The 461,373-nt window shown below is 69.8% G+C and carries 411 protein-coding genes, 5 tRNA genes and 1 riboswitch (2 of these 417 only partly in view); of the genes, 203 read left to right on the top strand and 213 right to left on the bottom strand.

The features are described 5' to 3' along the window. Positions 1-500: the 3' portion of a cryptochrome/photolyase family protein gene (locus J2S57_RS12850; RefSeq protein WP_307242026.1), read on the top strand. 871 nt of this gene lie to the left of the window's left edge; the window shows 500 of its 1,371 coding nt (coding positions 872-1,371); its start codon lies beyond the left edge, outside the window; its stop codon occupies positions 498-500. Between the two features lie 58 nt (positions 501-558). On the opposite strand, the gene serA is transcribed toward J2S57_RS12850, so the two are convergent. Further along, positions 559-1,788, bottom strand: coding sequence for a phosphoglycerate dehydrogenase (gene serA, locus J2S57_RS12845; RefSeq protein ID WP_307242024.1), 1,230 nt, complete (start codon positions 1,786-1,788; stop codon positions 559-561). 222 nt (positions 1,789-2,010) lie between these two features. Here serA and J2S57_RS12840 point away from each other — a divergent pair, with 222 nt between their 5' ends. Then, entirely contained in the window at positions 2,011-2,583 is a 573-nt protein-coding gene (locus J2S57_RS12840) for a hypothetical protein (protein WP_307242022.1), read from the top strand. Positions 2,584-2,636: 53 nt separating this feature from the next. Here J2S57_RS12840 and J2S57_RS12835 read toward each other — a convergent pair whose 3' ends face one another. Genes J2S57_RS12835 through J2S57_RS12815 form a run of 5 tightly spaced genes read right to left on the bottom strand, consistent with a single transcriptional unit; the run spans position 2,637 to position 7,190 of the window. Continuing rightward, a complete protein-coding gene (locus J2S57_RS12835; RefSeq protein WP_307242020.1) occupies positions 2,637-3,059 on the bottom strand; it encodes a hypothetical protein in 423 nt (140 codons plus the stop codon). 39 nt (positions 3,060-3,098) lie between these two features. Beyond that, positions 3,099-3,725 carry a DUF5666 domain-containing protein gene (locus tag J2S57_RS12830; RefSeq protein WP_307242018.1) on the bottom strand — a complete coding sequence of 209 codons (627 nt, stop codon included), beginning with the start codon at positions 3,723-3,725 and terminating at the stop codon, positions 3,099-3,101. 23 nt (positions 3,726-3,748) lie between these two features. After that, the gene (locus J2S57_RS12825; protein ID WP_307242017.1) at positions 3,749-5,020 is read right to left on the bottom strand and encodes an ABC transporter permease; all 1,272 of its coding nucleotides are present in this window, start codon (positions 5,018-5,020) and stop codon (positions 3,749-3,751) included. Further along, complete coding sequence (locus J2S57_RS12820; RefSeq protein ID WP_370882634.1) at positions 5,017-5,739, bottom strand: ABC transporter ATP-binding protein; 723 nt, start codon at positions 5,737-5,739, stop codon at positions 5,017-5,019. Before J2S57_RS12820 ends, J2S57_RS12825 begins: the two co-directional genes overlap by 4 nt. 14 nt (positions 5,740-5,753) lie before the next feature. Continuing rightward, positions 5,754-7,190, bottom strand: coding sequence for an RND family efflux transporter (locus tag J2S57_RS12815; protein WP_307242011.1), 1,437 nt, complete (start codon positions 7,188-7,190; stop codon positions 5,754-5,756). A gap of 309 nt (positions 7,191-7,499) precedes the next feature. Between J2S57_RS12815 and J2S57_RS12810 the strand changes: the two genes are divergently transcribed. Next, complete coding sequence (locus J2S57_RS12810; protein ID WP_307242009.1) at positions 7,500-8,168, top strand: response regulator transcription factor; 669 nt, start codon at positions 7,500-7,502, stop codon at positions 8,166-8,168. 15 nt (positions 8,169-8,183) lie between these two features. After that, the gene (locus J2S57_RS12805) at positions 8,184-9,896 is read left to right on the top strand and encodes a sensor histidine kinase (protein ID WP_307242006.1); all 1,713 of its coding nucleotides are present in this window, start codon (positions 8,184-8,186) and stop codon (positions 9,894-9,896) included. Positions 9,897-9,944: 48 nt separating this feature from the next. Here J2S57_RS12805 and J2S57_RS12800 read toward each other — a convergent pair whose 3' ends face one another. The 7 genes from J2S57_RS12800 to J2S57_RS12770 form a co-directional block, all read right to left on the bottom strand. After that, complete coding sequence (locus J2S57_RS12800; RefSeq protein ID WP_307242004.1) at positions 9,945-12,080, bottom strand: histidine kinase N-terminal 7TM domain-containing protein; 2,136 nt, start codon at positions 12,078-12,080, stop codon at positions 9,945-9,947. Between the two features lie 145 nt (positions 12,081-12,225). Beyond that, entirely contained in the window at positions 12,226-18,288 is a 6,063-nt protein-coding gene (locus J2S57_RS12795) for an EAL domain-containing protein (RefSeq protein WP_307242002.1), read from the bottom strand. Positions 18,289-18,750: 462 nt separating this feature from the next. Further along, the gene (locus tag J2S57_RS12790) at positions 18,751-19,578 is read right to left on the bottom strand and encodes an ABC transporter permease (protein WP_307242000.1); all 828 of its coding nucleotides are present in this window, start codon (positions 19,576-19,578) and stop codon (positions 18,751-18,753) included. Further along, positions 19,575-20,534, bottom strand: a complete 960-nt coding sequence (locus J2S57_RS12785; RefSeq protein ID WP_307241999.1) for an ABC transporter ATP-binding protein — start codon at positions 20,532-20,534, stop codon at positions 19,575-19,577. The genes J2S57_RS12790 and J2S57_RS12785 overlap by 4 nt, the downstream gene beginning before the upstream one ends. Positions 20,535-20,565: 31 nt before the next feature. After that, positions 20,566-21,420 (bottom strand): DUF4097 family beta strand repeat-containing protein, encoded by an 855-nt coding sequence (locus tag J2S57_RS12780; protein ID WP_307241997.1) that lies wholly within the window; start codon positions 21,418-21,420, stop codon positions 20,566-20,568. An 83-nt stretch (positions 21,421-21,503) separates the two neighbouring features. Next, a complete protein-coding gene (locus J2S57_RS12775) occupies positions 21,504-22,061 on the bottom strand; it encodes a hypothetical protein (RefSeq protein WP_307241995.1) in 558 nt (185 codons plus the stop codon). Positions 22,062-22,235: 174 nt separating this feature from the next. Continuing rightward, a complete protein-coding gene (locus J2S57_RS12770; protein WP_307241992.1) occupies positions 22,236-22,529 on the bottom strand; it encodes a DUF1540 domain-containing protein in 294 nt (97 codons plus the stop codon). 369 nt (positions 22,530-22,898) lie between these two features. Here J2S57_RS12770 and J2S57_RS12765 point away from each other — a divergent pair, with 369 nt between their 5' ends. The 5 genes from J2S57_RS12765 to J2S57_RS12745 all read left to right on the top strand — a co-directional run bounded on the left by J2S57_RS12765 (position 22,899) and on the right by J2S57_RS12745 (position 26,644). Continuing rightward, the gene (locus tag J2S57_RS12765) at positions 22,899-23,258 is read left to right on the top strand and encodes a DUF1330 domain-containing protein (RefSeq protein ID WP_307241990.1); all 360 of its coding nucleotides are present in this window, start codon (positions 22,899-22,901) and stop codon (positions 23,256-23,258) included. A 36-nt stretch (positions 23,259-23,294) separates the two neighbouring features. Next, positions 23,295-23,924, top strand: coding sequence for a hypothetical protein (locus tag J2S57_RS12760; protein ID WP_307241988.1), 630 nt, complete (start codon positions 23,295-23,297; stop codon positions 23,922-23,924). A 167-nt stretch (positions 23,925-24,091) separates the two neighbouring features. Next, positions 24,092-24,652, top strand: coding sequence for a copper chaperone PCu(A)C (locus J2S57_RS12755; protein WP_307241986.1), 561 nt, complete (start codon positions 24,092-24,094; stop codon positions 24,650-24,652). Further along, a complete protein-coding gene (locus J2S57_RS12750; protein WP_307241984.1) occupies positions 24,649-25,857 on the top strand; it encodes a Dyp-type peroxidase in 1,209 nt (402 codons plus the stop codon). Before J2S57_RS12755 ends, J2S57_RS12750 begins: the two co-directional genes overlap by 4 nt. A 175-nt stretch (positions 25,858-26,032) precedes the next feature. Next, on the top strand, positions 26,033-26,644 hold the full coding sequence (locus J2S57_RS12745) for a hypothetical protein (RefSeq protein ID WP_307241982.1): 612 nt from the start codon (positions 26,033-26,035) through the stop codon (positions 26,642-26,644). On the opposite strand, the gene J2S57_RS12740 is transcribed toward J2S57_RS12745, so the two are convergent. After that, a complete protein-coding gene (locus tag J2S57_RS12740) occupies positions 26,641-26,994 on the bottom strand; it encodes an ArsR/SmtB family transcription factor (protein WP_370882633.1) in 354 nt (117 codons plus the stop codon). The genes J2S57_RS12745 and J2S57_RS12740 overlap by 4 nt on opposite strands. Before the next feature lie 47 nt (positions 26,995-27,041). On the opposite strand from J2S57_RS12740, the gene J2S57_RS12735 reads away from it, so the two are divergent. Continuing rightward, positions 27,042-28,130, top strand: coding sequence for a cation diffusion facilitator family transporter (locus J2S57_RS12735; protein ID WP_307241978.1), 1,089 nt, complete (start codon positions 27,042-27,044; stop codon positions 28,128-28,130). 141 nt (positions 28,131-28,271) lie between these two features. Then, the gene (locus J2S57_RS12730; RefSeq protein WP_307241975.1) at positions 28,272-29,165 is read left to right on the top strand and encodes a hypothetical protein; all 894 of its coding nucleotides are present in this window, start codon (positions 28,272-28,274) and stop codon (positions 29,163-29,165) included. A gap of 36 nt (positions 29,166-29,201) precedes the next feature. On the opposite strand, the gene J2S57_RS12725 is transcribed toward J2S57_RS12730, so the two are convergent. Beyond that, the gene (locus tag J2S57_RS12725) at positions 29,202-30,980 is read right to left on the bottom strand and encodes a tetratricopeptide repeat protein (protein WP_307241973.1); all 1,779 of its coding nucleotides are present in this window, start codon (positions 30,978-30,980) and stop codon (positions 29,202-29,204) included. Positions 30,981-31,219: 239 nt separating this feature from the next. Here J2S57_RS12725 and J2S57_RS12720 point away from each other — a divergent pair, with 239 nt between their 5' ends. From J2S57_RS12720 to J2S57_RS12710, 3 genes are all read left to right on the top strand, one after another. Beyond that, on the top strand, positions 31,220-31,789 hold the full coding sequence (locus J2S57_RS12720; protein ID WP_307241971.1) for a SigE family RNA polymerase sigma factor: 570 nt from the start codon (positions 31,220-31,222) through the stop codon (positions 31,787-31,789). 5 nt (positions 31,790-31,794) lie between these two features. After that, entirely contained in the window at positions 31,795-32,772 is a 978-nt protein-coding gene (locus tag J2S57_RS12715) for a hypothetical protein (RefSeq protein WP_307241969.1), read from the top strand. Positions 32,773-33,140: 368 nt separating this feature from the next. After that, positions 33,141-33,332, top strand: coding sequence for a hypothetical protein (locus tag J2S57_RS12710; protein WP_307241967.1), 192 nt, complete (start codon positions 33,141-33,143; stop codon positions 33,330-33,332). A gap of 6 nt (positions 33,333-33,338) precedes the next feature. On the opposite strand, the gene J2S57_RS12705 is transcribed toward J2S57_RS12710, so the two are convergent. Together J2S57_RS12705 and J2S57_RS12700 are read right to left on the bottom strand one after the other, a co-directional pair. Then, complete coding sequence (locus J2S57_RS12705; protein WP_307241965.1) at positions 33,339-33,524, bottom strand: hypothetical protein; 186 nt, start codon at positions 33,522-33,524, stop codon at positions 33,339-33,341. A 70-nt stretch (positions 33,525-33,594) separates the two neighbouring features. Then, positions 33,595-33,996: a hypothetical protein gene (locus tag J2S57_RS12700; RefSeq protein WP_307241962.1), complete on the bottom strand. Its 402-nt coding sequence runs from the start codon at positions 33,994-33,996 to the stop codon at positions 33,595-33,597. A gap of 131 nt (positions 33,997-34,127) precedes the next feature. On the opposite strand from J2S57_RS12700, the gene J2S57_RS12695 reads away from it, so the two are divergent. Together J2S57_RS12695 and J2S57_RS12690 are read left to right on the top strand one after the other, a co-directional pair. Then, a complete protein-coding gene (locus J2S57_RS12695) occupies positions 34,128-34,994 on the top strand; it encodes a DODA-type extradiol aromatic ring-opening family dioxygenase (protein WP_307241959.1) in 867 nt (288 codons plus the stop codon). Positions 34,995-35,067: 73 nt separating this feature from the next. Then, positions 35,068-35,445 (top strand): PH domain-containing protein, encoded by a 378-nt coding sequence (locus J2S57_RS12690; protein WP_307241957.1) that lies wholly within the window; start codon positions 35,068-35,070, stop codon positions 35,443-35,445. A gap of 8 nt (positions 35,446-35,453) precedes the next feature. Here the strand turns inward: J2S57_RS12690 and dapA are convergent, their stop codons facing one another. Continuing rightward, positions 35,454-36,362 carry a 4-hydroxy-tetrahydrodipicolinate synthase gene (dapA, locus tag J2S57_RS12685; protein ID WP_307241955.1) on the bottom strand — a complete coding sequence of 303 codons (909 nt, stop codon included), beginning with the start codon at positions 36,360-36,362 and terminating at the stop codon, positions 35,454-35,456. 73 nt (positions 36,363-36,435) lie between these two features. Here dapA and J2S57_RS12680 point away from each other — a divergent pair, with 73 nt between their 5' ends. The 3 genes from J2S57_RS12680 (at position 36,436) to J2S57_RS12670 (ending at position 38,586) form a co-directional block, all read left to right on the top strand. Then, positions 36,436-37,377 carry a LysR family transcriptional regulator gene (locus J2S57_RS12680; RefSeq protein WP_307241953.1) on the top strand — a complete coding sequence of 314 codons (942 nt, stop codon included), beginning with the start codon at positions 36,436-36,438 and terminating at the stop codon, positions 37,375-37,377. 248 nt (positions 37,378-37,625) lie between these two features. Beyond that, positions 37,626-38,036, top strand: a complete 411-nt coding sequence (locus tag J2S57_RS12675; protein ID WP_307241951.1) for a hypothetical protein — start codon at positions 37,626-37,628, stop codon at positions 38,034-38,036. Between the two features lie 73 nt (positions 38,037-38,109). Next, positions 38,110-38,586, top strand: coding sequence for a hypothetical protein (locus tag J2S57_RS12670; protein ID WP_307241949.1), 477 nt, complete (start codon positions 38,110-38,112; stop codon positions 38,584-38,586). Positions 38,587-38,674: 88 nt separating this feature from the next. On the opposite strand, the gene J2S57_RS12665 is transcribed toward J2S57_RS12670, so the two are convergent. The 3 genes from J2S57_RS12665 to J2S57_RS12655 form a co-directional block, all read right to left on the bottom strand. After that, positions 38,675-39,352, bottom strand: a complete 678-nt coding sequence (locus J2S57_RS12665) for a fasciclin domain-containing protein (protein ID WP_307241947.1) — start codon at positions 39,350-39,352, stop codon at positions 38,675-38,677. A gap of 96 nt (positions 39,353-39,448) precedes the next feature. Next, the gene (locus J2S57_RS12660; RefSeq protein WP_307241945.1) at positions 39,449-40,987 is read right to left on the bottom strand and encodes a molybdopterin-dependent oxidoreductase; all 1,539 of its coding nucleotides are present in this window, start codon (positions 40,985-40,987) and stop codon (positions 39,449-39,451) included. Between the two features lie 159 nt (positions 40,988-41,146). Then, entirely contained in the window at positions 41,147-41,281 is a 135-nt protein-coding gene (locus tag J2S57_RS12655) for a hypothetical protein (protein ID WP_307241942.1), read from the bottom strand. A 98-nt stretch (positions 41,282-41,379) separates the two neighbouring features. Between J2S57_RS12655 and J2S57_RS12650 the strand changes: the two genes are divergently transcribed. After that, positions 41,380-41,799: an ankyrin repeat domain-containing protein gene (locus J2S57_RS12650; RefSeq protein WP_307241940.1), complete on the top strand. Its 420-nt coding sequence runs from the start codon at positions 41,380-41,382 to the stop codon at positions 41,797-41,799. A gap of 835 nt (positions 41,800-42,634) precedes the next feature. On the opposite strand, the gene J2S57_RS12645 is transcribed toward J2S57_RS12650, so the two are convergent. The 3 genes from J2S57_RS12645 to J2S57_RS12635 form a co-directional block, all read right to left on the bottom strand. Further along, positions 42,635-43,228 carry a hypothetical protein gene (locus tag J2S57_RS12645; RefSeq protein WP_307241937.1) on the bottom strand — a complete coding sequence of 198 codons (594 nt, stop codon included), beginning with the start codon at positions 43,226-43,228 and terminating at the stop codon, positions 42,635-42,637. 112 nt (positions 43,229-43,340) lie between these two features. Continuing rightward, positions 43,341-43,907, bottom strand: coding sequence for a P-loop nucleotide/nucleoside kinase family protein (locus tag J2S57_RS12640; protein ID WP_307241936.1), 567 nt, complete (start codon positions 43,905-43,907; stop codon positions 43,341-43,343). After that, positions 43,904-44,662, bottom strand: a complete 759-nt coding sequence (locus tag J2S57_RS12635) for a GntR family transcriptional regulator (protein ID WP_307241934.1) — start codon at positions 44,660-44,662, stop codon at positions 43,904-43,906. Before J2S57_RS12635 ends, J2S57_RS12640 begins: the two co-directional genes overlap by 4 nt. A gap of 232 nt (positions 44,663-44,894) precedes the next feature. On the opposite strand from J2S57_RS12635, the gene J2S57_RS12630 reads away from it, so the two are divergent. From J2S57_RS12630 to J2S57_RS12595, 8 genes are all read left to right on the top strand, one after another. Then, on the top strand, positions 44,895-45,419 hold the full coding sequence (locus tag J2S57_RS12630) for a hypothetical protein (RefSeq protein WP_307241932.1): 525 nt from the start codon (positions 44,895-44,897) through the stop codon (positions 45,417-45,419). Between the two features lie 245 nt (positions 45,420-45,664). Further along, the gene (locus tag J2S57_RS12625) at positions 45,665-46,075 is read left to right on the top strand and encodes a hypothetical protein (protein WP_307241929.1); all 411 of its coding nucleotides are present in this window, start codon (positions 45,665-45,667) and stop codon (positions 46,073-46,075) included. A 62-nt stretch (positions 46,076-46,137) separates the two neighbouring features. After that, the gene (locus tag J2S57_RS12620) at positions 46,138-47,163 is read left to right on the top strand and encodes a bifunctional DNA primase/polymerase (RefSeq protein ID WP_307241927.1); all 1,026 of its coding nucleotides are present in this window, start codon (positions 46,138-46,140) and stop codon (positions 47,161-47,163) included. Further along, on the top strand, positions 47,160-47,372 hold the full coding sequence (locus J2S57_RS12615) for a hypothetical protein (RefSeq protein WP_307241925.1): 213 nt from the start codon (positions 47,160-47,162) through the stop codon (positions 47,370-47,372). Before J2S57_RS12620 ends, J2S57_RS12615 begins: the two co-directional genes overlap by 4 nt. Beyond that, positions 47,369-48,964 (top strand): YfjI family protein, encoded by a 1,596-nt coding sequence (locus J2S57_RS12610; protein WP_307241923.1) that lies wholly within the window; start codon positions 47,369-47,371, stop codon positions 48,962-48,964. Before J2S57_RS12615 ends, J2S57_RS12610 begins: the two co-directional genes overlap by 4 nt. A 587-nt stretch (positions 48,965-49,551) precedes the next feature. Beyond that, complete coding sequence (locus J2S57_RS12605) at positions 49,552-49,899, top strand: hypothetical protein (RefSeq protein ID WP_307241921.1); 348 nt, start codon at positions 49,552-49,554, stop codon at positions 49,897-49,899. Beyond that, a complete protein-coding gene (locus tag J2S57_RS12600; protein WP_307241919.1) occupies positions 49,896-50,150 on the top strand; it encodes a helix-turn-helix domain-containing protein in 255 nt (84 codons plus the stop codon). Before J2S57_RS12605 ends, J2S57_RS12600 begins: the two co-directional genes overlap by 4 nt. Positions 50,151-50,238: 88 nt before the next feature. Continuing rightward, entirely contained in the window at positions 50,239-51,549 is a 1,311-nt protein-coding gene (locus J2S57_RS12595) for a site-specific integrase (protein ID WP_307241917.1), read from the top strand. A gap of 97 nt (positions 51,550-51,646) precedes the next feature. On the opposite strand, the gene J2S57_RS12590 is transcribed toward J2S57_RS12595, so the two are convergent. The 4 genes from J2S57_RS12590 to J2S57_RS12575 all read right to left on the bottom strand — a co-directional run bounded on the left by J2S57_RS12590 (position 51,647) and on the right by J2S57_RS12575 (position 52,449). Further along, positions 51,647-51,723: transfer RNA gene (locus J2S57_RS12590), tRNA-Phe, on the bottom strand. 34 nt (positions 51,724-51,757) lie between these two features. Then, positions 51,758-51,831: transfer RNA gene (locus tag J2S57_RS12585), tRNA-Asp, on the bottom strand. Positions 51,832-51,853: 22 nt separating this feature from the next. Next, positions 51,854-51,926: transfer RNA gene (locus J2S57_RS12580), tRNA-Glu, on the bottom strand. A 325-nt stretch (positions 51,927-52,251) separates the two neighbouring features. Beyond that, on the bottom strand, positions 52,252-52,449 hold the full coding sequence (locus J2S57_RS12575; RefSeq protein WP_307241915.1) for a DUF4926 domain-containing protein: 198 nt from the start codon (positions 52,447-52,449) through the stop codon (positions 52,252-52,254). 312 nt (positions 52,450-52,761) lie between these two features. Here J2S57_RS12575 and J2S57_RS12570 point away from each other — a divergent pair, with 312 nt between their 5' ends. The 5 genes from J2S57_RS12570 (at position 52,762) to J2S57_RS12550 (ending at position 56,691) form a co-directional block, all read left to right on the top strand. Continuing rightward, on the top strand, positions 52,762-53,385 hold the full coding sequence (locus J2S57_RS12570) for a hypothetical protein (RefSeq protein WP_307241913.1): 624 nt from the start codon (positions 52,762-52,764) through the stop codon (positions 53,383-53,385). Positions 53,386-53,469: 84 nt separating this feature from the next. Next, complete coding sequence (locus J2S57_RS12565) at positions 53,470-53,943, top strand: universal stress protein (RefSeq protein WP_307241911.1); 474 nt, start codon at positions 53,470-53,472, stop codon at positions 53,941-53,943. A gap of 216 nt (positions 53,944-54,159) precedes the next feature. After that, positions 54,160-54,633, top strand: a complete 474-nt coding sequence (locus tag J2S57_RS12560) for a pyridoxamine 5'-phosphate oxidase family protein (protein ID WP_307241909.1) — start codon at positions 54,160-54,162, stop codon at positions 54,631-54,633. Between the two features lie 43 nt (positions 54,634-54,676). Beyond that, the gene (locus J2S57_RS12555) at positions 54,677-56,425 is read left to right on the top strand and encodes a sensor histidine kinase (protein ID WP_307241907.1); all 1,749 of its coding nucleotides are present in this window, start codon (positions 54,677-54,679) and stop codon (positions 56,423-56,425) included. Between the two features lie 80 nt (positions 56,426-56,505). After that, complete coding sequence (locus tag J2S57_RS12550) at positions 56,506-56,691, top strand: hypothetical protein (protein ID WP_307241905.1); 186 nt, start codon at positions 56,506-56,508, stop codon at positions 56,689-56,691. A gap of 81 nt (positions 56,692-56,772) precedes the next feature. Here the strand turns inward: J2S57_RS12550 and J2S57_RS12545 are convergent, their stop codons facing one another. Continuing rightward, positions 56,773-57,120 carry a MerR family transcriptional regulator gene (locus J2S57_RS12545; RefSeq protein WP_307241902.1) on the bottom strand — a complete coding sequence of 116 codons (348 nt, stop codon included), beginning with the start codon at positions 57,118-57,120 and terminating at the stop codon, positions 56,773-56,775. Between the two features lie 56 nt (positions 57,121-57,176). Between J2S57_RS12545 and J2S57_RS12540 the strand changes: the two genes are divergently transcribed. Continuing rightward, the gene (locus J2S57_RS12540) at positions 57,177-58,034 is read left to right on the top strand and encodes a CE1 family esterase (protein ID WP_307241899.1); all 858 of its coding nucleotides are present in this window, start codon (positions 57,177-57,179) and stop codon (positions 58,032-58,034) included. Here the strand turns inward: J2S57_RS12540 and J2S57_RS12535 are convergent. From J2S57_RS12535 to J2S57_RS12525, 3 genes are all read right to left on the bottom strand, one after another. Next, the gene (locus J2S57_RS12535) at positions 58,008-58,388 is read right to left on the bottom strand and encodes a MerR family transcriptional regulator (protein WP_307241897.1); all 381 of its coding nucleotides are present in this window, start codon (positions 58,386-58,388) and stop codon (positions 58,008-58,010) included. The two genes, J2S57_RS12540 and J2S57_RS12535, sit on opposite strands and share 27 nt — an antisense overlap. A gap of 155 nt (positions 58,389-58,543) precedes the next feature. After that, positions 58,544-59,233, bottom strand: coding sequence for an ArsR/SmtB family transcription factor (locus tag J2S57_RS12530; RefSeq protein ID WP_307241895.1), 690 nt, complete (start codon positions 59,231-59,233; stop codon positions 58,544-58,546). Positions 59,234-59,367: 134 nt separating this feature from the next. Continuing rightward, positions 59,368-60,069, bottom strand: a complete 702-nt coding sequence (locus tag J2S57_RS12525) for an aspartate/glutamate racemase family protein (protein ID WP_370882632.1) — start codon at positions 60,067-60,069, stop codon at positions 59,368-59,370. A gap of 138 nt (positions 60,070-60,207) precedes the next feature. Between J2S57_RS12525 and J2S57_RS12520 the strand changes: the two genes are divergently transcribed. Next, the gene (locus tag J2S57_RS12520) at positions 60,208-61,356 is read left to right on the top strand and encodes a LysR family transcriptional regulator (RefSeq protein WP_307241891.1); all 1,149 of its coding nucleotides are present in this window, start codon (positions 60,208-60,210) and stop codon (positions 61,354-61,356) included. Between the two features lie 389 nt (positions 61,357-61,745). Further along, positions 61,746-63,341, top strand: a complete 1,596-nt coding sequence (locus J2S57_RS12515) for a phytoene desaturase family protein (RefSeq protein ID WP_307241889.1) — start codon at positions 61,746-61,748, stop codon at positions 63,339-63,341. Here J2S57_RS12515 and J2S57_RS12510 read toward each other — a convergent pair. After that, a complete protein-coding gene (locus J2S57_RS12510; protein WP_307241887.1) occupies positions 63,338-63,859 on the bottom strand; it encodes a hypothetical protein in 522 nt (173 codons plus the stop codon). The genes J2S57_RS12515 and J2S57_RS12510 overlap by 4 nt on opposite strands. A gap of 155 nt (positions 63,860-64,014) precedes the next feature. On the opposite strand from J2S57_RS12510, the gene J2S57_RS12505 reads away from it, so the two are divergent. The 5 genes from J2S57_RS12505 to J2S57_RS12485 all read left to right on the top strand — a co-directional run bounded on the left by J2S57_RS12505 (position 64,015) and on the right by J2S57_RS12485 (position 70,322). Continuing rightward, positions 64,015-64,692, top strand: coding sequence for a MadR family response regulator transcription factor (locus tag J2S57_RS12505; RefSeq protein WP_307241883.1), 678 nt, complete (start codon positions 64,015-64,017; stop codon positions 64,690-64,692). A 250-nt stretch (positions 64,693-64,942) separates the two neighbouring features. Next, on the top strand, positions 64,943-66,457 hold the full coding sequence (locus J2S57_RS12500) for a nitronate monooxygenase (protein ID WP_307241880.1): 1,515 nt from the start codon (positions 64,943-64,945) through the stop codon (positions 66,455-66,457). 373 nt (positions 66,458-66,830) lie between these two features. Continuing rightward, complete coding sequence (locus J2S57_RS12495) at positions 66,831-67,874, top strand: TerC/Alx family metal homeostasis membrane protein (protein ID WP_307241878.1); 1,044 nt, start codon at positions 66,831-66,833, stop codon at positions 67,872-67,874. A gap of 238 nt (positions 67,875-68,112) precedes the next feature. Continuing rightward, on the top strand, positions 68,113-69,381 hold the full coding sequence (locus tag J2S57_RS12490; RefSeq protein WP_370882462.1) for a glucarate dehydratase family protein: 1,269 nt from the start codon (positions 68,113-68,115) through the stop codon (positions 69,379-69,381). After that, on the top strand, positions 69,378-70,322 hold the full coding sequence (locus J2S57_RS12485; protein WP_307241874.1) for a 2-hydroxyacid dehydrogenase: 945 nt from the start codon (positions 69,378-69,380) through the stop codon (positions 70,320-70,322). Before J2S57_RS12490 ends, J2S57_RS12485 begins: the two co-directional genes overlap by 4 nt. Before the next feature lie 133 nt (positions 70,323-70,455). Here the strand turns inward: J2S57_RS12485 and J2S57_RS12480 are convergent, their stop codons facing one another. Genes J2S57_RS12480 through J2S57_RS12460 form a run of 5 tightly spaced genes read right to left on the bottom strand, consistent with a single transcriptional unit; the run spans position 70,456 to position 75,818 of the window. Continuing rightward, entirely contained in the window at positions 70,456-71,439 is a 984-nt protein-coding gene (locus J2S57_RS12480; RefSeq protein WP_307241872.1) for an ABC transporter ATP-binding protein, read from the bottom strand. Next, on the bottom strand, positions 71,436-72,407 hold the full coding sequence (locus J2S57_RS12475) for an ABC transporter ATP-binding protein (protein WP_307241870.1): 972 nt from the start codon (positions 72,405-72,407) through the stop codon (positions 71,436-71,438). The genes J2S57_RS12480 and J2S57_RS12475 overlap by 4 nt, the downstream gene beginning before the upstream one ends. After that, positions 72,407-73,336: an ABC transporter permease gene (locus J2S57_RS12470; protein WP_370882631.1), complete on the bottom strand. Its 930-nt coding sequence runs from the start codon at positions 73,334-73,336 to the stop codon at positions 72,407-72,409. The genes J2S57_RS12475 and J2S57_RS12470 overlap by 1 nt, the downstream gene beginning before the upstream one ends. Before the next feature lie 5 nt (positions 73,337-73,341). Then, complete coding sequence (locus tag J2S57_RS12465; protein ID WP_307241866.1) at positions 73,342-74,271, bottom strand: ABC transporter permease; 930 nt, start codon at positions 74,269-74,271, stop codon at positions 73,342-73,344. After that, positions 74,268-75,818 (bottom strand): ABC transporter substrate-binding protein, encoded by a 1,551-nt coding sequence (locus J2S57_RS12460; protein ID WP_307241863.1) that lies wholly within the window; start codon positions 75,816-75,818, stop codon positions 74,268-74,270. Before J2S57_RS12460 ends, J2S57_RS12465 begins: the two co-directional genes overlap by 4 nt. A 194-nt stretch (positions 75,819-76,012) precedes the next feature. On the opposite strand from J2S57_RS12460, the gene kdgD reads away from it, so the two are divergent. Genes kdgD through J2S57_RS12430 form a run of 6 tightly spaced genes read left to right on the top strand, consistent with a single transcriptional unit; the run spans position 76,013 to position 81,850 of the window. Then, a complete protein-coding gene (gene kdgD, locus J2S57_RS12455; protein WP_307241861.1) occupies positions 76,013-76,924 on the top strand; it encodes a 5-dehydro-4-deoxyglucarate dehydratase in 912 nt (303 codons plus the stop codon). Continuing rightward, on the top strand, positions 76,924-78,507 hold the full coding sequence (locus J2S57_RS12450; protein WP_307241858.1) for an aldehyde dehydrogenase (NADP(+)): 1,584 nt from the start codon (positions 76,924-76,926) through the stop codon (positions 78,505-78,507). Before kdgD ends, J2S57_RS12450 begins: the two co-directional genes overlap by 1 nt. Continuing rightward, positions 78,504-79,829 carry an enolase C-terminal domain-like protein gene (locus J2S57_RS12445; RefSeq protein ID WP_307241856.1) on the top strand — a complete coding sequence of 442 codons (1,326 nt, stop codon included), beginning with the start codon at positions 78,504-78,506 and terminating at the stop codon, positions 79,827-79,829. Before J2S57_RS12450 ends, J2S57_RS12445 begins: the two co-directional genes overlap by 4 nt. Before the next feature lie 35 nt (positions 79,830-79,864). After that, on the top strand, positions 79,865-80,800 hold the full coding sequence (locus J2S57_RS12440) for a 2-hydroxyacid dehydrogenase (protein WP_370882461.1): 936 nt from the start codon (positions 79,865-79,867) through the stop codon (positions 80,798-80,800). Positions 80,801-80,813: 13 nt separating this feature from the next. Continuing rightward, positions 80,814-81,188, top strand: coding sequence for a universal stress protein (locus J2S57_RS12435; RefSeq protein ID WP_307241852.1), 375 nt, complete (start codon positions 80,814-80,816; stop codon positions 81,186-81,188). A 32-nt stretch (positions 81,189-81,220) separates the two neighbouring features. Continuing rightward, the gene (locus J2S57_RS12430) at positions 81,221-81,850 is read left to right on the top strand and encodes a phosphate-starvation-inducible PsiE family protein (RefSeq protein ID WP_307241850.1); all 630 of its coding nucleotides are present in this window, start codon (positions 81,221-81,223) and stop codon (positions 81,848-81,850) included. On the opposite strand, the gene J2S57_RS12425 is transcribed toward J2S57_RS12430, so the two are convergent. Further along, positions 81,847-82,335 carry a GNAT family N-acetyltransferase gene (locus J2S57_RS12425; protein WP_307241848.1) on the bottom strand — a complete coding sequence of 163 codons (489 nt, stop codon included), beginning with the start codon at positions 82,333-82,335 and terminating at the stop codon, positions 81,847-81,849. The two genes, J2S57_RS12430 and J2S57_RS12425, sit on opposite strands and share 4 nt — an antisense overlap. A gap of 43 nt (positions 82,336-82,378) precedes the next feature. Continuing rightward, positions 82,379-84,244 carry a metallophosphoesterase gene (locus tag J2S57_RS12420; RefSeq protein WP_307241845.1) on the bottom strand — a complete coding sequence of 622 codons (1,866 nt, stop codon included), beginning with the start codon at positions 84,242-84,244 and terminating at the stop codon, positions 82,379-82,381. A 189-nt stretch (positions 84,245-84,433) separates the two neighbouring features. Here J2S57_RS12420 and J2S57_RS12415 point away from each other — a divergent pair, with 189 nt between their 5' ends. Beyond that, positions 84,434-86,215 carry a putative bifunctional diguanylate cyclase/phosphodiesterase gene (locus tag J2S57_RS12415; RefSeq protein ID WP_307241843.1) on the top strand — a complete coding sequence of 594 codons (1,782 nt, stop codon included), beginning with the start codon at positions 84,434-84,436 and terminating at the stop codon, positions 86,213-86,215. Positions 86,216-86,321: 106 nt separating this feature from the next. On the opposite strand, the gene J2S57_RS12410 is transcribed toward J2S57_RS12415, so the two are convergent. Continuing rightward, positions 86,322-87,164 carry a universal stress protein gene (locus J2S57_RS12410; protein ID WP_307241840.1) on the bottom strand — a complete coding sequence of 281 codons (843 nt, stop codon included), beginning with the start codon at positions 87,162-87,164 and terminating at the stop codon, positions 86,322-86,324. A gap of 256 nt (positions 87,165-87,420) precedes the next feature. Between J2S57_RS12410 and J2S57_RS12405 the strand changes: the two genes are divergently transcribed. Continuing rightward, a complete protein-coding gene (locus J2S57_RS12405) occupies positions 87,421-88,062 on the top strand; it encodes a response regulator (RefSeq protein ID WP_307241838.1) in 642 nt (213 codons plus the stop codon). Positions 88,063-88,134: 72 nt separating this feature from the next. On the opposite strand, the gene J2S57_RS12400 is transcribed toward J2S57_RS12405, so the two are convergent. From J2S57_RS12400 to J2S57_RS12380, 5 genes are all read right to left on the bottom strand, one after another. Continuing rightward, the gene (locus J2S57_RS12400) at positions 88,135-90,126 is read right to left on the bottom strand and encodes an acyltransferase family protein (protein ID WP_307241836.1); all 1,992 of its coding nucleotides are present in this window, start codon (positions 90,124-90,126) and stop codon (positions 88,135-88,137) included. Positions 90,127-90,640: 514 nt separating this feature from the next. After that, the gene (locus J2S57_RS12395) at positions 90,641-91,888 is read right to left on the bottom strand and encodes an MFS transporter (RefSeq protein WP_307241833.1); all 1,248 of its coding nucleotides are present in this window, start codon (positions 91,886-91,888) and stop codon (positions 90,641-90,643) included. Further along, complete coding sequence (locus J2S57_RS12390) at positions 91,885-92,529, bottom strand: GntR family transcriptional regulator (RefSeq protein WP_307241831.1); 645 nt, start codon at positions 92,527-92,529, stop codon at positions 91,885-91,887. The genes J2S57_RS12395 and J2S57_RS12390 overlap by 4 nt, the downstream gene beginning before the upstream one ends. A 46-nt stretch (positions 92,530-92,575) precedes the next feature. Next, positions 92,576-92,884: an AzlD domain-containing protein gene (locus J2S57_RS12385; RefSeq protein WP_307241829.1), complete on the bottom strand. Its 309-nt coding sequence runs from the start codon at positions 92,882-92,884 to the stop codon at positions 92,576-92,578. A 1-nt stretch (position 92,885) separates the two neighbouring features. Continuing rightward, positions 92,886-93,572: an AzlC family ABC transporter permease gene (locus J2S57_RS12380; protein ID WP_307241827.1), complete on the bottom strand. Its 687-nt coding sequence runs from the start codon at positions 93,570-93,572 to the stop codon at positions 92,886-92,888. Between the two features lie 67 nt (positions 93,573-93,639). Here J2S57_RS12380 and J2S57_RS12375 point away from each other — a divergent pair, with 67 nt between their 5' ends. Next, on the top strand, positions 93,640-94,209 hold the full coding sequence (locus J2S57_RS12375; RefSeq protein WP_307241825.1) for a helix-turn-helix domain-containing protein: 570 nt from the start codon (positions 93,640-93,642) through the stop codon (positions 94,207-94,209). Between the two features lie 25 nt (positions 94,210-94,234). After that, positions 94,235-94,696, top strand: a complete 462-nt coding sequence (locus J2S57_RS12370) for a DUF1810 domain-containing protein (RefSeq protein WP_307241822.1) — start codon at positions 94,235-94,237, stop codon at positions 94,694-94,696. Here the strand turns inward: J2S57_RS12370 and J2S57_RS12365 are convergent. The 6 genes from J2S57_RS12365 to J2S57_RS12340 all read right to left on the bottom strand — a co-directional run bounded on the left by J2S57_RS12365 (position 94,668) and on the right by J2S57_RS12340 (position 101,595). Continuing rightward, positions 94,668-95,663 carry an inorganic phosphate transporter gene (locus J2S57_RS12365; protein WP_370882630.1) on the bottom strand — a complete coding sequence of 332 codons (996 nt, stop codon included), beginning with the start codon at positions 95,661-95,663 and terminating at the stop codon, positions 94,668-94,670. The genes J2S57_RS12370 and J2S57_RS12365 overlap by 29 nt on opposite strands. Before the next feature lie 10 nt (positions 95,664-95,673). Further along, a complete protein-coding gene (locus J2S57_RS12360) occupies positions 95,674-96,294 on the bottom strand; it encodes a DUF47 domain-containing protein (protein WP_307241817.1) in 621 nt (206 codons plus the stop codon). Positions 96,295-96,468: 174 nt separating this feature from the next. Beyond that, positions 96,469-97,224, bottom strand: a complete 756-nt coding sequence (pcaD, locus tag J2S57_RS12355; RefSeq protein WP_307241815.1) for a 3-oxoadipate enol-lactonase — start codon at positions 97,222-97,224, stop codon at positions 96,469-96,471. A gap of 80 nt (positions 97,225-97,304) precedes the next feature. Beyond that, entirely contained in the window at positions 97,305-98,072 is a 768-nt protein-coding gene (locus tag J2S57_RS12350; protein WP_307241813.1) for an SDR family oxidoreductase, read from the bottom strand. 115 nt (positions 98,073-98,187) lie between these two features. Continuing rightward, positions 98,188-99,585 carry an aspartate/glutamate racemase family protein gene (locus J2S57_RS12345; protein WP_307241811.1) on the bottom strand — a complete coding sequence of 466 codons (1,398 nt, stop codon included), beginning with the start codon at positions 99,583-99,585 and terminating at the stop codon, positions 98,188-98,190. A 972-nt stretch (positions 99,586-100,557) separates the two neighbouring features. Further along, entirely contained in the window at positions 100,558-101,595 is a 1,038-nt protein-coding gene (locus tag J2S57_RS12340) for an ABC transporter substrate-binding protein (RefSeq protein WP_307241809.1), read from the bottom strand. A 333-nt stretch (positions 101,596-101,928) separates the two neighbouring features. Between J2S57_RS12340 and J2S57_RS12335 the strand changes: the two genes are divergently transcribed. Then, a complete protein-coding gene (locus tag J2S57_RS12335) occupies positions 101,929-103,296 on the top strand; it encodes an FAD-dependent oxidoreductase (protein ID WP_307241807.1) in 1,368 nt (455 codons plus the stop codon). A 123-nt stretch (positions 103,297-103,419) separates the two neighbouring features. Here the strand turns inward: J2S57_RS12335 and J2S57_RS12330 are convergent, their stop codons facing one another. Beyond that, the gene (locus J2S57_RS12330) at positions 103,420-104,571 is read right to left on the bottom strand and encodes an NAD(P)/FAD-dependent oxidoreductase (protein WP_307241805.1); all 1,152 of its coding nucleotides are present in this window, start codon (positions 104,569-104,571) and stop codon (positions 103,420-103,422) included. Between the two features lie 88 nt (positions 104,572-104,659). Here J2S57_RS12330 and J2S57_RS12325 point away from each other — a divergent pair, with 88 nt between their 5' ends. The 4 genes from J2S57_RS12325 to J2S57_RS12310 all read left to right on the top strand — a co-directional run bounded on the left by J2S57_RS12325 (position 104,660) and on the right by J2S57_RS12310 (position 107,767). Next, the gene (locus J2S57_RS12325) at positions 104,660-105,205 is read left to right on the top strand and encodes a type 1 glutamine amidotransferase domain-containing protein (RefSeq protein WP_307241802.1); all 546 of its coding nucleotides are present in this window, start codon (positions 104,660-104,662) and stop codon (positions 105,203-105,205) included. Between the two features lie 296 nt (positions 105,206-105,501). After that, a complete protein-coding gene (locus J2S57_RS12320; RefSeq protein WP_307241800.1) occupies positions 105,502-105,747 on the top strand; it encodes a DUF1272 domain-containing protein in 246 nt (81 codons plus the stop codon). Between the two features lie 80 nt (positions 105,748-105,827). Beyond that, a complete protein-coding gene (locus J2S57_RS12315; protein ID WP_307241798.1) occupies positions 105,828-107,009 on the top strand; it encodes an acyl-CoA dehydrogenase family protein in 1,182 nt (393 codons plus the stop codon). Then, positions 107,009-107,767, top strand: a complete 759-nt coding sequence (locus tag J2S57_RS12310) for an SDR family oxidoreductase (RefSeq protein ID WP_307241796.1) — start codon at positions 107,009-107,011, stop codon at positions 107,765-107,767. The genes J2S57_RS12315 and J2S57_RS12310 overlap by 1 nt, the downstream gene beginning before the upstream one ends. A 76-nt stretch (positions 107,768-107,843) precedes the next feature. Here J2S57_RS12310 and J2S57_RS12305 read toward each other — a convergent pair whose 3' ends face one another. After that, the gene (locus tag J2S57_RS12305) at positions 107,844-108,461 is read right to left on the bottom strand and encodes a hypothetical protein (protein WP_307241794.1); all 618 of its coding nucleotides are present in this window, start codon (positions 108,459-108,461) and stop codon (positions 107,844-107,846) included. 276 nt (positions 108,462-108,737) lie between these two features. Between J2S57_RS12305 and J2S57_RS12300 the strand changes: the two genes are divergently transcribed. Beyond that, positions 108,738-109,868 carry an LLM class flavin-dependent oxidoreductase gene (locus tag J2S57_RS12300; RefSeq protein WP_307241792.1) on the top strand — a complete coding sequence of 377 codons (1,131 nt, stop codon included), beginning with the start codon at positions 108,738-108,740 and terminating at the stop codon, positions 109,866-109,868. Positions 109,869-109,872: 4 nt separating this feature from the next. Next, on the top strand, positions 109,873-110,454 hold the full coding sequence (locus tag J2S57_RS12295; RefSeq protein ID WP_307241790.1) for an FMN reductase: 582 nt from the start codon (positions 109,873-109,875) through the stop codon (positions 110,452-110,454). A 40-nt stretch (positions 110,455-110,494) separates the two neighbouring features. Here the strand turns inward: J2S57_RS12295 and J2S57_RS12290 are convergent, their stop codons facing one another. Next, entirely contained in the window at positions 110,495-111,373 is an 879-nt protein-coding gene (locus J2S57_RS12290; protein ID WP_307241788.1) for an SDR family oxidoreductase, read from the bottom strand. 82 nt (positions 111,374-111,455) lie between these two features. Between J2S57_RS12290 and J2S57_RS12285 the strand changes: the two genes are divergently transcribed. Both J2S57_RS12285 and J2S57_RS12280 read left to right on the top strand, forming a co-directional pair. Next, entirely contained in the window at positions 111,456-112,016 is a 561-nt protein-coding gene (locus tag J2S57_RS12285) for a TetR/AcrR family transcriptional regulator (protein ID WP_307241785.1), read from the top strand. Positions 112,017-112,610: 594 nt separating this feature from the next. Beyond that, entirely contained in the window at positions 112,611-112,943 is a 333-nt protein-coding gene (locus J2S57_RS12280) for a YnfA family protein (RefSeq protein WP_307241783.1), read from the top strand. On the opposite strand, the gene J2S57_RS12275 is transcribed toward J2S57_RS12280, so the two are convergent. The 3 genes from J2S57_RS12275 to J2S57_RS12265 are packed head-to-tail and all read right to left on the bottom strand — an operon-like array spanning position 112,921 to position 116,121. Continuing rightward, positions 112,921-113,802, bottom strand: a complete 882-nt coding sequence (locus tag J2S57_RS12275; RefSeq protein ID WP_307241781.1) for a DMT family transporter — start codon at positions 113,800-113,802, stop codon at positions 112,921-112,923. The genes J2S57_RS12280 and J2S57_RS12275 overlap by 23 nt on opposite strands. Before the next feature lie 10 nt (positions 113,803-113,812). Further along, positions 113,813-115,351 (bottom strand): glycerol kinase GlpK, encoded by a 1,539-nt coding sequence (glpK, locus tag J2S57_RS12270; RefSeq protein WP_307241779.1) that lies wholly within the window; start codon positions 115,349-115,351, stop codon positions 113,813-113,815. Then, positions 115,348-116,121 (bottom strand): IclR family transcriptional regulator, encoded by a 774-nt coding sequence (locus J2S57_RS12265; RefSeq protein ID WP_307241777.1) that lies wholly within the window; start codon positions 116,119-116,121, stop codon positions 115,348-115,350. Before J2S57_RS12265 ends, glpK (J2S57_RS12270) begins: the two co-directional genes overlap by 4 nt. Positions 116,122-116,254: 133 nt before the next feature. Between J2S57_RS12265 and J2S57_RS12260 the strand changes: the two genes are divergently transcribed. From J2S57_RS12260 to J2S57_RS12240, 5 genes are all read left to right on the top strand, one after another. Beyond that, complete coding sequence (locus J2S57_RS12260) at positions 116,255-117,103, top strand: MIP/aquaporin family protein (protein ID WP_307241775.1); 849 nt, start codon at positions 116,255-116,257, stop codon at positions 117,101-117,103. Positions 117,104-117,106: 3 nt separating this feature from the next. Beyond that, on the top strand, positions 117,107-118,621 hold the full coding sequence (glpK, locus tag J2S57_RS12255; protein WP_307241773.1) for a glycerol kinase GlpK: 1,515 nt from the start codon (positions 117,107-117,109) through the stop codon (positions 118,619-118,621). Further along, a complete protein-coding gene (locus J2S57_RS12250) occupies positions 118,618-120,330 on the top strand; it encodes a glycerol-3-phosphate dehydrogenase/oxidase (RefSeq protein ID WP_307241771.1) in 1,713 nt (570 codons plus the stop codon). Before glpK (J2S57_RS12255) ends, J2S57_RS12250 begins: the two co-directional genes overlap by 4 nt. A 193-nt stretch (positions 120,331-120,523) precedes the next feature. After that, on the top strand, positions 120,524-121,204 hold the full coding sequence (locus J2S57_RS12245; RefSeq protein ID WP_307241768.1) for a hypothetical protein: 681 nt from the start codon (positions 120,524-120,526) through the stop codon (positions 121,202-121,204). A 151-nt stretch (positions 121,205-121,355) separates the two neighbouring features. Further along, complete coding sequence (locus J2S57_RS12240; protein WP_307241765.1) at positions 121,356-121,994, top strand: hypothetical protein; 639 nt, start codon at positions 121,356-121,358, stop codon at positions 121,992-121,994. Between the two features lie 42 nt (positions 121,995-122,036). Here the strand turns inward: J2S57_RS12240 and J2S57_RS12235 are convergent, their stop codons facing one another. Then, positions 122,037-122,555, bottom strand: a complete 519-nt coding sequence (locus J2S57_RS12235) for a PASTA domain-containing protein (protein WP_307241763.1) — start codon at positions 122,553-122,555, stop codon at positions 122,037-122,039. A gap of 138 nt (positions 122,556-122,693) precedes the next feature. Here J2S57_RS12235 and J2S57_RS12230 point away from each other — a divergent pair, with 138 nt between their 5' ends. From J2S57_RS12230 to J2S57_RS12210, 5 genes are all read left to right on the top strand, one after another. Next, positions 122,694-123,908, top strand: a complete 1,215-nt coding sequence (locus J2S57_RS12230; protein ID WP_307241760.1) for a hypothetical protein — start codon at positions 122,694-122,696, stop codon at positions 123,906-123,908. A gap of 135 nt (positions 123,909-124,043) precedes the next feature. Further along, the gene (locus J2S57_RS12225) at positions 124,044-125,039 is read left to right on the top strand and encodes an NAD-dependent epimerase/dehydratase family protein (protein ID WP_307241758.1); all 996 of its coding nucleotides are present in this window, start codon (positions 124,044-124,046) and stop codon (positions 125,037-125,039) included. A 159-nt stretch (positions 125,040-125,198) separates the two neighbouring features. After that, entirely contained in the window at positions 125,199-127,757 is a 2,559-nt protein-coding gene (locus J2S57_RS12220; protein WP_307241755.1) for a carboxylate--amine ligase/circularly permuted type 2 ATP-grasp protein, read from the top strand. 77 nt (positions 127,758-127,834) lie between these two features. Further along, the gene (locus tag J2S57_RS12215) at positions 127,835-129,607 is read left to right on the top strand and encodes an N-acetylglutaminylglutamine amidotransferase (protein WP_307241753.1); all 1,773 of its coding nucleotides are present in this window, start codon (positions 127,835-127,837) and stop codon (positions 129,605-129,607) included. Further along, on the top strand, positions 129,604-131,466 hold the full coding sequence (locus J2S57_RS12210; protein WP_307241751.1) for a prolyl oligopeptidase family serine peptidase: 1,863 nt from the start codon (positions 129,604-129,606) through the stop codon (positions 131,464-131,466). The genes J2S57_RS12215 and J2S57_RS12210 overlap by 4 nt, the downstream gene beginning before the upstream one ends. Here J2S57_RS12210 and J2S57_RS12205 read toward each other — a convergent pair. The 4 genes from J2S57_RS12205 to J2S57_RS12190 form a co-directional block, all read right to left on the bottom strand. Beyond that, on the bottom strand, positions 131,463-132,098 hold the full coding sequence (locus J2S57_RS12205; RefSeq protein ID WP_307241748.1) for a response regulator: 636 nt from the start codon (positions 132,096-132,098) through the stop codon (positions 131,463-131,465). The genes J2S57_RS12210 and J2S57_RS12205 overlap by 4 nt on opposite strands. Continuing rightward, entirely contained in the window at positions 132,095-133,498 is a 1,404-nt protein-coding gene (locus tag J2S57_RS12200; RefSeq protein ID WP_307241746.1) for a sensor histidine kinase, read from the bottom strand. Before J2S57_RS12200 ends, J2S57_RS12205 begins: the two co-directional genes overlap by 4 nt. 240 nt (positions 133,499-133,738) lie before the next feature. Beyond that, a complete protein-coding gene (locus J2S57_RS12195; protein WP_307241744.1) occupies positions 133,739-134,257 on the bottom strand; it encodes a hypothetical protein in 519 nt (172 codons plus the stop codon). Between the two features lie 108 nt (positions 134,258-134,365). Then, positions 134,366-134,893 carry a DinB family protein gene (locus J2S57_RS12190; RefSeq protein ID WP_307241742.1) on the bottom strand — a complete coding sequence of 176 codons (528 nt, stop codon included), beginning with the start codon at positions 134,891-134,893 and terminating at the stop codon, positions 134,366-134,368. 315 nt (positions 134,894-135,208) lie between these two features. On the opposite strand from J2S57_RS12190, the gene J2S57_RS12185 reads away from it, so the two are divergent. Together J2S57_RS12185 and J2S57_RS12180 are read left to right on the top strand one after the other, a co-directional pair. Beyond that, a complete protein-coding gene (locus tag J2S57_RS12185) occupies positions 135,209-135,445 on the top strand; it encodes a hypothetical protein (RefSeq protein ID WP_307241740.1) in 237 nt (78 codons plus the stop codon). 680 nt (positions 135,446-136,125) lie between these two features. Then, a complete protein-coding gene (locus J2S57_RS12180; RefSeq protein ID WP_307241738.1) occupies positions 136,126-136,797 on the top strand; it encodes a hypothetical protein in 672 nt (223 codons plus the stop codon). A 401-nt stretch (positions 136,798-137,198) separates the two neighbouring features. Here J2S57_RS12180 and bldC read toward each other — a convergent pair whose 3' ends face one another. Next, positions 137,199-137,408: a developmental transcriptional regulator BldC gene (gene bldC / locus J2S57_RS12175; protein ID WP_052533586.1), complete on the bottom strand. Its 210-nt coding sequence runs from the start codon at positions 137,406-137,408 to the stop codon at positions 137,199-137,201. An 864-nt stretch (positions 137,409-138,272) separates the two neighbouring features. On the opposite strand from bldC, the gene J2S57_RS12170 reads away from it, so the two are divergent. Further along, the gene (locus J2S57_RS12170; protein ID WP_307241735.1) at positions 138,273-138,482 is read left to right on the top strand and encodes a DUF3073 domain-containing protein; all 210 of its coding nucleotides are present in this window, start codon (positions 138,273-138,275) and stop codon (positions 138,480-138,482) included. 245 nt (positions 138,483-138,727) lie between these two features. On the opposite strand, the gene purM is transcribed toward J2S57_RS12170, so the two are convergent. From purM to J2S57_RS12120, 10 genes are all read right to left on the bottom strand, one after another. Next, positions 138,728-139,849, bottom strand: coding sequence for a phosphoribosylformylglycinamidine cyclo-ligase (gene purM, locus J2S57_RS12165; RefSeq protein ID WP_307241733.1), 1,122 nt, complete (start codon positions 139,847-139,849; stop codon positions 138,728-138,730). 51 nt (positions 139,850-139,900) lie between these two features. Further along, on the bottom strand, positions 139,901-141,472 hold the full coding sequence (gene purF / locus J2S57_RS12160; RefSeq protein WP_307241732.1) for an amidophosphoribosyltransferase: 1,572 nt from the start codon (positions 141,470-141,472) through the stop codon (positions 139,901-139,903). A 97-nt stretch (positions 141,473-141,569) separates the two neighbouring features. Continuing rightward, positions 141,570-141,893 carry a hypothetical protein gene (locus J2S57_RS12155; protein ID WP_307241729.1) on the bottom strand — a complete coding sequence of 108 codons (324 nt, stop codon included), beginning with the start codon at positions 141,891-141,893 and terminating at the stop codon, positions 141,570-141,572. A 16-nt stretch (positions 141,894-141,909) separates the two neighbouring features. Then, a complete protein-coding gene (locus tag J2S57_RS12150) occupies positions 141,910-142,296 on the bottom strand; it encodes a sterol carrier family protein (protein WP_370882629.1) in 387 nt (128 codons plus the stop codon). Positions 142,297-142,601: 305 nt separating this feature from the next. Then, positions 142,602-143,882, bottom strand: a complete 1,281-nt coding sequence (locus J2S57_RS12145; RefSeq protein WP_307241724.1) for a DUF1501 domain-containing protein — start codon at positions 143,880-143,882, stop codon at positions 142,602-142,604. 158 nt (positions 143,883-144,040) lie between these two features. Then, positions 144,041-145,480: a DUF1800 domain-containing protein gene (locus J2S57_RS12140; protein WP_307241722.1), complete on the bottom strand. Its 1,440-nt coding sequence runs from the start codon at positions 145,478-145,480 to the stop codon at positions 144,041-144,043. A 102-nt stretch (positions 145,481-145,582) separates the two neighbouring features. Then, the gene (locus J2S57_RS12135) at positions 145,583-146,356 is read right to left on the bottom strand and encodes a class I SAM-dependent methyltransferase (RefSeq protein ID WP_307241720.1); all 774 of its coding nucleotides are present in this window, start codon (positions 146,354-146,356) and stop codon (positions 145,583-145,585) included. 71 nt (positions 146,357-146,427) lie between these two features. Next, positions 146,428-147,216: an ATP-binding cassette domain-containing protein gene (locus tag J2S57_RS12130; protein WP_307241718.1), complete on the bottom strand. Its 789-nt coding sequence runs from the start codon at positions 147,214-147,216 to the stop codon at positions 146,428-146,430. Then, entirely contained in the window at positions 147,213-148,205 is a 993-nt protein-coding gene (locus tag J2S57_RS12125; RefSeq protein WP_307241716.1) for an ABC transporter permease, read from the bottom strand. Before J2S57_RS12125 ends, J2S57_RS12130 begins: the two co-directional genes overlap by 4 nt. Positions 148,206-148,209: 4 nt before the next feature. After that, positions 148,210-149,232, bottom strand: coding sequence for a sugar ABC transporter substrate-binding protein (locus J2S57_RS12120; RefSeq protein WP_307241714.1), 1,023 nt, complete (start codon positions 149,230-149,232; stop codon positions 148,210-148,212). A gap of 222 nt (positions 149,233-149,454) precedes the next feature. Here J2S57_RS12120 and J2S57_RS12115 point away from each other — a divergent pair, with 222 nt between their 5' ends. Next, on the top strand, positions 149,455-150,531 hold the full coding sequence (locus J2S57_RS12115) for a LacI family DNA-binding transcriptional regulator (RefSeq protein WP_307241712.1): 1,077 nt from the start codon (positions 149,455-149,457) through the stop codon (positions 150,529-150,531). A gap of 96 nt (positions 150,532-150,627) precedes the next feature. Here J2S57_RS12115 and J2S57_RS12110 read toward each other — a convergent pair whose 3' ends face one another. The 7 genes from J2S57_RS12110 to J2S57_RS12080 all read right to left on the bottom strand — a co-directional run bounded on the left by J2S57_RS12110 (position 150,628) and on the right by J2S57_RS12080 (position 157,384). After that, complete coding sequence (locus J2S57_RS12110; RefSeq protein WP_307241710.1) at positions 150,628-151,698, bottom strand: ATP-binding cassette domain-containing protein; 1,071 nt, start codon at positions 151,696-151,698, stop codon at positions 150,628-150,630. A 160-nt stretch (positions 151,699-151,858) separates the two neighbouring features. Further along, the gene (locus J2S57_RS12105; RefSeq protein ID WP_307241708.1) at positions 151,859-152,704 is read right to left on the bottom strand and encodes a DUF1206 domain-containing protein; all 846 of its coding nucleotides are present in this window, start codon (positions 152,702-152,704) and stop codon (positions 151,859-151,861) included. Positions 152,705-152,805: 101 nt separating this feature from the next. Then, complete coding sequence (locus J2S57_RS12100; protein ID WP_307241706.1) at positions 152,806-153,459, bottom strand: IspD/TarI family cytidylyltransferase; 654 nt, start codon at positions 153,457-153,459, stop codon at positions 152,806-152,808. A 56-nt stretch (positions 153,460-153,515) separates the two neighbouring features. Then, entirely contained in the window at positions 153,516-155,807 is a 2,292-nt protein-coding gene (gene purL / locus J2S57_RS12095; RefSeq protein WP_370882628.1) for a phosphoribosylformylglycinamidine synthase subunit PurL, read from the bottom strand. A gap of 53 nt (positions 155,808-155,860) precedes the next feature. Next, entirely contained in the window at positions 155,861-156,562 is a 702-nt protein-coding gene (purQ, locus tag J2S57_RS12090; RefSeq protein WP_307241702.1) for a phosphoribosylformylglycinamidine synthase subunit PurQ, read from the bottom strand. Between the two features lie 2 nt (positions 156,563-156,564). Continuing rightward, positions 156,565-156,822: a phosphoribosylformylglycinamidine synthase subunit PurS gene (gene purS / locus J2S57_RS12085; protein ID WP_307241700.1), complete on the bottom strand. Its 258-nt coding sequence runs from the start codon at positions 156,820-156,822 to the stop codon at positions 156,565-156,567. 85 nt (positions 156,823-156,907) lie between these two features. After that, on the bottom strand, positions 156,908-157,384 hold the full coding sequence (locus tag J2S57_RS12080) for a nucleoside deaminase (RefSeq protein WP_307241698.1): 477 nt from the start codon (positions 157,382-157,384) through the stop codon (positions 156,908-156,910). Between the two features lie 103 nt (positions 157,385-157,487). On the opposite strand from J2S57_RS12080, the gene J2S57_RS12075 reads away from it, so the two are divergent. Continuing rightward, a complete protein-coding gene (locus J2S57_RS12075; protein WP_307241696.1) occupies positions 157,488-158,138 on the top strand; it encodes an MBL fold metallo-hydrolase in 651 nt (216 codons plus the stop codon). A 39-nt stretch (positions 158,139-158,177) separates the two neighbouring features. On the opposite strand, the gene J2S57_RS12070 is transcribed toward J2S57_RS12075, so the two are convergent. From J2S57_RS12070 to purD, 3 genes are all read right to left on the bottom strand, one after another. After that, positions 158,178-159,329 (bottom strand): GDSL-type esterase/lipase family protein, encoded by a 1,152-nt coding sequence (locus J2S57_RS12070; RefSeq protein WP_307241693.1) that lies wholly within the window; start codon positions 159,327-159,329, stop codon positions 158,178-158,180. 127 nt (positions 159,330-159,456) lie between these two features. After that, on the bottom strand, positions 159,457-160,716 hold the full coding sequence (locus J2S57_RS12065) for a GNAT family N-acetyltransferase (protein WP_307241690.1): 1,260 nt from the start codon (positions 160,714-160,716) through the stop codon (positions 159,457-159,459). 84 nt (positions 160,717-160,800) lie between these two features. Continuing rightward, a complete protein-coding gene (gene purD / locus J2S57_RS12060) occupies positions 160,801-162,114 on the bottom strand; it encodes a phosphoribosylamine--glycine ligase (RefSeq protein WP_307241688.1) in 1,314 nt (437 codons plus the stop codon). 203 nt (positions 162,115-162,317) lie between these two features. Between purD and J2S57_RS12055 the strand changes: the two genes are divergently transcribed. Continuing rightward, positions 162,318-163,025, top strand: a complete 708-nt coding sequence (locus tag J2S57_RS12055; RefSeq protein WP_307241686.1) for a hypothetical protein — start codon at positions 162,318-162,320, stop codon at positions 163,023-163,025. 1 nt (position 163,026) lies between these two features. Here the strand turns inward: J2S57_RS12055 and J2S57_RS12050 are convergent, their stop codons facing one another. Further along, positions 163,027-164,460: an aspartate aminotransferase family protein gene (locus J2S57_RS12050; protein WP_307241684.1), complete on the bottom strand. Its 1,434-nt coding sequence runs from the start codon at positions 164,458-164,460 to the stop codon at positions 163,027-163,029. A 38-nt stretch (positions 164,461-164,498) separates the two neighbouring features. Between J2S57_RS12050 and J2S57_RS12045 the strand changes: the two genes are divergently transcribed. Continuing rightward, complete coding sequence (locus tag J2S57_RS12045) at positions 164,499-165,605, top strand: FUSC family protein (RefSeq protein ID WP_307241682.1); 1,107 nt, start codon at positions 164,499-164,501, stop codon at positions 165,603-165,605. Here J2S57_RS12045 and J2S57_RS12040 read toward each other — a convergent pair whose 3' ends face one another. The 4 genes from J2S57_RS12040 to ligD (J2S57_RS12025) are packed head-to-tail and all read right to left on the bottom strand — an operon-like array spanning position 165,606 to position 168,415. Continuing rightward, entirely contained in the window at positions 165,606-165,869 is a 264-nt protein-coding gene (locus J2S57_RS12040) for a DUF6457 domain-containing protein (RefSeq protein WP_307241680.1), read from the bottom strand. Positions 165,870-165,879: 10 nt separating this feature from the next. Next, positions 165,880-166,488: a molybdenum cofactor guanylyltransferase gene (mobA, locus tag J2S57_RS12035; protein WP_307241677.1), complete on the bottom strand. Its 609-nt coding sequence runs from the start codon at positions 166,486-166,488 to the stop codon at positions 165,880-165,882. Positions 166,489-166,528: 40 nt separating this feature from the next. Further along, positions 166,529-167,464 carry a non-homologous end-joining DNA ligase gene (gene ligD / locus J2S57_RS12030; protein WP_307241674.1) on the bottom strand — a complete coding sequence of 312 codons (936 nt, stop codon included), beginning with the start codon at positions 167,462-167,464 and terminating at the stop codon, positions 166,529-166,531. Positions 167,465-167,473: 9 nt separating this feature from the next. Then, a complete protein-coding gene (gene ligD, locus J2S57_RS12025; protein ID WP_307241672.1) occupies positions 167,474-168,415 on the bottom strand; it encodes a non-homologous end-joining DNA ligase in 942 nt (313 codons plus the stop codon). Between the two features lie 250 nt (positions 168,416-168,665). Here ligD (J2S57_RS12025) and ku point away from each other — a divergent pair, with 250 nt between their 5' ends. The 6 genes from ku (at position 168,666) to J2S57_RS11995 (ending at position 175,976) form a co-directional block, all read left to right on the top strand. After that, positions 168,666-169,607, top strand: a complete 942-nt coding sequence (gene ku / locus J2S57_RS12020; protein WP_307241670.1) for a non-homologous end joining protein Ku — start codon at positions 168,666-168,668, stop codon at positions 169,605-169,607. A 151-nt stretch (positions 169,608-169,758) separates the two neighbouring features. Next, positions 169,759-172,095, top strand: coding sequence for an MFS transporter (locus J2S57_RS12015; RefSeq protein ID WP_307241667.1), 2,337 nt, complete (start codon positions 169,759-169,761; stop codon positions 172,093-172,095). A gap of 215 nt (positions 172,096-172,310) precedes the next feature. Next, positions 172,311-173,576, top strand: coding sequence for an MFS transporter (locus J2S57_RS12010; RefSeq protein ID WP_307241665.1), 1,266 nt, complete (start codon positions 172,311-172,313; stop codon positions 173,574-173,576). 463 nt (positions 173,577-174,039) lie between these two features. After that, positions 174,040-174,471, top strand: coding sequence for an ATP-binding protein (locus J2S57_RS12005; RefSeq protein WP_370882627.1), 432 nt, complete (start codon positions 174,040-174,042; stop codon positions 174,469-174,471). Next, positions 174,468-175,508: a SigB/SigF/SigG family RNA polymerase sigma factor gene (locus J2S57_RS12000; protein ID WP_307241661.1), complete on the top strand. Its 1,041-nt coding sequence runs from the start codon at positions 174,468-174,470 to the stop codon at positions 175,506-175,508. Before J2S57_RS12005 ends, J2S57_RS12000 begins: the two co-directional genes overlap by 4 nt. Then, positions 175,509-175,976: an SRPBCC family protein gene (locus J2S57_RS11995; RefSeq protein ID WP_307241658.1), complete on the top strand. Its 468-nt coding sequence runs from the start codon at positions 175,509-175,511 to the stop codon at positions 175,974-175,976. Positions 175,977-175,979: 3 nt separating this feature from the next. Here the strand turns inward: J2S57_RS11995 and J2S57_RS11990 are convergent, their stop codons facing one another. From J2S57_RS11990 to J2S57_RS11965, 6 genes are all read right to left on the bottom strand, one after another. Continuing rightward, positions 175,980-177,269, bottom strand: coding sequence for an adenylosuccinate synthase (locus J2S57_RS11990; protein WP_307241656.1), 1,290 nt, complete (start codon positions 177,267-177,269; stop codon positions 175,980-175,982). Between the two features lie 107 nt (positions 177,270-177,376). Beyond that, positions 177,377-178,366, bottom strand: coding sequence for an NAD(P)/FAD-dependent oxidoreductase (locus J2S57_RS11985; RefSeq protein WP_307241654.1), 990 nt, complete (start codon positions 178,364-178,366; stop codon positions 177,377-177,379). 23 nt (positions 178,367-178,389) lie between these two features. Continuing rightward, positions 178,390-178,833 carry a DUF3151 domain-containing protein gene (locus tag J2S57_RS11980; protein ID WP_370882626.1) on the bottom strand — a complete coding sequence of 148 codons (444 nt, stop codon included), beginning with the start codon at positions 178,831-178,833 and terminating at the stop codon, positions 178,390-178,392. A gap of 155 nt (positions 178,834-178,988) precedes the next feature. Next, positions 178,989-180,011 (bottom strand): class II fructose-bisphosphate aldolase, encoded by a 1,023-nt coding sequence (gene fbaA, locus J2S57_RS11975; RefSeq protein WP_307241651.1) that lies wholly within the window; start codon positions 180,009-180,011, stop codon positions 178,989-178,991. A gap of 385 nt (positions 180,012-180,396) precedes the next feature. Beyond that, positions 180,397-181,176, bottom strand: a complete 780-nt coding sequence (locus J2S57_RS11970) for a response regulator (protein WP_307241649.1) — start codon at positions 181,174-181,176, stop codon at positions 180,397-180,399. A 133-nt stretch (positions 181,177-181,309) separates the two neighbouring features. Next, positions 181,310-182,707, bottom strand: coding sequence for a sensor histidine kinase (locus J2S57_RS11965; RefSeq protein WP_307241647.1), 1,398 nt, complete (start codon positions 182,705-182,707; stop codon positions 181,310-181,312). Positions 182,708-182,871: 164 nt separating this feature from the next. Here J2S57_RS11965 and J2S57_RS11960 point away from each other — a divergent pair, with 164 nt between their 5' ends. From J2S57_RS11960 to J2S57_RS11945, 4 genes are all read left to right on the top strand, one after another. After that, entirely contained in the window at positions 182,872-184,068 is a 1,197-nt protein-coding gene (locus J2S57_RS11960) for a lipid II:glycine glycyltransferase FemX (protein ID WP_307241644.1), read from the top strand. After that, a complete protein-coding gene (locus J2S57_RS11955; protein WP_307241641.1) occupies positions 184,065-185,165 on the top strand; it encodes an alanine racemase in 1,101 nt (366 codons plus the stop codon). Before J2S57_RS11960 ends, J2S57_RS11955 begins: the two co-directional genes overlap by 4 nt. A 103-nt stretch (positions 185,166-185,268) precedes the next feature. After that, on the top strand, positions 185,269-186,636 hold the full coding sequence (locus J2S57_RS11950) for a GDSL-type esterase/lipase family protein (RefSeq protein WP_307241639.1): 1,368 nt from the start codon (positions 185,269-185,271) through the stop codon (positions 186,634-186,636). Positions 186,637-186,779: 143 nt separating this feature from the next. Next, entirely contained in the window at positions 186,780-187,556 is a 777-nt protein-coding gene (locus J2S57_RS11945) for an HAD-IIA family hydrolase (RefSeq protein ID WP_307241636.1), read from the top strand. Between the two features lie 57 nt (positions 187,557-187,613). Here J2S57_RS11945 and J2S57_RS11940 read toward each other — a convergent pair whose 3' ends face one another. The 3 genes from J2S57_RS11940 to J2S57_RS11930 form a co-directional block, all read right to left on the bottom strand. After that, a complete protein-coding gene (locus J2S57_RS11940; RefSeq protein WP_307241634.1) occupies positions 187,614-190,355 on the bottom strand; it encodes an ABC transporter permease in 2,742 nt (913 codons plus the stop codon). Continuing rightward, positions 190,352-191,080: an ABC transporter ATP-binding protein gene (locus J2S57_RS11935; protein WP_370882625.1), complete on the bottom strand. Its 729-nt coding sequence runs from the start codon at positions 191,078-191,080 to the stop codon at positions 190,352-190,354. The genes J2S57_RS11940 and J2S57_RS11935 overlap by 4 nt, the downstream gene beginning before the upstream one ends. Positions 191,081-191,157: 77 nt before the next feature. Continuing rightward, the gene (locus J2S57_RS11930) at positions 191,158-191,679 is read right to left on the bottom strand and encodes a PadR family transcriptional regulator (RefSeq protein ID WP_307241629.1); all 522 of its coding nucleotides are present in this window, start codon (positions 191,677-191,679) and stop codon (positions 191,158-191,160) included. Between the two features lie 356 nt (positions 191,680-192,035). On the opposite strand from J2S57_RS11930, the gene J2S57_RS11925 reads away from it, so the two are divergent. From J2S57_RS11925 to J2S57_RS11910, 4 genes are all read left to right on the top strand, one after another. Continuing rightward, positions 192,036-192,602 carry a hypothetical protein gene (locus J2S57_RS11925; protein WP_307241626.1) on the top strand — a complete coding sequence of 189 codons (567 nt, stop codon included), beginning with the start codon at positions 192,036-192,038 and terminating at the stop codon, positions 192,600-192,602. A gap of 76 nt (positions 192,603-192,678) precedes the next feature. Further along, positions 192,679-193,188 carry a sigma-70 family RNA polymerase sigma factor gene (locus J2S57_RS11920; RefSeq protein WP_307241624.1) on the top strand — a complete coding sequence of 170 codons (510 nt, stop codon included), beginning with the start codon at positions 192,679-192,681 and terminating at the stop codon, positions 193,186-193,188. Between the two features lies 1 nt (position 193,189). Next, positions 193,190-193,852 (top strand): hypothetical protein, encoded by a 663-nt coding sequence (locus J2S57_RS11915; RefSeq protein ID WP_307241621.1) that lies wholly within the window; start codon positions 193,190-193,192, stop codon positions 193,850-193,852. A 375-nt stretch (positions 193,853-194,227) separates the two neighbouring features. Continuing rightward, on the top strand, positions 194,228-195,175 hold the full coding sequence (locus J2S57_RS11910; RefSeq protein WP_307241619.1) for a sigma-70 RNA polymerase sigma factor region 4 domain-containing protein: 948 nt from the start codon (positions 194,228-194,230) through the stop codon (positions 195,173-195,175). Here J2S57_RS11910 and J2S57_RS11905 read toward each other — a convergent pair. Continuing rightward, complete coding sequence (locus J2S57_RS11905; protein WP_370882624.1) at positions 195,153-195,782, bottom strand: TrmH family RNA methyltransferase; 630 nt, start codon at positions 195,780-195,782, stop codon at positions 195,153-195,155. The two genes, J2S57_RS11910 and J2S57_RS11905, sit on opposite strands and share 23 nt — an antisense overlap. Positions 195,783-195,917: 135 nt before the next feature. On the opposite strand from J2S57_RS11905, the gene J2S57_RS11900 reads away from it, so the two are divergent. Both J2S57_RS11900 and J2S57_RS11895 read left to right on the top strand, forming a co-directional pair. Next, positions 195,918-196,760 (top strand): DedA family protein, encoded by an 843-nt coding sequence (locus J2S57_RS11900; RefSeq protein WP_307241615.1) that lies wholly within the window; start codon positions 195,918-195,920, stop codon positions 196,758-196,760. Positions 196,761-196,772: 12 nt separating this feature from the next. Beyond that, positions 196,773-197,450 carry a DedA family protein gene (locus tag J2S57_RS11895; protein WP_307241613.1) on the top strand — a complete coding sequence of 226 codons (678 nt, stop codon included), beginning with the start codon at positions 196,773-196,775 and terminating at the stop codon, positions 197,448-197,450. A gap of 111 nt (positions 197,451-197,561) precedes the next feature. Here the strand turns inward: J2S57_RS11895 and J2S57_RS11890 are convergent, their stop codons facing one another. The 3 genes from J2S57_RS11890 to J2S57_RS11880 are packed head-to-tail and all read right to left on the bottom strand — an operon-like array spanning position 197,562 to position 201,545. Beyond that, positions 197,562-198,374, bottom strand: coding sequence for a LemA family protein (locus tag J2S57_RS11890; protein ID WP_307241611.1), 813 nt, complete (start codon positions 198,372-198,374; stop codon positions 197,562-197,564). Positions 198,375-198,399: 25 nt separating this feature from the next. Beyond that, positions 198,400-198,990 carry an orotate phosphoribosyltransferase gene (pyrE, locus tag J2S57_RS11885; RefSeq protein WP_307241609.1) on the bottom strand — a complete coding sequence of 197 codons (591 nt, stop codon included), beginning with the start codon at positions 198,988-198,990 and terminating at the stop codon, positions 198,400-198,402. Then, the gene (locus J2S57_RS11880; protein WP_307241607.1) at positions 198,933-201,545 is read right to left on the bottom strand and encodes a putative bifunctional diguanylate cyclase/phosphodiesterase; all 2,613 of its coding nucleotides are present in this window, start codon (positions 201,543-201,545) and stop codon (positions 198,933-198,935) included. Before J2S57_RS11880 ends, pyrE begins: the two co-directional genes overlap by 58 nt. A 266-nt stretch (positions 201,546-201,811) precedes the next feature. Between J2S57_RS11880 and J2S57_RS11875 the strand changes: the two genes are divergently transcribed. Both J2S57_RS11875 and J2S57_RS11870 read left to right on the top strand, forming a co-directional pair. Continuing rightward, a complete protein-coding gene (locus J2S57_RS11875) occupies positions 201,812-202,594 on the top strand; it encodes an exodeoxyribonuclease III (RefSeq protein WP_307241605.1) in 783 nt (260 codons plus the stop codon). Between the two features lie 375 nt (positions 202,595-202,969). Continuing rightward, positions 202,970-204,934 carry a S8 family serine peptidase gene (locus J2S57_RS11870; protein WP_307241603.1) on the top strand — a complete coding sequence of 655 codons (1,965 nt, stop codon included), beginning with the start codon at positions 202,970-202,972 and terminating at the stop codon, positions 204,932-204,934. A 65-nt stretch (positions 204,935-204,999) separates the two neighbouring features. Here the strand turns inward: J2S57_RS11870 and clpB are convergent, their stop codons facing one another. Next, positions 205,000-207,648 (bottom strand): ATP-dependent chaperone ClpB, encoded by a 2,649-nt coding sequence (gene clpB / locus J2S57_RS11865; protein WP_307241601.1) that lies wholly within the window; start codon positions 207,646-207,648, stop codon positions 205,000-205,002. 171 nt (positions 207,649-207,819) lie between these two features. After that, entirely contained in the window at positions 207,820-208,533 is a 714-nt protein-coding gene (locus tag J2S57_RS11860) for an LmeA family phospholipid-binding protein (protein WP_307241599.1), read from the bottom strand. A gap of 498 nt (positions 208,534-209,031) precedes the next feature. Between J2S57_RS11860 and J2S57_RS11855 the strand changes: the two genes are divergently transcribed. Further along, on the top strand, positions 209,032-209,634 hold the full coding sequence (locus J2S57_RS11855; protein WP_307241597.1) for an LURP-one-related family protein: 603 nt from the start codon (positions 209,032-209,034) through the stop codon (positions 209,632-209,634). Between the two features lie 59 nt (positions 209,635-209,693). On the opposite strand, the gene J2S57_RS11850 is transcribed toward J2S57_RS11855, so the two are convergent. From J2S57_RS11850 to J2S57_RS11825, 6 genes are all read right to left on the bottom strand, one after another. Continuing rightward, on the bottom strand, positions 209,694-210,293 hold the full coding sequence (locus J2S57_RS11850) for a hypothetical protein (protein ID WP_307241595.1): 600 nt from the start codon (positions 210,291-210,293) through the stop codon (positions 209,694-209,696). Then, complete coding sequence (locus tag J2S57_RS11845) at positions 210,290-210,961, bottom strand: hypothetical protein (RefSeq protein WP_307241593.1); 672 nt, start codon at positions 210,959-210,961, stop codon at positions 210,290-210,292. The genes J2S57_RS11850 and J2S57_RS11845 overlap by 4 nt, the downstream gene beginning before the upstream one ends. Further along, on the bottom strand, positions 210,958-211,581 hold the full coding sequence (locus J2S57_RS11840; protein WP_307241591.1) for a hypothetical protein: 624 nt from the start codon (positions 211,579-211,581) through the stop codon (positions 210,958-210,960). Before J2S57_RS11840 ends, J2S57_RS11845 begins: the two co-directional genes overlap by 4 nt. Continuing rightward, positions 211,578-212,678: an OmpA family protein gene (locus J2S57_RS11835; protein WP_307241588.1), complete on the bottom strand. Its 1,101-nt coding sequence runs from the start codon at positions 212,676-212,678 to the stop codon at positions 211,578-211,580. Before J2S57_RS11835 ends, J2S57_RS11840 begins: the two co-directional genes overlap by 4 nt. 144 nt (positions 212,679-212,822) lie before the next feature. Then, positions 212,823-213,215, bottom strand: coding sequence for a hypothetical protein (locus J2S57_RS11830; protein WP_307241584.1), 393 nt, complete (start codon positions 213,213-213,215; stop codon positions 212,823-212,825). A gap of 271 nt (positions 213,216-213,486) precedes the next feature. Continuing rightward, positions 213,487-213,816 (bottom strand): DUF192 domain-containing protein, encoded by a 330-nt coding sequence (locus tag J2S57_RS11825; RefSeq protein ID WP_307241582.1) that lies wholly within the window; start codon positions 213,814-213,816, stop codon positions 213,487-213,489. Between the two features lie 75 nt (positions 213,817-213,891). On the opposite strand from J2S57_RS11825, the gene J2S57_RS11820 reads away from it, so the two are divergent. Genes J2S57_RS11820 through J2S57_RS11810 form a run of 3 tightly spaced genes read left to right on the top strand, consistent with a single transcriptional unit; the run spans position 213,892 to position 216,583 of the window. Beyond that, entirely contained in the window at positions 213,892-215,154 is a 1,263-nt protein-coding gene (locus tag J2S57_RS11820) for a hypothetical protein (RefSeq protein WP_307241580.1), read from the top strand. Continuing rightward, on the top strand, positions 215,142-215,717 hold the full coding sequence (locus J2S57_RS11815; RefSeq protein WP_307241578.1) for a hypothetical protein: 576 nt from the start codon (positions 215,142-215,144) through the stop codon (positions 215,715-215,717). The genes J2S57_RS11820 and J2S57_RS11815 overlap by 13 nt, the downstream gene beginning before the upstream one ends. Further along, positions 215,714-216,583 carry a hypothetical protein gene (locus tag J2S57_RS11810; protein ID WP_307241576.1) on the top strand — a complete coding sequence of 290 codons (870 nt, stop codon included), beginning with the start codon at positions 215,714-215,716 and terminating at the stop codon, positions 216,581-216,583. Before J2S57_RS11815 ends, J2S57_RS11810 begins: the two co-directional genes overlap by 4 nt. On the opposite strand, the gene J2S57_RS11805 is transcribed toward J2S57_RS11810, so the two are convergent. From J2S57_RS11805 to cpaB, 10 genes are all read right to left on the bottom strand, one after another. Further along, complete coding sequence (locus J2S57_RS11805) at positions 216,573-217,280, bottom strand: pilus assembly protein TadG-related protein (protein WP_307241574.1); 708 nt, start codon at positions 217,278-217,280, stop codon at positions 216,573-216,575. The two genes, J2S57_RS11810 and J2S57_RS11805, sit on opposite strands and share 11 nt — an antisense overlap. An 8-nt stretch (positions 217,281-217,288) precedes the next feature. Then, a complete protein-coding gene (locus tag J2S57_RS11800; RefSeq protein ID WP_307241572.1) occupies positions 217,289-217,489 on the bottom strand; it encodes a hypothetical protein in 201 nt (66 codons plus the stop codon). A 27-nt stretch (positions 217,490-217,516) separates the two neighbouring features. Beyond that, entirely contained in the window at positions 217,517-218,185 is a 669-nt protein-coding gene (locus J2S57_RS11795) for a response regulator (protein WP_307241569.1), read from the bottom strand. 19 nt (positions 218,186-218,204) lie between these two features. Continuing rightward, a complete protein-coding gene (locus tag J2S57_RS11790; protein WP_307241567.1) occupies positions 218,205-219,383 on the bottom strand; it encodes a sensor histidine kinase in 1,179 nt (392 codons plus the stop codon). Continuing rightward, positions 219,380-220,273 carry a type II secretion system F family protein gene (locus J2S57_RS11785; RefSeq protein ID WP_307241565.1) on the bottom strand — a complete coding sequence of 298 codons (894 nt, stop codon included), beginning with the start codon at positions 220,271-220,273 and terminating at the stop codon, positions 219,380-219,382. The genes J2S57_RS11790 and J2S57_RS11785 overlap by 4 nt, the downstream gene beginning before the upstream one ends. Then, positions 220,273-221,187 carry a type II secretion system F family protein gene (locus tag J2S57_RS11780; protein WP_307241563.1) on the bottom strand — a complete coding sequence of 305 codons (915 nt, stop codon included), beginning with the start codon at positions 221,185-221,187 and terminating at the stop codon, positions 220,273-220,275. Before J2S57_RS11780 ends, J2S57_RS11785 begins: the two co-directional genes overlap by 1 nt. Next, positions 221,184-222,497 (bottom strand): TadA family conjugal transfer-associated ATPase, encoded by a 1,314-nt coding sequence (locus tag J2S57_RS11775; protein WP_307241560.1) that lies wholly within the window; start codon positions 222,495-222,497, stop codon positions 221,184-221,186. The genes J2S57_RS11780 and J2S57_RS11775 overlap by 4 nt, the downstream gene beginning before the upstream one ends. Continuing rightward, the gene (locus J2S57_RS11770) at positions 222,488-222,847 is read right to left on the bottom strand and encodes a hypothetical protein (RefSeq protein ID WP_307241557.1); all 360 of its coding nucleotides are present in this window, start codon (positions 222,845-222,847) and stop codon (positions 222,488-222,490) included. Before J2S57_RS11770 ends, J2S57_RS11775 begins: the two co-directional genes overlap by 10 nt. Then, on the bottom strand, positions 222,844-224,415 hold the full coding sequence (locus J2S57_RS11765; protein ID WP_307241554.1) for a CpaE/TadZ family protein: 1,572 nt from the start codon (positions 224,413-224,415) through the stop codon (positions 222,844-222,846). The genes J2S57_RS11770 and J2S57_RS11765 overlap by 4 nt, the downstream gene beginning before the upstream one ends. A gap of 214 nt (positions 224,416-224,629) precedes the next feature. After that, positions 224,630-225,367 carry a Flp pilus assembly protein CpaB gene (gene cpaB / locus J2S57_RS11760; protein WP_307241552.1) on the bottom strand — a complete coding sequence of 246 codons (738 nt, stop codon included), beginning with the start codon at positions 225,365-225,367 and terminating at the stop codon, positions 224,630-224,632. A gap of 104 nt (positions 225,368-225,471) precedes the next feature. On the opposite strand from cpaB, the gene J2S57_RS11755 reads away from it, so the two are divergent. Beyond that, positions 225,472-225,948, top strand: a complete 477-nt coding sequence (locus J2S57_RS11755; RefSeq protein ID WP_307241550.1) for a hypothetical protein — start codon at positions 225,472-225,474, stop codon at positions 225,946-225,948. On the opposite strand, the gene J2S57_RS11750 is transcribed toward J2S57_RS11755, so the two are convergent. The 5 genes from J2S57_RS11750 to dnaK all read right to left on the bottom strand — a co-directional run bounded on the left by J2S57_RS11750 (position 225,938) and on the right by dnaK (position 230,718). Beyond that, positions 225,938-226,426, bottom strand: a complete 489-nt coding sequence (locus J2S57_RS11750; protein ID WP_370882460.1) for a heme-degrading domain-containing protein — start codon at positions 226,424-226,426, stop codon at positions 225,938-225,940. The two genes, J2S57_RS11755 and J2S57_RS11750, sit on opposite strands and share 11 nt — an antisense overlap. A gap of 5 nt (positions 226,427-226,431) precedes the next feature. Then, complete coding sequence (locus J2S57_RS11745) at positions 226,432-226,899, bottom strand: heat shock protein transcriptional repressor HspR (RefSeq protein WP_307241546.1); 468 nt, start codon at positions 226,897-226,899, stop codon at positions 226,432-226,434. 21 nt (positions 226,900-226,920) lie between these two features. Beyond that, positions 226,921-228,003 carry a DnaJ C-terminal domain-containing protein gene (locus J2S57_RS11740; RefSeq protein ID WP_307241544.1) on the bottom strand — a complete coding sequence of 361 codons (1,083 nt, stop codon included), beginning with the start codon at positions 228,001-228,003 and terminating at the stop codon, positions 226,921-226,923. An 82-nt stretch (positions 228,004-228,085) separates the two neighbouring features. Then, positions 228,086-228,847 carry a nucleotide exchange factor GrpE gene (grpE, locus tag J2S57_RS11735; protein ID WP_307241542.1) on the bottom strand — a complete coding sequence of 254 codons (762 nt, stop codon included), beginning with the start codon at positions 228,845-228,847 and terminating at the stop codon, positions 228,086-228,088. After that, positions 228,847-230,718: a molecular chaperone DnaK gene (gene dnaK, locus J2S57_RS11730; RefSeq protein WP_307241540.1), complete on the bottom strand. Its 1,872-nt coding sequence runs from the start codon at positions 230,716-230,718 to the stop codon at positions 228,847-228,849. The genes grpE and dnaK overlap by 1 nt, the downstream gene beginning before the upstream one ends. 1,252 nt (positions 230,719-231,970) lie before the next feature. Between dnaK and J2S57_RS11725 the strand changes: the two genes are divergently transcribed. From J2S57_RS11725 to J2S57_RS11700, 6 genes are all read left to right on the top strand, one after another. Next, complete coding sequence (locus tag J2S57_RS11725; protein WP_307241538.1) at positions 231,971-232,657, top strand: response regulator transcription factor; 687 nt, start codon at positions 231,971-231,973, stop codon at positions 232,655-232,657. A 47-nt stretch (positions 232,658-232,704) separates the two neighbouring features. Further along, the gene (locus tag J2S57_RS11720; protein WP_307241536.1) at positions 232,705-234,078 is read left to right on the top strand and encodes a sensor histidine kinase; all 1,374 of its coding nucleotides are present in this window, start codon (positions 232,705-232,707) and stop codon (positions 234,076-234,078) included. A 179-nt stretch (positions 234,079-234,257) separates the two neighbouring features. Then, a complete protein-coding gene (locus tag J2S57_RS11715) occupies positions 234,258-234,785 on the top strand; it encodes a hypothetical protein (RefSeq protein ID WP_307241534.1) in 528 nt (175 codons plus the stop codon). A 3-nt stretch (positions 234,786-234,788) separates the two neighbouring features. Next, positions 234,789-235,805 carry an FAD:protein FMN transferase gene (locus J2S57_RS11710; protein ID WP_307241532.1) on the top strand — a complete coding sequence of 339 codons (1,017 nt, stop codon included), beginning with the start codon at positions 234,789-234,791 and terminating at the stop codon, positions 235,803-235,805. After that, the gene (locus J2S57_RS11705; RefSeq protein ID WP_307241530.1) at positions 235,802-236,404 is read left to right on the top strand and encodes a DUF8596 domain-containing protein; all 603 of its coding nucleotides are present in this window, start codon (positions 235,802-235,804) and stop codon (positions 236,402-236,404) included. Before J2S57_RS11710 ends, J2S57_RS11705 begins: the two co-directional genes overlap by 4 nt. Continuing rightward, positions 236,401-237,657 (top strand): NADH-ubiquinone oxidoreductase-F iron-sulfur binding region domain-containing protein, encoded by a 1,257-nt coding sequence (locus J2S57_RS11700; protein ID WP_307241528.1) that lies wholly within the window; start codon positions 236,401-236,403, stop codon positions 237,655-237,657. Before J2S57_RS11705 ends, J2S57_RS11700 begins: the two co-directional genes overlap by 4 nt. A 616-nt stretch (positions 237,658-238,273) precedes the next feature. On the opposite strand, the gene J2S57_RS11695 is transcribed toward J2S57_RS11700, so the two are convergent. The 3 genes from J2S57_RS11695 to J2S57_RS11685 are packed head-to-tail and all read right to left on the bottom strand — an operon-like array spanning position 238,274 to position 241,432. Next, positions 238,274-239,065 (bottom strand): energy-coupling factor transporter transmembrane component T family protein, encoded by a 792-nt coding sequence (locus tag J2S57_RS11695; RefSeq protein WP_307241526.1) that lies wholly within the window; start codon positions 239,063-239,065, stop codon positions 238,274-238,276. Continuing rightward, positions 239,062-240,681, bottom strand: coding sequence for an ABC transporter ATP-binding protein (locus J2S57_RS11690; protein ID WP_307241524.1), 1,620 nt, complete (start codon positions 240,679-240,681; stop codon positions 239,062-239,064). Before J2S57_RS11690 ends, J2S57_RS11695 begins: the two co-directional genes overlap by 4 nt. Next, on the bottom strand, positions 240,674-241,432 hold the full coding sequence (locus J2S57_RS11685) for an ECF transporter S component (protein WP_307241522.1): 759 nt from the start codon (positions 241,430-241,432) through the stop codon (positions 240,674-240,676). Before J2S57_RS11685 ends, J2S57_RS11690 begins: the two co-directional genes overlap by 8 nt. Positions 241,433-241,504: 72 nt before the next feature. Then, positions 241,505-241,610: riboswitch (TPP riboswitch) on the bottom strand. A gap of 72 nt (positions 241,611-241,682) precedes the next feature. On the opposite strand from J2S57_RS11685, the gene J2S57_RS11680 reads away from it, so the two are divergent. The 3 genes from J2S57_RS11680 (at position 241,683) to mmuM (ending at position 243,023) form a co-directional block, all read left to right on the top strand. After that, positions 241,683-241,835, top strand: a complete 153-nt coding sequence (locus J2S57_RS11680) for a hypothetical protein (RefSeq protein ID WP_307241520.1) — start codon at positions 241,683-241,685, stop codon at positions 241,833-241,835. Positions 241,836-241,905: 70 nt separating this feature from the next. Continuing rightward, positions 241,906-242,181 carry a DUF4235 domain-containing protein gene (locus tag J2S57_RS11675; protein WP_307241518.1) on the top strand — a complete coding sequence of 92 codons (276 nt, stop codon included), beginning with the start codon at positions 241,906-241,908 and terminating at the stop codon, positions 242,179-242,181. Between the two features lie 2 nt (positions 242,182-242,183). Next, positions 242,184-243,023 carry a homocysteine S-methyltransferase gene (mmuM, locus tag J2S57_RS11670; protein ID WP_307241516.1) on the top strand — a complete coding sequence of 280 codons (840 nt, stop codon included), beginning with the start codon at positions 242,184-242,186 and terminating at the stop codon, positions 243,021-243,023. A 17-nt stretch (positions 243,024-243,040) separates the two neighbouring features. Here the strand turns inward: mmuM and J2S57_RS11665 are convergent, their stop codons facing one another. Then, positions 243,041-243,727 carry a maleylpyruvate isomerase family mycothiol-dependent enzyme gene (locus tag J2S57_RS11665; protein WP_307241514.1) on the bottom strand — a complete coding sequence of 229 codons (687 nt, stop codon included), beginning with the start codon at positions 243,725-243,727 and terminating at the stop codon, positions 243,041-243,043. 158 nt (positions 243,728-243,885) lie between these two features. Beyond that, on the bottom strand, positions 243,886-245,022 hold the full coding sequence (locus J2S57_RS11660) for an IPT/TIG domain-containing protein (protein WP_307241512.1): 1,137 nt from the start codon (positions 245,020-245,022) through the stop codon (positions 243,886-243,888). A 396-nt stretch (positions 245,023-245,418) separates the two neighbouring features. On the opposite strand from J2S57_RS11660, the gene J2S57_RS11655 reads away from it, so the two are divergent. After that, a complete protein-coding gene (locus tag J2S57_RS11655) occupies positions 245,419-247,803 on the top strand; it encodes a C1 family peptidase (protein WP_307241510.1) in 2,385 nt (794 codons plus the stop codon). A gap of 175 nt (positions 247,804-247,978) precedes the next feature. After that, on the top strand, positions 247,979-249,682 hold the full coding sequence (locus J2S57_RS11650) for a hypothetical protein (protein WP_307241508.1): 1,704 nt from the start codon (positions 247,979-247,981) through the stop codon (positions 249,680-249,682). 70 nt (positions 249,683-249,752) lie between these two features. Here J2S57_RS11650 and J2S57_RS11645 read toward each other — a convergent pair whose 3' ends face one another. After that, positions 249,753-250,820, bottom strand: coding sequence for an IPT/TIG domain-containing protein (locus tag J2S57_RS11645; protein ID WP_307241506.1), 1,068 nt, complete (start codon positions 250,818-250,820; stop codon positions 249,753-249,755). 368 nt (positions 250,821-251,188) lie between these two features. Then, positions 251,189-252,061 carry an oxamate carbamoyltransferase subunit AllH family protein gene (locus J2S57_RS11640; RefSeq protein WP_307241504.1) on the bottom strand — a complete coding sequence of 291 codons (873 nt, stop codon included), beginning with the start codon at positions 252,059-252,061 and terminating at the stop codon, positions 251,189-251,191. A gap of 295 nt (positions 252,062-252,356) precedes the next feature. Here J2S57_RS11640 and J2S57_RS11635 point away from each other — a divergent pair, with 295 nt between their 5' ends. Then, positions 252,357-253,742, top strand: a complete 1,386-nt coding sequence (locus J2S57_RS11635) for a uracil-xanthine permease family protein (protein WP_307241502.1) — start codon at positions 252,357-252,359, stop codon at positions 253,740-253,742. A 46-nt stretch (positions 253,743-253,788) separates the two neighbouring features. Here the strand turns inward: J2S57_RS11635 and J2S57_RS11630 are convergent, their stop codons facing one another. The 3 genes from J2S57_RS11630 to J2S57_RS11620 form a co-directional block, all read right to left on the bottom strand. Then, positions 253,789-254,613, bottom strand: a complete 825-nt coding sequence (locus tag J2S57_RS11630) for an LLM class F420-dependent oxidoreductase (RefSeq protein ID WP_307241500.1) — start codon at positions 254,611-254,613, stop codon at positions 253,789-253,791. A gap of 66 nt (positions 254,614-254,679) precedes the next feature. Continuing rightward, on the bottom strand, positions 254,680-255,534 hold the full coding sequence (locus J2S57_RS11625) for a 5-oxoprolinase subunit C family protein (protein ID WP_370882459.1): 855 nt from the start codon (positions 255,532-255,534) through the stop codon (positions 254,680-254,682). Continuing rightward, positions 255,534-256,163: a 5-oxoprolinase subunit B family protein gene (locus J2S57_RS11620; RefSeq protein WP_307241496.1), complete on the bottom strand. Its 630-nt coding sequence runs from the start codon at positions 256,161-256,163 to the stop codon at positions 255,534-255,536. The genes J2S57_RS11625 and J2S57_RS11620 overlap by 1 nt, the downstream gene beginning before the upstream one ends. Positions 256,164-256,351: 188 nt before the next feature. Here J2S57_RS11620 and J2S57_RS11615 point away from each other — a divergent pair, with 188 nt between their 5' ends. Next, positions 256,352-258,202, top strand: coding sequence for a bifunctional metallophosphatase/5'-nucleotidase (locus J2S57_RS11615; protein ID WP_307241494.1), 1,851 nt, complete (start codon positions 256,352-256,354; stop codon positions 258,200-258,202). A gap of 101 nt (positions 258,203-258,303) precedes the next feature. Here J2S57_RS11615 and J2S57_RS11610 read toward each other — a convergent pair whose 3' ends face one another. Next, complete coding sequence (locus J2S57_RS11610; protein WP_307241491.1) at positions 258,304-258,840, bottom strand: GNAT family N-acetyltransferase; 537 nt, start codon at positions 258,838-258,840, stop codon at positions 258,304-258,306. Positions 258,841-258,859: 19 nt separating this feature from the next. Here J2S57_RS11610 and J2S57_RS11605 point away from each other — a divergent pair, with 19 nt between their 5' ends. The 3 genes from J2S57_RS11605 to J2S57_RS11595 are packed head-to-tail and all read left to right on the top strand — an operon-like array spanning position 258,860 to position 261,220. After that, entirely contained in the window at positions 258,860-260,107 is a 1,248-nt protein-coding gene (locus J2S57_RS11605) for an endonuclease (protein ID WP_307241489.1), read from the top strand. Next, positions 260,104-260,754 (top strand): alpha/beta fold hydrolase, encoded by a 651-nt coding sequence (locus tag J2S57_RS11600; RefSeq protein ID WP_307241487.1) that lies wholly within the window; start codon positions 260,104-260,106, stop codon positions 260,752-260,754. Before J2S57_RS11605 ends, J2S57_RS11600 begins: the two co-directional genes overlap by 4 nt. Positions 260,755-260,797: 43 nt before the next feature. Next, positions 260,798-261,220: a Fur family transcriptional regulator gene (locus J2S57_RS11595; protein WP_307241485.1), complete on the top strand. Its 423-nt coding sequence runs from the start codon at positions 260,798-260,800 to the stop codon at positions 261,218-261,220. On the opposite strand, the gene J2S57_RS11590 is transcribed toward J2S57_RS11595, so the two are convergent. After that, the gene (locus J2S57_RS11590; protein ID WP_307241483.1) at positions 261,211-261,792 is read right to left on the bottom strand and encodes a mismatch-specific DNA-glycosylase; all 582 of its coding nucleotides are present in this window, start codon (positions 261,790-261,792) and stop codon (positions 261,211-261,213) included. The genes J2S57_RS11595 and J2S57_RS11590 overlap by 10 nt on opposite strands. Before the next feature lie 22 nt (positions 261,793-261,814). Next, complete coding sequence (locus tag J2S57_RS11585; RefSeq protein WP_307241481.1) at positions 261,815-262,189, bottom strand: DoxX family protein; 375 nt, start codon at positions 262,187-262,189, stop codon at positions 261,815-261,817. Positions 262,190-262,289: 100 nt separating this feature from the next. Between J2S57_RS11585 and J2S57_RS11580 the strand changes: the two genes are divergently transcribed. Further along, positions 262,290-262,781: a MarR family winged helix-turn-helix transcriptional regulator gene (locus J2S57_RS11580; protein ID WP_307241479.1), complete on the top strand. Its 492-nt coding sequence runs from the start codon at positions 262,290-262,292 to the stop codon at positions 262,779-262,781. A gap of 78 nt (positions 262,782-262,859) precedes the next feature. Further along, a complete protein-coding gene (locus J2S57_RS11575; protein ID WP_307241477.1) occupies positions 262,860-264,389 on the top strand; it encodes a hypothetical protein in 1,530 nt (509 codons plus the stop codon). Here the strand turns inward: J2S57_RS11575 and J2S57_RS11570 are convergent. After that, entirely contained in the window at positions 264,386-265,252 is an 867-nt protein-coding gene (locus J2S57_RS11570) for a PP2C family protein-serine/threonine phosphatase (protein ID WP_307241475.1), read from the bottom strand. The genes J2S57_RS11575 and J2S57_RS11570 overlap by 4 nt on opposite strands. A gap of 443 nt (positions 265,253-265,695) precedes the next feature. Between J2S57_RS11570 and ilvD the strand changes: the two genes are divergently transcribed. Then, positions 265,696-267,543, top strand: a complete 1,848-nt coding sequence (gene ilvD / locus J2S57_RS11565) for a dihydroxy-acid dehydratase (protein ID WP_307241472.1) — start codon at positions 265,696-265,698, stop codon at positions 267,541-267,543. A 49-nt stretch (positions 267,544-267,592) separates the two neighbouring features. Here the strand turns inward: ilvD and J2S57_RS11560 are convergent, their stop codons facing one another. Continuing rightward, complete coding sequence (locus J2S57_RS11560; protein ID WP_307241470.1) at positions 267,593-268,612, bottom strand: LacI family DNA-binding transcriptional regulator; 1,020 nt, start codon at positions 268,610-268,612, stop codon at positions 267,593-267,595. A 238-nt stretch (positions 268,613-268,850) separates the two neighbouring features. Here J2S57_RS11560 and J2S57_RS11555 point away from each other — a divergent pair, with 238 nt between their 5' ends. From J2S57_RS11555 to J2S57_RS11535, 5 genes are all read left to right on the top strand, one after another. Then, a complete protein-coding gene (locus J2S57_RS11555; RefSeq protein WP_307241468.1) occupies positions 268,851-270,203 on the top strand; it encodes an ABC transporter substrate-binding protein in 1,353 nt (450 codons plus the stop codon). After that, positions 270,200-271,132, top strand: coding sequence for a carbohydrate ABC transporter permease (locus tag J2S57_RS11550; protein ID WP_307241466.1), 933 nt, complete (start codon positions 270,200-270,202; stop codon positions 271,130-271,132). The genes J2S57_RS11555 and J2S57_RS11550 overlap by 4 nt, the downstream gene beginning before the upstream one ends. Further along, positions 271,129-271,977 (top strand): carbohydrate ABC transporter permease, encoded by an 849-nt coding sequence (locus tag J2S57_RS11545; RefSeq protein WP_307241464.1) that lies wholly within the window; start codon positions 271,129-271,131, stop codon positions 271,975-271,977. Before J2S57_RS11550 ends, J2S57_RS11545 begins: the two co-directional genes overlap by 4 nt. Positions 271,978-272,000: 23 nt before the next feature. Further along, positions 272,001-273,521 (top strand): arabinosylfuranosidase ArfA, encoded by a 1,521-nt coding sequence (gene arfA / locus J2S57_RS11540; RefSeq protein ID WP_307241462.1) that lies wholly within the window; start codon positions 272,001-272,003, stop codon positions 273,519-273,521. A gap of 169 nt (positions 273,522-273,690) precedes the next feature. Then, the gene (locus J2S57_RS11535; protein ID WP_307241460.1) at positions 273,691-274,671 is read left to right on the top strand and encodes a TerC family protein; all 981 of its coding nucleotides are present in this window, start codon (positions 273,691-273,693) and stop codon (positions 274,669-274,671) included. Positions 274,672-274,787: 116 nt separating this feature from the next. Here J2S57_RS11535 and J2S57_RS11530 read toward each other — a convergent pair whose 3' ends face one another. Both J2S57_RS11530 and J2S57_RS11525 read right to left on the bottom strand, forming a co-directional pair. Further along, on the bottom strand, positions 274,788-276,155 hold the full coding sequence (locus J2S57_RS11530; protein WP_307241457.1) for a hypothetical protein: 1,368 nt from the start codon (positions 276,153-276,155) through the stop codon (positions 274,788-274,790). A 100-nt stretch (positions 276,156-276,255) separates the two neighbouring features. After that, positions 276,256-277,227 carry a chitosanase gene (locus J2S57_RS11525; protein WP_307241455.1) on the bottom strand — a complete coding sequence of 324 codons (972 nt, stop codon included), beginning with the start codon at positions 277,225-277,227 and terminating at the stop codon, positions 276,256-276,258. Positions 277,228-277,447: 220 nt separating this feature from the next. Between J2S57_RS11525 and soxR the strand changes: the two genes are divergently transcribed. The 5 genes from soxR to J2S57_RS11500 all read left to right on the top strand — a co-directional run bounded on the left by soxR (position 277,448) and on the right by J2S57_RS11500 (position 285,938). Continuing rightward, positions 277,448-277,927 (top strand): redox-sensitive transcriptional activator SoxR, encoded by a 480-nt coding sequence (soxR, locus tag J2S57_RS11520; RefSeq protein WP_307241453.1) that lies wholly within the window; start codon positions 277,448-277,450, stop codon positions 277,925-277,927. Between the two features lie 138 nt (positions 277,928-278,065). Beyond that, entirely contained in the window at positions 278,066-280,225 is a 2,160-nt protein-coding gene (locus J2S57_RS11515) for a hypothetical protein (RefSeq protein WP_307241451.1), read from the top strand. Between the two features lies 1 nt (position 280,226). Then, entirely contained in the window at positions 280,227-281,492 is a 1,266-nt protein-coding gene (locus tag J2S57_RS11510; RefSeq protein WP_307241449.1) for a S53 family peptidase, read from the top strand. Positions 281,493-282,908: 1,416 nt separating this feature from the next. Beyond that, on the top strand, positions 282,909-283,274 hold the full coding sequence (locus J2S57_RS11505) for a HEPN domain-containing protein (RefSeq protein WP_307241447.1): 366 nt from the start codon (positions 282,909-282,911) through the stop codon (positions 283,272-283,274). A gap of 18 nt (positions 283,275-283,292) precedes the next feature. Next, entirely contained in the window at positions 283,293-285,938 is a 2,646-nt protein-coding gene (locus J2S57_RS11500; protein ID WP_307241445.1) for a P-loop ATPase, Sll1717 family, read from the top strand. A gap of 255 nt (positions 285,939-286,193) precedes the next feature. On the opposite strand, the gene J2S57_RS11495 is transcribed toward J2S57_RS11500, so the two are convergent. The 3 genes from J2S57_RS11495 to J2S57_RS11485 form a co-directional block, all read right to left on the bottom strand. Continuing rightward, positions 286,194-287,390, bottom strand: a complete 1,197-nt coding sequence (locus J2S57_RS11495) for a hypothetical protein (protein WP_307241443.1) — start codon at positions 287,388-287,390, stop codon at positions 286,194-286,196. Continuing rightward, positions 287,377-288,276, bottom strand: a complete 900-nt coding sequence (locus J2S57_RS11490) for a helix-turn-helix domain-containing protein (RefSeq protein ID WP_307241441.1) — start codon at positions 288,274-288,276, stop codon at positions 287,377-287,379. The genes J2S57_RS11495 and J2S57_RS11490 overlap by 14 nt, the downstream gene beginning before the upstream one ends. 908 nt (positions 288,277-289,184) lie before the next feature. Further along, positions 289,185-289,610, bottom strand: a complete 426-nt coding sequence (locus tag J2S57_RS11485; protein WP_307241439.1) for a helix-turn-helix domain-containing protein — start codon at positions 289,608-289,610, stop codon at positions 289,185-289,187. Between the two features lie 287 nt (positions 289,611-289,897). Between J2S57_RS11485 and J2S57_RS11480 the strand changes: the two genes are divergently transcribed. The 8 genes from J2S57_RS11480 to J2S57_RS11445 all read left to right on the top strand — a co-directional run bounded on the left by J2S57_RS11480 (position 289,898) and on the right by J2S57_RS11445 (position 295,857). Further along, positions 289,898-290,284: a hypothetical protein gene (locus J2S57_RS11480; protein WP_307241437.1), complete on the top strand. Its 387-nt coding sequence runs from the start codon at positions 289,898-289,900 to the stop codon at positions 290,282-290,284. Positions 290,285-290,361: 77 nt separating this feature from the next. Continuing rightward, complete coding sequence (locus J2S57_RS11475) at positions 290,362-290,571, top strand: hypothetical protein (RefSeq protein ID WP_307241434.1); 210 nt, start codon at positions 290,362-290,364, stop codon at positions 290,569-290,571. A gap of 41 nt (positions 290,572-290,612) precedes the next feature. After that, on the top strand, positions 290,613-290,801 hold the full coding sequence (locus J2S57_RS11470; RefSeq protein ID WP_307241432.1) for a hypothetical protein: 189 nt from the start codon (positions 290,613-290,615) through the stop codon (positions 290,799-290,801). Continuing rightward, the gene (locus tag J2S57_RS11465) at positions 290,801-292,309 is read left to right on the top strand and encodes an FtsK/SpoIIIE domain-containing protein (RefSeq protein ID WP_307241430.1); all 1,509 of its coding nucleotides are present in this window, start codon (positions 290,801-290,803) and stop codon (positions 292,307-292,309) included. Before J2S57_RS11470 ends, J2S57_RS11465 begins: the two co-directional genes overlap by 1 nt. Then, positions 292,306-292,725 carry a hypothetical protein gene (locus tag J2S57_RS11460; RefSeq protein WP_307241428.1) on the top strand — a complete coding sequence of 140 codons (420 nt, stop codon included), beginning with the start codon at positions 292,306-292,308 and terminating at the stop codon, positions 292,723-292,725. Before J2S57_RS11465 ends, J2S57_RS11460 begins: the two co-directional genes overlap by 4 nt. Then, positions 292,722-294,500, top strand: coding sequence for a replication initiator (locus J2S57_RS11455; protein ID WP_307241425.1), 1,779 nt, complete (start codon positions 292,722-292,724; stop codon positions 294,498-294,500). Before J2S57_RS11460 ends, J2S57_RS11455 begins: the two co-directional genes overlap by 4 nt. 2 nt (positions 294,501-294,502) lie before the next feature. Continuing rightward, a complete protein-coding gene (locus tag J2S57_RS11450; protein WP_307241424.1) occupies positions 294,503-294,688 on the top strand; it encodes a helix-turn-helix domain-containing protein in 186 nt (61 codons plus the stop codon). A 71-nt stretch (positions 294,689-294,759) separates the two neighbouring features. After that, positions 294,760-295,857 (top strand): site-specific integrase, encoded by a 1,098-nt coding sequence (locus J2S57_RS11445; RefSeq protein ID WP_307241422.1) that lies wholly within the window; start codon positions 294,760-294,762, stop codon positions 295,855-295,857. 22 nt (positions 295,858-295,879) lie between these two features. On the opposite strand, the gene J2S57_RS11440 is transcribed toward J2S57_RS11445, so the two are convergent. From J2S57_RS11440 to J2S57_RS11425, 4 genes are all read right to left on the bottom strand, one after another. Beyond that, the gene (locus J2S57_RS11440; protein ID WP_307241419.1) at positions 295,880-296,527 is read right to left on the bottom strand and encodes an SHOCT domain-containing protein; all 648 of its coding nucleotides are present in this window, start codon (positions 296,525-296,527) and stop codon (positions 295,880-295,882) included. A 358-nt stretch (positions 296,528-296,885) separates the two neighbouring features. After that, positions 296,886-296,958: transfer RNA gene (locus J2S57_RS11435), tRNA-Arg, on the bottom strand. Positions 296,959-297,076: 118 nt separating this feature from the next. Further along, complete coding sequence (locus J2S57_RS11430) at positions 297,077-298,096, bottom strand: hypothetical protein (protein ID WP_307241417.1); 1,020 nt, start codon at positions 298,094-298,096, stop codon at positions 297,077-297,079. Between the two features lie 397 nt (positions 298,097-298,493). Beyond that, positions 298,494-299,888, bottom strand: a complete 1,395-nt coding sequence (locus J2S57_RS11425; RefSeq protein ID WP_307241415.1) for a cation:dicarboxylate symporter family transporter — start codon at positions 299,886-299,888, stop codon at positions 298,494-298,496. A gap of 131 nt (positions 299,889-300,019) precedes the next feature. Here J2S57_RS11425 and J2S57_RS11420 point away from each other — a divergent pair, with 131 nt between their 5' ends. Continuing rightward, the gene (locus J2S57_RS11420; protein ID WP_307241412.1) at positions 300,020-301,723 is read left to right on the top strand and encodes a sensor histidine kinase; all 1,704 of its coding nucleotides are present in this window, start codon (positions 300,020-300,022) and stop codon (positions 301,721-301,723) included. Beyond that, on the top strand, positions 301,720-302,412 hold the full coding sequence (locus J2S57_RS11415) for a response regulator (RefSeq protein ID WP_307241410.1): 693 nt from the start codon (positions 301,720-301,722) through the stop codon (positions 302,410-302,412). The genes J2S57_RS11420 and J2S57_RS11415 overlap by 4 nt, the downstream gene beginning before the upstream one ends. Positions 302,413-302,736: 324 nt before the next feature. On the opposite strand, the gene J2S57_RS11410 is transcribed toward J2S57_RS11415, so the two are convergent. After that, a complete protein-coding gene (locus J2S57_RS11410) occupies positions 302,737-303,417 on the bottom strand; it encodes an SDR family NAD(P)-dependent oxidoreductase (protein WP_307241407.1) in 681 nt (226 codons plus the stop codon). A 101-nt stretch (positions 303,418-303,518) separates the two neighbouring features. Between J2S57_RS11410 and J2S57_RS11405 the strand changes: the two genes are divergently transcribed. Next, complete coding sequence (locus J2S57_RS11405) at positions 303,519-304,355, top strand: helix-turn-helix domain-containing protein (protein ID WP_307241405.1); 837 nt, start codon at positions 303,519-303,521, stop codon at positions 304,353-304,355. Here J2S57_RS11405 and J2S57_RS11400 read toward each other — a convergent pair. Further along, positions 304,346-305,530 carry a damage-control phosphatase ARMT1 family protein gene (locus tag J2S57_RS11400; RefSeq protein ID WP_307241402.1) on the bottom strand — a complete coding sequence of 395 codons (1,185 nt, stop codon included), beginning with the start codon at positions 305,528-305,530 and terminating at the stop codon, positions 304,346-304,348. The two genes, J2S57_RS11405 and J2S57_RS11400, sit on opposite strands and share 10 nt — an antisense overlap. 270 nt (positions 305,531-305,800) lie before the next feature. On the opposite strand from J2S57_RS11400, the gene J2S57_RS11395 reads away from it, so the two are divergent. Next, entirely contained in the window at positions 305,801-306,028 is a 228-nt protein-coding gene (locus J2S57_RS11395) for a hypothetical protein (RefSeq protein WP_307241400.1), read from the top strand. Between the two features lie 100 nt (positions 306,029-306,128). On the opposite strand, the gene J2S57_RS11390 is transcribed toward J2S57_RS11395, so the two are convergent. Next, the gene (locus tag J2S57_RS11390) at positions 306,129-307,304 is read right to left on the bottom strand and encodes a hypothetical protein (protein WP_307241397.1); all 1,176 of its coding nucleotides are present in this window, start codon (positions 307,302-307,304) and stop codon (positions 306,129-306,131) included. A gap of 435 nt (positions 307,305-307,739) precedes the next feature. Here J2S57_RS11390 and J2S57_RS11385 point away from each other — a divergent pair, with 435 nt between their 5' ends. Then, a complete protein-coding gene (locus J2S57_RS11385) occupies positions 307,740-309,224 on the top strand; it encodes a carboxyl transferase domain-containing protein (RefSeq protein ID WP_307241395.1) in 1,485 nt (494 codons plus the stop codon). Positions 309,225-309,296: 72 nt separating this feature from the next. Beyond that, the gene (locus tag J2S57_RS11380; RefSeq protein WP_307241393.1) at positions 309,297-311,543 is read left to right on the top strand and encodes a heterodisulfide reductase-related iron-sulfur binding cluster; all 2,247 of its coding nucleotides are present in this window, start codon (positions 309,297-309,299) and stop codon (positions 311,541-311,543) included. A gap of 128 nt (positions 311,544-311,671) precedes the next feature. Here the strand turns inward: J2S57_RS11380 and csrA are convergent, their stop codons facing one another. The 5 genes from csrA to J2S57_RS11355 all read right to left on the bottom strand — a co-directional run bounded on the left by csrA (position 311,672) and on the right by J2S57_RS11355 (position 315,773). After that, positions 311,672-312,301, bottom strand: coding sequence for a carbon storage regulator CsrA (gene csrA, locus J2S57_RS11375; RefSeq protein ID WP_307241391.1), 630 nt, complete (start codon positions 312,299-312,301; stop codon positions 311,672-311,674). Between the two features lie 102 nt (positions 312,302-312,403). Next, positions 312,404-312,874 (bottom strand): flagellar assembly protein FliW, encoded by a 471-nt coding sequence (locus tag J2S57_RS11370; RefSeq protein WP_307241389.1) that lies wholly within the window; start codon positions 312,872-312,874, stop codon positions 312,404-312,406. 113 nt (positions 312,875-312,987) lie between these two features. After that, on the bottom strand, positions 312,988-313,845 hold the full coding sequence (locus tag J2S57_RS11365) for a flagellin N-terminal helical domain-containing protein (RefSeq protein ID WP_307241386.1): 858 nt from the start codon (positions 313,843-313,845) through the stop codon (positions 312,988-312,990). 4 nt (positions 313,846-313,849) lie between these two features. After that, a complete protein-coding gene (gene flgK, locus J2S57_RS11360) occupies positions 313,850-315,271 on the bottom strand; it encodes a flagellar hook-associated protein FlgK (protein WP_307241384.1) in 1,422 nt (473 codons plus the stop codon). A gap of 4 nt (positions 315,272-315,275) precedes the next feature. Then, the gene (locus J2S57_RS11355; protein WP_307241382.1) at positions 315,276-315,773 is read right to left on the bottom strand and encodes a flagellar protein FlgN; all 498 of its coding nucleotides are present in this window, start codon (positions 315,771-315,773) and stop codon (positions 315,276-315,278) included. A gap of 325 nt (positions 315,774-316,098) precedes the next feature. Here J2S57_RS11355 and J2S57_RS11350 point away from each other — a divergent pair, with 325 nt between their 5' ends. The 21 genes from J2S57_RS11350 to J2S57_RS11250 all read left to right on the top strand — a co-directional run bounded on the left by J2S57_RS11350 (position 316,099) and on the right by J2S57_RS11250 (position 335,192). After that, positions 316,099-317,013 (top strand): sigma-70 family RNA polymerase sigma factor, encoded by a 915-nt coding sequence (locus tag J2S57_RS11350; RefSeq protein ID WP_307241380.1) that lies wholly within the window; start codon positions 316,099-316,101, stop codon positions 317,011-317,013. A gap of 104 nt (positions 317,014-317,117) precedes the next feature. Further along, positions 317,118-317,948 carry a flagellin N-terminal helical domain-containing protein gene (locus tag J2S57_RS11345; RefSeq protein WP_307241378.1) on the top strand — a complete coding sequence of 277 codons (831 nt, stop codon included), beginning with the start codon at positions 317,118-317,120 and terminating at the stop codon, positions 317,946-317,948. 141 nt (positions 317,949-318,089) lie between these two features. Further along, on the top strand, positions 318,090-319,961 hold the full coding sequence (gene fliD, locus J2S57_RS11340; RefSeq protein WP_307241376.1) for a flagellar filament capping protein FliD: 1,872 nt from the start codon (positions 318,090-318,092) through the stop codon (positions 319,959-319,961). Positions 319,962-320,053: 92 nt separating this feature from the next. Continuing rightward, entirely contained in the window at positions 320,054-320,452 is a 399-nt protein-coding gene (locus J2S57_RS11335; RefSeq protein ID WP_307241374.1) for a flagellar export chaperone FliS, read from the top strand. 6 nt (positions 320,453-320,458) lie between these two features. After that, positions 320,459-320,791 carry a hypothetical protein gene (locus J2S57_RS11330; RefSeq protein WP_307241372.1) on the top strand — a complete coding sequence of 111 codons (333 nt, stop codon included), beginning with the start codon at positions 320,459-320,461 and terminating at the stop codon, positions 320,789-320,791. Positions 320,792-321,240: 449 nt separating this feature from the next. Continuing rightward, the gene (locus tag J2S57_RS11325; RefSeq protein WP_307241370.1) at positions 321,241-321,597 is read left to right on the top strand and encodes a flagellar basal body rod protein FlgB; all 357 of its coding nucleotides are present in this window, start codon (positions 321,241-321,243) and stop codon (positions 321,595-321,597) included. Position 321,598: 1 nt separating this feature from the next. Further along, positions 321,599-321,997 carry a flagellar basal body rod protein FlgC gene (gene flgC / locus J2S57_RS11320; RefSeq protein WP_307241368.1) on the top strand — a complete coding sequence of 133 codons (399 nt, stop codon included), beginning with the start codon at positions 321,599-321,601 and terminating at the stop codon, positions 321,995-321,997. A 1-nt stretch (position 321,998) separates the two neighbouring features. Beyond that, on the top strand, positions 321,999-322,397 hold the full coding sequence (gene fliE, locus J2S57_RS11315) for a flagellar hook-basal body complex protein FliE (RefSeq protein ID WP_307241366.1): 399 nt from the start codon (positions 321,999-322,001) through the stop codon (positions 322,395-322,397). Next, complete coding sequence (gene fliF, locus J2S57_RS11310) at positions 322,397-323,998, top strand: flagellar basal-body MS-ring/collar protein FliF (protein ID WP_307241364.1); 1,602 nt, start codon at positions 322,397-322,399, stop codon at positions 323,996-323,998. The genes fliE and fliF overlap by 1 nt, the downstream gene beginning before the upstream one ends. A gap of 6 nt (positions 323,999-324,004) precedes the next feature. Further along, positions 324,005-325,024: a flagellar motor switch protein FliG gene (gene fliG, locus J2S57_RS11305; RefSeq protein ID WP_307241362.1), complete on the top strand. Its 1,020-nt coding sequence runs from the start codon at positions 324,005-324,007 to the stop codon at positions 325,022-325,024. Further along, positions 325,024-325,710: a FliH/SctL family protein gene (locus J2S57_RS11300; RefSeq protein WP_307241359.1), complete on the top strand. Its 687-nt coding sequence runs from the start codon at positions 325,024-325,026 to the stop codon at positions 325,708-325,710. Before fliG ends, J2S57_RS11300 begins: the two co-directional genes overlap by 1 nt. Beyond that, positions 325,707-327,032, top strand: coding sequence for a FliI/YscN family ATPase (locus tag J2S57_RS11295; protein ID WP_307241356.1), 1,326 nt, complete (start codon positions 325,707-325,709; stop codon positions 327,030-327,032). The genes J2S57_RS11300 and J2S57_RS11295 overlap by 4 nt, the downstream gene beginning before the upstream one ends. Next, positions 327,029-327,481, top strand: a complete 453-nt coding sequence (locus tag J2S57_RS11290) for a flagellar export protein FliJ (RefSeq protein WP_307241354.1) — start codon at positions 327,029-327,031, stop codon at positions 327,479-327,481. Before J2S57_RS11295 ends, J2S57_RS11290 begins: the two co-directional genes overlap by 4 nt. Continuing rightward, positions 327,481-328,500: an NlpC/P60 family protein gene (locus J2S57_RS11285; RefSeq protein WP_307241352.1), complete on the top strand. Its 1,020-nt coding sequence runs from the start codon at positions 327,481-327,483 to the stop codon at positions 328,498-328,500. The genes J2S57_RS11290 and J2S57_RS11285 overlap by 1 nt, the downstream gene beginning before the upstream one ends. Then, positions 328,497-330,416: a flagellar hook-length control protein FliK gene (locus tag J2S57_RS11280; RefSeq protein WP_307241350.1), complete on the top strand. Its 1,920-nt coding sequence runs from the start codon at positions 328,497-328,499 to the stop codon at positions 330,414-330,416. The genes J2S57_RS11285 and J2S57_RS11280 overlap by 4 nt, the downstream gene beginning before the upstream one ends. Before the next feature lie 40 nt (positions 330,417-330,456). Beyond that, positions 330,457-330,963 carry a flagellar hook assembly protein FlgD gene (locus J2S57_RS11275; protein WP_307241348.1) on the top strand — a complete coding sequence of 169 codons (507 nt, stop codon included), beginning with the start codon at positions 330,457-330,459 and terminating at the stop codon, positions 330,961-330,963. Between the two features lie 100 nt (positions 330,964-331,063). Beyond that, complete coding sequence (locus J2S57_RS11270; RefSeq protein WP_307241346.1) at positions 331,064-332,272, top strand: flagellar hook protein FlgE; 1,209 nt, start codon at positions 331,064-331,066, stop codon at positions 332,270-332,272. A gap of 293 nt (positions 332,273-332,565) precedes the next feature. After that, positions 332,566-332,877 (top strand): flagellar FlbD family protein, encoded by a 312-nt coding sequence (locus J2S57_RS11265; protein WP_307241344.1) that lies wholly within the window; start codon positions 332,566-332,568, stop codon positions 332,875-332,877. 3 nt (positions 332,878-332,880) lie between these two features. Continuing rightward, positions 332,881-333,654, top strand: coding sequence for a flagellar motor protein (locus J2S57_RS11260; protein WP_307241341.1), 774 nt, complete (start codon positions 332,881-332,883; stop codon positions 333,652-333,654). Beyond that, on the top strand, positions 333,654-334,550 hold the full coding sequence (locus J2S57_RS11255; RefSeq protein WP_307241339.1) for an OmpA/MotB family protein: 897 nt from the start codon (positions 333,654-333,656) through the stop codon (positions 334,548-334,550). Before J2S57_RS11260 ends, J2S57_RS11255 begins: the two co-directional genes overlap by 1 nt. A 60-nt stretch (positions 334,551-334,610) precedes the next feature. Further along, positions 334,611-335,192: a flagellar basal body-associated FliL family protein gene (locus J2S57_RS11250; protein WP_307241337.1), complete on the top strand. Its 582-nt coding sequence runs from the start codon at positions 334,611-334,613 to the stop codon at positions 335,190-335,192. Between the two features lie 50 nt (positions 335,193-335,242). On the opposite strand, the gene J2S57_RS11245 is transcribed toward J2S57_RS11250, so the two are convergent. Continuing rightward, on the bottom strand, positions 335,243-336,274 hold the full coding sequence (locus J2S57_RS11245; protein ID WP_307241334.1) for a medium chain dehydrogenase/reductase family protein: 1,032 nt from the start codon (positions 336,272-336,274) through the stop codon (positions 335,243-335,245). A gap of 113 nt (positions 336,275-336,387) precedes the next feature. Between J2S57_RS11245 and J2S57_RS11240 the strand changes: the two genes are divergently transcribed. The 10 genes from J2S57_RS11240 to J2S57_RS11195 all read left to right on the top strand — a co-directional run bounded on the left by J2S57_RS11240 (position 336,388) and on the right by J2S57_RS11195 (position 349,525). Further along, positions 336,388-336,942, top strand: a complete 555-nt coding sequence (locus J2S57_RS11240; RefSeq protein WP_307241331.1) for a TetR/AcrR family transcriptional regulator — start codon at positions 336,388-336,390, stop codon at positions 336,940-336,942. 110 nt (positions 336,943-337,052) lie between these two features. Beyond that, positions 337,053-337,895, top strand: coding sequence for a flagellar motor switch protein FliM (locus tag J2S57_RS11235; protein ID WP_503129171.1), 843 nt, complete (start codon positions 337,053-337,055; stop codon positions 337,893-337,895). Positions 337,896-338,046: 151 nt separating this feature from the next. Next, positions 338,047-338,844 carry a flagellar motor switch protein FliN gene (gene fliN, locus J2S57_RS11230; protein ID WP_307241327.1) on the top strand — a complete coding sequence of 266 codons (798 nt, stop codon included), beginning with the start codon at positions 338,047-338,049 and terminating at the stop codon, positions 338,842-338,844. Further along, on the top strand, positions 338,841-340,781 hold the full coding sequence (locus J2S57_RS11225; RefSeq protein ID WP_307241325.1) for a FliO/MopB family protein: 1,941 nt from the start codon (positions 338,841-338,843) through the stop codon (positions 340,779-340,781). The genes fliN and J2S57_RS11225 overlap by 4 nt, the downstream gene beginning before the upstream one ends. A gap of 2 nt (positions 340,782-340,783) precedes the next feature. Then, positions 340,784-341,683 (top strand): flagellar type III secretion system pore protein FliP, encoded by a 900-nt coding sequence (gene fliP / locus J2S57_RS11220; RefSeq protein ID WP_307241324.1) that lies wholly within the window; start codon positions 340,784-340,786, stop codon positions 341,681-341,683. A 25-nt stretch (positions 341,684-341,708) separates the two neighbouring features. Further along, positions 341,709-341,978 carry a flagellar biosynthetic protein FliQ gene (locus tag J2S57_RS11215; protein ID WP_307241321.1) on the top strand — a complete coding sequence of 90 codons (270 nt, stop codon included), beginning with the start codon at positions 341,709-341,711 and terminating at the stop codon, positions 341,976-341,978. A gap of 10 nt (positions 341,979-341,988) precedes the next feature. Next, a complete protein-coding gene (locus J2S57_RS11210; RefSeq protein WP_307241319.1) occupies positions 341,989-342,750 on the top strand; it encodes a flagellar biosynthetic protein FliR in 762 nt (253 codons plus the stop codon). A gap of 9 nt (positions 342,751-342,759) precedes the next feature. Beyond that, complete coding sequence (locus J2S57_RS11205; protein ID WP_307241317.1) at positions 342,760-343,929, top strand: EscU/YscU/HrcU family type III secretion system export apparatus switch protein; 1,170 nt, start codon at positions 342,760-342,762, stop codon at positions 343,927-343,929. A 307-nt stretch (positions 343,930-344,236) separates the two neighbouring features. Continuing rightward, positions 344,237-348,844, top strand: coding sequence for a beta strand repeat-containing protein (locus J2S57_RS11200; RefSeq protein ID WP_307241315.1), 4,608 nt, complete (start codon positions 344,237-344,239; stop codon positions 348,842-348,844). A 45-nt stretch (positions 348,845-348,889) separates the two neighbouring features. After that, complete coding sequence (locus tag J2S57_RS11195; RefSeq protein ID WP_307241313.1) at positions 348,890-349,525, top strand: sortase; 636 nt, start codon at positions 348,890-348,892, stop codon at positions 349,523-349,525. 105 nt (positions 349,526-349,630) lie between these two features. Here J2S57_RS11195 and J2S57_RS11190 read toward each other — a convergent pair whose 3' ends face one another. After that, complete coding sequence (locus J2S57_RS11190) at positions 349,631-349,786, bottom strand: hypothetical protein (RefSeq protein ID WP_307241311.1); 156 nt, start codon at positions 349,784-349,786, stop codon at positions 349,631-349,633. Between the two features lie 566 nt (positions 349,787-350,352). On the opposite strand from J2S57_RS11190, the gene J2S57_RS11185 reads away from it, so the two are divergent. The 3 genes from J2S57_RS11185 to J2S57_RS11175 are packed head-to-tail and all read left to right on the top strand — an operon-like array spanning position 350,353 to position 358,872. Then, positions 350,353-352,413 carry a flagellar biosynthesis protein FlhA gene (locus J2S57_RS11185; RefSeq protein WP_307241309.1) on the top strand — a complete coding sequence of 687 codons (2,061 nt, stop codon included), beginning with the start codon at positions 350,353-350,355 and terminating at the stop codon, positions 352,411-352,413. Next, positions 352,397-358,582, top strand: coding sequence for a hypothetical protein (locus J2S57_RS11180; protein WP_307241307.1), 6,186 nt, complete (start codon positions 352,397-352,399; stop codon positions 358,580-358,582). The genes J2S57_RS11185 and J2S57_RS11180 overlap by 17 nt, the downstream gene beginning before the upstream one ends. After that, the gene (locus tag J2S57_RS11175; RefSeq protein ID WP_307241305.1) at positions 358,579-358,872 is read left to right on the top strand and encodes a hypothetical protein; all 294 of its coding nucleotides are present in this window, start codon (positions 358,579-358,581) and stop codon (positions 358,870-358,872) included. Before J2S57_RS11180 ends, J2S57_RS11175 begins: the two co-directional genes overlap by 4 nt. Here J2S57_RS11175 and J2S57_RS11170 read toward each other — a convergent pair. The 19 genes from J2S57_RS11170 to dcd all read right to left on the bottom strand — a co-directional run bounded on the left by J2S57_RS11170 (position 358,861) and on the right by dcd (position 384,326). After that, entirely contained in the window at positions 358,861-360,915 is a 2,055-nt protein-coding gene (locus J2S57_RS11170; RefSeq protein ID WP_307241302.1) for an NAD(+) synthase, read from the bottom strand. The two genes, J2S57_RS11175 and J2S57_RS11170, sit on opposite strands and share 12 nt — an antisense overlap. A gap of 45 nt (positions 360,916-360,960) precedes the next feature. Further along, a complete protein-coding gene (locus J2S57_RS11165; protein ID WP_307241300.1) occupies positions 360,961-362,226 on the bottom strand; it encodes an EAL and HDOD domain-containing protein in 1,266 nt (421 codons plus the stop codon). A 47-nt stretch (positions 362,227-362,273) separates the two neighbouring features. After that, a complete protein-coding gene (locus J2S57_RS11160; protein ID WP_307241297.1) occupies positions 362,274-362,762 on the bottom strand; it encodes a hypothetical protein in 489 nt (162 codons plus the stop codon). Beyond that, the gene (locus J2S57_RS11155) at positions 362,759-363,124 is read right to left on the bottom strand and encodes a response regulator (RefSeq protein ID WP_307241295.1); all 366 of its coding nucleotides are present in this window, start codon (positions 363,122-363,124) and stop codon (positions 362,759-362,761) included. The genes J2S57_RS11160 and J2S57_RS11155 overlap by 4 nt, the downstream gene beginning before the upstream one ends. Next, on the bottom strand, positions 363,121-363,657 hold the full coding sequence (locus tag J2S57_RS11150; RefSeq protein WP_307241293.1) for a hypothetical protein: 537 nt from the start codon (positions 363,655-363,657) through the stop codon (positions 363,121-363,123). The genes J2S57_RS11155 and J2S57_RS11150 overlap by 4 nt, the downstream gene beginning before the upstream one ends. After that, positions 363,654-364,472 (bottom strand): CheR family methyltransferase, encoded by an 819-nt coding sequence (locus J2S57_RS11145; protein ID WP_307241291.1) that lies wholly within the window; start codon positions 364,470-364,472, stop codon positions 363,654-363,656. Before J2S57_RS11145 ends, J2S57_RS11150 begins: the two co-directional genes overlap by 4 nt. After that, positions 364,469-365,587 carry a protein-glutamate methylesterase/protein-glutamine glutaminase gene (locus tag J2S57_RS11140; RefSeq protein WP_307241289.1) on the bottom strand — a complete coding sequence of 373 codons (1,119 nt, stop codon included), beginning with the start codon at positions 365,585-365,587 and terminating at the stop codon, positions 364,469-364,471. The genes J2S57_RS11145 and J2S57_RS11140 overlap by 4 nt, the downstream gene beginning before the upstream one ends. Beyond that, the gene (locus J2S57_RS11135; protein ID WP_307241287.1) at positions 365,584-365,955 is read right to left on the bottom strand and encodes a response regulator; all 372 of its coding nucleotides are present in this window, start codon (positions 365,953-365,955) and stop codon (positions 365,584-365,586) included. The genes J2S57_RS11140 and J2S57_RS11135 overlap by 4 nt, the downstream gene beginning before the upstream one ends. A 35-nt stretch (positions 365,956-365,990) precedes the next feature. After that, entirely contained in the window at positions 365,991-366,431 is a 441-nt protein-coding gene (locus J2S57_RS11130; protein ID WP_307241285.1) for a chemotaxis protein CheW, read from the bottom strand. Beyond that, positions 366,428-368,773, bottom strand: coding sequence for a chemotaxis protein CheA (locus J2S57_RS11125; RefSeq protein ID WP_307241283.1), 2,346 nt, complete (start codon positions 368,771-368,773; stop codon positions 366,428-366,430). The genes J2S57_RS11130 and J2S57_RS11125 overlap by 4 nt, the downstream gene beginning before the upstream one ends. 150 nt (positions 368,774-368,923) lie before the next feature. After that, a complete protein-coding gene (locus J2S57_RS11120) occupies positions 368,924-369,661 on the bottom strand; it encodes a matrixin family metalloprotease (RefSeq protein ID WP_307241281.1) in 738 nt (245 codons plus the stop codon). 444 nt (positions 369,662-370,105) lie between these two features. After that, on the bottom strand, positions 370,106-373,261 hold the full coding sequence (locus tag J2S57_RS11115) for a beta strand repeat-containing protein (RefSeq protein ID WP_307241279.1): 3,156 nt from the start codon (positions 373,259-373,261) through the stop codon (positions 370,106-370,108). A gap of 452 nt (positions 373,262-373,713) precedes the next feature. Continuing rightward, a complete protein-coding gene (locus tag J2S57_RS11110; RefSeq protein WP_307241277.1) occupies positions 373,714-376,656 on the bottom strand; it encodes a beta strand repeat-containing protein in 2,943 nt (980 codons plus the stop codon). A gap of 578 nt (positions 376,657-377,234) precedes the next feature. Next, positions 377,235-378,383, bottom strand: coding sequence for a beta-1,3-glucanase family protein (locus J2S57_RS11105; protein ID WP_307241275.1), 1,149 nt, complete (start codon positions 378,381-378,383; stop codon positions 377,235-377,237). Between the two features lie 64 nt (positions 378,384-378,447). Further along, on the bottom strand, positions 378,448-379,602 hold the full coding sequence (locus J2S57_RS11100) for a beta-1,3-glucanase family protein (RefSeq protein ID WP_307241273.1): 1,155 nt from the start codon (positions 379,600-379,602) through the stop codon (positions 378,448-378,450). Between the two features lie 12 nt (positions 379,603-379,614). Beyond that, on the bottom strand, positions 379,615-381,093 hold the full coding sequence (locus J2S57_RS11095; protein ID WP_307241270.1) for a carbohydrate-binding protein: 1,479 nt from the start codon (positions 381,091-381,093) through the stop codon (positions 379,615-379,617). Between the two features lie 122 nt (positions 381,094-381,215). Continuing rightward, a complete protein-coding gene (locus tag J2S57_RS11090) occupies positions 381,216-382,463 on the bottom strand; it encodes a glycoside hydrolase family 18 protein (RefSeq protein ID WP_307241268.1) in 1,248 nt (415 codons plus the stop codon). 212 nt (positions 382,464-382,675) lie between these two features. Next, positions 382,676-383,725 carry a hypothetical protein gene (locus tag J2S57_RS11085; protein WP_307241266.1) on the bottom strand — a complete coding sequence of 350 codons (1,050 nt, stop codon included), beginning with the start codon at positions 383,723-383,725 and terminating at the stop codon, positions 382,676-382,678. A gap of 25 nt (positions 383,726-383,750) precedes the next feature. Beyond that, on the bottom strand, positions 383,751-384,326 hold the full coding sequence (gene dcd, locus J2S57_RS11080; RefSeq protein ID WP_307241264.1) for a dCTP deaminase: 576 nt from the start codon (positions 384,324-384,326) through the stop codon (positions 383,751-383,753). Between the two features lie 94 nt (positions 384,327-384,420). Here dcd and J2S57_RS11075 point away from each other — a divergent pair. Continuing rightward, positions 384,421-384,494: transfer RNA gene (locus tag J2S57_RS11075), tRNA-Gly, on the top strand. Between the two features lie 375 nt (positions 384,495-384,869). Here the strand turns inward: J2S57_RS11075 and J2S57_RS11070 are convergent. Continuing rightward, positions 384,870-385,733, bottom strand: a complete 864-nt coding sequence (locus J2S57_RS11070; RefSeq protein WP_307241262.1) for a MerR family transcriptional regulator — start codon at positions 385,731-385,733, stop codon at positions 384,870-384,872. Between the two features lie 314 nt (positions 385,734-386,047). On the opposite strand from J2S57_RS11070, the gene J2S57_RS11065 reads away from it, so the two are divergent. After that, on the top strand, positions 386,048-388,522 hold the full coding sequence (locus J2S57_RS11065) for a hypothetical protein (protein WP_307241260.1): 2,475 nt from the start codon (positions 386,048-386,050) through the stop codon (positions 388,520-388,522). A gap of 120 nt (positions 388,523-388,642) precedes the next feature. Next, a complete protein-coding gene (locus tag J2S57_RS11060; protein ID WP_307241258.1) occupies positions 388,643-389,689 on the top strand; it encodes an App1 family protein phosphatidate phosphatase in 1,047 nt (348 codons plus the stop codon). A 75-nt stretch (positions 389,690-389,764) separates the two neighbouring features. On the opposite strand, the gene J2S57_RS11055 is transcribed toward J2S57_RS11060, so the two are convergent. The 3 genes from J2S57_RS11055 to J2S57_RS11045 form a co-directional block, all read right to left on the bottom strand. Further along, on the bottom strand, positions 389,765-390,805 hold the full coding sequence (locus J2S57_RS11055) for a phosphatase PAP2 family protein (RefSeq protein ID WP_307241256.1): 1,041 nt from the start codon (positions 390,803-390,805) through the stop codon (positions 389,765-389,767). A 396-nt stretch (positions 390,806-391,201) separates the two neighbouring features. After that, a complete protein-coding gene (locus tag J2S57_RS11050; RefSeq protein ID WP_307241254.1) occupies positions 391,202-392,920 on the bottom strand; it encodes an aldehyde dehydrogenase family protein in 1,719 nt (572 codons plus the stop codon). 65 nt (positions 392,921-392,985) lie between these two features. Next, complete coding sequence (locus J2S57_RS11045; protein WP_307241252.1) at positions 392,986-393,528, bottom strand: hypothetical protein; 543 nt, start codon at positions 393,526-393,528, stop codon at positions 392,986-392,988. A 184-nt stretch (positions 393,529-393,712) separates the two neighbouring features. Here J2S57_RS11045 and J2S57_RS11040 point away from each other — a divergent pair, with 184 nt between their 5' ends. Both J2S57_RS11040 and J2S57_RS11035 read left to right on the top strand, forming a co-directional pair. Beyond that, positions 393,713-393,982: a GlsB/YeaQ/YmgE family stress response membrane protein gene (locus J2S57_RS11040; RefSeq protein WP_307241250.1), complete on the top strand. Its 270-nt coding sequence runs from the start codon at positions 393,713-393,715 to the stop codon at positions 393,980-393,982. Positions 393,983-394,149: 167 nt separating this feature from the next. Beyond that, a complete protein-coding gene (locus tag J2S57_RS11035) occupies positions 394,150-396,003 on the top strand; it encodes an acyl-CoA dehydrogenase (protein WP_307241247.1) in 1,854 nt (617 codons plus the stop codon). A gap of 37 nt (positions 396,004-396,040) precedes the next feature. Here the strand turns inward: J2S57_RS11035 and J2S57_RS11030 are convergent, their stop codons facing one another. The 4 genes from J2S57_RS11030 to J2S57_RS11015 form a co-directional block, all read right to left on the bottom strand. After that, positions 396,041-396,829 carry a hypothetical protein gene (locus J2S57_RS11030; RefSeq protein WP_307241245.1) on the bottom strand — a complete coding sequence of 263 codons (789 nt, stop codon included), beginning with the start codon at positions 396,827-396,829 and terminating at the stop codon, positions 396,041-396,043. 164 nt (positions 396,830-396,993) lie between these two features. Continuing rightward, the gene (locus J2S57_RS11025; protein ID WP_307241243.1) at positions 396,994-399,039 is read right to left on the bottom strand and encodes a S9 family peptidase; all 2,046 of its coding nucleotides are present in this window, start codon (positions 399,037-399,039) and stop codon (positions 396,994-396,996) included. 13 nt (positions 399,040-399,052) lie between these two features. Further along, positions 399,053-401,074 (bottom strand): bifunctional copper resistance protein CopD/cytochrome c oxidase assembly protein, encoded by a 2,022-nt coding sequence (locus tag J2S57_RS11020; RefSeq protein WP_307241241.1) that lies wholly within the window; start codon positions 401,072-401,074, stop codon positions 399,053-399,055. A 17-nt stretch (positions 401,075-401,091) separates the two neighbouring features. After that, positions 401,092-401,901, bottom strand: a complete 810-nt coding sequence (locus tag J2S57_RS11015; RefSeq protein ID WP_307241239.1) for a carbon-nitrogen family hydrolase — start codon at positions 401,899-401,901, stop codon at positions 401,092-401,094. 157 nt (positions 401,902-402,058) lie between these two features. Between J2S57_RS11015 and J2S57_RS11010 the strand changes: the two genes are divergently transcribed. The 4 genes from J2S57_RS11010 to J2S57_RS10995 all read left to right on the top strand — a co-directional run bounded on the left by J2S57_RS11010 (position 402,059) and on the right by J2S57_RS10995 (position 406,944). After that, positions 402,059-403,759, top strand: coding sequence for an MDR family MFS transporter (locus J2S57_RS11010; RefSeq protein WP_307241237.1), 1,701 nt, complete (start codon positions 402,059-402,061; stop codon positions 403,757-403,759). Between the two features lie 489 nt (positions 403,760-404,248). Continuing rightward, positions 404,249-404,818 (top strand): DUF5317 family protein, encoded by a 570-nt coding sequence (locus J2S57_RS11005; protein WP_307241235.1) that lies wholly within the window; start codon positions 404,249-404,251, stop codon positions 404,816-404,818. A gap of 47 nt (positions 404,819-404,865) precedes the next feature. After that, positions 404,866-405,246, top strand: coding sequence for a phage holin family protein (locus J2S57_RS11000; RefSeq protein ID WP_307241232.1), 381 nt, complete (start codon positions 404,866-404,868; stop codon positions 405,244-405,246). A gap of 378 nt (positions 405,247-405,624) precedes the next feature. After that, complete coding sequence (locus tag J2S57_RS10995) at positions 405,625-406,944, top strand: M949_RS01915 family surface polysaccharide biosynthesis protein (protein ID WP_307241230.1); 1,320 nt, start codon at positions 405,625-405,627, stop codon at positions 406,942-406,944. Between the two features lie 92 nt (positions 406,945-407,036). Here the strand turns inward: J2S57_RS10995 and J2S57_RS10990 are convergent, their stop codons facing one another. The 4 genes from J2S57_RS10990 to J2S57_RS10975 are packed head-to-tail and all read right to left on the bottom strand — an operon-like array spanning position 407,037 to position 412,223. Continuing rightward, a complete protein-coding gene (locus tag J2S57_RS10990; RefSeq protein ID WP_307241228.1) occupies positions 407,037-407,561 on the bottom strand; it encodes a YbaK/EbsC family protein in 525 nt (174 codons plus the stop codon). After that, positions 407,558-409,156: an IucA/IucC family protein gene (locus J2S57_RS10985; protein WP_307241226.1), complete on the bottom strand. Its 1,599-nt coding sequence runs from the start codon at positions 409,154-409,156 to the stop codon at positions 407,558-407,560. The genes J2S57_RS10990 and J2S57_RS10985 overlap by 4 nt, the downstream gene beginning before the upstream one ends. Positions 409,157-409,200: 44 nt before the next feature. Further along, positions 409,201-411,039, bottom strand: a complete 1,839-nt coding sequence (locus tag J2S57_RS10980; protein WP_307241224.1) for an IucA/IucC family protein — start codon at positions 411,037-411,039, stop codon at positions 409,201-409,203. Then, positions 411,036-412,223, bottom strand: coding sequence for an ATP-grasp domain-containing protein (locus J2S57_RS10975; RefSeq protein ID WP_307241222.1), 1,188 nt, complete (start codon positions 412,221-412,223; stop codon positions 411,036-411,038). Before J2S57_RS10975 ends, J2S57_RS10980 begins: the two co-directional genes overlap by 4 nt. Positions 412,224-412,563: 340 nt before the next feature. Between J2S57_RS10975 and J2S57_RS10970 the strand changes: the two genes are divergently transcribed. After that, positions 412,564-413,319 carry a (2Fe-2S)-binding protein gene (locus J2S57_RS10970; RefSeq protein ID WP_307241220.1) on the top strand — a complete coding sequence of 252 codons (756 nt, stop codon included), beginning with the start codon at positions 412,564-412,566 and terminating at the stop codon, positions 413,317-413,319. Here the strand turns inward: J2S57_RS10970 and J2S57_RS10965 are convergent. Next, positions 413,268-414,674 (bottom strand): MFS transporter, encoded by a 1,407-nt coding sequence (locus J2S57_RS10965; RefSeq protein ID WP_307241218.1) that lies wholly within the window; start codon positions 414,672-414,674, stop codon positions 413,268-413,270. The genes J2S57_RS10970 and J2S57_RS10965 overlap by 52 nt on opposite strands. Before the next feature lie 97 nt (positions 414,675-414,771). On the opposite strand from J2S57_RS10965, the gene J2S57_RS10960 reads away from it, so the two are divergent. From J2S57_RS10960 to J2S57_RS10950, 3 genes are all read left to right on the top strand, one after another. After that, a complete protein-coding gene (locus tag J2S57_RS10960; protein WP_307241215.1) occupies positions 414,772-415,389 on the top strand; it encodes a TetR/AcrR family transcriptional regulator in 618 nt (205 codons plus the stop codon). A gap of 348 nt (positions 415,390-415,737) precedes the next feature. Beyond that, positions 415,738-416,598: an MBL fold metallo-hydrolase gene (locus J2S57_RS10955; RefSeq protein WP_307241213.1), complete on the top strand. Its 861-nt coding sequence runs from the start codon at positions 415,738-415,740 to the stop codon at positions 416,596-416,598. A 62-nt stretch (positions 416,599-416,660) separates the two neighbouring features. Further along, positions 416,661-418,118, top strand: a complete 1,458-nt coding sequence (locus J2S57_RS10950; protein ID WP_307241211.1) for a UDP-N-acetylmuramoyl-tripeptide--D-alanyl-D-alanine ligase — start codon at positions 416,661-416,663, stop codon at positions 418,116-418,118. Here the strand turns inward: J2S57_RS10950 and J2S57_RS10945 are convergent. The 3 genes from J2S57_RS10945 to J2S57_RS10935 are packed head-to-tail and all read right to left on the bottom strand — an operon-like array spanning position 418,115 to position 422,971. Continuing rightward, on the bottom strand, positions 418,115-420,796 hold the full coding sequence (locus J2S57_RS10945; protein ID WP_307241209.1) for a transglutaminaseTgpA domain-containing protein: 2,682 nt from the start codon (positions 420,794-420,796) through the stop codon (positions 418,115-418,117). The genes J2S57_RS10950 and J2S57_RS10945 overlap by 4 nt on opposite strands. Then, the gene (locus tag J2S57_RS10940) at positions 420,793-422,049 is read right to left on the bottom strand and encodes a DUF58 domain-containing protein (RefSeq protein ID WP_307241207.1); all 1,257 of its coding nucleotides are present in this window, start codon (positions 422,047-422,049) and stop codon (positions 420,793-420,795) included. Before J2S57_RS10940 ends, J2S57_RS10945 begins: the two co-directional genes overlap by 4 nt. Before the next feature lies 1 nt (position 422,050). Continuing rightward, on the bottom strand, positions 422,051-422,971 hold the full coding sequence (locus J2S57_RS10935; RefSeq protein WP_307241205.1) for an AAA family ATPase: 921 nt from the start codon (positions 422,969-422,971) through the stop codon (positions 422,051-422,053). A gap of 164 nt (positions 422,972-423,135) precedes the next feature. Here J2S57_RS10935 and J2S57_RS10930 point away from each other — a divergent pair, with 164 nt between their 5' ends. Further along, positions 423,136-425,034 (top strand): ABC transporter permease, encoded by a 1,899-nt coding sequence (locus J2S57_RS10930; protein WP_307241203.1) that lies wholly within the window; start codon positions 423,136-423,138, stop codon positions 425,032-425,034. 92 nt (positions 425,035-425,126) lie between these two features. On the opposite strand, the gene J2S57_RS10925 is transcribed toward J2S57_RS10930, so the two are convergent. Beyond that, positions 425,127-425,570, bottom strand: a complete 444-nt coding sequence (locus J2S57_RS10925; RefSeq protein WP_307241201.1) for a cupin domain-containing protein — start codon at positions 425,568-425,570, stop codon at positions 425,127-425,129. A 173-nt stretch (positions 425,571-425,743) separates the two neighbouring features. On the opposite strand from J2S57_RS10925, the gene purB reads away from it, so the two are divergent. Continuing rightward, positions 425,744-427,135 (top strand): adenylosuccinate lyase, encoded by a 1,392-nt coding sequence (gene purB, locus J2S57_RS10920; RefSeq protein ID WP_370882623.1) that lies wholly within the window; start codon positions 425,744-425,746, stop codon positions 427,133-427,135. 282 nt (positions 427,136-427,417) lie between these two features. On the opposite strand, the gene J2S57_RS10915 is transcribed toward purB, so the two are convergent. Further along, positions 427,418-428,455 (bottom strand): IS481 family transposase, encoded by a 1,038-nt coding sequence (locus tag J2S57_RS10915; protein ID WP_307241196.1) that lies wholly within the window; start codon positions 428,453-428,455, stop codon positions 427,418-427,420. A 786-nt stretch (positions 428,456-429,241) separates the two neighbouring features. Between J2S57_RS10915 and J2S57_RS10910 the strand changes: the two genes are divergently transcribed. From J2S57_RS10910 to J2S57_RS10900, 3 genes are all read left to right on the top strand, one after another. Beyond that, positions 429,242-429,523, top strand: coding sequence for a metal-sensitive transcriptional regulator (locus J2S57_RS10910; RefSeq protein ID WP_307241194.1), 282 nt, complete (start codon positions 429,242-429,244; stop codon positions 429,521-429,523). A 65-nt stretch (positions 429,524-429,588) separates the two neighbouring features. Next, positions 429,589-429,810, top strand: a complete 222-nt coding sequence (locus J2S57_RS10905) for a heavy-metal-associated domain-containing protein (RefSeq protein ID WP_307241192.1) — start codon at positions 429,589-429,591, stop codon at positions 429,808-429,810. Further along, positions 429,810-431,954, top strand: a complete 2,145-nt coding sequence (locus tag J2S57_RS10900; RefSeq protein WP_370882622.1) for a heavy metal translocating P-type ATPase — start codon at positions 429,810-429,812, stop codon at positions 431,952-431,954. The genes J2S57_RS10905 and J2S57_RS10900 overlap by 1 nt, the downstream gene beginning before the upstream one ends. 31 nt (positions 431,955-431,985) lie before the next feature. Here J2S57_RS10900 and J2S57_RS10895 read toward each other — a convergent pair whose 3' ends face one another. From J2S57_RS10895 to J2S57_RS10885, 3 genes are all read right to left on the bottom strand, one after another. Continuing rightward, positions 431,986-433,677, bottom strand: a complete 1,692-nt coding sequence (locus J2S57_RS10895; protein ID WP_307241188.1) for an alpha/beta hydrolase — start codon at positions 433,675-433,677, stop codon at positions 431,986-431,988. 146 nt (positions 433,678-433,823) lie between these two features. Next, positions 433,824-435,035 carry a lycopene cyclase family protein gene (locus J2S57_RS10890; protein WP_307241186.1) on the bottom strand — a complete coding sequence of 404 codons (1,212 nt, stop codon included), beginning with the start codon at positions 435,033-435,035 and terminating at the stop codon, positions 433,824-433,826. A gap of 523 nt (positions 435,036-435,558) precedes the next feature. Beyond that, positions 435,559-436,341: a LamB/YcsF family protein gene (locus tag J2S57_RS10885; protein WP_370882621.1), complete on the bottom strand. Its 783-nt coding sequence runs from the start codon at positions 436,339-436,341 to the stop codon at positions 435,559-435,561. Positions 436,342-436,447: 106 nt separating this feature from the next. Here J2S57_RS10885 and J2S57_RS10880 point away from each other — a divergent pair, with 106 nt between their 5' ends. After that, positions 436,448-436,957, top strand: a complete 510-nt coding sequence (locus tag J2S57_RS10880) for a methylated-DNA--[protein]-cysteine S-methyltransferase (protein ID WP_307241183.1) — start codon at positions 436,448-436,450, stop codon at positions 436,955-436,957. A gap of 6 nt (positions 436,958-436,963) precedes the next feature. Here J2S57_RS10880 and J2S57_RS10875 read toward each other — a convergent pair whose 3' ends face one another. The 3 genes from J2S57_RS10875 to J2S57_RS10865 all read right to left on the bottom strand — a co-directional run bounded on the left by J2S57_RS10875 (position 436,964) and on the right by J2S57_RS10865 (position 439,607). Beyond that, on the bottom strand, positions 436,964-438,361 hold the full coding sequence (locus tag J2S57_RS10875) for an FAD-binding oxidoreductase (protein WP_307241182.1): 1,398 nt from the start codon (positions 438,359-438,361) through the stop codon (positions 436,964-436,966). 128 nt (positions 438,362-438,489) lie between these two features. After that, positions 438,490-439,200: a pyridoxamine 5'-phosphate oxidase family protein gene (locus J2S57_RS10870; RefSeq protein ID WP_307241180.1), complete on the bottom strand. Its 711-nt coding sequence runs from the start codon at positions 439,198-439,200 to the stop codon at positions 438,490-438,492. Positions 439,201-439,400: 200 nt separating this feature from the next. Then, the gene (locus J2S57_RS10865) at positions 439,401-439,607 is read right to left on the bottom strand and encodes a hypothetical protein (RefSeq protein ID WP_307241178.1); all 207 of its coding nucleotides are present in this window, start codon (positions 439,605-439,607) and stop codon (positions 439,401-439,403) included. A gap of 307 nt (positions 439,608-439,914) precedes the next feature. On the opposite strand from J2S57_RS10865, the gene J2S57_RS10860 reads away from it, so the two are divergent. Next, positions 439,915-440,766: a patatin-like phospholipase family protein gene (locus J2S57_RS10860; RefSeq protein ID WP_307241176.1), complete on the top strand. Its 852-nt coding sequence runs from the start codon at positions 439,915-439,917 to the stop codon at positions 440,764-440,766. Then, positions 440,766-441,104, top strand: coding sequence for a TraR/DksA family transcriptional regulator (locus J2S57_RS10855; RefSeq protein ID WP_307241174.1), 339 nt, complete (start codon positions 440,766-440,768; stop codon positions 441,102-441,104). Before J2S57_RS10860 ends, J2S57_RS10855 begins: the two co-directional genes overlap by 1 nt. A 65-nt stretch (positions 441,105-441,169) precedes the next feature. Here the strand turns inward: J2S57_RS10855 and J2S57_RS10850 are convergent, their stop codons facing one another. After that, positions 441,170-442,813 (bottom strand): glutamate--tRNA ligase, encoded by a 1,644-nt coding sequence (locus J2S57_RS10850; protein WP_307241172.1) that lies wholly within the window; start codon positions 442,811-442,813, stop codon positions 441,170-441,172. Between the two features lie 357 nt (positions 442,814-443,170). On the opposite strand from J2S57_RS10850, the gene ileS reads away from it, so the two are divergent. After that, complete coding sequence (gene ileS / locus J2S57_RS10845; RefSeq protein WP_307241170.1) at positions 443,171-446,338, top strand: isoleucine--tRNA ligase; 3,168 nt, start codon at positions 443,171-443,173, stop codon at positions 446,336-446,338. Between the two features lie 58 nt (positions 446,339-446,396). Here the strand turns inward: ileS and J2S57_RS10840 are convergent, their stop codons facing one another. Then, a complete protein-coding gene (locus J2S57_RS10840; RefSeq protein ID WP_370882620.1) occupies positions 446,397-447,101 on the bottom strand; it encodes a phosphotransferase family protein in 705 nt (234 codons plus the stop codon). 239 nt (positions 447,102-447,340) lie between these two features. After that, positions 447,341-448,723 (bottom strand): replicative DNA helicase, encoded by a 1,383-nt coding sequence (gene dnaB / locus J2S57_RS10835; RefSeq protein WP_307241166.1) that lies wholly within the window; start codon positions 448,721-448,723, stop codon positions 447,341-447,343. Positions 448,724-449,207: 484 nt separating this feature from the next. Between dnaB and J2S57_RS10830 the strand changes: the two genes are divergently transcribed. After that, on the top strand, positions 449,208-450,602 hold the full coding sequence (locus tag J2S57_RS10830) for an MATE family efflux transporter (protein WP_307241164.1): 1,395 nt from the start codon (positions 449,208-449,210) through the stop codon (positions 450,600-450,602). A gap of 2 nt (positions 450,603-450,604) precedes the next feature. Here the strand turns inward: J2S57_RS10830 and J2S57_RS10825 are convergent, their stop codons facing one another. The 7 genes from J2S57_RS10825 to J2S57_RS10795 form a co-directional block, all read right to left on the bottom strand. Then, entirely contained in the window at positions 450,605-450,811 is a 207-nt protein-coding gene (locus tag J2S57_RS10825; protein ID WP_307241161.1) for a hypothetical protein, read from the bottom strand. A gap of 118 nt (positions 450,812-450,929) precedes the next feature. Then, a complete protein-coding gene (rplI, locus tag J2S57_RS10820) occupies positions 450,930-451,379 on the bottom strand; it encodes a 50S ribosomal protein L9 (protein WP_307241159.1) in 450 nt (149 codons plus the stop codon). Between the two features lie 17 nt (positions 451,380-451,396). Then, entirely contained in the window at positions 451,397-451,633 is a 237-nt protein-coding gene (gene rpsR / locus J2S57_RS10815; RefSeq protein ID WP_307241157.1) for a 30S ribosomal protein S18, read from the bottom strand. A 53-nt stretch (positions 451,634-451,686) separates the two neighbouring features. Continuing rightward, a complete protein-coding gene (locus J2S57_RS10810; protein ID WP_307241155.1) occupies positions 451,687-452,256 on the bottom strand; it encodes a single-stranded DNA-binding protein in 570 nt (189 codons plus the stop codon). A 64-nt stretch (positions 452,257-452,320) separates the two neighbouring features. Beyond that, a complete protein-coding gene (gene rpsF, locus J2S57_RS10805) occupies positions 452,321-452,611 on the bottom strand; it encodes a 30S ribosomal protein S6 (RefSeq protein ID WP_307241153.1) in 291 nt (96 codons plus the stop codon). A gap of 76 nt (positions 452,612-452,687) precedes the next feature. Further along, entirely contained in the window at positions 452,688-454,373 is a 1,686-nt protein-coding gene (locus J2S57_RS10800; protein ID WP_307241151.1) for a glycosyltransferase family protein, read from the bottom strand. 26 nt (positions 454,374-454,399) lie between these two features. After that, a complete protein-coding gene (locus tag J2S57_RS10795; RefSeq protein WP_307241150.1) occupies positions 454,400-457,510 on the bottom strand; it encodes a transglycosylase domain-containing protein in 3,111 nt (1,036 codons plus the stop codon). A gap of 360 nt (positions 457,511-457,870) precedes the next feature. Between J2S57_RS10795 and J2S57_RS10790 the strand changes: the two genes are divergently transcribed. Both J2S57_RS10790 and J2S57_RS10785 read left to right on the top strand, forming a co-directional pair. After that, entirely contained in the window at positions 457,871-458,458 is a 588-nt protein-coding gene (locus tag J2S57_RS10790) for a PadR family transcriptional regulator (RefSeq protein ID WP_307241148.1), read from the top strand. 62 nt (positions 458,459-458,520) lie between these two features. Further along, a complete protein-coding gene (locus J2S57_RS10785; protein ID WP_307241146.1) occupies positions 458,521-459,594 on the top strand; it encodes an inositol-3-phosphate synthase in 1,074 nt (357 codons plus the stop codon). Positions 459,595-459,608: 14 nt separating this feature from the next. On the opposite strand, the gene J2S57_RS10780 is transcribed toward J2S57_RS10785, so the two are convergent. Further along, positions 459,609-459,983, bottom strand: a complete 375-nt coding sequence (locus J2S57_RS10780; protein ID WP_307241144.1) for a hypothetical protein — start codon at positions 459,981-459,983, stop codon at positions 459,609-459,611. Between the two features lie 177 nt (positions 459,984-460,160). Here J2S57_RS10780 and J2S57_RS10775 point away from each other — a divergent pair, with 177 nt between their 5' ends. After that, positions 460,161-461,373: the 5' portion of an MFS transporter gene (locus J2S57_RS10775; protein WP_307241142.1), read on the top strand. 197 nt of this gene lie beyond the right edge of the window; only the first 1,213 of its 1,410 coding nucleotides appear in the window; its start codon is at positions 460,161-460,163; its stop codon lies beyond the right edge, outside the window.

The raw sequence follows: 461,373 nt of genomic DNA, 5'->3' as shown, positions 1-461,373 counted from the left end.
ACCGCTGGCGCACCGGCGAGGACGCGGAGCGGGAGTTCACGGCCTGGAAGGAGGGACGCACGGGGTGGCCTCTGGTGGACGCCTGCATGCGTCAGCTGGTGGACGAGGGGTGGATGCACAACCGCGGGCGCCTGGTGGTCGGCCACTTCCTGTGCAAGACGCTCTACCTGGACTGGCGGTGGGGCGCGCAGTTCTTCGTCGACCACCTGATCGACGGCGACACCGCCAACAACACGATGAACTGGCAGTGGGTGGCCGGGACCGGCACCGACTCCCGGTTCAACCGGATCCTGAGCGTGAGCTCGCAGGCCGAGCGCTACGACCCGAACGGCGACTACGTGCGCCGCCACGTGCCCGAGCTCTCCGGCATCGACGGGCCCGAGGTGCACGCACCCTGGAAACTCGACCGCGACGTCCGCAAGCAGCTGGACTATCCGGAGCCGATCGTGGACGTGCGGGAGGGCAATGATCGTTTTCTCGCCGCTCGCGGCAAGAAGTAGAGAGCTGTTCGGGTCCGGCCCCGGCTCACCTCGGTGAGCCGGGGCCGGACCCGGGAGATCAGCCGAGCTTGAGCTGACGCACCCGGATCGTGTCGGGCAGACGCTTGAGGGCCTCGATGACCTGATCGGTCGGGCTCGCCGCGATGTCGGTGATCACGTAGCCCACCTCGCCGCGGGTGCCCAGGGTCTGGCCGTCGATGTTGACCTTCTCCTCGGCCAGCACCGAGTTGATCGCCGCGAGCACGCCCGGGGTGTTGCGGTGGATGTGCACGAGGCGCGTGGCCTGGTGCTCCGGCGTGGCCAGCTGCGGGAAGTTGATGCTCAGCGAGGTGCTGCCGTGGATCACGTAGTCACGCAGCTTGCCGGCCACGAAGCGGCCGATGTCCTGCTGGGCCTCCTCGGTGGAGCCACCGATGTGCGGCGTGAGGATGACGTTGGGCATGCCCTGCAGCGGGGACACGAACTTGTCCCCTCGGGCCTTGGGCTCTTCCGGGAAGACGTCGATCGCGGCGCCGGCCAGCTGGCCCGACTCCAGGCGGGCCCGCAGGGCCGTCTGGTCGACCACGAAACCGCGGCTCAGGTTCAGGAAGATGCTGCCGTGCTTCATCAGCGCGAACTGCTCGTCGCCGAAGAAGTCGGAGTTGGCCTTGCGCCCGTCGACGTGCAGCGTGACCACGTCGACCTTGGCCAGCAGCTCTTCGAGGGTGTGCACCTGCCGGGCGTTGCCCAGGGGCAGGCGGTCGGCGGTGTCGTAGAACAGCACCTCCATGCCCAGGTTCTCGGCGAGCACGGAGAGCTGGGTGCCGATGTTGCCGTAGCCGACGATGCCGAGCTTGCGGCCGCGCACCTCGTGCAGGCCGGTGGCGCTCTTGTCCCAGACGCCCGCGTGCATGCCGCGGTCTTTCTCGGTGAGCCGGCGGGTCATCGCGATGATCTCGGCCAGCGCCAGCTCGACCACGCTGCGGGTGTTCGAGAACGGGGCGTTGAACACGGCCACACCGCGGTTCTGGGCGGCCGCCACGTCGATCTGGTTGGTGCCGATGCAGAACGCGCCGATCGCCAGCAGGTCGGGCAGCTCGGCCAGCACGCGCTCGGTGACGTTGGTCTTGGAGCGGATGCCGAGCAGGTGGACGCCCTTCGCCTGCTCGATCAGCTCGTCCTCGTCGAGCGCTCCGCCGACGGAGACCACCTCGGCCCCGACGGCCTCGAAGGACGCCACGGCGTCGGGGTGGATGTTCTCCAGCAGCAGGATCTTGATCCCGGCGGCGGGCAGGCTCTTGTTGCTCACTGCAGTCACACTCACAGGCGAGGACGAGGGAAATTGCTTCCGGCAGGTTACGTGCGATCTAGAACTCTACCCTTCGGGCCTGGTCGCTGGCTCGTGAGTAAACCGCCGCACGGTGGATGTGAAGGCTCTGTGAGGGGCCGATCATTCCTGAAGTACCTGTCCCCCGGGTCGAGGACATAGGTGCGTACCGAGATCCGGACGCGCGAAAGGAGCCTCGCACCGATGTCCATCTCCTCGATCAGCAGCACCTCGTACTCCCCCCAGACGCTGCCCACGCAGCAGCGGGGTTCCGGTGGCGCCCTGAACGTCGCGGCCGAGACGCTGGGGCTGAGCACCGACGACCTGAGCAGCCAGCTGTCGAGCGGCAAGACGCTCGCCGAGGTCGCCGAGGACCAGGGCGTCTCGCGGGACGACCTGGCCGCGGCGCTGAAGGCCGGGATGCCCTCGGACATGGCCTCGCGCTCCGACGCCGACAGCGTCGTGGACTCGATCATCGACTCGGTCGGCGGGGTTGCGGGGCCGGGCGGCCGGCCGGGCCCGCCGCCGCCCCCGCCGGCCTCCTCGTCGTCCTCCTCGTCGCAGGACGCCACCGGCCTGCTCAGCGGCGTGCTGACCCAGGATCAGCAGGACACGCTCGACAGCCTCAGCTCGCTGCTCGACACCGACTCCGACTCCCTGCTGACGAGCCTGCAGAGCGGGACGAGCCTGGCCAGTCTGGTGCAGGAGGCCGGGATCAGCTCGACCACGCTGGCCTCGGTGCTGCAGGACGGGCTGCTCTTCGACACCCGCGCCTGAGCTGTCCCTCGTGATCATGCCTCGTCACCGGGGCATGATCACGAGCGGACGGGTCAGGAGCTGGTGGGCCGGGCCGAGGGCTGGGCGGTCGGCACCGTGATGCCGCAGGCGGTGAGCGCCTTCTGGGCGTCTTCGTCCTGCAGGATCGACTGCATGCCGCCGCCCATGCCGCCTCCACCGCCACCGGGACCACCGGAGGCACCCGCGCTGGGCATGGCGGTCGGCCGGTCGCTGGGCACGGCGCCGCCGCTCGGCATGGCTGTCGGCATGTCCACGCTGATGCCGGCGGCGCTCAGGCATTCCTGAATCTGCTGCATCTGCTCGTTGTTTCCCCCGCCCGGGCCGTTCTGGGCCGCGGCCGATGTGGCGTCGGCACTCGTGGTGCCACCCGAGGAACCGCCTCCGCAGGCAGCCAGGGTCAGCGCGATCATCGGGGCGATCGCCACCGCGGTCAGGGTTCTGCGGCTCGAAACCATCAGAGTTGTTCCTACTTCCGTCATCCGAGAACGAAATAGCTAGCTGGCGGTGATACTGGTCGCCGTGACGACACCGTCGTCCGCCGTGGTACCGGCCACCGACACCGAGTCCCCCTTGGACAGGCCGGTCAGCGCCGAGTCGGTGGAGCTCGAGACAGTAGTGCCCTGAGGTACTTTCACCGTGACACTCTTGTCCGAGAAGTTCTTCACCACGATCGTGGTGCCGGAGATCCTGGTCACGGTTCCGACAACCACCGGCGTACTGGCGGTTTCGCTCTGGGCAGCGCTGCCACCCTGGGCGGTACCACTGCCCTGGCCGGGCATGCCACCGCCGCCGAAGCCACCACCACCGCCGTAACCCCCTTGCACACCGCCGCTCTGGCCGTATCCGCCACTGCGATTACCACCCATGGCTGACATCCCCCCGCCGGGTGCGCCGGCGCTCGAGTTGCCGAACTGCTTCTGCACCACCACCCCACCGATGAACGCGAGCCCGGCGAGAACGGCCGCCATCAGCGCGATCGTGACCTTTCCCATCCGGCGGTTGCTCTCGGCGAGCAGGTCGAGGTCGTCGTCGGCGGGTGGGATGTACCCGCCGCGGGACGGCCCGGCCTGAATCTCGGTCCTGTCGATCCCGGCCGGAGCGGTCGGAGGGGCTGGTTCCACGGAGATCTGCTCCTGAGGCTGGTTCATTCGTAACGGAGGGCGTCGATCGGGCGCAGCGAGGCGGCCCGGTTCGCCGGGTAGAGGCCGAAGAACAGCCCGATGAGAACGGAGACGCCGAAGGCCAGCACGATCGAGTAAGGCTCGATCACCGGCTCCACGCCGACGATGGTGAACTGGCTGCCGACCACGCCGATCAGCACACCCATCAGCCCGCCGAACACCGACAGCAGCACGGCCTCGACCAGGAACTGGCTCACGATGTCGAACTTCTGCGCGCCGATGGCCTTGCGGATACCGATCTCCCGGGTCCGCTCGGTCACCGTGACGAGCATGATGTTCATGACGCCGATCCCGCCGACGAGCAGTGAGATCGCCGCCACCGCACCGAGAAGCACGGTCAGCGTGTCGGTGCTGCTGGTCGCCGCCTCGAGAAAGCTGGAGGCGTTGGAGACGCTGAAGTCGGCGTCGTCGGACGTGACCTTGTGCCGGGAGTTGAGGATGTCCTCGACCTCCGACTGGGCCGCGTCCACCGTCTCGGCCGAGGTGGCCTGCACGGTGATCGAGTCCACCGAGCCGTAGCCGGTGAGCGTGTCCTGCACGGCGGTGAGCGGGGCGATGACCACGTCGTCCTGGTCGGTGTTGCCGCTCGTGCCCTTCTCGGCCAGGATCCCGACCACGCTGTACTCGACCCCGTTGAACTGCACGGTCTCATCGAGCACGTCGCTGCCGTCTCCCCCGGCCAGGTCCTCGGCCACGCTGACGCCGACCAGGGCCACCCGCTTGCGCTCGGTGTAGTCGGCGTCGTCGAACGCCGAGCCCTTCGAGACCGTCCAGTCGTTGATGGCCAGGTAGCTGGGGGTGGTGCCGGTGAACGTGGTGACGTCGTGACTGGCACCGGTGTAGGTGGCCGTCACCGAGCTGGCGCTGACGGTCGGGGCGACCGCCTTCACGTCGGGGGCGAGCTCGTCGTCGAGGAGCGAACCGGCGTCATCCACTGTCAGTTGCGCCACGCGGGTCTGGCTGCCCGAGTCGACCGAACCGCCACCCCCGCCCGGGAAACCCCCTCCCCCACCGCGTCCACCGGTGCCACCCTGACTGCTCGAGACCGTGAGGGTGTTGCTGCCCAGCGACGAGATCGACTCGGCCACCGCGGCGCTCGACCCGGTGCCGACGGAGACCAGGATGATCACCGACGCCACCCCGATCAGGATGCCGAGAGTGGTCAGCAGAGAACGCATCTTGTTGCCCAGGACACCACGCACGGCGAACCGTGCGGCCTCGGCGAACCGGCTCATCGCGCGACTCCCGGCGGCGGCTCGTGAATCCCGGCGACCCGCTCGTCCATCACGATCTGCCCGTCCCGGAGCCGGATCACGCGCTTGGCCCGGGCAGCCACGTCGTCCTCGTGGGTGATGACGCAGAGCGTGCGGCCCGCGAGACTGAGATCGTCGAACAGGTCGAGGATGTCGGCCGTGCTCCTGCTGTCGAGCGCGCCGGTCGGCTCGTCGGCGAGCAGCAGCACCGGGTTGGTCACGATGGCGCGGGCCACCGCCACCCGCTGCTGCTGACCGCCCGACAACTGCGACGGGATGTGATCGAGCCGCTCGCCGAGGCCGACGCGTTCCAGTGCGGCGCGAGCCCTTTCGCGGCGCACCGAGGCCTTCACCCCGCCGTAGGCCATCGGCAGCTCGACGTTCGCGAGCGCGCTGGTGCGGGCGATCAGGTTGAACGACTGGAAGATGAAGCCGATCTTGCGGTTGCGAACCAGGGCCTGACTGCGCTCGTCGAGCCGCCGGGTGTCCACACCGTCGAGCAGGTAGCGGCCCTGGCTCGGGATGTCGAGGCAGCCGATGATGTTCATCAGCGTGGACTTTCCGGAACCGGACGCACCCATGATCGCCACGTAGTCACCCGTCTCGACCACCAGGTCGACCCCGGCCAGGGCGTGCACCTCGGTGTCACCCAGGCCATAGGTCTTGCGCAGCGAGCGCACCTCGATGACGGGCCGGGTCATGAGGGTGGCCGCCGTCACCGCCCGCCACCGCCGGGCATACCGCCACCGCCGCCGAAGCCACCGCCACCGGCTCCGCCGAAGCCCGGAACGCCGCTGCTGGACGAGGAATCGGTGCTCGTCGTCGGGATCTGCACCTCGTCACCGGCACTCAGACCGCTCGTGATCTCGGTGGTGCTCGAGCCCTCGAGGCCGACCTCGACCTGGGTGGTGGTGGCCACACCGTTCTTGAGAAGGCTGACCGTGCTGCTGTTTCCGGAGGTGGTGATGGCAGAGGTCTGCAGCACGAGAACGTCTTCCGCCGACCCGGTGGTGATCACGGCACTCACCGAGGCCCCCAGCCGGGCGGTGGAGGGCGGGTCGGAGACCAGGATCGTGACCGAGTACTGCACCACGTTGCTGCTCGTGGTGCCCTCGGGCGAGATCTCGCTGACCGTGCCGCTCATCGTCTCGTCACTGGCCGACAGCGTGATCTCGGCGTCCTGGCCGGTTTTCACCGCGCCGATGTCGGCCTCGGCGATGCTGGCGGTGACCGTCATCTGGGCGGTGCTGGCCATGGTGATGAAGGCGCTGCTGCTGGAGGACGTGGTGGTCTCGCTGGTCTCGCCGGTCGCCGAAGCGTTGCCGGAGGAAGAGGAGGAGGAACCCCCCGACGAGACGCTGTCGCCCACCTCACCGCCGACCGTGAGGATCGTGCCGGCGAACGGCGCGCGCAGCTTGGTGTCGGCCAGGGCGTCCTGCGCGTCCTGCACGCTGACCTTCGCCGAGGCGATGTTCACCTCGGCCTCGGCCAGCTGCGCGTCGGTGGCGCCTTCCTGGTTCTTCTCGACCGAGACCTTCTGCTGGGCGAGCTGCGACCGGGCCGAGACCAGCTGCTGCTTCGCCTGCTTCAGCGTCTCCTTGTCCTTGGTGATCGTGGCGCTCGGCGCACTGCCGGCCTTGTCGTCGGCCAGCTGGTCGGTGGCGGCGTCCACCGCGTCCTGCGCGGAATCCACGCTGTCCTGGGCGCTTTCCAGGGCGAGCGAGTCGACCTCCTGCTCGGCCGAGGTCTGCCCCTGCGTGAGCTCGTCGTAGGAGGCCTGCGCGGAGGCGAGCGAGGCCTTGGCCGAGGCCAGGGTGCGCTGGGCCGAGGCGGTGTCGACGGTGGCCAGGAGCTGGTTCTTCTTGACCTTGTCGCCGACCTTGACCTTGACGGCCGTGACCGTGCCGGAGGCGCCGAAGGAGAGCGAGGAGCTGCGGGAACTCGCCAGGTTGCCGGAGCCGCTGACCGTGGCGGTGACGTTCCCGGTGGACACCGTCGCGGTGCGGGCGGTGGTGGCGGTACTGGCGTCGGAGGTACCGACGGTGAGGTACGCGATCACCACGATCGCGACCAGCACGACGAGCAGGCCGAGGTTCAGCCAGTGGTTGCGCAGAAGGGACGAACCCTTCCGGCGTGAGGTAGCGTCACTCACCGGGGCGCCACCCTGCATGCCAGATTCACGCCTGTTTCTCCTTATCCGGTGCACTTTTTCCGCGCACGCCGGTTCAGCGGACGCCACACCGTCGCGGAAACCCCTGCGTGAGGGCTGTGGCAAAGCTATGAATCGGCCATGACCCCCTGGCAAAGGGTCCTGACCTGGACAAACGTCACGTTCCGGGGCGCGCTCACAGGGTTTTCACAGACTGGACGAGGTTGCCGTTCAGGTTCGGCCATCAGCTTGGTTCCTGTGACGACCGCTCCCCTACGCCACCCCAACGGTGCGCCCGTTCGCGTGCTTGTGGTGGACGACGAACGAACGCTGACCGACCTGCTGACGATGGCCCTCCGTTACGAGGGCTGGCAGGTCCGTTCGGCCCCCGACGGCAACACCGCTGTCAAGGAGGCCCGCGACTGGCGTCCCGACGCCGTCGTTCTCGATGTCATGCTCCCCGACATCGACGGCCTCAACGTGCTTCGGCGCCTGCGAGAAGACGACCGTGACATCCCGGTGCTGTTCCTCACCGCCCGCGACGCGGTGGAAGACCGCATCGCCGGTATCACCGCCGGCGGTGACGACTACGTGACCAAGCCGTTCAGCCTGGAAGAGGTGGTCGCCCGGCTGCGGGGCCTGATCCGCCGCACCAGCCTGGCCGCCCAGCCGCCGGACGCGCAGCTCACCGTCGGCGACCTGATCCTCGACGAGGACAGCCACGAGGTGATGCGCGACGGCGCGGCGGTGAAGCTGACGGCCACCGAGTTCGAGCTGCTGCGCTACCTCATGCGTAATCCGCGGCGGGTGCTGAGCAAGGCCCAGATCCTCGACCGGGTGTGGAACTACGACTTCGGCGGCCAGGCCAACGTGGTCGAGCTGTACATCTCGTACCTGCGCAAGAAGATCGACGCCGGGCGAACGCCGATGATCCACACCGTGCGGGGTGCGGGCTACGTGCTCAAACCCGCCGCCGCCTGAGCCGATCCTGCCTGCATGAGCGCGATCCGCAGTCTCGGCCGGCGTCGGCGCGGCACCACCCTGCGCCGGCGCCTGGTCCTGCTGTCGATCGCCCTCACCGCGGTGATCAGCATCGTCATCGGGCTGGTGGCCGTGTTCTCGCTGCAGGTGTTCCTGGAGCAGAGGCTCGACAACCAGCTCACCTCGGCGGTGCGGCGGTCGCAGGAGTTCGCCGACCGGCCGCCGAACAGCAACACCGACCGGCCGAACCCCAACGGCCCGGGCCCGAACTTCCTGAACGCCCCGGGTCAGGGTGAGTCCACGCTCGGCGCCCGGGTCGAGTCCGACGGCACGATCGAGGGCGCCGTCATCAGCTCCAGCGGCGAGAACATCGAGCTGACGGCCGAGCAGAAGAGCGTGGTGGCCGCGGTGCCCGCCGACCGGGAGCCGCACACCGTCGACCTCGGTGGCGACCTGGGCAAGTACCGGGTGATCGCGCTCGTGACGAGACCCGACGGTGAGGACGCCACGCTGCTCACCGGCCTGCCGCTGAGCGGGGTGCAGGCCGCGGTGTGGCGTCTGACCGGAGCCGTCACGGTGGTCAGTGTGCTCGGTCTGCTCACCGTGGCGTTCGCGGGCGGGCTGATCGTGCGGCGCACCCTGCGGCCCCTGAACCGGGTCGCGAGCATCGCCTCCGGCGTCAAGGAACTGCCCCTGCACGAGGGCAAGACCGCTCTGCCGGTGCGCGTTCCCGAGTCGGACACCGACCCGGCCACCGAGGTCGGGCAGGTCGGCTCGGCCCTGAACGTGCTGCTCGGGCACGTCGACAGCGCGCTGCAGGCCCGTAACGCCAGTGAGGCCCGGATGCGCCGGTTCGTCGCCGACGCGAGCCACGAGCTGCGCACCCCGCTGGCCTCGATCCGCGGCTACGCCGAGCTCACCCGCCGCACCGGTGCCCAGGTCGCGCCCGAGGTGGCCCACGCGCTGAGCCGGGTGGAGTCCGAGGCGATCCGGATGAGCGGCCTGGTCGAGGAACTGCTGCTGCTGGCCCGTCTCGACGACGGGCGGCCCACCGCGAAAGACCCCGTCGACCTCACCGACCTGCTGGTCAACACGATCAGCGACGCGCACGCGGCCGGTCCGCAGCACCGCTGGCAGCTCAACCTGCCCCCGGCGCCGGTGGTGGTGATCGGAGACGAGCCGCAGCTGCACCAGGTGGTGGTGAACCTGCTGGCCAACGCCCGTGTGCACACCCCGCCGGGCACCACCGTGGAGGCCGCCCTGCGCGCGGTGACCGGCGAGAACGGCGCTCCGGAGGCCCTGCTCACGATCACCGACAACGGCCCGGGCATCGCGCCCGACCTGCTGCCCGAGGTGTTCAACCGGTTCGCCCGGGGCGACAACTCACGGTCCCGCACGGCCGGCAGTACCGGTCTGGGGCTGTCGATCGTGTCGGCCGTGATCGCCGCCCACAACGGGCGGGTCGACGTCACGAGTCAGCCGGGCCGCACCTGTTTCTCGGTGCGGTTGCCCGCCGAGCCGCCCGAAGAACTCTACGAGCCGATGGACGACGTGGAGGACGTCGAGGAGCCCGTCCCGTCCCTGGGCGGCCAGGTTCCGTTCGACGGTGGACGGGGTGCACCCGGCGGCGGACGGGTCCCGTCCGAGGGCGGCCGGGTTCCGTTCGGCGGTGGCCGGGTTCCCTCCGACGCCGACACCCAGCCGCGGGGGATCCCGCAGATCCGGTGACCGGGACGGCCAAGGCGACCGGATCGTCCACCGTGGGCGCCTCCCGACTCAGGTGGCCGCCAGCACCAGCAACGCCACGTCGTCGCGCTCGGGCGCGAACGACCGCACCGCCGCCAGCACCGAGTCGGCCACCGCGTCGGCCAGCTGGGTCGCCGGGTGTGCGGGGCCGGCCGGCTCGCTCTGGTCGGTCCACGGATTGCGCTCGTACTCCGGGTGTTCCAGCCGCCAGGCCGGTGAGGGCCAGTCCGGCCCGACGTCGTGCGGCACCGCCGCCAGCACCTCGGCCAGGCGCTTCTCCCCGAACTGCTCCTCGCCGACCCGCGCCTCGGTGACGCCGTCGGTGTAGGCGAGCAGCACGTCCCCCGCCGCCAGGTCGACGACCACCTCGTGCACGTCGACGGTAGGCAGCAGACCGAGTGCAGTGCCCGGGCGGCCGACCGCGTGCACCGAACCGTCGCGGTGCCTGCGCAGCAACGGCGGCGGGTGCCCACCCAGGCTGAGGGTCACCCGCACCGTGGGCTCGCCCAGACCCGGACCGCTGTCGCTCACGTGCCCGTAGACCACGGTGCAGAAGCGCTCCAGGTCGTCGGGCGTCTGCAGGGCCCGGTTGAGCTGACGCAGCACCTCGCTCGGAGTCCAGCCCTGGGCGCTCAGAGTGCGAACGGTGTAGCGGGCCATCGACGTGACGACGGCCGCGTGCACCCCCTTGCCGGACACGTCACCCAGCACGAACGCCGACTCGCCGTGGCCGGCGGGGTGCACGTCGTAGAAGTCGCCGCCAACCCCCTCGCCCCGGGCCGAGGGCACCGACCGGGCGGCGAACCGCACCGACGGCAACTGCGGCAGCGACGCCGGGCGCAGGCTCTGGCGCAGGGTCTCGGACAGCCGCGTCTGCTCGTTCAGCAGCTCGCGCAGCTGCCGTTCGGTGCGGTTGCGCTCGGTCACGTCGCGCAGAACCACGAGCCGCGCGATCTGCCGGCCGACCGGGTCGGTCACCCAGGTCATCGAGACGGCTACGTCGCGTGGCGGCCCGAGGACGAGCTGCTCCCCCGTTCGCTCCCGGTGCCGGTCCTGTGCGGTGGGTACCGGGAGCTGAGAAGGGTTTTCGTGACCGTCACGCAGGTCGATGACCCGGGTCGGCAGCGAGGCCACCCGCAGCGCGCCCTCCGGTTTCTCCACCTCGGGCCGGGTGAACAGCCCACCCCAGAAGCCCGGCAGCACCTCGACCGCGTTCTCGGCGTCGGGCACCGGATGGATCAGCACCTCGTCCTCGACCGTGTCCACGGCCGAGCCGACCTCCTGCTTCTCCAGCACCGAGGCCAGGCCGGGCACCACGTCGATGACGTAGCGGCCGATCATCGCCCGGCGCGGGAAGCTGATGATCGAGGCGGCGGCCGCGTTCACGTCGACCACCCGGCCGTAGACGTCGAGCACGAGCACCCCGTCGGCCATCTGCTCGATCACGATGCCGCGGGCGACGGGTGTCAGGTCGAGCAGCCGCAACCGGAAGAAGCCCCAGACCAGCACCACCGCGGTGATGCCGAACAGGAACGGGGTGGGATCGATCATGCCGGTGCTCGACAGCACGGCGTTCCACAGCGCGTTGCCGAAGCAGGGCAGCAGGGACGCGGCGATCAGCAGGGCGCCCTGGCGGCGGTAGGGCGGCGCGATCTTGGCCAGGCGGGCCATCAGCACCAGGTCGGCGCCGAGCATCAGCACGTAGACGTACACGGCGTGCGGCCAGAACAGCGGCCCGGCGCTGGGCACCTGGGCGTTCAGCAGCGGGCTGGTGGTGTCGTAGTCCTGGATCAGGGGACGCGTGGCCGGCACCAGGAGCAGGGTCATCACCAGCACCGGGTGGATCGACAGGAGCAGGGTGGATCTTCGGGTCATCCGGCCGCGGCCGGTGTAGGCGAAGACGAAGCTCCACAGGGCGGGCGGCAGCGCGACGATGCCGATGTACTTCAGCGCCGACCACCACTGCGCCACCTCGATCGAGGTGCTGCTCAGCTCGAGGGCGTAACAGATCGACCAGACCTTGACCGCGAGCAGCATGACCACCAGCGGGCGGCTGCCGATGCCCTGCCGGTTGGCCCAGACGAACCCGGCCAGCGACAGGTAGCCGACACCGCCGGCAACCAGCGCGCAGACCAACCAGGCCGACCACGACACCGTGCTCGACACCTCCCCGCCGCCACGTCACCCGTCAGCACAGCCGCACCCGGCGGCGGCCCCACGCATCCCGCACGCGCGGCACTGGGCCCGGACACTCCTAATTGCCCAGGTGAACAGGGTATGCGGAGTGCACCCGAGGCGCAGGGTGATGAGGTTATCCGCGGATGATCCGGGAAGCCTCCCCGGGCCTGCCGAAGTGGTAGCCCTGCGCGAAGTCGCAGCCGATCTCGCGCAGCCGCCGGGCCTGCCGCCCGGACTCCACGCCCTCCGCGATCACCCGCATCCCGTGCGCGTGGGCGAGGTCGACGATCGCGGTGACCACCGCGTCCGCCCGGGAGTCCTCGCCCACCGGGGCCACGAACTGGCGGTCGATCTTCATGAAGTCGAAGCTGTAGCTCTGCAGGCTCGCCAGACCCGAGTTGCCCGAGCCGAAATCGTCGATCCCCACGCCGATCCCGGCCTGGATCAGCTGACGCAGCGCACTGTCGACGGCCGGGTCGGCGTTCGCGAAGGCCCGCTCGGTCAGCTCGACCTTCAGCTTCTCCGGCCCGAAGTCGCCACGGCGCACCGCGTCGATCAGGTGCAGCGCCAGACCCGGGTGCTCGGTCGAACGGGCCGACAGGTTGATGGCCAGCCACGGCGGCGTCACCGTGCCCCGGCCCGACTGGTCACCGATCCGGGCGTCGGCCGCGCGCAGGTCGTCCGCGTTCTCCGCCCACGACCGCAGCTGCGCGATCACCTCGTTGATCACCCAGGTGTCGATGTCCACGACCAGGCCGGTCTTCTCGGCGATGTCGAGGAACTGACCCGGCGCCAGCAGGTGCTCACCGCCCTCCGGGTCCTGCAGGCGCACCAGCGCCTCGGCCCCGATGATCCGGTTGGTGCTGAGGTCGATGATCGGCTGGTACTCCAGCGTCAGACCGTCACCGGCGAGCGCCATCCGCAGCCGCTGCTCGGTGCGGCGCCGTTCGCGCACCTCCTCGCGCAGGGCCTCGTCGAACACCGCGTACCCGTCGCGCCCGGCCTGTTTCACCGTGTGCAGGGCGGCGTCCGCCTCGCGCAGCAGGTCGTTCGCGGTCGAGCCGGGACGGCCGAGATTGCTCGAGATCCCCAGACTGCCCGGGCAGATCAGCACCTCGCCGGAGCCGGGCAGCACGTAGGGCGCGCGCAGGGCCTCGAGCAGGCTCTGCCCGAGCCCGACCGTCTGTGCCTGCGTCCAGCCCGAGGGGGCGAGCACGACGAACTCGTCGCCGCTCATCCGGGCGATCAGCGAGCCGTCGGGCACCACCGCGACCAGGCGGCGGGCGACCTCGATCAGCAGCCGGTCGCCGGTCTCGTGGCCCAGGCTGTCGTTGACCACCTTGAACCGGTCGAGGTCGAGAAGCAGCACGCTGACCGCGTTCTCGGGAGTTCCCGGGGTCGGGCCGGAGGCGCGAAGCAGCAGTTGCAGGCGCCGTTCGTAGGCGCTGCGGTTGCCCAGGCCGGTCACCGGGTCGGTGGCGGCTATGCGCTCCAGCTCGATGCGGTCGCGGACCTGCTTGGTCACGTCGATGGTGGCGCCGTAGACCGCGGTGATCGTGCCGTCGGGCGAGCGTCCGGGCGTCGCCCACGACTGCACGTGCCGGATCTCGCCGCCCGTGCCGATCAGGCGGAACGTCTCGACGCACTCGTCCTCGGCGTTCGAGGGGTCGAGATCCACGTCGACGCGCCGGGCCCGGGCCAGGTCGTCGGGGTGCACGAAGGCCTGCCAGCGGGCCAGGTCGGGCTCGAACGTCTCACCGGAAACACCCACGAGCCGGTACATCTCGTCCGACCAGATGAGTTCCCGGGTCTCCGGCCGCCATTCCCAGGTGGCCAGGCCCGCGAGCTCCTGGGCCGCGCGCAGTCCGGCCAGGCCGGAACGCAGCGAGTCGGCGTCCCGCTCGAACGCGGTGATGTCGACGACACCGCCCCAGGCGCCCAGCAGCTGGCCGGCGTCGTCACGGCGGACCTCGCTCCAGGCGTAGGCGTGCTTGGCCTGGCCGTCGCGGGTGCGCAGACGCAGGGCCCCGGCCACGCCGCGGCCGGACTGGATGGCCTGCACGGCGACGTCGAACCGCCCGCGGTCGGCGCCGGCCAGGACCGAGCGGATCGTGGCGAGGTCGAGCGGGGTGTCGGTGGGCAGGCCGAGCAGACGGGTCACCGGTGACGACCAGGTGACCGTGTTGCTCAGGGCGTCCCACTGCCACAGGCCCATGCTGTCGGCCGAGGGCATCGACGTCGGCAGCCCGCCGGTCGGCAGGCTCCCGGTCTGCCCGGTCTGGGGGCGCTCGCGTCGGGCGCGGGGGCCCGGCATGCGGTGCTGGTCAATGGTGGACGCGGTGGTCACCCCACCCTGCGTCCGTCCCGGCAGATCGCTGCCGGACGGGGGTGTGAGCAGCCCGAGACCGGAGTCGGGGCGGGCCGTCCCGGTGCTCGGGCTGCTGCTCGCGGCGGTGTGCCCGAGGGCCCGGGAACCGTTGGCCCGCTGGGTGACGCGCGGGGTCTCACGCATCTCGGCCAGGCGGGCGTGCATGGTGGTGGGGGCGCCGGAGGCGGGGACGACTTCCTGGTTGTCCGCCTCTTCTTCGATGTCCATCGCGATCGGCCCGGACCAGGTTTCGGAACGTGTCTCGGCGCGCGTCCCGGAGTCGAGGTCGAGCACGGCCTCTTCGGCCTGGCCCTCGGCGGGCGGGGCCGGAACGGAGGAGCTCGCCGGGGTGGTCACGTCGACCGTGCGGGTGGCGGCCGGTTCGGGCTGTCGAGTCTCGAATTCGGTCGGCTGCTCCTCGGCTTCGGGCTGCTCCTCCTCGACCTGAGCCTCGACCTGTGTCTCGGCCTGAGCCCCGACCTGAGCCTCGACCTGTGTCTCGAGCTGAACCCCGTCCCGAGCCTCGGCCTGCGTCTCGGCCTGTGTCTGGAACTGTCCTTCGACCGCGGCCTGGGCGGCTTCCTCGGCGAGGCGGGCGGCGCGGGCGCGCTCCCGCCGGGCCCGGCGCTCACCCATCGGCCCCATCGGCCCTGAAGCCGCGGCCAGATGGGTTTCCGTAGCAACCGTTTCGACCGGTGCCGTCAGCTCGGCCGGCTCCCGTCGTTCCGGCCCGGAAGTCTCGTCAGCGTCCTGATCCACCCCGGCACTGTTCTCGTCTTCGGGAAAGCCTTCACCCACAAACGGACCGGCAACCGTCTCCTCGTCCGCCCACGTCGATCGTCTGCCAGACGCGCGGTTTCCCGTCGGCGTCGCACCACCTTCAGCGGCCATCCCCGAGTACGCCCCCGTCGCGTGCTGTTGCCCCGTCGGCCGGATCGTCGCGATCGGCTCGTTGTCTTCCTCGTCCGGGCTCAGCGCCTCGTCGAGGGACACCCCGGCGCTCCAGTCGAAACCCTCGTGGGCGGACGTGTTCTGGTCGAGATACACCGGCGCCGGCGCCGCCTGCGCCTCCGGGGAGACCGGAGCGGTGCCGGAGGCCTCCGAGACCTCGGAAGCCGGGCCGAAGAAGCGGTCGAAGGCCGTGGAACGGGTCGCGTCGTCCATCTGTCCGGCGATGCGGCCGGTGACCGGCCCACTGCCGAACTCCGCCTGGTACTCCCGCTGCGGCGGCGTGAACAGGCCGAACGGGTCCGGCGTGGTGTCCGTCCCGTCGGACGGACGGTTCAGCGGCGAGGACGGGCCCGCCGGAATCATCGGATCCGCAGCCGCCAGCGCCCCGAAAACAGCGGACGCGGCCGGGTTCTCCGGGTCGTACGGCACCGCCGGCACGTGCGGGGTGAACCACCGGTCGAAGCGGGCACCGATGACATCGGGCACCATCGGACGGGCTCCCGCCGATCCTGCTTCCCGACGCCGCGGCATCCCCGGGACGCGTCCCGCGACCGTGATCGTCGTCGCCCGGTCGGACTCGGGAGCGGCGACGGTCTGCACCGACGCCACCGTCTGGTGCGACTCGTCCTCCGGGGACCTCTCGGCCCAAGGCTCCGTGGACTCCGCCGCGGTGAACCAGTCGATGCCCGTCACCGACTCGGTGCCCGCCGACTCGGTGCCCGCCGACTCGGTGCCCGCCGACTCGGTGCCCGCCGACTCGGTGTCCGTCACGGGCTCCGCGTCGGCAACCAGGTCGGCCCCCGGCGTTTCGGTGACGGACACCGGCGCCGAGGCCGCCTCGGGTGCCGGGTGCGAAATCCCGTGCCCCGCAGCCGATCGTGCCGCGCCCGAGGATTCCTCCTCGATCGTGGCGATGCGCTCACCCGCCACCTCGGCCAGGTCGGCGGTGGCCTCGATGTCTTCGTCGGTGAACCAGCCCGGACGATCGGCGGTGAAGGCCAGCACGGCCAGCACCTCCCGGGTGACGCTCGCGTGCCGGCCGGCCGCGGCCGGAGCCGCGCGCAGCAACGGAACCGCCAGCACCGCGGCCACCGAGCCACAGCACTCCGTGGTCAGTTCCGGGCCGGGCCCGGCGTACTCGCCCTCCGGGTCCAGGTCCGGCGAGGCCACGTGCTGGATCAGCGCCGTACCCCAGGCCGCGCCGCACGCGGTGTTCTCGAGCAGTACCTCGGCGCCCAGCTCGACCGAGTCGTCACCGTAGGCGGCGGTCCAGACCAGGCGGTCGTCGACGACGCTGGCGATCCGGGTCGGGGCGTCCATCAGCAGGCCGGCATCGCGCACCAGCTCGGCCAGCACCTCGGACGGAGTCGGTCCGGCGTCGGCGATGCGGTGCAGCGCGGCGTCCAGCGTGACGGCGTCTTCCACCACGGGAAGCTCATCCACCACGGGCAGCTCGACGACGACACGACCGGACGATGACGCCTCGGAAACCAGCCCCCGACCGGTCTCGCCGTCCGCGAACTCGCCTCCGGACGCCTCATCGCCGGGGACGCCGTCCGCGGCCCGCACGGCCAGATCCCCCATGGCCAGATCCCCCGTCGTCACGTCATCGGTCACGTCGTCCGCAGTCACGTCGCCCGGAACCCCGCCGTCCGGAACCGTTCCGCCTCGAAGGTCGTGGGGAAAGCCGGAGCTCTCGGCGAAGTCGTCAGCCGTGGAGAACCCGTCGAAGAAGTCCTCGTCCTCGGCGTCGTCGGTGGAGGCCGGGCCCGCCCAGCGCACAGCCTCGGCCATCGACAGGTCACCGGTGGCGAGGGGCCTCGTCAGAGGCTTCTCGGACGCCCCCTGCCGCGCTGTCGAGCCGCCCTCGTCGTCGGGCTCGAGGTCGCCAGGCACCTCGTCACCCGAACCGGCACCACGAGCCTCGTCCGCACCCATCTCGGGCTCCGGACCGACCTCAGCAACCACCACGGCCTCCGTGCCCGAACCGGACTCGGGAGCCACGCCGAGAGCGTGCGCCATCTCGTCATGCGTGGGGGACTCCCCCGCCACGGCGGTCTCGGCGTCCAGGTACGACTCCGCGTAGCCCACCGCCAGATCAGGCGTCGCGATCGGTTCCGCTGCGGCCGATGTCGGCGACGGGGAAGGCTCCCCGGCCAGACCGTCCAGCAGACCACCGGCAAAACCGTTGAGGTCCTGACCCGCAGGGGCAGACACAGACCGACCGGCCGCCTCGTTCGTCACCCGCCCCGCAGTCCCACCCGGCGCCTCGGAAACAGCGGGCACCATCGCGCCCGAGTCCGGAATGTTGTCAGCACCCGCGACGAAGTCCGCACTCCGCCCCGCGGATTCGCCCGAGAGGTCGGTGGACGCCGTGGTGAGCTCTCCCTGACCGGTGCGCCCCCACTGCTGGCGATACTTGCGGCCCATCTCCAGCCGCGGCGCCGGCCGGGACGAACCCTGCGCCGACGGTCGTCCACTCACCATCTCCGCCCAGGTCAGGTCACCCGGACCCGGCTCACCGGCCCCCGGGGCGACAGGCGCACCCGAGCCGGCCGAATCGGTGGAACGGCCCGGAAGATCCGCCGCTCCGGACGAGGCCGACGGGATCGCATACCCGTCACCGGCGCGTCGCTCGGCACTGTCACGTCGTTCCGCGGGATCGGCGAAGCCACCGGCCCGCGCAGCCAGACCCGGATCGCCGGCCAGCTCGGCCCGCGGATCCACCGGACGGGCCGGTCCCGGCTCGTCGTCCGGCTCGGCGTCCCGGGGAAGGAGAGAACGCAGGACGGGTCCAGGATCGGCGTCGGGCGTGCGCTGCTTGGTGCCGCGCCGCCTCCCGGTGCCCTTGGCACCGCCGCCGTGCAGGAGCGTCATGCCCCCTCCCTTCCCGCATCCCTCGATCCGACCTCAATACGGATCGTGTTCTTCCGAGTGTGGAGAGTAGTCGGTTTCGCCTTGTCAGCGCACCCAGGTGGAGCATTGCGGGAGCGTTCCGTAGCTGCCCCACAGGTCGCTTCAGGCCCATCTCCCCCACTGCCAAAGCCGCCGGGAAGCCGTTCGAGCACAACGATTTCCACTCGTCGACAAATCCGGCGAGACCGCAGATACCGCGTCGGCAAAACGCACGGATCCCCGCATCCCGGGCGCCCGGCCGATGCGGCCAGGCACGGGGACACGGGGTCGTGCGGTTTACGGAACGTTGCCGGTGAGGGCGGAGAGACCAGGGTCGACCGAACGTCCCGGGGAGGTCATCGGCCGGTCGGCGCCCGCACAACCGCCGGTTCAGGCCTTGTCGTCGGCCGGACCGCCGATCTCGAACTGGATTCTAAGGATGCGTCAGATCTTTCTCGGCCGGGCGTAGACACGCCGCGACCAGATGTGGCCGAGGCCGGTGAGCCCCACGCACCAGCCGATCGCCAGCCCGACCGCACCCGTCTCCAGGGGAGTGCCCAGCAGCAGACCGCGCAGCACGTCCATGACCGGCGTGAACGGCTGGTATTCGGCGAACCAGGCCAGACCGGACGGCATCGAGTCGGTGGGGACGAACCCGCTGCCCAGGAACGGCAGCACGACCAGCGGCAGGGAGAAGTTGCTGGCCGTCTCGACGGAGCGGGCGATCAGGCCACACGCCACCGACAACCAGGCGATCGCCAGCGACATCCCGGCGAGCAGGGCCGCCGCGCCGAGCCAGCCGCGCAGGTCGACCTCCGGCCGGAAACCCACGAGCACCCCCACCGCGACCACGATGACGAGCGAGATCAGGCTCTGCAGAACGGCGGCCAGCGCGTGCCCGGTGAGAACCGACCCGGGCGAGATCGACATCGTGCGGAACCGGGCGATGATGCCGGTCGTCATGTCCTGGCAGACGCTGGTGGAGGTGCCCGCCGCGATCGAGCTGATGGTCATGAGCAGGATCGCCGGCATCACGTAGTTCACGTAGTCGCCCCGATCGCCCCCGCCACCGGCCCCGCCGTTCAGCCCGGCCCCGAGCGTGCCCCCGAAGACGAACACGAACAGCAGCAGGAAGATGATCGGGATCGCCAGCACCACGACCGTCAGCTCCGGATAGCGCCTCAGCCGCCGGGTCTGCCGGGAGAACATCGCCATCGAGTCGGAGAAGGGCTGCGGTCCGTCGGTTTCGGCGATCGGGAAGGTCGTGCTCATCGAACTGCCTCCTTGGCGGTGAGGGCGAGGAACACGTCGTCCAGATCGGGGTTGTGCAGCACGATGTCGTCGACCGGGATCTGCTCCGCGTCGAGACGGTTGAGCAGCAACCGCAGATTGGGGACGTCGGCCCGCCCCACCACGTCGAGGCTCAGGTCTTCGGGGTGGGCACCCTCGGTTCCGAGCACCTGCCCGGCCCGGTGCAGCGACGCCGCGTCGGCGAACCGCAGGGTGATGTGCCCGCCCGGGATCAGGCGTTTCAGCTCGGACTCGGTGCCCTGCGCCACGATGCGCCCGCCGTCGAGCAGCGCGATGCGGTCGGCCAGCTGATCGGCCTCCTCGAGGTACTGGGTGGTGAGCAGGACGGTGACGCCGTCGGCGACCAGGGCGCGCACCACATCCCACATCTCGCGGCGGCTGCGGGGGTCGAGGCCGGTGGTGGGCTCGTCGAGGAACACCACCTGTGGCCGGCCCATCAGGCCCATCGCCAGGTCGAGCCGGCGCCGCATGCCCCCGGAGTAGGTGCTGGGGAGCCGGTGACCGACGTCGGTGAGCCCGAATCGGCCGAGCAGGGACTGCGCCCGCTCCCGGTTCTCGTGCTTGCCGAGATGGTGCAGCCGCCCCATGAGCATGAGGTTCTCGAGGCCGGTGAGCAGGTCGTCGATCGCGGCGAACTGCCCGGTGACGCCGATCGAGGTGCGCACCCGGCCCGGCGCGGTGGCCAGGTCGTGCCCGGCGATGCGCACCGACCCGGCGTCGGGCGCCAGCAGCGTGGCGAGAATGTTGACGGTGGTGGTCTTTCCGGCACCGTTGGGCCCCAGCAGGGCGAACACGGTGCCGCGGGGCACGGCCAGGTCGATGCCGTCGAGCACGGTGTGGTCGCCGAAGCTCTTGCGCAGACCCCGGACGTCGATGGCGAGCTCGGGTGGAACGGGCGGAACGGGCGGCGTTGCCATGGAGCGCTCCTTCGTTCTTCGAGACGGAGGTTCAGGCCCGGCGCAGCACGATGTCGCCGTAGCCGGTGGTGGCGTGGATCTCGACGGTCAGCTCGGAATCACCCGGGCCGTCAGCGTCTTCGAGGCCGCTGCGCACAGCGCCGTGCCGGGCGTTCAGGTCGAGCCAGGCGGCGGTGCCGGGGGCGATGCCGATCTCGAGGTTGCCGTACGACGTGGTGGCGCTGACCGACCCGGTGCAGACCGAGCCCAGGCGGATGTCCCCGGCGGAGGTCTTGGCCTCGACCCCGGCCAGGGCCCGCTGCACCCGCAGGTCACCGGCCGAGGTCGTCATGCGCACCTCGCCGAGGCTCTCCTCGACCCGCACGTCACCGGCGGAGGTCTTGGCGCTGACCTCGCCCCGCGCCCGGCCGACCCAGACCGATCCGGCCGAGGTGCGAAGATCGGCCGGCCCGGCGACGGTTTCGGCGTGCACGTCGCCCATCGCGGTCTTGACCCGCGCCCGGCCGACGGACTCCAGGTGGACGTCGCCCATACCGGTGTCGATCTCGACGTCACCGAGCTCGCCGGACGAGCGCACGTCGCCCCAGCCCCGCATCTCCAGCGTGGAGTGCGCCGGCAGGCTGATCGTGATGTCGACCCGCTCGGACGAGCCGAAAAGCGTCTTGAGCCGTGCCTTCGCACTGCGCGGCGCCCGGACGGTGAGCCTTCCCCCGGCCAGCTCGACGGTGGTGCGCCGGGCGTGCTCCACGTCGACGGCTCGGTCGGTGTTGTGCGGCCTGACCTCGACCGTGGTCTGACGGCCACCCGCCACGGCGTTCACGGTGAGCGAGGCGCCACCCACGTCGACGAGGACCGAAATGGGCTCGGGCGTGCTGAATTCGGGCATGACAGCTCCTAGGAAGGGCGGTGCACACAGAAATTGAGGACGCGGGCCGCGGTTCGCCGGTCAGCGAACCGCGGGCGCGGGGTTCAGCGGACCCACCCGCTGCGCCGCTGCCCCATGCCCGTGCCGCTCCAGGTCGGCGGCAGGGGCGGGGAAGCGGACTCGGGCTGACGAGCGCCGGCGGCCGGACGAGCTCCCGGAGTGGGGTTCTCGACCAGCGCGCCGACCGAGCGCACCAGCCAGGCGTTCACCGAGAGCCCGGCCGCGGAGGCCGCCTCTTCGACGCGGGACTTGAGCCGCTCGGGCAGGCGCAGGCTGAGACGTGCGGTGGCGCCGTCATCTTCGGGATCGTCGGCGGCGACCGGGGGCTGCACGACAGCAGCCGGGGCTGCCGGTTCGGACACCGGGGCGGATACGGCGAACTGCACCTCACGGCCGAGCAGACGCACCTCGACCGAGCCGGGCGCCAGCCCCTCGCTGATCTCGCCGGCGGCCTCGACCAGCGCGTCGAGCAGCACCAGCCGGATCGAGGAGTCGAGCGCGTTCGCCATGTGCTCGGCCACGACCAGAGATTCGTCGCCCCCCACCTGACCGGCGGCGTAGAGATCCCGGTGCAGGCGGGCGGTATACGCGGTGACGTCCATGGGCATCATGATGACGCCACTATGACGTCAAAGTCCAGCGCTTTGACGTCACCTCGCGAAGAAGGGCTGTGAACAGGCAAAACGAGAAGTGGGGCGACCCGTGCGCCCGGAAGGCGGCCACGGATCACCCCACGAGTGCCCGCACGAGGGTGCGGGCAGTGGCGTCAGATGACGTCAGGCAGGCTGATAGGTGAGGCAGTTGGCGCTGGCACTGCCCTGGCCGGCGCCGATGCGCACACCGGAGGCCGAGCACTCGAGGTTGCTGTTGAACGAGCAGTCGGTGCGCTGGCAGGCACCCACCTGCGCCACGACCTTGTCGAGCCCACCCTTGCGCGCCAGCGGGATGAACGTGCCGCAGTCGGCGCTGCCATTGGTGCCCGACACCGTGATGGCGAAGGCGTGACAGCCGTCGTGGTTGTAGCCGCAGCCGTCGACCGAGCACTCGCTCACAGCAGGCATGGTGGTCATGGCGAACCTCTTCCGTCGAACACTGGCAGGTGAAGTGCTTGACCGAAGAGCACCAGAAATATCTCGGCACCGCAATTCAGGAATTGACAGGCAACGCTAACCTCACTCGAGTTAGGCAATGCTTGGCTAAGCGCCATACAAAGCACATGCCCGCAGGTCAGAGGCTCTGAATTAATTAGCGAAGATGAGGCTGGCGAAATAAATAACGGGCATTGCCGACAGGAGACGCACCCAAAAAAATGTGCACCGGCGTGTCATTACCGCAAGCTCCGGTGAACAAAGAGAGGTAAGGCTTCCCTGCTTTTCCCGGGTCCCGCATGACCCGTCAGGTCATCGCCACCCGCACCCACGCGTCCTAGCGTCGTCGGCATGACCGCATACGCCATCGCCCACTTCACCCACGTCGACATGAACGAGGAGGTCTCGGAGTACGTGCACCGCATCGACGCCACGCTGGAGCCCTACGGCGGGGAGTTCCTGGTGCACGGCGCCCGGGTGCACGAGCTGGAAGAGACCTGGCCCGGCGACGTGGTGGTGATCTCGTTCCCCGACCTCGGCACCGCCCGCGACTGGTACGACTCTCCCGGCTACCGGGCAATCCTGCCGCTGCGCACCCGCAACAGCGCCGGCTCGGTGATCATCGTCGACGGCGTCACCCGGCCGCACGCCGCCACCGACATCCTCGCCGGGCTCCCGGGGCACGCCGAACTCCCGAGACCGGCGGTCTGAGGCAACCCGCCGAAAGACGTTGGCTATCCTGACGGTGTGAGTGCGCGGGCTGCCGAGCGACAGCTCGTCCAGGGCAAACTCCGCGTCGTGCGCGCGGGGGTGTTCTCGGCCTGCGCCGTTTCGCTCTCCGCCGTCGCCCACGTGTTCGCCGGTGGCACTCCCCCCACGCCGGTGCTCCTGATCGCCCTGGCCCTGCTGCTCGCCCCGATGGCCGCCGTCGCCGCCGGGCGCCTGCGCTCCGGCACCACCGTCGGCATCACCATGGTGGCCGTGCAGGCCGGCCTGCACGAGCTCTTCGGCCTGTTCGGCCCCGCCGCGGGTTGCGTCCAGATGTCCTCGCACCTGGGCCATCCGGGTGCTCCCACCGGGGCCCTGGTCTGCCACGACGAGTCGATGGCGGCCATGAGCAGCGACTCACCCCTCATGACGCTCACCCACCTGAGCGCCGCCGCCCTGCTCGGCCTGCTGCTGAGCCACGGCGAGTGGGCCCTCTGGCGGATGCTCTCGTGGATCCTGCCCACGCTTCCCGCTCTGTCGCGACCGGTTCCGATCGTCGCCCGCCGGCGCCGCGCCACCTCCCGAAGCGTGCCGCCGGTCAGGCCCGAACCTCTCACCGGTGCCGTCGGGCGCCGCGGACCGCCTCGCTCCGCAGCGACTTTCGCCTGATCACTCACTGATCCGTCACCCCGTTCCCGGGGCCCGCCCACCTCTGGGCTCAGAGCCGACCACGGGCGCAACTCGACTCGCGCCCGAGACGCCGTCCGACGCGTCCCTCATCGGCGACCGCGAAAGACGGCTCATCCACACAGACTTTCGAGAGGTCTCCCATCGCCATGCGCAAGAACAAGCTCCTGCTCGCCGCCACCGTGCTCGCCGCCACCACCGCTCTCACCGCCTGCTCGAGCGGCTCGGGCACCCCCTCCGCGAGCGACGACGTGAAGGTGGTCGGTGGCGAGGTCACCGGCACCGGGGCCGACGCGCTCACCGTCACCGACCCGTGGGTGAAGACGGCCGACGCGAAGGCCGGCATGACCGCGGTCTTCGGCGTGCTCGAGAACACCGGCACGACCGACATCACCGTGCAGTCGGCCAAGACCTCCGCCTCCGGCATGACCCAGCTGCACGAGATGGTCATGAAGGACAACGAGATGATCATGCAGGAGAAGGAGGGCGGGTTCGTGATCAAGGCCGGCGCGAAGCACGAACTCGCTCCCGGCGGCGACCACCTCATGGTCATGGACATGGCGAAGGCCATCGAGGCGGGCGACGAGGTCACCGTGCGCCTGACCCTCGACGACGGCTCCACCGAGGACTTCACCGCCCTGGCCAAGACCACCTCCGCCGGCGAGGAGAAGTACGAGGACAGCGACATGACCACGGAAGGCACGGAGTGACCCAGCCTTCCCTGAGCCGGCGTCGCCTCCTGCTCGGAGGCGGCGCCACGCTGGCGGGCGGTGGTCTGGCCGGGGCGGCAGGTCTGTCCCTGACCCCGGAAGCCACAGTTCCGCAGGAGGAAGCCAAAGGCGCCCAGAACGTCCCCTTTCACGGACCCCACCAGGCCGGGATCGCGACCGAGGCCCAGTCCCACGCGCGATTCCTGGCCCTGGACCTGAAGAAGGGGGCGGACGTCGAGCACGTGCGGCGCCTGCTGCGGCTTCTCACCGACGACGCCGCGAAACTCACCGCCGGGCAAATGCCCCTGGCTTCGAACGACCCGGAGATCGTGTCGCTGCCGTCGCGTCTGACGGTGACGTTCGGTTTCGGCCCGGGCCTGTTCGACGCGATCGGCCGGAGCGCGGACTGCCCCGAGGTGATCCGCGATCTGCCGGTTTTCGCCACCGACCGGCTCGAGCAACGCTGGTCGGGCGGTGACGTGCTGCTGCAGGTGTGCAGCGACGACCCGGTTCCGCTGTCGTACGCCGTGCGCCGCCTGGTGCGCGACGCCCGGGACCTGGCCACGGTGCGCTGGATGCAGACCGGTTTCAACCCCGCCCGGGGCAGCGAACCGGCCGCCACCACTCCCCGGAACCTGATGGGGCAGCGTGACGGCACGGCCAATCCCGCGTCCGGGACCACGGAGTTCGACGACACGGTGTGGGCCGAGGGGCCGGACTGGCTGAAGGGCGGCAGCATGCTGGTGTTCCGGCGGATCCGGATGGACGTCGACACCTGGGACGACCTCGGCCGCCCGGCCAAGGAGATGGCCACCGCCCGAAGGCTTTCCGACGGAAGCCCGGTGACCGGCGGTTCGGAGCAGGACGATCCGGACACCGCGGCGGTCGACGGTCAGGGCCTGCCGGTGGTCGCGGCCGAGGCGCACGTGGTGCGGGCGACAGCGCTGACACCGGCCGAACGCATGCTGCGGCGCGGTTTCAGCTACGACGACGGGCCGGACGCCTCCGGCAAGCCCGACTGCGGGCTGCTTTTCGCGGCCTTCCAGTCCGACGCCGCGAAGTCGTTCGTGCCCGTGCAGCAGCGGCTGGCCGAGTCCGACGCCATGAACATCTGGATCACGCACGTGGGTTCCGCCGCGTTCGTGATCCCGCCCGGGTGTGCCGAGGGCGCGTTCATCGGCGAGGCCCTGGTGGGTTCGGCCTAGTGGGCCGATGAGGGACGTTGCGGTGCGTGGGTCGGTAGAGCCCACCACCGCGGCGTCCCCGGCTGCGCCACCGGGCCTGTGATCCAGCTCACCCGAACAAATCCGCCCACAACCGTCATCTCACTCGATGTCGCCACGACAGAGGCCGACGACATCGCCTGAAAAGAGACTGATCATGACGACCACCCGCCGTTACGCCCCCTTCGTGGCCGCCGCAGGCGTGGCGCTGCTGGCCGGAGCCGTGGCCGCCGGCGTCGTCCTGGACAACGGTGACGACAAGCCCGTGGTCACGTCGGCGCCCACGACCCTCACGTCGCCCGGGCCCTCGAAGGCCACCGGGACGACCGAGAACGTTTCCGGCACCAGCGATCCCGAGACCACCACATCGGTCGTCGGGGTCGACGCCGCCCCCGTGTCCCAGACGTCCTCCGGGCCGCTGAAGTACCAGCCGCTGACCGAGCCGTTCCTCGTCCCGGTCGAGAACTGCGACCCCAAGGGCACCTACCAGGAGGTCGCGAACTGCTACCTCGCGGAGGCCGTCGCGGTCGACGAGAAGATCAACCGGCTGCAGGAGATCGAGTTCCTCGGCGCGGGCGACGATTCCGCCCGCGAGGAACTGCTGACCAGGAACGAGACCTGGCTGGACGACCGTCAGAAGCAGACCGACCAGGTCACCGACCAGGACGAGGCCGTCGCCGTGACCTCGGCGGCCAGGCTCTTCCTGAAGCTGAGCAACGAGCGACTGGCCGCCGTGCAGCCCGGCCAGGGCCCACGAAACAGGACCTAGTCGTGGATCGGCTCGCCGCTGATCTGGTGGTCGGCGTGGAACAGGGCCTCGGCGAGCAGGCGCTTCACGTGCCCACCACGCAGCCGGTAGACCACCCGGCGCCCGTCGCGGCGGGTGTCGACGAGCCCGGCCAGGCGCAGTTTCGAGAGGTGCTGGCTGGCCACGGTCGGCCGGCATCCGGCGGCCTCGGCCAGGCTGCTCACGTCGGCCTCGTCGTCGCGCAGCGTCCAGAGCATGCGCACCCGGGTGGGGTCGGCCAGCAGGGCGAACGACTGCACCGCCGACGCCACCTGCTCCGGGGTCGGGAGGTCGGCGTGCGGGGGACCCTGATCTGACACGCACCTGAGCATAGGTCGCGTCTTCACACCTTCACGATTGCGAAGGTAACGTAGGTGTCGTGACAAACTCAGGGCCCGGCCACCATCACGCCGGCCACGGCCACCAGGGGCACGGCCACGGGCACGGCTACCAGGGGCACGGCCACCACGGCCACGGCCATCAGGGGCACGGCCACGGGCACCCGGCCACCACGTCCCTCATCGGTAAGACCGGCCACGCTCTCGGCGACCTGTTCGGCACCCACTCGCACGACGTGGCCGACCAGGTCGACGACGCTCTCGAGGCCGATGCCGAGGGCCGGCGCGCCCTGCTGATCAGCCTGGCCGGACTGGGCGTCACCGCCGCGGTGCAGGCCGTGATCGTGAGCCTCTCCGGATCGGTCGCCCTGCTCGGCGACACCCTGCACAACGTGGCCGACGCGCTCACCGCCGTACCCCTGCTCATCGCCTTCGCCCTGGCCGGCCGCCCCGCCACGAAACGCCTGACCTACGGCTACGGCCGGGCCGAAGACCTGGCCGGCCTGTTCGTCGTGGCGATGATCGCGCTCTCCGCGGGCCTGGCGGTGTGGGTGGCCGTCGACCGCCTGCTGCACCCGCGCCAGGTGACGCACGTCGGCATCGTGGCGGCGGCCGGGTTCGTCGGGTTCGTCGGCAACGAGCTGGTCGCGCGCTACCGCATCCGGGTCGGTCGCCGGATCGGCAGCGCCGCCCTGGTCGCCGACGGTTTGCACGCCCGCACCGACGGTTTCACCAGCCTCGCGGTGCTGATCGGCGCGGCCGGGGTGGCCGTCGGCTGGAGCTGGGCCGACCCGGTGATCGGCCTGGTCATCGCCGTGGCGATCCTGGGCGTGCTGCGCTCGGCACTGATGCAGGTCGGGGCCAGGCTGATGGACGCGGTGGATCCCGCTCTCGTCGAGGCCGCCACCGAGGCGATCGGCCGGGTCGAGGGCATCGAGCAGGTGCGCGACCTGCGGCTGCGCTGGATCGGCCACACCCTGCGGGCCGAGGCCGACGTCACCGTCGCGCCGACCCTCACGGTGGCCCGGGCCCACGAACTCGCCCACCACGCAGAAGACCATCTGGTCACGTACGTCCCGCGACTCACGGCGGCCACGATTCACGTGAGTCCGGCCGGCAGCCATGCATAGTCGCCTCAACGGTTAACCAATTCCCCAAAGTCACCTTAAGTTTCAGCAAGTCGGCACCCGGAGCGCCTGCCGGAGGCATCCTGTGCACGACTTGGGCAATGATGGGCCGGCCAGACGTCGTCTTCCGACTTGGGACTACGCATGCGACTTCGCCCGTTACTCATCGCCCTCGGTGCGGCCTCCGCGCTGTCGATCAGCCTCGTCGCGCCTGCCTCCGCGCAGGCCGCCGACACGCCCGACACGCCGAAACCGCTCTCCAAGATCGTCAAATCGGCAGACAGAGCCGTCGCCGACGGCGACTGCACCATCACCGGCTTCTCGCCGAGCTCGGTGACGGTCGGAGTGAAACCCGAGGCCGTGCAGTTCGCGGTGAGCACCGACTGCGACGACTCCGCGCACTCGGTCAAGTGGGCCGTCACCGGAGAGCTCTACCAGAACAGCCACGTCGGCTGGTTCGGCGCCTGCACCTACACCTACGCCGGCCCCGCGGTGCTCAAGTGCCCCGACGGCAGGGCCACGCTCGACCTGGTCGGCGGCAAGCAGTTCCAGGGCAACACGATGGCCGGCGAGCAGGCGGCCTACGTCTACGCCTTCGACGACGCCGACCGCAACAACCGTGACGACGACACGTCGTACGACTGCGACGACAACAACCAGTGCACCAAGACCTCCAGCGGTCGCGACAACATCACCGGCACCCTCGAACTGCTGCGCGCCACCGACTTCGGCTCCAGCTTCGCGGCTTCGGCGCCGAGCGTGACCAAGGGCGCCGACCTCACCCTGAGCGGCCGGCTCAGCCGGGCCAACTGGGACACGGGCACGTTCGATGCCTGGGGCACCACCGCCAAGCTGCAGTTCAAGGCGCCCGACGAGTCGGCCTTCCGCACGGTGCGCACGGTTCCGGCGTCCGGCGACTCGATCTCGACCACGATCGACGCCCGCCGCTCGGGCACGTTCCGCCTGTCGTTCCCGGGCGACGGCGAGTCCGCGGCGAGCGTCTCCAACGCCGTGAAGGTGACGGTCACCAAGCGCTGAACCATGAGGGACGACGGGGAGACTCCCCGTCGTCCCTCATCCCTGGGTGCCGCCCTCGGCCCGGCGGGCCCGGCGCAGGTTCTCGGCGAACCGGCGCGTGATCGCGTGCTCCTCGCCCAGGGTGGCCTGCGCGCCGGTGCGGGCCTGCTCGAAAAGGTCGATCGCGCGCGGTCTCTCACCCAGTGACAGGTACGAGAAGGCCAGATTGTTGAGCGATGCCAGGGTGTCGGGGTGGGTGTCGCCGAGGATGCGGCGACGGCCCGCGAGCGCCCGCTCGTGCAGGGGACGCGCGTCGGCCGGGTGACCCGAGCGGTTCAGGGCCGAGGCCAGGTTGTTCATCGAGGCCAGGGTGTCGAGGTGGTCGCCGCCGAGCAGCGTGTGCCGGTCGCTGAGTACCCGGGCGTGCAGGCTGAGGGCGGCCTTCGTGCGGCCGACGGCGAGATGGGCCTGCGCCAGGTTGTTCATGGCCAGCAGGGTGTCCGGGTGCCGTTCGCCGAGGGCGGCGCTACGCCCGGCCACCACCCGGCGGCACAGCCGGTAGCCGCGGAAGATCTTGCCGGAGTCGGCGTAGGCGGCACTCAGGTTGCTCATCACGGTGAGCGTGTCCGGGTGCGCCGCACCGAGTTTCGCCTTGCGCAGTCGCAGCACCTGCTTCATCAGCGCGATCGCGGTGGGCAGGTCACCGGCCCGCTGGTGCGCGCTGGCCAGGTTGCTCTGCGAGATCAGCGTGCTCGGGTGGTCGGCACCCAGCACCCGGGCCCGGCTCGAGGCGATGGTCGCGAAGACGCTCACCGGGATCGCCGTGCCGTCGAGATCGCTGTACGCGCCGACCAGGTTGTTCGCGGCGGTGAGGGTGTCGGGGTGGTCCTCGCCGAGCACGGCCTGCCGCTCCTCCAGCACCTGCCGGAGCAACGGCACCGCCCGGCCGTAGTCACCGATCGCCCGGTAGCTCTCGGCCAGGTTGCCGAGAATGGTCAGGCTGGTCGGGTGCTCGCCGCCGTACACCGCCGAGCTGGCCGCGAAGGCCTTCTCGTACAACGGGATCGCCTCGGCCGTCTGCCCGGCGGCGCCGCGCGCGTAGGCCAGGTTGTGGGTCATGGTGATGAGCTCGGGCTGGGCGATGTCCGCCGGGTCGGGGCGGGCCGCGAGCACCGGGGCGAGCAGGTCCGCGGCGTGGGCCACGTCGCCCGCCGACAGCAGCAGACCGCCCAGGCGCCCGGCCGCGCCCAGCGTCACGCGATGGTCGTCGCCGAGCACGCGACGGCATCCGGCGAGCACCTCGGCCCCGACCTCGACGGCGCGCGCCGCCTCACCGATCGACTGCAGGTGCGCCACCACCTCGGTCGCGGTGCGGCTCACCGGCTCCACCGCGTCGTCCTGCCCCGCGGTCGCCGCCTCCAGGGCGTGGTTCCACAACGCCAGGGCGTGACGGGCGATCTCGAGCGAGGCGGCCCGGGAGGCACCCGACACCATGCCGGCGAGCGCCCCGGCCAGTCCGTCGAGCCGGCCGGCGGTGGTGCCATCGGTGAGGTCGCGTCGGAGGACGAGGTGGGCGGCGTGGGTGGGGATGCGGACGTTTCCCTCGCGGGCCCGCAGGAGCCCACCGGTTGCGATCAGCGCCTCGGACGCGACCCCGAGGCCGGGAAGACGGGCCAGCAGACCGGGACTCAGTCCGTCGGGGTGGACGTAGGTGAGCACGCCGAGGAGCGCGTCCACCGGTGCGGCGCCCGCCTGTTCACGCGCGGCCTGCCGGGCCCGCGCGAACGCGTCGTCCGGCTCGCTGCCCCCTGGTGTCGTCGCCCCCGAGTCCCCCACGGCGTGGATCCTGCCAGACCCTCCCCGTCCCGCGGACGACACTGCACGGGCTTATCGCGGGCAAAACATAATTTCTCGGCGGAGCGGGCAACCTTTGGGCGCCCCCGACCGACCTGGAGCGCGTACGGGAGGCCCCCGCGGGCATTCGGGAGCCTCCCGCACGGCTCTGACTAGACAAGGAGACGGCTCCACGGATGAGCAAATCCGGTCGGCTGAAGAGTACGGCCCGGCTCGGCGACATGAGTAGCACCGGTAGCAGCACCTCCGGTGGTACCGGCAGCGCCAGGGCCGAGTTCGAGGACTTCTTCCGCCGTCATCACCGTGAGCTGGCCCGGCTGGCCTACACCATGACCGGCAACCGGGCCGAGTCCGACGACGTGGTCGGGGAGGCACTCGCCTCGGCCTGGGAACACTGGGATCGCGTGCAGGGGGCGGACAGTCCGCTCGCCTATGTGCGCAAGATCGTGGTGAACCTGTCGGTCGAGCGTGTCCGTACGGCTGTACGGGACCGGCAGCGGCATCGTCTGATGGCGCCGCTGACCCGCTGGTTCTACAACTCGCCGGATGTCGGCGGGGCGGTGGACCTGCAGGCGGCCGTGCTGTCACTGCCTCCGGGGCGCAGGGCGTGCGTGGTGATGCGCCACGTGCTCGACCTGCCGGAGGAGGAGGTGGCCCGCACACTCGGGATCAGCCTTGGCACGGTCAAGAGCCAGACATCGAAAGGTCTTGCCCAGCTGCGCAGTCAGCTGGACCCCGCTCGTGCGGCCGCGGCTGCGGCCGACGGCAGAACCGCCCGGAAGGAGGCGTGATCCGCGTGCCCGAGGATGAACTGCTCGATGCCCTCAGGGGGCTCGGCGCGGATCATGAGCCCGACGTGGCGGCGATCCGGCGTCGCATGGAGGAGAAGCGTCCCAAGGTGGTGCCCCTGCGCCGCCGGGTGGACGACGCGCCCCGCAAGCGCCCGGTCCTGCTGTCGGCCGCCGCGGCCCTGCTCATCGGCGGCGGCGTGACGGCGGCGGTGTCGCAGATGGGACCGGCGGGCAACCAGACCCCGTCGAGCATCCCGGTCACCGTGCCGACGTTCGTCTCCCCCGAGCCGTCCGTCTCCGCGGACCCGAGCCCGTCGGTGGAGAACACCCGGGAGAAGGAGAAGACGCCCGACGGAGCGAGCGCGTCCTCCTCCCCCGCCACCCCGAGGTCCGAGGGGAGCGAGAAGGAGAACCCGGCCACCGCGTCCTCCAGTTCGCCCTCGGGGCCGCAGAACCCGGCGGCCGACGACGAGGCGACCTCGACGCAGGCCGGCATCTCGGTGCAGGCGCTGAACTCGGGTCAGGCCCTGACTCTCGGCGACGCGGACGAGGACTGGCTGGCCATCGGCGTGCGTAACGACCTGAAGACGGTGCGCAAGAAGGCCTCGGACGCGAACCCGCTGCTGAACTTCACCGCGCCGCCCTCGGCCGCGAGCGTCGACGGGCCGTTCTCGCTCTCCTGGAGCGGGGGCAAGCCCGAGCAGGACCGGGCGAACACCACGCGCTGGCTGCAGACCGACGGGGCGGTGGTGACGGTGACGGCCTCCTCGGCTGCCCGCACCGTGACGCTGTACACCGGCAACCTGATGAACGTGGTGGTCAGCGGTGAGGATCTGAAGCAACAGCGGGCGGAGCTCGGCGGAACGGCGATGGGCTACAAGGTCACGGTGACGATCCCGTCGCACTCCGGTGAGACCACGATCGACCTGGAGAGCGGTCGCGGACCGGTTCACCTGCTGGCGGCGACGGCCTCGACGAGCTGAATTAAACTTTTTCGGGAAGCCGGGCAACCTTTGGCCCGGCCCACCCGACTGAGGCCTCGAGGTGATGCGGTTCCGTCGGCCACGAAGCCGCATCGACTCCTGTTCAGGGCATTGCTCGCCTCCATGACGGTGCCCTGGACAGTCCGGTCCCGCCACGCCCCTCCCCTGGCGGGACCGCCCCTTACGCCTACCCCGGCTGGTCGGAGCCGGGGTAGGTCTGGTCGTGAACGGCTTCGGCCCCGTCTCGTACGAGACGGGGCCGAAGCTGTTGCACAATCCGCACTTCGGCACACTCGCGGCGGGCCGGACGTCCCCCGCACCCGCCGCGCCGCCTGTTTCGATGACGCCTTCGCGAAGGGGGCGGCGTCATGCTGGCGGTCGTGTTTCTGGCGGTCTGGTACCTGGCGACGGGGTTGCTGGTCGCCGGCGGGTTCGTGATCTGCGCGGAGTACCGCTGGGTGAGCCGCCTGGACTACGAGTGGCGGGTGGAGCACCGGTCGTGGGACGAGTACGTGCCGCCGCTCATGCTCGAACCGCAGCTGGTGGACGTGCGCTTCTAGACGCCTCTAGACGTCGGCGAACCAGTCGTAGCCCTGGGCGGGCTCCTGTTTCACGTCGAGCCGCAGTACTTCTTGCTCGTGCCACGCGCGCAGGCGGTACACGAAGTCGAACGGCAGACTCCCGGGGTCGGCAGCCGCCAGGACCGCCATCGCCTGCTCGATCTGCTCTGTGCTCGGTGACGACTCGCTCATGCCCCGAAAGCCTAGAGCAGTCAGCCGAACGCCGCCCGGAGGGGAGTGCCGTGCGGGGGTGCATGCCTCGTCATTCCGGCCACGCCAGGGGGGTCGCGAACGGGTCACCGCGGCTGTACTCCATGTGCATGGCCCACACCCAGGGGTCGTAGCGAACCCAGGTCGGCTCGGTGAATTCGCCGATGCGGTCGGCGAAGTGGTGGATCTCGGCCGACCCGGCGAACTCGTCGCGCACCGAGCGGGTCACCACGACCACCTCCAGGTGCGGCACGTAGAGCGCCCAGGTGTGCGGTACGAGTTCATGGCCGGTCAGCCGGTGAGGACCGGTGCCGGAGGCGGGCGCGTGCACCCGGAAGCCCGGATCCATCTCCAGGGCCCGCACGGCGTAGGTGGCGGCGGCGTCCCTGTCGCCCTCGTCCAGCGCGCGAACGGCTCGGGTCCAGGCCGCAGTGATCGCTTCGGGATCAGCCATGTCCTCAGGCTAGGCCGGGGCGGCGGGGACTCGTAGGCCCGACCAGGTAGGCCTGCGAGCATCGCGGGAATAGTTGAAGGTTCAAGTTACGCTACCTCCATAGTCCTCACGTCTCATCCCGGGAGCCCGCTGTGTCCGATCCGTTCAACCCCGCAGTCCCGGCCGGTGCCTACGACGATCTGGTCGCCGCCGTCCTGCCCCAGGCCCGTGCCCAGAGGGTGTGGGAACCCTCCGACGGCCCGCTGCCCTCGCTGTTCGTGAGCCACGGGGCGCCGCCGACCCTCGACGACCCGGCCTGGCTCCGCGACCTGTTCGACTGGGGCCAGAAGATGCCGAAGCCGCGCGGCATCGTGATCGTGAGCGCGCACTGGGAGAACGCCCCGCTGGCGATCTCCGGATCGGCCCCGGGCACCGAGCTCTACTACGACTTCGGCGGTTTCCACCCGCGTTACTACTCGCTGCAGTACCGCTCGCCCGACGCCACGGCACTGGCCCACCAGGTCGCCGGCACGCTCGCCGACACCACGCCGCTGCACCAGTTCGTGAACCGGGGCCTCGACCACGGCGCGTTCATCCCGATGATGGCCATGTACCCGGCCGCCGACGTGCCCGTGATCCAGCTCAGCATGCCCAGTCTCGACCCGTCGGCGCTGTTGAAGCTGGGTGAGCGGCTGCGGTCACTGCGGGAGGAGGGCTACCTGGTCATCGGTTCCGGCTTCATGACCCACAGCTTCGCGGTGTTCCGGGATCCCCGTCTGGTCGGGCACAACCAGGCCTTCGACGAGTGGGCCGTGGACGCGATGGCCCGCGGTGACGTGGACGAGCTGGTGGACTTCCGGGCGAAGGCGCCGGGGGCACAGGTCGCGCACCCGACGTCCGACCACTTCGTGCCCCTGCTGCTCACCCTGGGCGCGGCCTCCGCTCCCGGACAGGGCATCGAAAGTGCTTTCGGCAGAATCGTGATGGGCAACTCGATCCGGTCGGTCCAGATGGCCTGAACCCCGCGACGGGAGACGACGACGTCGGTGCGGGCGTCGTCCCCCATCGGGCCCTTTTGCCTAGACTGCGTAAATGATCGACTTCGCCACCGATTCGGTGTTCCGGCTCAGCGAGTGCTCGCCCCGCGACGTGGAGAAGCACGTGGGCCCGCTGCTGATCCAGAACGAGCAGATCCTGTGGGCCTTCAAGACCGTGCGTGACCACGTCGTCTTCACGAACAAGCGCATCATCGCGGTGAACGTGCAGGGCATGACCGGCAAGAAGAAGGACTTCACCACGCTGCCCTACAACAAGGTGCAGGTGTTCTCGATCGAGACGGCCGGCACCTTCGACCTCGACGCCGAGCTCGACCTGTGGTTCAGCGCCGTGGGCAACGTGCGGTTCGAGTTCAAGGGCCGCGTCGACATCCGGGCGATCGGGCAGCTGATCGGCACCTACGTGCTGGGCTGACCCTTCGCTCAGGCCTTGATCGCGACGGTCTCCAGGGCGTAGCGCAGCTTCTGCAGGTCTTCGGCGGGCGACTCCACGAGCGGCAGGCGCACCGTGGCGTTCTCGATGATCTTCAGCTCGGCGAGCGCCGCCTTGGCCATGATCGCGCCGGACGAGGTGCGCATCAGCGCGTCGGTCACCGGGATCAGCTCGCGGTTCACCTTCTGGGCGACGTCGAGGTTGCTCTCGCGCACCGCCCGGATCAGCTCGGCGTTGCGGTCGGCCACCACGTTGCCGACGACGCTGACCACTCCGGTGGCGCCGCTGGCGAGGTAGGGCAGGTTCAGCTCGTCGATGCCGCAGTAGTAGGCCAGACCGGTGCGGGCCATGATCGTGATGGCCTCGAACAGGTCGCCCTTCGCGTCCTTGATCGCCTGGATGCGCGGGTGGGCGGCCAGTTCGATGATGGTGGACGCGGTGAGCGCCAGGCCCGTGCGCCCGGGGATGTCGTAGAGCATCACCGGGAGGGCGGTGGCGTCGGCCACGGTCGTGCAGTGGGCCACCACACCGGCCTGGGTCGGGCGGTTGTAGTAGGGCGTGACCAGCAGCAGCGCGTCAGCGCCGGCCGCCTCGGCCTCCTGGGCGCGGCGCACGGTGGCGGCGGTGTCGTAGGTGCCGACACCGGCGATCACCGGAACCTGCCCCTGCGCCAGCTTCTTGACCAGGCGCACGAGCTCGATGGCCTCGAAGTCGCCGAGAGTGGGCGCCTCCCCGGTGGTGCCGCCCACGACGAGGCCGTCGCACCCGGTGCTGAGCAGGTGCTCGACGAGGCTCGCCACCCCGGCGTCGTCGATGGAACCGTCCGGCTTCATCGGGCTCACCATGGCAACGATGTTGGAGCCGAAGAGCAGGTCAGCAGGGATGCGCTCGGTAGCCATGGGGATGATCCTGCCGCTTGTCACCCCTGCGGTCCAGCGAAGGTTTCTTGGCGGTATTGCGTAATCTGACTTGATGATCGATGTGAGCGCCCTGCGCGCGTTGCGATCGGTGGCGGTGCTGGGCACGCTGGCCAAGGCCGCCGACGAGCTGGGCTTCACCGCCTCCGCGGTGTCGCAGCAGATCAAGCGCCTGGAGCGGGAGGTCGGGGTGCCGGTGCTGGCCCCGGCCGGACGCGGGGTGGTGCTGACCCCGGCCGGGCAGGCGATCGTCGACTCGGCGCCCGAGGTCTTCCAGGCGCTGGAGCACTGCGCCGAGGCCGCGCGGTCGGTCTCCGAGGGGGCGCCGCGCGGGGTGCTGCGGGTGGTCGGTTTCTCGACCGGGATCCGCGGGCTGCTGGCCCCGGCCGTCACGGCGCTGTTCGCCCAGGCACCGGACCTGTCGCTGCACATCTCCGAGCAGGATCCCGAGCAGGCCCTGCACAGCGTCGAGGCCGGCACCGCCGACCTGGCGATGGTCCACGACGCCGACGGGCTCCCGGTCACCCTCCCCACGTCCGTCAGCCAGCGGCACGTGCACACCGACGTCGGCGACGTCGTGCTCCATCGCACCCACCCCCTGGCCGCGATCGGGCGCCCGCTCAGCATCGACGACCTGGCCGGGCACGCCTGGGTCACCAGCCCGCCGGGAACCGTGTGTCACCAATGGTTCCGGCGGCTGTTCGCCGGCGCGGCCGAGGAACCCGACGTGCGGCACCTGATCGACGACTTCAGCACGCAACTGTCTCTGGTGGCGTCCGGGTCGGTGATCGCCCTGATCCCCCGGCTGGCCCGCCCGCCGTTGCGTGACGACCTGGTGGCACTGCCGCTGAAGCGGGCCCCGAAGCGCGAGGTGTTCGCGGCCTGGCGCCGCAGCGCCGACGCCAGCCCGGCCATTCAGGCCGTGCTGTCCGAATTGAGCTCCGCCTCCCCCACCTGGGGCGACGAGCACGTCCGCAGCGACAGCCAGGCCGGGTAGGGACGGGCGGGGTCGTCCGGCCCTCCCTCGGCCATTGCGCCCCGCGCGTGCTCAGGCCTGCTGCGCGAGGTGCCTCGCCCGCCTCCCGGCTCCCCCTGTGAGCCGCCCCGCGCGTCCACACACCACTGGTGCGACACACAGCTTCAACCATTGTTTTTGGCCAGAATCCCGGACATACCCCGGCGATTGTGCGAACGTGGTTCGGCGCCGGGTCCCTGACAACCCCCGGTATCTTCCGGAGGACCCCCATGCCCGCCGCCGCCCGCGGCCTGCACGCGCTGCTCGCTGCCGTGTTCGGCCTCGTTGCCGTCGGTTGCGCGACCGTCGATGCGGACCCCGCCCCGGCCGCGACGGCCGCCCTCGCGTTCGTGGCCGTCTGCCAGGACCCTCTGCGGATGACTGTGCTCACCGACGACTACTGCCTGGGCGGGCACTCCGACGCAGCCTGGCGGTTCTACAGCGAAAGCCTGTTCCGGTCGGTGGGTCCCAGCACGTTCGACGCCGGCCAGAAGGTCTACGGCGGGCTGCGGACACTGCCGGAACCGGACGCGTCCACCGACATCGAGGTGCGCTGGGGACGGCACGCGACAACGGCCGACGTGCACTCGATGGACCGGCCCTCAGAAGTCCCCGGCTCACCGGCCCCTGGCCGCGGTTGATGCCGAGGGGTCGTCCGGCGACCGGGTCCGGGCATTACGGTGAAGGCCTCACTCGCGAGCAAGGAGACGGCCAGTGCTGATCGACGACGCCGTAGAGGCGGCCGTGCGCGAGGGCTTCGCAGCCTCCGTGTTCGAGGACCCGGACCAGTTCGACGCCGCGATCGACGCCATCCTGGAACAGGGCGACGACTTCACGATCAACGCGTTCCAGCTGACCATCAACGTCACCGCGGTGGTTCTGCAGGACCTGCACGACGGCGACGTGCCGGCCGAGGGCGACATCGAAGACCTGGCCCAGAACTTCGCCGAGACCCAGGAGAACTGGTCGGAGGTCTCGGCCGACCTGGCTCGCACCTACATGTCGGCCGCGGTGGGCGAGAAGCCGGTGCTCGAGGTCATGGACCCCGGTGACGTGGCCACCACCGGTCTCGCGGTGGGCGGCTGGCTGCTCGCGGTGTACCCGCCCGACGAGCAGGAGTGGACGGACTACCTCGACGAGGTGCTGCACGTGCTCGAGGGCGCGCAGGGCGAGGTCGACGAAGAGGGCTGAGACGAGGAGAGAACTTTCGCCCAGCACGTCCGGACGGGCCAGTCGCCGAGATCGCGACTGACCCGTCCGGACGTGTCGGGAAGTGGTACTACTTGGCGTCAGCCGGGCTGAGCACCTCGTCGATCAGGTACACCGTGGCGTTGGCGGTCTTCACGCCGCCGCAGATCACGCTGGCGCCGTTGACCTTCAGGTTGTCACCCGAACCGGTCACGTCCACGTTCTTGCCCTCGACCGTCTTCTGCTCACCCACCACGTCGGTCGGCGAAAGCTGGCCCGCCACCACGTGATACGTCAGGATGTCGGTCAGGGTCTTGCTGTCGGTCTTCAGCGTGTCCAGGGTCTTGGCCGGGACCTTGGCGAAGGCATCGTCGACCGGGGCGAAAACCGTGAACTCGCCGCCGTTCAGCGTGTCCACCAGATCGACCTTCGGGTTCAGCTTCCCGGAAACGGCCTGGGTCAGGGTCTTCAGCAGCGGATTGTTGCTCGCCGCGGTCGCCACCGGGTCGGCCGACATGCCCTCGACCGAGCCCGCACCGTCCGGCACCTGCTCGGCGTAGGCGGCACAGCCCGAGCCGACCAGGCCGCTGTCCATGGCCGAGCCCTCGGTGCTGTCGGCGCTCATCATCGGAGCGGAACTGCTTGCGGACGTGCTGGTGTCGGTCATCGCGCCGGTGTCACCGTCGCTGTCACTGCCACAGGCAGCCAGTCCGGCCGTGGCCGTGAGAGCGACGCCGAGCACGAAAACCTTGCGGAACGAGGCGTTCATCGGAGGTTCCTTCTTCCCGTTGTGTCTGACGTCCTTGAGCTTCACGAGGGGTTCGGACCAACCGGGTATCCGGATTGGTCGGTGGGAAAATCTTTTTCAGGCGCCTACGGTGACGACGATCGACTGCCACCCGGAGGAGCCGTTCGGGAACGGCTCGGCGCGGTCCTCGGTCTGCAGTTCGCCTTCCCGGTCCGTGGCTCTGACCTGCAGCGTGTGCGAGCCCTCGGCCGCGTCCCAGGTCCAGACCCACTGCCGCCACAGGTCGTCGTTCACCCGCGCCGAAAGCTCGGCCTCCTGCCAGGATCCGCCGTCGACCCGCACCTCGACCTTGCTGATGCCCCGCTGCTGGGCCCAGGCCACCCCGGCCACGGCCACCTTGCCCGGCTTGACCCGGGCCAGCGGACGCGGCGTGTCGATGCGCGAACTGGTCTTGATCGGCGCCTGCTGTTCCCAGCCCCGCCGCACCCAGTACGGATCGAACGCGTCGAACCTCGAGAGCTCGAGATCGACGAGCCATTTCGTCGCACTGACGTATCCGTAGAGCCCCGGCACCACCATGCGGCAGGGAAATCCGTGCTGCGGCAGGAGCGGTTCGCCGTTCATCGCGATCGCCAGCATCGCCGCCCGGCCGTCCATCAGGGCCGAGACCGGCGTGCCGATCGTCATCCCGTCCACCGAGGTGCCGACCAGCTGGTCCGAGTTCGGGTCGACACCGACCTCCCGCAGCAGCGGGGCGAGTTCGACGCCGAGCCAGCGGGCCGTGCCCACCAGACCGCCGCCGACCTCGTTCGACACGCAGGTCATCGTGATGTCGTTCTCGACGATCGGGCGCGCGAGCAGGTCGTCGAAGTCGAGAGTGATCTCCCTCTCGACCATTCCGTGGATCTTGAGACTCCACTCGTCCGTGGTCAGCCGGGGCACCGAGAGGGCCGTGTCCACCCGGTAGAAGTCAGCCGGCGCCGTGTAGAAGGCACTGACCCCGTTCACGTCGAGCATCGCGCCCGGCGGCAGGGCCGGAGCGGCCGTGGTGGGCGCCGGGAGCCGAAGGGCCCGACGCGACGCCGCCACGTCCGTCCGCAGGTTCTGGAGACGGCGACCCGCGACCCCGGCGAACCCGGCGGCGACAGCCAGCCCCGACGTCAGCAGAACCGCCCGGCGCCCGGGCCCCTCGGCCGACCGGCCGGGAGCACTGACCGAGAGCAGACCGGCCAGGGCGACCACGGCAACGACAGCGGCCACCAAAGATGGCACCACGTCGATGATATGGGCCTGCGGACGCGTGGCCGCGGCGGCCGCGGCCACCACGCCCAGGAGGGCGGCACCGACCAGACCGACCCGGCGATGCCGTCCGGCAATCACTCCGACCACTGCCGCGAGCACCGCGACGGTGACGAAAATTCCCGTCAGGAGGACGTTCTTGTCGTTCTCGCCGAACTGCTCGATGGCGAATTCCTTGAGCCAGCGCGGGGTCCGGTCGATCGCGGCACCCCCGACCACGATCGCGGGCGCCACCGCCCGGCCGATGGCGCCGGCCACCAGCTCGGCCACTCCGAGCGCAAGCCCGGCGGCCACCAGGCCCGCCAGCGCGGCGCGAACAGGTCCGACTCTGCTGGACTTACCGGTCGTAGGCGACATTGCTCCTCCACCATCGTCGTATCGGCAAGGAGTTCGCGGCCGACCGGGACAGTGGATTGGTGCGGATCCGAACGCACCGCGCGGGGCAGAACCTTTTGGCGCAGCGTCGATCCGTTCGGGAGGGAATGTCCCGCTGTCAGCTGACGCAGGCCGGTCCGGTCAGCCCCACGGAAAGGTGAGCAGGCACTCCTCGCCGCCCTCGGGCGGATCCTGCACCGGGATCGGGTCGAGGCAGAGGCCGAGCCTCAGGAACTCGGCCCGGGCGTCGGCGATCGTCTGTGGCTCGGTGGTCATGGCGGTTCCCCCTCGGCTCGGTCGCCCAGGCTAGGGCGCAGCCGCGACCGAGCCCAATCGAGAGCCCCGGCCGCCCCACGCTGGTAGAAGATGCCCCCATGAACCGCCGCAAGCGCAAGAAGCTGCAGGGACGTCTGTTCGAGGCTGCCGCATGGGGGTCACCCGGGCAGGTGAGGCGGCTTCTGCGGGCCGGGGCCGACCCCGACGTCCGCGGCGAGGGAGGAAGCACGCCCCTGTACCGCGCGAGCCTCGGCAACCGCTCCGAGAACGTCCGGGTACTGCTCGCGGCCGGGGCCGACCCCAACCTGGAGAGCGGCCCGGGAGACGAGGGCCTGCCCCTGTGCGGCGCCGCCTCGCACGGCCACGACGCGGTGGTGAAGGAGCTCCTGACCGCCGGCGCGGATCCCTGGCTCCGCGAGGACGGCGGCACCGGCTTCACGGCGGTGAGGTGGGCGACCGATGGTGAGCAGCATTCGACGCTGGACCTGCTGCTCGGGAGTGCACCGAAGGGTCACTGAGGGAGGCCGGGCGCCTCGGGGAGACAGGGCGAACCAGAACGCCCCCGAACCGCTGCTTCGCAGTTCAGGGGCGTTTTGTTCTGGTGGCCAGGGACGGGGTCGAACCGTCGACCTTCCGATTTTCAGTGTGCGAGTACCCCTGCAAACTGGTGACTTTGGATGCGCTACGCGTGGTTCCCCCGCAGCTCAGAGGCCATTCACCCCGACCCGACGTGTCACCTGGTATCACGCAGTGCCAACGGTCTCGTGAGCAGTCCGTGAGCAAGCCCGACAGGGCACGTCGTACCCCGCTAGGCCTAGCGACCCGACCCGCTAGCCCTAGCGGACCCGCTAGGCATCGTCTTGCCCTTCCCGCCCTCTGCCGCCTGGTCTCTTGCGGCCTAGCGGCCCGACAGACGTTGCCACCGCCCGCACGGAATTTGGCCTGGCGGAACATGCCGGCGCCTTCCCCGCGAGCCGCTACCTGGGTAGCGGCGACGTCACCTCAGCCGCTACCGCTCCCGCCCGCACGTGACCAGCATCGATGCCCGCAATCCCCGGGTAGCGGCGGCCGTCTCGACGGCTGCAGAATCCCTCAGTAACCTGCCCCGCGGGTGCTCCCCAGCCGCTACCGCTACCTCTCACGCAGAACCCGCACAACCTGCACAACCTCTGTTGACCAGCCGTGACCAGGCATGTTGCTTCGCGGGCTTCACCTCCGCAGAACTTCACAAAACCCGCACAACCCTGCCCGGCGGCCAGCACGGCTGGCCAGCCGCTGACTCACGCCGCGATATGGGGGATGTCGTCTCACAGTCCCATCTCCGGGCTGAGAATCCGGGCCATCGCCCGCGAACTACCGCGAGGCCTCCTGCTCCTCCTCATCCTCGTCATCAGCAAAGTCCTCCGGAACCCATGCAGTTGCGTCTTTGACGGGCACGGCTTCAAGCTCGCGCCGAGCCTCCGCTATGAACTTCTCCTCTGCCTCCCATCGTCGGCGAAGGCCGTGCTTCCGATGCGCGACCGAGGCGAGAGCGTGACACGCGCTGATTGTCGCCTTGTCGGCTATGAGGTCGATCATGGCAACTGCCTCCCGAAGGTCAGACCATGATGACTCCCATGCTCGGCCTAAATGATCCAGCTTTTCGTTGAATTCATCGTCCTCAGCCTGGCTTGAATCTTTGGCGTCCAACTGCAACCTACGCACCTCATGGTCCCGCATCTGCTCCCGGACGTCCGCCACCGCGTGGGAGGCTGCAAGAAAGTTGGTGAAAGCAGTCCGCTTATCAGCGATAAACCGGTATTGCGACTCTCGCCTATTCCTGTTCCGCTGCGAGAGAGCATCGGTAATCCATTTAAGGATCACGCCGATCGTCACACCAGCTAGGCCGATGGTGCCGGCGAACCACCAGGGGGCCGTCTCGGCGATTGTTTGAGCCGTCGTAAGCACCGGGCCATCATGGCCTAACTGATACTGCACACGGAAGCCGTCACGCCGCCATCATCACAGCGATGGCCGTTCGCCACAGAAATCACACGATCCACAGAGACCCTGCACAGAACTACTCCGACGGTCGCGCCTCAGACTCCTCCCACACCCGCACGATGTCGGCATCACCGTCGTACAACAGATGCGGCTCGTCAGCCTGAGGAGGGATGAAGCGGGCTCGATAGCGCTTCAAATCACTCTCGGCAAAATAGATCGAGTTCGGATCATTCTCGTGATACTTGTTGCGCTTCTCGATTCGCTCCCACAACTCCTCATGGGTGGCTTCGAGATACACCAGAGCTGTTCTGGCGCCTGCCCCCTCCGCCGTTTCACGCCAAAGCGCTCGGTCTTCCGGAGTCCAGAATCCGTGATCTACAACCACGTTTTTTCCAGATCGCAGAAGATCTGCGAGGACTACACGAGTCTCTTCCAGCACCGGCTTTTCCAAAGTTGGAAATATACCTCGCGGAAAATCCACTCCATAGACACCATGCCTGCGAAACATTTCTTCATCAGGAGAAATGCGCTCATACCCTCGATCGGTAAGTGCACGCGCGAGAGTAGTTTTTCCCGAGCCGGGGAGTCCTACCATCAGAACGCAGAACGGTGATTGGGGCAGCTTTACATCACCACCGGTCACGGCGATACCTCTGACTCCGTGCGCCATGTCCGTCCCGGCCCACCGAGATCGACACCGTACTCCACAATTTCGCCTTCACTGTCCACAAACTTTGCAGTCATCACTACTACGGGATCCGATGGTGGATTGTCCGGGTCCAGCTCTAACAGGAGAGCAGTTTCCGTCGTCAACAGGTGCGCTGACGCGGTGTCAATTCGATGACTGATTGGGTTTCCCGTCACTTTCGCAATGAGCTGCAACGACGTTCCGCCTGTCAGTCGCTCACTGGATAGCAGCTGCGGAATGAGCTTTCCGAAACGCATCGGAATCCACGACGTACTTTGAGCCACAATGCCATGCCGGTCTCGGTACACCCGGCTCCGACGGACAACTTCGGCTCCGGGCTGGATATCAAGGGCCTGGGCCACATCGACAGGCGCCGGCACTACGTCCGCCGCGTGCGAGTCAGATCGCTCACCAGATCCCCAACTAGAACCAGTGCGCCGCCCGCGATCCTGCCGCTGAGCACCCGATGACATCGGCGCCGGCTGATCGAGCACCTCAGTGCCGATGCCGTGAATCCCACGGACAAGCCCTTCGTCCCGCAGCTTGCGGAGAGCCTTCTCTGCCGTGGTCGTGCTGACTTTCCACTCCTCCGAGAGCGCCTTGATGCTCGGCAGCAAGGTCCCCGGCTGCAAAGCGCCAGATGAGATGAGCTCCATGTAGTGCGCGGCAATCTTCGCGTATGGCGCCCGATTGTCGGCCTGACCTGGCATTTCTTCGCTCCTTGCCGATGCGTCACTGACGACTCCAAGCCTACCGCGCTTCCAGCAGGAACCCTAGGGAACTGCTTGACACCCTTTGGAACCCTATGGAACCTTGGGGAAGTGCTCAGAAGGTTCACCCAACCGGAGCAGCGCCACTGGCAAGGCCGCAAAACGAGTGAGGCCCGGCGGGGCTCAGCCGCCGGACCTCGTACATCGACACTTCCTAGGTCAGGAGAGAACGATGCAGGTCAAGCCTATCCTTGCTCCCCGTGAAGCCGAGCGGTCCGAGTTCGGCAACCGGTTCTTCCTGGCCGACAGTCGTGAGATTGCCACCACCACACACGAGGCGGATCTCGTTGCCGCCGCCGGTCGCGGTTGGCCCCTGACCGAGCAGTCCGCGTGGATCGCGATCCCGTTCGGCCGTGAGGTTCTGGTTGCGGCCGGTATGACGGCGATCCAGGCCGGGTGGACCGGCGATGACATCGCGGACCTCGACGCGGACACCTTCCGCGAGTGGGTTCTCGGCGCTTACATGTCCGCCGGTTCCTGGCGGGTCAAGGGCACGATCGAGACCGACGAGTTTCAGGACAGCTACGCCGGCCACGACCTGGCCGAGTGCTTCGCCCTGATCTCGCGGGCCGTGGATGCCGCGTTCGGGTTCGACCCCGGCCCGGCCCCGGTTCCCACTCAGGTTCCGTGCACCCAGCCCGCGCGACCGGCCCGCGCGACGCGCCCCCGGGCTCTGGCCGGCATTCACCGTCCGTAGTGGGAGCGGGCGCTAGCAGGGCTGCTCGCTCTAGCACCTGGCCCTGCTAGCGCTAGCACCCCCGCTAGCAGTCTGTCCGGGCTCTGGCCAGGACGCTAGCAACTAGCACCGATCCGCCGGCCGATGCGTGAAACCCCGTGTTCACGCCGTTTCGGACACAGCCCCGCGCCGCTCGCTAGCGCTGCGTCCCTCCGTCGATCCGTAACGCTCCGTAGATGTTCTTCCTGTCGTGAAGGGGACGTGCGATGCAGACTCTGGAGTCGGGAAACCTTTCCTGGGTCGCGGATCTCGCGGCCAGTCACCTGGCCGCCGCTCTGCTGCTGACCGATGAGTGGTCGCCGGCCGATCGGGACCGGCTGAGTGTGCAGGAGCTTCACGACCTGGTCGCCGCCGTGATCGTGGACCGGGTCGGTATCGCCCGCGTCCTGATGCTCGACGCCGAGATGAGCGTGACCGCCGCCCGGATGCGCGAGGGCGGCATGGACTCGCGGGAGCGGGCCGAACTGACGGACGCCTACCGGGTGATGACCGGCGGGAGCCGACGCTTCGACGCGGCCCGGAGCATGGGCCAGCGCCTGCACCTGGCCCGGATGCGCGAGCGTCACCCGAACTACCTGCGGTTCGGGACTTCTCGCGCCAACACCCTCAACCCCTGAGGAGGCAACCCCCCGCCCCCACCAGCGTCCCTGATCCGCGTCAACCGAGAGGAGATCAGCCGTTGAGCTGGATCACCGGTCCTCACCCCGCACCCGAGCAGCACGGCGCCCTGGTGCCGGCCGCGCTGGCCTACGCCGCACGCGGGTGGCACGTCTTCCCGCTGCGGCCGGGGGACAAACGTCCCGCGTTCCCTGAACACTCCGAGACCCGTTGCACCGCAACCGATCCCCGATGCCGCCGGGCAGGACGGCACGTGCCGTGGCAGGAGCGGGCCACCACCGATCCCGGCCGGATCGAGGCGGCCTGGTCGCGAGTGCCGTTCGGCATCGGGATCGCTACCGGCCCCTCCGACCTGGTCGTGATCGACCTCGACCGGCCCAAGACCGGCCCTGACGGCGCACTCACCCGCCCGCCGGCCGAGTGGACCGAACCCGGGATCATTGACGGTGCAGACGTTTTCGACCTGCTGTGTGCTCGGTCCGGTCAGCCGGTCCCGCTGGACACATACACGGTCAGCACCGGGTCCGGCGGGACGCACCTGTACTTCGCCGCCCCGAGCGGCCCGGACGCGCCCCGGCTGCGCTCGACGGCCGGGCACCTCGGGTGGTTGGTCGACACCCGGGCACACGGTGGGTACGTGGTCGCCCCGCCCACGATCGTGGCCAGCCGCCCTTACCGCGCGCACGACCACGACGCCCCGGCCGCGCCCTTGCCCGGGTGGCTGGCCGAGGTACTCGCCCCGCGCCCGGCGCCGGTGGCCGGGCCGTCCCCGGTGCGGCTTCACGGTGGGAACGCCCGTGCCCGGGCCTACCTCGAAGCGGCCGTGAACGGGGCCGTGGCCTCAATCCACGCGGCCGGGGACGGCACCCGCAACCGCGCCGTGTACGCCGCCGCGGTTCAGCTCGGACAACTGGTCGCCGGTGGCGCCCTGAGCGAGCAGACCGTCCACGACGTGCTGACACCGGCCGCGAGAGCTGTCGGACAGAGCGACACCGAAACCGTCCGGACCATCGCGTCCGGGCTGCGACGCGGCGCCGAGCGTCCCCGCACCCTGCCCGCAACCTCGACCCGCAGGAGCGCGGCATGACCGACACCCGAACCGACATCAGGGCCGACACCGTGCCCGACATTCGCACCGACAAGGAGCCCGACATTCGACCGGACACGATCACCCCACTGACCAGGGCCAACACCCTGCCCGCACCGACCCTCAACGCCCCCGAACTGTCCGGCCAGATGTCCGCCCCGATGTCCGCCCGGTTGTCCGGTGCGGTCGCGGACGGTGGTGTCCGATGAGCGTCAACGCCGAGCGTCCCAGCGCCCCGCACCGTCGCGGTCCTGTCCGGGCCGTCCCCGACCTCGACACGCCCCCACAGGCCGACCATGCCGGACAGGCGGACCGGGTGCCGCCGCAGTGGGACGGACCACCAACCCCGCTGTCCCCGGCCCGGATGCTTCCGCCGTTCCCGGTCGACGTGTTCCCCGCCTGGGTCCGAGACCAGGTCGAGGCCGTGACCGTGTTCAACCAGACCCCGCCGGACCTGGCCGGGTGCATCGCCCTGGCCGCGCTGTCCACAGCGGCCGGCGGACGGGCCGTGGTCGAGGTCCGCGCCGGGTGGCGTGAACCGGTGAACCTGTTCACCGTCGTCGCGCTGCCGCCCGGCTCCCGCAAGTCCCCGGTCTTCAAGGCCCTGACCGGGCCGATCCTGGCCGCTGAACGAGCCCTGGCCGAACAGGTCGCCCACCAGATCGACGAGTCCGCCCTCATGCTGCGGGTGGCTCAGGCCAACGCCGAAAAGCTCGCCCGCACCGCCGAGCAGGGCGGGCACGACGCGTTCGCCGATGCCCTGGGCAGTGCGGCCGAGGTCCGGGGGATCACGGTCCCCGTCATCCCGCGCCTGGTCGCCGACGACATCACCCCCGAAACCGCAACGTCCCTGCTGGCCGAGCAGGGCGGACGCCTGGCCGTCCTGTCGGCCGAGGGCGGCATCTTCGCCACGATCGCCGGCCGCTACTCCGGCACCCCCAACCTTGAGGTGTTCCTCAAGGGCCACGCCGGGGACATGATGCGCGTGGACCGCAAGGGCCGCGACGCCGAGCACATCACCGCCCCGGCCCTCACCCTCGGCCTGGCCGTGCAGCCCGACGTGCTGCGCGACATCGCCGGGATGCCCGGGTTCCGGGGACGTGGGCTGCTCGGTCGAATCCTGTACTCCCTACCCGAGAACACCGTCGGCCGACGACAGATCGGCCCGCCCGCACCAACCGAGCAGGTTCTCACCGCCTACAGCGACCGCCTGTGCGCCCTCGTGCTGACCCTGGCCGAGTGGACCGACCCCGCCGTCCTGACCCTCACCCCCGAAGCCGCACAGGAAGTCCTGCGACTCGAGACCGAGCTAGAACCCCGCCTGGCCCCCGGCGCGAGCCTGGCCCACGTCACCGACTGGGCCTCCAAGCTCATCGGAGCCACCACCCGCCTGGCCGGCCTCCTGCACCTGGCCGAACACCCCGACGCCTGGACACACCCGGTCAGCCTCGAAACCATGCACGGTGCAGCACGACTGGGCACCTACTACCTCGCTCACGCCCTGGCCGTGTTCGACCTCATGGGCTCCGACACCCAGACCGACGACGCCCGCGCCGTCCTGGACTGGATCACCCGCACCGGCACCGAAACCTTCACCCGCCGAGACGCCTTCAACGCCCTGCCCCGATCCCGGTTCCCGAAAGCCACCGACCTGGACGCGCCCCTGGCCACGCTCGAAGACACCGGCTGGATCAAACAGCAGGAACCCCCGCCCGGCCCCCGCAAAGGCGGCCGGCCACCGTCCCCCCGCTACGACGTCCACCCGGCCACCCACCACACCCCCGGCAAGCAGGACCAATGACCACCCGAGGATCTACACCAACAGAGCAGGTTCAACCGATCCCGCGTCGCGGCAGGAGGTTCTGCGGGTTCTGCACAGTTCTGCGGAACCAGAGACCGGGAAGCAACGCGCCTGGTCACGACCGGTCGGCAGGGGTTGTGCAGGTTGTGCGGGTTCTGCGGCGCCCCAATCCGGCCGGGGACCGAGCGCCCGGCGAGTTACGTCCCTGACCCCTCCCCGAAACGGCTCATCCGGCCCCTACCAGGCCCTCTGCGGGCCGCACCTAACTCGCTTAACTTCCTAACTCACCGCAGGTCAGCCCACAGATAACACCTCCCGGCGACGGAGTTACAAAGCTAACTCTGCTCCGAGCGGGTTAACCCCGCCGGCCGAGCTCGATCCGCCCGGCACGACCAAGACCCCTAGAGCCACCCGGCCCCTAGCCCTAGAGGCACCCCTAGACCCAAAAACCAGCTCCGAGCAGGCCACTAGGACCTAGACCCACCACCGGCCGCGAGCCGCGAACACCGGCTGAAACACCCTCGGATTCCCGCCTAATGCTCTAGCCGCTCCTGCCGTCCCCACCCGCGAGAGGACACGCCACCACCATGTCTCGCCCCACGATCACCACCCACCTGGACACCAGCGCCACGCCCGCCTGGCTCATGAACAAGGTCCGCACCATCGCCGACCGTGCCGCCGCCGGCAACCTCCGAGCCTGCCCGCACCTGGCCACCACACCCACCCGATGCGCCGCCGCCTGGGCACCCGACCACATCGCCTGCCCGACCTGCTTCCCCCTGCTCGACCCCCAAGGAGCCGAGGACAACACCTGCGACCGCTGCCGCCGCGAGGTCGACACCCTCAACCTCAACCTCGCCTTCTGCGGCCCCTTGCTCTACGCCTACGGACTCTGCGACTTCTGCATGACCACCATCGACCTGGAGGCTCCGTGAGCACCGTCGTCCGCATCGAATCCAACCGGGCCGTCTACACCGTCATGGAAGTGGCGCAGCTTCTCTCCCTGTCCCGAGGGACGACGTACACGATGATCCGGAAGGGAGAGATTCCCGCGAAAAAGATTGGGGACCGCTGGGTTATCCCCAAGGCCAGGTTCAACGCCTGGCTGAACGACCTTCCCGAAGCCACCGATGAGGATGTGGAGCGCGCCCTCCGCAAGGTCTCCGGCGACGACATCCAGCGGTAATCAACCCTGGCACGGGCCGTGCCACGTATCCGCACGGCCCGTGCCGCAACCCACCGTCATATCCCTACCCCAGAAGGATTCTCAAAGAATGCGTGGCTCCGTTTCCAAGCGCTGCCAATGCCGGACCGCCGATGGTCGCCGAGTGAAGAACTGCCGAAAGCAGCACGGTTCCTGGTCATACACCGTTGACGCCGGAACGGATTCCACCACTGGCAAGCGCCGCCAGATCACCCGAAGCGGCTTCCGCACCAAAGATTTTGCCGAGGAAGCGCTTACGGCAGAGCTGACGAAGCTGAACACCGGGACATGGACCGACGACCAGCGAATGACTCTCGGCAAGTGGCTTGATCAGTGGCTCGCGGAAATGGTGGCGGGTGGTCGATCGGTGAACACCATCAAGAACTACCGTGGGCACGTCAGGGACGCATGGAAGCCTTATCTCGGCAACGTTCTACTTCGAGACCTTCGCCGCAGTCAGATCGAGTCCGTTCTCGCTGCCCTGTCTGCACCGATCGACGGGGACCGTCCGGCCGGCAACGTCGGGCGTCGAGTCGAAAAGCGATCCTCCGCAACCATTGACGGATATCGCCGTACCCTCCGGGCCGCTCTCTCGGCGGCTCAACGGCGAGAGCTGATAGCAGTCAATCCGGCCATGGGACAGATGGATTCAATCTCCACCGCCTCAGAGATCGACGATGACGACGAACCCGTTGTGTGGCAGCCGGCCGAGACGGCGCGCTTTCTTGAGCACATGTTCGACGATCGGCTATCGGCGCTGTACGAGCTCGCGGCTTATGCGGGACTCCGCCGAGCGGAGCTGTGCGGCCTGCGCTGGTCGGACATCGATCCCGACGGCGCCGGCCTCCGGGTGCGACAGACGATCGTGTCCGTGACCCGGAAACAGATCACGCCCCAGCAGGCCGCCTGCCCGGCGTGCGCCGCCGAACACGTCGGCCGCCTGTTCAAGGCACCCAAGTCGCGCAAGGGGCGCCGGTGGGTGCCTCTGGCCTCTCCCGCACAGGAAGCTCTCCAGCGGCACGGTGAGCGCCAAAACGCCGAGAAGGACTTCATGGGGTCCGACTACCAGGACCACGACCTGGTCTTCTGCCGCCCCGACGGCGTACCCCTGCGCCCAGACAGGGTGACCGTGGAGTTCGAGCGTCAGGCGCGCGCCTGCGACCTTCCCTCGGTCAGACTGCACGACACCCGGCATGGCGCGTGTTCCCTGATGCTGGCCGGCGGCGTCCCGATCGAGATCGTTCAGCTCATCCTCGGGCACTCCTCCCCGCAGGTGACACGACAGGTCTACGCCCACTTGATCCGGGGTGAGGCCGCTCAACAGGTCAACGAAGCGGCGAAGCTTCTGACACGACACCGCCCCGATCGCCGCACCTTGTGAGCAATACGTGAGCAACTAGCCCATCGGAACGGTCCCAGTGAGCAAACCAGAAAGCGCCCCCGCCCTGCGTTTCCGCAGGTCAGGGGCGCTTTTGTTCTGGTGGCCAGGGACGGGGTCGAACCGTCGACCTTCCGATTTTCAGTCGGACGCTCGTACCAACTGAGCTACCTGGCCGGAACCTGAGACGAACGTGCTGACTCAGGCGAAGCGACCCTGACGGGACTTGAACCCGCGACCTCCGCCTTGACAGGGCGGCGCGCTAACCAACTGCGCTACAGGGCCTTGCTGATGGTGCGGTGAAGCGTACCCCCAACGGGATTCGAACCCGTGCTACCGCCTTGAAAGGGCGGCGTCCTAGGCCACTAGACGATGGGGGCCTCAGACTCGCGTCGGACTTTTCTGGTCTCCGTTGCGGACATGTAGAAGCTTAGGGGATGAGGGGGCCGATCTCCAAAGCGACTTCCGGACTCCGCCTCCGCAACCCCGGGAAACCCGTCCTGACCTGCACCGATGCCAACCACCCGGAGATCGGGACACGGCGGGTCGCCGCCCCGGCGCGTCCACGATCAGGCACAAAGGCGACCCCGGCGTAACCCAGACCACACGAACCGCCCGCGGCCGGGATGCCGCAACGGCCCCGGCAGCCGACTCGCCGACACGTCTGACGAGAGCATCGGGAAGGGGCCCGACGGGCCCCACCCCTCATCGACCGAGTTTGTGCACCTCGTCGGGCCCGAGCCGGACCAGCGGGGTCACGCCGCCGTCGGAAGCCCCGAACTCCACGTGGTACGCCTCTTTCGGGTCGGTGTAGACCTCGACGACCGTTCCCAGCGCCCCGGGAACCAGATCGTGCTCGGGCAGAGTCACGGCCAGAGCGACGAGGTCGAAATTATGCAGCACAGCGCACCTCACACTGATCACCAAATGCGTTTGTGAAGGCACCTGGCGGTGCCTTGTCAGCGGTCGCCAAGATCGACGAAAACCGCCTCGCCGCCCTTGGGTGCGCGCCACTTTGCAACACCCCGCCACAAAAGACGAATGCCCTGGTCAGAAGGGGTGTCAATCAGTGCGAAATCTTTGCAGAAAGGCAGGGACCTTTGGCGGGACCTTTGCCGGGCCGACGGCGTGCTTTTGGCCGGTTCCGGAACCGTTCCGGCGGAGAAGACTCAAGGCATCAGCAAAGGACGCAAGAACCTCAGAGAGGAACCGGTCATGTCGATCGAGAACGCGGCCCCCGTCGAGAGCCCGTCGTCGGCAAGTGGCCTCACCAGCAGCGCCGGCCCCGTGGGCGCAGCCGGAGCCAAGAACAGCACCCTGAGCAGCGGCGCCGCGAAACTCTTCGCGGTCCTGCGGATCCTCGTCGGGTTCATCTTCCTCTGGGCCTCGATCGACAAGACCTTCGGGCTGGGGTACTCGACCAGCAGCGAAAAGGCCTGGATCAACGGCAATTCCCCGACCAAGGGCTTCCTGGGCAGCATCGACCAGGGCCCGTTCGCCTCGCTCTTCAACAACATGGCGGGCAACGTCGTGGTGGACGTGCTCTTCATCCTGGGCATGTTCGCGATCGGTGTCGCGGTCATCGCCGGTGTCGCCATGAAGATCTCGGCCGTCAGCGGATCGCTCATCATGGCGATGATGTGGCTGGCCGAGTGGCCGATGGCCCAGACCACCGGCGCGGGCGAGCCCACCGGCAGCACCAACCCGTTCATGGACTACCACATCGCCTACGCCCTGGTGCTTTTCGCCCTGGTCGCGGTGGCCGCCGGCAAGACCTGGGGCCTGGGCAACGTCTGGGAGAAGCTCCCGGTCGTCAGCAGCCAGAAGTGGATGCACTGACCCCTCCGGCGATCCGCCGGGTCGCTACCGGGTGACCCGGCCCGAGAATTCACGAGAACACCCACCGAGAAAGGGGATCCGGCCATGACCACCCACCGCATCGTCGTCGGGGTCGACGGCTCGATCCAGTCCCGCCAGGCCCTGCGATGGGCCTCCCAGCTGGCCGCGGCCACCGGAGACACCCTCCGCGCCGTCACCGCCTGGGAATTCCCCGCCACCTACGGCTGGGCCGCCTGCCCGGCCGACTGGAACCCCGAACGCGACGCGGCCCGCGTGCTCGCCGAGACCGTCACCGACGCTCTCGGGGACCGCCCGCCGGTCACCGTCGAGCAGGTGGTCCGTGAGGGCAACGCCGCGAAGACCCTGATCGACGAATCCCGTTTCGCCACTCTGGTGGTCGTCGGGAGCCGCGGTCACGGAGGCGTCGCCGGCGTCCTGCTCGGCTCGGTCAGCGCCAAGGTCGCCGAGTACGCCTCCTGCCCCGCCCTGGTCGTCCACGGGGAGACCGTCCCCGAGGAGAACACCTCACGGAAGGAGGGTCTCGTCGAAGCCGGCTGAATCCGAGAACGCATCACCCGCCCGAGGCCAGGAGATTCCCTCCCTGGCCTCGGTTCTTGTCATCGACCCGCTGCACCACCCCCGGTAGCGACCCCCTGGAAAGCGAGGCCCCGGATGCTCGGCATCAGGACCTTCGACCCTGTTGAACGTCTGACCGTGAAGCGCAGACTCGCCAGATCCGCACCTCCGCCGGACTCCGGAAGGTCAGACCTCTTCGTGCCCAGCACCGACCAGCAGCCCGACGTCACGCTGCCCGCGACGTCCGGTGACGACGACGGGCTTCCGGAGCTGACCGTGCGTGTTCTCGACCGCGCCGAGTGCCTGGCACTGCTGGGCACCGCCCAGATCGGCCAGCTCGTCTTCACCTACCAGGCCATGCCCGACGTGCTCCCGGTGAACGTCGCCCTCGCCGACGACGTCCTGCTGATCCCCTTCGCCGACGGCTCGACGATCGAGCGCGCAGCCCGCAACACCGTGGTCGCCTTCCACGTCGACAAGATCGACGAGGCCACCCACCTGGGCTGGAGCGTCACCGTGGTGGGCCGCTCGTTCGAGCTGCGCGAGGGTGACTCGCTGGCCGGCCGTCAGGTCAACCGCCCCCGGGCCTGGATGCCCGGGCGTCACGACCGCATGCTCGCGGTCGCGCTGGAACGCGTGACGGGGCGATACCTCGAGCCCACCGTGAAATGATTCAAGCCGGGCACGTGTCGGCGGCGGTGAGGATCCAGCAGCGGTGAATGACCAGAGCGACGACGACATCGAACGTTACGGCCACAACCGGGAAGCCATCGAGGCCCACCGGTACTGGAGCGCCGGACAACCCCCACCCCTGCCCGAGCTGGGGCTGGAGCGGTTGCTGCAGGAGCTGATCGGGCGCTCCCAGGAGATCATCGACACCGAGAAGCAGCTGCACCGTCTGCTCGACGCGGTGATCGCGGTGGCCAGCGACCTCAGCCTTCCTGACACCCTGCGCCGCATCACCGAGCTCGCGGCCGACCTGGCCGAGGCCAAGTACGCCGCGCTCGGCCTGCTCGGGCCCGACGGCCGCGACCTGGCCGACTTCATCACCGTCGGGATCCCGGCCCACACCCGCGCCCGGATCGGTGATCCGCCGCGCGGCAAGGGCATCCTCGGAGTCCTCATCGAGCTGCCGGTTCCGCTTCGGCTCGACAAGCTCTCGGACCACCCGGCATCGTCCGGGTTCCCGGCCAACCACCCGCCGATGGGGAGCTTTCTGGGCGTCCCTCTGCGCGTGCGCGGTGAGGTCTTCGGCAACCTCTACCTGACCGAGAAGCGGGACGGCGGAAGCTTCACCGAGCGCGACGAGCAGCTGATCGTGGCCCTGGCCGCGGCCGCCGGCATCGCGATCGAGAACTCCCGGCTGTTCGACGTCACCCGGCGCCGGGAGGCCTGGCTGACCGCGGCCGGTGACGTGACCAAGTCGCTGCTGGCGGGCGCCGAGACCGAGGAGACCATGCGCCTGGTGGTGCAGCGGGCCTCCACCGTGGCCGGGGGCGGGGCGAGCTTCCTGCTGCTCAACGACCACGACGGCGGCCTGAGCGTGCGCGCGGCCTACGGCGACAACACCGAGGCCACGCTCGGCACCTCCTACCACCTGGCCGACACCCGTCTCTCCGAGCCGAAAGCCTTCCTGGCCGAGGGTTTCGTGACCGGCCCGGGCATCTCCGAGTGCTACAGCGGACCGGCCGTGCTCGTGCCCCTGGTGGTCGGCGACAATGTGATCGGTGCGCTCACGGTGGCGCGCGGTCCGCAGGAGGAGCCCTACTCCGAGGCCGACATGCAGATGGTGGAGAGCTTCGCCGGGCACGCGGCCCTGGCCGTGCAGTTCAGCCGGCAGGCCTCCGACCGGCAGCGCCTGGCCGTGCTCGAAGATCGCGACCGCATCGCCCGTGACCTGCACGACCTGGTGATCCAGCGGATCTTCGCGGTGGGCCTGGGCCTGCAGAGCATCGGCATGAGCATCCAGAACCCGGCCCAGACGGGCAAGCTCTCCGGCCTGATCGACGACCTCGACACCACGATCAACGCCATCCGGACCTCGATCTTCAGCCTGCAGCAGCCCGACGACGAGCCCGCCAGCCTGCGGTCGGAGGCGCTCGGCGTGGTCTCGGAGGCCACCACCGCGCTGGGTTTCGAGCCGGTGCTGACCTTCCGCGGCCCGGTCGACACGCTGGTGCCGGTGTCGGTGCACAGCGACCTGCTCGCGGTGCTGCGCGAGGCCCTCTCGAACGCGGCCCGCCACGCCCACGCCACGGCCGTGGAGGTGCGGCTCGGGGTGGACGACGGTCAGGTCACGCTCGAGATCGAGGACGACGGGAGCGGCGTCTCCGCCGACGCCAAGATCGGTACGGGCACCACGACCATGCGCACGCGCGCCGAGCGGCACGAGGGCACCTGCGCCTTCAGGACGCGGTCGAGCGGGGCGAGCGGCACCGTGGTGTGCTGGCAGGTGCCGGTCTAGACCTCCGGTCGCCGGCGGGCCGCACCGTGCCCCGGAAAACCAGGTGACGCCGGGACGTTCCAGGCGTTATCCAGTACCTCATGAAACTCGCGAAGACCTGGACGGACGGGCAGCTCCTGGCCCACCGTGCCCTCAGCCCCGACGAACTCCAGCACCGCCTGCTGCTCAACCGGATCGCCTCGGCCACCAACGGCTCCCGCCGTGACCGCCGGGCCGAGGGACGGCGCCGGGAGGCCCGGCAGAAGGTGGACCGCCATGACGACTGACAGATCACCAGGGGGCGACCACCCCACGAAACCGGAGGCCGCGGCCTCCGGTTCTCCGTTTTGGCGGCCCGGACCAGAACCTCAGGCGCGGGCCTCGTCGAGGTAGCGGGTCAGAGTCTCCTGGGTGCGCCGCATCTGCACGACCCGCTCGGCCACCTCGTCGCGGATGGCCTCGACCCGCTGCAGCACCCCGCCGCAGATGTCTTCCTGCGTCTCGCCTTTGGTGCACGGCATCACGGTGCGGATCAGGTCGCTCGGAAAGCCCAGGTCGAGCAGCGAGCGGATGGTGAGTACCGTGGCCACGGCCTCGTCGTCGTACTCGCGGTAGCCGTTGGCCCGCCGCTGCGCCGTGATCAGCCCCTGCTGCTCGTAGTACCTCAGCGACCGGGCACTCACACCGGTCTTCGTGGCCAGTTCACTGATCTTCACCGCGGCGCTCCCGGCTTGCTTGACCTTGACACGATGTCAACGTTTAGCGTCGCCGTATGAGCACGAAAGAGCAAGAACTTGTGACGCACGACAGCGTCGAGATCGACGGCCGCACCCGGACCTTCATGGCCGTCGGGCCGCAATCGCCGCTTATCGTCCTGGTTTTCCACGGTTCGAGACAGTCGGGGGCGGCGCACCGCACGTTCACCGGCCACCAGTTCGACCGGCTGACCGGTCACGGCGCCCGGGTGGTGTATCTCGACGGATACCGGGGCAACTGGAACGACGCCCGCAAGGAGAGCTTCTTCCCGGCCCGCACCGCGAACGTCGACGACGTCGCCTTCACCCGGGCCGTGATCGAGAAGCTGGGGGCCCGAAAAGTTTTCGCCGTCGGCTACTCCAACGGCGGGCAGATGGTGATGCGGCTGATCCACGAGGCGCCCGGCCTGCTCGGTGGAGCCATGATCATCGCGGCCACCCTGCCCGCGCCGGAGAACTTCCTGGCGCCGACCGAGCCGGTCGTCCCGCTGCCGGTGATCCTCATCCACGGCACGAAAGACCCGATCGTCAGCTACCGCGGCGGTGAGATGTCCTGGCTCACCCGCACCCTTTTCAAGGTCGGCGGGCGCACGCTGTCGATGCCCGAGACGGCCCGTTACTTCGCGGCCCGCAACGGCATCACCACGCCACCCGAGACCACCGCACTTCCCACCCGATCGACCACGACGTCAGTGGAACGCACGTCGTTCAGCCAACCGGAGCGTCTTCACGTGGCGCTCTACACCGTGAACGGCGGCGGCCACACCGTGCCCGGGCCGGGCAACGCACCCGCCCTGGTGGTCGGCCGCACCCACCGCGACGGCTCGGCCGCCGACCTGCTGGCCGGGCTACTGCGTGACGAGCGAACCGACTGACTGGTCTTGCTGCTCGAGGAAACGGGTGAGCGAGTCACGTGTGCGGGACAGGTGGGCGACCTTCTCGGCCACCTCGTCACGGACACTCGTGACGCAGTCGATGACTCCCTGCCCCACGGCCTGGTCGTCGGGGCAGCCACCACCGGTGGGACCGGGCAGGAGACTGCGGATCAGTTCGGTGGGGCAACCACGTTCGAGAAGGGAGCGGATCATCAGCACGGTCACCACCGCGTCGTCGTCGTAGTCGCGGTAACCGTTGGGCCGGCGCCCGGCCTCGATCAGCCCCTGCTGCTCGTAGTACCGCAGCGAGCGCGCGCTGACCCCGGTTTTCTCGCACAGCTGGCTGATTCTCACCGGTGTCCGCCCTTCACGCGCTCCGCATCGAGACGAGTCCCAATCTAGCCGGGCGGGCGCGCCGAGCGAAGGGTCCGGGCGATCTCGGCATCGAAATGCCCGAACCGGCAATGACCTTTGGCCGACGCGGAGTACGGGAGGTCCCTGGCGGCCGTTCAGCGGCTGTGGCATCCGCCGGAACAGCCCAGCCAGTCGCCCAGTTGGCGCCATCCGGCCGGATCGATCTCGACCTGGCGCCCGGCCTGGCGGGTCATCCAGTCGCGGCCGGTGAACGCGAGAAGCAGTGCGGCCGGGAGGGCTCCGGCGAGATGGGGCCGGCGTTCGGTCCAGTCGAGGCAGTCTTTCACCAGAGGACGACGTGCTCTCGCCAGAGTGGGGACGTCGATTCCGAGCTCACCGAAATCCTTTGCACCCAGCGCCGTCACGACACCCTCTGCCACTTGCCCGTGGTCGACGAGGGCATCGCGCAGCAGGACCCCGGCCCGGCCCGCCAGATGGTCGTAACAGGTGCGGGCGGCGGCCAGCCGACGTGCGGTGCTGCTCTGGCGCAGGCTGCGCACCGGCCGGGGCGGGGCGATGGCGGCCAGCGACTCCAGCGCGGTGGCGACCTCGGGCCGCGAGATCCGGTAGTAGCGGTGCCGCCCCTGCGCCACGACCTCGAGGTACCCGGCCTCGACCAGCTGCTTCAGGTGTGCGCTGGCGGCGGGCCGGCCGATGCCCGCGACCTGGGCGAGCACTCCGGCCGGATGGGCCCGGCCGTCGAGCAGCAGGGTCAGCATCGCCGAGCGGGACTCCTCGGCGAGCAGCCGCGCGGCGGCGGCCACGTCCACGTTGGCGATCTGCATGCCGTCGACGCTAGCGCGGCAACAGTTCGCCGGACGGCGAAACCTCGCGGACCGCCCGGACCCCGACCCGACCCCTGCCCTCGACCGAGGCGACCGCGTCGGTCGGCCCGACCGACGCGTCCGCCATCGGGCTCTTACGCCACCGCGAGCGCCATCGCCCGGTTCACCGCCGCCTCGATGTGCAGGCGCGTCGTCGGGAAGACCGGCACGGTGCTGTCGGCCTGCGAGATCAGCAGCTCGATCTCGGTACAGCCCAGGATCACGCCCTGCGCGCCGCGCTCGACGAGCCCGGCGATCACGTCCCGGTAGGCCTGCCGGGACTCCTCACGGATGATCCCGACGCAGAGTTCCTCGAAGATCACCCGGTGCACCAGCGCCCGCTCCGGCTCGGTCGGCACCAGCACCTCCAGCCCGTGCGAGGCCAGCCGGTCGCGGTAGAAGTCCTGCTCCATGGTGAACGCGGTGCCCAGCAGCGCGACCGTGCCCACCCCCTGCGCGAGCACGGCCTCGGCCGTGGTGTCGGCCAGGTGCACCAGCGGCACGCTGATCGCGGCGGCGACCTGGTCGGCCACCTTGTGCATGGTGTTCGTGCAGATCAGCACCATGTCGGCGCCGGCCGCCACCAGCCCCCGGGCCTGCTCGGCCAGCACCCGCCCGGCCTCGTCCCACTGCCCGGCGCGCTGCAGCACCCCGATCTCGGCGAAGTCGACAGAAGCCATCACCACGCGTGCCGAGTGCAGCCCGCCCAGCCGCTGCGCCACCATCTCGTTCGCGATCCGGTAGTACTCCGCCGTCGACTGCCAGCTCATCCCGCCCAGCAACCCGATCGTCAGCATCTCGTCCTCCACGTGCATCTCGGCCACCGCAACCTTTTTCACCGTCCCGCAACCTTGAGACTGCGACAAGAACGTCTTGGTCGGAGTGAGCCCCAAGCTCAGCTTTGGTTTCGCAGATTTGTGTGGCTGAATGGGTCCATGCCACCGATCGCGGACGACGAGCAGCCCGTCGCTCACACCCACGCCGTGCCGGAGGCGCAGGTGGAAGCGGTGCTGGGAGGAACCGGCCCGGTGCCCCGCCACGAGAACGAGCACCCCGCGGCCCGGCCCGAGGTGGTGGCCGCGCAGGAGACCGCGACGCCCCCGGTTAAATCTCCGGTCACGCCCGAGCCGGAGCCCGAGGCCGACCGCCCGGTGCTCGGCGAGGGCTCGGCCACGCTCAAGCTCGACCCGAGGCGCCTGCTCGTGTTCCGCGAGGTGGCGCACTCCGGTTCGATGGCCGCGGCCGCCCGCACCCTGGGCTGGACCCAGCCGGCCGTCAGTCAGCACATCCGCAAGCTGGAGAAAGACCTCGGCCTGGCGCTGATCACCCGGGTCGGGCGGGGCATCGCGCTCACCGATCCGGGCCAGCTTCTGCTGCGTCACGCCGACGCGATCGACGCGCGCCTCGAGGCCGCCGGCGAGGCCCTCGCCGACCTGGCCCGGCGCCGCACCGGCCGGGTCCGGATCGCGGCGTTCCCCTCGGCCAGCGCCACCCTGGTCTCGAAGGCCCTGATGAGCCTGGGCACCGACCATCCCGGGCTGGACGTGCGCCTGACCCAGGTCGAACCCCCCGAGGCCCTGGTGCTGATCGCCGAGGGGCAGTGCGACCTGGCCATCGTCTTCGACTACCCGGGCGAGGAGTTCGAGCGCGGCCCGCTCGACGCCGTGCAACTGCTGCGCGACCCGCTGCACGCCGTGATCGGACCGGAAAACCCTCTGGCGGGCCGGGACTCGGTCACCATGAACGACCTGGCCGGGCAGCGCTGGATCGCCGGTTGCGTCTCGTGCCGCAAGCACCTGGTGCGCGAGGCCGTGAAAGCCGGCTTCACGCCCGACATCCGGCACAGCACCGACGACTACGTGGTGGTGCAGGCCCTGGTCGCGGCCGGGCTGGCGGTGGCCGCCCTGCCCGGCATGGCGCTCGCGGCCAGTCTCAATCCGTCGGTGAAAGTGGTTCCCCTGGAAGGCTACCCGTCACGCACGGTGTCGGCCGTGCTGGCGCCGAGCAGCCACGGGGTGCCGGCCGTGGAGGCCGTGCTGGAGCAGTTGCGGGCGGCGGCGCGCCCGGGCCGGATCAGCGCCTGAGGTCACGCCCGGTTCCCGACCTACGGGAAGTTGGCGATCGACCGGACATCCGCCGCCCACCGGACCGGCGACTCTCGCGGAGTGCGGTGGGGAGCGAAGTCCTGGCGCTGAGGGCCCGGAGGTCTAGACCGCCGGGTGTCTGAGCGGGCGAGCTACGTGTCTGTCGCGACTGGACATTCTTCCTCCGTGCTTGCCCGTCTTTGGGTGCCCCAAGCTTTCCCTGCGGATACGCCTGACTGCAAGACGTAGTCGCCGATCGGTCAGAACCGGACTTCGGTCCGCCCGCCTGTGCCCGGGTTCCCTCGGCCGATACCGGGGACCACTCCGGCTCGCGCCCGCCGCGGGCGCCTGCTGGGATGGTGCCCGGACTAGCGAGCGGAGAACCGAGCATGGAGACCGTGGACGCCGTGGTCATCGGGGCCGGGCCGAACGGGCTGGTCGCCGCGTCGGCCCTGGCCGACGCCGGCTGGGACGTGCTGGTGCTGGAGGCCCAGGACGAGATCGGCGGTGCGGTGCGCTCGGGCTCGCTCTGGCCGGAGTCTCCCGAGACCACGTCCGACCTGTTCAGCGCCTTCTACCCGCTCGCGGCAGCGTCCCCGGTGATCAAACGGCTGAGCCTGGAGCAGCACGGCCTGACCTGGGTGCAGGCGCCGAGCGTGATCGCGCACGTGGCCGATGCCGACGAGGAGCGGTGCGCCGTGGTGCACCGCGACCCGGCGCGGACCGCCGAGGCCCTCGACGCGGACGCCCCCGGCGACGGCGATTCCTGGCTGAGGCTGTTCGAGCAGTGGCAGCGTCTGCGTGATCCGCTGCTCGACGCCCTGTTCACACCGTTCCCCCCGGTCCGTTCCGGCGCGAAACTGCTGTGGCGCGCGGGCGCTCACGACACGCTCGACCTGGCCCGCATCGCCGCGGCGCCGGTGATCCGCCTGACCCAGGAGTGGTTCCGGGGCGAGCACGGCAAACTACTGGTCTCCGGCAACGCCATGCACGCCGACGTCCCGATGGAGGCACCGGGCAGCGGGATCTTCGGCTGGCTCCTGGTGATGCTCGCGCAGGACGTGGGTTTCCCGGTGCCGCAGGGTGGTTCGGGCATGCTGACGAAAGCGATGGCGCGCCGCGCACAGTCGGCCGGGGCCCGCATCGACGTCGGCGAGAACGTGGTGTCGGTCGGGGTCCGGGGAGGGCGCGCGACCTCGGTGCGCACGGCGAGCGGGCGCGAGGTGGCGGTGCGGCGAGCAGTGCTTGCGGACGTGGATGCACCTCGCCTGTTCAACGAAATGGTCGGCGCGGAGCACCTTCCCGAACGACTGCGCCGTGATCTGGCGCGGTTCGAGTGGGATCTGCCCACGGTCAAGGTGAACTGGCTGGTCGAGGGCGGCATCCCGTGGCGCGCCGAGGCCGCCCGCACGGCCGGCACGGTGCACTTCGGCACCGGCCTGTCGGGGCTGTCGCGCTGGTCGTCGGACCTGGCCTCGGGCCGGGAACCGGACGAGCTGTTCGCCCTGCTCGGCCAGATGACCACGGCCGACCCCACACGCTCCCCCTCCGGCACCGAAAGCGTCTGGGCCTACACACATCTCCCGCGCGAGAAGTACGACGACGCGCACGCGGGACAGGTCGCCACCGCGATGGACGCCAGGCTCGAGGAGCTGGCCCCCGGCTTCCGCGACCGGGTGCGGCACCGCACCGTGCAGCACCCGTCCGACCTGCAGGCCTCGAACGGGAACCTGTACCGCGGCGCGATCAACGGCGGCACCGCGCAGCTGCACCAGCAGCTGGTGTTCCGGCCGGCCACCGGGCTCGGCCGCCCGGAGACCGTGATCGACGGGTTGTACCTGGCCGGAGCCTCCACCCATCCGGGCGGCGGGGTGCACGGAGCCTGCGGATGGATCGCGGCCCGCTCGGCCCTGGCCGCCGAAGGCCGCCTGGGGCGGCCGGTCAAGGCCCTGCGCGGGCGGGCGATGAAGGTGCTGTACCGCTAGCCGAGCTCGAAACGCCCGATCCAGGCCCGGAAAGCCGCACCGTGACGCGACTGGGCGGACTCCACCAACGCGTCCGCGTCGTCCACCGGCTCGATCCCGAAGGTCTCCCGCAGCCAGCTGACGAAGAGGTCGTGCTCGTCGCTGGGCTCGTCCTCGTCGCTCTTGAAGTAGTACACGCGGTCCCAGTCGACCATCGGCTCGACGTCGAACGTGAGCACGCGCAGGAGGTCACGCACGTCGGCCGCGATCACGTGGATGCCACCCTCGTCGCCGAAGACGACGACCGGACGGGTGCCGTCGCCGGCATCCCACAGCGCGTAGATCGAGCCACCCCCGGTGGCCTGGGCGAACGCCTTCAGCCGGGCGTGGAACTCCTCGTCACCCGACCAGCCGGGCGCCAGCGTGTCCCGGTCGCCGAACTCGCCGTACAGGCCGAACCCCTGGGCGTAGGACTCGAAGCCGTTCTCGGACTGGAAGTCCCACAGCGCGTTCAGCTCGGGGAACGGGGAGTAGGTCATGATCCGGACCCTAGCCGGGCCGGCACCGCCGGTCCCGGCCGAACGGTCGGATTCCCCCTCCGACCGGACAGGTCCTCACGCTGCGCGGTTAGGCCTTTACGTAGGGGTTCACCCCGGCCTACCGTCCAGGAGGATCCCGATCTGGAGGGTGCACGATGACAACGACGTCAGTGCAGGTGCCGGCATCTCGAACCGGAAGCACCACGGTCGTGGTGGTCGACGACCACGCCAACGTGCGGCAGGGTCTGCGGGCACTTCTCGAGCGTGAGGACGATCTGCGCGTCGTCGGTGAGTCGGCCTCGGCTCCCGGGGTGCTCGCCGTGGTCGAGCGGGCGCGGCCCGACGTGGTGCTGCTGGACCTGAAGCTCTCCGGCCCCTCGGACACCGAGGGCCTGGACCTGTGCGCCACCCTGACCAACCACTTCCCCGGCCTCGGCGTGCTGGTGCTGACCACACTGCTCGACGACCGGCTGGTGCTGGCCGCGATCCAGCGTGGGGCGCGCGGTTACGTGGTGAAGGACGTGGACACGTCGGAGCTGGTGCGGGCCGTGCGGGCGGTCGGGCGGGGCGAGGGCGCCCTGGACGCCCGGAGCACCGCGGCGATGGTGCGCAGCCTGAGCCCGGGTGCCGACCGGGGCCGGCCGCGGCTGACCGGGCGGGAGATCGAGGTGCTGCGGCTGCTGGCCCAGGGCTGCTCGAACCGGATGGTCGGGACCCGGCTCTACATCTCCGAGACCACGGTGAAGTTCCACGTCAGCAACCTCATGCGCAAGCTCGCCGTCTCCCGCCGGGCCGAGGCGGTCTACGCGGGGAGCAAATGGGGCTACATCTGACCGTTGGGCCGGAATTGGGCGATGCCCGGTCAAGAAATCCTGGAGCCGGAACCGGCCCGGTTCAGCCGAACGGGTTATCTGCCGAACCAGCTTCTGACCTCGACCGTTGGGCTCTCGAGGGTCTGTGACCCAGCGCTCTTCCCCGCACCTGCCTCTGGCGCCCGGAACCTTCGAGGGCGTAACTTACGTTTCCGTAGGCGTAACTTACGAAATCGTAAGTTGATCATCTTCGACGGGAAGGCCTGCTGCTGTGAGGAACGAAGAGTCCGCGCCCGGTCTCGACCTGGCGCAGCCCGGTGCGCCAACCGGCGAGCCGGCCCTGCCCGTCGTGATCCAGGGCGGCATGGGGGCCGCGGTCTCCGACTGGAACCTGGCCAGGCAGGTCGCCATGACCGGCAACCTCGGCGTGGTGTCCGGTACCGCGCTCGACACCGTGGTGGCCCGCCGCCTGCAGGACGGCGACCCGGGCGGGCACATGCGCCGTGCCCTGGCGCACTTCCCGGTGCCGGAGGTGGCCGAGCGCATCCTCGACCGCTACTTCAACGAGAACGGCCGCGAAGAGGGCAAGGCGTACCTGCCGGTGCCCAACCTGACGCTGAAGCCGGTCTCCCGCAGCCGCGAGCTGATGGTCGCCAGCGCGTTCGTCGAGGTCTGGCTCGCCAAGGAGGGCCACGACGGCCCCGTCGGCATCAACCTGCTGGAGAAGATCCAGCTGGCGATGGTGCCCTCGCTCTACGGCTCGATGCTGGCCGGTGTCGACTACGTACTGGTCGGCGCGGGTATCCCGTCCAAGATCCCGCGTCTGCTCGACAAGATGGCCCGCCACGAGCAGGTGGCGATGGAGATCCACGTCGACGAGTCCACGCAGACGTACGCCACCGAGCTCAACCCCTACGACGTGGTGCCGGAGAACTTCCCTCCGCTCAAGCGTCCCAAATTCCTCGCCATCATCGCCTCGCACCCGCTGGCGGCCTACCTGACCAAGGAAGAGGCCACCACGCCGGACGGTTTCGTCGTCGAGGGCCACATCGCCGGTGGGCACAACGCCCCGCCGCGCGGCCGGATGACGTTCGCCGACAACGGTGAGCCGGTCTACGGCACCCGCGACGAGGCCGACATCCCCAAGATCGCCAAGTTCGGCCTGCCGTTCTGGCTGGCCGGCGCCTACGCCACCCCGGAGCTGGTGCAGCAGGCCATCGCCCAGGGCGCGGTCGGCGTCCAGGTCGGCACGATCTTCGCCCTCAGCAGTGACTCCGGCACCACGCCGGAGAACCGCGGCAAACTGCTCGACGCGCTGGCCGCCGACCGCCTCGAGGTCCGCACCGACGCCCTGGCCTCGCCCACCGGCTTCCCGTTCAAGGTCGTCCCGATGGACGGCACGCTCGGCGAGCAGGAGACGTACCTGGAGCGCACCCGCATCTGCGACCTGGCCTACCTGCGCACCGCGTACGAGAAGAAGCCCGGCCAGCTGGGCTACCGCTGCCCGTCCGAGCCCGAGGACGACTACGTGCGCAAGGGCGGCGAGCTCAGCAACACCGTGGGCCGCAAGTGCCTGTGCAACGGCCTGATGGCCACCATCGGCATGCCCCAGGTGCGGTCCGGCATCGAGGAGGGGCCGCTGCTCACCCTCGGCTCCGACCTGACGGCCGCCAAGCAGCTGCTGAACCAGTACCCGGACGGCTGGGACGCCCAGGAGGCGGTTCGCTACCTGCTGAGTGGTGCCGAGGCCGCACCGGAGCAGGAACTGGCGTACGCGGCCCGATAGGCGCCCTGCGGGCGGCGGGTGACCACCGCGTCCGCAAGCACCGAAACAAACCGGGACCAAAAGACGTTCTACGAGACGCATGAGGCGCGGGCACTGTAAAGGTTCCCGCACCGCATGTGTCTTACTTCACCGGAAGTGGACTCCGCCCCTACAGGCAGAGCACACTGGGCCGGTAGTGGAGGGGAGTACTCCCTAGAACGGTGACGTCGTCAGCACGGCATCTCGATACCAGGCCGGTCAATGTGGACCGGTCATGCCCGGCGTCATCGGCTCGGACCAACAGATCAGGCGTGTTCATCGAACACGGCGACATCTGCCGGGCGGAGGAGACCTCCGGTTCTTTCGTGTGGGAAGAAACCGGAGGCCCTGGAAAATGCACGTCAGCGCTGCCTGGTGGATCGCGACCGTAGTCCTGGTTCTCGCGATCACCGCCATCGACCTCTTCCTCAACCGGGGTCAGACCCACATCACCGTCAGGCACGCTGTGCGGTGGGTGCTCTTCTATGTCGCGGTCGCCCTCGCGTTCGGCGTCGCGATCATCATCGGCTTCGGGCCCGGCTACGGCGGTCAGTTCATCGCCGGCTGGCTCACCGAGTACAGCCTCAGCGCTGACAACCTGTTCGTGTTCCTGGTGCTCATGACCCGGTTCTCGGTGCCGGAACGCCTACAGCTGCGCGTGCTCACGATCGGCATCCTGCTCGCACTGGTGCTGAGGGCCGGCCTGATCGCCATCGGCGCCGCGGCCATCTCCCAGTTCTCCTGGGTGTTCTTCATCTTCGCGGCCTTCCTGCTCTACACCGCCTGGAACCTGGTGCGTTCTAAGCACGGTGACGGTGAGCCCGACGTCGACGAGGAGGCCCCGCCCGCCGTGGTCGGTTTCATCGGCCGGGTCATCCCGAGCACGCCGGTGTGGCACGGCGGCCGGCCGTTCGTGAAGCAGAACCACCGCTGGATCGCCACGCCGATGCTGGTCACGATGGTCGCGATCGGCGTCACCGACGTGCTCTTCGCGCTCGACTCGATCCCGGCCATCTTCGGCCTGACCAAGGAACCGTTCCTGGTCGTCACCGCCAACGCCTTCGCCCTGATGGGCCTGCGCCAGCTGTTCTTCGTGGTGCGCGACCTCCTCGACCGGCTGCGCCATCTCGACACCGGCCTGTCGGTCATCCTCGCGTTCATCGGTGTGAAGCTGATTCTCGAGGCCTTCCACGAGAACAACCTGCCGTTCCTCAACGGGGGCGAGCCAATTCACGCGGTGCCGGCGGTGCCGACCTGGCTCTCGCTGAGCGTCATCGTCGGCATCCTGGTGGTCGTGACGATCACGAGCACGCTGGCCAACCGGCGCGACGAGCGCAACGCGGCGGTCGCCGAGGGCGCCCTCACCTCGAAGGACGACGAGCCCACCCGCGCCGCCTGAACCCCGTGGCTCCCCCGGCGGCCTGCGCCGGGGGAGCTGGCGAGGCATCGGCGCCGTCGCGGCCCGGGCCACGAGAGCGGCCGCGGTGCCGGCCTCGAGAGCTGGGCCCACTCCTTCTCCCCGTAGCGCGACAGGTCCCCCGGGTATCACTCAATACCGCTTCGGTATAAGGCATTCCGCATCCTTGTTCGCGCTCGCGCCGCCGTGTCAGGATGCTCGGACGACTCCCAATGAAGGGATGACCATGTCCGAGCTCGTCTCCGCCGTCCGCGTGACCCCGGTGGCCTTCCGAGATCTCCCGCTGCTCAACAGTGTCGGCGTGCACGAGCCCTTCGCGCTCCGCACCGTCGTCGAAGTCGTCACAGAGGGCGGCCATCACGGGCTCGGCGAGACCTACGGCGACGAACCGCATCTGCGCCGCATCGAACGGGCCGCCTCCGCCCTGATCGGCACCGACGTGTTCGACCTGCACGGGATGCAGCGCCGGGTGATCGCCTCACTCGCCGAAGACACCAGCACCGGTGGTCACGGCATGGCCGGGATGGTGACCACGTCGTCCACCAGCGACCGGGTGCTGTCGCCGTTCGAGGTGGCCGCACTCGACCTGCAGGGCAAGATCACCGGGCGGCCGGTGAGCGACCTGCTCGGTGGCGCGGTGCGCGACGAGGTGAGCTTCACCGGATACCTGTTCTACAAGTGGGCTTCTCATCCGGGGCACGACGAAGACGAGTGGGGTGCCGCCCTCGACCCCGACGGGCTGGTGCGGCAGGCCACGAAAATGATCTCCGAGTACGGTTTCTCGTCGATCAAGCTGAAGGGCGGCGTGTTCCCTCCCGATCAGGAGGTGGCCGCGATCCGGGCTCTGCGGCAGGCCTTTCCCGACACTCCCCTGCGCCTGGACCCGAATGCGGTGTGGACCGTGCCCACCTCGATCAAGGTCGGGCAGGAGCTCGAGGGGGTGCTGGAGTACCTCGAAGATCCCACCGCGGGCATCCCGGGCATGGGTGAGGTCGCCCGTGAGGTGCCGATGCCGCTGGCCACCAACATGTGCGTCGTGGCGTTCGACCACCTGAAACCGGCCGTGCAGCAAGAAGCGGTCGGGGTGGTGCTCTCCGACCACCACTTCTGGGGCGGCCTGCGCCGGTCACAGTCACTCGCCGCCGTCTGCGACACGTTCGGCCTCGGGCTGAGCATGCACTCCAACTCGCACCTCGGCATCAGCCTGGCGGCGATGGTTCACCTGGCCGCCGCCACTCCCAATCTCGACTACACCTGCGACACCCACTGGCCCTGGAAACGTCCCGAGGACGACGTGATCGTGCCCGGCGAACTGGCCTTCGCGAACGGTGCGGTGAAGGTGCCGACGAAACCCGGGCTGGGCATCGAGCTCGACCGCGACGCCCTGGCCCGCATGCACCAGCAGTACCTCGACTCCGGCATCCGCAACCGCGACGACACCGGGTACATGCGCAGCATCGACCCGGCCTGGAAGGCGCCCCTCTGGTGAAGATCCTGGTGACCGAGCCGATCCTGCAGCGGTTCCGCGACGTGCTGAACACCCCGGGGCACGAGTGGGTGTTCAGCGACGATCCGGCCGAGGCGCCGGGCACGCACGTTCTCGTCTCCGGGCAGGCGTCCGCCGATCTGATCCGTGCCTGCGGCGACGACCTGCGGCTGGTGCAGGTGACGGGCGCCGGCTACGAGAAGATCGACCTCGCCGCACTGCCCCCGAACGTCGAGCTGGCCAACACCTTTCATCACGGCCGGTCGATCGCCGAGCACGTCATCATGGTCTCGATGATGCTGCTGCGTCACGTTCCCCGGGCCGGCCGCGAGCTGGGCGGGGGCACCTGGCGCACGGTGATGACCGATCCCACGCTGCCTTTCGGCGAGGTGCTGGCCGGGCGCACGATCGGCCTCGTCGGCTTCGGCGAGATCGGATCCCAGGTGGCAGCTCTCGCGGGTGCGCTGGGCCTGCGGGTGCGAGCGGTGCGTCACTCGGGACGCCCAGCTCCCGGCGTCGAGTGGATGGGCACCTCCGAGCAGTTGCCCGAGCTGCTCGGTTCGTCGGACATCGTGGTGGTGACGGTTCCGCTGAGCGACGCCACCCGCGGCCTGATCGACGCCACCGCCCTGAAAACCATGCGCCCGGGCGCCATTCTCGTCAATGTGGCCCGCGGCGCCGTGGTCGACGAGCAGGCCCTGCACGACGCCCTGTCCCACGGCACGATCGGCGGCGCCGCGATCGACGTCTGGTGGCGCGATCCCCGCGGGCCGGGCAGCCCCCCACCCTCGCACCTCGACTTCACCGGGTTCGACAACGTGGTGCTGACGCCGCACCAGTCCGGGCACACCGACGAGACCTTCCGCGGCCGGGCCCATGACATCGTGGCGAACATCGAGGCCCTGGAGCACGGCCGGCCACTGAAGAATTCGATCACTCGCTGAGAGCATCGGGGGCACCACGGCCGGCGATGCTCCCGACTCCCGGCGTCCGGATGAAACTGCGGCGGTGGCCAGGCAGAGCCGAGGGTGGACGCGCGAACTCAGGTGAGTTCGCGCGTCCACCCTCGCGGTTCGCTCAGGCCACCACCAGCTGACGCCCCGCCGGGAGCGGGTGATGACACTCGGCCGCGTGGTCCTCGGCGGCCGGATCACGGGTGAGTGGGGGCGCCTCGGCCGCGCAGATGTCGGTCGCCTTCCAGCAGCGGGTGCGGAACCGGCAGCCCGACGGCGGGTTCAGGGGTGACGGGATCTCGCCCTGGAGCAGGATCCGCTCACCCCGGTCGGACTCGTGCAGCTTGGGCGCCGCCGACATCAGCGCCGCCGTGTACGGATGCCGGGGACGCTCGAAAACCGCTTCGGTCGGACCCTGCTCGACGATGCGCCCGAGGTACATCACGGCCACCCGGTCGGCCACGTGCCGCACCACCGACAGGTCGTGCGAGATGAACACGTACGACACCCCGAGCTGACGCTGCAGGTCGTTGAGCAGGTTCAGCACCTGCGCCTGCACCGACAGGTCGAGCGCGGAAACCGGCTCGTCACAGATGATCACGTCGGGCTGCAGCGCCAGCGCGCGGGCGATGCCGAGACGCTGCCGCTGACCACCCGAGAACTCCTGCGGGTAGCGGTCGGCGTCGGACGGGCGAAGACCCACCAGGGCCAGCAGCTCCCGCACCCGGGCGGCCCGGTCGCGGGAGTTCGCGTACATCTGCTTGTGGGTCTTCCAGGGCTCGGCGATGATCTGACCGGCCGTCATCCGCGAGTTCAGCGAACCGTAGGGGTCCTGGAAAACCATCTGCACCCGCCGCCGCCAGCCCAGCAACTCCTTGCCGCGCAACGAGAACGGATCGGTGCCGTCGAACCGCACGGTGCCGGCGTCGGGCTTCTCGAGCATGAGCAGCGTGCGGGCCAGCGTCGACTTGCCGCAGCCCGACTCCCCCACCAGACCGAGCGTCTCGCCCCGGCCCAGCCGCAGCGAGATGCCGTCGAGGGCCTTGAGCCGGCCGCCCTTCACGTCGAAGGTCTTGGTCAGCTCGTCCACCTCGAGCAGCGCGCTCATCGGGACACCTCCTCGGAGTAGTGACAGGCCGCCTGGCGACCGGGGGCGACCTCACGCAGCACCGGGCGGGCCGCCACGCAACGGTCTCGGGCCAGGGGACACCGGGCCTGGTAGACGCAGCCGTTCGGGATCGAGGCCAGGTCGGGCGGGGTACCGCCGATCGAGGCCAGCTCCGACCCCCGGGCCACGTGCACCGGCACCGAGTCGAGCAGGCCCTTGGTGTACGGATGCCGCGGGTTCCCGAACACCTCGGACACCGAGCCGGTCTCGACCACGTGGCCGGCGTACATCACCACGACCTTGTCGGCCTCCTCGGCGACCAGGGCCAGGTCGTGGGTGATCAGCACCACGGCCATCTCCCGCTCGGCCCGGAGATCCTTGAGCAGAGCCATGATCTGGGCCTGCACGGTGACGTCGAGAGCGGTCGTGGGCTCGTCGGCCAGCAGCACCGAGGGGTTGAGCGCCACGGCCATCGCGATGAGCAGGCGCTGCCGCATGCCACCCGAGAACTGGTGCGGATACGCGTCCACCCGCGACTCGGGGTGCGGGATGCCGACGCGCCGCATCAGCTCGATCGCCTCGACCCGAGCCGCTTTCGCCGAGAGACGCCGGTGGATGCGGAACGGCTCGGCCAGCTGGGTACCCACCGTGTAGACCGGGTTGAGCGCCGTCAGCGCGTCCTGGAACACGATCGCCAGCTCCGGCCCGGCCATCGCCCGGCGCCGGCGCCGTGAGGCCTTGACCAGGTCGGTGCCGTTCAGGGTGACCGAGCCCTTCGTCACCGAGGCGACCGGCTCGAGCAGCCCGACGATGGCCTGGGCCGTCATCGACTTGCCGCAGCCGGACTCGCCCAGCAGGGCCAGGGTCTCGCCCCGCACCGCGTCGAAGCCGACGCCGTCGACCGCCCGCAGGGTGCCACCCGGGGTCTCGATGTCGACGGTCAGGTCGTTCACGCTGAGAACGGACATCACTTGACCTCCTTGGGAACACGTCGCTTGCCGCGGGGCAGCGCCAGCCGCCAGCGCTGCGCGGGATCGGTGGCCAGCCGGGCCCAGGACGCCAGGATCGTCGCCGAGACGGTGGTGACCACGATGGCCAGACCGGGGAAGAACGAGAGCCACCAGGCGGTCTGGAGGTAGGTGCGGCCCTGCGACACCATCAGGCCCCAGCTCACCGACGGCGGCTGGATGCCGATACCGAGGAAGCTCAGCGACGACTCCGACAGCATCACGAAGCAGAAGTCGAGCGTGGCCACCGTCAGCAGGGTGGGCAGGATGATCGGCAGCACGTGCCGGAAGATGATCGCCGGCGGCTTGGTGCCGAAGGTGCGCGCCGCATCCACGAACAGCCGGCTCTGCAGCTCGGCCGACTCGGCCCGGGCGGTGCGCAGGTAGATCGGGATCCGGGTGATCGCCAGCACGAGAACGAGGTTCGCCGAGCTGGGCGAGAAGATGTAGAGCACCACCACGGCCATGAGCAGCGAGGGGAAGCTCAGGATGATGTCGGCCACCCGCATCACCACGGTCTCGCGCCAGCCCCGGTGGTAGCCCGCCCACATGCCGATCAGCGAGCCGATGACCAGCGAGAGCAGCACCGCGGGCACCGCCACCGAGAGCGTGGTGCGGCTGGCCACGATCAGCCGGGCCAGCACGCTGCGCCCCAGTGCGTCGGTGCCGAGGAAGTTGAGCCACCCCTCGGACAGGTTGAACGGCTCGGCGTTCGCGTTGAGCAGGTTCTGCTGACGCGCCTCGTCGCCCACCAGCATCGGCCCGAAGACCGCGACCAGGGCGATGAACGCGAGCACCAGGGCGGCGAGCGTGGCCACCTTGTCGCGCAGGAGGAGTCTCCAGAGCGAAACCTGATGCGAAACCCGCTCAGGAGAAACGACTTCCACCACGTCCGTCACGCCGACACCTTCTCCCTGACCCGCGCGTCCAGAAGCGCGTAACCGATGTCGATGAGGATGTTGAGCACGAAGATCGAGACCGCCGTGAGCAGCACACAGGCCTGCAGCACGGCGAAGTCGCGGCCGAGGATCGAGTCGATCATCAGCTTGCCGATACCCGGCCAGCCGAAGATGGTCTCGACCACCACCGCGCCGTTGATCAGGCCGACCATCAGGTCACCGGCCACGGTCAGGGCCGGGGCGGCCGCGTTGCGCAGGGCGTGATGGGTGACGACGCGCAGGTCACCGGCGCCCTTGGAACGGGCCAGCCGCACGTAGGGCGCGGACAGGGCCGACACCATCGCCCCGCGCACCACCTGGGTCAGCACCCCCAGCGGCCGGATCACCAGCGTCGCCACCGGGAGCACCCACGAGGCCATGCCCCCGGTGACGCCCGAGGTCGGGAGCCAGCCCAGGCCGACCGCGAAGATCCAGACGCCGATGATGGCGAACCAGAAGTCGGGCACGCTGGCCGCGGTCATCGACAGGAAGCTGGAGATCCGGTCGGCGATCGAGTTGGGCCGGTAGGCGGCCCAGCAGCCGATCACGATCGCGCCGGCCACGGCGATGAGCATCGTCGAGAAGGCCAGCTGCAGCGTGGCCGGGAAGGCCCGCAGCGCCATCGTGGCCGCCGACTCCCCGGTGCGCAGCGACTCGCCGAAGTCCAGCCGCAGGATGCCCCCGAGGTAGTCCCACATCTGGGCCCAGACCGAGTCGTCGAGACCGTTCTGCTCGATGAACTGCTGACGCTGCTCGGGCGTCGCGGACACCGGCAGGTAGAGGTTGGCCGGGTCACCGGTGAGCCGGGCGAGGAAGAACACGCCCAGCAGCACGGCGATCAGCGGCAGGAGACTGGTGAACGCCCGGCGGCGCAGGAATCCGGTCATGACACGGGACTCATCTCAGCCAGGCGCATCTCGTCGCCGGTGGCGGAATCCGGCTCGTACGAGACGCTTGCGGACTTGGCCAGGATCGCGCTCATGTGCGCGATGTACGCGTACTGAACGATCTTCTCCTGCTCGTAGGGCCAGAGCTTCTCGAACGCGGCCTGCCGCTCGGAGCCCTTGAGCGCCTCGGCCTCCCGGATCATCCCGTCGAACTCCTCGGTGCCCCAGGAACTCTGGTAGCCCTCACTGAGCATGTACTGGTCGAGCGTGAACGCGGCGTCACCGGCCTGGTTGCCGTGCATGATCATCAGCAGGTACGGCCCGGTGTCCTCGGGGAAGGGCCGGATCTGGTACGTCAGCTGGGTATTGGTGTCCATCATCTGGATCTTGACGTTGAGACCGGCCTTCTCCAGCTCGTTCTGGATCACCTCGACGGTCTCGGCGATGCGCGGGAACTGGCCGGTGCGGGCGATCAGCCGGATCTCGGTGTCGACCGGGACCCCGTCGGCCCGGGCCTCGTCCACCAGACGCTTCGCCTCGGAAGGCGAGTAGGGCCAGATCTTCTCGTCCGGATTGTAGCCGACGACGCCCTCCGGGATCAGCTCCCCGGCCGGCGTCGCCAGGTTCTCGAAAAGCGTCTGCACGAGAGTGTTCCGGTCGATCACCGAGTTGACGGCCTGACGGATACGGATGTCGTCGAGCGGCGGCTCGTCCGACTGGATGCGCAGTGCCGTGGTCTCGTTGTTGCGGTAGGCCACGGCCAGTTCGCCGGCACCGTCCTCGGGGGCCAGGCTGGTCGCGATGTCGGCCTCACCGTTGGTCACCATCGCGGCGCGCACACTGCCCTCGGCGCGCCAGACGTAGTTCACGCTCTGGTAGCCCGGCGCGTCGCCCCAGTAGTTCGGGTTGACGTCGAGCGAAAGTCTCTGTCCCGCCTGCCAGTCGGCCACCTCGTAGGGGCCGGTGCCGATCGGGACGCGCACCTTCTCGGTCGTACTGGTCTTCGGGGAGACCATCTCGACGAACGAGAGACGCAGCGGGAGGATCGGGTCGGGCTCGGGGGTGGTGACGGTCAGCGTGGTGTCGTCCACGACCTTCACGTCCAGATCGGTGTCGCCGAAAACATAACCCTCGACCTCACATCCGAGATCGGAGTTCACCGCGCGGTCGATGGTGAACGCGGCCGCCTCGGCGTCGAAGGGGGTGCCGTCGGTGAACGTGACCCCCTCGCGCAGGGTGAAGGTCCAGGTCTCGTCGGACGTCTGCTCCCACTCGGTGGCGAGTTTCGGCCCCAGCTCACCAGTGTCGGCGTCGCGCTCGACGAGTGGCTCGGTGATGTTCGACCGGATGACGACGCCGGTCGAGGTGAGTGAGCTCTGGCAGGCCTCGAGCGTCGGGGGCTCCTCCGGCAGGACGATGCGCAGACCGCCCGCCCCGCCGCCGGTGACGTACTCGGAGTTGGCGACGGTACAGCCGCTGGCGATCAGCGACACCCCCAGAACAGCACTGAGCAGCATGGTTTTTCGGGGAATCGGTGGGCTCGACATTGAGTTCCTTCCCAGCCGTCCACTTCTCGTGGACACGATCTGGATTCGTAGACGTACCGTAGGTGCGGCCATTTGTGACGTCAACCACTGGTCAGCAATGCTCTTCGGGTATTGATCCATGCCGAAGTGAGCTTGGACAGGTATCGAAAAGGCCGCCTAGCGTGGACGGAACCCACGACTTTCAGGAGCCGTCGATGTCTCGTTTCTCGCCCACCGAACTGCGCGATGCCCTCGGGTCGGGTCTGCTGTCGTTCCCGGTCACCCACACCGACGCCGAGCTCGCCCTTGACGAGGGTGGGCTGCGTGAGCACCTGCGCTACCTGCGGGAGTTCGACGCCGCGGGCCTGTTCGCGGCGGGCGGCACCGGCGAGTTCTTCGCCCTCACGCCGTCCGAGGTGGAGCGCGTGGTGCGGATCAGCGCGCAGGAGGTCACCGACGTCCCGGTGGTCGGGCCGGCCGGCTACGGCACCGGTATCGCGGTGGAGATGACGCAGGCCGCGCAGGGGGCGGGCGCCGACGGGATCTTCCTGCTCCCGCCCTACCTGACCGAGATGACGCAGGAGGGCCTGTACGAGCACGTGGCCCGGGTCTGCTCGTCCACCGACCTGGGGGTGATCGTCTACCACCGGGCCAACGCCAAGTTCACCGCGAAGACCGTGAACCAGCTGGTGGACCGGTTCGACAACTTCATCGGGTTCAAGGACGGCATCGGTGACATCGACCTGATGGCCAACCTTTACGCCACGCACGGCGACCGCCTGGTCTACGTCGGCGGGCTGCCCACGGCCGAGACCTACGCGCTGCCGTACCTGGAGCTGGGCGCGACGACCTATTCGTCGGCCATCTACAACTTCGCCCCGCGCTGGGCCGGTGAGTTCTACCGGTCCGTGCGGAGCCGCGACCGGGACGACGTCTACCGCCGCCTGCGCGAGTTCGTCTTTCCCTACCTCGAGATCCGCAACCGCCGGGCCGGTTACGCGGTCTCCATCGTCAAGGCCGGTCTGCAGGCCGTGGGCCGCCCGGCCGGTTCGGTGCGCCCGCCGCTGGTCGACCTCACCGACGCCGAGCTGGCCGACCTCACCGACCTCGTGAAGAAGGTGGCGTGATGACGGACCTCACCGGGGAGATGCTGATCGGCGCCACGAGCGTCTTCGGCGACACCGGTACCTTCCGCGCCCGCAACCCACGCACCGGTGAGGACCTCGAACCGGTGTACGGGCTCGGGGGTTCCACCGAGGTGCGGAAGGCATCGGCCTTGGCCTGGGACGCCTTCGCCACCTACCGGGAGACCTCCGGCGAACGACGTGCCGCCTTCCTCGACCGGATCGCCGCCAACCTCGAGGCCGTCGCCGAGGTGCTCGTCGCCCGGGTGATCACCGAGACCGGTATCGCCGAGCCCCGGGTGCGCGGTGAGCTCGCGCGCACCGCCAACCAGCTGCGGCTGTTCGGGAAGGTGCTGCGCGAGGGCAGCTGGATCGGCGCCCGGATCGAGCCCCCGCTGCCCGACCGCGAGCCCCTCCCCCGCCCTGACCTGCGACAGCGCAAGATCCCGCTGGGCCCGGTCGCGGTGTTCGGGGCGTCGAACTTTCCCCTGGCCTTCTCGGTCGCCGGGGGCGACACCGCGTCCGCCCTGGCCGCGGGCTGCCCGGTCATCGTCAAGGCGCACGGCTCGCACCCGGGCACGTCGGAGATCGTCGGCCGGGCGGTCCAGGCCGCGGTGCGCGAGTCCGGCCTGCCGGAGGGCGTCTTCTCCCTGCTCCACGGCAGCGGAACCCACCTGGGAACGGCCCTGGTCGCGGACCCTCATGTGCGGGCGGTGGGGTTCACCGGTTCGCGCAGCGGTGGCCTCGCGCTGGCGGCCACGGCCGCCGCGCGTGCGGTGCCGATTCCGGTCTATGCCGAAATGTCCAGCGTGAACCCGGTGTTCCTGCTGCCCGGGGCACTGTCCGAGCGTGCGGACGCACTGGGCACGGCTTTCGTCGCGTCCCTCACCACCGGGGTGGGCCAGTTGTGCACCAGTCCTGGACTGGTGTTCGCCTTCGACTCCCCCGCTCTGGAGACCTTTCTCGGCTCGGCCGCCCGGAGCGTCCAGAATTCGCAGGCCGCCCCGATGCTCAGCCCGGGCATCTGCTCGGCCTACGCAGAAGGCGTGCGGCGCTATGCCTCTCACGCCGACGTCACCGAGGTCGCGGCGGGCGCGCGCGACGAGACCATAGCGGCCGAGGGCGTCACCCATCTCTTCACCACCACCGCGTCGGCCTTCCTGGCCGATCCGGCGCTGCAGGAAGAGGTGTTCGGGGCCACCTCGCTCGTGGTCCGGATCGAGGACGCATCTCAGCTCGCCCTGATCGTGCAGGCGCTGGAGGGCCAGCTCACCGCCACCGTGCACGCGGCCGGGGCCGACCTCGACCTGGCCCGGCAGCTGCTGCCCGAGCTGGAGCTGAAGGTCGGCCGGATCGTGTTCAACGGCTGGCCCACGGGTGTGGACGTGGGGCAGGCGATGGTGCACGGCGGCCCGTTCCCGAGCACGTACGACGGGCGGAGCACCTCGGTGGGCACACTGGCGATCGAGCGGTTCCTGCGGCCGGTGGCCTACCAGGACCTGCCCGCCGAACTGCGGCCGGCCGGACTCGACGACGACAACGAGCTGGGCATCTTCCGTCAGGTCGACGGGCAGTACACCCGATGACCGTTCCCGTGGTCACCGGGCTGCGGGTGGTGCCCGTCGCCGGGCAGGACAGCATGCTGCTCAACCTCAGCGGTGCGCACGGGCCGTACTTCACACGCAACGTGGTGATCCTGACCGACTCGGCGGGCAACACCGGGCTGGGCGAGGTGCCGGGCGGTGAGGCGATCGCGGCCACGCTGACCGACAGCACCCCGTTCGTGGTCGGTCAGCCGATCAGCCGCCACCGCGGCGTGCTGCGGCAGGTGCGCGAAGCCTTCGCCGACCGGGACTCCGGTGGGCGTGGCCGGCAGACGTTCGACCTGCGCACCACCGTGCACGTGCTCACCGCGCTGGAGTCGGCCCTGCTGGATCTGCTCGGCCAGCACCTCGGGGTTCCGGTGGCCGAGCTGCTCGGCGAGGGACAGCAACGTAACGAAGTGCGCATGCTGGGATACCTGTTCTTCGTCGGGGATTCGGCGAAGACCGATCTGCCGTACCGGCACTGCACCGCTCCGGCGGACGACTGGGAACGTCTGCGCGATGCGGAGGCCCTGACGCCGGAGGCCGTGGTGCGCCTCGCCGAGGCCGCCCAGGAGCGGTACGGGTTCCAGGACTTCAAGCTCAAGGGCGGCGTGCTCGCCGGGCCCGACGAGGTGGCCGCCGTCACCGCCCTGCACGAGCGTTTTCCCGACGCCCGCATCACCCTCGACCCGAACGGCGCCTGGTCCCTGCGCGAGGCGATCGGGTACGGCCGGGCGATGCGCGGGGTGGTGGCCTACGCCGAGGATCCGTGCGGCGCCGAGGCGGAGTACTCCGGGCGTGAGGTGATGGCCGAGTTCCGGCGCGCGAGCGGGCTTCCCACCGCCACGAACATGATTGCGACCGACTGGCGCCAGCTCGGGCACGCGATCCGGTCCCAGGCCGTCGACATCCCGCTCGCCGACCCGCATTTCTGGACGATGGCCGGCTCGGTGCGGGTCGCCCAGCTGTGCCAGGCCTGGGGTCTCACCTGGGGGTCGCACTCGAACAACCACTTCGACATCTCGCTGGCCATGTTCACCCACGTCGCGGCGGCCGCGCCGGGTGAGATCACGGCCATCGACACGCACTGGATCTGGCAGGACGGACAGCGCCTCACGCAGCGGCCGCCGGTGATCCGCGACGGGTGCGTGCAGGTGCCCACCGCGCCCGGTCTGGGTCTGCGCCTGGACGAGGAGAAGCTGGCCGAGGCGCACGAGTCCTACCGGCGTCTGGGACTCGGTGCGCGCGACGACGCGATCGCCATGCAGTACCTGATTCCCGGCTGGTCGTTCGATCCGAAGCGCCCGGCGATGAGAAGGTAGGCAGCGAACCGTCGTATACCAGTGGGAGTTTCAGAATGACCGTGTTGCAGGTTGGAACGCTCAAGCCGTCGCTGACGAAGACGCTGGAGCGGCGGTACCGGGCGATCGAGCTGCCCGAGGGCGAAGACCGGGAGACGTTCCTCGCCGAGCACGGCGGTGACGTCACCGCCGTCGTCACCTCCGGGCGCTTCGGCGTGCAGGCCGATCTCATGGACCGGCTGCCGAAACTGGGCGCCGTGGTGAACTTCGGCGTCGGGTTCGACACCACCGACGTCGAGGCCGCGCAGGCCCGTAACATCGTGGTCAGTAACACGCCGGACGTGCTCACCGACTGTGTGGCCGACACCGCCGTGGCCCTGCTGCTCGACGTGATGCGGGGTTTCAGCGCCGCTGACCGGTTCGTGCGGGCCGGGCGCTGGCCGTCCGAGGGCAATCCGCCGCTCACCCGTCAAGCCAGCAACCGCCGGGTCGGCATCCTCGGCCTGGGCCGGATCGGGGGTGCGATCGCCCACCGGCTGGTCGGTTTCAACTGCACGATCAGCTACCACAACCGGCGTGAGGTGGCGGCCAGCCCCTACACCTACTACGCCGACCTCGCCGAGATGGCCCGCGAGGTCGACGTTCTGGTGATCGCGGCAGCGGGCGGGGCCGGTACCTCCGGCCTGGTGACCCGCGACGTGCTGGCCGCGCTCGGCCCGAAGGGCTACCTGGTCAACATCGCCCGCGGCAGCGTGGTCGACGAAGACGCCCTGGTCGAGCTGCTCCTGGCCGGTCAGCTGGCGGGCGCCGGGCTCGACGTGTTCGCGCACGAGCCGAAGGTGCCGCAGGCGCTGCTCGAGCTCGACAACGTGGTGCTGCTGCCGCACGTGGGCAGCGGCACGGTCGAGACCCGCGCCGCCATGGAAGAACTCACCCTGGCCAACCTCGACAACTTTCTGCACTCCGGAACCGTGCTGAACCCGGTCTACTGATGGAGGAACGTCGATGAGCATCGTCGTCGGGTACTGGCCCACCGCCGAAGGCCGGGCCGCACTGCGGCACGGGGTGGACGAGGCGCTGCACCACCAGACGGATCTGCTGGTGATCAGCGAACCCGCGCACGCCGAGACGCGAGACATCGACGCCAAGGCGGCGGAGGCGTCCGGGGTCACCGTGACCACCCGCGACGCCTCCGACGCGGGGATGGCGGCCGACCTGGTCGACGCCTCGTACGCCGAGGGGGTGAGCCTGCTGGTGATCGGGCTGCGGCGCCGATCACCGGTGGGCAAGCTGCTGATGGGCAGCATCTCCCAGCAGGTGCTGCTCGAGGCCCAGTGCCCGGTGGTGGCGGTGAAGCCCCACGTCAGTACCGTCGGGTAGCGAAGATCATCGTTCGCCCTGACACTTCAGGGATGACCAGTGCGACGCGTCAGGTGAACGAGACCGTGGACGGCACGAGCCACAAGATCGCGAACTTCGGCGAGCGCACCCTGCGCCTGGCCGAGGACGCGGTCTACGTGGCCGTGGCCGCCCTGCTGGTGGTCGGGGCGGTGGTGCTGCTGGTCGACGCCGCGGCCGAGCTGGGCGGCGTCCCCGACGGGCCGGACACCGCGGTGCTGGCCCTGCTCGACCGGCTGCTGCTGGTCTTCATCCTGGTCGAGCTGATCTTCGCGGTGCGGATGACGCTGTCGCGGCGGGAGATCGTGGCCGAGCCGTTTTTGATCGTGGGCATGATCGTCTCGATCAAGGAGATCATCCTGCTGTCGGTCGAGGTGGCCAACGTGCTCGAGGGCAAGCCGACCACCGAGGGCACGAAAGACCCGACGGCGTTCGCTCTGCAGATCGGCCTGCTCGGCCTGCTCGTCATCGTGCTCGCGGTGAGCGTGCTGATCCTGCGCATGAAGGAGCGCGAGCCGGTGGAGGGTCAGCGCAACCAGGAGCACGACGAGCCGCTGGCCGGGGTCGGGCCGGTGCCGGAGAACGCGCGGGACCGCAAAGAGGTGCACGAGGCCGGCGAGAACGAGGCCAAGAAGAAGGACTAGAACTTCTGGTACATCACGTGCAGGCCGACGAGTCCGTGGGTCTTGCTGTCGAAGGCCTCGGGCACGATCCCGATCGTCTCGAATCCCAGTGAGTGCCAGAGCTTCACGGCCACCGTGTTGGTGTCGACCACGGCGTTGAACTGCATGCCGTGGTAGCCCTGCGCGCGTGCCCAGGTCAGCACGTACTCACCCAGCGCTCGGCCCACGCCCTGCCCCCGGGCCTGCGACGAGACCATGAAACTGGCCGTGGAGACGTGTGATCCGCGACCGGGCCGGTTCGGGCCGGAGTGCGCGGTGCCGAGCACGGTGCCGTCGTCGGCCACCGCGACCACCGTGATCGACGGCTCGGGCTCGACCCACACCCGCCGGGTCTCTTCCTCGCTCCAGTTCGGGTCGTACGCGTAGGTCTCCCCACCTTCGATCACCTCGCGGATGATCGCGTACACGGCGGGCCAGTCGGTGTCCTCGAAACCACGGATCTGCACGTACCCACCCTAGGCGACCGACGCGTCCCCCGTTGAAAGCCCTTTACGGCGTGGGCGAGGGACTGACCGCCTGACCCGGCGTGCTGTCACCGGCGGTGGCCGCGATCGACGCGTCACCGGCCTCGTCGGCGGTGCTCACCGGTTCCGGCGTGACCTCGGACGGGGTGGCCAGCGACTCCTCGCTGAGCTCCTGGCTCGACCAGTCCTGCACCGTGGCCAGGTTCGTGGCACTGGCCGGGATCGGGTCGGAGACCCCCTCGTCGACGGAGCAGACCCGGTCGTCGCGCACCTGCTGCGGTTCGAAGTAGTGCACGTCGAAAGCCGAGTTGTTGCCGTAGGTGTCGGCGCGGGTCTGGTCGGGGAGCGCGGGGTCGGCCAGCTGGTAGCGGATGATGCGGGTGTACTGGCAGTTGGTGCCGACGGAGAGGATCGAGAACTCCATCGGGTCGCCGGCCGCGGCGAGCAGACCGCCCAGACCGGTGGTGCCCTCCACCAGCCGGATGTGGTCGCGGTCGCCGGTCTGCAGGTCGGACGTGTCGTTCTGGTGGTGCACGTGGCCCGAGGCGGTGGCCCGCACGGTCGGGCCGAGTGTGGCCGCCATGGCGTCGGCCATCACCGGCTCGTGGGCCAGCAGCAGGTCGAAATACGTGTCCCGGTTGAGGTTCTGCACCGCCGTGCGGGCGGCCTCGGTCTCGATCTTGGTGACCACGTCCACGTCGTCCGACCCGGCGTCACCGGCGGCGCCGTAGGTGCGGGGGTCGCCGACGCCGTAGATCTGCAGGCCCATCGCGGTGACGACCTCCTGGTCGAGCACCGTGACCCCGGGGATCTCGGCCATCCGCCGGGCCACCGAGGCCGAGTCGTGATTGCCCTTGATCCAGATCATCGGGGTCTTCTCGGTGATCCGCCGGATCGAGGCGAGGTAGCTGGAGGTGAGCTCGGCGGTGTTGCCGACCAGCGTCTCGTCACCGGTGTTGACCAGGAGCTTCACGCTGTTCGCGTCGATGTACTCCTGCAGGTAGCTGTAGATGTCGCGGCGGTGCACGTCGGAGACGAACATGACGTTGTACGCCGTCTCGGGAGTGTCGGCGCTGGTGGCGGGCTGGGTCAGCGCGTCTTGCAGACGCAGCACGGCGCGCACCTTGTCGGCGGCGCCGGCGTCGCGGGCGTCCAGGGCCGCGAGTTTGTCCGGGGTGGCGGCGATGTCGGCGAGCAGACCGGTGACGGCGTACCTCTGCCACCAGTTCGAGCGGTAGGTCAGGCCGATCGTGGCGGTCAGGGCGAGAAGGGCGACCAGGGTGGACGTGCCGACCAGCATCGCGGTGGCGGCGAGCCGGTGGCGGCGGGAACCGGAGCGCACCGGGTCGTTGTTGGCCAGCACCGAGATCGCGCCGTCGACGATGAGGTCACCGATCAGTGCCCCGAGGATGAGCCCGATCAGCGCGGCCAGCACGAAGTGCAGGATCATGGCCGGGACGGCGGCCTCGAGCTGGGAGCGGAACTCCTGGGTGAAGGCGGCGCCCCCGTTCGTGACCTCGCGCACCGCGTCGAGGTCGATCCTCGGGGTCACGTGCAGGCCGATGGGCACGGCGGTGACGTCGCGGAACTGCAGCGAGCCGAGGCTGGAGTCGACGGTGATGCCGCGGTGGGCCGGGGTGACCGAGCCGCTGACCACGATGTCGACGTTGGCGACGGTGGAGCGGTAGGGGTAGACGGACACGGCGATGGCCGCCACCGCGAGCGCCGCCATCAGCGACACGACGAACCGGACCGCGGCCCGCCAGGGGTGCTCGGGGCGGCGGAACATCTGGTTGATCGTGAAGCGGCGGGCCTTGACGGCGAACCGGCGTAGACGTGAGGACGCGCTGGGGTGCCCCTGCGGTTCGGGCGCGTCGGGGTCTTCGGGCACTTGGGACACGGGGGGCTGGCCTGGCTGCGACATCGACTCCGAGGCTAGCCCGGTGGACGGTGATCGTCGCGCTGAAACCCCAGGTGACGAAGCGTGAGAGTGCCCTGCGCCGTCCGGGTGGTGCACGCGGAGTTCCTCAGTCCCTGTGCGTGTGCTTCCGATCACCCGTCCGTGACCGGTCCTGGCAGCGTGAGGCTGTCCGTCCTGGCGCTCGCCGAGGAGCGGCCCATGTGGGAGCTCGCCGGCCCGGGCGGCGCCGTGGCGGCGCACTGCTCCTGCGCGGAGGCCGACGGGGTACTGGGTACGGCGTCGGGTCTCGTGGTCGTGGAGGCGGACCGGGTGGGGTTCGTGTCCCGCCGTCAGTTGCAGCAGCGTTCCATCTTGGGACGCACGCGCTCACGGACGCCGGTCGGTCGCCTCGCCGACTGGTCGGCTCCGGTCCTGCCGTCGTCGGTGACGCTGGCGGCGGCGGTGGAGGCGGTGCTGTCGCGGCCGGAGGAGCACCGCTACGACGACCTGCTGCTGCGCGGCCCGGCCGGCGGGGCCGAGGCCTGGCGCCTGCTGCCGGCCGGGGCGGTGCTGGAGGCGCTGGCCGTGAGCATGGCCCGGCGGGCGAGCCGCGACGAGCTGACCGGGCTGCTGAACCGCTCGGCCTTCTTCGAGCACCTGCACGAGGTCAGCCTCGGGCTGCCGGGCACCGGGCGGCGTCTGGCCGTGGTGTTCTTCGACCTGGACCGGCTCAAGCACGTGAACGACACACTCGGGCACAACGTGGGCGACGCCCTGCTGGTGTCGGTGGCCCGGAGGCTGAAGGCGGCCTCGCATCCGGGCGATCTGCTGGCCCGGATCGGCGGTGACGAGTTCGTGGTGGCGCTGACCGTGCCGAACGGCAGCGACAGCGATCTGCACGCGCTGCTGCACCGGATCGCCGGGCGCTACCTGGCGGTGCTGCGGCGGCCCGACCCGGCGCTCGACGAGCGGGCGCGCAGCTCGGCCAGTCTGGGTGCGGCACTCTCGCCGCGCGACGCCGGGCCCGGTGGGGTCGAGACCCTGCTGAGAGAAGCCGATCTCGCGATGTACGGCGCGAAACAGGCCGGGGGTGACCGGGTCGTGGTCTCGAGCCTGCCCCCGTTGTTCGACGACCCCGACCCCGACCGGATGCCGCACTCGATGCACCGGGCGCTGGCCCAGGACGAGCTGGTGCTGCACTACCAGCCGATCCTGGACCTGGGCGAGGGCCGGATCAGCGCGGTGGAGGCGCTGATCCGCTGGCAGCACCCGAGCGACGGGCTGCTCGGGGCGGAGCGGGTGCTGGCCGCCGCGTCCGCCGACAACGCGCTGGTGGAGATGGACCTGTGGGTGCTGCGCCGGGCGCTGGGGCAGCTGCGCGAGTGGTCGGACCGGCTCGGGGAACGGGCACCGGACTGGATGAACGTGAACCTGTCCACGGTCACGCTGGCCAATCCGGACCTGGCGGCCGAGGTGCTGCGGGTGATCGCGGAGTGCGGGGTGCCGACGTCCCGGGTGCGGCTCGAGCTGCCGGAGACCACCACGCTGGACCTTGCCGAGGGGGCCCCGGAACAGCTCACGGCACTGCTGGAGGCCGGGGTGCAGCTGTCGCTGGACGACGTCGGGGCGGGGACGTCGAGCCTGCGGCACCTGGCGACGCTGCCGGTGGCCGAGATGAAGATCGACCACTCGTTCATCGGGCGGATGGCGGTGGACGACCGGGCCCGGGCGGTGGTGGAGATGCTGACCAACCTGGCGCGGGGGCTGTCGATCACGGTGACCGCGGAGGGGGTGGAGGCCGTGGACCAGCTGCGGCAGCTGATGGAGCTCGGGGTGGACCACGTGCAGGGCTATTTCGTGGCCCCGCCCGCGCCGGCGGCGGTGGTCGAGGCGGTGCTGACGGCACAGCAGCTCGGGGTGGGGGCGACGCTGTTCCCGCGAACCTTCTTCCTGCCCGGGTAGTTCTGTCGGCCGGTGAGATCCGGCCGGTTCCGGAGGTCGGTCAGATCCGGCCCGCCCCACCAGCCAGGGCGGGCCGGATCTGAGTCTCGGTGGGCCGGAGGAGGTCTCAGGCCATGGCCGACGTGACCGGCAGCACCCGGGGCACCGCGAGCACCGGGCACGGCGGCTGCACCAGTACCCCGCGGGTGACCGACTCCCGGATCGGGCGGTAGAGCTCGCCCGGCCGGCTGCCGACCACGAGAAGCTCGGCGCCGCGCCCCAGTTCGGCCAGGGCCGCGCCCGGGTCGCCGGTGGTGCGCACGATGCTGAACCGCACGTCGGGCAGGCTGCTGACGGCCTCGTGCACGCCCCAGCCCGCTTTGCCGTGGCTCGGCTCGACGTGCAGCACCTGCAGTTCACAGCCCCGCCGCCGGGCCTCCTGGGCGGCGGCCGCCACCACCTGCGCGTCGGACTCGTGCGAGCCCACTGCGGCCAGCACGAACGGCGGGCCCCCGGCCGGTCGTGGCGACGTCTCCTCCGGCACCACGAGCACGGGGCACTTGGCCGCCCGCACCAGCCCGGCGCTCACCGAGCCGGGTTCCGCGACCGGCGTCTGGTGCCGCCCGCTCGCCCCGATCACCAGCAGCCGGGCCGCGCTGATCGGGAACGCGCCCGGCTGGATGTCCTCGTCGTCCAGGCAGTAGCCGCTGATGTCGGGCAGCGGGTAGCGCAGACGCAGGGCCTCCACCGCATCGGTCAGCCGGCGCCAGGCCGCGACCACGCCGGGGGCGTCGTCGTTCCGGCCCCCGCGCGGGTCCCGCTCCGCCGAGGTGCGCCGGCGCAGGTCGGTGATGAGCGTCAGCGGCAGGTGCCGTCGCTCGGCCTCCTGGGCGGCGCGGTCGAGCAACCGGGTGTGCTGCCGGCGGCCGTCGAAACCGGCCACGATCCGCGGCGTGAACTCACCATTCATGGCCCTCTCCCGTCTTGATCGACCGTTCCGGATCGACCGATGTGTCGACCCGTCGCGATCCGCACATCCAGAATCCGCCCCGTTACCACAGCCGTTCAGAGGCGCTGGGCATCGGGGGTTCAGGACCTAAGTCCCGTCGCGCTCCGCCTTTGGGGGCCGAACGACTTTCGACCGGCTCCCGGAGCACGACTACGGTGGAGCACAGAGGCTTCCCGCAACCGGCGGAAGGCATCAGGACGAAGGCGAGGAGAGGGCTGTGATCAGGGTCTTCCTGCTCGACGACCATGAGGTCGTCCGGCGTGGGCTGGTAGCCCTGCTGGAGGCGGCCGGGGACATCGAGGTGGTCGGCGAGTCCGGTTCCGCCCAGGAGGCACAGCGGCGTATCCCCGCCCTGCGTCCCGACGTCGCCATTCTCGACGCCCGTCTGCCCGACGGCAGTGGCATCGACGTGTGCCGCGAGGTGCGCTCCGCCGACCCGAACATCAAGGCCCTCATCCTGACGTCGTACCAGGACGACGAGGCCCTGTTCAGCGCGATCATGGCGGGCGCCGCCGGCTACGTGCTCAAGCAGGTGCGCGGCACCGACCTGCTCGACGCCGTGCGCACGGTGGCCGCGGGTCAGAGCCTGCTCGACCCGGCGGTCACGCTGAAGGTGCTCGAGCGCATCCGCAACGGTGAGAAGCCCTCCGAGCCCGACCAGCTGTCGTCGCTCACCGCGCAGGAACGCCGCATCCTCGAGCTGATCGCCCAGGGTATGACCAACCGCCAGATCGGCGAGACCCTGTTCCTGGCCGAGAAGACGGTCAAGAACTACGTGTCCTCGCTGCTGGCCAAGCTCGGTGTCGAACGCCGCACCCAGGCCGCGATCCTGGCGACGAAGCTGATCAAGGGCAACTGATCACCGTGGATGGCGTCCCGCCGGGCGCCATCCACGCTGCCTTCTGATACCGCTCGGGCCTTTTCGGGTTCTTCAGGCCTCGGGGGCCACGGCCCGGGCCACCGGCAGGCGGAACTCCACCCACCCCGCGTCCTTGAAGCTCAGGGCCGGCTTCTCGACGAGCTTCCAGCTGATCAGGGCGACCACGCAGGCCACCGCCAGGCCGGCCGCCGAGAACGCCCAGATCCCGTAGGCGGCGAGCCCGAGCAGGTTGAACACCTGCAGGATCGGCCAGTGGTACACGTACAGCCCGTACGAGATGTCGGTGCGGGGCTCGGGCACCGGCAGCCGCGAGACCGCCAGGGCCAGGCAGACGTAGCCGAACGCCGGGCCGGCCAGCACCCGGTAGTCGTCGAAGAACGCGATGCCCGCGACCACCACGCCCAGACTCGCGAACGTCAGCCAGCGGTTCATCGGCACCTGGTGCGCGTAGAGGTAGAGCACCGAGCCGATCAGGAACATGAAGGACAGCCGCAGGATGCGCTCCTGGCCGATGTACACGATCTGGTAGTCGTTCAGCACGGTCACGACCCACAGCGCACCGACGGCACCGAGCGTCATCACCGGGCGTCGGCGCAGGCCCCCGAAGATGCCCAGCGCGATGATCGACGCGTAACAGGTGGCCTCGTAGAACAGCGTCCACAGCGAGCCGTTCAGCACGCCGGCCATCTCGACGTCGCTCGGCAGCCCGGAGATCCCCCACTGCCGCATCAGCAGCGCGGCGTTGCGGATCACATAGTCGACCGACGAATCCTGACCTGCGATCAGGGTTTTCATCGGCACACCCTGCAGCCAGGCGATCAGCGGAGCCAGCATCGTGGCGCTGGCCACCAGGCACACCCAGAAGCCGGGCATGATCCGCAGAAAACGGTGCCAGGCGTACCTTCTCACCGAGTCCAACCGGAGATAGCTTCCCACCAGAAGGAACCCGCTCAGCACGAAGAACGCGTCGACGCACAGGGCGCCGAGCTGGGTACCGGCGAACTCGGGCTGCCAGCCGTAGCCGATCTCGGTGGCGTGGGTGACGCCCACCGTCAGGGCCAGCAGCAACCGCATCAGGCCGAGGTGGTTGCGGCGCGGTTCGAAGCGGGTGCCCAGAGTTTTCGGGTCGGCCCCGCGGCGGTGCGGACGCGGGTCGCGACGGCGCAGCGCACCGCGCGTGATGCGCAGGGCGGCATCGATGCGCGTGCGGCGCGGGGCCGGTTCGGTGTGCAGCTCACGCATCTCGCGGCGCAGCGGGAGTTGCGTCGTGGGTGCGGTGGGCGGGCCCAGCTCGCCTGCACCGTGCTCGCTTTCAATGGTGGACGCGTCGGCACCGGTTCGCGCCACCGCCTCAGCGGCGAGGGGGGAACCGTTGACACCGACCCCGTCGAGGGCCAGCCGGACCGAGGCCAGGGCGGCGTTCTCGGTCGTCGGGCGTGAGGCCTTCACCGGAGTGCCCGGCCTGGCACCGGTTTTCGGCTGCTGCGCCGTTGTCGCCGGCGGGGCCGTCTTCGCCCGGGGATCTGTCTTCGACTGAGAGGCTGTCTTCAGCTGAGAGGCTGTCTCCAGCTGGAGGGCTGCCTCCACCTGGGGGGCTGTCTTCAGCTGGGGGGCTGTCTTCAGCTGGGGGGCTGTCTTCAGCTGGGGGGCGAGGACACCGGCGGGCGGTGTGGCCGCTCCGGCCGGGAACGGGCCGATGCCCGAGATCGGTGACGGCGGGTCGGCGGGGCCGAAGATCTGCGGGAAGCTGTACTCAGCCGTGCGCAGGTTCTCGGCCCAGCGTTGCTCCGCCTCGGCGTCGTCCGCCTCGCTGCTCAGACCGGCCTCGTCACCCCGGCCGTTCCGCTCACCCGGACCGCTCGTCTCGGCACCGATCTGCCCAGCGCCGGACTTGTCGGCGCCGGACTTGTCGGCGCCGGACTTGTCGGCGCCGGACCTCTCGGCCCGGCCGTTCGTCCCGCCAGTGGGAGCTTCGGCGCTCGGCCCGGCCTCGGCCGGCGTGATCACCGGGATCTGACCTGTCGCCAGCGTCGCGCCGGTCACCGGACCGGCCTTGAAATCAAGCCGGGGGCGGACCGGGAGCGGGGACTGCTCCTGGGGGACCAATGTTCCTCTCCCTCCGGCCTGTTCACGAGGCCGTCCACGCACATCCGGAAGGAACCTCGTCATTCCCCCACGAATGCACGTTCTTTCTCGGAAAGTGCACAGGTCTTCACGATTGCCCCCACGCTAGGAGTCACGAACTGAGAGCCCGCTGTGACGCCTGTTGCAGGGAGACCGTGTCGACCCTATTCGCCGGAATACTGTCCCGCCGGGCGCTAGGTGTGGATCAAGGCGTCATAAATCCCCGGTCAATCCGGAAATTCGCATTCGTCCGGCCCGGCCGACCTGACCGGTCGTGCCCTGTGAGCTGCGGAGAGCAGCCGTCCACAGGTCAGCTGGTGAGCCAGAAAACCGTTACGGGGCAATTGCTCGAAAGGTTGCCGCGACGAGACTCACACTTTTCCGTTAAACAATTTTCAGCAATGCACGCCGAACGCACTCTGCGGAACTGAATTCACACAGCCGGTTCCGGCAGGTGCCGGGCCCAGGCCGAGGCGATACCGGCCGTGCAGACCGCGGCCAGGACACACACGGTCAACAGCATCTGCGGATACGTGAACCACCGCGACAGCGCGGCCAGGATCAGCGGCAGCGTGAACCCCAGGTAGGTCAGGGCGTAGTAGACGCCGGTCAGCCCGGCGAGCTCGTCGGGCGCGGCGATGCGCTGCACCTCCAGCAGCCCCGACACCACCGCGATGCCGTAGGCACAGCCCAGGAGCACCCCGACCACGAAGACCAGCCAGACCACGGCCAGGTGCGCGGCCAGGGCGGCGGCCGCCATCCCCAGCGTCACCAGCACCATCGACACCACGCAGGCCCGGGCCGTGGACACGTCGTCGAGACGGCGGGCCACCGGCTGGATCAGCACGCCGGCCGCCAGCGTGGCCACGGTCAGCGCCGTCGACAGGATCAGCGCCCGGTCGCCGACCTGCTCGTCGACCATCTGCGGCATCACCACGTAGGCCACACCGACGGTGCCGAAGATCCACGGGCCGAGCGGCAGCACCACCCGCACGAAACGCCGGTGCCCGGCCTTCGGCACGCGAAGCCGCTGCCCCAGCGGGCGATTTCCCGGGTCGTCGGAACGGGTCTCCACCGCCGCGACCATGAGCAGCACCAGCGTGGGCACGGTCAGCACCGCGTGCACCAGGTACGGCAGTACCCGCTGCCAGGGCGCCCACTGGGCCAGGATCCCGGCCACGCCCGGCCCCAGCGCGAACCCGACGGTGAGGGTGAGCGACGCCCGGCGAGCCCCGGTTCCGGCCGTGACCGACGGATCGAACTCCGGCGTCGACAGCTCTTTCACCCAGCTCGTGCCCACCGACATGGCGATGCCGATCGCCAGCCCGGACACCAGCCGCCCGGCCGCCACCCAGCCCGCGCCGAGCGGACCCAGCGCGATGAGGAGACTGCCCGCCACGGAGGCGATTCCGCCGAGCAGCATCAGCGGACGACGCCCGTGCCGGTCGGACAGCGCCGAAGCCACGAGCAGCCCGGGGATCAGGCCGACCACGTAGGCCGCCAGCAACGCGTCGACGCCGACGGTGGAGTACCCGTGCGCCCGGTACATCACCACCAGCGGCGTGAACTCGTTGCCGCCCCAGCCGATCATGGCCATCAGCACGGCGACGACCAGCCAGGCCCGTTGCCGCGGAACCGTTCCGGGAGCCGCCCCGTTCGGCGGCCTCGAGGTGACCGTCACACCAACCACTGCCCGGCGGCGAGATGGGTGGCCGAAAGGTGCGCCCGGAGCGCGGATTCGTAACCCGCGACATCACGTTCGCGGATCCGGACCGCGAGCGCCTCGTGCTCGTCCGCGCAGATCCGCATGCGGCCCGGGTCGGGCGTGATCGCGCCGATGTTCATCCGGCGCTGCCGGTCGGCGAGCGTGGCGTAGAAGCGCTCGGCCAGCCGGTTGCCGGAGGCGCTGACGACGGCGGCGTGCAGCCCGACGTCGTGCTGGGCGAACCCGGCGATGTCCCCGGCCGCGGCCGCCTCGCGCTGCCGGGCGACCAGCTCGGCCATGGTGGCCATCAGCGCCGTGACGTCGTCGTTGCGGTTGCTCATCCGGCGCACGGCGGCGGTCTCGAGGGCGGCGCGGGTCTCCAGCACGTCCATCGCCTCGGTGACCGGGACGGCGGTGACCACGGCGCCACGCTTGGGGATGAGCTCGAGCAGGTCCTCGCCCTGCAACCGCACGAAGGCCTCGCGTACCGGCGTGCGGCTCACCGACATCCGCTGGGCCACATCGCCTTCCGAGATCAGACGGCCGGGCGGGACGTCACCGCTGAGGATGAGCTCCTTGGTCTCCTGGTACACGCGGTCGGCGGCTGAGAGCGTCACGTCCGGCAGGCTATCAGCCTTGCATCTAAGCTTAGATGCAAGGCGGTCATCCCACTCCGAGCTGCCTCAGCCCGGCGGTGGCCGCCGCGGCCGCGATCACCACCACCGGGAACGGCGCCCGGAGGGCGACCAGCACCACGGCCAGCCCCACGCCTCCCAGACGGGCCCACCCGGCGAACTCGCCGTCCTGCACCAGGGTGCTCGTGGCGATCAGGGCGGCGAGCAGAACGGTGGCCGCGTGCGTCGTCCAGGCCTGGACCGACTCGGAGAACTCGAAGCGGTCGGCCAGCAGCGGACCGGCGATGCGGAAGGCGAAAGTGCCCGCCGCCAGGACGAAGATGGCCAGGAGAGACACGTCAGCCCCGTACCCGGGACGGGCGCCGCACCAGCGCGACGAGCCCGACCAGCGAGGTCAGCACCGGCAGGCCGGCCGCCAGGAAGGGCGTGCTGAGCACCGCCACGGCACTGCCGACGGCCGCCGACAGGCGCACCCGGGTGCCGGTGAGCGAGGGCAGCACGATGGCGACCAGCACGGCCGGGAAGGCGGCGTCGAGCCCGAACGCGTCCGTGTCGCCGATGCGCGCACCGGCGACGGCTCCGACCGCCACCCCGAGGTTCCAGCAGACGAACAGCGACACCCCGCAGGCCCAGAAGACGTCACGGCGGCGCTCGGCGTCGGTCTCGGCGAGCGCCAGGGCCACGGTCTCGTCGGTGACGATGTGAGCGCCGAACGCCTGACGCAGCGGGCTGCCGCCCTTGATCACGTCGGCGACGCTGACGCTGAACGGCAGCAGGCGGGTGTTGAGCAGGAGCCCGGTGGCCACCGCGGCGGCCGCGGAGCCGCCGGCCAGCACCGTGCCGACCGCGGCGAACTGGGCCCCACCGGCGAAGACGACCAGCGAGAGGACGACCGGGATCCACCACTCGAGGCCGCCACCCACACAGATGGCCCCGAACGAGAGGGCGACCACCGCGTCCGCAATACACAGCAATGTGATGACCCGGGCTCGCTTCACATCAACTGTTCGCCATACTGAACGCATGTCCGTAAGGATGAACGTGGCCCCTACGTTCGTCAAACAGAACGAGTGATCGGTACAACGAACGCCCATGCTGACTGACGAGGACTCCCCGCTCGACCCCAAGGCCGTGCTGGCCGCCGCGCTGCGCAGCGAGCGCGAGCGCAGCGGCATGTCGCTGAGTGAGCTGGCCAAGCAGGCCCGGCTGGCCAAATCCACGCTGTCGCAACTGGAGTCGGGGTCAGGTAACCCGAACGTGGAGACGCTGTGGGCCCTGGCGACCGCGCTCGACCTGCCGGTGAGCCGGCTCGTCGACCCCCCGCGTCCCAAGGTCGGCGTGGTCCGCAACGGTGAGGGCACCCCGCTGCTGTCCGAGCAGGGCGACTATGCGGCTTATCTGATGTCACCGGGCCCCGCGGGCGTCACGCGGGACCTGTACCGGCTGAACGTGGGGCTCGGGCCGGGGCGGATCTCCGACCCGCACCAGGTGGGCACGATCGAGCACGTGATCATCGGGGCCGGACGGGCGCTGGTGGGACCGACGAGCAACCCGATGGAGCTCGGGCCGGGCGACTACATGGTCTACCCGGGCGACGTGGAGCACATGTTCCAGGCACTGACGCCGGGAGTGTTGGCCACGATGGTCAGCGAGAGCCGCTGAGCGGGGCAGACCCTAGGATCGGGCCATGAGCGACGATCCGTTCGACCTGGCACGCTTCGTGCGGGCGCAGGACTCCGGCGGCACCTACGGCGACGCGGTGGCGGAGCTGCGGGCCGGGGCGAAGACCAGCCACTGGATGTGGTTCGTGTTCCCGCAGATCGCCGGGCTGGGGCTGAGCGCCACCTCGGTGCGGTACGCGATCACCGGCCTGCCCGAGGCCCGCGCCTACCTGGCCCACCCGGTGCTGGGGCCGCGTCTGGAGGAGTGCGCGACGATCCTGCTGGGGCTGCCGGACACGAGCGCCGACGCCGTGCTGGGGCCGGTCGACGCGGCGAAACTGCGCTCCTCGATGACGCTCTTCGCCTACGCCGCCCCCGAGCGCGAGGTGTTCCGCGCCGTCCTGCGCGCCTGGTTCGGCGGGCAGGAAGACGACGCGACCACCTCGCGCCTGGGCGAACCTACGCCAGAGGGTGAAGAAGAAGACTGAGCACCGCGGCGACCAGCGCCGAGGCGGGCAGCGTCAGCACCCAGGCGGTGAGGATGTCACCGGCGACGCCCCAGCGCACGGCCGACCGGCGCTTGGTCGCCCCCACGCCCATGATCGCGGCGGTGATGGTGTGCGTGGTCGAGATCGGGGCGTGGAACGCGTACGCGGTGGTGTAGAGCACCGAGGACGCCACGGTCTCGGCCACGAAGCCGCGGGCCGGGTCCAGCTCGATGACCCCCCGGCCGAGGGTGCGCATGATGCGCCAGCCGCCGCTGGCCGTGCCCAGGCTGATCGCCAGGGCCGCGGAAAGCGTGACCCACAGCGGGATCCCGGCTCCGCGGGTGTGGTAGCCGCCGGCCACCAGGGCGAGAGTCATGACGCCCATGGTCTTCTGGGCGTCCTGCAGCCCGTGTCCGAGCGACATGGCGGCGGCGGACGCGATCTGGGCGGTACGGAAGCCGCGGGTCACCGGGGTGGGGCGGGCTTTGCGGAACAGCCAGAGCACGCCGACCATGGCGCCGAAGGCCAGGGCGAAACCGACGATGGGCGAGAGCACCATCGGGATGACGACCTTGTCGAGGATGACCGACCAGTGCACGGGTGACGAGACCACCACGGCCGCACCGGCCAGACCGCCGATCAGGGCGTGCGACGAGGACGACGGCAGCCCGAGCGCCCAGGTGATCATGTTCCAGGTGATCGCGCCGGCCAGCCCGGACAGCACGATGAGCAGGCCCTCGTGGCCGTTGGGCGGGCTGATGATGCCGCTGCCCACGGTCTCGGCGACACCGTGCCCCAGCAGGGCCCCGATGATGTTGAAGAACGCGGCCATCGCCAGGGCCTTGCGCGGGCTCAGGGCCCGGGTGGAGACCGCCGTGGCGATCGCGTTGGCGGCGTCGTGAAAACCGTTGGTGTAGTCGAAGACCAGCGCCACGGCCACGACCAGGACCACCAGGGTCAGGGTCAGGGACACCTTCTCAGGACTCCTTGACGGCGATCGTCTCGACGTGGTGCGAGACCGACTCGAAGGCGTCGGCGGCGTCTTCCAGGGCGTCGATCACCTCGCGCACCTTGAGCAGCTCGAGCGGTTCGTAGGCGCCCGAGTAGAGCTCGGCGAGCATGTCGCGCCAGACCTCGTCGCCGTCGTTCTCGAGCCGGTTGATCTCGACCCAGTACTCCTCGAGGCCCTTCATGGTGTGCAGCCGGGGCAGGGCCTCGGCGGTGACCTTGGCCTGCTCCTGCAGCACGCGCAGCTGGGTCTGGACGCCGTCGGGCAGCCGGGCCGGGTTGGCCAGCACCACCATGTCCGCGGCCGCCTCCATGTTGTCCATGCAGTCGTCGAGGGCGGATGCCAGCGAGTAGATGTCCTCGCGGTCGAAGGGTGTGACGAACGTGCTGTTCAGCTTGCGCATCGTGGCGTGCACGATGTCGTCGCAGGCGTGCTCGGCGTCGCGCATCTTCACCAGCAGGTCGGCCCGGTCGGCGTCTCCCGCGGTCATCACCGCGTGCAGCAGGTCGGCCCCCTCGACCAGGGCGTTACCCGCCTGGACGAGCAGGTCGATGATGGTCGTGTCTCTCGGCGTCAGTCTGAGCCGCATCCGTGCACCTCCGCTATCGGCGCCCGAGCGTAGCCACCGGTTCAACCTGATGACCACCTGGGGGACATCTCTTCCCGAGGTGCCGTTCACCTGCCGGTCGACCGGGCGCCCAACGGGCGCCCACCGGCGCCTGCCGCCCTGCCGCCCGACGCGTCCACCATCGGCCACCGGAGGTCAGCGGGACAGCAGATGCCCTCGCATCGCCTGGAGCACCGCGGCGGGCTGCTCGACGTTGGCCAGGTGCGCGGCGTGCGGGATGACCACCAGATCGGCCCCGGGGATGCCCTCGATCAGCTCCCGGGCCATGGCCGGCGGGGTGGCGGGATCGTCGGAGCCGGCGACCACCCGGGTCGGCACGCGCAGGGCGGGCAGCTCGGCCCGGGAGTCGAAGCCCGCCAGCGCCTCGCAGCAGCCGGCGTAGCCCTCCGGGTCGATCGTGGACAGCGCCTGGAGCAGCTCACGGCCGTGCGGCGGCACCGGCTCGTCGAGCACGAACCAGCGGTCACGGCTCAGCTCCGGCAGGAATCCCGTGCCCTCGGCCCGCACCCGGGCCGCGCGCTCGTGCCAGGGCCCGGGGCTGTCACCGAAGGTGGCCGAGGTGCACACCAGCACCAGGCCGCTCATCCGGGTGGGGTGATCGAGCGCGATCCGCTGCCCGATCGCCCCGCCCATCGAAAGGCCGCACCAGGCGAAGGTTTCGATGCCCAGCCGGTCGAGACCGGCGAGCACCTCGGCCGCCAGCCCGGCCACCGAGTAGGGCCCGGTCGGAGCAGGGGAGTCGCCGTGCCCGGGCAGGTCGTACCGCACCACGCGGAAGTTCTGCACCAGGCCGGGCAACTGTGGGTCCCAGAGGTGGTGCGAGGTACCGATCGACGAGCCGAGAACGAGGACGGGGGCCTGGGCATCGCCGTCCACCACGAAGTTGATCATTGCCACCCTGCTCGTCGGGACGGTCGGTCACCGCTCTCGCCCGGACACGATACGTGCCGATCCCGGTACAACGCGGGCGTTCAGATGCCCGTCATCAGACCGCCGTCCACCTGAAGGCTGACGCCGGTGACGTAGGAGGCGGCCGGGGACAACAGGAACACCGCGGCGGCGGCGAACTCGTCCGGGTCACCGTAACGCCCGGCCGGGATCTTCGTGCCCCACTGCTGACGGATGTCGTCGACGGCGATGCCCGTGCGCTGCGAGCGCCCCTCGTCGAGCTGGGCGACGCGGTCGGTGGCGATGCGGCCGGGGATCAGCTGGTTCACCCGGATCTCCGGGGCCCAGCTGCGGCTCAGCGACTTGGCCAGCGCGGCCACGCCGGAACGGAAGACGCTGGAGAGGATCAGGTCGTCGCTGGGCTCGCGGACCTGGCTGGAGGTGCAGAAGAGCACGCTGCTGCTGCCCTTGACCAGGTGTGGCTTCGCGGCCTTGACCAGGCGCACGGCCGGGCGCAGCAGCAGGTCGAAGCCGAGCTGCCAGTCGTCGTCGGCGGTCTCGTCGAAGCCCTTGGCGGGCGGGCCACCGGTGTTCACCACGACGCCGTTGAGGCCGTCGAAGCGGCCGGCCGCGTCCTGGACCCAGGCGTTCAGCGCGGCGCCGTCGGTGAGGTCGACGGGGCGGCCGGTCGCGGTGCCGTTCACGGCGCCCTCGTTCAGGGCGGTCACCGCGGCCTCGACGCGCTCGGCGGTGCGCCCGCAGATCGAGACGTCGTGACCGGCCAGCACGAGCTGACGGGCGATCGCGTGCCCGAGGCCGGACGTCGCCGCGGCCACCAGGTATCCAGACATGAGCTCTCCTAACGCGGCCGCGTCGGGCGGCGGTCGCAGTGTCGACCCGTGTCCTGACCGTACTTGACCTTCCCCCTGCCGGAAGGTTGATGGTGGGGGGATGGATCAGCGGGGGTCAGTGGTAGACCTGCGAGCCGTTCGGCGAGGGGTTCTGGCCGGGGTGGCGGTCGTGGTCACGGCTGCGCCCGGCCCGCGAGTCGCGGCTGCGGCGCGGTTCCGAGCCGTAGCGGGGCTCGGCCGGGTAGCCGGGCTCATCCTGGTAGCGCGAGCGGGGCTCGCCCGGGTACGGGGAGTCCTCGCCGTAGCGCGAGTCCTGGCCGTACGAGGTGTCTTGCGTGTACTGCGGGCTCGAGGTGTACTGCGGGCCGCTCGAATACTCACTGCCGTACGTCGGTTCGCTCGAGTAGGCCGGGTCGGGGGTGTACTGCGACCCGCTCGAATACTGCGGCCCGCTGCTGTATTTCGGCTCGCTCGGGTATTTCGGGTCGCTCGAGTAGGCGGGCCCGGTCGAGTAGGCGGGTTCGGCCGGGTAGGCCGGTTCGCTCGAGTAGGCAGGTTCGGCCGCGTATTTCGGCTCTGTCGAGTATTTCGGCTCGGCGGAGTATTTCGGCTCGGCCGCGTACTGGGGGTCGGTCGAGTACGTGGGGCCGGTCGCGTAGGCCGGGTCGGGCGTGTACTGGCCACCCGTCGAGTACTGCGAGCTGCCGGAGTACTGCGGCTCCGGGGTGTAGGCGGGTTCGTACGACTGCCCGTATCCGGGGGTACCGGTCGAAGGGCTCACCGACGCGACGATCGCCTGCGAGGCCGTGGCCCCCAGGGCACGGGGAGCCTCGTAGACCGGTTCGGGGCGGGCCGACGGCGCGTCGTCGGGATAGTCGGCCAGGGCCAGCGCGGCCATGGCCAGCCCGGCGGCGCAGGGGTCGATCACCGGCACGCCGAGCTCGTCGGCCAGCGGGCCGCGCAGGTGCGCCAGCCCCACGCAGCCGAAGATCAGGGCCTCGGCGCCGCGGGTCTCCACCAGTTCGCGGCCGGCCTTCAGCACGGCGTTGGCGGCGTCGCGCGAATTGAGGTCGTTCTCGGCGCGCCCGATCGCCAGGTCGGCCACGACCCGGCCGCTCACGCCCAGTTTGGCCCAGTAGAGCTCGTGCCGGAACGAGGCCAGGGGCACGGTACTGATCACGCCGAGCCGGCGACTGTGGGCCATCGCCGAGGTGAGGGCAGCCTCGGCGATGCCGATCACCGGCACCGGGGCGGCGGCGCGCAGCTCGTCGAGACCCGCGTCCTGGAAGGAGGCCAGCACGTAGGCGTCGGCGCGGTTCTGCCCGGCGGTGCTGAGCAGGGGGCTGATGGCCGCGCGGGCGTCGTCGTCCGTCTCGATCACTCTCGGGCCGCCGTAGGAGGTGACGGCCGTCGCGGTGACGCCCCAGCGCCGGGCGACCTGGTCGAGAGACTCCTGGATCGATGCGGTGATCTCCGCCGAGCTGGTCGGGTTGATGACGACGACATGTGGCATACGGAAATCCGTTTCCTGACTCGGTACGGACGCGCCTCCTGCGCCCGGCTCACACACGGTACGGCGTTACACGGGCAAAGCGCGCAAAAGTCTCAGCGCGCTCTCAAGCCACCAGGTGCACGTATCGGTCGTACCAGGCCGGGCGCTCCCTCCGAAAGGGCGCTCACCGCCGATCGGCCGCCCGGAGCACGAATTCACAGTCCACGCCCACCCCCGGGTTGCCCCTGGCCGGAGAAGCGCTCTAGATCCGCAGTTCGTTATGAAACGGGCCGGATGCCCAGCACAACGGAAGACGGAGCGTTACCAGAAGCCCAGCGTCGGCGCCCGGGACGGCTTCACCCAGCCCGCGATGGAGGTTGCTCGCGGGTGGCCGACGGGGCTGGCAGAGGGTGCGGCGAGCAGGCCGGGCGAAGCCGACGAGGAGACATTGCCAGGGGCTGACGGGGGCTGCTCGGGCTGCTCGAGGGCTGCTCGAGGGCTGCTCGGGCTGACGGGGGCTGCTCGAGGGCTGCTCGGGGGGGCCACTCCGGGGGCCACTGGGGGGCACGCTCGGGGAGGCCGCTCGGGGAGGCCGATACCGGGCCAGCGCCTCAGGCACGGCACCTTGGGGAGGCACCTCCAGGGACGGCGCCTCCGGGCGACCACACCCCGGGCGACCACACCTCCAAGCGACCACACCCCCAAACGAAGACACTTCGGCCAGCCCACCCCCGAGGCGACGGCACCTCACCCAGCACACCCCCGAGGCGACCACACCTCACCCAGCACACCCCCAAGGCCACGACACCTCACCCAGCACACCGGCCAGAGCACCTCAGGGAGGGCCGGCGACCAGAGCACCTCCCCCAGAGCTGGCGGCCCACCGGCCCTCCCCAGCCCCAGCCCCAGCCCCAGCCCCAGCCCCAGCCCCAGCCCCAGCCCCAGCCCCAGCCCGGAGGATCAGCCCCCGCCCGGAGGATCAGGCCCCCGGCGTCAGGGGAGGTAAGGCTTCGCCGGCAGGAACTCGGTGGTGTAGACGGAGTCCATCTCCGGGACCTCCTTGATCTGCCCGGCCTTCTGCAGCATCTCGGCGGTGGGCTTCCAGGAGGCATCGTTCATGAAGAGGTAGCCGCGCTTCTTCTGCGAACCGCCGACCCAGTACCCGGCGAGCGCCTTCAGTTCGCGGGCGGTGATCTCGGGGTCGAGGTCGGGGTAGGTCTCAGCCATCAGCTTCACGGCGTCGGGCTGGTTCTGCGCGGCCCACTGCATGCCCCGCGCATAGACGTCCACGAACGACTTCACCGCGGCCGGGTTCTTCTCGGCGAACTCCGTGTTCACGTCGATGACCTGGCCGACCACGCCCTCGTCGCGGGAGTACCAGATCTGCACGGGCTTGCGGCCGAACTTCTTCTCGGCCTCGATCGGGGCCCGGGTGAGGAACTCGGGGAAGCAGTCGACCACCCCCTGGAAGAGCAGGGGCAGGCCGGCCTTCTGCGAGACCTCGGTGATCTGACCGTTCAGGCCCTTGGCGTTGCGCCACGCCTGCCACACCACGTCGTCGGCGTCGGTACTGGTGGTGGCGAGCTTCTTGCCCAGCAGGGTCTTCGGGTCGTCGGCCGTGACGGTCGAGTCCGGGTTGCAGATCAGGCCCTTCAGCGCGATCGGCTGCACCACCCCGACCGCCTTCACCGGCACCCCCTGCGCCTGGTTGATCAGGAGCTCCACACCACCGCCGACGGTGATGTCGTGGTGCCCCTCCCCCACCGACTGCAGCTGGTTGATCTGGCCGCCGGGCGTGGTGACGACGTCGAGTCCGGCGTCGTCGAACCAGCCCTCGGCCAGGCCCTTGAGAAGGGGGAGATCGGCGGACGTGGGGGTCCAGTCGAAGATCCACCGCACCTTGGTCACCCCGCTCGGGTCGGCGGCGGCGACGGTCTCGTCGTCACCACCTCCGCAGGCCGCCAGAGCGGCGAGCACACTCGCGGTGACCGTGAGGGCGACGGTCCGGCGGACGAGGACGGTCCTTGTCATGTCCGTTCTTCTCCAGCGTTTTCCATGGCGGGCGGGCGGCGCGAGCGCCTGACAATAGCGGAGGATTCGCCCACGTTGTCAGCAGAGGGTTGCGATCCGACAACTTTCCGTCAAGTGTCGGATTTCGGGCCACGCCCACCACGGAACCGAGCGCAACCGCGCGCACCCGCGCGCGATCCGGGGAGGCGACCGCCGCGTCCATCATCTGAACGCACCATCTGCCTTCAAGATCCGAATCACGGCATCGCGCAGCGTGTTACACGCCGGACACGAATCACGTGACCGGATTCATGTTGCCAGGCCGGGTGCGGCCGAGGTTAGGCTGACCTAACCATGACTGAAGAGACCACATCCCCCCGTCCGCTGCGTATCGGGGTGATCGGCGCGGGCCCCGCTGGCATCTATGCCGCAGACATCCTGACCAAGTCCGAGGTCCCGGTCGAGATCGACGTCCTCGAGCGGCTTCCCGCTCCGTACGGTCTGGTCCGCTACGGCGTGGCCCCCGACCACCCGCGCATCAAGGAGATCATCAAGGCCCTGCGCCGGGTGCTCGACCACGACAACATCCGCTTCATCGGCAACGTCAACTACGGCACCGACCTCACCCTCGATGACCTGCGCGCCCACTACGACGCGGTCATCTTCGCGACCGGCGCCATCGCCGACCGCGACCTCGACATCCCGGGCGTCGACCTCGACGGCAGCTACGGCGCCGCCGACTTCGTCTCCTGGTACGACGGTCACCCCGACGTCCCCCGCACCTGGCCGCTGACAGCCAAGAGCGTGGCCGTGCTCGGCGCCGGCAACGTGGCGCTCGACGTCGCCCGCGTGCTGTCGAAGACCGCCGACGAAATGCTCGTCACCGAGATCCCGCCGAACGTGTTCGAAGGCCTGGCGCAGAATCAGGCCACCGACGTGCACGTGTTCGCGCGCCGCGGCCCGGTGCAGGTCAAGTTCTCCCCGCTGGAGCTGCGCGAGCTGGCCCACTCCCCCAACGTCGACGTGCTCGTGCACCCCGAGGGTTTCGAGTTCGACGAGGCCAGCATGCGTCTCGCCACCGAGGACCGGCACGTCAAGCAGGTCATGAAGACCCTGAACGCCTGGGTCGGCAAGGACGCGACGGGCAAGATCCACCGTCTGCACCTGCACTTCCTGGAGGCGCCGGTGGAGATCACCGGCGACGACGGCAAGGTCACCGGCCTGCGCACCGAGCACATGGAGCTCACCGGCGACGGAAACGTCCGCGGCACAGGCCAGTTCACCGACTGGCCGGTGCAGGCCGTGTACCGCGCCGTCGGCTACCGCAGTTCCTCGCTGCCGGGCATCCCGTTCGACAACGACCGTCACGTCATCAGCAACGACGGCGGCCGGGTGCTCGACGAGAACGGCACCCAGGTCGAGGGCGTCTACTGCACCGGCTGGATCAAGCGCGGCCCGGTCGGCCTGATCGGCCACACCAAGAGCGACGCCAGCGAGACCGTGCAGCACATTCTCAAGGAGGTCTCACCCGACGCCCCGGCCCCGCAGGGCGTGGACATCCTGGCCCACCTGGAGCTGCACGGCGTCGACTACACCACCTGGGACGGCTGGAGCCTCCTGGACGCGCACGAGGTCGGCCTCGGTGAGGCCGAGAGCCGCGAGCGCGTCAAGGTGGTCGAGCGCGAGGACATGGTCCGGATCAGCAAGGTGCTGACCGACTGAGACCCGCTCTCCCCGAGCGAGAAGGGCCCCGGCGGGTTGGCGCCGGGGCTCTTCTTCTGTTCGAGGGCATCTCAACGGTGGACGACGCGGTCACCGACGCCGCAGCCGAACCTTGGTGAGGGGTCAGCCGAGCAGTGAGAACGCCTTGTCGTAGTTCTCGTCCGCCTCGTAGGTGAGAGCGCCCACCACCGCGCCGTTCTCGTCGTGGTACCAGACGGTGAACGCGTCACCGGCCCCGGCCTCGAACCGGGCCTGGGCGTAACCGTCGCCCCAGGCGGCGTACTTCAGCCAGCGGTCGCCGATCTGGCTCCAGAACCCGGGCGGGTCGGACCATTCCGCGTCGTCGACCCCGGCCGCCGTGCGCCCGGCGATCTTGCCCATGGTCTCGGCGTCGAACCAGTGCTCGACCGAGAGTGCGCGCCCGGCAGCGGTGTTGAAGGCGTGCACCACGTCACCCGCGGCCAGCACCCCGTCGGCCGAGGTACGCATGTGCGCGTCGACCACGACGCGGCCCTCGTGCAGGCTCAGCCCGGCCTCGGCGGCCAGCTGGGAGGCGGGCTGCACACCGACCGCGGTGAGCACCACGTCGGCCGTGACGTCGTCACCGTCCCGCAGCCGCACGGTGCCGCCCTCGATCGCGGTGACGGTGGCACCGGTGATCAGGCGCACGCCGTCGGCCTCCAGCCAGCCGGCGATGCGCGCACCGGCCTCGGCGCCGAGCCGTTTCTCCTGCGGTGCGTCCTCATTGGTGATCTGGACGACCTCGAGCCCGAGCCGGCGCAGTGACGACGCGGCCTCACAGCCGATGAAGCCGGAACCGATCACGGCGACGGTGCGGGCGGAACCCACCGCTTCGCGCAGCCGTTTCGAGTCCGCCAGCGTGCGCAGGCGCAGCACCGAGGCGTCATCGCCGCCGGGCACGGGCAACGGCAGAGGGTTCGCACCGGTCGCGAGAACCAGTGTCCGATAGGTGAATCCGGCCCCTTCACGGGTGCCGACGTGGCGCGCGGCCACGTCCACGGCCGTCACCCGGTCGCGGGCCCAGGTGACCTCGAGGCGGGACAGCTCACCGTCTTCGAGCAGGCCCAGGTCGTCTTCGGAGGCGTCGCCCCGCAGGAAGTCCTTCGACAGGGGTGGACGGTCGTAGGGCGAGTCCGGATCCGCCGAGACCAGCATGACCCGGCCCTTGCCGCCCTCCTCCCGGTAGGCACGCACGGCCGACAGCCCCGCGGGGCCACCGCCGATCACGAGAAGGTCCACCACCTCGTCAGTCATGCCGCCATCCTCGCGCGCATCTCAGCCTGCGCAACCGACCGCCCGGCGCCAGTCTCGAGGGAGTGACTTCGAGGTAAGGAGCAACCACGTGTCTGTCAACGGCAAGAAGATCGCCTTCCTGGTCGCGGACGAGGGAGTCGAGCAGGTCGAGCTGACCGACCCCTGGGAGGCGGTGAAGAAGGACGGCGGGCAACCGGTCCTGATCGTGGGCAGCGACAGCAAGACGGTGCAGGGCTTCAATCACCTGGACAAGGGCGACACCTTCGACGCGGACCTGCCGGTGAGCCAGGCGGACGCCGCGGACTACGACGGCCTGGTGCTCCCGGGCGGTGTGGCCAATCCGGACGCCCTGCGCACGAACCGGGAGGCCGTCGCCTTCGTGAAGTCCTTCGTGGACGCCGGTAAGCCGGTCGCGGCCATCTGCCACGCCCCCTGGACGCTCGTGGAGGCCGACGCCGTGCGCGGCCGCACCGTCACGTCGTGGCCGAGCCTGCAGACCGACCTGCGCAACGCCGGAGCCGAGTGGGTGGACCAGGAGGTCGTGGTCGACCTGAAGGGTCCCGGGCCGCTGATCACCAGCCGCAACCCGGACGACCTGCCGGCCTTCTCGAAGGCCCTGGGCAGCGCCTTCTGACGGCCGGCCAGGAGGGTGGTCGCGGTTGGCGCCGTGACCACCCCGATGCCGGAGGTAACCCCCGAAAGCCGCAGAACGGGCGTCCGTTCACCCTCCGGAGCCGAAACTACCGAAAGTAACTTCAAAAATCTTTCCGTTCCGGCCGCCACCGACCGCAAGGCCGTCTTCACGAAGAGTGTTCCGCGCACGCCGATCTGACCCGATTGGCCCGAAACCACGCAGTGATCACGGGACTACGTAAAGAGAAGGTCATCGCAGTCGAAAATCGCTGCAATGGAGCGTGTTAGCGTCCGATCATGCTTGAGCTGCGGCCTAACTGCGAATCGTGTGACCGAGACCTCCCGGCGGACTCTCCCGATGCCTGGATCTGCTCCTTCGAGTGCACCCGGTGCACCGACTGCGCGGCCTCCCTCCCTGACAATGCGTGTTCGACCGACGGTGGCAACCTCGTGAGCCGCCCGATCCGCACCCCGGAGAAGCTCGCCGAGTTCCCGGCGTCCACCGAGCGCGTCGGCAGTGGCGAACTGCAGAAGGCCAGCTGACGACGAAGATCCGCTCAAGCACTCCCGAACCCCTCACCGACGCGGCATACTGATCCTCGCCGCTCAGTGAGGAGGGACGGGTGCCCGCCGATCGTGTCCTGCCGACCGCCGAGGCGGCCGACCTCGTCACCCTGACCCGGCAGATCGCCCAGCGCGAGCTCGCCCCGCTGGTCACGCAGCACGAGGCCGACGAGACCTTTCCCCGTGAGACCTTCCGTCTCCTGGGCCGGGCCGGCCTGCTGGGCCTCCCCTACCCGGAGGAGCACGGCGGCGGCGACCAGCCCTACGAGGTCTACCTCCAGGTGCTGGAGGAGATCGCGGGCGTCTGGGCCGGTGTCGGCGTGGGCGTCAGCGTGCACGCCCTGTCGTGCTTCGCCCTGGCCGAGTTCGGCACACCGGAACAGCGGGCCACCTGGCTGCCGCACCAGCTCAGCGGCGAGTTGCTGGGCGCCTACTGCCTTTCCGAGCCGCACGCCGGTTCCGACCCGGCGGCGATGCGCACCCGCGCCGTCAGGGACCAGGGCGACTACGTCCTCAACGGCGTCAAGGCCTGGACCACCCACGGCGGCCAGGCCGACTTCTACACCGTGATGGCCCGCACCTCCGACGACCGGAACGGCATCTCCTGCTTCCTGGTGCCCGCGGAAACGCCTGGCCTGGAGTCGGATCCGCCCGAGCGCAAGATGGGGCTCACCGCCTCGCACACCACGTCGATGCGGTTCACCGACGTGCGCGTCCCGGCCGAACAGCGCCTGGGCGACGAGGGCCAGGGCCTGAAAATCGCCCTGAAGGGCCTGGACTCGGGTCGTCTCGGCATCGCGGCGGTCGCCACCGGGCTGGCCCAGGCCGCCCTCGACGCCGCCGTCGACTACGCCCGCGAGCGCGAGGCCTTCGGGAGGCCGGTGATCGAGCATCAGGGGCTGAGCTTCCTGCTGGCCGACATGGCGGCGGCGGTGGAGGTCTCGCGACAGACCTACCTGGCCGCGGCCCGGCGCCGAGACCTCGGCCTGCCGTTCTCCAAGCAGGCCGCGATCGCCAAGCTGGTGGCCACCGACAACGCCATGCGGGTCACCACCGACGCCGTGCAGGTGCTGGGCGGCGTCGGCTACACCCGCGACTTCCCGCTGGAGCGCTTCATGCGCGAGGCGAAGGTGATGCAGATCTTCGAGGGCACCAACCAGATCCAGCGGATGGTGATCGGGCGGGCCCTCGCCGATCCGAAAGACGGCAGGGGCACGATCCGAACAGCGAAAGGATCCTGATGCAGATCACCGACACCGCGGCGATCGTCACGGGCGCGGCGTCCGGACTGGGGCACGCCACGGCCACGGCGCTGGCCGCGGCCGGGGCCACGGTCTTCGGCCTCGATCTGGGCACCAGCCTGGAGAAGGCGCCGGAGGTCGAGGGCGTGCGGTACCTGGAGGTCGACGTGACCGATCCGGATGCCGTCGAGGCCGCGGTGACCACCGCGTCCACCATCGGCATCCCCCTGCGCACGGTGGTCAACTGCGCCGGAATCGGCTCGGCGGCGCGCATTCTGGGCAAGAAGGGCCGGCACGACATCGGGCTCTACACCAAGGTGGTGCAGGTCAACCTGATCGGCACGTTCACGGTGCTGACCTACGCGGCCGAGCGGATCGCGCAGACCGAGCCCGACGAGACCGGGGCGCGGGGCGTCATCATCAACACCGCGTCGGTGGCGGCGTTCGAGGGGCAGGTCGGGCAGGCGGCCTACTCGTCGTCGAAGGGTGGCGTGGTCGGGCTCTGTCTGCCCGCGGCGCGTGACCTGGCCCAGTACGGCATCCGGGTGAACACGATCGCGCCGGGCACGGTCGAGACGCCGATGCTGGCGGGCGTCACGGAGGAGTACCTGGAAGGGCTGGCGGCGGCCGTGCCGTTCCCGCGGCGCCTGGCCCGGCCCGACGAGTACGCCAAGCTCGCGCTGATGCTCGTCGACCACGACTACATCAACGGCGAAACCGTGCGCATGGATGGCGCGATCCGGATGCCTCCGCGCTGAACCGTCTTCGAGAACGGGGGACGCGCCGGTCGGCGACCGTCGTACGGTCGCCGACCGGCGCGTCCGCCATCGGAAACTAAAGACTGACCGCGAGCAACGCCTCGGCGTCGTCGGGAGCCTGAACGCCCGGCCGCAGCGACGCGGTGACGGCCACGTCGGCCGGCACCGCCAGCGGCTCGAAGCCCGCCGCCCGGATCGGGCCGGCCGGCACCCCCTGCTCGAGGCACATCACCGGCATCCCGGTCTCGTCGACCGCGGGCAACGCGGCCTCGAGCAATGCGCCGAGCACCTCGTCGTCGCCCCGGAGGTGCAGCGGCATGAGCAGCCAGTGCATCGTGGGGGCGCCGATGGCCTCGGCCAGCTCGGCCAGGTCGGTGCTGTCGCGCAGCCCCGGAGCGAGCCCGAGCTCCAGCTTGAGGGCGCCCTCGAGGTCTCCGGCGCCGGTGGGCACCATCGGCGGCAGCAGCACCACCGCGGCGCGCACCCGGCCGCCCTCGTCGGCGACCCAGAACTCGCCGTGCTCGAGCCCGACGTGCGTGAGCATCAGCCGGGTGGCCGAGGTGAGGTCGTCGTCGGAGACCCCGCCCGGCAGCGGCCAGTCGGCCAGCTCCGGCGAGCGCAGCATGCGCGAGACGGCGGGGATGTCGATCAGGCGGGCACGGCGCACGATCCAGGCCGCACGTGACTCCTTCATGTCTGTGTAACTACTGGTGCCTTCATCAGAGTTCCGCACTCGATTCCTGTTCACCATGTGTACGTCCGTCCGTTCCGTTCACCCGGCCGGCCGGATGGGGAAGGTGACCGGCTCTGGGCACGGGCGGGAACGCTACCCAAGACCGCGCCGACGCGCCCGGGCCACGCCGGGCGGGTCGCGGGAATGACAGCACCCCCTAAGTAGTTGCTCAAGCAACGATCTATTCGAGAGGATGTCGCCAGAACCGGTGACATCCAGCTGAGCAGGGAGTTCGTGATGCAGTTCGGAGTTTTCACGGTCGGCGACGTGACGCCGGACCCGACGACGGGCGTCGAGCCGACCGAACGCGAGCGGATCAAGGCGATGGTGAGCATCGCCCAGAAGGCCGAGGAGGTGGGCCTGGACGTCTTCGCGACGGGTGAGCACCACAACCCGCCCTTCGTGCCCTCGTCCCCCACGACCCTGCTCGGTTACATCGCGGCGACGACCGAGAAGATCATCCTCTCCACGTCGACCACGCTGATCACCACGAACGACCCGGTGAAGATCGCCGAGGACTACGCGATGCTTCAGCAGCTCGCGGACGGCCGTGTCGACCTGGTGATGGGCCGCGGCAACACCGGCCCGGTCTACCCCTGGTTCGGTCAGGACATCCGCAACGGCATCGACCTGGCGCTCGAGAACTACGCGTTGCTGCGCCGGCTGTGGACGGAAGACGTGGTGGACTGGGAGGGCAAGTTCCGCACGCCGCTCAAGGGCTTCACCGCGACGCCGCGCCCGCTCGACGGCATCCCGCCGTTCGTGTGGCACGGCTCGATCCGCAGCCCCGAGATCGCCGAGCAGGCGGCCTACTACGGCGACGGATTCCTGCACAACCACATCTTCTGGCCGGCCGAGCACACCGCCCGGATGGTGAAGTTCTACCGCCAGCGCTTCTCGCACTACGGCCACGGCACGCCTGAGCAGGCGATCGTCGGTCTGGGCGGTCAGTTCTTCATGCGCAAGAAGTCGCAGGACGCGGTCAAGGAGTTCCGCCCGTACTTCGACAACGCGCCGGTCTACGGGCACGGGCCCTCGCTGGAGGACTTCAGCCAGCACACGCCGCTCACGGTCGGGAGCCCGCAGCAGGTCATCGACCGCACGCTGAGCTTCCGCGAGTACGTGGGCGACTACCAGCGTCAGCTGTTCCTCATCGACCATGCGGGCCTGCCGCTGAAGACGGTGCTGGAGCAGCTCGACCAGCTCGGCGAGATCCTGCCGACGCTGCGTGCGGAGTTCGCCTCGCGCCGGGCGCCGGGTACGCCCGACGCGCCGACGCACGCGGCGCGGCTGGCTGCTTCTGTGGCTTCTGGCCAGAACACCATTGAGGACGCGTCTGAGCTCGCGTCCGTCTCTTCAGGGGAGTGACGTCATGACCTCGGTCGTGGTGATCAGCGCGGGTCTGAGTCAGCCGTCGTCCACGCGGTTGCTCGCGGACAAGCTTTCTCAGGCCGTGACCGGTGCGGATGTCACCGTGGTGGAGCTGCGTGACCTCGCGCAGGACATCACGAACCATCTGCTGACCGGTTTTCCTTCTCCGGCACTGGGTTCCGTGCTTGCTCAGGTGGTGGCCGCGGACGGCCTGATCGCCGTCACGCCCATCTTCAGCGCCTCATACAGCGGGTTGTTCAAGTCGTTCTTCGACCTGCTCGACCCCGGGGTGCTCGAGGGCAAGCCGGTGCTGATCGCCGCGACCGGGGGTTCGGCCCGGCACTCGCTGGCACTGGAACACGCGGTGCGGCCGCTGTTCAGCTACCTGAAGGCGGTCGTCGTGCCCACCGCGGTCTACGCGGCGAGCGAGGACTGGGCGTCGTCCGGCGACAGTGAGCTGGCCGGGCGAGTGCGGCGGGCCGGTGCGCAGCTGACGGCCCTGATGGCCGGGGTTTCCGCGGCGCCGAAGGCCAAGGACCCGTTCGAGGACTTCGTGCCGTTCGCGGAGATGCTCAAGAAGTAGTTCCGCGGCGGGGGCCCCTGACCGGGCCCCCGCTGACGGCTCAGCCGAAATAGTGCCCCTGCTCGAGGTCTTCGAGCAGCCCCGGGTGGGCCGGGTCCCAGCCGAGCAGGGCCCGGGTCTCGTCGTTCGGCATCCGGAAGTCGATGCGCACGAACGGGAACCCGGCGAAGTGCTCGGCGACCTGCTCGTCCGGGATGCTCCGGACCGGGATGCCGAGCTTGCGGCCGATCACCTCGGCGATGTCCTTCAGCGACACCCCGGCCTCGGTGGCCGCGTACAGCTGCGCACCGGCCGGGGCCTTCTCCAGCGCCAGCCGGAACAGCGTGGCCACGTCACGGGTGTGGGCGGCGGGCCAGGTGTTGGTGCCGCCTCCCGGGTAACCGGAAACCCCCGTCCGCCGAGCGATCTGGATCATCAGCGGGATGAACCCGTGCCGGTCGAGGTCGCTGTGGGTGACCGGCGGAACGGCGAAGGTGGCCGCCCGCACGCCCTTCCCCGCGTAGTCGACGATCAGCCGGGTGACCTGCGAGCGCGGGTTGGCGTCGATCGTGGCGTTGTACGCCGCGTCACCGGTGCGCTGCATCCCGATGCCGAACAAGGCTTTTCCGGTGCCGACGAGTGCGTCGCCCAGGGCCGAGACGTGCGCCAGGTCCTTGGCCACGGCCCCGGCGAAGTCGCCGCTCATCATGAGCTCGTTGCTGAACCCCAGGTGGATCACGGCATCCGCGGCCCGGGAGCCCTCACCCAGGACGTCGAGATCGTCGAGCGACCCGCGGCGCACGTCGGCGCCGAGCTCCCGCACCTTCTTCTCGGAGGCGTCGGAACGGGCCAGGCCGGTGACCTCGTGCCCGGCGGCGACCAGTTCGGGCACGACGCAGGATCCGATGTGACCACTGGCGCCGGTGACGAATACGCGCATGACAGCTCCTCATTGATGTGACTGAGTAACATCAAGCTAGCACTCTTCATGTGACTCGGTCACATCACTTAGGCTGAGGGGCATGGCTCGATGGGAACCCGGCACCCGGGTACGACTGGTGGACGCGGCGGTGGAACTGTTCGCCCGGGACGGCTACGAGGCGACGACGGTGGCCCAGATCGCCGCGCTCGCCGGCGTCTCCAAGATGACCTTCTTCCGGCACTTCACCGACAAGCGCGAGGTGCTGTTCGCCGGGCAGGCCCAGTTCGAGCTGGAGATGCGCGAAACCGTGGTGGGGGCGGAGGGGTCGGCGTTCGAGGCGGTGTGCTCGGCGGTGCTGGCGGTGGCCTCGACGTTCCCGGAGGAACGCCGGGAGCCCAGTGCCCGGCTGGAGGCGGTGGTCCGCTCGCACGCGGATCTGCTGGAGCGGTCGGCCTTCAAGCAGGCCGCGCTGACCCAGGCCCTGGAGGAGGGGCTGCTCGAGCGGGGGGTGGCGCCGGCCACGGCGGGGCTGGCCGCTGATCTGGGGGGACGCGCACTTCACGAGGGGTTCGCGCGGTGGCAACGGGGGGACGCAGGTTCGCTGACGGAACTGACGCGGTCGGCTCTGGACGAGCTGCGGGAGGCGGCGGGGCGGCTCTAGGGGGTGCTCGCGAGGCAGGGCTTCCTCGCGAGGCGGGGCTTCTCGCGAGGCGGGGCTTCTCGCGCGGCAGGGCTTCTCGCGCGGCAGGGCTTCTCGCGCGGCAGGGCTTCTCGCGAGGCCAGGGCTTCTCGCGCGGCAGGGCTTCTCGCGCGGCAGGGCTTCTCGCGCGGCAGGGCTTCTCGCGAGGCCAGGATCCTCGCACGTCCAGAGGCTCACTCCCGAGGCAGGGCTCCTCACGAGGCAGGGCTCCTCACGAGGCCAGAGGCTCACTCCCGAGAATCGCGCTGCTTTCGATTATCGATAATCGAAAGCAGCGCGATTCCTTTCCCGGTCCTCAGCCGCCTGCCCCTGGCCGGGGATCCTCGCGGGGGCCTGTGCCTCGAGCAGCGCCGGCAGCACGCCCGACGTTCGCGCGGGCGGGACCGTCGCCATCGAGGAGGCCGGTCACGGGAGCCGGTCACGGGAGCCGGTCACGGAGGCCGGTCACGGAGGCCGGTCACGGAGGCCGGTCACGGAGGCCGGTCACGGAGGCCGCCGCCTTGGTTCAGGTGGGCCAACTTCGCTCGATCGGCGAACCGGCCCTAGTTTGCCCGGGTGACCGTCACGCGTTCCCTGTTGCTGTTCGTGCTCGCCGCCGTCGCCGAGATCGGCGGTGCCTGGCTGGTCTGGCAGGGGCTGCGCGAGAACAAGGGCGTGCTCTGGGTCGGCGCCGGGGTGGTGGCGCTGGGGCTCTACGGGGCCGTGGCCACGCTGCAACCCGATGCCGAGTTCGGCCGCATCCTGGCGGCCTACGGAGGCATCTTCATCGTCGGATCACTGGCGTGGGGCGCCCTGCTCGACGGTTACCGCCCCGACCGGTTCGACCTGATCGGTGCCGCGATCTGCCTGGCCGGCGTCTCGGTGATCATGTACGCGCCGCGGTCATAGGTTCCTCGGTCTTCTCACCGGTCTCCTCACGGGCGAGGAAGGCCACCCCGGTCAGCACCGTGACCAGGCCGACCAGTTCGAGGGTGAGCAGAGCCGGGTTCGAGCTGGGGGCCTCGCTGAAGACCAGCACGCCGAAGGTGACGGCGATGACCGGGTTGACCACGTTCAGCACCGGCAGCGAGTGCGACAGCGGCGCCCGGTTGTAGGCGTACTGGTTGCTCAGGAACCCGGCCGCGCCCAGGCCCGCCAGCGCGTAGATCGGCCAGGTGGTGAGAGCCTCCCAGACGCTGCCCGACGAGGTCACCACCTTGATCATCGAGGCGATCATCCCGAAGATCAGGCCGCCCGCGACGCCCATCAGCAGGCCGGCCCGGGCGGTGGGCACCTTGGTCGCGAGCCACCAGGTGGCCGCCGCCGCGACCCCGGCGATCGCGACGAAGACCAGGGCGGAGCGGGTGCTGAAGTCGGCCGAGCTCTCGCTGCTGTGTGCCCCGACCAGGAAGACCGCGATCCCGGCCGCCACCACACTGACCCAGATCATGACCCGGGGCTGGGGCCAGCGGCGGTCGAGCACGGCCCGGAACACGAAGGCGAAGACCAGGCCGGTGACCACGATCGGCTGCACCACGGCCAGCGACCCGAGGGCCAGGGCGACCGAGTGCAGGCCCAGACCGCCGAGACTGGCGGCGATCCCGGCGAGCCATTTGGGCTGAGTGGCGAGATGCCTCAGCAGCAGCACCAGACCACGCAGACCGCCCGGCCCCTCGGGCGCGCGCGAAGCGCTGTGGTGCATCAGGGCGGTCGATGCGCCGAAGGCGATGGCGTCGAGGAAGGCGACCAGGATGGCCGGAGCGTTCACTCGTCCTAATCTAAGGCCTGGCCTCGGTGATCGGGCCGGAGGGACCGGGCCGGGGCCCCACCTTGCTGGTCCAGTCGAGCGTCAGCTGCACGGCGTAGGTCCAGTTCCGGAACTCCGACTCCCGCCGCTCGGGCGCCATGTCGGGCAGCCACTCCGCGGCCAGGTGCCAGTTGCGGCGCAGCCCCTCCAGGTCGGACCAGTAGCCCACGGCCAGACCGGCCGCGTACCCGGCGCCCAGCGAGACCGTCTCCGCCACCATCGGGCGCACCACCGGCACGTCGAGCACGTCGGCGACGAACTGCATCAGCAGGTTGTCGGAGGTCATCCCGCCGTCGACCTTGAGCGCGCGCAGGGCCAGCGAGGAGTCGGCGTTCATCGCGTCGAGCACCTCGCGGGTCTGCCAGCCGGTCGACTCCAGCACCGCCCGGGCCAGGTGCCCCTTGGTGATGTAGCTGGTCAGGCCCGCGATGACGCCCCGGGCCTCGGGCCGCCAGTGCGGAGCGAACAGACCGTAGAACGCGGGGACGATGTAGCAGCCGCCGTTGTCGTCGACCGTTCGCGCCAGGGTCTCGATCTCGGCCGCGCTGGTGATCAGGCCGAGGTTGTCGCGGAACCACTGCACCAGCGAGCCGGTGATCGCGATCGAGCCCTCCAGCGCGTAGTGCGCCGGCTCGCCCGCCACCTGGTAGGCCACGGTGGTGAGCAGCCCGTGGGTGGACGCGACCAGCTCGGTGCCGGTGTTCAGCAACAGGAAACTGCCCGTGCCGTAGGTGCATTTGGCCTCACCGGCACTGAAGCAGGTCTGCCCGAAGAGGGCGGCCTGCTGGTCCCCCAGCGCGGCGGCGATCGGCACGTTCTCGAGCGGTCCGTGCCCGGTGCCGTAGATCTCCAGCGAACCGCGGATCTCCGGCAGGATCGCGGCCGGGACCCCGAAGAACTCCAGCAGGTGCGGATCCCACTGCAGGGTGCGGATGTTCATCAGCAGGGTGCGGCTGGCGTTGGTCACGTCGGTGACGTGCACACCACCGGTGAGGTTCCAGATCAGCCACGACTCCATCGTGCCGAACAGCACCTCGCCGCGCTCGGCCCGTTCGCGCAGGCCGGGCGTCTCGTCGAGCATCCAGCGCAGTTTCGGGGCACTGAAGTACGAGGACAGCGGCAGGCCGCTGAGCTGCGGGATCTGCTGTGCGCCAGGCCGGTGGGCGAGCTCCTCGACCATCGCGTCGGTGCGGGTGTCCTGCCAGACGATGGCCCGCCGCACCGGGTTACCGGTGTCCCGCTCCCAGATCACAATCGTCTCGCGCTGATTGGCGATACCGACCGCGGCGATGTCGGCGGCGGTGGCCCCGACGTCGTCCAGGACCCGCTTCACCACCTTCTCCACGTTGCGCCAGATCTCGGCCGGATCATGTTCCAGCCAGCCCGGTTTCGGGAAGAACTGGTGGTGCTCACGCTGCGACACGGCGACCAGCTGGCCACTGTGGTCGAACAGGATCGACCGGGTGCTCGTCGTGCCCTGGTCGATCGCCATCACGAAACGGGGCTTCACGCCTGTGTCCTCGGGGTCGTCAGTTCGCGGCCGATGGCCCGGGCGCACTCCTGCACCAGGGCGAGAAGGCGGGGCCGGGGCACACCGGTGGGGTCGAGGAGCCGGTCGACCCCACCGTGGATGCCGATCGCCCCCACCACCAGTCCACCCAGCCCGGTCAGCGGGGCCGCCAGCCCCGCCACGTCCATCTGGTGCTCACCCCGCTCCACCGCCCAGCCCTGACGCCGGATCTTGTTCAGCTCGGCCGTCAGCCCGGAGCGGGTGATCTGGGTACGCCCGGTGTAGAAGGTGAGCCGGGCGTCGGTCAGGCTCTGCACCGCCGGCGGGTGGAAGGCCAGCAGCACCTTGCCCAGCGCGGTGGCGTGGCCCGGCAGCAGCGCGCCCAGATCGGCCTTCTGCGCCGAGTGGTCGGGCCGGAAGACGTAGTGCACGACCCGCGCGTCACCGCTGTCGGGCACCACCACCCGAACGGCCTCACCCGACCGGGCGGCCAGCGGATCGGCCCAGTTCAGGCTCCGGGCCCGCAGTTCGTTGGGATCGACGAGCTCACTGCCCGGCGCGATCAGCCCGGCGCCGAGCAGGTAACGCCCGGAAGCCCGGTCCTGGTGCACGAATCCGACATCGACCAGCGTGCGCAGGATCCCGTGGGCCGTGCCCCGGGGGAGCTGAACGGATGAAGAGATCTCGGTCAGGCGCAGAGGGTTCGGGGCCGCGGCGAGCAGACGCAGGATCGCGGCGGCACGCTCGATGGACTGGATCGAGCCCGGCATCCGGCCAAGGTAGACCGGTCACCGGATGTTCGACAATGTCGACAGGAGGGCGTTGTTGCCATGGCCGGCCTTTTCCTAGCGTCGAAGGACCCCGAAACATCGGGGCAACATTCATCAGATCGAGGGTGACGCCATGCCAAAGACGGCAAGCGCAACGGGTCGCACGACCGAACCACCTCTTCCCTCGCCCCGCCCTTGGGTCCCCACCCTGGCCGGCGAGCTGGCGGCCGAGTTCTTCGGCACGTTCATCCTGATCCTCTTCGGTGTCGGCGTGGTGGCCCAGGTGGTCGCCGGCGGCATCGGTGACCACGACAGCATCACCTGGGCCTGGGGCTTCGGCGTCATGCTGGGCATCTTCGCGGCGGGCCGGATCAGCGGCGCGCACCTGAACCCGGCCGTGACGGTCGCACTGGCGGCCTTCCAGGGCTTCGCCTGGAAGAAGGTCCTGCCCTACTCCCTGGCCCAGACCGCCGGCGCCTTCGTCGCCGCGCTGATCGTGCGCTGGAACTACACCGACCTGATCGCCGTGGTCGACCCCGGTCACACGATCAAGACCCAGGGGATCTTCTCGACGCTCCCGGGCAACGGCACCCTGCCGATCGGCCAGGGCGGCGCCCTGCGCGACCAGATCATCGGCACCGCGATCCTGGTCTTCCTGGTCTTCGCGATCACCGACACCCGTAACTCCCCGCCGCTGGCCAACCTGACCCCGCTGTTCGTGGGCCTCCTGGTCGTCGCGATCGGCATGGCGTGGGGCACGCTCGACGGCTACGCGATCAACCCGGCCCGTGACTTCGGCCCGCGTCTGGCCTCGTTCGTCACCGGTTACGGCGGAGCCTTCAAGGACCAGAACGGCGACATCTTCTTCTGGGTCCCGATCGTCGGCCCGATCATCGGCGGTCTCGTCGGTGGCGGCCTGTACAAGTACGGCCTGCAGCGGTTCCTCCCCCCGAACACCCCGGTCGAAGCAAAGGAGCTTTAAGTCATGGCAGATCTCGTCGGTGCGATCGACCAGGGCACCACGTCCACGCGTTTCATGCTGTTCGACCACGAGGGCAACGAGCGCGGCAAGCACCAGCTCGAGCACGAGCAGATCATGCCCCAGGCCGGCTGGGTGGAGCACAGCCCCATCGAGATCTGGGAGCGCACGCGGTCGGTCATGACCAACACGCTCAACGGTCTCGGCCTGCAGCCGTCCGACCTGGCCGCGCTGGGCATCACCAACCAGCGTGAGACCACGGTGGTCTGGAACAAGAAGACCGGCCGCCCGTACTACAACGCGATCGTCTGGCAGGACACCCGCACCGACCGCATCGCCTCCGCCCTCGACCGTGAGGGCAAGGGCGACGTGATCCGGCAGAAGGCGGGCATCCCGCCGGCCACCTACTTCTCGGCCGGCAAGATCCAGTGGATCCTCGAGAACGTCCCCGGCGCGCGTGAAGACGCGGAGAAGGGCGACGCGATCTTCGGCAACACCGACAGCTGGCTGGTCTGGAACCTGACCGGCGGCATCAACGGCGGCAAGCACGTCACCGACGTGACCAACGCCAGCCGCACCATGCTGATGAACCTCGAGACCCTGGACTGGGACGACGAACTGCTCGGGTTCTTCAACATCCCGCGCCAGATGCTCCCCCAGATCCGCCCGTCGTCCGAGCCGTCCTGGTACGGCGAGGTGGTGGACCCGGCCGGGTTCCACGGCATCCCGATCTCCGGCATCCTCGGCGACCAGCAGGCCGCCATGGTGGGCCAGGTCTGCTTCGCCCCGGGCGAGGCCAAGAACACCTACGGCACCGGCAACTTCCTGCTGCTGAACACCGGCAACGAGCTCGTCCGCTCGAAGAACGGCCTGCTCACCACGGTCTGCTACCAGTTCGGCGACAGTGCGCCGGTCTACGCGCTCGAAGGGTCGATCGCCGTCACCGGCTCGGCCGTGCAGTGGCTGCGCGACCAGCTGGGCATCATCTCCGGCGCCTCCGAGATCGAGACCCTGGCGCGCAGCGTCAAGGACTCCGGCGGCATGTACTTCGTGCCCGCCTTCTCCGGTCTCTTCGCGCCGTACTGGCGCAGCGACGCCCGAGGGGCGATCGTCGGCATGTCGCGGTACAACACGAATGCACACCTGGCCCGCGCCACGCTGGAGTCGATCTGCTACCAGAGCAAGGACGTCTCCGACGCGATGGAGGCGGACTCCGGGGTCAAGCTCGAGGTCCTGAAGGTGGACGGCGGCGTGACCGCCAACGAGCTGTGCATGCAGCTGCAGGCGGACATCCTGGACGTGCCGGTCAGCCGGCCCGTCGTGGCCGAGACCACGGCCCTGGGTGCTGCTTACGCGGCCGGCCTGGCCGTCGGGTTCTGGCAGAACACCGACGAGCTGCGGCAGAACTGGAACGAGTCGAAGCGCTGGACCCCGGACTGGTCCGAGGAAGAGCGCACCAGCGGTTACGCGGGCTGGAAGAAGGCCGTGGACCGGACGACAGGATGGGTTGAAGTCGAATGACCAGCACGCAGGAACCGTTCAGCCCGGCGGGGCGTGAAGCCGCCCTGGCCCGGCTGGCGGCCGAGGAACTCGACGTCCTGGTGATCGGGGGTGGCGTGGTCGGGGCCGGTACGGCTCTCGACGCCGTCACCCGGGGTCTGAGCACCGGCCTGGTCGAGATGCGGGACTACGCGGCGGGCACCTCCAGCCGGTCGACCAAGCTGTTCCACGGTGGCCTGCGCTACCTCGAGCAGCTCAACTTCGCCCTCGTCTTCGAGGCGCTGAAGGAACGGTCGCTGAACCTGGAGACCCTCGCCCCGCACCTCGTGCACCCGGTCGAGTTCATCTACCCGCTGACCAAGCCGTTCGACCACGCCTACGTGTCCCTGGGCATGGGCGTGTACGACGTCATGGGATCGGGCCGGGGCGTGCCGCACCACATGCGGTACATGCGCCGGGCCAAGGCGAAGGAGTCGTTCCCCTCCGGCAAGACCTCGGAGATCACCGGTGCCATCTCGTTCTACGAGGGCCAGGTGGACGACGCCCGTCACACCATGATGATCGCCCGCACGGCGGCTCATTACGGTGCGGCGATCGCCAACAGCACCCGGGTCGAACGGTTCCTGCGTGAGGACGACCGGGTCGTCGGGGTCGTCGCCCGGGACCTGGAATCGGGCAAGGAGTTCGAGATCCGTGCGCAGCACGTGATCAACGCCGCCGGCGTCTGGACCGACGAGATCCAGCAGATGGTCGGCGGACGGGGTTCGTTCCGGGTGCGCGCCTCCAAGGGCGTGCACATCGTGATCCCGCGCAACCGGATCAACAGCGCGACCGGGATCATCCACCGCACCGAGAAGAGCCTGCTCTTCATCATCCCGCGGGGCAGTCACTGGGTGATCGGCACGACGGACACGGACTGGGCGCTCGACCGGGCCCACCCGGCCGCCAGCCAGACGGACATCGACTACCTGCTCGACCACGCCAACGCCCTGCTGGCCGACCCGCTGACCCGCGAGGACGTCGTCGGCGTCTACGCCGGCCTGCGGCCTCTGCTGGCCGGTGAGGACGAGTCCACCAGCACGCTCTCCCGGGAGCACGCGGTGGCCAGCCCGGTGCGCGGCCTGACCGTGATCGCGGGCGGGAAGTACACCACCTACCGGGTCATGGCCAAGGACGCCGTGGACAACGCGGTGCACGGGCTGGAGCGCACCATCGCTCCCTCCTGCACCGAGCGGATCCCGCTGATCGGCGCCGACGGCTACTTCGCGGCCTGGAACAACCGCAAGGCGATCGCCCAGCGGGCCGGGCTGCGGGTGCACGTGCTCGAGCACCTGCTCAACCGGTACGGCAGCCTCTACACCCAGCTGCTCGCCCTGATCGAGGAGCGACCGGAGCTGGGTGAGCCGCTGCCCGGCGGTGACGAGTACCTGAAGGCGGAGATCGTGTACGCGGCCTCGCACGAGGGCGCTCAGCACCTGGACGACATCCTCGCCCGCCGCACCCGCCTCTCGATCGAGGTGCGGGACCGCGGGGTCGAGGCCGCCACGGTGGTCGCCGAACTGGTGGCCCCGGTGCTCGGCTGGAACGCCGAGCAGGTCGCGCGCGAGATCGAGCACTACGTCAAGCGCGTGGAGGCGGAGATCGAGTCGCAGAAGATGCCCGACGACCAGACCGCCGACGCGGCGCGCCTGGGTGCCCCCGACGTGCGGGTGGGTATCCCCTCGGCCTGATCCCAGAGCCGAGTCATCGTCTTCGCGGCCGTCCCGGAACACCCCCGGGGCGGCCGCGAACACCATTTCGCCGAAGAAGAGAGGCAGGGGCGGCGTAACGTGCGTCCCAGGGGGCCGGAAGCCACATCCCCTCCCCCGTACGGGTGACGCGAGAATCCCCGTGCCACCGCGTCCCGAGTTCTACGCTCGAAAGATGTTCTCCCTGAGGAAGTCCGCGGCCGGCATCGTGGCCGCCGCCGCTCTGGCCCCGCTGGGGCTCATCGGGCCCGCGAACCCTGCGGCGGCCCAGACCTCACAGACGGTCCCCACCTGCGACGTGCGTCCGCGAGGCACCACGTTCGTCACCAAGGCGAAGACCATCGACTTCGACGTGCCCTCGGCGCGCTACTTCACCTTCGACCTGCCCGAGGTGGGCGTCTACGTCTACGACACCTCGGTGGACGGCGACGGCAGCAGCATCACGGTCGACCCGAGGTTCCTGAAGAACGCCGACGCCCGCTGGCACACCGGCACCGTCGAGCGCACCCGCAACGACGGCACGAACGACACGTGCATCGGCACCTGGCGCCTGAAGCGCGGAACCCGGGTCGAGATCACCAGGGTCAGCAAGATCAAGTACGGCCGCAAGGTCACCGGCACGCTCGAGCGGGTCAACTGGGGCAAGAACCCGAGCAGCCGCTGGACGACGTACTCCGACCAGGACGTCAACATCGAGTTCGTGAACGCCCGGGGCAAGTGGCAGCTCGCCGGGCAGGCGCCGGTCAGGAACGGGAAGTTCACGTTCACCAAGCAGATCGGTGAACGCAAGTGGCGCGCCTACTTCCAGGGCACCACCATCTCCTCCGCCGACTACTCCTCCGAGGTCACGGGCTGAATTCCACGTCCGGGTGGTCCTCCTGACCCTCCGGGCCGGGCCGGTGCCCCCAGGGCCGGCTCGCCCGGGCGGGCCGGCCCGCCTTCCCGAGCGGGAGACACGGTGAACCGCGCGGCGTCACCCAGCCGTCTTTCCGGGTATGAAGCCCTTTGTGCGACGGACGCTGGCGGGCCTGGCCGCCGCCGTGGTCCCCCTGGCGATCCTGCTGTCGGCGCCCTCCGCGAGCGCGGCGTCGTGCGCGGTCACCCCCGGCAGCGCCACGCTCTACGAGCGCTCGAAGAACGTCACGTTCGACGTGCCCTCGGCGAAGTACTGGACGGTCGCGATCACGGACATCAACCTGTCCGTGTACCGGGTCGAGGGCAAGGCCGACGCGGTGGCGACCTTCACCCCGTCCCGCTTCGTGAACCGGGACGCCGGGCTCTACACGGTGAAGGTGCAGCGCCAGAACGGTTCCACGATCGACAGCTGCTCGAGCTCCTTCCGGCTGAAACGCGGCACCAACCTGTCGCTCTCGGTGAAGGCGGCATCCGGCACCCGCAAGGTCTCCGGCACCCTGAAGCGGGTCAACTTCGGCACCGGCCCGGCCCGGTGGCAGAAGCTGTCCGGCCAGACGGTGAAGGTGCAGTACCGCAACGGCAAGGGCGTCTGGGTGACCGCGAAGACGGTGAAAACCACCAAGACGGGCACGTTCTCGGCCTCGGTGAAGCTGAGCAAGCATGCCTGGCGGGCCGTGTACGCGGGCACCGGCACGACCGGGGCGCGCACATCGGCGAGCATCACCCGCTGATCTCGCGGGCCAGGGCGGCTGCAACACCGCCCTGGCCACGGGTCAGGGGCAGTTCTCGCCGGTCTTGACCGCCTCGAGCCGCACCAGCTCGGTCTTCAGCACGTGCTGCCCGGCCTTCGGCGACTGGTGGCAGACCCTCCACTCGGAGTCGAGCAGCTGGAAGCGGTTCTGACTGGTGGCGTCGACCTGGTCGAGCAGGTAGCTGCCGCGCGACTGCAGCACGTCCTGGGCGTCCTGCAGGTTGCGGCCCACCAGGTCGGGCATGGTGAAACGGGCCTGCGTGACACCCTTCTTGATGTCACCGGCGATCTCCTTCACCTTGTCGGCCGCCTCCCGGGCCTCCTCGCGGCGCTGCTCCTCCTCGGTGCGCGGGTCGTCGGCCCGCTCACGGGCGCGCTTGTCGGCGACCTCGCCGGCGCTCGGCGCGGTGGCCGAGGCCGGTTCGGCGGGCGGGTTGCCGGTCGAGTCGATCGAGCCCACCTGCGCCCCGCCCCCTCCTCCACAGGCGGCCAGGAGCAGGCCGAGGGCAGCGGTGGCGAGCGTGATCGGAATCGGCCTCATGTCGTCCCCTCTCCAGCTTCCGGCAACTCCGGCGAACCGGACACGTCCAGCCTCCACGGTAACCCGGGCAGCGGCTCAAGCTTTTGGAGCAGTGCGCCGAAGACGTCGAGCACCGGCGGCCGGAAGAAGGAGCACACGATGAACCCGTTGCCCCACCTCACGCGCAAGTCCCGGCACGATCCGGCGAGCGACCTGGACCGGGCCGCGCACGAATTCGCCGACCACCTGGAAACAGAGCGGCTGCAGGCCGAGATCGTGCGCCGCCTGGAGCAACACTGCACGACCGGGCAGGACGGCTTCGAGGCCGTGCACGTCGTGGACACCACCAGTGGACTCCCGGACGAGGCCGAGGTGCAACTCGCGATCCTCCATCCGAGCCACCGGCACGACCCGTCCGACGTGCACGGGTCGGTGGCCGAACCGGTCGTCACCTCGGCCGCCGCCGAACAGGCGCTGTCGCTGGCCACGACGCGGGGGCGGCACGACCGGCGGCACCGCAACGCGGTGGTCGTGCTGGCCGCCGACGCCCACCACTACCCGGCGCTGGAGAACAGCGTGCGGGAGTACCTGGCCTGGTCGCACGTGGCCACCATGGCCCACGCCCTCGGCCTGCCCGAAGAGGCGGCGGCCCAGGCGACCGTGCTGAAGGACGCGTCCGACGCGAGCATCGACGCCCAGCTGCTGGAGACCTACTTCTGGCTGCTGGTGCCGACTCAGGCGAGCGAGGACGAGCCGCTGACGCTGCGGGTGCTGACCGCCGAGGGGGCGGAGCCGAGCCTGGCCGGGCGGGCGGCCCGCTCGCTGCGCGACGAGGGTGAGCTGGTCACGGCCCGCGACGACCACGCCATCCGCGGCGACCTGGACGGCCCGCTCACCACCCGCTGGCGCGCCGGGCACATCAGCCTGGGCGAGCTGTGGGAGCTCTACACCTCACTGCCCTACCTGCCCCGCCTGCGCGACCGGGAGGTGCTGGAGGCCGGTCTGGTCTCCGCCATCGCCGACGAACTGGACTGGCAGTACCAGGGTTTCGCGCTCGCGGACGGCTACGACCAGCGCAAGTCGTCGTACCTCGGCCTGCGGCTGCCCGGTGACGACCCCGCGCCGGAGACGATGCGCTCCTCGACCCTGGTGGTGCGTCCGGACCGGGCGGTCGAGCAGCGGCACAACGACACCGCCCAGGACGCGCTCGAGCGACTGGACTCGATGGAGCACCTCGACCACCGCGACCCGGTGCTGCCCCGTCCCCGTCTGGTCCCGGGTGAGGAGATCACCCCGGAGGCCATCGTGCGAGGCACTCCTGGACTGGACGACGAGGGGCGCCCCACCGCCGATCGGCGCGCCGAGTCGTTCTAGGGCCTGTCCTCGAACTGCCTCACCCATGAAGGACGCGTCGGAGCACCCGGGTGCCCCGACGCGTCCTTCGTGGTGGTTTTCTTCCCGACGCAGAAAGGCTTGGCGCCAGGGCGTTCTCACGGCCAGAGTGAGGGCATGAGGATTCTGGTGCTCGGTGGGACGGAGTTCGTGGGGCGGGCGCTGGTGCTCGACGCGCTGGGCCGCGGACACGAGGTGACCACGCTGAACCGGGGCGGCAACGCCGATGCCGACGGCGCCGTCACCGCGCTGCGGGGCGACCGGCGGGAGCCCGGCGGGCTCGACGCGCTGCGCGGCGGCGCGTGGGACGTCGTGGTCGACACCTGGAGCCGCGAGCCGTACGTGGTGCACGATAGCGTGCGGGCACTGAAAGGCCAGGTGGGGCGCTATCTCTTCGTCTCGACGCGGTCGGTGTACCAGTACCCCACCCCGGCCGGGGCCGACGAGGGCGCGCCCCTGACCGAGGGCGATCCGGAGGCCGGGCGTGACGGCTCCGAGGTGCCCTACCCCGAGGCCAAACGCGGTGCCGAGATCGCGATCGAGCAGACGTTCGGCGACGAGCACGTGCACGCGCGGGCCGGGCTGATCCTCGGGCCCTGGGAGAACATCGGCCGGCTGCCCTGGTGGCTGGGGCGTCTGGCGCGTGGAGGGGACGTGCTGGCACCCGGGCCGCAAGACCTGCCGCTGCAGTACATCGACGCGCGCGATCTGGCCGCGTGGACGATCGGGGCCGCCGAGCAAGGCCTTTCGGGTCCGTACGACCTGATCAGCCCGCCCGGGCACACCACCATGGGCGAGTTCCTGCGGATCGGGGCCGAGGTCACCGGTTCGCGGGCGACGCTGCGCTGGGCCGCCCCCGATCAGCTCGAGGACGTCGCCGCGTGGATGGAGCTGCCGGTCTGGATCCCGCCGGGTCCCGACCACGCCGGGATGCACCTCAGCGACCCGTCGAAGGCCCTGGCCACCGGGCTCGTCAACCGGCCGGTGCGGGAGACGGTCGCCGACACCTGGGCCTGGTTGCAGTCGATCGGTGGCGAAGCGCCGCAGCGCTCCGACCGGCCGCGGCTGGGGCTCGATCCGGCCAAGGAGGCCCAGATCCTGGCCCGGCTCTGAGCGAGCTCACAAGCCCTCGCAACTCGCTCGAAATGTGCAGGTCACGCTTTCCCCCTAACCTCGGGTGACCGGTGAGACGGACCTCCGACCAGGACGTCCGCCGACCACCGCCGCGTCGTCCGTCACGGCGGAACGATCTGTGCGAGGTGGCGACGAGACGTGACCGGTCCCGGTGAACTGACCAGTTTGGGCGTCGAGGAAGAGTTCCACGTCGTCGACCTGCTCTCCCGGGAACTGGTCGCCCAGGCCCCGAAGCTGCTGGAGCACCTCCCCACCGAGACCTACTCCGACGAGCTGCAGCGCAGCGTCGTCGAGAGCAACACCCCGGTCTGCGACACCCTCGACGACCTGCGCCGAGCGCTCGTCGAGACCCGTCGCACGCTGGTGGAGGTGGCCCGGCCGATGGGCCTGGGGATCGTCGCCGCGGGCACGGTGCCGCTGGTCGACCCGCTGCAGCTGTCGGTGACGCCGAGCAAGCGCTACAAGCACATGCTCGACGAGTACCAGTCGCTGGTGCGCGAGCAGCTGATCTGCGGGGCCCAGGTCCACGTGCAGGTCACCGACCGCGACCGGGCCGTGCAGATCGCACAGCGGGTCACCCCCCGGCTGCCCGCGCTGCTCGCGCTGTCGGCCAGCTCCCCGTTCTGGCACGGTGAGGACTCGGGCTACGCCAGCAACCGCTCGCTGCTGTGGTCACGCTGGCCCACCGCCGGCCTGAGCGGCGAGATCACCAGCGCCGCCGAGCACGACCAGCTGATCGCCGACCTGGTCGAGTCGGGCACGATCAGCGACGCCGGGATGATCTACTTCGACGTCCGGCCCTCCTCGCACCTGCCCACGCTCGAGCTGCGCATCACCGACGCCTGCCCCGACCTCGACACCGTGGTGCTGCTGGCCGGGTTGTTCCGGGCGATGGTGCGGCAGGAGAGCGCCGCGATCGACGCCGGTGTACCGGCCCGCCGCTGGCCCTCCCCGCTGCTGCGCGCAGCGCTGTGGCGGGCGGCCCGTTCCGGGCTGGAGGGCGACCTGCTCGACCTCCCCCACTCCTCGCGGCCCCTCCCCGCGCCCGAGGTCCTGCACCACCTGCTCGACGACCTGCGTCCCCAGCTGGAGGAGGCGGGCGACTGGACCCAGGTGAGCGAGCTGGCCGAACGCGCTCTGGTGCGCGGCAGCTCCGCAGCCGAGCAGCGCGCCGTCTACGACCGCCGCGAGCGCTTCGCCGACGTGGTCGACATGCTGGTCAGCCGCACCGACCCGGACCAGTCCGCGCCGACCGTTCCGGGTGAGCCCGGGCATCCGGCCGCTCTTCCGCTCTACACCCGCGACGGCGACGAGGCGCTCGGGGCCCAGGGCCCGACCGAGGCCTACCGCGGCATCTTCTCGGTGCTCGAAGACCTCGGCCCGGCCGGGCTGCGGCAGCGCGAGCGCCGGCGCGACGAGGAGCAGCGTTCGCACGGCGTGACCTTCGGGGTGCCGGGCCGGGCCAGCGCCCGGCTGTTCCCGGTCGACCTGGTGCCCCGGGTGATCCCGGCCGCCGAGTGGTCGACGCTGGGGCTCGGCCTGCGGCAGCGGGCGGCCGCGCTCGACGCGTTCCTGCACGACGTCTACGGCGAGCGCGCCATCGTGAAGGAGGGCGTGGTGCCGGCCTGGGTGGTCGAGTCCGCCCCCGGGCTGCGCGGCACCGGGGCGCTGGTGCACCGGCAGAAGGTGCGCGCCCACATCAGCGGGATGGACCTGGTGAAAGACTCCGCGACCGGTGAGTGGCGGATCCTCGAAGACAACCTGCGGGTGCCCTCCGGCCTGGGCTACTCGGTGCAGAACCGGCGCCTGAACAACGCCGTGATGGGCGACCTGCCCCGGCCGGGTGACCTGCTCGACCCCGACCAGGTGCCGGCCCTGCTCAAGCAGACGCTGGAGGCGGCGGCCCTGCCCTCGGCCCCCGACACGCCGCAGGTCGTGCTGCTGAGCGAGGGCCCGGAGGGTTCGGCCTGGTTCGAGCACAACCTGCTGGCCGGCGAGATGGACGTGCCGGTGGCCGTGATCGGCGACCTCCTGGTCGAGAACGACACCGTGTACCTGCTGCGTGAGGGCGGGCGCACCCGCGTCGACGTGCTCTACCTGCGGGTGGACGAGGAGGCCCTGCTGCACACGGCCGGGGCCGACGGACGCCCGATCGGCCCGTCGTTGCTCTCGGCGGTCGGCGCGGCCCGGGTGGTGCTGGCCAACGCGCCGGGCAACGGGGTCGGCGACGACAAGGCCGTTTACACGTTCGTGCCCCGGATGATCGAGTACTACCTGGGCGAGAAGCCGCTGCTGGACAGCGTTCAGACGTATCTGTGCGGGGTGCCGGAGATGGCCGCCGAGGTGCTCGGGCGGCTCGAGGAGCTGGTGCTGAAGCCGGTGGACGGGTACGGCGGCGAGGGGGTGCTGATCGGCCCGCTGGCGAGCGAGCAGGAGATCGAGGCGCACCGCAAGCAGCTGCTCACGGCTCCGCACCGGTGGATCGCCCAGGAGATGGTGTCGCTGTCCACGATGCCGTGCTTCACCGGCCAGGAGTTCGCCCCGCACCACATCGACCTGCGCGCGTTCGTGCTCAACCCGGGCACGCCCGAACTCGTCGTCGCGCCCACCGCCCTCACCCGCGTGGCGCCCGCCGGCAGCATGGTGGTGAACAGCTCCCGCGGCGGAGGCTCGAAGGACACCTGGCTGCTTCGCTGACCTTTCGGGTTGCGCGCACCCCCGGGCCGCGTGTCAACTCGGAACCACGTTCGGCGATGCGCTCTGGAGGTTCATGCATGTGCGGCTTGGGTGGCGAGTTCCGGCTGGACGGGGGCGTACCTGACCTCGAGGCCGTGGGGCGGATGTCGCCCTGCCTCGAACGCCGGGGGCCGGACTCGAAAGGCACCTGGTCGCACGGCCCGGTCGCGTTCCTGCACCACCGGCTGAAGATCATCGACCTCTCCGAGGCCGGGTCGCAGCCGATGGTCGACGAGGAGCTGCGCCTGGCGCTGGTGTTCAACGGCTGCGTCTACAACCACCACGAGCTGCGGCGTGAGCTGGAGGGCCACGGCTACCGGTTCCGCTCCACCTCCGACACCGAGGTGATCCTGGCGGCCTACCACCGCTGGGGCGTCCGGTGCGTCGACCGCTTCCTGGGCATGTTCGCGTTCGTGATCCACGAGCTCGACACCGGCCGTCTGGTGATGGCCCGCGACCGGCTGGGCATCAAACCGCTCTACCTGAGTCAGACCCCGCAGCGCATCCGGTTCGCCTCCACCCTGCCCGCCCTGCTCGCGGCCGGCGACGTGGACACGAGCATCGACACGGTGGCCCTGCACCACTACCTCTCGTGGCACTCGGTGGTACCCGCCCCGCGAACCATCCTGTCCGGCGTCCGCAAGCTGCCTCCCGCCACCGTGCGGGTTGTCGAGCCGGACGGCTCCTTCACCGACTCGCTGTACTGGAATCCCCCGGCTCAGCGCGATCTTTCGCTGAGTGCCGACGAGTGGCGCCATCGGGTGCTCGACACCCTGGACACCGCTGTCCGCCGCCGCATGGTCTCCGACGTCCCGGTGGGCGTCCTGCTCTCCGGCGGGCTCGACTCCAGCCTGATCGTGGCGCTGCTGGCCCGGGCCGGGCAGAAAGACCTGGCCACGTTCAGCATCGGCTTCAACCCGGTGGCCGGTGAGAGCGGCGACGAGTTCGAGTACTCCGACCTGATGGCGCGGGAGTTCGGCACCGATCACCACCGGATCATGATCCCGAACGACCGGCTGGCGCGGGGCGTCGACGGGGCGATCGGCGCGATGAGCGAGCCGATGGTGAGCCACGACTGTGTCGCGTTCTACCTTCTCTCCGAAGAGGTCTCGAAGAGCATCACGGTGGTGCAGTCGGGCCAGGGCGCGGACGAGGTGTTCGCCGGGTACGACTGGTACCCGCCGCTGGCGGGCGTCCCCCGTGCGCGAGCCGTCGAGGCCTACGCCGACGTGTTCTTCGACCGGCCGGGCGATCTGGTGGCCGGGCTGCTCAATCCGCAGTACCACGTGTCCGGCGACCCGAGCCTCGCCTACGTGCGTGAGCACTTCGCCGCGCCGGGTGCGGAGACCACGCTCGACGCCGCGCTGCGCATCGACAGCCGGGTGATGCTGGTGGACGACCCGGTCAAGCGGGTGGACAACATGACGATGGCGTTCGGGCTGGAGGCGCGGGTGCCCTTCCTCGACCACGAGCTGGTCGAGCTGGCCGCCCTCTGCCCGCCGGAGCTCAAGCTCGCCCACCACGGCAAGGGCGTGCTGAAGGAGGCCGCGCGCGGCGTGGTGCCGGATGCCGTGATCGACCGGACGAAGGGGTACTTCCCGGTCCCCGGGGTGCGCCACCTGGACGGTCAGATTCTCGACCGGGTCAGCGACGCGCTCCTGTCGCAGACAGCGAAAGACCGCGCCCTGTATCGTCCCGAGGTCGTGAACACTCTGCTGGCCGATCCCAACGTCGCCCGCACCACGATCGGCGCGAACGTGGTGTGGCAGCTCGGCCTGCTCGAGCTCTGGCTCCAGCGGGTCGGGCTGTGACGCAGTTCGAGGAACAGTCCTCCGAGGCCGTTCCGGAAGACGTCTACGGCAGCTGGTCGCCCTCGCCGTCGCCCGACGGGCAGCGGATGGCGTTCATCTCCGACCGCGGCGGAGCCCCCGCGATCTGGGTCAAACCGGTTGGCGCCCAGCCGGTCCGGCCCGGGATCGCGCTCGAGAGGGTGCTGTCGATCAGCTGGTCGCCGTGCGGTACCTGGCTGGCCTGCCTGGTGGCCGGCGCGGGCAGCTCCCGTGACGAGATCTGGGTGGTGCGGCCCGACGGCTCGGGTCTGCGTCAGCTCGCGGGCGGCCCGGGATCCACGGCGTGGCTGGGTTCGGGGGCGCACCACGGGTGGACGCACGACGGACGTCTGATGGTCACGGAGACGGTCGGGGCGGTCGCCTCGGCGGTGCTGATCTCGCCGTCCTCCGGGGAGCGCGCGGTGATCACGTCGGGTGCGCTGGTGACATTGCTGGACGTGGCGGGCGGGCGCGTCCTGCTGCGCCGGGGGCCGCGCAGCTACCGCACCCTGTCGGTCTGCGCGCTGGACGGTTCGGACGAGCTCACGGTCAACACCTCGGTCTCCGGAGAGCGCGGCGGTTTCGCCGATCTGGGTGGTCTGTCACCGGACGGGCAGTTCGTCTACGCACGCAGCGAGGCCGATCGTGACCTGGCGGCGCTGGTGCGGGTCCGCCTGAGCTCGGGCTCCTCGGAGCTTCTGGCCCAGAGGGCGGACGCCGAGCTCCAGAACGTGACGCTCTCGCCCGACGGCGCCACGGCCGTGCTGCTGTGGAACGAGTTCGGCGGCACCAACGCGGTCAGCCTCCTCGACCTGGAGTCCGGCAAGGAAGACCGGATCGAGCCGCTGCCCCGCGACGTGGTCGACGACTGCCGGCTCTACGCCGACGGCACGACGCTCGTGCTCACGGCCGAGGACTGGTCGGACCCGCGCGGCGCCTGGACCATCGACCTGGCCACCGGCAGCACGCTGCCCCTGACCAGCCGGGCCGACGGTGAGCTGCGCGGCTCCCGCGGTTCCAGCTACGCCACGGTGGACACGGCCGACCTGACCCGGCCGGTGCTGCGGCGTTTCGCGGCGTTCGACGGGATCGGGCTGAGCGGCTGGCTCTATCGCCCCGACTCCCCCGCCCCCTGGCCGACGATGATCCACCTGCACGGCGGGCCGGAGTCGCAGGAACGCCCGGTCTACAACTCGCTGTTCCAGTCGCTGGTCGCCGAGGGCGTCGCGGTGTTCGCGCCGAACGTGCGGGGGTCGTCCGGGTTCGGGCGCACCTTCGAGACGGCGGACGACGTGGCCCGGCGGCTGGGCTCGATCCGTGACGTCGCGGCCTCGGTGGAACACCTGGTCTCGAGCGGGGTCTCGCAGGCGGACCGGGTGGGGCTGATGGGCCGCTCCTACGGCGGTTACCTGACGCTGGCCGGCCTGACCTGGTACCCGGACCTGTTCCGGGTGGGCGTCGACGTCTGCGGGATGGCCGACCTGGAGACCTTCTACCGGCACACCGAACCGTGGATCGGGGCGGCGGCGGTGTCGAAGTACGGCTCCCCGGACACCGACGCCGCCGTGCTGCGCGACTTCTCGCCGATCCACCGCATCGACCGGCTCACCGCACCCCTGCTCGTGGTGCACGGCAGCGACGACACGAACGTGCCGCTCGAAGAGGCCGAGCAGGTGGTCACGGCACTGGCGGAACGCGGTGCGCCGCACCGGTTCCTGCAGTTCCCGGGCGAGGGGCACGAGCTCCTGGACACCCAGAACCGGGTGACCTTCGTGCGTACGACGGTGGACTGGGCCTGCGAGCACCTCGGGGTGGAGCGGTCGCTCCAGGGCAGGGCCTAGGTGTCAGGGAGATTCTCCTTGGCCCAGAGCGCGGCCGATGTGCGGTCCTGCACGCCGATCCGCCGGAACACGTTGCCCAGGTGGACCTTCACCGTGCGCTCGCTGATGCCGAGCGCACGGCCGATCTGCTTGTTGGCCATGCCCTTCGCGACCAGGCGCAGCACGTCCCGCTCGCGCGGCGACAGCGGGGGCGGCGGGCCGACCGTGCCCTCGGTGAGCAGGGTGCGGGCCACCCGGGGGTCGAGCGGCGAGCCCCGGCGGGCCGCCGCGATCACGCCGGCCACCACGTCCTGCGGGTCGGAATCCTTGAGCAGGTAACCGATCGCACCGGCCGCGAGCGCGTCGCGCACCCGGTCACGGTCGGAGAACGAGGTCAGCACCAGAACCTGGGTCTGGGGACGCAGGGACAGCAGTTCGCGGGTCGCGGTCACCCCGTCGGTGCCCGGCATGGAAAGGTCCATGAGCACCACGTCGGGATCGGAGTTCAGGGCGAGTTCGACGACCTGGGAACCGTCCGACGCCTCACCCACCACCTGGATCTGCGGGTGGGCGTCGAGCAGGGCGCTCAGCCCGGCGCGCACCAGGGCGTGGTCGTCGACCAGCAGGACCCGGTACGGGGGGACGTCGGTCATCGGGAAATCTCCAGTCGCCATCGGGTTCCGGCACCGGGAGCGGTGCGCACGAGCAGCTCGGCCCCGGCGGCGGAGGCCTGGTCGGCGACGAGCCGGAAACCGAAGTGCCCCTCCTCCGGCCGCCCGGCCACCGAGCCGAGATCGAAGCCGACCCCGTCGTCCACCATCTCCAGCACCGTGCGTCCTTCGTCGTCGGGACCCGTCAACGTGACCTGCACGTTCTCGGCGTCCGCGTGTTTCATGCTGTTGCGCAGGCATTCCTGGGCCACCCGGAAGATCAGCTCCTCCTTCTCCGGCGGCAGCCCGGTGTCGTCGGGCACGGCGACCTCGACGCTCACCCCCTGGGCCCGCAGCGGGGCGGCGAGATCGGTCAGCGCCGAGCGTAGACCGGCGTTACGCAGGCTCGGCGGGTAGATGTCGACGAGCAGCGAGCGGAGCCCGCCGATGCTCGAGCGCACCGAACCCGCGGCCAGGTCGAGCTGTTGCGCGGTGGTGCGATCGTCGGCGGCGCGGGCCCGGTCGGCGGCCCCGGCCACCAGGAACGCGCTGCCGACCAGTTCCTGCACCGCGCCGTCGTGCAGGGTGGCCGCGATCCGGCGGCGCTCGTCGTCGGAGGCCTGCACGGCGCGCGCCAGGTAGGCCTCGCGATCGCGCTGCGAACGTCGCACCCGGGCCACGAGGGCCCAGGTCAGCGGGGCCTGGGCGACCAGCATGAGCAGCAGGCTGGTGAGCGTGATCCCGCCGAAACCCCGGGTGAGGTCGCCGGTCCGGGCCGTCACCGCGTCGTAGGCGGAGTAGGTCTCGAACAGCAGCGTCTGCCCGTCCGGGGCCCAGACCGGGCGGTAGACCTCGAGCAGCTTGCGGTCGTTCTCGCGCTCGAACTGGTTCTCGGGCGAGCTGAGGTCGCTGATCTCGGCCTTGGTGACCGGGTTCTCGAGGGCCTCGAGCTCTTCGTCGTCGAGCGCGAAACGCATTCCGATGAGCTGGGGTTCGTCGGCGTAGACGATCGTGCCGTCGGGCTTCCAGAGCTTGACCCGCACGATCGTGGCCGACAGCAGACGTTCGCGGACGGTGGTGTCGAGCCTCCCGAGCGCCGTCGTCCGGGTGGTCGCGTCGGTGGAGAACAGGTCGTCGGTGAGCGCCGGCTGCATCACCGACTCACCCAGCACGTCGGTGATCGCCAGGGCGTCGTTCACCGCTTCCCGCTCGGCCGCCCGGCGGGCCGTGATCGCGCTGGCCGCCGCCACCCCGACGAACACCAGCAGCGCCAGCACGACGACACCCCCGACCAGCCGCCCCCAGTGCAGCGGCTGATCGAAGGTGCGCGCCGTGCCGGCGCCGGTGACGCTGACCCAGGCCGGTTCGGCACCCTCGGGCTCGGGATCGGTCGGTTCGGTCATGCCCACATCTTGGTCCGCCGCGTCGGTGTCCCAGTCGTGGTGCCGGGCAGCCCGGTCGCCACGGGCAGCCCGGTCGCCACGGGCAGCCCGGTCACCACGGGCAGCCCGGTCACCACGGGGGGCCTGGTCACCACCGGCAGCCCGGTCATCGCGGATGTCCGTTTCACGGCCGCCGCGCTCATCCCCGTCGTCGTCGCTCCGGTCGTCGCCCCGGTCGTCACCGCCGTTCGCCGTCGTCACTCAGTCGTCACTGCCGTGGCCGCCGTGGCGGCCGCCCTTGTCGTCGCTGCCCTTGTCGTCGCTGCCCTTGTCGTCGCCGCCCCGGCCGCGATGGTGGGACCCGTCGTCGTCACCGCCGTGCCGCACGTGGCCGCTCGAGGAGGTGCTCGACGGCGTGCTGGTCGTCGAGTGGCTGCTCCGGTGAGTGGCACTGTCGTCGGAACCGCGACCACGACGTCCACCATGGTCGTCGACGGAGCGATGCGTGGCCCCCGGCGAACTGGTGGTGTTCGTGGGGCTGCTGCGATTGTCATCGGCGCCGCGCCCACCGTGGCGACGACCACGATCGTCAGCCGTGCCCGTGACGCGAGGAGTCGACGTGGCATCCGGGCTGGAGGTGGCGGTCACCTGTTCCACGAGCCGCACGTTGCTCTGGTCGACAGCGCGCTCCGCGCTGAGGGAGGGGTTGGCCGCGAGCCCGAGCCCCGCCGGCAGGATCGCCGCGGCCGCCGCCCCACCGATGATCAGCATCTTCTTCATGTCGTCCTCCTGGTAGCAGTTGTTCGCTTGCTACCCATTGGCGGGGAGGACAGGTTCGAGTTCCTATCGGACGGAGGTACTAAGACCCGTCTGACCTGCGACGATGCCTCATCCCATGGTCTTTTGACCATCAATGGTCTCGCGGATGATGTCGGCGTGACCAGAGTGCTGGGCGGTTTCACCGATCAGGTGGAGCAGAACGCGCCGCGCCGACCAGGAGGCATCGGGCTGGAACCAGGGCGCCTTCGGCAGCGGGTGCGAGACATTGAGGTCGGCCAGACCCCGCACGACCTCCTCGGTGCGCGCGGCCACCTTCTCGTACCCGGCCAGCGTGCTCTGCAGGGTCTCGCCCTCCAGCAGCTTCCAGCCGTCTTCCCAGAAGCCCGGATCGGTCTGCCAGTTCTCCGGGAGTTCCATGTGTGCGGCGCCCTCGACGATGAAGCGCGCCCACTGGGCCTCCATCTCGCTGACGTGCTTCACCAGACCGGCCAGGGTGAGCTGACTGACGGTCGGCCGGGACGTGGCCTGCTCGTCGGAGAGCCCCTGAACGGTGTGCCGGAAGAACTGACGCCGCTCGGCGAGCGTCTCCAATAGCTCGGCGGCTTCCTGGCTGACGCGGGTCTCGGTGATCGACATCTCAGTCTCCCAGTGCTTCGACGGTCAGGTCACGGACCCGGTTCTTCGACTCCGTGCGTGCACCGTAGGAGGTCATCAGGTCATTTTCTTTCCGCTTCATCCGCGCAACGCCGAGATTTTCGAGGATTCGGCTACCCGGGGCATACTGTGACTCACAGTCAGTAGTACGTGGGTCTTTGGCCCCTACAGCTGGAGTAATCTGGGTCTCGTCGGGGGCATAACGGCCCCCACTGTCACGTTGTGATACGGGTGCTCGCACGGCGAAGTGCCAGCACGTATCACGAAAGGCACTACGTTCAGGATCGTTGTTTTCCCATGATTGAGAACCTCACCACCGCTGACCATGTTCGGTTCATCCCGGTGACCCCGGGCACTGTTCTGGAGCGTGGCCGGTTCGAGCTCAAGGTCACGATTCCTTCCAGCCGGTTCACCCGCAGCACGCAGGTCGATGTCAGCGACAGCGCCACCGTCGCCTCGATCGAGCGTCACCTCAGCGATCGCTACGGCGAGTGCGTCGAGGTCGTGAACGCTCGCTGCATCCTGCAGAACTGAGACCACCGGCAGAGGCCGGCTACGGAGACGTGGCCGGCCTCCGTCATGCCCGGGCCTGGTTCCGGTGCGACAGCCATCCGGAACCAGCAGCCATCGGGACCTCGGCACACGGCGCACCCGATCCGGACACCGCACCACCGGGCGCCTCTTTCGCGCCGCGCGCCGCGCCCACCCGTACCCACGCCGGTGCCCGATGAACCACTGGTCGCCCGATTCATCGCCGAACGGTCGTCGAACCTGTGGCTTCTGCGTACCCTCGGGAACCCTGAGGCGGATTAGCTCAAATAAGGCCTATCCGGGGCTTATCAATCTCCCGAACTGCTCCCACGGACGACCGCTCTGCATCAAGCTGGATGCGGATCACGGAACGGGGAGTGCACGACGAGTGACGCGAGAGGCCCGAGCGGGTAAAGATGCCCACTGGTTCGCATCGGGATCGCTCGATCGGGGAACTGCCTGTTAGCGTCCGGTGGGTAACACAGACGAGGCACAGTCCGATGTACAGCATAGTGCACCTGTGGTCGTGAACCGGACGAGGCGGGCTTCGCCGAACCATCCGGGCTGATCAGAGACATCGCACGGAGCCGGCGGGCTCCGGCAGACGAGAGCGAGACATGAGGTACGTCGGTAGGCACCGGGCTCCGCGCCCCCTGTTGCTGCGCCGTCCCATCATCGGGGGCGTGGCAGTGGCAGTCGTCGTGGCGCTTCCCGCCTGGGCTGTCACCGGCGGGCACCTGAACTCCCCGGCCGACTCGGTGAAAGACCCGGCGGTCAACATCGCCGACGGCACCCAGATGCCGGCCGCGCCCTACGCCACGCTCGACGAGTCCGAGGCCCCGACCACCTCGCCCACCGGTTCACCGACGAAGAACGGCGCCCTGGCCGCAGACGACGACACGCCGGGCCGGATCGTGACCACCACGACCACCGACTCGCACGGCAACACGGTGGTCACCACCACCACGGCCGACGAGGATCCCGGCAAGCCGTCGAAGCCCGACGACGGCGCGGACGACGACCCCGGAGAGCCCGACGACCCGGACGACGAACCGGAAGAGTCGCCCGACCCGCCGAAGACGTCGACCTCACCGAAGCCGGGCAACTCGACGTCGCCGAAACCGTCGACGTCCGAGAAGCCGCCCGCGACCAGTCCTTCGCCGAAGCCGTCCGAGCCCGAGGTCTCGGAGTCACCGGAACCCGAGGTCTCAGAAGCACCGAGCTCTTCGAGCGCCTCGGCGGAATCGACGACCAGCAAGTCATCGCCGTCGAACAGCACGTCGATCACGGTGACCTCACTGACCTCGGCGGCGAAGGCACTGGCCGATCCGTCGAACCTGCCGGTGCTGTTCTGAGATCAGCGTTCCGCGGTCGGTGCTCCGGATCAGCGCCCTGATGAGGTCAGCACTCATCGCATCGTCGGCCACTTTTGGCCAGCGATGTCCTCAGCACCCGGCGAATCCTGATCCAGGCGCCTGTTCTCGCGGGCAACGCGCACGAAGCCGTCAGAGGCCGCTAGTGACACCAATCGGTGTCATTGGTGGCCCCTCGTGCTTTGTGAGCGCAGAACCCGCCCTGATGGCTGCGGAAGTCACCATGAGCCCGCCCGACTGCGTTGCAGTTGCGGCGAACTCGGTCAACCACGATCAAAAACTCACCATAGTTGGGTGTTTTCCACTAGTCTGATCCTGGAAAGCCGAAAACCGCCGAGGCCACGGTGGGCCTCGGCGGTCACGGATTTCGGGTCGTCAGGAACTCAGTCCTCGTCGAGCCTCTGCTGTGGGATTCCAGCAAGCAAAGCCCGAACTTCCGACTCGCGGTAGCGGCGATGGCCACCAAGCGTTCGGATCGAAGAGAGCTTGCCGGCCTTCGCCCACCGGGTGACGGTCTTCGGATCGACACGGAATAGCGCGGCAACCTCAGCCGGTGTCAGCAGCGGCTCGGCGTCGGGCGATCGGGTGGTCATGTCAGCCTCCATGAACGGGGCGGATACCCCGGCTTCCGACATCGTGCCTTGTTAGGACACGTCGCGGGAACAATCCAGACGGATGATCCCCCATCAGGAGGAAGCATGACGTTGGTTGTGTACGTACGGTCACGGCATGGCACCTTACAGTGATCGAACCACGAATGTGGCCCATCCGACACGCCTCGCGGGTCGGTTCTAACCTTCGCTCTCGTGAGCACTCCCTCGATAGCCGATGTGCCCGCCGAACACCGGATGTATGACCCTCAATCGGACCATGCGGTATCGCCCAGAACACATCAAACCCCCTCGAGGACGGCGCGTGCCCCACTAAACCAGCCATCACTGTGTGGAGCACCCCCGAAGCACCCAGATCCATATTCTCAGATCTGATGAGGACGAAGCGTCACGGTACGACTTCTGAGTGAGGTCGTATCTCACAGTGACGCCTACTCCCGGTCCATCCCTCGTGACCACGAGCCGACCCCCCGGCGATCGCGAAAATTCTTCACGGGCGTGTTACCTACGATTGGGACATAGCTATCAAACCACGCGGGCCGCATCATTGGTTCCCGTGACCGTCATGTGAGACCGGCCACTGCACACAGGGGCATTCCGGGGTCCGGAAAATGTCTCCCGGAGCGGCGGGGTAAGCGCCGCACGCAGGTTGCACGTAGGATGGATCCCGTAAGACCGCGGTCGGCAAACGGGTTACGGCTACCCCCTGGTCGGGTCAGCCGTTCCAACCGGGATGCCGGAACCGCACCAGACGATGTAGCGTTTGGCGTCACGAGAGACTGATGACCACTCCGGGGCCGCGCCATGTGCGCCTGCGCCGGGTCGACGTTTAAGGGGGTCGACGCCATGGGGCGCGGCCGTCAGAAGGCCAAGCAGACGAAGGTCGCGAGGGAGCTGAAGTACTTCAGCCCCAGCACCGACTATGACGCCTTGCAGCAAGAGCTCGGCACTCATGATCGCCGGCCGAGCATGCCTGTCGAGGACACGGATGCCGGTCGAGACGACGATGAGTACGACGAGTACGCCGATTGGGCATCGAACGGTCGTCATCATTGACTGAAGACTTGGTCCCCGGTGCCCCACGGGTACCGGGGACCAAGTCTGTCAAGGTGACTCCGGTCGAACATCGTCATCCACCGCACGGCAGTTCAGGCCGGGCGGCGAGCAAGAGCTAGATGCATGCCGGCCCGTCACGAAGAAGTGCCGAGTCGTTTCCGTGCTCACGGCGGACCCAGCAGCTACACCTGCCGGGTCCGCCGTTTGCCGTGCCCTCGAGCGGTTCATGTCGGCCCACCAGCGCCTCAGGCGCGGTACTCCCCGACCAGGCGCACCGAACCACCATCGACACCCTTGGTGCCCTGCACGCTGCCCTCAGTGGCCGTACCGTCGTGCTTCCCGACCTCACCGAGCACCCAGGCCGCCAGGTTGCGGCCGGCGAAGAGCTCCAGGGTGCGGTTGACCGCTGCCGCGTCGACCACGAGCACCATGCCGACGCCCAGGTTGAACGTGCCCTCGGCGTCCGCCCGGGGCACCGATCCGAGCCGGGTCAGCAGACCGAACACCGGCTGCGGGCTCCAGGTGGAGCGGTCGAGCACGGCGCTGGTGCCCGCCGGGAGGACCCGGGCCAGGTTGGCGGCCAGGCCGCCGCCCGTGACGTGTGACACAGCGTGCAGCTCGGTGCCGAGCGCCTCGACCGCGGCCAGCACGTCGAGCGTGTAGATCCGGGTGGGCTCGAGCAGTTCCTCGCCGATGGTGCGGCCCAGCTCGGGCACGTCCCGCTCGAGCGACCAGCCGGCCTGCTTGAGCACCCCGCGCACGAGCGAGTAGCCGTTGGAGTGGATACCCGACGAGGGCAGGCCGATGACCACGTCACCGGGACGCACGCGGTCGGGCGAGATCATCGCGTCGGCCTCGACCACGCCGGTCGCGGCGCCGGCCACGTCGTACTCGTCGGGGGCCATCAGACCGGGATGCTCGGCCGTCTCACCGCCGACCAGGGCCGTGCCGGACAGCTCACAGCCCTTGGCGATGCCGCTGACGATCGCGGCGATGCGCTCGGGCACGACCTTGCCGACGGCGATGTAGTCGGTCATGAAGAGCGGACGGGCGCCGCACACAACGATGTCGTCGACCACCATGCCGACCAGGTCGATGCCGATCGTGTCGTGGACGTCGAGCGCCCGCGCGATGCCGATCTTGGTGCCCACACCGTCGGTGCTGGTCGCCAGCAGCGGCCGGCGGTACGACGTGAGGAAGCTCGCGTCGTAGAGCCCGGCGAAGCCACCCAGGCCACCGAGGACCTCGGGGCCGTGCGTGCGCTTGACGGAGGCCTTCATCAACTCGACCGCGCGGTCACCCGCTTCGGTGTCGACACCGGCAGAGGCATAGGTCAGGGCCGGGGAAACCGGCTCGGCTGAAGCCACAGAGATCACCCTACTCAAGAAATGCGGACAGGCCGTGTGTGCAGACCGGTCTCAGGGACGGGTGAGAGCGTCGACGGCGCCACCGGACATCCCGGTGGACACGCCCTCGGCGTCACGGTGCCCGGCCGGGCGCGGGGTGATCTCCAGGCCGAGCGGCAGCTGCGACTGCTCCAGGGCGTGCTTGCCCAGGTGCTCGGAGTCGGGCAGCTCGATCGGGTACTCACCGGTGAAGCAGGCGGTGCAGAGCCGCTCACGCTTCTGCTCGGTGGCCGCGACCATGCCGTCGAGGGAGATGTAGCCCAGGGTGTCGGCGCCGATGCTGGCGCGGATCTCCTCGAGCCCGAGACCGTTGGCGATCAGCTCGGCCCGGCTGGCGAAGTCGATGCCGTAGAAGCAGGGCCAGGTGACCGGGGCCGAGGAGATGCGCACGTGGATCTCGGCGGCGCCGGCCTCACGCAGCATGCGGACCAGGGCCCGCTGGGTGTTGCCGCGCACGATCGAGTCGTCGACCACGACCAGGCGCTTGCCCTTGATCACGTTCTTCAGCGGGTTCAGCTTCAGCCGGATGCCCAGCTGGCGGATCGTCTGGCTGGGCTGGATGAAGGTGCGCCCGACGTAGGCGTTCTTCACCAGGCCCTGGCTGAACGGGATGCCCGACTCCTGGGCGTAACCGACCGCGGCCGGCGTGCCGGACTCCGGGACGGGGATGACCAGGTCGGCGTCGACCGGGTGCTCCACGGCCAGCTTGCGGCCCATGTCGACCCGGGCCTCGTGCACGACCTTGCCGTTGATGGTGGTGTCGGGCCGGGCCAGGTAGACGTACTCGAAGATGCAGCCGGTCGGCTTCGCCTCGGCGAAGCGCTTCGACCGCAGGCCCTCGGAGTCGATCGCGATGAACTCGCCGGGCTCGACCTCGCGCACGAACGCTGCACCCACGATGTCGAGGGCGGCGGTCTCGCTGGCGATGACCCAGCCGGTCTCGAGCTTGCCGATCACCAGCGGGCGGACACCGTTGGCGTCACGCGCACCGTAGAGGGTGTGCTCGTCCATGAAGACGAAGCTGAAGGCGCCGCGCAGGTGCGGGAGCACCTCCAGGGCGGTCGCCTCGAGGGTGTGGTCGGGATCACCCTGCAGGAGAGCCGTGACCAGGGCGGTGTCGGTGGTGTTGCCCTGCTGGATCTCGCCGCGGTCGGGCTCGCCGTAACGCTCCTCGACCAGCTCACGCAGCTCGTGGCCGTTGACCAGGTTGCCGTTGTGGGCCAGGGCCACCGTGCCGGCCGCCGTGTCGCCCAGCGTGGGCTGCGCGTTCTGCCAGGTCGAGCCGCCGGTGGTGCTGTAGCGGGCATGACCGACCGCGATGTGCCCACGGAGGGATTCGAGAGAGGTCTCGTCGAAGACCTGGGAGACCAGGCCGATGTCCTTGTAGACCAGTAGTTGTTTGCCGTTGCTGACAGCAATGCCCGCTGCTTCCTGACCGCGGTGCTGAAGTGCGTACAGGCCGTAATAGGCCAGTTTCGCCACTTCTTCACCGGGGGCCCAGACTCCGAAGACTCCGCAAGCATCTTGCGGGCCCTTCTCGCCGGGGAGCAGTTCGTGCGAAAGCCGTCCGTCGCCGCGCGCCACGTCGTCGAGTGTCGCACATCCGGAGGAGGTCGCAGCATCGGCCGGAAGGTCGGACCTGGCCCCTCACGGCGCGGCGCCCTGGCCATGACCTCGGGATTCAGTCTTTGCGACGGTCGAGCAGAACTGCCACACCGGCTCCCAGCAGAGCGCCGACGAGCCCGAAAATGGCCATGAAATAGCCCAGAATGGTCTGCGCCGAGTAGTTGCCGGCGGCATCGAACGACAGCGCCAGCACGATCCCCACGACCAGGCCGAGGAAACCGCCTGTGAATCCGAACGCCCGGTAACGAGGCGCCCGGCGCAACCGGTACGAAGCCGGGCCTTCGGGAGTTCTCGGGCTGTCGGGCTCGCCCGGGTCCTCGGCAGGTGCGGTGTGCTCGTCGTCGACGGGGCTCACGGTGAGTTCCTTGCTCTCGGCCACTCCACGACGGTACCGACTAACCGGGGGCGGTGCCGGGCAGTCCGCCCAAGGGCAGCAACCCGGACAGGTCGGCGCGCTGGCCGCTGGCCCGCACGCGCCCGTTGTAGGCGGCGTCGGCCCAGGTCAGCCGCCCGGTGACGAGTTCCAGCCAGGTCTGCGCGTCGGTCTCGACGACGTTGGGCGGGGTGCCCCGGGTGTGGCGCGGCCCGTCCATGCACTGCACGGCCCCGAACGGCGGGACCCGTACCTCGGTGGTCGGGCCCGGGGCCCGTTCCGCCAGTTCCTCGAGCGTGAACCTGACCGCGTCGGCCAAGGTGGGACGCGCGGCACCCGCGGGATCGGACGCCCAGTCCCGCAGGGCGCCGCGGCCCACGTCGATGTCGATCTTGCGTCGTCTGACCACCACGTGACCATCATGCCGGGCGGCGGGCTCTCGGTTCAGCGCCGGACAAGGCCCACCCACCCGGGGAGAACACGGCGCACCGGGCCAAAGGTTGAGGCCCATGAACGCCCCCGCACCGCCCCGGCCCGATTCAGGCCCGGCGCAGTCCCGATTCAGGCCCACCCCCGGCCCAGTCCCGATTCAGGGCCGCTCCGGCCCAGTCCCGATTCAGGCCCGCCCCGGCCCAGTCCCGATTCAGGCCCGCCCCGGCCCAGTCCCGATTCAGACCCGGCCCAGTCCCGATTCATCCCGGGCCCAGCCCCGGTTCAGCCCGCCTTGACCAGTCCCATCGCCGGCGCGCCCTTGAAGCCCGGGAAGATCCCCGTCAGCGACCCCGCGCCGCACCGTTTCTGCAGGATCTCCCCCAGCACGGCACGGTAGTCGGTGGTGCCGGCCAGGTCTCCGTCGACCAGCTGCGACGACGAGAGGCCGGGCCAGCGACCGTGCACCTTGCCGCCGTTCACGCCCCCACCGAGCAGCAGCACCGCGTTGCCGTGCCCGTGATCCACTCCGCCCGAACCGTTCTCGCCCACCCGGCGGCCGAACTCGGACAGCGTCACGACGGTCACCTTGCGGAACCGGGAGCCCAGGTCGGTGGCGAAAGCGGCCAGGGCCAGTGCCAGGTCGTTCAGGTGGTCATGCATCCACCCCTTGTCGGCGGTGCCCATCCCGGCGTGCATGTCCCAGTCCCCCTCGTCGACGCAGGCGACCTGCAGACCGACCCCGGCCTTGATCATGCGGGCCACGTCACGCAGGGAGTCGCCGACGGCCGAGTTCTTCGGGTAGACAGCGCCGTTCGCGGGCTTGTACGCCCCCATCTTCGCCGTGGTGGCGGTCGCGCTCAGGGTGGCGGCGGCCGGGGCGGCGATCGCGGAGGGAGCGCCGGCGTGCAGGCCGGACAGCGCCTTCGTCCACCGGGCCCGGTCTTCCGCGGTGTCGGCCGCGGCGCCGATCCGGAACGAGTCCACGCTGGAGAGAGCCATTTCCGGGTTGGGCCCGGCCAGTGACAACGACACGTCGGCCGAGCCGACCTGCGACGCCTGGAACACCGTGCCCCGCGCCCGGCTGCCGAGCGTGCGGTCGAGCCAGCCGGTGCGCAGGCTGGAACCGGGCGCGGCCCGCTCCAGCTCCTGCATGGCCTGGAAGTGCGACCGCGTCGGGTTGTCCTGGCCGACGGCGTGCACCGCCCCGAAAGTGCCCGCGTCCCAGAACTTCTTCAGCGGCTTCAGCGCCGGGTGCAGGCCGAAGATGCCGCCGGCCGGGATCAGCGAGCGCTCCTGGATGCCGATGGTCGGGCGGGCCTCGAGGTAGCCCGGGTCACCCACGGGCACGATCGCGTTCAGGCCGTCGAAACCTCCGCGCAGCGAGAGCACCACGAGCACGTCACCGTTGTAGGCGGCGGGCGAGGCGGCGAAGGCGTACTGGCCGCTGAACCCCTCCACGGCCGTCAGCACGCCACCCAGGGCACCGACCGAGGCCAGACCCCTCAGCAGCGTACGACGGGAAAGACCGGACGAAGAGGGGCAGAGGCAGTCAGAGGTGCTCATGCAGGCGTGAAGTCCTCAGGGCGTCGGGCCGGGCGGGCCGGGCATCGGGTCGTCGTCAGGCGGCAGGATGTGGTCAGCGGGCTCAACTTCCAGCCCCCGGTCGGCCCTCGCCCCGGGAACTTGAGCCGAGAGCCGGAGGCGACCGCAACGTCCCCCATTTACCGCAACGCGTGCGCCGGGGAGTCGAGCAACAGACCCACCACGTGCGCGAACCGCCAGGTGAGCGCCACACTGTCGCTCTTCAGCGGGGTGGACGGCGCGATCTTGTTCCAGCGGTCGGTGAGGAAGTCGCAGATCGCCTTCTGCTGTGCCGCGGTGGCCCTCTGCTGCAGCAGGCGCTGCGAGAGCGCGTCGATCAGCGCCCCGTGCGTGGCCGGCCGGGGTTTCGGGATCAGCGTCGTGATCGCGGGACCGGTCAGGGTTTTCACCGACCAGCGCTCCACCACGTTCTGGTGCGCGTTCCAGCGGGCCAGGGTGCCGGCCGGGGACTGCCAGGCGGCGGCCACGTCCGGGTACCCGTTCGGCGGCCCCCAGTACAGCGGGGCCTGGCCCATGTCGAGAACCATCCAGTGCAGGTTCTCGATGCCCTTGGTACCGGAGGTGTCAGCCTTCAGCCCGAGAATGCGCACCGTGGCGACCAGGTCTTCGTACGGGCGCCGCACCTTCTGCCCCGCCGAGGTCGCGAACTCCCGGCTGGTGAACAGTTCTCGCAGCATCGGCACGACCGCGGTGTCACCCTCCAGGTAGATCGAGGTCAGGCGGGACACCAGCGACTCGGGCGGGTTGTCGCTGACGAAGCGCAGGCACAGCTTGGTCGCGATCTGCCGGGCCGTGTTCTCGTGCCGCGCCAGGTGGTTCAGGTAGCGGACCGCGAGATCCTTTCCACCGGAGGCACTCTCGTTTGGGTCGCTGAAGTCGAGCACCTGCACCGGCCCGGTCCAGTGCCGGTTCGCACGGTAGGTGGCCTCGCCCGTCCCGTCGGTGCCGAGGCCGGTGAGAATGCGGGCACTGTTCTTCACGTCGTCTTCGCTGTAGCCCGTGGCGACCCCGACCGTGTGCAGTTCCAGCAGCTCACGGCCCTGGTTCTCGTTCGGGTGCTCCTTGGTGGACGAGGCGTTGTCGAGGTAGGCCTGCATCGCCGGGTGCAGGCTCGCCTCCACCAGCAGGTCGGCGAACCTGCCCAGGGCGTGCTTGCGCACCACCCGGTCGTAGTCGGCTCGGGAGTCCCACACGTCGCCTGACGGGCAGGTCACGTTCAGGTGGTTGGACCAGAACTCGACCATCAGCTCGAACAGCTGGCGTTCGCTCCAGATCGCCCGCACCAGAGTGGCGCGGGTGAGGTCCATCATCACCGCCCAGGTGCCGAAGTCGTCCGCGAACTGCTGGCGGACCTTGGCGATCGGCCAGGTCACCCGGGGAAAGCGCTTGAGCACGCCGTCCGTGTAGGCGTCCTTGATCGAGGCCGGGGCGAGCTGACGTTCCAGCCAGGCCCGGGCCCCGAGTCGGTCGGCCTCGGTCAGCAGCGCGGGGGTCGGGCCATAGCTGGCCCGGCGCAGGAGAAGCAGGGTCTGGGCGTCCATCGGCGTGCCTGTCGGCATCCGTCCGGGGTGCCTGATGGGCCGCCCGGGTGGTTGCCCTCACTGGCCGATGGTGGTCCCCCTGGACCTTCGGCCTGGGGAGGTGCCCCCAGTGGGGTCGCGTCAGTGCGTACGGGCCCGGTAGGCGTGGGTCAGGTGGGGAAGACCGAGGAGATCGGGCGTGCCCTGCTCGGCGGCCACCCGTTCGCCCAGCTCCCGGATACGCTGCAGCACCTCGTCACGGTCGGGCCGGGTGGCCACGTACGACCAGCTCGAGGCCAGGTCGGCCAGGGCCGCGGGCGGGATGTGCAGCGTGTAGGTGAAGGTGGCGGCCTCGAGGGCCGCGTACTGCGTGGGCAGCTCGATCTTGGTGTGCCCGGCGTGCACCTGACGGCGCGGCGCGTTCGGGTCGCCGCCGGTCTCGGTCCACTCGGGGCCGCCGGCCACGTCGTTCAGCGCGCCCACCCAGGGCACCGAGACGTCGCGCTGGTGCCAGGCCACGGCCAGCAGCCCGCCCGGCCGCAGCACGCGCGCGACCTCGAGCGCCGCCGCCGGTTGCTCCATCCAGTGCCAGGCCTGGGCCACCGTGACCACGTCGACGCTGCCGTCGGGCAGCGGGATCCGCTCGGCCGAGCCCGCTCTCGCTTCCGCCCCGGGCAGCTTCGCGCTCAGCACCGCCAGCATGCCCTCGTCGGGCTCGACCGCGGTGACGCGGTGCCCCAGCTCGACCAGGGTGCTCGTGAGCTTTCCGGTACCGGCCCCCAGATCGAGGACGTCGAGCGCACCTTCGGCGTCTCCGGTGAGCCAGCGCGCTGTGTCGGCGGGCCACCCCGGCCGCATGCTGTCGTAGGTGGACGCGTTGGCGCCGAACGAGACCCGCTGCTGTTCCCACGTCATGCCGACACCCTACGGATGCCGGGCCCGACCGCTCGAGGCGCCGAAGCTGCAGGGAGACCGCCAGTGGTGCCCTATTCGACGGGTGGAGGCGGGGCGGCGCCGGTCATGATCGCCACCGTGTCGGACATCGAGTGCGACGACGGAGTGACGACGGCGACGCGACGCCCCAGGCGCTGCACGTGGATGCGGTCGGCGACCTCGAACACGTGCGGCATGTTGTGACTGATCAGGATCACCGGCAGGCCCCGGTCGCGCACGTCGCGGATCAGCTGCAGCACCCGGTTGCCCTCCTTCACCCCGAGAGCGGCCGTGGGCTCGTCGAGAATCACCACCTTGCTGCCGAAGGCCGCCGACCGGGCCACCGCCACACCCTGTCTCTGCCCACCGGAAAGGCTTTCGACCGCCTGACCGATGTCCTGCAGGGTCGCGATGCCGAGCTCGCTCATGTGCCGCCGGGCCTCCGATCGCATGTGCTGGTGGTCGAGCATGCGCAGCACCGAGCCGAGCGGCCCCGGACGGCGCCGCTCCCGCCCCAGGAACAGGTTGTCGGCGATGTTCAGCCCCGGGGCCACGGCCAGCGTCTGGTAGACCGTCTCGATGCCGGCCTCGCGCGCGTCCATCGGGGTGCGGAAGTGCACCGGCTCGCCCTCCAGCCAGATCTCGCCGCTGTCCGGCACCAGCGCACCCGACAGCGCCTTGATCAGGCTGGACTTGCCCGCCCCGTTGTCGCCGATCACCGCCAGGATCTCGCCCGGGTACAGCTCCAGGTCGGAACCGTCCAGCGCGGTGACCCGGCCGTAGCGCTTGACCAGTCCCCGTGCCCGCATCACCGGCTGCCGGTCCGACATCTCCACCCTCATGCCCTCACCTTCCGGATCCATTGGTCGATCGTGACCGCGAGCAGCACCAGCAGGCCGACCGCGAAGCCCTGCCAGACCACCTGAACCCCGGCCAGCACCAGCCCGTTACGGAAAACACCGACGATCAGCGCACCGACCAGGGTGCCCACCACCCCGCCGCGACCACCGAAAAGGCTGGTGCCACCGAGCACCACGGCCGTGATCGAGTCGAGGTTGTAGTCGGTGCCGACGTTCGGGTCGGCACTCGCCAGACGGCCCATGAGCACCCAGGCGGCCACCCCGTAGATCGCCCCGGCCACCGTGTAGACGCTGAGAAGCACACGTCCGGTGCGGATACCGGCCAGCCGGGCGGCCTCGGCGTCGTCACCGGTGGCCCGCACGTGCTTGCCCCAGGCGGTGTGCGCGAGCAGGTAGAAGAACAGCCCGAACAGCAGCAGCATGATGATCGAGCCGTAGGTGAGGCGGAAGCTGCCGATCGGGATGGTCTCGCCGGTCCAGGTCATGATCGCGGGCATGTCGGTGCCGCGCACGGTCTCGCTGTTGGAGACGACCGAGTTCAGGGCGAAGAAGATGGACAGCGTTCCGAGGGTGACGATGAAGGGCGGGAGCTTGATCCTCGTGACCAGGAAGCCGTTGACCGCGCCCATTCCGGTGCCGAAGGCCAGGCCGGCCACGATGGCGAGCAGGCCGGGAGAACCCGCGTCGTAGGCCAGGTTCGCCATCAGGATCGACGAGAACACGGCGATCGCCCCGGCCGACAGGTCGATGCCCGCGGTCAGGATGATCAGGGTCTGCCCGAGCGCGAGCAGCGCGATCACGGTGACCTGCTGCAGCACCAGGCTGAGGTTCTCCGGATTGAGGAACCGGGTGTTGATGATCGAGAACACGATCACGGCCAGAACCAGCACGGCCAGGGGGCCGAGGGTGGGCCGACGGTGCAGCGCGTGCTGGATCCGGTCTTGCCGCGACTCTTCGAAACCTGTGGTCATGCCCCTACCCCCAGCAGTTCTCGGTGCCGAACGTGGTGTCTTCCGAGTCCACGCCGGGCTGCGGATCGTCGGTGATCAGGGTGACCCCGGTGTCGGTGAAGTCCTGGCCCCCGGGGTTGCCCGGTTTCTGGCCGGTCTTCTCGAACTCGGCGATGGCGGTGACCCCGGAGGCGGCCATCTTCAGCGGGTACTGCTGCGAGGTGGCGCCCAGCTGGCCGTCTTTCACGCTCTGCACGCCCGGGCAGCCACCGTCGACCGAGACCAGAGTGACCGTCTCGGCCTTGCCCGCCGCCTTCAGCGCCTCGTAGGCACCCGCCGCGGCCGGCTCGTTGATCGTGTAGACGAGGGTGATGCCGGGGTCGCGCTGCAGCAGGTTCTCCATCGCCGTGCGCCCGCCCTCGGCGGCCCCGTCGGTGACGTCGTGGCCGGAGATGCGCGGGTCGTCCTCGTCACCGATGCGGTTCGGGTCGCCGGTGTCGATGCCGAAGCCCTCCATGAAGCCCTGGTCACGCTGCACGTCGACGGAGACCTGGTCGGGCGTCAGGTCGAGGAAGGCGATGCGCGCGTCTTCACCCACCTTGGCCCGGGCCCACTCCCCCACGAGTCTCCCGGCCTCGAAGTTGTCGGTGGCGTAGGTGGAATCGGCGGCGTCGGCCGGATCGAGCTGGGTGTCGAGCGCGATCACGGCCAGCCCGGCCTCCTTGGCCCGCTCGATCGCGGGCACGATGGCGCGCGAATCGTTCGGGGTGATCATGAAGCCCTCGGCACCCAGGGCCATCAGGTTCTCGATGGCCGTCACCTGCGACTCGTTGTCGCCGTCGATGCGGCCCGCGAACGTGCGCAGGTCGATGCCGTCTTTCGTGGCCTGCTCCTGCGCGCCCTTCTTCATCGTGACGAAGAACGGGTTGGTGTCGGTCTTGGTGATGAGCCCGATGATCGGACGACCGTCGTTGCCACCGGAGCAGGCGGCCAGAACGAGGGCGGAGGCGGCCAGCGCGACGGCGACCAGCCGGACGGGACGTTTCACGGGCGGCTCCTGACGATCAGTGCCGGCCACCCGCGAACAGGCGCCCGACATCCTTGTCGGATCCTGGATCAACCCTGACAAAGTTACGTCAGATCTGTGGATTCGGTAACCGCCCGGTCACCGCTGGGCGCCAGTTCGCGGAACCCCCTCCTCGCCACACAACCGCGCGGTAGGTTCTCGGCAGGGGGGATGTCGATCTCGGTCACGAGGGGAGCGGCAGGCATGGACAGCCAGCTGCCGGAGACTGCAGGACCGCTGAACCGGGGAGCGCACCTGGGGCGGCGCCCGACGATGCGTGACGTCGCGGCGCTCGCGGGGGTCAGCCTCAAAACGGTTTCAAGGGTGGTGAACGGCGAGCCGGGGGTCTCCAGCACTCTCGGCCGGCGGGTGCGCGACGCGATCGACGAGCTCGACTTCCGGCCCAACATCGGGGCCCGGAGTCTGCGGCGGGCCGGGGGCCGTACGGCCACGGTCGGTCTGCTGCTCGAAGACGTCTCGAACCCGTTCTCGTCGGCGCTGCAACGGGCGGTCGAGGACGTGGCGATCCCCCGCGGGGTCATGGTGTTCACGGCCAGCCTCGACGAAGACCCGCAGCGCGAGCGGGAGCTCACGCGCGCCTTCAGCGCGCGCCGGGCGGACGGGCTGATCATCGCGCCGGCCAGCAACGACCAGTCGTACCTGGAGAGCGAGCTGCGGGCGGGCACCGCCATCGTCTGCATCGACCGCGAGGCCCGGCACCTCGAGGTCGACTCGGTGCTCACCACCAACGTGGCCGGGGCCTCCGCCGGGGTGAAACATCTGATCGATCACGGCCACCGGCGCATCGCGTTCCTCGGTGACCGGGCCGACATCACCACGGCCCAGCAGCGCTACGAGGGGTACACCCAGGCGCTGACCACGGCCGGCCTGCCGGTCGACACCGGCATCGTGCTGAGCGACCTGACCAGTCAGGCACTCGCCCAGGCGGCCGCGGCCGAGCTGCTCCGGGGTGACGATCCGCCGACCGCGGTGTTCGCGGCGCAGAACCTGGTCACCATCGGCGTGGCCCGGGCGCTGCGGCAGCTGGGGCGCGAACGCGGCGTCGCGCTGGTCGGTTTCGACGACTTCCCGCTCGCCGACCTGCTGGATCCGGGCGTCACGGTGGTGGCGCAGGACCCGACGGCGATCGGGCGGCTGGCGGCGACGGTGCTGTTCGACCGGATCGGGGGCAGCGACTCACCTCCGGCCACGCACGTGGTGCCGACGAAGCTGATCACCCGGGGGTCGGGCGAGATCCGGCCGGGTAGCAACCTGCGTTAGCGGGCCGGGTCGGCCTGGCCTGACTCGGGCTCTGACTCGGGCTCGGGCTCGGGCTCTGGCTCTGGCTCTGGCTCTGGCTCTGGCTCTGGCTCTGGCTCAGACGAACCGGGTTGCGTCCCGGCGTGGCCAGATCAGGGTCACGCGCTGCCCAGGTGAAGCCGGAAGGTCTTCCGGGGCGGCGCTGTTCATCCGCAGCACCCGGATCACGGCGGCGTCGGCATCGAGCTGGATCGTGATGCGCGTGGTGGCCCCGCCGTAGACCACGGTGAGCACCGTCCCGATCGCCAGCACCTCGTCGGGCGCCGCCTCGTAACCGGTCTCGACGATGCGGATCTTCTCCGGGCGCACGCTGAACGTGGCCGTCTGGTTGAGCAACTGCACGGACGCGGCGGGGCCGAGGAGATTCACGGCACCTCCCAGCGCGGCCACCTCCTCGGTCGCCGGACGCTCGTAGACCTCGATCGGGGCGCCGGTCTGTTCCAGCCGGCCGTTGATCATCACGGCCACCCGTTCGCTGAGATTCATGGCCTGGCGCGGGTTCCGGGTGGCGATGACGAGTGTGAGGCCGAACTCCTGGCGCAACGCCAGGATGTCGTCCTGGGCCTGGTCGCGCAGCGGCCGCTCGACCGGTTCGAGCGGCTCGTCGAGCAGCAGCACCCGGGCGCCGGCCACGGCCTCCCGCCCGATCGCCACGAGAAGCTGCTCGCGGGCGGGCAGTTCGGCGACCCGGGCGTCCGGATCGCCGTCGAAGGTGAGACGGGCCAGCACCGTGGCCAGCTCGTCGTCGAGCCCCCGGCGGCCGGAGCCCCCGGTACGCAACGCGGCGGTCATGACCTCACGCACGCTCTGACGGGCGGTGAAGCCGAAACCGGTGGCGACGTGGCCGATGTCGTGCCGACCGCGGGGGACGTCGTGCCCGGAGAGCTGGATGCGGCCCGCGTCGGGCCGCTCCCGCCCGGCGATCAGCGAGAGGGCCACCGACTTACCGGCCCGGGCCGGGCCGAGCAGGCTGAGCACCTGGCCCGCCTCGACGGCCAGGCTGATGCTGTCGACGGCCGTGGCCTGCCCGGCCCGCGAACGGTAGGACTTGCGCAGACCGGTGACGGTGAGCAGCGCCGTGGTGCGCGGGCGCAGGCTGTGCACGTACGACAGACGTGTGCCGGCCATCGCGCCTCCCCCGAGCCGTGGCACCGCTCCCACCTGCGGTGTTGCGCCATCGTAGTACCTGGGCCCGGTCCGGGTGGGGATGTGGGTGACATCGGCCCGGACAAACGCGTTCGCCCCTCCCCACGATCGACGGGGAGGGGCGAACGGAAGAGGCCGGGTCTCAGCCTTCCTTGTGGATGCGGGCCGTCACCAGCTGGAAGACCGCGTAGCAGGCCAGGCCCAGCGCGACCAGGGTGAGGATCCACTGGCCGAAGGGCTGCTCGGCGAGGGTCTTCAGCGCGGCGTCGAGGCCCGCGGCCTCCTCGGGCTGCGACTGCACCCCGGCCACGATGAACAGGATGCCCAGCACCCCGAACGCGACACCGCGAGAGATCCAGCCGGCCTGGCCCAGACGCACGACGCCCTGGCCCGGGTGGCCTTCGAGCTTCTCCAGGAACTTCTTCTTCACGCCCTTGTAGGCCATGTACCCGGCCCAGGCGATGACGGCGAGACCGAGGATGACCACCAGCACGCGGCCGGCGGGCGCCTCCATCAGCGAGGAGGTCCAGTCGGTGGTCTTGCTGCTGGAGCTCGAACCGCCGCCGCCGAAACCGAGACGCAGCGACTGCACGGCGAGCGCCGCACCGAAAACGCCCTTACCGGCGGCACTCGCGCGCTTGAAGGCGCTGTCGTCGCTCGGCGGGCCGATGATGCTGAGCAGGAACTGCCAGACCGCGTAGCCGACCAGGCCGATGCCCATGACCACGAGAAGCACCTGACCGAACGGCTTCTCGGCGATCTCGGAGAGTGCCCCGGAGTTGTCGGCGCTCTCTTCCGAGCCGCCCCAGGCAACCTGCAGGGAGATCCAGGCCAGCAGCAGGTAGACCACGCCGATGGCCGCGACCCCGACCTGCCCGAGACGTTTCAGCCATTTCGAGTTGGCCTGGCGGGCCAGCCCTTCGGCAGTGTTCTTCGCACCTTCGGCGCTGCCCGAGGCACCGTTGTGCGTGGGGGTGGAACTGGCCATCGTCGTCAGACCCTTTCACTCGCTCACGCGGCTGAACATGATCCAAAGTCGCACGAACGGACCAACCCCGCATATCGAGAGGAGTCCAGATCTTGACGCGACTAGTGCGTCAGGGGTAGCAGGGCCTGCGCCACCACGAGCTCGTCCGGTGTGGTGACATGGACGTTGGTGGGCTCGCCGGGCACCACCACGACCCGGCCCCCGGCCGCACCGACCATCGCGGAATCCTCGACCGCGTCGGCGATCTCGCGGTGCGCCCGCAGCAGCACGGGCAGGCTGAACGCCATCGGCATCTGGGCCGACACGTGGCCACCGGCCGGGGTGGTCGCTCCCGCGACCCCGAGAAGGTGCGGTTCGTCGTTTACCATTTGCACCCTCTTGACCGCATCGGTGAGCGGCAGGCCGGGCAGCGCCGCATCAGCCCCGGCGCGCACGGCCCCGATGACCCGCTCGTAGAGCACGGAACCGGCCAGGGGGTGCGCGGCGTCGGTGATGCAGACGATCGAGGCGTCGCCGGGCAGGGCCGCGAGGCCCGCGCGCACCGACTCGGCGCGGGTGGAACCGCCGGTGGCGCGGATACCCGGGCCGTTCCAGTCGTGACCGGCAGGAAGCACCACCACCACGCCGTCACAGCTCGCCAGGGCCACCGAGACCACCCGCTCGAGCAGGCTCTGCCCGCCGAGCCGGGCGAACTGCTTCAGCCCGCCGAACCGGGTGCCACCTCCACCGGCCAGAACCACGCCCCACACACTCATGGGCGCAAACGCTATCGGGGGCGTGACCCGGACCCGGATCACGCCCCCGACACACGTCAGGCGTTCAGTGCCGCCGGCAGCGTGGCCTCGTGGGCCTCACGCAGCTCGTCCAGACCGATGCTGAACCGGCCGGCCAGGGTGAGCGACTCGCCCCCGGTGGAGCCCAGGGCCACCACCGGCACCTCGTTGGCCAGGCAGGCCTGCGTGAACAGCTGCATGGCCTCCGGCTTCACCGCGACCACGGCGCGGGCCGTGGACTCGGAGAACAGCAGGGTGAAGGCGTCGACCCCGTCACGCTCCAGCGCCGCGTCGAGCGACACCGAGGCACCGATGCCGTAGCGCAGCGACGACTCGACGAGCACCTGGGCCAGGCCACCGTCGGACAGGTCGTGCGCGGCGACCAGCAGCTGGTCGTCGGCGGCCGAGGCCAGCACCGACGCCAGGGCCCGCTCGGCCTCCAGGTCGACGGCCGGCGGGAGACCACCCAGGTGCTGGTGCTGCGACCAGGCCCACTCGGACCCGGCGAACTCGGGCTTCGTCACCCCGAGCAGGAACAGCTGCGCGCCCGAGGTGTTCCAGCCCGACGGGGTGCGGCGGGCCACGTCCTCCAGCACGCCGAGCACACCCACGACCGGCGTCGGGTGGATGGCCGTGGTGCCGGTCTGGTTGTACAGACTGACGTTTCCGCCGGTCACCGGGATGCCGAGCTGCTGGCATCCGTCGGCCAGACCGCGCACGGCCTCGGCGAACTGCCACATCACGGCCGGGTCCTCGGGCGAGCCGAAGTTCAGGCAGTCGGTGACCGCGAGCGGGCGGCCACCGGCTGCGCCCACGTTGCGGTACGCCTCGGCCAGGGCCAGCTGCGCCCCGGTGTACGGGTCGAGCGCGGCGAAGCGCTGGTTGCAGTCGGTGGCGATGGCGACGCCCAGGCCGCTGGTCTCGTCCACCCGGATCACGCCCGCGTCGTCGGGCATGGCCTGCGCCGTGTTGCCCTGCACGTAGCGGTCGTACTGCTGGGTGATCCACTGACGGCTGGCCAGGTTCGGCGTGCCGGCCATGGTGGTGACGAGCTGCCGGAGCTCCTCGTCGCTCTGCGGCTTCGGCAGGTTGTCGGGCGTGTCGGCCTGACGCGCGTCGAGCCACTCCGGGCGGGAGTACGGGCGGTCGTAGACCGGGCCGTCGTGCGCCACCGAACGCGGCGGCACGTCGACGATGGTCTCGCCGTGCCACAGCACGACCAGGCGGCCGGACTCGGTGACCTCACCCATGACGGTGGCCTCGACGTCCCACCGGGTGGTGATCGCCAGGAAGCCGGGCAGGTCTTCCGGCGTGACCACGGCCATCATGCGTTCCTGCGACTCGCTCATCAGGATCTCTTCGGGCGCGAGCGTGGAGTCACGCAGCGGGGCCCGGTCGAGGTGCACCAGCATGCCGCCGTCGCCGTTGCTCGCGAGCTCGGAGAACGCACAGCTCAGGCCGGCCGCGCCGAGGTCCTGGATGCCCTGCACGACGTTCGCCTTGAACAGGTCGAGGCAGCACTCGATGAGCACCTTCTCGGCGAACGGGTCGCCCACCTGCACGGCCGGGCGCTTGGTCGGGCCGCCCTCGGTGAAGGTGTCGCTGGCCAGGATCGACGCGCCGCCGATGCCGTCGCCACCGGTGCGGGCGCCGAACAGCACCACCAGGTTGCCGTTGCCGCGAGCGTTGGCGAGGTGGATGTCCTCGTGCCGCATGGTGCCCACGGCGAGCGCGTTGACCAGCGGGTTGCCCTGGTAGCAGGGGTCGAACGAGACCTCGCCACCGATGTTGGGCAGGCCCAAACAGTTTCCGTAGCCACCGATGCCGGCCACGATCCCGGGCAGGACGCGGTGGGTGTCGGGGTGGTCGATGGCGCCGAAGCGCAGCGGGTCCATCACCGCGACCGGGCGGGCGCCCATCGAGATGATGTCGCGCACGATGCCGCCGACGCCGGTGGCCGCGCCCTGGTAGGGCTCGACGTAGCTGGGGTGGTTGTGGCTCTCCACCTTGAAGGTGACGGCCCAGCCCTGGCCGATGTCGACGACGCCGGCGTTCTCGCCGATGCCGACGAGCAGGTGTTCCTTCATCTCGTCGGTGGTCTTGTCACCGAACTGACGCAGGTGCACCTTGCTGGACTTGTACGAGCAGTGCTCGCTCCACATCACCGAGTACATCGCGAGCTCGGAACCGGTGGGCCGGCGGTCGAGGATCTTGCGCACGGCCTCGTACTCGTCGGCCTTCATGCCGAGGGCGGCCCAGGGCTGCTCGACGTCGGGCGTCTTGAGGGCCTTGTCGACGGTGTCGAGAGCCTTGCGCTGCTCTGCGGTCAGAGCGCTGCTGGTGAAGGCCGGCTTCTCGCCGTAGGTGTTGACGCTGTCGCTGGTCACGCGGAGAGCACTCCCTGCAGTGCGCTGGTGAAGAAAGGCAGGCCGTCACAGCCGTCGGTGCCTTCCGGGCCGTAGAGGGCCTCGGTGGCGTGCTCCGGGTGCGGCATCAGGCCGACGACGGTGCCGGAGGCGTTGCTGATGCCGGCGATGTCGCGGTACGAGCCGTTGGGGTTGCCCTCGAGGTAGCGGGCGACCACGCGCCCCTCGCCCTCGAGCCGGTCGAGCGTGGGCTCGTCGGCCACGAAGCCACCCTCGCCGTTCTTCAGCGGGACGACGATCTCGTCGTTCTGGCTGTAGGCGTTGGTCCACGAGGTGCTGGTGCGCTCGATGCGCAGCTTCTGGTCGCGGCACACGAACTGCTGCTTCTCGTTGCGCACCAGGGCACCGGGCAGCAGGTGCGACTCGGTGAGCACCTGGAAGCCGTTGCAGATGCCGAGAACCGGCAGACCGGGCGCGACCTGGTCGGGCGGGCCGGCCAGCTTCGCGATCGTGTTCATGACCGGCGCGAACCGGGCGATGGCCCCGCAGCGCAGGTAGTCGCCGTACGAGAACCCACCGGGGAGGACGACGGCGTCGACACCCTGGATGTCGTCGTCACCGTGCCAGAGGGAGACGGGGGTGCCGCCGGCGATCCGGATCGCGCGCAAGGCGTCCCGGTCGTCGAGGGTGCCGGGGAAGGTGACGACGCCGATGCGCACGGTCACTCCTGGTTCGAGGCGGCCCGGACGGCCACGACGTCTTCGATGACCGGGTTGGAGAGCAGCGTCACCGCTGCCTCGCGGGCGCGGTCGAGAACGGCCTGGTCGACCTCACCCTCGACCTCGAGCTCGAAACGCTTGCCCTGCCGGGCTCCGTCGAACTCGGAGAAGCCCAGACGGGCGAGAGCCCCGACGACCGCCTTGCCCTGCGGATCGAGAATCTCCGGCTTCGGCATGACGTCGATCACGACGCGACCCATGGCGTGTGCTCCTAGGTGGAGAGAGGGGGCGGATTGCCGCGGCAAACGCTACCCGACCTCCACACCAGGGCCGCATCGTGCCTTTTCAGTAGTCCGTTCGGTCGGCCTTGTGCTCCCACTTCGAGAACGGGAGGGTGGCGTCCGGCACCGGTACCTGGGCGAGGGTGAGGGGCCAGGTGGACGAATCGTTCGCGAACACCTCGTAGAACGCCCGGTCGTCGAATCCGGCCCGGGCGGCGTCGTCGCGGTCGGCGGCGTAGACGATGCGGTCGACCCGCGCCCACATCGACGAGGCGAAGCACATCGGGCAGGGCTCGCACGAGGCCACCAGGAGGCAGCCGTCGAGCTTGAACGTGCCCAGGGCCTGGCAGGCGGCGCGGATCGCGACCACCTCGGCGTGCGCCGTCGGGTCGAGCGTGGGGGTCACCTGGTTGGTGCCGGTCGCGACCAGTTCGTGATTGCGGACGATCAGGGCACCGAAGGGGCCACCGCCCCTTTCGACGTTCTCGGCGGCCAGGGAGATCGCCTGGTCGAGCCAGTCGCTTTCGGTTCTCGTGCTCACCCCGGGAGGCTACTCACCAGGTGTTGCGGAGACATCACAAGTCCCCGTGAGTACGCCCGTGTCCCGGGTGCGTCACCCCCTCGCCCGTGCCAGTGTGGACGGAATGCGGATCACTCATATCGGGCACTCGTGCCTGCTGGTCGAGACCGGCGGCGCCCGCATCCTGACCGACCCGGGCGCGTTCACCGAGGGTTTCGAGGACCTGACCGAAATCGACGCGATCGCCGTCACCCACCAGCACCTCGACCACCTCGACGTCGACCGGCTGCCGGCCCTGCTCGCGAAGAACCCCGAGGCCGTGGTGCTGGCCGAGCCCGAGACGGCGGCGGTGCTGGCCCGGTCGGGGATCCCCGCGCTGCCGCTGACGCTCGACGAGCCGGTCGCGCTGAAGGAGGCGACGCTCACCGCGCTGGGTGGGGTGCACGCCGAGATCCACGCCGACATCCCGCTGATCGGCAACGTCGGGCTGCGCATCGGCGCCCCCGGTGACCCGACGCTGTTCCACCCGGGCGACTCCTACGGCGCCCAGCCCGACGACATCGACCTGCTGGCCGTGCCGCTCAACGCACCGTGGGCCAAGTTCAGCGAGACGGCCAACTTCGTGCGGGCGATCGGCCCGGGCCGGCTCTTCCCGATCCACGACAGCCTGCTCAAGCCGACCGGGCGCGAGGTGTACCTGCGCAATCTGTCCGGCTTGCTGCCGGAGCACTCGCAGTTGATGGATCTGGCCGGGCAGGGCGCCACCGAGGTGTGAGGCGCGACGGCGGGCCGGACCTCGGCCCGCTCCTCGGCGTCACGGCGTGCGCAGCCGCAGCCCGGCCAGCCCCTTCTCCGGGGTGGCCGTGCAGGTCGAGTCGCCGCGCACTGCGGCCGCTTTCGCCAGGCAGATGCCGAGCGCCCGCTGCCCGTAGTAGTTCGGGTGCAACGACTCGGCGTACTCCCCCTGGCCGGTGTAGTCGACGAAGCGCACCCACTCGACGTCGGCCGAGGTCGGCGAGCCCTTGGGGTGGGTGGTGCCGTCGGCGCACAGCTCGTGCCCGTCGAAGGCGTTGCTCAGGTCGAGGAAGGTGGCGCCGTGCCGCTGCGCGGTGCGGCGCAGCGTGCTCGTGATCGTGGGCGTGAGTTCTTTCGCGGTCCAGGTCAGGTCGGGATCGGTGAACGGGCAGCGCCCTCCGGTCCATTTGAACGCCCGCCAGTGGCCGTCGTACTTGTCTTCCGAGGCGCTGGGCAACGGGGCCGGGTACGACTGCAGGATCAGCCGGTAGTCGCCCCGCGCGTACCCGGAGCCGGCCAGGGTGGCGTGCACGTCGTCGAGCACCGCACCCACGGCCGCACCCATCGCGGGCAGCCGGACGTCGAGAAGGCGCTGCTGCTCGGTGCGGCACGGGTCGTCGCGCAGCGTGTAGGCGCGGATGCAGCGGAACGCCACCTCGGGGAAGCTCAGGTCGTTGCCACCGATCGAGAGCACCACGAGCTTGACCCGGCTGGTGCGGGCGAGGGCCGCGAGCTGGTCGTTCTGCGGTTTCTCACCGCGCATCCCGACCCCGCCCTCGCTCGCGCGCAGCACGTTGGCCGCGTGCGCCCCGGAACAGGCCAGGTTGACCGCCCGGCCCTTCAGCCCGGCCCGCACGGCACTCGCGATCGGCGCCGAGTCGGACCGGAAGCACCCGCTGCTCGCGGTCTTCGCGTAGATCAGGGCCGGGTCGGAGTCACCGAACAGCTCGCCCTTCTGGCGGGACCAGGCCCGGTCGGTGCCGCCGCGGTCGAACAGGAAGTCGTCGGAGTTGCCCGCCCAGCGCCCGGCGGTGCCGGAGATGTAGCTGTCGCCGAGACTGACCACGACCGGGTCACCCGGCGGCGGGCTCGCCTCCGCCGAGGCCGGGACCATGAGGGCAGCGGCCAGGATCGCCACCAGCAACCCGCCGAGCACCGTTTTGCGGACCACGCGAACCTCCCCCGAGGACGACCCCCCGAGCCTCGCACCTGTCGCTGCGTCGGTAAAGGGTCACGTTCGGTGAGTGCGCCGCGCGGTACGCCCAGCCCTCAGCAAGCCCCACGACCAGGCGTGCGCCCTAGAACCAGGTGTGGCCCACCATCCCGGTCGGCGTCCACGTCGTCATCGCCTCGAACCGCCGCACCGCCCCGGCCCGGTGCTCGTCGGCCAGCCCGGCCGCGTGCAGCCGGGTGAGCGGCTGCTGCCCCAGGTAGACCGACCCCAGCGTGGACACGGGCAGCGTCAGGTCGGCGCTCTCCCGGCTCGACGTGACCGCCACCGTGCCGGACTCGTCGGCGTCCACCTGCCAGCGTCCGTTCGCGTACCCCTCCGGATCGGTGACCTCCACGACCACCCGGCCCGGGCTCTGCGCCGAGCGGGCGCCGAACGCGGCGGGCACGTCGAGCAGGCGCACCCAGTGGAAGTCGGCCCGGTGCGACTCCACCGCGGCCCGCCGGTCGACGAGCATCGCCGGCAGCAGCTCGTGCGGCGTGCGGTTGTCGGCCACGATCCGGTCGGTCAGGTCGAGCTCGGCCAGGTAGCGCCACAGCGCGCGGTAGGCGGCGGGGGTGACGGCGACCAGGTCCACCAGCTCGACGGAGGCCTTCTCCTGCAGCGTCCACTCACCGGAGAACCGGTAGCTGGCGTAGCCGACCGGGGTGCCCGAGGCGTCCCGCGCGATCACGGCGGGGCGGTCGAGGTCCGCGTCGGCGGCCTCGGCGATCACGCCGCAGCCGAAGTCCCAGTTCAGGTCGGTGCGCGGGAGTGCCCCCGGCAGACCCGCCGAAGCCGCCCGGTACAGCTCCGGGCCCACCTGACGCACCGCGGCGTCGTCGGTGCTCTCCAGCTGGATGCCCTCGGAAAGCTGGATGCCCTCGGAACCGGTGCCGGCGAAGCGCACCCGCGGGCTGTGCACGGTCCAGCGCACGATCTCGGACGCGGCGCCGAACCCGTAGCGGCCGTAGATGGCGCTCTCGCTGGCGATCAGCAGCCCGAGCGCGTGCCCGAGCTCGCGGCCCTCGGCCAGGGCCGAGCGCATCTGGGCGCTCGCGACACCCCGGCGCCGGTGACTGGCGAGCACGGCCACCGAGGTGATGGCCAGGGCCGGCGCGGTGCCCCCGGGAACCGGCAGGTCGGCGTCCCAGTGCTGGAAGCTGCCGCAGAGCACGCCGTCGATCCGGCTCATCCGCAGCCGGCGGTCGAGGGCCTGCTTGCGCAGCAGATCGAGCCGTACGGACGACGCCTGGCGCGGGTGCAGGAAGCCGCGGTTCACCATGGAGACCCAGGCCCGCAGGTGGTCGTCACCGACGGGGCTGATCTCGATCCTCGGAGCGCTCACACGGCGGGACGTTACCCGGCGGCCCGGTCCGGGGCACGGGACTTTCCGCCGGGACGGACCCGTTCGGGGTCCGTCCCGGGCCGGTCAGCTCTCGCCCGGGGCCACCGGGTGCGCCAGACGTTCCGTCAGGTCGGCGGCGGCCGCGGCCTCGGCGATGTCGGTGCGGAACTGCCCGCCCCGCAGCCCGATCTGCTCGAGCGCTCCGTAGACGGCCGTGCGCGCGGCGGTCAGGTCGGCGCCGGTGCCCACCACCGACAGCACCCGCCCACCGGCCGCGACCAGCTTGCCGTCCTCGACGGCCGTGCCGGCGTGCAGGACCCAGGCGTCGGGCCGGCTGCCGGCCTCGTCGACCCCGGTGAGGACGTCGCCCTTGACCGGCGTGTCCGGGTAGTTCTCGGACGCCAGAACCACCGTGACGGCGGCCTTCTCGTGCCACTCCAGCTCCGGCACGTGCTCCAGGTGCTGCACCGCGGCGGCCCGCAGCAGCATGCCCAGCGGCGTGGCCAGCCGGGCCAGCACCACCTGGGTCTCCGGGTCGCCGAAGCGCGCGTTGAACTCGATCACCTTCACGCCGCGGCTGGTCAGCGCCAGACCGCAGTACAGCACACCCACGAAAGGCGCTCCGCGGCGGGCCATCTCGGCCACGGTCGGGCGGGCGACCCGCTCCAGCACCTCGTCCACCAGGCCCTCGGGCGCCCACGGCAGCGGCGAGTACGCGCCCATACCACCGGTGTTCGGGCCGAGGTCACCGTCGAGCGCGCGCTTGAAGTCCTGCGCCGGCTCGAGCGGCAGCACGGTCACGCCGTCAGTGACACAGAACAGCGAGACCTCCGGGCCGTCGAGGAACTCCTCGATGACCACCCGGGCGCCCTCGCGCTCCAGGCAGGCGGCGGCGTGGGCCAGCGCGGCCTCCGGGTCGTCGGTGACGACGACACCCTTGCCCGCGGCGAGGCCGTCGTCCTTCACCACGTGCGGGGCGCCGAACCGGACCAGGGCCTCACGCACCTCGTCGAGCGTGGCGCAGGTGGCCGATTCACCGGTCGGGACCCCGGCGGCGGCCATCACGTCTTTCGCGAAGGCCTTGCTGCCCTCCAGCCGGGCGGCGGCGGCCGACGGGCCGAAGCACGGGATGCCCGCGGCCCGCACGGCGTCGGACACCCCGGCCACCAGCGGCGCCTCGGGCCCGACGACGACCAGGTCGGCCCCCAGCTCACCGGCCAGTCCGGTGACCGCGGCCGGGTCGAGAGCGTCGACGGCGAAGCAGTTGCGCTCACCGATCAGCCCGGCGATACCCGGGTTGCCGGGGGCCGCGAACAGCCCCGTCACCCCCGGGTCGGTGGCGAGAGAACGGACCAGCGCGTGCTCGCGGGCGCCCGGCCCGACCACAAGAACCTTCACGGGGCACGAGGGTAATCGGTCCGGACCGGTGGCCGGTTCAGACCCGGGAACACCCAAATCACCCGTTTCCGAAAATTCACCGCGAAACGTTCACAAGAAACTCTAAGCTGATCACCGTATTCGGGAGATCCCCGGCATGCGCGCGGCGCTCCCCCGACCTGTGGTGCGAGCGTCCGTCCCCTCACGCCATGAACGGAAACCACATGCGCACGACCAAACTGCTCACCGCTGCCCTGATCGGCGCCGCTCTCGTCCTCAGCGGTTGCGGCGGCAGCAGCGACGCCCAGCCGGAGGGCGCCTCGCAGTCCGGCCCCTACGCGGGCAAGACCCCCAAGGACGTCTACGACACCACCCGGAAGCAGGCCGCGGAGGCCGCCTCGGTCCGGATCAAGGGCGACCTGGTCGAGGGCAGCGACAAGGTCGTGATGGACCTGCGCATCGCCCGCGCCGGCAACGTCTCCGGGTCGCTGTCGATGGGCTCCCAGGGCTCGCTGAAGCTGCTCGTGGTCGACGGCACCGGGTTCATGCTGCCCGGGAAAGACATGCTCAAGACGCTCTCGGGCGGCGACGCCGAGGTGCTGAAGTACCTCGACGGCAAGTGGATGGAACTCGGCCAGGACGCCGACTCCCAGGGCATCATGGACCTGGCCGACATGGACGAGCTCAGCAAGATGGTGCTCGAGCCCACCGGAGGCGAGGTCACCTTCGTCACCGGCAAGGAGTTCGACGGCCGCAAGACCGTCGGCCTCGAGGAGCAGGGCAGCGACAGCATCATCTACGTCGCGGCCGACGGCTCCGCCGAACTGGTCGCGATCCAGGCGCCCGACGGCGACATCACCTGGTCGGACTGGAACGAGCCGGTCCGGGTGAAGGCCCCGAAGAAGGTGATCACCGCCGACGAGCTGTCCTGATCTACAGGCTGCTCTCCACCTCGGCGATCGCCTCACCGAGCAGCGCGAGCCCGTAACGGGCCTCCTCGTCGGTGATGTTGAGCGCCGGCACCACGTGCGTGCGTGAGCCGTTGACGAACGGGATCAGTCCCCGGCTCATGCACGCCTTCGTGAGCGCGGCCACGGGTGCCCCACCGGCCACCAGGGGTTCGCGAGTCTGCTTGTCGCGCACCAGCTCCACCGCCCAGAAGGCCCCGGCGCCGCGAACCTCCCCGATGATGGACGACGTGGCCGCCAGGGCGTGAAGGCCCGGTCCCAGCACCTCGCGTCCCAGCCGGTCGGCGTTCTCGATCAGCGAGTCATCGGTCAGCACACCGATGTTCGCGACCGCCGCGGCACAGGCGAGCGGGTGCCCGGAGTAGGTCAGGCCGCCCGGGAACGCCCGGGAGCCGAACGTCGCGCCGACGTGCTCGCTCACCAGCACACCGCCCAGCGGCACGTAGCCCGAGTTCACGCCCTTGGCGAAGGTGATCAGGTCGGGAACGGCCTGCGGGCCGGGAGCGGGCTTCCACTCGCCCGGCACCCCGGTGGGCGCCTCGTTGGCGAGTTCCGCCGCGAACCACCGCCCCGCGCGTCCGAAACCGGACATCACCTCGTCGGCGATCCAGAGAATGCCGTGGCGGTCACAGATCTCCCGCACCCCGCGCAGGTAACCGGCGGGCGGCACCATGATCCCGGCCGTGCCCGGGATCGACTCCAGCACGATCGCCGCGATGGTGGCCGGTCCCTCGAGCGCGATCACCTGCTCCAGGTGCTCCAGCGCCCGCGCGCACTCCTCCTCCTCGGTGGTGGCGTGGAAGGCGGAGCGGTAGAGGAAGGGACCGAACGTGTGCACCACACCCTCGGCGCCGTAGTCGTTCGGCCAGCGCCGCGGGTCACCGGTGAGGTTGATCGCCGTCGTGGTGTTGCCGTGGTAGCTGCGGTAGCGGCTGAGCACCTTGCGACGGCCGGTGTGCACCCGGGCCATCCGCACCGCGTTCTCGATCGCGTCGGCTCCGCCGTTGGTGAAGAAGACCTTGCGGAACCAGTCTCCGGGTGCGCGCTCGACGATCAGCCGGGCGGCCTCCGACCGGGCGTCGTTGGCGTGCTGCGGCGCGATCGTGGCCAGGCGCGCGGCCTGGTCGGCGATCGCCTTCACCACGCGGGGCTCGGAGAAACCGATGTTCGTGAAGACGAGCTGGCCGGAGAAGTCGAGGTAGGGGGTGCCGGCACCGTCCCACAGCCACGAGCCCTGCGCGCCGTCGGCGGTGAAGGGCGCCCGGCCGTCCTGCGCGAGCCACGAGTGGAAGACGTACTCGAGGTCGAGTTCCAGTGCCCGCTTCGCCCTTTCCGCCCGATCCGGATCGACGGGAACGGCCGGGGCGGTGGACGGAAGGGCGGGACGCGTGCTCGTCATGGTGGCAGCGTACGGGGATCGGCCGCAGGATTGACCCCGTGATACATCCGTCGGGTTCGGCTGTCCGGGATCGCTTCGCGCAGGTACGGGGCTCGGGGGTACGGGCCGCGCTGCTGCGGGTGCGGCTCAACGCGTTCGCGATCTGGCAGTGCGGGATCGCCGCCGCGGTGGCCTGGCTGGTCGCCGAGAACCTGCTCGGCCACCCGCGTCCGTTCTTCGCCCCGATCGCCGCCGTGGTGTGCCTGGGCCTGTCCAACAACCAGCGCCTGCGCCGGATGGGAGAACTCGCCCTGGGCGTCTCGATCGGCGTCGGCATCGCCGAGATCCTGGTGAACCAGCTCGGAAACGGCTGGTGGCAGATCACTCTGGTGGTGCTGATCGGGATGTCGATCGCCCAGCTGGTGGGCGGCGGCGCGCTGATGACCACCCAGTCGGCGGTGCAGGGCATCTTCCTCGCCGCCCTGCCGCAGACCCCCGGCGGAGGCCTCTACCGCTGGGAGGACGCCCTGATCGGCGGCACCGTGGCGCTTCTCGTGGTCGCCTTCCTGCCCGCCGACCCGGGCCGGTTCGTGCGGCGCGAGGCACAGGACCTGATCCGCGAGCTGGCCGCGATCTCGTCGGAGTCGGCGGCGGTGCTGCGCAGCGGCGACTCCCAGCGGGCGGACGCCGTGCTCGACCGGGCCCGGGCCACCCAGGACGACATCCAGAGCTGGACCGACGCGCTGCGCGGGGGCGAGGAGATCAGCCGGATCTCCCCGCTGCGGCGCCGCCACATGCCCGAACTCCTGCGCTACCGAAGGGGTCTCGTCGGCCTCGACCGGGCCACCCGCAACCTGCGCGTGGCCGTGCGCCGGATCGCGGCCGCCCTGGACACCGGTCAGGAGATGCCGATGCCGCTGGCCGACGTCTTCGACCACCTCGCCGAGATCCTGCACATGCTGGAGGGCGAGGTGGGCACGGCCCCGGAGCGCATGGTCTCCACCACCGCACTGGCCACCCTCGCCGCCCGGCTCGACCCGGAACAGCTCGGCGCGCAGTCGCTCTCGGCCAACGTGGTGGTCGCGCAGGTGCGCTCGGTGGTGGTCGACCTGCTGGGTGCGACCGGCATGGACGAGCAGCAGGCCCGCACTCTGCTGCCGGGGTGATCAGTCGGTGGGCGCGTCCGGCTGGGGCTCCTGCGGGCGGGTCTCGATCAGGCGCAGCACCTCGCCCACGGCGGTCGCGATCTCGTCGCGGCCGCCGCCTTTCAGGCCCGCCGCGTAGCCGACCAGGAAGGTGGTGAGCGGCGCGGCCGGGCGGGCCACGTTGTGAGCCGCCTCCTTGGCCAGGTCGAGGATCTCGGCCACCTGCACGTCGGCGGTGGACAGCGAGAGCCGTTCGCCGACCTCGTCGACCCAGTTCTCCAGCATGTCTGCGCTCCTAATCGTCGGGCTCGTCGGGCTGGTCGGGCTCGTCGGACTTCAGCCGGGCCAGTTGCTCCGGCGTGTCACAGTCTTGCGAGGCTCCGTGATCCGGCACCTCGACCACGCCGAGCAGCTTCACCAGGGCCCGCACCGGTTTTCCGTCGAGGGGCAGCAGTGAACGGAGGACGCGGGTCAGCACGGCGGTGCGGTACACCGCGGCCAGGGGCTGACGACGGCCCTCGGCATCGACGAAGAGGGCGGCATCGGCCTCGGCCTCGGGGGTGGTCGCCAGGGCGTTCACGAGCCGGCGCACGTCCGCGGCGCCCAGCCGGGTCAGGTCGGTCGCGAAGACCGCGGTGAGCCCGGGCGCATCGGGGCCGAGGGCCTCGACCCCCGCGAACAGCCCGGCGAGCGGCCCGGTTCCGGGTGGGTCCTCCCGGGCCCAGGCGACGTCGCGCACGGTGGGGCGGGCCTGCCCGACGATGACGGTGGTCTCCGCCGCGGTCGTCGCCAGCAGCACGCCGTCGAGCAGCGAGACCCCGGCCACCTCGATGGCCGCCTTGTCCACCCCGCCGAGCCGTTCCCCGGTGCCCCCGGCGAGCACCACCGTCGCGAAGGCCGTCATACCTGGTCACCACACGCGTCCGTCATGATCACGACCATACTCAGGACGTCGGCACCCGCGGCCCCTTACCGGCCCGGTTCCCCGTCGGCAGCAGCTCGGCGAGCGGGTCACCGAGGTCGGGCACCCGATCCAGAACCTCCCCGAACTCGAGTTGCCGCAAGGCACCCGGGTCGTCCAGCTCGTCCCACGTTCTGGGCGCCGCCACCGTGGGACGCTCGCGCCCTCTCGGCGAGAACGGGCAGATCGTGGTCTTGGCCGAGTGATTCTGGCTCCAGTCGAGCAGAACCTTGTTCTTGCGCAGCGCCTTCGCCATCCGCGACACCACGAGGCGCGGCATCTCCCGTTCCAGCCCCTCAGCCAGGCGGTGGGCGTACTCCCGCACCGTGGTCGCGTCCTGCTTGCCCGAGACCGCCGCGTACAGCTGCATCCCCTTGCCGCCGGAGGTGACCGGGAAGGCGACCAGACCGTCGTCCTCCAGCTTCTCCCGCACCGCCCAGGCGACCTCGGCGCACTGCGGGAGCCCCGCCGGAGCCCCCGGGTCCAGGTCGATGACGAGCAGGTCGGGATCCTTCGCGGCCCCGCGCGGGCCCACCCGCCACTGCGGCACGTGCAGCTCGAGCGCGGCCAGGTTGGCGGCCCAGACCAGACCGGCCAGGTCGTCGATGAGCGGGTAGGTGACCATCTCGCGGTCCTTGGTGCTGCCGGGCGCGGGCAGGGTGACGTCCCGCAGCCACGACGGGGCGCCCCGGGGCACGTTCTTCTCGAAGAAGGTGGTGCTCGACTCCACCCCGTCGGGCCAGCGCTTACGCGTCGCCGGGCGGTCTTTCAGATGCGGCAGCAGCAACCCGGACACGCTGGTGAGGTAGTGCAGCAGCTCGCCCTTGGTGGTGCCGGTCGAGGGATAGAGCACCTTGTCCAGGTTCCGCAGCCGCAAGGTGCGACCGCCCACGTCGACGAGCTGCTCGTTCGCCGGCATCGCTCTCCCCTACTCGTACCGGACGTCTTCGGCGCGCAGGTCGGACCGGATGCCGCGGAAGACCGGCTGCCGCAGCCTTCCGTTCTCGGTGCGCCCCAGGTGCCGCGCGTCCACCACGACGACCGGCTCCACCCAGGTCGCGCCCTTCGCGTCCGCCCTCGGCACGGCGTCGCCGAACGGCGACCTCTCCAGTTGTAGGGGCCCCAGCCGTTCGCGCAGCTCGGCCTGCGGCCCGGCGGCGGTCAGGCCGCTGCCCATCCGCCCGGCGAACCGCAGCCGGCCGTCGTCGCCCGGGACCCCGATCAGCAGGGCCCCGATCGTGCCGCGGTCGTTGATCTCCGGGCGCCAGCCGCCCACCACCACCGACTGCACCCGGCGGTGGGCCAGCTTGCGCCAGTCGCTGCTGCGCACGCCCGGCCGGTACTCGGAGCCGCGGCGCTTGGCCACGACTCCCTCCAGCCCTTGCTCCAGGGTGGCGTGGACCAGCAGCCCGACGTCGTCGTAGACCGGGGAGATCTGCCACCTCCCGCCCGGGTCCAGTCCTTCCAGCACCTCACGCCGCTCCTGCCAGCTGCGCCGCATCAGGTCGGCGCCGTCGTGGCGGAGGACGTCGAAGGCGATCAGGGTGGCCGGGTTCCGGGCCGCGAGCGCCCGGGCCTTGCGCGGGTCGGTCACGTGGATGCGGTCGGCGAGTGCGGTGAACGAGGGGACGCCGTTCACGAGGATGACGACCTCGCCGTCGAGGAGCGCGGTGGCCGGGTTCGGGGGCTGGGCCAGCTCGGGGAAGGCCGCGGTGATCTCGCGTTCGGAGCGGCTCCAGAGCCGGGCCCGGCCGTCTCCCAGATCGGCGATCACCCGCCATCCGTCCCACTTGACCTCGTAGGCCCACCGTTCGCCGTCGGCCGGGAGCCCGCGTTCGGCGTCCGCCGAGGTGGCGAGCATGGGTCGCATGGGCTCATCAGAGCACAGAGTCGCGCAGATCACTCCCCCTGGAGCGCCCTCAATCACGAGCTCGGCCGAACCGATGACTTTTGGCGTAGACGCAGGTCAACACGGATGGGCACGGTACTTGCCCTGGCGTCGGCGTGATCGGGAGGTCATGCTGGGTGACAGGCTCCCGGCGTGTCCGACTTGACAGCGATGCCGGAATTGGCGCGAGAGCCAGGGTCGACCGGTTTGACCACGACTGAGGAGCAGACGAATGCGGGCGATCTGGAAGGGCGCGGTCTCCTTCGGCCTCGTCAACGTGCCGGTCCGGTTGTTCTCGGCGACCCAGGAGCACGACATCCGGTTCCATCAGGTCCACCGGGAAGACGGCGGGCGCATCCGGATGAAGCGCATCTGCAGCGCCTGCGGTGAAGAGGTCGCGTGGGACCAGCTGGCCAAGGGCTACGAGGCCGAGGACGGGCGGCTCGTGGTGCTGACCGACGAGGACTTCGACCAGCTGCCGCTGAGCACCGGCCGCGAGATCGACGTGGTCGAGTTCGTGCCCACCGGCCAGGTCGACCCGATCCTCTACGGCAAGGCCTACTACCTGGAGCCCGACGCGCGCGCGGCCAAGCCCTACGCCCTGCTGCGTGAGGCGCTCGAGGCCACCGACCGGGTGGCCGTGGTGAAGGTGGCCCTGCGTCAGCGGGAGTCACTGGCGGTGCTGCGGGTCCGCGACCGGGTGATCATGATGCAGACACTGATGTGGCCCGACGAGATCCGCGCGGCCGAGTTCCCGGTGCTGGAAGAGGATGTCGACCTGCGCCCGCAGGAGCTGCGGATGGCCGCGTCGCTGGTCGACTCGATGGCCGCCGACTTCGAGCCCGACCAGTACGAGGACGACTACCAGCAGGCCCTGGTGCAGCTGGTCGAGGCCAAGCTCGAGGGCGCGGCACCGGCTCCGGTGGAGGCGGCGGAAGAGGCCCAGACCGAGGTCGTCGACCTGCTGTCGGCCCTGCAGGCGAGCGTCGACCGGGCCAAGGAGGCGCGGGGCGAGAAGCCGTCGTCGGGCGGCGCGGCCCGCAAGTCGGCGTCGTCGGGCACGAAGAAGACGGCGGCCAAGAAGAGCTCGTCGTCCACTTCGGCGTCCACCACGAAGAAGACCGCGGCCAAGAAGACCGCCGCGAAGAAGACCCCGGCCCGCAAGTCCGCCTGAGGCAACAACATTCAGTGGTCGTCCGGTAGCTCTCCGAGATCTGGCGGCCGGGGAGTTTGTGTGGCACAGTGCCCGCTGTCGGGCCTCAATGTTGGTGCCCCGCAACCTGTCCGGCCGACGCCGGGCAGCTGTACCCCAAAGGACGGCACGCATGCGCGATCCGGTGCGGCGCGCGCTGCTGGTGCTGGCCATCTGCAGTTTCGGGCTCGGGACGGGTGAGTACGTCGTCGTCGGGCTGCTGCCCGGCATGGCGAGCGACCTCGGCGTCAGCGTGCCCGCGGTCGGGCACCTGGTGTCCGCCTACGCGCTGGGCGTGGTGATCGGGGCGCCGCTGCTGGCCGCCGCCTCGGTGCGGTTCCCGCGCAAGGGCCTGCTGATCAGCCTGGTCGTGGCCCTGGCCCTGGGCAACCTGGCCTCGGCCGCGATGCCCGACTACAACACCCTGCTCGGCATGCGCTTCCTGTCCGGCCTGCCGCACGGCGCGTTCTTCGGCCTGGCGTCGGTGCAGGCCGCGAACATGGTCTCGGCCGGACGCCGGAGCCAGGCGATGGCCGTGGTGTTCGCCGGGCTCACCATCGCGAACGTCATCGGCGTGCCGCTGACCACCTACATCGGCCAGCAGGCGAGCTGGCGCACGGTGTTCGTCCTGATCGCCGGGGTCGAGCTGATCGGGGTGCTGGGAGTGCTGGCCGCGGTGCCGCGCAGCCCCCGGTCCGAGAGGCAGCGACTGCGCGAGGAACTCGGGGCGTTCCGCAACCGGCAGATCTGGCTGTCGCTCGCGGTGGCGGTGATCGGCTGCGGCGGTATCCACGCCACGTTCAGCTACATCGCGCCGATGATGACCGAGGTCGCCGGCTACCGGCAGAGCGACATCACCCCGCTGCTGGTGCTGTTCGGGCTGGGCATGACCTTCGGCAACCTGATCGGTGCGCAGCTGGCCGACCGCTACAACGGCGCCCAGGTGATCTACGGCGTGATGGCGGCCCAGGTGGTCGTGGCCGCCGCGTTTTACTTCGCCGCCTCCGACCGGATCGCCTCGGCCGTGCTGATCTTCCTCTTCCCGTTCTGCAACACGATGGCCTTCCCGGCCCTGCAGAACCGGATCATCAGCCAGGCCGGTGGTGCGCCCAACCTGGCCGCGGCCGGCATGCACGCGGCCTTCAACATCGCGAACTCCCTCGGCGCCTGGCTCGGCGGCATCACCATCGCGTCCGGCCTGGGCTACAACTCGCCGAACCTGGTGGCCGTCGGTCTCGGCGTGCTCGCGCTGCTGATCGCGCTCTACGCGGCCCGCACCCAGTACTCGCTCACCACCGTGCTGCCGCTGCCCACCTCGGTGCCCGGCGGCAACCCGATGCGTCCTCCCGGCAGCGGCCCGGCCACCGCCCCGATCCGCATCCCCGTCGTCGGGCTGAACACCAACCCGATCCCGATCGTCGGGCGCTACAGCAACTCCGACGCCACCGCCGGCATCCCGCTCGGCCCGGCGACCAGCCCGACCCCGGTCGTCCGCCTGCCCTGGGAAACCGGGCCGGTCGAGGTCCCCCTGCACTCCGCCACCCGCCACACCTCCTCGACGCCGATGGTCCCCGGCCCGTCGTGGCCCACCGGCCCGATGCCGGCCGCCGGCCACACCGACCGCCCCGGCGCCCACACCCGCCGGCCGGCCGGCCCGACCCCGACCGTCACCCGCGACACCGGCTCTCTCCCGGCCGCTCCCGGCGCACGCCGTCCGCCGCCCACCGGCCCGACGCCGCTCGCCACCCCGACGGGCACGCCTGCTGACGTCAGTACCCCCACCTCGCAGCGTCCTCTCCGGGAATCCGGCCCGGTGCCGGCGCTCACCCTGGATGCCATCTCGGCCGCGATCTCGGCCGCCGACTCCCCCTCCACCGGGATCACCACAGCCCCTCGGACCGCCACCCCGACGCCCCCGGCCCCCGCCGCTCCCGTCGCCCCCGCGCTCCCGGTACCCGCCGTCACCCTCGACGCCATCTCCGCCGTCCTCTCGGCCGCGACGTCATCCCCCGAACCGGCCCCGTCCACCGCTCAGCCCCACCCCACGGACCAGACCCAGCCGACGCACCCGGTCACCGACCCACGGCCGGCTGGCCCCGTCCACCCGGCCGACCGCACGCAACCGAACCCTCCGGTGCAGCCCACCACGGCGGCCGGCCAGTCCTCCCCGGTCGGCGTGTCCCCCGTCGCCGACCCCCAGCCGCCCGACACCGCGCACGCAACCACCGCGCCCCCCAGCCAACCCGCCCCGCCGCACGTGGGCACCCAGGCGACCGACACGTCCCCCGGCCACCCCGCCAAGCCCTACGCGGGCACCCACGCGAGCGTCACGTCCGCCAGCCACCCGACCGAGCCGCGGACGGGCTCCCAGGCGACCACAGCGTCCTCAAGCCACGAGACCCCCGAGAACCCGGCCGGCTGGGCCACCCCCGAAGACCTCGCCCGGATCCTGCGCCGCAGCCAGGAGTGACGAGGGGAATACGCGACCGGGTCACCGGTTGTATTCTGTGAATCAGCCAGTGGCGTACGCAGTCGGGCCAACCGCTCGACCGCCTTGGGCTCAATGACGCCGCCCCTCAATCTTTTCGAACCGTCGCATTTTTGCTCGTTCCCGGAGTAAATACCGACGGTCCGCAGCCGCGCCCTGGTCACGAACATCCTGACGAACGAAGGGGGCGGCGGCCCGTGTTCACACCGGTGCGGCGTGCGCTACTGGTACTGGCAATCTGCAGTTTCGGGCTCGGTACGGGCGAATTCGTCGCTCTCGGCCTGCTGCCCGACATCGCGGGCGATCTCGACGTCAGCGTGCCCCAGGCGGGCAACCTGATCTCGGCCTACGCGATCGGCGTGGTGATCGGCGCGCCGCTGCTCACCGCGGCGTCCGTGCGGTTCCCGCGCAAGGGCCTGCTGATCAGCCTGGTCGTGGCCCTCGCCCTGGGCAACGTGATCTCCGCGTTCATGCCCGGCTTCTGGGCACTGCTGGTGATGCGGTTCCTGTCCGGGCTCCCGCACGGCGCGTTCTTCGGCGTGGCCGCGGTGCAGGCCGGCAAGCTCGTCACCAGCAACAAGAAGAGCCAGGCCATGGCCGTGGTCTTCGCCGGCCTCACCATCGCCAACGTGGTCGGCGTGCCGATGACCACCTTCATCGGCCAGAACACCTCCTGGCGGCTGGTGTTCGTGCTCGTCGCCGTGGTCGAGCTGATCGGCGCCCTGGGCGTGCTGGCCGCCGTTCCCCGCAGCGAGCGCGTCGACCCGAGCTCACCCGACGCCCCGCACCTGCGTCACGAGCTGAACGCGTTCAGGAACCGGCAGATCTGGCTGTCGCTGGGCGTGGCCACGATCGGTGGTGGCGCCACCTTCGCGACCTTCAGCTACATCGCCCCGATGATGACCGAGGTGGCGGGCTACGCCGAGTCGAGCATCACGCCACTGCTGGTGCTGTTCGGGCTGGGCATGACCTTCGGCAACCTGATCGGCGCCCGGCTGGCCGACCGCTACGACACCACGCGCGTCGTCTACGGCGCGATGAGCGCCAACGCCGTGGTCGCGGCCACCTTCTACTTCGCCTCGAGCAACAAGATCGCCTCGGCGGTGCTGATCTTCCTCTTCCCGTTCTGCAACACGATGGCCTTCCCGGCCCTGCAGAACCGCATCATCAGCATGGCCGGCGGCGCCCCGAACCTGGCCGCGTCGAGCATGCACGCGGCCTTCAACATCGCCAACTCCCTCGGCGCCTGGCTGGGTGGCCTGACCATCGCGGCCGGCTGGGGCTACAACTCGCCCAACCTGGTGGCGGTCGGCCTGGGTCTGCTTGGCGTCGCGATCGCGGTGTACGCGGGGGCCACGCAGGGTTCGGGCGTCCAGGTCGTGCGCACCACCAGAACGCCGATGGCGGACGCGTCGGTCACCGGAGCGGACCACTCCCGTCAGGACGCACTCGCCGATCAGTAGACGACCCGGCGGACGACCCGGCGGACGAGCGGCGGAGGGCGGCGCGGGGAGTCAACGCGTCGCCCGCCGGCGTTTTGTTTGAAGGTGAACATTCCTGGGGCATCTGATCTTTCCGCTGATCCTGCCCGTTTCACACCTATCGCCGGATATGCGGTACTGCACCCGTGCTGCAGAACGCCCGAGGCGCCGCAACTCACTCAACAATCCGCGTGACCGGCCCCGAAACGGCGGACGATGCGCCCCCGGACGGGCAGAATTACCCATACGACCGAACGGGTCAGGGCTTCACCACCCGTGACCGGTCAGGTGAGTTCCGTGGCTTGGCCTCGTCTTGAGGCCTGGACAACTACAACTCTGAGTGCACTACCCTGTTCCGATGGTGACATTGGTATCGTTCCGTGACGGACGATCCGCGCACCGCAACGACCAGGGCCGGTCAGCGTCACGGGGGGATGTGAGCACGATTCGGGGCAAGCAGCGGTCCGACGTGGTCGAGCAGGCACGTCGGCTCGACACCGTGGATCTGCGGGTACCGGCCGACCCCGCCTATCTGGCCGTGGTTCGCACGGCGGCCGCCGGACTCGGCACCCGCCTCGATCTCACGCTCGACGAGATCGAAGACCTGCGCATCGCCGTCGACGAGGCCTGTTCCCTGCTGCTCGCGGGGCGCGCGCACCCGGGCCGCACCCTCGACGCGGCCTTCGAGGTCGGCCTGATCGGCAGCCAGAGCCTGGCCGTCACCATCACCGGCCCGGTCGCCGAACTGCCTCGGGAGGCCAGCTTCTCGTGGTCGGTGCTGCGAGCCCTGGCCGGTGACGTGATCACCGGGGCCGACCCCGACGGCGCCTGGATCAAGCTGAGCGTGCCAACCACCCCGGGGCGGGCCGAGAGGTGAGCCTGCAGCACGACGCCGACGCCCGCCTGCGGGTCCTGCCGCGCAGCAGCCAGCCCGAGGTCGTGCGTCATCCGGGTCAGCCCCTGCGCGGGGTTCCGGGGCCCGACGAACTCGAGGCGCTGGGCAGTCCTTCCGACCTGAACAGCGCCGACCTGAACAGCGCCGACCTGAACAGCGCCGACCTGAACAGCGCCGACCTCAGCACCCCGTCCGACGTCGACAGTCCTACCGACGCCGACAGCCCGCCCGACGCCGAAGATCCGCACGGGCCCGGCGGATACGACACGAGTGACCCCGACAGCGCCGTGCCCCTGTCCGATCCGGACCTGCACCGCCTGGCCTCGATGTCTCCGAGCCACCCGCAGTACCAGCACCTGCGCCGCACCGTGATCGAGTGCCACCTCCCCCTGGTGCACCACCTCGCCCAGCGCTTCAAGGGCCGCGGCGAACCCTACGACGACCTCGTACAAGTCGGAACCATCGGCCTCCTGCACGCCGTCGACCGCTTCGATCCCACCCGCGGAGCCTTCGCCGCCTTCGCCGTCCCCACCATCGTCGGAGAGATCCGCCGCCACTTCCGCGACCGCGGCTGGGCCATGCGCATCCCCCGCCGCATCCAAGACCTCGGCCGCCGCGTCTCCGAAGCCCGCGAAACCCTCACCCACACCCTCGACCGCTCCCCCACGGTGCGCGAGATCGCCCAGTACCTCGACGTGGACGCGGATCTCGTGCTCGAGGCGCTGGAGACCGCGAGCGCCTACATCACCGTGCCGCTGCAGACCACGTCCGAAGAGTCCGACCGGATGGGCAAGGTCTTCGAAGACGCCGGGCTGGAACTGGTCGAGCAGCGGGCCACGCTGGGGCCGTTGCTGGCCCGGCTGCCGGCCCGCGAACGCCGCATCCTGGAGCTGCGTTTCGGCAAGGGCCTGTCCCAGTCGCAGATCGCGGCCGAGGTCGGGGTGTCGCAGATGCACGTGTCCCGGCTGCTCACCAAGAGCCTCAACATCCTGCGCAGCGGGCTGACCCAGGAGCTGTAGATGGACCCCACAGGCCGGCTCACCGGCAACCAGCTGATCTTCACCCGGGCCTTCGCGGTGCCGGTGAAGGAGCTCTGGGCCGCGCTGACCGATCCTGATCTCACGGCCCGGTGGATCGGGCGGTGGGAGGGTGATCCGGCGTCCGGCACCGTGCAGCTGCACATGTCGGCCGAGGAGGGCACCCCGGCCAGCCCGGTGCGGATCGACAGTTGTTCGGAGCCCTACGTTCTCGCCGTCACCACCCCGGCCGAGGGCGAGCCCTGGGTGCTGCGGATGATTCTCAGCAGCACCGCGGTGGGCAGCAGCCTGACCTTCACCCACGAGCTGCCGACGCCGGTCGACGCGAGCAGCATCGGCCCCGGCTGGGAGTTCTACCTCGACCGCCTCGCCGCCGTTCTGGACGGCGGCGAGGTTCCGGACGACTTCGAGAAGTACTACCCGGCGCGGGCTTCCGCCTACACGCCGTAGGTCTTACTCCGGCAGCAGCGAGTGCCGCACCACGGTCTGCTCGCGGCTCGGGCCGACCCCGACGGCGCTGATGCGCTGGCCCGAGATCTCTTCCAGCGCCAGCACGTAGGCCTGGGCGTTCTTGGGCAGGTCGTCGAACGTGCGGGCCGCCGAGATGTCTTCGGTCCACCCGTCGAAGTGCTCGTAGATCGGCTTGGCGTGGTGGAAACCGGTCTGCGTCATGGGCATTTCGTCGTGCCGCACACCGTCGACGTCGTAGGCCACGCAGACCGGGATGCTCTCGATGCCGGTGAGCACGTCGAGCTTGGTGAGCACGAAGTCGGTGACGCCGTTGATGCGCGCGGCGTACCGCGAGATCGGCGCGTCGTACCAGCCGCAGCGGCGCGGACGGCCGGTGGTGGTGCCGAACTCGCCGCCGACGTCGCGCAGGCGGTCGCCCCACTCGTCGTGCAGCTCGGTCGGGAACGGACCCTCGCCGACGCGGGTGGCGTAGGCCTTGGCCACCGCGATGACCCGGTCGATGCGGGTGGGCGGAACGCCGGAGCCGGTGCAGGCGCCGCCGGACGTGGCGTTCGACGAGGTCACGAACGGGTAGTTGCCGTGGTCGACGTCGAGCAGGGTGGCCTGGCCGCCCTCGAAGAGCACCATCTCGCCGCGGTCGAGCGCCTGGCCCAGCACCAGCGCGGTGTCGGCCACCATCGGGCGCATCTTGTCGGCGTAGGCGATGAGCTCCTCGAACACCTCGTCGACCGTGATGGCGCGGCGGTTGAACACCTTCACCAGCAGGTGGTTCTTGGCGTCGAGGGCACCCTCGATCTTCTGGCGCAGGATGTTCTCGTCGAACAGGTCCTGCACGCGGATGCCGACGCGGCTCATCTTGTCGGCGTACGTCGGGCCGATGCCGCGCCCGGTGGTGCCGATCTTGCGCTTGCCCAGGAACCGCTCGACCGTCTTGTCGAGAGTGCGGTTGTACGAGGGAATCAGGTGCGCGCTGGCCGAGATCAGCAGCTTGGAGCAGTCGATGCCGCGCGCCGTGAGCCCTTCGATCTCCTCGAACAGAACGGCCGGGTCGATGACCACGCCGTTGCCGATGACCGGGGTGCAGCCCGGGGTGAGGATGCCCGAGGGCAGAAGGTGAAGGGCGTACTTCTCACCGTCGACGACCACGGTGTGCCCGGCGTTGTTGCCGCCGTTGAACTTGACGACGAAATCCGCCTCGGCACCGAGGGCGTCTGTGGCTTTGCCCTTACCCTCGTCGCCCCACTGGGCGCCGACCAGAACGATCGCGGGCATGAGACCGGGCTCCTCTTGTCCACCCCTGGGTGTGGGGTCCGGTGATTGATGCTACCGCGACGGCACCGTTCTGCCCGGAGGCCCCCCGCCGGATGCGCCCGTCGGTGCTAGTCCAGCTGTTTCAGGAGTTGCTCGGCCAGTCCGTTGCCCGACATCCAGGCCTGCTCGACCCGGGACCGCGGACCCCAGGCGTCACCGCAGACACCGATGAGCGGCCTTTCCGGACCGGTCAGCCCGAACGGTTCCAGATGGGTGCGCACCGGCGCGGCGAACGACCAGCGGTGCACCCGGGCCCACTCGCCGGGCGGGGTCGGGTCGGCCCCGAGCAGCCGGCCGAGCTCGGTGAGCATCGGCTCGATGCCCGACGACGGGTCGTTCAGGCGGGGACGCGCGAAGTCGCTGGTGCTGTGGGCGACCAGCACGGGTACCCCGTCGGCGTGGCTGCGCCCGCTGTCGGTGATCCAGGTGAGCACGTCGGAGTCGTTGACGAACACCCCGTCGAACGCGGGCCACCAGCGCGCACTCCAGGAGGCCCAGAGCGTGAGGACGGGGTGCTGGCCGGAGTCGGCCACCCCCAGTTCCGCGGCGGTGCCGGTGGGGAGCAACCGCTCGGCCTGGGCGTCGGGCATGGCCAGCACCACGGCCGCGGCCGGCTCCCCGTCGACCAGCGCGTGCCCGTTCTCGATCGTCACCCCGCCGACCAGGTGCGCGGTCTCGACCCGCAACCCGGCGGCCAGGTTCTCGACCAGACCGCGCAGACCTCCGGCCCCGGGCACGGTCGACCAGCGCTGCGGGCCGGGATCACCCGGGCGCAGGCCGTCGGCGTCGAGAATCGAGAAGTGGTCGGTCCAGGGCTGGGCCAGTCCGGCTTCCCGCCAGGCCGCCACCACGTGCGCGAAAAGTGCTTCCCGCACGGTGAAGTAGGGCGCGCCGATGTCGACCGCGTGCCCGACCGACAGCGACGAGACCGGCCCCACGTACTCCGTCTTCACGGCCATCCGGCCACCGATTCGGCGACCGCGCTCGTAGACGCGCACCCGGACCCCGGCGTCGTGAAGGCGCCGGGCGCAGGCGATTCCCGCGATCCCGGCCCCCACCACGACGACCGGGGCGGAACGGCTCAGCGCTGAACCGCCCAGCTGAGCACGTTGAGGGCGTGCGCGGCCTCGGGGTCGCAGTCGGCGACGAACTGGGCGATGCGGTCGCGCTCCTCGTCCTCACCGATCGCGGCGGCGGCCTGGCCGAGGGCCGCGAGGGCGCGCAGGAAGCCCTGGTTCGGCACGTGCGACCACGGCACCGGGCCGTGGCCCTTCCAGCCGTTGCGGCGCAGCGCGTCGAGGCCGCGGTGGTAGCCGGTGCGGGCGTAGGCGTAGGCCTCGATGTCGCGGCCACCCTCGTGGGCGCGCTCGGCCAGCGCGGCCCAGGGCAGGCAGTGCGACGGGGTGGTCGCGGCCACGTTCTCCAGCGGGGCACCGGCCGCGATCGCGTCGCGCGACACCGCGTCGTCGGGGAGCAGGGTGGGCGGCGGCGAGTTCAGGAGGTTCGGATGCGTCACGGAGGTCAGTCTGCCTCAGGCAGCGGCCCGGACGCGCGGCGTGCGGGTTCGGTGAGACCGCGTCCCTCTCGAGGCGCCCCTGGGACCAGAGGGTGCCGACGCGTCCTCAAGCACGAAAAAGCTCCCCCGCGACCGACCGCCGCGGAGGAGCCTCTCGATCGGAACTACTTGATGCGGGTACCGGCGCTGCGCAGCGCCTCGCAGGCCTCGACCACCCGGGCGGCCAGGCCGGCCTCGGCCGCCTTGCCCCAGGCGCGCGGGTCGTAGGCCTTCTTGTTGCCGACCTCGCCGTCGATCTTGAGCACCCCGTCGTAGTTCTTGAACATGTGCTCGACCACGGGCCGGGTGAAGGCGTACTGGGTGTCGGTGTCGACGTTCATCTTGATCACACCGAAGTCGACGGCCGCCGAGATCTCTTCCGGCAGCGAGCCCGAGCCACCGTGGAAGACCAGGTCGAACGGCTTTTCCTTGCCGTAGCGGGAACCCACCGCGTCCTGGATCTCCTTGAGGATCTCCGGGCGCAGCTTCACGTTGCCCGGCTTGTAGACGCCGTGCACGTTGCCGAACGTGAGAGCCGTGAGGTAGCGGCCCTTCTCGCCCAGGCCGAGAGCCTCGACGGTGGCGACCGCGTCGTCCACCGTGGTGTAGAGCTTGTCGTTGATCTCGTTGGCGACGCCGTCTTCCTCGCCACCGACGACGCCGATCTCGACCTCGAGGATGATCTTCGCGGCGTGCGTCAGCTCGATCAGCTCGGCGGCGATCTTCAGGTTCTCGTCGAGGGGCACGGCCGAGCCGTCCCACATGTGCGACTGGAACAGCGGGTTCTCACCGCGGGCCACGCGCTCGGCGCTGATCGCCAGCAGCGGGCGCACGTAACCGTCGAGCTTGTCCTTCGGGCAGTGGTCGGTGTGCACGGCGATGTTGACGTCGTAGTTCTTCGCCACGATGTGCGCGTACTCGGCCAGGGCCACCGCACCGGTGATCATGTTCTTGATCGTCGGGCCGGAGGCGTACTCGGCCCCGCCCGTGGAGATCTGCACGATGCCGTCGCTGCCCGCCTCGGCGAAACCGCGGATCGCGGCGTTCAGCGTCTGGGACGAGGTGACGTTGATGGCGGGGTAGGCGAACGACCCGGCCTTCGCGCGGTCGATCATCTCCGCGTAGACCTCGGGGGTTGCAATCGGCATCGGTGCGCTCCTGTGCGGTTCGTCGTGCGTTCAACAGCGGGTGCCCGTCCAGGACCGACCACACCGGCGCACGTCGTCGATAGGAAGCCCTGCGGACCTTCATGTCGCTCTCGCTACGGCGATCCTTGCACGCGAACGGCCTCCGGTCGTGCGCTTACGTGAGGCTCTGAGTCATTGTCCCGAGAGGGAATTCCCACTTGCACTGCCTCGTGTCAACGTTTGGGCATCCCGGAAAAATTTCTGCGCGGAGTCGTGTCCCACTTGTCCGGACACGTGGCGTGACTCAGGCGACTGACGTGATCAAGGCAACGGCTGCGGGTCTGGAAAAGGGCGTTCTGCCCGTTCTCGCGGACGTGATCCACACAACCCAGTGATCCAGGCTACGTCAGCTCCGCCAGTCCGGTGCGGCCTGCTCGCCGGGGGCCACCACTCCGGTCTCGTAGGCCACCACCACCGCCTGGACCCGGTTGCGCAGGCCGAGTTTCGCCAGCACCGAGCTGACGTGCGACTTCACTGTGGTCTCGCTGACCACGAGGTGCTCGGCCAGGTCGGTGTTCGACAGCCCGCGGGCCATGCCGACCAGGATCTGGCGCTCCCGATCGCTGAGTGTGGCCAGCCGGGGGGCCCAGCGGTCCCGGGCCGGCTGGGTGACGGCGGACGTGGCGGTGAGTTCGGAGACCGGTTTCGGCAGGGCGCGCTCGAGTTCCAGGCAGTGCGCGATCAGCGTGTTCGTGACCACCGGGTCGACGAGCGAGTTGCCGCCGTGCACCGTGCGCACGGCCGAGACCAGCACGTCCGGCCCGGCGTCCTTGAGCAGGAAGCCGCTGGCCCCGGCCCGGATCGCGCCGAGCACGTACTCCTCGTCGTCGAACGTGGTGAGAACCAGCACGGCGGGTACCTTCTCGCCGTTCTCGCCGCCGGCCAGGATCCGCCGGGTGGCCTCGATCCCGTCCAGCACCGGCATCCGGATGTCCATGAGCACCACGTCGGGCCGCACGGTGGCGACCATCTCGAGGGCCCGCGCGCCGTCACCGGCCTCACCGACGACGGTCAGGTCGGGCTCGTGGTCGAGGATCATCGTCAGACCGGCGCGGATGACGCCCTGGTCGTCCACCACGGCGACCCGGATCGGCGCGCCTGGGGCATCGTTGAACGTCTGGGTCACGGTGGGTTCCTGCTCGGCGTCGGTTGACCGACGCACTCTCGCACGGATCCGGCGCCCGGCGCCTCCTGCCGGGCTTCAGGCCGGCCTCCGGACCGGCCTGGCCCTCGGGACCCGAGGCCCGGCCGGTGCGGGATCAGACCGCCTGGGGCAGGATCCGCGGGGCCGGCGTCTCCCGGCCCACGGTGATGCTCAGGCGGGCCCGCACCAGCCAGCCGCCGAGCGAGGAGTGGCCGATCTCGAGCGTGCCCGAGCAGGACGCGGCCCGCTCGCGCATGCCGACCAGGCCGTGGCCGGAGCCGAAGGTGGACGAGCGGCGGGTCTCCGGCGGGTCTCCGGCGACCGCGATGCCCCGCGGCGTCGCGACGCCCCGGCGGGTCCAGCGGCTCACCGCCGACGACTCGTCGGCCCCGGCCCCGGGACCGCCGTCGTCGTGCACCTCGATGAGCAGGCTGTCGCCCGCCAGCTGGAGCACCACCATCGCGCGCCCGGCCCGGGCGTGCACCAGGGCGTTGGTCAGGGACTCCTGGATGATGCGCACCGCCGCGAGCTCGACCGCGGCGGGCAGGATCGGCTGGAGCGGGGGCAGACGCAGCTCGACCGGCATGCCCACGGCCTCCATCCGCCCGGCGATCTCGGGGATCTCGGCCAGCGTGGTCTGCGGCACCAGCGAGGCGGCGGAGTCGGCGGAGCGCAGCACCTTCACCACCTGGCGCATGGCGGCCAGGGTCTGCTGCCCGTCGACGGCGATCCAGCGCACGGCCTCGCGCAGCTGCTCGGGGCGCGCGTCGGCCACCCGGTCGGCGGCCTGGGCGCGCAGCACGACCGCGCTGATGTGGTGGGCGACCACGTCGTGCAGCTCCCGCGCGATCCGGGTGCGCTCGGCCGCCACCATCTGATCGGTCTCGATCTGACGCAACCGCTCCAGCTCCTCCTGCCGGTGGCGGAGCTCCTCGTTCGCCCGCCTCTGACGGTAAGACGCGGCGCCGAGCAGAACGGTGGCAGTCACCACCGCGGAAAGCGTGAGGATGCGCGAGACGTTGAGGCCCCAGAGGTTCTGTGGGTCATCGAACAGTGTCCAGATCGTCCACCATTGGGGGTCGAGGCCGTAGAACAGCGAGTCGTGCAGTACTCCGGCCTCGCACAGCAGCAGGGTCCAGCCCACGGCCATCGCCCCCTGCGACGCGACCGTGTAGCCGGCCAGCAGGAAGGGGAGCACGTGGAGGTCGGTGTTGAGCCAGCCGCCGTAGGCCTGGGGGTACAGCAGCACCAGCAGCACCAGCGTGCTGCGGGGGAACCGGTCGCGGGTCAGCAGCACCACGGTGACCACGGCCGACAGCCAGAGATAGCTGTCCGGGTTCATCGGTTCCCAGCCCAGGGCGGTCAGCCAGAGCAGGCCGCCGAAGGTGGCGGCGAACAGCACGGCGGCGACGATCGCGGCGGGGACCGGAGGTAGTACCCGTTCGCGGAGGAACCCCCAGACCGCACTCGCCCCGGCACGGTGTGTGACACCGGTGGGTGGCTGACTGGTCACCCTACGACGATAAACCCCGTGCCGGACCGGCATCCTCCTTCCAGAGGATGAACGAAAAGACGATCTGCTCTCGTACTCAAGGATGAGAAAAGACGCCCAAAACCACCACGGGACCATCCTGTGGCCTGATGTGGCGACACCGCCACAGGAAGCACTCTCTACACATGCCTGGAACAGACGTCCGCTCCGCACGCTCCGGCTCAGCCCTGTGGCCGGCGAAGCAGCCGGGCCTCACGGTGCAGCCGATCTCGGCGGCCGAGCACCTGCACCACGCCGTGAGCCACGGCGCCAGCATCACGATGACCCCGATGTGGGGCGGCGTGAAGCAGGCCTGGCGCAACCAGAGCATCGGCTGGATCGTGGACGGCGAGATCGTCGGCACCGCACTCGTGCTGTACCGGCCGGTCCCCATCCCCGGCACCAACCGCAGCCTCGCCTACATCCCCGAGGGCCCCACCCTCCCGTGGGACCGGGTGCTGGCCGCTCCCTCCTCCTGGCTGACCCCGCTGCTCGACCACCTGCGCGCCGAGCACGCGTTCGCGGTGCGCATCGGCCCGACCCAGCCGGTCAAGTACTGGAGCACGGCGACGGCGAAGAAGGGCATGTCCACGGACGGCGTGACCCGGTTCTCGCAGCTCGAGCCGGACGAGACCTACGACGACGGCCTGGCGCTGCGCAACGTGCTCAAGGCCCACGGCTGGGTGTCGCTGGAGAACGAGTCCGGGCAGTTCACCGCCGGCCAGCCGCGTCTGGGCGTGCGCGCCGACCTGCGTGACAAGACGCCCGAGATGCTGCTGAAGAGCATGAACCAGCAGTGGCGGCGCAACGTCAAGCGCGCCGACAAGGAAGGCGTGGTGGTGCGGCAGGGCGGTGTCGAAGACCTGCCGATCTTCCACGAGCTCTACGTCGAGACCGGTGAGCGCGACGAGTTCACGCCGCGTCCGGCCAACTACTTCACCACCATGTGGAAGGCGCTCAACAGCGGTCCGGACCCGGTGCTGCGGCTGTGGATCAGCGAGCACGAGGGCGAGCCGCTGTCGGCCGCGCTGACCGTCGACGTCGACCGCACCTGCTGGTACACCTACGGCGCCTCGACCTCACGCAAGCGTGAGGTGCAGGCCCCGACCGCGATGCAGTGGACGTCGATGCGGGCCGCGCTCGGGCGTGGCATGTGGACGTACGACTTCCGCGGCATCGCCGACACCCTCGACGAGAACGAGCGGCTCTCCGGCCTGCTGCGCTTCAAGCTGGGCGCGGGCGGCCACGTGGTGGAGACCGTGGGCGAGTGGGAGTACACGCTCTCGCCGATGTGGAACAAGGCTTTCCAGACCTATCAGAAGGTGCAGGCGGCGCGGTCATGACGTTCACCCTGACGATCGACGAACCCCGCTGGGACGCCAGCGTCCGCACGGCCGCCGAGCAGTTCCCCACCGTGGTGCCCGTGATCAAGGGCAACGGCTACGGGTTCGGGCGCGAGCGCCTGGCCCGGATGTCGACCCGCCTCGGCGTGGACACGGTGGCGGTCGGCACGGAGGCCGAGATCGCTTCGGTGCGCGAGGGTTTCGACGGCACCATCGTGGTGCTGGCGCCTCTCACCCAGGAAGAGCTGAACCGGCTGCACCCGACCACCGGCCGGGTGATCCGCACGGTCGCGCAGGCCGACGTGGTGCACCGGCTGGCCGAGCCGAACAGCCCCGACCTCGAGGTCATCCTCGAGCTCGACTCCCCGGTGCACCGGCACGGCGTGCAGCTGGCCGAGCTGGCCGAGCTGGCCGCCCCGCTGAGCTCGGTGCGCCTGGCCGGGATCGCGATGCACCTGCCCAGCACCGGCGACCGCGCCCACGCGGTGAAGTCGGTGCACACCGCGCTGTACGAGCTGCGCCGGGCCCGGGTCGAGTTCGACACGCTGTGGGTGTCGCACCTGAACGCCCGTGAGCTGCGCGAGCTGGGCGAGGCCGAGCCCCGTCTGACCGTGCGCCCCCGGGTCGGCACCGGTCTGTGGCTGGCCGACCGCAGCACCTTCACGGTCACCGGAACGGTGCTCGACGCCCGGCCGGTGCCGCACCGCGAGGCCGTCGGCTACCGCCAGCGCCGGCTGCACGGAGGCACACTGGTCGTGGTCACGGGCGGCACCGCGCACGGCGTCGGCCTGCAGGGCAGCTCGGCCCGCGGCGGCCTGAAAGACGTGCTCAAGGGCGCCCTGATGGGCGCTGCGCACGGTGTCGGCTGGACCCCCTCGCCGTTCCGCTGGGCCGGCAAGCGCCTGCACTACGCCGACGTCGTGCACATGCAGGTCTCGATGCTCATCGTGCCGGCCGGGGTCAACCCGCCGGCCGTGGGCGAGCGCCTGAACTGCGACGTGCGGATGACGATCAGCACGTTCGACGAGGTCGTCGTCAGCCCGGCCCTTCCCGGGCAGGAGTTCGCGCCGGGTGCCACGTTTCCGGCCGCCTCCTGACGTAGCCCGCACGGCGGAACCCCGGCGCCCGCCGGGGAGTTGATCTCTTCAGCCGGCCCACGGACGTGCCGAACTGTGTTCACACGTCCCGTGGGGAGAAGCAGTGAAGAGACCTGCTGTCACCGCTTCCCTGGTGCTGGCCGCCGCGGCGGCCGTCACCGGGGCCACCGTGCTGATGGCGGTCACCGACGACCGGGGCCTGGCCGCCACGCCCACGGCGGGCACCGCGCGCTGCGTCACCGCCGCCTTCCCGGGTGAGACGGTCACCGTCGCGCCCACCCCGTCCATCGACGTCCCCACTCCCGCGCCCACCCCGACGCCGGTGCCCACCGCCCGCATCGAGGCGGTGGAGCCGGGCTGGAGCGGTGCCTGGAGCACGGCGAGCCAGGACCTCGACGGCCCCGACCTGATCGGCCGGACACTGCGCCAGGTGGTACGTCCCAGCATCGGCGGCGACAGCGTGCGGCTGCGGCTGGCCAACACCTTCGGCACCGAGCCACTGCGTCTGGCGCACGTCACCGCGGCGGTGTCGGCCGAGGCTCCGGCGCTGCGGCCGGGCACGGCCCGGGAGGTGATGTTCGAGGGCTCCGCCGAGGTCGAGATCCCGCCCGGCGGGCGGATGGTCAGCGATCCGGTGCCCCTCTCGTTCGCCTTCGGCCAGTCCCTGGCCATCGATCTGGTGCCCCGGGGCCCGGCCCCGGCCGGTTCCGGGCACAGCCGGCCGATCGCCACCTCCTACCTGGCCGACGGTGACCACGCCGGGCAGGTCACCGGCAGTGCGTTCGACCGGTCGGTGCCGTCGTGGTTCTGGCTGGAGGGCGTCGACGTGCCCGACCCGGCGGGCACCGGCACGATCAGCATGTTCGGCGATTCGATCACCGAGGGCGCCAGCTCCACGCGCGACGCCAACCGGCGCTGGCCCGACCTGCTCTCCGGCCGGATGCGCACCCACGCGTCCACGGCCGCGCTGGGCGTGCTGAACGAGGGCATCGGTGGCAACCGGGTGGTGTCCGAGAACCTCGCGTGCGCCTCGCCCAGCGCCTCCGGCCTGCGCCGGTTCCAGCACGACGTGCTCGACCGGCCCGACGTGCGGGTGGTGGTGATCGCCCTCGGCATCAACGACATCGGCTCGGGCACCCCGGCGGCCACCGTGATCGACGGCCTGACCCAGCTGGCCGACCAGGCCCACCGCCACGGCCTGCGCGTGGTCGGCGCCACTGTGACCCCGTTCTCGTGCGAGAAGCGCTGTCTCACACCGGAGAAGGAGCAGCAGAGAACTCTGGTGAACGACTGGGTTCGCACCGCCCCGGAGTTCGACGCGGTGGTCGACTTCGACGCGGCGGTCCGCGACCCGGCGCGGCCCGAACGCCTGCTGGCGACCTACGACTCGGGCGACCACCTGCACCCCAGCGACGCCGGCATGGCCGCGATGGCCGCCGCTTTCGACCTCGACGCGCTGGCCGGGAGCTGATCCCGGGCCCCGTCGACGAGGATCGGATCGTGCGCCGCCGGGTCCTCAGGGGTCTGCGGCAGTACGGTTCCGGTCGGGGGCATTCCGCGCAGGGCCGGATCCGGACGGAACGGCCGAGCGAGGCACGAGCAACTAGGAGAAGGATGAACACGCGGGAGATCCGCTGCTGGCTGACCGACATGGACGGCGTTCTGGTCCACGAGGGCACGGCCCTTCCGGGAGCCGCCGAGTTCCTGCAGAAACTGCAGGAGAACGAGCGCCCCTTCCTGGTGCTGACCAACAACTCCATCTACACCGCACGTGACCTGCGGGCCCGGCTGGCGGCCTCCGGGCTCGACGTGCCGGAGTCCGCGATCTGGACGTCGGCGCTGGCCACCGCCCAGTTCCTGGCCGACCAGCTGCCCGGCGGCAAGGCCTACGTGATCGGCGAGGCCGGGCTCACCACCGCGCTGCACGAGGCCGGATACGTGCTCACCGACACCGACCCGGACTTCGTGGTGCTCGGCGAGACCCGCACCTACTCGTTCGAGGCCATCACCAAGGCGATCCGGCTGATCGAGGGCGGCGCGCGGTTCATCGCCACCAACCCCGACCCGACCGGCCCGTCGGCCGAGGGCCCGCTGCCGGCCTGCGGTGCGGTGGCGGCTCTCATCAGCCGGGCCACCAAGCGGGAGCCGTACATCGTGGGCAAGCCGAACCCGATGATGTTCCGTAGCGCGCTGAACAAGATCGACGCGCACTCGGAGTACACCGCGATGATCGGCGACCGGATGGACACCGACGTCATCGCCGGGATGGAGGCGGGCCTGGAGACCTTCCTGGTGCTCACCGGTTCCACCACCCGGGACGACGTGCAGCAGTACCCGTTCCGCCCGTCCCACATCGTGCCCTCGATCGAGAGCCTCATCGACCTCGTGTGAGCGTCGATCCGGCGTGATCCGCGCCGCCGGGGCCCTCCACCCCGGCGCCGCGGACGTCTACTGGCCGATCCGGCGCGCCAGCGGCAGACGCGACCGGGTGCCCGCGAAGGCGATCAGCCCGGCCAGCAACGGGATCCCGACGCCGACGGTGAGCAGCAGCTCCCAGGGCAGCACCAGTTCCCAGTAGCTGCGGGTCTCCCCCGGGAACTCGTTGTCCTGCTGCACCAGGACCAGCACCCAGCCGCCGACCACCCCGCTGAACACCCCGAGAACCGTTCCCAGCGTGGCGATCACACCGCTCTGAGCCGCGGCCAGACGGCGCCGCACCCCCGGCCCGGCCCCGACCGCCGCCAGCGTGGACACGTCGGCCCGGGACTCGGCCGCGGCCAGTCCGACCGCGGTGAAGGTGCCGATCAGGCTCACCACGGACGACGCGATCAGCAGGGCGACGAGACCGACGGCGAGATCGTTCGTGTAACCCCGTTCCACCGTGACGTACATGCCCAGCGTCTCTTTCAGCTCCTTCTCGGCGGCGGCCTCCTCCTCGGAGGTCGGCATCCGGCTGGTGGTGGCGACCACGCCGCCGCGGACGGCCTCCACCCCCAGGGCCTTCGCCGCACCGATCGGGTAGACCACGCCGGCCAGGCTGCCCGCCCCCTGGGCCTCGACGGCCTTCAGCCGGACCACGGGGATCTCCGCGTCCGGGTCGTCGGCGCTCATCCGCTCGACCTCCACGTGCACAGTGCCGTCGGGCCAGATCAGCTCCGGACTGGTTGTGACCGCGAAACCCTCTGCCAGAGCCTGGTAGTCGGCCTCGGCCAGACCACCGGTCACCACCCGCAGAGCAGTGCCGTCGTCGAAGAGCACCTCGCCGTAGGGGGCCAGGAACTTCGAGTCGGTGCGGAACGAGCAGACCTCACCCATGCCGTTGTAGGTGCCCATGCCCTCGGTCTGGTCGTCGGGGCACCGCGCTCCCGGTGAGCGGGTCGGGCGCAGGAACACGTCACCGCTGTAGGTCAGCCGGAAGAACGCCGCCGCCGAGTCGATCGGGAGCTCACGCCTCAGCGTGGCCTCGGCCTCCGCCGCCTCCGCCGCCGGCTGGCCCTGCCCGTCGGCCGTGTCGGCCATCGCCCACACCCCGCCCGGCACCGAACTGGCCCGGTAGATCAGGTCGTCGTGGTGGTTCTGCGCGGCCAGGAAGACCAGGCCGGTACTGCCGCCGGCGACCGCGGCCAGCACGGCGGCCACCGCCGGGGCGGTGCGGGCACGCTGCCGGGCGGCGTCGCGCAGGGCGAACCGGACGGCGAACGGCATCCGCACGGCCGAGCGCGCCGCCAGGGCGATGAGCGTGCCGGACGCCGCGACCAGGCCGACCTCGGCCGTCGCGAGCCCGGCCACGGCCAGGAACGCGCTCTCGCCGGCGGCCGCCACCAGTGCCACGACCACGCCGGCCACCGCGACTCCGAAGGCCGCGGCGGACACCCGCAGCTTCGGCGGGGCGTACCCGCGGCGGCCGGTGAGGGCAGCCACCACGTCCATCCGGGCGGCCTGCCGGGCGGGCACCAGCGAGGCCGCGACCGCCGTGCCCGCCCCGGCCACGACCAGCACGGCCAGATCGCTCAGATGCACGTCGGTGCGCACCAGCGTCCACTCCCGCGAGCGCAGCCCGGCGATCGCCAGACGCCCGACGGCGACTCCCAGGCCGGCCGCCACCAGGCTGCTGACCAGGCCGATCAGGCCGTTGGTGGCCAGCAGCACGGCCCGCAGGTGCCGGGCCTGGGCCCCGGTTGCGGCGAGCAGCGCCAGCGAGCGCTGGTTGCGGCGGGCGCCGACGGCGATCGCCGGGCCGGCCAGCAGCGCGATCTGCAGCAGGACCAGGCCGACGACGACCGCCACGATGCCGACGCCACTGCGGTCGGTGTAGTCGTCGGCGAGGTCGTCCTCGTGGGGCACCTGGCTCGAGGGCGGCGGGTTTTCGACCACGGCCCGGCTGAGCACGGTCGACCCGAGCTGGTTGAGGTCGAGCACCTGGTCCCAGGTGACCGGGTCGGGGCCGGTGACCAGCAGGGTGCGGTCGTCCCACTGCTCGAAGAACGGACCGGTGGTGGCGTCACGCAGATCCGCCGGGAAGATCCCCCCGGTGCGGCCGATCAGCTCGGAGGAGTCGGCGACGTCGTAGCCACCGACGATCCCGACCACGGTGAGCACGATGTCGGCGCCGGACCCCGGGGGCCGGTAGGTGAGCACGTCACCGACCCGCACCCCGGAGTCCCGCACCAGTGTGCCGGTGGCCACGACCTCGCCGTCGGCCTGCGGCGCGCGTCCCTCGCGCTGTTCGATCAGGCCGCCGAGACCGGGTGTGTCGTAGTCGAGTTCACGCATGCGGGCATCGATCAGCCGGCCGTCGCGGCGGATGCTGCGCGATCCCCAGTGCCGGTCGTCGGTGATCAGGACGTCGCGGTCGGAGACGATCCGCCGGGCCCGCCCGAGGAACTCGGCCCGGGTCAGCTCGCCCTCGTCGCGGCTGACGGCGGTGTTGTCCAGCGGGTCGTCGGGCCGCTGCGAGATCGGCTCGCCGTCGCCGTAGTAGACCAGCGCCTGGGCCTTCTCGCCCAGGGCGACGCGGACGTGGTCCTGGGGGTCGAGCTCGTCGGAGCGGGCGATCACCGACACCGCGGACATCCCGAGCACCGGCAGCGCGATCATCAGGGCGACCAGGGCACTGCGCCCCCGGTTGCGCCACACGTCACGCCGGGCCAGGCGCAGCGCCACCCGCCCGGCCGGGAACCAGCCGGTCACCGGAAGGAACCGCCGTCGACGATCCGGCCGTCGCGCAGGTAGACGATGCGGTCGGCCCAGGCCGCGTGCTGGGCGTCGTGCGTGACCAGCAGCCCGGCCGCCCCGGCGTCGACCCGGGTGCGCAGCACCTTCATGATCGCCTCGCCGGTCAGCGAGTCGAGGGCACCCGTGGGCTCGTCGGCGAGCACCAGGCGGCGTGGGCCGATCAGGGCCCGGGCGATCGCCACCCGCTGCTGCTGGCCGCCGGACATCTCCTCGGGGAACCGGTCGGCCAGGTCCTCCACCCCGACCTCGGCCAGTGCCCCGCGGGCCTCCGCGCGGGCCTTGCGGGTGCTGACCCCGTCGAGTTCCCGCGGCAGCATGACGTTCTCGGCGGCGGTCAGGGCCGGCACCAGGTTCAGGTCCTGGAACACGTAGCCCACGCTGCGGCGGCGCATCGCGGCCCGGGCCTTCGCCGAGAGGCCGCCGATGCTCACGCCGTCGACCACCACGTCACCCGAGCTGGGCGTGTCGAGGCCGCCGGCCAGGTGCAGCAGCGTGGACTTGCCGGAGCCGGAAGGGCCCATCACGGCGACGAGTTCGCCGACGCGCACCTCGAGCCCGACCCCGTTCAGGGCCTGCACCGGCACGGCGGTGCCCGCCCCGTGCACGCGGGTGGCGTCGCGCAGGCTGAGCAGGACCGGGCGGCGGTCGTCGCTGCCGGCCGGGCCGGTCGGACCGGTCATGTCGGCGGACTCGGTGTCGGCGGACTCGGTGTCGGCGCTCATGTTCGTGGCCTCTCCACTTCTCATCGGGCGCGTTCTCAACGGGCGCGCAGGCGCTGCTCGACCAGCTCGAGCCAGCGGGCCTCGGCCTCGGTCACGAAGATCAGGTGGTCGAGCACCAGCAGCCGGGACAGCCCCTCGCCCTCCGGCGACCCCGGTAGCGAGCGCTTCTCCTTGGTGTAAAGCTGCAGCACGCGCAGCGTTTCGGAGCGCTGGTGAGCGATCACGGCGAGCGCATCGACCCCGGGGGCCGCCACCGCGAGGGCGATCTTGATGGCCACCTCGTCACGGCCGGGCGAGGCCCGGTCGACGGCGGTGCCCCACCACTTGTCGACCTCCTCGCGGCCGGCGTAGGTGAGCCGGTAGGTGACCGACCCGTCGTCCTGACGCTTGGCCTCCTCCACCAGCCCGTCCCGCACCAGGCGGTTCAGGGTGGTGTAGACCTGCCCGATGTTGATCGGCCAGGTCCGCCCGGTGCGCACCTCGAACTCGTGCCGGAGCTGGTAGCCGTACTGCTCACCCTCCGCGAGGATCGCGAGCAGGCTCTGGCGCACAGACATTCCGGACCCCCTTCCCCTGGCTCGAGTGCATACCCGGTATGGCGAGAAGGAAGCTATACCGAGTATGCGTCGAGGAGCAAGAACACCGAGGGGCGAGAGGCGCCCGGATCACCGTGACCGATTCGTGACCGAAGTCGTGTCGTTGTTCGGTGGGCCCCAGAACGTCTTAGTGATGTCTTCGCAGTCGGCACCGACGCACCGGAGCTCCCGATGGGGGCCGCCGAGGTCCGGCTGGGAACACGACCGGAAGACCTTGCCCGGCAGGGCAAAAGCAGCGAGAGCGGTGGTTGCCGCCACCGCCCTCGCGAAGTGGTTCCCGTCCTGATCCAGTGCTGACCGATACCCGGAGGAAAACCATGTCCGTCAAGCGTATCTCACTCGCCGTCGCCGCCGTCGCTCTCGGAGCGGGCGCCCTCACCGCCGTGGGCTCTTCCGCCCAGGCCCTGGACAACGACTCGGCCGCCGTCTCGACGCCCGCGAAAACCACTTCCTACGCGGCGATCCCGGCCAAGGCCACCGACTCGCTCGGCTTCGCGAAGACCGGCCTGGAGTTCGGCTACGTCACCCGGGTGAGCCTGAAGAACGACAAGCTGCGGATCACCGTGAAGCAGGCCGAGTTCTACGACGGCAAGGCCGCCAAGCTGCTCAACGGTGGCATCACGCCGCCCAACGACTGGTTCGTCGCGGAAGACGAGTCGCTCGACACCTCGACCTACACGGTGGCGGGGAAGGCCAGCCTGATCGGCGCCTACGACCTGCTGGGGCAGCCCGACACGGTGGGGCGCAAGGCGATCACGGCGAAGCAGCTGGCCAAGAACTTCAGCAAGCTCGAGACGAAGGAGGTGCCGGTCTGGCTGCGGCACACCGACACGAGCACGAACAGCGGCCCGGTGACCGCGCTGGCCGAGCAGTTCATCCCGTAAGGCTTGCCCGCAAAAGCCGCGAACCCCACTAGAGTTCTCGCCGGGCTCACGGGGAGAAGCGGGAAGCGGCGGTGCGATGACGGACGTCGGGAGTGCGGCTCCCAGCGCGGCGGGCGACTACGAGTCGCTCTTCCCCGAGCTGTGGCGCAAGGCGTACGTCGTCGCCTACCAGGTGCTCGGGTCGCAGGCCCAGGCCGAGGACGCCGCCCAGGAGGCGATGGCGAAGGCCTACTCGTGGTGGGGACGTATCCGGAAGTCCCCGCACGGGTGGGTCGCGAAAACCGCCTACACGCAAGCGATCGACATCGCCCGCAGGCAGGTCCGGCACCGCGAGGTGCTGGGTGCGGACGATCCGGAGCGCCCCTCGCGCGACCCGCGGGTGGAAGACCGGATGGACCTCACCGCGGCGATCGAGCGGTTGCCCCGGCGGCAGCGCGAGGTGATCGTGCTGCGCTACCTGGCCGACCAGTCGGAGGCCGACACCGCGTCGGCCCTGGGCATGCGGGTCACCACCGTGCGCAAACACGCCCAGCGGGGACTGGCCACACTCGGCGGCCATCTCGCCACGCAAGTGCGGGAGGTCTGACATGTTCGACGACCTGAGGCCCCACGACGTGCCGGCCCCTCCCCCCGGTGCGATGGCGCAGGCCGTGCACCGGGGCACGGGGATCCGGCGCCGTCGCCGGGCCGCCTGGGCGGGCGGTGTGGCGGCGGCCGTGGTGCTGGGGATCGTGGTGGTGCTGGGCAATCCGTTCGGCACCCCCGACTCCCCCTCGGTGGTGCCGGCGGCGACGGTCACGGCCACGCCGCCGCCCGACTACTCGCTCATCCCGGTGAACCCGACCGAGCAGAAAGACGGCGTGAGTTTCGGCTACCTGCAAGACATCACCGAGAACGCCGACGGCTCCCTGACCCTGCTGATCCAGCCCGGCTGGTTCCTGCAGGGCGAGGAGGCCAAGGAGGCGAACGGCGGCGAGTACCCGCTGGGCGACGTCCTGAGCGGGAAGAAGGAGGGCACCGAGCCGACCGAGTTCCGGCTCGACCCGAAGGCCACCGTGAAGGGCGCGAACGTGCTGCTCTTCATGCCCGACGGCGACGCCTTCCCCGAGGGGAAGCAGATCACCGTCGCGCAGATGGTGAAGAACTGGAAGGGCTACCAGGAGGAGTTCGGCAACGCCGAGACCGACGTCTGGTTCCGCCGGAGCTCCGACGGCTCGATCAGCTCGCTGTCGGAGCAGTTCGTCTCCTGAGGCCGGTACGGGCCTACGTCCGCGGGCGGCCGCGGCCTCGGCGACACGCCGGTAGCGGCACGGCAATCGGTTCGCCGGAACGCATCGTTCGGCAGCCGGTCGGCAATCGCCCGGCAGAGGGGGCTCACAGGTGCCGGGCGGACGCGGTTGGATCACCGGTGGTGGTTCTCCCCAGGACGCGGTGGTCCGGAAAGGGTGTCGTGAGGGCCGGAAAGGGTGCAGACCATCGCCGGTACACCTGAGCGGCACCTCGCCCCTGCGGCTGACATGCCGGGCGGCGTGCCGCGATCGCGGGAAATGTCCGGCCTCCGACCAGTAGCGTGACGCGCGAGCACGAGCGCAGCGACCGGAACGGACCGGGAAACGGCAGGTGAGATGACGACCACCGAATCGACCCGCACAGCAGGCCGAGCGGGCTCAACAGGTTCAGCGGGTGCCGGGGGTGGGTCCTCCGCCGGTGGCCGGCGCCGGCCCGAGGCGTTCGCCGGGCTCTTCCCCGAGCTCTACCGGGCGGCCTGGTCGGCGGCGTACTCCGAGCTGGGCAGCCGGCCGGCCGCACGTGAGGTCACGCTCGGCGCGCTGGCCCGGGCCCACGCCCGGTGGCGGCGTATCGGTGGTGACTCGCCCGTCGTCTGGGCCTCGATGACCGCCCGCACCCAGGCGCTCGAGATGCTGCAGCGTCGTCCGGACGGCAGCCGGGACGTGCTGCTCGACGAGGAACTCGAAGAGCTCGGCGACCCGACCGGACCCGGCGCACCTGGTGGGCCCGGTGACCTGCGGGCGGCCGGCCCGCTTCCCGGTGACCTGGCCGCCGTCACCCGGCGCGGCCTCTGGCTGCGCCGGCGCCGTCTGGCCGGCTGGGTGGTGGCCGCGGTGTGCGTGGTCGCGGCCGCCCTGCTCGCGATCGGGCTGGGCAACTCGATGCCCCCGTCCTCCCGGGAACCCACCCCGGTGGCGGTGCCCGCGCGGGCGACCACCACGTCCACCATTGATCTCTCACCGATCGGCAGCGCCCCGTGGACCGACCCGGGCCTGGCCTTCGGCCGGATCAGTGCGGGCCGCAGCGAGCAGGGATCGGTACGGCTGACGTTCGAGCCGCACGTCTACGATCCGGACAGCCGCCCGCGCATCGGTGACGGGCCCACCGACCCGGCCCGGCAGCTGGTGTTCCGGCCCGACGCCGCCCTGACCCTGAACGACTCCGGCGTCACGGCCCCCGAGGAACTCGTGCAGACCCTCAACCGCTCCACGCCCGGAGGCCAGACCTACGCCTGGATCCGGCTGGGGCCGGACGGGAAGATCAGCGCGCTGCGGGAGGAATGACCGCGTGCTGCCGCACCCAGGCGTGCATCGCGATCGCGGCGGCCGCCCCGGCGTTGATCGAACGGGTCGAGCCGAACTGGGTGATCGACAGCACCTGGGAGCACGCGCCGAGCGTCGCCTCTGACAGGCCCGGCCCTTCCTGGCCGAACACCAGCAGGCAGTCGCGGGGCAGGGTGGCCGTCTCGATCGGCACCGATCCGGGGGTGTTGTCGATGCCGATCACGGTCAGGTCGTGCGCTCCGGCCCAGGTGGTGAGGGCTTCGGCGTCTTCGTGATGGTGGACGTGGAGGTAGCGGTCGGTGACCATCGCACCTCTGCGGTTCCAACGGCGGCGGCCCACGACATGCACGCCCGCCGCGTTGAAGGCGTTGGCCGTGCGCACGACCGAGCCGATGTTCAGGTCGTGAGCCCAGTTCTCGATGGCCACGTGGAACGGGTGCCGGCGGGTGTCGAGCTCGGCCACGATCGCCTCGACGGTCCAGTACCGGAACTCGTCGAGGACGTTGCGGCGGTCGCCCTGCTCGAGCAGCTCCCGGTCGTAGCGGGTGTCGTCGGGCCAGGGCCCCTCCCAGGGCCCCACCCCGATCTCCGGCGCGGGTGCGGGCATCGGCTCGTTCACCCGGGTGATCCTGCCGCACCGGAGGGAACGACCTGTGGGGTGGGCCACGTTGGACCCTCTCGTGGACCACGCTCCCGGGGAACCGACAGATAACGTTCAGACTGACGCCGTAGGCTGGGCGCCGTGCTGCTGACAAGCGTGCCCCTGGCCCTCGGGCCGGAGTGGCTGAATCCGGACACCCTGCTCACCGACCTGGGTGGGATCGCCCTCTGGGTCGGCGCACTCATCATCTTCGCCGAGTGCGGTCTCCTGCTGGGCTTCTTCCTGCCCGGAGACTCGCTGCTCTTCACGATCGGCCTGTTCATCGGCCGCGGCGACATCGACTTCCCGCTCTGGCTGGCCTGCGTGGTGCTCACCGCGGCCGCCTTCCTGGGCAACGTGGTCGGGTACGAGATCGGCCGGGCCGCCGGGCCCGCGATCTTCACCAAGGAGAACTCGAAGCTCTTCAAGCGCGAGTACGTCGACAAGACGATGGAGTTCTTCGACCACTACGGTCCGATCGCCATCGTCCTGGCCCGGTTCACGCCGCTGGTGCGCACGTTCATCACGGTCACGGCGGGCGTGGGCAAGATGGACCGCCGCAAGTACCTGACCTACAGCTTCATCGGCGCCGTGCTCTGGGCCGCGGGCATCACCGTGCTCGGCAAGCTGCTCGGCAACATCCCGCTGTTCCGTGACCACATCGAGGCCGGGCTGCTGCTGCTCGTCGTGGTCTCCGTGATCCCGATGGGCTTCGAGGCCTGGAGGCACCGTCGCAAGCCGGCCGCCACCGAGCCGGAGGCCACGGCCGCGGCCGCGCACGAGGCCGGCGAGGAGCCGTTCCTGCCGCCCGCCACCAGCGACCCGTTCGCCCCGGCGCCCCGCACCCACGACGGGTTCGGCCAGCCCTACGCCGACGACGACGCGACCATCCCCGGTGGCATCCAGCAACCCGGTTACGACCAGGGCTACGAGGGCCGCCGCTAAACTCCGCCTCTCATGTCGCACTGGTGGACGGCTCTGTCCGACGTCTCCTCGATGACCACCCTGACGGTCTACGTCGTGGTGTTCGCCCTCGTGTTCGTCGAGTCCGGTCTGCTTGTCGGGTTCTTCCTGCCCGGTGACAGCGTGCTCTTCGCGGCCGGTCTGCTGGCCGCGGAGCGTGGGGGCGACCTTCACCTGTGGCTGCTCGCCGGTGGAACCGCGGTGTTCGCGGTCGCCGGTGACGCGGTCGGCTACTGGACCGGCCGGCGTTTCGGCCGCCCCTGGCTCCTGCGCAGGGCCGGGCGCAATGCCGACCGGGTGCTGCGGGCCGAGGCGTTCTACGAGCGGTGGGGCTCGCTGGCGGTGATCATCGCCCGGTTCATCCCCTGGGTGCGCACGTTCACGCCGATCATCGCGGGCATCGGGCGCATGCCGTACCCGAAGTTCTTCGTGGCCAACGTGCTGGGTGCCCTGATCTGGGGCAGCGGCATGATCCTGCTGGGCTACGCGGCGCACCAGGTTCCGTGGGTGAAGTGGGCCGCCTACGTGATCGCGGCAGTCGCCATCTCGGCGACGATCGTGGCGCTGGTGATCGACCGGCGGCGGATGAAAGCGGCCGGCTCTTCCGGTCCTTCTGGTCGTTCTGGCCCTTCTGGCCCGTCTGCGTCGGCCGGGTTGGACGCCGGGGCCTGAACGCCCGAGGGCAGGCCGCCATCGTTGGGTGGCGCTATCTGAGCCCGAGAGCAGAGACACCCCCTATACCCAATCGGTATAGGGGGTGTCTCTGCTCTCGGGCTTATGAGGTCAGCGCTGGTTCGGGCTGCCATAGTCGGGGTCGTCCTGCGTCAGCGGCGCCGGAGACGGCGAAGGGGACGGCGAAGGGGACGGAGACACCGGCGGCAGGGGCGGAGCCCCCGGCTCGACCTGACCGGTGGAGGAACCCGGCCCCGAGACTCCTCCAGCACCGGCAGGACTCGAAGCACCGGCAGGGCCCGCAGCACCGGCAGGGCCCGCAGCACCGAAGCTGACCGCGGGGCCGGGACCGCCGAAGTTCACCGAGGGGGCGCTGCGGACCTGCTCGTTCTCGGCCTCGAAGTAGTCGGCCCGGCTGAAGTTGAACGTACCCGAGATGATGTTGGTCGGGATCGACTCGACCGCGGTGTTCAGCTCACGCACGTTGGCGTTGTAGAAGCGGCGGCCGGCGGCGATCCGGTCTTCGGTGGCCGACAGCTCGGCCTGCAGCGACATGAAGTTCTGGTTCGCCTTCAGGTCGGGGTAGGCCTCGGCGATCGCGAACAGCCGCCCCAGGGCCTGCGACAGCTCACCCTCCTGCCGCGCCTGCTGAGCCACCGAAGCACCCGCACCGGTGGCCGCACCGGTGGCCGCGTTACGCGCGTGCACCACCGCGTCGAGGGTGTCGCGCTCGTGCGCGGCGTAGCCCTTGACCGTCTCCACCAGGTTCGGGATCAGGTCGTGCCGCCGGGTGAGCTCGACGTCGATCTGGTTCCAGGCCTCCTGCACCTGGTTCCGCTTACGGACCAGCCCGTTGTACGCACTGGCCAGCCACAGGCCGACCAGCACGACCAGGACCACGACGACGATCAGCGCGATGAGCACGTCCGGCTCCTCCTACCCTGAAAACCTAGGAAAGCCCGAGATCGGACAGGTCGTACGCATAACGGTACGGGAGCCCCTCGGCCTCCACCTTCTCGCGGGCCCCGGTGTTGCGGTCGACGATCACGGCCACGCCGACCACCTCGGCCCCGGCGGCCCGCAGCGCCTCGACCGCGGTGAGCACCGAACCGCCGGTGGTGGAGGTGTCTTCGACGGCCAGCACGCGGCGGCCCTCGACCGGGCTGCCCTCGATCTGACGCTGAAGACCGTGCGCCTTGCCCTGCTTGCGCACCACGAAGGTGTCGAGCCGCTCACCGACGGCCGCGGCCGCGTGCAGCATCGAGACGGCGACCGGGTCGGCACCCAGCGTCAGACCCCCGGCGGCCTCGAACGACCAGTCCTTCACCAGATCGCGCATGACCCGGCCGACCAGCGGCGCGGCCTGCCCGTCGAGGGTGATGCGGCGCAGGTCGACGTAGTAGTCGGCCTCCTTGCCACTGGCCAGGGTGACCTTGCCGTGCACGACGGCGAGCTCGCGGATCAGGTCACGCAGTTCGTCCCTCACGGGACCGAGGGCGGGACCGGGGACGGCGCCGGTGACGATGTCGGTGGGCTGCATTCGGCCAGAGTATCCAGCGGGGCGTCGAGGCGACCGAGCACCCGCGGCGCCGGCGGGAACGCGACCTGGCCGATGTGCCCGAACCCGTTCAGACGGCGCCCGGCCAGCCAGGACAGCTCCCCCACGGCCATCGGCGCGTCGAAGTAGTAGCCCTGCCCGAATCCGCAGCCCATGCGTTTGAGCTCGATCCGGGTGTGCGCGTCGGTGACCCCCTCGGCCACCACCTCCAGCCCCAGGTTGCGCCCGAGGTCGATGATCGACTGCACCACCGCCCGGGTGCGCCCGCCCGAGCGGAGCTCCTGCACGAACGACTGGTGGATCTTGATCTGGTCGACCGGCAACCGGCTCAGGAAGGTGAGGGACGAGTAGCCGGTGCCGAAGTCGTCCACCGACAACCGCACCCCGAGCGCCCGCAACCGGGCCAGGGCCGTCACCGCGTGGTCGGGCTCGTCGATCACGTCGCCCTCGCTGAACTCCAGGTAGAGCTGCTCGGCGGGCAGGTCGTGCACCGCGAGCGCGGTGGTGATCTGCTCGGGCAGCGTCGGGTCGGCCAGCCAGCCCGGGGCCAGGTTGATCGCGACCCGCACCTGACGGCCGTTCTCCAGCCAGTCCCGGGCCGCGGACAGGGCCTGGTCGAGCACCCGGCGGGAGAGCTCGCCGACCATCCCGCTGCGCTCGGCCGCCGCGAAGAAGTCCTCCGGCGGCACCTCGCCGAGCTCCGGGTGCTTCCAGCGGGCCAGCGCCTCGAGGGCGTGCACCCGGCCGGTGACCAGGTCGACCATCGGCTGCACGGCGATCTGGATGCTGTCGGTGCGCAGCGCCACCTCGAGCGCTGTCGCCAGCGTGTGCACCTGGGAGGCCGGGAGGTCCATGGTGCGGTTGAACATCCGGTACCCGCCGCCGGCCGACTTGGCGACGTACATCGCGACGTCGGCCCGGCGCAGCAGCTCGGCCCCGGTCGTGCCCTGCTCGGGTCCGACCGCCACGCCGAGCGAGCCCGCCGCGCGCAGCTCGTTGCCGTCCACCAGCACCGGCTCGTCGAAGGCGGAGAGCAGGCGACGCGCCAGCGCGCGGGCGGCGCCGTCACCCATGCCGGGCGCCAGGGCGGCGAACTCGTCGCCGCCGAGCCGGGCGATGGTCACGCCGCGGCCCGCGACCTCGCGGAACCGTCCGGCCAGCTCCCGCAGCAGCTGGTCACCGGCCTGGTGACCGAGGCTGTCGTTGATCGCCTTGAAGCCGTTGAAGTCGAGCAGCATGACCGCGCAGGGGCGGCCGGTCGACATCAGGTCACCGACGCACTCGTCGAGCTGGGCGCGGAAGTCGAGGCGGTTGGGCAGCCCGGTGAGCTCGTCGTGCCGGGCCTCGAACTGCAACCGCTCCAGCAGGTGCCCGTTGCCCAGCGCGACGGCGGCGCGGGCGGCCACGGTCTCCAGGGTGGTCAGGTCGGCGGCCGCGAATCCGCGTTCGCCACCGGCCCGTTCGCCGACCAGGAGGTGCCCGACCACGCGGTCGTCGATACGCAGCGGCACCAGCACCGCCTGGCACACGCCGCGAGCCCGCAGGAACTCGCGCTCGGCGCGGCCCCGGCCCCGCACGAGCCGCCCCGTCTCGGGCGGGAACGGCAGGGTGAGGAGGTCGTCGGCCGGGGTGCGGGGCCCCACGACCTGACCGGCCCGGAAGCTCCAGAGCCGGCGGTCGGCACTGAGGGTGTTCTCCTCCAGCACCAGTTCCGCGTACCTCGCCCGCAGCAGGTCGGCGGACTGCTCGAGCACCAGCGGGATGGCCCGCGCCGGGGCCGGCACGTGGGCCAGCGCCTCGGACAGGTCGTACAGTCGCCGCAGCCGGTGGTGCCGGTCGGACAGCATCGCGAAGGCATGGAAACCGACCACCAGGCCGGGCCCGAGCACGATGCCGGGCAGCACGGCCTCACCACGGCTGATCGACAGCACGGGCAGCAGGCCGATCGCCGCTCCCATCACACCCGCCGCGAGGGCCCGCACCAGCAGACGCAGCGCCTCACCGCGGCGCCCGGAGGCGTCGAAGTGCACCCGCAGCAGCAGAGTGATCTCGACCAGCGCGGCCAGCACCACCACCAGCAACGTCATGGTGCGGCCGGAGTAGCTGAGCAGGTCGTGCCGCAGCACCAGGAAACGGAACAGCAGCTCGGCCGTCCCGGTGCCCGCGGTGACCGCAAAAGCACCGGTCAGCAGGGTCATCGGGCTGTGCCGGCGGTACCAGGCCGACACCAGCAGGCTGCCCACCAGCCGCGCGGCCAGCAGCCCGGCCGGGTCGGCCAGGTAGAGGCCGGCGGCCAGCGGGATCCCACTCAGCGAGATCGCCCAGCGCCGGCCCCGCACGCCCACGTTCAGCCCACAGGCCTCGGTGACGGCGAACGCCACGGCGAACACCCACCAGGGCAGCGTGCTCATCCCGGCGAGCTCGGCCGGGCGGCCGAGCAGGCTCGGGACCAGGCCGATCACGAGCACCAGGAGCACACCGGCACCCATGGCGGCACGGGTGGCGGGACTCTTCGTGGTCACCCAGAGATGTCCCATCGCTCCATCCAGTTAACGTCTGTTCGCATGACAGTTCATCGCAGTGCGTAGTCAGTCGTCATCTTGAGGTGACCACTTGCACCCGCCCGGAGGGAGTCGTCACCCACTTGGAGTAACCCGAATTGACGCCGGGGCCGCCCGGGGAGTCCGAATGGCGAGGGAATCGCCGCACTCGATGCACACAGCCCGTGCACAACTCACCCGGGCGGTCGGCAGGCATTCGGGTGAGGCGTAATCAGCCGCATCCAGCCGGGTACGCTCGCGGCGTGCGGATCGCTACCTGGAACGTGAACTCGATGCGGGCACGGGTCGACCGTGCCGTGGCCTGGCTGGAGCGCAGCGACGTGGATGTCGTCGCCGTCCAGGAGACCAAGTGCAAGGACGAGCAGTTCCCCACCGCCCGCTTCGAGGAGATCGGCTACCAGGTCGCGCACCTGGGCCACTCGCAGTGGAACGGCGTCGCGATCATCTCCCGGGTCGGCATCGAGAACGTCGAGCACGGCTTCCCGGCCATGCCGACGTGGGGCGACCCGGCGGTCGCCGAGGCCCGGGCCATCGGCGCCACCTGCGGCGGGGTGCGGGTGTGGAGTCTCTACATCCCGAACGGCCGCACCCTCGAAGACCCGCACCTGGCCTACAAGCTGGAGTGGCTCGCCGCGCTGCGCGCCGCCGGGCAGGACTGGCTGAGCGCCGACCCGCAGGCCCAGATCGCCCTGATGGGTGACTGGAACGTGGCCCCGCTCGACGAAGACGTCTGGGACATGGCCGCCTTCGAGGGCAGCACGCACGTGTCGCAGCCCGAGCGCGACGCCTTCACCGGTGTCGTCGACGCGGGCTTCGCCGACGTGGTGCGCCCCCACACCCCGGGCGCCTACACCTACTGGGACTACACGCAGCTGCGCTTCCCGAAGAGGCAGGGCATGCGCATCGACTTCGTGCTCGCCTCGCAGGCTCTCGCCGACCGGGTCAAGACCGCCGTGATCGACCGCGAGGAGCGCAAGGGCAAGGGCGCCTCCGACCACGCTCCGGTGATCGTCGAGCTGACGTAGAACCGCTTCGAGCAACGGACGACGTGGGCACCGATCGGTGCCCACGTCGTCCGTTTTTGTCGTCCCCGACCCGCGGGAGGACCCGAAGGACGCGAGACACGCCCAAGCCGCTCAGCGTCCGCCATTTAAATCTTGGTCAAGCACGAAATAGGTGGTCCGGAAGGGGGAGTCAAGCTCTCACCGAAACAGATGATGGCGATCACGGAACGCGCGGTTTTGGCCTCTACGTGACGTCACGGCGCAGACATCACGCACGGATACACCCGTAGAGTGCGGGTCGTGACGACGGATCCCCGCGCCCCCCATCGGGCCCTACCCCGCCGGAAAGCGTTGATCAGGACTGCCGTCGGGCTGACGGTCGCGACGGTGGCCGTGGTGACCCTGACACCCGTCGCTGACGCTCTGCCCGCCGCGCTGGGCGGTGCCCCCGACCTCGCGCCGCTGGTCGGCACCGGCAGCCGGAGCGCGATCGCCGGCGAGTACCTGGTCATGCTGAAAGACCAGGCCGGCCTGAAGGCCGCGGGCGTCGACGGCGCCACCTCCTCGGCCCAGTCCCTGGTGGCCTCGGCCGTCGAACGCGGCAAGGACGCGGGCGCCGACGTGCACTCGCAGTTCACCGACGCCCTGCAGGGCTACTCGGCCACGCTGACCGGCGACGAGCTGAAGGACATCCGCGAGGACCCGGCGGTCGACTACGTCGCGGTGAACCAGCGGTACTCCTCGACGGCCACGAGCGGCACGCAGAAGGACGCCGAGTGGGGTCTGGACCGCATCGACCAGCACTCGTCGAAGCTGAACGGCTCGTACTACTACACGAACACCGGTAAGGGTGTCACCGCCTACGTGGTCGACACCGGCATCCGCAGCACCCACACCGACTTCAGCACCACGCTGAGCGGCGCGAAGGGCAAGAGCCGGGTCTCCGGCGGCACCTCCACGCTCGGCGGCAGCGACACCAGCACCGAGGACTGCGAGGGGCACGGCACCCACGTGGCCGGCACCATCGGCGGCACCACCTACGGCGTGGCCAAAGAGGTCTCGCTGGTGCCGGTGCGGGTGCTCGACTGCGAGGGCGGCAGCACCAGCTCGATCGTCGCCAACGGGCTCGACTGGATCGCCAAGCACCACAAGAGCGGCACCCCGGCCGTGGCCAACCTCAGCCTCACCAACGAGGGCGGCGCCGATCCGGTCGTCGAGGGCGCGGTGAAGAAGCTGATCGCCGACGGCGTCACCGTGGTGATCGCGGCCGGCAACGGCGACGCCTCCGGCAACGGCATCCCGGCCTGCGACGTCTCACCGAGCGACGTGAAGGCCGCGATCGTGGTCGGCGCCTCGACCAAGACCGACAAGAAGGCCACGTTCTCCAACTACGGCGACTGTGTGGACGTGTACGCGCCGGGTCTGTCGATCAAGTCCACCTGGTCCACCGGTGACACCCGTACCGCCACGCTGTCCGGCACCTCGATGGCCACGCCGCACGTCACCGGTGCCGTCGCGCTGTACCTGCAGAACCACCCCAAGGCCACGCCCAAGCAGGTGCAGGACGCGATCGTCGGCACCGCCGGCGAGAACATGATCACCAAGGTCAGCACCAAGTGGCCGCGCCGGCTGCTGTTCGCCACGCAGAAGGCGAAGGCCCCGGCCGCGACCACCTCGAAGACCTCGATCACCAACGGCACGGTGCTGCGCAACGGCAGCAAGATCACCAGCCCCAACGGCCTCTACACGCTGGCGCAGAGCGGAAAAGACCTGACGCTCACCAAGCCCGGTGGCCGGGTGCTGTGGCACAGCGGCCGGGGCGCGGCCTGGACCCGCATGACGAGCACCGGAAACCTGGTCTCGTACAACGCCTACGGCCGGCGCACCTGGTCGTCCGCGACCGGGGGCGGCGCCGCCACGCTGAAGGTCACCGACCAGGGCCGACTGACGATCACCACCAACAGCACCAAGAAGACGGTCTGGACCAGCAACAAGGCCCAGAAGACGGCACCGGCGCAGAACATCTCGGGCCGGTCCACCCTGAACGCGGGCAAGGCGCTCTACCGCGGCGGCCGCACCCTGCGCTCGCCCAACGGGCAGTACAGCCTGGCCTTCCGCGACAACGGCAACCTCACGGTGACGCAGACGGGCAAGGGCGTCATCTGGAGCACCGGGGCCAAGAACGCCGACTGGCTGACCCTGAACAAGGCGGGCAACCTGACGCTGGTCAACTCCAACGGCACCACCGCCTGGACCTCGAAGACGTCGGGCCGGGGCGCGAACCGGCTGCGGCTGGTGAGCACCGGCAAGCTCGAACTGGTGAAGACCAGCACGGACAAGGTGATCTGGACAGCCCGGTGACCCACCGCGTCCAGCATTGAAAAGGCCCCCCGCTCTCCCGAGCAGGGGGCCTTCTTCATGACGGATCAGATCGTCGGCCCGGACTCCAGCTCGATCAGCGGCGCCTCCGGCGTCACCGACTCGACCTGCTCCCCCTCTTCGAGCCGCCGCACCAGCAGCCCGTCGGTGGTCGGCGCGACATCGACGAGAACGCCGTCACCGTCGTGGATCTCACCGGCCAGGAGCGCCCGGGCCAGCTTGTCGCCGATCTCGCGCTGCACCAGGCGGCGCAGCGGCCGGGCCCCGTAGGCCGGGTCGTAGCCGGTGAGGGCCAGCCAGTCGCGGGCGGCCGCGGTGACCTGCAGCTCGAGCCGCCGGTCGGCGAGACGCCGCGCGAGGAGCCCGATCTGGAGCTCGACGATGTGCGACAGCTCTTCCATGCCCAGCGGGTCGAAGACCACGACGTCGTCGAGCCGGTTGAGGAACTCCGGCTTGAACGCCGAGCGCACCGAGGTGAGCACGGCCTCCTTCTTGGCCTGATCGGACAGACCCGGCTCGACCAGGAACTGCGAGCCCAGGTTCGACGTCAGCACCAGGATGGTCGAGCGGAAGTCGACCGTGCGACCCTGCCCGTCGGTGAGCCGGCCGTCGTCGAGAACCTGCAGCAGCACGTCGAACACGTCGGGATGGGCCTTCTCGACCTCGTCGAAGAGCACCACCGAGTACGGACGACGGCGCACCGCCTCGGTCAGCTGGCCTCCGGACTCGTACCCGACGTAGCCGGGCGGGGCGCCGATCAGCCGTGCCTCACTGTGCTTCTCAGCGTATTCGCTCATGTCGATGCGGACCATGGCGCGCTCGTCGTCGAACAGGAAGTCGGCCAGGGCCTTCGCCAGCTCGGTCTTGCCGACGCCGGTGGGGCCGAGGAACAGGAACGAACCGGTCGGCCGGTCGGGGTCGCTGATGCCGGCCCGGGCCCGCCGCACCGCGTCGGAAACCGCTCGCACAGCCGACTTCTGGCCGATCAGGCGACCCCCGATGACCTCTTCCATGCGCAGCAGCTTGGCGCTCTCACCCTCGAGCAGACGCCCGGCCGGGATACCGGTCCAGGCGGCGACCACGTCGGCGATGTCGTCGGGACCGACCTCGTCCTTGACCATCGGCTCCCTCGACTCGTCGACCACCTCCTCGGCGGCCTGAGCCTCGGCGATCTCCTTCTCGATGGTCGGGATCTCACCGTAGAGCAGCCGGGAGGCCGCCCCCAGATCGCCCGCGCGCTGCAGCTTCTCGGCCTGGCCGCGGAGCTCGTCGACCCGCTTCATCAGGTCGCCGACCCGGTTCAGCCCGGCCTTCTCCTGCTCCCAGCGGGCCGTCAGCGCGGACAGCTGCTCGGACCGGTCGGCCAGCTCGGCCCGCAGCTTCTCGAGCCGCATCTGGCTGGACGCGTCGGCCTCGTTGGCCAGCGCCATCTCTTCCATCTTCATCCGGTCGACCTGGCGGCGCAGCACGTCGATCTCCTCCGGCGAGGAGTCGATCTCCATGCGCAGCTTGCTGGCCGCCTCGTCGATCAGGTCGATCGCCTTGTCGGGGAGCTGCCGGCCGGGGATGTAACGGTGCGAGAGGGCCGCGGCGGCCACCAGGGCGGCATCGGTGATCGCGACCTTGTGGTGGGCCTCGTAGCGCTCCTTGAGGCCACGCAGGATGCCCACCGTGTCCTCGACACTGGGCTCACCGACGAAGACCTGCTGGAACCGGCGCTCGAGCGCCGCGTCCTTCTCGATGTTCTCGCGGTACTCGTCGAGCGTGGTGGCACCGACCAGGCGCAGCTCACCGCGGGCCAGCATGGGCTTGAGCATGTTGCCCGCGTCCATCGAGCCGTCGCTGCTGCCGCCCGCACCGACCACCGTGTGCAGCTCGTCGATGAAGGTGACGACCTCGCCCTCGGAGCCCTTGATCTCTTCGAGCACGGCCTTCAGGCGCTCTTCGAACTCACCGCGGTATTTCGCCCCGGCCACCATCGCGGCCAGGTCGAGGCTGATCAGGCGCTTGCCGCGCAGCGACTCGGGCACGTCACCGGCCACGATGCGCTGGGCCAGGCCCTCGACCACCGCGGTCTTGCCGACGCCGGGTTCACCGATCAGCACCGGGTTGTTCTTGGTGCGACGGCTCAGCACCTGCACCACGCGGCGGATCTCGGCGTCCCGACCGATGACCGGGTCGAGCCGCCCGTCGCGCGCGGCGGCGGTGAGGTCGACGCCGTACTTCTCCAGGGACTTGTAGGTGCCCTCGGGATCGGCGCTGGTGACCTTGGCGTTGCCACGGACCTTGGGCAGGGCCTCGAGCAGCTTCTCGCGGGTGATGCCCTTGAGGGCCGGGTTGTCGCCCGCCGCCAGGCCGATGAGCAGGTGCTCGGTGGAGACGTACTCGTCGCCGAGCTCGCGGGCCACGTCACCGGCCGCGGACATCGCGCTGTAGGTGGCCCGGCCCAGGCTGGGCGAGCTCACGCTGCTGCCGCTGGCCCGGGGCAGGTTCTCGATCAGGGTGGAGTTGGTGCGCCGCAGAGCCTGCGGGTCGGCACCGACCGCCTGCAGAAGGGCGGGCGCGACCCCGTCGGGCTGCTCGAGCAGCGCTCCCAGCAGGTGCGCCGGCTCCACCTGCGGCGCACCGTCGGTGGCGGCCCGCCGGACGGCGGAGGCCATGGCCTCCTGGCTGCGGGTGGTGAGCTTCAGATCCATGGTTCTCCGTTACCTCCGATGCCGGTTCTTGCTGACCGATCTGCACAACGCTCACAGAGTTGAGTCTGTTCCACTCAAGTTAGCTTCTCCGGGCGCCCGGCGCACGACCGAACGGCAAAGGGCCGGCACCTCCCCGTCGGGAGATACCGGCCCTTACGTGAGGCCTCGCGGTCAGCCGAGCTGGACCTGGGTGGTCGTCGCCTTCACGGTCACGCCGCTGTCACCCACCGTCACGTCCTGCGCGGTGAAGCCGAAGGGCAGCTCGGGCAGGTGGTACGAGCGGTTGAGCAGCGTGGTCACCTGCGGGCGCAGCACCGCCGGCACGTCCTGCAGCGAGTCCTGGGTCAGCTCGAGCACCAGGTCGCCGTCCTTGATCGTGACCGAGGCATCGCCCTGGATCTGGGTGCTGCCCAGGCTGTTCTGGTAGGTGCCGGTGATCGAGAGCCGGCCGCCGTCGCCCTGGGTGAACTCCACCTTCAGGTTGTCGTCGGGCATGTTCTCGGCGACCACCTTGTCGATCGCGGAGAACCCGACGGTGGCCTCGGCCACGGCGGAGTCGACCGGCACGTCGCCGAGACGGTGGTTGAGGATGTCGCCGAAGTTCGCGTGGATGCCGCGCATCTCGACGTCGAGCTGGTCGACGGTCACGCCGTCCTGCACGGTGAGGTCGTTGACCTTGGCGTTGACCTGGTTGTACTTGCCGCTGAGCGCCTGGGTGAGCAGCGGGAAGCCGTGCACCTCGACGTCCGGGCGCTCGGCCAGACCGGCCTCGCTCTGGACTCTCTCGGCCACCACGCGGCGGGCTGCCCACCAGGTCACGCGGTCGACGATGACCAGCAGCACGAGCAGCACGAGAACGACCCCGATGAGCCGACGGATGATCACGACCGAACCTTTCACGAACGGGCTGGGAAGGAGCTGAACGGACGACCTTGGCGCACCGACGGGTAACCGTGACATACCTGGCCCGTCGAGTGACAGTCGGGGCCATCGGTTGGAATGAGATCGCGATCGGGGCGATCCGGCCACTCGGGCACCGGAGGATTGAAGACGGGACCTGGGCGGCGCGCTCGATGTCGCACCACCCAGGCCCCGCAGCCTGTCGGACTCATGCGGGCGAAAGCCTCACGCAGAGTGTCCTCTTCGGAGCTGAGAGCTTGGGGGCTGGTTCCTACGGATCGTTACGAACCCTTCGGAACGTTGCAGGAAAAACTTCCCAGACCACCCAATACGACGTCAAGGAGTGTTGAGGTCATATCGACGAAATCGCGGTGGTCTACTACTGCGCGTGATCCTCGCGAAGTGCCAGACGCGCTCTGCCACTTTGCGTAAGAATGACCGCTCTTCACTTCGCTCGGCCTTACACAGAGGATGCGTGAACGCATGTCCGCCGACCTGACCACCGTCGAGCGTTTCGCGGTGACCCAGAAGATCACCCTGATGGTCAACCGGTACGAGATCCGGGAGCTGCTGCCCGACGGCAACACCGGTGCACTGCTCGCCTTCGCCCAGCAGAAGCGCCTCGCCTTCAAGGAAGAGGTCACCTTCTACACGGACGAGAACCGCACGCAGCCGGTCTTCAGCTTCAAGGCCCGCCAGCGCCTCGACCTGGGCGCCACCTACGACGTTCTGGACGCCTCCGGTCAGGCCATCGGCTGGTTCCGCAAGGACTTCGGCAAGTCCCTGCTGCGCAGCTCCTGGCACCTGGGCTTCGCCAACAGCCCGGTCGAGCTGTTCGGCACCGAGCGCAACAAGAACGTCGCGATCGCCCGCCGGGTCTGGGAGTTCATCCCCTTCATCAGCGACCTGCCCTCGCCGTTCGTGTTCCACTTCGACTTCACCGACCCGGAGGGCACCGTGCTGCTGAGCTCGCAGCGCAAGCGTTCCCTGCGCGACCGGTACGAGGTCGAGGTGCCGGGCGCCCGCGTCGACGGCCGCCTGGCCGCCGCCATGGCGGTGGCGCTGGACGCCCTGCAGTCACGCTGACCCGGTGACCGGTCCCGGGCGGGACGAGCCCTGTCCCGCCCGGATCGGCGTCACCGGTCTCATCGGCCCGGCACCGCCACCGTCAGGGGCACGAAACCCGGCACGGACAGCTGGATCTCCGTGACCGCCTCCGGCAGCGCGGGCAGCAGCAGGCTGATCTCGACCCCGGCCGGACCCACGCTCTCCGGCGCCCGGCCACAGGTGCAGTCCTTCGTGCCGCCCTCCGGGCCCGTCCACTCGGCACCGTTGATCGTCTGGCCGTTCGCGGTGACCGTCGCGGTGCGGAACCCCTGCCCGCCACTTCCGGTGTACCGGCTCGTGGTGATCTGGTGCTCCTCCTGCGCGCTCAGCGAGAACCGCACGTGCGTGGACGACTTCCCGGCCTCCAGGGCGAGCACACTCAGGGTGCTGGTCGCCTCGTAGTTCGAGTAGTCCTCCGGGGAGTACGCATAGATCACGCCCTGCTCCGAGGCCAGCGGCCCGTCGCCGGCCGGGGCCTGCTCCAGGTACCGGTCGGCGGCCTCCTGCACGGTCATCGAGTCGTCGCCCCCGATCAGCCGGTCCAGACCGCCGCTGCGCCAGAAGATCAGGCCCGCCACGGCGACCACGACCAGCCCGGCCCCGAGCACCAGGGCGACCCTGCGCAGTTCGGCGTTCATCCGTTCTCCCCGACCCGGGCCACCAGCGGGCGCACCGAGTCCTCCGGGGCCGTCGAGTTCTTCGCGGCCACCTGGTCGATCAACGGCCAGACCTCGCCCATCACCATCGGGTCCTCCTGCAGCGAGGCCGGTTCCAGCACCCCGTCCTCGACCACGACGTCGTGCACGATGTCGCCGTGCCCGACCATCACGTCCACCGTTCGCAGGTCTTCGGGCAATTGCGGGAGCACCGCGTAGAACGTGTGGAAGACGCCGCCGGGCTGTTCTCGGGGCCAGGCCGTGGTGGGCGAGACGATGGCCTCCTCACTGCCGTACTTGGTCAGCCGGGCCAGCGGCGCGTAGATCCGGTTGCCCGCGAAGTCGACCAGCCGCACGTTGCCCGAACCGCCCGACCCGGCCTTCGCCCGGTCGTAGGCCGTGGAGTTGAGGTCGTACCAGGAGGGCGTCTCCACCCCTGACGGCAGCCCCACGGAGTAGTAGACGACCGTGGCGCCGTCGATCCGGCGCACGCCGTTCACCAGCACGGTCGCCTTGGCCGACTCGGACTCCATCGTCGTGCTGACCACGGTGGAACCCAGCACGGGCACCTCCTGCTCACCGTCCGGGGCGGCGGCGGGCGTGCCCGAGGCCAGCACCCCGGTCAGGGCCAGGGCGACGATCTGCTTCACGGGGTACCCACTCGGGTGACGGGGGCGGTCAGGGGGACGAAACCGGGTATCTTGAGCTGGATCTCGGTCGCCGAGTCGGCCAGGGCCGGAAACAGCAGGCTGACCTCGACACCGTCGGCGTCGATCACCTTCGGCCGCGAGCCGCAGGTGCAGTCGCCCCACAGATCGTTCGTGCCGGTCCAGCGCGCGCCGGTCATCGAGACGTCGGCCTGCTCCGAAACCAGTACGGCGGTGTGGAATCCGGGCAGCGTGCTCTCGACGTACTCACTGTTGTCCAGGGTGAGTTCCTTCTCGGCGCTCAGCGAGATCCGCACGTGGGTGGACGACTCGCTGACGTCCACCGCCAGGATCTTCAGGGTGCCGGGCGACTCGAACCGCTGGTAGGTGGTGCGGTCGGACGCGTAGATCACGCCCTGCCCGGTGGCCACCGGCCCGGCCTGCGGCGGGTCGGCGCCCAGGTAGGTGCTGGTCAGCTCCCCCACCGTGGGATCACCGGTCAGGGCTCGCGACTGGGCCGCGGGCACGTCGGCGCCCGGCTCGGCCCCACGGAGCAACCAGATCCCCGCGGCGACGGCGACCAGCACCAGCCCGATCGCCACGACCGTCACCGACCGCTTCACTTCGCCACCCCCGGTCCGAAGACCACGCTCACCCGGCGGTTGGCCTTGCGGCCCTCCTCGGTGTCGTTGCCACTCACCGGGTCCTTCTCGCCGCGCCCGGAAATCTGGTACGTGACACCGGAAACCGCGATCAGGGGCTTCAGCGCCCGGGCCACCGCCCGCGCCCGGCGCTTCGACAGGTCGAGGTTGTGCTCGTCGCTGCCGTCGGAGTCGGTGTGGCCGACGATCTCGACCGGCCCGCCCTCCGACGCCTCGTTCACCGCGTCCGCCGCCCTCTGCAACACGTCACCGGCCGCCGGGTCGAGCGCGGCCGAGTCGACCCCGAACAGCACGTCCGACGAGAGGTCGACCGTGGTCGTCTCCTCCACGGTCTCCTCGGTGTACGAGCCGTCGGCGCTGGCCACCTTCGTCACCAGGTCGCGCACCGAGTCCTGGGGCCGCAGCGATCGCGCCGCGGCGGCCTGGTCGATCTGCGGCCAGGCCTCGCCCATCCGGATCGGTTCCTCCTGCGGCACGGCCGGTTCCAGCACACCGTCGTCGATCGGCAGGTTCTGCACCACGTCGCCGTGGCCGATCCGCACGTCCACACTGTTCAGGTCGGCGGGCAGCTCCGGCATCACCGCGTAGAAGGTGTAGAAGGTGCCACCGGGCTCGTAGTCGGGCCACGCCTTGGCCGGCGAGCTCATCACGGCACCCTTGCTGCTGCCGTCGTTCTCGTACAGGGGCGCGTAGATCTTCTCGTTCGAGAAGTCCACCAGGCGAACCGCCCCGATGCCCCCGGTCCCCATCAGACGGTCGTAGGAACTGGACTGGAAGTCGTACCAGCTCTCCGGCCGCGCCCCTTCGGGCAGGCCGGCCGAGTAGTAGAGCACCGTGGCGCCCGGGATCCGGCGCACGGCGTTCACCAGTACCGTGGCGGTGGTCTCGGTCCCGTCCATCTCCTTGCGCACCGTGGTCGACCCCAGAACGGGAACCGTCTGCGCGGTCAGGTCGTCCGGCGACATCGCGGTCGGGGTGGGCGTCACGGCGGCCTGGGCCGGAACCGCACCCACCAGGGCGGCCGTGAGCCCGAGAACGGCCACGGTTCTTGCCTTCACGGCATTCTCCAGTCGGTGCGGGTAGCAGGACCCTAGGGGCGTGAGGACGTTTCGGGGCACCTGCGCGGAAACGTCACCCCGGGGCGGGTACGTCCACCACAGCCGGTCGCATTCCCGTCGCGCGGAGTTGCCGGCCTGAGCGAATCAGCGTGCGAGCACGTGGCTTTGCCGCCTTCTGGTCTCCAGTACCGCGAGAGTGCGGTCGCGCGCCAGCATTCGCCAGGCCTGCGGGTCTTCCCGGGCCAGACGCACGTCGGCGCACCAGGTCTCGTAGGCGGCCGCGAGTTCGGTCAGGGGACGCACGGGGGCACCGGTGTCGGCCCGGAACCGGGCCGCCTGCCGCAGGTTCCGTAGCGCGCGCCGCACGAAGGGACAGGCCAGGCGCTCGTCACGCCCCCAACGCACGGCCAGGGCGCCGACCTCGGCCCGGGACCGGCGGCCGCCGAGCAGGTCGAGCCACCAGCCCCGGACCGTCTCGACGTCCGGGGTGGCCCGGCCGGCGTCTCCCCTCCGAAGACGCCAACCCGACCCCTCCATCACCTGATCGAGCCCATGCTGCATCCCACCCCTAGATCTCGATCACTCACAGTCCCGGCCTCCACCGGCACCATCGCCCCCCGGCGTGGCATCACTGTAGGGCCCAAACACGCATTTACATACGCTGAGTGAAGGTCGTCACGCATGACGCAAGGAATTGATAACGCCCGGTTATGAGTGGCTTACCGATCGCCAGACAACTGGACGAGTGACCGAAAGTGATGAGGGTCGGTCCTGCGCGTCAGGGCCGTAGCGACTCACCACATAGGGCCTAACCACGCAGCGTCAGGTTCCGCCCCGGCTCGATCCCCCAGGACCGGGCCCGTCCGGCCTCGGTCTCCAGGATCCAGCGCGACCGCGGACGAGGCCGGCCCATCCGCCCGGGAGCCAGGGTGGTCACGGCCAGCACCAGACCGTCGCGCCGCACGTGCACCACGTCGATGGCGAAGCGCATGCCGAACGTGTGCACGCTCGATCCCGGCCTCAGCACCAGCCCGGTCTCTATCCCGTCGCGCCCGAGCAGCCCCCGCGCCCGGGCCCGGTAGCTCGTGGCCACCTCGACCTCGGCCACCTCGACGCCGTCCAGCAGCAACCCGGTCACTCGATCACTCTCCGAAAAGTAACAATCACGCCATTTGCCACCATGTAACCCTGTGGTGAGGCACAGTGACCAGTGATGAGCCTGATCGCCCGCCGCCCCGCTCGCGCGGCTCTGCCGGACGCCGGGCCGTCACCGGTCCGGTACCTCGGCGTGCTCGGCGGCGCCGCGACGGCCGTGCTGGTCACGGCGGTGCTGATGCCGGTGGCCGGGCACGCGGTGCGGGCCGGGCTGTGCGGTGAGGGCGACACCGGGTGCGCGACGCTGCCGATCGCCCCCGAAGCCGCCTGCCACGTGCTCAGCCACGCCGACGTGGTGCCCGACGACGCCGTGGTCTTCACCGACGACCTGGGCAGTTCCGGCCGCCTGACACTGGCCCGCACCGTGGACAAGAACGCGGTCGTGCACTGGTTCGTGCGCCGCGACGACGTTCCCGGCTCGGTGCGCGGCGGCGAGGTCACCGAGTTCCCCACGCAGGCGGCGGCCCGGGCCTACATCACCGCGGCCCAGCACGAACCGGTGCGCGAACGGCTACGGGCGGCCGACCCGACCGGCCTGATGGCCCGGATCGCCGGGGCGGTCGACGGGCACCCACTGCCCGGCGAGATGGTGGCCACGCCGCACGCCACGTTCGTCGACGCCGGGTCGGCCCTCGATCTCGGCGCCCAGGCCCGCTCGGGCGTCACCGGCCCGCTCGTCTCCGGCGGGGTCACCGGGGTCGCCGAGGTCCGGGTCACCCACGAGGCCCGGCCGGTGACCACACTTTTCGTCGAGCTCTCGCCGAGCGCGGCGACCGCCCTGCGGCTGCGCGGCTACGGGCCCGGGATGACCGTGGCCAGTATCGCCTTCGACCGGCAGGGCAGTCCCGAGCAGCTGGTGGTGGAGTCGGCCGGGCAGTTGCGAGGGTGGCTCACGCCCGCTGCCGACACCGGTTCCGACCTGCTCACCAGGCTTTTGGACGAGTCGGCACCGACCGAGCTGCCGCCCTTCACCGGGCGGGTCACCATCCGGATCGACCTGCGTGACCCCGGCCCCACGGATTCAGCAGGCAACGCGGCCAACGCCGACCTCGCCGCCGACGCCCTGCATGAACTGGGGGTGCCGCTGCTGCTCGACCGGGGCGACGCGGACCCCGACGCTGTCACCTCGCTCTACCGGGAGCTGGACGCCGGCCGCGCGGGAACCTCGGTCACCGTCAGCGCGTACCGGTCCGAGAATGCCTCCCCCGAGGTCGGTCTCGGGCTTCAGGGCGGGCTGACCGTGAAGGGGGCCCGGCCCGGCGACGACTTCTACTACGCGCCCGGTCAGGGGCTCGTGCGGTGGCAGACATGCGGGCCCTAGTGGTGGCGGTTCTGCTGTTCGTGCTGAGCGGTTGCATCACCGATGTGGGCGTCCGCGACACCGCGGCCCCGGTCAACGACGGCCGCACCCAGGTGCTCCCGGTCTCCGGGCTCGCCCACCACACCGAGAGCACGGGCGCGCTGCACTTCGAGATGCCCGACGACGTGCCCTACGAACCGGAGTCGTCGGGCACCGACGTGCGCACCTGGCGCACCGAGACCGACGAGGGCTGGTGCATCGTGATCGCCGGTTCGCAGGAGGACTTTCGCGGTGCCTTCCCGGCCGCCGCCATCGCGGCGTTCGGCGCCGGCCGGGAACCGGGCGGAGTGATCGAGGTGAACGAGCCCGTCGGTCCGGTGCCGGGCACGGTGGCCGGGGTGAGCCAGCGCAGCCGGTATCCGCTCGGCGACGGGTCCACGCAGGGCCTGCTCGTGGTGCGGCAGTACCTCACCGACGACGGCACCCTGATCTCACTGAACACGGCCGGACCGGTGAACGCCCTCGAGACCTGCCGTCTCGAGGAGATCCCGAGCACCCTGAGGGCGGGTGAGGTGTCCGAATGAGTACCGAACCGCAGCCACGCATCCCGCCGCCGGTGATGCGTGAGGAGATCGAACGGCCGAGCCGGATCATGCTCGCCGACGACCTCAGCACCTGGTCGGGCGACGACGCGCCGGGCGGGCTGCTGAGGCTGCCGGCCGCCACCCGGCTCGGCCTGATCGAGAGCATGACGTTCGACGGGTCCCGGCTCATCGTGCTCTGCGGGGAGAGCGCCGAGGTGGCCGTGGCCCGCGAGATGGCCCTGGCCCAGGCCGCTCTGGAGGTGGAGATCACCGTGGTCGCGCTGCCCGGCGGACCGCTCGGCCACTACGCCCTCGCCCGCATCGCCGAACAGGCCCTGGGGGTCGCGGGCCGGCCGACGTCGCTCGTGGTCTCGCTGCTGCCCACGCTGGCCGCCGAGCTCGTCGACATCGCGGTGCTGCGCTCGGTGTCCGGGCTGGACCTGCCCGGCGTCGGCATCGGGCAGCACCTGGCCTCGGTACTGCCCGGGCGGCGGCAGTTCGCGGTGCAGCTCACCCCGGCCGCGGCCGTGCGCCAGATCTCCCGCGACCCGTCGTCGGACGGGTTCACCCGGGCGCACTTCGGGCCGGTCGGGGTGCGGGTGCTGATCGCCGGGCCGCAGCCGCTGCCGCCGTCGCTGGAGGGTGTGCTGGGCGGCACCGAGGAACCTCACCGGGTGCGCACCGAGCTCGACCTGCCCGGCTTCTGGGGCGACGAGGAGGCCACCGAGTTCGTCGCGGTGCCGAAAGACCCGGCGGCCTGGGTGGTCGCGCGGGTCCCGGTGCAGCCACACAGCCCCTGCGACTGGTGCGGCGCCCCGCTGGTGGCCGCCGCCGCGCGCTGCGTGTTCTGCGGCTTCAGTCGATGATCTCGATGCGGAAGCTCTCACGCACCGCGTCGAGGATCTCTTCCGGCGGGCCGATCGCGGCCCGGGCCGGCGGGAACGGCCAGGTGTCGAGGATGCCCAGGTTGATCCCGTCGACCGGGGTGAAACAGCCGGAGGCGCGACCGAGCCGCTCCGCCACGCGGTCGACGAGCCAGTGGGCCAGCGCCGCCGCCTTCGGCTGCGCGAACTGGGGGCAGCGCACGAACGTGACCCGGGAGACCACGCTCGCCCGGGCCCGTTGTGCCGCCACGTCGGCCGGGCCGTCGACGACCTGGCCGGGCGGGGCCAGCACCTCCACCCGCACGCCGTCGCCGGTGCTCGACAGCGAGACGTCGGTGCAGCCGAGTCCGGCCCCCTCGTGCGGGTTCTCACCCCAGTTGCGTTGTGCGGCGGCGCAGGCGGCGGCGGTCAGGTCGGGTTCCCAGGCGGTCAGGGGCGCGAACAGGGGACGCACCTGCCAGGGGATCGTGGCCGCGGCCCGGAGCACGGTGGCGTCGCGGAACTGATGGGTCGCGGCCACGGCCGCCGAGTCGGCCGCCGTCTGGGTCTGGGTCTTCTGGTCGGAGGCGCTGCCCACCTGGGCGAAGAGCAGGCCGAGGAAGAGCAGTGCGACCACCACGAGGAGGAGGGCCGGAGCGATCTGGCCCTCCTCCCGCCCCGTAGCCCGGCCGCGCAGCACCGCGGACGTCAGGTGGCGCCGAAGATCTGCGAGATCTTGGTGGTGATGTTGCCGGCGATGGTGGTGCCGATACCGCTGGTCGCGATGGCCACGATGATGATGGCCACGATCACGACGATGCCCATGTACTCGGCCGCGGTCTGCCCGCGGTCGTCGCGACGCCGGACCCGGTGCCCCAAAGCCAGCAACCCGAGGTAGATCTGGATCATCTGTGCTCCCCTCAGAGAGAACCGAGGCTAGTGGCGCGGGGCCGGGCCGGACGAGGGCCCGGCGGGCCCAGCGCGGGCCCAAATCTCCACCGCCTCGCGGCGACTGCGCGCCCCGAGCTTGGCGAAGATCCGGTTCACGTGGTTCTTCACCGTCTTCGGGGCCACGAAGAGCAGCTGGGCGATCTCCCCGTTCGTGCGCCCGGCGGCGAGCAGTTCCATCACCCCGGCCTCCCGGTCGGACAGCAGCGCCGCCACGGCCGGGTCGGCGGCCCGCACCGCCGGGGCCGCGGCGGATCGCTCCGACGCCAGCACCCGCACCGCCGAGGCGCTGAACACCGACCCGCCCCCGGCCGCCGCGAGAATGTTCTGCACCACGGTGCTCTCGTCGAACGTGCCGTAGACCAGGTAGCCCCGCGCCCCGTCCCGCACGGCCCGGCGCACCGTCTCGTCCTCCTCGCTCGAGGTCAGCATCAGCACGCAGGTGAAGGTGGCCAGCTCGGGCAGCACGTCGAGGCCGGAGGTGCCGGGCATGCGCACGTCGAGCAGCACCACGTCGGGCCGCAGCTCCCGGGCCCGGCGCAGGGCCTCGGCACCGTCACGGGCCTCGCCCACCAGCCGGGTGGCCGGCTCGGCGGTGAGCAGCTGACGCAGGCCGATCCGGATCACCGGGTTGTCGTCGGCCACGAGAACCGTCACGGGTGAACGGGCTTCGCGCTCAGGCACGACTGACCCGGGCCCGGTGGAGAAACGCCTCACCGCGAGCGGGGACCGGAGATCTTCGCACCGGCAGCGTCAGCCGCACCCTCGTCCCGTCGCCCGGCGCACTGCGGATCGCGAACTCCCCGCCGCTGCGGGCCGCCCGCTCCCGCATGCCCAGGAGCCCGTAGTGCCCCGGACCGAAACCCGGCGTGATCGCGAAACCGACCCCGTCGTCCTCGATCTCCAGCACCACCGCATCAGCGCGCGCCGCCAGCGTCAGGGTCACCGTGCGGGCCCGCGCGTGCTTGACCACGTTGTGCAGCGCCTCGGAAGCAACCATCAGCAGCACATTCCGGGAAGCATCGTCGAGATCCACCTCGTGGGCTTGAATTTCGACGGCCAGCTGATGCCCCGCCGACACCCCCGCAGCCCGCTCGTGCAGCGCCTCCACGAGACCACCCACGGCCGGACCCGATTCACGCAACCCCCGGATCACCATCCGCGACTGCCCGGCCAGTCCCTGGGCGGTCTCACCGATCACCCCGGCGGCCTCGCGCACCGAATCCTGGTCACCACGTTCCAGTGCTGCCCGCAGAGTACGACTGAGCAGCCAGACACCGTGCAGATCCTTGGTCAGCGAGTCGTGCAGGTCGCGGGCGACGCGCAGCCGTTCTTCCCGAACCGCATGGGTGCGCCGAAGCTTCCAGAGCTGCGTGGCCGTGCGTTCCTGCCGCACCAGCAGCCGCCGCACCGCCACCCCGGCGGGCCCCGCCCCGAGCAGCAGGGCGGGCAGGGTGATCGTGGTGTGGAGGTCGATCTCCCCCGGCACGTATCCGGCCCGCAGCATCAGGAAGCCCCCGTAGGTCAGCGAGGTGAGGATGCCCGCGACGAGAACGGGCCGGGCCCGGTAGGTCAGCCCGGCCAGCACACCACTCGCCATCAGGTACAGCACCATCGGCGTCCCGGACCCCACGACGCCCAGCACACCCAGAGCCAGCACCTGGTCGAGCAGCAGATGCAGCCGACCGTGCGGCAACCGCGTCCAGAACCGCAGGGCCAGGAGGTTCAGACCGGACAGCGCCCCCAGCAGCAGTGCGACCGCCGGCGGATCAGCCCGCAGCGCGACCAGGGTCAGCACCGGGGCCGCGACGCGCGGGATCAGCAGGTAGCGGGCGAGCCGGCCGACCTCGCTCACAACGACCCCAGATCCACGTCGGAGCCCAGGAACAGCGCCAGCACGATCAGCGCGACCACCGCCGGCATGATCACCATGGTGATGATCAGGCTGACCCGCGGCGCGGCCCGCGCCGCCCGGCGCCGCGCGATCTGGGCGAACTCCCGGCGCATGTCCTCGGCCAGCTGGTTCAGGGTGTCGGCCAGCGGTGCGCCCAGCTCCTCGGCCTGGATCATCGCGGTGACGAACAGCCCCATGGTGGACGAACGGGGGTTGCGGTCGCGCAGTTCGAGGAACGCCTCGCGGCGGTGCACCCCGATGTCCATCCGGCGCATCGTGCGCCGGACCTCCTCGGCGAGCGGCCCCTCGAGCGTCTCCCCCACCCGTTCCATCGCCGCCCGGAAGCCCAGCCCGGCCGTGACGGTGATCGCCAGCACGTCGAGGAAGTCGGGCAGCTCCTGCTCGATGCGGCGCTGCCGGCGCTGGGCCTCACTCCACAGCCAGATCGTGGGATAGGCCACGAGCAGCAGGGCGGCCAGGGCGGCGAGCGTCGGTAGGCCGCGCACCACCAGCAGCAGGCCGCCGAGCAGGCCGAGCACCGCGTAGGCACCCTGCAGCTCGGCGAACCCGGCCACGTCCAGATCACGCGGCTGCCCGGCGGCGGCCAGCAGGTTGCGCACCTCCAGGCGCCAGCGTGGGCCGAGCAGACCACTGAGGGCCGGGCCGGTGCGGCGGCCGAGGAACCGGTAGAACCGCGACACCAGCGGGAAGCGGCTGGTGCGCACCACCGGCACCGAACCGGTGTCGGGCAGGGCGACCTCGGGCGGGGCCTTGAGCAGCTGCCACCCGTACAGGCCGAAGAGATAGACCAGCAGCGCGGCCATCCCCAGGGCCAGCCCGTGCCCGCTCATCAGACGTCGATCCGGGTGGTGCGGCGGATCATCCAGAACCCGGCCGCGTACATCCCCAGCGCGAGCACCAGGATGATCTGGCCGATCAGCGACGACGTGACCTTGTTCAGCGTGCCCGGGGCGATCACGTTCATCATCAGCAGCGAGCCGGCCCCCAGGATGAGCACGATCCAGCTGGTGAACACCGCGCCGGAGAGCATGGTGCGTACCTCTCGGCGCAGGTCCTTACGGGCCTCCAGGGTGTCGGACATACCGCGCAGAGCCGTCACCACCGCACCGCCGGCCCGCGCCTGGATGATGAGAGTTCTTGTCAGCAGCGACAACTCACGACTGGGCAGGCGCTGCTGGAGATGGTCGAGCGCATCGTTCAACGGGGTGCCGACGTCGAGTTCGTGGGCCAGGCGCGACATCTCCGACGAGGCCGGCTCGTCGAGGTCCTCGCCCGCCATCCGGATCGCCGAGCGCAGCGCCAGCCCGGCCGAGGTGGCGTTGGAGAGCACGCGGGCCACCTCGGGCAGCTGGGCCACGAACGCCTCCCGGCGCCGCGACTCGCGCCGGTCGAGCACCGTCAGCGCCAGCCGCACCGCGGCGGCGGCCGCGAGCACGGCGAACCACCAGCTCAGCATCCGGGAGGCGACCACGAACACCACCACCGCGAGACCCGCCAGGGCGACCCACACGTCCCCCATTCGCCACCGCACCCCGGCGCGGTCGAGGCGCAGCTGCAACCACCGCCCGTGCCAGGTGCGCCGGAGGCGCGCATCGAGCCGGTTGACCCACCGCGCCCCCGACCGCTCGACCACCTCGAGGGCCGTGCGGCTGGTCAGCGCCTCCCGCTCGTTGGCGCCGAGAACCCACTGCAGACAACCGATCACGGCCACCAGCAGGGTGACCGCCGCCAGGGCGAGGATCACGGCCGACCCTCCAGATACTGCGGCGGGACCGGTTCGCCCCGCACGATCAGCCGGTCGGCCAGCGGGGGCGGCAGCCGGTGGCAGACGAAACGGCCGGTGACCACCCGGTCGGCGCCGGTCGGCTCGGCCTCGAAGTGCATGAGCCGTTCGAGGCGGTACTCCTCGCGGCGACGCGAGGTCACCGCGATCACCTCGACCACCCGCCGCGACCCGTCGCTGAAACGCGAGAGCTGGATGATGATGTCGACCGCGTTGTTGATCTGGTCACGGATCGCGGCGAAGGGGAGCTCGAGTTCGCTCATGGTGGCCAGGGTCTCGAGCCTGGAGATGGCGTCTTGCGTCGAGTTGGCGTGCACGGTGGCCAGAGAACCCTCGTGGCCGGTGTTCATGGCCTGCAGCATGTCGAGCGTCTCACCACCGCGCACCTCACCGACGATGATCCGGTCGGGCCGCATGCGCAGGCTGTTGCGCACCAGGTCGCGGATCGTGATCTCGCCCCGGCCCTCGATGTTCGACGGGCGCGCCTCCAGACTCACCACGTGGTCCTGCTCCAGCCTCAGCTCGGCCGCGTCCTCCACCGTGATGATGCGCTCGTGGCTCGGGATGAAGGCCGAAAGGGCATTCAGGAATGTGGTTTTACCGGTGCCGGTACCACCCGAGATGAGCACGTTGAACCGGGCCCGCACCATCGCCGCGAGCAGCATCGCGCTGGCCGTGTCGATCGCGCCGAGCTCGGCCATCCGGTGCATCGGGATCGGTGCCGGGAAACGGCGGATGGTCAGGGTCGGCCCGGTCAGCGAAAGGGGCGGGATGACCACGTTCACCCGCTCACCGCCGGCGAGCCGCGCGTCCACCATCGGGCTGGACTCGTCGACGCGACGGTTCACCGTGGAGACGATGCGGTCGATGGTCTGGTAGAGCTGCTGCTCGCTGGCGAACGCGAAGGGTGCCCGCTCGAGCCGCCCGGCCCGCTCGATGTAGACGTCTTTCGGCCCGTTGACCATGATCTCGGTGACGGACGGGTCGGCCAGCAACGGTTCCAGCACCCCGAGCCCGAGCGAGTCGTCGATGACCCGGCGGATCAGCTGGGTGCGCTCGGTGCCCGACAGCAGCGGACCCTCGCGGCTGAGGATGCGCGCCAGCACCCGCTCCAGCCGGGTGCGGCGCTGGGCCGGGCCGAGGGTGGAGAGCTCGCTCAGGTTGAGCTCTTCGAGCAGGGCACGGCGGTAGCGCTCGACGTAGGCCTCGAACTGCTCAGTCTTTTCGGACTTCTCGCCGCCGTTACCCGCCCGCAGGTCTTTCAGCCCCATGGCGCCCTCGCCGTCTCGCTCTCGAACCAGGCGGTGCGGTGCACCTGCGGGCCACCGCCCAGACCGGGCAGCACGATCGGCATGGTCACGGTGACCTGCACCGAAGGGCTCTCCCCGCCGCCGATCTCGACCGCCAGATCGTCTTCGAGCCAATCGGGGACGCTCCGGCGCGCCGAGGCGGCCGGGTCGCCGTCGCCCTGGCTGGCCGTGCGGGCGGCGGCCCGGGCGGCCGCACTGGCGGCCTGGGCGGTGGCGGCCGCGACGGTCAGCTGCAGGGCGGCGAGGAAGGCGAGGGCGATGAACGGTATGGCGCCGAGCAACTCGATCGATGCCTGCCCCCGCTCCTTCATGGCCGGCGCCCCTCGAACCGCATCTGGGCGGTGGACTCGGCGATCAGCGCGTCACCGAAAAGACCGGTGACGCCCGGGATGAACGACGGGGTGGTGACGCGCACCGTGACCTCGGAGTCCGGGTCCGACCAGCGGTCTCCGACCGTGACCGTCAGCCCGTCCTGCCAGGCGCCGGGCAGTTCCTGACGGGCCCGGGCCTCGATGTCGCCGTCGCTCCGGTCGGGAGAGACCGCCACCCGCGCCGCCGCGGCCGCCGCCTGCCCGGCGAGCACGTGGCCGTAGCCGATCAGCACGCCCTGGACGAGGCAGGCCAGCACGATGCCGAGAAGGGGCAGCAGGCCCATGAATTCGATGGCCACCTGCCCGGCGTCACGACGGCGCGCGGCCCGACGGCCGGTTTCGGCCGATCGGCGGGCAGTTTCGGCGGGTTGACGGACTCCGAGTGACTCGGCCACCCGGGCCAGGGCGCGGCGGGTGTCGCGGTCGACGAGCCGCTGGGGGTCGCCGGTGTTGGCGGCGGCCTCGAACGAGCGGAAGGACGCGGGGACGCCCACCTCGCTGATGGGCAGTCGCGCCAGCCGGGCGGCCAGGTCGGGTTGCACCTCCACACCCCGGGAGATGCGGTTGAGCAGCACGGTGACGTCTTTCTCGGGCCGCAGCCGCAGCCGGTCCCACAGGCGGGCGGTGCGGCGGCACCCGCGCATGCTCAGCACGTCGGGGGTGGCGACCAGCACGGCGCGGTCGGCGATCTCGACCGCGGACGCGCCGGCCGGGGTGAGCACGCTGCCGACGTCGACCACCACCACGTCGAACCGAGACTTCAGGGCACCGATCACCGCGCGGCCCACGGCCTCGGTGATCTCCTCGGCGCGTTCGCCCTCGCGCGGGCCGAGCAGGACGTGCAGCCCGGAGGTGTGGCGGAACAGGACGTCGTCGAGGGTCTGCCCGGAGATCTCGCCGACCAGGCCGATCAGATCGGTGACGTCGCGGCGGTGGCTGATGTTCAGGAGGGTGGAGAGGTCACCGGTCTGCAGGTCGAGGTCGACGAGGCAGGTACGGCGGCCGTCGGCGGCGGCCTCGAGGGCGGTGTGCACGGCCAGGGTGCTGGTGCCGACGCCGCCCTTGCTGCCGGCCAGGGCCACCACGTGACCGCTGCCCAGCACGCGGGAGGTGTCGCCGGCGATGTGGCTGCGCACGATGCCGGCCCAGGCCGCGGCACTCTCGATGCGCTGGCCCAGGTCGTCGATGGTGAAGCCGAGCGGGGCGATGCTGCGGGCGCCGGCCTCCATCGCGACCCGGAACAGCTCCGGATCGGAGGTGGAGCTGAGCAGCAGGATGCCGACGAACGGGTCTTGCCGGGCGATCTGCCGGATCAGGTCGAGAACCGGTACCGGGCCCAGGCTCTCGGCCAGGATCAGCACGTCGGGCTGGAAACCGGAGACCGCGTCGGGCACCTCGTTGGAGGTGACGCAGACGTGCACCAGTTCGTCGCCGAGTTCTTCGCAGACCGACGAGACACGTTGCACCACGAGCTCGTCGGCGCTGCCGAGGAGCAGGCGGCGGTTCATCTCGCGCCCCGGCTGCGGCGGCCCGGCTGCGGTTTCGATTTCGGCTGGGGCTGGGGCTGGTGCTGCGGTTTCGGCTGCGGCTGGGGCTGGGGTTTCGGCTGCGGCTGGGGCTGGGGTTTCGGCTGCGGCTGCGGCTGCGGTTTCGGCTGCGGTTTCGGCTGGGGCTGCGGTTTCGGCTGCGGCCGGCTCGTCGCTCGGCCCGGCTGCTGCCGGTTCATCCTCGGCCTGCCTTCAGGAGCTGGGAGCCCTCGAGCACGCCGTTGCTGCCCGGCGGCTGCGAGCGCGTGCCCGGGGCGACCAGGGCGAGCCGGACCTTGGTGGCGAAACTCTCGGCGTAGGTGACCTTCAGGCTGTCTTCGCGGTCGAGGGCGAAGGTGACGGGCACGACCTCGGTCTGGCGGAACTCCTCCTGGTCGGGGGAGTCGATCTTCTGCAGCGCCCCGATCGCGAGCACCTGGGCGTTGCTGACGATCACCCGCGCCTGGTCGGCCTTCTCGCTGCCGCCCTGCGCGTCGGTGCTGCTCACGCTGAACGTGCCGTAGATGTCGACCAGGTCGCCGGTCTGGATCTTGCCACCGACGCCGGTCTCGGCGTCGATCAGGATGGCGATCTCGCTCTGGCCGGGTTTCAGCTCGGGCGGCGACGAGGCCATGCCCTCCTGCAGCATCGCCCCGGCCGGGATGTCGCTGGTGGCGACCAGGCCGCGGGAGGTGTCGAACGACTGGATCGCCGCCTCGGGCAACCATTTCGAGGGAAGCTCGACCTCTTCGATGTCGTCGGCGGTGATCGGGGCGTACTTCTTCACCTCGTCGGTGAAGCGGTAGCTGGTGGTCATCGGGCCGACCCGGTGGCCAATGTCGCTCACATAGCCGGCGATGAGCAGGAAGACAGCCACCGCACCGAGAACGGCGACTCCCATGAGCAGCACGCCGCGCCGCTGCCGCGGATTCATCCTTGCCACCCTCCAGCGATGCAGAAACTGGCGTTCGTGACCTTGGGTTGAAGTAAGGTAACAGAGGATTCCGTACCCAAACGGTCAATACGGGGAAATCGGTCATGGGTCGTTACCGGAGCGAGACGCGACGCCGTCGCCGGTCGTGGTGGGTGCTGCCCGACGAGCTCACCCCGGGGGCCGAACCCACCCCGGGGCGGCTGCTGATGGGCACGGTCGCGGGTCTGGCCACCGCGGTCATCGGTTTCCTGGTGCCGCAGACGCTGCTGGTCGCGGTGTTCCTGGGCACCGCCGACTACACCACCGGCCAGGCCCACGCGCGGCTCTTCACCCTGCTGTCCGCCCTGGTGGCCGGGTTCGCCTGCGGTTCAGGGGCGTTCGTGGCGGCGCGCAGCCTGCGCCGGGCCGGGCTGAGCGGGGCCGACAGCCTGCGGGCCGCGCCGGTGCCGCCGGCCGTGCTGGCCCTGGGGCTCGCGGTGGCCGGGCGGCTGAGCGGCGGCGGTTGGGTGGGGGGCGTGCTGCTGCTGGCGGTCGCCCTGACCGCGGTGGCCGTGGGCGCGCGCCGGGGCGCTACTTACTGAGGTCTTCGAGATACTGCTCGAGCCCGGCCACGACCATCATGTGGTCGTCGACCTCGGGCAGACCCGACACCGTCACGGTTCCGACCACCCCGACGCCGTGCACGTGAACCGGGAACGAGCCGCCGTGCGCGGCGTAATCGGCCGGGTCGAGGCGGAAACGCTCTTCGAAGGTGACGCCGTCGGCGAGCGCCTGGCGCCCGACGAGCAGCGAGGAGAGGCCGAACCGGTCGACCACGGCGGCCTTACGGCGGATCCAGGCGTCGTTGTCGGCGTTGGTGCCGGGCAGGGCGTAGTGGAAGAGCTGCTGGCCGTTGCGGCGCAGGTCGACCGTCACCGGGGCGCGGCGGGAGGCGGCCAGCTCGACCAGGATGATGCCGATCTGCCAGGCGTCGTCGTTGTCGAAGCCGGGAAGCCGGAGACGGCGCTCCTGGTCTTCGATCTCATCGATGAGGGCACGCAGATCTGATTCCATGGTCATCAGTTCTACCGGCCGGGACGCCACACGACCAGCGCCGTCGAGGTGACAGGCCGCTGCGGGCGGCGCCCGGGGGCCACCGCCACGATGTCGCCGCCCGGTTCGGCCGCGAACACCCGGCCCGCACCGCGCAGTTTGGCCTGGAGTACCTGGAGCTCTTTCATCAGGGCGTCGACCTGGCCCCGCAGAGCCCGGTTCTCGTACTCCAGATCGAGAATCCGCTTGATCCCGGCCAGGTTCACGCCCTCCTCCTGGGAAAGGCGCTGCACCTCGCGCAGAGACGCGACGTCGCGGGGCGAGTAGCGGCGACCCCGGCCGGCCGACCGGCCCGGGGTCACCAGGCCGAGCCGGTCGTACTGCCGCAGCGTCTGCGGGTGCATCCCGGCGAGCTGGGCCGCCACCGAGATCACGAAGATGGGCGCGTCCGGGTCGACGCTGAACTCGCCGCTGAACTCGACGTTGATCTCGTCAGCCATCGCCGGGCCTCCGTGTCCTGCCTAGGGTTTGTCGTCGAGATGGGCGAAGAGCCCGGAGCGGGGGTTCTCCCCGGCCGTCGCCTCCGCGAACGTGTTCAGCGCCTCCCGGGCCTTGCTGTCGACCCGCTGGGGCACCGCCACCTGCAGCGTCACCAGCAGATCACCGGTGCGCTTGGCGGTTTTCACGCCTCGGCCCCGGGCCCGCAGGGTGCGGCCGGAGGGCGTTCCGGCGGGCACCTTGAGCTTCACCCGGGCACCGTCGGGGGTGGGCACCTCGATCTCGGTGCCGAAGACGGCCTCCGGGAAGGTGACCGGCACGGTGATGCGGACGTCGGCACCGTCGAGCGTGAAGATCGGGTGCGGCTCGACCGACACCGTGACCCACAGGTCGCCCGGCTCACCCCCCATGTCGGACGACTTGCCCTTGCCGCGCAGGCGCACCTTCTGGCCGTCGCGCACCCCGGCGGGGATGCGTGCCGTGATGGTGCGCAGACCGGCCTGCGGGTCGTCGACCCGGAGATTGAGCTGTGCGCCCTCCATCGCCTGACGGAAGGTCAGGGTGGCGGTGGCGTTGAGGTCGCCGCCCCGCATCGGGCCGCGCGGGGAACGGTAGCCGTTGCCGCCACCGCTGCCGGGCGGGAAGAGGCCGTTGAGCATGTCTTCGAAGATCGGGGACTCGGCGCCGCCCCGGCCCGGACCCGCGCCCGGGCCACCGGTGGTGGTGTACCGCACCCGCTGCTGACCGGCACCAGGCATGCCCGCGCCCGGCACACCGCCGCCGAACAGGTTGCCCAGCAGGTCTTCGAAGCCCGCACCACTGGCACCGCCGGCGGGACCGGCTCCACCGGCCGTGAAACGTGCTCCGCCGCGGGACATCGCGCGGATCGCGTCGTACTGCTGGCGCTGCTCGGGGTCGGAGAGCACCGCGTAGGCCTCGCCGACCTCCTTGAACCGCTTCTCGGCCGCGTTGTCACCCGGGTTGGCGTCCGGATGGTGAGTACGCGCGACCTTGCGGTACGCCTTCTTGATGTCTGCCGCACTGGCGTTCTGCGGCACTCCGAGTACCGAGTAGAAGTCCTTTTCGAACCAGTCCTGGCCCGCCATGTGTCTCTCCTTGAGCCGCCGGGAGGCCCGGAGCGGGAATCGGCCGGCTCAGCCGATTCCCGCTCCGGTCACGGGCGAGGTGTCAGTTTGGGTCGGCCACGGCGACCCGGGCTGCCCGCAGCACCCGGTCACCACTGCGATAGCCGGGCTGCAGCACCTGGACGACCGTGGTCGTCGTGGTGCCTTCGGCCAGTTCCGCCTCGGTGCGCATCAGCGCCTCGTGGACGGACGGGTCGAACTCCTCGCCGGCCTCGCCGTAGCGGACCAGACCGAACCGCTCCAGCACCGCCTCGAGCTTCTCGGCGATCGCCGCGAACGGGCCGGACTCCAGATCGCCGTGCTGACGGGCGAGGTGGACGTCGTCGAGCACCGGAAGCAGGGCCTCCAGCACACCGGCGATCGCCGTCTCCTTCGACACGTCGCGGTCACGATCGACCCGGCGCCGGTAGTTCACGAACTCGGCCTGCAGACGCTGCAGGTCGTCGAGTCGCTCCGCGGCCGAGGACCGGGCGGCGTCGAGGTCGGCCAGGATGCCGTCCAGCGAAACCTCCTCCGTTCCCTTCTCGTCGTCGTCCGAGGACGACTCGTCAGCCTTGGTACCGGTGTCGCCCTGACCTTCGGCGTCGGCCTCGGCCGGGCTCTCGCCGTCGGCCTCGGCCTTGGCGTCGACCGGGGCGTCGGAGGCGTGGGCCGGCTTCTTGCCGGCCTTGGCCCCCTCCGTGGTCTCGCCCGTTTCCGCCGACTCCTCGCGCACCTGACCGGTTTCCGGGTCGAGCCGACGTCGGTCGCGGACTACCGGCCCCGAGGAGCCGTTCTCCGACGGATCGACAGTCTGCTCACCCATCACTTGTCCTCGTCGACGATCTCGGCGTCGACCACGTCGTCGTCGTTCTTCGACGAGCTACCGGCGGACGCACCCGCGGCGCCGGCACCGGGGGCCGCACCCTCGGCCCCACCCTCGGACTGCTGCGCGTAGAGCGCCGCGCCGAGTTCCTGGCTGGCCGTGGACAGGGCCTCCTGCTTGGCCTTGATCTCGTTGATGTCGGTGCCCTCGAGCGCCGTCTTCAGCTCGGCGATGGCCGTGTTGACCTTGGCCTTGCCCTCTTCGGGAAGCTTGTCCTCGCTGTCGCGCAGGAACTTCTCGGTGGAGTAGACGAGCTGCTCGGCGCCGTTGCGGACCTCGGCCTCGTCGCGACGCTGACGGTCTTCCTCAGCGTGCTGCTCGGCCTCCTTCACCATGCGGTCGATCTCGTCCTTGGACAGGGCCGAGCCGCCGGTGATCCGCATCGCCTGCTCCTTGCCCGTGCCGCGGTCTTTCGCGGACACGTTCACGATGCCGTCGGCGTCGATGTCGAAGGTGACCTCGATCTGCGGCACGCCCCGGGGGGCGGGAGCGATACCGGTGAGCTCGAAGTTGCCCAGCGGCTTGTTGTCGCGCGCCAGCTCACGCTCACCCTGGAAGACCTGGATGAGCACCTGCGGCTGGTTGTCGTCGGCCGTGGTGAAGACCTCGGACGCCTTGGTCGGGATCGCGGTGTTGCGGTGGATGAGCTTGGTCATCACGCCGCCCTTGGTCTCGATGCCCAGGCTGAGCGGGGTGACGTCGAGGAGCAGGACGTCTTTGCGGTCTCCGAGGATGACGCCGGCCTGCAGGGCGGCGCCGATGGCGACGACCTCGTCCGGGTTGACGCCCTTGTTGGGCTCCTTGCCACCGGTCAGCTCACGCACCAGCTCGCTCACGGCGGGCATACGCGTGGAACCACCGACGAGCACGATGTGGTCGATCTCGGAGACGGAGATGCCCGCCTCCTTGATGACCGACTGGAACGGCGCCTTGGTGCGCTCGAGCAGGTCGGCCGTCATCTGCTGGAACTGGGCCCGGGTGAGCTTCTCGTCCAGGTGGACCGGACCGTTCTCGGTCATCGAGAGGTACTGCAGCGAGATCGTCGTGGACGTCGCGCTGGACAGTTCCTTCTTCGCCTGCTCGGCGGCCTCACGCAGACGCTGCATGGCGATCTTGTCTTTCGACAGGTCGACACCGGTCGAGCTCTTCACCGTGTTGACCAGGTGGTCCATGACGCGCTGGTCCCAGTCGTCACCACCGAGGTGGTTGTCACCGGCGGTCGAGACGACCTGGATGGCGGTGCTGCCACCCTCTTCGACGTCGACCTCGAGCAGGGAGACGTCGAACGTGCCGCCACCGAGGTCGAAGACCAGGATGCGCTCGTCAGCCTTGCCCTTCTCCAGACCGTAGGCGAGGGCCGCGGCGGTGGGCTCGTTGATGATGCGGCGCACGTTGAGGCCCGCGATCTCGCCGGCCTCCTTGGTGGCCTGCCGCTGTGAGTCGTTGAAGTAGGCCGGGACCGTGATCACCGCGTCGGTGACGGTCTCGCCGAGGTACTCCTCCGCGTCGCGCTTGAGCTTCTGAAGCACACGGGCCGAGATCTCCTGCGACGTGTACTTCTTGTCGTCGATCGCGATGTTCCAGTCCGTGCCCATGTGCCGCTTGACGGAGCGAATGGTCCGCTCGACGTTCGTGACGGCCTGGCGCTTGGCGACCTCGCCGACCAGCGGCTCGCCGGACTTGGCGAACGCCACGACGGACGGCGTGGTGCGACCGCCCTCGGCGTTCGCGATGACGGTGGGCTCGCCGCCCTCGAGCACGGCCACGACGGAGTTGGTGGTTCCGAGGTCGATTCCGACCGCTCTTGCCATGATCTTGGTTCCCTTCGATAAGAGCTGAGTGGCCCTCACTCAGGTTGATGCAGTCTCCGCAGTCAGTCAATTCGGGACTGATCTAACTTGAGTCTGCCTCGCTCAACTATCGAAGGGCGGCCGGTGTTCCCGGCCCGGAAAGAAAACCCGATCGGCTCACATCGCGACGGGGATGGATCCGGGGTCCGCCGACTCACAGATGCCCTCCGGCACCGTCGCTGCACCCGCGTCCTCACAGTCACCCGATGATGACGTGGCCGAGGGCCCGGATCCCTGGTCCGGGGCATCCGTCACCTGTCCGGTCGAGCCGGGCGAACCGCCCGCACCCTGCGCGCTTTCGGCACTTCCCGGCTCCGGCGAAGCTTCCGGATCCTCAGACTCCTGCGAACCGGCGGACGTTCCGCTCACCGACGGCTCCCCGGTCACCTCCGGGGTGGTGGAGGGCGCGGGCCGGCCCGGGAGCGCCGGAGCAGAGGTGCCGGACGAGGTGGGCTCCGCCGGACTCGCGACCGGAGGCGGAACGGTCGAACCGCTCGAAGGGGACGGATCGCCGGAGTACGACGGGGCAGGGGACTGGTCCGGCCGGGTCGGAGGCGACGAGATTTCCGTCACACCGGCCTCCGGCTGCCCGCCCGCGCCACCGGACGCGGTTCTGGACGAGGCGTCCGGGCGATCCGGATCGACCGCGGCCGCCCGGAAAGCCGGTGCGCCGCCTTCACAAACAGCCGTGACCAGGACCGCCCGGGAGCGCCCGAGCGAGAACACGACCTCCAGCCGGGCCGTCTGCGCGGAGTGGATCCGGGCGCGCCAGCCACCCTCGGGCCGGGCGTACCCACCGTCGAGACTGACCTCTTCCCCAGCACAACGAGCCTGGATCCGGCCGCCGTCGGTGTCCACCGCGCGGCTGTGGCGACCCGGACGGGAGGCCCCCGGGAACGGGGTCGGACCGACGTCCGGGCCCGTACCGGAGACGCCACTGTGCGTGACTGCCGGCGATGCGGCCGAGGACGAAACTGCGATCGGTGACGGGGCGGAGACCGGCGAGGACGTCACCTGACGACCGGCCTCGCCGATCGCGAACGACGCGATAGCGGCAACCGTCGCGACTGCCGCCAGCCACACAAGTAGCGTGCCCACGATCCGGCGTTTCACCCAAATCACCTCCGTCGGCACCATAGCGTTGAGCCGTGCGGGTGGAGATCCGGACATTCAGAATGTCCGGAACCACTCCACAGCCGGTACCGTCGCGCACGTGGCGGTCATTCTGATCATCGAGGACGACGCGGGAATCCGCGCGGCCCTCTCCAGAGCTCTGACCGATCGCGGTCACGCAGTGCAATGGCAGCCGGGAGGTCTTCCCGGCCTGCAGTCGGTGATCGACGATCGGCCGGACGTAGTCCTGCTCGACCTCGGTCTGCCCGACGTCGACGGCATCCAGGTGCTGACGATGCTGCGTGCCGTGAGCGAGGTGCCGGTGATCGTCGTGACGGCCCGCGACGAGGACACGGACGCCGTCCGCGCCCTCGACGCCGGGGCCGACGACTTCGTCACCAAGCCCTTCGGCGCCGACCACCTCGACGCCCGGATCCGCGCGGTGCTGCGCCGCGGCGGGCCGCAGAAGACCGAGGGCCCGCTCACGGTCGGCGGTCTGGCGCTCGACGCGCGCACCCGCGTGGCCACCCTCGACGGTGAGCCGCTGGAACTGTCGCGCAAGGAGTTCGACCTGCTGCTGGCCCTGGCCCAGCGGGCCGGCGAGGTGGTCAGTAAGCGCGAACTGCTCGCCGAGGTCTGGCAGCAGCCGTACGGTGGCGGGGACCGCACCATCGACGTGCATCTGTCCTGGTTGCGCCGCAAGCTCGGGGAGTCGGCCGCAGAGCCGCGCTACCTGCACAGCACCCGCGGCGTGGGGATCCGTCTGGTCGCCCCCGGCACCGACTGATCCAGCCTCGACCTGTGCCGTCCCGAACCCTGAGGAGCAGGTGACCCGTGCGCTGGCGTCTCACCCTGCTCGTCGCCGCGACCACGTCCGCCGTGGTCCTGGCCTTCCTGATCCCGCTCACCCTGCTGCTGCGCTCGCTGGCCGAGGAACGCACGCTGGCCACCGTCACGGCCGACGCGACGAACCTCGCCCAGATCGCGGCCTCCTCGGGGGCCGACACGGCGAAGGCCGAGCTCGACAAGGCCGCCTCCGGGCCTGACCCGCTGGGCATCACCACGATCTTCCTGCCCGACAACTCCACGCTCGGGGCCCAGGTCGCCGACGACTCCGAGAACATCGACACCGCGCGCACCGGGCTGGCCTTCACCACCCGCAACGACGGCCAGGCCGTGGTCTACGCGCCGGCGCTGAGCACCGAGGGCGCGTACATCGTGCGCACCGAGGTCAGCGGCGCCGAGCTGCACCGGGACGTCGGGCGGGCCAGCCTGATCCTGGCCGCGCTGGGCACGCTGCTGCTCGCGCTCTCGGTCGGGGCCGCCGACACGCTGGCCCGAAGACTCAGCGACCCGATCAAAGACCTGGCCGCGGCGGCGGACTCGATCCGCGACGGCCGGCTCGACATCCGCAGTCCCGAGCACGGGCCGCCCGAGGTGGTGGCCATGGCCGGGGCGCTGAACCGGCTCTCGGCCCGCATCGAGCAGCTGCTGATCTCCGAACGGGAGTCGGTGGCCGACCTCTCGCACCGTCTGCGCACCCCGGTCACCGCGTTGCGGCTGGACGTGGAGAGCGTGACCGACCCGGAGGTGGCGCGGCGCATCGAGGAGCACGTGGCCACCCTCGAGCGCACGGTGAGCGCGGTGGTGCAGGACGCGCGGCGCCCGGTGAAGGCGAACGTGACCTCCCGGTGCGACGTGGCGGCACTGGTCGGCGAGCGCGTGGCGTTCTGGTCGGCGCTGGCCGACGAGCAGGGACGATCGCTGCGCACCTGGCTGCCGAGCCGGCCCACCTGGGCGCGGATCGACCCGGTGGAGCTCACCGACGTGGTGGACGTGCTGATCGACAACGTGTTCGCGCACACCGAGGAGGGTGTGCCGCTCGAGGTCACGGTGAACACCAACGCGGCCCACGAGATCGTGCTGGCCGTGCAGGACGGCGGGCCCGGTCTGCCGGGGGCCGACGTGGTGGCCCGGGGGCACAGCAACGCCGGTTCGTCGGGCCTCGGTCTGGACATCGTGCGGCGGGCCGCGATCGCCTCGGGCGGGCGGCTGGAGCTGGGCAAGTCCCGGCTCGGCGGGGCGAAGGTGCAGGTCGTGCTGAGCCCGGCCGAGACCCGCACCCGCGAGCGCATGCGGCAGCGGCGCAAGGGAGCCGGGGGCAGCCTGGGGCAGAGGTTCCGCAAGCTGGTCGGTCAGTCCTCCTGATCCTCCCGTCGTGCTCGGCGGTGCGTAATTCGCGGCGGTTCACCCCCTTTGGTGATCGTTGGCCGACCGTGATCGCTCGCGTACGGCGACCTGGGGGGATCTCATCTGGTTGACGTTTATTTGAGAATTGGATGACCGGCTCTTCACCGAGCTGACCCCACAGTGGCTGGGTGCGTTCCGTGAGCCCTGACGACCGAGACCGCGGCCTTCGGGTCGCCGGCACCCTGACCGCCGGCGTCGCCGCGGTCGCCCTCGTGGCCGTCGGCGGCACCACGGCCCTGGCGGCGTCGCAGACCCGGGAGAAGGACGAGGCGAAAGCCGCGGCCTGGCAGGCACAGCAGCCCCAGGCGACGCCCGACGACACCCAGACCACCGACGACTCGGCCACCCCCGAGACCGAGGCCACCGGCACGCCCCGGCCGGCCCGGAAGAAGCAGAACTCGGGCGGTGGCACCCGGACCACCCAGACGTCGACCGAAACCGGCGGATCACAGACCGACGGTTCGCAGACCGGCTCCGGTGCGGACGACGTCCCCAGTTCCGAGGCCTCGCAGCCCAGGGCGACCACCAAGACCTCGACGACCACCTCCAAGCCCACCACCCCGGCGGAGACGACCACCGCCGACGAGGCGGAGGAGACCGAGACGAGCACGACGACCACGAGCACCACGACGTCTCCCCCGGCCGTGCCCTCGAGCGGGTCCTGATCGATGCCCCCGGTCTCTGACGCGGGCCAGACGCTCGAGTACGGCACCGCTCGCTGGAGCGCGCTGGGCAGTTACGCCGCGCTGGTGGTGGCCGACGCCGAGAAGCTCGAGGCGGCGCGGGCGGCCTGCGAGCGCATCCTGGCCGAGGTGGACAAGGCGGCGAGCCGGTTCCGCACCGACTCCGACCTGGCCCGGACCAACCGTTACGCGGGGACCTGGGTGGGGGTGACACCGCTGCTGTGCCGGGCGGTGTCGGCGGCGGTGTGGGCGGCCGAGGCGACCGACGGCCTGGTCGACCCGACACTCGGGCGGCAGCTGCTCGCGCTCGGTTACGACCGCGACATCGACGAGCTGCGGCGCCTGATGGCGACGGGTCAGGCGATGGACTCCACCGTGATGCCCGGGCTGGTCTCCGGCGACCCGGCGCAGGCCTCCTACCCGGCCCGCACCGGCGCCTGGCGAGAGATCGAGATCGACCCGCAGGGTGCAATGCGAGTTCCGGACGACGTGTCGCTCGACCTCGGCGCGACCGGCAAGGCGTTCGCCGCCGACCTGATCGCCGAGACCGTGCCGAGCGAGGTGGGAACCGATCTGGTGATCAGCCTGGGGGGTGATGTCGCGGTCGGGCTACTTCCGGACACCGCCCCGGGCACGCATCCTTGGCGGGTGTCGATCACCGAACTGCCCGAAGACGTCGCGGCTCCCGGGGCCGAGGTGGTGGTGATCACCGAGGGCGGCCTGGCCACCTCGTCGGTGCTGGCCCGCCGCTGGTGGAACGACGGCGAGCTGCACCATCTGCTCGACCCGCGCACCGGCCGGCCGGTCGACGCGACCTTCCGCACGGTCACGGCCTGCGGGGTCTCCTGCGTGGAGGCGAACGCGATCAGCACCGCGTCGATCGTGCGCGGCCGGGCGGCCGTGGAGTGGCTCGAGCACGAAGACGTCGCCGCGCGCCTGGTCGCGGCCGACGGCACGGTGCACCGGGTGGCCGGCTGGCCGCTGGGCGCAGTGAACGGATGAGCCCCGACTTCTTCACCGAGGCCTTCAAGGACGACCGCCTGCTCTGGTTCCTCAACCGCGGTACCGGCGTGATCCTGCTGCTCCTGATGACCCTGTCCGTGGCGCTCGGCGTGCTCTCGACGCTACGGGCGTCGTCGCGGTTCTGGCCCCGGTTCGTCACGCAGCACCTGCACCGCAACATCTCGCTGCTCGCGGTCGCGCTGCTGATCGCGCACGCGGTGCTCGCGGTGATCGACGAGTTCGTGAACATCCGCTGGTGGGACGTCTTCGTCCCGTTCCGGGGCGAGTACGAGCCGCTGTGGCTGGGTCTCGGCACGCTGGCCACCGACTTCGTGATCCTCACGGTGCTCACCGGCCTGTCCCGCACCCGGTTCCGCTCGCGCACCTGGCGGGCGATCCACCTGACCTCGTACCTGGGCTGGGTGGCCGGGCTGGTGCACGGTTTCGGCATCGGCACCGACAACACCGAAACCTGGTCGATGGCGATCAGCGTGCTCTGCGTCGGCATCGTGGTCTGGGCCGTGGTGGTCCGCGTGGGCACGCTGGGCACGGAACGGCGCCTGGAGCGTCAGTCCCCGGCCGGACGGCGACGCCGATGACCCACACCGAGGTCGAGGCCGGTTTCCACGGTGTGGTCTCGCTGCTCGACGGCCCGCTGCTGCTGCGCGGGGTCGGGCCGGACGGCGACGGCAGCCTGTCCCAGCACCGGCGGCTGTGGAACGAGCCGGCCCGCCGTGACGCGCAGCAGCTGATCGAGATGAGCTGGAAGATCGGCCTGACCGGGCGAGGTGGGGCCGAGTTCCCGTTCGCCCGCAAGCTGCAGGCGGCCCTCGAGTCGGGCAAGAAGCGCGAGCTGGTGGTGAACTGCTCGGAGGGTGAGCCGGCCAGCGCCAAGGACAGCGCGATGATGTTCTCGGCGCCGCACCTGGTGCTCGACGGCGCCCAGCTGCTGGCCGAGACGCTCGACATCCACCACGTGCACGTCGCCGTTCCGGGTGAGCGGCCGCACGTGGCCGCCGCGATCAAGCACGCGATCAAGGAGCGTCCGCGCGGACGCAAGGCCGTCGCCTTCGAGATGCACGTCACCAGCGGCGGTTTCGTCGGCGGGCAGTCGGCGGCGGTGCTGGAGATGGTGGCCGGGCGCGACAATCTGCCCGTCACCACGCGCACCCCGACCGCCATCTCCGGGCTGCGGGGGCGGCCGACCATGCTGTCGAACGCCGAGACGCTGGCCCACCTGGCCGCGGTGAGCGACCTCGGCCCGGAACGGTACGCGCGCTGGGGCACCCCGGCCGAGCCCGGCACCCGGCTGCTGTCGATCTCGGCCGACGGCCCGGGCGGCCTGGTGCTCGAGGCCCCGCACGGCGTCCCCCTGGCCGAGATGCTGGAGTTCTGCGGCTACGACCCGGAGCGCCCGCTGCTGCTCGGCGGCTACCACGGCACCTGGCTCTCGCCCCAGCAGGTCACCAACTGCACGCTCAGCCCCAGCGACCTGGCCCGGTTCGGCGCCAAACTCGGTGCCGGCGTCCTGCTCCCGATGCTGCCCGGCGACTGCCCCCTGACCTACACCGCGTCGATCGTCGACTACCTGGCCGGGCAACGCGCCAAGCGCTGTGGCCCCTGCACCAACGGCTTACCGGCAATGGCGGACGCGTGCACGCGTCTCCCGCTCACCCGCTCCCATCGTGAGGCGGCCGGGTTGGTGGAACGGATCGAGCAACTGACCGGCCTCGTCACCGGCCGCGGCGCCTGCTCACACCCGGACGGCACCGCCCGCCTGGTGCGCTCCATGCTCGAAACCTTCCGCCCGGAGATCGACCAGCACGTAGACGGCTACTGCACCTACGCCTGACCCGAACCCGTCCGACCCCACGCTCCGGCCCAACGCACCCGCCCCACGCTCCGATCCCACGCACCGGCCCTCACGCACCGACCCTCACGCACGGACCTCACGCCCGGCCCAACGCCCCGGCCCAACGCACCGGCCCAACGCCCCGACCCCACGCACCGACCCTCACCGCCCCACGCTCCGGTCCCCACACCCGAACCGGCCGGATACCCGTCGCGCCAGCAACCCGGCTCGGCGAACCTGCTGCTTTCGATTATCGATAATCGAAAGCAGCAGGTTCGCGCGCGAGCCATGCGAGCGACCAGTGCAGCCACATCTCAGGCCCGTCCACGCAGACGGCCATGCCAGCACCCGGTTCAGGAGCCCACTCGCAGACCGGCCAGGCGAGCACTCGATTCAGGGGCCCGCTCGCAGACCGGCTAAGCAAGCACCCGATTCAGGGGCCCGCTCGCAGACCGGCTAAGCGAGCACCCGATTCAGGGGCCCGCTCGCAGACCGGCTAAGCAAGCACCCGGCTCAGGGTCCGGCTCGCAAACCGGCTGGGCGAGCACCCGGCTCAGGGGCCCGCTCGCAGACCGGCTAAGCGAGCACCCGATTCAAGGGCCGGCTCGCAGACCGGCTAGGCGAGCACCAGGTTCCAGGTTCCCAGCCACAGACCGGCGCCGGTGGCCAGGGCAGCCACGGCCACACCGCCGAGCACCACGGCCCAGTCGAAGAGGCCGAAGTGGGCGGGGCGGGCCCAGGTGCGGGGGGCGTCCACGCCGAAGCCGCGGGCCTCCATGGTGGTGGCCAGCACCGTCCCTCGGCGGATCGCGATCACCAGCAGCGCGAACACCTGGCCCAGCAGCTGCCGCAGTCCGTGGTCGAACCCCCGGGCGCGACGGGCCATGGTCAGGGTCTGCCACTCCTGGGCCAGCAGTCCGACCAGCCGCAGGGCAGCCAACGCGGAGAGCACGAAACGGTGCGGCAGTCGCAGGATCTGGGCCAGCGAGTCGGCCAGGTCGGTGGGATCGGTGGTGGCCAGCAGCACGACGCCGGGCAGGCCGATCGCCAGGATGCGCAGGGTGATCGCGACCGCCGAGCTGAGCGAGCCCTCGGTGACCGAGACCGGGCCCAGGCCGAGCAGGACGTCGCCGCCGTCCACGCCGAACACCAGGGTCAGGAGGCCGGCCGGAACGGCGCCGAGCAGGATGATCCAGCTACTGCGGAACAGTTTTCGCGGTGACAGGCCGCACCACGGCAGGAACGCCAGCTCGAGAGCCAGGGCCACACCGGCCGTCACCGGGTCGACCGTGAGGATGAGCGCGACCGAGATCACCGTGGCCACCGCCAGTTTGGCGGCCGGATCGGCCCGGGCCAGCGGAGCGCGCGAGGCCTCGCGGATGTCCAGGCCGTGCAGCAGGGCGGTCACAGCTCCAGCACCTCCCCCGTGTCACCGTCGCCCGCGAGCGCCTCGACCAGCTCCAGGTCGTGCGTCGCCGCCACCACGGCCCGGCCCTCACCGAGCAGTTCCAGCAGCAGCGCGGTGAGTTCGGTCCAGGTGCGGGCGTCCTGGCCGAAGGTCGGCTCGTCGAGCACCAGCACACCGGGCGCGGTCGCCAGCACGGTCGCGACCGAGAGCCGCCGCTGTTCACCACCGCTCAGCGTGTAGGGGTTGGCGCGCGCCAGGTGGTCCAACCGCAGGCGTCGCAGCAGTTCGTCGATCTCGATGGGGGTCCCCCTGACCCTTCGGGCCGAGGAGGTGCCCCCGGCATCGGGGTTCGCCGTACGCCCGAACCACCCGCGACGACCCGCCGCCCGTTCCGGGCCGACCGCCAGTTCCCCGGCCACGGTCGACGCGACGAACTGGTGCTGCGGATCCTGGAACACCGTGCCGATCCGGCTGACCAGCTGCCCGGCCCGCCAGCGGTGCGGATGCGGCCCGGCACCGTTCGCCAGTATCCCGGAGGCCGTCAGCGAACCGGCCGCCGGTGGGGTCAATCCGGCCAGAGTCAGCGCCAGCGTGGACTTTCCGGCCCCGTTGGGCCCCGTGACCGCCAGCGCCCGACCGGCCCGCACCGTCAGGTCGACGTCGCGCACCGGCGGTTCGGTCTGCCCCGGCCGCCGGGCGGCGAGCCCCTCCGCCGTGAGCAGGGGCTCGGCCACCGACGCGGCCGCGGCCGCCGGCCGGGGCTCGGCCGTGAGCAGTGGCGAGCCCCCGGAACCGGCGCCCGGGAGATTCGCCGTACCGCGCGTCCGCCATCGGGAACGCACCCCGGGAACCCAGACCCCGGCGGCGACCAGTGCGGAAGCCTGCTCGGCGAAGACCTGCCCCGGGGCGCCGTCGGCGAACACCCCGCCGCCGGGCTCGAGCACCACGACCCGATCGATGAACGGCAGCCACGGCTCGACCCGGTGTTCAACGAGAACGCAACCGGCGCCGGTCATCTCGAGCACGGTCGCGATGCTGCGCCGCACCAGATCGGCCCCGGCCGGATCGAGCATCGCGGTCGGCTCGTCGAGCAGCAGCAGACCCGGACCGAGCGCGAGCACCCCGGCGAGCGCCAGCCGCTGCCGCTCCCCACCCGACAGCCGCCCGGTCGGGTGCTCGACCGGGTACGGAAACCCGACCCCGTCCAGCGCTTTCGCCACCCGCGGCCAGATCTCCGACGTCGGCACGGCGTGGTTCTCCAGCCCGAAGGCCACGTCGTCACCGCAGCGGGCCAGCACGGTCTGAGCCTGCGGGTCCTGCAGCAGAAGCCCGGTCAGCGCCTGCCCGGCCCGCACCGCGTCCACCCGCGCGCGCCGGGCGACCACCCCGTCCAGAAGCAGTGATCCCTCCTCGTCACCCCCGGACTCCTCCGGGTCGAGAAGCCCCGCCAGCCCGGCCAGCAACGTGGACTTGCCGGCGCCACTGGCCCCGAGCAGCAGCACCCGCTCACCGGGCTCGATCCGCAGGTCGAGACCCCGCACGGCCCAGGCCTTCCGGGTTGAGTGCCGCCACCCCCAGTCCCGGGCCTCGACCACCGGTGGAGAAGACTCAGACACGTTCGGCACTACGTCCCGAGGCGAGCGGAGCGAGTGTTCCGGTGCGGGCCAGCGCCCCCGTGAGCAGCCACGACCCGAGCCCCGCGATCACCACGCCGGAGCCGGTCGCGATCACCACGTAGGCCAGCTTCACCCCCGGGCTGACCTCGGGGTAGTAGATCAGGCTGTCCATCAGGCCGACCACGACTCCCGCCCCGGCCCCTGCGAACAACGCGGACGGCAGGCCGTAGCGGCGGTACAGCAGCAGCGCGAAGACGACCTCGGCCCCCATCCCCTCGACCAGGCCGTACCAGACCGTCGCGAATCCCCACTCGTTGCCGACCAACGCCGACAGCGTCGCCGCGACCAGCTCGGTGTAGACCGCAGCCCCCGGCTTACGCACCACCAGCGCACCCAGCACCGCCGGGAACAGCCACACCCCCACCACGAGCGCGGACGCCGGGGGCACCATCGCGTCACGCAGCGGCGTCGACGCGGCGTTCCAGATCGCGAACACCAGGCCACCCGCCACCCCCAGCACACTGGCCGTGACGATGTCGACCACCCGCCAGCGCCCCGCCCGGGCCGTGGCCGCGGTGACCGCGACCCCCGCCGTGCCCACGAACAACGCGGCGGGCAGCGTCAGGTCGGCCAGGGTGGTACCGAAGACCGACATGCCCTCCGGTAGCCCGACCAGGTAGATCACCGCGGCCAGCACGACGGCACCGACCGCCGTGAACAACCGTGGCCCACTCCAAGGGGTACTGCTCATGTCCCGTGCACCTCCGTCATCGGAGGGGGGTTTCGACGGTCGGCGCATGCTGGTGGCACACACCTCGGCCAGAACCGAGAAAGCTCGACTCCCTTCGCCGGCATGACCCGGATCAGGTTCGAGGGTCTGCGATCGCTCGCACTCTCAGCGCCCTTGTGGCGCTCCCCTGTCGCTCTTGTGACCGTACACCTACTCAGCGGTTGCTGTGGACCCCTAGGACAGCGCAGCGATCCCGTGCCACCCTGTGACGGTGATCCTCAGGATGCTTCGCAGCACCACGCAGTCCGGACACGGGCCCAGCCCGCTGGCCCGGGTCGTCGCGCTGCTGATCCTCCTGGGCATGTTCGGCATCAGTGCCCCGGTGCTCGTACCGGTGGTGCGCTGGATCTTCTCGCTGCTCTGACGATGCCGCAGCCTGATCTTCAGGGCAGGATGGTCCTGGCACGACACGTCCGCGAACGAGGAGATCAGGCATGAATTCGGTGATGTGGAAGGTCCTGTCGGCCGTGTCCGCGATCGCCGCGGCACAGGCGGCCAACCAGAGTCTGAACCTGATCTGGAAGGGCGCCACGGGCAACAAGCCGCCGACGGTGCCCGAAGACCCGGAGACGACCTGGAAGGAAGCCATCGCCTGGGCCGCGCTCTCGGGCGCGATCATGGGTGTGGCCCGCATGTTCGCCACCCGTCAGGCAGCCGCCTACTACGTGCGGTCGACCGGCAAGATGCCCAAGGCGCTGGTCCGGGACTGACCGTGGTCCTCGATCTCTCGGGCAGGCCCCTCGTCCTCGACGGGGGCCTGTCCACCGAACTCGAACGTCAGGGCCACGACATCTCGGGTGCCCTGTGGTCGGCGCAGCTGCTGATCGACAACCCCACCGCGATCATCGACGCGCACCGGGCGTTTCTCGAGGCCGGCGCCGACATCGTCACCACGGCGAGCTACCAGGCACCGCTGGAGCTGATGCCGACGTCGGTGCGCCTGGCCCGCGAGGCCGTGTCCGACGCCCCCGCCCTGGTCGCGGGTTCCGTCGGCCCCTACGGGGCGACGCTCGCCAACGGCGCCGAGTACACCGGCGACTACCCGGGCATGAACGTCCAGACGCTGCGGGCCTTTCACCGCCCCCGGCTCGCCGCCCTGGCCGAGGCGGGCGTGGACGTCCTCGCGGTGGAGACCATTCCGTCGCTGCTCGAGGTCGAGGCCCTGCTCGCCGAACTCGACGACCTGCAGTTCCCGGCCTGGCTGAGCCTCACCCCCGCAGGGCTGGAAACCCGCCGGGGCGAGCCGGTTTCCGAGGCCTTCACGATGGCGGCATCGGTCTCACCGGTGGTCGCGGTGGGGGCGAACTGCACCGAGCCCGCCTTCATTGCGGACGTGGTGGCCCGGTCGGGCGCGCTGCCCGCGGTCGCGTACCCCAACAGTGGCGAGGGCTGGGACGCCTCGGCCCGGTCGTGGACCCCGGCGTCCTCCGAATCCGTCTTCCCGGTCGAGGACTGGATCGCCGCCGGCGCCCGGATCATCGGCGGCTGCTGCCGGGTGACTCCGGCCCAGATCCGCGAGATCGCGGAAACGGTTGCCGCTCAGCCTCTCTGAGGCCGTGGCCGTCGCGGTCACGCGGTCACCTGGGCGGTGAGCACCTGGGTGACCGCCTCCCGGTCGCCACTGACGACCAGCCGGGGGTCGTGCGGCGAGACCCGTTGCCACAGAGCGAGGTACAGCACCTCGGCCGGACCGGTCACGGTGGCCTCGGGTCGCACGTCGCCGGTGCCGTCGCCGCCGAACACGTGCTCGCCGATCTGCACGCTCCGGCTCAGCGGCGGGATCCGCCGCAGCCGCACCTGCCGGGGGAAGAACACGTGCCGGACCTCGTCGATGCCGTCCTCGGCCAGGTCCGGATCGATGGCCTCCGCTGCACCCAGCGCGTTCTGCGCGTCCCAGAGGTGCACGGTGACCTCGTGCACCTGACGGCGGCGCCACCAGCCGGCGATCCTGGGGGTCTCGGACCCGAAGTGCCAGGCGGGCCGGGCCTCGTCCGCCAGCACCGTCATCAGCCCGGCGGCCGACTCGCGGTACCAGTCGGCCGGATGCCGGGCCGGGGCCTTCGTCGGGGTCCCGTCGGGATTGCCGTGCACGATGGCATGAGCGGCCCACTGATGGACGCCGCCGAGGTGGTCGGCCAGGTCGAACAGGCTCCAGCCCGGCGTCGAGGGAACGGGTGCGGTGAGGTCGTCGCGCTCGAGCAACGCCGCGAACCGCTGCATCCGGCCCTCGAGCACACTGAGAAAATCGATCGCCACGTCCTTCGACCTCCGCCTCGTTCGGACAACCGCTGCATCTTCACCCATGGGCACGGCGGTTGGACAGCGATTTGGCCGGCGTCGGCAAAAGCCGGGAGCCCGGCCCCTGTACGGGGCCGGGCTCGCGGGATGGTCCAGGTACTACTGCTTGCGGTGGATCAGAACGCGGCCGCGGTGTAGACGGCCGCCCGGGAGACCGCGGTGACGCCGGCAACGTTGGTGGTGCCACCCGTCAGGATGCGGATGTTGTACCCACCGGAGTTGACGCCGGTGAGGTCGGGCAGCTGGCAGGTGAGCTCGGTGTCGCTGACGACCTGGACCGTGTCGCAGACCTTCGGCGCCGTACCACCGGTGGTGATGTTGCTGTTCGTGGTGGTGCCGGCGATGTAGCTGGAGGCCGCCGGAACGACCGCGACGAGCGACTTGGTGTCGGCGAACGCGGACGCCAGGTTCACGAACGACTTGTCCTTGAAGCCGACGCCGGTCAGCGTGATGACGTTGTTGTCGGCGCCGGAGCCCACGGCCGGGGAGACCTTGAGAGCGTCGAGGTAGCTGAAGGTGGCGCTCGAGGAGACCGAGCCACCCTCACCCGTGACCGTGATGGCCTTGCCCGTGCCGGTGCCGGCCGGAACCGTACCGGTCAGGGTGTCGTCACCGGCGTTGCCGGAGTCGGTGGTGCCGGTGCCCTTGACCACCTTGACGCTGGTCAGCGCCTTGCCGCCGATCGTGGCCGTGGTCTTGGTGCTGAAGTTCTCACCGGTGATGGTGATGGTCGAGCCACCGAAGACGGCGCCGGTGTTGCTGCTCACGCCGCCGACACCACCGAGGCTGCTGTTGATGACCGGAGCCTTGTAGAGCTTGAGCTTCGCCGAACCGACGACCTCGGTGCCGCCGGAGTTCTGCGCGCACAGGAGGATCGCGACACCCGCCGTGGTCGGGGTGAAGCTGGCGAGGCTCGGCGTCAGGAAGGTCGCCTTGGTGGCGGACACGATGTTGACGTTGGCCGGGGTGACGGCGATGTTCGCAGCACCCGTGATGGAGCTCATGGCCGTGCAGCTCGTGGCCGTCGTGAAGTACATCAGGTCGATCTTCGCGGTGCCCGCCGCGGTCTGGAAGTCCTTACCCGTCATCGTGATGACCTGGTTGGCGGCGGCGCCGACCGTCGCCACGTTGAGCTTCAGGCTCTGAACCGCGGCCTGCGAGGTGCCGGCAGCCGAAACCGTGCCGGTGACGGCGATGGCAGCAGCAGCCGCCAGGCCCAGGGCGCGCTTGGCGGTGAACTTGGGGGTGCGCATGCGTCTCCTCCGTGAGGGGGCTTCGGGGTTCCTCGTGAACCCCACCGGAATGCATATCGACGCGGAGTGATCGCATTTGACGCAGAGTTCTGGCCTGTCACCCGGACGGAGCACAGCCGATTGATGGCCGCGGGCACGGTACGGGGTGGTAGACGCAAGAGAACCTGAAGAGCGGTGCCAGAACTGCGGCAATCCTGAGCAAGCCTGGAGCATGCCCGCGCAATCGGGTGAGGGTTGGGCACCAGGCCCACTGATCACCCGGGCGGCCGTTCACTGAACGATCAACAACATGCACACTCGGTGATCATGAGCTTGGTTCCCCCTGATCGGCAGACCAGTCGCAGCACCACTCGCGGTCGACGAAACACCGCTCGCATCACTGTTTTTGCGCTGTCGATGAGCCTGGGTGCCGCGATGCTCGCGCCGGCCGCCAGCGCCGCCGGCGCCGCGTTCCAGCCGGCCGCCACCACCACCGGGACCCGGCCCGACTTCCGCGACAAGGGCACCGGGCTGAAGACGCCGCTCGAGCTCACCGTGCCGAACAGGGCCAGCATTCCGCTGCGCAGCGCGTCGAGCTACCCCGCGTCCGTGGACCTGAAGCAGTGGGCGGTTCCCGTCGGCGACCAGGGCAGCGTGGACTCGTGCGTGGCCTGGACCATCGGCTACGCCATGGCCGGCTGGTACGCGAACAGGACGGCCAAGGGCGGTCAGCCCTTCGCGCCGATGTACATGTACTCGCAGATCTACGTCGACGGCAGCAAGTCCGGCGGCGGCGGCGCGTACTTCTCCGACGGGTACAACAAGCTCGTCAGCCAGGGCATCGCCCCGAAGTCCAGGTACTCCGGCGACGACACCACCTTCCGCATCACGCCTTCCACGGCCGACAGGGCCGCCGCCGCGCCGTACGCGGCGAACTCGTACCAGACGCTCTTCCAGTCCACCAACGCCCTGGGCAAGACCAACGCGATCAAGGCGGCCCTGTCGTCCGAAAAGCCGGTGGCCCTGGGCATTCCGGTGTTCAACGAGTTCTATTACCTGGGCTACGGCGGCCATGACGCGGTCATGACCGCGGCCGAGGCCACCGGCGCGGACCTGGGTGGTCACGCGATCATGGCCGTCGGGTACAACGCCACCGGCGTGCAGATCCAGAACTCCTGGGGCACCTGGTGGGGATCCGACGGATACGCCACCCTCTCCTGGGATTTCATCGAGGCCAAGGCCCGCGAGGCCTACACTCTCGACGCCTTCGCCGACAACACGCCCGTTCCCGGTGACGACTCGGACGACCCTGTCGCCCCGAGCACGTTCAGCGTCGTCGGCTCGACGCAGCAGCCCGCCACCGGCAACGCCAAGCTCGAGCTGAGCACGACCGGCAACCTGGGTGCGAACGCCACCGAGTTCCGCGGCGCGAAGTACACGGCCCTGATCACCAGCACCGGCACCACCGGGGTCAGCACCACCCGCAAGGTCAGCCCGACCTACGTGTCCAGCACCCGCCTGCGCCTGGCCCTTCCGGCCGGGACGGGCGGAACCGACGCCACGATCCAGATCGTCAAGAACGGCGTGCCTGCCGGGTCGGTCACCACCTCGTACCTCGGGAAGGTCACCTCCGTGGCCTGGAAGCCCGACCCCCGGAACGGCACCCGCACCGGAACCGTCAGCGGCACCGGCCTTTCGAGGACGCAGGCCTGGAAGCTGAGCTCGGTCGGCGGAAACGGCCAGATCAATCTGCCGACCGTGATGTCGCAGGACGCCCTCGCCTCGGCCGCCGGCGGAGGAGTCTTCCTGGAGAAGGACTCCCGGGCCTTCGTGAAGCTGCCCGCCGACGTACCGGGCAACCCCGGCAGCTGGCGGGTCTCGTTCGCCGCGAGCAGTGGGGCGGCGTTCAGCCCGGTCAGCCCCGCGACCAAACTGGACGTCACGTACGTCGCCCCGAAGATCACCCGCCTGTCCGTCTCCGGCGCCTCCACCGCTGGTGGCACGTCCGTGACGCTCACCGGCACGAATCTCGCGGCCGTCGATCCGGACGAGGCCGGATCGGTCCTGCTCCGCCCGACGGACAGCAGCACCAACGGGGGCCAGGACGTCAACGTGACCACCACGTCCGTCAAACCGCTCCTGATCGAATTCACCGTGCCCGCCCTGCCTGCGGGCCAGTACCGGGTGGTGCTGAGGACCGGCATGGGCGAGACCGGCGACTCGGGCAGGGCCACCGACAAGATCGAGGCCGTGACGCCCGCCCCGTCGACCAGCGACACGGCGGCCGTCGTGGCCAGCGGCGGCAAGGTGGTGCTCACCGGCACCGGCTTCGGCAGCTCGGCCAAGGAGTTCTCGGCCCGGAGGATCACGGCGAAGGCCGGTAAGAAAAGCGTTACACTGAAGTGGTTTTCGGACACCACCGTGCAGGCGGCGATTCCGTCGGGCACACCCGGCCAGCAGGCTGACGTCATCCTGTACCGGCAGGGCGTTCCGGCTCCGGCGGTGAGCATCACCTACGGCGCCGCGATCACGGGTATCAGCAAGGCCGTTCTACCGACGAGCGGAGGCGCTGTACGCCTCACCGGCGTGGGTCTTTCGGGCACCTGGACGCTTCATCCGGTCGCCGAGGGCGCCGGCACCAGCCGCGACGTGAGCCTCACGCCGCTCCAGATCGACCCCCAGGGCACGTGGGCGACCTTCGCGATGCCGGCGGCGACCGAGGGCATCTACGAGGTTCGATTCACCGGCGCATCAAGGGTTTTCACGAGCAAGTCGGTGATCTCCTACTCCGACGTGGCCTGAGACTCACTCACCGCGGCCCCGCACCCTTGTCAGTGCGGGGCCGCAGTGTTTTGTAAGTGCTTATGAGACAACTGCTTTCACTCTTTAGGTGGTTCACGGACAGCGATCACTCGGGCACTGTTGGTGACAGAGCACGGGGCATCCTTCCCTCCGACGTTTCAAGGGGCAGAACCAGATGAGCACCACGCGTAACCGGGTCCTGGGTATCACCGCCGCCACCGCCCTCGGCCTCGGCCTGTTCGCGCCGGTCGCGAGCGCCGCCCCCGGCGCCTCGTTCGTGAAGGCCTCGGCCGGTCAGTACCTTCTGGCCGCGGACAGCCCGGCCGCGTTCTCCGTCGCCGACGCCTACCAGCTCGCCACCGGCAACGCGAAGCTCGAGATCACCGCGGCGTCCGGCACCACCCCGTTCGGCACGGAGGCCGAGTTCAAGGCCGGAAAGTGGACCGCCACGGCCACTCCCGCGGGTGCCTCGAACAGCCAGAAGCTCACGCTGACCTACGTCTCGTCGAGCAAGGTGCGCGTCGCGCTGCCGGCCGGAACCGGTGGCACCGCGTCCACCATCGATCTGCTGAAGGACGCGGAGTCGCAGGGCACCCTCGAAGTCACGTACGAGGCCAAGGTCAACAGTGTGTCCTGGAAGGTCGACACCACCGACGGCACGCGCGTCGGCACGATCTCGGGCACGGGCCTCTCCCAGATCGACGGCGTCTCCCTGACCACGCAGGTGGCCGGCGACTCGGCGAGCGCCGTCACCCTTTCCGCGGTCGCGGACGCCGCCACGCTCGCCACCTCGACGTCGGGTTACGTGGTGGTCAAGGACTCCCAGGTCCTGGTGAAGCTGCCGGCGGGCGTGACCGGCAAGGAAGGCACCTGGCGGGTGTCGCTCACGCCGAAGGCCGGGGTGCGGTTCACGACCCTCTCACCGGCGACCAAGCTCGACGTGAAGTACGTGGCCCCGAAGATCACCAAGCTGTCGGCGGCCGGGTTCAGCACTGCCGCGGCCGGCGAGATCACCCTGACCGGAAGCAATCTGGGGGTGCTCGGCGAGAGCGGCAACGGCGTCTACCTGCGACCGGCGGCAGCGGTGGACGCGACGGGAGACATCGCGGTGACGGTCAAGTCCGGTTCGCTCAAGCAGACCCAGGCCGTGCTGACGACACCGGTCAAGGCCGACGTGGCCGCCCTGACCGCCGGTGAGTACCGGGTCGTGCTCAAGACCGGCTTCGGTTTCAGCGCCGACTCCGGCAAGGCGACGGACAAGCTGCTCGCGGTCACCCCGGGTGCCGTCACCGCGGCCTCGAGCGCGGTTCTCGGTGGCGGCGGCAAGGTCAACCTCGACATCGCCGGGATTAACCTGGGCGCGACCGCCAAGGAGTTCTCCGCGAAGAAGGTCACGGCCACGACCAGCGTGACGGTGGGCGCCAAGACCACCTCCAAGACCGTCACACTCAAGTACGTCGACGCCGACACGGTCGAGGCCACCCTCCCCGCGGGCACCCCGGGCCAGACCGCGCCGATCACGATCTACCAGCAGGGCGTGGCCTTCTCGCCGGTGAACGTGAACTACGCGGCCGGGATCACGTCGATCAGCAAGACGGTGCTGACGACGGCGGGCGGTGACGTGAAGCTCTCCGGTGTGGGCCTTTCCGGAACCTTCAAGCTGCACAAGGTCGCGGACGGCGCCTCCACGACCAACGACATCACGGTGACACCGGCGTCCGAAAAGCTCGACGCCAAGGGCAAGTCCGCGACCATCACGGTGCCGAACACGGTGACGGAGGGCGTGTACCAGGTCGTCGTCACGCCGAGCGGCGACTTCAGCGGCGCGACGCAGCTGTTCACGAGCAAGTCGGTGATCAGCATCAGCAACAACGGCTAGTTCGCCAAAAGACCGGAGCCCGGCCCCCTCCGCGGGGGACCGGGCTCCGGGTGTTTCAGGTGGTCCTGGATCAGAAGGCCGAGACCGAGACCGTGGCGTCCTTCGAGACTCCGGTGAAGGCCGAGTTGGTCGTGGCCCCGGCGTCGATGACCTGCACGGTGTAGGCACCGGCATCCGCGGCGAGCGTGGTCACCTTGCAGGTGAGCGTGGTGTCGTCGACGACCTGAACAGCCACGCAGGGCAGGCTGTTCGCGGGTGCGGCGGTGTCGGCCAGCGCGGCCGTCACGCCGGCCCGGGCCAGCACGACCACGGACTTGTTGGCGGCCCAGGCATCGACGAAGCTCTTGCTGTCGAAGTCCGAACCGGTCACGGTGATGGCCCTGGTCACCCCCAGCCCGAGGTTGTCCGGGCTGACCTTCAGGGCCCCGACCACGGTGAACGCGCCGACCTCGGTGTCCTTACCACCCTCGGTCTGCACGACCACGTCCTTGGCGCCCGCCGTGCTCACCGGCAGAGTTCCGGTGATGGTGTCGTCACCAGCCGTACCGTCGACAACGCGCCCGGAACCGATCACGACCTTGGTCTTGGTCAGTTCCTTGCCACCGACGAGCACCTTGGTCTTCGGCGTGAAGTTCTCACCCGTCACGGTCAGGGTCGTACCACCCCAGGTCGGACCGGAGGTCACGCTGAGGGGCGTGGTGGTGTTGTCGACCGGAGCCAGGTAAACGGTGTACTTGGCCGTGCCGAGCACCTCGGTGTCGGCCTTGTTGTTCACACAGAGGAACAAGGCCTTGCCCCCGACAGACCCGGTCAGGGCCGGCGTCTTCAAAGTGATGTTGGTGGCCGACACATGGTTGATGTCAGCGGCCAGTACGAGATCGGCAGTCGGGGTATTGGTGCAAGCAGTGGCCGAGAAGAAGACCTTGCCGACCTGGTTCACACCGGCCGCGTTCTCAAAACCCTTACCGGTCACCGAAAGAATGCGGCCGGCGGTCTCTCCACCGGTCGAGTAGCTCAGCTTCAGCGACTGAGCGGCGGCCTGAGAGGAACTGGCGAAGGTCACGGTGCCCGCGACGGCCAGGGCAGCGGCAGCGGCCAGGCCAATGGCCCGCTTAGCCGTGAATTTGGGGGTGCGCATGCGATTCCTCCGCGAGAGGGCTTTCCGAGGCCCCACCTTGAGGCCTCACCGGGTTGCCTATCGACGCCCACCCCAACGGGTTGACGACACAAGCCACATGCTCACCCCTACGCATAGGTAGAACCACGCGTTGCAACAATTTCCCGCGTGAATTTGCGGAAGCAGCAACCCCTTTCGGGGGACACCCGGACCGAGATGTCCGAAGTCGACCGCGCGGCGTCACCAAATGCCGCCCGGATGGGCGACTTCCGAATGATCTTCGATATCGTGGCGTGGCCGCATGTCCCACCGCGGCACGAAAAGGCGGTCCCCGCCGGACAAACAAGAAATGCCCCCCGCGCCGGGCGCGGGGGGCATTCGCGACGTCTCTACATCAACGCACCGATCGGGCCGGTCGCGTCGATCGCCACCGGCCGCCGGGTCGGGCCCTGCAGCAGCCCGACCAGCTGGGCCACCGCACCGGCCGCCATCGCGGCGCCGGAGCTGGCCCCCACCGGCAGCACGTCGTCGAGCGCCGGGCGGATCGCCGCCGGGTCACCCGTGGCCAGGGCGCCCACGAACCGCACCAGCTGGGGCACCACCGCACCGGACACCGCCGAGCGCAGCAGCGCGGCGGAGATCGCCGTGGTGCGCCCGTCGGAACCGGCCACGCCGTCGGCCAGCAGACGGTGGGCCGTGGAGCGCGGCGCCCAGGCCGCGAGCGCGGCCAGCGCGCCGACGAGGGCGTCGTCACCGGCCGGGGTCAGGCCCGGGCCGGTACCGATCAGGGCCTCGAACGCGGCCGTCGTGTCGCCGGCCCGCAGCAGCTCCAGACCGGCCGCCAGCGGCTCGGCGGCGTCTTCGAGGAGCTGGTCGAGCAGGGCCGTCGGCAGCAGCTCGGGGGCCGGCGGCGGCAGCACCTGCTTGGACACGTTCGGGTTCCACCAGCGCAGCACCGGCAGGCGCGTGCCGGCCATCGAGACGGCACCGTGGCCGAAGACGATCGGGCCGGGGCTGACGGGGTCACCGTCGACCGTCACGGGCACCAGGTCGGCAACGCCGGGCGGCAGGGTGAGGCCGATGGGCAGCTGCACCGCGCCCGGGTCGAGCAGCGCGACGACGGCGCCCGGACGGTAACCGTCGGGGTCGTCGAGCACCGGATCCAGCTCGAGATAGACGGCACCGGAGACGATCGCACTCACCCGCGCCGGTCTCGCCGGACCGGCGAGCAGTGGGAACAGGGTCAGGCTCGCGGCCGTCATTTCTTACCTCCGAACGTCCGCGAAGTAACTCCACGGACAACAGCACGTCTGAGGAACGCTGCTGAAGCTACCCGACTTCGGCGACAGATCGGGCATCGAGATGTACAGACGCGCAGAGTCTGTCTCGTAGGAGCACGAGCCACCACGAGGGGCGACCAGTCGGACACGCACACGTACGTCAGAACGGGTGTGACGCGGGGGTTTTGTGAGGTTCGCGTAAAAAGAGCGCCACGCTTGGTGACGACCGCACCCCGGCCCTCCTACGCTTCGCGCAGGTAACGAGGAAAGGGGCCAGATGGCCATCGGATGGAAGCTGCACGGCGACGGCAAGACCCTCGCCCCGGGCGACGTCGTCGCACCGGACGAGCGGCTGCGCTGGGACCGCACCGTCGGGCTCGGAGCCCAGCACGTGGTGGCCATGTTCGGGGCGACCTTCGTCTTCCCGATCCTCATGGGCCTCAACCCCCAGCTCGCGATCATGATGAGCGGCGTCGCGACGATCCTGTTCCTGCTGATCGTGCAGAACAAGGTGCCGTCGTACCTGGGCACCAGCGCCTCGTTCGTGGGTGTGGCGGCCGCGATCCGGGCCCAGGGCGGTGACTCCTCCGACGTCACCGGCGCGATCCTGGTCTCCGGCCTGGTGCTCGTCGCCGTCGGCGTGCTGATCCACTTCGCCGGCTCCCGGATGGTCAACGAGATCCTGCCCCCGGCCGTGACCGGCGCCGTGGTGATGCTGATCGGCTTCAACCTGGCCCCGGTGGTCGCCGAGACCTACTGGCCGCAGGACCAGTGGGTGGCCCTGCTGGTGATGCTCTTCGTGATCGTGCTCAGCGTGGCCGTGGGCGGTTTCATCGGCCGGATCGCGATCTTCCTGGCCCTGGTCTTCGGCTACCTGCTCTCATGGGGCCTCGACCGCGTCTTCGGCCGGATCACGTCGTTCAACGCGGGTACCGGCGAGGTGGACACCCACTGGCGCGTGGTCTGGGACGGCGTCGAGAGCGCCTCCTGGTTCGGCTTCCCGGCGCGGACCACGGTCAGCCCGGACGGCCTCGAGGTCGCGGGCTGGCACACCCCCACCTTCTCCGCCGCCTTCATCCTGCTCGTGCTCCCGGCCGTGATCGCCCTGATCGCGGAGAACGCGGGCCACGTGAAGGCCGTGGGCGAGATGACGAAGACCGACCTCGACCCGATGATGGGCCGCGCCATCGCCGGTGACGGCGTGGGCACCGTGCTGGCGACGGCGGTCGGCGGCTCCCCCACCACCACCTACGCCGAGAACATCGGCGTCATGGCCGCCACCCGCGTCTACTCCACCGCCGCCTACTACGTGGCCGCGGTCGTCGCCATCCTCTTCGGCCTCTGCCCCAAGTTCGGCGCCCTGGTCGCGGCCACCCCGGGCGGCGTGCTCGGCGGCATCACGGTGGTGCTCTACGGCATGATCGGCCTGCTCGGGGCCAAGATCTGGATCGAGAACAAGATCGACTTCGGCAACCCGATCAACCTGGTGCCGCTGGCCGCCGGGATCATCGTGGCCATCGGCAACACCAGCCTGAAGGTCAGCGACGACTTCTCGCTGTCCGGCATCGCCCTGGGCACGATCATCGCGGTCGCCGGCTGGCACCTGGCCCGGGCCGTGGCCCCGGCGCACCTCAAGCAGCAGCTCAAGGCCGAACGCAGCTGAGCCCCGACGCGGGGAGGCGCCCCAAAAGCCCTCCCCGCGACGGCTCTCACAGCAGCTCCGCGTACCGGTCGAGCCGCCGCAACGTCTGCGCCTCCGGCGCCACGTTCCCCAGCCCCAGCAGCAGCCGGTGCACCCCCAGCTCCCGCACCGCCTCGACATCGCGCTCCGTGGCGTCGAGCAGCGTCGCGATCACCGGCACCGGGGCCGGCGAGGCTGAGGTGGCCAGTTCCTTCATCCCCCGCTCCAGCTCCGGGACCGGCAGCGCCACCGGCGCCATCCACCCGCTCCCCGAGCTCACCACCCGGCTGAACGTGGTCGGCCCCCAGCCCGCCAGCCAGACCGGAGGGTGCGGCCGCTGCACCGGCTTGGGCCACACCTGGATCGGCTCGAAGTCCACGAAACGCCCGTGGAAGGAAGCCTCGTCCCGGGTCCAGATCTCCTTCACCGCGGCCAGCCGTTCCATCAGCAGCCGGACGCGGGTGGCCGGGTCGGTGCCGTGGTTGGCGATCTCCTCACGCAGCCAGCCCGCCCCGGCCCCCAGCTCGACCCGGCCGCCCGACACCAGGTCGATGCTCGCCAGCTCCTTGGCCAGGTGGATCGGGTCGCGCTGCGCCACCAGGGTCACCGCGGTGCCGAGCCGCAGCCGGGTGGTCGCGACCGCGGCCGCGGTCAGGGTGACGAACGGGTCGAGGTTTCGGTAGTAGTCGCCGCTGAGCGGGTTGCCGTCGGGGGTCGGGGTCTCGAAGCGGCTCGGGATGTGCGAGTGCTCGGGCACGAAAAGCGATTCGAAACCCCGGTCCTCGACCTCCCGGCCGAGACGCGCCGGCGTGATCTGCCCGTCGGTGACGGGGGTGAAGATTCCGGTCAGCATGGCGGTACTCCCCAGGTCGTTCTCACTCGGCCGCCGCCACGGTAAACATTCACACCAGCGTCAAGGTCAACCCCGGAGCCGGAACCGCAGGGTCGTGCCCGGCGCCGCCTGGGCCGCCCGGTCGAGCGAGGAACGGGTGACGACGCCGATCACCGGATACCCTCCGGTGACCGGATGATCGCCGAGAAACAGCACGGGCAGGCCGTTTCCGGGCACCTGCAGGCTCCCGGTCGCCGTGCCCTCCGACGGCAGCTCCTGCGGGCGGCGGCGTTCCAGCGGCACCCCCTCCAGCCGCAGTCCCACCCGGTTACTGGTCGAGGAGACCTTCCAGGGCGTACGGACGAGGGTCACCAGCGCCGCTTCGGTGAACCAGTCGGCGCGGGGCCCGGGAACGACATCGAGCACCGGCTCACCGAGAATGCCCGGTGGCGCGACGAAATCCACCACCGGCACCGGTGAGGGCAACCCGACGGGCAGCACGTCACCCGCGGCCAGGGGCGAAGGTCCCAGTCCGGACAGCACGTCCGTGGAACGGCTGCCGAGCACCACGTCCACCATCAGGCCACCCGAAAAGGCGATGTAGGAGCGCAGACCCGCGGTGACCGAGCCGATCTCGAGCCTCTGCCCGGGCCCGACCCGCACCGCCGCGTCGAAGGCCGCCGGGCGCCCGTCGAGAATGACGGACGCGGGGGCACCGGTGACGGCGACCGTCACCGGTGCGGCTCCCTCCCAGACCAGCCGGGGCCCGCGCACCGTGGTCTCGAGAACCGCTGCGCCCGCGGCATTCCCGACCAGACGATTGGCCAGCCGGAACGACGCCCGGTCGAGCGCGCCCGACGGCGGCACCCCGAGATGGGCGCGTCCGGGCCGGCCCTCGTCCTGAACGGTGGTGAAGAGCCCTGGATCGAGCACGCGCAACATCAGCCGACCGCCCGGAACCGCACGGTCATCCCGGGCCGGATCACGGCCGGAGGATCCCGGGTCTCGTCCCACAACGGCACGTCGGTGGTACCGATCAGCCGCCAGCCCCCGGGACTGCGCCGAGGGTAGACGGCCGTGAACTGATCGGCCAGCGCCACCGACCCACCCGGCAGCGCCGCCCGCGGCGCGGCCCGCCGAGGCACCCGCAACGACTCGGGAACGCCGGTGAGATAGACGAAACCGGGTGCGAACCCGCTGAACGCGGCCCGGAAATCGGTCCCGGTGTGAACCCGCACCACCTCCGACTCCGAAAGCCCGCTCAGCGATGCCACTTCAGCCAGATCCGGACCGTCGTACCGCACGTCGATCGTGATCGTTCCGCTCTCCCCGGACTCGGTCACCGGCTCCCGCCCGACCTCCGCCAGCAGCGCCCGGAAGGCCGGGCCGGGCAAGGCATCCGACAGCACGACGAGCACCGTCGACATCCCCGGCACCACGTCGACCAGTCCGACACCCCGCCGCCCGGCCACGACACGCAGCGCCGCGGCCACCCGGGCCGGATCGGCCTCGGGCACATCGACGAGATAGCCGCGCTCCCCCGCCGGCCGCGCGATCAGCGACCCCGTCACGGGAGGACACCCGCCTCACACAAGTCCGCACCTCACCGGAGAAGAGAATATCGCCGGCGACCCGACCGGCCATCCACCACGGACCCCGGGCACGAGCTGTGTGAACAGCAGATCAATTATGTCCCGCCCAGAGCATTTTGCCCTTCCACGCCTGGATCGGACACACAGGGTCTGGATAGCTTGCCCCCATGAAGCCCCTCATCACGCGCAGAGGCGGGCTCACCGCGGCGATCACCGCGAGCACCGTCGCAGCAGCCCTGTTCGCACTGCCTTCGTCACCGGCCCAGGCCAGCGACGCGGCTGCGGCGAAGCACGACGCGCCCAAGAAGTCGAAGACCGTCGACCTCCAGATCCTGAGCTTCAACGACTACCACGGCCACCTCGAGCCGCCGACCGGCACCGACGGCACCGTCACGACCACCTCCGGCTCGGTCCTGGCCGGCGGTTCGGAGTACCTGACCAGCGAGCTCCGCACCCTCCGCAAGGGCAAGCCGCACTCGCTCACCGTCGCCGCCGGCGACCTGATCGGCGCCTCCCCCTCGATGTCCGGCCTGTTCAAGGACGAGCCGAGCATCGAGACGCTCAACAACATGGACGTCGACGTCTCCAGCGTCGGCAACCACGAGTTCGACGAGGGCGTGTCCGAGCTGCTGCGCATGCAGTACGGCGGTTGCCACCCGACCGAGGGCTGCTTCGACAAGGACGGCTACAGCGGCGCCGACTTCGAGTACCTGGCGGCCAACGTCGAGTACAAGGACGGCGTCAAGGTCACCAAGCCGAAGAAGGCCAAGACGTACGGCGACTGGTTCAAGGCCTCCACCGGCCGCACCGTGCTGCCCCCCACCACGATCAAGAAGGTCGACAGCGTCAAGGTCGGCTTCATCGGCATGACCCTCGAGGGCACGCCCGAGCTGGTCGCCCCGGCCGGGGTCAAGGACGTCACCTTCAACGACGAGGTCGCCAGCGCCAACCTGGCCGCCAAGGACCTTCGCAAGAAGGGCGTCGAGGCGATCGTGGTGCTGCTGCACGAGGGCGGCATCCCGCCCACCGGCGCCACCTACGACTACGACTGCAACTCCGGGAGCGCGGCCGGTATCTCGGGCCCGATCGTGAACATCGCGAAGACCCTGGACGCCAGCATCGACCTGGTCGTCACCGGCCACACGCACAACTCGTACAACTGCAGCATCCCCGACCCGAAGGGCAACCCGCGTCAGGTCACCAGCGACCTGTCCTACGGGCGCACGGTCACCGAGACCACCCTGAAGATCGACAAGAAGACCAAGGACGTCGTCCGCAACCAGGTGACCTCCAAGAACATCCTCGTCGACCGCGACCAGAAGCCGGCCTCGGACCAGACGAAGGCGATCGCCAAGTGGAAGGCCCTGGCCGCGCCCATCAGCAACAAGGTGATCGGTGAGATCACGGGCGACATCCAGCGCAGCGTCAGCCGCGACGGCGAGTCCAGCCTCGGTGACCTGATCGCCGACGCCCAGCTCGCCGCCACCCGGGCCGCGGCCGACGGCGGCTCGCAGGTCGCGTTCATGAACCCCGGCGGCGTGCGGGCCGACCTGACCTACGCCGGCTCCGCGGCCGGTGAGGGCGACGGCAAGGTCACCTACGGCGAGTCGTTCACGGTGCAGCCGTTCGGCAACCTGCTGGTCTCGATGGACGTGACCGGCGCGCAGCTCGACACCATGCTCGAGCAGCAGTGGACGACGCAGACCGACGGCTCGGTCAAGTTCCTGCACCTCGGCGTCTCGGACGGCTTCACCTACAGCTACTCGAAGGCGGCCGCGATCGGCAGCAAGGTGGACGCGTCGACCATCAAGCTGGGCGGCACGGCCGTCAGCCCGGCCAGCACCTACCGGATCACGGTCAACTCGTTCCTGGCCGACGGTGGTGACGGCTTCACCGTTCTCAAGGAAGGCACCAACCGGATCGGTGGTGGCGTCGACCTGGACGCCTTCAACAACTACCTGACCGCGAACAGCCCGGTCACCGGCCCGACCCCGAACCGGGTCACGCCGCTTCCCTGATCGTCCCCTCCCGGGCCGATGCCCCCGGTCACCTTCGTGGTGGCCGGGGGCATCTCGTGATCGGGTCGATGGTGGTCCCCAGTGGTGGCCGGGTCAGCCGGTCAGCGCGGCTCGGGCGGGCGGCCCGGGGAAGCTCCCTCGCCCAGCTGACGCTGCATCCACGCTGTCGTCAGCCACTGGCCCTTCTTGTAGCCGACGTTCTCGTAGAGCCCGACCGGCTTGAAGCCCAGGGACTCGTGCAGCCCCACACTCGGCTCGTTGGGCACCGAGATGACGGCCAGGGCCTGCCGGTAGCCGCGCTGCTCAAGACGCTCCAGCAGCGCCTCGTACAGAGCCCGGCCTCCGCCCTGGCGCTGCCGGTCGCGGGCCATGTAGACGCTGACCTCGCACGACCAGCGGTAGGCGGGGCGGACACCGAGACGGCCGCCGTAGGCGTAACCCACCACCTCCCCGTCGCGTTCCAGCACCAGCCAGGCGTGTTTCTCCATGGCCCGGGCGATCCGCCCGGCCATCTCGCCGCCCGTCGGCGGCATCTCCTCGAAGCTCAGCGTCGTGTCCCGTACGTACGGCTCGTAGATCGCGGCGCAGGCGTCCGCATCCCCGAGCGTGGCGTCACGGATCACGTGGTCGGTGGTCACATAGGGGAAGATATTGCTCGTGACCACCACTGCGCACCGGGTGACCTGGATCGCCCTGCCTGTAACAGTCATCACTCTGGCCTCCCTGAGCAGCCTGACGGCCTGCGCCACCCCACCGACAGCCTCGGCCGCGGAACGCGTGACCCAGGCCCAGCCGGTCGCCGCCGCGGCCTCGGCCCTCACCGTGGCCCAGGCCGTGGCGCAGCAGACCGGGGGCAGCCAGACCGTCCGCGGCTACGTCGTGGGCGAGCCGACCGGCACCGATCAGGTCAGACGCACGGGGTTCAGCGGTGACACCGCGATCGCCCTGGCCGACAGCCCCTCCGCCACCGACACCTCGGCCATGCTCTACGTGCAGGTGAGCAGCGCCTACCGCAGCCAGTTCGGGCTCAAGAGCAACCCGGGGCGGCTCGGGGCACAGCTCGACGTGAGCGGCTCCCTGACCGCCTACTTCGCTCACCCAGGTCTGAAATCGCCGACCGCGATGGCGGTTTCGGGTGCCGACCCGACGCCCACCGGAACCACCACGCCCGGGCCGACCACCACGTCCCCCATCGCGACCACACCCCCGAGCGGGGGTGACTACTACGCCGACGCGCAGGGCAAGACCGGCAACGACCTGCACCAGGCCCTGCACCAGATCATCTCGACCGACGCGCAGAAGCTGTCGTACGACGCGGTCTGGGACGCCCTGAAGGTCACCGACGAAGATCCGAAGAACTCCGGCAACGTGATCCTGCTCTACAGCGGCACCAGCCGGTCGAAGAGCCTGAACGGCGGTGACGCCGACGACTGGAACCGCGAGCACGTCTGGGCCAAGTCGCACGGAGACTTCGGCACCGCCACCGGCCCGGGCACCGACCTGCACCACCTGCGTCCCGAGGACGTGACGGTGAACTCCGACCGCAGCAACAAGGACTTCGACGAAGGTGGCAGCGAATCCGGTGAGGCCCCGGGCAATTTCACCGACTCCGACTCCTGGGAACCGCGCGACGCGGTGAAGGGCGACGTGGCCCGGATGATCTTCTACATGGCCGTGCGTTACGACGGTGGCGACGGTTTCGCCGACCTCACGCTCGACGAGAAGACCACCGGCGGCAGCGCCCCCCGTTTCGGGAAGCTCTCGACACTGCTGGAGTGGAGTGCCGAAGACCCGCCGGACAGCTTCGAGCGCAACCGCAACGACCTGATCTTCGAACGGTTCCAGCACAACCGCAACCCGTTCATCGACCACCCGGAATGGGTGAATGAGGTGTTCGCACAGTGACTTTCCTGCACTACACCGATACCGGCTCCGGCCCGTCGATGGTGCTGCTGCACGGCATGGGCGAGGGCGGCGCCAGCTGGGAGCCCCTGCTGCCCGCCTTCGAGGCCGGGTACCGCGTCATCAATGTGACCCTGCGCGGGCACCGGCCGAGCGAGTACCCGGGCGAGTACAGCTACCAGCTGTTCTTCGACGACGTGGTGGAGCTGCTCGACTCGCTCGAGGTGCGCGACGCGGTGGTGATCGGCCATTCCCTGGGCGGGATGGTCGCTTTCCGGCTCGCCGTCGAGCGGCCCGACCTGGTGGGCCGGCTGGTGGCGGAGGACGTGGCCCCGGGCCCGCCCTTCCCACCGCGCGAGCTGCCCGCCCGGCCCGCAGGCGACCTGCCCCTCGACTGGGAGGTGGTGGTGCAGATGCGTCCGCAGATCGACGCGGGCGACCTGGAGCTGCGCGAGCGCCTGTCCACGGTGAAGGCGCCGACCCTGGTGATCGGCGGGGGCGAGACCAGCCACGTGCCGCAGGAGTGGCTCGCCGAGGTGGTGGCCCGGGTGCCGGACGCCGAACTGGTGACGCTCGGCGGCGGGCACAGTGTGCACGACATGCTGCCGCGGGAGTTCACCGAGACGGTACTGGGCTGGCTGGCCCGCTGACTGTTCTTTTGACGGGCTCAAAACAAGGCGTACAGTCGTTGTCGTGACGGATTCGGCGGTGCTTCTGCGAGGCGCGGGCCTGCGCAGTACGGCGCCGCGCCGGGCCGTGCTCGAGGCCCTGCTCACGCGTCCGCACTCCACGGTCACCGACCTGTCCCAGGCGGTCGACGGGCAGCTGTCCAACCAGACCATCTACAACGCGCTCGACGACCTGGCGAACTCCGGGCTGGTGCGGCGCATCGAACCGGCCGGCTCGGCCACGCGCTACGAGACCCGGGTGGGCGACAACCACCACCACCTGGTCTGCCGCTCGTGCGGTGCGGTGGCCGACGTCGACTGCGAGATCGCCGAGGCGCCCTGCCTGGTGCCGGGTGCGCATCCGGGGTTCGCCCGGGTCGACGAGGCCGAGGTGGTCTTCTGGGGCATCTGCAACGACTGCGCGATGACTCAGTCTCGTCAGGCCTGAAGCACGCCTGCCGCGAGCCCGAGTTCGCGGAACGACCCGGCGAGCGCCGGCAGCTGCACGTGCGCGTTGAGCCCGCTCGGGTTCGGCGCGACCCACACCTGGGCGCCGTGCATCTCGCGGTCCTGCCGGCCGGTGCGGGCCCGGGGCAGCTCGAAAGCCACGCGGTAGGCGGTGATCCCGAGGAAGGCGACCACCACCGGCCGCACCCGCCCGACCAGCTCCTCGAGCCGCCGGGCACCCGCGAGCAGCTCCTGCGGCGTCAGCTCGTCGGCCTTCGCCGTGGCCCGCTGCGCCATGTTGCTGATGCCGAGGCCGCGGTCGTGCAGGTGCTGAAGGTCTTCGGGCGCATAGCCGTTCGAGGCGTCGATGAGCCGGTCGGTGAGCCCGGAGCGGTACAGCGCCGGGTAGAACCGGTTGCCCCGCCGGGCGAAGTGGGCCTGCACCGCGGCGGTCCACAGACCCGGGTTGATGCCGACGAAGAGCAGTTTCAGGCCGGGGGCCAGCAGATCGGGAACCGTCGAGTCCTGGAACTGCCGGAGCTGCTCGGGCGTGAACTTCCGATCTGCGGCCACCCGCAGCACCTTAGGCCCTGTCCTAGAAGCTGTTCGGCCCGAAGCGCATCACGGCGACGAACAGCGCGAGCAGGCCGAGCACCACACCGGGCACCGCACCGCCGGTCTCACCCCGGCGCAGGTGCACGACCACGGCGCCGACCATGGTCACGAACAGGCCCGCGGCCGCGAGCGGCGTGAGCACCGGCGCGATGTCGAGGGCGGCGGGCAGGATCAGGCCGAGCGCACCCAGCACCTCCACGGCCCCGATCAGCTTCACCTGGGTGTCGCTGTAGTCGGCGGCCCAGCCCATGCCGCTCTCGATCAGCTTGCCCTTCGGCTGCAGCAGCTTCATCGCACCGGCCGCCAGGAACGCCCCGGCCAGGAGCGCCGCCACCACCCACAGAACGACGTTCATCGCCGTGTTCCCCTTTGCTCGATTGAGTTGATGCTTCAAGTGAAGGTAGGGCCGTTCAGCTTGAAGCGTCAAGTCATGGAGCTGGCTTAGGCTGGTCCTCATGAACGACGGAACACGCTGGCTGGACCCCGAAGAGCTGGCCTCCTGGAGGGCCATGGCCGGCATCGTGTTCATGCTCCCGGCCGCGCTCGACGCCCAGCTGCAACGCGATGCGGGCATCACGCACTTCGAGTACACGGTGATGGCCGGCCTGTCCGAGGCCGAGGGCCGCAGGCTGCGCATGAGCTACCTGGCGCTGCTGGCCAACGGTTCGCTGTCGCGGCTGTCGCACGTGGTGAAGCGGCTCGAGAAGCAGGGCTGGGTGGTGCGGGCCCCCGACCCGGCCGACGGGCGCTACACCGTGGCCACGCTCACCGACGCCGGGTGGGACAAGGTGGTGGCGACCGCCCCCGGGCACGCCGACGCGGTGCGCCAGTTCGTGATCGACCCGCTGACCCGGGCCCAGGTGCGGCACCTGGGCGAGATCGGCAAGCGCATCCACCAGGCGCTGGACCCGGACGGCGACGACTGCCCCGGCGCCAGCCCGCCCTGATCCGTACGAGCCGGCCCTGATCCGGTGGGCAGGCTCTAGTCTGGCCGCGAGCCGACCGGACCGCGACGAAGGGCCCCCTTGCCGAAGCGAACCCCCCGGGTGCTCGCCGCGGTCGTCCTGCCCGCGTTCGTGGCCTGTCTTCTGGCCGTGCTGCGGCATCCGCGCGTGGTCTACACCTCCGACTCCACCGCGCAGCAGTCGATCGTGCGCACCTGGCTCGACGTCGGGCACGGGGTCACCCACCTGCCCGCCGACACCTGGCTGTTCAAGTTCCCGCTCTACCTGGTGATCGAGCAGTTCGGACTGGCCCCGACCACCAGACTGCTCATCGCCGTGCTGGTGCTCACCGCCGCCACGTTCACCCTTCTCGGCGCCGGGGCGATGCTGCTCGCACCCCGGGCCCGCTGGTACGAACTGGCCGGGCCCCTGCTGTTCCTGGCCGCACTGAACGGCGGCATCGGCTCCAACCGGAACCTGACCAACTACCGCAACATCGAGCTCGGGCTGTGCTTCCTGCTGCTGGCCCTGGCGGCGCGCTACGTCGCGGGCCGGGGCACGCCCTCGATCGTGAAGGCCCTCGCGGTCACCGCCGGCCTGACCCTGTTCTGGTTCGACGACCCGTACTTCGAGGTGCTCGCCGGCGCTCCCCTGATGCTGCTGGCCGTGATCTGGTACCTGCTGCGCGAGCGGAACCCACGGCTGCTGCACCTGACCGGCTGCCTGCTGGCCTCGTTCGTGCTCCTGCCCCTGCTGCAGTGGGCGGTCGGGGTGTTCGGGCTGACGATCGACCACACCAAGCAGCTGTCGCCGAGCCTGTCGGCCGCCACGTCCGGGCTGGGGCAGCTGCTGAACGACACCGCGATCCAGTTCGGTGTGGAGCGCTGGCGAGAGGCCTCGCCGCTGGTGCTGACCGCGAACGTGCTCACGCTGCTGGTGATGACGTCGCTCCTGGCCGCCTCGCTGGCCGGGGCCGTGCGGTTCTGGCGGCGGCGCGAGCTGGTGCCGTTCACGGTGGCGGTGAGCTGGCCGCTGCCCTTCCTGGGCACGCTGGTGCAGGACGACCACCCCAGTCGCTACCTGATCCTGGCCCCCTACGGCCTCGCGGTCACGGCGGTGATGCTGCTGCCGGTGCTGCGGGAACGGGGTCTGGGCCGCCCGGCCGTGGCCGCGCTCGGCGCGGCTGCCCTGGCGACCGGTCTCTCCGGGGTCACGACCGCGATCGACGCGTCCACGCGTCCCTCATCGGCCCTGCAGACCCAGAACGAGATGCTGGACGCGGTGCGCGCCACCGGGGTCGCCAAGGGTTTCGCTCCCTACTGGTACGGGAACGTGACCAGCTACCTGACCGGGGGCGAACGCACCGTCTACGAGCTGGAGTGCATCGACGGCGTGATCCAGACCCGCTCGTGGGTGAGCGACACGGCCCGGCTGACCCGGCCGGCCGACACCACGTTCTTCATCTGGGTGCCGGACTACTACTCCTCGCACGGCTGCACGACGGCTGCGCGCGACGACCTGCTCGGCGACGCGAGCACCGTGCGGACGCTGAGCGACGGGGTCGAGATCCGGGTCTACGACTACGACCTGGCGACCCGTTTCCAGGCCTAGGCCGTCTTGAGCATCCCGGCCGTCTTCTTGGGCTCGGCCACCTTCTTCTCCGCGGCCTCCATCGCCCCTTCGCCCAGCTCCTGGGCCGACCCGACGAACTCGCCGTCCCCGCCGGGGGCGACGTCGTCGTCCACCACGTCACCGATCACACAGGTCACGTTGTCAGGCGCCCCAGCCTTGAGGGCGAGGGCGATCAGCCGGTCGATGGCCTTGCCCGCGTGCCGGGTGCTCGCCAGCGTCTTCTGGATCGCCTCACCGGCCACGTAGTCGCTGAGACCGTCGCTGCAGAGCAGGTAGCGGTCGCCGGGGACGGCCTCGTGCAGCGAGACCTCGGCGGTGCCGCCGTCGTCACCGCCCCGCAGCACCCGCAGCAGCACGCTGCGCTGGGGGTGCTGGGGGATCAGCTTGGGGTCGAGCCAGCCCTTGTCGGCGAGCATCTGCACGTAGGTGTCGTCGTGGGTCAGCTGCGTCATCTCGCGGCCGCGCAGCACGTAGGCCCGGGAGTCGCCGATGTTGGTCAGGGCGATCGTGTCGTGGTGGATCAGCATCGCGGTGAGCGTGGTGCCCATGCCGGACAGGTTCGGGCTGTTCTCGATGGCCCGGGCCAGGCGCTGGTCGGCGAACTCGACCGCGCCGACGATGTCGCGCTCGGGGCCGAAGAGCGAGAGGTGGTCGTCGAGATAGGCGACCGTGCGCGCGACGATGGCGCTGGCGACCTCACCGAAGTCGTGGCCGCCCATGCCGTCGGCAACGAGGAACAGGCGCCGGCCGATGAAGCCGGAGTCCTCGTTGTTGGTACGCCGCAACCCGGGATGCGTCTTGACGCACGCACGAATCCGCAGCGCCATGGCGCCTCCGCTCACTCTGCGATCTTGCCGGTGAAGATTACTGTTCAACTCCTGGTTGGGCCAGAGGTCAGATACAACCGAAAGCCTAGGTATCGTCACAACCCAGACCGCACCCACGCCGCATTCTGCTCACGATCTGCTGTGAGCGACACCTGACGCTGGCGGCATCATTGCGCAGAGCGACGGCAAAGGCAGTTCCTGCCTCGACTCGACGTGCACCTCGGGGCACCGTGGGCAACATGATCAAGCGGCCGCGCGGAAGAGGGGACGCCCCCCGCGAGTTAGCATCGACTGTCACCCGCCGCAGACCAGCACTCAACGGATGATCCGCCTCTGAACGAGGCTCTCGACGCACCGCACGGGCGACCCCGGCCCGCCGGAGACGGTGCGCACCCGCGGTCCGTCGCGTCCTACGGACCCGCGCGGTCAAAACTGACGCAGAGAGAAGATCCGCAACCATGACACAGCTTCGGTCGGCCACCTCGACCTCGGGTCGCAACATGGCGGGAGCCCGGGCGCTCTGGCGTGCGACCGGGATGACCGACAACGACTTCGGCAAGCCGATCGTGGCCATCGCCAACTCGTTCACCGAGTTCGTGCCGGGCCACGTGCACCTACGCAACGTGGGTCAGATCGTCGCCGAGTCGGTGAAGGAAGCCGGGGCGGTCTCCAAGGAGTTCAACACCATCGCCGTGGACGACGGCATCGCGATGGGCCACGGCGGCATGCTCTACTCGCTGCCCAGCCGCGAGCTGATCGCCGACGCGGTCGAGTACATGGTCAACGCGCACTGCGCCGACGCCCTCGTCTGCATCTCCAACTGCGACAAGATCACCCCGGGCATGCTGCTCGCGGCGCTGCGGCTGAACATCCCCACCGTGTTCGTCTCCGGCGGCCCGATGGAGGCCGGCAAGACCACGGCGATCGAGGGCATCGTGCACTCGAAGATCGACCTGGTCGACGCCATGGTCCTCAGCGTCGACGACCGGGTCAGCGACGCGCAGCTCGACGAGATCGAGCGCTCGGCCTGCCCCACCTGCGGCTCCTGCTCGGGCATGTTCACCGCCAACTCGATGAACTGCCTGACCGAGGCGATGGGTCTGTCGCTGCCCGGCAACGGCTCCACGCTGGCCACCCACGAGGCCCGGCGCCAGCTGTTCAAGGACGCCGGCACCACGATCGTCGACCTGGCCAACCGCTACTACGGCAAGGACGACGAGTCGGTGCTGCCGCGCAACGTGGCGAGCCGCTCGGCCTTCGAGAACGCGGTCGCGCTGGACGTGGCGATGGGCGGTTCCACCAACACCGTGCTGCACCTGCTGGCCGCGGCGCGCGAGGCCGAGCTCGACTTCACGGTCTCCGACATCGACGCGATCTCCCGCAAGGTGCCCTGCCTGTCGAAGGTCGCGCCGAACTCCCCCAAGTTCCACATGGAAGACGTGCACCGGGCCGGCGGCATCCCCGCCATCCTGGGTGAGCTGAACCGCGGCGGCCTGCTGAACACCGACGTGAAGCCGGTGCACAGCGCGGACATGAAGACGTGGCTCGACGAGTGGGACATCCGCGGCGGGTCACCCTCCGCCCGGGCGCTGGAGCTCTACAAGGCCGCTCCCGGTGGTGTTCGCACCGTCGAGCCGTTCTCCACGCAGAACGAGTGGAGCTCGCTCGACACCGACGCGGCCGAGGGCTGCATCCGCGACGTCGAGCACGCCTACACGGTCGACGGCGGTCTGGCGATCCTCTTCGGCAACCTCGCCCCCGACGGCTGCGTGGTCAAGACCGCCGGTGTGCCCGAGGCGGTCTGGAAGTTCTCCGGCAAGGCCATCGTGTTCGAGAGCCAGGAGGCCGCGGTCGACGGCATCCTCAGCAAGAAGGTCACCGAGGGCCACGTCGTGGTGATCCGCTACGAGGGGCCGAAGGGCGGGCCGGGCATGCAGGAGATGCTCTACCCCACCTCGTTCCTGAAAGGCCGCGGCCTGGGCCAGAAGTGCGCCCTGATCACCGACGGCCGGTTCTCCGGCGGCACCAGCGGCCTGTCGATCGGTCACGTCTCGCCCGAGGCGGCCGGCGGTGGCCTGATCGCCCTGGTCGAAGACGGTGACCCGATCTCGATCGACATCCCGAACCGCCAGATCTCGCTCGACGTCGACGAACTCACGCTCGACCAGCGCCGCGCGGCGCAGGAGAAGCGCGACAAGCCCTACAGCCCGCTCGACCGGCAGCGTCCGGTCTCGGCCGCGCTGCGGGCCTACGCGTCGATGGCCACCGCGGCCAGCGACGGCGCGTACCGCCGCGTGCCGGAGTGACTCTCGAGCGTTCCGCCGTCACGTCGACACCACGTGCCGCGGTGACCGCCTAATCCGAACCGACAGTGCTCTGCCTCGCTACGAGCCGGTGCCCGGCCCTCAGATCCACGCCGGGCACCGGCTCGTCGCTGTTGATCCGCATCACCAGCCGCCCCACCGCGAGCCGGGCGATGGCCTCCTTGTCCGGCGAGATCGTGCTGATCGTCGGCCGGTTGTAGCGCCCGTCCTCGATGTCGTCGTAGCCGATCACGGCGATGTCCTCGGGCACGCGCAACCCTCGCGACAGCACGGTGTGGATCGCCCCCGACGCCACCAGGTCGCTGTAGCAGAACACCGCGTCGGGCGGATTCTCCAGCTCCAGAAGGGTTTCCATGGCATGGGCCCCGTCCACCCGGTTGAAGCGCGGGGTGCCGATCACCAGCGATTCGTCCACCGGCAGACCGGCCTCGGCGTGCGCGGCCCGAAAACCCGCCGTGCGCCTCTGCGCCGCCTCACCCGTCGGGTAGGGCTGGTCGCCGATCGCCGCGATCCGCCGCCGCCCCAGCCCGATCAGGTGCCGCACCGCCTCGGTCGAGGCCGCCACGTCGTCGATGCCGACGTGGTCGAACTGGGCCTCGGACGTGCGTTCACCGATCACCACCAGCGGCAGGGCCGGGTCACGGCCGGACAGGTCTTCCTGCGACAGGCCCAGCGGACTGTAGATGATGCCGTCGAAAAGGCTCCGGTGCGAACGGTTCCCGATCAGCCGGCCCTCGTGCTCGCGGTCGCCGTCGGACTGGTCGATCAGCACGTTGTACCCGGCCTCGCGCGCCACCGGGATGATCGCCTGCAGCAGCTCGGCGAAGTACGGGGTGTCGAGATAGGGCACCACGACCACGATCTGGCCGGACCGGCCGGTGGCCAGGTGCCGCGCCAGCACGTTCGGCCGGTAGCCGAGCTGGGCGATGGCCGCCTCGACCTTCAGCCGGGTCGCGTCGGCGACCCGGGCGTAGCCGTTCACCACGTTCGACACGGTGCGCGGCGAGACGCCGGCCACCTCGGCGACATCACGCAGCGTAGCTTCTTTCATTCGAACCTCCCGTGAGTGGCGCCAGCACCGCCCATCGTATTTCGGGCAGGTGACCTCTTGTCACCCCGTCGTAACCCCGGGCATACTCCATTGCAGCGCTGCAATCGGGACGCAGATCACATAACGACTCATCGTTCGGCCCCAGACCGGGCCGAGTGCCACTGCCCTATGCGTCACTGCACGTAGTCCCGGTGCAGCCCTCCCATGCAGACATGTCATGACCAAAGGAGGCATCGACATGCGCTTCAGCAAACCCGCCGCACTCGTCACCGGACTGGCCGCCGTCATCGGGCTGGCCGCCTGTGGAGGCGGCAGCGACGAAGGCGGCACCTCGGCCGCACCCACCAAGTGCACCAACAAGATCGTGCACGCGGACGCCCCGGCGGTCACCGTCTGGGCCTGGTACCCGAACATGGCCAAGGTCGTCGACAACTTCAACAACCAGCACACCGACGTCCAGGTCTGCTGGACGAACGCGGGTCAGGGACAGGCCGAGTACGACAAGTTCCAGACCGCGATCTCGGCCAAGAAGGGCGCCCCCGACGTCATCATGCTCGAGGCCGAGCAGCTCACCGGCTTCGAGATCCAGGACGCCCTGGTCGATCTCGCCCCGCTGGGCGCCGAGAAGGTGAAGGCCAACTTCAGCGAGGGCGCCTGGAAGGACGTCTCCCAGGGTTCCGCGGTGTACGCGATCCCGATCGACGGCGGCCCGATGGCGATGATCTACCGCAAGGACATCTTCGACAAGTACAAGATCACCCCGCCCACGACCTGGGACGAGTACGCCGAGGCGGCCCAGAAGCTGAAGGACGCGGGGGGTCCGGCCTTCGGGGACATCGGCAGCAACGTGCCCGCCCTGGTCACCAGCCTGATGATCCAGAAGGGTGCCCAGCCCTTCCAGTACGACCTGAGCGACAAGCTGAACATCGGCATCAAGCTCGACGACCAGGCCACCAAGGACGTGCTCAACTACTGGGCCGACCTGATCAAGAAGGGCCTGGTCGGCAAGGAGGACCAGTTCACCACCGACTACATCTCGGGCGTGGTGGGCGGTAAGTACGCCACCTACGTCTCGGCCGCCTGGGCTCCCGGTTACCTGACCGGCCAGGGCGTCGGCGAGGGGGACGACGCCGGCCAGTTCGCGGTCGCGCCGCTGCCGCAGTGGGACGAGAGCAACCCGGTGTCGGTGAACTGGGGCGGTTCCACCTTCGCGGTGACCTCACAGTCGGGCAACAAGGAGGCTGCGGCCAAGGTCGCGCTGGGCCTGTACGCCGACGACGCCTCGCTCGAAGACGGCTGGAAGACGCAGACCATCTTCCCGCTCAACCAGAGCGTGCTGAAGTCGGACGAGTTCGTGAACGCCGAGGTCGAGTTCTTCGACGGCCAGACGGCGAACAAGGACATCTACATCCCGGCCGAGAACGCCTACAGCGGTGCCACTTACAGCCCGTTCACGGTGTACTACTACGCCCAGTTGCAGGCCCAGATGGCGAAGATCATCGCGGGCAGCACCACCGGCGACCAGGCGGCGACCGACCTGCACAAGCAGATCACGGACTACGCCAAGAGCCAGGGCTTCACCGTGCGATGAGCGCGACCACAGCCAAACGGGAGCCGACCGTCCGCCGGGCCACCACGTCCAAGATCAACCGACGCCACCAGATCGGCTGGCTGTTCGTCCTGCCCTTCCTGATCGTCTTCCTGGCCTTCCTGGTCGCACCCCTGCTCTACGCCGGCTACCTGAGCCTCTTCACCAAGGGCCTGGCCACCGGCACCACGTTCGCCGGGTTCGACAACTACACCCGTGCGTTCAGCGACCCGTCGTTCCGCAAGGGCCTGTGGCTGGTGCTGCGGTTCAGCCTGGTGGTGATCCCCCTGCAGCTCGGCGTGGCCCTGGTCGCCGCCCTGCTGCTCGACGAGATCACCGGTCGGCTGGCCAGTTTCAGCCGCCTGATGATCTTCCTGCCCTACGCCGTGCCGGCCGTGATCGGGGCCCTGATGTGGGGTTTCCTCTACAGCCCGAGCTTCGGCCCGGTCGAGCAGATCGCCTCGTTGTTCAACGTGCAGGCACCGTTCCTGCTGAGTTCGGGCAACATCTTCTACGGCCTGCTCAACATCGTCACCTGGCAGTGGTCCGGCTACTACATGATCATCATCTTCGCCGCCCTGAAGAGCATCGACTCCTCGATCTACGAGGCGGCCCGGATCGACGGCGCGAACGCGTTCCAGATCGCCCTGCGGATCAAGACCCCGCTGATCTACTCGGCTCTCGTGCTGATCCTGATCTTCAGCCTGATCGGCACGCTGCAGTTCTTCGTGGAGCCGCAGATCGTCGCGCCGATCGCCAACGGCTCGGTGACACCCGACTTCACGCCCAACATCTACGCGTTCAACCTGGCGTTCCGTTACGCCCAGTTCAACTACGCCTCGGCCATCTCGTTCTCGCTCGGGTTCGTGGTGTTCCTGGCGGTGGCGGTCTTCACCTTCGCCACCCGTAAGCGGGGAGGACTGTTCTCATGACCAAACCCCGTCACGCCGGCGTCAAACTCGTTCTGCTGGCGCTGGTCTGCTACTTCCTGCTGCCGGTGTGGTGGCTGGTGGTGGCCAGCCTGAAGAACGCGCAGGGGCTGTTCGGCGGTGGCAGTGCGCTCTGGTTCGACGGGTTCCACCTGTTCGGCAACCTGAGCGACCTGTTCAGCTACAACAACGGCGAGTACCTGCGCTGGCTGGGCAATTCCGTGCTCTACGCCGGGGCCGGCGGGATCGGCTGCACGGTCATCTCGGTGCTCGCGGGCTACGGCTTCGCGATGTACCGGTTCACCGGCCGCGGCTTCTTCTTCGCGGCCGTGCTGGGCTCGGTGATGGTGCCTCTGACCGCGCTGGTCATCCCCACGTTCGTGATGATGTCGAACGCGGGCCTGACCGACACGATCTGGGCGGTGATCCTGCCCTCGCTGCTCAGCCCGTTCGCGGTGTACCTGATGCGGGTCTACGCCGGCGGCTCGATCCCCGAGGAGCTGATCGACGCCGCCCGCATCGACGGGGCCGGTGAGCTGCGCATCTTCTGGCAGGTCGCGCTGCCCCTGATGCGGCCGGGGGTGATCACGGTGCTGCTGCTGAGCGTCGTGGCCACCTGGAACAACTACTTCCTGCCGCTGACCATGCTCTCCAGCTCCAAGCTCTACCCGCTGACCGTGGGCATCGGCCTGTGGGGGCAGCTGGCCGCCTCGAACAACGGGGGCGGGCAGTCGCTCTGGAACCTGATCATCGTGGGTTCGCTGGTCTCGGTCGTCCCCCTGGTCGTCGCCTTCCTGACCCTGCAGCGCTACTGGCAGGGCGGCCTCACGGTGGGGAGCCTCAAGTGACATCTCAACCCGGGAGAAACCCCTTGCTCTCCGCCTCTTTCCGGCTCGATCCGGCCTTCACCGTCGCCCCCGTCTCCCGCCGCACGTTCGGTTCGTTCGTGGAGCACATGGGGCGCTGCGTCTACACCGGGATCTACGAGCCGGCCCATTCCACGGCGGACGCGGACGGGTTCCGGCAGGACGTGCTGGCGCTCACCCGCGAACTCGGGGTCTCCCTGGTGCGGTACCCGGGTGGCAATTTCGTGTCCGGGTACCGCTGGGAGGACGGCATCGGGCCGGTCTCGGAGAGGCCGACCCGGCGAGACCTCGCCTGGCACTGCCTGGAGACCAACGAGGTCGGCGTGGACGAGTTCGTGAAGTGGGCGGGCAAGGCCGGCGTGGAGGTGATGTACGCGCTGAACCTGGGCACCCGGGGTGTGCAGGAGGCGCTCGACGTGCACGAGTACCTGAACCAGCCCGACACGACCCGTCTCGCCGAACTCCGGCGTCTCAACGGCGCCGACAAGCCCTACGGCATCAAGCTTTTCTGCCTGGGCAACGAGCTCGACGGCCCCTGGCAGACCGGGCACAAGACGGCTCAGGAGTACGGACGGCTCGCCGCGGAGACCGCCCGGGCCCTGCGGTCCGCCGAACCCGACCTGGAGCTGGTGGCCGTCGGCAGTTCCAGCTCGGCGATGGCGACCTTCGCGACCTGGGAGTCGGAGGTGCTCGAGCACACCTACGACGCCGTCGACTTCATCTCGGCGCACGCCTACTACGACCCGTCGGACGGTGACGTCGGCAGCTTCCTGGCCTCGGCCGTCGACATGGACCACTTCGTGCACAGCGTGGTCGCCACCGCCGACAGCGTGGGCGCCCGGCTGAAGAGCAAGAAGCGCATCATGGTCTCCTTCGACGAGTGGAACGTCTGGCGCCAGGCCGATTTCGCATCCGGGGCATCGGCCGCGAACCCGGACGAATGGGCGGTCGCGCCCCGCGTCATCGAAGACGAGTACGACGTCACCGATGCCGTGGTGGTGGGCAGCCTGCTCATCTCGCTGCTGCGTCACAGCGACCGGGTCACCGCCGCGTGCCTGGCCCAGCTGGTCAACGTGATCGCGCCGATCCGCAGCGAGGCGGGCGGGCCGGCCTGGCGGCAGACCACGTTCCACCCGTTCGCGATCACCTCCCGGCTGGCCCGGGGTCAGGTGCTGCGGGTGGAGCCGAGCGGTCCCACCTACGAGACCGCCAAGTACGGGGACGTGCCGATGGTGGACGCGGTGGCCACCCATGACGCGGAGGCCGGCGAGGTCAGTGTGTTCGTGGTGAACCGGAACCAGGGCGAGCCGGTCACGCTGTCGGTCCCGCTCGGTTTCGGGGCCCGCACCTTCGAGATCACCGAGGCCTGGACCCTCACCGACGGCGATCTGTCGGCCTCCAACACGGTGGACGCGCCGGACCGGGTGGTACCGGTGGCCACCGAGGGGGTCACGGTGGAGGATGAGATTCTCCGGCTCGAGCTACCGCCGGTCTCCTGGAGCGCGATCAGGCTCGCCGCGCGATAGTTCAGGCAGGCAACGAGTTTCGATGCCGGTGTGAGCTGCGACGCGTCTGAGTGCCGCCTAGGAACTCAGTGTGTCCGGACAGCGTTGGGTTCTCGGTCGGCCCGGTCACTTCCTGGACCGGGCCGACCGTTCCCTTCGCCCGTCGCGCACCGGAAGGCCCCCTGGTTCTATGGACGTATCCACAACGACCTGGGCGATCACGGTCATCGTCACGATCGCCGTCATCGCCCTCGACGTGTTCGTCATCGGGCGTAACGTCCACGAACCGTCGATGAAGGAGGCCGGGGTCTGGACGGCCATCTACATCGGCCTGGCCATCGTCTTCGGTATCGGCGTCTGGATGACGTCCGGGGCGACCTACGGCGGTGAGTTCTTCGCCGGGTTCCTGACCGAGAAGAGCCTCTCGGTCGACAACTTGTTCATCTTCCTGATCATCATGGGCAAGCTGGCCGTGCCCCGGCAGCTCCAGCAGTACGCCCTGACCATCGGCATCATCCTGGCGCTGATCTTCCGCGCGATCTTCATCGCCCTCGGCGCCGCCGTGATCGAGCAGTTCGCCTGGGTGTTCTTCATCTTCGGCGCGTTCCTGGTCTACACCGCGATCAATCTGGTTCGCGAGTACCGGGCGCACGAGGAGAAGGAAGAGGTGGTCGACAACGCACTGATGCGGCTGGTGAAGCGCCGGCTGCCCTCGGTGGAGGAGTTCCACGGCCGCTCGATGACCGTGATGCAGGGCGGAAGGCGTCTGATCACGCCGATGCTCTTCGTGATCATCGCGCTCGGCAGCACCGACCTGCTCTTCGCGCTCGACTCGATCCCGGCCATCTACGGCCTCACCGAGGAGCCCTACCTGGTCTTCACCGCGAACGTCTTCGCGCTGATGGGCCTTCGCCAGCTCTACTTCCTGATCGGCGGCCTGCTGCAGAAGCTGATCTACCTGTCGCTCGGCCTGTCGTTCATCCTGGCCTTCATCGGCGTCAAGCTCGTGCTGCACGCCATGCACGAGTACCACTGGGCCGACTGGGCCCCGTTCGGCGGCGAGATCCCGATCTGGCTCTCTCTCACCGTCATCATCGGCACGCTGGTCGTCACCACCGTGGCCAGTCTGGTCGCCACCAGCCGCAAGAGTGCTGCGGAAACCGGACGATGACCAGTCTGCCCCAGGCTTCCTGAACCCAGCCTGAACGCAGCAGATCCCCCTGACGTGGGCGGCCGTCAGGGGGATCTGCTGGTTCTGGTTCAGGTGGTTCAGGTGGTTCAGCCGGTTCAGGAAACCGGCATGACCCGGGCGATCTTGATGTAGTTGCTGTTCGCGCCGGACGCGGCGTAGGCCGTGCTGCCGTCCTTGTACTCCTTCCACGACATGAAGTCGTGGTCCTTCGCCTTGATCGTCAGCGTCGAGCCGATCGTGGCACCGGTGGAGCGGCTGAGGATCTTGGCCTTCGTCGTGGTGCCGGAGCCCCAGGTCAGCAGCATCTTGCTCTTGCTGTAGCGCACCAGGTGCGGGTGCTGGGTGGCCACGCCGGGCTTGACCGTCTTGTTGGCGGCACCGGTGGTGAAGCGCGAGATCCTCACCGCGTTGCCCTGGCTCCAGGCGTTCCAGTAGCCGGTGCCGGCCAGCACCAGGTCACCGTTGAACAGCGTGCCGTCGCACTTGCCGGCCGCGACCGTGCGATACGGATCGGGCTGGGCGATGCGGCAGTTGTTGTCGGTGGCGCAGGTCATCACGAACTTCTTCTTGGCCGGGTCGTAGATGATCCGGGACGTCCAGGCATGGCTGCAGCCGAAGTCGACGCTCTTGCCCTTGACGATCTTGCCGGTGCTGGCGTTGACCGTCTGGAAGCGGTCGCCCTGGTGGATGTCGACGCAGTTGCCGTTCTTCACCGTGATCGCGGTGCCGAAGTAGGCCGAGTAGTTGGTGCCGTCGAAGGCCAGGCGGCCGTGGTGCTGGTACCACCACACGAAGCGGGCGCCGTTGCTGTAGCCCTTGCGCGTGCTGGTGAGGTTGGTGACCTGGGTGTTCGAGACCAGCTTGCCGCTGGTGTTGAACCGGATCAGGTGCATCGTGTTGCAGGGGCTGGAGGTGCCGCCGCACAGTGGGCCGGTGCCGCAACTGCCCTTCTTGGTGATGAGCAGCGCACCGCCCTTGGCGTCGGCCGACACGTCTTGCAGGTCGATGCCGGCGAAGCTCACGGCCTTGCCGATGAGCTTGTCGTCGCAGCCGAGCTGCTGCAGGTAGACCTTCTCGTTGGTGCCCAGCCAGGCCAGCCAGGAGCGGCCGTTGGAGGCGGCGGCGACGGCCATCGGGATGGCCTCGGTGTCGCCCTGGTTGCCATAGCCCTTGACCTTGGCCGGGAGCTTGACGTTGGTGATGCGCACCTTGGCCGTCTTCGAGGCCGCGCGGCTGCAGTTCGCGGCCGCGGTGGTCACGGTGCCGTCGGAGGCCACCTGAGCGGTGGTGGTGTTGGTGCTTTCACTGCTTGAGGACGCGGTGGTCGACGCGGGTGCGGCAGTGGACGACTGCTGCAGCACCGCGGTGGTACCGCCGACGGCCAGCACCACGGCGCTCACGCCGACGGTCCAGAGCCGCCACTTCGGCTGCCTCCGGCCGCCCGGTTTGGAGGAGTTTCGCATGAGCGGAAGGATCTTGGAACCTGTCTTAAGCCTGTGAAGAGCCCTGCCTAAATCCGGGCATTGCACCGGATTTCAGGCAGGGCTGTGTTCAGGCGATCACTCAGAGGATCTCGTAGGTGTCGTCCGCCCCGTACACGGCCCAGCGCAGCGGCGGGTTCAAGTCGAGGTTGCCCTCCTTCAGGAACACGCGCTGCATCGTGTCGACGCGGCCGGTCTCGGAGTGCGCCTCCTCGGTCAGCATCGCGGCCTTGCGGGCGTCGAGGAACGCGTTCAGGTAGGCGGTCTCGTCACCACCCTGGGCCGGGGTCCTGGCCTTCTTCAGCGCGGTGGCGCGGATACCGCCGAAGCTCACGCCGTCGTCACCCGGGCCGTGCATGACGATCGCGTCGTAGTAGATGAACTGCCCGAGCGCCCGCAGCCCGTCTTTCTTGGCCTGGTCGACGGCCGGGCCGAAGTAGACGCGGTCGCGCTCGGAGTTCTGTGCCTCCTGGAACGCGGTGACCTTGGCCTCCGCCTTCCACGCCTTCACGTAGGCGCTGCCCAGACCGGCGGTCGAGTCGCTGCCGTCGACCGCACGCAGGGCCGGCAGGTACGCCGCCAGGCCGTTGCCCGGGTGCTCGTCGGTGTAGTTCTCGACCAGCTCGAGCATGTCGTGGGTGCCCGAGGTGAAACCGATGATGCCGCCGGTGTATCCACGGCCGTCGTCGATGTCCTCGATGTACCCGTACTGCGCCTTCCAGTCGAGCGAGGAGTTCTCCGCGCTGGAGACCAGCTGCATGGCGATCTCCTTCTTCTCGGCGGAGTCCAGGTCGGCGGCGGCACTGGTGCTGGTGGACGTGGCGGCCGGGTCGGCCGTCGTGGTCGCGGTGGCCGTCGGGTCGGTGGTGGGGTCGGCCGACGGACTGGCCGTGGCCGGGCCGGTCGGCGCAGCATGGTGCCCGTGGTGCCGGGGCCCGTGCCGGTTACTGGCCTGCGCCGGCCCGACCACGGCGGTGGCGACGCCCGCGGCCAGCACCGTGGCGGCGAGGCCGCTGACGATGATCGTGGTCTTGCGTGCCCTCAGGGGGAGCATGATCGGCCCTTTCCGTCTCGGGGAGACTGACGGTCAGGCACGTTAGGAGCCCCACTCTTAAGTGCGACTGGCATTCCGGCTAAGTCCGGCCCACCGGGCGGGTTCACCGCCGCACCGCGTACGAGTTCCGTCGTCATCCGGTTCACCCTTGCCCGGAGGACTTTTCGATCATGCCCCGGCCGGGCGGCCGGATCGCCCGGCAGCCCGTAGAATCTGAATAATGGTTGAGATCAACCGCAGGCCGAAGCCGACCGACCTGCTGCCGATCGGCGAGATCGTGCGGCGCACCGGCGTCCCCGCTTCAGCTTTGCACTTCTACGAGCGCAAAGGGCTGATCCAGCCGGAGCGCACGCCGGGTGGCACCCGGTTGTACCCGCGGCACCTGGAGCGGCGCATCGCCATCATCCAGGTGGCCAAGCGCCTGGGCATCCCGCTGAGCGAGATCGCCGAGCAGTTCGCCCAGTTGCCCGAAGACCGCATGCCCTCGCTGCGCGACTGGAACCGGCTGAACCGGTCGTGGCGGGCGCGCCTTCGGGCCCGGCAGCTCGAGATCGAGCGGCTGCAGCGAGACATGGACCAGTGCATCGGCTGCGGGTGCGTCTCGCTCGGGTCGTGCCTGGTGGTGAACCCCGACGACAGCCTGGCTGCCGACGGCATGGGCGCGCGCATGCTGCTGCCGATCGAAGACGAGCCCGCCTGAACACCCTTGGCCGGAAAGATCTCTGACCGAGATCTTGGAAGTTCATTAATACCGACATAAAGGGCGTATGGTTCCGCACAGCGGGATGACAGCTTTCTCCCGCTTCTCCTCTCGTGCGGAACCAAGGGGGCACTACGCGTGCGCAAATCCCTGGCCTGGCTGACGACTGTCGCCGGAGTGGCCGGACTACTCACGGCACTGCCGATCGCCGGGCCGATGTCGGCCGACGCCGCGACCCGCACCGATCTCGGCGCTGAGCTCGGTGTTGACGAGATCGTGCTGGCCACCGGCGACCGCGTGGCCGTGCGCAGCACCGGCGTGGTGGCCCGGTCGGAGCGCACCCTGGTCGGGCAGACCCGCCAGGGCCGCCGGCTGCTGCTGCCCGCCGTGGCGCTGCCGTACCTCGGGAAGACGCTCGACGCGAGTCTTTTCGACGTCGAGCAGCTCGCCCGCACCCGGCCGGCGTCGGGCCGGATCGAGGTCGAGGTGGCCTACCAGGGCGCGAAGCCCTCGATTCCCGGCGTCACCATCACCTCGGCGCGGGGCGGTAGGGCCACCGGCTACCTGACGCCCGACTCGGCCTCGGCGTTCGGCGACGCGCTGGTGAAGCAGTGGCACCGCGACGAGGCCGCCGGCTGGCCGAAGAGCGTGCGGATGTTCGGCGGGGTCACGAGCATCAGCTCGGCCCGCCCGGCCCGGGTGCCGGCGGTGGCCACGCCGAAGTACAAGCAGTACACGCTCACCGTGAAGGTCACCGGGCCCGACGGAGAGCCTGAGAACGAGGGCCAGGTCGCGCTGATCAACCTGGACCGGGCGGCGAAGGCGTACACCACCCTGCCGGTGGTCGACGGCCTGGCCAAGGTCAGCGTGCCCGCGGGCAACTACGCGCTGCAGGCCCTGCACTACACGGTCGACGACGACGCGGCCGAGACCGAGCACCTACGCCTGACCACGGTTTCCGACCTCAAGGTGTCGGCGGCCCGCAGTGTGACCCTCGACCACCGCACGGCCACGCTCTCCGCCACCCCGAGCACCCCGAACCCGGCCACGCTGCAGAGCTACTACTTCAACACGCTGCTCACCAGCAAGGACGGCGTGCCGCTGGAGACCTACTTCGTCAGTGCCCCGTTCGACTTCGCCTACTCCCCCGCGGCGGCACCGAAGGCCGGGTCACTGAAGACGTTCTTCCACTGGCACCTGTCCGGCACCGACGGCGCGTACACCTACGACCTGGCGGCGCGGGCGAACGGGATCCCCGCGCGCTCGACCTTCGGGTACGCCGCGAGTCAGCTCACCACGATCAAGGCCGCCTACTACGGCGACGGCACCGGCAGCACCGCCTACAGTGGCCGCACCGCGCTCTTCGCCGACCAGTTCGGGGCCGGAACGCTGGTCTCCCCGGTGCAACTGGGCACCGGGCGCACCGAGTACGTCGGCTCGACCGGCGGCACCCCGGAGTGGGGCACCGAGCTCGATCTCGGCGATCCCTTCGATCCCACCGCCTGGATCAGCGACTGGGACAGCCCGCTCAAGGCCGGCACCACGGTGAAGCAGGACTGGAATCGCGGCCCCCTGGCGCCGAACTTCGTCAGCGGCGTGGTCTGCCAGCTCTGCCGCACGAACACGCGGCTCTCGTTCATGGTGCCGGACGTCACCGACAGCACACTCACGCACGCTGGTGCCGTGACCCCACAGAACGGCAAGCCCTACAACCGGTTCCGGGTCTACGCGGGCAGCAAGAAGATCTACGACCGCAAGAACGTCCTGGACCTGTCGGCGGTGAAGATCCCGGCCGGCCAGACCAAGCTGCGGCTGATCCACGACCTCGACCGGCGCACCGTGAAGTCGCCGCAGAACACGCAGAGCACCACCGAGATGACCTTCGGCACGAAGAGCGGGACGGGCCGCAAGGTCACCGGGAGCAACCGCGAATGGTGCCCGGAGGACAAGGGCACGTGCACGGTGCCGACCGCGGTGTCGGCGCGGCTCTCGCTGCCGACCGATCTGCAGGGCCGTCTGCCGTCCGGGAAGTCGACCGTGACGGTAAAGCTTTCGGCCGTGCCGGGAGCCGCCTCGTCGGCGGCGAGGTCGGCGACGCTGAAGGTGCGCGTGACCGGCACATCGACCTGGACCACCGTGAAGTTGAAGTCGATCGGGGGCGGCCGGTTCCAGGGTGTCGTCAACAACCCGAACGCCAACGGCGGACGCGCGGTGGACGTCAGTTTCTCCGGCACCAATGCGGCTGGAAGCACTTTCGCGCAGACCGTTCTGCGCGCCTACACGGTTGCGGGGTCCTGAGATGAGATTCAACGCCCGCCGCGCACTGGTCGCGGCCGTCCTGGCCGGCCTGGTGCTGTCCGGCACCACGGCGACCGGGGCCCAGGCCAGTTCGTCTCCCCGCGTCGCCGGGACGTCCGCGGTCACCCCGACCGAGTCGTCCTGGCGCCCGAAACTCGCCCCCGGCGAACACCATGCCTGCTCGACCGCGAAGAAGGGGCAGTTCCACTGCCTGGCCCGCTGGCAACCGGTCGCCGGTGGCTCGGGCACGCTGAGCACGGCTGCGGTGAAGCTGAAAGGCCTGACGCCCGAGGACATCCGCAAGGCCTACAAGCTGCCCACCAAGGGCGGCAAGGGACAGGTGGTCGGGATCGTCGTGGCCTACGACAACCCGAAGATCGAGGCCGACCTCAACGTCTACCGCAAGAAGTTCAAGCTCGGCACCTGCACCACGGCCAGCAAGTGCTTCCGCAAGGTCGACCAGCGCGGCGGCAAGAAGTACCCGGTGGGAGACCAGGGCTGGGGCATGGAGGCCGCGCTCGACACCCAGGCCGTCTCCGCGACCTGCCGCAGCTGCAGGATCCTGCTGGTGGAAGCCGATTCGCCGACCGGCGAGGACATCGGCGCGGCGGTCAACACCGCGGTGCGACTGGGTGCCGACGTGGTCTCGAACAGCTACGGCATGGTCGAGTTCAACGGCATCGAGACGCTGAACAAGAAGTACTACACGCACCCGAAGGTCCCGCTGATCGCTTCCTCCGGCGACGCCGGCTTCCAGGACCCCGAGTTTCCCGCCAGCTCCCCGCGGGTCTGGTCGATCGGCGCCACCGACCTGAACTACTCGGCCAAGAAGAAGGCCTACACCGAGAAGGCCGCGTCGTTCAGCGGCAGCAACTGCTCGGCCTGGTTCGCGAAACCCAGCTGGCAGAAAGACAAGAACTGCGCCGGACGCACCAGTGCCGACATCTCCGCCGCCGGTGACGGCGCGGGGGGAGCCGGATTCCTGGTCTACGACTCCTACCTGCCCAAGAGCTCCAGGGGCTGGATCGGGGCCAGCGGCACCAGCGTCTCGGCGCCACTCGTCGCGGGCATGATCGGGCTGGCGGGCAACGCCGCGAAGGTGGCCTCGCCCTCGTACCCCTACAAGCACAAGACCGGCCTGAAAGACGTGATCGGCGGGAGCAACGCCTTCTCGGCCGACTGCGGCGGCGACTACCTGTGCACGGCGGTCAAGGGATACGACGGCCCGACCGGCCTGGGCAGCCCGCGAGGCCTGAAGTCCCTGTAGGGGTCTCCACCTGCACGAGCCGCGGGCTGTCGGCTTGCCGGGCTGCCGGGCTGCCGGGCAGCCGGGCTGCCGGGCTGCCGGGCTGCCGGGCTGCCGGGCTGCCGGGCTGCCGGGCTGCCGGGCTGCCGGGCTCTCGGGCTGTCGGGCTCTCGGGCTGCCGGGCTCTCGGGCTGCCGGCTCGCCGGGCTTGCGGGACTGTCGGCTCGCCGGGCTGCCGGCCGCCGGGCAGCGACCCACACAGACCGGAGAAGAGAAGGCTGCTGCTTTCGATTATCCATAATCGAAAGCAGCAGCCTTTGCCGCGTCGCCCCCCATAGACCGGGGGCCGTGGACAGCCCTCGTCAGCCCGGACTCAGCCGGCCGCACCTTCGATCCCGGGATGTCGAGGAAGTCGAGGCCGACCAGAAGAGCGGTCCCCAGCGCCAGCCGTCACGTGACGCCAGCAGTCACCCAGCGCCAGCGAACGCCAGGCACCAGCGGTATCCGGACGCCAGCAGACACTGGACGCCAGCAGTCACCCAGCGCAGCAGTCATCCGGCGCAGCAGTCACCCGGCGCAGCAGTCACCCAGCGCCAGCGATCGGCGGACGCAGCGATCGGCGGCTGCCAAACGAAACCGGCCCCGATCAATGCGTTTCCGCAGATCAGGGCCGGTTTCGTCGCTGTCTCAACGAGTGCGCCCGAAGGGATTCGAACCCCTAACCTTCTGATCCGAATCCGTGGTTCTCGTTGCCACCGGATCATGCAGGACATTTGTCGTTGTCCAGCTCCGGAGCCGTTTGGACCTGCCGACGTCTGCCGTTGTCTCGCAGCGCTTGACGTTGATTCCTGCAGGTATGGTGCGGGGCACTCGACGCTGTCCGCCTCGGTACCTCAGGCCAGATTCAGTTCGAGCTGGACAAAGACCGTCAGGGTCTGTCGGCAAATCCGTCGCCGGGGTCGAATGGGTCGGGGCCACGGCCTTGTCCTTCCATGGTGGTGTCGCGCTGGGCACCAAGCGACTCTGCCGGTAGCCGCCGTGGGCGTGCAGACCACGGCCCTGGGAGGCTCGCAATCGGTCTAACCCCCGCCACGGACACCAGCCGCCCCCCGTACGGAGCACAGACCTGGACCGGGCTGAGACCGCGGGTTGATCGGGAGTCAGGGCGGTATCGAAACGTGAGTCGGGACGCCCAATTCATCGAGTCGTAGCACGACGTTCATGGTTTCAGCTCTCCTGAGCCGTCAAATCTGCTCCAGTCAAGGGTCGTCACAGCTAGCTTTGGGCTCAGGGGTACATCAAACAGTGGAAGCCCCGCATACCGGATCGAATAGGAAAATGTGGGACAGAACGGCGATGCAGTAGCATCGCTCGTCTACGCAATTCCACTTTGGACGCACGTGGGAAAGGGAGGCACCTCTGAACCAGACAAGACGTGTGGCCGCTCAGGAGTGGTCGGATGTTGCGAGCGAGCGAGGGGCGGACGTCGTGGCTCTCATTTCCGCCGGTCGGCGACTGGCGGCGTTATACTTCTTTGGTTATGTTGCCGAAGCATCAGGCAAAGCCCTGTGCATTCTCCGAGGGAAAAAGGCTCCGCGCAGTCATGATTTGATTGAAATTATCGAAACTGCGGGTTTCGCCCGTCTCGATTTACCTCCTGATTTGCGAGAGTACGCAGAAACGAGGAGCGTCGAACTTCGCTACTTGATGGAAGCGGAAGCCACCATTGACTTCGACGAGGAGATACGACGCGCCCAGAATCTGTCTCAATGGCTAAGAATTAGAGTTAACAGGCTGCTGTAATCCATTAGGAGGTAGGCAATGACCAATCAAGGCGAACTTCAAGCCGCACGATCGAAGCTGGAAGCATTGCTTCCAGAGGCTCGTATAGATGTTTCGGCGGATCCGTATCGCGGCCTGCGCATTCTGGCCATTTCAGAAATTTTCAGTGGCATGAAACCAGGCGACCGGCGCCAACTGATTCTCTCCGCCGTGGATGACGCAGTCGTCGCAAAATTGGATCTGCTTAGTCCTGCGGAGGCGGATCTCATGCTGTTGGGCGACGTGTCCGCCACAACAAACGAGCAGCAGCGCCTGCCCTTATGGCCTGAATCGATTATTCGTGGCCAGATGGAAACCATCACAGTTTCACTGCCTTCCGAGAGCGACGAACCGTTAAGCACGCCCATATTTGTTACGTTCTATTCTCTTCGAGGCGGCGTAGGTCGCTCCACTGCACTTGCTCATACTGCTCATGTGCTCAGCAAGAGTAGTCGGGTTTTATGCGTTGACATGGATCTGGAGGCGCCCGGCCTTGCCGCACTTTTCGGCGCAGAAAACGAAGTGGAACTCGATACAGGTGTAGTTCCTCTTCTACTGGAGGCCGAAATGAGCGGTAGCGTTCCTAACGTATCTCCTCACGTGTTGCGGGTCGATCCACAGCGTGAGCTTTATCTTTTACCCGCAGGCGTTCCTGACGCGAACTATGCTCGTAAACTTACGCAATTGGATCCCAGTTCCTGGTATCAAGAAGGCGCGAACCCGCTGCATCTTCTGATTCAGAGTATTCGTGAGATGGCACTGAAGCCGCAAGTAGTCCTTATTGATTCGCGGACAGGTATAAGTGCCATGTCGGCTCCTCTTCTATTTGATGTAGCAGATCTAGCGGTTGTCACGTTTTTCCCGCATCCGCAGGCTCGACTTGGCACTGGAATGCTGACTCGTGCACTACTGGGTGCCACGACAACGCGATCATCTGACACTCGACAGTACACACCTGAATTGCGCTTCCTGGTCTCACCAGTTCCTGGGGCAAATGCTCCTGAGATTAGAAATCATTATATTGATCGAGCTAATACTTGGATCAGCGAGTGGCTAGCACCTGCAAGAAAATTGGATGGCGGACCTGTCTTTGATGATATTGACGAACTAATTCATTTTGTTGGCTACTCCGAGGAAATTGCCGCCAGTGATCGTGCCGTTCAAGGGGCGGCCGAAAATATTTACGCTCCCGTGGCTGGTTGGGTAGCTGGATTCGTAGACCCGCTGACGGAGGATCCAGCACCATCAGGAATTGGAGAAGTCGATCTTCGAAAGGATCGAGTCCTAAACGATCTCCGATTCTCAACAGGGACCGCCGAAGATCAAAGCGAAGATGACTTCAATGAAACTTTCTTGAAAACGGACTTGGTCGAACGTGCCCTTAGCATAGAAACTCCGCTCATCCTCGGACGCAAGGGCACAGGTAAGACAGCACTATTTCGGCGATTGGCGTCCGAAAGTCCAAGTGTGGTCGTCACAAGCCCTCCCGGTCTCCCGACCACGAGCGCGTGGATGCCAGACAGTGAAGTCTACGCCGCCATCAGCAGCGAGCTTACGTCTAGACAACTCGAATGGCGTTCGTTCTGGCCGCTTCTCGTTGGCATTGCAATATCGCTTAACCAGGAAGATGCCGAGGCACCGACCTGGGTGTCGGAGCGACTTGCCTTTGTGGGCGGCAATAAAAGCACTTATGGTTCATTAGAACTCGTTCGCGATCTTCGCGTTCTTTTTAGCGACCCTGATGCGCCTCTCCTCGCTCTTGACTGGCTTGCGCGATTGGACAGGCAGAGAGAATCGCCGGTATTTCTTCTTTTTGATGGCCTAGACACAGGTTTCGGTTTGGAAGAAAATGATATACATCGTCGGCGTGAAGGTATTGCTGGACTGCTCTCGTTTATGGGCGCCAGGGCTACTCAATACGAAAATCTTCGCTTCAAAGTGATGCTTAGAGAGGATATCTGGCGAGACCTTTCGGTGCCGAACAAATCTCATTTTTATGGACGCGAGGTCCGACTTGCATGGGCAAATCAAGTTGACTATTTACGTGTTGTTGTCAAACAGGCACTACGCTCTGCTGAATTCGAGAACCTCGTAGTTGAGGCTATAGGCCGCCCTGGCCTGGACCTCCGGCAGACCTCGGTTGAATATTGGCCCGAGAATGCCGTTTACGATGCTTGGATCCTACTGGTGGGTGAACGGGTAGCTGGTGGTAAGACTGCCTTTACCTACAATTGGGTGTGGTTCCGGCTCTCGGATGCTAACGACGATCATTCACCTCGCGCTGCTTTACAACTCATGCACGAGGCGGTAATACTTGAGAAAAGACTGAACCGAGCTAGCTCCTATAATCGATCTATATTGCGTCCGCGCTCTATTGTTGCCTCTCTCGATGCTGTAAGTGAGCAGGCAATAGAAGCCTTGCGAGAAGAGTTCCGGGAACTCGAAAATCTGTTCGACGAACTGACCCAGGTGGGACGTACACCGTTCTCTGTGGATGAAATCAGTGTTCCGGCTGGCGTAGAAACTCTGGCTCAAGAGGTAGGGCTGCTCGGCGTTGACGTCGGAAGCAAGGACGATGTTCAGCGGTATCGCGTTCCGGAGTTGTATAGAAAAGCTCTCGGCATGAGTCGTAGAGGTCAGGCCTAACGCAGTCGCGCTGGTCTTGATCCAGAAGAGAGTAATTCGGCAGTGCAAGAGCCTCGCTGGTGACGTCCGGCCGGGACCTTCGCCGGGTCGGCGCCGGAGGTGCCGCATGCCCGGCGGAGAGGCCCGGCCTGCCCTCGTCGATTCGATCGACTACCGCGTCGCGAGCATCTGTCGGGAGTTCGGCAACTCTGCGCCCAGGCAAAGACCGAGCTCAGGAGGCAAGGGATCTCCTGACCTCGGCTGGCTCCGAGCGAGTCAGCTCGTGCTGGTCCTGCGTAGCACGATCGGTGCTCCATCGCCGCCGAAGGGCGGACCGGCCGGCCATAGTTCGGCAAGCTCGCTCGGCGTGAGCGGGCGCCGGTAAGACTCGGTCAGGACCTTTTTGATGGTCTCGGCGTCAGCATCCTGTCCCAGGCGCATGAACCAGTCGGTGCCGGCCGTGTACGACCACAGGTAGGACCGCAGCAACGGCTCTGTACCCCGGTCAGACAGAAGGTCGCCGATCTGCTCCAAGCTCAGCCACGGGGCACGCGCCAGGACGTGATCGGCAACGTCCCGCACCGAGAAGCCCGCGTTGATCGCGCGGTGCACCTCACCGCGGACCATGTGCATGTAGTGATTGAGCTTGGCCTTGGCCATCAGCGGCTGGTTGTCCGGCTCGGTGTAGATCGGCCACGCCGTCGCCAACCCCTCAAGCAGAGGCTGATAGGGCAGGTGCACGGTCAGCGTGCGGACCCAATCAACGTCCTCGTTCTCCGCAGTCTGCGTGAACGACGAGCACTGCAACGCGTGGCCTAACAGCTCATGCTGGGCGAAGAACCGCAGTCCATCCTCACTGAAGACGGCGTTGCGCTTGTTGAACCGCAGCCGGGCATGGTGGCCGGCCCCGTCGACCCAGAAGGCCCAGTAGTCGTCCACGTCGACCACCTCGACGCCAACGGAGTAGGTGGCGGTGGTTCCGGTCAGCCGCCGAACAGCCGGTTCGGCCTCGTCCGCCAGGACAAGTACCTGCGTTGCGGCCCGCTCGATCGTCATGGGCGTCTCGAGCTGGAACACCTCGTCAGCCGTCTTCGGGCCCCAGCTCACGCCCAGATCGGCGTAGGCCGCGCGGGCCTGCTCGCCCAGGTCGCTCACGTACTCCTCGGACCAGCCGGCTGCGCCGCATCCCTGCGTCGCCCGCATGTAGGTGTCGAGGTCGTACCGCTCACCCAGGACCGTGGACAGGTAAGCAAGGTGAGCCCGGGTGGTCAGCTCGACGTTCGAGTCCCCGTCGACCTTGGCCTGCTGGTTCAGCGCGGTGAGCTGGTCGTGCACGTCGATCCGGCTGGCGGCCGGCACCACGGGCTCATGAGTGGGGGCGCAGTCGAAGTCGATGACCGCTCGCCCACCGCGCGCTTCCTCGTAGGCCCCCCAAGAACGGACAAGGGATTCGACCTGGTCACGCAGTCGCACGGGGCACATCCCATCGCAGTGTCACGCTCTGGTTGGACCGCAGGTCGCGGCGGTTCAGGTCGATCACCGTTGTGTTCTCCTCGTTGGCCAGAGACAGACTCTCGGCTGCCGTGATCTCCGAGCCATCCAGGCGCTCTTCAACCGCCGTGCAACCGCTCAGAGCTTCCACCCCGTTCAGCCGCATCTGCAACTGAAGCAACTGCGTGGGAAGGAAAACCGTCTGCCGCCAGTACAACTCATCCGAGAACTGGCCGCCGCTGCACTCGTATCCGACCGTCGCGCTCTCGCCGGGTGCGATGGCAGGGAAGATCTGGCAGGAGAACTTCACCTGCACGCCCACGTCGTGAATGGTCTTGATGAAGACGTTCCGGTCGCTGTCGGTCTCCTTCACTGACAGCGGCCCGGTCACGTGCTTGAACCACACCTGCCGCGTGAGACCGGTGACCGGAGTGTCCCCAAGATTGCGCAGGTGGTGCACCTGCCGGATGGTCACAGCCCCATCGGGACCGACGTCGAGCGTCACGTCCAACTGTTCATCCACCAGCTCACCGACCACCGGCGCGGGGCCGGGAGCAGAAGGAGCAACAGGTGCGGACGTCGTGGTCCGGTTGGCTTCCTGGCCTTCCCATCTGCGTGGGGCCAGTCCGATGAACCCGCCGGGGATGTGCAGCGCGTCCGCGATGCGCTCCATGACCTCGACCGTTGCGACGCGGTCGTTGCTGGCCATGATCCGGCTGACACGCGACTGCGTGAGGCCTTCGACGGGAGCGGCGATGCGGTCCTGGCTGGCTCCGTCCCACTGGCGCATCAGACGGAAGACCAGGCCGAAGTCACGCTCGCGGCAGGCTGTCTGGAAGTCCGAGCGGGCCAGGAGGTCTTCGCTCACCTGGTAGTCGAGTCGTCCCGGCCTCGGCATCGTTCCCCCTTGCTGGCGTGACCTACTGCTTCATTGCGATCGGTAGCCGGAAGGTTACCGCGCCCAAGTCAACCCTGTATGAACCGGATGTCGGTTTTCAAGCGCTCGGGCGCTCGGAGAGCATTCGGCAACCGCTCGTGCCCCCGATGGCAGCCGGGGTTCTGACGTCACGTTGGCATAGGCGACGGGTGCGTTTCCGCACGGTGTGGATCGAATCAGGCTTGTCGTACCGGCCTTTCCCGGGTCGATGACCTCCAGTCCTCGGGAGAGGTCGGCTCCAAGCAGTCGACAGGAAGTGAAGCTGTGAACCTGGCGCACGTGCCTCGCCCTCGTGAGGTGGATCACTGGAAACAGGCGAGCAAGGCCGACACCTCCACCGATGCGCAGCGACGTGGTCAGGCTCGTACGAAGAAGAAGGTCCTGGGGTTGGACGTGATCCCCAGGCAGAAGACTCCCGGCCGCTGAGCGGTCCGGGGCGGCGTCCCCCAAGTCCCCAGCTCCCTCCGCTGGATGGGGTGGGCGCCGGGGTGCGTGTCGGCTGATCCCAAGGCGCGACGGCCGGCACGCACCCATTCATGAACTGCCCGCGCGTGTTCCGACGGGGAAGGACACGCGCGGGCTTCCTGATTTTGGCGGCAACTGCGGAGTGATTGTGGACGTCGATGGGCTCGTAAACCTGCTGCGCGACAACGGGATCACCGTGCAGCGCGTCGCGCCGCTACCGCGTGCTGCCGGCTCTCGTAGGGCGCTGGTGGTCTTTCTCGACCCGACGCGCAATCAGCGTCGGCCGGCCCGCGTTCTGCTGCGCCAGGTGCCCGGGGTGCAAGCGGTGAAGCCCTCCCGCATCACCCCGTGGGCGCTGTTCGTCACCCTCGCGTCTACGCCCCGGGAACCTGGTCGGGACGCTCGCCGTCCTGCATCCGGCGCTCCACTCGGCCCAAACGGTCGCTGAGCTGCCACAACTGCTGTTCGATCCGCTCTAGCACGACGACCACCCGGTCTTCGACCGGCGCCGGGGCCGGTGTCGATACAGAGGTCGTCACCAGGATTTTGATCAGGTGATCCTCGGGCCAGTCCAGCGCCCGGGCCAGTGCTTCCAGGGTCTTGTTCTGAACCCGCCGGCTGGAGCCGTGCTGGATCAGCCGCACGGTCGAGACCGAAACCCCTGACAGGCGAACGAGTTCCTGCTGCCCGATCCTCAGCGCTGCCATGCGCTGATTGACCGCTGCCGCGACCGCCTGCCAGTCCTCGCCGTCAACCTGCCCCCGGGACGTGTACACCGATGGCAATCCCCGCTCAGCCATGCTCGGAATGGTAACTGCCTTCCGTACTAATTCCTGACGCTCGTCCACCCTTTTTCGAGACCCATGCAAGGACTGCATATTCTCCGGCCAAGTTCATATCACCTTGGCATGGGAAATATTCAGGTGCGACTTGTAGCGCTTGCATAAGCGTTGAAGCACGGTTGCCGAGCGGTTCACGATGTTCTCGCAGCTCAGACAAGGCTGACACCGCAGCGAAAGCACCTCGGGCGTTCGCAAGGAACATCCGGGATGCGGGCGGTTGAATGACGAAAACGGGAGCCGTAGAAATGGCTGTTGAGGGCCGCATCAATGTCCGTCACGAAGACATTTTCACTCAGCCGATCCTGATTCTTTCGGTTGACGCCGTGGAGGACTTCGACAAGCGCAAGGCGGGAAATGTTGACCCGCAGGAACTGGACAAGCAGACCGGCCAGCGACTGTGGGCGGTCTCCCTGCTGGACCCCTCCGCCCAGCAGGGACGGCGCGAGATCAAGGTGAAGATCCCGGCCGATCACCAGCCGGTTCCCCCGGCCGGTCTGATGGCTCCGGCGGAGTTCGAGGGCTTGCAGGTGATCCCGTACATGGACTCCAACCGGGCCAAGCCGCGCGTCGCCATCGCCTACCGCGCAACCGGATTCAAGGCACCGGTGAAGGCTCCGCGTCAGGCCTCCTGACCCAAAAACCCGCTGGCGGCTGCGGCTCAAGCGAGCCGCAGCCGCCACCAGCCCCGACCCGAGAGCGAGAGCCCGAAATGCGTGCCACAACCGGCAAGAACACGTCCCGGCGCCGCGGACCCCTGAGCAAGCCGTGCCGCACCTGCACCGACCTGCACCCGGTCGGGCGCCTGCACTTCGGCCAATGCCCCGACTGCGCACACCTGGTCGCCCTGCCGCTGCGCGGAGAAGGCGGCCGGTTCATCTCCTTCACCGGAACCGACCCCACCAACGGAGGCGGCCTGTGAGCGACGACTTGCTTTGCACCACAGGCACATACGCCCGATACATGGCAGACACATACGTCACCTGTCACGCCATAGGCCGCGCCCAGTACTGGCTGACCGCGCCCTCGTATGTGGCGGACACCGACCGTCTCACCCAGCTGCGCGCCATCCTCGACGACCTCTGCCACGCCCTGAACCTGCCCGACACGAACGAGCGAACCACGAAACCCATGGATGGGAGCGGTAACTGATGCTGGTCAACGGAACACGCGTCGAAGACCTGGCAGGCACGGGCCTGACCACGAAACAGCGCTACGTCGTCCCGCTGTGGGTTACCATCCCGCTCTTCCTCGGCCGGCACCTCCTCAAGGGCACATCGGCGCTGGTCAAGTGGGCCATCACCTACTGGGGCCTGTCCCTGCCCACGCTGGTCCTGCTGATCATCTGGCAGCGATTCAACGGCCTGGTCGCCCTCACGGCCCTGACCTGGTGGCTGCTGCTGGGCCTGGTCTGGGCCTACCGATGGCCGGCCTCGTTCGATGTGGCGGTCACTCAGCCCTGCCGTGGAGTGTGGCGGTGGTGGACGAAATACCGGCGCCTGTGGCACCCGGCCATGGACGGCACCGGCCTGACCCGCATGACCCCGGACCGGCAGGTCTACGTGCCCGCCGTCACCCGCGTCCGCTCCACGCGCGTCGTCGACGCCCTGCACCTGCGCCTGCTCCACGGTCAGACGCCGGCCGATGTGGCGGCCAGAGCTGAGGGCCTGCGACACGTGTACGGCGCCCACCGGTGCAGCGTCATCGAAGACGGCCCCGGCCGCGTCCGCGTCCTCTTCTACTCCAAAGACCCGCTGCGACGCCTGGTCGTCCCGCTCGACCCGGCACCCCTGCCCGCTCTGGACGCCCTGCCTGTGGCCCTCGGCGAAGACGGCGAGGTGTTCCGGCTGTGCCTGCGCGGTCGTCACGTCCTGATCGTGGGTGCCTCCGGCGCGGGTAAGGGCTCGGCGGTGTGGTCGACGCTCAAGGCGCTGGCTCCGGCGGTCGCGGCGGGAACGGTCCGGCTGCGTGGCGTGGATCCCAAGGGCGGCATGGAACTGTTTCCCGGCCGTGCCTTGTTCGCCGAGTACGCCGACGAAGACCTGGCCGACTTGGTCGCCCTGCTTGAACAGGCCGTGGCCGACATGAACGACCGCAAGCGACGCCTGAAAGCCGCTGGCGTACGCGTCTTCACCCCCTCCACCACCGACCCACTCGAAGTCATCCTCATCGACGAACTCGCGTTCCTGACCGCCTACGCACCGAAAGACATCAAGCTCAAAGTCGCTGCCGCCCTGCAAGTCCTGCTCTCCCAGGGACGCGCCGTCGGCTACAGCGTCGTCGCGGCCCTACAGGACCCGCGCAAGGACGTCCTGCCCTTCCGCGACCTGTTCACCTACCGCATCGCGCTGCGGCTGTCCGAGGACTCCCACGTCGACATGGTCCTGGGCGACGGCGCCCTCGAACGCGGCGCGGCCTGCCACCTCATCCCCGCCAGCCTGCCCGGCATCGCCTACGTCCACGTCGAGGGCGCCCACGAACCGGTCCGCATCCGCTTCTCCTACCTCTCGGACGACGACATCGTCGACATGGCCTCCCACTGGCCGTCCCCCGAAAACACCGACTGGACGCCCCTTCCCGACACCGACACAGAACCGCCCCTGCGCATCGAACTGCGCGATGTCATCAACCAGCACAAGGACGACGGTGACGACGCGTGAGCGACACCCCAGCCACCTCTGACACGGCCATGCCAGAACCCGACCCCACCCCCAACGCCACCGGGCAGAACGACTCGGCCGACGCCGAAGCCGTCCCCCGTCCACAGCCCATGACGCACGCCGATCACACCGAAAGTGCCACTGAGACAGATCACTTGTGGCCCCAACAATGGACGTTCCTACCGCCCGTCGGCTCGATCGTCACCGATGTCGGGGTCACCTTTTCCTTGGCGCCGGCCGCGCTGACCGACCGTCCGTTGCGGGTGCGCTGCACCGCCTGCCCCTGGGAAGACACCGCGCTCCACGCCGAGGCGGTCGACGCCATCCGCGTCCATGCCCTGCGCCACATCGTCGACCCGCGCGCCCGCATCGCTCACCTGCCCGACTGGCTGCCCTGGCTGAAAGGACGCCGATGACCACCCCTGCCAGCGCGCGCACGGTCGCTGAGAACCTCGGCCACCCGATGCGACCCGCGACCGCCTCGATCTCCAACCTGACCCGCAACAGCCGCGCCGAACGAGCCCGCATGCCCGTCGCGCTGCACGTCGCCGAAGACGTCGCCATCGCCCACGGCGTCTGCGTGCGCCCCATCACCCAGCGCGTCACCGACACCCACACCGGCGAAGTCACCCTCGTCGACGTCCCCTGCGGCGCCACCCTCGAAAGCAAGTGCCCCTCCTGCGCCGAACGCGCCCGCCGCCTGCGCATGCACCAGTGCCGCGCCGGATGGCACGCCGAGACCGACCCCATCCCCGACGAAGACCTGTCCACCGATCCCCAGCAAGACCTGGTCACCATCCGAGCCGACGTCACCGCCGCCCGGGACAACTTCCTCGACCTCGGCGACACCGACGCCGCAGAGGCAGCCGGCGAGGCCCTGGAGGCCATCGACACCGAACTGGGCGAGCTGGGCGTGCGCGGACGCCTGGAACGCCAGCCCCCGGAGACCGCCCGCCGCAAGCGCTCGACCCGTCGCCGTCAGGACGCTCCCGACCTGCCGCGCCGGGTGATGGCCAAGACCACGGTCGGGCAGACGTTCACCGGCCACGAGGGTAAGGTCTACCGGCCTTCGATGTTCATCACGGTCACGCTCCCGTCCTACGGACGCGTCGACCGCAAGGGCGTCCCCCTCGACCCGGGCCGCTACGACTACCGCCGCGCCGCCCGAGACGCCATCCACTTCCCCCGCCTCATGGACCGCCTCGTCCAGAACCTCCGCCGCGTAGCCGGTTTCGACGTCCAATACTTCGCCACCGTCGAACCCCAGCGCCGCCTGGCACCCCACGCCCACATCGCCGTGCGAGGCACCATTCCCCGGGCCCTCGTCCGCCAGGTCATCGCCGCCACCTACCACCAGGTCTGGTGGCCGGCCGCCGACACCCCCGTCTACATCCGCGAAGACGAACTCCCGGTCTGGGACGAAGAGGGCGACGCCCTCGACCTCGCAGGAATGCCCACCACGGAAGGCGCCGGCTACCTCGACCCCACCACGGCCGCAATCCTTCCCACCTGGGAAGAAGCCCTCGACGACCTCGACACCGACGACGACCTCGAACCTCAGCACGTCGTCCGATTCGGCACCCAGTCCGACATTCAAGGCCTGCTCGCGGGCTCCCCGGACGCCGACCGACGCGTGGGCTACCTGGCCAAATACCTCACGAAATCGATGGGCACCGCCCACGGCGCCGACGCCGAAGCCGCGGTGACCGCCCACATCGATCGCCTCGTCACCGCCCTGCGCTACGAGCCGTGCTCCCCGGGCTGCACAAACTGGCTGCGCTACGGCATCCAGCCTAAGAATGCCCGCCCCGGCATGATCCCCGGCTCCTGCAAGAGCAAGGCCCACCGCCGCGAAAACCTCGGCTATGGGGGCCGACGCGTCCTCGTCAGCCGCAAATGGTCCGGCAAAACCCTCACCGACCACCGTCACGAACGCCGCGCCTTCGTCCTGGCCCTCCTCGGCGTCGACCCGGAGAGCCCCGACGCCACCAAGGGCGACAAGACAGCGGACCGCTACGTCTGGGAACCCGTCAACCCCAACGAACTCCCACCGTTGTCTACGCGGCTCCTGCACGCCATCAGCCAACGCCAGACCTGGCGCGCGGCCTACGACGCCGCCAAGGAAGGCAACGGGCCACCCCCGTCCCCTGCGCTCTCTCCGAAGACCAACGACATGAAAGGTGTTGCTTAACTGTGATTCCGAAGCTTTGGACCACCGTGGATGTCGCGGAGTACCTGGGCGTGCCGGTGGCGACGGTCTACCAGTGGCGCACGCGTGGCTACGGTCCGGCCGGCCGACGGGTCGGCAAGCACCTGCGGTTCAAGCCCGAAGACGTCGTCGCCTGGTTCGACGACATCACGGCGGAGAAGATTGCCTAATGGGACGCCCGCCTCTGCCACTGGGAACGTGGGGCAACATACGGCGTACCCAGCTCGGCCCGAAATGGTGGATGGCGGACACCCTGTTCCGTGACTTCGACGGCCAGACGCGCCGTGTGGAACGTCGCGGCGCCTCAGCGGCGAAAGCCGAGACGGCCTTGAAGGAGTACCTGCTCACCCGGTCTCGGGCCGGCCGGGTGGGCGAGGTCACCCCAGAGACCCGCGTTCGGGATGTGGGCGCACTCTGGCTGGCTCAGATCCGCGAAGAAGGCCGCGCCGTAACGACGCTCGACGCCTACGACGACGCGATGCGCATACACGTCGTCCCAGGTGTCGGCCTGCTCCAGGTGCGAGAGCTGACCGTAGGCGTCTGCGACCGCTTCCTGACCTCAGTGAAGACATCGGCCGGCCCCTCTGCGGCGAAGCATGCCAAGACCGTGCTGAACGGCCTGGTGGGCCTGGCCGCGCGGCACGACGCGATCAAGCACAACCCCGTGCGGGACACCTCCAAGATCACGATCGCGAAGAAGGACGCCCGCGCCCTGTCACTCGACGAGGTGCGCAAGATCCGCGCCGGCCTCGCGGCCGACCCGGAAGCCGTTGCCCGAGACCTGCCCGCCATCGTCGACTTCATGCTGGGCACTGGCCTACGCATCGGCGAGACGATCGCCATCACTGCACCTGCCTTGGACCTGAAGGCAGCCACGGTAGAGGTCCGCGCGACGGTCGTACGTGCCAAGGGCGTAGGCCTGATCCTTCAGCCGAAGCCGAAAACCCACAGCGGTTGGCGCCAGCTCCACCTGCCCGCATGGCTGGTCGCCGTCCTAAAGGCCCGCGAGGTCGCCGAAACCGACTTGGACCTGATCTTCCCGTCGCAGCGAGGCAAGCTCCGGGAACGGTCCAACACCAACGCCGATGTTCGCGAGGCGTTGGACAAGCTCGGCTTTGACTGGGTGACTACGCACACGTTCCGAAAGACGACGGCGACCCTGCTCGACGAGGGCGGCCTCACCGTCCGCGAGATCGCGGACCAGCTCGGCCACAAGCGTGTGAGCATTACGCAAGATACTTACTTCGGTCGAAGTCATGGAACGGTACGTGCCGCCGCTGTTTTAGGAAGCATCGAACGGGTGCGAGCAGTTTCAAAACTTTATGACGGCGAAAGTTGATTCAGGCCATTCTTCAGTCCGCCTAAAGAAGATCCATGAGCGCCCTTCGCTTTTTTGCAAACTCCTCGTCGCTGATCAGGCCGTCTTCATGCAGGGCGGTCAAGTCTCTAAGTCGTTGCGAAACGCTTGCTAAAGGGGCTGAGGGAACCTCATTGCGCGCACCAGCGAGCGGAGAACCGTTTGCGAAGAATTTATGACGCTCCTGGGGGCAATATTTCCCCACATATCCAAGGAAGAGAACGCGAAGTTTGTGCACGGCGATACTCGAATAGAGTAGGGCGGTATATCCAGAAACGGATACTTCTAGGTAGGTGCCAGGCTCACGTCTTGTGGCAAGCCCCAAGACTCCGAAAGCAGCCAGTGCGGGAAGATGGGCCCGGGTGGCCTGCCCGGAGTTCAGATGGAAGGCGTCCAGCGTGTTCCAGGGGGCCGATAGAACCCCGATTTGATTCCCTTTGAGTGTTAATCCTGTACGAGATTCGGTGCAGTGAAGATAGAATCCCTCGGTGCGAATCAGAAGGTAGTATGCATGTGTTCTGCCGGGAGCCTCAAAAGGTAATCCTCCCCTGTATGAGACAATCATCGATGCGGGGGAGTTCTCATATATTTCCGGAGATAGATATCCTCCCATAAATGTTGCAATGGGGTTGCCTTGCTCATTCCAGGCCATGCGAAGAACTCCCCTCCACGACCCCAGGCTCTACGCGTCCGACGTTAGTCGGCAAGGAGCCTCTGCTGAAGACCCCATCGGACGCCGTCCACTCATGTGGACCAGTGGGTGCCTGTGTGCGACCGAGGCGATGATCGGCTGGCAGGCTCACATGATCCAGCCTCGAGTTGTGTGAGCGCTCTCGGTCGCTGTGGCGCCCGCCCGGTTCTGCGTGTGGCAAGGGCGGTTCACCGCGAAGGAAGACGATCCAATCCTGCGGGTAACCTGCGGGTGATCTTGCTCAGCACTGCCAAACGAAACCGGCCCCGATCGATGCGTTTCCGCAGACCAGGGCCGGTTTCGTCGCTGTCTCAACGAGTGCGCCCGAAGGGATTCGAACCCCTAACCTTCTGATCCGTAGTCAGATGCTCTATCCGTTGAGCTACGGGCGCTTGTTCCCTTGGGAACGGGCTCTACCTTAGCGTCTTCCCGGCCGAAGTACGAAATCGGTTAACGCCAGGCGTCACGGCAGCACCCGATCCGCCCGCTTCGTCGCGGAGCGCGACCGGATCAGCACGCCCAGCCGTCCCCGTTCGAGTCCAAGTGGTAGATGTCCGCGCCCACCACCCGGGCCCGGCGGCCCAGGAACGCGGGGCCGTCACCGCCGCTGCCCTCGCAGTCGACGTCCATCGCGATCGGCACGCAGGCCCGGGCGTAGTTCGGGTCGCACTCGCGTCCGGCGTCGTCGGGACGCGGGTTCTCGCCCTGCCGTCCCCGGTTCGTGCGCTCCGGGCGGGCGGTGCGGTCGGTGGACGGGGCGGTCTCGTCCCGGCGCGTCTGCGCCTTCCCGAGTCGTCCGGTCGAACTGGGGGACGCGGTGGCGCCCGGGTCCGGATCCGCCGCCTTGGGCTTCCGGTCACCGGTGGGGACGGCCGGCGCGGTCGGGGTGGGCTCGGCGCTCACGTCCGAGCGGAGCTCGCCCCTGCTCGACGACGGGGTGCTCTTCGTGCCCGCGGACAGGCTCACCAGACCGTCCGGACCCTTCTGACCGGGCAACAGCGGCGGGTCGGTCAGCAGCACCTGCTCGCCGGGGCCGATGTTCTCCCAGGCACTGCGCCCCAGACCGAACCCGGCCAGGCCGACCAGCACGACCACCGGCACCACCAGGCGCCTGCGGGTGTACCAGGACTTACGAGGCGCACAGTGGGCCCGCGGCGCGACCGGCTCACGGAACCGGCCCGGGTCGTCCGCCAGGTGCGACGGGTGACGCTCCTCGTCCGTGCCCTGCGGGTCGTCGCGGTCAGCCTCGCCGTAGAAGCGGTCGAGCCAGTCGGACACGTCGCCGCGATTGGCCTCGGCCGACGACCAGCTCACCGAACCCAGCTCGTACTCCGGCACGCACTCGTCCTCGGCCGGCAGCGAACCCCCGGCCCGCAGCTCCCGCAGCCAGTCCGAGCGCTCGGCCCAGCCGACCGGATCCACGCTGACGCCGTCCGTGGCGTCGAGATGAGCGTCGAGATGAGCGTCCGCGCGAGCATCCCGGCCGGCGTCCGAGGCGGTGTCCAGGGGGGTGTCCAGGGGGGTGTCCAAGGGGACCTCACGAGCGACGTCGGGCTCGGATCGGGTCCACCCCCGTGAGACCCGATCCGGTGACGTCACCCCCGAACCGGTCCGGTCGTCCCCCGTCGGCTCATCGACGAAGTACTGCCACCCGAACGGCGGGGTCGGCCATTGCGGTTGCGGTTGCCACCCCCGCGGCGGCAGCCAGTCCCGCGGGGGCTCCGGCCACCCGGGGGGAGAGTTGAATCTGCGTCCCATGACAAGCACGGTACGAACCGGACAAGAGCGACGCTCTACTCCAATCCAAAGAGCAACCCTTCACCCCGGGCTCAACTGGACCGTTTGGCCCATGTGCCCCAGGAGTGCCCAAAGAGGAAGGGCCGGAGAGGATTCATCCCCTCCGGCCCTTCCGTCAGTCGAAACCGACTCAGACGGAAACCTTCGCCGACTGATCGGTCACCGAAACGTCCTTGGTTGCAGCACTTTCGCCGCCGTGAACCACCGGGGCGCCGTGGTCGTCCACGAGAGTCTGCTCGTCGAACGGGTTCTCGCCGCGGAAGGTGCGCAGCGCCGTCTCCTTGTCGAACTCGCCGACCCAGGTGCCGATGATGACGGTCGCGACGGCGTTGCCCGCGAAGTTGGTGACAGCGCGGGCCTCGGACATGAACCGGTCGATGCCGACGATCAGGCCGACGCCGTCGACCAGGTCGGGGCGGTGCGACTGCAGGCCACCGGCCAGGGTCGCGATGCCGGCGCCGGTCACCCCCGCCGCACCCTTCGAGGCGATGATCATGAAGCCCAGCAGCGCGAACTGCTCACCGATGCTCAGCGGGTCACCCAGCGCCTCGGCGATGAACAGCGACGCCATGGTCAGGTAGATGGCCGTGCCGTCCAGGTTGAACGAGTAGCCGGTGGGAACGGTGATGCCCACGACCGGCTTGGAGACGCCCAGGTGCTCCATCTTCGCGATGAGCCGCGGCAGGGCCGACTCGGACGAGGACGTGGACACGATCAGCAGGAACTCCCGGCCCAGGTACTTGAGCAGCGAGAAGATGTTGATCCCGGTGGTCACCCGCAGCAGCAGGCCGAGGAACACGAACACGAAGATCGCGCAGGTGATGTAGAAGGCGAACATGATCCGGGCCAGGCTGACCAGGGCGTCCGTGCCGGTCGCGCCGACCACCGCCGCGATCGCGCCGAAGGCACCGACCGGGGCGAGCCACATGATCATGCTCAGCACCCGGAAGACCAGCTTCTGGATCACGCTGACCGCGTTGAGCACCGACTGGCCGGTCGAGCCCAGCTGCTGCACGGCGAAGCCGACGAGCAGGGCCACGAGCAGCGTCTGCAGCACCTCGCCCTCGGTCAGGGCCGAGACGATGGTGGTGGGGATGATGCCCAGGATGAAGTCGGTGGTGGTCTCGGCCTCGGTGCTGCCGGCGGCGGCCGCGCCCGAGCCCTCCAGCCCGCTCAGGTCCAGACCGGAACCCGGGTGCAGGAAGTTGCCCACGACCAGGCCCACGATCAGGGCGATCGTCGACATCGTGATGAAGTAGGCCAGGGTCAGGCCACCGACCTTGCCGACCTTCGCGGCCTCCCGGATCGAGCCGACACCCAGGACGATCGTGCAGAAGATGATCGGCGAGATCATCATCTTGATCAGGGCCACGAAGCCGGTGCCCAGAGGCTTGAGGTCGGCGCCGAAGTCGGGGAAGACCAGGCCGACGATCGCACCGGCGACGACGGCCGCGATCACCGCTATGTAGAGGAAATGCGTGCGATCTCGGCGCTTTGGTGCCTCGGGTGCCTGGGTCTGCGACATGGCCGCCTCCTGCGTCATCGAATGAGGTGTCGTGCTGTGAACTACGCCACTAGCGGCAGGTTGCCCGTCCTTCGAGCGCTGGTCGCGCTTTCGTTCATTGAGTTAGCGAATGGGATCGGCAGACTGTGGCTATGGACCCCCGGCACTGGAGCGTGGCCCGTCAGGCCTTCGGCCTGGTCGTGGCCGCCGTCGTGCTGCTGGTCGGATCGACCGTGGTCGCGGCCTACATCCAGACCCACGACCAGGTTCGCGACGCCACCGCGCACGAGATGCTCGCCCTCGCGCAGACCATCTCGATCGAGCCCAGCGTGCACGCGGCGCTGGAGACCGACGACCCGTCGGCCCGTCTGCAGCCCTACACCGAACGCCTGCGGCAGGCCACGAACACCGACTTCATCACCGTCATGACACCCGGCGGCATCCGCTACACCCACACCAACGCGTCCCTCATCGGCAAGCAGTTCCTCGGCCACACCGATCAGGCCCGCGCCGGTCACGCCTTCACCGAGACCTACACGGGCACCCTCGGCCCCTCGGTCAGGGCAGTGGCACCGATCGAGGACGCGTCGGGGCGAGTGATCGCGCTGGTCGCCGTGGGCGTCACGATCGACAACGTCGGTGAACTGACGAAGGAGCAGCTGCCGCCTCTGTTCATCGCCGGGGCCGTGGTGCTGCTGGCCGGCGCGGGCACGGCCTACGGCCTCGGCCGGCGCCTCGAGCGGCAGACGCTGGGTATGGGGCAGGCCGAGCTGACCCGGATGTTCGAGTTCTACGAGGGCGTGCTGCACGCCGTGCGTGAGGGGCTGCTGATCATCGACCCGGCCGGGCGGGTGCAGCTGATGAACGACGAGGCGATGCGGCTGCTCGGGCTGTCGGCCTCGGTCATCGGGCAGCGTCTGGCCGACCTGCCGTTGCCGGCCGGTCTGATGGAGGCCCTGCAGCGCGGCGGCACCCAGGTCGACGAACTGCAGCTGACCCGCGAGGGTGTGCTGGTGGTCAGTCAGTCCCCGGCGCGGTGGAACGGACGCGTGCTCGGCAGCGTCGTGACCCTGCGCGACCACACCGACCTGGTCGCGCTGTCCGACGAGCTGAGCCAGACCAAGAGCCTGACCGAGTCGCTGCGGTCGCAGGCCCACGAGTCCGCGAACCGGCTGCACTCGGTGATCACCATGATCGAGCTCGGCGAGACCGACCGGGCGCTCGAGTTCGCCACGTCCGAGCTGGCCGGGGTGCAGGAGCTCACCGACCGGGTGATCAGCCAGGCCCAGGAGCCGGTGGTGGCGGCGCTGCTGCTGGGCAAGGCCGCGGAGGCGGCCGAACGGGGTATCCGGCTGGAGTTCCCCGGAGATCTCGAGGTGCCCGACGGCGTCCTCCCGTCGCGTGACCTGCTCACGGTGCTGGGCAACCTGATCGACAACGCCTTCGAGGCGACGCTGACGGGGGCGCCCGAGGAGCGCCGGGTGTCGGTCGAGGCCTACGTGCATTCAACGGCGGTCCCCCTGGCCCTTCGGCCTGGGGAGGTCCCCCCGGCGTCGGGCTCGGACTCCGGGGGTCCCGGCACCCCCGGCGGCTCCGAACTGCGGCTTCGCGTGGGCAATTCCGGTCCGCCAGTGGCCGATCCGGAGCTGATCTTCGAACGCGGCTGGTCGACGAAGCAGGTGGACGCGTCCGGGGCGAAGTTCGGCCTGAACGGCACCGCGGTGAAGACGGGGTCGGGGCGCGGGCTGGGCCTGGCGCTGGTGCGGCAGTCGGTCGAACGGAACCACGGCACGATCGCGCTGCACCGCGACGAGTCGCTTTCCGAAACGGTTTTCGAGGTCAGGTTTCCGCTGTGATCCGCACGCTGGTAGTCGAGGACGACGAGCTGGCCGCCCGCGCGCACGCCGAGTACGTGCGCCGGTTGCCCCAGTTCACGGTGGTCGGTGTGGCCCGCACCGGGGCCGCCGCGCTGCACGAGGTGACGCACCAGCAGGTCGATCTCGTGCTGCTGGACATGAACCTGCCCGACCTGCACGGCTTGGAGGTGCACCGGATCATGCGGGCGCGGGGCGTGGAGGCCGACGTCATCGCGGTCACCTCGGCGCGTGACCTGACGATCGTGCGAGGTGCCGTCGCCAACGGCGTGGCCCAGTACCTGCTCAAGCCCTTCACCTTCGCGACGCTGCGGGACCGCCTGACCAGCTACGCCGAGTTCCGGCAGCAGGTGAACCAGGCCTCGGCGTCGGGCGGTGAGATCGACCAGCGCTCGGTGGACCGCCTGCTCGGTGACCTGCGTGGCGGTTCGACCGACCAGCAGCTCCCGAAGGGCATGAGCCCGGAGTCCCTGGAACGGGTGATCGGGACGCTGCGTGCATCCGAGAACGCGCTGACGGCGCTGGGCGCGGCCGAGGCGGTGGGGATGTCGCGGGTCGGGGTGCGCCGATACCTGGAGTACCTGGTCGAGACCGGCCTCGCGGCCCGGGGATCCCGGTACGGCGGAGCCGGCCGACCGGAGATCGAGTACCGCTGGCGCGGCGCCCCCTGACCCGCGACTCGCGGGGTCCTCGCGGGGTCCTCGCGGGGTCCTCGCGGGGTCCTCGCGGGGTCCTCGCGGGGTCCTCGCGGGGTCCGGGGAGACGCCGGAGCTCCAGCCACGTGGGCGGTGCGGTGGAAACCGTTGCTTTCGATTATCGATAATCGAAAGCAACGGTTTCGATTTCGCCGATCCCGATGGCCACCGGACCAGGAGCCAGGAGCCCCCGGCCATTGACGCAGCCTGAGCAGTTCGGCCCGAGTGCCGTCCAGCGTCGCGTTCATTCTTGTCCACAACGGCGTCACGAACGCCCCGCAGGAGGCCCAGAGACAGGCCCTAGTAGGTGATCGCCCCGTTCCGGTCGTGAAACTCGCCGCTGGGGCCGTCCTTGTCGATCAGGGCCAGCGCCACCGTCGCGTCCGTGCCCTCGAGCATCGTCTGCGGCCCGCTGAACCCGTTGAACTCCGTGGCGGTGTAGCCGGGATCCGAGGCGTTGACCCGGAATTCGGGCAGCCCCTTGGCGTACTGCACGGTCAGCGCGATCACCGCGGCTTTCGAGGCGGCGTAGGGGATTCCGGGCACGTGGAAGCAGACGTCGTCCGGGTCCCGCAGACTGCGTGGCCAGCCCACGGTCGAAGCCACGTTCACGATCACCGGGTTCACCGAGCCGCGCAGCAGGGGCAGTGCGGCCTGGGTGACGCGCACGATACCGGCCACGTTCACGTCGAACACCGGCACGAGCGCGTCGACGTCGAGATCGTCCACCCCGAACGAGGTTCCCAGGATCCCGGCGTTGTTCACGAGCACGTCGAGCGCGGGCAGCGCGGCCAGGGCGGCGGCCACGCTCGCGGGGTCGGTCACGTCGAGCTGGATCGGGATCGCCCCGGCCTCACGGGCATCGGCTCCCGAGGCCAGGTCACGCATCCCGGCGTAGACGGTGTGGCCCGCGGCCACCAGACGGCGGGCGGTCTCGAGGCCGAGACTCCGGTTGGCACCGGTCACCAGTGTTGTGGTCATGCAGAGAATGTGGGACGCGGGCCGTCTCACCACCAGGCACCCCCTGACGGTGGGTCTGGCAGTACCACCCGGACCGGCCCGACCACGGGCACCATGGAGTCATGGACGAGTTCGCGCAGGTTCTGCGGGCCTGGCGGGACCGGGTGACCCCCGAGCAGGTCGGCCTGCCCGCCGGCCTCAACCGCCGTGCCTCCGGGCTGCGCCGGGAGGAGCTGGCTCTCCTGGCCGGGGTGAGCGTCGACTACGTCGTCCGCCTCGAGCAGGGCCGGGCCCGTCACCCCTCCGCACAGCTGCTCAGCGCCCTCGCCCGGGCGCTGCGCCTCGACGACCACGAACGTGATCACCTGTTCCGGGCCGCCGGAGCCCCGCTGCCCAGCCGCGGCCGGGTGCCCCGGCACCTGTCTCCCGGTGTGCAACGCATCGTCGACCGCCTGGGCGACGTCCCGGTGGGTGTCCACACCGCCGCCTACGAGCTCGTCCACTGGAACCCGGCCTGGGCCGGGCTGTTCGGGGACCCGTCAGCCCGGTCGGGGTTCGCCCGCAACATGATCTGGCGCTACTACGCGGGAGCCCCCGACCGCACGGTCACGCACTCGCCCGAGCTCGAGGAGGCGTTCGCTCGCGACCTGGTCGGGCACCTGCGCACCGTGGCCGGCCGGTACCCGGACGACCCCGAGGTCACCGACCTGATCGAAGAGCTCACCCGGGCGTCGGAGGAGTTCCGGCGGCGCTGGGCCGAAGCTTCCGTCACCGAACTGCGCGTCAGTCGCAAGACCGTGCATCATCCCCAGGTGGGCGACCTCGAACTGGACTGCGACGTGCTCACGGGCGGGCCGGGCGACCTGATCATCGTGGTGATGACCGCGGCACCCGGCAGCGAGGCCGCCGGCAAACTGGCGCTCCTCCGCGTGATCGGCCTGCAGACGATTCAGGCCTGACGCACCTGGATCACCGCGTAATCACCGCTCGTGCGCCACTTCTCCCCCGACGCGTCCAGCTCCGTGAGCCGGGAGGCGTCCAACCCGACCAGCACGTCCGACTTCAGAGTGCGCAGGGCCGCGACGTGACCGGGCCAGTAACCCGTCACCGCCTCGAACGGGGTCGTAGCCGGCCATTCCGCGTCGCCGATGAGCCTGCGGTAGTTGAGGTCTCCCTTGAGCACCGTGAGATCGGCCTCGGCGTAATGCTTCACGAGATCCGCCGGGGCCTGGGGGTAGGTGAGCGGCGCGACGTAGAACGGGTGCGTCACGATGTTCAGACGGCCCTCGGACAGGAATTGCCGCAGCCTCAGGCCCAGTTCGGATGCGGCGGGCGGTCCGTCGACCAGCCGCTGCACGGTCTTGAGCACGTCGATGGGCATCGCGTCGGAGGTGAAGTATGGGCTCGGTTTCACGTGCAACCAAGCAGTAACGCCTGATCGGCCCACCAAAAGCGTGTCAGCCAGCACCAAATCGGGCAGCAGCTCGCGCCCGACATTATCCGTGATCAGGACGATCCGGTCGGCATCGGTCAGCAGCGGGAAGAGGGCGGCCCGGTCGTCGACGAGCAGGGCCGTGCGGGCCCGGCCGTCAGCCCCCGGTCGCTGCAGCGCGAACCCGAGGTCGGCCCGGTTGCCCCAGAGCGCGGAGAGCACGAGCGAGTCGAGCCGCTCCTCCCCGGCCAGCTCCCCCAGGGCGGCCAGCGCCTCCAGTTCGGCGCCCACCGCGTCTCCCGCCAGCTCGGCGTCTTTCTGCGGGCCGAACGGGTCCACAGCCTGCCAGGGGCCGGGCCCGAACCAGCCGGTGGCCGCGAGCAGCTTGCGGTAGAAGTAGTTCTCGGCCCACAGGAACGGCACCTCGTACCAGCTGCGCCCCAGGTAGGGCGCCGCCCACTCGGCCCACAGCGCCGCATCACCATGGGTGTCGGACAGCGGCAGGATCGGGCCCTCGATCTCGTGGAGCAGCCCGTTCACGGCCAGCCGGATCTCCGGCGGGTACGGCACGCCGTCGAGCACCCGGGCCAGCAGTTCCGGATGGCGATCCCGCAGCACGCTGCGCGGAAACCCGTCGGTCGAGGTGATCACGGGAGCGGTGAGGCTCGGGTCGCCGGGTGCGGTCAGCCGTTCCAGATCCATGGGACCAGCCTCTCAGGAACGCACTCGCGTCAGCCCTTCGGTATGAAACGGTGGATTGCGACAATGGCCGCATGGCGCACACCCGCTCCCGCCGACCGGCACCCGAACTGATCCCGGGCGCTCCCCGCCACCACCACGTCCACCATCACGCAGTTGCCCGACAGTGCCGGTGCATCCCGGCCGCCACCGACCGGTGCCCAGAATGAGTCACCTGGTGAGCGACCGGAAGGAGCTGCGGTGAGCACCGACGTGGGCAGGAAGAGGACTTCCATGATTGACGCGACCGGCCGGCTCGTGCGGGACACGTTCTTCGTCTTCGTCGACCTGGTGAACTGGCTCTGGGACAAGCTCTGGAAGTTCAACCGCAAGCTCGCCCGGGTGCTGCTGCCCGGCCAGAACCGCGCCGTCCAGACCATGGTGGCGCTGGTGGCGGTGTGCGGGGAGATCATCGGGCTCTGGGTGTTCCTGGTCGACTTCGCCGACCGGCATCCCCTCTGAAACCGCAAACACCACCGGGACCAAAACACCGCCGGGACCAAAACACCGCCGGGCCGGAACCCCTGAGGGTTCCGGCCCAGCGTGCGTTCAGTTCAGCTGATCAGAGACCGGAGCCGCTGGTCAGACCGGCCAGGCTGTCGGCCGGGATGAGGTTGAACAGACCCTCGATGTCGACGGCCGTGGCGCCGCTGGGCACCTGGACCTCGCTGGACTCGGCGTCGACGGCCAGGTCGATCGCGAAGGTGGCGTCTTCGACCGGCTTCTTCAGGAACTGCTTCAGGTCGATGTTGATGCCCGAGAGCTTGTCGCCGTCGACCCGGACCGTGAAGGTCAGGTTCTCGTTCGGGGCTTCCTTGAGCTCCTTGCGGAGATCGGCCACCTCGTCGGCGCCGACCAGGGCGACCAGGTCGTCGTTGATCGCGTCGGCGGTCTTCTCGTAGGGCACCGACACCTGGTAGCCACCGTCGACCTCGGTGACCTGCGAGTCGGCCTCGTAGGAGGCCTGCAGCGAGGTGACGAGCTTCTGCACCTTGGCCGGGTCGACCGCAGCGGCGCTGGCGGCCGTGCCCTGCTCCTGCGACAGCTGGTCGAGAAGACCGTTCTTGTCGAGGATGTTCATGGTCTTCACCAGGTCGAGGGAGACCCACTCGCCACCGAGGAGCTTCTCGGCGGGCGTGGCGATGACCGGCGGGAGCGCGCCGAGCGAGCCGGTGACGCTGCTCAGGTTCTGCCCGGACAGGGTGGCGATCTTGTCGGCGTCGGCGCGCAGGTAGAACACGCCGTCCTTGCTGACGAACTCGACCAGGCCGGCGTCTTCGTACACGACCGACGTGGCCACGGAACCGGAGTTCTTCAGCGCGGCCTCGAAGGCGGCCGGGTCTTTGAGGAGGTCTTCGGACGACGCGGAGGCCTGCGCCTTGGCGGCGTCGGCGAACGTCTTGCCCTCGGGAGCGGTCACGTTCATCGTGACCTTGCCCTTGAGGATCTCCTCGATGGTCTTCTTGTCGGACGCGTCCATCTGCTCGGACGAGTCCTGCGCGGCGCTGATCTTCTCGAGGTCAGCCGCGGAGCTGTCCAGCTTGAGCGTGAAGCCCGCGCTGGAGGAGTTGTTCAGGCTCTGGAACGCGGCGGAGACCTTCTCCTTCGGAGTGCCGGCGCTGGTGCCCGAGCCGCTCTCGCCCTCGGCCGAGTCCGAACTCGATCCGCAGCCGCTGATTCCGACCGCGGCCGCCAGGCCGAAGCCCGCGAATGCCATGACTTTGGAACGCGTGGTCACTACCCCACCCCTTGCTGTAGGTCCGGTCTCGGCCCCTCGCCGACCGGATGGTCCCGGTGCCTCCGGCGGACCGGAAGCACGCAGTTCTTACTCGACCGTATCGGACGGATGCACAGGTCCAGCACAGTTACCGCCTGTCGGGCTAATGCTGAAACTGGATCGTTGCTCCTCGTGGACATGTCCGTCACGCCACCGAAAGCCGGGGCGCAACGGCCTGCAGACGCTGGTTCGCCCCGCCCGCGTTGCATCGGTTCGCTGATTTTTCTGTATCCCGGCCGGAAGTGCTGCCGTTGAACCCGGTTCGGCCCCGGGGAGGCGAATCTCGTTCCAGCACCCGAACACTCCTGACGAGAACTCATAACGAGCGCCGGATACGTTTCGTTCGCCACATTCACCCGGATAGATCACGGTGCAGTGCGCCTGCAGACTGGTGGCATGAATGCCCGGGACCTGATCGCGCGGACTCTGGACCCAGGAAGCTGGCGGTCGTGGGACACACCGGTCGACCACCAACGCTACGCACCGGTAAGCGAAGAGTACGCCGCGTCACTCGCTCGCGCCCGGGAACGCAGCGGTCTGGACGAGTCGATCATCACCGGCGAGGGGACGCTGGCCGGGCGTCCGGTCGCGCTCGTGATCGGGGACTTCGCCTTCCTCGGCGGGTCGATCGGGGTGGCCACCGCCGAGCGCTTCGTGGCCGCCGCCGACCGGGCCCGCGAGCGCGGTCTGCCGCTGATCGCCTCCCCGGCCTCGGGTGGCACCCGGATGCAGGAGGGCACGGTCGCCTTCCTGCAGATGGTCAAGATCTCGGCCGCGGTCGCCGCGCACCGGGCGGCGGGTCTGCCGTACCTGGTCTACCTGCGGAACCCGACCATGGGCGGGGTGCTGGCCTCGTGGGGCATGCTCGGGCACGTCTGCGCGGCCGAGCCCGGGGCGCTGATCGGTTTCCTCGGGCCCCGGGTGTTCGAGGCGCTCAACGGGGAGCCGTTCCCGCGCGACGTGCAGACCGCGGAGAACCTGTTCCGGCACGGCCTGATCGATGCCGTGGTCGGGCCGGACGAGCTGCGCACGCTGGTGATCGACACGCTCGACGTGATCGGCAGCCGTCCCGGCCCGGAGCCCGGGCCCGCCCCGGAGCCGGTGGAGCTGCCCGACCGCCCGGCCTGGGACTCGATCACCGCCTCGCGGGCGCCCGGCCGGCCCGGGGCCCGGGAGTTGCTGCAGGTCGCCGCGACCAGCGTGGTGCCGCTGAACGGCACCGGCGAGGGGGAGGCCGACCCGGCGATGCTGCTGGCGCTGGCCCGGTTCGGGGACACCGGCTGCGTGGTGCTGGGACACGACCGGCGGGCCGGCGCGGGGGTGCCGATCGGCCCGGCCGGGCTGCGCGAGGCGCGGCGGGGCATGCGCCTGGCCGCCGAGCTCGGCCTGCCGCTGGTCTCGATCGTCGACACCGCCGGGGCCGCGCTGTCGCGGGAGGCGGAGGAGGGCGGCCTGTCCGGCGAGATCGCCCGCTCCCTGGCCGACCTCACGATGCTGGCCGCGCCCACGGTCTGCCTGCTGCTCGGCCAGGGCGCGGGTGGCATGGCTCTGGCCCTGCTCCCGGCCGACCGGGTGATCGCCGCCGAGAACGGCTGGGTCTCGCCGCTGCCGCCCGAGGGGGCCTCGGAGATTCTGTACCGCACGCCCACCCGCGCCGCCGAGATCGCCGGGGCCCAGCGCGTCCGTGCCCGTGACCTGCTGCACGACGGGATCGTCGACGTGGTGGTGCCGGAGTACGCGGACGAGGACGCTGAGGTCTTCCTGCGGCGGATCGGGGCGGCACTCCAGCGCGAGCTGCGCGCCGCGATCGGCACCACCGACCGCCCGGCGACCCGTCTGGCGCGCTACCGGAGCATCGGGATCGCTGATCAGAGCGGGTGAACCCGGCGATGAATGAGATGCGCCACGCCGGGTCGATGCAGGGCCGCCACCGGTGACTGCGAAACTTCAGTCATGAACACTCCCCTCCAGATCGCGGTCGTCGTGGTGAGCCTCGCCATGACCGCGGCCGGGGTCGCGCTGCTGACGCGGGCCGTGAACCAGTTCGTGCAGGTCATCCGGCTCGGTGAGCCCGATCGATCACGTGCCGGCGACCCCGTCGCGCGCACCCGGGTGCTGGTGAGGGAGTTCCTCGGGCACACCCGGATGGCCCGGCTGCCGGTCGTCGCGATCGCGCACTGGTTCACCATGGTCAGCTTCGGCCTGCTGTTCAGCACCCTGGTCGTGGCCTACGGGCAGATCTTCGACCCGCACATCACGCTCTGGCTGATCGGCTCGTTCCCGCCCTACGAGTGGGCGGTCGAGGGCATCACCGTGGTCGGCGCGATCGGCATCGTGTACCTGATCGCGCTGCGGCAGAAGCAGCATCCGCGCAGCGAGGGCCGCCGCTCGCGGTTCTTCGGTTCCACCTTCTGGCAGGCCTACTTCGTCGAGGCGATCATCCTCGGCGTGCTGATCTGCGTGCTGCTGCTGCGCAGCCTCGAGTACGCCCTGGTGGACGAGGCGCACGCGACGGCTCTGCACTTCCCCTTCGGCCAGATCCTGGGCCGGGCCTTCGAGGGGCTGTCGGAGGGCACGCTCGAGAACCTGATCGTGCTCGTCGCCGGGATCAAGATCGCGATCTCGATGTCCTGGGCCATCACCATCGGCCTCAACAACACCATGGGCGTGGCCTGGCACCGGTTCCTCGCCTTCCCCAACATCTGGTTCAAGCGCAACCCCACGGCCCTGCGCATCGGCGAGGGCCGAACCGGCAGCACCACGAGCCTCGGCCCTCTGCAGCCCATCTCGATCAAGGGCGAGGTGCTCGACTTCGAGAACGTCGACGAGCTCGACGAAGACGCCGCGCTGGGCGTGGGCAAGATCGAGAACTTCACCTGGAAGGGCCTGCTCGACTTCAGCACCTGCACCGAGTGCGGTCGTTGTCAGTCGCAGTGCCCGGCCTGGAACACCGACAAGCCGCTCTCGCCGAAGATGATGATCATGGCGCTGCGCGACCACGCCTACGCCAAGGCACCGTGGCTGCTGGCGTCCGAGGAGGCCCGCAAGGACGAGTCGCTGGCACCGGCCGCGAGCATCGCCGAGCGCCCCCTCATCGGTGAGACCGGCTACGAGGACAACCCTCTGGCCGCCTACAACGCCGATTCAGGCATCATCGACCCCGACGTGCTCTGGTCGTGCGTCACCTGCGGCGCCTGCGTGGAGCAGTGCCCGGTCGACATCGAGCACGTCGACCACATCGTCGACATGCGCCGCTACCAGGTGCTGATCGAGTCGGCCTTCCCCAACGAGCTGAACGGCCTGTTCAAGAACCTCGAGAAGAACGGCAACCCGTGGGGCCTGAAACCCCGGCTGCGCATGGACTGGGCCAAGGGCCTGTCGTTCGAGGTCAAGCAGGTCGGCTCCGACATCGAAGACCTGACCGAGGTCGAGTACCTGTTCTGGGTCGGCTGCGCAGGCGCCTACGAGGACCGGCAGAAGAAGACCACCGTGGCCATCGCCGAGCTGCTCAACGAGGCCGGCGTGGACTTCGCGGTGCTGGGCGACGGCGAGGCCTGCACCGGTGACTCGGCCCGCCGGTCCGGCAACGAGTTCCTCTTCCAGCAGCTGGCCAGTCAGAACGTCGAGGTGCTCAACGAGTCCAAGGCGACCAAGATCGTGGTCTCCTGCGCCCACTGCTTCAACACCATCCAGAACGAGTACCCGCAGCTGGGCGGCACCTACGAGGTCGTCCATCACACGCAGTTGCTCAACCGCCTGGTGCGGGACAAGAAGCTGACTCCCGTCGCCCCGGTCGAAGGGGGCAGTACCAGTGCAGCGACCTACCACGACCCCTGCTACATCGGGCGGCACAACGGCATCTACGAACCGCCGCGTGAGCTGATCGGCTCACTGCCCGGGATCGAGCTGCGCGAGATGCCCCGCAACCAGGAGCGGGCGTTCTGCTGCGGCGCCGGCGGGGCCCGGATGTGGATGGAGGAGAAGCTCGGTCAGCGCATCAATGTCACCCGCACCGCCGAGGCGGTCGCGACCGGCGCCGACACCATCGCGGTGGGCTGCCCGTTCTGCCGGGTCATGCTCTCCGACGGGCTGACCGCCCAGCAGTCGCAGGGGCAGGCCCGCGAGGAGGTGCAGGTGCTCGACGTGGCGCAGATGCTGCTCGCGGCGGTGCAGCGCGGCAAGGAGCCCCAGGAGTCCTGAAACACCGATGGTGGACGTTCCGGTCGAGGTGACCGGGACGTCCACCATCGGTGTTTCACAGGACTTTCAGAACGAGAAGAAGGGCCCGGCCTGGCGAACCAGACCGGGCCCTGCTCCCGCGAGATGACCTAGACGCTGTCGGACTCGGTCTCCTCGGAAGGCACACCGGGCCGCGGGATCGGCCCGAGCGGACCGGGTTTCGGCGCACCCGACCGCGGTGGGGCCGGAAGGGGCCGCGCCGGAGCCCGGAGCGTACCCACACCGGCATCCCGGGCCGGAGGTGCCGGCACCGGGCGCGAATCCGCGCCGGGTACCGGCTGCCCCGCCGCCTCGGAAGACGGCTGGACACGGTGGTTCTGGTCGGACTGGTCGTTCGGTGCCACATCCGCCGGCTGAGCCTGCTGGGGCGCCTGACCGGTCTGGCCCGGTCGTGCGCCCGGCGGACCGGGCTTGGGCGTCGAGCGCCCGGACCCACCCCGCCGTTCGCCCTGCTGACGATGCGGCGCGGTCGGGCGAGGGACCACCGGGCGAGCCATGCGGCGCAGCCTCTCGGCCACTTCCTCAAGACTCTCCCCGGAGGCCGCCGCGGCCGCGTTGGCGGCCTGAACCTCGGCGTAGACCTCCGCGCGGTGCACCTGAATGCTGCGCGGGGCCTCGATCCCGAGGCGGACGGTGTCTCCTCGCACGTCGAGGACCACGACTCGCACGTCGTCCCCGATCACGATGCTCTCGCCTGCTCGGCGTGTCAGTACCAGCACCGCGGCTCCCTCCCTGGACCCCGTTGGATCGCGATCAGCAAGGGGCCGCGACCACGGCCGACTTCAGGCCGTGAGGAGAGGCTAGCGGATAGTAAGCACCGATCAACCCAGTGGCGCGCGTACCGGCCAGTCCGAACCCGTGAGGATGACCTGGGCCGCAGCCCGGGTCCGGGCGTTGATCACCATGGGTGCCAAAAGGTTCGCCGTCGTCGACTTCGCGTCCTGACCCGGGGTCAGGACGGTCAGGATCAACGCGTCGGCGGCCGACTCCAGCCCCAGCTGTTCGCAGTCCTGATCGTCGAGCTGGACCACGTAGTCGCTGAAGAAGATCGCCGGCGTCGTGACGACGAACCGTACCTCCGGGCGCTCCAGGCTCCTCAGTTCCGAGATCAGCGTCTCCCTGTCGTCGAGCCGGGCCAGCGCGAAGTGCCGCAGATCGCTGAACCCGGGAATCGGACGGATGAAGTTGATCTCGGGGACTTCGGTGCTCGCCGTCCCGGAATTGGCGTTGGTGAGAAGAGCAGGATGCATGGACCTGTCACCCCATCCTGGTGACCCGCCGGAACGGGTCACCTCTTGGCTCCGGTGCGCACGGTTGCACGCACCTTGGTCACGGGTCCGTGCCCGGGACACCCGGGCACGGACCCTTCAGTCGGGATGCGCGCCTCCTGCACGCATCTCGACCGTTACTTCAGGAAATCGAGGAGGGACGTCTGGTTGATGCGTGCCGTCACGCCCAGGGCGGCCTGGTAGGCCACCTGCTGGGACGAGAACTTGGTGAGGACCTCGGCGTAGTCGACGTCCTCGTTCTCGGCGAGCGAGACGGTCAGGTCGGCGTTCTGCGCCGTGATCGCGGTCTGGCTCGAGGTGACCCGGTTCTGGACCGCGCCGACGTTGCCGTTGGCGGTGATCACGCTGTTGATCAGCGAGTCCAGAGCGGCGAGACTGTCGGCGGCGTCACCGTTCTCGATACCGGCCGAGATCTCGTCGAGCAGAGCGCTGAAGTCGCCGGCCCCGATCGTGGCCCCGTCGACGTCGACGCGCACGGTGGACGATGCGTTGAGCTGCACCGTCACCGGGTTGCCGTCACCGACGTAGGCCCCGGAGGCGTCGACCGCTCCGAGGGGTGAGGTACCGCCGAAGACGGACCGCCCCTGGTACTGGGTGTTGTACAGGCCCTGCAGCTCGCCCTTGATCTGCTCGACCTGGGCGGCGAGCGCGGTGCGCGACTGCTGGTTCGTGGTGGTGGTCGTCGCGATCACGTTGCTGCGCACCTGGTTGAACCGGGTGACGATCGACTGCAGCGTGCTGTCGACCGTGGAGAGCTGGCCGTTGGCGAAGTCACCGTTGCGGGCGTACTGCGTGTTCGCCGCCTGCCGGTCGCGCAGCTGCATCGAGATGGCGGCACCCTGCGGGTCGTCGCTCGCCTTGTTGATGCGCTTGCCGCTGGCCGCCTGCTCCTGCAGACGCGAGGCCGCCGTCTGACTGGCCTGAAGCGCGGCCAGCGACTGGTTCACCTGGCCGAGCGTGGTCACCCTAGCCATGTCGTCACACCATTCCGATCAGAGACTGGAGCATTTCGTCGGCGGCCGAGATCACCCGGGAGTTCGCCTGGAAGGACCGCTGGAAGAGGATCATGTTGGTGAGTTCCTCGTTCAGGTCGACGCCTGACTCGGAGTCCACGGCCGACTGGGCCGTCGCGACGATCCCGGCCTGGGAGTCGATCGCGGTGTTGAGACCCTGCAGCTGGGTACCGATCTGGGTCACCATCGAGGTGTAGACCGTCTGCGGGGCGGTGGCCCCGTTCAGGGCCGCCGAGGCCGCCGCCGCGTCGACGAGGCGGCCGATCTTCTGCGCGTTGCTCCCGTCCGTCGAGGCACTCGACACCGACGAGATGGCCAGTTCATCGGCCGAACCCACCGCCACCGTGAGCCCCCGGGCGCCTTCTCCGGTGAAGAACTCCCCACCCGGAGTACCGGCGAGCGTGTAACCCGAGGTGTGCACGGAGTTCACGGCGTCCCGCAGGCCGTTGGCCACGGTGTCGAGAGTGTCGCTGATCCGGGGCAGATCGGTGTTCAGGGCCGAGAGCACGCCGGCGGCCTGGCCGCCCGAGGGCACGGCCTTGACCGTGCCGACCATCAGCGAGACCGGGTTGTCCGGGTTGTCGTCGATGGTGGGCGAACCGGTGATCGACACCGTGTTGAAGGCGTTGCCCTGCACCAGGGTCACGCCCGAGACCGCGACCTGCATCACGCCCTCGTCGTCGGTGACCGCCGTGGCGCCGGTCAGCCGCACGATCTCGGTGGCCGCCTGGTCACGCTGGTCGAGCAGGGAGTTGACGTTGGAGCCGGAGCCCTGGCCCTGCAGGATCTGCTGGTTGAGCTGCGCGACCTTCTGCACGGCGGCGTTGACCTGGTCGACGACGCCGGTCAGGTTGGCGTACTGGTTGCCGTACTCCGAGGCCACGCCCTGCGACAGGGTGTTGAGCGAGGAGGCGAGGGTGTTCGCCTGCTGGATCACCACGCCGGCGGCGGCACCGTTGATCACCGCGCCACCGTCGGAAGTGCCCGTCGTGGGCGCGTTCCCGAGGTTCGACCAGGACGTGTAGAACTGGTTGAGCTGGCTCGCGAAACCGGTGGTGCCGGGCTCCTGCAGCAGCCCCTGGACGTTGTCCAGCGGGGCGGCCTGCGCCGACAGCGCCTCCTGCTTGCCGATGGCGCTGTTGAGCGCGGCCTGCTTGAAGGCGCTGGCGATGCGCTCCACCCCGGTGACGGCGACACCCATGAACTGGGTGCTGTTACCGGTGTAGACGTTCGCCGCGCCCGGCGCGGTCTGCTGGCTCTCCAGGATGGCGCGCTGGCGCACGTATCCCGGTGTGCTGGCATTGGCGATGTTCTGGCTGATCACATTCAGCGCCTGCTGAGACGCCTGCAACCCGGTCAGTCCGTTGCCCAGGATGTTGAAACTCATGTGATCACAGCACCCGATCGATGACGGCGGGCAGACGCCCGGCAACTGAGTCGGCATGGCCGGTCGCGTCGTACCCCACCGCCTGCTGCGGGACGAGCGAACCGAGAGAGTTCATTGCGGCCTCGACCAGCGCCATGCCGCTGCTGATCATGGTCTTGTTGGCGTCCGCGAGAGCGTGCAGCTCGGCGGTCAGGGCGATCAGGGCGGCCCGGTGCTCCAGGAGCACGCCGGTCCACGGCGGCTGGGCGGCCGCGGCGAGGTCGGACAGACCGCTGCCGGCGGGCAGGCCCAGCTCGACGGCGGCCCGGTCGGCCGCGGCGCCGCGCTGGAGTTCCAGCACCTGCAGGTCCTCGACGACCGTCTCCACCTCGGACACGGCGAACGCAATTCTGTTCATCCGGCCCGCGGCGAGCAGAAGCTGCTCGCACTCCAGGCGGTAACAGAGCCGCTCGATCAGTTCTCGCTGTCGCCAGAGCACGGCGGCGAGATCGGGAAGGCTCATCGGGTGATCTCCAAAGGGGTTCCGACGGCGGTAAGTTCAGGTCCTTGGGCACCGGAGGCGTTCTCCGGTCATTCGATCGGCGCGAGCACCGGGATGCTGACCGATGCGTCGTGGCATTCATCCGTGCGGCGGCTTCCGTTCACACCGCACGAGGCCCCCTGCGACGAAGTGGCCTGTCAAGCCTGTCGGCATCCGGGGCGCCGACCTGAGCCCTGAGGGCCGATCCGGTCTCACCCGTCCGGGCGTAGTTGCTCCATCCGGATGCAAACCCGGAAAACCCCTGCACGGCGGTCGAGCCGGGGCACCCAGCGGTCGAAGAGCAACCGTGGCCGATCTTCTGAACTCCCCCCCGACGTCCGGGAAGACCGCCTCCCCCCGTTCGGCGGCAGAGGTGGAGGCCCTGGTTCGTGAGCACCTGCCCCTGGTGGGTTACATCGCCAGGGAGACCTCCTCACGCCTACCGCGGCACCTGGACTCCGACGACCTCACCGGCGCCGGCGCGCTCGCCCTCGTGCAGGCGGCGCAATCGTTCGACCCCAGCCTGGGCGTACCGTTCGCGCGGTTCGCCAACACCCGCATCCGCGGCGCGATGATCGACCAGATGCGGCAGCGCGACTGGGCGACCCGTTCGCTGCGCAGCCGGGCCCGGGCCCTGGCCGCGACCTCCGAGGCGCTGACCGTGGCCCTCGGGCGTACCCCGGTCGACAGTGAACTCGCGGCCGCCTCGGGTCTGACCGAGAGCGAGATCGGCGAGATCCGCGGCGGTCAGGACCGGGCTTCCCTGCTGTCCCTCGACTCCTTCACCCCCGAGGGAGAGGGACTGGCGGCGACACTGCGCGATCCGGCCCCCCAGCCGGAGGACGCCCTGGTCGCGGCCGAACGCGTGGGGTATCTGCGCGACGCCATCGCCGAGTTGCCCGACCGCCTGCGCAAGGTGGTCAGCGGGTACTACCTGGAGAGCCGTCCGCTCACCGAGCTGGCGACCGAGCTCAACGTGACCCAGTCCCGGGTCTCGCAGCTGCGCGCCGAGGGCCTGGAACTGTTGCGGGAGGCCCTGTCCCGTCTGCTCGAGGCCGACGCCAAGGCGGGCGCGGGCGCCGTCACCAATCCCTCGCAGGGCGCGCGGGGCCGGCGCCGGGACGCGTACGTGGACGCGGTCGCGCGCCGTTCCACGGTGAAGCGGCGCGTGGACGTGGGCCGCTACCTGTCGGCGAACTCCGACGTCGACGCCCGGCTCTGAACTTTTCTCGCTGAAAACCCTTCATGACCACAGCCTCCCCGCCGATGAGGATGCTGTCCCGGTCCACGGATGGATCGGAAATCGACCCGACCAAGGAGGACTCCATGGGTCTCTACGTGACCAGCAACGTTGCCGCCCTCAACGCCTACCGGAACCTGAGCGCGACTCAGACCAGCCAGAGCAGCTCCCTCGAGAAGCTGTCCAGTGGTTACCGCATCAACAAGGCGGCTGACGACGCGGCCGGCCTGGCGATCTCTCAGGGTCTGCAGTCGCAGATCGGCGGTCTTTCCGTTGCAGTCCGTAACGCTCAGGATGCCATCAGCGTTGTCCAGACCGCTGACGGAGCGCTCAACGAGACGCAGGCGATCCTGCAGCGTATGCGTAACCTGGCCGTTCAGGCTTCGTCCGGTGGCTCGCAGGGCGCCAACGCCCAGGCCGCCTCGCAGACTGAATTCGCCCAGCTCCAGTCGGAAATCAACCGTATCTCCCAGACGACCAACTTCAACGGTCAGAACCTTCTGGACGGCACCTACACCGGTACCTTCCAGATCGGGGCGAACAACACCGACAACGACCGGATCACCGCCGACCTGACCGGTACGGCCATGAGCACGGACGGTCTGGCCATCACCGATGCCGCTCTGACGGACACGGCCGCGGCCCAGGCTGCGATCGACTCGATCGACGCTGCCCTGGAGACCGTGTCCACCACCCGGGCGACCCTCGGTGCCTACCAGAACCGGTTCCAGCACACGGTGAACAACCTGAACGTCTCGGTGGAGAACCTCACGGCCTCCAACGCGCGTATCCAGGACACCGACATGGCCTCCGAGATGGTCAGCTTCACGCAGGCGCAGATCCTGTCGCAGGCGGGCACCGCCATGCTGGCGCAGGCCAACCAGCAGCCGCAGAGCATTCTGAAGCTGCTGCAGTGATCAAGGGCCGGGTGGTGACTGAGAAGCCACCACCCGGTTCTCGTTTCGCATCGTGACGGTGGGCCGGGCAGCACTCACGGGTGTGCCCGGCCCATCTTCACAAGCCCCCGCCGTCATCGTGCGTACAGGAAGAGCACAGCCATGGCATTAACTCTCGGAGGCCTCGCCTCTGGCTTACAGACCACCGACATCATCAACCAGCTGGTCGCGGTCCAGGGAAACTCCCAGACCCTGCTGAAGACGCGCCAGACCGAGCAGAACAGCGCCGTCAGCGCCTACAGCTCGATGCTGAGCAGCATCGGCTCACTGGTCACCCAGATGAGCACGCTGGCCAAGACCGACGGCTGGGCGACCACCTCGGCCACGTCGAGCTCGACCTCCGTCTCGGCGACGGCGACCGGCAGCGTGGCGAACTCGCTCACCTTCGACGTGACGGCGGTCGCCGCCGCCCACTCGGTCATCTCGGACGGCTCGGTCTCCTCGCTCGGGGCGAACGTCGCCGCCTCCGGAACCATCGAGCTGGACAAGAACGGCACCAAGACCTCGATCAACGTCGGCACCGGCACGCTGAGCGAGGTGGTCTCGGCCATCAACAGCTCCAACGCCGGCGTCACCGCGTCGGCCGTGCAGACCTCCCCCGGCACGTACCGGCTCCAGATCTCCTCCACGACCACCGGTTCCGCGTCCAGCTTCACCGTCGCCGGGCTCTCCGGCTTCTCCGGGGCCAGCGGCGCGATGGTGCCTCTGACCACCGGCACCGACGCCAAGATCCGCGTCGGTGACCCGGCCACCGGTTACGACATCACCTCGTCGACCAACACCTTCACCGACGTCGCCCAGGGCCTGTCGTTCACCGTCAGCAAGGTCGAGTCGGGCGTCACGGTCAAGAGCGCCGTCGACACCACCAAGGTGAGCGACCAGATCTCCGGCGTCGTCACCAACATCAACAACCTGCTGAGCTCGATCTCGTCGAACACCGCCTGGGACGCCAGTTCCAAGAAGGGCGGGCCGCTGCTCGGTGACAGCACCGTGCGGCAGCTATCGCAGCAGATCCTGAGCACCGTCGCCGGCCTGAACGCCCCCGGCCTGTCGGTGACCTCGGGCGGCCAGCTGCAGTTCGACAAGACCACGTTCGACACGGCCTACAAGTCCGACCCGGCCGGCACGATGGCGAAGTACGGTGCCAGCTCGTCGTTCGCGGCCGCCTCGGGCACCGCGGCCAGCGCGACCTACACCAACGCCACCGCCGCCACCCAGGCCGGCACCTACGGCGTCAACGTGACCTCGCAGGCGAAGGCCGAGCAGTGGCAGGTCATCCCGCCCAACTCCGGTGTCGTCGGCCGCACGGTGGCGCTGCTGCGCGGCACCACCACGGTCAAGTACGACATCCCGGCGAACGAGTCCAACGTCGACGCGGCCGCCAAGCTCAACACCATGCTGGCCCAGCAGGGCATGGGCATCACCGCCAGCGCGGACAGCTCGGGCGGCGGCATCACCTTCACCGCCACGAACCCGGGCTCGGCGGGCTCCTTCTCGGTCACCCAGACCGAGACCGCGGGCGGCGCCACCTACGGCACCTCCACGCAGAAGGAGGAGGGCGCCGACATCAAGGGCACCATCAACGGTGTCGAGGCAACCGGTATCGGAAACATCCTCTCCGTGCCGGTCGACTCCGACGACCCGGCCGCCGGCCTCTCGGTGCAGGTGACCAGCACGGCCGTCGGCAACATCGGTGACATCACCTACAAGCCCGGTCTGGCCCAGCAGTTCGGGTCGCTCTTCACCCAGATGAGCGACTCGCAGACCGGCAGCCTGGTGCAGGCCCAGACCACGGCCAAGGCCCAGGTGAAGGATCTGCAGACGCAGATCGACGCCTGGACCGACCGGCTCGAGGCCTACCGCACCAGCATCACCGCGAAGTTCACCGCGATGGAGACCTCGCTCTCCTCGCTGAAGGCACAGCAGAGCTCGCTCACGAGCTTCTTCAACAGCAGCAGCTCCTCGTCCAGCTGATCGTGCCGCAGGGCCCGTACCGGAACCTTCCGGTCACGGGCCCTGCGGAACCGCTTTGGCCGACGAGACGCCTGCGAGAGTAAGGATCACGAATGCCGAACGGACTGGCCCGGTCGCGCTACGCGGACGACACCGCTCACACGGCCTCCCCGCAACGCCTGCTGACGATGCTCTACGACCGCCTGATCGGTGATCTCGCGGTGGCCGAGGCGGCGATGCGGACCAACGACCATGCCGCCGTCGGAAGCCGCATCCAGCACGCCCAGGAGATCCTCCTGGAGCTGTGGAGCAGCCTGGACACCACGGCCTGGCCGGAGGGCGAGGGTCTCAAGGCCCTGTACCTCTGGATGGTCAGCGAGCTCAACAGCAGCCGGATCCCCCCGGCCCCCGAACGCATCCTGGCGGTCCGCGAGATGCTCGAGCCGTTGCGTGACACCTGGAAGCAGGCGCTCACCCTCGAGGCCGCGTCCAGCCCGTCCCCGGTGGGCTGAGCCCTGATGACCACCACGGATTCGGTCCGGGCGGCGAACCAGGAGGCCACGTCCGCCTGGAACCGCTACTTCGACGAGGTCGAGCGCTCGATGCACGACTTCGAGGTCGCGCTCGGCCGGCACGACGTGTTCGCCCTCAAGGTCGTCCCCCCGCCCGACGGCCGGCCGCCGGAGGCCTTCCGGCAGCGCTCCGAGGAGCTGCAGCGCTGGGTGACCGAGCTCGAGTTCCGGGCCCGGTTCCTGCGCGAGGAGTTCCGCGCCGAGATCTCCCGGATCCGGCCCACGTTCAACCGGGTCTCGGAGGCCCGCATGGGCTCCACCCTCGACATCAACGGCTGATCACGCTTTTCACGGCACGGCTGTCCTCACGGGCGGCCGTGCCTTCGGCGTTTGGGACCTGCCAGGTCTCGGTGCCCGTCGGTTTCGGTGCTTGAAGGGTTTCGGTGCCTGAGGACGTGGTGGTCGCCCGGGCGGGCCTCCTCACCCGGGCCGGTGGTCGCCCCGGGCCGGTTCGCGCCTCTGACCGCCGTTCACCGGTTCGGCCCGCACCCGGGCGGCCCACCCGAAATCCCCCGTATCCGGACGCGTCCGGCATTGCGCCGCGAATCTCAAGACGGGCTAGTACTTTCGGATGAACGACGTTCACAGGAACGGAGCATCCCTCAAGACCGGCTCAGTCCGCGTCGAAGCCTGGATCTGAGCACGGACTGCTCCCCTCGCGCCACGGACCGGCGCACCAGCCATCTGACGATTGTGCCCGTGAGCTACCGGGAAGGGCGACGTTCACCATGTCCATGCTCGACGACGTGTCGATCACTGCGCTGCACTCCGCACTGGACGGTCTGTCCCAGCGGCAGAAAGCCCTGAGCGACGACATCGCCAACGTCAACACCCCGTACTACCGGGCGCGCTCGGTCAATTTCGAGGGTCAGCTGAAGCAGGCACTGTGGAACGGCGACGACCCGACCCAGGTCGTCACCCCCACCGTCGAGTACTCCGGCGCCGCGGGCAATCTCACCGGCAACAACGTCGACCTGAACCAGGCCACGGTCGACAGCGTCAAGACCGAGATGAGCTACGAGCTGGCGCTGCGCGCCACCGGCGACCGATTCAGCCTGCTGCGTGCGGCGATCAGGAGCAACTGACATGTTTGATTCCCTCGACATCTCCGGCAGCGGCATGTATGTCCACCAGAACTGGATGGACGCCGTCTCGGACAACATCGCGAACGTGAACACGGTGCGTCCCAGCAACGAGGACGCCTTCCAGGCGCGGTACGTCATCGCCCAGGCCGTGGAGAACGGCAGCACCGGAGCGGGCGTGCGGGTCGCCGGCGTGGAACTCGGCGACGCCCAGGGCCGCCTGGTCTACGACCCCGAGCACCCCTACGCCGACGCCCAGGGTTACGTGCGTCAGCCCGACATCGACATGGGCGACCAGATGACCCAGATGGTGATGGCGCAGCGCGGTTACCAGGCGAACACCGCCAACCTCGACCGGGTGCGGGCCGCCTACCAGGCCGCGATCCAGATGGGACGTAGCTGACATGAGCATCGGACCCGTCTCCGCGGTCGGCGCCGCCGACCCCAGCCAGATGATCTCGATCGATCAGCTCTACAGCCAGATGGCTTCCGGGCTGAGCACTTCCGACGTCGGGAGCATCGAGGACATCGCCATCCCCGGCATTTCCGCGGACACCACGGACAATGCCGCGGCCGCTCGGGGCAAGTCGTTCGGCACCATGCTGGGCGAGGGCCTGCAGAGCGTCGAGAACCTCGACACCACTGCCCAGAACAAGGCGATCAGCGCAGCCACCGGCGATCTCGACGACGTTCACGACTACGTGATCGCCTCGGTCGAGGCGCAGACCGCCGTCGAACTCACGACCACGCTCCGGAACAAGGCGCTTGAGTCGTTCCAGCAGATCATGGGGATGCAGCTTTAATGAGTCCTCAGTTCAACGCCAAGACGATCACCACGCGGGCCCGCACCTTTGCCAACGGCTTCACCGCCGGGCAGCGCGCCGTCGTGATCGTGGCGGTCCTCGGCCTGCTGCTGGGGGGATACTTCCTCAGCCGCTATCTCTCGCAGCCGGACTGGACGCCGTTGTACGGCGGCCTGTCCGGTGAGGACGCCAGCGCGATCACCGAACAGCTCGACACCGACGGCGTGCCGTACAAGCTCGCCGACCAGGGGTCGGCGATCCTCGTGCCGAAGGAACAGGTCTACTCCGAGCGGATCAAGCTCGCCGCGGCCGGCCTCGACGGCAGCACCGACAGCAGCAAGGACGGCTGGTCGCTGCTCGACGAGCAGGGCATCACGGCCACCGAGTTCCAGCAGAACGTCGCCTACCAGCGCGCGCTCTCGGGTGAGCTGTCCAAGACCCTCGAGGCCATGGACGGGGTGGAGAACGCGGTCGTGCAGCTCGCCATCCCGGAGCAGAGCGTCTTCACCGACGACGACCAGAACCCCACCGCCTCGGTCCTTCTCAAGCTCCGTACCGGCATGGAGCTGACCGACAGCCAGGTCACCTCGATCACCAACCTGGTCGGCGGCTCGGTCGCGAATCTGAGCCCCGACAAGGTGACGGTCACCGACCAGAGCGGAAACCTGCTCTCCAGCGGCAGCGGCGGCACCGCCGGGGCGGCCAACGACGCCGGCAAGACCGACACGCAGACAGCGGCTTTCGAGAAGCGGATGAACACCGCGGTCGAAGACGTGCTGAACGCCGTGGTCGGGCCGAACAACTCGAAGGTCCAGGTCAACGCGTCACTGAACTTCGACGAGAAGCAGGCGACCAACAAGATCTACACGATGACGACGCCGACCCCGCTCCCGCTGAACGACGCCACCGTGAACGAGCAGTACAACGGCAACGGTGCGGCCGCCGGCGGAACGCTGGGCCAGACCCTGCCGACACCGCTCAGCTCCGCCGGGGGCACCGGCTCCTACCAGCGCACCCAGCAGACCGTGAACAACGCGGTGAACCAGAGCGTGGAGCAGGTCAACTCGGCCCCGGGGAAGGTGGAACGGATGACCGTCGCGGTCGTGCTGAACAGCAAGGTGCAGGCCGCCGGGCTGACCGCCAACACGGCTTCGTCGCTGGTCTCGGCCGCTCTCGGCCTGGACCCCGCCCGCGGTGACAGCGTGCAGGTGAGCCAGCTGCCGTTCGACACCACGGCGGCCGACGCGGCCACCAAGGCCCTGGCCGACCAGGCCAGCGCCGAGCGCACCGCGACCTACCTGAACCTGGCCAAGCAGATCGGCCTGGTGCTCCTGGTGATCATCGCGCTGCTGGTCTTCATGCGCCGTCGCAAGAAGAAGCAGCTCGAGGAGGAAGAGGCCCGGGTCGAGGCCACCGCCTCCGACCTGCCCGACAACATGCTGCTCTCGCCCCAGGCGATCGCCGGCAACCAGCAGCTCGCGCTGGCCCAGGAAGCGGACCTGTCCCGCGACCGCATGCGCGACGAGGTCTCCGCGATGGTCGACAACCAGCCCGACGACGTCGCCGCGATGCTCCAGGGCTGGCTGGCAGATCGGAAGTAGCGACCAATGGCACTCGCAACCGCGAACGAGCCGCTCACCGGTATCCGCAAGGCCGCCATCTTCCTGGTCCAGCTGGGCCAGGAGAAGGCGGCCCGGATCATGGGCCTGCTCCCCGAGGACATCGTCGAGGAGCTCACCGGGGAGATCGTGCGCCTCAAAGAGGTCAGCGCGATCGACGCCGAGGCCGTGCTCTCGGAGGCCCACGACAACCTCGCGGCCCAGTCCGGGTCCCGGGGCGGTATGGACCTCGCCCGTCAGCTGCTGGCGCAGAGCCTCGGCAGCGACCGGGCCGAGGAGATCATGGAGCGCCTCGGCGCCTCCCTGGCCGAGATGCCGTTCGAGGGCATCCGCCGGGCCGACGCCCGGCAGCTGCTCTCGTTCCTCGCCGACGAGCACCCGCAGACCATCGCCCTGGTCCTGGCCCACCTGGCACCGCAGCAGTCCGCGGTGGTGCTGTCCGGCCTGGACCAGAGCCTGCAGGCCAAGGTGGCCTACCGGATCGCCTCGATGGAGCCCGCCAGCCCGGACGTGATCCGTCTGGTGGAGCGGGAACTCGAGCGCCGCATGACCACCGTGCTGGGCCCGCAGGAGATGTCGACCGTGGGTGGTGTGGAGCCCCTGGTGGCCATCATCAACCGCGCCGACCGCTCCACCGAGCGCATGATCCTGGAAGGGCTGGAGACCGTCGACCAGGACCTGGCCGAGACCGTCCGGGCCCAGATGTTCATCTTCGAGGACATCCTCACGCTCGACGACAAGGCGATCCAGCTGGTGCTGCGCAACGTGGAGAGCGGCGACCTGGCCCTGGCCCTCAAGGGCGTCAGCCCGATGGTCAAGGAGAAGATCACCCGCAACCTGTCCGCCCGGGCCGCCGAGAACCTGGTCGAGGAGATCGACCTCCTCGGTGCCGTGCGCATCAAGCAGGTCGAGGAGGCCCAGGCCAAGGTGGTCCAGGAGATCCGGGCCCTCGAGCAGACCGGTCAGATCCTCATCCAGCGCTCCGACGACGACGCGATGGTGGAGTGATGTCGCTGCGCCAGAGCCCGAGCCCGGTCCTCAGCCCGCAGCAGGCCCGCGACTCGGTGCGGCCGGCCAATCTCGACCGGCCGCTGCACCGCACGTCGGTCGACCCGCAGTACGGCGACCCGCGGCTGGAGGAGATGGTCCGCCAGGCCTCCGCCCGGGCCCGCGAGGAGGCCCAGGCCCAGGGGTACCTGGCCGGCTGGGCCCAGGGCCGGCAGGCCGCGGCCGAGGAGAACGTGCTGGCCCGGGCCTCGATGAACGAGGAGAACGCCCGGATCCGCGACGAGGTCACGCAGCAGGTGCACCACCTGCTGCAGTCGATGCGCGACGCGGTGCGGCAGGCCCACGAGGCCACGCTGCCGCAGTGGAAGGAGGTCGCCGACGTGCTCACCGACGGTGCGCTCCAGCTCGCCGCGGCGGCGCTCGGGCGTGAACTGCAGTCGGTGGACGGTCAGGTCGAGCTCGCCGTGCGCTCCGCGCTGCGGCACGTGGGCGCCTCCGACGAGACCGTCGTGCACCTGCACCCGGACGACGCCCGGATGCTCGAGGACGACGCGGTGGAGGGTGTGACGGTCGTACCGGACGCCACACTCTCCCCCGGTGACGTCACCGTGCTCACCCCGACCCAGCGGCTGCGGCAGGACCTGCCCGGTGCGCTGGCGGCCGCCGAGGAGGTGCTGCGCGGGTGAGTTCACCTCTGGCGGAAGAACTCCGCCACCGGCTCGGGGCAGCGGCGCAGGCCGCGACCCCGACCCCGGAGGGACGGGTCGGCGAGGTCGTCGGCCTGGGCATCGGCGTGCTCGGGCTCCAGGCGGCCGTGAACGAACTGCTGACGATCGAGACCTCGGCCGGGCAGCTGCCCGCCCAGGTGATCGCCGTGCACCGGCACGGCGTGACCGCGATGCCGCTCGGCGCCACCGCCGGGGTCGCGGCCGGGAACCCGGTGCGCCGCACCGGTGACCAGCTGCGCATCCCGGCCGGCTACGGCGTCATGAACCGGATCATCGACCCGCTCGGGCGCCCGATGGACGGCAGGCCGAAACCCACGAACGTGGAGATGGTGCCGGTCGAGGCGTCCGCGCCGAACCCGCTGCTGCGCCGCCGGGTGGAGAACGCCCTGCCCACCGGCGTCCGGGCGATCGACACCCTGATCCCGGTCGGGGCCGGGCAGCGCGTCGGCATCATGGCCGGGTCCGGTGTGGGCAAGTCCACGCTGCTCGGCATGGCCGTGCGCGGCACCGTCGCCCCCGTCCGCGTCGTCGCCCTGGTCGGCGAACGTGGCCGTGAGGTGCGGGAGTTCATCGAGGACACGCTCGACGCGGAGGCCCGTTCGCGCACCGTGCTGGTGGTGGCCACCGCCGACGACCCGGCCCTGCTGCGGGTCACGGCGGCGTTCACCGCCACCCGGATCGCGGAGTGGTTCCGCGACCAGGGCGAGGACGTGCTGCTCGTCGTGGACTCGGTCACCCGGACCGCGATGGCCCAGCGCGAGGTCGCCCTGGCCGCCGGCGAACCGCCGGCCACCCGGGGCTACCCGGCCAGCGTCTTCGCCATGCTGCCGCGGCTGCTCGAGCGTTCCGGCCCGGGCCAGCTGGGCTCGATCACGGCGCTCTACACCGTGCTGGTGGAGGGCGACGACCTGCAGGACCCGATCGGTGACACGGTGCGAGGCATCCTCGACGGTCACGTGGTGCTGTCGCGGGACCTGGCCACGGCCGGGCACTTCCCCAGCATCGACGTGCTGGAGTCGGTCTCCCGGGTGGAGCGGGCGATCCTCAGTGAGGAGGACCGGCAACTCGCGCTCACCCTGCGCCGCCTGATGGCGTCGTGGCGGGACGTGCGCGAACTGGTCGAGGTCGGCGCCTACGTGAGCGGCAGTGACCCGGTGGCCGACGCGGCGATCCGGCTGCGCCCGGCGATCGACAACTTCCTGCGTCAGCGCCCGGACGAGGCGATCGGAGTCCAGCAGTCGTGGGCCGAGCTGGCCGGTCTGCTGCAGGTGAGGCGATGAGCAAGAAGGGTTTCCGGCTGGCCACGGTCGAGCGGCTGCGGGAGAAGCGTCTCGAGGAGGCCGCCACGGCTCTGCACGAGGCGCAGTCCGCGGTGCGCGAGATGCAGGCCCGCCGCGACGACCTGCTGGAACGGCTCCGGGCCCAGCGTCACGGTGAGAACACGCCGCACGAGCTGGAACTGGAGTCGGTCTACCGGTTCCGGCTGCGCGGCGACCTGGCCGAGGTGGACCACGAGCTGACCAAGCTCACGATGAAACTGGCCGAACGGCGCGAGGCCTGGCTGCAGGCCCGGGCCGAGGTCCACGCCGTCGCCGCCCTGCACGACCGGTACCGCAAGCAGCGCGCGGAGATGCTGATGCGGGCCGAGCAGAAGGAGATGGACGAACGCGCCGGTTCCGGCCGGCGCATGCCGATCCCGTCGTCCCGTGAGCCCGAAGGGGGCAACTGATGTCCGAAGGACTGAGCGCGGTGCTCAGCCGGATCGGCCAGATCGAGACGCTCATCAACCCGGCGCCGGTCAGTGCGACGAGCAGCAGCACGACCACGTCGGCCAGCACGTCGTCCACCTCGACCACGTCGGACTTCGACGACCTGCTGAGTCTCGTGAACGGGACCGGATCCTCCTCGTCCTCCTCGAGCACCACGTCCACAAGCCTCGCGGACAAGGCCATCTCGATCGCGAAGCAGTACCTGGGCGTGGACTACAAGTGGGGCGGCAACGACCCCGAGACCGGCCTGGACTGCTCCGGTTTCACCAAGCTGGTGTTCGGCCAGCTCGGCATCGAGCTGCCGCGCACCAGCGCCGCCCAGGCCACGGTGGGCACGAAGGTGTCGTCGCTGGCTGCGGCCCAGCCCGGCGACCTGGTGTTCTTCAACTCGCCGGTTTCGCACGTGGGCATCTACCTGGGTGACGGCAAGATGATCGACGCGCCGAAAACCGGTGACGTGGTGCGGATCCGGGACGTCTACGAGACCCCCAGCCAGATCCGCCGGGTGCTCACCGACACCTCGTCCACCTCCTCCTCGTCCGGTTCGGTGGCCGACACCCTGGCCAAACTGACCGGCTCGACCGGCTCGTCCTCCCTCGGATCCACCCCGTACGCCTCGCTCTTCGAGGCCGCGGGGAAGAAGTACGGCCTCGACCCGGCGCTGCTGTCGGCCGTGGCCAAGACGGAGAGCAACTACAACGCCTCGGCGAAGAGCCCCGCGGGTGCGCAGGGACTCATGCAGCTGATGCCGGGCACCGCCAAGGATCTGGGTGTGGACGCGAGCGTCCCGGCCCAGGCGGTCGACGGTGCCGCGCGCTACCTCTCCGACCAGTTGCGCACCTTCGGCCGGGTCGATCTGGCCCTGGCCGCCTACAACGCCGGACCCGGTGCGGTCCGGAAGTACGACGGTGTGCCTCCGTACACCGAAACCGAGAATTACGTCCGACGAGTGCAGAATGCTTGGGGGCAACTGCGATGACCACGTCGACCAGCAACGTGCAGAGCTCGATCGAGGCCCTGCTCAACGAAAAGGGCTCCAGCCCGTTCCAGTTCCGTAGTAACGCCTCGGTCACGGCCGAGCGCGGGATGCAGTTCGAACAGCAGCTCTCCGCGGCCCGGCAACGCTCGGGCAGCGACCGCGCTCTCGACCGGCAGAACGCCGCCGAGCGCGCCGCCCAGGACGCCGCCCGCCGGCGCAGCACCACCGCTCGCGACCGCGCCGACGCGGCCGACGAGAAGGCGGCCGACGCCCGGGCGGCCGATGCCCGCGCCGCCGATCGGAAGGCGGACGAGAAGGCGGCCGACCGGGACGCCCGGGCCGAGGCCATCCGCAAGGGCGGCTCGAACGGGGCCGGGGTCGACCCGGCGGCGGAACAGCGCTACCACACGGCCGACGAGAAGGTCGCCGACATCGGCCGCGAGACCCCGGCCGACGAGGAAGGGCCCGACGACTCGACGGCGGGCCAGGCCGTCCAGATGGACGCCCTGGCCCAGGTTCTCGCGGCGGAGGCCCTGGCGGCGCGGCAGATCGCCCAGGCCCTGGCCGGGGGTGACGCCGACGCCGCGGCCAAGCTGCCGACGGTGACGTCGATCGAGACCACCTCCGGGCCGGACGGCCTGCACACCCGCCTGTCGGTCGAACTGGCCCTGGACGCCCAGACCGGCGCCGCCGGGCCGGCCGGAGCCTCATCCGGCTCGGACGACGCCCTGAACGCACTGCTCACGCAGCTCGCGGGTGACGACAACGAGGTGCTGGCCGGGCTTCTCGGACTGAAGACCGAGGGTTCCGTGGCCGCGGCGGCCGGGGTGAAGGGAACGGCCGACTCCGAGCAGTCGCTGCCCGGCACCACGAAGAACACTCTGCCCGAGGGCGTCTCGATGACCACGGGTCAGACGCCGGCCCAGGGTCCGGGCACCACGTCGGACGCGGTGGCGGCCGAGCTGGCCAAGGCCGCGGCTGCCGGGATGACCCAGACCGGGACCAGTTCCCGGGTTTCCGAGCAGGCCGCCACCGGCGGGCAGTCCACCGACACCGGTGCTCTCCCGGCCACCGACGCCACGAGCGCTGCCACCGGCGCTTCCGCCGGCGCTTCCACCGGCACCGACCCCGCCGCCGTCGCCCCGATGCCCGACCGGATCATGGTCAACGGGCAGTGGATGAACGGGGCCGAGGCCTCGTCCGTCATCGGGGGTGATGCCTCCGGCACGGCCGGGAAGGTCGCCGGGGTGAACGGTGCAGGGGCTTCGGGGGCCTTCGACGCGGAGGCCGACGCCGACGCCCAGTCGCAGGCGCAGGCCGGGGCCACCGCCGGAGCCACCGACGCCCAGGACGCACCGGAGAACACGGGCTCCGCCACGTCACCCGGTGACGGCTTCACCACGCAGCTCGGCCAGGCCCAGCAGACCCAGCAGGCCTCCACCCCGGCCACGGTGAACGGGACCGGTTACAGCACGGCCGCCGCCGAGACCGTGGCCGAGCAGGTCGGTCAGCAGATCGCGGCCCAGCTGCGCACTCTGAAGGAGGGCAGCCACCGGGCCGTGATCCGGCTCTCGCCGGAGGATCTCGGTGACGTGACGGTGACCCTGTCGGTGCACAACGGCGACGTGCGCGTCGACCTGGTCGCCGCCCCGGCCGCCCTGACCCAGCTGCAGGCCGGGCTGAACGACCTGCGCGACCAGATGAACCAGGCCGGGCTGAACCTGGCGGACGTGCAGATGCAGGCCAGTGCCGACACCTCGGCCGGGACCGGCGGCGGCAGCCAGCCGCAGCCGAACTACCAGCCCCGCAGCGACCTTCCGGGCACCGGCGTCCGGAGTTCCGGAACGCCCACCACCACGGCCACGCCGATGACGGGCGCCGCGGCCGGCAACGGCAATCTCGACCTGATGATCTGATCCGCCCGTCCCCCGAAGTCCCCCGAAGGAGGAGTGACGTATGCCGGTCACCGGCAATATCGCCGACATCATCAACAGCAACAACACGGCCACCGACACCTCGACCGTGTCCCGCTCGACGAACAGCACCACGTCGGACAAGGACATGTTCCTGAAACTTCTTCTGGCCCAGATGAAGTACCAGGACCCGATGAACCCCACCGACTCCACCCAGTACCTCTCCCAGATGGCGCAGTTCACCACCGTGGAGAAGCTCGAGGCGATGGTGGACAACACCTCCAGCCTGCTCACGGCCAGCCAGATGCAGTCGTCGCTGGGCATGATCGGCGCCAACGTGGAGTACGGCGTCGGCAGCAAGGCCGGGTCCGGCATCGTCACCGGCATCACCATGGTCGACGGCACGCCGCAGCTGCTGGTCACCCCCAGCACCGGGGCGGCCGCCGTCAAGGTGCCGCTGGGCGACCTGACCAGCGTGAAGATCGGCGGCACGACGACCCCGACGACCCCGGCCGCCGACGACAGCAGTTCTGGCGAAGCTTCCGCCTGATCCCCCGCACCACACCCCCCAAGTTCCGGGCGCACGGAATGCGCCGGATTTCCCCGGCACGGACGCCGACCGCAGTAGTGACCGAACCAGGAGGTCCGGCATGCTCCGCTCACTCTTCTCAGGTATCAGTGGCCTGAAGGCTCACCAGCAGATGATGGACGTGGTGAGCAACAACATCGCCAACGTCAACACCGCCGGTTTCAAGTCCTCGAACATCGTCTTCGAGGACACGCTGAGCCAGCTCCTGCGCGCAGCCGGGGCCTCGACCCAGACCAGCGGTGGTCTCGACCCGACGCAGATCGGCCTCGGTGTGAAACTCGCCGCGGTGCAGCAGAACTTCGCCCAGGGTTCGACCCAGGTCACCAACAAGGCGACCGACATCATGATCAACGGTGACGGCTTCTTCGTGCTCGACGACGGTGGCACGCAGGTGTACTCCCGCGCCGGCGCCTTCACGCTCGACAACGACGGTTACCTGGTCAACCCGAACGGCATGTACGTGCAGGGCTACCAGGCCGTGAACGGTGACATCAGCGCCTACGGCCAGCTCTCGAAGCTGCAGCTGCAGGCCGGCCTGAGCATTCCCGGCTCAGCCACCACCACGGTCAAGGTCGGCGGCAACCTCGACCCGACCGGCACCAAGGAGCTCACGCTCACGCCGACGGTCTACGACCAGGGTGGTGCCGCCTACGCGGTGCCGATCGTGCTGACCCCGAACGACCCGGCCGACGGCACGTACAACATCGAGGTCCGTGACCCCGCCGACAACACCGCCGTGCTGGCCAGCGGCAACGTCGGGTTCAACGACGCCGGTCAGTTCGACGCCGGTTCGTCCACCAACCCGATCGCGTTCACCGTCAACGGCGTCACGATGAACCTGGACCTGACCCAGTTCACCGGTTACGCCGGCCTGAGCGCCCCCGCCACGAAGTCCACGGACGGATACGCGGCGGGCACGCTGAACGAGTTCCAGATCGGCAGCGACGGCATCGTCACCGGTATCTTCAGCAACGGCCAGAAGCAGGCCCTGGGCCAGCTCGCCCTGGCCACGTTCAACAACGTGAGCGGTCTGGAGAAGCAGGGCGACAGCGTCTACCGCGACACCGCCAACTCCGGTCTGGCCGAGATCGGTATCCCCGGTGCCGGTGGCCACGGCCTGATCACCGGTGGTGCGCTGGAGATGTCGAACGTCGACCTGGCGGCCGAGTTCACCAACATGATCATCGCCCAGCGCGGTTTCCAGGCGAACTCCAAGGTGATCACCTCCAGCGACGAGATCCTGCAGGAACTGGTCAACATCAAGAGGTAGTAGCACCGCGACACCGCCGAAGGGGGTCACCAGCCGCGCGATCGCGGCCGGTGACCCTCTCGTGCGTACCCGCGGCGGGCGAACCACTTTCGGCCGATCCCCCGTTCGGCCCCGGGTAGCCGCTCGATCCGGGCGTTTTCGCCCCGACCGGGGCACCATCCGTGAGGCGGCCTGGCTTTCCGTAACCCGGGCGGAGCAGTCTGCCCCCGAACGTCTCAATCCCCCGGCCCTGGTGCCGACCGACTAACCCGAGGCCACTGGACGGCCCGACAACTCCAAGGATGGATCTTCGCGTGATCATTGTGACCCGACTGGGTAACGGGGTGGCCATAGCGGTCAACCCTGACCTGATCGAGCGCGCCGAGGCGACGCCCGACACCGTCATCACCCTGGTGGACGGCCACAAGCTGGTCGTCGAGGAGCCCCTGACCCGGATCGTCGACATGGTCCGCACCTGGCGCGCCTCCGTGGCCGCCGAGGCCATCACCCTGTCCCGGTACGGTGCCGGCACCGCGGACGACGCCGCGGACGTCACGACCGCCGATCGGACCTCGCACGAAACGACTTTCGGCCGGGTTCTGCGCCTGCCGTCACGGGAGGTGTGATTCATGGACGTGGCAACGATTGTCGGCCTCGTCGTGGCGCTGGGCGCCATCTTCGCCTCGATGATCCTCGAGGGCTCCAGCCCGATGGCGATCTTCCTGATCCCACCGATCATGCTGGTGATCGTCGGTACGCTCGGTGCCTGCATGGCCGGCGGCACGATCCCGTCGATGATGACCGGGTTCAAGTGGCTGGTCTACGCGTTCACGGCCAAGCCGGTGAACAACGAGGAGATCGTCGACCCGCTGGTGAAGATGGCCGAGAAGGCCCGCCGTGAGGGACTTCTCTCGCTGGAGTCGGAGATGGACAGCATCGACGACCCGTTCATGCAGCGCGGTCTGCAGATGGCCGTGGACGGCACCGACCCGGACGACCTCTACGACATCCTGATGGCCGAGGTGCGGGCCAAGAAGGCCTCCGCCGCCGTCGGCGCCAGCTTCTGGACCGACGCGGGTGGTTACGCGCCGACCATCGGCATCGTCGGTACCGTCATCGGTCTGATCCACGTGCTCGAGAACCTGAGTGAGCCGGAGAAACTCGGCCACCTCATCGCCGGCGCGTTCGTCGCCACCCTGTGGGGCGTCATGTCGGCCAACGTGATGTTCCTGCCCTGGGGCAAGCGCATCAAGTACCTGGCAGCTCAGGAGGCGGCCAAGATGGAACTGGTGATCGACGGAGTGCTGGCGATCCAGGCCGGCTCGAACCCGCGGGTGGTGGCGACCAAGCTGCGCTCGAAGATGACCCCGACCGGGCCTAACGAAGTGCGAGAGGCTGCCTGATGAGCGGCGGCGGTGGGGGGAAGCGCCGCGGTCATGAGGAAGAGCACGAGGAGCACGAGAACCACGAGCGCTGGCTGGTCAGCTACGCCGACATGATGACGCTGCTGATGGTGCTCTTCATCGTGCTCTTCGCCATCAGCCAGGTGGACTCGCGAAAGTTCGCCGCGCTGAAGAACGGCCTGTCGGTGGGGTTCGGCGCCCCGGTGGAGATCCTCACCGGGGGCGACCAGCTCCTGTCGCCGGGCGGTGGGGTCGCCCCGGACGACCCGAACCTCTCGGGCGCCAACGGGAATCAGCGGCAGAACCCGAACCAGGTGACGGCCGCCCAGGTCAACCCGGAGAAGGTCGCCGAGCTGGTCAAGGCCACCGAGCAGGAGGCCGTGAAGAAAGAGGTCAACAACCTCAAGAAGGCCCAGGAGGAGCTGCAGAAGGCTCTCACCAAGGCCGGCCTGAAGAACGGCGCCACGTTCCGGTTCAACGAACGCGGCCTGGTGGTCACGATCGCGACCGACAACGTGCTGTTCGAGAACGCCAGCGCCACCCTGATGCCGCGGGGCGAGAAGATCCTGCGCACCCTGGGCCCGACCCTTCGCGCCCTGCCCAACAAGCTGAGCGTGGACGGGCACACCAACTCGATCCCGATCCGCACCGCCCAGTTCCGCAACAACTGGGAACTGTCCGGCGAGCGCGCATCCAACGTTCTGGTCTACCTCCGCAACACCGACCAGATTCCCTATCGCCGGATGACTTTCACCGGTTTCGCCGACACCCAGCCGAGACTGCCCGCCGACGACCCGAAGTCGGTGGTGGTCAACCGCCGCGTCGAGATCGTGGTGCTGGCCCAGGTCGACACCTCCTCCGGGCGGGCCGTCGAGGACCTGGGAAACAGTAAGTAGAGCCGTTATTCACGGAAGACCCGACCACGTCACGGACGAACAACACAGAAGGAGACGCACATGGCCAAGGGAGACGAGAAGGAAGGTGAGGAGGCCGCGGGTGGGGGCAGGAAGAAGCTCATCATCATCGCGCTGCCCGTCATCGTCCTGGTGCTCGCCGCCGCCTGGTTCTTCGTACTACGGCCCAAGGACGACAGTTCCGGGGCCGCGAAGGAACTGCCCGCGCCCGTCGCCGGCACCGTCGTGCCTCTCGACTCGATCACGGTGAACCTGGCCAAGGGCCACTTCCTGAAGGTCGGCATCGCACTGCAGCCGACCAAGGACGTGGCCGAGGCACCCGACGGGTCGAAGGCCCTCGACCAGGTGATCAACGTGTTCAGCAACATGACCATCGACCAGCTGAGCAGCACCGAGGGCAAGGACGCGGCGAAGAAGGAACTCGTCGCCCGGGTCAAGCTCGCCTATCTCCCGGAGGGGGACCCCACCGAGGAGGAGATCACCAAGGCGAACGAGGAGGTCAGCGGGGGCAAGGTGCACGAGACCGACGACCTGACCGCGGCCCAGGCGGAGAAGCGCGTCTCGCAGCTGACGGTACAGCCCGAGGTGTACGACGTGTACTTCACCGAGTTCGTCATGCAGTAGAACGGCACGGCAGTGGGGCAGTCGGACGATTCCGGCTGTCCTTTCTGCGTTTACGGCGCGTCGGCCAGCAGCACGACCTTGCCGGTGACCGTGCGGGACTCGGCCAGGGTCAGGGCCTCGGCGGCCCGCGAGAGCGGGAAGGTGGCGGCGATCTGCGGCTCGATGACGCCGTCGGCGAGCAGGCCGAGCACCTGGGTGAGGTCTTCGGAGAGCTTGGCGCGGAACGCCCTCGGGCTGAGACGGCGGCCGGCCCAGAAGTTGTAGAAGTGCGCACCCCGGCCGTTGGGCGCGTAGTTCCAGGCCGCCAGCCGTGCGAAGAGTTTCAGCACCGGCAGCTGCGAGTTGCCCTCGTCGTCCTTGGTGGCCGCACTGCCGTAGGAGACGAGCGTGCCGCCGCCCCGCAGCAGGCTCCACGACTGGGTCAGGGCCTCGCCGCCGACGTGGTCGAACACCGCGTCCACCCCGTCGGGGGCGAGTTCCCTGATGCGGTCGTACATCTGCGGGTCGCGGTAGTCGACGGGCGTGGCGCCGAGGGCCCGCACGTGCTCGTGGTGACGCGGTGAGGCGGTGCCGATCACGGTGATCCCGGCGTGCCGGGCGAGCTGCACCAGCGTGGTGCCGACCCCACCGTTGGCGCCGAGCACCACGATCGTGCCGCCCGCCCGCACCCGGGCCACGCGGTGCAGCATCTGCCAGGCGGTGATGCCGTTGACCACCACCGTCTCGACCGCGGCGAGGTCGAGGCCGTCGGCCACCGGCACCAGGTCGGCCGCGTCCATCAGCAGGTGGGAGGCCCAGCCCCCGGTCTTGGTGACCGCCGCGGCCCGCCGCCCGATCCACGACGCCTCGACGTCCGGGCCCACCGCCACGACCGTGCCGACCACGTCGTAGCCCGGCACGAACGGGAAGGACGGCTGGTCGTAGTACTTGCCACGGCGCATCTGCTGCTCGGCGAACGAGACCCCGGAGGCCTCCATCCGCAGCACCACCTGCCCGGCGCCGGGTGCCTCCAGCTCACGGCTGCGGACCTGCAGGCCGGCGGGTTCGACCAGGCCGGGGAGCACGATCTCGGTGGCGTTCATGTCAGGTCTCCTCGTGTCGTTCGTGCGGGCGGTTCCTCCTCACAAAGACTTACACACGTTGCCTAACGATGACAACCTTACGGTCGTTAGTTTTGAGATGTACTCTCTGAACCATGCGGAAAGAGCAGGTCAGGGCGAGGAACCGGCGTGGTGAGGGGGCGCGGCTACGCGAAGAGATCGTGGAGGCGGCCGTCGAACTGATGGACGCGTCGGGGGACGGCCGCGGGGTGACGTTGCGGTCGGTGGCCCGCCGGGTGGGGATCGCGGCCCCGTCGATCTACCCGCACTTCCCCGACCGGGAGGCCGTGCTGCTCGCAGTGGTGCACCGGAGCTTCGCCCAGCTCGAGGCGGACCTGCTCGCCGCCCGGGGGCCCTCCGGGCCGCGGCACCGCCTGGAAGCGGTCTGCACGGCCTACCTGGACTTCGCGGCCGGCCACCCGGAGCGCTACCGCACGATGTTCGGCGGCGGGGGCGATCCGGCCGGGGTGACAGGCACTCTGCGTCGGTGCCTCGAGGACTGCGGGGCCCCCGACCCCGCGGTGGACGCCGTCGCGCTCTGGCTCGGCCTGCACGGACTGGCCCATCAGCGAGCGGTACTGCCGCACTTCCGGTGGCCCGCCGGGATCACGTCCGATCTTGTTCGCACGCTGGCCCGGCTCACTGGTTAAAGGACCCGGCCCCTCTCACCGATGGTCCTTTCGTGGGCTACTCCGATCAGGCGACCAGCACAGGCAGACGCCCACGGGCAGGTGCTCGAACCTATGACTTCCGCCGGCCGGTGCGCCTGGCGCGGGAGGATGCCCACCTGCTGAAGGTCGCGATGCAGACCTTCGGCCGGCAGGGCACCACCGTGCTGACGACCAGTCTTCGGGCAGTCAGTGTCCTCAGCCTCATTCAGGTCGAGGAGATGAGTTACGACGAGTATCTCTCCGGCCTGCCCGAGGCGAACGTCTGTGCTGTCATGTCGCTGGAACCGTTGCAGGGCAAGGCTTTGATGAGTCTCGACCTGAGCACTCTGATGGTCATGATCGACCATCTGCTGGGTGGCAGTGGGCTCGACGAGCAACCCGAGCGCCAGCTGACCGACATCGAGCAGACGCTCGTGCGGCATCTCCTGGGCCGTGCGCTGCGTGAACTCGCGTACGCCATGGAGCCGATCGCGGTCACCCGTCCGCAGCTGCTGACGCTCGAGAGCAACGCCCAGTTCGTGCAGGCCGCCGCGGCCACCGACCCGGTGATCGTGGCGCGCATGCAGCTGGCCGTGGGTGAGCGGATCAGCACGATGGACCTGTGCATGCCGTACGCGATGCTGCAGCCGGCCCTCGAGCAGGCGACCCGGGCGCAGGACCGCGGCGAGAAGCAGAAGCAGCGATCCGCCGCGGCCGCCAAGACCACTCAGCGTCTCAACGACGTGGAGGTGGACGTGTCGATCCGCTTCGACCCGATCCGGATGAGCTCGTCGCAGATCGGCCGGCTGGCCGTCGGTGACGTGATCGGACTCGGGCACCGCACCTCCAAGCCTCTGGAGGTGACCTCGGCCGCATCCACCTTCGGGTACGCGATCCCGGGCGCCTCCGGGAAGCAGCTGGCGGCTCTGATCGTGGACCCCGGCGAACAGTAGGACGCAATAGGGAGTACGAACGACACCCGGGCATCCTCCGAAAGCCTTGTGAGGATCCATCACCCGGACAGCTCAATCAGCGCAGGGATGCGGCCGAGAAAAGCATGGAAGCCACCTCGACTCACTGACTCACGCACACCGAGGACCCCTCATGTCTTTCTCCGCCTCACCCCTGGTTCCCGAGCAGCGCAGTGGCGACGCCGGCAACCGGGACGCCGCGGCCCAGGCCGCCATCGGGGCCGTGCGGGAAGCCCTGCCGCAGATACCGTCCGCGTCGCCGCTCACCATCGGCGACCCGATCCCGGACCCGGGCCAGGCCACCCTGCCCTCTCCGGCCGGGGCGGCCATCACGGCATTCCTCTCCGGCGGTATCGAGGGCAAGGTGCTCCTGGTCGTCGGCCAGGAACTGGTCGACGCCCTGGCCGGCACCCCGTTCGGCTCACTCGAGCCGGCGCAGGCCCTCAAGCCCGCGCTCGACTCGATCGCCACCTCACTGGGTGGACGACTCGACGGTGACCCCACCGCCACCCCGGTCGAGGACTGCCTCGACGTGCTCACCGGTGGCACCACGGTGATCCTGCCGCTGTCCGGCCCGGACGGCGCCGTCACCGCGGTCGTCGGTCTCTCGATCACGCAGATGGCGCCGCCCGCGGCGTCAGTGCCGCAGCAGCGCGGTCCCGGCCAGCCCGCCGCGGGCAACAACAGCTGGGGCATCGAGATGCTGCGCGACGTCGAGATGGAGGTGACATGCGAGCTCGGCCGGACCCGGATGACGGTGCGCCAGCTGCTCGCGCTCGCCCCCGGTGACGTCGTGGAACTCGACCGCCTCGCCGGATCCCCGGCCGACCTCCTGGTCAACGGCACGCTCCTGGCCCGCGGCGAGGTCGTCGTGGTGGACGAGAGCTTCGGCCTGCGCATCACCGAGATCGTCACCCGGGACGCGACATGATCGGCGGCGACCTGGACATGCTGGGTCGCGTCGTCGGCGGCCTGATCGTGGTGCTGGTGTCGATCGCCCTGGTCGCGCGGATCGCGCGCAAGGCCGGCGGCGAGAACGGTGGCAGCGGCCTGAAGATCGTCGAGCGGATCGGGCTGTCCCGCGAGGCCAACCTGGCCGTCGTCGAGATCTCCGACCGCAAGCTGCTTCTCGGCGTCACCTCGCAGGGGGTGACCATGCTGGCCGACATCGACTCCTCCACGCCGGAGGGTTCAGCGCAGCTCGCCGAGGCGGTCGCCTCGCGGCGCTCCCGCCGCTCGCGCACGGGCCGCCCGGCTTCCGGGGGTTTCGTGTCGATGCTCGGGGCGAGCCTGCGTCAACAGCTCGGTCTGAGCAGGACTGAGGACGACGTGGAGCCTTCGCGCTCCTCCCGCCGGTCCGCGAAGCGTGGCCGTCGCAAGGCGGATTCGCGCGCTGCCGCCCGGGCCGCGCACGGCGTCACCGTGCCGACCGTGGTGCCCAGCCGGGTTCCCAGCTCGGTGAGTGCCCCGGAGAACATCGATCTCGACGAGCTGAACGAGACCGAGGACGCCGCCGCGGTTCTGGCCTCGATGTTCGGCCAGGAAGCACCCGCCCCGGTCCGGACGACCGAGAACGCCCAGTCGTCGCAGTGGTTCGAGGAGACGGCTTCCACGGACAGCGCCGACGAGCCGACGAACGACGTGATCGAGCTCGAGCCGGCCCCGGTCTCGGTGGCCGAGCGGCTGCTGGAATCGGCACCCGAGTCGACCTACGAGCCCAGTTACGAGCCCACTTCCGCTTCCTTCGCCGAGAGCGCCGCTCCGGTCGAGCCTTCGGCCCCGGTCGACGCGCTGCTCATCGATGTCCGCGACACCGTCGACCCGACGCCCCCGGTGACCCGGGAGACCGAGGCGACCGGAACGTCCACCATCGACCTCGACCGACCCACCCGGCCCTCGGGCCGACGGGCGGCCGGCCCCCCGCAGGACGCGACGCCGCGCACCCGCGCCCAGAACCGGGCATCCCTGCGCGACGCCCCGGCCGACGACGTGCCCACCCCGCTGCCCGGCACCCTGAACGTGGACGAGTTCCCCGACCTGGCCACCGCTCTGCGGGCCGCCGGTCGCACCGCCGCGGACCGGGAGACGGTCACGAACACCCCTGATTCCGTTCCGGTTCCGGCCCAGCGCCGGGGCGAGGACCTGGACCCGCGGCCCTCGATGGCCCCGGCTCAGGCCCAGCCGACCGCTCAGGCGGCGCCTCCGGTTCCGCAGCCCCCGTTCCGGCCCCGCGACCAGCGTCCGGCTCCGGTTTCCGGTTCCGGCCCGCGGCGCGCCGCCCGGTCGGAGAGCCTGAGCGAGCGAACCGCTCGTCAGGTGGCCGAGTTCCAGGCCGAGGCCTACCCGGCCCGCGCCGCACAGAACCGCGCTCCCGAGACGCTTCCGGCGCAGACCCGTCCGGCCGGTCGTCGTCAGGCCGGTCCTGCGCAGGGGCGGCACCCGGCCCAGCCGCCGCGGCAGATCCAGCCGCAGCGCCCGCCCCAGCCCCGGCGTGAGAACCAGGCCCGGCGTGAGAACCAGGCCCGGCGCAACAACCCGGCGAAGCCCGGCAACCCGGCGCAGGCCGGCAACCCGGCGCAGGCCGGCAACGAGCCCGGCCGGGACCTGCGGCCGCAGCGTCCGGCCCCGGCCCGCCGCACCGCCTCGGTGGCCGCGACACCGCCGCCCACCCCGGCCCGGCGCGCCCAGTCGGTGCTGCCGAACCAGACTCGAGCCCAGGCGCAGGGACGCGCCTCCCAGACTCCGGCCCAGCCGTCCGGCCGCCGGTCTCAGCAGCAGGACCCGCAGGTCAACGGATCGGTGCTGTCGCCCAGGACGTGGCGACAGGGAGTGGACGCGCTGCGTGATCTGACCGTCCGGCGGGGGTGACCATGAACGGCCATTCCTCCCTCCGGAAGGGCCTGCGCGCTCCGCACCGGCTGCTCGCCGGGCTGCTGCTCGGCCTCGCGTTCTGCCTCCTGCAGATCGCCGGTCCGGGTTCCGCGGCCCAGGCCAGTGTGGCCGCACCCGTTGCGGTGAGCCAGGTCTCGACGCTCGGCGCTCCGGTTCTCGCCGCCAACCCCGTCCTCGCCGCCAACCCCGTCCTCGCCACCAACCTGGACAACACCAACGACAGCAGCGACGTCTCGGTCAGCGTGCCGGGACAGCGCAGCCAGGTCATCTCCATCATCCTGATGGTGACCCTGATCGGCGTGGCACCCTCGGTGCTGCTGCTGTGCACGTCGTTCACCAAGCTGGTCGTCGTCCTCTCCCTGACCCGCCAGGCTCTGGGCACGCCCTCGGTCCCGCCGAACCAGGTGCTGGTCGGGCTCGCGCTCTTCCTGTCGCTGTTCATCATGGGGCCGACCGCCGACGCCATCAACGAGGCCGCCATCCAGCCCTACTCCAAGGGCGACATGACGGTCACCGAGGCCTACCGGGCCGGCAGCGAGCCGCTGCGCGAGTTCATGCTGAAGCACACCCGCGACGAGGAACTGGCCCTGATGACCAGGGCCGCCGACCTGCCCAACCCGGAGAACCGGGAGTCGGTCGAACTCCGCACGCTGATCCCGGCGTTCGTGCTCAGCGAGCTGCGCGGCGCGTTCATCATCGGGTTCGTGATCTTCATACCGTTCCTGGTCATCGACATCGTGGTCAGCGCGATCCTGATGTCGCTGGGTATGGTCATGCTGCCTCCCGCGCTCGTCTCCCTTCCCTTCAAACTGCTGCTCTTCGTGCTGGTCGACGGCTGGTCGCTGATCGTCACCACGTTGATAGGCAGCTACCGCTAGCGCTTTTCCCCTTTAGGAGGCCCGCATGGAAGACTCGATCATCCAGATCGTGGCGGCCGCACTGATGACCGCGACCAAGGTGGCCGGCCCGGTGCTGTTCGCCACCCTGGCCATCGGACTGGTGCTGTCGATCATCCAGTCGGCCACCCAGATCCAGGAACAGACACTGACCTTCGTGCCCAAGCTGGTGGTCACCGCCGTCGTGCTGGTGCTCACCGGAACCTGGTGCCTGAAGACGCTGGAGGGCTTCACCAAGGAGCTCTTCAACATGGTGCCGACCCTCCTCAACAGCTGAAATCCCCCACGTGGACCTGACCTTCGCCTCGCTCACCCTCTCCGGGTACCTGCTGGCCCTCGGCCGCACGGTGGGCTTCATCATGGTGTCCCCGCCGTTCAACACCCGGGCCATCCCCTCGCAGGTCCGGGCCGGCACCGCGATCGCCCTGGCGGTCCCGATGTCGACCTGGACCATCGCCGAGGCGCCCGAGCTGGGCTCCGGGGCGATGATCGGGCAGATGCTGCTGCAGATGCTGCTCGGCGTGGCGCTCGGCCTGTTCGTGCTGATGGCCGTGGCCGCGATCCAGGCGATCGGTGACCTCATCGACCTGGCCGGTGGTTTCAGCATCTCGCAGACCCTCGACCCGCTGTCGATGGTGACCAGCTCGGTGATGGGACGCCTGCACCAGCTCATGGCCATCACTCTGCTGTTCGTCACCGACGGGCACCTGGTGATCCTGCGCGGTCTCTCGCGTACGTTCGAGGTGACCGCGATGGCCCGGATGGATCTCGGCGAGGTGGCCGAGGCCCTGCTGAAAATGCTTTCCACGATGTTCCTCTCGGCCATCCAGATCACCGCGCCGATCCTGGCCGCCCTGCTGATCGCCGACGTCGCGCTGGGTCTGCTCACCCGTGCGGCCCCCGCCCTGAACGCCTTCGCCCTGGCCTTCCCGCTGAAGATCGTGCTCAGCCTGTTCCTGATCGGCCTGATCCTGGTGCAGATCCCGGGCACGCTCGAGAACTTCGTCAACACCGCCGGGGTGACCATGATCCGCCTGGTCGGGGGGTGAGGGTGAACCGTGGCCGGTGACAAGGACGGCAAGACAGAGAAGCCGACAGCCAAGAAGATCAAGGACGCCCGCAAGGACGGGCAGTTCCCCCGCACCCAGGACTTCGGCACCTGGGCGTCGATCGCGGTGGCGATGGCCGTGATGCCGATCAGCGTGCACCTGACCAACGAGCGGCTGCGCGAGATGCTCGCGAAACTTCCCTCGGTGGTGAACGATCCGAGCCTCGAGCGGGCCTACCAGGTCATGAACATGATCCCGATGACCGTGCTGGTCGGCGCCGCGCCGATGGTGCTGGCCTCGATGCTCACCGGCACGATCGCGATCGCCGCCCAGGGTGTCTACCCGAGCACCAAGGCGATGCAGCCGAAGTTCAGCCGGCTCAACCCGCTGCAGGGCGTCAAGCGGATGTTCGGGCTGCGCGCGGCCTGGGAGGCGCTGAAGGCGCTGCTCAAGGTCAGCGTGCTGGCCGTGGTGGTGTACATGATCGGCAAGAACATGATCCCGCAACTCATTGCGGGAGGCACACTTCCGCTGATGGGCACGGTGGAGCGCACCGGCGCCGGGATCCGGCAGATGGTGTTCGCCGCGGCCGGGGCGGGCCTGGTGCTGGCCATGGCCGACTACTTCTACCAGCGTCACGAAGTCATGAAGCAGCTCATGATGACGCCCAAGGACATCAAGGACGAGTACAAGCAGCAGGAGGGCGACCCGATGCTGAAGGGGGCCATCCGCCAGAAGCAGATGGCGATGGCCCGCAACCGGATGATGGCCGAGGTGCCCACCGCCAACGTCATCCTCACCAACCCGACGCACCTGTCGATCGCCCTGAAGTACGAGCAGGGCAAGGGCGCGCCCAAGGTGGTGGCCAAGGGATCCGGCACGGTGGCCATGGCGATCCGGGAGATGGCGCGCGAGAACCGCGTCCCCATTGTGGAGGACAAGCCGCTCGCCCGAGCACTTTTCCGGGTCTGCGAGGTCGGCGAGGAGATCCCGGCCGAGCTCTACATGGCGGTCGCCCGGATCCTCGCCTTCGTGATGGCCGCAGGCAAGCCGGGTCGCAACGCCGCGACCCGGAAACCGCCCACCAAGACGACGGTTCCGGACGTCCTGCCCACCCGGTCACAACTGTCCGCAAGGCGCCGCCGCGAACTCAGCGAGGCCCGTCACCGGGCCCGCTGAGGGGTTCTTAGTCACCGAAAACGGTCACCAGGGCCTAAATTCAGTCGTCCGTCCGGAGATCTTCTCGAGACACGCCGCACGTAATCCCACCTGTGTAATTACACAGCTACCTAGAGTCGCCGATCGACCGGATCGCTATGGATCCTGGCACTCAGGTAGCGGGGGCGCCTCAATGCACGTCTTGTTCAGGAACAGTACGAGCCCGGACGGGGGGCCGCTTTTCGGCGGCCGTACCCGTTTCCGGCACAGACGAGGGGTTGCGCAGGTCGTCGCCGGCCTCCTCGTCGCCGGCGGTGGCCTGCCTCTCATGGCCGCCACCGCGTCGGCGGCACCCCAGACGGGCACCGTCCTGACCGCCCAGCCGGCGGTGGGGAAGCCGTCGACGGGGTCGAAGGGCAAGCTCAAGAAGAAGGACTTCAAGGCCACGGCGGACGGTTCCACCGCCGCCTCGTCCTACGGGTTGTTCGCCAACGTGAAGCTCCTCGGCGCCACCATCGGCACCCAGGAGACCCCCAAGTCGGACTGGCCGGCCGGACCGGCCCAGGCCACCACGGCGAACGTGGGTGTGCCCGGTCTGCTCAGCAGCGGTACCGCCACCACGACCGCCACGGGTGACGACCTCAAGGACACCGCGAACGCGACGGCCGCGGTCGACGGCCTCGGCCTCGGCACCTCGCTGGGGCTGCAGGGTGTCTCGGCGGACCTGATCTCGTCGCAGTGCACCGGCACCGCCGCGGGCGTGACCGCCACCTCCACCGTCACCGGCCTGAAGCTCTCCGGCGTGCTGAACTCCACGCCGGAACAGCCGGCCGCGAACACGGTCGTCAACGTGCTCGGCCTGGGCACGCTGACCCTGAACGAGCAGACGAGGACGACGGTCGGCGGCAAGACCAAGCTGGTCGTCAACGCCCTGCACCTGAAGCTCGGCGGCAACGGCGGGCTGCTCGACGCGGTCGGCACCGGCGACGTCATCGCTGGGCACACCGAGTGCTCCACCACCGACGCCCTCGTGCCCACGGTCAGCAGCATCGCGCCGACCACCGGCCCGACCTCGGGCGGTACCTCGGTGGTCATCACCGGCACCAACTTCCGGGGCACGTCCTCGGTGAAGTTCGGCTCGACCGAGGCCACGTACTCGATCGACAGCACCACGAAGATCACCGCCGTCGCCCCCGCGGGCACCGGCGCGCAGAACGTGACCGTGACGACCCCCGGCACCACCGGCGGCACGAACACGGGCACGAACACCTTCACCTACGTCGGTGCGCCGACGGTGACGAACGTGAATCCATCGACCGGGCCGCCCGGCGGCACCACCTCGGTGGTCATCACGGGGACCGGTTTCACCGGCTCGCCGACGGTGAAGTTCGGTAACACGAACGCCACCTCCGTCACGGTGAACAGCCCGACCCAGATCACCGCCACCGCGCCCTCGGGCACCGGCACCGTATTCGTCACGGTGACCACCAGCGGTGGGACGTCGGCCCAGTCGGCCGCGAGCGTCTACACCTACCAGGACGCGCTGAGCCTCACCGGCATCAGCCCGGCCACGGGTCCGATCACCGGCGGCACCACGGTCACCGCGACCGGTACCGGCTTCACCACGGACTCGGTGATCCAGTTCGATGCCAACGCGCAGGCCACGACCTACGTGAGCCCGACCAAGCTGACCGCGGTCGCGCCGGCCGGCACGGGCACCGCGCAGGTCACGGTGAAGCGGGGCTCGACCACGTCGACCGCGCAGACCTTCACCTACACCGCCCTGCCGCCGGTCGTCACGGGGATCTCCCCGCTGACGGGTTCGACCGCGGGTGGCGACGTCGTCACCATCACCGGCACCGGTTTCACCGGAGCCACCGGCGTGCGGTTCGACACGACGAACGGAACGGCCTTCAGCGTCAACGGCGCCGGGACGCAGATCACCGTGACCTCTCCGGCACACGCGGCCGGGGCGGCTCCGGTGACCGTGCTCAGCCCGAACGGTGACGCCCTGGCCGGCTCGTTCTTCTACGCCACACCGGTTCCCGCGGTTCCGGTTCCGGGTCTGACGGCCATTCTGACCGTCGCCCCGGACAACGGCCCGCTGGCCGGCGGTACCACGGTCAACCTCACCGGTGTCTTCCTGACGAGCGGCAACACCGTCACCGTCGGGGGCAAGCCGGCGACGGTGACCGGTACCCCGACCCTGACCACGCTGTCGTTCGTCACCCCGGCAGGTGACGCCCCCGGCACGGTTCCGGTGGTCGTCACCAACGCGAGCGGAACCAGCCTGGTCAACGTCAACAGCACGTTCACCTACAACGCCGCCACGCCCACGATCGGGACCATCGCCCCGACCAACGGCCCGGCGTCCGGCGGCACCGAGGTGACGCTGACGGGCACCAACTACACCAGCTCGTCCGTCGTCTACTGGGGCACCGGGGGCACCGCGATCCCGTTGACCACCACGTACGTCAACGGCACGACGCTGCGGTTCACCACGCCGCCGGGACTTCCCGGGAACCAGGCCTTCACCGTCCGGACCGGCGGGGTCACCAGCACCGCGTCGAACTTCACCTACAACGCCGTCGCGGCCGTGACCGGGATCAGCCCGCTCACCGGCCCGGTCACCGGCGGCACCGAGGTGACGATCACCGGCACCGGCCTGGACACGGTCACGAGCATCCAGGTCGGCACCAAGACCACCACGCCCAAGGCGGGTGGCTCGGCCACACAGATCAAGTTCGACACCCCGGCCAACACGGCGGGCGCCTACCTGGTGACCCTCTCGGGCACCGGTGGTGCCGCACTCACACCGGGCACGTTCATCTACACCCCGACCGCGGCCGGCGCCGCCACGGTGAGCCCGACGACCGGCCCGATCCAGGGCGGCAACACGGTCACCATCACCGGCACCGGCTTCAGCTCGATCCTGGCGCTGACGGTGGGGGCGAAGGTCGTCACCAACTACACGGTGACGGGTGACACCACGCTCACCTTCCCGATGCCGTCCGGCCTGACCGACGGGGTCGTCCCGGTGATCATCGCCACCGCGGGCGGCATCGTGACGCTCAACTACGAGTACGTCGCCTTCGACGGCCAGATCACCGGCATCTCGCCGATCTCGGGTCCGACCAGCGGCGGCACCGTGGTGACCATCACCGGCACCGGCTTCACCGGCGCCACCGGGGTCCGCTTCGACTCGACTCCCGGCACCGCGTTCAGCGTCAACGGCGCCGGCACGCAGATCACCGTCACCAGCCCGTCGCACGCGACCGGTCTGGCGACGCTGACGATCGTCGGCCCGGGTGGGATCCAGAGCACCAGCACCGCGCTCTTCACCTACCTCCCGCTCAACCTGTCGCCGACCGTCACCACCCTGGTGCCCAGCGTCGGGCCGATCGCCGGTGGCACGGACGTCACCATCTACGGCACCGGCCTGCTCCTGACCTCGGGCGTCACCTTCGGGGGCACCCCGGCCACGAACATCCGGGTCATCAACACCACCACGGTGATCGTGACCAGCCCGGCGCACGCGGCCGGGGCGGTCGACGTCATCCTGACCACGCCGGTGGGCAGCAGCACGGCCGGTGACGCGACGTTCACCTACGTCGCGGCGAACAGCGTGCCGGTGCTCGACACGATGACGCCGCGCAGCGGCCCGACCGTCGGTGGCACCACGGTGGTCTTCAAGGGCATCGGCCTGCAGACCGTCGACCGGGTCACGTTCGACGGCACGGCGGGCACCGACCTGTCGGTCGTGGACGACACCACGCTGACGGTCAAGACGCCGCCGCACGCGGCCGGTGGCATCGCGGTCCTGCTGCGCAACACGCAGGGCAACAGCCGGTCGTACCTGTTCACCTACGTGCCGCTCTCCGGGCTGCCGACGGTGCAGGGGCTGACCCCGAACGTGGGTCCGGTCGCCGGGGGCACCCGGGTCACGATCACCGGTACCGGGTTCGACGCCGCCACCACCGTCAGCTTCGACGGGGTGGAGGGCACCGACCTGCAGCTCTGGCCCGACGTCGACGACCCGAAGGTGGGCTCGGCGTCAGCCGTCAGGAAGTCGACGAAGGACCGCGACTTCAAGGCCCGCAGTGCCAAGGCCGCCAAGGCCGTCCTCTACAAGCCGGCGATGGCCGGTAAGGCGGTCGGCAACTGGAAGGCCGCGGCCTCCAACAGCGTCGAGGTGACCACCCCGCCGCACGCCGGTGGGCCCACCACGGTGACCGTGACCAACTCCGCCGGATCGATCAGCTTCCTGGAGTCGTTCACCTTCATCCCGGTGCTCGCCGCGACCGCGACGATCGAGACCGAGGTCGAGGTCGGCGCCACCAAGGCGATCGCCCCGAAGGGCCCGGACTACTCGGGCCTCGAGGTCACCGCCTGCAGCACGCCGGACGGAACCGGCTCGGTCGAGATCTCCTCGAGCGCCAAGAGCTGCGTCTACACCGCGGGTGACACCGAGGGTGAGGACACCTTCGTGATGTCGGTGACCGACGACATCGGTCAGGAATCCGAGCAGACCGTGAACGTGACGGTCGTCGAGGAGGGCGGCACCGGCACCGGTGACGACGGCGGCAACGACTCCGGCGACGGCGACGGCACCGGAACCGGCGACGGGAGCGGCAACAACTCCGGCGACGGCGACGGCAGCGGCACCGACGGGAGCGGCGGCAACGACACCGGTGGCGGTCTGGCCTTCACCGGTACCCCGCTGCTGCTGATCCCGGGCCTGGCCCTGGGCCTGCTGCTGATGGTGGTCGGTGGCGGCCTGCTCGGCGCCGAGCGTCTGCGGACGCGCCGGGGTGCCCGGGCGGCGACCGACGAGGAAGGCCGTCAGCTGATGCCGGCCGGCCTGCTCGGCACCGGGCTGGACCCGCACGAGGGTCAGCACCGCGAGCAGCCCGACCACCCCGACGACGTGGCGTAACCGCCGCTCGCTGAGAGAAACCGAAAGGATGCAGGAGTGATGTCGATGGGGCGGACCCGCGGATCGCGGGTCCGCCTCATCGCTTTTGCGGCCCTGGCCGTCGGCGTTCTGCTGACGGCCGGCGTCGGTGGCGGCTGGTGGTGGACCAACTGGAAGGCCCGCACCGCCGCACACGGTCTCGCCGACCGCGCAACGGAAGCCTGGACGTCCCCCATCGGGAAGGGACCCGAGACCGCGGTGATCCCGAAGGGTGTGGCCGGGCCGGTGGTGGCGGTCGTGAAGATCCCGAAACTGGGCCGGGACTGGCGGATGCCGGTGGAGTCCGGAACCGGCACCGAGATCCTCAGGCAGGGCCTGGGCCTCTACAAGGGCAGCCCGGAGCCCGGCCGCCGGGGCAACGTCGGCCTGGCCGGGCACCGCACCACCTGGGGCGCCCCGTTCAAGCACATCGACGAGCTGACGCGGGGTGACGAGATCAGCGTGTGGACGGCCCGCGGGCGGTTCGACTACGCGGTGGTGGACGAGGGGGTCACCGATCCGTCGGACATCTCGGTGGTGGAGCAGAAAACGGCGAGAGGACGCGCCTGGCTGACACTGACCACCTGTCACCCCGAGTTCTCGGCCAGGGAGCGACTGTACGTGCACGCCCAGTTGATTCGCAGCACGCCCGCCCGGAGCTAGACACCCCCCAGCACGGCAACGGCCCGGATCTCAGCGTCGAGATCCGGGCCATCGGTGTTTTTGCGCGTGGAACAGGGCGTTTCGAGTGCGGTGCGTGAGCGGCGATCAGCTCACGGTCGTCTCCGGCGCGGGCACCGGAAGATCGGCCGGGGTGATGCGCGGCTTGACCGGACGGGCCAGGCCGTTCTCGGTCTTGGCCAGACCGATCAAGAGGAGGGTGAGGACGGGGAAGACCGCGATCGCGGCGACAACAACAGACATTCGGCACCTCCGCCGAGGCAGTGCAAACGTGCTGGAACCATTACGGATACGGACATGAGGCAACTGTCTGCTTGCGCACGCCGTCGTGCGGGAGCAGGTCGTCAGGTGCCCCTGCCGAACGACCGACCGAAGTCTATTTTGCTTCAGTTCGGCATGGATCGCGGCCACTTCGACAAAAGTACGCCGCTTCCGTTCTTCGGCACGTCGGACGGTCACCACCGTTGGCCCGCCCGGCCTGGCGACGGACGGCGAAGTTCGCCGCGACGCAGGTCGGTTCTCCTGCGACTACGTCGAAAAAACTGTCCCGCAGAGACTTTGACAGGTGGTGGACGCCAGGCAACCGCCGGGTGATACCTGTCCGCGTCACCGGGCCCGAACATCCCCCGGACGGCAGATCGCCACGGCCCGGCACCCCGAAGCTCAAGTCTTCCTCACGCCCGGCCGATGTGAGCATCAGCCACGGATGGCGTAATCGCGGGACAACGGATTCACCCTCACGAACCAGTGAGCTGCCCGCACCTCGCCCCGTAGCCCGTCGGAGGTCCGCCCCCGTGCCGTCCAACCGGATGACCCGTATCGCTGTACCCATCGCGATCGTGATCGTCGTCCTCATGATGGTCGTGCCGTTGCCGGCCGCCCTCCTCGACGTCCTGATCGCGCTCAACATCGGCATCAGCCTGATCGTGCTGCTGGTCGCGCTGCAGGTGCAGCGAGTGCTCGACTTCGCCATCTTCCCGACGATCGTGCTGGTCGCGACGATCTTCCGGCTGGCGCTGAACGTCAGCTCCACCCGGCTGGTGCTGCGAGACGGCTTCGCCGGCCACGTGATCGACGCGTTCGGCCACATCGTGATCGGGGCCAACCTGATCATCGGTCTGGTCATCTTCGCGATCCTGATCATCATCCAGCTGACCGTGGTCACCAACGGTGCCTCCCGCGTCGCCGAGGTCGGGGCCCGCTTCACCCTCGACGCGATGCCCGGCAAGCAGATGGCGATCGACGCCGACCTGAACTCCGGCCTGATCGACGAGGACACCGCCCGCCAGCGACGCAAGGACGTCGCGGCCGAGGCGGACTTCTACGGCGCCATGGACGGTGGTACCAAGTTCGTCAAGGGCGACGCCATGGCCGCGGTGATCATCACCCTGGTCAACCTGATCGGTGGTTTCGCGATCGGCATGCTGCAGAAGGGCATGCCGGCCGGTGAGGCGATCCAGACCTACAGCCTCCTGAGCGTCGGTGACGGCCTGGTCTCGCAGATCCCGGCCCTGCTGATGTCCGTCGCGACCGGTGTCATCGTGACCCGCTCGACCGGGGCCGGCGACGTCGGCTCCGACCTGATCAAGCAGCTCGGCCGGCACCGTCAGGCCCTGATGATCGGCGGCGGCTCGCTGCTGGCCCTGTGCCTGATCCCGGGCATGCCGAAGATCCCGTTCCTGATCGTCGGCGGGCTCGTGATGTTCGCGGCCTTCCGTTCCACCGACCTGGCCGAGGAGGGGCAGGCCGAGACGGCGGCGGCCTCCGGTGCCATCGCGATGCCCTCCGGCCAGGTGGCCCTGCCCGGTCCGGGCGGCAGCAGCGACCCGGTCACCGACTCGCTGCGGGTCGACCCGCTCGAGCTCCTCCTGTCCCCCGACGCCGTCGACCTGGTCGACACGGCCCGCGGCGGCGACCTGCTCGACCGGGTGCGGGCCCTGCGCCGCAAGACCGCGCTCGACCTGGGCCTGGTGCTCCCGCCGGTGCGTACCCGGGACGGCGCCATGCTGGCGCCCGGCACCTACGAGATCCGCATCGGTGGCAGCAGCGTGGCCACCGGCGAGGCACCTCCCGGATGCCTGCTGGCGATCGGCGACTCGATGGACGGGCTGCCCGGACGCCACACCACGGAGCCGGTCTTCGGCCTGCCCGCGGTCTGGGTCCCGATCGAGTACCGGGCCTCGGCCGAGCTGGCCGGCGCCACGATCGTCGAACGAGCCGCCGTGGTCACCACCCACCTCGCCGAGATGGTGCGGCAGAACGCGTCCCGGCTTCTCAGCCTCGACGACACCCGCGAGCTGCTCGAGGTGCTCAAGAGCGACCGGCCCGCCGCGGTCGAGGAGCTCGTGCCCGGGGTGCTGCCGCTCTCGGCGGTGCAGCGTCTGCTGCAGGCGCTGCTCGACGAGCAGGTCTCGATCCGCGACCTGGGCCGGGTGCTGGAAGGTGTCGGCCAGCGGGCCCGCACCACCCAGGACCCGGATGCCCTGCTCGAGGCCGCCCGGGCCGCGCTCGGCCCGGCCCTGGCCGCCCAGTACGTCCGCGACGGAGTGCTGAGGGCCATCACCCTCGAGCCCGCCGTCGAGACCCAGATCGGCGAGGCGCTACGTGCCTCGGAACAGGGCGTGGTCATCGCGCTCGACCCGATCCAGGCCCAGCGTCTGGTCTCGGACATCTCGGCCCTGCAGACCACCGCGGAACAACGTGGTGAGCTGCCGGTCCTGCTGATCTCCGGGCCCCTGCGGCTTCCGTTGCGGCGCTTGCTGCGCGGTTCGCTGCCCCAGCTTCCCGTCATCGCCTTCACCGAGGCGACCGGCATTCACCAGATCGAGACCGTCGGACAGGTGAGTAGTAGTCATGAATTTGCTGCTTGAAGGTGACGACCTCGAGGCGCTGCTCATCCGGGCGCGTCGCGAGGGTGGTCCGTTCGCCCGTATCGTCCGGGCCGAGAAGGTGCGCCGGGGAGGTGTTCTCGGGTTCTTCGCGAAGGAGGGCTTCGAGGTCGCCGTCGAGGTGCCCGGAGGTCTCGACGACGAGGACGAGCTGAAGCTCGCCGACCGTCCCGGGTCCGACGACCGGGCCGACCGCCTGGCCCGCGCCCAGCGCCCGGCCCCGCCCCGTCTGCCCCGTTCCGGTCACCGCGACCTGCTCAACCTGGCCCAGCAGGCCGGTGGCGGCAACGGCGAGTCGATCGAGAAGGCCGCCGCGCTGGCGATGGCCCGGCAGGCCGCGTTCGAGGCCGCCATGGCCTCGGACGAGCGGATGCCGATCCAGGACGCGCACCACCGCGACACCCGCGGCCCGTCGTTCGACCCGTACGGTCAGGACGAGGTCCGCGAGACCCTCGACCTGGCCGAGATCCTCGGCGCCGGAGGCTTTCCCGCCGCCCGGCCCCCGCTCGACCCGTCGTCGGTGCGCAACCTGGGTGCTGGCCACCCGTCCGACCGCCGTACGCCCCTGGGCCGCGACCTTCCGCCGCCCCGGCCCGCCGGTCCCAACAGCTTTGCCTGGGACGAGGCCGAATGGGACGACTGGGACGAGGAGTTCGCCGGATTCACCCCTCCCTCGCCCGCTGCCCCGGCGGCTCTGCCCGCCGAGCCGGCCGACCTCGAGCAGGAGGCGGCCCGCCGGGCGGCCGAGGAGGCCGAGGCCCGCGAGGCCCGGATCGCCGCGCGGGCCGAGGAGATCCGGCTCGAGCGCGCGGCCAAGGCGGCGCGCACGGCGAAGGCCAAGGCGGCGAAGGCCGCTGCCCGCAAGCGCACGGCCGAGGCGAAGAAGAAGTCCGCCGAGCTCGATCAGAACCCGGTGCCTGAGGACGCCGCGGTCGCCCCGACCCCGTCCGTCACCGAAGCGGCCGGTCCGGTCGAGGACGCACCGGGCCTGGACACGCTGGTCGAAGGACACGCGGTCTTCGACGCCACCGCTTCGGACGGCGGGGTCGACAACGACGCGATGGAGGACGCCGTGGTCGCCGAGACCGCGGCCGACAGTGACGTCGTGGTCGAGGACGCCGTGGTCGAAGAGCTCACGGACGCCCCGGTCGAGCGCGCGACGGGCGAGGACACCGCGGACGAGGATTTCCTCGACGAGGAGTTCACGGCCGAGGGCTTCGCCGACGAGGACTTCGCCGACGAGATCGAGGCGGTGTTCGCCGACGACGAGGAACCCCTCGACGCGATCGCCCCGAGCGAGCAGCCTGAGCACGGCAACCGGGTGAACACGCCCGCGTCCGTGCGCACGCTCCCGGAGTCGGACGCGTCCATTGCAGACACTGCCGAAGTGGACGCCCCCGCCGACTCGACCCCCAAGCACGCGAAGCACGCCAAGGCTCCGGTCAGCGGCACGACGTCCGCTCCCACCCGCCCGATCGCCATGAGCCCGGCCGCCACGGGCCCGATCGACGCCGACCCGACCGCCACAGCCGCTGACCTGGGCACGGCCGACGCCGACGCCCTGGCCGAGATCGCCGTCACCGACGATCCCGACGCCGCCGACCTGGCCGCCGAGTTCGAGTCGCTGGTCCCGGAGTCCGAGGAGGCCGCCCCCCAGCCGGCCACCACCCGGCCGGCCGTGGACAAGACGGCCGACACCGTCGAGATGCCGAAGGTGATCGAAGCCGCCGCGACGGAGCAGCCGGCGCCCCGGCCCGACGTCACCCGGGCGGACGTCACCCGGGCGGACGAGCAGTCATCCGCCCCGAACGCGCGCACCAAGCCGCGCCGCCGCCACGGCGCCCACCCGGGAACCGTCGGGGGCGAGGGAGCGGGGACCGACGCGTCCGCAAGCAGCTCACCCGAACTCAGTCACGACGCCCCGGCGCCCGAGCTCGCCGACCTCACCGCCGCTCCCGGGCTCGACGACGCGGAAACGCTGCCCGAGCTCACCCACACGACGATCCCGGCCGATGTCGCGGACGCCGAGCGTCCGGCCACCGAGCTCGCGCCGGTCCCGCTCGACCTCACCACCGCCGCGAGCGAGGCGGAGCTGGACTTCAGCGGACTGCGTCCGGCGTGGGCCCGCTCGCGCGGCCGCAAGAACACGCCGCGCCGCGAGTCCGGCACGGACCTGATGCTGCCCGCCAGCCGGCGCAGCCCGCGCAAGGCACCGTTGCCGGGCGGCCTGATGACCGACTCGCTGCCCGGCATCCGGGTGGAAACCACGGATCAACCGCCGTTCGGGGGACAACCTCCGCACAACGGCGGCTCGATGCCCCTCAACACCGGTGGCGTTCCTTCCGATCCTTCTCCGGTGAGGGACATTCCGAAGCTTCTCCCGCTTCCGCCCAAGGCCCGCTCCGGTGGGTCCGGCCGCGGACGTGAGGACGACCCTGCCCGGACGCCCTCGGACACTGCGCAGGACACCGACGCGTCCCTCGCCGACGCGGACAGCGGTGCGCCCGCCGAGCCGGAGGCCTCCGCGCCGACCGTGACGCCTTTCGCCGCGTCGATCCCGGGCCCGCCGGAGATCGAGGCCGACCTGATCGCCAAGTGGGCCGACCCGACCGGCCCGACCGCGACGCCGAACGAGGTACCCGAGGCGTCCGTCGACTGGAGTTTCCCGGGAGCCCTGGGCACCCCGGCCGACGACCCGAGCGACACCGCCACACCCATCGGGGGATGGGCCGAGACCGCCGGAGACCCGGCGCCGACCAGTGGGAACGGGGATGCTTCACAGCTCTGGGGGGCGCCGGCCTTCGGCGCGGACTACAGCACGGACCACAGCACCGACCACGCCACGGACCCCGGGACGGACGCTGTGACCAGCACCGTCCCCGGCACCGAGCCGTTCACGACCTCCGAGGAGACGCCGCGGCTCGCCGCGCCGGAGTTCACGACTCCCGGTTTCAGCACGCCCGGGTTCAGCACGTCTGGGCACGGTTCGCCTGAATCCGGTGAGCCCGAGTTCAGCGCGCCCAGCTTCGGGACGCCCGAGTTCCAGGCCCCCGAGTTCGGCACGGCGGACGCCGCGGCCAGCGACACCGCACCGGTCACCTTCGGCGCTCCCGAGTCGGCATGGCCCGGATTCGGCACTCCCGAGCTCGCTGCGCCCGGCATCGGCACCACTGAACCCGCCACGCCCGAACCGGCCACGCCTGGCTTCGGCACTGCTGAAACCGCTGCGCCTGGCTTCGGCACCGATGAGACCGCCACGCCTGGCTTCGGCACCGTCGAACCCACCCCGCCCGGCTTCGGCACTGCGGATCTCGCCACGTCCGCCTTCGGCGCGGCTGGTTCCGGGACGGCCGGCTTCGGCACGCCCGGCACCGACGAGACCGGGATCCCGGGGCTCGCGGGGGCCGAGTCTCCTTACGCCGGAAGTCCTTCCTTCGCCGCCGAGACGCCGCGTCTCGCCACGTACGAGGCCGCGCCGGCGTTCGGTGCGGAACCGCCTGCGGCCGAGATGCCGCAGCTGGAGACCACTTCCGACTTCACGGTGCCCGGTCTCGTCGCTCCGGAGACCATGTCTTCCGAGACCATGTCTTCCCCGGCCACGCCTTCCGAGGCGGCGTCCTCCGAGCCGGTCTCTTCCGGGCCTGTCTCTTCTGGGCCTGCGTCTTCCGAGTTCGCGACGTCGCAGTTCGCCACGCCGCAGTTCACCACGCCCGAGCCGGCCGCTCCCGAGTTCACGACGCCCTCGTTCAGCTCGCCCGAGACCCTCGAGTCCTCCTTCGGGTCCACGCCGTTCGGGTCAACGCCGTTCGGGTCCACGCCGTTCGGTTCGACCGAGAGCAACACCTCGTCGTTCGGATCGACCGATTCTTCCTTCGGCGCACCGCAGTTCAGCTCGCCCGTGTCCGCCACCGACGCAACGGAATACGCGGCGACATCCGCCGCCCAGGCCCAGAACGTTTCCGTCCCTGGTGATCTGGCCGAGCTGACGGATCTGACCGAGCTCCCCGCCACCTCGACCCGGGCGACCACCGTGCTGCCCAAGGGCAAGACGCGGCGCACCAAGGGCTCCAAGAAGACCGTTCCGGCGCCCCGTCAGAGCGAGGAGACGATCACCCCGGCGGTCGAGCCGGCGCCTGCCGAGGACGCGGGTCGTCACCGGCCGCGGCGTGAGCGCACCAGCGCTCGTCACACCGGCCCGAACACCGACCCGACCCTGGGCTCGCCCGACGATGTCACCGAGGACGCGGCCGCCGTCGTCAGCGCGACCGCGTCCGACACCGAGGCCTCGACCGACGACAAGAGCGAGAATGAGGCCGAGAACGCCGGTGGTTTCAAGGTGTTCGGCATCCGCTTCGGTGGCCGCAAGAAGGCCAAGAGCAAGGACGAGCCCAAGGACGAGGACGTCGCCCCGGTGACTCCTCTCAACCCGCCGGCCCCCGAGCAGGACGAGACCAGCAGCGCGGCGATCGCGGGTATCCCGGCGCCGCGGGTCGAGGCGTCCAGCGAAGCGGCTCTCGAAGAGCCGCCCGCCTGGGAGATCGTCGCGGCCCGGGCCAGCGCGGCCGCGGCCGCCGGTGAACTCGCCGCCGCCCAGGCCGTGATGGAGGCCGAGCGGGCCTCGCACCCGACGGCCACGCTCACGCACCCCGAGCCCCAGGCTTCCACCCAGACCGTGGACCAGGACACCCAGTTCGCCACCGCCCAGCCGCTCGTGCCCGCTCAGCCCAGCGCTCCGCTGGTCGAAAGCGCTCCGGTGTCCGAGGGTTCCGGTGGCGCGCCGTCGGCCTGGGCCACCACCCCGGCCAACCACAGCCCGGAGTGGCCCGCCCCCAGCGCCCCGGCGCCCGGCCTCCCCGACGAGGGTCCCGCCTCCAGCTGGGCCTCCCCCGCCGAGGCCATGGCCGCCTGGGCCGTGCCGGTCGCCGAGACCCCGGTCACCGAGACCCCGGTCACCGAAGCCCCGGTCGCCGAAGCCCCGGTCGCCGAGTCCACCCCGGGCTTCGCTCCCCCGCTCCCGAACCCGATGGAGGACGCCGGTCACACCGGCTCCCCCGAGCCCACCCCGGGTTCGTTCCCGGCCGACGACTTCCAGGTCCCCGGCTTCGCCGCACCCGGTTTCGCGGCCCCCGGTTTCGCGGCCCCCGCCATCGAAACACCTAGCCCCTCGGCACCGATCGTCGCATCACCCGACTACGCGGCGCCTGACCTCACGACGCCCGACTTCGCAACACCCGCCCTCGAGACCCCCGGTCTCGCAACGCCCGGTCTCGCGATGCCCGCCGCCGAGGAACCGGTCACCGCCTGGGCCTTCCAGCCCGACCCGGAACCCCCGGTGTCCCCGGAGGCGACCACCGCGTCCACCATTGACGTGAACCCCGCGATCGAAAGCCCGCTCGCCCCCCTGCCTCTGCCCGAGGCGGGAGCGAGCATCGGCTTCCCGGCGACGGAATCGCCGTTCGTGCCGGTCGAGAGCGTCCCGGCGCCGACACTGCCGACCGAGGCCGATCTTCAGGCCGCCGCGGAGCAGGCCGTCGCCGCCGACCGGGCTGCGCTCAACACCCTCGGTGTGCCGGCCGAATGGACCGCCAATCTCCCCTCTGGAGACCGGTTCATGGCCGTCGTGCAGATGCTGGGAGCGATGCCCGAGCCGACGATCGCCGATGACGTCGAGGTGATCGCCGTGGTCGGTCCGTCGGACATCGTCGGCCTGGAGGCCGCCCGCACCGCGCTCGACCTGCCGCACAACGGCGGGCCGCGCACGGTCGTCACCGTCCCGCACGAACTGGGCCCGGAGCGCAGTGGCGCGATGGACCTCGCGGCCGCCACGCGTCCCGTGGTGGTCAGCATCCCGGTCGACGGTGCCCGCACCGAGGACGCCGGCAAGATCCGCAAGGTTCTGCAGAACGTGGGTGCGGAGGCCGTGATCGCCGTGCTCGACGGCAGCCGGTCGCTGGAGGAGAACCAGCGCTGGGTGCGGTATCTCGGCAAGGTCGACGCTGTCGCCCTGGACGGTGCACTGGACTCCGGTGCTCCGGCCGAGGTGCTGCAGCTGGGTCTGCCGGTGGTCCGGGTCGACGGGATCGCCGTCGACCGGGTCGGCTGGGCCGCCCTCCTGTGCACCCAGCTCGCGGTGGGTGGCGCAACCTCGTGAATCCCCTGGTGATCGGCTGCGCCGTCGCGGCCGTGCTGGCGGGACCGCCGCTCTATGCGCAGTATGCGAGCGGCGGTCTCGACGGCTTCACCGCGCTCGTGCGCTGGCTCGTCGTGGCCGTGCTCTGCTCGGTCGGCGCCGCCCTGATCCTGGGGCTGGTCAAGCGCTACGAGCAGGAGTGGGAGGAGAAGGACGAGGCCGAGGCCCGGGAGGCCGCCCAGACCGCCGCCGAGACGGAGGCCAAGCGGGCGGCCGAGGAGGCCGAGGCCCGGCGGGCCTCAGCCGGCTGAGGGCTCGCCGGGAACCTCCCGCTCGATCTCCGCGAGCCAGATCCGCGCCGACGCGTCGGACGGGGCCCGCCAATCGCCTCGCGGCGAGAGCGAGCCCCCGGCCGTGACTTTCGGCCCGTTCGGCATCGCCGAGCGCTTGAACTGGCTGAACGCGAAGAACCGCTGCGTGAACACGAGCAGCCACTGCCGGATCACCGCGAGCTCGAACGCGATACGACTGTCCGGCGGGAAGTGCGGCGGCCAGTCGCCCTTCTCGGCATCACTCCACGCGTGCATCGCCAGGAACGCTATCTTCGACGGCCGGAACCCGTGCCGCAGCGTGTAGAACAGTGAGAAGTCCTGCAGCGAGTACGGCCCGACCTTGGCCTCGGTGCTCTGGGTGATGCCGTCCTCCCCCACCGGCACCAGCTCCGGGCTGATCTCGCCCCCCACCACGTCTTCGAGGATCTTGCCGACCTCGGGCTCGAACTGCCCGGACGAGATCACCCAGCGGATCAGGTGCTGCATCAGCGTCTTGGGCACGCCACCGTTCACGTTGTAGTGCGACATCTGGTCGCCCACCCCGTAGGTCGACCAGCCCAGCGCCAGCTCGGACAGGTCGCCGGTGCCGAGCACGATGCCGCCGCGCTGGTTGGCCAGCCGGAACAGGTAGTCGGTGCGCAGGCCGGCCTGCACGTTCTCGAAGGTGATGTCGTAGACCGGCTCGCCGCCGCCGAACGGGTGCCCGAGGTTGTGCAGCAGCAGCTCGGCGGTGGGCTTGATGTCGAGTTCCTCGAACGTCACGCCCAGGCTGCGCGCCAGCCCGTAGGCCTGGTTCTTGGTGCGGTCGCTGGTCGCGAACCCGGGCATGGTGAACGCGAGAATGTCGGTGCGGGGCCGCTTCTCCTCGTCCATCGCCTTGGCCGCCACGATCAGCGCGTGGGTGGAGTCGAGCCCACCGGAGACGCCGATCACGATCTTCGGCTGCCCGATCGCCCGCAGCCGCTGCCGCAGCCCGGCCACCTGGATGTTGTAGGCCTCGTAACAGTCCAGCTCGAGCCGGGTCTCGTCGGCCGGCACGAACGGGAAGCGCTCGACCTCGCGGCGCAGGCCGAGATCGCCCGCGGGCGGCCTCAGCTCGAACTCGATCACCCGGTGGTCCGGAGCGAGACCCGCCCGGTTGTCCTCGAAGCTGCCCATCCGCAGACGCTCGGCGCGCAGGAGGTCCAGGTCGACGTCCGCGATCGTGCGCCGGTCACCGGTGGGGAACCGCTCCCCCTCGGCCAGCAGCACGCCGTTCTCGTAGACCAGGGTCTGGCCGTCCCACGCCAGGTCGGTGGTGGACTCGCCCTCGCCGGCGGCGGCGAACACGTATGCGGCCAGGCATCGGGAGGAGGCGGAACGGGCCAGCAGCTTGCGGTCTTCGGCACGGCCGATGGTGATCGGGCTGCCGGAGAGGTTGGTGAGCACGGTGGCGCCGGCGAGCGCGGCCGTGGCGCTGGGCGGCACGGGCACCCACATGTCCTCGCAGATCTCGACGTGCAGCACGAAACCGGGCACGTCGGAGGCGGCGAACAGCAGGTCGGTGCCGAACGGGACCTCTTCACCGGCCAGGGTGATGAACGAGCCGGAAATATCGCGACCCGCGGTGACCTGACGGGCCTCGTAGAACTCGCGGTAGTTCGGCAGGTACGACTTGGGCGCCACACCGAGCAGGCGGCCGTCGTGCACCACCGCGGCGACGTTGTGGATGCGGTGGCGGAAACGCACCGGCAGGCCGACGAGCAGCACCGGGGTGAGCCCGACCGAGCCGTCGATCACCGTGCGCAGCGCGCGCTCGGCGTCGGCGAGCACGGTCTCGTGCATGAGCAGGTCTTCGATCGAGTACCCGGTGAGGGTGAGCTCGGGGAACACCGCCAGGCCGACGCCGTCGGCGTGACAGTCCCGCGCGATGCGCAGCACCGACTCGGCGTTGGTGTCGGGCTCGGCGATGGCCGTGCGCAGGGTGCACGCGGCGACCCGGACGAAGCCCTGGTGGTAGGCGTTGTAGAAGCGCTCGCTCACGGTCGTCAGTCTCTCAAACGACCGTGAGCGAGCGCGGGGAGACCCTCAGGAGTCCGAAACGCCCGCGATCTCCTCGACCAGGCGCAACGACTCGCTGAGCGACTCCAGGTAGGCGTGCGAGACGGCGTAGGGCGCGAGGCCGGTGGCCGCGATGCCCTCGTCGTCGTCCCGCTCGTGGGCCAGGACGGCGTGCAGCGCCGCCCCCGCCCCACCCAGCCCGCTGACCAGGGCGTCCCGCACCTCGCGGCTCACCCCGGCCGCCTCGGCGACCACTTCCGGCGGCGTCGCCAGCAGCTCCGCCGCCCCGGACAGCAGGCCGACGGTGAAGGCCATGTCGTCGACCGGGTCCGGCGCGAGCACCCGGCATGCGCAGGCCCGGGCGAGCACCTTCCACAACCCGTCCGCCGGGGAGGCGTTCGACGGCCCCTCCAGCAGGATCAGCACCACCCACGAGCGCAGCCGGCGCGGGCCGATGATGACCAGGGCCTGCCGCAGCGACGAGACCTGGCGCATGGTGCCGGACGCGGCCGAGTTGGCCGTGCGCAGCAGCCGCAGCGCCAGGCCGGGGTCACTGCCGATCGTGGGTTCGAGCCGGATGATGTCCAGTTCCGGGTCGGCCAGTTCCCGCAGCAGACGGACGCAGACCAGCTGGGTGGGCGTCAGGGTGCGACGCTCCAGCACGGTCGGCTTCTCCAGCAGCGGGCCCTGGAACAGGCCGAAGCCGAGTTCGAGGACCCGGGCCAGGGTCGGCTCGTCCTCGATCCCGCCCGCGATCAGGTCGCGGCCGCGCTCGGTGACCCGGGCGGCCAGCTCGGCGAGCTGCCATCCGGGGTGAGCGGGCACGTCGACCTTCACGTAGTCGACGAGGTCGAGCAGCGCCGAGCACTCCGGCTGCCCCCGGTAGTCGCACAGCGCGATCCGGTAGCCGTCGTGCCGCAACCCCTCGACGCCCGCCAGCAGCTCCGCGTCCACCATCATCGTCGCCGAGATCTCGACCACGACACCGGCCGGCTCGACCGGGATCGGGATCACCCCGGTGAGGAAGGCGCGGGTGAAACTGATGAAGACGGGACGCGACCCGGCGATCCGGTCCACCCCGAACGTGCCGAAGGTGGACGCGATCACCTGGGACGTCGCCCGGTCGCTCACGTCCTTCTCGCCCGAGTGGAACAGCACCTCGTAGGCCACGAGGGTCCGGCGGGCGTCGTACAGCCCCTGCCGGCCCACCCTGACGTTCCGCACCGCATCGGCCGGGACGCGCGTCTGCGCCGGCACCCGCGGGAGACCCACGGGAACCGGCGCTTCAGCCATGGCCTCGGAAGGAGATCCGGGGTCCGATGTCGCCATTCGTCTCGTCTTTACTTGATGACGATCGAGAGCGACCCGTCCCCGTAGCCGCTGATCTTCAGCTTGACGTCCATCCGGTTGCCCACCGTGGCAGCCAGGGCGGCGATGTCAGCCGGAACCACCGAACCCGGGGCGTACATCTCGTAGAGACGCACGTGCGGGGCGTTCGCCACGTTGAAGATCGAGGCCATCACGTTGAGAACCTCGTAGCAGTTCTCCTCGAGGTCCTTCGGCAGGTCCCGCGCCTTGATCGAGTCGTCCACCGCACCACGGGGAATCATGCCCAGGGCTCCGCCGATCCGCGCGGCGCACTCCAGGTCGATCACCGCGAGGGCAGCCGTCTTCAGCTGGTCCGTGACGTACACCGCGACGATGTTGGTCGACTTGGCCGGCGGGGCCACACCGTCGGAGAGGTCGACGTCACGGCCGACCAGACCCTCGATGGTGTTACGAACCGCGTGACGGCTGGGGAGGGGCGACTGTTCGGTCTGAACGCTCATGCTGAAACCACCGTTCCGAGTGTGTCCATGAATGCTTCCGCGGTGAAGGGCTTGACGATGAGTCCGATAGCGCCCGCGGCCAGGGCCTGCTCGCGCATCTCGTCCGAGCCCTCAGAGGTGACGAAGCAGAACGGCGTGGTGTTGCCGCTCGCCCGCAGCGCCTTGAGGAACTCGATGCCGTTCATCTCCGGCATGTTCCAGTCGGACAGAATCAGGTCGGGGTTGAAGTCTTTGCAGGTCTCAAATCCCTGTCGACCGTTCTCCGCCTCCTTGATCTCGTTCTTCCCCAGACCTGCCTGCCGCATGGTCCGGATGACGATCATCCGCATAGCTCTGCTGTCGTCAGTTACCAGGATCTTCATGAGGTGGGCTCCAGGGTTGCGTCGTGGATCTCCGGCGGCCAGAGGAGGCCAGCCACCGGGGCTTGGGGGTGAATGGCGAGCTGGACCACGTGGCCGAGCACGATGGCCCGGACGTAGGTGCTGCCGTCAGTGGGTTCGGCCTCGGCGAACTGCTCGTCGTCGACGATGTCGGCCGTCGGCAACGAGAGGCGGGCGTGAGTGCACAGGAGTGTCTTCACGTTTCCGCCGGCGATGTTGCTGATCTCGGCGATGGCGTCGACCAGGTCACTCGGACCGGGGGAGCTGATCGACATCATCCGGGCGGCCATCACCCGGGCCAGGCGTTCGCCGACCCGGACCTCGATGACCGCGTACTGCTCGTCGTTCTTGTCGGAGAAGTCGTGGATCGCCAGCTTGGACAGGGCCATGGGCCCGACCGGCAGCTGGTTGTTGGTGATGATCGCCTCCTCCTTGAGCACGGAGGAAAACACGTCCGTGAGAATCACACCGAGTTCTTCACGTACGTCGTCGTCCAGGTCGGTGAAGACGCTCATGTCCCTCCTCCGTTTCGGAAGATCACTACCTTGTCGGTTTCCACCCGGACGAAGTGCTCGTCCAGGGTGAGGGTGCTCTCGGCCCCACCGAGCACCAGAAATCCCCCGGGCCGCAACACCTTGCGCACGTTCGCGAGAACCTGGCGCTTGGTGGGCAGGTCGAAGTAGATCAGCACGTTCCGGAGAAACACGATGTCCATCTGCGGCAGGCCGACCGGCGGTGCCACCAGGTTGCCCTGCCGGAAGCTGGTCAGGGCCTTGACCTCCGGCTTGACGAACCAGTCCCGCCCTACCTGATCGAAGTACTTGACCATGTACTTGACCGGCATACCGCGATTAATCTCGAGCTGACTGTATTTTCCGGCCGCGGCCCGCTCGACCATGGTCGGCGAGATGTCGGTGCCGTGGATCCGGGCGCTCTTGCCCGGGTTCAGCGGCAGCCAGTCGAGCAGCAGCAGAGCCAGCGAATACGCCTCCTGGCCACTGGAAGACGCAGCCGACCAGATGTTCACGGTCGGGCCGCCGAACTTCTTCACCTCCGGCAGCATGAGCCGCGTGAAGGCGTCGAAGGGGTGCTGGTCGCGGAACCACGAGGTCTCGTTCGTGGTCATCGCGTCGATCACCGCGTCCTGCGCCGCCCGGTCGTTGCGGCGCAACCGCAGAACCAGGGCGGAGACGTCCTTGTCGCCGAACTTGCGCGCCACCGGGGCGAGCCTGGACTCGACCAGGTACTCCTTGCCCGGTTGCAGGTCGATCGAACTCCGCTGCCGGACCATGCCGGTGACGTAGGTGAAATCCGTTTCCAGCAAGGTCATGCCCGCACTCCGTCTGCCACCGCCCGTGAAGCTCCCTGACTCTGAACCAGCGCCGAGGCGACCGTGGACGCCATCTGCTCGAGCGGCACCACCCGGTCGGCCTGACCGGCCATCACCGTGGCACCGGGCATACCCCACACCACGCTGCTGGCCTCGTCCTGCGCGAACACCTCACCGCCGGCCGTGCGGATCACCCCGGCGCCGGAGGCACCGTCGCGACCCATCCCGGTCAGGACCACGGCCAGGACCCGGTTCCGGTACACCGCGGACACCGACCGGAACATCACGTCCACCGCGGGACGGCAGAAGTTCTCCGGCGGGGCGTCACTCAGGTGCACGAACACCCCGGTACCGCGCGACTTCAGCTCCAGGTGCAGGCCACCGGGGGCGATCAGCACCCGGCCACGCTCCACCGCATCACCCTCGACCGCTTCGCTGATGCTCAGCCGGCAGGTCGAGTCGAGTCGCTGCGCCAGCATTTTCGTAAACACCGGCGGCATGTGCTGGGTGATCACGACCGGCACCGGCAGGTCGCCGGGCAGCGCCGACAGCACGGTCGCCAGGGCGTCCGGGCCACCGGTGGAGCTGCCGATCGCGAGCAGGCCGAAGGGTTGCGTACGCCGGGCCGAGGCGCCGGCCCGCGACTGCCCGACCGGCGGCTGGGCCGGGGGCATCGCAGGCCGCGCCCCCACCAGCTTGCGAGCACCGGTGAGCGCGACCAGCTTCGGGACCAGCTGGTCCTTGATGTTCTGCCGGCTCTCCATCACGCTGCCGACGTTGGCCGGCTTCGTGACGTAGTCGCTGGCACCCGCCGCGAGGGCGTCCATGGTCGCGGACGCGCCGCGCTCGGTCAGCGTCGAGAACATCACGATCGGCAGCCGCGGATGAGTTTTCCGCAGTGCCCGCACCGCCTCGACACCGTTCATGACGGGCATCTCGATGTCCATCGTGAGCGCGTCCGGCTTCAGTTCCTCGACCTTGCCGAGGGCCACCTGGCCGTTGTGCGCGACCCCGACAACCTCGATGCGGCTGTCGGCGTCAAGAATTTCCTTGATCAACCGGCGGATGACCACCGAGTCGTCAACGATCAGAACGCGGATGCGTGACCCGCTCATACCCCCACCAATCCCAAGAGCGCGAGTTTCTCGGCGATCACCTCTGCGGTGAACGGCTTGATCACGTACTCGTGCGCTCCAGCTGCCAGGGCCCGGACGATGTTCCCGTGCTCGCTCTCGGTCGTGACCATCATCAGCGACACGTTTCTCATCTCGTCGCGGGCCCGAACCGCCTTGATGAAGGTCAGTCCGTCCATCCGCGGCATGTTCCAGTCCACCAGTGCGACTTCGGGGACGTAGCCGGTGCCGAGCAGATCGAGAGCGTCCTGTCCGTCCACCGCCTGGGCAACGTCGAAACTGAGCGCCTCGAGTTGCCGAGTCAGGATCGACCGCATGGCACGCGAGTCGTCGACCACCAGAGCCTTCATCGGCTCGTCCCCTCAGTCATCCTCCACCGCCGCCGTCAGGCAGCGGCGGAGCGACTTTCGTCGAAGGCCAGCAGGGCACGTGCGTCCAGGGCCAGGAGCAGCTTCTCCGGCAACGTGTAGGCGCCGGTGAGCAGCGCCCCGACCCTGGCATTGACCGTCGAGGGGGTGCCCTCGAACGGGATCTGCGAAACTTCCACCACGCCGCCGATCTCGTCGACCAGCAGGCTGACCGGCTCGTCGTCGACGCGGACCACCACGTTCACCTGCGGGCGCTCACCGGTGCTCGGCGGCAGGCCCAGACGGGCCCGCACGTCGATGGCGGTGAGTACCTCACCCCGGAGGTTGATCAGTCCCGAGACCTCGGGACCGGACAGCGGCACCGGCGTGAACACCTGCATGCGAACGACTTCCTGCACCAGGGCGACCTCCACCCCGAAGAGGTAGGAGCCGACGTGGAACGTGGACAGCTGGGTCACAGCGCCTCCTCGTACATGGAGCCGAGCTCTTCGATCGTCGTCGCGCCGGCGTCGTCCTGATAGAAAGCAGGGTCGGCGGCGAGCACCGCGGCCTGCACGTCGAGCAGCTCGACCACCCGGTCGCCGACGACGATCGAGCCCAGCAGGGCGTGGTCGTCGATGTCGGACCGGGAACCCGCGCGCTCGGTGGCGATGTCCATGATCCGCTCGACCGCGAAGCCGACGCTGCGCTCACCGCGGGTGTAGACCACCAGCTGCACGCGCTCGTTGTCGTTCTCCTCGCCGTACGCGCCGAGCAGGCTGGCCAGGCGCACGAGAGGCATGATGTGGCCCCGGTACTGGACCACCTCGCGTCCGCCGACCCGCTCGATGGTCTTGGTCGGGATCTCCTCGAGGCGGGTGACCATGTCCAGCGGGATCGCCGTGCGACGTCCGCCGGTCAGTTCGACCACCAGCACCGGGTCGATCGTCGTGGTCTCCTCGTTGATCGCGGAGCTGGCCGCGCCCGCCGGGTTGGAGAGCACGTCGGCCTGCCGGGCGATCGCGGTGGCGTCGAGAATGAGCACCACGCTGCCGTCACCGTGAATGGTGGCGCCCTGGTACATCGGGAGCGCCTTCAGGTGCCGGCCGAGCGGCTTGACCACGATCTCCTGGGTGTCCAGCACGTCGTCCACCACCAGGCCGAAGCGGTGCTGCTCGGCCTGGAGCACGACGATGAATCCGCCCCGCCCGTCGTTGTTCTGGCCACCGCCGCTGGCGGTGCCGGGCGGAACCAGGCCGAGCTGCTCGTCGAGCTGCACCAGCGGGAGCAGGGCCCCACGCAGGCGGTAGACCGGCGCACCGGAGATGTGCTCGATGCCGCCCCGGGCGTGCTCACCGGAAAGGCGCACCAGCTCCAGCACACTCACCTGGGGCACGGCGTAGCGGTGACCCGCGCAGCCGATGGTGAGGGCCGGGATGATGGCCAGGGTCAGCGGGATGGTCAGGCGGAACGTAGAGCCGGCGCCCTTGTTCGAGATGACGTCGACGGAACCGCCGATGCCCTCGATGCGGGTCTTCACCACGTCCATGCCGACACCACGCCCGGAGACGTTGGTGACCTTGGCCGCGGTGGAGAAGCCGGGCAGGAAGATCATCTGGCTGATCTCGCGCGGCGTCATCTTCTCGAGCTGGGCCTGGGTGACCAGACCCCGCTCGACGCCGCGGCGGCCGACGATGTCCTTGTCGATTCCGGCGCCGTCGTCGATGATCTCGAGGTGGACCTGGCCCGCCTCGTGGTAGGCGCGCAGGGTCAGAACCCCTTCCGGGTTCTTGCCCTTGCCGATCCGCACGTCCGGCGGCTCGATGCCGTGGTCGATCGCGTTGCGGACGAGGTGCGTCATCGGGTCCTTGATGGCCTCGAGGACGCTCCGGTCGAGTTCGGTGTCCCGGCCCTCCATCTCCAGGCGCACGTTGCGCGAGAGCTGGCGGGACAGGTCGCGGACGACCCGGGGGAGCTTGGACCAGACCGTGTCGACCGGCTGCATACGGGTCTTCATGACCTGCTCCTGCAGCTCGCTGGTGACCAGCGAGAGCCGCTGCGCGGAACGGGCCAGGGCCGAGTCGTTCTGCTCGTCCAGCTCGGAGACGAGCTGGTTGCGGCTCAGGACGAGCTCGCCGACCATTCGCATGAGCGTGTCGAGCAGTTCGACATCGACGCGCACCGACGACTCCACGACCGAGCGCTTGTGCTCGCCGGCCTCACCGGGCTCGGGAGCCGGCTTGGCCTTCTCCGCAGCGGGTTCCGGGGCGGGGGCGGGCGCGGGTGTGGGTGCGGGCGCGGGTTCCGGCGCGGGTTCCGGCGCCGGTTCCGATTCCGGGGCAGCGGCCACCGGCTCGGGTTCGGCAACCGGCTCGGCCTCAGCCGTTTCGGGGCTGGTGGCCTGGGCCGGGATGAGCGGCGGGGCCTCGATCGGGCCGTCCTCGAGCAGCTGGCCCAGGCGGGCGACGAGCTCGGTGTGGTCGTCGTCCCCCTCGCCGCCGCTGGCCTCGATGTGCGAGAGCAGGCCGCGCACTGCGTCGACCATGGCCAGCAGCGCGCTGGCCCGGTCCTCGTTCAGCTGGATCTTTCCGTCACGCATCCGGCTGAGCAGGTTCTCACCGACGTGGGTGAGCTTCTCCAGCTTGTTGAACGCAAGGAACCCGCTGGTGCCCTTGATCGTGTGGATGGTGCGGAAGACGCTACCCAGCAGGTCCCGAGAGGTCGGGTCCTGCTCCAGCGCGAGCAGATCGGTGTCGAGCTGGTCAAGGTTCTCGTGCGACTCAACCAGGAACTCGGCAACGATCTCGTCGATCGCCTCCATCGACTCTCCTTCAAGAACAACCGCATGGTCCGGACGTTGACTTTGCATCGGCCGAGTGCGGTTCACTCTTGAGCACGCATTGAGCAGGCAGATCGAAATGGAGGACGCGGGTCGCGGCGGCCGCAGTCGTCTCGCCTTCAGCTTGGGTGCTCAGCGCAGGTCGCGCACGCTGAGCGAACCGGGAACGGCGATGCACCCGGCCCTTTCGCCCACCTTCGCCAGACCTGCGAGGTCACCCGCCGCATAGCCGCTGGGCGAGGTACTCGTCAGGGTCGGGTACATCTGCGACCGGCGGCTCTCGGCGTGCCCGAGACCGCTCGCGTGCCCGAGTTCGTGCAGGATCACGTTGCTCTGACGCTGACCGGACCCCCAGCCGCCCTTGAGCTTCTGGATGGCCTTCGCCTCGAGAATCACGTAACCCCGCATCACGGCCGCATCTTCACCCGGTTTGCCGTACCAGGTCGACCACAGCACTCCCCCGTAGCCCAGCGAGTTGTCGCTCATCGGGAAGTCGGTCCTGCTCTTGCTGACCGCCGCCACCACGATCTCGGCCGGCTGCTCGGTGAGGTTGCCCTGCTGCGGCACGAACGTGGTCTGGCCCCTGTAGCTGTAGGTCATGCCCGTGGCCTGGCCCAGCTTGGCGAACGAGGTCTTGACGGTCTTGAGCATGCCGGCGCGCTTGGCCTTGGGCAGGCCGCTGAAGTTGACGCGGTAGGTGATGGCGCTCTGGCAGGGGTTCCAGCGCGCGGCGATCGTCTTGCCGCTGTGCAGCTGGACTTTCATCAGCTCGTAGGGGGTGACCCGGCTCTTGGCGACGGCTGCGGTCGGGGTCGCGATCATCGCCAGCACGATCAGAGCGGCCGCAGCCAGGCGAACCCTTCCGAGCACCAGGACCTCTTCACCCTCAAGGCGACTGCAAGGCCGCCTGCCGTCCGGGCGACGCGGTCACGGCCCGTTACTTGAGAGTTGCCGAGGTTCGGTGACGGCGGGATCTGCCGGACGGGTGAACCACACTGCGGCGCAGGGACTATCGGTGACGCTGTGTCGGTCGAGCGGACCCGATCGGCCGAGTCGGGAACGGACGATGGCGGACGTTCCTGACTCATCCGCGCGTCCACACGGATGAAGGTCCCGGCGTGCGCTCATACCGAGGCTGCCCAGTGGCGATCTTGAGGGTTTGCGCAGGCTCCACCCGGACGGCGCAGCGGAAGACAGGCGCCAACGGTCCGGACAGCCGCCGGGCAGGCAGAAGGGCCGGCACCCCCTCACGGGATGCCGGCCCTTCGCCGTTGTCAGATCAGGTGTTTCTGGCCAGGGACGATGCCCTCAGATTCACTTGACGGTGACGGAGATGGTCTTCTGACCCTGGTTGGTGCCCGGGGCCTTGAAGGTCACCTTGACGGTCTTCTTGCCCTTGGGCAGGGTGACCGTCGCGCTGCCGACGCCGGCGGCGTTGGACGTGATCTTCTTCAGGACCTTGGTGCCGTTGTAGAAGGTCAGGGTCGCCTTCACGTTGGGGTCACCGTTGGCCGAGAGCTTGACCTTGCCCTTGCCCAGCGCCTTGGCGGTCAGGCTGACCTTCGAGGAGACCTGCGTGGCCTTCGAACCGCTGCTCTGGCCGTTCGACTTCGCGAGGAAGAAGGTCGACTTCGTGATGCGGTCGGTCAGGCTGTAGCTACCCGCGGCGTTGGTCTTCACCGAGTCGAGCAGCGTGTACGCACGCTCGCCGGCCGCCTTGGAGTAGATGTCGACCGAGGTGCTCGGCAGGAACTTGCCCGAGATCTTCGTGTTGGCGCCGCTGCCACCCGCGGTGACCTTGCCGGTCACGGCGATGGTCAGGTCGGTCTTGGCGATCGAGATCGAGCCGGTGGCCGTCTTCTTGCCGTCGGCCAGGGTGATGCCGGCCGTCTTGTAGGCGGCGTCCGCCGTCAGCGCGGTGGGGTTGTCCAGCGTGGCCGTCAGGTCGACGTCGCCGCTGGAGTTCGAGCCACTGACGTAGGTGGTGCTGAAGACACCGGCGGCGTTGGTCCGCGGGCTGGAGTTGCCGAGAGCACCCACACCGGCGGCGCTCTGGGTCAGGTTGACGAAGGCCTCGGGAACCGCGTTGCCGAAGATGTCGGTGACCTTGCCGGTGACGATCAGGGTCGAGCCCGGCGCGCCGGACACGTCGTTGATCGTGACGTTGTAGGCCTGAGCGGTAGCCGCGTCCTTCACCGTGACGGTGGAGGTGACCGTGGTGGAGCCGGAGGTCGCGGTGACCTTCTGCTCGCCGGCCTTGGTGAAGAAGACGTACCCGCCGCTGACGACGCCGGAGGCGTCGGAGACGAGGGTGATCGAGTCCTTCAGCGGGTGCGTGGCGTCCGGGGTGCCGGAGGTCGCGAACCACACGCCCTCGCCACCGGTGAACGTGACGCTCTTGTAGGCGAGAGCGGCGTTGTCCGCACCGAGCACGGTGCCGGCCAGCTGACCGGCCGTGTTACCGAAGGCGCTGATCTGGGTCGCGTCCGGGGCCGTGTTGTCCTGCAGCAGCAGGTCCTTCGCGGCGTCGGCCGGGGCCGTCAGGTTGATCTTCGAGGCGGCAGCGGTGCTGGCCCACTGGATCTGCTCGCCGGTCGTCGACACACCGTTGTAGGTGAGCGTGAACGGCGTGGTGTCACCGGCGGTCGCGGCGGTGGCCGGCTTGTAGTCGTACGAGAAGGTGCCCGTGTTCGAGACCGGGGCGTAGTACGGGCCGCCGGTGATCGTGACGGTGACCTGCTGCGTGGTGCTCGAGCTGGGCACGAACGCCCCGCCGAACTGGTCCACCAGCTTGCCCTTGAGCGCGACGCTGGCAGCGCCGACGGCCGGGGTGAGCTCGGCCGAGGTGCTCGTGGTCACGACCTTGTCGATCGTGGCCGCGGCGTAGGTGGTGGTGATGCTGCCCGACTGGCTGTTCGACGCAGCCGACACGTCGTAGGCGAACCCGGCGGTCGTGTCGCTGGAGGTCACCTTGAGGGTGGCCACACCGGCGGCGTTGGTGGTCGCGGTGTAGACCTTGGTGGTGCCCGCGGTGTTGACGGCCACACCGTCGGCCGACAGCTTGGCGACGTTCGCGTCGCTACCGCTCAGCGTGAAGGTGATCTTGGCACCGGCGACCGGCTTGGCCGGAACGCTGTTGTCCACCGCCGTGGCGGTGTACTCCACCGAGGAGGTGCCGGTCTTGACCGTGGCCGTGCTGCCGGAGCCGATGACCGAGCCCTCGACCTTGGTGACGGCCGGGGTCAGCGCCGCGACGCTGTTCGAGGTGACCGTGACGGCCTTCGAACCGGTGGTCGGGTAGGCGGCCGGGTTCGCCGGGGTGGCGCTCTGCAGCAGACCCTTGAGCGTGACCGTGCCGGCCGCGTTCGGGGTGCCCACCGAGTAGGAGAGCTTGCCGCTCGCCACGGTCGGGTGCTGGTTGGACATCGCACCGACGCCCGCGCCCGCCGTCACGTCGATCCAGGTCAGACCGGCGAGCTGGTTGATCAGGCTGTTCTCGGCCACGCTGCCGCGGGCGTCGGACAGCGAAAGGCTCTTGCTGAAGCCGACCTCGGCGGAGATGGCGTCGCCCGCGCCGACCGGGGAGGTCGTCGTGAAGGTCGGGTTGACGTCGTCGCCCGTGGCGACGGTCGCGCCGTTGGTGTCGTAGACGTTCAGCGTCACGAGCGAGGTGCTGCGCTCGTCGGCCGAGTCGAAGACGTTGTTGGCGTTGGTGTCCTGGAAGATGCGGAACTTGTAGGTGCCGGGGACGGTACCCGTCACGTACACGTAGTCGCTGTTGGCCAGCGTGCCGGTCGAGGAGTAGCCGTTGGTGTTGACCGAGCCGTTGGTGGCGGTGCTGATCGTCTCGTTGACCGGCGTGGCGCCATCGGCCAGGCCCGTCTTCGTGATGGTGATCTGCGCGTAGTTGGTGCCCGCAAGGGTCCCGCCGAAGGTGATCCGGAACGGCGAAACCGAGGTGCCCGAGCCGGTCACGGTGATGCCCGTGTTGCCCGCCCACTCGGTGCGCAGCGCGGCCTGCAGGTCAGCGGCCGTGTAGCCGAGGATCGGGTCGGTCGTCGTGCTACCGAGGTTCACCACGTAGCTGCCGGTGTCCGGCGTGGCGTCGAAGTACAGCTCCTGCACCTCGGCGGTGCGCACGTCACCGACGTTGGTGAAGCCGTTGGCCGTGGCGGCGCCGTTGGCGGCGACCTTCTCGTAGGAGAGGCGACCACCGTCGGGGGCGTCCGTGACGGCCAGCACGGTGTTGGCCACGGAGCTTTCGCCGACCTTCAGCGCGTAAGCAGCGTTGGCGGTCTCAGTCGCCGAGGTGCCGAAGTTACCGACCGCGATCGAGCTCGCGCCGCTGTTCAGCGCGATCTCCGTCGCGGCGAAAGCCGGCGCGGCGAAGATGCCCACGCCACCCGTGCAGAGCGCCGTCACGCCCAACGCGGCGATCGGAAGCCGCACCTTCTTGCCTTGGAGCTTCATTCAGCGAGTTCCTTCCTCTGCGACCCCACCCCAGTGGAGACCGCGTTTTGACCCGTGACCCCGAGTACCCGTCCAACCACCCGCGACGTGAGTCGCGGCGGATCGGCAGGCTCCGAGCACTACAGATGACACGGGTCGATGTCTGCGACCCGCCACGTACTGTAGCCACATGACTACTCAGAGGTAAGGCTTGGGACTGTCTCGGCGAGTCGCCCGCACCGGTAGAGGCCAGACGCATCACGAGTAACGCCGAGTAAGCGGCTTTTACGGCCCCAGCTCGATCAAAAGGGGACAGAGTGGATCACTCGCCCTGGCTACAGCCAGGATGACGCAGTGTAAACCTGTCAAGATCCGAATGAGCGCGTCGTCGTGAACAAACAGCGAAAGGCCGGCACCCCCGAAGGGAGTGCCGGCCTTTCGCCGGTTCAGGTCAGATCAGGTGGGCGACGGGCTCACTTGACCGTGATCTTGAGTGTTTTGCTCTGTGCCGCACCGACTCCCGGCGCCTTGTAGACCACGTAGACCGAGCGTCCGCCCTTGGGGAGCGGCACGATCGTCTTGCCCGAACCGAAGTCGCTGGCCGTGATCTTCTTGAGCAGCGGGTCGGTACCGGCGATGGAGCGGTAGAAGGACAGCGTGCCCTTCACGTTCGGGTCGCCGTTGGCGAAGAGCTCGACCTTGCCCTTGCCCAGCGCCTTCGCGGTCAGGATGACGTCGGCCCAGAGCTGGGTCTCGGTCGACGGGCTGCTCAAACCGTTGGCCTTGGCGATGAATCGGGTCGACTTGTTGATCTGGACCTCCGCACCCCACTCGCCCTCGTCGTCCGTCTTCACGGAATCCGTCCACTGGTAGGCCAGTTCACCGGAGGCCTTGGCGTAGATGTCAACGGTGGAGTTCGGCGTGAAGGTGCCGGACAGCTTGGCCGACGCCCCCTTCGGACCCGAGACCAGCTTGCCGCTCGAGCTGAGCGTGAGTTCGGCCCGCGCCACCGCGATCGTGCTCTCGACCTTGTCAACGCCGTCCTTCAGCGTGACGCCCGCCGTCTTCCACGCCGCGTTGGGCGTGAGAGTGGCTGCATTGTTGGTGATCTCGGCGGTCACGTCCACATCGCCCTTGGCGTTCGAACCGCTGACGAACGTGGTGCTGAAGACACCGGCGGCGTTCGTCGTCAGGTTCGTGGCGGCGAGCGACCCGATCGTGGTCGGCTCCTGGCTCAAGGTGACGGTCGCATTCTGAACCGCGTTGCCGAAGACGTCGGTCACCTTGCCCGACACGATGAGCGTCGAGCCCGGGTCGCCCGAGGCGTCGGCCATCTCGACGTTCCAGCCGGCTGTCGCCACCGGCGCGCTGACCGTGACGGTCGACGTGGCCGTGGCCGAGCCCGACGTGGCGGTGACCTTGTGCTCGCCGGCCTTGGTGAAGAACACATAGGCACCGGTCAGGGCACCCGAACCGTTGGCCACGGTGTCGAGGCTCTCGACCAGCGGGCTGTCAGCGTCCGGGGTCGCCGACTTGGAGAACCAGACCCCTTCGCCACCGGTCAGTTTCACACCCTTGAACGCCAGGCCGGCGTTGGAGGCGTCGAGAACCGTGCCGGCGATCGCCAGGCCGTTGTTCGCCGGCGAGGCGCTCGTCTGCAGCGTCTGGCCCGTGGCCTTGTCGGCGGGCGTGGTGAGCGTGATGCTCGCAGCAGCGGCCGAGCTCGCCCAGTTGATGACGGCATTGACGGTCTTGGCGCCATAGGTGAACGTCAGCGTCTGGGGAGTGCCCGCGGTCGGCGGGGTCGTCGGCGTGTAGGTGTAGCTGAACGTCCCGTCGGTGACCGGCGTGTTCGCCGTGGCGGCGCCACTCACGGCGACCTGAAGGCTGTCGTTGCCCGACGGCTTGTAGTCGGCCCCGAACTGGTCGACCAGCTTGCCCTTGACCGTCACCGACGCGGTGCCGACCGTCGGGGTGAGGTCGGCCGAGGAGCTGGTGATCTTCACGGCGTCGATTGCGGCCGCCGCGTAGGTGGTCGTCAGCGAGACCGCGTTGCCGGCCCCTCCCGAGGCCTGACCGTTCGAGCTCGCCGCCACCGTGTAGGTGCTGGGCGTTGCGGCGTTGTCGGTCAGCGTGATGGTCGCGACACCGCTGGCATCGGTCGTGGCGGAGTAGATCCGGTTCGCCGCGTCCACCGTCGTGCCGCTGGTGGTCACGTTGGCCGCATCCGCACCGGCGACCGTGAAGTACACGTTCTTGTTGGCGATGTCGGTCGCCGTACCCGAGTTGGCGACGGTGGCCTTGTAGGTGATGGCCTTCGTGCCGGCCTTCACACTCACTGTCCCCGCGCCGTTGACCACGGCGCCGGTCACTGCCGTGGCCTCGAGCTTCGGGATGGAGGTGACCCCGGTGGACGCGACCGTGGTGGTGGCCGTGGTACCTACCGCACCAGCGGGAAGGGCGTCCGGCGTGCCGTCTCCGTCGCGGTCGAAAGTAGCCGTGGCAGTGACGGTCCCGGCCGCGTTGGTGCCATTGACCGCCGTCGTGCGGCTGCTCTTGCCGTCCTTCCAGGTGCCGACCGTAGGCGTGTTGGCCCCGGCGCCCAGCCCCGCACCCGCGAGGCCGATACCCACCAGCTTGTTCAGCTGGCTACCGAGAACGCCTGCCCCGTCGCTGGTGCCTCGGGAGTCCGTCAGGGTCCAGGCCGACAGATCGGCCGTGGCGGTGATCGGGTCGCCGACACCGACCGAAGCCTTGTTGGTCGTGACCGTCGGCGCGACGTCGTCGGTGTTGCCGGCCGACTGCGTGGTCGCGTCCTTCACGGTGAGAGTGATGGTCGGGGAGGTGTTGTCGTCGTCCGTGCCCGCCTGCGCACCGCTGTCCAGGAAATGCATCTTGTAGGTACCCGGCTGCTGCGCGGTGAAGAAGATGTTGTCGGCATTCGCACCGCTGGTGAGCGGCAGCGACGCGGTCGTCCGGTCGGCCTCCGTCGCTCCCAGGGCATTGATCCGCGACCAGGGGCCGTTGTCGGCGCCACTGGCCGGAACCGGCCCCAGGCCGAGCGTTCCGCCGGTCACCCGGGTCCCGTAATAGACATAGGCGTCCGCCGGCGTCGCTCCCCCGGAGGGCGTGAAGCTCTCGACGACCACCTTGAGCGAGGTGAGTCCGGTGCTGGTCACGCGGGTGGCGTAGGTGGCGTTGGAGAGGGGCGCAGGAATGTTGAAGGAGCTGGCCGCCCCCTGGGTGACCGCTGCGTCGCCGTAGTTCGCAGTCGTCACCGACGTCGTGCCCGGGCTGAGCGTGATCGACACGGCCGCCTGGGCCGCAGACGCGAAGATACCGAGCCCGGAGGAGCAGAGGGCGGTCACACCAAGCGCGGCGATCGGGATCCGCGCCTTTTTGCTCTGAAGATTCATCTAGCGAGTTCCTTCCTCTGCGACCCCGTCATCGGCGGGGACGCTTCCAGACCCGTGGCTGCGAGAGGACCACTGGAATCAGACACGGATCGACGACTGCGACCCACCGCAGAATGTAGGGGAAGGATTACTCAGAGACATGACTATGGGCCTGTCGCGACGTGTCGCCCGCATCAGCGAACGTCGGACGCATCACGAATAACAGCAGAGAATCAGGCCATTTACTTTCAGTAGGCACTAACCCCGGAAAGCCTCACAGTACGCAGGCGTAGGTGGCTCCAACCTGCGCAAACGCGTCCAGCCCCCTGGCCGCAGAACCACACAGCGCCGTCGCAAGAAAGATCGAGAACTTGCGCGCGTACCAGGTTTCTCTTGATCTCGGCGTCATTTGACGGCAACCCGGGCCACCCGATCGGGCGCGCTCGTGGTCACCCGGAAAGCGCAGCTGCCGGAGATCGGGACGAACGCTCGACGAGGCCATCCGGCTGAATGGATCATTACCACCTGGTCACCTAAAACAAATGGGGGACGTGGTGGTCGCCGAGACCACCACGTCCCCCATTTGCTGGAATCACTTTCTAGAACGGTTGAAGTGTCAGCGTGACGCTTTTCGGAGCCGGGTCGGTGACGAACGAGGCCTGCTCGCAGACGTCGTCGAAGGCGAAACCGTACGCCCGCCCGTCTACCGTGTGCTCGTGCAGGATCCGCGCGTAGTGATTCGTGCGGGTGGGCCGGTAGTAGAGCTTGGCGTTCTTGACCGGCTGCCGGACCCGTTCCAGCACACCGCGGTTCAGGCCGGCCGCGAGCACCGCCGCGATCGGGCCGCCGACACCGTCGTTCGGGGCCGCCAGCTTGCCGTCACAGAAGAGCACGTCACGGGTCGAGGGCTTGGCGAAAGAGGCCTTCACCGCACCGTTCTGGCGGAACACGAACTTTCCGGACTCGACCCTGCCCAGGTAGGTCTGGTTGTTCGCGACCACCGTGAGCGTTTTCGAGCCGTACTGCTTCCAGCGCGCGTCGACGTACGGGTCGAGGTAGGAGTCGGAGAACAGGCCGCGGTCGAGTGCGTGGCTCGGCGCGATCACCCGCAGATTGCCGATCGCCAGCTTCTTGAATCCGGGCTGTTTGCGCATCTGGGCGAAAACACGCGCGCGGGCGCCCTTCTCGAACCGTCCGGTGGTCTGCTTCCGGGCTCCGGAAAGCGTGATGTACATGGGCAGAGCGAACATGTCGACGGCCGTGGTGTTGGTGTGGAAACCCGAGCCGTCGTGCGTGAACTCCATGAAGTCGTGCAGGATCTTGTACGACGGGTCGGTGCGCACCCAGCCGGCCGGGTACTGGATCGCGTTGTCGCCGACCACCTTGAACTTCAGCGGCTGCCCCATCGAGATGTAGATACGTCCCGAGATCTGGCCCAGCGGAAGGCTCTTGAGCTTGCTCAGCCGGATACCGTAGTTCGCATAACCACCGGAACCGTTGTCCGCGACCGACGCCGCCACGAAGTTGCCGTCGGCCTTCACGTGCCCCATCCGGCCCGACGAGAGTTCCGTGCCCACGATGTGCACGAAGACCTTGTCGTTGCTCCAGCGGCCGGTGCTGTTCACGATCGTGAGCGGCAGCTTGTTCGCGGCGTGCCCGAACTGGGGCACCGCGAGCACGCCGGCGGCCCCGAGGGTTCCACCGCCCAGGGCTCCGAGGAACAGATTGCGTCGGCTGAGCTTGAACATGGCGCCTTTCACAGGAGAAGAGCCCGGCGGCCGGTCGGAACCGCCGGGCCCGGATCGAGAAGGATCAGAACGGCTGGAGCGTCAGGGTGACGTTCTTGGGCGCGTTGTCCTGGATGTACGACGCCTGCTCGCACACGTCGTCGTAGGCGAACCCGTAGGCCTTGCCGTCGACCGTGTTCTCGTGCAGCACACGCGAGTAGTGGTTGGCGATGCTTCCCGGGTAGAACTTCGACGGGTCGGTGATCGGCTGCTTCGTCTCGAACAGCACACCCCGGTTCAGGCCGGCCGCGAGGATGGCCGCGATCGGACCGCTCACGCCGTCGTTCGGGGAGACCAGGGCGCCGTTGCAGAAGAAGACGTCCTTGGTCGTCGGCTTCGCGAAAGATGCCTTGATCGCGCCGTTCTGCCGGAAGACGAACTTCGAGCCCTCGATCTTGCCGGTGTACTGCTGCTGGTTGGCCGTCATCGTCATGGTCTGCGAGCTGTACTGCGACCAGCGGGCGTTGATGTTGCCGTCGAGATAGGTGCTCGAGAACAGCCCGGCGTCGATACCGTGACCGGGCGCAATCACCCGCAGGTTGCCCTGCACCAGCTTCTCGAAACCGCTCTGCTTGCGCAGTGCTTCGAAGATCTTGGCCCGGGCGCCGTCCTTGTACCGGGCGATCGACTGGGTCTTCGAGCCGGCCAGCGTGATGTACATCGGCAGGCCGAACATGTCGACCATCGTGGTGTTGCAGTACATGCCGCTGTCGTTGTTCGTGAACTCCATGAAGTCGTGCACGATGTTGTACGACGGGTCGCTCGTCACCCAGCCGGCCGGGTACTGCAGGCCGATGCCGCTGCCGGTGCCGACCACCTTGAACTTCAGCTGCTCACCGATCGAGATGTAGACGCGTCCCGAGAGCGTGGCCAGGGGAAGCGTGTTCAGCTCGCTCAGGCGGATGCCATAGCTGGTGTAACCGTTGGAACCGTTGTCGGACAGGGCGATCTCGGCGAAGTTGCCGTCTTTCTTGATGTGCCCCATCTTGCCGGTGGACAGGTGAGTACCCACGGCGTGCACCCAGATCTGGTCGCTGCTCTTGCCCGTGTTGTTCACGATCTTGAGCGGCAGGCCCTGGGCGGCGTGCACCATCTGCGGGATCGCGGTGAGGCCGACGGCACCGAGGATGCCACCGCCGATGGCTCCACGAATCAGGTTGCGGCGAGTCAGGTTCGGCATGTCAGACGCTCCTCAGCGGGTGAAGGTGAACGAGTCGAGGTCGGCGAACTCCTGGTCGCTGCCCGACGTGAAGGTCAGGTACACGTCGTGCGTGCCGGTCGTCTTCGCCAGTTCGCCCGGAATGTTCTTGAACGTCTCCCAGCCACCGGTGTTCGCCACGGCGACCTGGGCCACCGGGTCGGCGGTGGCACTGTCGAGACGCACCTGGATCAGGCCACTGACACCCTCGTTCGCGCCCGAGGCCGCCTTGGCCACGAAGGTGTGCGCGTCACCGTCGCCGAAGTTCACGCTCCTGTAGACCGCCGAGTCGCCGTTCGCGAGGTTGCCCAGCTTGCTGCCGCCGCCGGAAGCCGCTGCCTTGACACCGCTCTCGCTGTCGAAGCTCTCCGCCTCGATGGTGCCGAGGGCGTCCCGGTCGCCGATGGGGGACGCGTCGGTGCCGTCACCTTCATCGTCACCCTGGTCGTCGGCCGGGGTGGTGGGAGCGGCCGGGCTCGTCGTGGTCTCGACCGGCTCGGCGGTCTCGACGGGATCGGTGGTCTCCCCGTCGTCCTCACTCGTGCCCTTCTGGAGGACCTTGACGTAGTCGACGACCATCGGCTTGCCCGACGCGGTGGCCTCGGTCGGGCTGCCCGGCCAGCCGCCGCCGACGGCGACATTGAGGATCAGGAAGAAGCCGTGGTCGGTGGCGTTCTTCCAGACGTCCGCGCCGACCTGCGACTCCTTGACCGAGTGGAACTGCTCGCCGTCGACGTACCAGCGCAGTTCCTCGTCGGACGAGCTGCGGTCGAGCTCCACCGCATAGGTGTGGAAGCCCTTCTGCAGAGTCGTGCCGAAACCGCTCTTGCTGTTGCCCAGGCCGGTCGACTCGTTGCAGACGCCGCCCGGATTGGTGCCGCAGTGCAGGGTGCCGTGAACGGTGTTCTCGCCGTTCACGTTCTCCATCACGTCGACCTCGCCGATGCCCGGCCAGTTCGTGTAGGTGCCGCGGAACGGCTCACCCAGCGACCAGAACGCCGGCCAGATGCCCTGCGCCTCAGCACCACTCACGTCGGGCAGCTGGATGCGGCTCTCGAAGCGCACGACACCGCCCTCGGCGGCGGCGAAGTCGGTGCGCTGGGTCTCGATGCGGGCCGAGGTCCAGTTGCCCGAGGAGTCACGGATCGGCGTGATGTTCAGGTTGCCGTTGCCGTCGAGGCTGACGTTCTCGGTCTTGTCGGTGTGGGCCGCGATCTCACCGGTGCCCCAGTTGGCGGCGCCGCCCGGGTAGCTGTGGCCGATGTCGAAGATCCAGTTGTCGGACGAGGGTGAGGTCTTGGCCGCCCCCTCGAAGTCGTCCGACCAGACCGTGGTGAATCCGTCGTCGGCCGTCGAAGCGGGGGCGCTGTGCCCCGGTACGGCGACGGCGACAGCCGCCACGACCGCTGCTGCGACCGCGCCGGACGCTACGACCGCCGCCCGGCGGGTACGCGAAAGACGTTGCTGTGACATGAGTTCTGGTGATCCTCTTCAGGGCAGGTCACGTGGTGGGCAAGGTGGTGCCGGCGCCCGGCCCGGGTCAGGGGCGGGCCGGGCGCTCGTCTTGGCCTGGTTCTGCTCCAGGCCGTTCGGCGTTACTTCAGGCCGTTGGAGACGGCCTTGGTGAGCTCGGCGTCATCGGTGTCACCGGAGAGGTCCCAGAAGAACGAGCCGCCGAGGCTCTGCTCCTTGGCCCAGGCCGTCTTTCCGGCAATGGTCTCCGGGGTGTCGTAGCTCCACCACTGGTCACCGCAGTGCGCGTAGGCGGTGCCGGCGACCTCACCGGTGGCCGGGCACTTGTCCTTGAGCACCTTGTAGTCTTCGATGCCGGCCTCGTAGGTGCCGGGAGCGGCGCCGGTGGCCGTGCCGCCGGGCTCGTCCTGTGTGACGCCGGTCCAGCCGCGGCCGTAGAAACCGATGCCCAGCAGCAGCTTCTCGGCCGGGATGTCCAGGCTCTTCAGCTTGGCGATCGCGGTCTCGGTGTCGAAGCCCGGGTTCGGCGCCCCGTCGAAGTCGGTCAGCGGCGAGTGCGGCGCGGTCGGGCCCTGGGCGTTGAAGGCGCCGTAGAAGTCGTAGGTCATCGGCATGTACCAGTCGACGTACTGCGCGGCACCGGCGTAGTCGGCGGCCTCGATCTTGCCGCCCTCGGTGCCGTCGGCGGTGATCGCCGAGGTGACCAGGTCGTCGCCGAACTCGGTGCGCACGGCGGAGAGCAGCTCACGGTAGGCGTCGAAGCCGCTCGTGTCCTCGCTCAGGCCAGTGGCGTTCGGGTACTCCCAGTCGATGTCGATGCCGTCGAAAACATCGGCCCAGCGCTCGTCCTCGACCAGGTCGTGGCACGACGCGGCGAAGGCGGCCGGGTCCTTGGACGCTTCGCCGAAACCACCCGACCAGGTCCAGCCGCCGAACGACCAGAGCACCTTCAGCTGGGGGTGCTTCTCCTTGAGCTGGCGCAGCTGGTTGATGTTGCCGGCCACCTCCTGGTCCCAGGTGTCGGCCTCGCCGCTGACGGATTGCTCGGCGGTGAAGGTCTTTTCGTGATCGGCGTAGGAGTCACCGACGGCGCACTTGCCGTTGGTGACGTTGCCGAAGGCATAGACGATGTGCGTGAGTTCGTCGGCGGCGCCGCTGGTGTCCAGATCCTTGACCTGGAAGTCGCGCTGGTAGGTGCTCCAGTCGGTGTAGTACCCGACGACGCGGTTCTCAGCGGCTTCGGCGGTCGGCTCGTCGGCGGTGGATTCAGGGTTCACCGCGTTCGCGCCGAGCGGGGACAGGGTGGCGGTCAGGGCGATCGCCGCGGCAGATGCTGCCAGTCCTCCGAGGAGGAACCTCTTGTGCTTCATGGCATTCCCTTCAGGGTGGGAGGCGCCAGGACGTTTGTGAAGATGCCTTACATACCGTGCTGTTCTGGAAACGTAGCAGCCCAGAACGGGGCTCCGACACCTGAGGAAGGCCGTTTAGGAATCATTTAGGTGGCCCCAAAGAGGCCCATACCTGTGAGAACTGAACTGCCCCCGGGAGCAGGCTCCCGGGGGCAGTGGTGTAGTGCGGTTGTTCAGAGGGTGTAGCGGTCGACCCCGAAGTTGTCTTCGTCGAGCACGATGCCGCCGGCCGCCTCGACCAGGGCCCGCGTGGTGCGGGCCATCACCGGCCCCACCCGCGAGCGGCTGGCCCTGAACGCCTCCGGCGGGTAGCGCTTCTCCCGGTCTTCCGGGTTGGGCGGCATCCAGCGCACCTCATAGGTGACGAGTTCCTCGTTGGCCCAGGGCTGGCCCAGCACCGTGGGGTCGTCGGCGTCGGTGAGATGCACCTGGATCTCGACCACACCGTCCCAGCCGAAATCACCGACGATGGCGAAGCCGTCGATGATGTCGTCTTCCTCGAGCATCTTGCGGTCGCGGGCGTCGGCGCGGGCGTGCAGTGTCTGCAGGTCGTGCGAGCTGAGCGGGCTACGGCCGATGTCGGCGATCAGGATCTCGCCGGTGTACGCGGCGTCGGGCGGACCGGCCCAGTCCTCCCCCTCGACGGCCAGCACGGCACCGGGCATCTCGCGATTGACGATGCCGAGCAGCACGTCGGGCTCGAGCCAGGTCTTGGAGTGCACGATGTAGTCGACCGCGCGCTCCGGGTCGGGCTGGATCAGCTGCAGTGTGCCCGCCACCCGCACCGCGCCGCCGATGCGGCGGGCGAGGCTCACCAGCAGTTGCAGCGCGCGGCCCTCGTCGCGCCAGGGCAGGCCCTCGGGGAACGCGTAGGCGAACCCGTCGCGGTCGTCGACTCCCGGCAGCGGTGGGTCTTCACGCTCGACCGGGGCCTCGAGGCAGTAACAGACGGTCCAGGGCATGGGGACGCCCGCATCGACCGCGTCTTCCATCGACAGTTGGTAGGGGCCCGTGATGCGGCTGTGCCGCCCGAGCTGGACCTCGCCGGTGTCGTAGAGGTTGCTGTTCGGCAGACGGTCGCGCACGAGGGTGTCGACCACCTCCATGTCGACCGTGGTCGGGCAGAGCAGCAGGTGCCTGGCCGCCAGATCCACGACAGAGATGCCGTCTTCGACCTCGGGCACCGGCTCGGGCGCCTTTTCACGTTTCTTGCGGCCCGCCACGAGCTGTTCCTCCCGTCGATAAACCTCAGATCATCGTACGGTGAAACGAGAGGTACGAACGGCTCGGCGTGGGGCCGCGCTGGCCCTGGTAACGGGAGCCGTACCGCTCACTGCCGTAGGCGTGCTCGGCCGCGCTGGTCAGACGGAAGAAGCAGAGCTGGCCGATCTTCATGCCGGCCCAGATCTTGATCGGCAGGGTCGCCACGTTGGACAGCTCCAGCGTCACGTGGCCGCTGAATCCCGGATCGATGAAGCCGGCCGTGGAGTGCGTCAGCAGGCCCAGACGTCCCAGTGACGACTTGCCCTCGAGCCGCGCCGCCACGTCGTCGGGCAGCGTGACCGCCTCGTAGGTGGAGGCCAGCACGAACTCGCCCGGGTGCAGCACGAACGCCTCGTCCTGGGGCACCTCGAACAGGTGCGTGAGCTCGGGCTGCTCCTGCGACGGGTCGATGACCGGGTACTTGTGGTTGTCGAAGAGCCGGAAGAACCGGTCGATGCGCACGTCGATGCTCGACGGCTGGATCATCGACTCCTCGAAGGGGTCGATCTGCACCCGTCCCTTGTCGATCTCGGCCCGGATGTCGCGGTCGCTGAGCAGCACCGGAACAAGGTAGCAACCGTTACCCGGCCGGAGGTCCACCACGGGTCGCCGAGACTTTGATAGTGTGTGCGAGCCCGGTCGAAGACGGGGCAATGCGGGTGTAGTTCAATGGTAGAACATCAGCTTCCCAAGCTGACAGTGCGAGTTCGATTCTCGTCACCCGCTCCATCACAAAGCGCCAGGTCAAAGGCTAGATGCCTCTGCCTGGCGCTTCGTCGTTTCCGGGCCCAGAAGCCGCCCGTGCCATTGGCTCGCTGGGGGTGGCCGCCTCGGCACCCTCTTACCCGCCCCGCTGACCGGTCATGTGACCGGCCGGCTTCACCAACTCAGCTCTGATCGCGACAGGGATCGTCGCATCAGCCTTGGCAGTCGCGTGCTGGCAGATCATGGCGGTACGAGGCCGGCAGGCCCGATCCGCGCCATGAGATCCCGTAACTCCCTATCCAGCCCCGGTTACGGCCCGGGCTCGACGTCGGCCCCGGTCGGCCCGCTGCGGACGGGCGCGACCGGCTGCCGAGCCACGTCAGCGCCCGGCACAGGCGATCAGATGTCGGCGAGAGCCTCGCCGAAGAGACGTCCCGCGAGTTCCACGCAGCGCCTCCGGGCCGGCGAGAAGTCGTACGGCATCTTGGTGATCGCCGCGGCCGCACTCATCCTTCTGCCCTCGTCCCCGGCCAGGTCGGCGTCATGGATCCCGAAGATCCTCTCCTCGGCCGCGTCAAGGCCAGCTTCCTCGATGGCCTCGTTCAGGGCCAATAGGTGAGCGCATCGCTGCCCGGCGAGCTCATCGACGCGCGGGTCGTCGGGATCGACACCGTCGTCGAGGGCGGCCTCGGCCGCCTCAAGACGGTCTTCCTCGGCTCGCAGGTCGGGGCGGGTGGCCAGCACGATGAACGTGCCGGCCTGGATGGCGGCACCCAACGGCCCGAAGATCCGTTCTGTGACCAGCAGGGCGTTCAGATCGGAAGGGCGCAGCGCGCCCGGGGGCAGATGTCCGAGCCGCTCCGCGACCACTTCGGAGAGCAGCCCCAGCGGGCTGCCCACCGCCTGCAGGCGCTGGACAACCGCGCGCCGACGTTGGATGGCGGCTTCCTGCGCCGCCATCGTTTCCTCCAGCCGGCCCAGGACCGACTCAATACCCCCGGCTTCGTCCGAGGTTTCCTCCCGGGCTTCGCCGAAGGCGACCCGCACGTCGTCCAGGCTGATGCCGGCCTCGGCCATCTTGCGGATCCACAGAAGGCGGATCATGTCGTCATGGCCGTAGCGGCGGCGGCCGTCCCCGCCGCGCTCGGGCTCGGGCAGCAGACCGATCTCGTGGTAGTGACGGATGGCGCGTGGGGTGATCCCGGCGAACGCAGCCGCGTCACCGATCCTGACCTGCCGGGCAGCCGTGGGGTAGAGGTTCATCGCAGACAGAGCCTTTCGTGCCGTGGTGCCCCGACCCCACCACATGCCGTTACGGCATGTGCAACAACCCCATCCAGGAGCCACCGAAACCCAGGCCGCTCCAGCATTCACGGCCCTGGTCCGAGACTCGCTCTCCGACCGGGGCCGCACGGTTCGCCGGCTTCCCCGCTCGTTCACCGGGCGCCCCGCGCCGGCGACACCCGGCCCCGGGGTCACGACTGATGGATCATCGCCTCAATTCCCCCGCGATTTGGCTTTCCATAAGCTACCTTTCACTCAAAACACAGTAAGCTCACAGAAGGAGCAAAACAGTCATGCGGCGATGGTCCCGGGCTGGAACCGGCGTGTTCACCGCCGCCGTGCTCGCGGTCCTGGGCGGAGCGGCACTCGTTCCGTCGACGGAGACCACCACAGTTGTTCCGGCGGCGAGGTTCTCGACCGTCGTCAAGGCGTCACCGGTCGATCGCATCGTGTCCGCGTCAGGAGCGCAGGGCGATTCCTTCGCGTTCCGGCCGGCCTCCGGCGACGAGCAGACGCCCTTCGGGTTCGTCTCCGTCGGCGGCAGCGTGCAGGCCCGGTCGCTGGGCGCCGCGTCCTCGACCGTGGCACCGGTGAGCACCGAAACCCCCGTTCCGGAGGGCCGGATCTCCGCGACTGCCACCACGTACAAGACGACGCTGCGGATCGACTCGGAGCAGCCGGAGGCCTGGCACGCGCTCTTCAACGTCTGGAACCAGGGCACCTGGACCTACCTGACGTCGAGAAATCCGCAAGGCTCGCTCAGCACGTCGGTGAACCTTCCGGCCGGCAAGTACTTCGTGTCCGCCATCTACGGCGGGTTCGGTGGCTCGAAGAGCTACCTGCTGACGAAGTCGTTCACCGTCTCCAACAAGGCGCAGACCGTGCATCTGTCCGAGAAGGCGACCAAGGAGGTGGCGATCAAGGTCGACGACGCCACCGCCAAGCTGCAGCAGAGCGCAGTCTGGCTCATGCTGCCCAATGACCACCTGGTCGGGTTCGCCGGAGGAAACGGGTCCCGCACCTACACGACCACGACCTCGGTGCCCGGAAGCACACTGCGCACGCACGCCGTTCTCGCCAAGGCCGGGGCCACCGCGTTCAAGCCCAGTCCCTACCGTTACGACCTGACGACGAGCTGGTCGCACCCCCGGCCCAGCTCGCTGACCAAGACCGTGAAAACGGCCTCGCTCGCCCGGACCACGCTTCAGGTCCGGGCCCAGGGCAGCACGACCGACGCGACCTACTGGACCGCCCCGCTGCTCGGCGAGAGCAGCGGCGTCGGGCTGGCGTCACGGCTGCGGGCACCGGCCACGGTCACCGAGTACGTCACTCCGGGCCTGACCATGTCCCGGTCCCTCGACTACGACAACGACCAGGTTTTCAACCTCCCGGACCGTTCGCTGCCGGCCGGGACGTCGGCGGGCGAGGTGGTGGGTGCGGGCCCCCTGAACCCGGCGCCCCCCAGCGCTGATCGGCCCGGGTCCAGCCGGAACGGCAACAAGCTGACCCTGCGCGAGACCGGGCCGTTCGACGATGCGGCCGGTCACCCCGACACCTCCACCGACGTGGTCTCGACCACGACGCTCAGCAGCGGGGGCAAACAGCTCGGCACCACCGAGCAGCCGTCCCTGTCGCTGACGGTGTCGCCGGTCGAGCAGACCTACCGGCTCGAGAACACCACGGTCCGCAACGGTCCGTGGTCGCAGCTGTCGAACGAGATCCGCAGCGAGTGGACCTTCGTGTCGAACCAGTCCTACGGCGTCCTCTCCCTCATCGACCTCGCGGTCACGGCCGGCGGTCTGGACCGGTACGGCCGGGCGGGTACGAGCCCGGTGACCGTGAGCGTCACGCCGTCGACCCGGGACACCGGGTCGGCGAGCACGGTCACCGCCGTCGACTGGTCGACCGACGACGGCGCCACCTGGAAGTCGCTACCGCTCAGCCCTTCCGGCCAGAAGGTCGAGACATCGTTCAGCGTCCCGGCCACCGCCGCGTTCGTCTCTCTCCGGCTCACCGCCGAGAACGACGAGGGGGTCACACTGACCCGGACCCTCAGCCACGCCCTGGCCGGCCCGGCCACCCCACGCGACCGGTCGACCGGCGGCACCAAGGTCTCCGCGGTCAAGGTCAACGGAGGCAAACCGCTGATCGTCGGGACTCCCTCGCCGGCGGAGATGGGCTCTTCCATCACCACCACGTTCACGGTGTCCAGCGCCGCCACGAGAGCGGGAGTCGTTCTGTGGCACGGCTCCCGGAAGAACCCGGACGCTGTACTGAGGTCCGACGCCACCTGCGCACCGTCGACCAGGTGCTCGGCCGAGGTCTACCTCTGGGATCTGCCGTACGACCTTCGCAGCAACGTTCTGGCCGGTAAGTGGCAGGCCGAGGTGTGGGCCTCGGCCTCCGACGGCACCGCTCTCGTCGACAACGGCAGCGCGGGGAGCCTGACGGTCGTCCGCGACACCCGGCTGACCGCGAAGGCCAGCCCTTCGACGGTTCAGAAGGGCAAGACGACCACGATCACCGGCGCACTCACCCGCGCCGACTGGGGCACGTGGTCGTTCAAGCCGTACGCATCCCGGACAGTGACGCTGCAGCAGATCAAGAACGGCAAGTGGACCGATGTGAAGAAGGTCAAGGCCGATACGAAGGGCAACGCGAAGGCGACCGTCAAGGTGACCGCCGCGGCGTCGTTCCGCTGGATCTTCACCGGTGACTCGGTTTCCGGCCGGGTCACGGGGCCGACCGCACGCGTCAAACTGAAGTAACCCGCACGTCACCAGAAGCGCCAGGTCATGGGCCCCGGGCCCGGACCTGGCGCTTCGTCGTTCCGGTCGGCGTCGCACCTACCGAGTGCAGGCCGGGATCGTCACCTCTAGCATCCGAGGATGAGCGCGCCGACCGGGATGCATCGCGGAGCCCGCATCGAAGACGCGGTGAAGGGCCGGATCGCGGTCGTTCTGCGCCGCTTCGGCTGGCTGCCGCTGGCTGTGCCCTACACCGGTTACGGATCCGCCCCCACGGAGAGGGAGGGCTGGGTACGCGTGCTGATGCGGGTCAAGCTCAGCTCACCGAACACCAGCGCCGAGGAGAGCGAGGGCAGCGGCGGCCGCTGGTGGCGCAAGTTCTTCACGGTCGGCCTGGCCGGTATCCCGGTGGTGGTGCGGGTCGGCAACCGGGTGCACGAGGTCAGCAGTGGACGCGGCGGTTACGTCGACGTGGTCCTGGAGAGTGATCTTCCGGCCGGGTGGCACGAGGTGCCGGTCGAGCTGGAGGGCCGTACCCCGACCGCGGAGCAGGTCCGGGTCGTCGGGCCGGACGAGCAGTTCGGGCTGATCAGCGACATCGACGACACCGTGATGGTCACGGCCCTGCCTCGTCCTCTGCTCGCGTTCTGGAACACCTTCGTGGTGAAGGAGACCAGCCGCCGCCCGGTGCCAGGCATGGCCCAGCTGTACGAGCGGGTGCGTGAACAGGAACCGGACGGCCTCGTGGTCTATCTCTCCACCGGCGCCTGGAACGTGGCCCGGGCCATCTCCCGGTTCCTCGACCGGCACAGCTACCCGCGCGGCCCGCTGCTGATGACCGACTGGGGGCCGACCGCCGAGGGCTGGTTCCGCTCCGGCACCAAGCACAAACACCGCGAGCTGCGTCGACTGGTCAGCGAGTTCCCGCAGCTGCGCTGGGTTCTGGCCGGCGATGACGGCCAGCACGACCCGCAGCTGTACGAGGAGCTGGCCGACGAGGTTCCCGACGCCTTGCGGATGGTGCTGATCCGGCAGCTCACCACGGTCGAGCAGGTGCTCACCCACGGTTCGCCGCTGCCGCCCGAGAACCAGGCCCTGCGGGCACCCAGCCCGGTGCCCTGGCTGCGCGGCCTCGACGGCATCGCACTGGCGGCTCAGCTCGACCCGGTGCCGCCGGCCTCCACCTGATCAGTGCCCCGGACACGGATCTACCTGTCGTAGGCGGTCTTCCGCACTGGTGCTTCGGGACACGGCCGAACAGCCTCAGCCGTCGACAACCACCGGCTGTTTCATGGGCTGCGCAGCCGAATCGTCGGTCGGCGACCCCAGGGCGGGCGTCTCATCGGGCGTCCGCCCGACCACCATCTCCGGTGACGCCGTCACCGGTGTCTCCCGGCGCGTCCGCAGGCCGCCCTTGATCCGCACACCCGCCCACGCCAGCACCGGCGCGGTCAGGCGCATCGTGAGCGGCGCCAGCACCCGCGGCGTGATCCAGCAGGCGATGGCCGCGACCAGGACACCGGTGGCCACGTCGAGCACGTAGTGATTGCCCGTCAGCACCACCGTGACCGAGACGCCGAACGGGTACAGCCAGCCGAAGCGCCGCGCGAACGAGCCTCCGTTACGACGCCAGGCCCAGGCACACCACACCGCCCAGCCGACGTGCAGGCTCGGGACGGCCGCGTACTGGTTCGTGAGGTGCTCGAACCCGCGCGGCGCACTCGCCCCCGCGCCCCACCAGCCGTAGTCCGACCAGACCCGCAGCATGTCCATCCAGGCGAACCCGGGCAGCAGACGCGGCGGAGCCACGGGCATCGTGACGTAGACGACCAGGCCCATCGCCGACATGACGATCAGCGACCAGAGCGCCTTCTGATAGGACGACGGGTGCCGGCGCCAGAGCCAGACCAGCACCATCGGAGTGACCAGGTAGTGCAGGCTCGCGTAGCCCATCGACAGCGGCACCGCGAGCACTCCGTGCTGCAGCGCCCACTGGTTGACGTCGATCACCCAGCCGAAGCCGAGTTCGTCGTCGAGCCGCAGAATGGCCTGCCCCCGCTCGACCGCCGCGGAGATGTCCTGCCCGGAGAACGAACGGCCCAGCGAGTACAGCATCCAGGCGCCGACGACGAGCAGCAGCTGCCCGGTCACCCCGCCGCGAGGGCGCAGGCGCTTCGTGGTCGGCTCGACCGGTTGTGCCGCAGCGGTTCTGGGACCGGAATCGGGATCGGTCAGGTTCCTCGGCGCAACGCCGGGGGTGGTCTCGACCCGCGGGGGAACCCAGCCCGCGGGCAGCACGGCCACTAGCCGACCCTGTCGACTGCCGGGCGGAAGCCGTTACCGGCCAGCGCCTTTCCCCACCTCGACCGCATTCTTGCCCGCATCTTCCCGCTCCCGTGCTCGACGACGTTGCCGGGCCCTCACCAGAGGGCCGAAAAATCCTAGGTACTGGTTTATCGCCGGGCAGGCGATTTGGCATCCTCCTGGGGTTGTACTACCAGAGCAGTAGATGAACCCCGGGCGACCGAAACTGGGCGTGCGGCATCAGCAATTGCCCCACGCCCAGGCGGAACGGAAACGCCCATGCTCGTTAACGATCACCCCGGGCAAACCATTCCGCCATTCCAGGCGACCCGGTCACATCCGGTGCCCGAACAGAGCCATGGGGACGGCGGATCCGGACACTTTCGGACGGGTGAATCAGCCCCGCAGCGCGGAGGCCAGAATCCTGGGAATCCGCTGCCACGACGGCTTGGCGGCGAATGCGGTGAGCGCGGCGCCGGTGGAATGAGCCGTGCGATTGGTGACGAACCACGGCGGACAGGGCGGTGTGAGGGCGAACTCCCCCGCCGGCAGCGAGCGCGGGGCCGGGCGGAACGGGGCCCGGATGATCGTGCGCTCGGGGTCACGCAGCAGCAGGGAGTTGTGCACCTGGCCGATTCCGCTGCCCACCCGGGCCAATTCGTTGCCCGGATACGCCCCCCAGGGAACGGCCGGCAGCGCGAAACCCAGCCCGATCCAGACATTGATCCCGATACAGCCGTAACGCATTCGGGCGAGCTCTTTCTCGAAATCCGCCCCGAGCTCGCGCAGCGTCGACGGGTGGGCGATCAGGTGCGCCCCGAGGGTGCCGCTGATCGAGTCGTTGGCCAGGGTGACGGCCTCGGAGAGGAAGGCACGGGCGTTGCCCGGGAGCGTCATGATCCCCAGGGCCGGTGCGAAAACCTCGGTGCTGAACAGGTAGTCCCGGGTCGACGCGTCCGCCGGCCCGATCAGGAGGCGACCACCGTCGATCTCCTCGACGTCCGTGCACGACGTGCGCACGCCGTCCATCCGCTGGTCGCTGCCCGGATAGTAGGCCGCCCGCGGCGGGGCCCCAGCCATCGCCCGGCGCAACTGCGCCAGGAACTCGTGCCGCTGGGGCCAGTCCGAGCTGATGATCACGACCTGGGTGGCGACGCAGTTGTAGCCGTTGTTGTGCAACCTCTGCGTGGCCAGGTTCTCGGCCTGGTACCGCAGATCGGCCTGGCTCCAGCGCCCGGGCAGCACGATCGCCGGGGCCACACCGCCCAGTTCGCTGGTGATCGGCTTGGTCAGCAGCGGGGTGCCGGCCTGCTTGCGGGCCGCGCCTTCGGGGCCGGTGCCGAACACGATCGCGTCGTGGGTCTGCGCACTGCCGGTGATGTGCACGTGTCCGACCAGAGGATGATGCACCAGGTAACCCCCGACCTCGCCGTCACCGGTCACGATGCGCATCACACCGTGCTCGATGAGGGGCCGGAAGATCGCCTGGAAGACGCCGAGCAGCGGATCGGTCACCGGGTTGAGCTTGACCAGCACGACCCGATTCGCGGTGAAGAGCTCGTGCAGAGCGTCGAGCACCGGGATCGACGCGACGTTCCCCGCGCCGAGCACCGCACCGATGCCCGCAGTGCGCCCGGGGTCGCGCTGGACCTGACCCGCCTGCGCCTTCACCACCTCGGCGGACACTCCCGGCGGCATCCACACGTCGGCGGTGCAGCCACCGAGGATGATCCGGTCGACCGGGGCGTGCGGCAGTACCCTCACCGTCGTGCGGCCGCCCGGCGCGGAGCCGAAGCGGTATCCGTCCACCGGGCTCCGGCCCTGCTGCAGGGCGCGGAACGTGTCGATGAGGGACGCGAGTGCAGTGAGAAGTCCGTACGGGCCGGACTGCCATTCCTCTCCGGTGAGCGGCGAATCCGTTGGCAGGCCCTTGATCTCGGCTGCGGCCTCCACCCAGTCGTGCGCGTACAGGGCCGTCAGCGCGTGCACCCGGGCCAGCAGCAGTCTCCGGGCCGGAAGCGCCGTGCGGCCCCAGATCTCGACACCCCGGTCGAGATCGGCCAGGGCGGAGTCGACTGCGCTGAACCTCCGGTGCGGAGGGGCCTGGGTGGTCATCGATCCATCATGACCCCGCACTGCACCGGCGGCGATGCCCGAACGAGCACAAATCCGCCGGGTGTTCAGATCAGCGAACTCACCAGCTCGTCGGGCCGGGACGTGCTCAGGACCAGTTCGTTCGCCACCGCGTGCCGCCACACCGTGAGCCGGACCCGGGCCGGGCTGCGCAGCGTGACCCGGACGAAGTGCACCGGCCCGCCCCGGGTCACGGTGGCGCGACCGGAACCGAACGGCACGTCGATGCCCAGGCCGATCGGGGTGAGCGCCGTGGTCGGGTCGAACCGCTCGGCGCGGGTGATCAGTGAGCGGGGCACGTCAGCCCCGCCGATCAGGCCGAACCGCAGGGTCAGGACGCCCGGCCCGACCACGATCCGGCCGCTCAGCGCGCTGGCCATCACGACGAGCACAATGAGGGACGGGGTGAGCAGCGCCGCTGTCAGCACGGCGGCCGGGGTGGCGGGCAGAAGAGCGAAGAGCAGCGCGGCCACGCCGATGATCTCCATCGCGGCGATCAGCCCGACCCCGAGGGTCAGACAGGCCCACGCCAGACGCGGGCCGAGATCGAACACCCGATCCGCGCGCACGCTTTGCCCGGCTTCCCCCATTTAGGAAGTATCGCCGGTTTACCGCTTCCGGTCACTCGAACGACGTTCTGAACCGGTCGATCGGCCCGGTCGTCAAGGCCTGGACAGGCGTTATTACTCTCGAATTGCGTCCCGGCGGAAGTGGATCAATCTAGAGACAGCACCGGGCCGAGGAGCGGCCCGGATGTCCACGAGGAGTGACCACATGACCATCACCGGCATTATCTGGGCTATCGTCATCGGCTTGGTCATCGGCGCCCTGGGACGTCTCGTCGTTCCCGGCAAGCAGAACATCCCGATCTGGCTGACCATCGTCGTCGGTATCGTCGCGGCCCTCATCGGCACCGCGATCGTCGGTTCGCTGAGCGACACGAAGGGCTTCGACTGGATCGAGTTCCTGGTTCAGGTCGTGCTCGCCGCCGTCGGTGTCGCCCTGGTCTCGGGTCTGCGCTCTGGTCGCAGCATCGGTCGATGACCTGACGCACGCCCCCAGAGGGGCCGGACTCCCACCAAGGGAGCCCGGCCCCTCTGCATTTTGGCGCCGTTACGCGATCAGCCTCTGGCCCTCCGTGACCTTGTGCTCTAAAATTATATTACTAAGCAGTAACTTAGTTGGTTCCGTCAGCGCCGAGGGGAACAGCGATGAGCCACTACCGCCACAATCTGCGTGACGTCGAGTTCAATCTCTTCGAGGTCTTCGGCCGGGACCAGGTACTGGGCACCGCACCCTTCGAGGACATCGACGGCGACACCGCCCGCGAGATGCTGCGTGAGATGGCACGTCTCGCCACCGAGGACCTGGCCCCGTCCACCGTCGAGAGCGACCGCAATCCACCCGTGTTCGACCCGGCGACCCATTCGGCCACGCTGCCGGAGTCGTTCGTGCGGGCCTACAACGCCTACGTCGAGTCCGGCTTCTGGCAGATGGGCGTGCCCGAGGAGATCGGCGGCGTGACCGCGCCGAGTTCGCTGCGCTGGTCGATGCTGGAGTTCCTGCTCGGGGCGAACCCGGCGATCCACATGTACGCCACCGGTTTCGACTTCGCCAACATCCTCTACCGGCTGGGCACCCCGGAGCAGCAGCGCCTCGCCGCCCTGCTCGTCGAGAGGCGCTGGGGCGCAACCATGGTGCTCACCGAGCCGGACGCCGGTTCGGACGTGGGCGCCGGCCGCACCCGGGCCGTGCAGGCCGCCGACGGCACCTGGCAGATCACCGGGGTCAAGCGGTTCATCACCTCGGGCGACAGCGATCTGTCCGACAACATCGTGCACTTCGTGCTGGCCCGGCCGGAAGGGGCCGGCCCGGGCACCAAGGGCCTGTCGCTGTTCCTGGTGCCGAAGTTCCAGTTCGACCTCGAGACCGGTGAACTGGGCGAGCGCAACGGCGTCTTCGTCACGAACGTCGAGCACAAGATGGGCCTCAAGGTCTCCACGACCTGCGAGGTGCGGTTCGGTGAGGTGGACGGCATCCCGGCCACCGGCACCCTGCTGGGCGAGGTGCACAACGGCATCGCCCAGATGTTCAAGATCATCGAGGGCGCCCGGATGATGGTGGGCACCAAGGCGATCGCGACTCTCTCCTCCGGCTACCTGAACGCGCTCGACTACGCCAAGGAGCGGGTGCAGGGCGCCGACCTGACGCAGATGGCCGACAAGTCCGCGCCCCGCGTCACCATCACCCACCACCCCGACGTGCGCCGGTCGCTGATGACGCAGAAGGCCTACGCCGAGGGCATGCGGGCGCTGGTGCAGTTCACCGCCACCCAGCAGGACGCGGTGAAGCTCGCCGAGTTGCGGGGCGAACGCGACGAGCGGGCCGAGCGGCTCAACGACTTCCTGCTGCCGATCGTCAAGGGGTTCGGCTCGGAGCGGGCCTGGCACCTGCTCGGGTCCGAAAGCCTGCAGACCTTCGGAGGTTCCGGCTTCCTGCAGGACTACCCGCTGGAGCAGTACGTGCGGGACGCCAAGATCGACACGCTGTACGAGGGCACCACGGCGATCCAGGGCACCGACTTCTTCTTCCGCAAGATCGTGCGCGACAAGGGTCAGTCGTTCGGCGAGATCACCGAGCTGATCACCGAATTCGCGAAGGCCGACAGCGGCGACGGACGGCTCGCGGCCCAGCGCGAGGTGCTCGGCCAGGCCGTCGAGCACCTCCAGGGCATGGTGGCCCACCTGGTGCGGGACGCCCGCTCCGCCGACCCCCGGGTCGAGGGCGCGGACGTGCGCAACATCTACAAGGTCGGCCAGAACACCACCCGGCTGCTGCTGGCCGCCGGCGATCTGCTGGTCGGCTGGCTGCTGCTGCGTCAGGCCGACGTGGCCACCACCGCCCTGGAAGGTTCGGTCAGTGCCTCCGACCGGGCCTTCTACCAGGGCAAGATCGCGGCGGCCGGCTTCTTCGCCGCGCAGGTGCTGCCGCGCCTGGCGGTGGAGCGCTCGATCCTCGAGGGCACCGACAACTCGCTGATGGATCTGGACGAGGCTTCGTTCTGAGCTCAGGGGCCGGTTCCGGTGACCGGAACCGGCCCACTCAGCGGATCTTCGCGAGCTTCCCGATCTCGGACTCGGCCAGTTCGCGGGCCAGCTCGGTGGTCTCCTCCAGGTCGTCACCCGACACCTGCACCCCGGCGACCAGCTCGCGCACCCGCACCACGGTGCGCACCACCGCCTGACCGTCGGTGGTCGCACCCGCCGCCCAGGTCTGTTGCGAACCGGCGACCTCGAGCGGGAGCACCTCCACCGGATCGCTCCAGGTGCAGGTGGAGGTGTCGTTGGCCAGGGAGGTCAGGGCGTCGGCGGCCGCGTCGGTGCTGGCCCAGCGGGTGACGATGAGCGACACGTCGTTCTTCTCACCGGTCCAGCGCCATTCGCGCTGCTGGGCGTTGTCGGTGGATCCGGGGGTGGCGGCCGCCGCCCCGGTCGGCCCGGCACAGTTCAGCCCGGAGACCAGCTCCGGGTCGACCGAGCCACTGCTGGCCCCGGCCGCGGCCCCGGACAGCGACGACCCCTCGGGCAGGTCGGCCTCGCTGAAACCGGCAGCCTCGGGCACCGGCTCGGCGTCGTGCTGCTTGGGCAGCAGGGCCGCCGCCTGCAGCGAGGCCGGGCGCTCGGCCGTGGCCAGCTGCCAGCCGGCCGGCACCGCGATCAGCACCGCCAGCGCACCGACGGCAGCACCGATCCGCTGCGTACGAACACGCCGGGACCGGCGTCTGCTGCCGGCCGCGAGCGCGGCGACATCGACGTTGGTTGCTCCCAGCCGTTCGTGCAGAGCGACGTCGAGCCGCGCCGCGAGCTCGTCGTCCACTCCCTGCTCCGTCATCGCGCCTTTTCCTCACTTCTGGAGTCCCGTTTCGCCGGCATCCCGTCGGCTTTCCTCCCGCGGGCAAGACGCGGGCCAGAGCGTAAACGTTGCACGAGCAACAGAAAGTTTCCCGCTACCGTGCCCGGGTGCACCATCCACCGCTCCGGCCAGCCCTGATCGTGCTAACGGAGCAGGTCAGGCGCCTGCCAGGGCTCGTCGAGCACGGTGTGGGCGAGGAACGCGAAGACGGTGGAGTACCAGAGGCGGGCGTTCTGCGGCTTGAGGATCCAGTGGTTCTCGTCGGGGAAGACCAGCAGCCGGTGCGCCATGGTGCCCTCGGCGTCGACGTTGAGCTCGGCCAGCCGGGCGAAGAGGGCCAGGGACTCGCTGACCGGGGCCCGGTAGTCCTTGTCGCCGTGGGTGATCAGCATCGGGGTGCTGATCTTCTCGGCGTGCGCGGACGCGGTGTTGGCGGCCCGGTTCGGCGAGCTCATGACCTGGCGCCAGAAGAAGCCGGCGTCGGTGGTGAGGCGGAAGGTCTCGAGATCCCAGATGCCGGCGTGCGACACGATCCCGCGGAACCGGTCGGTGTGGCCCGCGATCCAGTTGGCCATGTAACCGCCGAACGAGGCGCCCATCGCGGCGGTGCGGTCGGCGTCGATGTCGGGCCGGGCCTCGATCGCGTCGGTGATCGCGATCAGGTCGGTGTAGGGCGCGCCGCCCCAGCCCGACCAGCCCCGGCGGAACCAGTCCTGCCCGTAGCCGGTGGACAGGGCCGGGTCGGGCAGCAGCACGGCGTAGCCCCGGGCGGCGGCGAGCCACGGGTTCCAGCGCCAGCTCCAGGCGTTCCACGAGCCGGCCGGGCCACCGTGGATCCACAGCAGCAGCGGGGCCGGGTTCTCCGGACCCGCCCCCTCCGGAAGCACGAGCCAACCGCGGACGGTGACCGAGGCTGGGGGCACCTCTCCGGGCCGAAGGTCTGGGGGGACCACCATGGTCTCGATCTCGGTGACCGTGCCCGGCAGCGTGAGCGGTGCGGCCGGGCCGCGCAGAGGCGTGACCTCGCCGGTCTGCGGGTCGATGCGCACGGGGGCGGGCGGTGAGCCGACGGTCGAGTGCAGGGCGAAAAGGGCTGCGCCGTCACGGGATATCGCCAGGTCGGTGAACGCACCGGAACTGGTCAGCCGGCGCACGCTGCGGTCGTCGAGGTCGAACCGGAACACCGGCGAGTGCCCCTGGTCGTCGGCTGCCACCAGCAGGGCCTCACCGTCGGGCGTCCACACGACCGAGCCGCTGGGCCAGCGGTCCCACCCCGGGGACGCCTCGCGGGTCTCACCGGTGGCCAGGTGCAGCACCACCAGCCGCAGGTGGCCCGGCTCGTCGGGGGTGGGGGTCTGCTCGGCGATCAGCGCGACCTTGGTGCCGTCGGCCGAGATCACCGGGTTGATGAACTCGGTGCCGGGGGTGTCGAGGAGGGTGCGGCGCTCGCCGGTGGCCACGTCGATCGCTACCAGAGTGGGCCGCAACTGGCCGCCGGTGGTGTGCTTCTGCCAGGAGGCGATGACCGTGGTGCCGTCGGGGGTGACGGCGTAGTCGGGGCCGGGACGCAGCGCCGGGCCGGTGTGCCCGGTGAGGTCGCGGGTGCTGCCCTCGCCGGTGACGGCGTAGAGGCGGTCGGTCTCCGGCCCCCAGAAGTCGTCCCACCAGCGGAACGGCGCACTCTCGTGCAGGGTGGCGACGACCTTGGACTCCTTGCGGGCCTTGCGGCGCCGCTCGTCGTCACCGGTGGTGGTGGACGAGGGCAGGGTGGGCGAGGTCAGCACCACGGTGCCGGCGTCGGCCGCCACCACCGCACTGCTCACGCCGCCGGGACGGGTGACGAAGGGCCGGGCCTCGCCACCCCGCGCGGGCAGCAGCCACAGCGAGGGTGGGCGCTCTTCCTCGTCGTCGTCGGGATCGGGCCGCGAGGAGACGAACAGCAGGTCGCCGTCGGGCCGGAACCGGGCGCCGCTCTCGCTGTCGGAACCCCAGGTGAGACGGGTGGCCTCCGGGCCCTCGGGGTCGGCCGAGATCTCCCAGAGCGAGCTGACGAACGTGGTGCGCTGGGCCCCCAGCACGGAGACGGCCGTGATCAGCCGCTGTCCGTCGGGAGACAGAGCCAGCCCGGAGAGCCGGGGCAGCTCGAGGTAGTGGTCCAGGTCGCCGAAGCCGCGCTCGGGAGAATTCACCCGATTCGTCCTATCACGAAGACGGCGGCTCTGCCGGGCTCTGGTTCTTCTTTCCGGAGAGCTTGGCCAGCATCTGGTTGTAGGCCTCGAGCTCGGCGTCGCCGTCGCGGTCGGCCTGCCGGTCGTGCCGCCGGGCCTCGCGGCCGTCGGACCTCGCCCACTGGATCATCAGCACGATCGCGATGAGCAGGGTCGGGAACTCGCCGATGCCCCAGCCGATGCCGCCACCGGTCTGCTGGTCGGCGAGCAGGCCCTCGCCCCAGGTGCGGCCCAGGTTGTCGAAGAACTGCGGCTGCAGCACGGTTTCGCCGTTCATGAGGGCGAGGAAGAAGAACGCGTGGAAGGCCATGGTGGCCAGCAGCACGATCAGCCGCAGCGGGAACCCCATGCGCTTGGGGCCCGGGTCGACGCCGATCATCGTCCAGGCGAAGAGGTAGCCGCTGAGCAGGAAGTGCACGTCCATCAGCTCGTGGCCGGTGTGCGTGGTGAGGGCCAGCTCGAACAGGTCGGAGTAGTAGAAGACGACCAGACTGCCGGCGAACACCGCGGCCGCGACCGGCGGGAACGAGATGAACTGCAGGTAGCGGGATTCCGTGATGACGAGCAGCCACTCACGCGGGCCGCGGCTGCCGTCTTTTCGCACCGCCAGCGTGCGCAGCGCCAGCGTGACCGGGGCCGCGAGCACCAGCAGCGGCGGCACGATCATCGTGAGCATCATGTGCATGACCATGTGCCCGCTGAACGTGACGCGGCCGTAGACCGCGGGACCGCTGCAGGTGGTGTAGACCAGCAGGGCCAGGCCGAGTACCAGCGAGATCGTGCGCCCCACCGGCCAGGCGTCACCGCGGCGGCGCAGCTTCACCACCCCGGCGACGTAGGCGTAGAGAACGACCGCGGCGATGACGACCCACATCAGGTCGGGCTGCCAGGACGTGAACCAGCGGGCGAAGGTGGGCGCGGCCGGCATCGGATAGCCGGTGATGGCCTGCGCCAGGTCGGTGGTGCGCTGGCCCTCGTTCGGCGGGGGCGTGCGGGACAGGGCCGAGGCCAGGCCGAACGCGACCGCCATGACGCCCAGCTCGACCACGGCGAGGCGGGTGAACGCGCCCTTCCTGCCGGCCTCGAGGTCGGGCAGCGTGGCCTCGCGGTGCCGGTAGCCGAACAGGCCGAGCAGGATCAGGGCCACGGTCTTGCCGAGCAGGAGCAGGCCGTAGCTGTTGCCGAGGTTGCCCAGGTTGCCCACCCGCAGCCAGGAGTTGATCAGGCCGGACAGGCCCACCGCGATGAACGACCAGAGCGCGAAGGTGGAGTAGCGCTGCGCCGCGTTGGACAGCACCGGGCCCTTGATCGTGGGGGCGAGCAGCAGCAGCGCGATCAGGCCGCCGACCCACACCGAGGCCCCGAGCAGGTGCAGGCCCAGGCTGGTGACGGCGGTCTGGTGGTCGGCGCTGCTGCTGGCGTGCCCGTTCAGCGCGGTCGGGATCAGGCAGGCGAACGAGCCCCCGGCCAGCCACGCGGCCGAGCTGGTCTTGACCGCGCCCGCCGCGAGCAGGCCGACCACGGCGGCCCCGGCGGCGGTCAGGCCCAGGCCTCGGCCCAGGTCGATGTCGCGCGTGTAGGCGACCAGCTGGCTGCCGAAGCCCGGGCTGTCGATCGGGGAGCCCAGCACGTCGGCCAGGTTGAACACGAGCAGGGCGATCGCGGACAGCGCCCAGATCGTGGAGGAGGCCGCCGCGATCAGGAAGGCCGGGCGGTGGGCCTGGCCGTGCTTGCCCACCGGCAGCGCGATCGCCGTCAGCAGCAGCACGCCGACCGTGACCGAACCGGCGATGTCGGCGATCACGCGGGCGTAGATCAGGCCCCAGCGCACCAGGGGCCCGGCGTCCTGCAGGATGCTGGGCGCGACCGCGCCCGAGCCGGCCGCGGCCACCCCGGCCACGGCCAGAGCGAGCACGACCAGAACGGTGCCCACCGCGGCCATCCGGCCCAGATCGGCGGGGCGGGGCGTCGTCGTGCTGCTCACCTGGGTCGTCATCCGTTCACGTCGTCCTGTTACAGCCGCCGGTCGGCCAGCACCGGGAACGTGGCCCGGTACTGCTCGATCGCCGCCACGTCGATGTCGGCCACCAGAACGGCCTCGTTGTCGCCGGCCTCGGCCAGCACCTCACCGGTGGCCGACACGATCTGGCTGTGCCCGCCCATGGTGACGCCGGCGTGGGTGCCGGCGGTGTTGCACTGAATCATCACGGCCTGGTTCTCGACCGCGCGGGCGCGCCCGAGCAGACGCCAGTGCTCGACCCGGGCGGCCGGCCAGGCGGCGGGCACCACGAACAGGTTGGCCCCCTGCTCGGCGAGGCTGCGGAACAGCTCCGGGAAACGCAGGTCGTAGCAGGTGGCCAGACCCGCGACGACCGGGCCGGCGGCGGTCTCCCACTCGGCCAGCACCTGCTCGTCACCGGCCTCGATCAGGTCGGGCTCACCGGCGGCGAAGCCGAACCGGTGGATCTTGCGGTAGGTGAGCAGGGGCTCGCCCTCGTCACCGATCAGCACCGACGTGTTCCACAGCCCCCGGCCCTCCGGCCCCCGGTCGGCCCCGGGCGCGGCGGCCTCGATGATCGACCCGGCGTGCACGAAGGCCCCGATCGACCGGGCCGCCGCCGAGATCGCGGTGATGGTGGGCCCGTCGACCGGCTCGGCCGCCGCCGCCCAGCCCCGGTAGCCGAAGCCGGTGGGCGCCCACAGCTCGGGCAGCACCACCAGGTCGGCCCCCTGCTGCTCAGCCACCAGCGCGGCGACGCGCTGCACCCTCTCGGAGAGGGGCTCGTCGTCGCCGTAGGCCACCTGGAGCACGTGTACGCGCATGCGAGGAGCCTACGGCCCGCCACCGACAGACTTCCGGCCGCCCGCTCACCTGGTTGCCTGACACAATCACCGCACAGATTTCCGCCGCCCGGCCCTTACCCCGCGGGCCCTGGCGTCCGATGCACCCCTCACCACAGCCTCCGCGTAGAGGAAGACGATGCCGGAAGAACCGGAACGGCCCGAACCCGGCCAGATGATGGCCGATCCCGGCACCACCCCGGAACCCGGCGCGGCCGAGGCCCTCACGCACCGGCAGATCCTGGTGATCATCAGCGGCCTGATGATGGGCATGCTGCTCGCGGCCCTGGACCTGACCATCGTCTCGACGTCGATCCGCACCATCGCCGACGACCTCGACGGGCTCAGCATCCAGGCCTGGGTGACCACGGCGTACCTGATCACCTCCACGATCAGCACCCCGCTCTACGGCAAGCTGTCCGACCTCTACGGCCGGCGCCCGTTCTTCCTCACCGCGATCTCGCTGTTCGTGGTCGGTTCGGCGCTGTGCGGCCTGGCCCAGGACATGTACCAGCTGGCTGCCTTCCGGGCGTTCCAGGGACTGGGGGCGGGCGGTCTGTTCTCGCTGGCCCTGGCGATCGTCGGCGACATCGTCCCGCCGCGCGACCGGGCCAAGTACCAGGGCTACTTCCTGGCCGTCTTCGGATCGTCGAGCGTGCTCGGGCCGCTGGTCGGCGGGTTCTTCGCGAGCGCCGACACCATCGCGTGGGTCAGCGGCTGGCGCTGGGTCTTCCTGATCAACGTGCCCATCGGTTTCGTCGCGCTCACCGTCGTGGCCCGCGTCCTCCACATCCCCCACACCCGCCGCGACCACCGCATCGACGTGCCCGGTGCCGTCGCGCTCGCCGTGACCCTGGTGCCCCTGCTGATGGTGGCCGAGCAGGGCCGCGAATGGGGCTGGACCAGCGGCGGCTCGATCGCCTGCTACGTGATCGGCCTGGCCGGATTCGCCGCCTTCCTGACGGCCGAGCGGCGCATCGGTGACGACGCCCTGATCCCCCTGCGTCTCTTCGGCAACCGCACCTTCACCATCGGTTCCACCCTCAACACGATCATCGGCATGGGCATGTTCGGTGGCCTGGCCGCGCTCCCGCTCTACCTGCAGATCGTGCGGGGCCACGGCCCGACCGAGTCCGGCCTGCTGATGCTGCCCCTGACCGCCGGGATGATGACCGGCTCGATCCTCTCCGGCCAGGTCATCTCACGCACCGGCCGCTACAAGATCTTCCCGATCGCCGGCTCGGTGCTGTTCACGCTCGGCATGTTCCTGTACTCGACCCTGACCGTGGACACCTCGCTGGTCCTGGTCGGCACGTTCGCCCTGATCTTCGGCCTGGGGCTGGGTTTCAACATGCAGACGCTGGTGCTGGCGATGCAGAACTCGGTTCCGCCGCGGGACATGGGGGTGGCCACCTCGTCGGCCACCTTCTTCCGGCAGATGGGCGGCACGCTCGGCACCGCCGTGTTCCTCTCGGTGCTGTTCGGCACGGTCGCCGGCAACATCGCCGCCCAGATCCAGAAGGCCGCCGGGAATCCCGACTCGGCCTTCAGCCGGGCGCTGGCCGATCCGTCGGTGGCGTCCGACCCGGTCAACGCGCCGATCGTGAACCTGGTGAAGAGCGGTGACACCGGTGGTCTCTCGATCGACGACACCTCGTTCCTGAACCGGCTGGACCCGGATCTGGCGCGGCCGATCCTGCAGGGTTTCGCCGACTCGATGCACCTGGTCTTCGCGATCGGGGCCGCCGTGCTGGCCCTGGCCTTCCTGATCAGCTGGTTCCTCCCGGAGGAGAAGCTGCGCACGCAGTCGGGTCTGCAGGCCCGCGCCGCCGCGGAGTAGAACCCACCCACCCGAGCCGACCGACGCGTCCAAAAGCGTGGTTCTGCTTCGCCGACCCCACCGAAGGGTGACCGACCGGCCGGTCGATGCGCCCGGCCCACCCGGTTTTGGGTTCACACCGGCCCTCACCTTCCCGGGTGGTCGCGCAGAGCCGAACAGAGCAGTGCTTGAGGACGACGTGGTCGCCCGGGTGCGCGGGTCACCTCCCGCACATCCCGGAAACGTGCTGATTCAGCGTCCCGTCCGGACGGGTGAGATCGCCGCCCGTCCGCGTGAGGGCCGAAACGAGCCATGGCGCAATGAAACTCGGCCACCTCACGATCAGGGCTCCGAACCGCCCGATCCCGAGGACGTGATCCGTGAGAGCTCAGCTGACCGCCCGCGCCGCCACCACCCTGGGCACCATCGTTCTTCTCGTCACCATCGCCGGAGCCGGCCACAAGTGGTGGTGACGGCAGCGGGGTCCGCGATTCCCGCCGTGAGCCCCGCGTGATCCTCTCGGTGCTGGCCGCCCTGCTCCTGCTGCTCCCGGTGGCGCTGGGCGGCCGGCTCTCGAGACTGGCGCAGATCCGCATCGCGGGCCGGCACTGGCTCCTGGCGGGGCTCCTGCTGCAGGTCGCGGCAATCGGCCTGGCCGGGCGGGTGGCGCGACCGGTCCTCGCGGCCCTGCACGTGAGCAGCTACCTGGTGCTGGGGGCGGTGCTCTGGACCAACCGGTCGATGCCGGGGGCGGGGCTGATCGGCACGGGCGGTCTGCTCAACGGCGTGACCATCACCGCGAACGGCGGCACCCTTCCGGCCTCGGTCTCCGCCATGCACACCGCCGGCCTGCACACCGCCGGGCTCACGGCCGACGAGGACTTCAGCAATTCCGCCCCGATGGAATCGCCGACGCTGTGGTTTCTCGGCGACATCTTCGCGATCCCGGCGTCCGTACCGCTCGCGAATGTGTTCAGCGTGGGAGACGTGATCATCCTGGGCGGAGTGGCAGTGGCTGCCGTGGGGATCTGCGGCACCCACTGGAGCAGCCCGTCGTCACTCAGTGGCACGTCCCGGTGACGATTCGAGCGTCGTGATACCCAGCCGGGCGTGGCAGGATTCGCGGGATGCAGAACATCTTGATCAAGGTTCTGGTGAACGCGGTGGCGATCTGGGTGGCCACCGCGGTGATTCCCGGCGTCGAGGTGAGCGGAGACAGCACCGGCCGCACCATCGTGACCCTGCTCGTGGTGGGCGCGATCTTCGGTGTGGTGAATGCGATCATCAAACCGGTCGTGAAACTCTTCTCTTTCCCGTTTTACATCCTCACACTGGGTTTGTTCGCTTTCGTCGTCAATGCCCTGATGCTTGAGCTCGTGGCGTGGCTGTCGGATCAGCTGAGCATCTCGTTCACGATCGATGATTTCTTCTGGTCGGCCATCGGTGCTGCCGTAGTGGTGACGTTCGTGAGTATGGTGCTCAACCTGGTTCTTCCCGACAGTGACTGAAAGTGGCCACCCCTAGCGCTTCCGGCCGCAATATCGGCGGCGGGCAGCGGTACCGGGGTGAGCGTGGGAGGATCGACTCTGGTCGAGAGCCACGCGATCCGTCTGCCGGAGCCAGCCGGTGGCCGGCGGTCCGAGTGGCTGTGGAAGGGGTAACGGCACGTGGACGACGAGCAGGGGCCCTGGTGGACCCGCCCGCCGGAGCCAGGTCGGGTGCAGACACGCGACGAAGAGCGTGGCACCTCATCCGGGTCCGGAGGAACGTCCCCGGACGACGAGGGGTCCGACCCGTACGACACGGAGATCTACCGCCCGGGAGCGGGTGATCCGCAGGGGGCCTACCCACCGCCCGCCGCAGCGGACAACCAGCCTCCGGCGGTTATGCCGGCTGCCGACTTCGCGCCCTGGTTCGCCCATCAGAACTCCGGGCGCCACGGGGCCCCGAGCCAGCCGGGTCTACCGGCCGCACCCTCGCACGAGGGCCCCTCCCCGTACACGCAGCCCGATCAGGGTGGCTGGGCCGAGGGCGCGCAGGACACGACCCAGGTCGTGCCGCCGGTGCCGTCCGAGCCCGACCAGACCCAGGTCGTGCCCCCGGTCGCGGGCAACCAGAACGCGGCCACGATGCCGCTGCCGCTGATCGGTGACGAGCTGCCGCCCGAGGCGGCCGCACCCGCCGCTCCGGCGGCCCCGAAGAAGAAGCCGGTGATCCGCCGGGTCGCGGCCCCCGAGCCGCCCGCGAAACCGTCGCGGCCGCAGCGTCCGCCGGTGCCCGAAGACCGCAACGCCTACGCCCCGCCGCAGAACGGCGACATCTGGGCCACCTTCAGCGGCCCGATCCCGCTGCCCGACGAGGTCCTGGCCCAGCAGGGCAAGGCGCCGCAGACACGCAAGCCGGTCAAGCCGGCACCCGCGCCCGACCCCGTGCCCCACGGTGACGACTCGCCGCCCAGCGCGGTGAAGCAGTTCTTCACCACCCAGCTGCCCGAGGCCCGGTTCGTGCTCATCGCCGTGGCCGGTGGCCTGGTGCTGCTGCTGATCGTGCTGGTGGCGCTGCTGTCCGGCCGGGGCGACGGCGGCGACGGATCCACGGCCGGCAGCACGCCGACGGCCCCGCAGCCGGTCGAGCTGGGTGGCCGCGATCCCGACGGCCTCCAGAACCTCACCCAGGTGTCGGCGTCACGACTGCTGAAGAAGGCCGGGGTGGCTTCCGGCGGCACCATCGTCTCGGCGTTCACCTGGGACGACAACAACGGCAAGAACCTGGTCGCCGCGATCAAGGTGCCCACCGCCAACAGCAAGACCACCCTGAAGGTCGTGCAGGTGGCCCGCCTCGACGCCGACAAGCCCAAGGTGCTGCGCTCGATGACCGACCCCGACCTGCCCCAGTGCAAGACCGGCCGGGCCGGTGGGCAGGCGGCGTTCGCCGAGAACGGCCTGCGGGTGCGTGACCTCGACGCCGACGGCTACGCCGAGGTGCTCGCGGGCTGGTCGTCGCGCTGCGGCGCCGAAGACACGCCCAGCGAGGCCAAGCTGGCGCTGGTCAGCAACGGCACGAAGTACATCGTGCGGGGTTCCGGCGTGGTCGGCTCGCAGACCGGCGCCACCACCCCCGACCCGGCGGTCGACGAGTGGCCGAACGATTTCTACGCCACCACGGCCAAGATCTACGCGGAGATGTTCTTCCCGGTCACCAAGTAACCCCGGTCCCACGACGAAGGCCGCTCACCCGTCGCCGGGTGGGCGGCCTTCGTCGTTGATCTCGTGTGCTGCCTCGGGTCTGGCGGGTTGCCTCAGATTTCCAGGGCCAGCCCGGGGAGAACGGTTCCGGTCAGCGCCGCCCCGGGCAGCCGCAGCTTCGACCGCCGCACCCCGCTCCCGATGACCACTCGCGGATGCGCGGCCACGCCCTCCGAGATCAGCAGCTGCCACTCCGGCGGCAGGCCGATCGGGGTGATGCCGCCGTACTCCATGCCCGTCGCCTGCTCCACCTCGGCCAGCGGCGCGAACGACGCCTTGCGCACGTTCAGGTGCCGGCGCACCACCCCGTTGACGTCGGCCCGGGTCGCCCCGAGCACCAGGCAGGCAGCCAGTGAGACCTCGCCACCGCGCTTGCCCGACACCAGCACGCAGTTGCCGCAGTCCTCGAGGGTCACGTCGCTGTACTGCTCGACCAGCACGGCCGTGTCCGAGTGGGCCGGATCGATCTCGGCGACCTCGACCACGGCGGCCAGGGCCGGGTCGCTCTCGATCGCCTTGCGCACGGTGTCGGCGAGCAGGTCAGGGCGTTCGGACGCGGGTTGCCAGGTGAGGTTCATGTTCTCGAGTCTGCCGTCAACGGCAGGAAGAGGGGCACATATCCGCTGTCGCGATCCGCGGCGGACCGCCAGCGGGTGAGCAGATTGGTCTTGGCCGGCACCGGTTCCCCGGCGAGCACGGCCTCCAGCTCGGCGAACGGCTCGGCCTCGGCCAGCTGGTCGTGGACGGCCGCCCAGAGCGCCGGTTCGGCTCCCGGGTCGCGGTCGGCCAGGGCCGAGACCAGCCCGCCGACGTGATTCGCGAGCAGGCAGTAGCCGACCCGGTCCCAGCCCCGGCCGCGCGGAGTGCCGACATGGGCACGGACCGGTTCGGGCATCGCGGCGAGGTCGTCGGGCCGCTGCTCGCGCACCAGCTTCACACCTTCCAGATCACGCAGGACGAGCTGCACCGGCAGGCCCTGCGGATCGAGCCCGACCACCACGTTCTGCAGGTGGGCCTCGAAGACCACGCCGTGCCGGGCGAAGGCGTGCAGCACCGGCGGCAGCAGGTGCCGCAGGTAGCGCCGCCACCAGTCGAGCAGCAGCGAACGGTCGCTGGTGAGACGCGAGAGCAGCCGCTGCACGATCGGGTGCGGCACCGGCTCGGCGAGCGCCGCCGACGGCACGGCCAGCACCCCCGGGGCGAGCGCGCCCAAGCCCTCACGGTGGATCACGCCGAGCTGGTCGGCCGTGCCGGGACCCAGGTCGGCCGTCATCCCGCGGGTCTCGCGCAGCAGCACCGTGCCGGGGAAGCGGACGGCCAGCTCCCGGCGCAGCGACTCGAGCAGCCCGGCCAGCGTGACCGCGGCCTGCACCTCGTGCCAGGGGTTGATGCGCAGGCAGTTGGTGATGAGCACACTCAGGCTGAGCTTCACGAATCCGGTGTCGTCGGCCGCGACCGTGCGCACCGACGACGTGGGGCGCATCATCGGGCCGCTCGGGCCCAGGTCGATGGCGCGGCCGTCGCCGAGAGCGGCCGGCAGCTCTCGCCCCCGGCTGAGGATCGCGTACTGCCAGGGGTGCAGAGGCAGCAGGCGGTAGCCCGAGGGAGCCTGGTCGTGGTCCGGTTCCGCGCCAATCTCGCGCACCAGCTCCGACCGCACGGCCAGGTGGTGCAGCTGGAACCGGGCGCCCAGCTCGGGGGCGTACCGCCGGATCTCACCCACGGATCCCGACCTGGCCTTGGGAGCCGGGTGGTAGCGGTGCCCGGCGAGCAGCGACTGCTCGAGGTCGAGGTACGGGTGTGGCGACGGCTCGGGCACCGGCCGCCGCAGGGCCTCGGCGATCAGCCCGTTCGAGATCGCGATCTGACCGGTCAGGTGCTCGGCCGTCGCGCCGGTGATGGCGGTCAGCTCGGCGTCCACCAGCTCGAGCACTTCACGCCAGCTCAGCGGCTTTTCGCCCGATTCAACCTGACCACTGAATCGCGGCTGCATAGTTTCACGGGAAACATTGCCCATCGGCCGCAGCAGCCCGGCACTTAAGGTCCTGTCCGATTTCTCCAGCCGGATGGTCACCCGGTCGGCCCCGTCCGGCGTGACGAGACCGGCCGGACCGGAGACCTCCCGCACCAGGCAGTTGAGCAGGGCGATGATGGTGACGGCCTCGGCGCTCACCGCATCGGACCGTCGCACCAGATTGCTGCGGCCCTCGGTCAGCGTCACAGGTAGGTGGGCGCGTCGGCGCCGTAGAACTTGTTCACGTCGGCAGCTCCGGTGCGGGATTTCGGCAGGAGAGTGGCGGCGGTGAGCGTCCGTTTCACCGGAAGTCTCTCCGCCCGGGCGATTCCTGAGGTCAGGAGTGCGGTGTCGCGTGCATCCGGGTGCGACTCGGCGATCTCCAGCAGCAGCGGTCGGACCTGGGCCAGCAGCGGGGTGACCGGTCGGCCCAGGGCCGTCGCGGTCGAGATCAGCACCGAGGCCACGCACTGGTGCAGCGTGGTGGTGACGAACATGGCAGCCAGATCCACCGGGTCCTTCGCGATCAGCCGGTGGTCGGTGAGTCTCTCGGCGAGCCCCTGCGTGACGCTGCTGCCCAGGTCCGGGTCGACGAGGCAGCTGTCCAGGTCGCGCAGCAGCAGGCGCACCCGGTTCTCGTCCACCACGACGAGCACGTTCTGCGAGTGCGCCTCGTGCACGATGCCGTGCTTCAGCCACAGCGTGACCTGCCAGGTCAGCAGCGTGCGCAGGTAGCTGCCGAGGAACGCGTCCAGGTCGCCGCCGAAGAACCGCTCGGCGAGCATGACGCCGAGCAGGCGCCCGTCCCACCCGCGAGCGGTGAGCCCGGCCACCGGCAGCACCCGGGCGTCGGTGAGCACCGGCCAGCGGCGCACCAGCACGGCGAGGTGGTTGTCTGCGTGCAGCCAGGTGCTCTCGTCGGCGGTGAGCACCGACTCGGCGAACTGCCCGTCGTTGCGGATGAGCTCACTCAGGCCCTGCGACAGCACCGCACCGTCAGCGAGCGAGGCCCGGCTGACCAGGCGCAGGTTCAGCCGGCCGAGGGTGCGCATCGGCATCGGCACCTTCAGGTGCACCGACCGGTCGGCCTCCGGCACCACGGTGCGCATCGAAAGAGTGGGCCGGACCTGCAGCCGGGGCGCCGGGAACGGCCGGGCCGGGATCTTCGCGGCTTCGAGCACTCCGCCCAGCTGCTTCTTGGTCATGGCCGGGTGCACGGGGATGGCCACCCGGTCGTCGCCGGGCCACCAGCCGGGCAGGTCACCCGAGGTGCTGACCAGCTCGCGGGGCACCGACACCCAGCGCAGACCGAAGCGCGGCGCGTGTTCCGGCGCCCAGCGGCGCAGGTCGGCGCGGCGCAGCCCGACCCGGGCCATCGAGAACGGGTAGATCGGGTGGTCGCGGTAGGCGGACAGGGTCTCCGAGATCTCCCAGGACTGCGCCGTGACCACGTCGACGGTCTGGTCGTCGGGCTGTGGCGTGGGCGTGGCCAGGGCCTCGGTCCACGACACCCGCAGGCGTCCCATGACCTCGGACCGGTGCGCCCGCCGGACCTTCGCGGCGCTCCCGGCCGCCCGCGCCTCGGCGAGGAGAGCCCGGAAACCGGTGCGGTACTCGTGCGCCAGCCCGGGAGCGACACCACTCAGCAGCTCGGACTCGAGCACGTGGACGACGGCACTGAGCCGGGTGGCCTCGGACCGCGACGTCGGGCTGACCCGGATCACCCGGGGTTCGCGCATCACCAGGTCGCTGACCAGGTCACCACGTGACGGTGACCCCACGCGCACCGGAAGGCGAAGGCCGTTCAGGGCGAGCCAGAGGTCGGCGTACCGCTCCTCTTTCTCGACCCGCTGCGTCCACCCGATCGACGAGCGCAGACCCGAGCCGCCGTGAGCCACCCGCGGGCTCGGCGCGGGCATCAGCTGACCGCGGGTGCGCAGACCGGCCACGTCCTCGCGGAGCAGCGCGGTGCCGAGACGCAGCACCAGGTCGCGCTCGAAGGCGGGAGCGGGACGAGGCGCGGGACGACGTGCGGGCCTCATCCGATCACCCAGTGCCCGCCGGCCAGGAACTCACCGGTCACGGCCTCGACCCCGGCGGAGTCGGGGCCGGTCACGGTGACCGAGCCGAGGTAGTCGCGATTGGTCCCGGTCACGCGCACCGGTGTGCCCACGTCTTTCATGGGCCGGTAGTCGAGCTGGTACTCGCCCCGCTGCTCGGTGAACGCGTCCGGAGCCTTGAGCAGCACCCCGCCGGCATCGACCAGCACCCAGTGCACCACCCCGGCCTGTGGTTCTTTCGGGACCGGCGGCTCCAGTGGCTCACCCGTGAGCAGGCGCAACAGCTCGTGGAACAAGGGCTCGCCGAGCAGCCGGGCCATCGCGAAGTCGCAGTGGTCGCCGATGATCCGGTCGTTGACCTCGACCAGCCGGGGACCGGCAGCCGTCACGATGTACTCGGTGTGGCAGGCGCCGAAACCCGCGCCGAGCCGTTCCAGCTGGGCCAGCACGGCCGTGACCTCGGCCGGGTCGGGCGCCGGGTTCCAGGTCAGGCGCTCCTCGATGAAGTACGGCGGGGGCGACACCCGGGTCTGCCAGCTGCCGAGCACCCGCAGGCGCTCGCCGTCGCCGAAGGTCTCGAGCGTGCGCAGCGGACCGTCGAGCAGGCCTTCCAGCAGCAGGTCGCCCTCGCGCCTCGCCCGTGTCTCAAAGACCCTTCGCACCAACTCATCCCGATCACTCACCAGCACGACGTCTTCACTGGCGACGCCTTCTGCGGGTTTGAGAACGACCGGGAAGGGAATGTCCGCAGCCTCGGGCAGCGGAACGCCGGTCACGAGTCGATGGCAGTAGGTGTCGTCCAGTCCCGCCGATCGAAGCCGGGCCCGCATCAGGCCCTTGTCGCGGGCGCGCTGGGCCGAACGCCAGTCCTTGCCGGGCAGTTCCAGGTACTGCGCGGCCAGGGCGGTCTGAACCTGGAGGTGGTCGCTGTTGCTGATCACCGCGGCGGGCCGGCCGGTGGCCTCGATCGCGGCGAGCACGGCCCGCACGTCGTGCACCGAAACTCCCACGACCTCGGGGGCATCCGGCCGATCGGCGTAGGCGCGCCGGTGCGCGTCCGGGTCGTCGGTCAGCACCCGGACGGGAAGTCCCAGGTCCCGGGCGGCGGGCAGCAGTCCGTGCGTGACGGAGTCGGTGGGATTACGGGCGAGCAGAACCACGGCCATGTGGATCACTCCAACACGAGCAGTTGTGCTCCGGACAGCCCTCGCCCGGGAACGTTCCGGAGCCGGCCATCGAGCCACCACTCAATGTCACCCCGGATCCCCCTCAAGCTCGCCCGCTCAGTACCCGACAGGTACGTGCCGAGCACCCCCGGTGACACGACGAACAACCCCCCAGAACTCGACATGCGCCCCTGTTCGATTGAGGCAAGGCTTACCTTATAGTGGCTGCGCGGAGTCACGCCGGGCCTATCGAAGGAGGCGACAGATGGCAGTTCACAGTGTCATTCACGCCTCTCTCGCATCTCCCGGTCGGTCGCAGAAAGTGATCAGCGTCAACCCGGTGAGACTGCTCGCCCAGCGCCTGACCGAACTCGACCCGGAGAGCCCTCACGCCTACGCGGCGTGGCCTTTCGGTGAGGTTCCCGAGCGCGGTCGGTGGATCACTCCGCGTGAGGTGATCGAGGCCATGCTCACATCCGAGGGGCCTCACCTCCGCCACGGCCCGGCGGTCACCGGCGCCCGGCTGATCGGCAGCCTGGGCTACGCGGCGGCCGGCCGTCTCGGCGTCGCGATCGCGAACACCGGCCAGGCCTACGACACCGGGCCCGACTCGCTGGTGCTGCGGCTCGACGACGAGGGCCTCGTCGCCCAGATCGCCGTGCGATCAACCCGTTTCGCGGTGCTGCCGACCGATGAGCTGGCCGGCACGCCGGGTGTCGACGTCACCGAGGACCTCGCCGGGCTGGTGTCGTGGGCGGCCCGCAACGCCTACGCGACGCTGGCGCCCCTGATCGAGCAGATCCACGCGCGCACTCGCTACGGCACGGTGGCGATGTGGAACCAGGTCGCCGACTCGGTGCTGAGCCCGACCACCAAGAGCCCGGCGCTGGTGGGCGGCAGCCAGGAGGCCGGTCGCGCCGCCGGTCAGCTCTTCCTCGATGCCCTGGTGGCCGAGGGCGCCCCGATCCGGCGGCGCGGCACGGTGCGCATCCTGGAGAACAGCACGCTCGATCCGGTGCGGGGCATGTGCTGCCTCTTCTATCGTCAGGACGAGGAGAAGTGCGGCGGCTGCCCGCTCGTCAAGACCGCCCCCTGACGCACCGCGAGCCGGGTGGCCAGAGCGAGCACGATCAGCTGGGCCCCGGCGACGATCAGGAACAGCCAACTCACCCAGTCCGGTGACACCGTCCGCAGCAGACCGAGCAGGGTCACGCCCACCGACGCGCCGAACTGCACGGTCATGAACAACGCGGTCGTACCCGCCGCCTGCTCCCCCGGCCCGAGCAACCGGAACGCCCCGGCCACGGTCGGGGCCGCGGTGGCGCCGAAGCCCAGGCCGACCACGACGAAGAGCACGTAGAGCACCGTCGGCGGCAGTTGGTCGTGCCCGGCCACGAAGACCAGCGCCCCGGCCAGGGTGACGACCGCCCCCCCGGCCACCAGCGGACGCGCACCGATGCTGTCGCTCAGCCGGCCGCTCGCGCTCATCGACACCAGGAGCCCGATGCCCAGGGCGCTGACGAGTACCCCCTGCTCCAGCCCGGACACGCCGAACCGCTGCGCGGCGAACAGGGGCAGCGACGTCAGCTGGATGAACATGACCAGCCCGACCAGGCCCATCACCCCCATGCTCGCGCCGAAACCGGGGCGGGCGAGCAGTCGCAGATCGAATGCGGGTGGACGACCGGCACGGGTGACGCGGGCGGCGTGCGGTGCGTAGGCGGCCAGGAGGAGAACCCCGACGACGCCGGTCAGGACGACCACGGGACTCAGACCGCTCTCCCCGGAACGGTTCAGGGCGAACAGCACCCCGACGAACCCGGCCGTGAGCATGAGGAGACCCCGCACATCGGCGACGGATCCCGCCCGGGCCTGAGGGGCGTCCTCCATTCGAGCCCTGGTGACCCGGAGCACCGCGCCCAGCACCAGTAGTCCGAGAGGCAGGTTGACCACGAAGATCCACTGCCAGTGCCCGGTCTGGAGCAGGAGCCCGCCGACGAGCGGGCCGAGCACCGGGGCCACGTTCACGATCATCGACATCACGCCCATGACCCGGCCCATCTGTCCCTCGGGGGCGAGGCCGGCGGCCAGCGTCATCGCGGTCGGCTCGACGATGCCGCCCCCGATGCCCTGGACCACCCGGAACCCGATCAGCGCGGGCACCGACCAGGACAGCGCCGTCAGACCGGAACCGGCCAGGAAGATCAGCATCCCGGTGACGAACAGGGCGCGCGGACCGAACCGGGAGGTCAAGTAGCTGAGCACCGGCAGCACCGACGCCACCGCCAGCAGATACGCGATGGTCACCCACACCACCTGGTCGAGACGGGCGTCGAACGAATCGGCCAGCGAGTCGAGCGCCACCGCCACCACCGTGCCGTCGAGCACCGCGAGAAGGGCCGCCGTGGCGACGGCCGCGAGTGCCGACCTGGGCACCTCTTTGACTGTCATGAGCGTCAAACTAAACCCACCAGTTCAATCAAACCAACCAGTAAGTGCGGTGGAAGCCACACGGTCGTCAGAGGAAACTGGACGTAGAATCAAAGGCGTGGCTCTGAGAGACCGACGGCGCGAGATTCTCGACGCGGCCGCGCCGATCTTCGGCGAAGAGGGGTACGAGCGGGCGAGCATCGACGCCATCGCCTCCCGGGCCGGCGTCTCCAAACCCACGGTGTACAGCCACTTCGGCGGCAAGGAGCAGCTGTTCCGGGAGTCGGTGGCCGACTCGGCGCAACAGCAGAACGAGGCCGCGCTCGGCGCGATCGCCCAGCTCGACTACTCCGCCGAGGGCTGGCAGGAGGCGCTCTACCGGCTCGGTCTGGGCTTGGCCGACTGCTCGCTGAGCCCGTGCTCGGTGTTTCTGGACCGGATGATCGCGGCCGAGGTCGGGCGCGACCCCGACATCTTCGACGTCGTTCAGGTGCGCGCGGTTCGCCCGGTGCAGGAGGCGCTCGCCGGGCGTCTCGCCATGCTCGGCAACGCTGGTTTTCTGCGTATCGCCGATCCGGTCAAGGCCGCGCGGCAGTTCATGGTGCTCGTGAACGCGGAGCTGCCCGGGCTCACGGTGCTGGGCACACAGCGCATCAGCACGGAGGCCTTCGAGGGGGCCGTGCACGACGGGGTAGACACGTTCCTGCGGGCATACGCGGCGGAACCGGCCATCTGAGCGCGCGCTCGACCGGTCAATCGCCCTGGACCGACCGGTCTGCCCCCGGTGACCGACTGGTCCAGAGCACCTATTGACAGGTGGCTCAGGGCAGCGGACCGTTTGCCTTGAGTAACGATCCGGTGCAGATCCGCGCCATTCTCCCCCACCGTCATGATCGCACTACCCTGAGTTCCCGAATTCGGTCAGAACGGGCGTACTCTGCGTTGTGTACTCAATGCGGATTGTCGCTGCGAAGGCAGACCAGTCCGGCGCTCGATGCAACAACCGTCGGCGTGTCTTCGGCTGGGGAGCCGAAGGCCGGAACGAGGGAGCCGAGTTGTTCACCCAGCACCGCGGAACCGTCCGGTGAGTATCGACACCACCCCCTGGGGTCGCTGGCGCGAGGTCGGCGACCGGGTCTTCGTGCGCCGCAACAAGACGCTCGACATGAACGCCGGCCTGGTCCTCGGCGAAGACCGCTGCCTGGTGATCGACACCCGGGGCAACGAGCGCGAGGGGCGGGAGCTCTACCGCGCGGTCCGCTCGGTCACCGGGCTGCCGCACGTGGTGGCCCTGACCCACTCGCACTTCGACCACTGCTTCGGCACCCAGGTGTTCGCCGACGCCCAGCCCGGCTGTGAGATCTGGTCGCACGAGCGGTGTCACGCCGACCTGTCCGCCAACGGCCGGTGCCAGCGCGCCGAGATCGCGGGCTGGCTGCGCGAGTCCGGGCAGGAGGTGCTGGCCGACGAGGTCGACGCCGTGCGCATCACGCCGCCCAACCGCACCATGTCGTGCGACGCCACCCTCGATCTCGGTGGGCGGCACGTGGTGCTGCACCATCCGGGGCGTGGGCACACCGACCACGACATGGTGGTGGAGGTGCCCGACGCCCACGTCGCCTTCGTCGGTGACCTGGTCGAGCAGGGCGCGCCGCCGTCGTTCGACCACGCCTACCCCCTCGACTGGGCCGCCACGCTGAACCGGCTGCTCGACCGGCTGAGTGGCGTGGTCGTGCCCGGTCACGGTGACGTGGTCGATGCCGGGTTCGTGGCCCGGCAGGCCACCGAGATCGCGCAGGTGGCCGACGTCGCCCGGCGGCTGCCCCCGCACCTCGACGACGCCGAGCTGGAGTGGCACGCCGGTCGCCTGGCCGTCGGTTCCGCGGCCGGTTTCATCGCGCTGCGCCGGGCCCAGGAGCATCTGGCGCAGCTCGCTCAGCTGTGAGGTGTGCCCTTTAGGGCACGTAGGATCGGCTCTCCGGCAGTAAGTACGGAGGGAACGGTTCTGTGATCCAGGTGGGCGACGTCCTCGCGGCGGTCGAAGGTGCCGAGGTCGTGCGGAGGAATGCCGAGCAGTTCGGCCGCGCGAGCGTCGATACCCGCGACATCACCGGGGGCGAGCTCTTCGTCGCGATCGGGGGCCCGAGCCGCGACGGCCACGACTTCGCGGCGGCCGCGGTGCGCGCCGGGGCGACGGGTGTACTGGTCAGCCGCGTTGTCCCGGAACTGCTGGAGCTCGGTGTCACCGTCGTGCGGGTGCCCGACACGCTGGTCGCGCTGCAGGAGGCCGCGGCTGTGGCCCGGTCGCGCAGCAGCGCCTCGGTGATCGCGGTGACCGGCTCGGCCGGCAAGACCACCGCCAAGACGCTGATCGCCCAGGTTCTGCAGTCGAAGTTCGACATCCTCGCGAACAAGGCCAGTTTCAACAACCACCTCGGTGTGCCGCTGACGCTGACGGCCATCGAGCCCGGGCAGTCACAGGTGATCTCCGAGATCGGCACCAACCACCCCGGTGAGATCGGCCACCTGACCGGTCTGGTTTCGCCGAACGTGTCGGTGGTGACCAACGTCGGGTTCGCGCACCTGGGCAATTTCGCGAGTCAGCAGGAGCTGGCGAACGAGAAGACCGACATCTTCAACCACACCCGCCCCGGTGGGACGTGGATCGTGAACGGTGACGACGAGCTGCTCACCCGCACCACGCTCGGGCGGCCGGGGGCGGCCGCCGCCACGGTGGTGCGCGTGGGGTTCGACGAGGGCAACGACCTGCGCGCGGTCGACGTCACGGTCGACGAGCACGGCACCCAGGGCGTCATCGAGGTCGACGGGCAGCGGCTGCCCTTCAGCATCGGGGCGGCCGGGCGGCACTTCGGCTACGCGGCCATGCTCGCGGTGGCGGTGGGCCGGGTCTACGGCATCGCGCCGGCGGAGAGCATCGAGGCGTTGCGGGGGGTGCAGCCGCCGGCCGGGCGCGCGTCACTGCGGCGCATCGACGACGAGCTGCTGATGATCGACGACAGCTACAACGGCAGTCCCGACGCCATGATCGGCTCGCTCGACCTGCTGGCCAGCCTGCCGGGCACGGTGAAGGTGGCCGTGCTGGGGCAGATGGGCGAGCTCGGTCAGTTCTCCGAAGAGTTGCACTCGCGGGTGGGCCACAAGGCGGCCTCCAGCGTGACGCACCTGATCACGGTGGGGGCGGCGGCGGCCCCGCTGCGCGAGCGGGCGGCGGCCGAGGGGCTGACCTCGATCGGCTCGGCAGACTCCGCCCAGGAGGCGCTGGCCCAGGTCAAGAGCATTCTCGAGGGGTCCGACGAGCACGCGGTGGTGCTGGCCAAGGGGTCGCGGGCGGTGCACATGGAGCGGGTCTACCTGGGTCTGGCGGGGCATCAGGTGGTCTGTGCGCTCACCACCTGCCCGCTCTACATCAACTGCGCCGACTGCCCGAAACTCACCACGGGCTAGGCCTTCTGCTTCTGGGCCTCCAGTCGGCGAGTGGCTTCGCGATCCAGAATGGTGGACGCGTCGGCACATTCGTGGGTGCCGGGCGGCACCTTCGCGTAGAGGGCGCGGTGGAGAACGTCGAAAGCCTTTTCCAGGTCGGCCTTCTCCTGCGTCTCACCGTAGGCGCGGTCGCCGATCACACGGTCACGCAGGGCCGTGACCGACTCGTGCGCCAACCTCGGGGTTCCCTCCCGGGCCAGCGCTGACTGCAGGCTGCCGAAGGCTTTTCGCAGGTCGGGATCGATGCGGTCGCCCGTTGCCGGCTTCGGACGGCGACGGGCCCTCAGCACGATCTTCAGCAGAGGACCCCGGAACAGCCACAGCAGCAGGGCCAGCACGATCAGGGCCACCGGGCCGACCACGCCGGTCAGGAAGGCCAGGGCCCTCTCCGCGAGCTGGTGGGTCAGCCGGTCGAAGGTGTTGCTCACGGTCTGCAAGAAGCTCTGGCCGGCGCCGCCGGAGGGGGTCGGGTCGGAGGTCACCCAGCCCGCGCCGGGAAACCAGACCTCGACCCAGGCGTGGGCCGCCGACGCCCGGAGCACCTGACGTCCGTCATTGGCGTCGCTTCCGTCCGCCAGGTAACCCACGACCATCCGCGCCGGGATGCCGGCCGCACGCAGCAGCATCAGCTCGGCGCTGGCGAAGTGCTCGCAGTAACCCTGGCCGGACTCGAACAGCGCGAAGTCCACGGCGTCCTGGCCCTCCGGAGGCACGGCGGCGTCGAGCGTGTAGGTCATCATCTGGCGCAGGCGGGCCTCGATCGCCTGCACGGCGGCGAGCCGGGTGGGGGCGGTGGCGGTGAGTTCGCGGCTCAGGTCCCGCACGCGGGTGGGCAGGGTGTCGGGCACCTGCAGCCAGCGGGGGTCGATGGTGGTCCCCCTGGCGCTTCGGGCTGCGGCGGGGCTCCCGGCGTCGGTCGCCACCGCGGTCGCCACCGCGGTTCCCGCCGCGGTTCCGAGCGAGGCGGGCCGGGTGGTGTCGGGATAGACGCGGCTGCTGATCAGGTACTCGTCGTTGTTGCGGGAGGGCATCAGGACGCGGTCGCCGTTGGAGACGTAGGTGCGGCCGGCGTATCCGGCGGGCAGGTCGGCGGACAGGACGCGGCCGGGGGCGATCAGCTGGGCGGTGCCGTTGCCGCGGATCCGGACCTGGTCGGTGCGGGTGGTGCCGAGCTGGGTCGTGGAGTTCTCCGGGGGTGCTGTCCCGGGGCTTTCCGGGCTCCCGGGACTTTCAGTGTTCTGGGGTGCGGGGGTGCCGGTCCCGAGAGTGTCGGCGCCGCCGGACGTGCCGGTGTCCTCGCCGATTCCGAGGTCACCGGGGGCGGCGGGGTTGGTCAGGTCGCCGGGGACGGCCGGTGAGGAGTCGATGGGGGAACCCGGACCACCGTCGGCGGTGGCCGGGGCGCTCGGGCTGATCGTGCTGCTCGTGCTGGTCCCCGCGTCCCCACTCGCGCCCGCGTCCCCACTCGCGCCCGCGTCCCCACTCGCGCCGGCGTCCTCGCTCGTGCCTTGGTCAGTGGTCGCGTCTTCGCTGGTGCCGCTGGTGCCCTGGTCGGTGGCTGCGTCCGTATCGGTGGTGGTGTCCTCGGCGGCGGTTGGGGTCGGGTCGGACCCGCTCGAATCCTCGGTGACCGTCGGAGTTTCGGTGCCCCCCGCGTCCATTGCTGAATCGGTGCCCTCTGTGCGCAACTGCACGGCGTTGCCGTTGTTCTGCAGGGTGGTGACGAGGGCGGAGCGACCCGTGGTCTCCCAGCCCGCACCGGTGTAGAGGTCGAGTGTGGCTGTGCGCCAGTGGGCGGGAGCATCGGCGGGGACCTCTGCGACGGCGGTCTCGCTGAGGGGACCACGGGAGTTCAGGGCCATCTGGCCACCGAGGAACTTCGTGTCCCAGGCCCGGGCGCCGTTGCCCGAGAAGCCTCCGCCCGCACTGCCGGAGGCGGCGTTGCGGGCGATCTCGGTCATGCCCGACGCGGCCGCCGCCCCGAGAAGACCGCAGCTCAGGGTGATGGCCAGCAGCACCGGCAGCACACGCCAGCGCAGGGCCGGGGACAGCGACGACTCGGCCGGCGCGTCGGCGTCGCGGGTCAGGGTCATGGCGGTGACGGTCGGGGTCTGCCGGGTCTGCACCGTGGTGAGCCGGGTCAGGGCGAACAGGGCGGCGGGCCAGCCCACGACGATCGGGATCAGCAGCCGCTGCCCGTTCGGCGCGGCGACACAGGCCAGACCGAGCACGGCGGCGCCCAGCACCAGGCCGGACTGCACGCCGCGACGGTCGCCGAGCTCGAGCGTGACCGCGACCAGCGAGCCGGCGGCCAGGGCGGCGAGCAGACCGAGAGGGACGCCGTCGGGTACGGCCAGCACCGAGGCGGCGCTCGCGAGTGGGTCCTCGATGTCGCCGGTGACCAGGGCCCGTGACCCGGTCAGCGCGGTGGCCAGCACGACCAGGCCGATCGAGGCCGCGGCCACCGCCGTCCTACGCCAGGAGACGGCCGTGACCTGCGGAAAGCGGGCGGGCACGAACACCCCGACGACCACGATGAGCACGATCACGAGCAGGCAGACCACGGCCGGGAGGAGGCCGGCCAGCCCCAGGGCCGCCGCGGCGGAGGCCAGGGTGAGCAGGGTGGCGGCGTTCTTCACGGGGTGCCTTCGGCGGGGTGAAGTCCGAAGGGGCGGGTTTGTGCGTGGATCATGACAACCCCGGGGGTGGTTCGGACGTGTAGTTGGGTGTGGAACTCGTCGTGTTCGGCCGTCGCGCTGGTCGTCGCTGCCTCGGTCCCGGCTTCGTCGAGGCCGGCGAACCAGTCCAGGATCTGCTGCTCGTCCGTCCCGCTCCACGGCTCCACCCCGGGGGCCAGCAGAGTCACGTCCGAGTGGGTGCCCACCGCGGCACAGGCCGACCAGGCCGCCAGCGAGAGCAGCTCCTCCCAGGCCTCGTCCTGCGCCGAGCCGGTGACCAGCATGATCAGCCGTGACTCCACCTCGGGCTCCGGCACCACCACGATGAGCTGCTCGGGCCGGGGCTGGCGGGCGGTCGCGCGCCAGTTCACGTGGCGGCGGTCGTCGCCGTGGCGCCATTCGCGCAGGCCGTGGGGTTCGCTGCCGGCCGGGGTCGGGCGGGCGCCGGCTGCGTCCTCAACGCCCAGGTGTCCGGTGCCTATGTCGACCGCGGCAACCCGGGCGGGGTGCACGCAGATCGCGGCCCGGCTGCGGATCCGCCGGGCGTGGCCGGCCATCCCGAAGGGAGCCGTCGTCCACAGCCTGATCTCGTGGGTGTCGGCCCGCACCCGGCGCACGGGCACCCGGCTCACCGTGAACTCGGCCTGGCCACCGGGCGGCAGCGGAGGCACCGCCAGCGACACCGGCGGGAGCCCGGCGCAGGTGTGCACCACCCCGAGGCCAGGAGTGCTGTGCACGCCGTCGTTCCGGATCGAGAGCACCTGCTCCGCGGCCTCTCCCACCACCATCCGTTCCGGCGAGCGAAAGGCCACCGACACCGAGCGCAGGTCCGGCCGGAAGAACTGCGAGAGCAACACCGGCACCGCGAGCGCACAGGCCACGAGCAGCAGCCAGGGGTTCAGCGCGCGGATCGCGATCGCTGCCAGCACCGCGGCCAGCATGATCGCGAGCCAGCCGCCGGGGGTGATCGGCCGTATCAGGCGCATCTCGCGCTGCATGCGCTCGCGCAGGCCACCGGTCGCTCGCCCGGTCAGGCGGCCGGGCCCCTTGCTGGTCGGGCTGCTGTTTGGGCCGCCGGGACCGTCGCCGATCAAGCGGCCGGGCGTGTTCGTCGGCGCGGTGCCGGTCGCGGTGCCGGTCGCGGTGCCGGTCAGCTCGGGGGTGGCGCCGGCGGGAGATCCACCGGGGGTGTGGTCGCGGGCGTCGCTGGGCATGTCAGACCGGCACCGGCACCGGCTGTGCCCTCACCAGGTCGTTGATCAGGGTCTCGGCCGGGTCGGCGACGGCGGGCACGATCCGGTGGGCGAGCACCGGCCCGGCGAGCTCGGCGACGTCCTCGGGGGCCACGTACTCACGGCCGTGCAGCAGGGCGCGGGCCTGGGCGCAGCGGGCCAGGGCGATGGCGGCCCGGGACCCGGCCCCGGCGCGGATCCGCTGGTCGGTGCGGGTCGAGCGGGCGAGCTTGACGGCATACTCCAGCACCGGCTCGGCCAGGAACACGGCGCGCACACTGTCCCGCAGGGCGTTGAGCCCGGCCGGGTCGAGCACCGGCGCCAGCGTGGCCACGGTCGGGCCGGTCAGCTGCTCGCGCACCACGGTGAACTCATCCACGGCGGTCAGGGGTTTCAGGTGGATGCGCACGTCGAAGCGGTCGAGCTGGCCCTCCGGCAGCGGGTAGGTGCCGTGCTGCTCGAGAGGGTTCTGCGTGGCCACCAGGAAGAAGCTGGGCGGCACCGGATGCCGCACCCCGTCCACGGTGACCATCCGCTCGGCCATCACCTCGAGCAGCGCCGACTGGGTGCGCGGGGGCATCCGGTTCAGCTCGTCCACCAGCAGCACGTCGGCGAACACCGGGCCTGGCACGAAGCTGAACTCGCGGCGGCTGGGGTCCCAGACCGACGAACCGGTGATGTCCGAGGGCATCAGGTCGGCCGTGGCCTGCACTCGCTGGAACGCGCCACCCACCGTCCGGGCCACCGACTGTGCGAGGGTGGTCTTGCCGGTGCCCGGCGCGTCCTCGATCAGCACGTGACCGCCCGCGAGGACGGCAATGGTCAGCAGTTCGACCGCGGCGTGCTGACCACGCACCACCTGCTCGATGTTGGCCACCAGGCGGGCAGCGGGCGCGACGTCCATGCACTCTTGGGTCGGCAGCCGGGGCCCGCGCTTGAACGTGACCCGGTCAACACCCGGCCAACAACTGGCCAACCAGGGCAAATGTCCTGTCAGGGGCTCACGGGTGAGTCGGCTAAGGTGCGCGCGGCCCACCCTCGTGATCCACCCCGTGAAGAGGAGAGACGATGACCCGCGATTCGGCGTCCGGCAAGGGACCCGAAACCGACTCGGAGAAGGATGTCACGGACGCTCCCGAGGCCGCCACGAAGAGTACGACCGAAAACGCCGTGAGCACCAGTGCCCCCACGGGCACGCAGGATTCGTCCCCGGCCGGGGAGTCCTCCACCGAGACCACGGTGGCTGTCGACACCACCGACGACGAACCCTCCGAGACGCAGGACACCACCGACGAGGGTGTGGTCAGCGCCGCGGGCGACACCGCCGACGCGACCGGCACGACCTCCGCCGACACCACCGACAGCCCGGCCTCGGCCACCGCTTCTGGCAACAATTCGGACACGAATGCAGATGCTGTGCCGACTGCCGGCGCCACCAAGCCGATCGGCACCTCGAAGCCCGAGGCCGCCGACCTGACGCTCAAGCCGCTGCCGACCTCGGCCGCCAAGGCCGACAGCAGCGACAGCTCCGACAGCACGGCGACGTCCGGCGCCGGGGCGAGCGACGACAAGACCGACGACACGGCTGACGACACGGCAGCCGCCACCACGGTCGCGGCCCCGGTGGCGGCCGCGGCGGTCACCACCCCGTCCGCGAACAGCAGCTCGACGCCGAGCAGCAGCCCGGCCACGAGCACCAGCGCAGGCACCGGCACGGCCACGAGCACCAGCACCGGCACCGGCACCGGCACGGGCACCGGCACGGCCACGGGCACGGGCGCCGCCTCGGCTGCCGACGCAACCAGCGCTCAGGCCGCCGGCGACGTCGACGCCACCACCGCGTCCCCCGTCGGTGAGCCCCCCGCCACCGGTGGCTGGGGTGTGCAGGAGCCCAAGCAGCCCCGCACCCCCCGCGCCGACGGCAAGTACGACACCCTGTTCCCGCTGATCGGCACCCTGGTCGCGCTCGCCGCGATCGCGGCGCTGCTGATCGGGGCCATGACCCTGCCGATCGCCAAGAGCAAGCCGCACGAGGTGCCGGTCGGCGTCGGCGGCGCCGCGGAGATCACCGGGCAGCTCACGACGCTGCTCGAGCAGTTCGGTGGCGAAGGCACGTTCGACGTACGCGTCTACACCACGCAAGACGATCTGCGTAGCGGCATCGAAGACCGTGAGGTCTACGGCGGTCTCTATGTAGACGACACCCAGGCCCAGATGATGATCGCCTCGGCGGCCGGCATCCAGGCCTCCGATGCTCTGCAGACCGTGGCCAACACCCTGATGCAGCAGGCCGGCGCCCAGGTCACCGTGGTCGACGTGGTTGCTCAGCCCCTCGGCGACCCGCGCGGTGACGGCCTCGCCGCCGCCGAGCTCCCGCTGGTCATCCTCTCGGTCCTGCCCGCGATCGCGCTGGCGCTGCTGTACCGGCGTCGTCCGCTGGCCCAGATCGGTGGCGCCGTGCTGGCCTCCGCCGCTCTCGGCCTGGCGATCGCGGCGGTGCTGAACTTCGTCACCAAGTCCACCGCGGGCACGGACGCCACGCAGTACTGGCTGCTCTCGGCCGGTCTCGCGGCAGGCGTGCTCACCACGAGCATCGTCCTGCTCGGACTGCACGCCCTGCTCGGCCGCTGGGGTCTGGGTATCGGCGCGGCGATCCTGGTGCTGTTCGGCGCCCCGCTCTCCGGTCTGAGCAGCGTGCCCGAGTGGCTGCCCACCCCGTGGGGCACCGTCGGCCAGCTGATGCCGCCCGGCGCCACCGCCACCGTGCTGCGCTCGATGGCGTTCTTCGACGGCCAGGGCAGCAAGTCGGCCCTGCTGGTCTTCGTGATCTACACCGTTGTCGGCGCGGCGCTGTTGCTCCTCGGCTCGCTGCTGCGCAACAACAACGACCGGCTCGCCGAGATCCAGGCCGAGCAGCAGGCTCTGGAGCTGGAGCAGGCCGAGGAGAAGACCGCCGCGGCCGTCTGATTTCTCCGCAACACCGATGAAGGACGGTGTGGTCGCCCGCGCGGGCGACCACACCGTCCTTCGTTGGGGGCTTTGAGGTCAGGGCTCGAACGTCAGGCCAGCCGCCAGTCGCGGTAGTCGAAACCGGGTGTGACCACACATCCCACGAGCACCGGTTCGTCTCCGGCCGGACGAGCCGTCTGCCAGGTGCCGGCCGGCACCAGCAGCTGCGGACTCTGGTTCGGCTCGGTGCCCAGGATCGACTCGACCGCTGGGCCGGGTGCGGCCGGATCGGTACCGCCCAGGCCCAGGGCGAGGGGGCCGCCCCGCTGATGGATCCAGAGTTCGTCGGAGCGGACCACGTGCCAGGCCGAGGTCTCGCCGGGCAGCAACAGGAAGAGGATCGACGTGGCCAGCGAGCGTGGTCCCTCGTATCCGGCGTCGGGCAGCTGCCCGGGCGGGAGCTCGTGGGTGGACCGGTAGGTCTCGGCGAACCAGCCACCCTCGGGATGAGGCTGCAGGTTGAGGCCGGTGGCCCATTCGGGAAGCGTCGGCATGGCGGCACCTTAGGGCGCATCGTGCGTGACGGCGGAGGTGAGGGAGGTCCGGGATCGCGAGCGATTCGCCCTTTTTCCTGATCAGGATGCCTTGACCGCGGTCCGGAGCGCGTCGTGCAGCGTGGGACCATTGACCCGTGACCCAGCTCAGCAGCCCACGCCCCGGCCAGTCCCTGCACCAGCTCAGCTCGACGCCGAACGTTCTCGGTGACGACGTGCCGCTGGGCCCGCTCGACGGGCGCTACCGCGCCACCGTCGCCCCGCTGGCGCAGCACCTGTCCGAGGCCGCGCTCAACCAGCGCCGGGTGCACGTCGAGGTGGAGTGGCTGATCCACCTGACCGAGACCCGGTCGGTGCCCGGGCTGCGCAAGCTGACCGCCGACGAGATCACCTACCTGCGTTCCGTCGCCTCCGACTTCAACGCCGAGAGCGTCGCCGAGTTGGCCGAGACGGAGCGGGTCACGCTGCACGACGTCAAGGCCGTCGAGTACTACGTGAAGAAGCGGATGGAGGGTAACTCCCTCGCCGATCTGACCGAGATCGTGCACCTCTTCTGCACCAGCGAAGACATCAACAACCTGAGCTACGCGCTGATGGTGCGCGACGCCGTGGCCCTGGTCTGGCTGCCCGCCGCCTGGGCGCTGCACGAAGACGTCACCGACCTGGCCCAGGAGCTGCGCGACCTGCCGATGCTGGCGCGCACCCACGGCCAGCCGGCCACGCCCACGACGCTCGGCAAGGAACTGGCCGTGCTCGCCCACCGCCTGGGCCGGCAGCTGCGTCGCATCGACAAGACCGAGTTCCTGGGCAAGATCAACGGTGCGACCGGCACGTTCTCCGCGCACGTCGCCGCCGCGCCCGACACCGACTGGATCGAGGTCTCCCGCACGTTCGTGGAGCACCTGGGCCTGACCTGGAACCCGCTCACCACCCAGATCGAGTCGCACGACTGGCAGGCCGAGCTGTACTCGGACGTCGCCCGCTTCAACCGGGTGCTGCACAACCTGTGCACCGACGTCTGGACCTACATCTCGATGGGCTACTTCATCCAGGTGCGCGGCCAGGGCACGGTCGGCTCATCGACGATGCCGCACAAGGTGAACCCGATCCGCTTCGAGAACGCCGAGGCCAACCTCGAGGTCAGCAGCGGCCTGCTGGGAGTTCTCGAGCAGACGCTGGTCACCTCCCGTCTGCAGCGTGACCTGACCGACTCGTCGATGCAGCGCAACATCGGCATCGCGTTCGGCCACTCGTTGCTCGCCATCGACAACGCCCGCAAGGGCCTGGCCGGCCTCGACGCCGACCCCGAGGCCCTGGCCCGCGACCTCGACGCCACCTGGGAGGTGCTCGGCGAGGCGGTGCAGACGGTCATGCGGGTTCACGGTCTCGACCAGCCCTACGAGCGGCTCAAGGAGCTCACCCGTGGCCGCAAGGTCGACGCCGAGGTGATGCGCGAGTTCGTCGAGGGCCTGGGCCTCCCCGACGACGTGACCAAGCAGCTTGTCGAGCTCACCCCCGGCACGTACGTAGGCGTCGCGTCGAAGCTGGTAGACCAGCTGCGCTGACCCACCTCTTCACGAAACGGCCCGTCGGCCGCCTGGTTCCAGCCGGGCGGTAAGGCGGGCCGTTTCGCATGTGTCGGGGGCCGGTTCGAGCAGGACCTTGACGGCCTGGGCGGCCTCGGCGACCTCGGCGGCTTGGGCGACCTCGGCGACCTTGGCGGACTTGGCGGACTTGGCGGACTTGGCGGACTTGGCGGACTTGGCGGACTCGGCGAACTCGGCGAACTCGGCGAACTCGGCGACCTCGGCGAACCTGGCGAACTTGCCGAACTTGGTAGGGCCGGCCTAGGTGTTGCAGCTCATGACGTTGGTGACGCCGGCTCGTAGCCGCGCGGCTGGGGGCTGGTTCCCGGCAGCGGTGTGGTCTCGATGGTAGTTGTAGTGGGTGATCCAGGTCGCGATGGCTTGTGCGCGTTGGGTTTCTGAGGTCCAGACCCGGGCGTAGAGGAGTTCTTCGGCGAGGATCCGCTGGTAGCGCTCGACCTTGCCGTTGTGCTGCGGGGTGAATGGGCGGGTGCGCTGGTGAACGCTCACGCCCAGGTTGCTCAGGGCGCGTAGGAACGCTGCGGATCGGTAGGCCGATCCGTTGTCGGTGACGACCCGGGTGATCCGTTTGATGCCGTGGGCTGCGAAGTAGGCGCGGGCTCGGGTCATGAAAGCAATCGCGGTGACGGCTTTCTCGTCGGGCAGGTGCTCGGTGTAGGCCAGCCGGGAGAACCCGTCCACGGCCGAGTGCAGGAACACGTAGCCGGTCCTGACCGCGGCGTTGGCGGACTTGGCGTGTGTGCGTGCGGCGGCCCGGCGGTTGGCGCGGTGCTGGGCCGAGGTCCGGCCGTGAACGCGCCAGCCACCACCGTCGGGGATGCGGCCGACCTTCTTCACATCGACGTGGATCATGTGGCCTGGATAGCGCGCGATGATCTTCTGCGCGGGCTTGCGGTTGGAGGAGCCAGTCGGGTCGAGGTCACGACGGCGGCTGATGCCCAGACGGGCCAGCCACCGCCCGACCGTGCTCACGCTGATCGCCACGCCCTGGCCGTTCAGCTCCGCGGCGATCGTTCGGGCCGACCACTTTTTCTCCCGCCGGAGCTCCTCGATCTGCTCGACGACCTGCGGCGATGTCCTAGCTGGAGAGGCTTTCGGAGCGCTCGAGGCGTCCTGTAACCCGGCCTCCCCGAGCTGCCGGTAACGGCTCACCCACTTCGAGAGGCATTGCCGGCTAATGCCAGCCTCGGCGGCGACGTGGGCGATAGGGCGGTGCAGGCAGCGTTCGATCAGACGCAGGCGTCCGGCCGGGGTCAGCGGGGCATTACGGTGGTGCACGGCGGGTCTCCTGGGCTTGCAGCGGACGTGTCTTGTGGTGATTCACATCCTCTGCCAGGAGACCCGTTCCCCGTTCCCCGTTCAGCGGCCTACGGCCCTGCCGTCACTAACCTCATGCACCACAACACCTAGGCGGAGCAGCGTGCCTGCGAGCGGGTGACATCAGGCGGGTTGGGGCGAGACGGGCCGCGGAGCGTCGTGCCTTGGATCAGGCCAGTTGCACGTCGACGCTCTCTACGCAGCTTCTCTCCGCCAGCACAGGACACCCCGCTATACCCGTGAGGTATAGCGGGGTGTTCTGTGCTCGGCCCAGAGGCAAACCGCTCTGAGCCGCCTCGGTCGGCCGGATGATGTGCCCGCGGGGGCCATCCGGGGGGATGGGGAGAGCGCATCGCGAGGGTCTGGCCAGGCAGGCGGCCAGGCAGGCGGCCAGGCAGGCAGCCAGGCAGGCGGCCAGGCAGGCAGCCAGGCAGGCAGCCAGGCAGGCAGCCAGACATCCAGCTGGGCATCCAGCTGGGCATCCAGCTGGGCATCCAGCTGGGCATCCAGCTGGGCATCCAGCTGGGCATCCAGCTGGGCATCCAGCTGGGCATCCAGCTGGGCATCCAGCTGGGCATCCAGCTGGGCATCTAGCTGGGCATCTAGCTGGAGGGCGGCCCGCGGCCGAGGCAAGCAGCGTCCACCATCTGCCGCTCTATGGGCTCGGGGTGGAATACCCCCCGAGGGTGTGCGTTAGACCTAAGGCATACCCTAGGGGGGTAGGGTTTCGTCGAAAGGGGAACGGGCATGCCGGGCTACGCGGGCACCAAAGAGGACTACCAGAAGAGGCTGCGCCGGATCGAAGGTCAGGTGCGCGGTCTGCAGCGGATGGTTGACGAGGACACGTACTGCATCGATGTCCTGACCCAGGTCGCGGCCGTCACCAAGGCACTTCAGGCAGTCAGTCTGGGCCTGCTCGAAGACCACATGTCCCACTGCGTGGTCGAGGCCGCCCGACAGGGCGACGACGAGGCCCGGATCAAGATCGCCGAGGCTGCCGACGCCATCGCCCGGCTCGTCCGGAGCTGACCACCCGACTCCGAGCCGAACCGGCGCATCCCGCTCACGAACTCGAGGAAGAGAGCACATCAGCCATGAGCACCACCACGAACATCGACGTCACCGGCATGACCTGCGGACACTGCGTCTCGGCCGTCACCTCGGAGCTGTCCGCCATCCCGGGCGTGACCGCTGTCGAGGTCGACCTCAAGCCCGAGGGCGTCACCCCCGTGGTCATCACCAGCGAGTCACCCCTTGATCCCACGGCCGTCGCGGCGGCGGTCGACGAGGCGGGCTACGAGCTCGAGCAGGCCTGATCGTGTCCCCGGACACCGTTCGCACCACCCCGGTCGAGCTGGCCATCGGCGGCATGACGTGCGCCAGCTGCGCGACCCGGGTGGAGAAGAAGCTCAACCGCATGGACGGGGTGAACGCCACCGTCAACCTCGCCACCGAGCGAGCTCACGTGCTGGTCGCGGAGGGCGTCACCACCGCCGACCTGATCTCCACGGTGGAGAAGACCGGCTACACGGCCCAGGTTCCACAAGCCTCGCACGACGACGGAGACACCGACCAGGAAAGGGTTCTCAGACCCCGTCTGGTCCTGGCCGCAGTCCTGACGGTGCCCGTCGTGGCGGTGTCGATGGTGCCGGCCCTGCACTTCGACGGCTGGGGCTGGCTCGCACTGGCGCTGACCCTGCCGGTGGTGACGTGGGCGGCCTGGCCGTTCCACCGGGCCACGGGCATCAACGCACGCCACGGCGCGGCCACCATGGACACCCTGGTCTCCATCGGGATCACGGCCGCCACCCTCTGGTCGATCACCATCCTGATCACCGGCACCGGCGAGCCCTATCTTGAAATTGCCACCGTCGTAACCACTTTCCTGCTCGCCGGCCGCCTGCTCGAGGCCCGAGCGCGGCGTCACTCCGGCGCCGCCCTGCGGTCGCTGCTTGATCTCGGCGCCCGCGACGTCAACCTGCTGCGCGGCGGACAGGAGTTCCGGGCGAAGGCCGAAGAGCTTTCCGTGGGAGACCTTTTCGTGGTCCGCCCGGGCGAGCGCATCGGTACCGACGGCGTGGTCACCGAGGGTTCGAGCGACGTGGACGAATCCATGCTCACCGGAGAACCCGTCCCGGTTCACGTGAAACCAGGATCCACCGTCACCGGCGCCTGCGTGAACGGCACCGGCCGCATCGTGGTCGAGGCGACCCGGGTCGGGGCGGACACCACGCTGGCCCGGATCACGCGCATCGTGCAGGAGGCGCAGTCGGGCAAGGCCCGGGCTCAGCGCCTGGCCGACCGGGTCTCGAGCGTGTTCGTGCCGGCCGTGATCGTGTTGTCCCTGCTGTCGCTCGTGCTCTGGCTGGCGATCACCGGCGACGTCCAGCGCGCGGGGATCGCAGCGGTGTCGGTGCTGATCATCGCCTGCCCGTGCGCACTGGGCCTGGCCATTCCCACCGCTCTGCTGGTCGGCACCGGGCGTGGAGCGCAGCTGGGCATCCTGATCCGCGGACCGCAGACACTCGAAGACGCCCAGCACGTCGACGTCATCGTGCTCGACAAGACCGGCACGCTGACCGAGGGCCGGATGAGCCTGGCCGACATCACCATGACCGACGGGTTCGAGCGCGACGAGGTGCTACGCCTGGCCGCAGCCGTCGAGCACGCCGGGGAGCACCCGCTGGGCCGGGCCGTGGTGGCCGCGGTCGACGGGCCTCTGCCCACGGTGAGCGAGTTCAGCAGCACCCGGGGTCTCGGCGTCGAAGGGGTTGTCGAGGGGCGGCACGTGCGGGTGGGACGTCCTTCCTGGGGGCCGAACCTGCCCGAGCAGCTGACTCAGGCCGTCACCTCCGCCCACGGCCGCACCGCCATCGTGGCCTGGATCGACGAGCAGCCCGCCGCCGTGCTGACGATCGCCGACACCATCAAACCTGGCGCCCGGCAGGCCATCACCGAACTCCGCGCGCTGGGGCTGACGCCGATGCTCGCGACCGGTGACAACGCGTCCACCGCCAGAGCGGTTGCCTCGTCGGTCGGGATCGCCCCCGACGACGTGTTCGCCGGGCTCATGCCCGAGGAGAAGGTCGCCGTGGTCGAGAGGCTGCAGACCGCCGGGCGTCGCGTCGCGATGGTCGGCGACGGTGTCAACGACGCCGCTGCCCTGGCCACCGCCCGGCTCGGACTGGCGCTGGGCACCGGCACCGACGCCGCGATGGAGGCCGGCGACATCACGCTGGTGCGCGGTGAGATGGAGAGCGTGCCGCAGGCCATCCGGCTGTCCCGGGCCACGTCGCGCATCGTGCGGCAGAACCTGGGCTGGGCCTTCGGCTACAACGTGGCCGCCATCCCTCTGGCCGCGTTCGGCCTGCTCAACCCGATGATCGCGGGTCTCGCGATGGCCCTGAGCAGCGTGGCCGTCGTGACGAACTCGCTGCGTCTACGCCGTTTCCAGGGCTGAACCGATCGGTCCGGCAGGTTGGACCGAACGGTCAGTGCACCAGCTCGCTGATCTGGCGCAGTGCCAGCAGCGGGTTGGTCACGGCTGAGCCCGGCACCCCGGCCGCCCGCATCGGGCTGAAGCCCGGGTCGGGCATGGCCGTGCCGAGGCAGGTCACGTCCTTGGCCGGGAGCTTGCCTTCGAGGATGAACGCGTCGACCTTGCGGTCCACGCAGGAGTTGCCCCCGGCGTAGAGCCCGTGGTCTCCCTCGCCCTTGACGGTGAGCATCCGGGCGCCGGCGAAGTGCTCCTCGGCCTCCTTCGCCCCCTCCATCGGCGTGGCCGGGTCGTGCACCGACTGCACCATCAGCACCTCGGGCACTCCCCGGCCGGTCGGCCGGATCAGATTGGCCGCAGTCGTGGTGGAACGCTTCCAGAACGCACAGGGCTGGTTGAGCGTGCTCCAGCCGATCAGCGGGTTCTTCGCGCCGAGCTGCGCCGACGACGCGACCAGCGTGTCGCGGTTGACGGTCCAGGGCGTGTCCTGGCAGGTCACGGCCATGAACACGGCGCTGCTGGCATCGCTGGAGAAGGGCCGCAGGCCGTCGCGGTCGAGCGCGGCGACGCGCTGCTTCACCGAGGCCGAGAGCTTCGCGGCGGTGCGGTAGCGACCGGCGCTCTGGGCCCGCAGGAACCCGTTGAGGTCGGACAGGGCCGCCGCCGCGTCGGGGAACATCGCCTTCGCGTACATCGTGCCCGCGATCACGTCGTCGAGCGTGACCGCGTCTTCGACCGGGGTGTCGGGCGTCATCCGCGCCCGCAGCCGCTCGTAGCTGGCGAGCACCGCCTTCGGCGTCGCGCCCAGCCCGTAGACGTTGTGGTACTTCGCCACCCAGGGCGCGAAGTCCTTCTCGAAGCGCCGCTGGAACCCGAGCGCCTGCCGCGAGACCGCCGTCTGCCAGGTGCCGGTGAACTCGACGTTGGAGTCGAACACCATGTGCCCGGCGTGCTTCGGGAACGTCGTGGCGTAGTACGCGCCCATCCAGGTACCGGCCGAGAACCCAAGCCAGTTAACGGTTTTCTGCCCGGCCAGGCGGCGCAGCAGATCGACGTCCTGAACGGTCTGGGCGGTGGTGACGTAGGGCCGCAGCGCGCCGCCGGCCACGTCGCAGGCCTTCGCGGTGAGCTCGGCCGAGTCGAGAATCAGGTCGATGTTGGACGCGGTGCGCACCCGGGGATCGACGGTCAGGTTGGTCACGCCACCACAGCTGAGGTTGGTCGATCCACCGGTGCCGCGCACGTCCATGCCGTAGATGTCCTGACCGGCCATCAGCTTCTTGCGCTGGGCACTGATCATGAGCAGCGGCAGGTCGGCACCGTCGGCCCCCGGACCGCCCGGGTTCGTGAAGAGCATCCCGGCCTTCTTGACCTTGGTGCTCTTCAGCCGGCTGACCTTGATGCGCACATCGGCGCCCGACGTCGGCGCGTTCCAGTCACGCGGCACGATCATGGTCGCGCACTCGAGGCGGTAGTAGGCCGCAGGCAGACCGGGCAGCTCGGCCCGGCTCAGACAGGGCGTCCAGCGCAGCTTCTGCCCGTCGTAACGACTGGCGGCCGCGACGGTGGGCACCTTCGAGGCCGTGGGGTCAGCCCCCGCCGAACCTCCGGTACCGAGCAGCAGACCAGCTGCGAGCACACCGACCAGGACACCGGTTCCGGATGCCCGGAGAGCCCGTGACTGCATTCTGAAGTTCCCCAAAGTCGGCGTACCGGAACCCGTTCCGCGCGCGATCCCGCGCGCGGGCCCCCGGTGCTGCGGTGACTGCTGCTGGGCACCGACTCTGCCATGGGAAAAGCTGTAGTGTCACATCAGGTGATCAGTGGATGGCCCTACGTGAAAATCCGCTTCACCCGGGCCGTCGCGTCTTCCATCGCCGAGCGCATCATCGCCGGCGTCGGGGTCGACCGCATGATCGCGAGCTCGTCGGCCGGGCTGCTCGTGCCGTCCAGGAACCGGATCACCCGACTGCTCGGGTTGTCGTCGAAAAGGCTTGAGAACAGCCGAGGTCCGTCGACGTAGCCGCGGTCCAGCGCACGCAGCATCACGGCGTCCATCCAGCGGTGACGCATCGGGTAGGGCCGGGGCGGCACCGGCAGACGCTCGTCGAGCAGCAGCCCGGCGATCTGCGCGGCCTGACGCTGCATGGCCGAGAACGTGTAACCGGTGGACGCGCGGGTCGCCCCACCCGCGGTGCCGAGCCGGAAGAGGCGGTCACCCGTGCGGCGGGCGAACGTGGCGTCGGTCATCGGGATCACGCCGTCTTCGGTGTCTTCGACCGTGTACTCGACGCCGGGCCAGATGCGCCCCAGGTAGGCCTTCAGAGCCTCGTCGTAACGGTCGGAATCGAGCACGGCCGGGCTGAACTCGGTGTACTCGACCAGCGCGGTGTCGGCCGAGAGCGGCAGGCAGTACGAGAAGGCCACACCGCGTGCGGGCTGCGGCACACTGAAATCCATCAGCGTGGCCACGTTCTCGTCGAGCGGCACGGACCCCGGCGCGAAACGCACCGTCCAGCCACGGAAATGCTGCAGCATCATGGTGGAGCCCGGCCCGGTCGGGGCCGACGGGCGTGAGTCGAACACCCAGTTCGCCATCACCCGCTCGTCACCGGCCCGCACCACGGCGTGCGGCATGCCGTCGATCACCGCCTCGGCGGACGCCGTGATGCGCACCCCACCCATCCGCTCGAGCGCGGCGTCGGCCGCGGCGTAGAGGTCGGCGGAACGCAGCATCTGGTAGCGAAGCGGGGCCAGGTCATACGTTTTCGCCGCACCCACCGCGTCGACCAGCCGCATCGTCGGCCAGGAGCGGGTGAGCAGAGGCTCGATCCAGTCGGGCTGCTCGCTCGCGGACGCCCACCAGCACCAGGTGCGGTCCTGCCCGGAACGCCGCACCGGATCGATGACGGCGACGGACGGGGCGCGGCGGCCCGAGGTGCGCGCGGCGTGCTCGAGGGCCAGCACCAGACTGAGCCCGGCACCCCCACCACCGACGATCGCGACATCGACGAACATCCCGGCACCGTGATGGGGCCGGCTCATCCGCGAGTCCCCGGGCACCGAATCCCCGAGCAGGGAATCCCGCCGCGGAGATTCGCCGTGCGACCCGGATTCCCGGAGCGACCGGGAATCGGTGCGAACCTCGATTCCGAGTCCGTTTCTGATTTCCAGGTCGCTCTGGTCGCTGACGTGCACAGGAATTCCGTTCCGTCGGGGTGTAGAGCGCAAACGCTGCCCGCCGGTGTGCGCCGCCTGCGAGCGCTGACCGACGCACCAACCGGTCCCCCGACATTGGTGGTGCGCCGGTCAGCGGCCAGACGCCCGTCATGGGCGTCGGCCGTGCCCGCTGAGCTGGCGCGACGTCGGTGATGCCGATCCCATGGGCCCCCCGGCCCACACCACTGACGTCGTCCCCTCGACAGCGCTTTCACTCTACACATAGTCATCAGTCATATTCGCCGGGTAACCGGTAATCACCTGTGAGATCAGTGAACCTGCCGATTCGGAATTCATCCTCTCGGCCGGTGCCAGGCGTCGTTCATCATGCTCAGGACGCATTGCGGAATCACGCGGCGGGATTCGTGAAAGCCTGAATGCTGCCACCGGATGCTGTTATCCGGCTGCGCACCGTTCTGGCGATCTCGACCGCCCCGGGCGTGTCGCCGTGCACGCAGATCGACTCGGCGGCCACCGCGACCACCGTGCCGTCGTCGGCGACGACCCCTTCGCCGGACACGAGACGCCGCACCTGGTCGGCGATCCGCGCCGGATCGGTGAGCACCGCGCCCGGCCGCGATCGGTCGAGCAACCCGCCGTCGGCGGTGTACTGCCGGTCGGCGAACGCTTCCGGCACGGCCCTCAGCCCCACGGCCGCAGCGTGTTTCAGCAGCAGCGACCCCGGCAGCCCGAGCACCGCGAGGGTCGGGTCGTAGGTGCGCACCGCGTCCACCAGTGCCTCGGCCTGCCCCTCGTTGGCCACCACCGCGTGATAGAGCGCGCCGTGCGGCTTGAGGTAGCCGACCCGGCTGCCCGCGACCCGGGCGAACGCCTCGAGCGCCCCCAGCTGGTAGAGCACGTCGTCGCGCAGCTCACCGGGCGCCACATCGATGAAGCGGCGCCCGAAACCGGCCAGGTCGCGATAGGCGACCTGGGCCCCGATCGCCACCCCGGCGTCCGCCGCCAGCTCACAGCTGCGCCGCAGCACCGACGGATCGCCGGCGTGGAACCCGCAGGCCACGTTGGCGCTGCTGATCACCTCGATCAGGGCGGCGTCGTCACCCAGGGTCCAGCGTCCGAAGGACTCTCCGAGATCGGCGTTCAGGTCGATGACGGGCACGAGAATGATCATCCCCCAGGTGCCTGAACATTTCATGGCGAGAATCTGTGCGGAGCTGTGCGCCGTCGATGTCGCATTTCTGCCAGCGGGAGCCACCCTCGGCCCGTAGCCTCTCAGGATGCCCATCACCTGGTCGGTCCTGCCCAGCCCGGTCGGTGACCTGCTCCTGATCAGCGAGACCGGCGCCCTGACCGGGCTGTTCTTCAGCCCGCACAAGGAGTCCCACAAACAGTGGGACGAGGTGCGCTTCACCGGTGTCCAGGACGACACCGAGCCGGTGCTGGTGTCGGTCACGATGCAGCTGCGGGCCTATTTCGCCGGCGAGCTGACCCGGTTCGACGTACCCCTGCGCCCGGCCGGCACGCCGTTCCAGCTCGGGGTGTGGGAACGCCTGCGGCACATCGACTACGGCCGCACCACCTCGTACGGTGACATCGCGGCCGAGCTCGGGATGGTGCCCGGTGCCTCCCGCGCGGTCGGCCTGGCCAACGGCGCGAACCCGATCTCGATCATCGTGCCGTGCCACCGGGTGATCGGCGCGAACGGCTCGCTCACCGGCTACGGCGGCGGGCTCGACCGCAAGCGCTACCTGCTGGACCTGGAGATGCGCGAGGACGCGCTCTTCTAGGGCTTTTCAGGTGTTGGGAACGACTCGCTCGGGCAGCATCCGGCCCGGGCTGAGAATGCCCTCCGGATCGAGCGCCGACTTGATCGCCCGCATCGCCGCCAGGTCGGCCGAGCTGCGGGTGAGCGGCAGCCAGCGGCGGTTGGCCAGGCCGATGCCGTGCTCGGCGCTGATGCTGCCCCCGAGCGAGGCGACCAGGTCGAGCACCGCCTCGGTGACCGCGCCGTCGGCGTCTTCCTCGAGCGCGTTCAGCAGGTTGACGTGCACGTTGCCCTCGGCGATGTGCCCGAACAGGATGGGCACGGCGTGCCGGGCCACCTCCCGCACCACCGCCGCGAGCTGCCGCTCGAAGTTGGAGAACTGGTTCAGTGGCAGGGCGACGTCGAGCTTGACCGGCACCCCCTCGGCGCTGACGGCCTCGGTCTGCAGCTCGCGCAGCTCCCAGAGCCGGCGGCGCTCGGCGGCGTTGGCCACCAGCACCACGTCACGCACGCAGTCCAGGTCGGTGAGCAGCGTGGTGAGCTCGTCGTAGGCGTCGGGCCGGTTGTCGTCGTCGGCCAGGTCGAAGAGCAGGTAGAGCGGGTGCGGACGATCGAACGGCTGGGCCAGGCGCTCGTGCTTGAGCACCAGCTGCAGCCCGTCGTGGTGGAAGAACTCGGCCGCCTCGAGCCCGGTGAAGTCACGTTGAACGGCCCGCAGCACGGTGAGCGCGTCGTCGACCGTGCTGACCGCGACCAGGGCCGTGCCGACGATCTTGTGCGGGCGGATCAGGTCGAGCTGCACCGCGGTGATGACCCCCAGCGTGCCCTCGCTGCCGATCATCAGCTGCACCAGGTCGTAGCCGGTGTTGTCCTTGGCCACGCCGGACATCCGGCGCACCACCGAGCCGTCGGCGAGCACGCACTCCAGCCCGCGGATGCGGAAACGGGCCACGCCGTTGCGCATCACGCGCTCACCGCCGGCGTTGGTGGCCGCGATCCCGCCGATCGTGGCGGTGTCCCGGGCGGAGAAGTCGAGTCCGATGTCGAGACCGGCCGTGCCCGCCGCCCGCTGCAGCTGGGCGAGCGTGGACCCGGCCCCGGCCATCAGCGTCTTGCCCAGCGGGTCGAGCGGGCCGACCTGGTCGATGCGGGCCAGGCTGAGCACGACCTCACCGTCTTGCGGGACGCCCGCGCCGACCAGCCCGGTGTTGCCACCCTGCGGAACCAGGGCGACCCCGGCCGCGGCGCAGGCCCGCACCACGGACGACACCTGGGCCACCGTGGCCGGGCGCACCACCGCGAGGGGCTTGCCGTGCCAGCGTCTGGTCCAGTCCTGCGCGTACGGCGCGACCGAGTCCGGGTCGGTGACGACGTGCGTGTCCCCGACGATCTCGCGCAGGCCGGCGAGCAGGTCCACGGGGGGCATCCCTCCTAGGGCGACGATGCGCACCCGAATGATCACTGTCCGGGATGTCGCAATCCTCCGCGCGCGACTTTAGCGTGCGATCCGCCGGATTCGAGAGGGGCGAGTACGTACGTTCCGCCGTTGGAGGGCTACCGGTAACCCTGTGGTTTGGCGGAACGGTTGTAGTTGGCCAGCTGAGCGGGGACCTGGCGGTCGTACGGCAGGTCCGGAGAGGGGAACGGCGGGCCGTAGGCGTTGCGCACGCTGATGACCCCGGCCCAGTGGTGCAGCGACAGGTCTTCTTCCGCGTCTTGCGGCGGGCCGGTGCGGGTCTTGAGCGCCACGTCTTCGAGCGGCAGGCTCAGCAGCACGACCTCGGCGGCCTCTTCCTCGTTCGGCGGGCGCGTGTGCTTGGAGCGGCCGGCGACCAGGTGCTCGACGATCGCGTCGAGCCCGGCCAGCTTCGCGGCCGGGTCTTTCACCAGCGAACCGGTGCCCCGGATGACGATGCTGCGGTAGTTGATCGCGTTGTCGACCTCGGCCCGCGCGAGCACGAGCCCGTCGAGCAGGGTGACCGTGACGCAGAGCGCGATGTCGCCGTCGGTGGCCAGTTCGGCCAGCCGGGACTCGTGCCCCACGCGCAGCAGCAGTTCCTCGCCGACCCGGGAATGGGTGACGGGGACAACGATCGGGTCGCCGCTGTCGATGTAGGCGACGTGACACAGGAAGGCTTCGTCCAGAGCCGCGTTGATGGCCTGGGCGTCGTACCGGGTCTGGTCGCTACGCCGGGTGTATGTGGGCAGCTGATGCTCAGCCGCTACCGAATTCACACTTCCGACAGCGTTCGGTTCGGTCGTCATACGTGCCGACCCTGCCCGACTGGAACGACCTTCGCCAGTTTCGTCACCGTCTTGAGTTCGCCCTTCACTTCTGGTGACCAACGGGTCACCGCGTGTGGTCCGGCCTGTCCGTTCAATTTTGGACGACGGACAGCCCGGACTCCACTGCGGCACGACCCGTGTCGCCTACTGGTCACACATACGTCACCCGAGGCGTCACGTCACTTGCTGGGTTCGGGCACCTTGCAGTCGACCTTCGGGTTCGCCCCCATGTAGTTGAGGGGACCGGCGATGATGCTCACCGCGATCGTGCCGGCGTCGGAACAGCTCACCGACGGGTCTTTGTCACTGTCGAAATAGCCGCGCTGAGCCGAGGCGATCACACCGATGAGGAGCCAGACCACGACCACCACTGTCAGGATGCGCATCTCTTCCTCCGAATTCCGATGCCTTCCATGAGCTTGGACCGAGTCAGAATCCGTTGGGAAAGCCAGATGAATCCGGCGATCCGGACTTTCACTCGATGTTGATCACGATACTGACGCCGCCGGATCGCGCCACTCGTGATCATCAGGGCATTCTCGACTCGCCCCACCCCTGACCCGGCGGTAGACGCACGCGGCGCTTTCAGGGGACCTCCCGGCACCTTGGGCCGGATCCCCGGCCGATCTAGAATCAGGACTCCGTTCGGGCCAATTCCCGTGGGAGTCGCGCAGTGTTCGAGAGGGCCGGACCGTGAAAGACGATCGCCGCGCGCTGGTGCTGGCCGGTGGCGGAATCACCGGTATTGCCTGGGAACTCGGCATGGTCGCGGGCCTGGCCGAGCTCGGTGTCGACCTGTCGGGCGCCGACCTCGTCATCGGCACGTCGGCGGGATCGGTGGCGGGGGCCCAGCTGCGGTCGGGCCGGCCGCTCGAACAGCTCTACGCCGATCAGCTGCGGGATGCACACGGTGAGGTCGCGACCGAACTGGGCCGCCGCACGATGCTGCGCTGGGCCCTGCTCGACCTCGCCCCGGGTCCGGCCGAGCGGGCCCGCAAGCGCATCGGCAAGGCCGCACTGTCGTCGAAAACCGTTCCGGAGAGCGACCGTCGGCAGGTGATCGAGAGCCGCCTGCCCGAGCCGGGCTGGCCGCGGCGGGCGTTCAAGGTCACCGCGGTCGACGCGTCCACCGGTGAGTTCGTGGTGTTCGACCGGGAGTCCGGAGTGCCGCTCGTCGACGCGGTGGGCGCCAGCTGCGCCGTGCCGATGGTCTGGCCGCCGGTCTCGATCGGCGGCCGCCGGTACATCGACGGCGGTGTGCGGTCGTCGGCCAACGCGGATCTGGCCCAGGGATACGGCCGGGTGGTGGTGCTGGTTCCGTTTGCCACCTCGCTGCGGCGCAGCGGGCGGGTGGACCACCAGATCGAGAAGCTCGGCCCGCACGTGCACACCGCCGTGGTCATGCCCGACGCCAACGCCCGGCGGGCGATGGGCTCGAACGCGCTCGACCCGGCGTTCCGGTCCGATGCGGCCAAGGCCGGGCGGTCACAGGCCCGGCTGGTGCGTGACAGCGTGGCGGTGGCCTGGGGCCGGCCGCCCAGCTGATGGAACACCGGCAGATCCTGACGAACGCGCTGGCCGAGAACACCGAGGCGCTGGCCGCGCTGGAGCGTGACCACGCGCGCATGGTGGAGGCGTCGCTCGACTCGAACGCCGACGACGAGCACGACCCCGAAGGCGCCACGATCGCGTTCGAGCGTGAGCAGATCACGGCGGCGCTGGCCCGCACCCGGGCCGCCCGCGAGCGCATCGACGCGGCCCTGGCCGAGCTCGAGGCCGGTCGTTACGGCATCTGCTCGTCGTGCGAAAAGCCCATCTCCCTCGAGCGTCTCGAGGCCCGGCCGCTGGCCACGCAGTGCATCCGGTGCGCTTCTACCCGATAATGAGGGACGCGTCGGTGACTCGCGTTCGCGAGCCGACCGACGCGTCCCCCATCAGGTTCTGAAGCTCAGCCCGCCAGCGCGCGCAGGCGGCGGAGCACCTCGTCGGCGCCCAGAACCAGCGCGATCGCGTGCAGGTCGGGGCTGCGGGTGGAGCCGGTCAGGCCCACACGCACCAGCTGAGACGCCTCGCGGATCGAGCCCGGGTAGGCGTCGGGGTTCTTCTTGAACTCCTTCGGGCTGGGCGCGAAGTCGTTCTTGGCCGCGGCTTCCCGGATCTGGTTGAACCACTCCGGCTGCTCGGGCAGGTGCTGGTAGCCCTCGACGAAGGTGTTCACGAACGCCGTGACGACCTCGGGCCTGAGCCCGACCGCAGCCACCCGCTCGTCGGCCGGGCCGGTGGCGTCGGCGAACAGGGCGGGCAGGAAGAACCCGTACTGAGGGCGGAAGTCCGACCACTTGCGCAGGTCCTTGCGGGGGTTCTCGACGCCCTCGCGCTCCACGCCGATCGCCTTCACGGCGAGGTCCTTGTCGGCCTTGAGTACCGTCGCCAGCTCGGCGTCGAAACGCTCGGCCCAGATCAGCACCTGCTCGTAGACCTGCTCGCTGCTCAGCGTGGCGATGTAGTCGGCGCTCATGCCCTCGAGCTTGACCAGGTCCACGAGCGGACCCGCGACGCCGAACTCGCTCAGCTGCAGCGGCGTGGAAAGGGCTTCGGCGAGCGGCACTTCGGCCAGCCGGCCGTTCGCCAGACCGCGCAGGTAGTACTGCACGGCGGGGGCCGGGAAGCCCTGCTCGATGTAGAAGTCGACGCCGGCCTCGGGGTCCTTGCGCTTGGAGAGCTTGCGCTTGCCGCCCGGGATCATCTTCATCAGCGGCGCGATGTGGCCGTAGGTGACCTGTTCGAAGCCGAGCGCCTCGAAGAGCTGCAGGTGCAGGGGCACCGAGCTGATCCACTCCTCACCGCGGATCACGTGGGTGACGCGCATGAGGTGGTCGTCGACCGCGTGGGCGAAGTGGTAAGTGGGCAGGCGCGGGCTGGAGGCGCTGCTCTTGAGGATGACGGCGTCGTTGCGGTTGGCCTCGTGCTGCAGCTTGCCGCGGATGGCGTCGTCGAAGCTGATGCGCAGCGGGCCGTCCTCGGGGGTCTTGAACCGCACGACGTACGGACGGCCCTCGTCGAGCGCCTTCTGCGTGTCCTCGTCGGACTGGTGACGCCAGATCGCCCAGCGGCCGTAGTAGCCGGTCGGGGCCTTGGAGGCCTCCTGACGGGCGCGGATGTCGGCCAGCTCCTCGGGCGTGGCGAAGCACAGGTACGCCTTGCCCTCGCGCAGCAGCTCACGCACGTAGGTCAGGTACAGGGTCTCGCGCTGCGACTGGAAGTACGGGCCGTACTCCCCCTCGGGCTCGTCGGCTTCCAGCCCGAAGTAGCCGAACGCGCGGTTGAACTGGTCGGCGGCGCCCTCGACCTCACGGGCCTGGTCGGTGTCTTCGATGCGCAGCAGGTACTTGCCGTTGCTGTGGCCGGCCAGGTCCTTGTTGATCAGGCCGACGTAGAGACCGCCGATGTGCACGTGCCCCGTGGGGGACGGACCGAGCCGGGTCACCATCGCACCCTCCGGCAGTTGCCGGGGCGGGTACTGCTGCTCCAGCTGAGCCGGTTCGGGGAGGTCGGCCGGGAACAGGGAGTCGATGACCGTGCGGTCCAGCATCAGTGTCCGTCTCTGAGTAGCAACTAACATGTGGTTGGCGGGTAAAGCCTAGTCCGGCGACCCCACAACCAACTGTTCCCCTCGCGCGATCGCCGTGCCGCGCGTCCACCATTCTGATTTGCCGACCTGCGTACACTCGACAGCACAGGCTTTGATCCGCCATCAACGGGGAGCCTCCGGAAGAACAGGGGCCGACGCCCCTCAGTAGAACCGGACGGAATCGGCGCACGTCACCGCGTCTTCGAGCGGCTGCTGGGCAACCAGCGGCAAGCGGGGTGGTACCGCGGAGCCCTTGAAGCTTCGTCCCCGCATGAGTCCAGCCTCATGCGACGACGAAACGCAAGGAGTGTCCCGCCGATGGCCGAACCGACGTTCGCCACCCCCTTCACCAGCCTGCCGACGCGGATCGACCTGCCCGCCACCGATCACAAGATCATCGACTGGTGGAAGCAGAACCGGATCTTCGAGCGGTCCCTGGAGCGCACGAAGGACGGCGCGAGCTGGGTCTTCTACGAGGGCCCGCCCACCGCGAACGGCGCCCCGGGCACCCACCACGTCGAAGCCCGCGTCTTCAAGGACCTCTTCCCGCGCTACCGCACGATGAAGGGCTACGCCGTTCCCCGCCAGGCCGGCTGGGACTGCCACGGCCTGCCCGTCGAGCTGGCCGTCGAGAAGGAACTCGGCCTCTCCGGCAAGCCCGACATCGAGAAGGTCGGCGTCGCGTTCTTCAACGAGCGCTGCCGTCAGTCGGTGACCCGGCACGTCGACGAGTTCGAGAAGCTCACCGAGCGCATGGGCTACTGGATCGACCTCGAGAACCCCTACGAGACGATGTCCCCGGAGTACGTGGACAGCGTCTGGTGGTCGCTGAAGAAGATCTTCGACGACGGCAAGCTCAGCGAGGACTTCCGGGTCACGCCCTACTGCCCCCGCTGCGGCACCGCGCTGTCCGACCACGAGGTCGCGCAGGGCTACGAGAACGTCAAGGACCCGTCCGTCTACGTGCGGTTCCCGCTCCTCGAGCCGCTGGCCGGGCACGCCGACGCCGAGCTGCTGATCTGGACGACCACCCCCTGGACGCTGGTCTCCAACACCGCGGTCGCCGTGCACCCGGAGGTCACCTACCAGCTGGCGCGCAACGAGAAGGGGACGTTCGTCGTCGCCGAGCCGCTGCGCGTGGCCGTGCTGGGTGAGGACTCCGAGGTGCTCGCCGACATCCAGGGCAGCGAGCTCGAGGGCCTGAAGTACCAGCGCCCGTTCGACCTCATCGACATCCCCGACGCGCACCGCGTCGTGCTCGCCGAGTACGTGACCACCGGCGACGGTACGGGTCTCGTGCACCAGGCCCCGGCCTTCGGCGCCGACGACCTCCTGGTCGCCAAGGCCAACGACCTGCCCGTGGTGAACCCGGTCGCCGGCAACGGTCACTTCAAGGACGACGTCCCGATGGTGGGCGGCCTGTTCTTCAAGGACGCCGACGAGCCGCTGATCATGGACATGAAGAAGCGTGGCGTGCTGTTCCGCTCGCAGCGCTTCGAGCACTCGTACCCGCACTGCTGGCGCTGCCACACGCCGCTCATGTACTACGCGCAGCCCGCCTGGTACATCCGCACCACGTCGGTGCGCGAGCAGCTGCTGCGCGAGAACGAGCAGACCAACTGGTACCCCGACCACATCAAGAACGGCCGGTTCGGCGACTGGCTCGAGAACAACATCGACTGGGCGCTCTCGCGCACCCGGTACTGGGGCACGCCCCTGCCCCTGTGGCGCTGCACCAACGAGCACGTGACGGCGATCGGTTCTCGTAAGGAACTGGGCGAGCGCACCGGCCGCGATCTTTCGGAACTGGACCCGCATCGTCCGTTCATCGACGAGATCACGTTCGACTGCGCCGAGTGCGGTGAGACGGCCACCCGCGTCCCCGAGGTCATCGACGCCTGGTACGACTCCGGCGCCATGCCTTTCGCGGCCATCGGGTACCCGCACGTTCCCGGGAGCGAGAAGGCCCTGGAAAGCCGGTATCCCGCGCAGTACATCTGCGAGGCGATCGACCAGACGCGAGGCTGGTTCTACTCGCTGATGGCCGTCGGCACGCTGGTGTTCGACCGCTCGCCGTACGAGAACGTCGTCTGCCTGGGCCACATCATGGCCGAGGACGGACGCAAGATGAGCAAGCACCTGGGCAACATCCTGGCGCCGATCCCGCTGATGGACGCGCACGGGGCCGACGCCCTGCGCTGGTTCATGGCCTGCTCGGGTTCGCCCTGGTCGCCGCGTCGCGTGGGTCCCGGCCCGCTCGACGAGATCACGCGCAAGCTGCTGTCGACGTACTGGAGCACGGCGTCGTTCTTCAGCCTGTACGCGAGTCACGTCGACTGGTCGCCTGCTTCCGCGCGACCGGTCAGCGAGCGCAACACCCTCGACCGCTGGGTGCTGGGTGAGCTGCACGCTCTGGCTCTCGACGTGGACCACAAGCTCGAGAACTACGACACCGCCGGAACCGGCCGTGTGCTGGGCGATTTCGTCGACGACCTGTCGAACTGGTACGTGCGTCGCTCGCGTCAGCGGTTCTGGGACGGCGACATGGACGCGCTGGTCACGCTGTACGAGTGCCTCGACGTGCTCACCCGGCTGCTGGCGCCGATCGTCCCGTTCATCACCGAGGAGGTGTGGCAGCTCGTCGTCCGCCCGGGCAACACCGCCGCTCCGGACTCGGTGCACCTGGCCGACTGGCCGGTGGCGGACGAGTCGCTGATCAGCGCGGCGCTGTCCGAGGAGGTGCGCTTCGCCCGTAACGCGGTGGAGGCGGGCCGGGCTGCCCGTAAGGCGTCGAAGGTCCGTGTGCGCCAGCCGCTCTCGGCCGCGTTCGTGGGTCTTCCGGGTGGCGTGACGCTGTCGCAGGCGCTGCTCGACGACATCGCCGAGGAGCTCAACGTCAAGAAGCTCGACACGCTGGCCTCGGCCGGGGCGGTCGTCGACGTCGAGATCAAGCCCAACTTCCGGGCGCTGGGCAAGCGGTTCGGCAAGCAGACGCAGGTGGTGGCCAAGGCGCTGGCGGCTCTGCCGGCGGACGACGTGGTGGCCGCCCTGCGGTCGTCCGGGTCGGTCTCGGTGGAGTTCGAGGGCGCGCCGGTCGACATCACCGCGGAGGAGGTCGTCGTCACCGAGCTGCCGCGTTCGGGCTGGGTGGTCGAGACCCAGCGCGGTGTGACGATCGCGCTGGACACCGAGGTGACGCCGGAGCTCGAGGTCGAGGGCCTGGCCCGCGACGTCGTGCGCGTCGTGCAGCAGGCGCGACGTGACGCTGACCTGGACATCTCCGACCGGATCCGCCTGGTGGTGACGGCGCCGGCCGAGGTGCTGGACGCGGTGCGCGCACACCAGGAGTTCGTGGTCGGTGAGGTGCTGGCCGACTCGGTCGACCTGGCCGAGCACACGCCCGACGGTTCGCCGGACGCGCTGTCCGGTGGGTTCGCGGGGATCGTGGGCGAGGTCGAGATCACCGTCTCGGTCGCGAAGGCCTGACCAACACGGAGGACGCTTCACGCGCTGGTGTGTGAAGCGTCCTCCGTCGGTTTTCGGTTCAGAGGCGTTGTTCGGCCAGATCGAGCCAATGGTGGACGGTGTGGTCGGGGTGGTGTCGGATGGCCCAGTCGGCCATGCGGAGACTCATGTGGGCCCAGAGAGGCTTGAGGTCGGCGGCGGGGATTCGGTCGAGGACGGCGTCGAGGGCTTCGCGGGTGGCAGCGTCGTGGGTGCCGGTGCCGTGAATGCCGAAGCGGAGGGTGACGAGGTCGAGTCGGCGATCACCCCGGCCGGCACCGTCCCAGTCGACGAGACCGGTGATCTCGTTGTCGGCGGCGAGCAGGTTGCCAGGGTGGAAGTCCAGGTGCACAGCATCATTTCGCTGTTCTGAGTTCTCTTCGACCGCGCGGATGCGGCGTTCGAGCGCAGCGGCCCGCGGACTGAACCGGCGCAGCGGCCCGTGCAGGCAGTACCCGGGCCCGTCGTCCCGAAGGTAGAGCTCGACCGCGGGGATGTCGGGCCGATCGCGCAGAAGGCCGTCGAGCTGCTCGTTGATGCGGAGCGCAGGGCCGAGGGTGCCGGGATCGAGGCGCTCGATCGCTGTGCCCGGCAGAAGTTCCTGCACCATGGCCACGGCGTGCCCGACCTGCTCGACCAGCTCGGTGACCGGCGCCGGGACCCCCGCCCGCCGGGCCGCCTCGCACACCGCCAGAGGCCCCCGCAGCAGGTCGCGCTTCTGGCTGTGCGGACGCCATTTCAACACCCCCCGGTGCCCGTCGGGCCAGGTCACGAGCGCTGCCCCAACCTCACCCCCGCCCGCCGGCCCGTCGACTGTGAGGCGTACCCCCGTGCTGTTCGCGAAGCTGCGCGGCAAGCCCTTGGGCGTCGAGCCCCTCGGCCCGGGGATGTTCAGACGTCACGTCGTACGCCCCGCGAACATACCTCGGTGCCGCGACCTCCCTGGGTGACCACCACGTCCGCCATGGTGCTGGTGCCGCTCTGCTACTGGGCCATGTCGACGAAGCGCGAGTAGTGCCCCTGGAAAGCCACGGTGATCGTGTCGGTGGGGCCGTTACGGTGCTTGGCCACGATGAAGTCGGCCTCACCGGCGCGCGGAGACTCCTTCTCGTACGCGTCTTCTCGGTGAAGCAGGATGACCATGTCGGCATCCTGCTCGATCGAGCCCGACTCGCGAAGGTCGGACATGGCCGGCTTCTTGTCGGTGCGCTGTTCGGGACCACGGTTCAGCTGGCTCAGCGCGATCACCGGCAGCTGCAGCTCCTTGGCGAGAAGCTTGATGGCACGGGAGAACTCGGAGACCTCCTGCTGACGGCTCTCGACGCGCTTACCGCTCGTCATCAGCTGGAGGTAGTCGATGACCACCAGCTTGAGGTCGTGCCGCTGCTTCAGCCGCCGGCACTTGGCCCGGATCTCCATCAGCGACATGTTGGGGCTGTCGTCGATGAAGAGCGGTGCCTCGCTGACGTTGCCCATGGTCTGCGCCAGACGCGTCCAGTCCTCGTCACGCATGGTGCCCTTACGCATGTTCTGCAGCGGGATGCGCGCCTCGGCCGAGAGCAGGCGCATGGTGATCTCGTTGCGCCCCATTTCGAGGCTGAACATGACCGAGGTCATGCGGTGATGGATTGCGGCAGAACGCAAGATGTCCAAACCGAACGTGCTTTTACCCATAGCCGGACGTGCGGCGATGATGATCATCTGCCCCGGGTGCAGGCCGTTGGTCAGCGCGTCGAGGTCGGCGAAGCCGGTGGGCACACCGGTCAGGCCGTCGCCGCGGTGGCTGGAGGCCTCGATCTCGTCGATCGCGCCCTCGATCACCTCGGACAGGGCCGCGTAGTCCTCGCTGGTGCGGGCCTCGCTGACCTTGTAGATCTCGGCCTGCGCCGAGTTCACGATCTCTTCGACGTCACCACCGCCGTGACCGTCGGCGCCGTTGTAGCCCAGCTGCACGATGCGGGTGCCCGCGTCGACCAGACGACGCAGCACCGCCCGCTCGCGCACGATGCGGGCGTAGTAGCCGGCGTTCGCGGCCGTGGGCACCGACGAGATCAGGGTGTGGATGTAGGCCGGGCCGCCGACCTTCGAGAGCTCACCGCGCTTGGTCAGCTCGGCCGCGACCGTGACCGCGTCGGCCGGCTCACCCCGGCCGTAGAGATCGAGGATCGCGTCGTACACCAGCTCGTTGGCGGGCCGGTAGAAGTCGGTGCCCTTCAGCTCCTCGACGACGTCGGCGATCGCGTCTTTCGAGAGCATCATGCCGCCGAGCACGCTCTGCTCGGCCGCCACGTCCTGGGGCGGCGTGCGGCCGAGATCCGACCCACCGCTCCCGTCGGACGATCCCACGGACAGATCGGCGATGGACATCGAACCCTCTTCCCAGCTGGTGCTCTGCTAACGATTCGACCGACTCGACCACGATGGCGGTGCCGGCCGGTCAATCGGAGGGATACGACAGAACTCGCTCCCACCGGCTGCGGCCGACTCGGCGCGTGAGCAGGCCTCCTGAAAATACGTGGTCGTCAGCCCACCTTCAACGACGCCGTCCACACCCTGACCTCACGGTTGTGGATAACCTGCCCCGCACTGTGGATAACCGGTGCACAAAGGCCGGGGTTTGTGCACATGTTGTGGATAACAGTGGGGAGAACCAGTGGACGAGACGAGACCCACAGCGCTCTGACCGGCCACGGAGCTGTCCACCGGCTGTGGACGCCAAATATCTGGCGCCGATTCAGCGCACCGTCACCTCACTGTCACCAAATGCCCCATATCCGAACCGAACCATATGGTCGCCGATCGGGAACGGGACATAGCGGCCCGCCCGCCATCCCGTCGTGCACACTATGAGGTGACGAGACCGCCGTCATCGCAGGCCGACCGAACCGAGGTGATCCGGCTGAGCAAGAGTCCCGGCCGGACCAGCACCGACCGACAGATCCTGGCCCTCGCGCTCCCGGCGCTGGGGGCCCTGGTGGCGGAACCGCTGTTCCTTCTCGCGGACTCGGCCATCGTCGGCCGCCTGGGCACCACCGAACTCGCCGGGCTGGGCATCGCGGCCGCCCTCCTGACCACGGCCGTCTACATCTTCGTGTTCCTGGCCTACGGCACCACGAGCAGCGTCGCCCGGTTGATGGGGGCGGGCGAGCGCACCAAGGCGGTCGCGATCGGCCTGGACGCGGCCTGGCTGGCCGCCGGGATCGGGATCGCGGTGGCGCTCATCGGCTACCCGGCGGCTCCCTACGCCGTCGACCTGATCGGGGCGGCCGGCGCCGAGGCCGGGGTACGCGACGCGGCCATCACCTACCTGCGCTGGGCCCTGCCGGGTATCCCGGCCATGCTCATCGTGCTGGCCCTGGTGGGGGTGCTGCGCGGGCTGCAGAACACTCGGGTGACGCTGTGGATAGCCGTCACCGGCGCGATCGTGAACGCCCTGCTGAACCTGCTGTTCGTGCACGGGGTCGGCTGGGGCATCGCGGGTTCCGCGATCGGCACCACCATCACCCAGTGCGGCATGGCGGTGGCCGCGATCGGCTACGTGGTGGGTGACGCCCGGCGTGAAGGGGTGTCTCTCAAGCCCCACCTGGCCGGCGTGCGGCTGGCCGGCCGCACCGGCGTCCCCCTGCTCATCCGCACCGTGGCGATGCGCCTGCTGCTGCTCCTGACCACGGCCGTGGCGGCGGGCTTCGGGGCACCAGCCCTGGCCGCGCACCAGGTCGCGCTGGGCGTCTGGAACCTGCTCGCGCTGGGCCTGGACGCCCTGGCCATCGCGGGCCAGGCACTGACCGGCACCGCCCTGGGCGCGGGCGACGTGGAGGGTGCGCGCCGGGCGACCACCCGGATGGTGCGCTGGGGCATCGGGGCGGGCGCGGTGTTCGCCGGGGTGCTGCTGCTGTGCGCCGGGGTGCTCGGGCCGTTGTTCAGCGACGATCCCCAGGTGCGCACCGCTCTCACCGGCGCCCTGGTGGTGGCGGCGCTGACCCAGCCGGTCGCGGGCTACGTGTTCGTGCTCGACGGGGTGCTGATCGGCGCCGGGGACGGGCGCTTCCTCGCCTTCGCGGCGGTCGCGCAGACCGCCCTGTACGCCCCTGCGGCCATCGCGATCGGGTTGTGGGGTCCTGACGGCAAGGCCGGCCTGGTGTGGCTCTGGGTGGCCTTCGCCGGGGGCTGGATGGTGGTGCGGGCCGTGGTGCTGAGGCGCCGCGAGCGCGGTGACCAGTGGCTGGTCACCGGCGCGTACCGGTAGGCCTACTCGTCGTCGTCGGGAACCATGATTCGCTTCTTCACGCCGTCGGGCTGGGTGAAGGTCTCGAGGTGGTAGCCGGCGGGAATGGTCGGGTCGGCGGGGTTGTGCGCCGCGGGCGCGCCCACGGGCTTCACGTCGGCGGGGCCCATGATCTGGAACAGGGCCATGTACACACGGCGGCCGAACGAGGGCCGTGCTTCGTCACTCATGAAACCTATTCTCGTCGGTGGGCCGCGAAGACCAAAGGGCCAATCCGCGGCCGTCGGCTCAGACGCGGAAACCCCGGTTCCCACGAGGGAAACCGGGGTTTCGGCGGAACGAGCTGTCTCAGCCCTCGGCGACGACCTTCAGCGTCACCTTGGCCTGGACATCGGCGTGCAGCCGAACGTGCGCGACGTGGTCGCCCGTCGTCTTGATCGGCTGCGGCACCTCGACCTTGCGACGGTCGACCTTCGGGCCGTCGGCCGCGATGATCGCGTCGGCGATGTCGCCCGTGGTGACGGCGCCGAACAGACGGCCGGAGCCGCCCGCGCGGACAGCCAGCCGCACCGGCTTGGCCTCGAGCTTGGCCTTGACCGAGTTCGCCTCTTCGATGGTGGCGATCTCGCGGGCCTTGCGGGCCTTGCGGATGGCGGTGACCTGCTTCTCGCCGCCCTTGGTCCAGGACGTGGCCAGGCCACGCGGGACGAGGTAGTTACGGCCGTAGCCGTCCTTGACCTCGACCACGTCGCCCGGGGTGCCCAGGCCGGAGACTTCCTGCGTCAGGATGAGCTTCATTCTGGCGTCTCCTCTGCTCAGCGGGCCGAGCTGGAGTACGGCAGAAGAGCCATCTCCCGCGCGTTCTTGACGGCCTTGGCGATCTCACGCTGCTGCTGCACCGTGACACCGGTGACCCGGCGGGCCCGGATCTTGCCGCGGTCGGAGATGAACTTCCGCAGCAGGGTGGTGTCCTTGTAGTCGACCACCGTGATCTTGGCGGCCTTCAGGGGGTTCTGCTTCTTCTTCGGCTTACGCACGGGTGGCTTGGCCATCGTGGTCTGCTCCTTACTGCACGAGTGGGTTCACCGATCGAGTCGGTGTGAGATCAGAAGGGGGGTTCTTCCTGGCTGCCGCCGAAACCGCCACCGCCGCCGCCCGACGACGCCGGGCCGGTGGCCCAGGGGTCGTCAGCCGGGCCGGAGGAGTTCCCGCCGCCGCCGGAGTAACCGCCACCGCCACCGCTGCCACCGCCGGAGTAGCCACCGCCACCACCGCCGCCGAAGCCACCTCCGCCGCCGCCACCTCCACCGCGCTGGGTCTTGTTGACCTTGGCGGTGGCGTAACGGAGCGAGGGGCCCAGCTCGTCGACCTCGAGTTCGACCACGGTGCGCTTCTCGCCCTCACGGGTGTCGTACGTGCGGCTCTTCAGCCGCCCGGTGACGATCACCCGGGAGCCGCGGGTCAGCGACTCGGCGACGTTCTCCGCCGCCTCGCGCCAGACCGAGCAGCGCATGAACAGCGTCTCGCCGTCCTTCCACTCGTTCGACTGGCGGTCGAACGCGCGGGGGGTGGACGCGACGGTGAAGTTCGCCACCGCCGCCCCGGAGGGGGTGAAACGCAGTTCGGGGTCGTTCGTGAGGTTGCCGATCAGCGTGAGCGTCGTGTCGCCGGCCATGCGGTTTCTCTCCGGTCCTGCTGGATTGCTGGTGGGGGTTCCGCCGGTGAGAGCGGGAAGAAGATCAGCGGCTGCCGGGGCGGATCAGCTTCGTCCGCAGCACCGACTCGTTGAGGTTCAGCTGGCGGTCGAGCTCTTTGGCGTCGGCCGGCGTCGTGGTCATGTCGACCAGCGCGTAGATGCCTTCAGCCTTCTTCTTGATCTCGTACGCGAGTCGGCGACGACCCCAGATGTCGACCTTCTCGACGGTTCCGCCACCCTTGCGGATGACACCGAGGAACTTGTCGAGCGAGGGCGCGACGGTCCGCTCCTCGAGCTCGGGGTCGAGGATGACCATCAGCTCGTACTGACGCATGCGTTACCCACCTCCTTTGGTCTAAGCGGTCACGGTCTCTCCGTGACAGGAGGGCTTTGTGCGTCTCGGAAGAGGTTCACCCCGAGGAATGGGGAGTACCAGCTTCGCGATCGCCATGAAGAGTACCTGCGTCAAGACCCGGAAACGAAATCTCCCAGAGGTCGTGACTGCCGGTCGGCTCCGGCGAGGGCCGGTAGGCCTCGTCGGAAAGGCCCGAGGCGCGGTACGCGAGCACCCCCTGAACACCCACCCAGGCGATCCCGGCGAGCCGCGCGAGCAGCATGACCAGGTAGAACTGCGACGGCAGCCCGCGGTTCGAGGTGGTCTCCCCGGCGATGTAGAGCCAGATCCCGACGAAGTAGACCGCCTCGGTGCCGGCCCAGATCAGGTGGTCGCGCCAGCGCAGGCCGGTCAGGGCCATCAGGGGCAGAAGAAGCAGGGACGCCTGGGCCGGCAGGGCTTTCGAGGTCACCAGCACGAACGCGAGGGCGGCGAGCGAGACCGGCGCGACCCGGCGGGTCACCCACTCGACCATCGCGTCCGAGGCAGCCGCCGCTGGGGGCACCTCCCCACCCCGAAGGGGCAGGGGGACCGCCATCGGGTCGGGAGCGCTCCGGGCCGGAGCCAGCGGCGGCACCCGGAACACGGTGACGCGCAGCAGCACCCCGGTCACGACGATGAGAGCGAGCACGACGAGGGCCGAGGTGACGGCGCCACCGAGGGCGCCGGTGCTGAACATCCAGCCGAACAGCAGCTGGGCCGCCCGGCCGCCCCAGGACGAGGCCGGGTCGGGCTCGGAGGCGCCGAGCAGCTGCGGCACGAGCCAGAGCGACCCGTAGCCGGGGGCGCCGTCGCGCCAGGCCGACCAGGCGGCGCCGAACCCACCGGTGACGCCCGGCAGCAGCACGACGCGCAGCAGGAGCCAGGTGATCAGCGCGGTGCCGGCGAACGACACCCCGGCCAGGGCCCGGTGGTCACGACCGGGCTCGGCCTCGAGCGACTCGTAGGCCCGGCTGCGCCACAGGGCGAGCCCGGCGACGACCAGGCCGACGACGGCGTACTGGGCGGCGGCGGCCACGGCCAGGCCGAGCAGGATGCCCCCGGCCAGCGCCCGGCTGCGGGAGAGGGCGAAGAGGGCGAGCGCGACCAGGGCGACCGCGAGGATCTGGTACGAGATCAGGCCGGCGGTGATGACGACCGGGCTGAGTGCGAGGTGCGACGCGTCCCAGCCGCGCCGGCCCAGGGTGAAGGCGGTCGCGGCGACCGCGACCGCGAGCAGGGCCGCGAGGAGCAGGGCGGTGAGGTCGAAGAAGCTGCGCCCGGCCCCGGTCTGGTTGCCGTCGACCAGGCCCGAGGTCACCCACATCATCAGCCCGGCCAGCGGCGACTGGCCGAGACCGCCCTCGACGCCGAGAGCCTGGGACAGGCCCGGGCGTTCGGCGCCGCCGAGCCCGGAACTGGCGTAGATCACCGGGATGTCGCTGTAGCAGGCGTGCCAGAACTGGTCGGGTGAACTCCAGCCGTCGGCCCGGCAGTGCTGCTTCTGCACGATGCCCAGGCCCACGACCACGGCCGAGAGCGCCACGAGAACCGTTCCGGCGCGCCAGAATCCGGTGGCCGAGGCGAGCCGGCTCCCGGCCGGGCCACCGATCACCGGGGTGGCGATGCGCACCAGCGGGTCGAGACGGGAGGGCGCGTAGACGCCCTCCCCGTCGTCAAGCTCGGCCGGTGTCTGTGACCACCGGGGCGCGCCGGGTCTCACGCTCGGCTGCCGGACCCGGCGCCCGCTCACGGGAAGCCGTTGTCGTCGTCATCGTCGCCCTGCCCCGGGAAGGTGAAATCGGGTTCCGGGGTCTCGCTGACGGTCGGTTCCGGCGACTGGGTCGGCTGCTGGGTCGGCGCCTGCGTCGGCTGCTGCGTGAAGGTCGGCTGCGTCGGCATCGTCGGCCGCTCCGAGGGCTCCACCGACGGGCTGATCGACGGCGAGGGCTCCAGGGACACCTCGGGGGTCGGTGAGGCGTTGGCGACCGTGCCGCCGTGCACCGGCTCCGGGAAGTCGACGACGTCCTTGCCCTCGAGTGCGGCCGCCATGTAATCGGTCCAGATCCGCACCGGGTAGGAACCACCGTAGATGCCGCTCTGGAATTCACCCCAGCCCTCGAGGGTGACCAGGCTCTGGCCGTCCTTGCCCACCTGGTGCAGGCCGACCACGGTGGCCACCTGCGGGGTGAAGCCCGCGAACCAGGCGGACTTGCTGGCCGTCGAGGTACCGGTCTTGCCGGCGATGGGACGGTTCAACACCTGCGCGTACTTGCCGGACCCCTCCTTGACCACGGCCTGCATGGCGTAGGTGAGGTCGGAGACCGCGTCCTTGTCGAAGACCCGCGTGCCCTTGGTGTCTTTCTCCGGGACGTCGTAGACCGGCCGGTCGCCCTCGACCGCGGTGATCGAGTTGATCACGTGCCAGGGGCGGTGCACGCCCTGGGCGGCGAAGGTGGCGTAGGCGGTGGCCAGGTCGATCGGGTGCACGCTGGCGGTACCGAGCACGTTGACCAGGTTCGAGCCGAGGTCAGGGGTGTTCTTCGGGATACCGGCGGCGATCGCCGCGTCCTTGGTCTTCTCCGGGCCGATCCGGTTGTTCAGGTCGACGTACACGGTGTTGACCGAGCTCGCCGTGGCCTTGATCAGGTTGATCCAGCCGTAGCTGGTGTCGCTGTCGTTCTTGATCTGCTTGGTGCCCTCACGGATCACGCGAGGGCTGTTGCCGTCGTAGTACGAGTCCAGGCTGACGCCGTCTTCGAGGGCCGCGATCAGGGTGAACGGCTTGAAGGTGGAGGCGCCCTGGGCGCGGTCCTTCGTGGCCTGGTTCAGCTGCTTGTCGATGCCGGTGCCGCCGTAGATGGCGAGCACGCCGCCGGTGCTGGGGTTGACCGAGGCCATGCCGACCCGCAGACCCTTGGGCGCACCCTTGGTCCACTTCTTGACGGCCTTGTCACCCGCCTCGACCAGCCGCTTGTTGAAGGTCGTGGTGATCTTGTAGCCGCCGGTGGTGAGGTCGTCCTCGGCGATGCCGGCGTCCTCGGCCTCTTCCTTCACCATCTCCATCAGGTAGGCGGTCTGCCCGGTGGTGGAGGTGCTGGTCTTCTCCTTGATCACGTTCGGGAACTTCATCTTCGCCCGCTCGTCGGCGGTGATCGTGCCGTTCTCGACCATCGCGTCGGCCACCACGCCCCAGCGGCGCTCGGCGCGCTCCTTGCGGGTCGGGTCTTCGTCGCGCGGGTCGGCCGCCTCCGGGGCGTTGATGATGCCGGCCAGGAAGGCACCCTGGGTCGGGGTGAGCTTCTCGACGTCCTTGTTGAAGTAGGCCTTCGACGCGGCCTGGATCCCCCAGGCGCCGCGGCCCCAGTAGATCGTGTTCAGGTAGCGCTCGAAGATCTCTTCCTTCTCGAGCGTCTGGTTGATCTTGATGGCCAGCACGGCCTCGTTGAGCTTGCGCTTGTACGACAGCTCGCGCTGGTTGTAGACGTTCTTCACGTACTGCTGGCTGATCGTCGAGCCACCCTGCTGGTTGCCGCCCTTGACGGTGGCGACGAGGGCACGCGCGATCGAGGTGGGGTTGACGCCACTGTTCGACCAGAAGGTCTTGTCCTCGGCCGCGACCACCGCGTCCTGGACCTCCTTGGGAACCTGCGCGAGGTCCACGTTCTGCCGGTTCTGCACCGACAGCCGGCCCATCTCGGTCTTGCCGTCGGCGTAGTAGACCGTGGTGGTCTGCGCCAGCATCTCCGGGTCCTGCTTGGGGATGGCCACCGAGTTGTAGAACCAGAACACGACGCCGAAGGCCATGATCGTGAAGAAGGCGAAGATGCCGGTCACGAGCTTCCACGAGGGAAGCCAGCGCTTGAGGCCGGTCCTGCCCCAGCGCGGGTAGTTCACGTAGCGGTGGTACCCCTGCGGAGGCAGGCCTGCGCCGCCGCCCCGCCCGCCGGGTGCGCGGGCGCCGCGGGCGCGTGCCGTTCTGCTGTCCAGTTCCTCGTCCTCTGCGCCGCCGAACAGGCTCAGCGCGCCGGTGTTGGCGAGCATGCGACCGGCGCGGCTGTCCCGCAGGCGGTTCTGAGCCCGCCTGCCTCCTGACATCCCGTCGGGCGACTGTGCCTCACGGCCCAGTTCGTCGTACGGCGACGCGCCGAAGACAGCGGTGCGATCCTCCCCGTCACCACCCCGTGAGCTGGGGTTGTACGGGTCGGAACCGGGAGCTACCGGACGGGCCATGGGCCGTTCGGGGGGTCGGGAACGGGCCCGTTCGCGAAGCTCCCGCGGCTGGGACGCCGGGGGCATCGACGAGCGCTCGTCAGCCGGGTACGGGTTGCCCTGGTAGGGGCTGGGCGGTGCCTGGCGAGCGTCGGGGTAGCCCGGCTCGGACCGCTCGGACCGGTTCGCGCGGGGACGCTCGCGCGGCGGCTGCGGGGGCGCGTCCGGCCGCCGGGACTGACGGGACGGGTCCTGCCTCGACGGCCGGGGCTCCCGAGGGGCCTGCCGGGACTCACGAGGGGCCTGCGGCGGCTGCTGCGGCTCCCGGGGCGGCTGCTGGGACCGCCGGGGCGAGTCCGGGCGCGACGGACGCTGCCGGGAAGGGCCGGGATCGGCCGGGGCATTGCCGGGAGCACTGTTGCGGTGCCCACCCAGCCCCTGACGGGGCTGACCCTGCGCGTTGAGGCGGCGCCCACCCAGACCGGGCTGCGCGTTGGCGCGCTGCCCGCCGGGAACTCCGGACTGGCCGCCCTGCTGCTGTTGCTGCTGCTGTGCGTCGAGACGACGGCCACCCAGGCCGTCACGACCGCCGGCTTCGCCGTCGGGACCGCCGGGGCGGCGACGGGATGGACCAGAAGGACGTTCCACGATGGCCGATGCCCTCCAGTTTCCGTGCGCCCTGAGGCATTCGTCCGGTTGACGGATCGGACCAGTGTGCGGCGGCGCCCCTGTTCTTCCCAAATCCGCCGGTAGCGAGCCTAGGGGTTTTCGCTGTGCGTCACGGCGCGCAGAAGAGGACTTAACAGTCAGCTACCTGCTGCCCGCGTGCGCGTCGACTGTGAGCCACCCGGTCTTGTCCTGCGATTCACGGCGTCGTATGGTCGGACTCGAAGCTCGGATATATCGCTCCGATACATTGCCTCGATGTAACGCGGCATCGGTGGCTACATCCGGGTCCCGCTCTGATCCCGGACGAAGCACGAGGCAGCAGGAAGTGGAGGTACCGGCATGGGCCGTCGCAGCGACGTTCTCGAGCTGGCCGTCCTCGGCCTGCTGCAGGAGTCCGGCCTCCACGGTTACGAGCTGCGCAAACGGCTCAACGCCCTGCTCGGCCCGTTCCGGGCGCTCTCCTACGGCACGTTGTACCCGTGCCTGAAGTCGCTCCTGGCCTCGGGCTGGATCCGTGAGGCGGCCCCCGGTGGATCCGACACGACTGCCCCTCTGGGCGGCCGACGTGCCCGGATCGTCTACGAGCTGACGGCCGAGGGCAAGGAGCACTTCCAGTCGCTCGTCTCCCACCCGGGACCCGCGGCCTGGGAGGACGAGCGGTTCGACGTCCACTTCGCGTTCTTCGCCAGGACCGACGCCGTCACCCGGCTGCAGATCCTGGAGGGCAGGCGCACGCGCCTCGAAGAACGGCGCGAGGGCTACCGGCAGTCGATGCACCGCAGCCGGGAACGCGCCGAGCAGTACACGCTCGAACTGCAGCGGCACGGCCTGGAGTCCGTGGACCGCGAGGTGCGATGGCTCTCGGAGCTCATCGACACCGAACGGGCGAGCAACATGACCCACCCCCCAGACGACGAGGCCCGGTAGCCACCCAGCCCCGGCACCCGGTCCTCGATCACGATCCCGCTAGAAATTATTAGGAGAAACGCATGGGTTCCATCCGCGTTGCCATCGTCGGTGTCGGTAACTGCGCGTCCTCGCTGGTGCAGGGCGTCCACTTCTACGCCGACGCTGACCCGCAGGGCACCGTCCCCGGCCTGATGCACGTCCAGTTCGGCGACTACCACGTGCGCGACATCGAGTTCGTCGCCGCCTTCGACGTGGACGCCAAGAAGGTCGGTTTCGACCTCGCGGATGCGATCAACTCGAGCGAGAACAACACCATCAAGATCGCCGACGTGCCGCCGACCGGCGTCACCGTGCAGCGTGGCCACACGCTCGACGGTCTGGGCAAGTACTACCGCGAGACGATCGAGGAGTCCTCCGAGGCCCCGGTCGACATCGTCCAGGTGCTCAAGGAGCGCAAGGTCGACGTCCTGGTCAGCTACCTGCCGGTGGGCTCGGAAGACGCTGACAAGTTCTACGCGCAGGCCTCCATCGACGCGGGCGTGGCGTTCGTCAACGCCCTGCCGGTGTTCATCGCCTCCGACCCGGAGTGGGCGCAGAAGTTCATCGACGCCGGCGTGCCGATCGTCGGTGACGACATCAAGAGCCAGGTCGGCGCCACCATCACGCACCGCGTGATGGCGAAGCTGTTCGAAGACCGTGGCGTGGTGCTCGACCGCACCTACCAGCTGAACGTCGGCGGCAACATGGACTTCAAGAACATGCTCGAGCGCGACCGTCTCGAGTCGAAGAAGATCTCCAAGACGCAGGCCGTCACCAGCAACATCGAGCACGACCTCGGCGCCCGCAACGTGCACATCGGCCCGAGCGACTACGTGCAGTGGCTCGACGACCGCAAGTGGGCGTACGTGCGCCTCGAGGGCCGCGCGTTCGGCAACGTCCCGCTGAACCTGGAGTACAAGCTCGAGGTCTGGGACTCCCCGAACTCGGCCGGTGTGATCATCGACGCCCTGCGCGCCGCCAAGATCGCCAAGGACCGCGGCGTGGGCGGCCCCGTCGTCTCGGCCTCGGCCTACTTCATGAAGTCCCCGCCGGTGCAGGTCGAAGACCGTCAGGCCAAGGAAGACGTGGAGAAGTTCATCCGCGGCGAGGCCTGATCCTCAGGCGTCACCTACGGAAGCCGGGCAGCGGAAACGCTGTCCGGCTTCCGGGTTTTGCGGGCCCGGGCGGCCCTGCGCTTGGTCGAGCGGCGATACCACCACAGGCCCCAGCCCACCAGCAGCGCCGGCACCGCGATCACCAGGTTGAGCGTGACGAGCTCGGTGAGCACCGCGAGCATCTCGTCTTCGACGGCCCGCCCGGAGGCGGTCAGCACCACCGTGAAGATCACCGCGCAGACCACCAGCGCGACGGGGAAGAACCAGCCCGGCAACCGGTGCATCAGGCCCCACAGCAGGCCTCCGGACACCGCGAGGAAGAACGTCAGCGGCATGCCGACCACGATCACGATGCCGAGGAAGGCGAGATAGTCCGTCAAGATCCCCATCGGTTACACGCTAGTGCTTGCGGTCGTCACATCTCACCCGAACTCCGGCATGATGATGGACGCGGCGGTCGAGTTGGTCACGAAGCCCACCTGCCGATGGACGTCTGAAGGAAACCGCCGCACACCGTCCGGCGTTCCAAAGCGTCACCGCGCGGTGACAGGCTTACTGTTGGTCGGGTGCCAGCAGACAGGCGGTCATTCCTCACCGATCTGATGGTCGTCCTGCGCGGGGCGAGCTTCCGCAAACTGTTCTCCGTGCGCCTGGTGTCCCAGGCGTCCGACGGCGCCTTCCAGGTGGGGCTGGCCAGCCTCGTCTTCTTCTCCACCGACCGCGCCACCACGCCGACGGCCGTGGCCCTCGCCGCCGTGGTGACCGTCGTGCCGTACACCCTGATCGGCCCGTTCGCCGGCGTTCTGCTCGACGTATGGCAACGGCGCCAGATCCTGTTGCTGGCCAACGCGATCCGCTCGGTCATGGTGCTCGGGGTGGCCACGATGATCTTCACGATCGGGGTCGGCCCACCGGTCTACCTCACCGCCCTGGCCTGCCTGTCGATGAACCGGTTCTTCCTGGCCGGGCTGGGCGCCTCCCTGCCGCAGGTGGTGCCCCGGCACGAGCTGGTGATGGCGAACGCGGTCTCCCCCACCTGCGGCACGGTGGCCACGATGCTCGGCGGCGCCGTCGGTTTCGGCCTGCGAACCCTGCTCGGGGCGGGCGACTCCACGGACGCCGTCGTGGTCGGCGTGGCCGCCGTCGGCTACGCCACCGCCTCGCTGCTCGCCCTGCGGATGCCCCGCACCCTGCTCGGGCCGGAACGGAGCGCACCGCTCAACCTGCGCTCGCTCGGCAGCGTGGCCCGCGACGTGCTGCGTGACCTGCGAGCCGGCGCCGAGCACGTGCGCAGCCGCCGTACCGTGGCCAACGCACTGGGCGTGATCGGGCTGCACCGGATCGGCTACGGGATCATGACGATCACCGTGATGTTGCTGTGCCGCAACTACTTCAGCGACCCGGACAACCCCGACGCCGGAGTCGCCCTGCTGGCCCGCACGGTCGCGGCGCTGGGTCTCGGGGTGGCCGTGGCCGCGTTCCTCACGCCGATCGTGGCCACCCGGATCGGCTCCTGGCGCTGGATCGGCATCTGCCTCGGCATCGCCGCCGTGGTGCAGGCCGGTTTCGTCACCGACGCCGGTATCTGGCTGCTCTGGTTCGGCTCGTTCGTGTTCGGCCTGACCGGTCAGAGCATCAAGATCTGCGTCGACTCGATCCTGCAGGGCGACGTCGACGACTCGTTCCGCGGTCGCGTGTTCGGCTTCTACGACATGGTTTTCAACGTCGCGCTGGTGTCGGCGGCCGGCCTGTCGGTGCTGTTGCTGCCCCAGGACGGCT

Source organism: Kineosporia succinea (assembly GCF_030811555.1).
GTDB lineage: Bacteria > Actinomycetota > Actinomycetes > Actinomycetales > Kineosporiaceae > Kineosporia > Kineosporia succinea.
The sequence above is the reverse complement of the archived record's forward strand: the minus strand, read 5'-3'. Positions and strand labels throughout refer to the sequence as shown.

Coding starts and splice junctions, on each gene's coding strand:
- J2S57_RS12755 (WP_307241986.1), top strand. CDS start 24,092: ATGCGCAAGAACAAGCTCCTGCTCGCCGCCACCGTGCTCGCCGCCACC.
- J2S57_RS11705 (WP_307241530.1), top strand. CDS start 235,802: ATGAGCCCCGACTTCTTCACCGAGGCCTTCAAGGACGACCGCCTGCTC.
- J2S57_RS11755 (WP_307241550.1), top strand. CDS start 225,472: ATGGGTCGTTACCGGAGCGAGACGCGACGCCGTCGCCGGTCGTGGTGG.
- J2S57_RS12250 (WP_307241771.1), top strand. CDS start 118,618: ATGACCAGCACGCAGGAACCGTTCAGCCCGGCGGGGCGTGAAGCCGCC.
- J2S57_RS12785 (WP_307241999.1), bottom strand. CDS start 20,534: ATGGCAACGCCGCCCGTTCCGCCCGTTCCACCCGAGCTCGCCATCGAC.
- J2S57_RS12665 (WP_307241947.1), bottom strand. CDS start 39,352: ATGAACGCCTCGTTCCGCAAGGTTTTCGTGCTCGGCGTCGCTCTCACG.
- J2S57_RS11400 (WP_307241402.1), bottom strand. CDS start 305,530: ATGGATCTGGAACGGCTGACCGCACCCGGCGACCCGAGCCTCACCGCT.
- J2S57_RS11300 (WP_307241359.1), top strand. CDS start 325,024: ATGTCGCTGCGCCAGAGCCCGAGCCCGGTCCTCAGCCCGCAGCAGGCC.
- J2S57_RS12525 (WP_370882632.1), bottom strand. CDS start 60,069: ATGCTGACGATCGGGTTGCTGGGCGGGATGAGCTGGCAGTCGACGGCG.
- bldC (WP_052533586.1), bottom strand. CDS start 137,408: ATGACCACCCGATCGCCCGACGCCGAGCCGCTGCTGACACCGGCTGAG.
- J2S57_RS12330 (WP_307241805.1), bottom strand. CDS start 104,571: ATGACTGACGAGGTGGTGGACCTTCTCGTGATCGGCGGTGGCCCCGCG.
- fbaA (WP_307241651.1), bottom strand. CDS start 180,011: ATGCCGATTGCAACCCCCGAGGTCTACGCGGAGATGATCGACCGCGCG.
- J2S57_RS10780 (WP_307241144.1), bottom strand. CDS start 459,983: ATGGGGATCTTGACGGACTATCTCGCCTTCCTCGGCATCGTGATCGTG.
- J2S57_RS11955 (WP_307241641.1), top strand. CDS start 184,065: ATGACGTTCACCCTGACGATCGACGAACCCCGCTGGGACGCCAGCGTC.
- J2S57_RS11285 (WP_307241352.1), top strand. CDS start 327,481: ATGTCCGAAGGACTGAGCGCGGTGCTCAGCCGGATCGGCCAGATCGAG.
- J2S57_RS12780 (WP_307241997.1), bottom strand. CDS start 21,420: ATGCCCGAATTCAGCACGCCCGAGCCCATTTCGGTCCTCGTCGACGTG.
- J2S57_RS10975 (WP_307241222.1), bottom strand. CDS start 412,223: ATGGCCGTGGTTCTGCTCGCCCGTAATCCCACCGACTCCGTCACGCAC.
- J2S57_RS12375 (WP_307241825.1), top strand. CDS start 93,640: ATGCTGACTGACGAGGACTCCCCGCTCGACCCCAAGGCCGTGCTGGCC.
- J2S57_RS11255 (WP_307241339.1), top strand. CDS start 333,654: ATGAGCGGCGGCGGTGGGGGGAAGCGCCGCGGTCATGAGGAAGAGCAC.
- J2S57_RS12635 (WP_307241934.1), bottom strand. CDS start 44,662: ATGCCAGGTCAGGCCGACAATCGGGCGCCATACGCGAAGATTGCCGCG.
- J2S57_RS11345 (WP_307241378.1), top strand. CDS start 317,118: ATGGGTCTCTACGTGACCAGCAACGTTGCCGCCCTCAACGCCTACCGG.
- J2S57_RS11225 (WP_307241325.1), top strand. CDS start 338,841: ATGATCGGCGGCGACCTGGACATGCTGGGTCGCGTCGTCGGCGGCCTG.
- J2S57_RS11995 (WP_307241658.1), top strand. CDS start 175,509: ATGGACCCCACAGGCCGGCTCACCGGCAACCAGCTGATCTTCACCCGG.
- J2S57_RS11240 (WP_307241331.1), top strand. CDS start 336,388: ATGCGGAAAGAGCAGGTCAGGGCGAGGAACCGGCGTGGTGAGGGGGCG.
- J2S57_RS12430 (WP_307241850.1), top strand. CDS start 81,221: ATGACCAGTGCGACGCGTCAGGTGAACGAGACCGTGGACGGCACGAGC.
- soxR (WP_307241453.1), top strand. CDS start 277,448: ATGGTTGAGATCAACCGCAGGCCGAAGCCGACCGACCTGCTGCCGATC.
- J2S57_RS11190 (WP_307241311.1), bottom strand. CDS start 349,786: ATGTCTGTTGTTGTCGCCGCGATCGCGGTCTTCCCCGTCCTCACCCTC.
- J2S57_RS12745 (WP_307241982.1), top strand. CDS start 26,033: ATGACGACCACCCGCCGTTACGCCCCCTTCGTGGCCGCCGCAGGCGTG.
- J2S57_RS11245 (WP_307241334.1), bottom strand. CDS start 336,274: ATGAACGCCACCGAGATCGTGCTCCCCGGCCTGGTCGAACCCGCCGGC.
- J2S57_RS11410 (WP_307241407.1), bottom strand. CDS start 303,417: ATGACCACAACACTGGTGACCGGTGCCAACCGGAGTCTCGGCCTCGAG.
- J2S57_RS11635 (WP_307241502.1), top strand. CDS start 252,357: ATGGCCATCGGATGGAAGCTGCACGGCGACGGCAAGACCCTCGCCCCG.
- J2S57_RS11270 (WP_307241346.1), top strand. CDS start 331,064: ATGCTCCGCTCACTCTTCTCAGGTATCAGTGGCCTGAAGGCTCACCAG.
- pyrE (WP_307241609.1), bottom strand. CDS start 198,990: ATGCAGCCCACCGACATCGTCACCGGCGCCGTCCCCGGTCCCGCCCTC.
- J2S57_RS12350 (WP_307241813.1), bottom strand. CDS start 98,072: ATGTCTGGATACCTGGTGGCCGCGGCGACGTCCGGCCTCGGGCACGCG.
- J2S57_RS12795 (WP_307242002.1), bottom strand. CDS start 18,288: ATGACGCTCCTGCACGGCGGCGGTGCCAAGGGCACCGGGAGGCGGCGC.
- rpsR (WP_307241157.1), bottom strand. CDS start 451,633: ATGGCCAAGCCACCCGTGCGTAAGCCGAAGAAGAAGCAGAACCCCCTG.
- J2S57_RS12345 (WP_307241811.1), bottom strand. CDS start 99,585: ATGCCACATGTCGTCGTCATCAACCCGACCAGCTCGGCGGAGATCACC.
- J2S57_RS11560 (WP_307241470.1), bottom strand. CDS start 268,612: ATGAAAGAAGCTACGCTGCGTGATGTCGCCGAGGTGGCCGGCGTCTCG.
- J2S57_RS11960 (WP_307241644.1), top strand. CDS start 182,872: ATGCCTGGAACAGACGTCCGCTCCGCACGCTCCGGCTCAGCCCTGTGG.
- J2S57_RS11140 (WP_307241289.1), bottom strand. CDS start 365,587: ATGAGCGGGTCACGCATCCGCGTTCTGATCGTTGACGACTCGGTGGTC.
- fliE (WP_307241366.1), top strand. CDS start 321,999: ATGAGCATCGGACCCGTCTCCGCGGTCGGCGCCGCCGACCCCAGCCAG.
- J2S57_RS12650 (WP_307241940.1), top strand. CDS start 41,380: ATGAACCGCCGCAAGCGCAAGAAGCTGCAGGGACGTCTGTTCGAGGCT.
- J2S57_RS11440 (WP_307241419.1), bottom strand. CDS start 296,527: ATGGCCTGGAATGAGCAAGGCAACCCCATTGCAACATTTATGGGAGGA.
- J2S57_RS11585 (WP_307241481.1), bottom strand. CDS start 262,189: ATGAACGTCGTTCTGTGGGTGGTGGCGGCGCTCCTGGCCGGGGCGTTC.
- J2S57_RS12475 (WP_307241870.1), bottom strand. CDS start 72,407: ATGTCCGTTCTCAGCGTGAACGACCTGACCGTCGACATCGAGACCCCG.
- J2S57_RS11750 (WP_370882460.1), bottom strand. CDS start 226,426: ATGACCATGGAATCAGATCTGCGTGCCCTCATCGATGAGATCGAAGAC.
- flgK (WP_307241384.1), bottom strand. CDS start 315,271: ATGAGTTTCAACATCCTGGGCAACGGACTGACCGGGTTGCAGGCGTCT.
- J2S57_RS12565 (WP_307241911.1), top strand. CDS start 53,470: ATGACCACCCACCGCATCGTCGTCGGGGTCGACGGCTCGATCCAGTCC.
- fliG (WP_307241362.1), top strand. CDS start 324,005: ATGGCACTCGCAACCGCGAACGAGCCGCTCACCGGTATCCGCAAGGCC.
- J2S57_RS12615 (WP_307241925.1), top strand. CDS start 47,160: ATGACCGACACCCGAACCGACATCAGGGCCGACACCGTGCCCGACATT.
- J2S57_RS12285 (WP_307241785.1), top strand. CDS start 111,456: ATGGCTCGATGGGAACCCGGCACCCGGGTACGACTGGTGGACGCGGCG.
- J2S57_RS11640 (WP_307241504.1), bottom strand. CDS start 252,061: ATGACGGCCGCGAGCCTGACCCTGTTCCCACTGCTCGCCGGTCCGGCG.
- J2S57_RS12675 (WP_307241951.1), top strand. CDS start 37,626: ATGCCCGCCGCCGCCCGCGGCCTGCACGCGCTGCTCGCTGCCGTGTTC.
- J2S57_RS11420 (WP_307241412.1), top strand. CDS start 300,020: ATGGACCCCCGGCACTGGAGCGTGGCCCGTCAGGCCTTCGGCCTGGTC.
- J2S57_RS12435 (WP_307241852.1), top strand. CDS start 80,814: ATGAGCATCGTCGTCGGGTACTGGCCCACCGCCGAAGGCCGGGCCGCA.
- J2S57_RS11155 (WP_307241295.1), bottom strand. CDS start 363,124: ATGAAGATCCTGGTAACTGACGACAGCAGAGCTATGCGGATGATCGTC.
- J2S57_RS11185 (WP_307241309.1), top strand. CDS start 350,353: ATGACCCGTATCGCTGTACCCATCGCGATCGTGATCGTCGTCCTCATG.
- J2S57_RS10880 (WP_307241183.1), top strand. CDS start 436,448: ATGCCCATCACCTGGTCGGTCCTGCCCAGCCCGGTCGGTGACCTGCTC.
- J2S57_RS11535 (WP_307241460.1), top strand. CDS start 273,691: ATGGACGTATCCACAACGACCTGGGCGATCACGGTCATCGTCACGATC.
- J2S57_RS12480 (WP_307241872.1), bottom strand. CDS start 71,439: ATGAGCGCGCTGCTCGAGGTGGACGAGCTGACCAAGACCTTCGACGTG.
- J2S57_RS12370 (WP_307241822.1), top strand. CDS start 94,235: ATGAGCGACGATCCGTTCGACCTGGCACGCTTCGTGCGGGCGCAGGAC.
- J2S57_RS10995 (WP_307241230.1), top strand. CDS start 405,625: ATGCCGGCTGCCGACTTCGCGCCCTGGTTCGCCCATCAGAACTCCGGG.
- J2S57_RS11070 (WP_307241262.1), bottom strand. CDS start 385,733: ATGAACCTCTACCCCACGGCTGCCCGGCAGGTCAGGATCGGTGACGCG.
- J2S57_RS10870 (WP_307241180.1), bottom strand. CDS start 439,200: ATGACGACCGAACCGAACGCTGTCGGAAGTGTGAATTCGGTAGCGGCT.
- J2S57_RS12710 (WP_307241967.1), top strand. CDS start 33,141: ATGCTGGCGGTCGTGTTTCTGGCGGTCTGGTACCTGGCGACGGGGTTG.
- J2S57_RS12700 (WP_307241962.1), bottom strand. CDS start 33,996: ATGGCTGATCCCGAAGCGATCACTGCGGCCTGGACCCGAGCCGTTCGC.
- J2S57_RS11945 (WP_307241636.1), top strand. CDS start 186,780: ATGAACACGCGGGAGATCCGCTGCTGGCTGACCGACATGGACGGCGTT.
- J2S57_RS11250 (WP_307241337.1), top strand. CDS start 334,611: ATGGCCAAGGGAGACGAGAAGGAAGGTGAGGAGGCCGCGGGTGGGGGC.
- J2S57_RS11000 (WP_307241232.1), top strand. CDS start 404,866: ATGCAGAACATCTTGATCAAGGTTCTGGTGAACGCGGTGGCGATCTGG.
- J2S57_RS11065 (WP_307241260.1), top strand. CDS start 386,048: ATGCGGCGATGGTCCCGGGCTGGAACCGGCGTGTTCACCGCCGCCGTG.
- J2S57_RS12835 (WP_307242020.1), bottom strand. CDS start 3,059: ATGGTTTCGAGCCGCAGAACCCTGACCGCGGTGGCGATCGCCCCGATG.
- J2S57_RS11910 (WP_307241619.1), top strand. CDS start 194,228: ATGACGACCACCGAATCGACCCGCACAGCAGGCCGAGCGGGCTCAACA.
- J2S57_RS11915 (WP_307241621.1), top strand. CDS start 193,190: ATGTTCGACGACCTGAGGCCCCACGACGTGCCGGCCCCTCCCCCCGGT.
- J2S57_RS11745 (WP_307241546.1), bottom strand. CDS start 226,899: ATGGCTGACGAGATCAACGTCGAGTTCAGCGGCGAGTTCAGCGTCGAC.
- J2S57_RS12765 (WP_307241990.1), top strand. CDS start 22,899: ATGACCGCATACGCCATCGCCCACTTCACCCACGTCGACATGAACGAG.
- J2S57_RS11405 (WP_307241405.1), top strand. CDS start 303,519: ATGGACGAGTTCGCGCAGGTTCTGCGGGCCTGGCGGGACCGGGTGACC.
- ileS (WP_307241170.1), top strand. CDS start 443,171: ATGGCCGAACCGACGTTCGCCACCCCCTTCACCAGCCTGCCGACGCGG.
- J2S57_RS11645 (WP_307241506.1), bottom strand. CDS start 250,820: ATGCGCACCCCCAAATTCACGGCTAAGCGGGCCATTGGCCTGGCCGCT.
- J2S57_RS12805 (WP_307242006.1), top strand. CDS start 8,184: ATGAGCGCGATCCGCAGTCTCGGCCGGCGTCGGCGCGGCACCACCCTG.
- kdgD (WP_307241861.1), top strand. CDS start 76,013: ATGTCTCGTTTCTCGCCCACCGAACTGCGCGATGCCCTCGGGTCGGGT.
- J2S57_RS12660 (WP_307241945.1), bottom strand. CDS start 40,987: ATGTCGCCTACGACCGGTAAGTCCAGCAGAGTCGGACCTGTTCGCGCC.
- J2S57_RS11150 (WP_307241293.1), bottom strand. CDS start 363,657: ATGAGCGTCTTCACCGACCTGGACGACGACGTACGTGAAGAACTCGGT.
- J2S57_RS12015 (WP_307241667.1), top strand. CDS start 169,759: ATGCGCGATCCGGTGCGGCGCGCGCTGCTGGTGCTGGCCATCTGCAGT.
- J2S57_RS11125 (WP_307241283.1), bottom strand. CDS start 368,773: ATGGAGGCGATCGACGAGATCGTTGCCGAGTTCCTGGTTGAGTCGCAC.
- J2S57_RS12340 (WP_307241809.1), bottom strand. CDS start 101,595: ATGACAAGGACCGTCCTCGTCCGCCGGACCGTCGCCCTCACGGTCACC.
- J2S57_RS12840 (WP_307242022.1), top strand. CDS start 2,011: ATGTCCATCTCCTCGATCAGCAGCACCTCGTACTCCCCCCAGACGCTG.
- ligD (WP_307241672.1), bottom strand. CDS start 168,415: ATGCGACCCATGCTCGCCACCTCGGCGGACGCCGAACGCGGGCTCCCG.
- J2S57_RS12825 (WP_307242017.1), bottom strand. CDS start 5,020: ATGAGCCGGTTCGCCGAGGCCGCACGGTTCGCCGTGCGTGGTGTCCTG.
- J2S57_RS10930 (WP_307241203.1), top strand. CDS start 423,136: ATGACCCGCGATTCGGCGTCCGGCAAGGGACCCGAAACCGACTCGGAG.
- dnaB (WP_307241166.1), bottom strand. CDS start 448,723: ATGTCCATCGCCGATCTGTCCGTGGGATCGTCCGACGGGAGCGGTGGG.
- J2S57_RS11485 (WP_307241439.1), bottom strand. CDS start 289,610: ATGGCTGAGCGGGGATTGCCATCGGTGTACACGTCCCGGGGGCAGGTT.
- J2S57_RS11010 (WP_307241237.1), top strand. CDS start 402,059: ATGCCGGAAGAACCGGAACGGCCCGAACCCGGCCAGATGATGGCCGAT.
- J2S57_RS11830 (WP_307241584.1), bottom strand. CDS start 213,215: ATGGAGGGGTCGGGTTGGCGTCTTCGGAGGGGAGACGCCGGCCGGGCC.
- J2S57_RS10895 (WP_307241188.1), bottom strand. CDS start 433,677: ATGCAGTCACGGGCTCTCCGGGCATCCGGAACCGGTGTCCTGGTCGGT.
- J2S57_RS11110 (WP_307241277.1), bottom strand. CDS start 376,656: ATGAATCTTCAGAGCAAAAAGGCGCGGATCCCGATCGCCGCGCTTGGT.
- J2S57_RS11090 (WP_307241268.1), bottom strand. CDS start 382,463: ATGAAGCACAAGAGGTTCCTCCTCGGAGGACTGGCAGCATCTGCCGCG.
- J2S57_RS12465 (WP_307241866.1), bottom strand. CDS start 74,271: ATGACCGGATTCCTGCGCCGCCGGGCGTTCACCAGTCTCCTGCCGCTG.
- J2S57_RS12690 (WP_307241957.1), top strand. CDS start 35,068: ATGATCGACTTCGCCACCGATTCGGTGTTCCGGCTCAGCGAGTGCTCG.
- J2S57_RS11880 (WP_307241607.1), bottom strand. CDS start 201,545: ATGGGACATCTCTGGGTGACCACGAAGAGTCCCGCCACCCGTGCCGCC.
- J2S57_RS11050 (WP_307241254.1), bottom strand. CDS start 392,920: ATGACCACCCAGGCCCCTCCGCACCGGAGGTTCAGCGCAGTCGACTCC.
- J2S57_RS11115 (WP_307241279.1), bottom strand. CDS start 373,261: ATGAAGCTCCAAGGCAAGAAGGTGCGGCTTCCGATCGCCGCGTTGGGC.
- J2S57_RS12495 (WP_307241878.1), top strand. CDS start 66,831: ATGCACGTCAGCGCTGCCTGGTGGATCGCGACCGTAGTCCTGGTTCTC.
- J2S57_RS11930 (WP_307241629.1), bottom strand. CDS start 191,679: ATGTCTGTGCGCCAGAGCCTGCTCGCGATCCTCGCGGAGGGTGAGCAG.
- J2S57_RS10925 (WP_307241201.1), bottom strand. CDS start 425,570: ATGCCGACGCTTCCCGAATGGGCCACCGGCCTCAACCTGCAGCCTCAT.
- fliD (WP_307241376.1), top strand. CDS start 318,090: ATGGCATTAACTCTCGGAGGCCTCGCCTCTGGCTTACAGACCACCGAC.
- J2S57_RS11095 (WP_307241270.1), bottom strand. CDS start 381,093: ATGTCACAGCAACGTCTTTCGCGTACCCGCCGGGCGGCGGTCGTAGCG.
- J2S57_RS12720 (WP_307241971.1), top strand. CDS start 31,220: ATGAGTAGCACCGGTAGCAGCACCTCCGGTGGTACCGGCAGCGCCAGG.
- J2S57_RS11275 (WP_307241348.1), top strand. CDS start 330,457: ATGCCGGTCACCGGCAATATCGCCGACATCATCAACAGCAACAACACG.
- J2S57_RS12490 (WP_370882462.1), top strand. CDS start 68,113: ATGACCATGTCCGAGCTCGTCTCCGCCGTCCGCGTGACCCCGGTGGCC.
- J2S57_RS12520 (WP_307241891.1), top strand. CDS start 60,208: ATGCCACCGATCGCGGACGACGAGCAGCCCGTCGCTCACACCCACGCC.
- J2S57_RS12200 (WP_307241746.1), bottom strand. CDS start 133,498: ATGACCGAACCGACCGATCCCGAGCCCGAGGGTGCCGAACCGGCCTGG.
- J2S57_RS10940 (WP_307241207.1), bottom strand. CDS start 422,049: ATGCCCAGCGACGCCCGCGACCACACCCCCGGTGGATCTCCCGCCGGC.
- J2S57_RS10885 (WP_370882621.1), bottom strand. CDS start 436,341: ATGATCATTCTCGTGCCCGTCATCGACCTGAACGCCGATCTCGGAGAG.
- J2S57_RS11100 (WP_307241273.1), bottom strand. CDS start 379,602: ATGCCGAACCTGACTCGCCGCAACCTGATTCGTGGAGCCATCGGCGGT.
- J2S57_RS11710 (WP_307241532.1), top strand. CDS start 234,789: ATGCCCCCGGTCTCTGACGCGGGCCAGACGCTCGAGTACGGCACCGCT.
- fliF (WP_307241364.1), top strand. CDS start 322,397: ATGAGTCCTCAGTTCAACGCCAAGACGATCACCACGCGGGCCCGCACC.
- rplI (WP_307241159.1), bottom strand. CDS start 451,379: ATGAAGCTCATCCTGACGCAGGAAGTCTCCGGCCTGGGCACCCCGGGC.
- J2S57_RS10935 (WP_307241205.1), bottom strand. CDS start 422,971: ATGGACGTCGCGCCCGCTGCCCGCCTGGTGGCCAACATCGAGCAGGTG.
- J2S57_RS11770 (WP_307241557.1), bottom strand. CDS start 222,847: ATGAAGGAGCGGGGGCAGGCATCGATCGAGTTGCTCGGCGCCATACCG.
- J2S57_RS12630 (WP_307241932.1), top strand. CDS start 44,895: ATGCAGGTCAAGCCTATCCTTGCTCCCCGTGAAGCCGAGCGGTCCGAG.
- fliN (WP_307241327.1), top strand. CDS start 338,047: ATGTCTTTCTCCGCCTCACCCCTGGTTCCCGAGCAGCGCAGTGGCGAC.
- J2S57_RS11545 (WP_307241464.1), top strand. CDS start 271,129: ATGACCAAACCCCGTCACGCCGGCGTCAAACTCGTTCTGCTGGCGCTG.
- J2S57_RS11180 (WP_307241307.1), top strand. CDS start 352,397: ATGAATTTGCTGCTTGAAGGTGACGACCTCGAGGCGCTGCTCATCCGG.
- J2S57_RS11850 (WP_307241595.1), bottom strand. CDS start 210,293: ATGAACGCCGAACTGCGCAGGGTCGCCCTGGTGCTCGGGGCCGGGCTG.
- J2S57_RS10990 (WP_307241228.1), bottom strand. CDS start 407,561: ATGAACCTCACCTGGCAACCCGCGTCCGAACGCCCTGACCTGCTCGCC.
- J2S57_RS12705 (WP_307241965.1), bottom strand. CDS start 33,524: ATGAGCGAGTCGTCACCGAGCACAGAGCAGATCGAGCAGGCGATGGCG.
- J2S57_RS11655 (WP_307241510.1), top strand. CDS start 245,419: ATGAGCCTGGGTGCCGCGATGCTCGCGCCGGCCGCCAGCGCCGCCGGC.
- J2S57_RS11530 (WP_307241457.1), bottom strand. CDS start 276,155: ATGCGAAACTCCTCCAAACCGGGCGGCCGGAGGCAGCCGAAGTGGCGG.
- J2S57_RS11135 (WP_307241287.1), bottom strand. CDS start 365,955: ATGAAGGCTCTGGTGGTCGACGACTCGCGTGCCATGCGGTCGATCCTG.
- flgC (WP_307241368.1), top strand. CDS start 321,599: ATGTTTGATTCCCTCGACATCTCCGGCAGCGGCATGTATGTCCACCAG.
- J2S57_RS11355 (WP_307241382.1), bottom strand. CDS start 315,773: ATGAGCCTTCCCGATCTCGCCGCCGTGCTCTGGCGACAGCGAGAACTG.
- J2S57_RS12290 (WP_307241788.1), bottom strand. CDS start 111,373: ATGCGCGTATTCGTCACCGGCGCCAGTGGTCACATCGGATCCTGCGTC.
- J2S57_RS12515 (WP_307241889.1), top strand. CDS start 61,746: ATGGAGACCGTGGACGCCGTGGTCATCGGGGCCGGGCCGAACGGGCTG.
- J2S57_RS11920 (WP_307241624.1), top strand. CDS start 192,679: ATGACGGACGTCGGGAGTGCGGCTCCCAGCGCGGCGGGCGACTACGAG.
- J2S57_RS12540 (WP_307241899.1), top strand. CDS start 57,177: ATGAGCACGAAAGAGCAAGAACTTGTGACGCACGACAGCGTCGAGATC.
- J2S57_RS11260 (WP_307241341.1), top strand. CDS start 332,881: ATGGACGTGGCAACGATTGTCGGCCTCGTCGTGGCGCTGGGCGCCATC.
- J2S57_RS11395 (WP_307241400.1), top strand. CDS start 305,801: ATGATTGACGCGACCGGCCGGCTCGTGCGGGACACGTTCTTCGTCTTC.
- J2S57_RS11555 (WP_307241468.1), top strand. CDS start 268,851: ATGCGCTTCAGCAAACCCGCCGCACTCGTCACCGGACTGGCCGCCGTC.
- J2S57_RS12050 (WP_307241684.1), bottom strand. CDS start 164,460: ATGACGAGCACGCGTCCCGCCCTTCCGTCCACCGCCCCGGCCGTTCCC.
- J2S57_RS12185 (WP_307241740.1), top strand. CDS start 135,209: ATGATTGAGAACCTCACCACCGCTGACCATGTTCGGTTCATCCCGGTG.
- J2S57_RS12730 (WP_307241975.1), top strand. CDS start 28,272: ATGCGACTTCGCCCGTTACTCATCGCCCTCGGTGCGGCCTCCGCGCTG.
- J2S57_RS11925 (WP_307241626.1), top strand. CDS start 192,036: ATGTCCGTCAAGCGTATCTCACTCGCCGTCGCCGCCGTCGCTCTCGGA.
- fliP (WP_307241324.1), top strand. CDS start 340,784: ATGAACGGCCATTCCTCCCTCCGGAAGGGCCTGCGCGCTCCGCACCGG.
- J2S57_RS12305 (WP_307241794.1), bottom strand. CDS start 108,461: ATGAAGGAGTCACGTGCGGCCTGGATCGTGCGCCGTGCCCGCCTGATC.
- J2S57_RS11800 (WP_307241572.1), bottom strand. CDS start 217,489: ATGATCCAGATCTACCTCGGGTTGCTGGCTTTGGGGCACCGGGTCCGG.
- J2S57_RS11465 (WP_307241430.1), top strand. CDS start 290,801: ATGCTGGTCAACGGAACACGCGTCGAAGACCTGGCAGGCACGGGCCTG.
- J2S57_RS11895 (WP_307241613.1), top strand. CDS start 196,773: ATGTCGCACTGGTGGACGGCTCTGTCCGACGTCTCCTCGATGACCACC.
- J2S57_RS11195 (WP_307241313.1), top strand. CDS start 348,890: ATGGGGCGGACCCGCGGATCGCGGGTCCGCCTCATCGCTTTTGCGGCC.
- J2S57_RS12550 (WP_307241905.1), top strand. CDS start 56,506: ATGAAACTCGCGAAGACCTGGACGGACGGGCAGCTCCTGGCCCACCGT.
- J2S57_RS11335 (WP_307241374.1), top strand. CDS start 320,054: ATGCCGAACGGACTGGCCCGGTCGCGCTACGCGGACGACACCGCTCAC.
- J2S57_RS11785 (WP_307241565.1), bottom strand. CDS start 220,273: ATGAGCGGGCACGGGCTGGCCCTGGGGATGGCCGCGCTGCTGGTCTAT.
- grpE (WP_307241542.1), bottom strand. CDS start 228,847: ATGGGTGAGCAGACTGTCGATCCGTCGGAGAACGGCTCCTCGGGGCCG.
- J2S57_RS11200 (WP_307241315.1), top strand. CDS start 344,237: ATGGCCGCCACCGCGTCGGCGGCACCCCAGACGGGCACCGTCCTGACC.
- J2S57_RS12100 (WP_307241706.1), bottom strand. CDS start 153,459: ATGAGTGTGTGGGGCGTGGTTCTGGCCGGTGGAGGTGGCACCCGGTTC.
- J2S57_RS11040 (WP_307241250.1), top strand. CDS start 393,713: ATGACCATCACCGGCATTATCTGGGCTATCGTCATCGGCTTGGTCATC.
- J2S57_RS12075 (WP_307241696.1), top strand. CDS start 157,488: ATGCGGATCACTCATATCGGGCACTCGTGCCTGCTGGTCGAGACCGGC.
- ilvD (WP_307241472.1), top strand. CDS start 265,696: ATGACACAGCTTCGGTCGGCCACCTCGACCTCGGGTCGCAACATGGCG.
- J2S57_RS12680 (WP_307241953.1), top strand. CDS start 36,436: ATGATCGATGTGAGCGCCCTGCGCGCGTTGCGATCGGTGGCGGTGCTG.
- J2S57_RS12235 (WP_307241763.1), bottom strand. CDS start 122,555: ATGAGGCCGATTCCGATCACGCTCGCCACCGCTGCCCTCGGCCTGCTC.
- J2S57_RS11935 (WP_370882625.1), bottom strand. CDS start 191,080: ATGACCGGTCCGACCGGCCCGGCCGGCAGCGACGACCGCCGCCCGGTC.
- J2S57_RS11905 (WP_370882624.1), bottom strand. CDS start 195,782: ATGCCCGCACCCGCGCCGGAGATCGGGGTGGGGCCCTGGGAGGGGCCC.
- J2S57_RS11660 (WP_307241512.1), bottom strand. CDS start 245,022: ATGCGCACCCCCAAGTTCACCGCCAAGCGCGCCCTGGGCCTGGCGGCT.
- J2S57_RS11145 (WP_307241291.1), bottom strand. CDS start 364,472: ATGACCTTGCTGGAAACGGATTTCACCTACGTCACCGGCATGGTCCGG.
- mobA (WP_307241677.1), bottom strand. CDS start 166,488: ATGACGGCCTTCGCGACGGTGGTGCTCGCCGGGGGCACCGGGGAACGG.
- J2S57_RS11990 (WP_307241656.1), bottom strand. CDS start 177,269: ATGCCCGCGATCGTTCTGGTCGGCGCCCAGTGGGGCGACGAGGGTAAG.
- J2S57_RS11325 (WP_307241370.1), top strand. CDS start 321,241: ATGTCCATGCTCGACGACGTGTCGATCACTGCGCTGCACTCCGCACTG.
- J2S57_RS11675 (WP_307241518.1), top strand. CDS start 241,906: ATGAATTCGGTGATGTGGAAGGTCCTGTCGGCCGTGTCCGCGATCGCC.
- glpK (WP_307241773.1), top strand. CDS start 117,107: ATGGCAGATCTCGTCGGTGCGATCGACCAGGGCACCACGTCCACGCGT.
- ligD (WP_307241674.1), bottom strand. CDS start 167,464: ATGCCGGCGAACGAGCAGCTCGTCGACGTGGGCGGTCGCACCTTGCGG.
- J2S57_RS12265 (WP_307241777.1), bottom strand. CDS start 116,121: ATGCCGGGCTCGATCCAGTCCATCGAGCGTGCCGCCGCGATCCTGCGT.
- J2S57_RS11030 (WP_307241245.1), bottom strand. CDS start 396,829: ATGACGGAGCAGGGAGTGGACGACGAGCTCGCGGCGCGGCTCGACGTC.
- J2S57_RS11480 (WP_307241437.1), top strand. CDS start 289,898: ATGGCTGTTGAGGGCCGCATCAATGTCCGTCACGAAGACATTTTCACT.
- J2S57_RS12570 (WP_307241913.1), top strand. CDS start 52,762: ATGTCGATCGAGAACGCGGCCCCCGTCGAGAGCCCGTCGTCGGCAAGT.
- J2S57_RS11455 (WP_307241425.1), top strand. CDS start 292,722: ATGACCACCCCTGCCAGCGCGCGCACGGTCGCTGAGAACCTCGGCCAC.
- J2S57_RS12320 (WP_307241800.1), top strand. CDS start 105,502: ATGCTTGAGCTGCGGCCTAACTGCGAATCGTGTGACCGAGACCTCCCG.
- J2S57_RS11215 (WP_307241321.1), top strand. CDS start 341,709: ATGGAAGACTCGATCATCCAGATCGTGGCGGCCGCACTGATGACCGCG.
- J2S57_RS12610 (WP_307241923.1), top strand. CDS start 47,369: ATGAGCGTCAACGCCGAGCGTCCCAGCGCCCCGCACCGTCGCGGTCCT.
- J2S57_RS12055 (WP_307241686.1), top strand. CDS start 162,318: ATGCGCACGACCAAACTGCTCACCGCTGCCCTGATCGGCGCCGCTCTC.
- J2S57_RS11630 (WP_307241500.1), bottom strand. CDS start 254,613: ATGCTGACCGGAATCTTCACCCCCGTCACCGACGGGCAGATCACGCCG.
- J2S57_RS12605 (WP_307241921.1), top strand. CDS start 49,552: ATGTCTCGCCCCACGATCACCACCCACCTGGACACCAGCGCCACGCCC.
- J2S57_RS12820 (WP_370882634.1), bottom strand. CDS start 5,739: ATGACCCGGCCCGTCATCGAGGTGCGCTCGCTGCGCAAGACCTATGGC.
- J2S57_RS12260 (WP_307241775.1), top strand. CDS start 116,255: ATGCCAAAGACGGCAAGCGCAACGGGTCGCACGACCGAACCACCTCTT.
- J2S57_RS11045 (WP_307241252.1), bottom strand. CDS start 393,528: ATGGGGGAAGCCGGGCAAAGCGTGCGCGCGGATCGGGTGTTCGATCTC.
- J2S57_RS12135 (WP_307241720.1), bottom strand. CDS start 146,356: ATGACGTGGGAACAGCAGCGGGTCTCGTTCGGCGCCAACGCGTCCACC.
- J2S57_RS11105 (WP_307241275.1), bottom strand. CDS start 378,383: ATGTTCAAGCTCAGCCGACGCAATCTGTTCCTCGGAGCCCTGGGCGGT.
- J2S57_RS12655 (WP_307241942.1), bottom strand. CDS start 41,281: ATGACCACCGAGCCACAGACGATCGCCGACGCCCGGGCCGAGTTCCTG.
- J2S57_RS11580 (WP_307241479.1), top strand. CDS start 262,290: ATGAACGACGGAACACGCTGGCTGGACCCCGAAGAGCTGGCCTCCTGG.
- dapA (WP_307241955.1), bottom strand. CDS start 36,362: ATGGCTACCGAGCGCATCCCTGCTGACCTGCTCTTCGGCTCCAACATC.
- J2S57_RS11500 (WP_307241445.1), top strand. CDS start 283,293: ATGACCAATCAAGGCGAACTTCAAGCCGCACGATCGAAGCTGGAAGCA.
- ku (WP_307241670.1), top strand. CDS start 168,666: ATGCGGGCGATCTGGAAGGGCGCGGTCTCCTTCGGCCTCGTCAACGTG.
- J2S57_RS11290 (WP_307241354.1), top strand. CDS start 327,029: ATGAGCAAGAAGGGTTTCCGGCTGGCCACGGTCGAGCGGCTGCGGGAG.
- J2S57_RS10850 (WP_307241172.1), bottom strand. CDS start 442,813: ATGCTGGACCGCACGGTCATCGACTCCCTGTTCCCGGCCGACCTCCCC.
- J2S57_RS11475 (WP_307241434.1), top strand. CDS start 290,362: ATGCGTGCCACAACCGGCAAGAACACGTCCCGGCGCCGCGGACCCCTG.
- J2S57_RS11550 (WP_307241466.1), top strand. CDS start 270,200: ATGAGCGCGACCACAGCCAAACGGGAGCCGACCGTCCGCCGGGCCACC.
- rpsF (WP_307241153.1), bottom strand. CDS start 452,611: ATGCGTCAGTACGAGCTGATGGTCATCCTCGACCCCGAGCTCGAGGAG.
- dnaK (WP_307241540.1), bottom strand. CDS start 230,718: ATGGCAAGAGCGGTCGGAATCGACCTCGGAACCACCAACTCCGTCGTG.
- J2S57_RS11685 (WP_307241522.1), bottom strand. CDS start 241,432: ATGAGCAGTACCCCTTGGAGTGGGCCACGGTTGTTCACGGCGGTCGGT.
- pcaD (WP_307241815.1), bottom strand. CDS start 97,224: ATGATCAACTTCGTGGTGGACGGCGATGCCCAGGCCCCCGTCCTCGTT.
- J2S57_RS11165 (WP_307241300.1), bottom strand. CDS start 362,226: ATGGCTGAAGCGCCGGTTCCCGTGGGTCTCCCGCGGGTGCCGGCGCAG.
- J2S57_RS10980 (WP_307241224.1), bottom strand. CDS start 411,039: ATGAGGCCCGCACGTCGTCCCGCGCCTCGTCCCGCTCCCGCCTTCGAG.
- J2S57_RS12195 (WP_307241744.1), bottom strand. CDS start 134,257: ATGAAGAAGATGCTGATCATCGGTGGGGCGGCGGCCGCGGCGATCCTG.
- J2S57_RS12445 (WP_307241856.1), top strand. CDS start 78,504: ATGACCGTTCCCGTGGTCACCGGGCTGCGGGTGGTGCCCGTCGCCGGG.
- J2S57_RS10865 (WP_307241178.1), bottom strand. CDS start 439,607: ATGCGCATCCTGACAGTGGTGGTCGTGGTCTGGCTCCTCATCGGTGTG.
- J2S57_RS12770 (WP_307241992.1), bottom strand. CDS start 22,529: ATGACCACCATGCCTGCTGTGAGCGAGTGCTCGGTCGACGGCTGCGGC.
- J2S57_RS11385 (WP_307241395.1), top strand. CDS start 307,740: ATGAATGCCCGGGACCTGATCGCGCGGACTCTGGACCCAGGAAGCTGG.
- purS (WP_307241700.1), bottom strand. CDS start 156,822: ATGGGTCGCGTCGTGATCGACGTCATGCCGAAGCCGGAGATTCTCGAT.
- J2S57_RS12410 (WP_307241840.1), bottom strand. CDS start 87,164: ATGAATGGTGAGTTCACGCCGCGGATCGTGGCCGGTTTCGACGGCCGC.
- J2S57_RS12225 (WP_307241758.1), top strand. CDS start 124,044: ATGAGGATTCTGGTGCTCGGTGGGACGGAGTTCGTGGGGCGGGCGCTG.
- J2S57_RS12145 (WP_307241724.1), bottom strand. CDS start 143,882: ATGAGCACCTCTGACTGCCTCTGCCCCTCTTCGTCCGGTCTTTCCCGT.
- J2S57_RS11380 (WP_307241393.1), top strand. CDS start 309,297: ATGAACACTCCCCTCCAGATCGCGGTCGTCGTGGTGAGCCTCGCCATG.
- J2S57_RS11425 (WP_307241415.1), bottom strand. CDS start 299,888: ATGTCGCAGACCCAGGCACCCGAGGCACCAAAGCGCCGAGATCGCACG.
- J2S57_RS12360 (WP_307241817.1), bottom strand. CDS start 96,294: ATGCGGCTCAGACTGACGCCGAGAGACACGACCATCATCGACCTGCTC.
- J2S57_RS11615 (WP_307241494.1), top strand. CDS start 256,352: ATGAAGCCCCTCATCACGCGCAGAGGCGGGCTCACCGCGGCGATCACC.
- J2S57_RS10905 (WP_307241192.1), top strand. CDS start 429,589: ATGAGCACCACCACGAACATCGACGTCACCGGCATGACCTGCGGACAC.
- J2S57_RS11625 (WP_370882459.1), bottom strand. CDS start 255,534: ATGTTGCGCGTGCTCGATCCAGGGCTCTTCACCACCGTTCAGGACGAG.
- J2S57_RS12505 (WP_307241883.1), top strand. CDS start 64,015: ATGACAACGACGTCAGTGCAGGTGCCGGCATCTCGAACCGGAAGCACC.
- J2S57_RS11060 (WP_307241258.1), top strand. CDS start 388,643: ATGAGCGCGCCGACCGGGATGCATCGCGGAGCCCGCATCGAAGACGCG.
- J2S57_RS11020 (WP_307241241.1), bottom strand. CDS start 401,074: ATGACGACCCAGGTGAGCAGCACGACGACGCCCCGCCCCGCCGATCTG.
- J2S57_RS10810 (WP_307241155.1), bottom strand. CDS start 452,256: ATGGCCGGCGACACGACGCTCACGCTGATCGGCAACCTCACGAACGAC.
- J2S57_RS12230 (WP_307241760.1), top strand. CDS start 122,694: ATGAACCCGTTGCCCCACCTCACGCGCAAGTCCCGGCACGATCCGGCG.
- J2S57_RS11855 (WP_307241597.1), top strand. CDS start 209,032: ATGTCCGCCGACCTGACCACCGTCGAGCGTTTCGCGGTGACCCAGAAG.
- J2S57_RS11035 (WP_307241247.1), top strand. CDS start 394,150: ATGAGCCACTACCGCCACAATCTGCGTGACGTCGAGTTCAATCTCTTC.
- J2S57_RS12440 (WP_370882461.1), top strand. CDS start 79,865: ATGACCGTGTTGCAGGTTGGAACGCTCAAGCCGTCGCTGACGAAGACG.
- J2S57_RS12215 (WP_307241753.1), top strand. CDS start 127,835: ATGTGCGGCTTGGGTGGCGAGTTCCGGCTGGACGGGGGCGTACCTGAC.
- J2S57_RS12115 (WP_307241712.1), top strand. CDS start 149,455: ATGGACAGCCAGCTGCCGGAGACTGCAGGACCGCTGAACCGGGGAGCG.
- J2S57_RS12205 (WP_307241748.1), bottom strand. CDS start 132,098: ATGACCGACGTCCCCCCGTACCGGGTCCTGCTGGTCGACGACCACGCC.
- J2S57_RS11330 (WP_307241372.1), top strand. CDS start 320,459: ATGACCACCACGGATTCGGTCCGGGCGGCGAACCAGGAGGCCACGTCC.
- J2S57_RS11365 (WP_307241386.1), bottom strand. CDS start 313,845: ATGGCTAGGGTGACCACGCTCGGCCAGGTGAACCAGTCGCTGGCCGCG.
- J2S57_RS12105 (WP_307241708.1), bottom strand. CDS start 152,704: ATGGCCAGTTCCACCCCCACGCACAACGGTGCCTCGGGCAGCGCCGAA.
- J2S57_RS12190 (WP_307241742.1), bottom strand. CDS start 134,893: ATGTCGATCACCGAGACCCGCGTCAGCCAGGAAGCCGCCGAGCTATTG.
- J2S57_RS11820 (WP_307241580.1), top strand. CDS start 213,892: ATGAGCCTGATCGCCCGCCGCCCCGCTCGCGCGGCTCTGCCGGACGCC.
- J2S57_RS12790 (WP_307242000.1), bottom strand. CDS start 19,578: ATGAGCACGACCTTCCCGATCGCCGAAACCGACGGACCGCAGCCCTTC.
- J2S57_RS12450 (WP_307241858.1), top strand. CDS start 76,924: ATGACGGACCTCACCGGGGAGATGCTGATCGGCGCCACGAGCGTCTTC.
- J2S57_RS11765 (WP_307241554.1), bottom strand. CDS start 224,415: ATGAACCGCCGCCTGCTCCTCGGCAGCGCCGACGAGCTCGTGGTGCAA.
- J2S57_RS12530 (WP_307241895.1), bottom strand. CDS start 59,233: ATGCAGATCGCCAACGTGGACGTGGCCGCCGCCGCGCGGCTGCTCGCC.
- J2S57_RS10965 (WP_307241218.1), bottom strand. CDS start 414,674: ATGACAGTCAAAGAGGTGCCCAGGTCGGCACTCGCGGCCGTCGCCACG.
- J2S57_RS11525 (WP_307241455.1), bottom strand. CDS start 277,227: ATGCTCCCCCTGAGGGCACGCAAGACCACGATCATCGTCAGCGGCCTC.
- J2S57_RS11510 (WP_307241449.1), top strand. CDS start 280,227: ATGAGATTCAACGCCCGCCGCGCACTGGTCGCGGCCGTCCTGGCCGGC.
- J2S57_RS12775 (WP_307241995.1), bottom strand. CDS start 22,061: ATGGACGTCACCGCGTATACCGCCCGCCTGCACCGGGATCTCTACGCC.
- clpB (WP_307241601.1), bottom strand. CDS start 207,648: ATGGATCTGAAGCTCACCACCCGCAGCCAGGAGGCCATGGCCTCCGCC.
- J2S57_RS12595 (WP_307241917.1), top strand. CDS start 50,239: ATGCGTGGCTCCGTTTCCAAGCGCTGCCAATGCCGGACCGCCGATGGT.
- J2S57_RS12170 (WP_307241735.1), top strand. CDS start 138,273: ATGGGGCGCGGCCGTCAGAAGGCCAAGCAGACGAAGGTCGCGAGGGAG.
- J2S57_RS10825 (WP_307241161.1), bottom strand. CDS start 450,811: ATGAGTGACGAAGCACGGCCCTCGTTCGGCCGCCGTGTGTACATGGCC.
- J2S57_RS12130 (WP_307241718.1), bottom strand. CDS start 147,216: ATGAGGGTGGAGATGTCGGACCGGCAGCCGGTGATGCGGGCACGGGGA.
- J2S57_RS10790 (WP_307241148.1), top strand. CDS start 457,871: ATGGGCCGTCGCAGCGACGTTCTCGAGCTGGCCGTCCTCGGCCTGCTG.
- cpaB (WP_307241552.1), bottom strand. CDS start 225,367: ATGAATCCGCGGCAGCGGCGCGGCGTGCTGCTCATGGGAGTCGCCGTT.
- J2S57_RS10910 (WP_307241194.1), top strand. CDS start 429,242: ATGCCGGGCTACGCGGGCACCAAAGAGGACTACCAGAAGAGGCTGCGC.
- J2S57_RS11160 (WP_307241297.1), bottom strand. CDS start 362,762: ATGAGCGTTCAGACCGAACAGTCGCCCCTCCCCAGCCGTCACGCGGTT.
- J2S57_RS12300 (WP_307241792.1), top strand. CDS start 108,738: ATGCAGTTCGGAGTTTTCACGGTCGGCGACGTGACGCCGGACCCGACG.
- J2S57_RS12380 (WP_307241827.1), bottom strand. CDS start 93,572: ATGCGTTCAGTATGGCGAACAGTTGATGTGAAGCGAGCCCGGGTCATC.
- J2S57_RS11445 (WP_307241422.1), top strand. CDS start 294,760: ATGGCGGACACCCTGTTCCGTGACTTCGACGGCCAGACGCGCCGTGTG.
- J2S57_RS12295 (WP_307241790.1), top strand. CDS start 109,873: ATGACCTCGGTCGTGGTGATCAGCGCGGGTCTGAGTCAGCCGTCGTCC.
- J2S57_RS12110 (WP_307241710.1), bottom strand. CDS start 151,698: ATGGCCGGCACACGTCTGTCGTACGTGCACAGCCTGCGCCCGCGCACC.
- J2S57_RS12040 (WP_307241680.1), bottom strand. CDS start 165,869: ATGCTGGAGAACTGGGTCGACGAGGTCGGCGAACGGCTCTCGCTGTCC.
- J2S57_RS12310 (WP_307241796.1), top strand. CDS start 107,009: ATGCAGATCACCGACACCGCGGCGATCGTCACGGGCGCGGCGTCCGGA.
- J2S57_RS11470 (WP_307241432.1), top strand. CDS start 290,613: ATGGCAGACACATACGTCACCTGTCACGCCATAGGCCGCGCCCAGTAC.
- J2S57_RS10785 (WP_307241146.1), top strand. CDS start 458,521: ATGGGTTCCATCCGCGTTGCCATCGTCGGTGTCGGTAACTGCGCGTCC.
- J2S57_RS10890 (WP_307241186.1), bottom strand. CDS start 435,035: ATGAGCCGGCCCCATCACGGTGCCGGGATGTTCGTCGATGTCGCGATC.
- J2S57_RS10855 (WP_307241174.1), top strand. CDS start 440,766: ATGGAACACCGGCAGATCCTGACGAACGCGCTGGCCGAGAACACCGAG.
- J2S57_RS11280 (WP_307241350.1), top strand. CDS start 328,497: ATGACCACGTCGACCAGCAACGTGCAGAGCTCGATCGAGGCCCTGCTC.
- J2S57_RS12335 (WP_307241807.1), top strand. CDS start 101,929: ATGACTGAAGAGACCACATCCCCCCGTCCGCTGCGTATCGGGGTGATC.
- J2S57_RS11815 (WP_307241578.1), top strand. CDS start 215,142: ATGCGGGCCCTAGTGGTGGCGGTTCTGCTGTTCGTGCTGAGCGGTTGC.
- J2S57_RS12125 (WP_307241716.1), bottom strand. CDS start 148,205: ATGACCACAGGTTTCGAAGAGTCGCGGCAAGACCGGATCCAGCACGCG.
- J2S57_RS10875 (WP_307241182.1), bottom strand. CDS start 438,361: ATGCCCCCCGTGGACCTGCTCGCCGGCCTGCGCGAGATCGTCGGGGAC.
- J2S57_RS11740 (WP_307241544.1), bottom strand. CDS start 228,003: ATGGCGGGCCAGGACTGGTTCGAAAAGGACTTCTACTCGGTACTCGGA.
- J2S57_RS11650 (WP_307241508.1), top strand. CDS start 247,979: ATGAGCACCACGCGTAACCGGGTCCTGGGTATCACCGCCGCCACCGCC.
- J2S57_RS12740 (WP_370882633.1), bottom strand. CDS start 26,994: ATGCTCAGGTGCGTGTCAGATCAGGGTCCCCCGCACGCCGACCTCCCG.
- J2S57_RS12625 (WP_307241929.1), top strand. CDS start 45,665: ATGCAGACTCTGGAGTCGGGAAACCTTTCCTGGGTCGCGGATCTCGCG.
- J2S57_RS12245 (WP_307241768.1), top strand. CDS start 120,524: ATGTTCTCCCTGAGGAAGTCCGCGGCCGGCATCGTGGCCGCCGCCGCT.
- J2S57_RS12510 (WP_307241887.1), bottom strand. CDS start 63,859: ATGACCTACTCCCCGTTCCCCGAGCTGAACGCGCTGTGGGACTTCCAG.
- J2S57_RS11700 (WP_307241528.1), top strand. CDS start 236,401: ATGACCCACACCGAGGTCGAGGCCGGTTTCCACGGTGTGGTCTCGCTG.
- J2S57_RS12460 (WP_307241863.1), bottom strand. CDS start 75,818: ATGTCGAGCCCACCGATTCCCCGAAAAACCATGCTGCTCAGTGCTGTT.
- J2S57_RS11015 (WP_307241239.1), bottom strand. CDS start 401,901: ATGCGCGTACACGTGCTCCAGGTGGCCTACGGCGACGACGAGCCCCTC.
- J2S57_RS12140 (WP_307241722.1), bottom strand. CDS start 145,480: ATGCCGACAGGCACGCCGATGGACGCCCAGACCCTGCTTCTCCTGCGC.
- J2S57_RS11775 (WP_307241560.1), bottom strand. CDS start 222,497: ATGGGGCTGAAAGACCTGCGGGCGGGTAACGGCGGCGAGAAGTCCGAA.
- J2S57_RS11810 (WP_307241576.1), top strand. CDS start 215,714: ATGAGTACCGAACCGCAGCCACGCATCCCGCCGCCGGTGATGCGTGAG.